Source organism: Staphylococcus sp. Mo2-1 (assembly GCF_046721385.1).
Taxonomy (GTDB): domain Bacteria; phylum Bacillota; class Bacilli; order Staphylococcales; family Staphylococcaceae; genus Staphylococcus; species Staphylococcus equorum_A.
The window spans coordinates 2,306,859-2,768,231 of sequence record NZ_JBEUUK010000001.1 but is presented as its reverse complement, the minus strand read 5'-3'; the positions used below and the strand labels follow the sequence as shown (position 1 = coordinate 2,768,231).

General features: G+C 33.2%; 400 protein-coding genes, 2 tRNA genes, 76 pseudogenes, 2 riboswitches and 1 other annotated feature (2 of these 481 running past the window's edge). Of the genes and pseudogenes, 230 read left to right on the top strand and 248 right to left on the bottom strand.

The annotated features are described in order from the left end of the window. The 11 genes and pseudogenes from ABLV95_RS14070 to ABLV95_RS14020 form a co-directional block, all read left to right on the top strand. A pseudogene (locus ABLV95_RS14070) lies at positions 1-66 on the top strand (2-keto-4-pentenoate hydratase) (it extends 715 nt beyond the left edge of the window). A gap of 339 nt (positions 67-405) precedes the next feature. After that, the gene (locus ABLV95_RS14065; RefSeq protein ID WP_069816681.1) at positions 406-2,397 is read left to right on the top strand and encodes a catalase; all 1,992 of its coding nucleotides are present in this window, start codon (positions 406-408) and stop codon (positions 2,395-2,397) included. A gap of 261 nt (positions 2,398-2,658) precedes the next feature. Beyond that, positions 2,659-3,013: pseudogene (locus ABLV95_RS14060) on the top strand (helix-turn-helix domain-containing protein). Between the two features lie 153 nt (positions 3,014-3,166). Further along, a complete protein-coding gene (locus ABLV95_RS14055; RefSeq protein ID WP_069816677.1) occupies positions 3,167-4,099 on the top strand; it encodes a LytTR family transcriptional regulator DNA-binding domain-containing protein in 933 nt (310 codons plus the stop codon). Positions 4,100-4,194: 95 nt separating this feature from the next. Next, a pseudogene (locus tag ABLV95_RS14050) lies at positions 4,195-5,044 on the top strand (ABC transporter ATP-binding protein). Position 5,045: 1 nt separating this feature from the next. Further along, on the top strand, positions 5,046-5,324 hold the full coding sequence (locus tag ABLV95_RS14045) for a hypothetical protein (RefSeq protein WP_460872288.1): 279 nt from the start codon (positions 5,046-5,048) through the stop codon (positions 5,322-5,324). 88 nt (positions 5,325-5,412) lie between these two features. Beyond that, on the top strand, positions 5,413-5,754 hold the full coding sequence (locus ABLV95_RS14040) for a hypothetical protein (protein WP_460872287.1): 342 nt from the start codon (positions 5,413-5,415) through the stop codon (positions 5,752-5,754). Positions 5,755-6,135: 381 nt separating this feature from the next. Then, positions 6,136-6,705 (top strand): alkyl hydroperoxide reductase subunit C, encoded by a 570-nt coding sequence (gene ahpC, locus ABLV95_RS14035; RefSeq protein ID WP_069816672.1) that lies wholly within the window; start codon positions 6,136-6,138, stop codon positions 6,703-6,705. 16 nt (positions 6,706-6,721) lie between these two features. Continuing rightward, positions 6,722-8,246 (top strand): annotated as a pseudogene (gene ahpF / locus ABLV95_RS14030) (alkyl hydroperoxide reductase subunit F). Between the two features lie 614 nt (positions 8,247-8,860). After that, positions 8,861-9,488: pseudogene (locus ABLV95_RS14025) on the top strand (NDxxF motif lipoprotein). A 427-nt stretch (positions 9,489-9,915) separates the two neighbouring features. Next, positions 9,916-10,131 carry a hypothetical protein gene (locus ABLV95_RS14020; protein WP_002511986.1) on the top strand — a complete coding sequence of 72 codons (216 nt, stop codon included), beginning with the start codon at positions 9,916-9,918 and terminating at the stop codon, positions 10,129-10,131. 41 nt (positions 10,132-10,172) lie between these two features. On the opposite strand, the gene ABLV95_RS14015 is transcribed toward ABLV95_RS14020, so the two are convergent. The 4 genes from ABLV95_RS14015 to ABLV95_RS14000 all read right to left on the bottom strand — a co-directional run bounded on the left by ABLV95_RS14015 (position 10,173) and on the right by ABLV95_RS14000 (position 12,738). Next, positions 10,173-10,751, bottom strand: a complete 579-nt coding sequence (locus ABLV95_RS14015; protein WP_069816666.1) for a histidine phosphatase family protein — start codon at positions 10,749-10,751, stop codon at positions 10,173-10,175. Between the two features lie 606 nt (positions 10,752-11,357). Then, on the bottom strand, positions 11,358-11,984 hold the full coding sequence (locus tag ABLV95_RS14010; protein WP_460876016.1) for a LysE family translocator: 627 nt from the start codon (positions 11,982-11,984) through the stop codon (positions 11,358-11,360). Between the two features lie 113 nt (positions 11,985-12,097). Next, positions 12,098-12,412 (bottom strand): DMT family transporter, encoded by a 315-nt coding sequence (locus ABLV95_RS14005; RefSeq protein ID WP_069816660.1) that lies wholly within the window; start codon positions 12,410-12,412, stop codon positions 12,098-12,100. Beyond that, positions 12,412-12,738: a DMT family transporter gene (locus ABLV95_RS14000; protein WP_069816658.1), complete on the bottom strand. Its 327-nt coding sequence runs from the start codon at positions 12,736-12,738 to the stop codon at positions 12,412-12,414. The genes ABLV95_RS14005 and ABLV95_RS14000 overlap by 1 nt, the downstream gene beginning before the upstream one ends. A 52-nt stretch (positions 12,739-12,790) precedes the next feature. Further along, positions 12,791-12,888: riboswitch (guanidine-I (ykkC/yxkD leader) on the bottom strand. A gap of 300 nt (positions 12,889-13,188) precedes the next feature. Between ABLV95_RS14000 and ABLV95_RS13995 the strand changes: the two genes are divergently transcribed. Together ABLV95_RS13995 and ABLV95_RS13990 are read left to right on the top strand one after the other, a co-directional pair. Continuing rightward, positions 13,189-13,413: a hypothetical protein gene (locus ABLV95_RS13995; RefSeq protein WP_069816656.1), complete on the top strand. Its 225-nt coding sequence runs from the start codon at positions 13,189-13,191 to the stop codon at positions 13,411-13,413. A gap of 205 nt (positions 13,414-13,618) precedes the next feature. Then, positions 13,619-13,795 (top strand): hypothetical protein, encoded by a 177-nt coding sequence (locus tag ABLV95_RS13990; protein WP_176722975.1) that lies wholly within the window; start codon positions 13,619-13,621, stop codon positions 13,793-13,795. A 64-nt stretch (positions 13,796-13,859) separates the two neighbouring features. Here the strand turns inward: ABLV95_RS13990 and merA are convergent, their stop codons facing one another. Both merA and hypR read right to left on the bottom strand, forming a co-directional pair. Continuing rightward, positions 13,860-15,182 carry a hypothiocyanous acid reductase MerA gene (gene merA / locus ABLV95_RS13985; RefSeq protein WP_069816655.1) on the bottom strand — a complete coding sequence of 441 codons (1,323 nt, stop codon included), beginning with the start codon at positions 15,180-15,182 and terminating at the stop codon, positions 13,860-13,862. After that, entirely contained in the window at positions 15,169-15,603 is a 435-nt protein-coding gene (hypR, locus tag ABLV95_RS13980) for a redox-sensitive transcriptional regulator HypR (RefSeq protein ID WP_069816652.1), read from the bottom strand. The genes merA and hypR overlap by 14 nt, the downstream gene beginning before the upstream one ends. 193 nt (positions 15,604-15,796) lie before the next feature. Here hypR and ABLV95_RS13975 point away from each other — a divergent pair, with 193 nt between their 5' ends. After that, the gene (locus ABLV95_RS13975; RefSeq protein ID WP_069816650.1) at positions 15,797-16,171 is read left to right on the top strand and encodes a VOC family protein; all 375 of its coding nucleotides are present in this window, start codon (positions 15,797-15,799) and stop codon (positions 16,169-16,171) included. 229 nt (positions 16,172-16,400) lie between these two features. Beyond that, positions 16,401-17,147 (top strand): poly-gamma-glutamate hydrolase family protein, encoded by a 747-nt coding sequence (locus ABLV95_RS13970; RefSeq protein WP_069816649.1) that lies wholly within the window; start codon positions 16,401-16,403, stop codon positions 17,145-17,147. A 109-nt stretch (positions 17,148-17,256) separates the two neighbouring features. Here ABLV95_RS13970 and ABLV95_RS13965 read toward each other — a convergent pair whose 3' ends face one another. The 6 genes and pseudogenes from ABLV95_RS13965 to ABLV95_RS13940 form a co-directional block, all read right to left on the bottom strand. Then, positions 17,257-19,107 carry a BglG family transcription antiterminator gene (locus ABLV95_RS13965; protein ID WP_460876012.1) on the bottom strand — a complete coding sequence of 617 codons (1,851 nt, stop codon included), beginning with the start codon at positions 19,105-19,107 and terminating at the stop codon, positions 17,257-17,259. A gap of 42 nt (positions 19,108-19,149) precedes the next feature. Continuing rightward, positions 19,150-20,529, bottom strand: coding sequence for a glycoside hydrolase family 1 protein (locus ABLV95_RS13960; RefSeq protein WP_069816648.1), 1,380 nt, complete (start codon positions 20,527-20,529; stop codon positions 19,150-19,152). 12 nt (positions 20,530-20,541) lie between these two features. Beyond that, complete coding sequence (locus ABLV95_RS13955; protein ID WP_460876010.1) at positions 20,542-20,856, bottom strand: PTS lactose/cellobiose transporter subunit IIA; 315 nt, start codon at positions 20,854-20,856, stop codon at positions 20,542-20,544. Positions 20,857-20,862: 6 nt separating this feature from the next. Continuing rightward, positions 20,863-22,159 (bottom strand): annotated as a pseudogene (celB, locus tag ABLV95_RS13950) (PTS cellobiose transporter subunit IIC). A 9-nt stretch (positions 22,160-22,168) separates the two neighbouring features. After that, a complete protein-coding gene (locus ABLV95_RS13945; RefSeq protein WP_065337227.1) occupies positions 22,169-22,483 on the bottom strand; it encodes a PTS sugar transporter subunit IIB in 315 nt (104 codons plus the stop codon). Positions 22,484-22,694: 211 nt separating this feature from the next. Further along, positions 22,695-22,934 (bottom strand): hypothetical protein, encoded by a 240-nt coding sequence (locus ABLV95_RS13940; RefSeq protein WP_069816645.1) that lies wholly within the window; start codon positions 22,932-22,934, stop codon positions 22,695-22,697. Between the two features lie 313 nt (positions 22,935-23,247). Here ABLV95_RS13940 and ABLV95_RS13935 point away from each other — a divergent pair, with 313 nt between their 5' ends. Then, positions 23,248-23,853, top strand: a complete 606-nt coding sequence (locus ABLV95_RS13935; protein ID WP_069816644.1) for a hypothetical protein — start codon at positions 23,248-23,250, stop codon at positions 23,851-23,853. Between the two features lie 75 nt (positions 23,854-23,928). Here the strand turns inward: ABLV95_RS13935 and ABLV95_RS13930 are convergent, their stop codons facing one another. Both ABLV95_RS13930 and ABLV95_RS13925 read right to left on the bottom strand, forming a co-directional pair. Beyond that, entirely contained in the window at positions 23,929-25,230 is a 1,302-nt protein-coding gene (locus ABLV95_RS13930) for a peptidoglycan recognition protein family protein (protein ID WP_069816643.1), read from the bottom strand. Between the two features lie 217 nt (positions 25,231-25,447). Beyond that, positions 25,448-25,636, bottom strand: a complete 189-nt coding sequence (locus ABLV95_RS13925) for a hypothetical protein (RefSeq protein ID WP_065337215.1) — start codon at positions 25,634-25,636, stop codon at positions 25,448-25,450. 444 nt (positions 25,637-26,080) lie between these two features. On the opposite strand from ABLV95_RS13925, the pseudogene ABLV95_RS13920 reads away from it, so the two are divergent. Beyond that, a pseudogene (locus ABLV95_RS13920) lies at positions 26,081-27,141 on the top strand (type I restriction endonuclease). A gap of 79 nt (positions 27,142-27,220) precedes the next feature. On the opposite strand, the gene rpsR reads toward ABLV95_RS13920, so the two are convergent. The 3 genes and pseudogenes from rpsR to rpsF all read right to left on the bottom strand — a co-directional run bounded on the left by rpsR (position 27,221) and on the right by rpsF (position 28,380). Continuing rightward, positions 27,221-27,463 carry a 30S ribosomal protein S18 gene (rpsR, locus tag ABLV95_RS13915; protein ID WP_002506086.1) on the bottom strand — a complete coding sequence of 81 codons (243 nt, stop codon included), beginning with the start codon at positions 27,461-27,463 and terminating at the stop codon, positions 27,221-27,223. A gap of 51 nt (positions 27,464-27,514) precedes the next feature. Continuing rightward, a pseudogene (gene ssb / locus ABLV95_RS13910) lies at positions 27,515-28,055 on the bottom strand (single-stranded DNA-binding protein). A gap of 19 nt (positions 28,056-28,074) precedes the next feature. After that, on the bottom strand, positions 28,075-28,380 hold the full coding sequence (rpsF, locus tag ABLV95_RS13905; protein ID WP_002511967.1) for a 30S ribosomal protein S6: 306 nt from the start codon (positions 28,378-28,380) through the stop codon (positions 28,075-28,077). Between the two features lie 467 nt (positions 28,381-28,847). Here rpsF and ABLV95_RS13900 point away from each other — a divergent pair. Further along, positions 28,848-29,580, top strand: a pseudogene (locus ABLV95_RS13900) (GH25 family lysozyme). A gap of 980 nt (positions 29,581-30,560) precedes the next feature. Here the strand turns inward: ABLV95_RS13900 and ychF are convergent. From ychF to ABLV95_RS13870, 6 genes and pseudogenes are all read right to left on the bottom strand, one after another. Then, a complete protein-coding gene (ychF, locus tag ABLV95_RS13895; RefSeq protein WP_460876008.1) occupies positions 30,561-31,658 on the bottom strand; it encodes a redox-regulated ATPase YchF in 1,098 nt (365 codons plus the stop codon). Further along, complete coding sequence (locus ABLV95_RS13890) at positions 31,658-31,873, bottom strand: DUF951 domain-containing protein (RefSeq protein ID WP_002506091.1); 216 nt, start codon at positions 31,871-31,873, stop codon at positions 31,658-31,660. Before ABLV95_RS13890 ends, ychF begins: the two co-directional genes overlap by 1 nt. Positions 31,874-31,894: 21 nt before the next feature. Then, positions 31,895-32,780: pseudogene (locus tag ABLV95_RS13885) on the bottom strand (mechanosensitive ion channel family protein). 1,302 nt (positions 32,781-34,082) lie between these two features. Then, positions 34,083-34,451 carry a Na-translocating system protein MpsC family protein gene (locus ABLV95_RS13880; protein WP_002506093.1) on the bottom strand — a complete coding sequence of 123 codons (369 nt, stop codon included), beginning with the start codon at positions 34,449-34,451 and terminating at the stop codon, positions 34,083-34,085. Positions 34,452-34,653: 202 nt separating this feature from the next. Then, positions 34,654-37,283: pseudogene (locus ABLV95_RS13875) on the bottom strand (DUF2309 domain-containing protein). A gap of 1 nt (position 37,284) precedes the next feature. Then, the gene (locus ABLV95_RS13870; RefSeq protein WP_460876006.1) at positions 37,285-38,814 is read right to left on the bottom strand and encodes an NADH dehydrogenase subunit 5; all 1,530 of its coding nucleotides are present in this window, start codon (positions 38,812-38,814) and stop codon (positions 37,285-37,287) included. Between the two features lie 664 nt (positions 38,815-39,478). Between ABLV95_RS13870 and fmdA the strand changes: the two genes are divergently transcribed. The 5 genes from fmdA (at position 39,479) to ABLV95_RS13845 (ending at position 44,116) form a co-directional block, all read left to right on the top strand. Continuing rightward, entirely contained in the window at positions 39,479-40,672 is a 1,194-nt protein-coding gene (fmdA, locus tag ABLV95_RS13865) for a formamidase (protein ID WP_069816623.1), read from the top strand. Further along, on the top strand, positions 40,672-40,938 hold the full coding sequence (locus tag ABLV95_RS13860) for an FmdB family zinc ribbon protein (protein ID WP_069816621.1): 267 nt from the start codon (positions 40,672-40,674) through the stop codon (positions 40,936-40,938). The genes fmdA and ABLV95_RS13860 overlap by 1 nt, the downstream gene beginning before the upstream one ends. Before the next feature lie 354 nt (positions 40,939-41,292). Beyond that, the gene (locus tag ABLV95_RS13855) at positions 41,293-42,096 is read left to right on the top strand and encodes an oxidoreductase (RefSeq protein WP_069816619.1); all 804 of its coding nucleotides are present in this window, start codon (positions 41,293-41,295) and stop codon (positions 42,094-42,096) included. Between the two features lie 37 nt (positions 42,097-42,133). Continuing rightward, a complete protein-coding gene (locus ABLV95_RS13850) occupies positions 42,134-43,420 on the top strand; it encodes a condensation domain-containing protein (RefSeq protein WP_427705564.1) in 1,287 nt (428 codons plus the stop codon). Between the two features lie 3 nt (positions 43,421-43,423). Beyond that, on the top strand, positions 43,424-44,116 hold the full coding sequence (locus tag ABLV95_RS13845) for a thioesterase II family protein (protein WP_427705566.1): 693 nt from the start codon (positions 43,424-43,426) through the stop codon (positions 44,114-44,116). Positions 44,117-44,199: 83 nt separating this feature from the next. On the opposite strand, the pseudogene ABLV95_RS13840 reads toward ABLV95_RS13845, so the two are convergent. The 3 genes and pseudogenes from ABLV95_RS13840 to ABLV95_RS13830 form a co-directional block, all read right to left on the bottom strand. Further along, a pseudogene (locus ABLV95_RS13840) lies at positions 44,200-48,710 on the bottom strand (condensation domain-containing protein); the annotation flags it as partial. A 163-nt stretch (positions 48,711-48,873) separates the two neighbouring features. Then, positions 48,874-51,645 (bottom strand): amino acid adenylation domain-containing protein, encoded by a 2,772-nt coding sequence (locus ABLV95_RS13835; protein WP_460876004.1) that lies wholly within the window; start codon positions 51,643-51,645, stop codon positions 48,874-48,876. 204 nt (positions 51,646-51,849) lie between these two features. Then, positions 51,850-52,515 (bottom strand): 4'-phosphopantetheinyl transferase family protein, encoded by a 666-nt coding sequence (locus tag ABLV95_RS13830; RefSeq protein WP_427705571.1) that lies wholly within the window; start codon positions 52,513-52,515, stop codon positions 51,850-51,852. A gap of 263 nt (positions 52,516-52,778) precedes the next feature. On the opposite strand from ABLV95_RS13830, the gene ABLV95_RS13825 reads away from it, so the two are divergent. Then, a complete protein-coding gene (locus ABLV95_RS13825) occupies positions 52,779-52,982 on the top strand; it encodes a TM2 domain-containing protein (RefSeq protein ID WP_069814824.1) in 204 nt (67 codons plus the stop codon). 153 nt (positions 52,983-53,135) lie between these two features. On the opposite strand, the pseudogene ABLV95_RS13820 reads toward ABLV95_RS13825, so the two are convergent. The 3 genes and pseudogenes from ABLV95_RS13820 to ABLV95_RS13810 all read right to left on the bottom strand — a co-directional run bounded on the left by ABLV95_RS13820 (position 53,136) and on the right by ABLV95_RS13810 (position 55,547). Next, positions 53,136-53,722, bottom strand: a pseudogene (locus ABLV95_RS13820) (undecaprenyl-diphosphatase). Between the two features lie 211 nt (positions 53,723-53,933). Then, entirely contained in the window at positions 53,934-54,638 is a 705-nt protein-coding gene (locus ABLV95_RS13815) for a dihydropteridine reductase (RefSeq protein WP_427705573.1), read from the bottom strand. Between the two features lie 177 nt (positions 54,639-54,815). Continuing rightward, positions 54,816-55,547 (bottom strand): MerR family transcriptional regulator, encoded by a 732-nt coding sequence (locus tag ABLV95_RS13810; RefSeq protein ID WP_460872279.1) that lies wholly within the window; start codon positions 55,545-55,547, stop codon positions 54,816-54,818. 183 nt (positions 55,548-55,730) lie between these two features. Here ABLV95_RS13810 and ABLV95_RS13805 point away from each other — a divergent pair, with 183 nt between their 5' ends. Then, a complete protein-coding gene (locus tag ABLV95_RS13805; RefSeq protein WP_427705578.1) occupies positions 55,731-57,773 on the top strand; it encodes a heavy metal translocating P-type ATPase in 2,043 nt (680 codons plus the stop codon). An 18-nt stretch (positions 57,774-57,791) separates the two neighbouring features. Then, positions 57,792-58,337: a DUF1541 domain-containing protein gene (locus ABLV95_RS13800; RefSeq protein ID WP_002506107.1), complete on the top strand. Its 546-nt coding sequence runs from the start codon at positions 57,792-57,794 to the stop codon at positions 58,335-58,337. Positions 58,338-58,535: 198 nt separating this feature from the next. Here ABLV95_RS13800 and mbcS read toward each other — a convergent pair whose 3' ends face one another. Beyond that, positions 58,536-60,113 carry an acyl-CoA synthetase MbcS gene (gene mbcS, locus ABLV95_RS13795; RefSeq protein WP_460876002.1) on the bottom strand — a complete coding sequence of 526 codons (1,578 nt, stop codon included), beginning with the start codon at positions 60,111-60,113 and terminating at the stop codon, positions 58,536-58,538. Positions 60,114-60,700: 587 nt separating this feature from the next. On the opposite strand from mbcS, the gene ABLV95_RS13790 reads away from it, so the two are divergent. Then, positions 60,701-62,122 (top strand): MDR family MFS transporter, encoded by a 1,422-nt coding sequence (locus ABLV95_RS13790; protein ID WP_002506109.1) that lies wholly within the window; start codon positions 60,701-60,703, stop codon positions 62,120-62,122. Positions 62,123-62,383: 261 nt separating this feature from the next. Here ABLV95_RS13790 and ABLV95_RS13785 read toward each other — a convergent pair. Together ABLV95_RS13785 and ABLV95_RS13780 are read right to left on the bottom strand one after the other, a co-directional pair. Next, positions 62,384-63,581: pseudogene (locus ABLV95_RS13785) on the bottom strand (amidohydrolase). 157 nt (positions 63,582-63,738) lie between these two features. Continuing rightward, a pseudogene (locus tag ABLV95_RS13780) lies at positions 63,739-64,921 on the bottom strand (MFS transporter). Positions 64,922-65,042: 121 nt separating this feature from the next. Here ABLV95_RS13780 and ABLV95_RS13775 point away from each other — a divergent pair. Next, positions 65,043-65,423 (top strand): winged helix-turn-helix transcriptional regulator, encoded by a 381-nt coding sequence (locus ABLV95_RS13775; protein ID WP_069814844.1) that lies wholly within the window; start codon positions 65,043-65,045, stop codon positions 65,421-65,423. A gap of 74 nt (positions 65,424-65,497) precedes the next feature. Here ABLV95_RS13775 and ABLV95_RS13770 read toward each other — a convergent pair. From ABLV95_RS13770 to ABLV95_RS13750, 5 genes and pseudogenes are all read right to left on the bottom strand, one after another. After that, positions 65,498-66,308 (bottom strand): annotated as a pseudogene (locus ABLV95_RS13770) (ABC transporter ATP-binding protein). After that, positions 66,308-67,306, bottom strand: a complete 999-nt coding sequence (locus ABLV95_RS13765) for a FecCD family ABC transporter permease (protein ID WP_460876000.1) — start codon at positions 67,304-67,306, stop codon at positions 66,308-66,310. The pseudogene ABLV95_RS13770 and the gene ABLV95_RS13765 overlap by 1 nt, the downstream one beginning before the upstream one ends. A 3-nt stretch (positions 67,307-67,309) precedes the next feature. Beyond that, the gene (locus tag ABLV95_RS13760; protein ID WP_460875998.1) at positions 67,310-68,452 is read right to left on the bottom strand and encodes an ABC transporter substrate-binding protein; all 1,143 of its coding nucleotides are present in this window, start codon (positions 68,450-68,452) and stop codon (positions 67,310-67,312) included. Beyond that, entirely contained in the window at positions 68,449-69,054 is a 606-nt protein-coding gene (locus ABLV95_RS13755; RefSeq protein WP_069814850.1) for a hypothetical protein, read from the bottom strand. Before ABLV95_RS13755 ends, ABLV95_RS13760 begins: the two co-directional genes overlap by 4 nt. Continuing rightward, positions 69,032-69,673 carry a hypothetical protein gene (locus ABLV95_RS13750; protein ID WP_460875996.1) on the bottom strand — a complete coding sequence of 214 codons (642 nt, stop codon included), beginning with the start codon at positions 69,671-69,673 and terminating at the stop codon, positions 69,032-69,034. The genes ABLV95_RS13755 and ABLV95_RS13750 overlap by 23 nt, the downstream gene beginning before the upstream one ends. Before the next feature lie 176 nt (positions 69,674-69,849). Here ABLV95_RS13750 and ABLV95_RS13745 point away from each other — a divergent pair, with 176 nt between their 5' ends. Together ABLV95_RS13745 and ABLV95_RS13740 are read left to right on the top strand one after the other, a co-directional pair. After that, a complete protein-coding gene (locus ABLV95_RS13745; RefSeq protein WP_460872273.1) occupies positions 69,850-70,482 on the top strand; it encodes a hypothetical protein in 633 nt (210 codons plus the stop codon). Further along, positions 70,475-71,077: a hypothetical protein gene (locus tag ABLV95_RS13740; RefSeq protein ID WP_460875994.1), complete on the top strand. Its 603-nt coding sequence runs from the start codon at positions 70,475-70,477 to the stop codon at positions 71,075-71,077. The genes ABLV95_RS13745 and ABLV95_RS13740 overlap by 8 nt, the downstream gene beginning before the upstream one ends. Before the next feature lie 158 nt (positions 71,078-71,235). Here the strand turns inward: ABLV95_RS13740 and ABLV95_RS13735 are convergent. Beyond that, positions 71,236-72,004, bottom strand: a pseudogene (locus tag ABLV95_RS13735) (SDR family oxidoreductase). After that, positions 71,988-72,206: a hypothetical protein gene (locus ABLV95_RS13730; protein WP_069814861.1), complete on the bottom strand. Its 219-nt coding sequence runs from the start codon at positions 72,204-72,206 to the stop codon at positions 71,988-71,990. The pseudogene ABLV95_RS13735 and the gene ABLV95_RS13730 overlap by 17 nt, the downstream one beginning before the upstream one ends. Positions 72,207-72,356: 150 nt before the next feature. Between ABLV95_RS13730 and ABLV95_RS13725 the strand changes: the two genes are divergently transcribed. After that, the gene (locus ABLV95_RS13725) at positions 72,357-72,782 is read left to right on the top strand and encodes a MaoC family dehydratase (protein WP_460875992.1); all 426 of its coding nucleotides are present in this window, start codon (positions 72,357-72,359) and stop codon (positions 72,780-72,782) included. Between the two features lie 73 nt (positions 72,783-72,855). Here ABLV95_RS13725 and ABLV95_RS13720 read toward each other — a convergent pair whose 3' ends face one another. Together ABLV95_RS13720 and ABLV95_RS13715 are read right to left on the bottom strand one after the other, a co-directional pair. Beyond that, entirely contained in the window at positions 72,856-73,611 is a 756-nt protein-coding gene (locus ABLV95_RS13720; RefSeq protein WP_069814865.1) for an SDR family NAD(P)-dependent oxidoreductase, read from the bottom strand. Positions 73,612-73,676: 65 nt separating this feature from the next. Next, the gene (locus ABLV95_RS13715) at positions 73,677-74,111 is read right to left on the bottom strand and encodes a MarR family winged helix-turn-helix transcriptional regulator (RefSeq protein WP_069814867.1); all 435 of its coding nucleotides are present in this window, start codon (positions 74,109-74,111) and stop codon (positions 73,677-73,679) included. Positions 74,112-74,260: 149 nt separating this feature from the next. Between ABLV95_RS13715 and ABLV95_RS13710 the strand changes: the two are divergent. Then, positions 74,261-74,996: pseudogene (locus ABLV95_RS13710) on the top strand (glucose 1-dehydrogenase). Between the two features lie 111 nt (positions 74,997-75,107). Here ABLV95_RS13710 and ABLV95_RS13705 read toward each other — a convergent pair. From ABLV95_RS13705 to ABLV95_RS13675, 7 genes are all read right to left on the bottom strand, one after another. Next, positions 75,108-75,437: a PH domain-containing protein gene (locus ABLV95_RS13705; protein WP_460872272.1), complete on the bottom strand. Its 330-nt coding sequence runs from the start codon at positions 75,435-75,437 to the stop codon at positions 75,108-75,110. Between the two features lie 20 nt (positions 75,438-75,457). Next, entirely contained in the window at positions 75,458-76,939 is a 1,482-nt protein-coding gene (locus ABLV95_RS13700) for a catalase (protein WP_460875990.1), read from the bottom strand. A 13-nt stretch (positions 76,940-76,952) separates the two neighbouring features. Beyond that, the gene (gene hemH, locus ABLV95_RS13695; protein ID WP_069814875.1) at positions 76,953-77,900 is read right to left on the bottom strand and encodes a ferrochelatase; all 948 of its coding nucleotides are present in this window, start codon (positions 77,898-77,900) and stop codon (positions 76,953-76,955) included. Positions 77,901-78,348: 448 nt separating this feature from the next. Then, complete coding sequence (locus tag ABLV95_RS13690) at positions 78,349-79,938, bottom strand: ABC transporter permease (RefSeq protein WP_069814877.1); 1,590 nt, start codon at positions 79,936-79,938, stop codon at positions 78,349-78,351. Between the two features lies 1 nt (position 79,939). Further along, a complete protein-coding gene (locus tag ABLV95_RS13685) occupies positions 79,940-80,836 on the bottom strand; it encodes an ABC transporter ATP-binding protein (protein WP_069814879.1) in 897 nt (298 codons plus the stop codon). 21 nt (positions 80,837-80,857) lie between these two features. Beyond that, positions 80,858-81,190, bottom strand: coding sequence for a YflT domain-containing protein (locus ABLV95_RS13680; RefSeq protein WP_069814880.1), 333 nt, complete (start codon positions 81,188-81,190; stop codon positions 80,858-80,860). Positions 81,191-81,229: 39 nt separating this feature from the next. Beyond that, a complete protein-coding gene (locus tag ABLV95_RS13675; RefSeq protein ID WP_427705586.1) occupies positions 81,230-81,628 on the bottom strand; it encodes a hypothetical protein in 399 nt (132 codons plus the stop codon). Positions 81,629-81,876: 248 nt separating this feature from the next. Here ABLV95_RS13675 and ABLV95_RS13670 point away from each other — a divergent pair, with 248 nt between their 5' ends. Continuing rightward, on the top strand, positions 81,877-82,662 hold the full coding sequence (locus ABLV95_RS13670; RefSeq protein WP_460875985.1) for a VLRF1 family aeRF1-type release factor: 786 nt from the start codon (positions 81,877-81,879) through the stop codon (positions 82,660-82,662). Between the two features lie 341 nt (positions 82,663-83,003). On the opposite strand, the gene ABLV95_RS13665 is transcribed toward ABLV95_RS13670, so the two are convergent. Further along, positions 83,004-83,588: a phosphatase PAP2 family protein gene (locus tag ABLV95_RS13665; protein WP_460875983.1), complete on the bottom strand. Its 585-nt coding sequence runs from the start codon at positions 83,586-83,588 to the stop codon at positions 83,004-83,006. Continuing rightward, entirely contained in the window at positions 83,589-84,770 is a 1,182-nt protein-coding gene (locus ABLV95_RS13660; protein WP_427705588.1) for an FtsW/RodA/SpoVE family cell cycle protein, read from the bottom strand. Positions 84,771-85,025: 255 nt separating this feature from the next. Here ABLV95_RS13660 and ABLV95_RS13655 point away from each other — a divergent pair, with 255 nt between their 5' ends. Beyond that, positions 85,026-85,253 carry a hypothetical protein gene (locus ABLV95_RS13655; protein WP_460875981.1) on the top strand — a complete coding sequence of 76 codons (228 nt, stop codon included), beginning with the start codon at positions 85,026-85,028 and terminating at the stop codon, positions 85,251-85,253. Next, positions 85,222-85,629 (top strand): class I SAM-dependent methyltransferase, encoded by a 408-nt coding sequence (locus ABLV95_RS13650; RefSeq protein WP_460872267.1) that lies wholly within the window; start codon positions 85,222-85,224, stop codon positions 85,627-85,629. Before ABLV95_RS13655 ends, ABLV95_RS13650 begins: the two co-directional genes overlap by 32 nt. Positions 85,630-85,918: 289 nt before the next feature. Here the strand turns inward: ABLV95_RS13650 and add are convergent. The 12 genes and pseudogenes from add to ABLV95_RS13590 form a co-directional block, all read right to left on the bottom strand. Continuing rightward, positions 85,919-86,900: pseudogene (gene add / locus ABLV95_RS13645) on the bottom strand (adenosine deaminase). Positions 86,901-87,081: 181 nt separating this feature from the next. Further along, positions 87,082-87,282 (bottom strand): hypothetical protein, encoded by a 201-nt coding sequence (locus ABLV95_RS13640; RefSeq protein ID WP_069832263.1) that lies wholly within the window; start codon positions 87,280-87,282, stop codon positions 87,082-87,084. A 72-nt stretch (positions 87,283-87,354) separates the two neighbouring features. Continuing rightward, complete coding sequence (gene cysC, locus ABLV95_RS13635) at positions 87,355-87,954, bottom strand: adenylyl-sulfate kinase (protein WP_427705596.1); 600 nt, start codon at positions 87,952-87,954, stop codon at positions 87,355-87,357. A gap of 18 nt (positions 87,955-87,972) precedes the next feature. Then, a complete protein-coding gene (gene sat / locus ABLV95_RS13630; protein ID WP_069814896.1) occupies positions 87,973-89,151 on the bottom strand; it encodes a sulfate adenylyltransferase in 1,179 nt (392 codons plus the stop codon). Positions 89,152-89,173: 22 nt separating this feature from the next. After that, positions 89,174-90,080: pseudogene (locus ABLV95_RS13625) on the bottom strand (sulfite exporter TauE/SafE family protein). 25 nt (positions 90,081-90,105) lie between these two features. Next, positions 90,106-90,717 (bottom strand): NAD(P)-binding protein, encoded by a 612-nt coding sequence (locus ABLV95_RS13620; protein WP_427705599.1) that lies wholly within the window; start codon positions 90,715-90,717, stop codon positions 90,106-90,108. A gap of 36 nt (positions 90,718-90,753) precedes the next feature. Next, positions 90,754-91,494: a sirohydrochlorin chelatase gene (locus tag ABLV95_RS13615; RefSeq protein WP_427705602.1), complete on the bottom strand. Its 741-nt coding sequence runs from the start codon at positions 91,492-91,494 to the stop codon at positions 90,754-90,756. A 14-nt stretch (positions 91,495-91,508) separates the two neighbouring features. Then, positions 91,509-92,283 (bottom strand): annotated as a pseudogene (gene cobA / locus ABLV95_RS13610) (uroporphyrinogen-III C-methyltransferase). 23 nt (positions 92,284-92,306) lie between these two features. Next, entirely contained in the window at positions 92,307-94,016 is a 1,710-nt protein-coding gene (gene cysI, locus ABLV95_RS13605; RefSeq protein WP_460875977.1) for an assimilatory sulfite reductase (NADPH) hemoprotein subunit, read from the bottom strand. Between the two features lie 20 nt (positions 94,017-94,036). Beyond that, entirely contained in the window at positions 94,037-95,860 is a 1,824-nt protein-coding gene (locus tag ABLV95_RS13600; RefSeq protein WP_069814907.1) for an assimilatory sulfite reductase (NADPH) flavoprotein subunit, read from the bottom strand. Positions 95,861-96,191: 331 nt separating this feature from the next. Next, entirely contained in the window at positions 96,192-96,920 is a 729-nt protein-coding gene (locus ABLV95_RS13595; RefSeq protein ID WP_069814909.1) for a phosphoadenylyl-sulfate reductase, read from the bottom strand. Between the two features lie 421 nt (positions 96,921-97,341). Continuing rightward, on the bottom strand, positions 97,342-98,487 hold the full coding sequence (locus tag ABLV95_RS13590; protein WP_460875975.1) for a globin domain-containing protein: 1,146 nt from the start codon (positions 98,485-98,487) through the stop codon (positions 97,342-97,344). Positions 98,488-98,779: 292 nt separating this feature from the next. Between ABLV95_RS13590 and ABLV95_RS13585 the strand changes: the two genes are divergently transcribed. The 3 genes from ABLV95_RS13585 to ABLV95_RS13575 are packed head-to-tail and all read left to right on the top strand — an operon-like array spanning position 98,780 to position 100,386. Next, positions 98,780-99,022, top strand: a complete 243-nt coding sequence (locus tag ABLV95_RS13585; protein WP_460872263.1) for a hypothetical protein — start codon at positions 98,780-98,782, stop codon at positions 99,020-99,022. Beyond that, positions 99,009-99,368, top strand: coding sequence for an amidohydrolase family protein (locus ABLV95_RS13580; protein WP_460875973.1), 360 nt, complete (start codon positions 99,009-99,011; stop codon positions 99,366-99,368). Before ABLV95_RS13585 ends, ABLV95_RS13580 begins: the two co-directional genes overlap by 14 nt. A 28-nt stretch (positions 99,369-99,396) precedes the next feature. After that, positions 99,397-100,386, top strand: coding sequence for an amidohydrolase family protein (locus tag ABLV95_RS13575; protein ID WP_460875971.1), 990 nt, complete (start codon positions 99,397-99,399; stop codon positions 100,384-100,386). 307 nt (positions 100,387-100,693) lie between these two features. Here the strand turns inward: ABLV95_RS13575 and ABLV95_RS13570 are convergent, their stop codons facing one another. Next, positions 100,694-101,539: a ParB/RepB/Spo0J family partition protein gene (locus tag ABLV95_RS13570; protein ID WP_069814925.1), complete on the bottom strand. Its 846-nt coding sequence runs from the start codon at positions 101,537-101,539 to the stop codon at positions 100,694-100,696. Between the two features lie 180 nt (positions 101,540-101,719). After that, positions 101,720-102,096 (top strand) — a binding site (T-box leader). Positions 102,097-102,158: 62 nt separating this feature from the next. On the opposite strand from ABLV95_RS13570, the gene ABLV95_RS13565 reads away from it, so the two are divergent. From ABLV95_RS13565 to ABLV95_RS13530, 8 genes and pseudogenes are all read left to right on the top strand, one after another. Continuing rightward, positions 102,159-103,262: a PLP-dependent transferase gene (locus tag ABLV95_RS13565; RefSeq protein ID WP_069814927.1), complete on the top strand. Its 1,104-nt coding sequence runs from the start codon at positions 102,159-102,161 to the stop codon at positions 103,260-103,262. Then, positions 103,259-104,434 carry a cystathionine beta-lyase MetC gene (metC, locus tag ABLV95_RS13560; protein ID WP_069814929.1) on the top strand — a complete coding sequence of 392 codons (1,176 nt, stop codon included), beginning with the start codon at positions 103,259-103,261 and terminating at the stop codon, positions 104,432-104,434. The genes ABLV95_RS13565 and metC overlap by 4 nt, the downstream gene beginning before the upstream one ends. Then, positions 104,388-106,229, top strand: coding sequence for a bifunctional homocysteine S-methyltransferase/methylenetetrahydrofolate reductase (locus ABLV95_RS13555; protein WP_460875969.1), 1,842 nt, complete (start codon positions 104,388-104,390; stop codon positions 106,227-106,229). Before metC ends, ABLV95_RS13555 begins: the two co-directional genes overlap by 47 nt. Next, positions 106,223-108,471: pseudogene (gene metE, locus ABLV95_RS13550) on the top strand (5-methyltetrahydropteroyltriglutamate--homocysteine S-methyltransferase). The gene ABLV95_RS13555 and the pseudogene metE overlap by 7 nt, the downstream one beginning before the upstream one ends. A gap of 24 nt (positions 108,472-108,495) precedes the next feature. After that, positions 108,496-109,236 carry a cyclase family protein gene (locus ABLV95_RS13545; protein WP_460875967.1) on the top strand — a complete coding sequence of 247 codons (741 nt, stop codon included), beginning with the start codon at positions 108,496-108,498 and terminating at the stop codon, positions 109,234-109,236. Positions 109,237-109,550: 314 nt separating this feature from the next. Next, positions 109,551-109,991, top strand: coding sequence for a LytTR family DNA-binding domain-containing protein (locus ABLV95_RS13540; protein WP_069814937.1), 441 nt, complete (start codon positions 109,551-109,553; stop codon positions 109,989-109,991). Further along, positions 109,988-110,449, top strand: a complete 462-nt coding sequence (locus ABLV95_RS13535) for a DUF3021 domain-containing protein (RefSeq protein ID WP_069814938.1) — start codon at positions 109,988-109,990, stop codon at positions 110,447-110,449. Before ABLV95_RS13540 ends, ABLV95_RS13535 begins: the two co-directional genes overlap by 4 nt. Before the next feature lie 99 nt (positions 110,450-110,548). Beyond that, positions 110,549-112,372, top strand: a complete 1,824-nt coding sequence (locus ABLV95_RS13530) for an assimilatory sulfite reductase (NADPH) flavoprotein subunit (RefSeq protein WP_427705612.1) — start codon at positions 110,549-110,551, stop codon at positions 112,370-112,372. A 108-nt stretch (positions 112,373-112,480) separates the two neighbouring features. Here ABLV95_RS13530 and ABLV95_RS13525 read toward each other — a convergent pair. From ABLV95_RS13525 to ABLV95_RS13475, 11 genes and pseudogenes are all read right to left on the bottom strand, one after another. Next, a pseudogene (locus ABLV95_RS13525) lies at positions 112,481-113,666 on the bottom strand (thiolase family protein). Between the two features lie 32 nt (positions 113,667-113,698). Further along, positions 113,699-115,958 (bottom strand): annotated as a pseudogene (locus tag ABLV95_RS13520) (3-hydroxyacyl-CoA dehydrogenase/enoyl-CoA hydratase family protein). A 52-nt stretch (positions 115,959-116,010) separates the two neighbouring features. Continuing rightward, positions 116,011-117,219 (bottom strand): acyl-CoA dehydrogenase FadE, encoded by a 1,209-nt coding sequence (locus tag ABLV95_RS13515; RefSeq protein ID WP_069814947.1) that lies wholly within the window; start codon positions 117,217-117,219, stop codon positions 116,011-116,013. 93 nt (positions 117,220-117,312) lie between these two features. Continuing rightward, positions 117,313-118,839, bottom strand: a complete 1,527-nt coding sequence (locus ABLV95_RS13510; RefSeq protein WP_460875964.1) for a class I adenylate-forming enzyme family protein — start codon at positions 118,837-118,839, stop codon at positions 117,313-117,315. Positions 118,840-118,857: 18 nt separating this feature from the next. Beyond that, positions 118,858-120,433: pseudogene (locus ABLV95_RS13505) on the bottom strand (CoA-transferase). A gap of 339 nt (positions 120,434-120,772) precedes the next feature. Continuing rightward, complete coding sequence (locus tag ABLV95_RS13500) at positions 120,773-121,204, bottom strand: universal stress protein (RefSeq protein WP_427705622.1); 432 nt, start codon at positions 121,202-121,204, stop codon at positions 120,773-120,775. A gap of 235 nt (positions 121,205-121,439) precedes the next feature. Next, on the bottom strand, positions 121,440-122,342 hold the full coding sequence (locus ABLV95_RS13495) for an ABC transporter substrate-binding protein (protein WP_427705625.1): 903 nt from the start codon (positions 122,340-122,342) through the stop codon (positions 121,440-121,442). Positions 122,343-122,713: 371 nt separating this feature from the next. Then, positions 122,714-122,980, bottom strand: coding sequence for a type II toxin-antitoxin system Phd/YefM family antitoxin (locus ABLV95_RS13490; protein WP_069826319.1), 267 nt, complete (start codon positions 122,978-122,980; stop codon positions 122,714-122,716). A 163-nt stretch (positions 122,981-123,143) separates the two neighbouring features. After that, on the bottom strand, positions 123,144-123,269 hold the full coding sequence (locus ABLV95_RS13485; RefSeq protein ID WP_427705628.1) for a hypothetical protein: 126 nt from the start codon (positions 123,267-123,269) through the stop codon (positions 123,144-123,146). Between the two features lie 115 nt (positions 123,270-123,384). Next, entirely contained in the window at positions 123,385-123,657 is a 273-nt protein-coding gene (locus ABLV95_RS13480) for a hypothetical protein (RefSeq protein WP_069826318.1), read from the bottom strand. 350 nt (positions 123,658-124,007) lie between these two features. Continuing rightward, positions 124,008-124,604, bottom strand: a complete 597-nt coding sequence (locus tag ABLV95_RS13475) for an NDxxF motif lipoprotein (protein WP_427705631.1) — start codon at positions 124,602-124,604, stop codon at positions 124,008-124,010. 552 nt (positions 124,605-125,156) lie between these two features. Between ABLV95_RS13475 and ABLV95_RS13470 the strand changes: the two genes are divergently transcribed. The 5 genes from ABLV95_RS13470 to ABLV95_RS13450 all read left to right on the top strand — a co-directional run bounded on the left by ABLV95_RS13470 (position 125,157) and on the right by ABLV95_RS13450 (position 127,276). Beyond that, positions 125,157-125,480 carry a hypothetical protein gene (locus ABLV95_RS13470; RefSeq protein WP_460872255.1) on the top strand — a complete coding sequence of 108 codons (324 nt, stop codon included), beginning with the start codon at positions 125,157-125,159 and terminating at the stop codon, positions 125,478-125,480. Continuing rightward, the gene (locus ABLV95_RS13465) at positions 125,470-125,778 is read left to right on the top strand and encodes a hypothetical protein (RefSeq protein WP_460875962.1); all 309 of its coding nucleotides are present in this window, start codon (positions 125,470-125,472) and stop codon (positions 125,776-125,778) included. The genes ABLV95_RS13470 and ABLV95_RS13465 overlap by 11 nt, the downstream gene beginning before the upstream one ends. 215 nt (positions 125,779-125,993) lie before the next feature. Next, positions 125,994-126,305, top strand: coding sequence for an ArsR/SmtB family transcription factor (locus tag ABLV95_RS13460; RefSeq protein WP_056935115.1), 312 nt, complete (start codon positions 125,994-125,996; stop codon positions 126,303-126,305). Between the two features lie 59 nt (positions 126,306-126,364). Beyond that, on the top strand, positions 126,365-126,796 hold the full coding sequence (locus tag ABLV95_RS13455) for a DMT family transporter (protein ID WP_069814958.1): 432 nt from the start codon (positions 126,365-126,367) through the stop codon (positions 126,794-126,796). Positions 126,797-126,808: 12 nt separating this feature from the next. Continuing rightward, complete coding sequence (locus ABLV95_RS13450) at positions 126,809-127,276, top strand: DMT family transporter (protein WP_460872253.1); 468 nt, start codon at positions 126,809-126,811, stop codon at positions 127,274-127,276. Positions 127,277-127,430: 154 nt separating this feature from the next. On the opposite strand, the gene ABLV95_RS13445 is transcribed toward ABLV95_RS13450, so the two are convergent. From ABLV95_RS13445 to ABLV95_RS13435, 3 genes and pseudogenes are all read right to left on the bottom strand, one after another. Next, positions 127,431-128,606 (bottom strand): ABC transporter permease, encoded by a 1,176-nt coding sequence (locus tag ABLV95_RS13445; protein ID WP_427705635.1) that lies wholly within the window; start codon positions 128,604-128,606, stop codon positions 127,431-127,433. Further along, positions 128,603-129,282 (bottom strand): annotated as a pseudogene (locus tag ABLV95_RS13440) (ABC transporter ATP-binding protein). Before ABLV95_RS13440 ends, ABLV95_RS13445 begins: the two are co-directional and overlap by 4 nt. Continuing rightward, positions 129,279-130,391: an efflux RND transporter periplasmic adaptor subunit gene (locus ABLV95_RS13435; RefSeq protein ID WP_460872252.1), complete on the bottom strand. Its 1,113-nt coding sequence runs from the start codon at positions 130,389-130,391 to the stop codon at positions 129,279-129,281. Before ABLV95_RS13435 ends, ABLV95_RS13440 begins: the two are co-directional and overlap by 4 nt. A gap of 245 nt (positions 130,392-130,636) precedes the next feature. Between ABLV95_RS13435 and ABLV95_RS13430 the strand changes: the two genes are divergently transcribed. From ABLV95_RS13430 to ABLV95_RS13405, 6 genes are all read left to right on the top strand, one after another. Next, positions 130,637-131,248 carry a YIP1 family protein gene (locus ABLV95_RS13430; RefSeq protein WP_427705643.1) on the top strand — a complete coding sequence of 204 codons (612 nt, stop codon included), beginning with the start codon at positions 130,637-130,639 and terminating at the stop codon, positions 131,246-131,248. A 367-nt stretch (positions 131,249-131,615) separates the two neighbouring features. After that, positions 131,616-132,416: an ABC transporter permease gene (locus ABLV95_RS13425; protein ID WP_277579944.1), complete on the top strand. Its 801-nt coding sequence runs from the start codon at positions 131,616-131,618 to the stop codon at positions 132,414-132,416. 87 nt (positions 132,417-132,503) lie between these two features. Further along, positions 132,504-132,632, top strand: coding sequence for a hypothetical protein (locus tag ABLV95_RS13420; protein ID WP_256092372.1), 129 nt, complete (start codon positions 132,504-132,506; stop codon positions 132,630-132,632). 140 nt (positions 132,633-132,772) lie between these two features. After that, positions 132,773-133,060, top strand: coding sequence for an immunodominant staphylococcal antigen IsaB family protein (gene isaB, locus ABLV95_RS13415; RefSeq protein WP_427707032.1), 288 nt, complete (start codon positions 132,773-132,775; stop codon positions 133,058-133,060). A 608-nt stretch (positions 133,061-133,668) separates the two neighbouring features. Beyond that, a complete protein-coding gene (locus ABLV95_RS13410) occupies positions 133,669-133,836 on the top strand; it encodes a hypothetical protein (protein ID WP_157946295.1) in 168 nt (55 codons plus the stop codon). A 53-nt stretch (positions 133,837-133,889) separates the two neighbouring features. Further along, positions 133,890-134,060 (top strand): class IIb bacteriocin, lactobin A/cerein 7B family, encoded by a 171-nt coding sequence (locus ABLV95_RS13405; protein WP_460872250.1) that lies wholly within the window; start codon positions 133,890-133,892, stop codon positions 134,058-134,060. A 295-nt stretch (positions 134,061-134,355) separates the two neighbouring features. Here ABLV95_RS13405 and ABLV95_RS13400 read toward each other — a convergent pair whose 3' ends face one another. After that, positions 134,356-134,580 (bottom strand): hypothetical protein, encoded by a 225-nt coding sequence (locus tag ABLV95_RS13400; RefSeq protein ID WP_069814971.1) that lies wholly within the window; start codon positions 134,578-134,580, stop codon positions 134,356-134,358. A 138-nt stretch (positions 134,581-134,718) separates the two neighbouring features. Between ABLV95_RS13400 and ABLV95_RS13395 the strand changes: the two genes are divergently transcribed. From ABLV95_RS13395 to yidC, 4 genes and pseudogenes are all read left to right on the top strand, one after another. Next, the gene (locus tag ABLV95_RS13395; RefSeq protein WP_460872249.1) at positions 134,719-135,072 is read left to right on the top strand and encodes a cysteine peptidase family C39 domain-containing protein; all 354 of its coding nucleotides are present in this window, start codon (positions 134,719-134,721) and stop codon (positions 135,070-135,072) included. Between the two features lie 28 nt (positions 135,073-135,100). Then, complete coding sequence (locus tag ABLV95_RS13390; protein ID WP_460872248.1) at positions 135,101-136,870, top strand: peptidase domain-containing ABC transporter; 1,770 nt, start codon at positions 135,101-135,103, stop codon at positions 136,868-136,870. Positions 136,871-137,155: 285 nt separating this feature from the next. Next, positions 137,156-138,259, top strand: a complete 1,104-nt coding sequence (locus tag ABLV95_RS13385) for a helix-turn-helix domain-containing protein (protein WP_460875959.1) — start codon at positions 137,156-137,158, stop codon at positions 138,257-138,259. After that, positions 138,259-139,111: pseudogene (gene yidC, locus ABLV95_RS13380) on the top strand (membrane protein insertase YidC). Before ABLV95_RS13385 ends, yidC begins: the two are co-directional and overlap by 1 nt. Before the next feature lie 256 nt (positions 139,112-139,367). On the opposite strand, the gene ABLV95_RS13375 reads toward yidC, so the two are convergent. The 5 genes from ABLV95_RS13375 to ABLV95_RS13355 form a co-directional block, all read right to left on the bottom strand. Then, complete coding sequence (locus ABLV95_RS13375) at positions 139,368-139,916, bottom strand: GNAT family N-acetyltransferase (RefSeq protein ID WP_427705645.1); 549 nt, start codon at positions 139,914-139,916, stop codon at positions 139,368-139,370. Between the two features lie 515 nt (positions 139,917-140,431). Then, the gene (locus ABLV95_RS13370) at positions 140,432-140,527 is read right to left on the bottom strand and encodes a type I toxin-antitoxin system Fst family toxin (RefSeq protein ID WP_277579947.1); all 96 of its coding nucleotides are present in this window, start codon (positions 140,525-140,527) and stop codon (positions 140,432-140,434) included. A 449-nt stretch (positions 140,528-140,976) separates the two neighbouring features. Then, positions 140,977-141,270 (bottom strand): antibiotic biosynthesis monooxygenase family protein, encoded by a 294-nt coding sequence (locus tag ABLV95_RS13365; protein WP_277579948.1) that lies wholly within the window; start codon positions 141,268-141,270, stop codon positions 140,977-140,979. Between the two features lie 205 nt (positions 141,271-141,475). Further along, positions 141,476-141,706 (bottom strand): epilancin biosynthesis-related protein ElxI1, encoded by a 231-nt coding sequence (gene elxI1, locus ABLV95_RS13360; protein ID WP_277579949.1) that lies wholly within the window; start codon positions 141,704-141,706, stop codon positions 141,476-141,478. A gap of 122 nt (positions 141,707-141,828) precedes the next feature. Continuing rightward, positions 141,829-142,104: a hypothetical protein gene (locus ABLV95_RS13355; RefSeq protein WP_427705648.1), complete on the bottom strand. Its 276-nt coding sequence runs from the start codon at positions 142,102-142,104 to the stop codon at positions 141,829-141,831. A 396-nt stretch (positions 142,105-142,500) separates the two neighbouring features. On the opposite strand from ABLV95_RS13355, the gene ABLV95_RS13350 reads away from it, so the two are divergent. Then, complete coding sequence (locus ABLV95_RS13350) at positions 142,501-142,821, top strand: helix-turn-helix domain-containing protein (protein WP_427705651.1); 321 nt, start codon at positions 142,501-142,503, stop codon at positions 142,819-142,821. Positions 142,822-143,201: 380 nt separating this feature from the next. On the opposite strand, the gene ABLV95_RS13345 is transcribed toward ABLV95_RS13350, so the two are convergent. The 4 genes from ABLV95_RS13345 to ABLV95_RS13330 form a co-directional block, all read right to left on the bottom strand. Continuing rightward, positions 143,202-143,519 carry a hypothetical protein gene (locus ABLV95_RS13345; RefSeq protein ID WP_427705653.1) on the bottom strand — a complete coding sequence of 106 codons (318 nt, stop codon included), beginning with the start codon at positions 143,517-143,519 and terminating at the stop codon, positions 143,202-143,204. A 169-nt stretch (positions 143,520-143,688) separates the two neighbouring features. Next, a complete protein-coding gene (locus ABLV95_RS13340; protein WP_427705655.1) occupies positions 143,689-144,297 on the bottom strand; it encodes a stage II sporulation protein M in 609 nt (202 codons plus the stop codon). Between the two features lie 157 nt (positions 144,298-144,454). Next, positions 144,455-145,372 carry a hypothetical protein gene (locus tag ABLV95_RS13335; protein WP_460872246.1) on the bottom strand — a complete coding sequence of 306 codons (918 nt, stop codon included), beginning with the start codon at positions 145,370-145,372 and terminating at the stop codon, positions 144,455-144,457. Then, on the bottom strand, positions 145,326-145,685 hold the full coding sequence (locus ABLV95_RS13330) for a hypothetical protein (RefSeq protein WP_460872245.1): 360 nt from the start codon (positions 145,683-145,685) through the stop codon (positions 145,326-145,328). Before ABLV95_RS13330 ends, ABLV95_RS13335 begins: the two co-directional genes overlap by 47 nt. A 343-nt stretch (positions 145,686-146,028) precedes the next feature. On the opposite strand from ABLV95_RS13330, the gene ABLV95_RS13325 reads away from it, so the two are divergent. From ABLV95_RS13325 to ABLV95_RS13300, 6 genes and pseudogenes are all read left to right on the top strand, one after another. Beyond that, positions 146,029-146,721, top strand: coding sequence for an ABC transporter ATP-binding protein (locus tag ABLV95_RS13325; protein ID WP_427705661.1), 693 nt, complete (start codon positions 146,029-146,031; stop codon positions 146,719-146,721). 2 nt (positions 146,722-146,723) lie between these two features. Then, positions 146,724-147,498: pseudogene (locus tag ABLV95_RS13320) on the top strand (ABC transporter permease). Positions 147,499-148,010: 512 nt separating this feature from the next. Then, positions 148,011-148,259: a hypothetical protein gene (locus ABLV95_RS13315; protein ID WP_069817400.1), complete on the top strand. Its 249-nt coding sequence runs from the start codon at positions 148,011-148,013 to the stop codon at positions 148,257-148,259. Between the two features lie 26 nt (positions 148,260-148,285). Then, entirely contained in the window at positions 148,286-148,546 is a 261-nt protein-coding gene (locus ABLV95_RS13310; protein WP_069817398.1) for a hypothetical protein, read from the top strand. A gap of 110 nt (positions 148,547-148,656) precedes the next feature. Next, positions 148,657-148,896 carry a DUF3923 family protein gene (locus ABLV95_RS13305; protein ID WP_069817396.1) on the top strand — a complete coding sequence of 80 codons (240 nt, stop codon included), beginning with the start codon at positions 148,657-148,659 and terminating at the stop codon, positions 148,894-148,896. A 109-nt stretch (positions 148,897-149,005) separates the two neighbouring features. Beyond that, on the top strand, positions 149,006-150,505 hold the full coding sequence (locus tag ABLV95_RS13300) for a flotillin family protein (RefSeq protein ID WP_427705665.1): 1,500 nt from the start codon (positions 149,006-149,008) through the stop codon (positions 150,503-150,505). Positions 150,506-151,242: 737 nt separating this feature from the next. On the opposite strand, the gene ABLV95_RS13295 is transcribed toward ABLV95_RS13300, so the two are convergent. Both ABLV95_RS13295 and ABLV95_RS13290 read right to left on the bottom strand, forming a co-directional pair. Continuing rightward, positions 151,243-151,497, bottom strand: coding sequence for a TetR-like C-terminal domain-containing protein (locus tag ABLV95_RS13295; protein ID WP_460872854.1), 255 nt, complete (start codon positions 151,495-151,497; stop codon positions 151,243-151,245). Beyond that, positions 151,460-151,831, bottom strand: coding sequence for a TetR/AcrR family transcriptional regulator (locus tag ABLV95_RS13290; RefSeq protein ID WP_460872242.1), 372 nt, complete (start codon positions 151,829-151,831; stop codon positions 151,460-151,462). The genes ABLV95_RS13295 and ABLV95_RS13290 overlap by 38 nt, the downstream gene beginning before the upstream one ends. A gap of 170 nt (positions 151,832-152,001) precedes the next feature. Between ABLV95_RS13290 and ABLV95_RS13285 the strand changes: the two genes are divergently transcribed. From ABLV95_RS13285 to ABLV95_RS13265, 5 genes and pseudogenes are all read left to right on the top strand, one after another. After that, positions 152,002-153,690 carry a CocE/NonD family hydrolase gene (locus tag ABLV95_RS13285; RefSeq protein WP_427705669.1) on the top strand — a complete coding sequence of 563 codons (1,689 nt, stop codon included), beginning with the start codon at positions 152,002-152,004 and terminating at the stop codon, positions 153,688-153,690. A gap of 234 nt (positions 153,691-153,924) precedes the next feature. Then, positions 153,925-155,073, top strand: coding sequence for an alcohol dehydrogenase catalytic domain-containing protein (locus tag ABLV95_RS13280; protein WP_460875956.1), 1,149 nt, complete (start codon positions 153,925-153,927; stop codon positions 155,071-155,073). Positions 155,074-155,401: 328 nt separating this feature from the next. After that, positions 155,402-155,794 (top strand): hypothetical protein, encoded by a 393-nt coding sequence (locus ABLV95_RS13275; protein WP_069817384.1) that lies wholly within the window; start codon positions 155,402-155,404, stop codon positions 155,792-155,794. Continuing rightward, positions 155,784-156,491 carry a peroxiredoxin gene (locus tag ABLV95_RS13270; RefSeq protein ID WP_069817382.1) on the top strand — a complete coding sequence of 236 codons (708 nt, stop codon included), beginning with the start codon at positions 155,784-155,786 and terminating at the stop codon, positions 156,489-156,491. Before ABLV95_RS13275 ends, ABLV95_RS13270 begins: the two co-directional genes overlap by 11 nt. Before the next feature lie 73 nt (positions 156,492-156,564). After that, positions 156,565-157,180, top strand: a pseudogene (locus ABLV95_RS13265) (flavodoxin family protein). Between the two features lie 54 nt (positions 157,181-157,234). On the opposite strand, the gene ABLV95_RS13260 reads toward ABLV95_RS13265, so the two are convergent. Beyond that, a complete protein-coding gene (locus ABLV95_RS13260) occupies positions 157,235-158,611 on the bottom strand; it encodes an MFS transporter (RefSeq protein WP_370736930.1) in 1,377 nt (458 codons plus the stop codon). 109 nt (positions 158,612-158,720) lie between these two features. Beyond that, positions 158,721-159,521 (bottom strand): Cof-type HAD-IIB family hydrolase, encoded by an 801-nt coding sequence (locus ABLV95_RS13255; RefSeq protein ID WP_460872241.1) that lies wholly within the window; start codon positions 159,519-159,521, stop codon positions 158,721-158,723. Positions 159,522-160,165: 644 nt separating this feature from the next. On the opposite strand from ABLV95_RS13255, the gene ABLV95_RS13250 reads away from it, so the two are divergent. Then, positions 160,166-160,474: a hypothetical protein gene (locus ABLV95_RS13250; RefSeq protein ID WP_277595565.1), complete on the top strand. Its 309-nt coding sequence runs from the start codon at positions 160,166-160,168 to the stop codon at positions 160,472-160,474. Positions 160,475-160,931: 457 nt separating this feature from the next. On the opposite strand, the gene ABLV95_RS13245 is transcribed toward ABLV95_RS13250, so the two are convergent. From ABLV95_RS13245 to ABLV95_RS13235, 3 genes and pseudogenes are all read right to left on the bottom strand, one after another. Further along, positions 160,932-162,263, bottom strand: a complete 1,332-nt coding sequence (locus tag ABLV95_RS13245) for a TcaA NTF2-like domain-containing protein (protein ID WP_427705675.1) — start codon at positions 162,261-162,263, stop codon at positions 160,932-160,934. A gap of 151 nt (positions 162,264-162,414) precedes the next feature. Beyond that, positions 162,415-163,035 carry a hypothetical protein gene (locus tag ABLV95_RS13240; RefSeq protein WP_460872240.1) on the bottom strand — a complete coding sequence of 207 codons (621 nt, stop codon included), beginning with the start codon at positions 163,033-163,035 and terminating at the stop codon, positions 162,415-162,417. Positions 163,036-163,382: 347 nt separating this feature from the next. Continuing rightward, positions 163,383-164,805, bottom strand: a pseudogene (locus ABLV95_RS13235) (APC family permease). A 260-nt stretch (positions 164,806-165,065) separates the two neighbouring features. On the opposite strand from ABLV95_RS13235, the gene ABLV95_RS13230 reads away from it, so the two are divergent. Together ABLV95_RS13230 and ABLV95_RS13225 are read left to right on the top strand one after the other, a co-directional pair. Next, positions 165,066-165,164 (top strand): type I toxin-antitoxin system Fst family toxin, encoded by a 99-nt coding sequence (locus tag ABLV95_RS13230; protein ID WP_141714367.1) that lies wholly within the window; start codon positions 165,066-165,068, stop codon positions 165,162-165,164. A 265-nt stretch (positions 165,165-165,429) separates the two neighbouring features. After that, positions 165,430-166,265 (top strand): annotated as a pseudogene (locus ABLV95_RS13225) (aldo/keto reductase). A gap of 451 nt (positions 166,266-166,716) precedes the next feature. Here ABLV95_RS13225 and ABLV95_RS13220 read toward each other — a convergent pair. After that, positions 166,717-167,013 (bottom strand): hypothetical protein, encoded by a 297-nt coding sequence (locus ABLV95_RS13220; RefSeq protein WP_069817358.1) that lies wholly within the window; start codon positions 167,011-167,013, stop codon positions 166,717-166,719. A 416-nt stretch (positions 167,014-167,429) separates the two neighbouring features. Here ABLV95_RS13220 and ABLV95_RS13215 point away from each other — a divergent pair, with 416 nt between their 5' ends. From ABLV95_RS13215 to ABLV95_RS13205, 3 genes and pseudogenes are all read left to right on the top strand, one after another. Further along, positions 167,430-167,666: a FeoA family protein gene (locus tag ABLV95_RS13215; protein ID WP_277579966.1), complete on the top strand. Its 237-nt coding sequence runs from the start codon at positions 167,430-167,432 to the stop codon at positions 167,664-167,666. Next, positions 167,659-169,652, top strand: a pseudogene (feoB, locus tag ABLV95_RS13210) (ferrous iron transport protein B). The gene ABLV95_RS13215 and the pseudogene feoB overlap by 8 nt, the downstream one beginning before the upstream one ends. A gap of 12 nt (positions 169,653-169,664) precedes the next feature. Continuing rightward, positions 169,665-169,805 (top strand): FeoB-associated Cys-rich membrane protein, encoded by a 141-nt coding sequence (locus ABLV95_RS13205; RefSeq protein ID WP_081325276.1) that lies wholly within the window; start codon positions 169,665-169,667, stop codon positions 169,803-169,805. 219 nt (positions 169,806-170,024) lie between these two features. On the opposite strand, the gene ABLV95_RS13200 is transcribed toward ABLV95_RS13205, so the two are convergent. The 12 genes and pseudogenes from ABLV95_RS13200 to rpmH form a co-directional block, all read right to left on the bottom strand. Next, a complete protein-coding gene (locus ABLV95_RS13200) occupies positions 170,025-171,101 on the bottom strand; it encodes an acyltransferase (protein ID WP_427705679.1) in 1,077 nt (358 codons plus the stop codon). 292 nt (positions 171,102-171,393) lie between these two features. Next, positions 171,394-173,341, bottom strand: a pseudogene (locus ABLV95_RS13195) (right-handed parallel beta-helix repeat-containing protein). Between the two features lie 14 nt (positions 173,342-173,355). Then, entirely contained in the window at positions 173,356-173,877 is a 522-nt protein-coding gene (locus tag ABLV95_RS13190) for an MFS transporter (protein WP_460875953.1), read from the bottom strand. After that, on the bottom strand, positions 173,867-174,790 hold the full coding sequence (locus ABLV95_RS13185) for an MFS transporter (RefSeq protein ID WP_460875951.1): 924 nt from the start codon (positions 174,788-174,790) through the stop codon (positions 173,867-173,869). The genes ABLV95_RS13190 and ABLV95_RS13185 overlap by 11 nt, the downstream gene beginning before the upstream one ends. 542 nt (positions 174,791-175,332) lie before the next feature. After that, complete coding sequence (locus tag ABLV95_RS13180) at positions 175,333-175,893, bottom strand: helix-turn-helix domain-containing protein (RefSeq protein ID WP_427705681.1); 561 nt, start codon at positions 175,891-175,893, stop codon at positions 175,333-175,335. A 232-nt stretch (positions 175,894-176,125) separates the two neighbouring features. Beyond that, entirely contained in the window at positions 176,126-177,580 is a 1,455-nt protein-coding gene (locus tag ABLV95_RS13175; RefSeq protein ID WP_277579972.1) for a carbon starvation CstA family protein, read from the bottom strand. Positions 177,581-177,784: 204 nt separating this feature from the next. Further along, positions 177,785-178,624 carry a ParB/RepB/Spo0J family partition protein gene (locus tag ABLV95_RS13170; protein WP_002506209.1) on the bottom strand — a complete coding sequence of 280 codons (840 nt, stop codon included), beginning with the start codon at positions 178,622-178,624 and terminating at the stop codon, positions 177,785-177,787. Between the two features lie 41 nt (positions 178,625-178,665). Further along, positions 178,666-179,386, bottom strand: a pseudogene (gene rsmG / locus ABLV95_RS13165) (16S rRNA (guanine(527)-N(7))-methyltransferase RsmG). Position 179,387: 1 nt separating this feature from the next. Beyond that, a pseudogene (gene mnmG / locus ABLV95_RS13160) lies at positions 179,388-181,267 on the bottom strand (tRNA uridine-5-carboxymethylaminomethyl(34) synthesis enzyme MnmG). A gap of 16 nt (positions 181,268-181,283) precedes the next feature. Beyond that, positions 181,284-182,663, bottom strand: a complete 1,380-nt coding sequence (mnmE, locus tag ABLV95_RS13155) for a tRNA uridine-5-carboxymethylaminomethyl(34) synthesis GTPase MnmE (RefSeq protein WP_141714387.1) — start codon at positions 182,661-182,663, stop codon at positions 181,284-181,286. A gap of 162 nt (positions 182,664-182,825) precedes the next feature. Further along, on the bottom strand, positions 182,826-183,170 hold the full coding sequence (gene rnpA, locus ABLV95_RS13150; protein WP_069817419.1) for a ribonuclease P protein component: 345 nt from the start codon (positions 183,168-183,170) through the stop codon (positions 182,826-182,828). A 157-nt stretch (positions 183,171-183,327) separates the two neighbouring features. Continuing rightward, positions 183,328-183,465 carry a 50S ribosomal protein L34 gene (gene rpmH, locus ABLV95_RS13145; protein ID WP_000240855.1) on the bottom strand — a complete coding sequence of 46 codons (138 nt, stop codon included), beginning with the start codon at positions 183,463-183,465 and terminating at the stop codon, positions 183,328-183,330. A gap of 736 nt (positions 183,466-184,201) precedes the next feature. Here rpmH and dnaA point away from each other — a divergent pair. The 6 genes and pseudogenes from dnaA (at position 184,202) to gyrA (ending at position 193,507) form a co-directional block, all read left to right on the top strand. Continuing rightward, positions 184,202-185,571 (top strand): annotated as a pseudogene (gene dnaA / locus ABLV95_RS13140) (chromosomal replication initiator protein DnaA). A gap of 247 nt (positions 185,572-185,818) precedes the next feature. Beyond that, positions 185,819-186,949, top strand: a complete 1,131-nt coding sequence (dnaN, locus tag ABLV95_RS13135) for a DNA polymerase III subunit beta (protein WP_002506215.1) — start codon at positions 185,819-185,821, stop codon at positions 186,947-186,949. A gap of 526 nt (positions 186,950-187,475) precedes the next feature. Continuing rightward, a complete protein-coding gene (gene yaaA, locus ABLV95_RS13130; RefSeq protein WP_172793137.1) occupies positions 187,476-187,709 on the top strand; it encodes a S4 domain-containing protein YaaA in 234 nt (77 codons plus the stop codon). Then, positions 187,706-188,821, top strand: a complete 1,116-nt coding sequence (gene recF, locus ABLV95_RS13125; RefSeq protein ID WP_069817336.1) for a DNA replication/repair protein RecF — start codon at positions 187,706-187,708, stop codon at positions 188,819-188,821. Before yaaA ends, recF begins: the two co-directional genes overlap by 4 nt. Before the next feature lie 12 nt (positions 188,822-188,833). Beyond that, positions 188,834-190,765 (top strand): DNA topoisomerase (ATP-hydrolyzing) subunit B, encoded by a 1,932-nt coding sequence (gene gyrB, locus ABLV95_RS13120; protein WP_176721542.1) that lies wholly within the window; start codon positions 188,834-188,836, stop codon positions 190,763-190,765. 35 nt (positions 190,766-190,800) lie between these two features. Then, positions 190,801-193,507 (top strand): annotated as a pseudogene (gene gyrA / locus ABLV95_RS13115) (DNA gyrase subunit A). 70 nt (positions 193,508-193,577) lie between these two features. Here the strand turns inward: gyrA and ABLV95_RS13110 are convergent. Continuing rightward, positions 193,578-194,390 (bottom strand): NAD(P)H-hydrate dehydratase, encoded by an 813-nt coding sequence (locus ABLV95_RS13110; protein WP_427705683.1) that lies wholly within the window; start codon positions 194,388-194,390, stop codon positions 193,578-193,580. A gap of 404 nt (positions 194,391-194,794) precedes the next feature. Between ABLV95_RS13110 and hutH the strand changes: the two are divergent. The 10 genes and pseudogenes from hutH to ABLV95_RS13060 all read left to right on the top strand — a co-directional run bounded on the left by hutH (position 194,795) and on the right by ABLV95_RS13060 (position 206,974). After that, a pseudogene (hutH, locus tag ABLV95_RS13105) lies at positions 194,795-196,304 on the top strand (histidine ammonia-lyase). 325 nt (positions 196,305-196,629) lie between these two features. Next, positions 196,630-197,913: a serine--tRNA ligase gene (gene serS / locus ABLV95_RS13100; protein WP_069826406.1), complete on the top strand. Its 1,284-nt coding sequence runs from the start codon at positions 196,630-196,632 to the stop codon at positions 197,911-197,913. A 328-nt stretch (positions 197,914-198,241) separates the two neighbouring features. After that, a pseudogene (locus ABLV95_RS13095) lies at positions 198,242-198,938 on the top strand (AzlC family ABC transporter permease). After that, positions 198,935-199,264 carry an AzlD domain-containing protein gene (locus ABLV95_RS13090; protein WP_460872232.1) on the top strand — a complete coding sequence of 110 codons (330 nt, stop codon included), beginning with the start codon at positions 198,935-198,937 and terminating at the stop codon, positions 199,262-199,264. The pseudogene ABLV95_RS13095 and the gene ABLV95_RS13090 overlap by 4 nt, the downstream one beginning before the upstream one ends. Before the next feature lie 128 nt (positions 199,265-199,392). Continuing rightward, positions 199,393-199,493, top strand: a riboswitch (SAM riboswitch). A gap of 60 nt (positions 199,494-199,553) precedes the next feature. Then, positions 199,554-200,522, top strand: a complete 969-nt coding sequence (gene metX / locus ABLV95_RS13085; protein ID WP_460872231.1) for a homoserine O-acetyltransferase MetX — start codon at positions 199,554-199,556, stop codon at positions 200,520-200,522. Positions 200,523-200,828: 306 nt separating this feature from the next. Next, positions 200,829-201,755 (top strand): DUF2232 domain-containing protein, encoded by a 927-nt coding sequence (locus ABLV95_RS13080; RefSeq protein WP_277580018.1) that lies wholly within the window; start codon positions 200,829-200,831, stop codon positions 201,753-201,755. A 14-nt stretch (positions 201,756-201,769) separates the two neighbouring features. Further along, positions 201,770-203,605, top strand: a pseudogene (locus ABLV95_RS13075) (DHH family phosphoesterase); the annotation flags it as partial. Further along, positions 203,596-203,967, top strand: a pseudogene (gene rplI / locus ABLV95_RS13070) (50S ribosomal protein L9); the annotation flags it as partial. The pseudogenes ABLV95_RS13075 and rplI, both read left to right, overlap by 10 nt. A 30-nt stretch (positions 203,968-203,997) precedes the next feature. Next, positions 203,998-205,401, top strand: coding sequence for a replicative DNA helicase (dnaB, locus tag ABLV95_RS13065; protein ID WP_069817312.1), 1,404 nt, complete (start codon positions 203,998-204,000; stop codon positions 205,399-205,401). Positions 205,402-205,690: 289 nt separating this feature from the next. Next, positions 205,691-206,974, top strand: coding sequence for an adenylosuccinate synthase (locus ABLV95_RS13060; RefSeq protein WP_069817310.1), 1,284 nt, complete (start codon positions 205,691-205,693; stop codon positions 206,972-206,974). Between the two features lie 108 nt (positions 206,975-207,082). On the opposite strand, the gene ABLV95_RS13055 is transcribed toward ABLV95_RS13060, so the two are convergent. Further along, a complete protein-coding gene (locus ABLV95_RS13055; RefSeq protein WP_460875947.1) occupies positions 207,083-208,297 on the bottom strand; it encodes a macrolide family glycosyltransferase in 1,215 nt (404 codons plus the stop codon). 287 nt (positions 208,298-208,584) lie between these two features. Here ABLV95_RS13055 and ABLV95_RS13050 point away from each other — a divergent pair. The 18 genes and pseudogenes from ABLV95_RS13050 (at position 208,585) to ABLV95_RS12965 (ending at position 227,478) form a co-directional block, all read left to right on the top strand. Next, positions 208,585-208,659, top strand: a tRNA-Glu gene (locus ABLV95_RS13050). A 7-nt stretch (positions 208,660-208,666) separates the two neighbouring features. Beyond that, positions 208,667-208,739, top strand: a tRNA-Asp gene (locus ABLV95_RS13045). A 241-nt stretch (positions 208,740-208,980) separates the two neighbouring features. After that, entirely contained in the window at positions 208,981-209,430 is a 450-nt protein-coding gene (locus ABLV95_RS13040) for a MarR family winged helix-turn-helix transcriptional regulator (RefSeq protein WP_460875945.1), read from the top strand. A 370-nt stretch (positions 209,431-209,800) separates the two neighbouring features. Then, positions 209,801-211,209: pseudogene (locus tag ABLV95_RS13035) on the top strand (DHA2 family efflux MFS transporter permease subunit). Between the two features lie 426 nt (positions 211,210-211,635). Next, positions 211,636-212,338: pseudogene (yycF, locus tag ABLV95_RS13030) on the top strand (response regulator YycF). Between the two features lie 13 nt (positions 212,339-212,351). Then, positions 212,352-214,185 (top strand): annotated as a pseudogene (gene walK / locus ABLV95_RS13025) (cell wall metabolism sensor histidine kinase WalK). Then, positions 214,175-215,515 (top strand): YycH family regulatory protein, encoded by a 1,341-nt coding sequence (locus ABLV95_RS13020; protein WP_427705695.1) that lies wholly within the window; start codon positions 214,175-214,177, stop codon positions 215,513-215,515. The pseudogene walK and the gene ABLV95_RS13020 overlap by 11 nt, the downstream one beginning before the upstream one ends. Continuing rightward, positions 215,516-216,295 carry a two-component system regulatory protein YycI gene (locus ABLV95_RS13015; RefSeq protein ID WP_460875943.1) on the top strand — a complete coding sequence of 260 codons (780 nt, stop codon included), beginning with the start codon at positions 215,516-215,518 and terminating at the stop codon, positions 216,293-216,295. It abuts the gene before it with no gap. 537 nt (positions 216,296-216,832) lie between these two features. Next, positions 216,833-217,634: pseudogene (locus tag ABLV95_RS13010) on the top strand (MBL fold metallo-hydrolase). 603 nt (positions 217,635-218,237) lie between these two features. Beyond that, positions 218,238-218,717 carry a 23S rRNA (pseudouridine(1915)-N(3))-methyltransferase RlmH gene (gene rlmH / locus ABLV95_RS13005; RefSeq protein ID WP_460875941.1) on the top strand — a complete coding sequence of 160 codons (480 nt, stop codon included), beginning with the start codon at positions 218,238-218,240 and terminating at the stop codon, positions 218,715-218,717. Positions 218,718-218,753: 36 nt separating this feature from the next. Beyond that, on the top strand, positions 218,754-219,716 hold the full coding sequence (locus tag ABLV95_RS13000) for an AAA family ATPase (RefSeq protein ID WP_460872224.1): 963 nt from the start codon (positions 218,754-218,756) through the stop codon (positions 219,714-219,716). Between the two features lie 196 nt (positions 219,717-219,912). Then, entirely contained in the window at positions 219,913-221,412 is a 1,500-nt protein-coding gene (locus ABLV95_RS12995) for an NAD-dependent epimerase/dehydratase family protein (protein ID WP_460872223.1), read from the top strand. Between the two features lie 47 nt (positions 221,413-221,459). After that, on the top strand, positions 221,460-221,960 hold the full coding sequence (locus ABLV95_RS12990) for a TspO/MBR family protein (protein WP_427705705.1): 501 nt from the start codon (positions 221,460-221,462) through the stop codon (positions 221,958-221,960). A gap of 4 nt (positions 221,961-221,964) precedes the next feature. After that, on the top strand, positions 221,965-222,438 hold the full coding sequence (locus tag ABLV95_RS12985) for a glycosyl-4,4'-diaponeurosporenoate acyltransferase CrtO family protein (RefSeq protein ID WP_427705707.1): 474 nt from the start codon (positions 221,965-221,967) through the stop codon (positions 222,436-222,438). After that, positions 222,439-223,928 (top strand): annotated as a pseudogene (locus ABLV95_RS12980) (phytoene desaturase family protein). It begins immediately after the preceding gene. Positions 223,929-223,994: 66 nt separating this feature from the next. Further along, positions 223,995-225,038, top strand: a complete 1,044-nt coding sequence (locus ABLV95_RS12975) for a glycosyltransferase family 2 protein (RefSeq protein WP_432722999.1) — start codon at positions 223,995-223,997, stop codon at positions 225,036-225,038. 55 nt (positions 225,039-225,093) lie between these two features. After that, the gene (locus ABLV95_RS12970) at positions 225,094-225,975 is read left to right on the top strand and encodes a phytoene/squalene synthase family protein (RefSeq protein ID WP_460875938.1); all 882 of its coding nucleotides are present in this window, start codon (positions 225,094-225,096) and stop codon (positions 225,973-225,975) included. After that, positions 225,972-227,478 (top strand): annotated as a pseudogene (locus ABLV95_RS12965) (phytoene desaturase family protein). The gene ABLV95_RS12970 and the pseudogene ABLV95_RS12965 overlap by 4 nt, the downstream one beginning before the upstream one ends. Positions 227,479-227,528: 50 nt before the next feature. Here ABLV95_RS12965 and ABLV95_RS12960 read toward each other — a convergent pair. Continuing rightward, the gene (locus tag ABLV95_RS12960; RefSeq protein ID WP_427705715.1) at positions 227,529-227,954 is read right to left on the bottom strand and encodes a pyridoxamine 5'-phosphate oxidase family protein; all 426 of its coding nucleotides are present in this window, start codon (positions 227,952-227,954) and stop codon (positions 227,529-227,531) included. A 183-nt stretch (positions 227,955-228,137) separates the two neighbouring features. Here ABLV95_RS12960 and ABLV95_RS12955 point away from each other — a divergent pair. The 6 genes and pseudogenes from ABLV95_RS12955 to ABLV95_RS12930 all read left to right on the top strand — a co-directional run bounded on the left by ABLV95_RS12955 (position 228,138) and on the right by ABLV95_RS12930 (position 232,278). Then, a pseudogene (locus tag ABLV95_RS12955) lies at positions 228,138-229,512 on the top strand (cryptochrome/photolyase family protein). Positions 229,513-229,542: 30 nt separating this feature from the next. Continuing rightward, positions 229,543-229,881: an antibiotic biosynthesis monooxygenase family protein gene (locus ABLV95_RS12950; RefSeq protein WP_460875936.1), complete on the top strand. Its 339-nt coding sequence runs from the start codon at positions 229,543-229,545 to the stop codon at positions 229,879-229,881. A gap of 413 nt (positions 229,882-230,294) precedes the next feature. After that, on the top strand, positions 230,295-230,642 hold the full coding sequence (locus tag ABLV95_RS12945) for a hypothetical protein (RefSeq protein ID WP_427705717.1): 348 nt from the start codon (positions 230,295-230,297) through the stop codon (positions 230,640-230,642). A gap of 13 nt (positions 230,643-230,655) precedes the next feature. Further along, positions 230,656-230,925 (top strand): hypothetical protein, encoded by a 270-nt coding sequence (locus tag ABLV95_RS12940; protein WP_460872219.1) that lies wholly within the window; start codon positions 230,656-230,658, stop codon positions 230,923-230,925. 56 nt (positions 230,926-230,981) lie between these two features. Then, positions 230,982-231,434 carry a hypothetical protein gene (locus tag ABLV95_RS12935; RefSeq protein WP_460872218.1) on the top strand — a complete coding sequence of 151 codons (453 nt, stop codon included), beginning with the start codon at positions 230,982-230,984 and terminating at the stop codon, positions 231,432-231,434. A 241-nt stretch (positions 231,435-231,675) separates the two neighbouring features. Continuing rightward, complete coding sequence (locus ABLV95_RS12930; RefSeq protein WP_460872217.1) at positions 231,676-232,278, top strand: hypothetical protein; 603 nt, start codon at positions 231,676-231,678, stop codon at positions 232,276-232,278. A gap of 284 nt (positions 232,279-232,562) precedes the next feature. Here the strand turns inward: ABLV95_RS12930 and ABLV95_RS12925 are convergent, their stop codons facing one another. The 3 genes and pseudogenes from ABLV95_RS12925 to ABLV95_RS12915 form a co-directional block, all read right to left on the bottom strand. Continuing rightward, positions 232,563-233,039, bottom strand: coding sequence for a nucleoside deaminase (locus ABLV95_RS12925; protein ID WP_427705723.1), 477 nt, complete (start codon positions 233,037-233,039; stop codon positions 232,563-232,565). 49 nt (positions 233,040-233,088) lie between these two features. Then, positions 233,089-234,131: pseudogene (locus ABLV95_RS12920) on the bottom strand (NAD(P)-dependent alcohol dehydrogenase). Positions 234,132-234,437: 306 nt separating this feature from the next. Continuing rightward, positions 234,438-235,173, bottom strand: a pseudogene (locus ABLV95_RS12915) (NAD-dependent protein deacylase). A 278-nt stretch (positions 235,174-235,451) separates the two neighbouring features. Here ABLV95_RS12915 and dcuS point away from each other — a divergent pair. The 5 genes and pseudogenes from dcuS (at position 235,452) to ABLV95_RS12890 (ending at position 240,476) form a co-directional block, all read left to right on the top strand. After that, positions 235,452-237,053, top strand: coding sequence for a DcuS/MalK family sensor histidine kinase (gene dcuS / locus ABLV95_RS12910; RefSeq protein ID WP_460872216.1), 1,602 nt, complete (start codon positions 235,452-235,454; stop codon positions 237,051-237,053). After that, complete coding sequence (locus tag ABLV95_RS12905) at positions 237,054-237,230, top strand: response regulator (protein WP_460875934.1); 177 nt, start codon at positions 237,054-237,056, stop codon at positions 237,228-237,230. After that, positions 237,223-237,771 carry a response regulator gene (locus ABLV95_RS12900; RefSeq protein WP_460875932.1) on the top strand — a complete coding sequence of 183 codons (549 nt, stop codon included), beginning with the start codon at positions 237,223-237,225 and terminating at the stop codon, positions 237,769-237,771. Before ABLV95_RS12905 ends, ABLV95_RS12900 begins: the two co-directional genes overlap by 8 nt. A 140-nt stretch (positions 237,772-237,911) precedes the next feature. Then, a pseudogene (locus tag ABLV95_RS12895) lies at positions 237,912-239,265 on the top strand (2-hydroxycarboxylate transporter family protein). 29 nt (positions 239,266-239,294) lie between these two features. Then, positions 239,295-240,476 carry an NAD(P)-dependent malic enzyme gene (locus ABLV95_RS12890; RefSeq protein WP_427705733.1) on the top strand — a complete coding sequence of 394 codons (1,182 nt, stop codon included), beginning with the start codon at positions 239,295-239,297 and terminating at the stop codon, positions 240,474-240,476. Between the two features lie 138 nt (positions 240,477-240,614). Here ABLV95_RS12890 and ABLV95_RS12885 read toward each other — a convergent pair whose 3' ends face one another. Beyond that, positions 240,615-241,466 (bottom strand): hypothetical protein, encoded by an 852-nt coding sequence (locus tag ABLV95_RS12885; protein WP_460875930.1) that lies wholly within the window; start codon positions 241,464-241,466, stop codon positions 240,615-240,617. A gap of 182 nt (positions 241,467-241,648) precedes the next feature. On the opposite strand from ABLV95_RS12885, the gene ABLV95_RS12880 reads away from it, so the two are divergent. Then, entirely contained in the window at positions 241,649-242,851 is a 1,203-nt protein-coding gene (locus ABLV95_RS12880) for a GTP-binding protein (RefSeq protein ID WP_460875928.1), read from the top strand. 74 nt (positions 242,852-242,925) lie between these two features. On the opposite strand, the gene ABLV95_RS12875 is transcribed toward ABLV95_RS12880, so the two are convergent. Together ABLV95_RS12875 and ABLV95_RS12870 are read right to left on the bottom strand one after the other, a co-directional pair. Further along, the gene (locus ABLV95_RS12875; protein WP_460875926.1) at positions 242,926-245,016 is read right to left on the bottom strand and encodes a choice-of-anchor I family protein; all 2,091 of its coding nucleotides are present in this window, start codon (positions 245,014-245,016) and stop codon (positions 242,926-242,928) included. Beyond that, complete coding sequence (locus ABLV95_RS12870; protein WP_460875924.1) at positions 245,003-246,196, bottom strand: YSIRK-type signal peptide-containing protein; 1,194 nt, start codon at positions 246,194-246,196, stop codon at positions 245,003-245,005. The genes ABLV95_RS12875 and ABLV95_RS12870 overlap by 14 nt, the downstream gene beginning before the upstream one ends. 380 nt (positions 246,197-246,576) lie before the next feature. Between ABLV95_RS12870 and ABLV95_RS12865 the strand changes: the two genes are divergently transcribed. Beyond that, on the top strand, positions 246,577-248,286 hold the full coding sequence (locus ABLV95_RS12865) for an ABC-ATPase domain-containing protein (RefSeq protein ID WP_460872210.1): 1,710 nt from the start codon (positions 246,577-246,579) through the stop codon (positions 248,284-248,286). Positions 248,287-248,421: 135 nt separating this feature from the next. On the opposite strand, the gene ABLV95_RS12860 is transcribed toward ABLV95_RS12865, so the two are convergent. From ABLV95_RS12860 to ABLV95_RS12850, 3 genes are all read right to left on the bottom strand, one after another. Continuing rightward, on the bottom strand, positions 248,422-248,628 hold the full coding sequence (locus tag ABLV95_RS12860) for a hypothetical protein (RefSeq protein WP_460875922.1): 207 nt from the start codon (positions 248,626-248,628) through the stop codon (positions 248,422-248,424). Positions 248,629-248,870: 242 nt separating this feature from the next. After that, a complete protein-coding gene (locus ABLV95_RS12855) occupies positions 248,871-249,227 on the bottom strand; it encodes a DoxX family protein (RefSeq protein ID WP_069832386.1) in 357 nt (118 codons plus the stop codon). A gap of 19 nt (positions 249,228-249,246) precedes the next feature. After that, the gene (locus tag ABLV95_RS12850) at positions 249,247-249,813 is read right to left on the bottom strand and encodes a TetR/AcrR family transcriptional regulator (RefSeq protein ID WP_427705743.1); all 567 of its coding nucleotides are present in this window, start codon (positions 249,811-249,813) and stop codon (positions 249,247-249,249) included. Positions 249,814-249,954: 141 nt separating this feature from the next. On the opposite strand from ABLV95_RS12850, the gene ABLV95_RS12845 reads away from it, so the two are divergent. The 4 genes from ABLV95_RS12845 (at position 249,955) to ABLV95_RS12830 (ending at position 253,055) form a co-directional block, all read left to right on the top strand. Further along, positions 249,955-250,890 (top strand): DsbA family protein, encoded by a 936-nt coding sequence (locus tag ABLV95_RS12845; RefSeq protein ID WP_427705745.1) that lies wholly within the window; start codon positions 249,955-249,957, stop codon positions 250,888-250,890. A 333-nt stretch (positions 250,891-251,223) separates the two neighbouring features. Next, positions 251,224-251,499 (top strand): hypothetical protein, encoded by a 276-nt coding sequence (locus tag ABLV95_RS12840; protein ID WP_460875919.1) that lies wholly within the window; start codon positions 251,224-251,226, stop codon positions 251,497-251,499. Then, on the top strand, positions 251,468-252,226 hold the full coding sequence (locus ABLV95_RS12835) for an MsnO8 family LLM class oxidoreductase (RefSeq protein ID WP_460875917.1): 759 nt from the start codon (positions 251,468-251,470) through the stop codon (positions 252,224-252,226). Before ABLV95_RS12840 ends, ABLV95_RS12835 begins: the two co-directional genes overlap by 32 nt. Positions 252,227-252,551: 325 nt before the next feature. Then, positions 252,552-253,055, top strand: coding sequence for a DUF805 domain-containing protein (locus ABLV95_RS12830; RefSeq protein WP_069832388.1), 504 nt, complete (start codon positions 252,552-252,554; stop codon positions 253,053-253,055). Positions 253,056-253,172: 117 nt separating this feature from the next. On the opposite strand, the gene ABLV95_RS12825 is transcribed toward ABLV95_RS12830, so the two are convergent. Both ABLV95_RS12825 and ABLV95_RS12820 read right to left on the bottom strand, forming a co-directional pair. Then, entirely contained in the window at positions 253,173-253,319 is a 147-nt protein-coding gene (locus ABLV95_RS12825) for a hypothetical protein (protein WP_176721537.1), read from the bottom strand. A gap of 175 nt (positions 253,320-253,494) precedes the next feature. Beyond that, on the bottom strand, positions 253,495-254,313 hold the full coding sequence (locus tag ABLV95_RS12820; protein ID WP_460875915.1) for a LysR family transcriptional regulator: 819 nt from the start codon (positions 254,311-254,313) through the stop codon (positions 253,495-253,497). Between the two features lie 140 nt (positions 254,314-254,453). On the opposite strand from ABLV95_RS12820, the gene ABLV95_RS12815 reads away from it, so the two are divergent. Both ABLV95_RS12815 and proC read left to right on the top strand, forming a co-directional pair. Next, complete coding sequence (locus ABLV95_RS12815) at positions 254,454-255,341, top strand: DMT family transporter (protein ID WP_427705751.1); 888 nt, start codon at positions 254,454-254,456, stop codon at positions 255,339-255,341. A gap of 30 nt (positions 255,342-255,371) precedes the next feature. Beyond that, positions 255,372-256,145, top strand: a complete 774-nt coding sequence (proC, locus tag ABLV95_RS12810; protein ID WP_427705753.1) for a pyrroline-5-carboxylate reductase — start codon at positions 255,372-255,374, stop codon at positions 256,143-256,145. A gap of 93 nt (positions 256,146-256,238) precedes the next feature. On the opposite strand, the gene ABLV95_RS12805 is transcribed toward proC, so the two are convergent. Continuing rightward, entirely contained in the window at positions 256,239-257,228 is a 990-nt protein-coding gene (locus ABLV95_RS12805) for a DUF5776 domain-containing protein (protein ID WP_460872201.1), read from the bottom strand. After that, complete coding sequence (locus ABLV95_RS12800; protein ID WP_460872200.1) at positions 257,206-258,096, bottom strand: glycosyltransferase family 2 protein; 891 nt, start codon at positions 258,094-258,096, stop codon at positions 257,206-257,208. The genes ABLV95_RS12805 and ABLV95_RS12800 overlap by 23 nt, the downstream gene beginning before the upstream one ends. A 515-nt stretch (positions 258,097-258,611) precedes the next feature. Between ABLV95_RS12800 and ABLV95_RS12795 the strand changes: the two genes are divergently transcribed. Continuing rightward, the gene (locus ABLV95_RS12795) at positions 258,612-259,421 is read left to right on the top strand and encodes a hypothetical protein (protein ID WP_427705757.1); all 810 of its coding nucleotides are present in this window, start codon (positions 258,612-258,614) and stop codon (positions 259,419-259,421) included. A gap of 118 nt (positions 259,422-259,539) precedes the next feature. On the opposite strand, the gene ABLV95_RS12790 is transcribed toward ABLV95_RS12795, so the two are convergent. From ABLV95_RS12790 to ABLV95_RS12760, 7 genes are all read right to left on the bottom strand, one after another. Next, positions 259,540-260,640: a hypothetical protein gene (locus tag ABLV95_RS12790; RefSeq protein WP_427705759.1), complete on the bottom strand. Its 1,101-nt coding sequence runs from the start codon at positions 260,638-260,640 to the stop codon at positions 259,540-259,542. Further along, positions 260,633-261,181 (bottom strand): hypothetical protein, encoded by a 549-nt coding sequence (locus ABLV95_RS12785; RefSeq protein WP_460875912.1) that lies wholly within the window; start codon positions 261,179-261,181, stop codon positions 260,633-260,635. Before ABLV95_RS12785 ends, ABLV95_RS12790 begins: the two co-directional genes overlap by 8 nt. A 235-nt stretch (positions 261,182-261,416) precedes the next feature. Beyond that, positions 261,417-261,608 carry a hypothetical protein gene (locus ABLV95_RS12780; protein WP_107558840.1) on the bottom strand — a complete coding sequence of 64 codons (192 nt, stop codon included), beginning with the start codon at positions 261,606-261,608 and terminating at the stop codon, positions 261,417-261,419. Continuing rightward, entirely contained in the window at positions 261,583-261,726 is a 144-nt protein-coding gene (locus ABLV95_RS12775) for a hypothetical protein (RefSeq protein WP_199186535.1), read from the bottom strand. The genes ABLV95_RS12780 and ABLV95_RS12775 overlap by 26 nt, the downstream gene beginning before the upstream one ends. 68 nt (positions 261,727-261,794) lie before the next feature. Then, positions 261,795-261,929, bottom strand: coding sequence for a hypothetical protein (locus ABLV95_RS12770; protein ID WP_460875909.1), 135 nt, complete (start codon positions 261,927-261,929; stop codon positions 261,795-261,797). A 442-nt stretch (positions 261,930-262,371) separates the two neighbouring features. Continuing rightward, positions 262,372-262,638, bottom strand: a complete 267-nt coding sequence (locus ABLV95_RS12765; protein ID WP_318833036.1) for a YxeA family protein — start codon at positions 262,636-262,638, stop codon at positions 262,372-262,374. Between the two features lie 1,111 nt (positions 262,639-263,749). Continuing rightward, positions 263,750-264,451, bottom strand: coding sequence for a hypothetical protein (locus ABLV95_RS12760; RefSeq protein ID WP_460875907.1), 702 nt, complete (start codon positions 264,449-264,451; stop codon positions 263,750-263,752). 107 nt (positions 264,452-264,558) lie between these two features. On the opposite strand from ABLV95_RS12760, the gene ABLV95_RS12755 reads away from it, so the two are divergent. Further along, positions 264,559-264,930 (top strand): DUF3139 domain-containing protein, encoded by a 372-nt coding sequence (locus tag ABLV95_RS12755; RefSeq protein ID WP_122063314.1) that lies wholly within the window; start codon positions 264,559-264,561, stop codon positions 264,928-264,930. A gap of 203 nt (positions 264,931-265,133) precedes the next feature. Here the strand turns inward: ABLV95_RS12755 and ABLV95_RS12750 are convergent. The 60 genes and pseudogenes from ABLV95_RS12750 to ABLV95_RS12455 form a co-directional block, all read right to left on the bottom strand. Further along, positions 265,134-265,909, bottom strand: a pseudogene (locus ABLV95_RS12750) (acetoin reductase). Between the two features lie 1,122 nt (positions 265,910-267,031). Then, the gene (locus ABLV95_RS12745; RefSeq protein WP_318832843.1) at positions 267,032-267,772 is read right to left on the bottom strand and encodes a sulfite exporter TauE/SafE family protein; all 741 of its coding nucleotides are present in this window, start codon (positions 267,770-267,772) and stop codon (positions 267,032-267,034) included. 865 nt (positions 267,773-268,637) lie between these two features. Further along, positions 268,638-268,829, bottom strand: a complete 192-nt coding sequence (locus ABLV95_RS12740) for a hypothetical protein (protein ID WP_107558107.1) — start codon at positions 268,827-268,829, stop codon at positions 268,638-268,640. A 534-nt stretch (positions 268,830-269,363) separates the two neighbouring features. Then, entirely contained in the window at positions 269,364-269,852 is a 489-nt protein-coding gene (locus ABLV95_RS12735) for a hypothetical protein (RefSeq protein WP_107558108.1), read from the bottom strand. 617 nt (positions 269,853-270,469) lie between these two features. Next, the gene (locus ABLV95_RS12730) at positions 270,470-270,604 is read right to left on the bottom strand and encodes a hypothetical protein (RefSeq protein WP_275128971.1); all 135 of its coding nucleotides are present in this window, start codon (positions 270,602-270,604) and stop codon (positions 270,470-270,472) included. Position 270,605: 1 nt separating this feature from the next. Beyond that, positions 270,606-272,906 (bottom strand): bifunctional glycosyltransferase/CDP-glycerol:glycerophosphate glycerophosphotransferase, encoded by a 2,301-nt coding sequence (locus ABLV95_RS12725; protein WP_436871316.1) that lies wholly within the window; start codon positions 272,904-272,906, stop codon positions 270,606-270,608. A 362-nt stretch (positions 272,907-273,268) separates the two neighbouring features. Beyond that, entirely contained in the window at positions 273,269-274,636 is a 1,368-nt protein-coding gene (locus ABLV95_RS12720) for an SH3 domain-containing protein (RefSeq protein ID WP_460875903.1), read from the bottom strand. Positions 274,637-274,688: 52 nt separating this feature from the next. Continuing rightward, entirely contained in the window at positions 274,689-275,000 is a 312-nt protein-coding gene (locus ABLV95_RS12715; protein ID WP_460875901.1) for a holin, read from the bottom strand. Positions 275,001-275,052: 52 nt separating this feature from the next. Continuing rightward, entirely contained in the window at positions 275,053-275,361 is a 309-nt protein-coding gene (locus ABLV95_RS12710; protein ID WP_142401615.1) for a DUF7365 family protein, read from the bottom strand. A 37-nt stretch (positions 275,362-275,398) separates the two neighbouring features. Beyond that, positions 275,399-275,551, bottom strand: coding sequence for an XkdX family protein (locus ABLV95_RS12705; RefSeq protein ID WP_107558704.1), 153 nt, complete (start codon positions 275,549-275,551; stop codon positions 275,399-275,401). 3 nt (positions 275,552-275,554) lie between these two features. Beyond that, on the bottom strand, positions 275,555-275,962 hold the full coding sequence (locus ABLV95_RS12700) for a TrbJ/VirB5 family protein (protein WP_107558703.1): 408 nt from the start codon (positions 275,960-275,962) through the stop codon (positions 275,555-275,557). 12 nt (positions 275,963-275,974) lie between these two features. Then, positions 275,975-277,513 (bottom strand): BppU family phage baseplate upper protein, encoded by a 1,539-nt coding sequence (locus ABLV95_RS12695; RefSeq protein WP_158262635.1) that lies wholly within the window; start codon positions 277,511-277,513, stop codon positions 275,975-275,977. A gap of 11 nt (positions 277,514-277,524) precedes the next feature. Continuing rightward, positions 277,525-278,598: a peptidase G2 autoproteolytic cleavage domain-containing protein gene (locus ABLV95_RS12690; protein WP_460875897.1), complete on the bottom strand. Its 1,074-nt coding sequence runs from the start codon at positions 278,596-278,598 to the stop codon at positions 277,525-277,527. Then, on the bottom strand, positions 278,573-280,195 hold the full coding sequence (locus ABLV95_RS12685) for a glycosyl hydrolase family 28-related protein (RefSeq protein WP_460875895.1): 1,623 nt from the start codon (positions 280,193-280,195) through the stop codon (positions 278,573-278,575). The genes ABLV95_RS12690 and ABLV95_RS12685 overlap by 26 nt, the downstream gene beginning before the upstream one ends. A 13-nt stretch (positions 280,196-280,208) precedes the next feature. Beyond that, positions 280,209-280,796 (bottom strand): hypothetical protein, encoded by a 588-nt coding sequence (locus ABLV95_RS12680; protein ID WP_107558700.1) that lies wholly within the window; start codon positions 280,794-280,796, stop codon positions 280,209-280,211. Then, positions 280,789-282,376: pseudogene (locus ABLV95_RS12675) on the bottom strand (prophage endopeptidase tail family protein). The gene ABLV95_RS12680 and the pseudogene ABLV95_RS12675 overlap by 8 nt, the downstream one beginning before the upstream one ends. A gap of 9 nt (positions 282,377-282,385) precedes the next feature. Continuing rightward, positions 282,386-283,222, bottom strand: a complete 837-nt coding sequence (locus ABLV95_RS12670) for a phage tail domain-containing protein (protein ID WP_107558885.1) — start codon at positions 283,220-283,222, stop codon at positions 282,386-282,388. A 13-nt stretch (positions 283,223-283,235) separates the two neighbouring features. Further along, a complete protein-coding gene (locus ABLV95_RS12665) occupies positions 283,236-283,802 on the bottom strand; it encodes a hypothetical protein (RefSeq protein WP_460875892.1) in 567 nt (188 codons plus the stop codon). After that, positions 283,744-285,291, bottom strand: coding sequence for a peptidoglycan DD-metalloendopeptidase family protein (locus tag ABLV95_RS12660; protein ID WP_460875890.1), 1,548 nt, complete (start codon positions 285,289-285,291; stop codon positions 283,744-283,746). The genes ABLV95_RS12665 and ABLV95_RS12660 overlap by 59 nt, the downstream gene beginning before the upstream one ends. Beyond that, positions 285,281-286,018: a hypothetical protein gene (locus tag ABLV95_RS12655; RefSeq protein WP_460875888.1), complete on the bottom strand. Its 738-nt coding sequence runs from the start codon at positions 286,016-286,018 to the stop codon at positions 285,281-285,283. The genes ABLV95_RS12660 and ABLV95_RS12655 overlap by 11 nt, the downstream gene beginning before the upstream one ends. Positions 286,019-286,130: 112 nt before the next feature. Continuing rightward, a complete protein-coding gene (locus ABLV95_RS12650; protein ID WP_460875886.1) occupies positions 286,131-289,730 on the bottom strand; it encodes a phage tail tape measure protein in 3,600 nt (1,199 codons plus the stop codon). A 23-nt stretch (positions 289,731-289,753) separates the two neighbouring features. Next, positions 289,754-289,918: a hypothetical protein gene (locus ABLV95_RS12645; RefSeq protein ID WP_318832838.1), complete on the bottom strand. Its 165-nt coding sequence runs from the start codon at positions 289,916-289,918 to the stop codon at positions 289,754-289,756. Between the two features lie 41 nt (positions 289,919-289,959). Then, positions 289,960-290,310, bottom strand: coding sequence for a phage tail assembly chaperone G (gene gpG / locus ABLV95_RS12640; RefSeq protein ID WP_107558815.1), 351 nt, complete (start codon positions 290,308-290,310; stop codon positions 289,960-289,962). 67 nt (positions 290,311-290,377) lie between these two features. After that, positions 290,378-290,908: an Ig-like domain-containing protein gene (locus tag ABLV95_RS12635; RefSeq protein WP_107558814.1), complete on the bottom strand. Its 531-nt coding sequence runs from the start codon at positions 290,906-290,908 to the stop codon at positions 290,378-290,380. Next, on the bottom strand, positions 290,908-291,111 hold the full coding sequence (locus ABLV95_RS12630) for a hypothetical protein (protein WP_107558813.1): 204 nt from the start codon (positions 291,109-291,111) through the stop codon (positions 290,908-290,910). The genes ABLV95_RS12635 and ABLV95_RS12630 overlap by 1 nt, the downstream gene beginning before the upstream one ends. A 97-nt stretch (positions 291,112-291,208) precedes the next feature. Continuing rightward, entirely contained in the window at positions 291,209-291,844 is a 636-nt protein-coding gene (locus tag ABLV95_RS12625; RefSeq protein WP_107558812.1) for a major tail protein, read from the bottom strand. A 33-nt stretch (positions 291,845-291,877) separates the two neighbouring features. After that, the gene (locus ABLV95_RS12620; protein WP_107558811.1) at positions 291,878-292,273 is read right to left on the bottom strand and encodes a hypothetical protein; all 396 of its coding nucleotides are present in this window, start codon (positions 292,271-292,273) and stop codon (positions 291,878-291,880) included. Beyond that, positions 292,270-292,696 (bottom strand): annotated as a pseudogene (locus ABLV95_RS12615) (hypothetical protein). The gene ABLV95_RS12620 and the pseudogene ABLV95_RS12615 overlap by 4 nt, the downstream one beginning before the upstream one ends. Continuing rightward, positions 292,689-293,024, bottom strand: coding sequence for a hypothetical protein (locus tag ABLV95_RS12610; RefSeq protein WP_107558810.1), 336 nt, complete (start codon positions 293,022-293,024; stop codon positions 292,689-292,691). The pseudogene ABLV95_RS12615 and the gene ABLV95_RS12610 overlap by 8 nt, the downstream one beginning before the upstream one ends. A 5-nt stretch (positions 293,025-293,029) precedes the next feature. Beyond that, entirely contained in the window at positions 293,030-293,317 is a 288-nt protein-coding gene (locus ABLV95_RS12605) for a head-tail connector protein (RefSeq protein ID WP_107558809.1), read from the bottom strand. 72 nt (positions 293,318-293,389) lie between these two features. Next, a complete protein-coding gene (locus ABLV95_RS12600; protein ID WP_460875882.1) occupies positions 293,390-294,565 on the bottom strand; it encodes a phage major capsid protein in 1,176 nt (391 codons plus the stop codon). 15 nt (positions 294,566-294,580) lie between these two features. Beyond that, on the bottom strand, positions 294,581-295,351 hold the full coding sequence (locus ABLV95_RS12595; RefSeq protein ID WP_107558807.1) for a head maturation protease, ClpP-related: 771 nt from the start codon (positions 295,349-295,351) through the stop codon (positions 294,581-294,583). Beyond that, complete coding sequence (locus ABLV95_RS12590; RefSeq protein ID WP_460875880.1) at positions 295,302-296,573, bottom strand: phage portal protein; 1,272 nt, start codon at positions 296,571-296,573, stop codon at positions 295,302-295,304. The genes ABLV95_RS12595 and ABLV95_RS12590 overlap by 50 nt, the downstream gene beginning before the upstream one ends. A gap of 3 nt (positions 296,574-296,576) precedes the next feature. Next, a pseudogene (locus ABLV95_RS12585) lies at positions 296,577-298,270 on the bottom strand (terminase large subunit). After that, positions 298,260-298,569: pseudogene (locus ABLV95_RS12580) on the bottom strand (P27 family phage terminase small subunit). Before ABLV95_RS12580 ends, ABLV95_RS12585 begins: the two co-directional pseudogenes overlap by 11 nt. A gap of 97 nt (positions 298,570-298,666) precedes the next feature. Beyond that, positions 298,667-298,993: an HNH endonuclease gene (locus tag ABLV95_RS12575; RefSeq protein ID WP_318833033.1), complete on the bottom strand. Its 327-nt coding sequence runs from the start codon at positions 298,991-298,993 to the stop codon at positions 298,667-298,669. A 590-nt stretch (positions 298,994-299,583) separates the two neighbouring features. Continuing rightward, positions 299,584-299,982, bottom strand: a complete 399-nt coding sequence (locus ABLV95_RS12570; RefSeq protein ID WP_107558581.1) for a hypothetical protein — start codon at positions 299,980-299,982, stop codon at positions 299,584-299,586. 58 nt (positions 299,983-300,040) lie between these two features. Further along, the gene (locus ABLV95_RS12565; protein WP_107558580.1) at positions 300,041-300,289 is read right to left on the bottom strand and encodes a hypothetical protein; all 249 of its coding nucleotides are present in this window, start codon (positions 300,287-300,289) and stop codon (positions 300,041-300,043) included. A 13-nt stretch (positions 300,290-300,302) separates the two neighbouring features. Further along, positions 300,303-300,449, bottom strand: a complete 147-nt coding sequence (rinB, locus tag ABLV95_RS12560; RefSeq protein ID WP_107558579.1) for a transcriptional activator RinB — start codon at positions 300,447-300,449, stop codon at positions 300,303-300,305. Further along, positions 300,450-300,644: a hypothetical protein gene (locus ABLV95_RS12555; protein ID WP_241961592.1), complete on the bottom strand. Its 195-nt coding sequence runs from the start codon at positions 300,642-300,644 to the stop codon at positions 300,450-300,452. Positions 300,645-300,647: 3 nt separating this feature from the next. After that, positions 300,648-300,749: pseudogene (locus tag ABLV95_RS12550) on the bottom strand (DUF1381 domain-containing protein); the annotation flags it as partial. A gap of 519 nt (positions 300,750-301,268) precedes the next feature. Beyond that, entirely contained in the window at positions 301,269-301,580 is a 312-nt protein-coding gene (locus ABLV95_RS12545; protein ID WP_460875876.1) for a MazG-like family protein, read from the bottom strand. Further along, positions 301,573-301,716 carry a hypothetical protein gene (locus ABLV95_RS12540; RefSeq protein WP_158262632.1) on the bottom strand — a complete coding sequence of 48 codons (144 nt, stop codon included), beginning with the start codon at positions 301,714-301,716 and terminating at the stop codon, positions 301,573-301,575. Before ABLV95_RS12540 ends, ABLV95_RS12545 begins: the two co-directional genes overlap by 8 nt. 233 nt (positions 301,717-301,949) lie before the next feature. Next, complete coding sequence (locus ABLV95_RS12535; protein ID WP_318832836.1) at positions 301,950-302,297, bottom strand: hypothetical protein; 348 nt, start codon at positions 302,295-302,297, stop codon at positions 301,950-301,952. A gap of 14 nt (positions 302,298-302,311) precedes the next feature. Further along, entirely contained in the window at positions 302,312-302,917 is a 606-nt protein-coding gene (locus ABLV95_RS12530) for a hypothetical protein (RefSeq protein WP_460875873.1), read from the bottom strand. Positions 302,918-303,065: 148 nt separating this feature from the next. Continuing rightward, positions 303,066-303,563 (bottom strand): hypothetical protein, encoded by a 498-nt coding sequence (locus tag ABLV95_RS12525; protein WP_460875871.1) that lies wholly within the window; start codon positions 303,561-303,563, stop codon positions 303,066-303,068. Next, positions 303,564-303,914, bottom strand: coding sequence for an SA1788 family PVL leukocidin-associated protein (locus ABLV95_RS12520; protein WP_107558571.1), 351 nt, complete (start codon positions 303,912-303,914; stop codon positions 303,564-303,566). It lies immediately after the preceding gene. Then, entirely contained in the window at positions 303,914-304,102 is a 189-nt protein-coding gene (locus ABLV95_RS12515; RefSeq protein WP_107558570.1) for a hypothetical protein, read from the bottom strand. The genes ABLV95_RS12520 and ABLV95_RS12515 overlap by 1 nt, the downstream gene beginning before the upstream one ends. Positions 304,103-304,106: 4 nt before the next feature. Beyond that, on the bottom strand, positions 304,107-304,511 hold the full coding sequence (locus ABLV95_RS12510; RefSeq protein ID WP_107558569.1) for a DUF1064 domain-containing protein: 405 nt from the start codon (positions 304,509-304,511) through the stop codon (positions 304,107-304,109). A gap of 11 nt (positions 304,512-304,522) precedes the next feature. Continuing rightward, positions 304,523-304,735 (bottom strand): hypothetical protein, encoded by a 213-nt coding sequence (locus ABLV95_RS12505; protein ID WP_460875869.1) that lies wholly within the window; start codon positions 304,733-304,735, stop codon positions 304,523-304,525. Continuing rightward, positions 304,736-304,909: a hypothetical protein gene (locus ABLV95_RS12500; protein ID WP_199186522.1), complete on the bottom strand. Its 174-nt coding sequence runs from the start codon at positions 304,907-304,909 to the stop codon at positions 304,736-304,738. Continuing rightward, positions 304,903-305,673 carry an ATP-binding protein gene (locus ABLV95_RS12495; RefSeq protein WP_107558568.1) on the bottom strand — a complete coding sequence of 257 codons (771 nt, stop codon included), beginning with the start codon at positions 305,671-305,673 and terminating at the stop codon, positions 304,903-304,905. The genes ABLV95_RS12500 and ABLV95_RS12495 overlap by 7 nt, the downstream gene beginning before the upstream one ends. A gap of 10 nt (positions 305,674-305,683) precedes the next feature. Next, the gene (locus ABLV95_RS12490; protein WP_107558567.1) at positions 305,684-306,448 is read right to left on the bottom strand and encodes a DnaD domain protein; all 765 of its coding nucleotides are present in this window, start codon (positions 306,446-306,448) and stop codon (positions 305,684-305,686) included. Then, complete coding sequence (locus tag ABLV95_RS12485) at positions 306,449-307,114, bottom strand: putative HNHc nuclease (RefSeq protein WP_107558566.1); 666 nt, start codon at positions 307,112-307,114, stop codon at positions 306,449-306,451. 11 nt (positions 307,115-307,125) lie between these two features. Further along, positions 307,126-307,575, bottom strand: a complete 450-nt coding sequence (ssb, locus tag ABLV95_RS12480; protein ID WP_460875866.1) for a single-stranded DNA-binding protein — start codon at positions 307,573-307,575, stop codon at positions 307,126-307,128. Continuing rightward, entirely contained in the window at positions 307,565-308,194 is a 630-nt protein-coding gene (locus tag ABLV95_RS12475) for a DUF1071 domain-containing protein (protein WP_460875864.1), read from the bottom strand. Before ABLV95_RS12475 ends, ssb (ABLV95_RS12480) begins: the two co-directional genes overlap by 11 nt. Continuing rightward, positions 308,187-308,444 (bottom strand): DUF2483 family protein, encoded by a 258-nt coding sequence (locus tag ABLV95_RS12470; protein WP_460875862.1) that lies wholly within the window; start codon positions 308,442-308,444, stop codon positions 308,187-308,189. The genes ABLV95_RS12475 and ABLV95_RS12470 overlap by 8 nt, the downstream gene beginning before the upstream one ends. After that, complete coding sequence (locus ABLV95_RS12465; RefSeq protein WP_460875860.1) at positions 308,438-308,701, bottom strand: DUF1108 family protein; 264 nt, start codon at positions 308,699-308,701, stop codon at positions 308,438-308,440. Before ABLV95_RS12465 ends, ABLV95_RS12470 begins: the two co-directional genes overlap by 7 nt. A gap of 69 nt (positions 308,702-308,770) precedes the next feature. Beyond that, positions 308,771-308,950 carry a hypothetical protein gene (locus tag ABLV95_RS12460; RefSeq protein ID WP_107558561.1) on the bottom strand — a complete coding sequence of 60 codons (180 nt, stop codon included), beginning with the start codon at positions 308,948-308,950 and terminating at the stop codon, positions 308,771-308,773. Positions 308,951-308,962: 12 nt separating this feature from the next. Further along, positions 308,963-309,226, bottom strand: a complete 264-nt coding sequence (locus ABLV95_RS12455) for a helix-turn-helix domain-containing protein (protein ID WP_107558560.1) — start codon at positions 309,224-309,226, stop codon at positions 308,963-308,965. A 90-nt stretch (positions 309,227-309,316) separates the two neighbouring features. Between ABLV95_RS12455 and ABLV95_RS12450 the strand changes: the two genes are divergently transcribed. Further along, entirely contained in the window at positions 309,317-309,643 is a 327-nt protein-coding gene (locus ABLV95_RS12450) for a hypothetical protein (protein WP_107558559.1), read from the top strand. On the opposite strand, the gene ABLV95_RS12445 is transcribed toward ABLV95_RS12450, so the two are convergent. Genes ABLV95_RS12445 through ABLV95_RS12435 form a run of 3 tightly spaced genes read right to left on the bottom strand, consistent with a single transcriptional unit; the run spans position 309,624 to position 310,899 of the window. Further along, the gene (locus ABLV95_RS12445; RefSeq protein ID WP_107558558.1) at positions 309,624-309,887 is read right to left on the bottom strand and encodes a Thoeris anti-defense Tad2 family protein; all 264 of its coding nucleotides are present in this window, start codon (positions 309,885-309,887) and stop codon (positions 309,624-309,626) included. The two genes, ABLV95_RS12450 and ABLV95_RS12445, sit on opposite strands and share 20 nt — an antisense overlap. A gap of 11 nt (positions 309,888-309,898) precedes the next feature. Then, on the bottom strand, positions 309,899-310,657 hold the full coding sequence (locus ABLV95_RS12440; protein ID WP_107558557.1) for a Rha family transcriptional regulator: 759 nt from the start codon (positions 310,655-310,657) through the stop codon (positions 309,899-309,901). A 17-nt stretch (positions 310,658-310,674) separates the two neighbouring features. Further along, positions 310,675-310,899: a helix-turn-helix transcriptional regulator gene (locus ABLV95_RS12435; protein ID WP_107558556.1), complete on the bottom strand. Its 225-nt coding sequence runs from the start codon at positions 310,897-310,899 to the stop codon at positions 310,675-310,677. 165 nt (positions 310,900-311,064) lie between these two features. On the opposite strand from ABLV95_RS12435, the gene ABLV95_RS12430 reads away from it, so the two are divergent. The 8 genes and pseudogenes from ABLV95_RS12430 (at position 311,065) to ABLV95_RS12395 (ending at position 313,927) form a co-directional block, all read left to right on the top strand. After that, positions 311,065-311,787: a helix-turn-helix domain-containing protein gene (locus tag ABLV95_RS12430; protein ID WP_460875856.1), complete on the top strand. Its 723-nt coding sequence runs from the start codon at positions 311,065-311,067 to the stop codon at positions 311,785-311,787. 276 nt (positions 311,788-312,063) lie between these two features. Then, entirely contained in the window at positions 312,064-312,408 is a 345-nt protein-coding gene (locus ABLV95_RS12425; protein ID WP_460875854.1) for an Ltp family lipoprotein, read from the top strand. A 98-nt stretch (positions 312,409-312,506) separates the two neighbouring features. Next, positions 312,507-312,602 (top strand): annotated as a pseudogene (locus ABLV95_RS12420) (Ltp family lipoprotein); the annotation flags it as partial. An 18-nt stretch (positions 312,603-312,620) separates the two neighbouring features. Beyond that, positions 312,621-312,863: pseudogene (locus ABLV95_RS12415) on the top strand (hypothetical protein); the annotation flags it as partial. A gap of 180 nt (positions 312,864-313,043) precedes the next feature. Further along, positions 313,044-313,229, top strand: a complete 186-nt coding sequence (locus ABLV95_RS12410) for a hypothetical protein (RefSeq protein WP_107558553.1) — start codon at positions 313,044-313,046, stop codon at positions 313,227-313,229. Continuing rightward, positions 313,219-313,356 (top strand): hypothetical protein, encoded by a 138-nt coding sequence (locus tag ABLV95_RS12405; protein ID WP_241961590.1) that lies wholly within the window; start codon positions 313,219-313,221, stop codon positions 313,354-313,356. Before ABLV95_RS12410 ends, ABLV95_RS12405 begins: the two co-directional genes overlap by 11 nt. 17 nt (positions 313,357-313,373) lie before the next feature. Next, positions 313,374-313,529, top strand: a complete 156-nt coding sequence (locus ABLV95_RS12400) for a hypothetical protein (RefSeq protein WP_241961589.1) — start codon at positions 313,374-313,376, stop codon at positions 313,527-313,529. Positions 313,530-313,795: 266 nt separating this feature from the next. Further along, positions 313,796-313,927 (top strand): hypothetical protein, encoded by a 132-nt coding sequence (locus ABLV95_RS12395; RefSeq protein ID WP_275128976.1) that lies wholly within the window; start codon positions 313,796-313,798, stop codon positions 313,925-313,927. Here ABLV95_RS12395 and ABLV95_RS12390 read toward each other — a convergent pair. After that, positions 313,914-314,480 (bottom strand): hypothetical protein, encoded by a 567-nt coding sequence (locus ABLV95_RS12390; protein ID WP_318832833.1) that lies wholly within the window; start codon positions 314,478-314,480, stop codon positions 313,914-313,916. The genes ABLV95_RS12395 and ABLV95_RS12390 overlap by 14 nt on opposite strands. A 315-nt stretch (positions 314,481-314,795) precedes the next feature. On the opposite strand from ABLV95_RS12390, the gene ABLV95_RS12385 reads away from it, so the two are divergent. Then, the gene (locus ABLV95_RS12385) at positions 314,796-316,025 is read left to right on the top strand and encodes a tyrosine-type recombinase/integrase (RefSeq protein WP_460875850.1); all 1,230 of its coding nucleotides are present in this window, start codon (positions 314,796-314,798) and stop codon (positions 316,023-316,025) included. A gap of 72 nt (positions 316,026-316,097) precedes the next feature. On the opposite strand, the gene ABLV95_RS12380 is transcribed toward ABLV95_RS12385, so the two are convergent. Then, the gene (locus ABLV95_RS12380; protein WP_460875848.1) at positions 316,098-316,745 is read right to left on the bottom strand and encodes an ATP-grasp domain-containing protein; all 648 of its coding nucleotides are present in this window, start codon (positions 316,743-316,745) and stop codon (positions 316,098-316,100) included. 365 nt (positions 316,746-317,110) lie between these two features. Then, positions 317,111-318,094 carry a biotin synthase BioB gene (gene bioB / locus ABLV95_RS12375; RefSeq protein ID WP_460875846.1) on the bottom strand — a complete coding sequence of 328 codons (984 nt, stop codon included), beginning with the start codon at positions 318,092-318,094 and terminating at the stop codon, positions 317,111-317,113. A 266-nt stretch (positions 318,095-318,360) separates the two neighbouring features. On the opposite strand from bioB, the gene ABLV95_RS12370 reads away from it, so the two are divergent. Then, entirely contained in the window at positions 318,361-319,779 is a 1,419-nt protein-coding gene (locus ABLV95_RS12370; RefSeq protein WP_427705765.1) for a sodium:solute symporter family protein, read from the top strand. 125 nt (positions 319,780-319,904) lie between these two features. On the opposite strand, the gene ABLV95_RS12365 is transcribed toward ABLV95_RS12370, so the two are convergent. After that, the gene (locus ABLV95_RS12365) at positions 319,905-320,909 is read right to left on the bottom strand and encodes an NADP-dependent oxidoreductase (RefSeq protein WP_069832396.1); all 1,005 of its coding nucleotides are present in this window, start codon (positions 320,907-320,909) and stop codon (positions 319,905-319,907) included. A 173-nt stretch (positions 320,910-321,082) separates the two neighbouring features. On the opposite strand from ABLV95_RS12365, the pseudogene ABLV95_RS12360 reads away from it, so the two are divergent. Both ABLV95_RS12360 and ABLV95_RS12355 read left to right on the top strand, forming a co-directional pair. Next, positions 321,083-321,423, top strand: a pseudogene (locus ABLV95_RS12360) (MerR family transcriptional regulator). 72 nt (positions 321,424-321,495) lie between these two features. Beyond that, entirely contained in the window at positions 321,496-321,855 is a 360-nt protein-coding gene (locus tag ABLV95_RS12355) for a DUF1304 domain-containing protein (RefSeq protein WP_318755413.1), read from the top strand. 73 nt (positions 321,856-321,928) lie between these two features. Here ABLV95_RS12355 and ABLV95_RS12350 read toward each other — a convergent pair whose 3' ends face one another. Together ABLV95_RS12350 and ABLV95_RS12345 are read right to left on the bottom strand one after the other, a co-directional pair. Further along, the gene (locus tag ABLV95_RS12350; protein WP_427705767.1) at positions 321,929-322,693 is read right to left on the bottom strand and encodes a 2OG-Fe dioxygenase family protein; all 765 of its coding nucleotides are present in this window, start codon (positions 322,691-322,693) and stop codon (positions 321,929-321,931) included. 271 nt (positions 322,694-322,964) lie between these two features. Further along, the gene (locus ABLV95_RS12345) at positions 322,965-324,470 is read right to left on the bottom strand and encodes an FAD-dependent monooxygenase (RefSeq protein WP_427705769.1); all 1,506 of its coding nucleotides are present in this window, start codon (positions 324,468-324,470) and stop codon (positions 322,965-322,967) included. 493 nt (positions 324,471-324,963) lie between these two features. Between ABLV95_RS12345 and ABLV95_RS12340 the strand changes: the two are divergent. From ABLV95_RS12340 to ABLV95_RS12330, 3 genes and pseudogenes are all read left to right on the top strand, one after another. Further along, positions 324,964-326,344 (top strand): annotated as a pseudogene (locus ABLV95_RS12340) (LLM class flavin-dependent oxidoreductase). Positions 326,345-326,369: 25 nt separating this feature from the next. Beyond that, positions 326,370-327,869, top strand: coding sequence for a sodium:solute symporter family protein (locus ABLV95_RS12335; RefSeq protein ID WP_427705773.1), 1,500 nt, complete (start codon positions 326,370-326,372; stop codon positions 327,867-327,869). A 127-nt stretch (positions 327,870-327,996) separates the two neighbouring features. Further along, positions 327,997-328,386, top strand: a complete 390-nt coding sequence (locus ABLV95_RS12330) for a tautomerase family protein (protein WP_064783334.1) — start codon at positions 327,997-327,999, stop codon at positions 328,384-328,386. A gap of 105 nt (positions 328,387-328,491) precedes the next feature. On the opposite strand, the gene ABLV95_RS12325 is transcribed toward ABLV95_RS12330, so the two are convergent. The 5 genes and pseudogenes from ABLV95_RS12325 to ABLV95_RS12305 all read right to left on the bottom strand — a co-directional run bounded on the left by ABLV95_RS12325 (position 328,492) and on the right by ABLV95_RS12305 (position 332,081). Then, positions 328,492-328,635, bottom strand: a complete 144-nt coding sequence (locus ABLV95_RS12325) for a hypothetical protein (protein ID WP_277575703.1) — start codon at positions 328,633-328,635, stop codon at positions 328,492-328,494. Positions 328,636-328,814: 179 nt separating this feature from the next. Beyond that, positions 328,815-329,538, bottom strand: a pseudogene (locus tag ABLV95_RS12320) (peptide ABC transporter permease). Between the two features lie 18 nt (positions 329,539-329,556). After that, positions 329,557-330,189: pseudogene (locus tag ABLV95_RS12315) on the bottom strand (ATP-binding cassette domain-containing protein). Between the two features lie 433 nt (positions 330,190-330,622). Further along, positions 330,623-330,766, bottom strand: coding sequence for a hypothetical protein (locus ABLV95_RS12310; RefSeq protein WP_427705777.1), 144 nt, complete (start codon positions 330,764-330,766; stop codon positions 330,623-330,625). Between the two features lie 172 nt (positions 330,767-330,938). Then, positions 330,939-332,081 (bottom strand): annotated as a pseudogene (locus ABLV95_RS12305) (IS3 family transposase). A 338-nt stretch (positions 332,082-332,419) separates the two neighbouring features. Between ABLV95_RS12305 and ABLV95_RS12300 the strand changes: the two are divergent. From ABLV95_RS12300 to gtfB, 5 genes are all read left to right on the top strand, one after another. Continuing rightward, positions 332,420-332,944 carry a YSIRK-type signal peptide-containing protein gene (locus tag ABLV95_RS12300; protein WP_460872195.1) on the top strand — a complete coding sequence of 175 codons (525 nt, stop codon included), beginning with the start codon at positions 332,420-332,422 and terminating at the stop codon, positions 332,942-332,944. After that, positions 332,889-336,965 (top strand): LPXTG cell wall anchor domain-containing protein, encoded by a 4,077-nt coding sequence (locus ABLV95_RS12295; protein WP_460875841.1) that lies wholly within the window; start codon positions 332,889-332,891, stop codon positions 336,963-336,965. The genes ABLV95_RS12300 and ABLV95_RS12295 overlap by 56 nt, the downstream gene beginning before the upstream one ends. A 109-nt stretch (positions 336,966-337,074) precedes the next feature. After that, the gene (locus ABLV95_RS12290) at positions 337,075-337,263 is read left to right on the top strand and encodes a hypothetical protein (RefSeq protein ID WP_069816823.1); all 189 of its coding nucleotides are present in this window, start codon (positions 337,075-337,077) and stop codon (positions 337,261-337,263) included. 44 nt (positions 337,264-337,307) lie between these two features. Continuing rightward, positions 337,308-338,816 (top strand): accessory Sec system glycosyltransferase GtfA, encoded by a 1,509-nt coding sequence (gene gtfA, locus ABLV95_RS12285; RefSeq protein WP_460875839.1) that lies wholly within the window; start codon positions 337,308-337,310, stop codon positions 338,814-338,816. Continuing rightward, complete coding sequence (gene gtfB / locus ABLV95_RS12280; RefSeq protein ID WP_460875837.1) at positions 338,809-340,131, top strand: accessory Sec system glycosylation chaperone GtfB; 1,323 nt, start codon at positions 338,809-338,811, stop codon at positions 340,129-340,131. Before gtfA ends, gtfB begins: the two co-directional genes overlap by 8 nt. A 60-nt stretch (positions 340,132-340,191) precedes the next feature. On the opposite strand, the gene ABLV95_RS12275 is transcribed toward gtfB, so the two are convergent. From ABLV95_RS12275 to ABLV95_RS12260, 4 genes are read right to left on the bottom strand one after another with little or no spacing between them, the layout of a single operon-like run. Next, positions 340,192-340,827, bottom strand: coding sequence for an ABC-2 transporter permease (locus tag ABLV95_RS12275; RefSeq protein WP_427705785.1), 636 nt, complete (start codon positions 340,825-340,827; stop codon positions 340,192-340,194). Next, positions 340,827-341,669, bottom strand: a complete 843-nt coding sequence (locus ABLV95_RS12270; protein ID WP_427705787.1) for an ABC transporter ATP-binding protein — start codon at positions 341,667-341,669, stop codon at positions 340,827-340,829. The genes ABLV95_RS12275 and ABLV95_RS12270 overlap by 1 nt, the downstream gene beginning before the upstream one ends. Positions 341,670-341,697: 28 nt before the next feature. Next, positions 341,698-342,417, bottom strand: a complete 720-nt coding sequence (locus tag ABLV95_RS12265) for a DUF3169 family protein (RefSeq protein ID WP_069816833.1) — start codon at positions 342,415-342,417, stop codon at positions 341,698-341,700. After that, positions 342,414-342,617, bottom strand: coding sequence for a helix-turn-helix transcriptional regulator (locus ABLV95_RS12260; RefSeq protein WP_002506324.1), 204 nt, complete (start codon positions 342,615-342,617; stop codon positions 342,414-342,416). The genes ABLV95_RS12265 and ABLV95_RS12260 overlap by 4 nt, the downstream gene beginning before the upstream one ends. A 126-nt stretch (positions 342,618-342,743) precedes the next feature. Here ABLV95_RS12260 and ABLV95_RS12255 point away from each other — a divergent pair, with 126 nt between their 5' ends. Beyond that, a complete protein-coding gene (locus ABLV95_RS12255) occupies positions 342,744-343,268 on the top strand; it encodes a DUF3267 domain-containing protein (protein WP_427705789.1) in 525 nt (174 codons plus the stop codon). Positions 343,269-343,278: 10 nt separating this feature from the next. On the opposite strand, the gene ABLV95_RS12250 is transcribed toward ABLV95_RS12255, so the two are convergent. Further along, positions 343,279-344,103 carry an AraC family transcriptional regulator gene (locus ABLV95_RS12250; RefSeq protein ID WP_427705791.1) on the bottom strand — a complete coding sequence of 275 codons (825 nt, stop codon included), beginning with the start codon at positions 344,101-344,103 and terminating at the stop codon, positions 343,279-343,281. A gap of 186 nt (positions 344,104-344,289) precedes the next feature. On the opposite strand from ABLV95_RS12250, the gene melB reads away from it, so the two are divergent. The 5 genes from melB (at position 344,290) to ABLV95_RS12225 (ending at position 350,878) form a co-directional block, all read left to right on the top strand. Then, on the top strand, positions 344,290-345,678 hold the full coding sequence (gene melB / locus ABLV95_RS12245; protein WP_069816839.1) for a melibiose:sodium transporter MelB: 1,389 nt from the start codon (positions 344,290-344,292) through the stop codon (positions 345,676-345,678). Between the two features lie 15 nt (positions 345,679-345,693). Beyond that, the gene (locus ABLV95_RS12240) at positions 345,694-348,669 is read left to right on the top strand and encodes a glycoside hydrolase family 2 TIM barrel-domain containing protein (RefSeq protein ID WP_460872187.1); all 2,976 of its coding nucleotides are present in this window, start codon (positions 345,694-345,696) and stop codon (positions 348,667-348,669) included. Between the two features lie 303 nt (positions 348,670-348,972). After that, entirely contained in the window at positions 348,973-349,860 is an 888-nt protein-coding gene (gene cidR, locus ABLV95_RS12235) for a cidABC operon transcriptional activator CidR (protein ID WP_460875834.1), read from the top strand. A 110-nt stretch (positions 349,861-349,970) separates the two neighbouring features. After that, a complete protein-coding gene (locus tag ABLV95_RS12230; RefSeq protein WP_460872186.1) occupies positions 349,971-350,498 on the top strand; it encodes an acyl-CoA thioesterase in 528 nt (175 codons plus the stop codon). A gap of 5 nt (positions 350,499-350,503) precedes the next feature. Beyond that, complete coding sequence (locus ABLV95_RS12225) at positions 350,504-350,878, top strand: hypothetical protein (RefSeq protein ID WP_069832780.1); 375 nt, start codon at positions 350,504-350,506, stop codon at positions 350,876-350,878. A 431-nt stretch (positions 350,879-351,309) separates the two neighbouring features. Here ABLV95_RS12225 and ABLV95_RS12220 read toward each other — a convergent pair whose 3' ends face one another. Then, entirely contained in the window at positions 351,310-351,441 is a 132-nt protein-coding gene (locus tag ABLV95_RS12220; RefSeq protein WP_427705797.1) for a hypothetical protein, read from the bottom strand. Positions 351,442-351,604: 163 nt separating this feature from the next. On the opposite strand from ABLV95_RS12220, the gene ABLV95_RS12215 reads away from it, so the two are divergent. After that, positions 351,605-351,841 (top strand): preprotein translocase subunit YajC, encoded by a 237-nt coding sequence (locus ABLV95_RS12215; RefSeq protein WP_427705799.1) that lies wholly within the window; start codon positions 351,605-351,607, stop codon positions 351,839-351,841. Positions 351,842-352,148: 307 nt separating this feature from the next. On the opposite strand, the pseudogene ABLV95_RS12210 reads toward ABLV95_RS12215, so the two are convergent. The 3 genes and pseudogenes from ABLV95_RS12210 to ABLV95_RS12200 all read right to left on the bottom strand — a co-directional run bounded on the left by ABLV95_RS12210 (position 352,149) and on the right by ABLV95_RS12200 (position 355,151). Then, a pseudogene (locus ABLV95_RS12210) lies at positions 352,149-353,148 on the bottom strand (FecCD family ABC transporter permease). Further along, a complete protein-coding gene (locus tag ABLV95_RS12205; RefSeq protein WP_427705803.1) occupies positions 353,145-354,140 on the bottom strand; it encodes a FecCD family ABC transporter permease in 996 nt (331 codons plus the stop codon). The pseudogene ABLV95_RS12210 and the gene ABLV95_RS12205 overlap by 4 nt, the downstream one beginning before the upstream one ends. An 18-nt stretch (positions 354,141-354,158) precedes the next feature. Continuing rightward, positions 354,159-355,151, bottom strand: coding sequence for an ABC transporter substrate-binding protein (locus tag ABLV95_RS12200; protein ID WP_427705805.1), 993 nt, complete (start codon positions 355,149-355,151; stop codon positions 354,159-354,161). A gap of 215 nt (positions 355,152-355,366) precedes the next feature. Here ABLV95_RS12200 and sbnA point away from each other — a divergent pair, with 215 nt between their 5' ends. Genes sbnA through sbnI form a run of 9 tightly spaced genes read left to right on the top strand, consistent with a single transcriptional unit; the run spans position 355,367 to position 366,572 of the window. Then, positions 355,367-356,347, top strand: a complete 981-nt coding sequence (sbnA, locus tag ABLV95_RS12195) for a 2,3-diaminopropionate biosynthesis protein SbnA (protein ID WP_427705807.1) — start codon at positions 355,367-355,369, stop codon at positions 356,345-356,347. Continuing rightward, positions 356,344-357,354: a 2,3-diaminopropionate biosynthesis protein SbnB gene (gene sbnB, locus ABLV95_RS12190; protein ID WP_427705809.1), complete on the top strand. Its 1,011-nt coding sequence runs from the start codon at positions 356,344-356,346 to the stop codon at positions 357,352-357,354. The genes sbnA and sbnB overlap by 4 nt, the downstream gene beginning before the upstream one ends. Before the next feature lie 13 nt (positions 357,355-357,367). Then, positions 357,368-359,137 carry a staphyloferrin B biosynthesis protein SbnC gene (gene sbnC / locus ABLV95_RS12185; protein WP_460872182.1) on the top strand — a complete coding sequence of 590 codons (1,770 nt, stop codon included), beginning with the start codon at positions 357,368-357,370 and terminating at the stop codon, positions 359,135-359,137. Further along, positions 359,127-360,386, top strand: coding sequence for an MFS transporter (locus ABLV95_RS12180; protein WP_460875831.1), 1,260 nt, complete (start codon positions 359,127-359,129; stop codon positions 360,384-360,386). Before sbnC ends, ABLV95_RS12180 begins: the two co-directional genes overlap by 11 nt. After that, positions 360,376-362,103 carry an IucA/IucC family protein gene (locus ABLV95_RS12175; protein WP_460875829.1) on the top strand — a complete coding sequence of 576 codons (1,728 nt, stop codon included), beginning with the start codon at positions 360,376-360,378 and terminating at the stop codon, positions 362,101-362,103. The genes ABLV95_RS12180 and ABLV95_RS12175 overlap by 11 nt, the downstream gene beginning before the upstream one ends. Next, positions 362,090-363,862, top strand: coding sequence for a staphyloferrin B biosynthesis protein SbnF (gene sbnF, locus ABLV95_RS12170; protein WP_460876757.1), 1,773 nt, complete (start codon positions 362,090-362,092; stop codon positions 363,860-363,862). Before ABLV95_RS12175 ends, sbnF begins: the two co-directional genes overlap by 14 nt. Next, positions 363,837-364,631 carry an HpcH/HpaI aldolase family protein gene (locus ABLV95_RS12165; RefSeq protein WP_427705817.1) on the top strand — a complete coding sequence of 265 codons (795 nt, stop codon included), beginning with the start codon at positions 363,837-363,839 and terminating at the stop codon, positions 364,629-364,631. Before sbnF ends, ABLV95_RS12165 begins: the two co-directional genes overlap by 26 nt. Beyond that, entirely contained in the window at positions 364,606-365,796 is a 1,191-nt protein-coding gene (locus tag ABLV95_RS12160) for a type III PLP-dependent enzyme (protein ID WP_427705819.1), read from the top strand. The genes ABLV95_RS12165 and ABLV95_RS12160 overlap by 26 nt, the downstream gene beginning before the upstream one ends. A gap of 11 nt (positions 365,797-365,807) precedes the next feature. Then, positions 365,808-366,572 (top strand): bifunctional transcriptional regulator/O-phospho-L-serine synthase SbnI, encoded by a 765-nt coding sequence (gene sbnI / locus ABLV95_RS12155; RefSeq protein ID WP_427705821.1) that lies wholly within the window; start codon positions 365,808-365,810, stop codon positions 366,570-366,572. A 226-nt stretch (positions 366,573-366,798) separates the two neighbouring features. Here sbnI and ABLV95_RS12150 read toward each other — a convergent pair whose 3' ends face one another. Then, a complete protein-coding gene (locus ABLV95_RS12150) occupies positions 366,799-368,700 on the bottom strand; it encodes an endonuclease/exonuclease/phosphatase family protein (protein ID WP_460875826.1) in 1,902 nt (633 codons plus the stop codon). A gap of 258 nt (positions 368,701-368,958) precedes the next feature. On the opposite strand from ABLV95_RS12150, the pseudogene ABLV95_RS12145 reads away from it, so the two are divergent. From ABLV95_RS12145 to dcm, 10 genes and pseudogenes are all read left to right on the top strand, one after another. Next, positions 368,959-370,735, top strand: a pseudogene (locus ABLV95_RS12145) (metallophosphoesterase). Positions 370,736-370,820: 85 nt separating this feature from the next. Further along, positions 370,821-371,498 (top strand): hypothetical protein, encoded by a 678-nt coding sequence (locus ABLV95_RS12140; protein ID WP_427705827.1) that lies wholly within the window; start codon positions 370,821-370,823, stop codon positions 371,496-371,498. A gap of 346 nt (positions 371,499-371,844) precedes the next feature. Then, positions 371,845-373,875 carry a Z1 domain-containing protein gene (locus ABLV95_RS12135; RefSeq protein ID WP_460875824.1) on the top strand — a complete coding sequence of 677 codons (2,031 nt, stop codon included), beginning with the start codon at positions 371,845-371,847 and terminating at the stop codon, positions 373,873-373,875. A 109-nt stretch (positions 373,876-373,984) separates the two neighbouring features. Then, positions 373,985-374,611 carry a hypothetical protein gene (locus ABLV95_RS12130; protein WP_460875822.1) on the top strand — a complete coding sequence of 209 codons (627 nt, stop codon included), beginning with the start codon at positions 373,985-373,987 and terminating at the stop codon, positions 374,609-374,611. 3 nt (positions 374,612-374,614) lie between these two features. Continuing rightward, positions 374,615-375,022: a hypothetical protein gene (locus ABLV95_RS12125; RefSeq protein WP_460875820.1), complete on the top strand. Its 408-nt coding sequence runs from the start codon at positions 374,615-374,617 to the stop codon at positions 375,020-375,022. Next, positions 375,009-376,646 (top strand): hypothetical protein, encoded by a 1,638-nt coding sequence (locus ABLV95_RS12120; RefSeq protein WP_460875818.1) that lies wholly within the window; start codon positions 375,009-375,011, stop codon positions 376,644-376,646. Before ABLV95_RS12125 ends, ABLV95_RS12120 begins: the two co-directional genes overlap by 14 nt. A gap of 2 nt (positions 376,647-376,648) precedes the next feature. After that, positions 376,649-377,599 carry a hypothetical protein gene (locus tag ABLV95_RS12115; protein WP_427705833.1) on the top strand — a complete coding sequence of 317 codons (951 nt, stop codon included), beginning with the start codon at positions 376,649-376,651 and terminating at the stop codon, positions 377,597-377,599. A 4-nt stretch (positions 377,600-377,603) separates the two neighbouring features. Continuing rightward, positions 377,604-378,281 carry a hypothetical protein gene (locus tag ABLV95_RS12110; RefSeq protein ID WP_427705835.1) on the top strand — a complete coding sequence of 226 codons (678 nt, stop codon included), beginning with the start codon at positions 377,604-377,606 and terminating at the stop codon, positions 378,279-378,281. A 3-nt stretch (positions 378,282-378,284) separates the two neighbouring features. Further along, positions 378,285-379,268, top strand: coding sequence for a phospholipase D family protein (locus ABLV95_RS12105; protein WP_460875816.1), 984 nt, complete (start codon positions 378,285-378,287; stop codon positions 379,266-379,268). Between the two features lie 33 nt (positions 379,269-379,301). Continuing rightward, a complete protein-coding gene (gene dcm / locus ABLV95_RS12100; RefSeq protein WP_427705839.1) occupies positions 379,302-380,597 on the top strand; it encodes a DNA (cytosine-5-)-methyltransferase in 1,296 nt (431 codons plus the stop codon). Positions 380,598-380,724: 127 nt separating this feature from the next. On the opposite strand, the gene ABLV95_RS12095 is transcribed toward dcm, so the two are convergent. Beyond that, positions 380,725-381,090 carry a DUF4870 domain-containing protein gene (locus ABLV95_RS12095; RefSeq protein ID WP_427705840.1) on the bottom strand — a complete coding sequence of 122 codons (366 nt, stop codon included), beginning with the start codon at positions 381,088-381,090 and terminating at the stop codon, positions 380,725-380,727. Between the two features lie 179 nt (positions 381,091-381,269). On the opposite strand from ABLV95_RS12095, the gene ABLV95_RS12090 reads away from it, so the two are divergent. Then, a complete protein-coding gene (locus ABLV95_RS12090) occupies positions 381,270-382,232 on the top strand; it encodes a helix-turn-helix transcriptional regulator (RefSeq protein ID WP_427705842.1) in 963 nt (320 codons plus the stop codon). Between the two features lie 39 nt (positions 382,233-382,271). Here ABLV95_RS12090 and ABLV95_RS12085 read toward each other — a convergent pair whose 3' ends face one another. Further along, on the bottom strand, positions 382,272-382,430 hold the full coding sequence (locus ABLV95_RS12085; protein ID WP_427705844.1) for a hypothetical protein: 159 nt from the start codon (positions 382,428-382,430) through the stop codon (positions 382,272-382,274). A 106-nt stretch (positions 382,431-382,536) separates the two neighbouring features. Between ABLV95_RS12085 and ABLV95_RS12080 the strand changes: the two genes are divergently transcribed. The 7 genes from ABLV95_RS12080 to ABLV95_RS12050 all read left to right on the top strand — a co-directional run bounded on the left by ABLV95_RS12080 (position 382,537) and on the right by ABLV95_RS12050 (position 386,832). After that, positions 382,537-382,695, top strand: a complete 159-nt coding sequence (locus ABLV95_RS12080) for a hypothetical protein (RefSeq protein WP_427705846.1) — start codon at positions 382,537-382,539, stop codon at positions 382,693-382,695. 131 nt (positions 382,696-382,826) lie between these two features. Next, positions 382,827-383,195 carry a hypothetical protein gene (locus ABLV95_RS12075; RefSeq protein WP_427705848.1) on the top strand — a complete coding sequence of 123 codons (369 nt, stop codon included), beginning with the start codon at positions 382,827-382,829 and terminating at the stop codon, positions 383,193-383,195. Further along, positions 383,179-383,895: an ImmA/IrrE family metallo-endopeptidase gene (locus ABLV95_RS12070; RefSeq protein ID WP_460875814.1), complete on the top strand. Its 717-nt coding sequence runs from the start codon at positions 383,179-383,181 to the stop codon at positions 383,893-383,895. The genes ABLV95_RS12075 and ABLV95_RS12070 overlap by 17 nt, the downstream gene beginning before the upstream one ends. Positions 383,896-384,218: 323 nt before the next feature. Continuing rightward, on the top strand, positions 384,219-384,485 hold the full coding sequence (locus ABLV95_RS12065) for a hypothetical protein (RefSeq protein WP_460875812.1): 267 nt from the start codon (positions 384,219-384,221) through the stop codon (positions 384,483-384,485). Positions 384,486-384,565: 80 nt separating this feature from the next. After that, positions 384,566-385,549, top strand: a complete 984-nt coding sequence (locus tag ABLV95_RS12060) for a hypothetical protein (RefSeq protein WP_460875810.1) — start codon at positions 384,566-384,568, stop codon at positions 385,547-385,549. Next, positions 385,539-386,054, top strand: a complete 516-nt coding sequence (locus ABLV95_RS12055) for a hypothetical protein (RefSeq protein ID WP_460875808.1) — start codon at positions 385,539-385,541, stop codon at positions 386,052-386,054. Before ABLV95_RS12060 ends, ABLV95_RS12055 begins: the two co-directional genes overlap by 11 nt. Then, on the top strand, positions 386,029-386,832 hold the full coding sequence (locus ABLV95_RS12050) for a hypothetical protein (RefSeq protein WP_460872170.1): 804 nt from the start codon (positions 386,029-386,031) through the stop codon (positions 386,830-386,832). The genes ABLV95_RS12055 and ABLV95_RS12050 overlap by 26 nt, the downstream gene beginning before the upstream one ends. Before the next feature lie 281 nt (positions 386,833-387,113). Here ABLV95_RS12050 and ABLV95_RS12045 read toward each other — a convergent pair whose 3' ends face one another. Next, positions 387,114-387,722, bottom strand: a complete 609-nt coding sequence (locus tag ABLV95_RS12045) for a GNAT family N-acetyltransferase (protein WP_427705856.1) — start codon at positions 387,720-387,722, stop codon at positions 387,114-387,116. A gap of 283 nt (positions 387,723-388,005) precedes the next feature. Here ABLV95_RS12045 and ABLV95_RS12040 point away from each other — a divergent pair, with 283 nt between their 5' ends. From ABLV95_RS12040 to ABLV95_RS12000, 9 genes are all read left to right on the top strand, one after another. Then, positions 388,006-389,268, top strand: a complete 1,263-nt coding sequence (locus tag ABLV95_RS12040; RefSeq protein ID WP_460875805.1) for a putative glycoside hydrolase — start codon at positions 388,006-388,008, stop codon at positions 389,266-389,268. 182 nt (positions 389,269-389,450) lie between these two features. Next, a complete protein-coding gene (locus ABLV95_RS12035) occupies positions 389,451-390,029 on the top strand; it encodes a glycerol-3-phosphate responsive antiterminator (RefSeq protein WP_427705860.1) in 579 nt (192 codons plus the stop codon). 120 nt (positions 390,030-390,149) lie between these two features. After that, positions 390,150-391,430 (top strand): ABC transporter substrate-binding protein, encoded by a 1,281-nt coding sequence (locus tag ABLV95_RS12030; protein WP_460875803.1) that lies wholly within the window; start codon positions 390,150-390,152, stop codon positions 391,428-391,430. A gap of 20 nt (positions 391,431-391,450) precedes the next feature. Continuing rightward, on the top strand, positions 391,451-392,326 hold the full coding sequence (locus tag ABLV95_RS12025) for a carbohydrate ABC transporter permease (protein WP_460875801.1): 876 nt from the start codon (positions 391,451-391,453) through the stop codon (positions 392,324-392,326). Continuing rightward, positions 392,316-393,131: a carbohydrate ABC transporter permease gene (locus ABLV95_RS12020; protein WP_069832535.1), complete on the top strand. Its 816-nt coding sequence runs from the start codon at positions 392,316-392,318 to the stop codon at positions 393,129-393,131. Before ABLV95_RS12025 ends, ABLV95_RS12020 begins: the two co-directional genes overlap by 11 nt. A gap of 10 nt (positions 393,132-393,141) precedes the next feature. Then, positions 393,142-394,212 (top strand): ABC transporter ATP-binding protein, encoded by a 1,071-nt coding sequence (locus ABLV95_RS12015; protein ID WP_427705865.1) that lies wholly within the window; start codon positions 393,142-393,144, stop codon positions 394,210-394,212. Positions 394,213-394,214: 2 nt separating this feature from the next. After that, complete coding sequence (locus tag ABLV95_RS12010) at positions 394,215-394,994, top strand: sugar phosphate isomerase/epimerase family protein (protein WP_427705867.1); 780 nt, start codon at positions 394,215-394,217, stop codon at positions 394,992-394,994. 137 nt (positions 394,995-395,131) lie between these two features. Beyond that, on the top strand, positions 395,132-396,079 hold the full coding sequence (locus ABLV95_RS12005) for a glycosyltransferase family 2 protein (protein WP_427705869.1): 948 nt from the start codon (positions 395,132-395,134) through the stop codon (positions 396,077-396,079). A gap of 1 nt (position 396,080) precedes the next feature. Continuing rightward, positions 396,081-397,538, top strand: coding sequence for a DUF6056 family protein (locus ABLV95_RS12000; RefSeq protein WP_460872163.1), 1,458 nt, complete (start codon positions 396,081-396,083; stop codon positions 397,536-397,538). A 168-nt stretch (positions 397,539-397,706) separates the two neighbouring features. Here ABLV95_RS12000 and ABLV95_RS11995 read toward each other — a convergent pair whose 3' ends face one another. The 9 genes and pseudogenes from ABLV95_RS11995 to ABLV95_RS11955 all read right to left on the bottom strand — a co-directional run bounded on the left by ABLV95_RS11995 (position 397,707) and on the right by ABLV95_RS11955 (position 405,313). Continuing rightward, positions 397,707-398,387: a PepSY domain-containing protein gene (locus tag ABLV95_RS11995; protein WP_427705873.1), complete on the bottom strand. Its 681-nt coding sequence runs from the start codon at positions 398,385-398,387 to the stop codon at positions 397,707-397,709. Next, positions 398,384-399,742, bottom strand: a complete 1,359-nt coding sequence (locus tag ABLV95_RS11990; RefSeq protein ID WP_460875798.1) for an ATP-binding protein — start codon at positions 399,740-399,742, stop codon at positions 398,384-398,386. Before ABLV95_RS11990 ends, ABLV95_RS11995 begins: the two co-directional genes overlap by 4 nt. Positions 399,743-399,747: 5 nt before the next feature. Then, positions 399,748-400,425, bottom strand: coding sequence for a response regulator transcription factor (locus ABLV95_RS11985; protein WP_002511690.1), 678 nt, complete (start codon positions 400,423-400,425; stop codon positions 399,748-399,750). A 12-nt stretch (positions 400,426-400,437) separates the two neighbouring features. Further along, complete coding sequence (locus tag ABLV95_RS11980; RefSeq protein WP_460875796.1) at positions 400,438-401,169, bottom strand: SLC13 family permease; 732 nt, start codon at positions 401,167-401,169, stop codon at positions 400,438-400,440. Then, positions 401,153-401,842, bottom strand: coding sequence for an SLC13 family permease (locus tag ABLV95_RS11975; protein ID WP_460875794.1), 690 nt, complete (start codon positions 401,840-401,842; stop codon positions 401,153-401,155). The genes ABLV95_RS11980 and ABLV95_RS11975 overlap by 17 nt, the downstream gene beginning before the upstream one ends. Further along, positions 401,832-403,037 carry a glycerate kinase gene (locus tag ABLV95_RS11970; protein WP_460872159.1) on the bottom strand — a complete coding sequence of 402 codons (1,206 nt, stop codon included), beginning with the start codon at positions 403,035-403,037 and terminating at the stop codon, positions 401,832-401,834. The genes ABLV95_RS11975 and ABLV95_RS11970 overlap by 11 nt, the downstream gene beginning before the upstream one ends. Before the next feature lie 103 nt (positions 403,038-403,140). Beyond that, positions 403,141-404,297: pseudogene (gene chrA / locus ABLV95_RS11965) on the bottom strand (chromate efflux transporter). Positions 404,298-404,321: 24 nt separating this feature from the next. Continuing rightward, entirely contained in the window at positions 404,322-404,624 is a 303-nt protein-coding gene (locus tag ABLV95_RS11960; protein WP_460872158.1) for a PadR family transcriptional regulator, read from the bottom strand. Positions 404,625-404,848: 224 nt separating this feature from the next. Next, on the bottom strand, positions 404,849-405,313 hold the full coding sequence (locus tag ABLV95_RS11955) for a helix-turn-helix domain-containing protein (protein WP_427705879.1): 465 nt from the start codon (positions 405,311-405,313) through the stop codon (positions 404,849-404,851). Positions 405,314-405,531: 218 nt separating this feature from the next. Here ABLV95_RS11955 and ABLV95_RS11950 point away from each other — a divergent pair, with 218 nt between their 5' ends. From ABLV95_RS11950 to ABLV95_RS11940, 3 genes are all read left to right on the top strand, one after another. Continuing rightward, positions 405,532-405,756, top strand: a complete 225-nt coding sequence (locus tag ABLV95_RS11950; RefSeq protein WP_069816891.1) for a DUF3955 domain-containing protein — start codon at positions 405,532-405,534, stop codon at positions 405,754-405,756. Positions 405,757-406,010: 254 nt separating this feature from the next. Continuing rightward, positions 406,011-406,775, top strand: coding sequence for a 2,4-dienoyl-CoA reductase (gene fadH, locus ABLV95_RS11945; protein WP_427705881.1), 765 nt, complete (start codon positions 406,011-406,013; stop codon positions 406,773-406,775). A gap of 331 nt (positions 406,776-407,106) precedes the next feature. Next, positions 407,107-407,946, top strand: a complete 840-nt coding sequence (locus tag ABLV95_RS11940; protein WP_069816892.1) for a YitT family protein — start codon at positions 407,107-407,109, stop codon at positions 407,944-407,946. A 100-nt stretch (positions 407,947-408,046) separates the two neighbouring features. Here the strand turns inward: ABLV95_RS11940 and ABLV95_RS11935 are convergent. From ABLV95_RS11935 to ABLV95_RS11900, 8 genes and pseudogenes are all read right to left on the bottom strand, one after another. Next, a pseudogene (locus tag ABLV95_RS11935) lies at positions 408,047-409,085 on the bottom strand (galactitol-1-phosphate 5-dehydrogenase). A 36-nt stretch (positions 409,086-409,121) separates the two neighbouring features. After that, positions 409,122-409,277 (bottom strand): hypothetical protein, encoded by a 156-nt coding sequence (locus ABLV95_RS11930; protein ID WP_176721523.1) that lies wholly within the window; start codon positions 409,275-409,277, stop codon positions 409,122-409,124. A 54-nt stretch (positions 409,278-409,331) separates the two neighbouring features. Then, positions 409,332-410,364 (bottom strand): annotated as a pseudogene (locus ABLV95_RS11925) (zinc-binding dehydrogenase). 20 nt (positions 410,365-410,384) lie between these two features. Beyond that, entirely contained in the window at positions 410,385-411,644 is a 1,260-nt protein-coding gene (locus ABLV95_RS11920; protein WP_460875792.1) for a PTS galactitol transporter subunit IIC, read from the bottom strand. 129 nt (positions 411,645-411,773) lie between these two features. Continuing rightward, positions 411,774-412,052, bottom strand: a complete 279-nt coding sequence (locus tag ABLV95_RS11915) for a PTS sugar transporter subunit IIB (RefSeq protein ID WP_021338961.1) — start codon at positions 412,050-412,052, stop codon at positions 411,774-411,776. Between the two features lie 76 nt (positions 412,053-412,128). Next, a complete protein-coding gene (locus tag ABLV95_RS11910; RefSeq protein ID WP_021338960.1) occupies positions 412,129-412,596 on the bottom strand; it encodes a PTS sugar transporter subunit IIA in 468 nt (155 codons plus the stop codon). A 19-nt stretch (positions 412,597-412,615) separates the two neighbouring features. Next, positions 412,616-414,721, bottom strand: a complete 2,106-nt coding sequence (locus tag ABLV95_RS11905) for a BglG family transcription antiterminator (RefSeq protein WP_460875790.1) — start codon at positions 414,719-414,721, stop codon at positions 412,616-412,618. A 186-nt stretch (positions 414,722-414,907) separates the two neighbouring features. Next, positions 414,908-415,657: a DeoR/GlpR family DNA-binding transcription regulator gene (locus ABLV95_RS11900; RefSeq protein ID WP_069816904.1), complete on the bottom strand. Its 750-nt coding sequence runs from the start codon at positions 415,655-415,657 to the stop codon at positions 414,908-414,910. A gap of 170 nt (positions 415,658-415,827) precedes the next feature. Between ABLV95_RS11900 and ABLV95_RS11895 the strand changes: the two genes are divergently transcribed. The 9 genes from ABLV95_RS11895 to eutH all read left to right on the top strand — a co-directional run bounded on the left by ABLV95_RS11895 (position 415,828) and on the right by eutH (position 426,102). Further along, a complete protein-coding gene (locus ABLV95_RS11895; RefSeq protein ID WP_069832549.1) occupies positions 415,828-417,294 on the top strand; it encodes a rhamnulokinase in 1,467 nt (488 codons plus the stop codon). Next, positions 417,281-418,540, top strand: a complete 1,260-nt coding sequence (gene rhaA / locus ABLV95_RS11890) for an L-rhamnose isomerase (protein WP_460872153.1) — start codon at positions 417,281-417,283, stop codon at positions 418,538-418,540. Before ABLV95_RS11895 ends, rhaA begins: the two co-directional genes overlap by 14 nt. Continuing rightward, positions 418,541-419,371 (top strand): rhamnulose-1-phosphate aldolase, encoded by an 831-nt coding sequence (gene rhaD / locus ABLV95_RS11885; protein ID WP_069816910.1) that lies wholly within the window; start codon positions 418,541-418,543, stop codon positions 419,369-419,371. It abuts the gene before it with no gap. After that, complete coding sequence (gene rhaM / locus ABLV95_RS11880) at positions 419,372-419,686, top strand: L-rhamnose mutarotase (protein ID WP_427705887.1); 315 nt, start codon at positions 419,372-419,374, stop codon at positions 419,684-419,686. A 21-nt stretch (positions 419,687-419,707) separates the two neighbouring features. Then, positions 419,708-421,054 (top strand): MFS transporter, encoded by a 1,347-nt coding sequence (locus ABLV95_RS11875; protein WP_427705889.1) that lies wholly within the window; start codon positions 419,708-419,710, stop codon positions 421,052-421,054. Beyond that, a complete protein-coding gene (gene aldA / locus ABLV95_RS11870) occupies positions 421,051-422,484 on the top strand; it encodes an aldehyde dehydrogenase (RefSeq protein WP_460872152.1) in 1,434 nt (477 codons plus the stop codon). The genes ABLV95_RS11875 and aldA overlap by 4 nt, the downstream gene beginning before the upstream one ends. Before the next feature lie 249 nt (positions 422,485-422,733). Beyond that, the gene (locus ABLV95_RS11865; RefSeq protein ID WP_460875787.1) at positions 422,734-424,191 is read left to right on the top strand and encodes a sensor histidine kinase; all 1,458 of its coding nucleotides are present in this window, start codon (positions 422,734-422,736) and stop codon (positions 424,189-424,191) included. 1 nt (position 424,192) lies between these two features. After that, a complete protein-coding gene (locus ABLV95_RS11860; RefSeq protein WP_069816917.1) occupies positions 424,193-424,759 on the top strand; it encodes an ANTAR domain-containing response regulator in 567 nt (188 codons plus the stop codon). A 107-nt stretch (positions 424,760-424,866) separates the two neighbouring features. Beyond that, positions 424,867-426,102: an ethanolamine utilization protein EutH gene (gene eutH, locus ABLV95_RS11855; protein ID WP_427705895.1), complete on the top strand. Its 1,236-nt coding sequence runs from the start codon at positions 424,867-424,869 to the stop codon at positions 426,100-426,102. Positions 426,103-426,446: 344 nt separating this feature from the next. Here the strand turns inward: eutH and ABLV95_RS11850 are convergent, their stop codons facing one another. From ABLV95_RS11850 to ABLV95_RS11835, 4 genes are read right to left on the bottom strand one after another with little or no spacing between them, the layout of a single operon-like run. Then, positions 426,447-427,214 (bottom strand): SDR family NAD(P)-dependent oxidoreductase, encoded by a 768-nt coding sequence (locus ABLV95_RS11850; RefSeq protein ID WP_427705897.1) that lies wholly within the window; start codon positions 427,212-427,214, stop codon positions 426,447-426,449. A 26-nt stretch (positions 427,215-427,240) separates the two neighbouring features. Further along, positions 427,241-427,945, bottom strand: coding sequence for a glutamine synthetase family protein (locus ABLV95_RS11845; protein ID WP_460872149.1), 705 nt, complete (start codon positions 427,943-427,945; stop codon positions 427,241-427,243). Continuing rightward, the gene (locus ABLV95_RS11840; protein WP_460875784.1) at positions 427,935-428,642 is read right to left on the bottom strand and encodes a hypothetical protein; all 708 of its coding nucleotides are present in this window, start codon (positions 428,640-428,642) and stop codon (positions 427,935-427,937) included. Before ABLV95_RS11840 ends, ABLV95_RS11845 begins: the two co-directional genes overlap by 11 nt. Positions 428,643-428,663: 21 nt before the next feature. Beyond that, entirely contained in the window at positions 428,664-430,061 is a 1,398-nt protein-coding gene (locus ABLV95_RS11835) for an NAD-dependent succinate-semialdehyde dehydrogenase (RefSeq protein WP_460875782.1), read from the bottom strand. 267 nt (positions 430,062-430,328) lie between these two features. On the opposite strand from ABLV95_RS11835, the gene ABLV95_RS11830 reads away from it, so the two are divergent. After that, a complete protein-coding gene (locus tag ABLV95_RS11830) occupies positions 430,329-431,399 on the top strand; it encodes a M20 family metallopeptidase (protein ID WP_460875780.1) in 1,071 nt (356 codons plus the stop codon). A 92-nt stretch (positions 431,400-431,491) separates the two neighbouring features. On the opposite strand, the pseudogene ABLV95_RS11825 reads toward ABLV95_RS11830, so the two are convergent. Beyond that, positions 431,492-433,019: pseudogene (locus tag ABLV95_RS11825) on the bottom strand (DASS family sodium-coupled anion symporter). Positions 433,020-433,273: 254 nt separating this feature from the next. Between ABLV95_RS11825 and ABLV95_RS11820 the strand changes: the two are divergent. Together ABLV95_RS11820 and ABLV95_RS11815 are read left to right on the top strand one after the other, a co-directional pair. After that, the gene (locus ABLV95_RS11820; protein ID WP_069832559.1) at positions 433,274-433,783 is read left to right on the top strand and encodes a YfiT family bacillithiol transferase; all 510 of its coding nucleotides are present in this window, start codon (positions 433,274-433,276) and stop codon (positions 433,781-433,783) included. A gap of 465 nt (positions 433,784-434,248) precedes the next feature. Beyond that, positions 434,249-434,925, top strand: a pseudogene (locus ABLV95_RS11815) (transglycosylase family protein). A gap of 392 nt (positions 434,926-435,317) precedes the next feature. Here ABLV95_RS11815 and ABLV95_RS11810 read toward each other — a convergent pair. Next, complete coding sequence (locus tag ABLV95_RS11810) at positions 435,318-435,986, bottom strand: RluA family pseudouridine synthase (protein WP_427705908.1); 669 nt, start codon at positions 435,984-435,986, stop codon at positions 435,318-435,320. Between the two features lie 511 nt (positions 435,987-436,497). Here ABLV95_RS11810 and ABLV95_RS11805 point away from each other — a divergent pair. The 3 genes and pseudogenes from ABLV95_RS11805 (at position 436,498) to ABLV95_RS11795 (ending at position 438,592) form a co-directional block, all read left to right on the top strand. Next, positions 436,498-437,209 (top strand): annotated as a pseudogene (locus ABLV95_RS11805) (transglycosylase family protein). Between the two features lie 151 nt (positions 437,210-437,360). Then, positions 437,361-437,780: a hypothetical protein gene (locus ABLV95_RS11800; protein ID WP_427705910.1), complete on the top strand. Its 420-nt coding sequence runs from the start codon at positions 437,361-437,363 to the stop codon at positions 437,778-437,780. Between the two features lie 11 nt (positions 437,781-437,791). Then, complete coding sequence (locus ABLV95_RS11795; RefSeq protein ID WP_460872144.1) at positions 437,792-438,592, top strand: HAD family hydrolase; 801 nt, start codon at positions 437,792-437,794, stop codon at positions 438,590-438,592. Between the two features lie 44 nt (positions 438,593-438,636). On the opposite strand, the gene ABLV95_RS11790 is transcribed toward ABLV95_RS11795, so the two are convergent. Both ABLV95_RS11790 and ABLV95_RS11785 read right to left on the bottom strand, forming a co-directional pair. Beyond that, positions 438,637-439,590 carry a rhodanese-related sulfurtransferase gene (locus ABLV95_RS11790; protein ID WP_460872143.1) on the bottom strand — a complete coding sequence of 318 codons (954 nt, stop codon included), beginning with the start codon at positions 439,588-439,590 and terminating at the stop codon, positions 438,637-438,639. Between the two features lie 355 nt (positions 439,591-439,945). Further along, positions 439,946-440,164 (bottom strand): hypothetical protein, encoded by a 219-nt coding sequence (locus ABLV95_RS11785; protein WP_460875777.1) that lies wholly within the window; start codon positions 440,162-440,164, stop codon positions 439,946-439,948. Between the two features lie 153 nt (positions 440,165-440,317). Between ABLV95_RS11785 and ABLV95_RS11780 the strand changes: the two genes are divergently transcribed. After that, positions 440,318-440,788 (top strand): peptide-methionine (S)-S-oxide reductase, encoded by a 471-nt coding sequence (locus ABLV95_RS11780; protein ID WP_069818080.1) that lies wholly within the window; start codon positions 440,318-440,320, stop codon positions 440,786-440,788. A gap of 95 nt (positions 440,789-440,883) precedes the next feature. Here ABLV95_RS11780 and rbsK read toward each other — a convergent pair. From rbsK to rbsR, 4 genes and pseudogenes are all read right to left on the bottom strand, one after another. Continuing rightward, a pseudogene (gene rbsK / locus ABLV95_RS11775) lies at positions 440,884-441,799 on the bottom strand (ribokinase). Between the two features lie 20 nt (positions 441,800-441,819). Beyond that, the gene (gene rbsD / locus ABLV95_RS11770; RefSeq protein ID WP_427705920.1) at positions 441,820-442,224 is read right to left on the bottom strand and encodes a D-ribose pyranase; all 405 of its coding nucleotides are present in this window, start codon (positions 442,222-442,224) and stop codon (positions 441,820-441,822) included. Positions 442,225-442,247: 23 nt separating this feature from the next. Further along, positions 442,248-443,129, bottom strand: a complete 882-nt coding sequence (rbsU, locus tag ABLV95_RS11765) for a ribose/proton symporter RbsU (RefSeq protein ID WP_460875775.1) — start codon at positions 443,127-443,129, stop codon at positions 442,248-442,250. 215 nt (positions 443,130-443,344) lie between these two features. After that, positions 443,345-444,340: a ribose utilization transcriptional repressor RbsR gene (gene rbsR, locus ABLV95_RS11760; RefSeq protein ID WP_460875773.1), complete on the bottom strand. Its 996-nt coding sequence runs from the start codon at positions 444,338-444,340 to the stop codon at positions 443,345-443,347. Between the two features lie 1,478 nt (positions 444,341-445,818). Between rbsR and ABLV95_RS11755 the strand changes: the two genes are divergently transcribed. From ABLV95_RS11755 to ABLV95_RS11735, 5 genes and pseudogenes are all read left to right on the top strand, one after another. Then, entirely contained in the window at positions 445,819-446,931 is a 1,113-nt protein-coding gene (locus ABLV95_RS11755; RefSeq protein WP_460872141.1) for a GntR family transcriptional regulator, read from the top strand. Between the two features lie 108 nt (positions 446,932-447,039). Then, positions 447,040-448,640: pseudogene (locus tag ABLV95_RS11750) on the top strand (xylulokinase). 1 nt (position 448,641) lies between these two features. Next, positions 448,642-449,335 (top strand): annotated as a pseudogene (locus tag ABLV95_RS11745) (L-ribulose-5-phosphate 4-epimerase). Between the two features lie 12 nt (positions 449,336-449,347). Continuing rightward, complete coding sequence (araA, locus tag ABLV95_RS11740; protein WP_427705932.1) at positions 449,348-450,769, top strand: L-arabinose isomerase; 1,422 nt, start codon at positions 449,348-449,350, stop codon at positions 450,767-450,769. Between the two features lie 72 nt (positions 450,770-450,841). After that, positions 450,842-452,253, top strand: a pseudogene (locus ABLV95_RS11735) (sugar porter family MFS transporter). A gap of 153 nt (positions 452,254-452,406) precedes the next feature. On the opposite strand, the gene ABLV95_RS11730 reads toward ABLV95_RS11735, so the two are convergent. Beyond that, a complete protein-coding gene (locus tag ABLV95_RS11730; protein WP_002506432.1) occupies positions 452,407-452,538 on the bottom strand; it encodes a beta-class phenol-soluble modulin in 132 nt (43 codons plus the stop codon). Positions 452,539-452,782: 244 nt separating this feature from the next. Here ABLV95_RS11730 and ABLV95_RS11725 point away from each other — a divergent pair, with 244 nt between their 5' ends. The 8 genes from ABLV95_RS11725 (at position 452,783) to ABLV95_RS11690 (ending at position 460,317) form a co-directional block, all read left to right on the top strand. Next, on the top strand, positions 452,783-453,508 hold the full coding sequence (locus tag ABLV95_RS11725) for an ABC transporter ATP-binding protein (protein WP_427705934.1): 726 nt from the start codon (positions 452,783-452,785) through the stop codon (positions 453,506-453,508). After that, positions 453,508-454,602 (top strand): ABC transporter permease, encoded by a 1,095-nt coding sequence (locus ABLV95_RS11720; RefSeq protein WP_427705936.1) that lies wholly within the window; start codon positions 453,508-453,510, stop codon positions 454,600-454,602. The genes ABLV95_RS11725 and ABLV95_RS11720 overlap by 1 nt, the downstream gene beginning before the upstream one ends. A gap of 197 nt (positions 454,603-454,799) precedes the next feature. Then, entirely contained in the window at positions 454,800-455,798 is a 999-nt protein-coding gene (locus ABLV95_RS11715; RefSeq protein ID WP_460875770.1) for a LacI family DNA-binding transcriptional regulator, read from the top strand. Between the two features lie 108 nt (positions 455,799-455,906). Next, positions 455,907-457,196, top strand: coding sequence for a histidinol dehydrogenase (gene hisD, locus ABLV95_RS11710; protein ID WP_427705941.1), 1,290 nt, complete (start codon positions 455,907-455,909; stop codon positions 457,194-457,196). A 33-nt stretch (positions 457,197-457,229) separates the two neighbouring features. Next, a complete protein-coding gene (locus ABLV95_RS11705; protein WP_427705943.1) occupies positions 457,230-458,543 on the top strand; it encodes a GntP family permease in 1,314 nt (437 codons plus the stop codon). Positions 458,544-458,604: 61 nt separating this feature from the next. Further along, positions 458,605-459,267, top strand: a complete 663-nt coding sequence (locus tag ABLV95_RS11700) for a 3-hydroxyacyl-CoA dehydrogenase family protein (RefSeq protein WP_460875768.1) — start codon at positions 458,605-458,607, stop codon at positions 459,265-459,267. After that, on the top strand, positions 459,248-459,541 hold the full coding sequence (locus tag ABLV95_RS11695) for a 3-hydroxyacyl-CoA dehydrogenase family protein (protein WP_460872136.1): 294 nt from the start codon (positions 459,248-459,250) through the stop codon (positions 459,539-459,541). Before ABLV95_RS11700 ends, ABLV95_RS11695 begins: the two co-directional genes overlap by 20 nt. An 11-nt stretch (positions 459,542-459,552) precedes the next feature. Then, complete coding sequence (locus ABLV95_RS11690) at positions 459,553-460,317, top strand: SDR family NAD(P)-dependent oxidoreductase (protein WP_427705947.1); 765 nt, start codon at positions 459,553-459,555, stop codon at positions 460,315-460,317. Positions 460,318-460,550: 233 nt separating this feature from the next. Here ABLV95_RS11690 and xylE read toward each other — a convergent pair whose 3' ends face one another. Then, positions 460,551-461,373: the 3' portion of a D-xylose transporter XylE gene (xylE, locus tag ABLV95_RS11685; protein ID WP_427705948.1), read on the bottom strand. The gene runs 626 nt beyond the window's last position; the window shows 823 of its 1,449 coding nt (coding positions 627-1,449); its start codon lies beyond the right edge, outside the window; its stop codon occupies positions 460,551-460,553.

Below are 461,373 nucleotides of genomic sequence, written 5' to 3'. Positions count from 1 at the left end.
GAACTAGGATCTTATAAAGTGGAATATAGCAATGTAGGACAAGTGGATGTCACATTTGTGGACTAGACTCCCCTTTCACTCATGTCACAGAATGTAGACAAACCAAGTGCTATAAAGGCATTTGGTTTTTTTATAGTATTTTTCTTTAAAAATGGTAGTGCTTGGGTCGACTCCTACAGAAAATGCAGTAGCCGAAGCCCACAGTCTAAGTCTGTACCAAGGAAAACGTGCACAAAAACTGCCAACAAAGTCGGAGTCTTGTCGACAATCTCTCACATATAATCTTCTCACTATGCATACTATAATTTATAAATCATTTAAAATAATTCATTTAACTCATAGATATGTTTCTCTTTATCGTAACGTGGAAAACACTAACTGTACGTAAAGATAGGGGGTATTTTAATGAGCAATAAAAAGAAAGATCAATTAAATGAAGTAGAAAAAAGCAATGACGATAAAGCAATGACGACTAATAATGGTGTCAAAGTAAGTGAAGATGAAAACACGCTAACTGTTGGTGAACGTGGTCCTAGCTTATTAGAAGATTTCCATTTCAGAGAAAAAATCATGCACTTCGATCATGAACGAATCCCAGAACGTGTTGTACATGCCCGTGGCTTTGGTGCACATGGAGAATTTCAAGTTTATGAAGATTTATCGAAATATACTTCAGCCGACTTTTTAACTCACCCCGAGAAAACAACGCCACTATTCGTTAGATTTTCCACAGTTCAAGGTTCTAAAGGCTCTCCTGATACAGTTAGAGACGTCCGTGGCTTTGCGACAAAATTTTATACAGATGAAGGTATTTTCGATCTAGTAGGTAACGATATACCAGTGTTTTTCATACAAGACGCAATCAAATTCCCAGATTTAATTCACGCAGTTAAACCTGAACCACATAACGAAATGCCTCAAGGTGGTACTGCACATGATACATTTTGGGATTTCTTTGCTCAAAACCCAGAATCTACACATACCGCTGTATGGGCTATGAGTGATCGCGGGATACCTAAAGATTTCAGACAAGTCGAAGGTTTCGGCGTGCATACGTTCCGCCTTGTTAATAGCGAGGGACAGTCTTATTTTGTTAAATTCCATTGGAAACCACTTCAAGGGCTAGAGTCTCTCGTATGGGATGAAGCACAAATTCTACATGGTAAAGACGTTGACTTTCATCGTAAAGACCTTTACGAATCTATCGAAAAAGGCGATTATCCTGAATGGGAATTAGGCCTACAAATTATTCGTCCCGAACAAGAATTTGACTTTGATTTTGATATTTTAGACCCGACAAAAATTTGGCCTGAAGATGACGTTCCAGTACAAAGAGTTGGTAAAATGACGTTAAACCAAAATGTTACGAATGTGTTTGATGAAACAGAACAAGCCGCATTCCATCCAGGTCATATTGTGCCAGGTATCGACTTTTCTAACGACCCATTATTACAAGGACGTTTATTCTCTTATACAGATACACAAATCACGAGATTAGGTGGTCCAAACTTTAATCAAATTCCAATTAACCGTCCTGTGAATGAAGTACACAACAACCAAAGAGAAGGTATGCACCAAACAAGTGTAAACAAGGGACAAGTTGCGTATCATAAAAATGCACTGAATAATAATGACCCTCATACAACGCCAAAAGAAGAAGGTGGTTATGAGCACTATCAAGAAAAAGTTGAAGGCCGCAAGATTCAAAAACGCAGTGAAAGTTTCAAAGATTATTATAGCCAAGCCAAACTTTATTTAAACAGTCTGACTCAGCCTGAATTTGATCATACCGTAGATGGCTTTTCATTTGAAATCGGTATGTGTAAATCGGTTATGGTTAAACAAAATGCTGTTAACCAATTGAACAAGGTTGACCGCACATTAGCCGAACGTGTAGCTAAAAATGTAGGTGTGGAAGTGCCCGCAGAAAATGAAGAAGTCCAATCAGACGCAAAAGATAGTAAACTAACAATGGAAAAATTCGACATCCCATTAGCTGGACATTCTGTAGCTGTTGCAGTAAATGGCGATATTAGTGCTGACACACTAAAATCATACGCTAAAACGTTCACTGAACATAAATTAAACTACGCATTTGTGGGACAACATCCTAAAGATATCTCAGAAGACTACGGTATCACTGAAACATTTGATACTGCTCATCCAACTTTATTTGATAGCTTAATTGTACTTTCAGATGGTAGCGACATACTTCCACCTGTCGAGGAGTTTGCAGAACTCACTTATAAACACAATAAACCATTAATTGTTAGCCAAACAGCTGCGACAAATTTAGCAGATGCCAAATTGAATTTAGCAGCACCTGGTGTTTTCGTATCGGATGATCCTAATACAATTGTGCAAGCTTTTGATAGAGCAAGATACTGGGATAGATAAAAAATTCAAAATTATTATTAACTGACTAAGTTATAACTTAGTCAGTTTTTTATTATAATAGAATGAAATGGGTATTATTACATTAAAGAGGTTGTTCATAAATCCCTGTGAACATAAATCAATCTTATACATATTTAATTTTCAAAAACTGATAATGATGATAAACACGCGATTGCAACCTGTCGTTGCGACAGACAATAACATTAAGTTCGTGACGCTGAACATGTAATAGATTAACTTTAAACAAAGGATGTGGTTGATATGGAAATTGGTAAAAAGATTAAAGAGCAAAGAGAACAAAAAAATTGGTCTCAAGATGATTTAGCCGAAATACTTAACATTTCACGCCAAAGTATTTCAAAATGGGAATTAAATAAAGTCTATCCGAGCATTGATATGTTAATTAAAATGAGCGATCTATTCGACATCTCATTAGATGAACTCATTAAAGAAGACAAGCAACTTAAACATACAATTATTGAAACATATCAGCAACCTGTTTCAGATGATAAAGAGAAACCTGCTATGAATGGTTGGGAATTCCTAGCAGGTTACTGGTGGTTGTTCTTTCCTGTTGCCTGCAATGATTTGGTGGATAACACAATCATTCATGTAATTAAGTGCTAAAACCTTCTTTAGTAACTTTATACTTCTAAAAAATACGAGACCTATTTCAAACTGTAAATAGGTCTTTTTTTCATAAAAATCTCACACATTATCACTATAGCTTGTTATACTGTTTTATAAATACACTATAGGAGTATTATTTATGGTTAAACACATAGAATTATTTGTAAAAGATAATAGATTAGTTGAACTTCAAAATGATTTAGCTACTATTGTCACAGAAGATGAGTTTCAAAATTCGATTATAGAACTCAATCAAGATACGAGTGGATTCAAGACATACACGCTTAAAGCACCACTACCAGAGCGACTATCAGTAAAAGAAATCATTAAATTTTGGTGTAAGTGGTACGATTCAAAATTATCCTTAGATACAGTCCTTTATGAATGTAAGTTATTCTCCTTCAACCACAAGAAAATTAAAAAGCTCACAACATCTGAACTTAAACTCGTCCATTTAGCAAAATTATTCCTTGTACCTGAAACGAAATTTATTATTAAAGAACCTTTACAAAATGTCTCTATTGAAACAAAACACACCGTACTCAACTTACTCAATGAACTCAGCAAGTACAATTCAATTATTACATTAACAAATCACACAGAGGAAGCATTACTTATCAGCAACAATTGTTATCGCCTTACTGAAAAAACATTTAAACCTATAGAAATATCACAATATGAACCCAATCATCAGCAAGATATAAGCGACAGCAACCAATTAGAGCGTCAACAAATCAAACGTTTAACAGTTAAAACTAATGAAAAAACGTTATTTTTAGATCCTATCGACATTGATTACTTAGAAGGTCAAGATGGCAAAGTGGTTATACATGTAGGTAATGAACAATATACCCATGATACGACTTTACAATCTATTGAAACGATTATTGTTCCTTACGGTTTTTATAGATGTCATCGTTCTTATATCGTAAACTTACAAAAAGTCAGTGAAATTATTTCTTGGTCTAAAAACAACTATTCGATACGACTCAATAATACTAAGGAAATGCTAATCCCTTTATCTAGGCAGAAAGCAAAAGAAATAGAACGATTTTTCAATATTAATGAGTAACCATTCAACACTTATACGTTACATTTCACCTTCTTTTGAACGTCAGATTCGCGTGAACACGCTATGCTGAAGTTAATTCAAAAGGAGGTAATTTAATGGAACACATAATTGAAATGAATCATGTAACAAAGTCATTTAAAAACAAAATAGCAATTAAAGATATGAATTTCACTGTGAAAAAAGGGGAGATTTTTGGTTTCCTTGGTCCTAGTGGCTCTGGCAAGACGACAACAATTAAAATGTTAACTGGAACATACGATCCGTCTAAAGGTAGTCTAAATGTTCTTGGACACAATGGTTCTGAAATAGGCACGAGCAACTTTATGTCAAAAATTGGTATCCTTACAGATCACAGCACTGCTTATGAACGCCAAAGCATTTGGGATAACTTAAAGTTATTCGCAAAACTTAACAAACTACCATTACAAAAAATTGATGAAGCTTTAGAATTTGTTGGTCTAACACAGGATAAAAAATCATTATTTAAAAACTTGTCTGCTCGGTATGAAGCAACGTGTACTACTTGCTAAAGCAATCTTACATCAACCTGAACTATTATTTTTAGATGAACCAACAGCATCTTTAGACCCTATGACAATTCAACATGTGCATAAAGGCCTTAAAGCATTAAACGAACGTGGCACAACGATATTTTTAACAACACATAATATGGAAGAAGCAAACGCCTTATGCGATCGCGTGGCTTTTATAGAGTCAGGTGTACTCAAAGAACTTGATACACCAGAGAACTTTCGCTTTAATCATGCAAATCATACAATTAAGGTCATTCATAATAATAATCGAGAAAAAACCTTACCCATGACTACCGAATCTGCACAGTATATTACAGATATGCTCGAAGCAAATGATTTAAAATACATTTCATCTGATTTACCTACGCTTGGCGATGTTTTCTTGAAAATCACTGGAAAGGAGCTTGTTTAGTATGAATATTACACGCTTGTCAGCACTGTTAGAGAAAGACTTTAAAGAATCTATACGAAATCCTTCCATTATTTTCATGCCGTTAATGATCATATTAATCAGTATATTTTACAGTATCATTCCAACTACAAATACAGTTCAAAGCGCACCGACTGTAATGCAGTTCATCATAATTAACATGGCATTTGTTTTTGTTGCTACATCACCTCTTATCACAATGATCTCTGAAGAAAATGAAAAAGGTACATTGAAAGGCTTAGTAGAGTCGCCGAGCATCTAATATTGAAATATTGTTTTCTAAAGTCATCATCACGTTTATAATCACAATCATTACGACTATCATAAGCTTAATGATTGTGAACAGTAACGTGAATTTCGATTTTCAAACTTATTTAGGACTTGCAGTCATGCTATGCTTTTACCTTGTCCTTGGTTTAGTCTTTGGTTTGTTGTCTAATACTGTTGGTACTGCCACAACATTAATGATGGTGCCCTTCATTCTCTTCGGCATGACACCAATATTTAATACCTTAGAGGGTGTTATAAAATTAGGCTTTTTCGACAAAGTACTGGAAATATTACCTTTTGGCTTAATTTTAGAATTAGAAATCAATAATGCTAGCTTGAGCCTACTATATCTTCTGATTTGGTTTATTCTTATTATGGTTTCGTTGTTCATTACTTATAAGTATAAATTCCGTAAACGCTAGTCGTTCACAAAATTGTAAAAAATGCTCTGAAAAGCTGTGTAATTCATGTTTTTAAGCCAATTTAATAAATAACAAGCCTTTCTTCTCAGTTTCATATGTTTAGTTGAGAATTGAAAGGCTATTTAATATGTAGAAAGATTATATCAACTATGTAAACGCTCTCTTTTACGTGCATGTTTTCACTTGTCACTAATGGTTCAAAAGCACACACAGAGCGTTATTTTACACTTTTATATATAGCCTTTCATCGTTGACGAGAATATATGAGCGTGCAATAATAGTACGTGAAAGATTAGAATCATTACAATTAACAAACTATAATAATCTACTTAACTAATATTCTAATCAAAATTAGTTAATCAATCAGGAGGATGTTTTTTTATGTCTTTAATTAACAAAGAAATTTTACCATTCACAGCTAACGCTTATGATCCAAAGCAAGATGAGTTTTTCGAAGTTTCAGATGAAAACTTAAAAGGTTCATGGAGTGTTGTTTGCTTCTATCCAGCAGACTTCTCATTCGTATGTCCAACTGAATTAGAAGATTTACAAGGACAATATGATAAATTACAAGAATTAGGCGTAAACGTGTACTCAGTATCAACTGATACGCATTTCGTACACAAAGCTTGGCATGACCATTCAGAAGCCATTAACAAAATCCAATACACTATGATTGGTGACCCTTCTCAAACAATCACTCGTAGTTTTGATGTATTAGATGAAGAATTAGGTTTAGCTCAACGTGGTACTTTCATCGTAGACCCTGACGGTATTGTACAAGCAGCTGAAGTGAATGCTGACGGTATCGGCCGTGACGCAAGTACATTGGTACACAAAATCAAAGCAGCACAATATGTACGTCAACACCCAGGCGAAGTTTGCCCAGCTAAATGGGAAGAAGGTTCAGAAACATTACAACCTGGTCTTGACTTAGTAGGTAAAATCTAAGGAGGCATTGATTTAAATGCTTAATGATCAGCTAAAATCACAATTACAACAATTACTTCAATTAATGGAAGGTGACGTTGTACTAAGTGCAAGTTTTGGTACAGATGAAAAGTCTAAAGAATTAAAAGAATTATTAGACGAAGTAGCAGAGATGTCATCTCGCATTACTATAGAAGAAGTTGACCTTAAACGTACACCAAGCTTTTCTATTAATAGACCTGGTGAAGAAACAGGTATTACATTCGCCGGTTTACCAATGGGTCATGAGTTCAACTCTCTTGTTCTCGCTTTATTACAAGTAAGCGGTCGTGCACCAAAAGAAGAACAAGCAGTTATAGATCAAATCAAAGCTTTAGACCGTCCGTTACATTTTGAGACTTTTATTAGTCTAACTTGTCAAAAATGTCCCGACGTTGTTCAAGCTTTAAACTTAATGAGTTTGGTAAATCCAAATATCACACATTCTATGGTAGACGGATCTATCTTTAGAGAAGAGTCTGAAGACATTATGGCCGTTCCTGCAATTTTCCTAGATGGAGAAGAATTTGGTAACGGACGTATGACAGTTCAAGATATATTAGCAAACTTAGGCAGTCAAGCAGACCCAGCTGAATTTAACGACAAAGATCCATATGATGTACTAATTGTCGGAGGTGGACCCGCAAGTGGTAGTGCAGCAATTTATACTGCACGTAAAGGTTTACGTACAGGTATTGTTGCGGATCGCATCGGGGGTCAGGTCAACGATACCGCTACTATCGAAAACTTTGTCACTGTTAAAGAAACAGATGGACCAAAATTTACTTCAGCACTCGAAGATCATATTAAACAATACAATATTGATGTAATGACTGGTATTCGTGCCAGTGATATTGAAAAAACAGACGATGGTATCATTGTCACTTTAGATAATGGTGCACAATTAACAAGTAAAACTGTTATTATTTCAACAGGTGCGCGTTGGCGCAAGCTAGAAGTGCCTGGTGAGGAAGAATTAATCAATAAAGGCGTTGCATTCTGCCCACATTGTGATGGTCCATTATTTGAAAATAAAAATGTTGCTGTTGTAGGCGGCGGTAATTCTGGAGTCGAAGCTGCAATCGATCTTGCAGGTATCGTTAAACACGTAACGTTACTTGAACGTAACGCTACGCTGAAAGCAGACAACGTATTACAAGAACGTTTGGCTTCTTTGCCAAACGTAACTATAATTAAAAATGCTCAAACAACAGAAGTTTTAGGTGACAGTGCAGTAACTGGTATTAAATATCAGGATAAATCACTTGGCGAAGATCATACTTTAGAACTCGAAGGTATCTTTGTTCAAATTGGTTTATTACCAAACACTGAATGGCTTGATAATTATGTTGAATTAAACCAAGCTAAAGAAATAGTAATTGATCGTAAGAATGCTACAAGCATCCCTGGTATTTTTGCTGCTGGTGATGTTACCGATGATCGTAACAAACAAATTATTATTTCTATGGGTGCTTGGTGCAAATGCAGCATTAAACGCTTTTGATTATATCATCAGACATTAATCGCACCCCTTTCATTTAACAATAAAGATTAAGGAGAACCCTTATGCGGTTCTTCTCTTAACATTGACAAACCACTTGCAAAAGCAAGTGGTTTGTTTTTTTATAGTTTTTTCCTTGAAACAGTTCTTATTTATTATCTAATAATGGATTATATTATTTGAACACTAGCAGTGATTTGGGCAAACTTATGCGGGAGAATCACTAGTCGAAGCATACAGGATTAGGCTGTGTTCCCGCGGAAAAAGTGCACACAAACTCCCAACAAAATCGCATACGCTTAACAAAATCTATATGTGCTTCTCTTTTTATTTGTATACTTTTCTCTTTTAAATCTGAGTTTAACCCTTATATGCTTATTCTTGTATCTATGCGATTAATTATTTAAATTAGCTAACATTTTATAATGAAAATCTAATGAATTTTTAAATTTATATAGCAATTATCCTCTTACACCATTCATTTGTTCAATAGATTGTGCGTTTATTATTTAATTCATCATACAAATAGATAGCACTACATGATACGCTTAAGTTATAATTTTCTAAGAACGTATGTAAACATACAATGGGACTGTTAAAATAGAACGACTTATTATTAAAGGAGCAATATTATTTATGAAGAAAAGTATACTTTTATCGTTAGTTTTGGTGCTAGCTGTCATACTCGCGAGCATGTTCAAATGGTAATACAGAAGATGATGAACAAGAGGAACATAATGAACGCAATGCACCAAAAAATGTGAGCAAATTGGCTGAGAAAGATATCTTCCATTCAGATAAAAAGGGTGAAGATATTAGTGAAGATGAAATGAATAAAGCGATTAAAAAATATTTAGATGTTAACTCACTTATTATTGATAATAAATACCTCATGCAATATAAGTTAGACAAACAAATAGGTACAGATACAAAAATCACTGATGCACAAGAAAAACGTTTATCAGATTTATCGAATAATGCAATTAAAAATGACCTTCATTTTAAAAATTTCGTAGAAGATAACAACATGCCAAGCGGTTATAAAGATAATCTCGATGAAATTATCGCTTATTTTACATCCCTAAACACTACAATTAAAAACGTTGATAAAGAAATTGAAGAAATAGATTACCAACCTGACAATGACCTCAACGTTGTTGACGTTCCCGCTAAAGTTGCCGGAAATGTAAATCATAAAAAGCAAAAATCAATTAAGAAATTCCTTGATGAAAAAGGAATTGAAAGTGACGCAGTAGATAAATAGATGACAAATGGGAGTAGGACAATGAAATCTAATTTTTCCAACAAGATTTCGTCGTATAATTCTATCCCGGCAAAGCTGACTATATAATGAATGAGGCTAAGACATGTATTAACGCCCTAGCCTCATTTGTGTCAAAAGATTGTTGTTTTAGCGTCATGCTTTTCATTTATGTTTCACAATTTTAGCCAAGGTTACAAAATGATGACATGTCACCTTTCCATGATGGCAAAGGCGTTGAGCCTATTTTCTACTCATACATTGATACACTCTGACTTATTCTCGTAAAAAACCTTACATGATTGTAAGGTTTTTTAATATGATTATCCTGTTTTTCTCAAAGCTTAATTTGTTAAGCTATATACAAGTTAAGAAATACGTTATTAGAAGCACAGCCACTCATTAATAAATTTAAGGAGGCCACACTGTTATGATATTAACTATTTTAATAGGTGCCATGGCTGCTATTTTCATAGCTTTTAATCTCTTTGAGAAGAAAGAAAAATATGGCGTCGTTTCTTTTAGAACAATTGCGCTAAGTGTAACTTACGTCATACTGGCTGTTATTGTCGGAAGCTTTTTAGACAATATCAATACATTATTCCAAGGATTTCATGATAGCTTAACAGCAGCTAAAAAATATTAAACCTGAACCGGCAACGTCGCAGTTCAGGTTTTTTGTTTGTCTTACATTTCAAGTTCATAGGGTACACAATTTTCTATTTTTCTATCAATTACAGTTTCTTTCGTTTCATAGCGTAAGTAAACAAGAAAACATCTGATTACGACCTGATGCGCAACAATTGCGATAGACTCTAAAGACGGATCAAGTTCTTGGTCAAAAAATTGTTCAACACGCTGTAATACATCCGAATAGCTTTCTCCTTCAGGGGCTTTTTGTGTGAAACTATGACGAAAAGCAAGCAAATTTTCATCATTAAAATAAGCATGATATTCAGGATTTTGTTCAATTGCATCTATCATTTTACCTTCAAAGATGCCTAAAGAACGCTCTCTTAATAAAGGGGTCACACTCGCCGGAATGTGCTTATCAAATATCGCATTATATGTTTGTCTCGTGCGAGTCAAATCAGATATATACACGTGTTCAATATTCTTTTTTTCAAAATAGCTTTGCAGTAATTGAGCAGAATATACACCACTTTCTGTTAAAGGTACATCTAATTGACCACAAAAGTATTTTTTTCCTTGTTTTTTATCGTAATTTGACTGCGATTCTCCATGACGAACTAAATAAATTTTCATAGTGATTACCTCTTCTCTATTTATAATCCAATATTTCATTATTCTTTTAACGAAGCTCATATCTTACAATACTGTTAGATGAAGCAATATGTCTATATTTCAATGATTATTCTTGTTATTATCCAATTGAGGTGATACAAATGAGCGAAAAAATGTTACATCATGACACACAAAGTGGGCGTGTATTAGCGAGCAGTCAGTTATTTCAGTATATTCTTTGCACCAATTATATTACCTATTATCCTTTGGATTTTTGCTGATAAACCCGCTTCAACGCATGCGGCAAAATCATTAGTCTATCATATTATAACGTATATTGGACCAATACTATTAGTTTTAAGCGTAGCGTTTGGAACTACAATAATTGATCAACAGAATACTACAATTGCAATCATAGCGATTGTGGTGGCCATCCTTTTATTAGTGGTAACCATTTGGTACACAATCAAAAATATATATCGTGGTATCAAGATATTGATTTCTGAAGATGCTTATTTCCGTCCATAAAGCATTGCAATTTTTTAGAAAATCTATTTAGAATATGATTGAGGCTGAGACAATTTTTTGTGTCCCAGCCTCCTTCTTTCATTATACTTTTAAGTTGAATCAACTGCTTTTACTAAATAATAAACTAATAGATAAACCAATGAGGATGGCACCTACTGCATAATCAAACACCGCTTTTATTTTTCTGTTTCCAAAAAGTAATTTAATATATTGGAATATGTATACACAAAAAATAAACCAGATAAGAATCACCGTTGTTACTACTGCCGATAATATTGCAATTTGAGATGACACACCTTCGCCAGCAGTTATAAACTGCGGTAAAATACTTATGTAATAAAGTAATGCTTTAGGGTTTAATATTGTGCTGATAAAACCTTGGCGATAAGAACTTAAATAACTAATCTGTTGTGTCTGCATTTGAGATGTTGAAAAATTCATGCTTTGACGTGCACAGATGATACTTTTAATGCCTAAATAAATCAGATAACACGCGCCTAAAATTTTAATCATCAGAAAGACATAATACATATTTGCCAAGATAAATATAATGCCAAATACTGCTAATAAAGAATAGATAACGTGTGCTGACGTAATACCTAACGCGACCATCGCGCCATTACCTTTACCTGAAGTAATTGAATTTTTCATTACTACAAAAAAATCTGGACCAGGAACAATAATAATCATTAATGTAATCGTAATAAATGCCGCAAGACCTTCCATCACATGCACCTCCATCTTAACTACATGGTATCAATTACACTATGTCACCGCAATATACCTAGTCCATATTTCTTTTGGCAAACTGATTAGCAAAACCTTTTATCACTTCCACGTTAACTCAATAATTTTAAACCAACCGTACTAGCTAATATGACTGCAATACAAATTATTCTTTTGATATCGGTAGACTCTTTATAAAAAACCATACCCAATATCGCTCCGCCCACTGCACCAATACCTGTCCAAACCGCATACGCTGTACTCATAGGTAATTGAGTCATTGCCGTAGATAAAGCTAAGAAACTCAAACTAAAGAAGCCTATCAATCCCATGACAGCGGATTTTTTCCGTGTATGCGTATAAGCATTTAAAAAAGTAATACCTAACATTTCAAAAATACCTGCAATGATTAATAATATCCAAGCCATTATGCTTCTCCCCCTTTATCTGGTGTGACTAATTTCAAACAAATCACACCTAAAAGTAATGTTAAAATTAAAATGATTTTTCCAAAATTAACTTCCTGACCGAAGAAAGCAAAATCAAATAGAGTAACACCTGTTGTTCCTAGACCAACAAATACTGCATAAGATGTACCCACTGGTAACATTTTGGATGCATCTATAAGCAAATAAAAACTTAAAAATATAGCTATAATTGTTAACATCCATTCGAGACCTGTCGTTGCATGTGTTAACCCTACGACCCAACCAACTTCAAAGATTGATGCGATAATAATTTTTATCCAATTCATTTATATTCCCCCTGTTAAAATAAAAAAAGCCCGAGAGATAGTCATCACTACTATCTCCCAGGCTTTTATCCTTCCGTGTCACATTTAACATGTGGCTTCCTCTCGGACCAGGCCAACATTAAGTGTTGCGGAACCCTAGAAAGCTTTTATTTAATTCTCTGTATCATATCAATTTATCTTATAGACATCAAGCATAGCATTTTATTTTCACTCAATTTAAAATCATTATCATTTAAAAACGCTTACAAGAAACGCCTCGGTGTCTTTTTACATTTTTATTTTAAAAAGTTTTAATTATTTAAGTCATTCCCCTCTACATTTTATAGTATTTCATGTATACTGAATATCAGATTAGAACAATTATAATCTGAATGATTAATCAATGAAATGAATTCTCAATTAAAACAATCCGATTATTGGATTGAAATATAAAAAAAGTGAGGGATGACTATGCAATTATTAAATTACAAAATGCACAATGATGAACTCATCGCTACAGTGTTATCCGACAAGAAGCAAGTGTTCAAATACACATTTGATGTAAACACGCCGGAATACGAAATTTTAGACGTACTTGAAGAAATTAACGAATATGTAGACAATGGTCACCATCCATTAGGTTGTTCATTACTAAAAAATTACACATATGCGGATGTGAGCCACAATAGTTTATAATATTAATCACATACCAAAAAGATGAGTATACTGTTAACTTTAAAACAGCGTACTCATCTTTTATTTTTGCTTATATATGCTTCAAGAAAAACACTACCTATAATTGAACTGTGCATGGTATATTGAGTTAGTTCACATCATTTACCGGGTAAATACATAATAAAGATATTCAAACGTGATAAATATAGTTTAGGGGGGACGCAATATGTTCTATGGTTCAATATTACTCATAATCCTTGGTATTGTACTACTCGTTTTAAATAAACGCCTTTCAAAAAAAGGTGATACAAGTAAAAAACAAAGTTTGGTCAGTTTCGGTGTGATGTCATTGGTTTTTGGCCTCTTTGGTCTAATAGGTGTTATTATTATGGCAATGACCTAATTTACATGAAAAAAAGAGATAGATTCCCTATAAGGAATCTATCTCTTTTTAAATTTCTACACTCTTACATATCGAATAAATCATTAAATGATTCAACCATCGTTGGATGTGTATAGATATTATCTTTCAATACCTTATAATTTAATTTCTGATCTATTGCTAATTTTATTAGATTGATAATTTCTTCTGCTTCTAAGCCGTATAATGTTGCTCCAAGTATTGTTTCCGTATCTTTATTCACTACTACTTTAAACAAGCCTCTTGGATCATTATTCACTTTATGTCTAGGGATAGCGTTAACTGGTAGTGCGTTTTCTATTACATTATAGCCTTGATTTTCAGCTTCTTTACCAGTCAAACCTACACGTGCCATTGGTGGATCAATAAATACTGTATAAGGTACAGCGCCTCTATTTTCAGTAGAACGCACTCCTGTTCCAAAGAGTTGGTCTTTTACAATTCTAAAGTCATCTAAAGAAATATATGTGAATTGCATGCCACCTTTAACATCACCGATTGCATAAACATGTGGCGCATCCGTTTGGAGGTATTCATTGACCTTAATCTCTCCATGCTCACCTAGTGTTACATCTGTATTGTCTAAATCTAAATCCACATTAGGCTTACGACCAGTCGCTAATAGAACTGCATCCGCTTCATAATCTCCATTAGACGTATGCACAATAGTTCCAGAGTCAGTATCTTCAAAGCCCTCTGTATTCACATTGTATATGATATTTACACCTTTGTTAGCTAAATCTTTTTTAACTTCTGTAACAATGTCCTTATCTTCTTTAGTCATAATATCATTGCCACGTTCAAGTACGGTCACTTGTGTGCCAAAGTTAGCAAACATAGAAGCAAATTCTAAAGCAATATATCCACCACCAATGATGACTAATTGTTTAGGTTGAAAATCCAAACTCATTATCCCAGCTGAATCGTATAAATGTTGAGAACTTTCAACACCTGTGATTGGCGGAATCACTGACATTGCACCCGTATTAATAACGACATCTTCCGCATGCAATGTTTCCACTATCTCATCATTGTCATTTAATAAGTTCACTTCATTGTTAGATTTGAATTTCGCAGTATAATCCAACACTTCAATATTGTTATCATCTGCAAGATTATGATAATTTTTATTGTTTAATGCATCTACTACATCTTTTTTTCTAGAAAATGCTTTATTAAAATCATTATGAGTTAGACCTTCGTGAACAAGCGTTTTTGAAGGGATACAGCCAACATTGATACAAGTCCCACCATACATCGCTTTAGATTTTTCTACTACTGCTACTTTTTTACCTTGTGCTGAAGCAAACTTCGCTAATGTTTTACCACCTTTACCAAATCCTATAATCACTACATCAAATTGTCTCATGAATATCCTCCTTCAATACATCGTCTAATACATCAGTAATCTTGACGCTTTTATAATAATTAATTAATATATCATTTTCTTTTTGCTGAAACTTAGACATCGTGGTTCCTATTTCCCTGGAAATCTCACAATCGCTACCTTCATCACCTGTAAATATTCGTCCATCTGACCTTTCTTCATTAAATAATTCAAATAAGTCTGCCAGATTAACATCAGCGGTCACTTCATTAGCTTGATAACCACCATATTTCCCTCTACTAGCATCTAGGTAATGTTGATCATTTAACTTTCTTGTTACCCTGCGTAATTGCACTGGGTTAATACATATTCGTTCTGATAATGACCCACTACTATAACGCGCATCTGGATGCTTAACTAGAAATGTTAGCAGATGTACTGCTATATTAAACTCTAAATTCATTTACATCACCTTTAATCGTAACTTTTATAATTACATTAAAACATGTCTTGAAATTTCTCGAAAGTTTTTTGCTTATATTATTTACATTCCCTAATTACAGTGATAGGTATCAGCAAAGTTATTATTTTGCATTACTGAATATATTTAATATACTTATGTGCAAGACAAGATAAACAATAGAGGAGATGGCGAAATGATTAAAAAACTAGATGAAGTTATGATATACGTATATAATCACGATAAAGCAATTCAATTTTGGACAGAAAACTTAGACTTTGTAGTAGTAGCCGATGACGAAGAAATGGGTATGCGCGTAGTAAAACTGCTTCCAGAAGACGATGCTCAAACTGCTATTGTATTGCAGGACAAAGCGAAAGTTGACGAAATGGACATGGGTGTCAGTACAACTACACCATCACTGATTTTCGCAACAACACAATTCGACGATTTATATAATCGTTTGAAATCTAATCAAAATACAGTTGGAGATATTATGGATTTACCTATGGGTAGAGTGTTTAATTTTGCAGATGCAGAAAATAATTATTTCGCAGTTAAAGAAATATAATATTTCAGTATTGTAACTAAATTTGCCCCACGGCCTATGTCATAAATACATGTCCCGCCCTAAATTGTTAAAAGGTGCGACATGCTTAAATTTTGTATCTCTTGCCCTAAACAATTGTAAAGGTCTGTTAAGTCGTAAGTAATGTATTTGTAATCAACACATAACCTGTATAACTTATTAAATTTGTTATACTTTTATAACCACTAAATATGTAATACAGGAGACAATTATGAAAAGAATTTTCCACTTATATTTATACTATTTTATTATGTTAGCTATCGTTGCCGCTGTTTTACTGTCTTTATATTTTTTATATGTGTGGAAAAACGACCAACCACAAAATCAAGACTATTATAAGAATTTTGAAGAATTGAAAGCCGACACAAAAGAAGATCGTGATTGGCAAATCAATTCAAAAACGACAAATAACAAAGATATATTAGTTACTGCTATTCATGGTGGCGGTATTGAACCCGGCACTTCTGAATTGGCAAAAATCATTTCTAAAAAAGGTAACTTTAATCTATATAGTTTTGAAGGTTTATTAAAATCAAACAATACTAAATTGCATATTACTTCGACTCGTTTCGATGACCCCAAATTAAAAGACATGACGAGTAGATCAGATGAAACGGTGTCCATACACGGCATTCGAGAAGATAAAAAAGTTGTCTACATTGGTGGTAAAGATAAGGATATGGCCAAATCTATACGTAAGGAATTAGAAAAAGAGGATTTTAATGTTGAAAATAGTCCTAATTACGTAAATGGTGATTCTAGCCAAAATATCATTAATAAAAATGATACAGGATCAGGTGTTCAACTTGAGATTTCAACGGGATACCGCAAATCATTTTTTGAGGATGATGACCTTGGTCGCTCCACGAGAGAAAATCCAAATGATTACAGACAATCCATCCACGATTTTGCTGAAGCTGTTACAAAAGGTGTAAAAGAACAAACAACAAAAGACTAATAATAAAAAATCCAGAAGCCTACTTGATGAGCGTAGCTTTCTGGATTTTTCATTTTTTAAAATTCATTATTAGTAAATATCAAAGTACGTTTCTTTTAAATCTTTTTCATTAGGTCTGGTTTAATAATTCTACTACTAAACTAAAATCATTAATAATATGACTAATCCTTTTGAAAATAGGTTCCATATCAACTGTTGTTTGTGATTTTAAACCTAAACAAAAAACAAGTTGAACATCTTTGTCCCCCCATTGAATAGGTTTGTCTAATTTAACTATATAAATAAAAGATTTTTTAGCAGAAGGTGTAACAGGATGAGGAACAGCGATAAGGTTACCATAAGCCGTAGTAGCTACTTCTTCTCGTTCTTTAACTTTTTCAAAAAAGTCTGATTTTATATAATGTAATGCTTTTAAATCACATTCAATTTTTGATAGTAATTCATCTTTACTTTCAACATTACTTTTAATAGCAAAAAGTTCGATTAACTTTTCTTTTTGGTCTACATTGTAGTTATCTATAAATTTTTTCAAGTTTAAAATATCCACATCAGTTAAAATGGTATTCACATAAATGACGGGCACAGAGAAATCTTTTTCCAGAGGGATTGTTGATATTATTAAATCTGTTCCCTGTAATTTATGTTCACTTAACTCATACAATTGTAATGAATTGGTTGTTGTGATTTCGTCACTAAAGTTTTCAATCAATTTGTATTTTATTAGCTGTGAACTAGCCAAACCAGATGCACAAACAATGGTTGTATTGATTTTGTTATCCAAATTATTAGGTTTCTTCAAAGCCAATTCAAAATGCAAAGCTAGGTAGCCAATTTCACTTTCAGAAATTCTTATTTTGTATACTTCTTCGATTACTTTACTTCCTACTAAAGCGATATCAAATGAAAATGGATAGTTCTTTTTAATTTCTGCTAATAATGGATTTCTGATATTCATTTTATATTTATATCTCGTAATAGAAGTAGATAAATGTAAACTTAGATTATTTCTCAATTCTTCTTCATCCGCTAAATCTATGTGAAATACTTGTTTTATTCTTCTTAAAATATGCTCTATCAACATATTTAGTTCTTTATTTTCATGAATATTAGCTTTTTCAGAAATAAGCCCTGATGTTAATATATGTGCCCAAATATATTGTTTTTCTTTAGTAGGTAATTGGATATTAAAATTGCATTCTATCATTTCTACTAACTGCTTAAAAAATTGATTAACATCATCACTCGTTTTCTTATAGCCATTAAATATATTACTTTCATCTTTAATAATGAGTTTATGCTCAACCCTAAATAGTGCTATATATATGTGAACAACCAAATTTTCTAATTTTACATCAGGTATTGTAATGTTAAATCGATTGATTATTCCGACAATTTTATTTTTAAGTAAATTTATTTCTTCGCTATCAAAAAACTCATCCATAGATAACGGATCTAATAAAAATTCGGCAATTGCATATCTTTTCTGAAATTCATGTCCATCTATTTTCAATCCATGATATGGGCTTGTTATCAGATTCAAATCATGTTTTTCTAACTGTCCTCGTATCATTTTCAAGTCTTTTTTAATAGTTGTATCACTTACAAACATTCGCTCACTTAAATCATCAATCTTTACATAGTTATCCAATATAAGTAATTGGCTAAATATATATCTAACCCTACTATCTTGATTATTAAAATTGAGAAGCTCATCTTTTAAATATTGGTCATTTAGGAATAAATTGAATTTCTCTTTGTTTTTTATTATCAATTTATATCCCACTGATTTTTTAGAAAAAATATAAAATCCAAATTCTTTTTCTGATTCATTTAATTCTTTCAAATCATTTCTAACAGTTCTAGGAGAAACACTCAAACTTTTACCTATAAACTCCCCAGAAATATAGGTGCTTGAATAATTATACATAAGCCGTATAATTTTTAAAGTTCTTTTGTTCATTCCCTCACTCCAATTACCTTACACTTTAGTATTGATTATATATTATAATTCAAACATGTTTTCCTCTGATAATTTTTTAAACCAATACCCACTCTTTTTAATTGTACGTGCTTGTGTATTAATGTCTACAGAAATAAATCCATATCTATTTTTATAGGCATTCATCCAAGACCAATTATCCATAAATGTCCACATATGGTAACCTTTACAATTTGCACCTTCTTTAATCGCTTTATTAAGCCAATACAAATGATCTTTCAAAAATTCAATTCTATAATCATCTTGTATTTGATTGTTTTCTATAAACCTTGCTTCATTTTCCACGCCCATTCCATTTTCAGAAATAAATGAAGTAATATTGCCATAGTTATTTTGTAAGTTTTTCATGATATCATAGATACCTTCGGGATAAATTTCCCAACCTCTATAAGGGTTCATTTTTCTGCCTGGCATTTCATAATTATCAAAATAAAATTCTGGAGTGAAGGGTGAATTAGGGTTAGGCATACTTTCTTTAGCTTTAACACGTCTAGGTAAATAATAATTTACACCTAATAAATCTACTGTATTATGTTTTATGATTTCCAAGTCTTCACTCTTATAAAAAGGCAGTAAATCCTGTGCTTTGATCATTTCTACTAATTCCTCTGGAAAAGTACCTTTTGTAGCAGGATCTAGAAAACTCTTATTAAAGAATAAATCTGCTATTAATGCAGCTTTTTTATCTTCCTTATTTTCACTTCTTGGGTAAGAAGGGGTTAAATTTAAGACTATTCCTATTTCCCCATCATAGTTCTGTTCTTTAAATAACTTAATTGTTTTAGCATTTGCTAATATTGTATTAAAAGCATATTGAAAACCTCTTTTAGCATCATTTATATCAGGGTAATGGAAATTATATAAATAACCTCCTTCAACAGGCACAATTGGCTCGTTAAACGTAAACCATTTTTTTACTCTATCCCCATACAAATCAAAGCATTTTTGTGCATAATCAACATAATTTTCGACGACTTCTCTTGATTCAAAACCGCCCTTGTTTTGTTGTTTCATAGGCATATCAAAGTGATATAAATTAACAAAAGGTTCAATGTCATTAGCTATTAATTCATCAATGACATTATTATAAAATTCAACTGCATTTTCGTTTGTATTTCCCGTATCTTGATTTATCATCCTAGTCCAAGAAATGGATAAACGAAACGAATTGTGCCCTGTTTCTTTCATCAGTTTAATATCCTCTTTATATGTGTTATAAAAATTCGACGTGACATCTGGTCCAACATTATCATAAAATCGATTCGGTTCTTGTTCATACCAATAATCCCATATAGATTGTTCAGTCATAGATTGCGTTCCTTCAGTTTGTGTCGCACTTGCCGCACTGCCCCACCAAAAGTCTTTTGGAAAAGTAATTTTCATAAAAGTTCTCTCCTATCTGTTTGCTTTAATTTCTTGATAAATATCGATGATTTCATTTGCCATATCTTTTATCGTTAGTGCATTCATCAAATGATCTTGTGAATGTATAAGTATTAAATTTAATTGGTAATCTTTGCCTCGTGCTTCTTCTTGCAATAAACTTGTTTGAAAATTATGTGCCTTATTTATTTCTTGTTCTGCTTCTTTCATTTTTTCCTTAGCAGTCTCGAAATCATTTTCTTTCACATATTGAATTGCTTCCATTGCACTTGATCTACCATTGCCGCCTAGCAAGATAATTTGGAATGCTATTTCTGTATTATCCATGATATATTACTCCTCACCCTTTGATTTTTCTTGTTCTTTTCTAAAATAGCCATTGTCCAATACTTTGAAGAATGGTAACCAAATTAAGAACGTAACAATTAAATTAAATAGCTGTAATACTGCACCTTGCCAAGCATTTCCTGTAGCTAAATATCCACTTATAAAAATAGGAGTTGTCCAAGGAACAATGACCCCAGAAGGCTTAGGTACCAATCCTAATCCCATAGAAAAATAAGTTATTATCGTTACTACTACTGGAGCAATAATCCATGGTACAAGTATAATTGGATTCATTATTACTGGTAATCCAAATAATATCGGTTCGTTTACATTGAAAATAGAAGTCAGGGCGCCTAACTTTCCAATTTCTTTGTTTTGCTGACTTCTGGAAACAATAAATATCAATATAATGACTACCATTGTGCCACCAGTACCGCCCATGCCTACTAAGAACGTATCTATAAATTGTTTGGTAATAATATTAGGCAACTCTTGATTTGCTTTAAATGCCTCTAAATTTTCGTTATTCAAAGAATACCAAATTGGGTCAAATACTGTATTTACAATAATTTGGCCATGTAATCCGAAAAACCAAAATATTTGTATTAGAAGTACTGCAATAATTGTAGCCGTCAATCCACTACCTAATTCTGTTAATGGTTGTTGCAAGATCGTATAAATAAAGTTTTGTAATGTATCGAAAGGCGTAAAAGAAATTAATATTCTAACAATTAATATCACCGAAAGTGTTACCGAAATAGGAATTAAAGCACTAAATGATTTTGCCACTTGAGTTGGTACACCATTAGGCATTTTAATTGTTATCTCTTTCCGACATAGATAACTGTAAATTTCACACGAAATAATAGATACAAAAATACCTAAGAACATACCTTTTGCTCCTAAAATCTCAACCGGTATGACGCCTTCCGTTTTTTCAAAAACTTGAGGTGTTAAAATCAAAACACTACTTAATGCTGTTACAGCACCATAAATACCTTCAAATCCATTTTTCTCTGTCAGCTTATAACCAATACCTATAATTACATATAGCCCCATTATCGAGAGCGTGGACTCTGAAGTCTGGTCCAACCATAGCTTGCCAAGCCGAAAATTGTGATTCAGATAATATTTTGTCTAAAAATGGAAAATTGGCTATTACAATAAAAATCGAACCAAAAATAATTAAAGGTAAAGCAACCATAAATCCATCTCTTAAACTCGAAAGATACTTATTGTTATTCAAGTTATCTGCAATTGGCAATAATATATCTTCCAGTTTTTCCATAAATTTATTTTCCATATGGTTTCACTACTTTCCTATTAAATTTAGTGATTGCTTTAATACGCCATCACCATCAATACGCCCATATGCAACAGTATCAATAATATCAATAGGAATTTCGATATCGTTTTCTTTAGCGTATTTTTCAAATTTTCGCTTCATGAATCTCATTTGCGGACCAATTAATAACACGTCATAGTTATCTAATTTTGAAAAAGCATTATCACTTGATACTGCTTCAATGTTAACTTCAATATCAGCACTTTCTGCTGCCTCTTTCATCTTGGTAACTAATAAACTTGTAGACATCCCCGCGGAACATGATAATAAAATATTCTTCATATAAATCATCCCTTCTGTTTGTTTATCAAACTATACTATGTATGCGCTTACACATTAATGGACATTTTTTCCTTTACTATAGGAAAATGAGTTTAATCGGAGTATGAAGATAATATTATCTCGCTATTTATCTAACTTTAAAGAATAAAAGTATTATAAAAAACGCCTTACTATCTATGATAGTAAGGCGTTTAAAAATTTAAGTTTTTCATTATTTTATTTTTTTCAAAAGAAAGGATGCTAAAGCACTGATAATTGTCACCCAAAATAAGATACCACATACGATAGCGTTGCTCCCGCTTATTGTGATTCCCGCATTAAAATTTCCGTTAGGATCACTTTCTATGTAAAAATTAATCCCAAATACAAATACCAAGGTAATAAAAGATAATATACCAACTACATCAAACAATAATTTAACATAAGGATACTTAATATTTTTAGCTATCATGTGACCACTCCTTCTTTAATTATTAAAAACATTTGACTGCTTCTAAAACAAAGAGTAACTAAGAGATTATTCTTTATAATAACTATAGGCACACTTTGTATACATAGAACCTCATATAACTGTCATTTTAGCATTTCTGCAGTCTACAACATTTAGATAGTTGTACTTTAAATCAAAAAAGAGGTTACTCAAACAATAAAGGTGTAGTACAATAGAGTTAATTAATTATATATGATGTTAGTAGCTATAAAAATATAAATTAACGAAAATATTTTTAATAAGTATTGCAAACTTTAAATTAGAGGAGACTGTAATGGAAAAGAAAAAGAAAAACGGTTGTTTTGGTTGCCTAGGGTGCTTAGGACTCATCATTCTATTGATACTACTCATTAGTGGATGTAGTGCACTATTTGATTCAAATGATAATAACGAAAACAAGAAAAATGACGAACCAAAAAGTTCTACAAAGAATGAAAAGTCTAAGAATAATGATACTGAGAAAGATAAAAAACCTAAAAACAATGACGTGAACACTTCAAATGAAACTGATGATACTTCAAATCAAAACAATTCTAATCAAGAACAAACTACTTATGAAGAAACAAACGATACAGAAGATACAACTTCAGAATATAATCAAGATGAATCTACAAACACTGATAACTCTAATTATAATACAGACCAAAACCAGTCATCTAACAATAGTGGTCAAAGTAATGAAATAAACAGTGCCTCTCAAAATGATGAAACTAATTCAAAATCAAATACCACGTCACCTTCAACCGAGGTAACTGAAAGTAACAACAACTCTAGTTCTTCAGACATCGATGTAGCTAAGCCTGGAGAAATAACATCTGATATGCCGGGTTATGACCCATCAAAAGATAGAGATAAAGATGGCATAATTAATGAAAAATAAATAAAAACGCTCTATAGTATTTGTTACTATAGAGCGTTTTATTTAAATGTATATGTTCGCATGAACGTTACATGCCTATTTTATTTTTAAAATTTGTCCTGTTTTAATGCTATTTGAGTCTAGATTATTATCAGATTTGATTTTACTTACTGTTGTATCTTGTTTCTTAGCGATACTATACAATGTATCACCTTTTTCAACAGTATATGTTTTAACTAAGTAGAGTGTTTGCCCTTTACTGATATTATTCGTTTCAAGATTATTCCATTTTTTGAGATCTTCAATACTCACTTTGCTTCTTTTAGAAATATTATATAGAGTGTCACCTTCGACTACTTTATGTGTATCACCTGAAATACTGTCATCGTTACTATCAGGGTCCGTCAATTTCAATGTTTGACCGATGGATAATGTATTATCGTTTAAGTCATTCCATTTTTTAATATTATCAATTGTTACGCCACTTCTCTTAGATATACTATACAATGTATCGCCTTTAACTACTTTATAAGTAGAACCTGTAATGGCATCGTCATCTTCGCCACCTAATTCTTTATAGTGTTTCTGAACTAAACTATAAAATTGATTCATGTTATAGCCCCATTGGTTAAAATAACCTACAGGATCAGTATGGTTTGTCCCACCCCAATATTGACTAACTGCATTATGACTAATAATTGTTCCAGTTCCTTGATTGTTATCTGCAAGTGAAGGTTGTAGTCCGTTTTGTTTTAGCATTTTAGCAGTTAAATAAGCTTGGTTGTTCACAGATTTAGCAAAACCATCAAACGTGTTAGATCTTGTTAATTCTATTTGATAAAAATATGGGTTAGCATTCGCTCCGGCGCCCCATGCTAAATAGTCGCTTGGTGCCGTTTGTATAATTTTGTCACTACCTGCGTATGCGTGAACAAAGGCATTATTGTAGTTATTATACATGTAATTTACTTCACCATCGATTGTACTATTAGGGTTTGCAGTTTCGTGAATAACGACACCGATGAATTTCCCTGATTTATAATTATATTTTGGTAAATTATTCATACGAGAATCTTGCACTATTTCTGCAGGTTGTATGTTGTTATTGTCTATGTATGTATTAACGTCTTGGTACGCTCTATTTGCAAATGTACTCATTTCTACTGAATTATGTTCTGCAACTTTATCATGTAGCTTCAAATCCCCTGGTGTTAACTGATCTTTCAAAGCCTGTGGACTCATTTTTTGTGCTTTTTCAAAATCTATTGCCTTACTTGTATTTTCATTTTTAGTTTCTTCTGTATTCTTATTAGCATTATCTTCTTGTGCGGTTGCAACTGTACTACTTAACAATAAACTCGTTGCTAATACTAATGACAAACTAATCCTGTACTTCATAAAAAACATCTCCCATTTCAAATTTTTAAAAACACGACACTATATAAACATCCATTCCTTGCACAACACCTTATTGTCTCATCTTATAATATTATAAGATTATTTACAAAACATAGTTTTATTTTATGCTATTATTTTAAATATTTTTATATAAGCATAATCATTATTTTGAATTTTGCACAAAAAAGCTACTACCTCAAAAGGCAGTAGCTCATATTCAAATATCCATAACCACACTAGATAAAATAGCAACCAATGCGACTACAAGTACCAATACTAAAAGTGAATCAATTCGTTTTTGGTTACGTTCATTCATAGGTTTTCTAAATTCTTTTAATGCGAAAAATCCTGTAATTAATACAATGACTAAACACAATAAATGAAATACCAACGCTAATACTTCCATTATCATCACTCCAAACTTGAAATAATTAAGTTTGTTGCTTTAAATCTTCTTTTATTTAGGCTTTTCATGTACAAAGCCTTCCCGATTAGATATGTTACGATTTATATTTCACAGTTACAAAAAACAAAGATTAATTTATATTCTTTTTATTCAATTACCCCTTTTTCGACGATTAGAAACAAATATCAATCGTTCATCTAGCATATGTAATAATATTTTTATAAAGTATGCCTTTTCTTTTACCTTCTCAAAACAATTATTTCTATTTTAGAATACAAGCAACATATAAAGTTAATTAATAATCATTCCTATAAAATTGATTTGAGTGTATAATTAACTTATAAGTATCATATTTCTATCAAGTGTATTTTTGTTCTATTGTATAAAATAAGGAGTTTACCAACCTATATTTAGGTAGCTCACAATTTTTTAGGAGATGGTTAAATGAAAGAGTTCACTCAAAAGATAGAAGATCTTCAAAAAAGAGTTTCTAATTTAAAAGATAATATTAAAACTGAAGAAGCTACTAAGAACGCTTTAATTTTACCCTTTTTTCAGTTACTAGGTTATGATGTTTTTAATCCAATGGAATTCACACCTGAATTTATAGCCGATGTCGGTATTAAAAAAGGCGAAAAAGTTGATTATGCAATTATAACTGATGACTCTCCCTCTATATTAATAGAATGCAAATCTATTAATGAAAAATTGAATAACCATGATTCGCAGTTATTCAGATATTTCGGTACTAGTACTTCTAAATTCGGAATTTTAACAAATGGGATTGAATATAGGTTTTACACTGATTTAGAAATCCCAAATAAAATGGATACCAAGCCTTTTTTAGTAGTAAATATTGAAAAATTGAAAGAAAATAGTATTAAAGAACTATTTAAATTTAAGAAGGAAAATTTTGATATTGATAATATCTCAAGTTCTGCTTATGAGCTTAAATATATGAATTTAATTAAATCATTTTTCGAAAAACAATTAGAAGAACCTAAAGAGGATTTTGTTAAATATTTATTAACTGAAGTGTATGAAGGTGTTAAAACAAAAACAATTATTGATAAGTTTACTCCAACTGTAAAAAATACTTTGAATATATTTATCAATGAAAAAGTAACTGATCGCTTAAATGCGGCATTAAATTCTAGTTCTTCTAATAAAATTACAATTGAAGAAAACGAAGAAGAAGAAATCAAACCTATTAAAAAAGATGATATTATAACAACACAAGAAGAGCTCGAATCATATTCAATGACTAAAGTAATTGCTTCAGAAATTACAGACGCTGAGCGTATTTTTTTAGAGATAATAGAAGTTACTTCAATATACTGTTAGATAATAATATAAGAAAATGGATTATGAGAATTTATATAACTAACACTAAATCAGAATTTGTTTTAAATGATGATGATAAAACAATTATAAAATTTGATAAACCTTTAGATATTCTAAAGTACAAAGAATCCATTGTAAAAGTTGTTGAAAAATTCTTATAGAATTACTTAAAATTCAATATAAAACCACAAAAATAACCCCGTAAGCCTAAGCTTACGGGGTTTTCAGATACAATATCTATTATTGTTCTTCTTTAACATATGGTAATAATGCCATATGACGAGAACGTTTAATAGCTAATGTCAACATACGTTGATATTTAGCTGAAGTACCTGTTACACGACGTGGTAAAATTTTACCGCGTTCTGAGATAAAACGTTTTAATAAGTCTGTGTCTTTATAGTCGATGTGTGTAATTCCGTTTGCTGTGAAATAACAAACTTTTTTACGACGACGTCCGCCTCTTCTTGGTCCACCTGCCATGGTAACTGCCTCCCTTTTTATGATATTTTCTTATTTATATACGCTATATAATTAGAATGGTAAGTCATCATCACTAATATCAATTGGTCCGTTTGCATTTGCAAATGGATTATCCGATTGGTTATTGTTGTTTGATGAATTGTTGTTATTATTATTATTGTTGTTTTGGTTTTGGTTATTGTTTTGATAAGATGACGTATTTTGACCTGATTGTTGTCCGCCAAAGTTTTGGAAATTGTTATTTCCTTCTTGGGCATGACGTTGATTTTGATTTTTAGGTTCAAGGAATTGAACACTATCACAAACCACTTCAGTTACAAAAATACGACGTCCTTCTTGGTTTTCGTAGCTACGTGATTGAATGCGACCGTCAACGCCAGCCTAAACTACCTTTGAATAAGTAGTTATTCACATTATCTGCTTGTTTTCTAAAAACAACACAGTTAATGAAATCTGCTTCGCGTTCCCCTTGCGCATTTGTAAACGTACGGTTTACTGCTAGAGTAAAAGTCGCAACACTCACGCCTGAGGGTGTTGTTCTATATTCTGGATCTTTCGTTAAACGACCGACTAAAACAACTCTATTTATCATTTAAACGAACCCCCAATTATTATTTTTTAGTCTTATCTTCGTCTGCACGAATTACGATATAACGGATGATATCATCGTTGATTTTAGCTAAACGTTGGAATTCATCAGTAGCTTCATTGTCTTCAGCTTGGATACGTACTAAGTTGTAATAACCTTCACTGAAATCATTAATTTCATAAGCTAAACGACGTTTACCCCAATCTTTAACTTCTAAAGCCTCTGATCCGTTAGAAGATAAAATACCGTTGAAACGTTCAACAACAGCTTTTTTAGCATCTTCTTCAATGTTCGGACGAACGATGTACATAACTTCATATGTTCTCATTTATAATTGCACCTCCTTGTGGTCTATGCGGCTCATCATCATATGTGATAAGCAAGGAATAATTTTCATTACTCACAATCAAGAATTATAGCACAGCGCATTACATTTTACAATGGTTATTACACTGCTATAATCTAAAATTTATCAAAATGTTTCATATGAAACATGCTGTACAGTCACAATAAAATGCCTTTCAAAAGTTTCTTGCAAAACGCTTTATGCTGACTTTCATTTTTTAAATTCTAAATAAAATTAATCTTAATAAAAAATTGATTCCATAAAATATATGGTTGCTAAATCTTTTTAATTCTAATAGCATACAATCTGAGTTCGTTTTTTATAATTATAACCTTATTTAGCACCTAGCATTTTCAAAATATTAATTACATACAAAGGAGCATATTATGGTTTCAGTAATCAAAAAAGGTTTAGTCACTGCAAGTGTATTATTTGCATCAACGTTAGCAATGAACGCAAGCACACGCCGCTGGAGATACATCAAACCAAAAAGGAACGATGGGGTATGGCTATCAACAATACATTGAAAAACACCCTGAAAAATCATCCAAACAAAGTTCAAATGAGGTACAGTCTGAAGCAAGCACAACACAATCTGGCGAACGTGTTCTAGATATTTCAGAATGGCAAGGTGACTTAACAGAACAAGAAGTTATAGACCTTAAAGCTAATTACGACTTCATCATTATTCGTGCTCAATATGGTTCTGAAAAAGTGGATGCATCATTAGAACACAATTCAGCTTTATTAGACAAACACGATTTGGACTTTGGCGTATATTCTTATAGTATGTATGAAAATCCTGAAGATGCACGCTACGAAGCGCAAACGTTATACAACCGTGCACCTAAAGCTAGCTTTTACATCAATGACTTTGAACAAGATACAGTCACTTCGGGTACTACAGAAGAAAGTACATCTGCATGGTATGATGAAATGAAAAGTTTAGCTGGCAACAAGAAAGTATTATTCTATTCATATGAAAATTTCATGAAGGAACATGCTTCAGAATCTGTCGGTGAATATGATGGTTATTGGATTGCCAATTACAATCCTGATCAACCCGCTAGTGAACACGTTTTATGGCAATATACTGATAGTTACGCATCACCAGAATTAGACCAAAATGTCGATGCAAACTATACTGGCCCAGGTGTCGATACATCATGGTTTACATCTTAAATTCATATACTTTCAAAATATATGAGGATCATTTAAATAACGTCAACGATTTGGGCCGCGACTCCTGGCTCTTTAATAAAGCACTAGTCGAAGATTACAGGTTGAGGCTGTGCCCGTGGAAATAATGCACAAATAAATGACAACAAAGGCAAAGAATTTGTTGGCACTCAAGGACAATCTCTATTACAGGGATTGTCTTTTTTAAAATGTTAACATCGTATGCCATAATTTTATGGTAAGAAAAAAGGCCAAACAACACGATTGGTTGTCCGGCCTCTTATATATTTATATTCAACGTTATAAGTCGTTAAATATAAATGTATTTTGATTGGGTGTTAAAGAATCATAATCTTTAATTAGGGTACTTCTAGGTAATTTTATACTGGTAAGATGCTTGATACTAAGTCTAATACTGTTTGTAATAATTCGCCTAACATAGTAACGCCTCCTAATTCTAAACATCGAATGTTGTTATTCTAACTGTTTAATTTAAGTGACACTTAAAATATAAATGTTACACAAAATACCTCGTATTATTTAAGTAATGCTTTAAAAATTAGTTCGACAATATTTTCTATCATAATCGAGCCCCTCCCATCACATAAACCTACTCACTGTATTTTTACTATTCAACTTGATCAAGGATTAATCCAAGAATTTGTTCAACTAGATCTGCTAACATATGATGCACCCCCTTGAAGTGTCTAAATACAGACTAACATAAAATAATTTTCAATAAAATCATTTTGTGGAGGAAAATAATATTTTTACTAAAAGTTAACTTTAATTTTACATAACATAATTATTTAATGCACAACTGAATTGATTGCATTTATATTTACTGAATAGTCCATCGCCCCGTTCTTTATTTTACATTTATACAATTGTGTAAAATTCTACATAAATACACATTGTAGTTTTAGCTAAAATAAAAAAGCCTTCTCATCACTATTCTGTAATGAGAAGGCTCCGTGCTTATCTTACACGTTAAATCTAAAGTGTACGACGTCGCCATCTTTCATAATATATTCTTTACCTTCTAAACGCTGTTTCCCAGCATCTTTGGCACCATTTTCACCATTGAATTCAACGTAATCATCGTAGCTTGTTACTTCGGCACGGATAAAACCACGCTCAAAGTCTGTATGAATAATACCCGCACACTGTGGCGCTGTCATACCAGAGATGAACGTCCATGCACGTACTTCTTGAACACCTGCAGTAAAGTAAGTTGCTAAACCAAGTAAGTCGTATGTTGTACGAATTAAACGATCTAAACCAGGCTCTTCAATACCTAAGTCTTCTAAGAACATTTCTCTATCTTCATCTTCAAGCGTTGCAATTTCTTCTTCGATCTTAGCGCTAATTACGATAACTTCTGAATCTTCTTTGCTCGCATACTCACGAATTAATTTAACTTTTTCATTATCTTCATCGCCAATTTCATCTTCGCCCACGTTTGCAATATATAACATTTCTTTAGAAGTTAATAACTGTGCTTGATTCACAAATTTTTGATCGTCGTCATTAAATTCAAGGCTACGAACAGGATTTCCTTCTTCTAATGCTTCCTTAATTCTTGCTAAAATGCGTGCTTCATTCACTGCATCTTTATCTTTTTGTTTCGCCATTTTTTCGGCTTTTGGCAAACGTTTTTCAACAGATTCTAAATCTGCCAATACTAATTCCATATTAATTACTTCGATATCATCAACTGGGTCTACGCGTCCTGAAACGTGTGTCACATTATCATCGTCAAATGCACGTACCACTTGGCAAATTGCATCTACTTCTCGAATATGTGATAAGAATTTATTACCAAGTCCTTCACCTTTAGAAGCCCCTTTAACGATTCCGCCGATATCTGTGAATTCAAATGTTGTTGGAATTGTTTTCTTTGGTTGTACCATTTCTGTTAATTTATCTAATCTGCTGTCTGGTACTTCTACGATACCTACGTTAGGATCGATTGTCGCGAAAGGATAATTCGCTGCCAGTGCACCTGCTTTTGTGATTGCATTGAAAAGTGTAGACTTACCTACGTTGGGCAAACCAACTATACCTGCTGTTAAAGCCATTATTCATTCTCCTTATTTTCAGTATCTTGATGAGACACTAAGATTTTTTTTAGTTTTTTATTAAAAGTTTGTCTTGGGATCATAATACTTCTTTGACAGTTTTCACATTTTATTCGGATGTCTGCACCTACACGAATGATTTTAAAACAATTCGTGCCACATGCATGTTGTTTTTTCATCTCTACAATATCATTTAAACCGTAATTTGATGTCATTCTGTCACACCTCCGAACATCTTATGCATTATTTTGTTGATTCGCATCGTATTGCACCATCATAGGTTTCGGTATTTGAATCTCATGCTGTTTAAATACTTTTAAAATCTCTTTTCTTAAAATACGTGCACCTGAAAATCCTTCTCCAGGTATCGTTTCAGCAGAAATCCACAATGTAATTTCATCTCTTGTAATGGAATTAATACCAACCACTTCTGGATTTGATATAAATAAGTAATATTTAGAACGCATTGTTTCAAAATGTTCGACTAATATCTCTTCTACTTTATCTATATCTTCTTCTACGGAAACTGGTATTTCTACCATTGACTCACCATTCGTTACTGAATAGTTTGTAATTTCACCAACACTACCATTAGGTAATGTTGTTAACTCACCTGTAATCGTATTAATTCGCATCGAACGCAAACCAATGGACTGTACTGTGCCTTCTGCAACGGTAGTACCACTACTATTGATTTTAACATAATCTCCTACATCAAATTGATTTTCAAAAATAATGAAGAAACCTGTGATAATATCTTTAACAATTGTTTGTGCGCCGAAACCAACTGCTAAACCAACAACACCAAGCACTGGCAATAATGCCTCCAACGCTTATACCAAACTTACTTAAAATTGTAGTCAATACTATAAACCATACCACATATGCTACTACGTTTTGAACTAATGCTATTAAAGTTTTGGAACGTTTTTTATTCGCTTTTTTACCTCTATTTTGTATTTTAAAGAATTGTGCTATCGCTTTATTTATGAAACGTAGGACAATCCAAGCCACAATGATATAAACAAAAATCATAATAACATTCGATATCAACGTTTGATATGTCTCTGGCTTCGTTAACGGTTCAATTAACGAATAAAGGATACTTTTAATTTGATCCAACTACACTTCCTCCTTAGTCATACTCTATACCATTCTATTATAAGCAATTTTTCTATGAAATAAATCCAACTTCAGCTTTAATTTCATAAGCTATTTTATAATTAAGAACTATCTGAGTATATCCTTACAAATACATAACTATTTTCTCTCATTAAAATAATTATAGACTTATATAGTTTATTAAAAATGTATCTAGAAGGATAGTTTTAAACCTTATTCTGTAATTAAGATTTAAAATGAGGCGTTTAATGAAGCTTTATATCAATCATCACTAGATTCACGGAATATTTCTACAAATAGACTAGTGTCGCATAGATTGAAATTTTATTATTAATTTAACTTTTATGTATACCTTTAATCTTATTCTTAGGCGTAAGATAGCCTAAATAACTTAAAAAATGGCAAAAGAAAAAGAACCATAATTAAAAATTATGATTCTTTAACACCCAATTTAAAATTATACTACCAAATACTCACAAAATTCAAGTGTTTTTTAAGTTTTTTGTATAAATTTTTAAACAAGTCATATTCACTACCTCTCAAATGTATGTAGTACTATTTAAACATATTAAAAATTAATCAACATCTTTTTATAATATTTAAAATACAACTAAATTTATATAAAATTACAATAAATTTAACATATTAACACTTACGCATTAAATTTAGACACTTGGGGAATTTCCACCAAATTTAAATGTATTTATTATAATATTCAGATAAAGGGGGTGCATACAATGTTAGCAACTCTAGTAGAACAAATCCTAAACTTAGTATTAGACCAAGTAGAATAGTAATTACAAGATAGCATTTATGAAGGAGGGAATTGAAATGATCGAAAACATCGTTGAACTCATCTTCAAATCACTTTTAAAATAATCCTCGTAAATTTAGATTGAGACAATTTTACACTTTGTATAACGTCTTGAACTATGAGATTACATAACTTTTATAAGGAGGGGTATTATGCTAGGAGATATCGTACAAACAATTTTAGATTTAGTATCAAGTATTTTACCATTATAAGAACAAAACGTTAACGCTTAAGAACTCTAATTAAAGATTATGATTCTTTAACACCCAAATATATATATATATGATGATAGTCATTTTTAAGTAAACGGTTCTTCTGAATTCCTATAATTAACAAGCACTTACTGAGCCTTACATCGGTAAGTGCTTGTTTTGCCAAAAATACTTTAATTACAATATTAAAAAGCCTAATCAACTTCTATTCGGAAATTGATTAGGCTTTTTAAAATTCTAGAATTTAATTTTCATTAATAAATACTGTGAATTTTTCTATTCAGCAATTTGTTTTTCAAGGTCATTATGAAGTTTAAAAATCATCACACGTTCACCTGTACGAGAACTTAAATCAGTATGAAAGCCTTTGACTTCTTCACCAGTAATGGATAATACAATGTCATCGAGTGCTTCAATACCTGATTCCACGAGTTTTGAGCGTGTTCTTTTAATTGTTACTAGCCCTTCGTTCGTTTCACAAACTTTATACTCTGCTTGTGTTAATACACCTTGTAAACTCACAATAATCATATCGCGCAATATATCTGTTTTTACAGAAAGAGAGCCACGGCCAAGGAAGTCTTTTTCCCATTGTGTAATTGCTTTGCTGATTTCAGACTCGTAAGTGCCTTTGGTTGTTTTCATTTAGTATGCATCTCCTGTAGAACCAAAATGAGGTTAAGTTAGATTATTATTTGAATAAAGATAACATTATCATTTTTGCATACTTTTCTCCACAGTTCTACAATATCACCCGGGAAATCATTTATATTTTATTTAATAAATTAAGTACGATAAGATATCAATATGCTCATAGATTTTTAATGACATGACATTTAAATATAGCTTAATAATCCGTTGACCAGTCATGCCATTGGCCATCTTCATCAATCGTTGCTAATCTCACCCAACCGTTTTGTACTTTTTGTTGGAATGCTTTATCCGCTTCTAATCGTTCTTTCACAAAGTTTTCAGGAGCTTGGATCACTACAAGTAAACGTATAGGTGAATGGTACATTTTATCATCTGACGACATCACGGATTGCCAAGGTAAGCCTGTTAACAAGTCACTCGCATTCCCTTGCATAACACCAATGCCGCCTGTCACAGTTTGTGTTGTTTTACTACCACTACCATAATAATGTGGCGCAACTGTAGAAGCATAGTATTGTAAGTTAATCCATTGTGCTACAACTGCGTGCCCACCAATAATATTGGCTAATATACTACCATCTTGGTCGTTTTTCCAATCATAATTATGCAAAAATGCTCTGCCTTGTAAGTCACTGTGCTTTGTTAGCTCACGTTGTCCAATAATAAAGGCAGCATTTTTAGCTAATCCCCACTCTGGTCTTATCTCGCTCCAATCATTTGATAAGCGATGCGCTTCATTGACAGGATTTTTCTTCGTTACATTATTATTTGGTAATTGTTCTAAGCGTTGTTCATTAGCATAATAGCTGACGTTAGGCATTGTCGCTTCAATAGCATCATAAGCTTTTTGTGCCACTTCTGGTAATTCTGGTACATAAACCCACTCTAATGTATCCACAGAAGTCTGATGTTCTGCAGCTGCAAATACGGTCGTTTCCGGAATTTCAATACCATCGTGTGCTAGCCCTTGTCTCACTTCTGGCAAATTACACAACTGTGCTAATACTTTGCCATTAAAACCACTTGCCGCACCACCACATGCACCACAATCTAACGAGGCAGCATACGGATTATTCGCGCTTTGACTACCATGACCACACATAACAACTAAAGGTGAAAAGTCTGTCGTTAAATCCATTAAGCGTAGCGCTTGGCGTGTATAATTTAACTGCTCATCTTTTGTAAACCCTACAGGCAAACCATCTTCTCTACGATGATGATGATTAAGCGTAAGTGCTGTATCTTCTGGCTTTTGCAACCAACCTGCATAGAACTTGCGAATCACGTTGCCTACACGATTTGGTATAAAACTGCGTGTAAATGTTTGTAGTGTTAACCACGGACCACTGAGTTCTGGTAATAGTAAACTAGGCAACACGTTTTGTTTCATTTTCTTAAACGTATAAGTGACCGATTCAAGTACATGCTTACGTTGTCGGAAAATAGTTGGTTCTTTTTCCTGTGTATATTCTTTAATTTTATGCTGTGGCTTATTCATTACAGGTAAAGATGGATGGCTATGTTGATTTCCAAGTTCATTTTTGGCAATCGGCAAACCAAAGAACCCTGCAATACCTATCGTTTCAAAGGGACCTGCTGCTTCAATTTGTTTACGAAATGGCTCAGAACGTACATCTATACAAAATGCCATTTGTGCAAGTGGCGTGTCATTCTCCACCAACACTTGCTTTTCAGGCGCAATAATCTTTCTTAATTGCTGATTATAAGTTGCTTCCCAAGCCTCTAACAATAATTTACGACGTAATTGATCATTAAACTGAACGGCAAATAACACATGTTGCTGTTGTTCTTGCGTTGTTAATTTGTCCCATTGTTGTGCCGTAAAACCGCCCCATTGCATCCATGACAAAATGCAATCCGCTAATGAAATAGATTGATTCGCTGATGTATCATTTGTAGGTAAGTCTGATAAATACGGTTCCATGATTACCCACTCCATGCCTAAACGAAGCGCAAGGTAATCTAATAACAACGACTCCATTTTACTATTATTTTCATGCTCGCCATAGCATCATACCTGCCCAACCTGGTAATGATAATAAATGATTCTCTAAATAATTTTGCGTGTCTGCCTCAGCAATACCTAATTTTAACAATGTGGCTCTAATTAATGACTCAGCATCATCAGGTAAAGTCTTTAACCGGGCACGTTGAGCTTTCGTTAACGCTGGATCATATTGGATTAAACGTTTCCAAGAATAGAATAATCCTTTTTCACGATGGGGCATTGTCCACCCTGATTGTGCATCATCAACAAATAACTTACACCACTTAATAACGTGATAATCCACTGTATCGATTAATTTTTTATTATTTTCATCCATTACATACGTAGACAATAACGGCGTTGAGCTTTTGACATCACTTGATAAATCTAAATCCTCTAACTGTTGTGCCAATGCATCGACTTGCCCTTGTACATGATGATTAGATTTTAAAGGATGTAATTTTAAAGCATTACGCCCATATTCCATTGCATTTTCTCTTGGTATTGCTAATGACGCTTGCTCCAACCACTGTTGGAATTGTTCCTCTATCTTACGCTCGTCTATTTCGCCCTGTTTCTTAGCTTCTAATATACTTGCTATCGCAGGATAAATATCTACTTCTCGCACTTGTTTAAGCCAATGTGCAACTTCATCAAATGTTTTATCCTCTAACCCAGACCACGGACTTCTTGCCGCAAACACTGAAATGGGCGATAACGGGACAATAACCTTACTTGCAAGCATCAATTAATGTTCGAATATCATTAGGATTGTTTTGTGAAACATAGTCTGTCTCTCTATTTGCTTCCCCCATTTTAGTGTCCTCCTTTTGTTAAATATGTTTTAAGGTAGTTTGGATGACGTTCTACAGTGTCAGCTTTTGCATCCCCAATACGTACAAGCCACATATATAATATTGAAAATGCGACCGATGAACGATTACGTGCGACCCATGTACTCATTAAACTACCAATCAAGAGCATTAAAGCTACAATTACAACGACAAGCATAGGTGGTTGAACACTATTGAAAGTCATCGTATGTAAGGCGCTAGCGAAGAAGTGATGAACGATAAAGTATACTGAGCCAACGACAATGAGTATCAATAATCCCATGATACGTCCGAATTTCCCTTCTCCAAATGCAACAAGTTGTGTCCATGATACCGATAATGACCAAGCTAAGATGAGGCCACTCACTAAACGATAGCCTTCACCAGGAGATGTAAGCCAAAAACCTAAACCAATAGCCAAAGCTAATACACGACCTGATATAATCCATAAATATGACATTCTCTCACTAGCACGTCTTGGTACATTAAAGTGACGCACCGCCGAACCAGAGCGTAAGAAGAGCGTTGCTTTAAATAAACCATGTAAAATCAAATGGATAATCGCAGGAATGTATGCACCCATTGCGCACTGGATTAACATAAAGCCCATTTGTCCAATTGTAGATCCTACTAAAAGGCGTTTATAATCTACATGCACTAAACTTATACCCGCACCAATCAGTACAGAAATACTGGCAAACAATAACAATACGAATGTTGCAATGTCACCATTAAATATCGGTGAAAATCTCGCCAATATGATACTACCCGCATTCACAATACCTGCATGCATAATCGCCGACACCGGTGTTGGTGTCATGACTGATTCTATTAACCATCTTTGAAATGGAAACTGTGCAGCTGGCACCATAACTGCTAATATAATGAGCATATTAATACCAAAACTTTCCCACGCATTAATTTGAGCTAAATTTGTAGCTGTGAAAATCGAGGTATATTGCCATTCACCAGTTAATAATGCAATCCACACTACCGCCAACAATAATGCTAGCCAACTTAACAAAAACAATTTACCGGTTACTTTTGCAGCAGCTCTTGTCACTTTCCAAGCGCTTGTTAAGCTAATTAATAGCGTTAAACCAAGTAACGTTACGCCCCAACTGATCACCATAATACGCAAATCACCTGTTAACCAAGCCATTGCGGCAAAACTAGTGGTAATTGTAAATAAAGTGAAGTACTTTCTATAACTTCGATCGCCCATTAGATACTGTACACAATAACGTTGAATGATTAAGCCTATGACTAAAACGAAAAAGGCCATTAACCATGCTAGAAAATCCGAATACCAAAATCCTACTTCTATATTTTTCGGTGCGCCTATAAGTCCGATAAATGCTACAAGTGGTGGTAAAGCCACTAAAAATATATGTATGCGCACATACGCCAATGGTATGCGTGAATTTAAAAACATGATGCCACTCAATACAGAAACAATAACAGTGATGAAAAATATTATTAACAGTATTGATACATTAAGCGATGTGAACATATTGGATTCTCCTTTCTTTTTACATTAATTTTAGTGTTACAAAATCAAGCTACTTTTATGTATAACTTAGTATGTTCAGTTATTTTCCCATTAAAAAAAGCCGACAATATACAATAAACCACGGACGGTTTATTACAATTGTCGGCTTCATTGCAACGCACTTTTTAACGAAGTGATTTGCTTTGCTACCTTATATGTATAAATGTTTATGAATTTTATAATCTAAAAATATTACATTTAATCTTATATGACGGATGATTTTAACTTTTCAACACTATTCGTACACTTTTTCAATTTGCCAATATGATTATTAACAGCTTGCTAAAGCTTTAATATCGTGAAAAAAGCAGTATTCAACGACTATATTTATTTTTATTTAATATTACAAACATATACTTATTATTCGTGATTGTCAAGAAACACAAACTTCTATAATGAATTTAACAATGCTTTTAATAATTATATATACAGCTTAAAACACGCTATTAATAATTAAAATAACATTCCTTCTTTGCTATATACTTTCTTAGTTTTTAACTTTCTCTTTTCTTATTTATCCATCCACTCAATTTAATTATAATTTTACACATTTTGTGTTATTATTTATTCAACATATGATACAGTCACATTTTATCTATTTAAATTAAGTAGGAGGATGCTTATTATGCCAAAAAAGTTATTCAATATTGATTTAAGTAAGAAAATGGACCAACAAGATCACCCTGGACATAACCGATGGCACCCAGATATTCCAGCAGCTTTTTCAGTAGAACTTGGTGAATCATTTCGTATGGAATGTTTAGATTGGACAGATGGACAAATTTCCAATAACGATGATGCAAGTGATATCAAACACGTTAATTTAAACCGTGTGCATGTATTAAGTGGACCTGTTCACATCAATGGTGTTGAACCTGGTGATTTATTAGTCGTAGATATACTAGACATAGGTACATTCCCAGAACACGAATGGGGTTTTAACGGTATTTTTGATAAAACGAATGGCGGAAGTTTTTTAGTAGATCATTATCCAAATGCTCAAAAATCAATTTGGGATTTCAATGGGATATACGCTACGAGTCGTCATATCCCTGGCGTTGAATTTGCTGGTATTATTCATCCAGGATTAATCGGTGTCGCACCTTCACAAGACATGCTTGATGAATGGAATCGACGTGAACAAGCGTTGGTCGATACTGACCCTAATCGTGAACCTGTATTAGCTAACTTACCCGAAACTGATGCAGTCGTACTAGGTGATCTTAAAGGAAATGATTTTGAACGTGTAGCAAAAGAAGGTGCAAGAACAGTGCCTCCAAGAGAAAATGGAGGCAATTGTGACATTAAAAATTTATCAAAAGGTTCTCGTATTTATTTTCCTGTATTCGTTGATGGCGCCAAACTGTCTGTAGGAGATTTACACTTCTCTCAAGGAGATGGTGAAATCACTTTTTGCGGTGGAATTGAAATGCCAGGTTGGATTGAATTACGCGTAAACGTAATTAAAAATGGGATGGAGAAATACCAAATCAAGAAAAATCCTGCATTTAAACCCGGCCCTGTTATGCCAAATTATACAGACTATATTGTTTTTGAAGGTATTTCAGTTAATGAATTTAACGGAGACCAAACATACTTAGATGCAAACACTGCTTATCGGAATGCTTGTTTAAATGCAATTGAATTCTTAAAAACGCGTGGTTTTACAGGTGAACAAGCCTATATGTTACTAGGATCAGCACCTGTTCAAGGCACCGTAGCCGGTATTGTCGATGTCCCTAATGCCTGTTGTACCATTGCCATTCCCCGGGAAATATTCAAGGGCGATATTTTACCCGAATTGGAGCCTGATGAATAATGCCAAACTACACATATGTATGTCCAAACTGTGATGAATTTACAATTCGTCAATCTATGAATGACACACACGATAACGTTTCATGTCCCGCATGTGGCCATTTATCTAAACGTGTATATACTGCTTTTCAAACTTATGGAATGGACTCAAAGTTAAAAAAACGCATCGAACAAGGACAAAAACCAAAAGTAGTCACTAAAGATAAATTACCACAAAAAAATCAAACAATCACAAACACTGCCAGACCTTGGATGGCCGGCCATTAATCTAAATATTTAATAGTATTACTAACACTCTAATCCATCATTGCTTATAATCATAAAGCAATGATGGATTTTTACACTTCAGCCTTCACTTCACCGACTCAATATATGACATTGCTTCCTTCCCTCTAATTTCATTAACCATCCTTAAAAAGCACAATGACAATAATCAACAAAAAAATATTAATTTAACTTTTAGTAGATAAAATTAATATTTTGTTAACAATTTTAATAAAACTAAAGAGAAGCTATTTTTTTAATAAAAGTATAATTTGTGATATATTTATAAAATAAGCAATATATTTATATTCAACTTACTTAATCTTTTTATTTAAAAAACAAAGGGGGCTGGTTTTAATGAAAGTTGCTATAGTCACAGGAGCAAGTAGCGGAATTGGTTTTGAAACAGCTAAAATGTTAGCTAAAAAAGACTATCGCGTTTATGCTCTTGCAAGAAACACAAAGAAAATGCAAGGTTTATCAGCATATAATGTCAAAATAATGAAGCTGGATATAACAGATTATGATGCGATTAAAGAAGTAGTTAACCATATTTTAAACCAAGAAGGGCATATAAACATTTTAATAAATAATGCTGGATATGGGTCATATGGTGCTATTGAGGACGTGTCTATTGAAGAAGCGAAAAGACAGTTCGATGTAAACCTATTCGGACTATCTGAGATAACAAGAGCTGTTATACCTTCCATGCGCGAACAAAAAGCAGGGAAAATTGTAAACATATCATCAATCGGTGGACGTATACCTAATTATCTAGGTACTTGGTACCATGCTTCTAAACATGCATTAGAGGGATACACCGAAAGCTTACGTTTAGAACTTTCTGATTTTGGCATAGACGTTATCGTTATCCAACCAGGTGGTATAAAAACAGAATGGTCTACGATTACAGCTCAAAATCTTAAATCATCTGCTAAAGGAGGAATCTATGAAGAAAAAGCTTTAACACTGGCAAATACAATGATCAAGTTAAATTCACTTAATTTATTTTATCCTCCTTCCGCTGTAGCTAAAGTTATCACTAATTCAATAGAAAGACGCATTGTAAAACCACGATATATTGTCGGTTTCCTTGCTAAGACCTCTATTTTTTTACATGCAGTTTTACCAGTTAAGCTATATAATTTTATTATCAAATAATAGATATCTAAATAATTTATGACAGGAGCGAATTTAAATGTCCACTGCAAATCTAACTTTTGCCCAAAATCATTATGCAATGTTGGAGTTATCACAACCTAATACAAGCATTTCTAATCTTTCTAATTTATTATATATCGAAAACACTTATTCTTATGATGCTATAAATAATGCATTAAATAAGCTTGTTGAAAATTTTGATGCATATAGAATTCATATAATTAATGAATCAGGTGAACTAAAACAATCTTTACAACCATTTAATTTCCAATACTTCCCAGTAGTTGAATTTACAGACGAAGCTCAATATAACGCTTGGATTGATCAACAAAAAAATAAATGCTTATTTGAATTAAATAGCGATTTATACGACTTTACAATTGTAAAAAACCCCGATGGAAAGCATTCTGTTTTCTTCACACACCACCATGCTATTACTGACGCATGGAGCATAACTCATTCTGTTAACTATGTCGCAAAAATTCTGATTGGTCATGATGTGGAACCTAATACTTATTCTTATTTAGATATCGCTAATGATGACCAAAAATACTTAAATTCTCGCCGTTTTGAAATCGATAAGAACTATTGGTTTAATACAATATCCAACTATGAAATGACTGATTTTTTAACAAAATTACAAAATTTAGATTATAAATCATTAAGAGAAACTTATTCTCTTAATGAATACGAATTTAAGTTGATTCATAAAATGTGTAGTGATTATTCTATTAGTATTAGTACACTATTTATGTCTTTGATGCATTTATATATTAGTAAATTATCAAATAAGAATCAAAATTCAATTGGTTTGATGGTACATAATAGAAGTAGTAACATCGAAAAAGAGACTTGTGGTTTGTTCACAAAAGCACTGCCATTAATCGTTGAATTAAATCCTGAGCAATCTGTTGAAAGTTTTATAAACTTAGTTAAAAAAGAAAACTTCAAATTACTAAAACATAGAAAATTACCTACAACAGTATTGATAGAACAAAACAAAGAGAAAGATGTACCGAGCTTGGCTGACTTTGCTATTTCATATCATAATATGCAATATGATAATGAAATTACAAAAGAAGGGTTTAAAGAGGAATGGTTATTAAATGAAGCAAACCTTTACAACAAATTAAATATGAATATTAGTAATAGAAATAATGATAATACATTGCATATCGATTATGACTTCAGTACATGCTACTTAACCGAGAAAGATATTGAACAAATCCATTATAGTTTAGTAGATATTTTAGTTCAATTTTATAATAACCCGCACGCACGTTTAAACGACATAGAAGTTGTTACTTTTAAAAGCGGTCGATAATTTATGATGAACGTTACTTTGTTTTGCATCCCATTTGCAGGAGGGAATAAATTTATATTTTACCCTCTAAAGAATAAGCTTCACAAGGATATTGATTTAAAATCCTTAGAACTTCCAGGTCATGGAGAAAGGTTAAATGAGCAACCTCTTCTCACAATTGAAGATATGGTCGATGATTTAACCAATCAAATTATTAAAGAAAAGCCTGAACAATATATAATATTAGGTTACAGTTTAGGAGCCATCTTGGCTTATGAAATTTACTTTAGATTACATAAATCTCATCATATTCTTCCTAGCCATATGATTCTTTGTGCTTGTGAACCTATTGGATATGCTAAGCATAATAATATAAATAATATGAGTGATTTTGAATTTAAAAAGTTTATAAAAGATAAAGGTGATACTCCTGAAGAAGTCTTGAATCACGAGGAATTATGGGAAATTGTTGAACCTGCTCTTAAAAACGATTTTCTCGCAATAGATAACTATCATAATAGTTATGAGAAGAAGAAAATGAATACTACACTTTCTATATTTGTAGGTGAAAATGACACTATAGCTAATCATACTTTGTACAAATGGTCGAATCTAACAAGTGAACATGTAGAATATAAATTCTTTCAAGGAAGTCACTTATTTATTACTGATGCTTACGACCAATTAAGCGAAGAAATAAAATTAGTTTTAAATTAAACCGCTTTTAATTTCCAAAGTTTATTCATACGTTAAAAATAAAAATGAGGTAGCAAAATAAAATTTGCTACCTCATTTTTTTAGAAATTATTTTTTGTATGATTAATCATTATATCTAATGTGTTTTCACTTGTTGGTTCCCACTGGAAATTTAATTTTTCCAGTATGAAATTAGTTTTATAATCTAAAATTTCGAAATGTACTTTATTAAATAATGTATTGTCTAAGATACCTGTGTGAAGTAAGAACGCATTGACTTCATCGCTCATTACTCCAAGGTCTATACATTCCATTAAGTGATCTAAAAAGGCATCCCAATAAACAGCTTCTATATAATGGTTATTCGCATTATATACTTCCATTAATTTCTGGAGTGATAAGCGCTTGTTGTTATAAATGTGATGGATTTCATTGCTTAATTGATCATTCAATATTAATTTATTACATGCTTGTGCGACTTGGTCAACATGAGTGAATTCTAAGTCATCATCTTCGAGCCTTGGAAACTTCTGGAACATCTTAAATGATTTTATGACACTATAAAAAGCATTGTTTTCTTCATTTTTTTGAAAAATTCCTGTTCTAGAGTCACATTGTAAATTACCTAGTCTATAAATATTTGTCTCAATACCTTCTTCACGATAAGCAATAAGTAATTTTTCAGCTTCTATCTTACCATCAATATAGATATTATTTGGTTTTTGAGAAATATCTACATCATATTCAGAAAAAGTAATACTATTTTTATCCTCTACGCTACCTGAAGCTACGCTAATTGTAGACATATGGTGAATTTCTTTTTTCTTTTTGTCTTTCGCAAAAGATATTAAATTGTGGATTGATTTAACATTTGTGTTATAAGAAGATTCTTCTGTCGCAAAATGATTTACATTTGCTGCTGCATTTATAATAATATCTATATTATTTACTAAATAATCATAATTACTATTAGAAAAACCTAAATATTTTGATTCAATATCGCCCTCTACAAAATGAATACGGTTCAAATCTTCTGTTTTTAATTGAGAATTAAAGTAATAGGACCAATTGTTATTTAATTTGCTCTCACCGCTTATTTTTTTATTATTTCTCACTAACACATGAATAATTAAATCTTTACGTTCTAATAAATCTTTTAATATATGGATACCTAAGTAACCTGTAGCGCCTGTCAATAATATTTGTTTGTTAGATTTAACGACATCTTTATCAATGAATTTATAATTTTCGTTACTTTGCACTTTGTAATCATTGATTTCTGATATAAAATCACTATTTAAATGATGTTCATTCTTAACATTCGGAAATTTTAATGCATCTAATTTTGTCATTACATTCATTTCTTCACGTTCAATCAATGCTTTACTTATAGATTCCACTGTCTGTAATTCAAAGATATCTTTAATTGATATATTATATAATTTAGATATTAACGATGTTAACTTTATGGCTTTAAGTGAATCTCCGCCCATTTCGAAGAAATTATCATGGATACTAACTTGATTTACATGTAATACTGCTTCAAATGCTTTCGCCACAGCGCTTTCCATGTCGTTTGTCGGCGCTACATATACTTTACTTTCAACTTTGATTTTTGGTAAAGCTTTTTTATTCAGCTTTCCATTTGAAGTTACTGGTAGTTTATCAAGTTGTGTCATATATGCTGGTATCATATAATCTGGTAACTTTTGACCTAAAGATGTTTTTAGAGATCTAAAATCAAGTGTGTCATCTGATACTAAATACGCACAAATAGATAATTCATTTCCAACCATCGTTGTCGCAACAACCGCTACATCAATGATATGAGCCTGTTGTCTTAAAACACTTTCAATTTCGCCCAATTCAATACGATAACCACGTATTTTAACTTGTTCATCTATACGACCTATATAACTAATATTGCCGTCGGCATTCCATTTCGCTAAATCTCCCGTACGATATAATTTACCTTCCCCAAACGGGTTATCAATAAATTTCTCTTGTGTTAATTCAGGACGGTTTAAATAACCTGCTGTGACACCCACGCCCGCAATACAGAGTTCGCCAGGCACGCCGATACCCATTATATTATTATCTTCATTTAAAATATAAGCTTGAATATTTGAGATTGGTTTACCGATTGGAATTGAGTCATATGTCTTATGGTTTTCACAGTCAAAACTTGTTACGTCAACGGTTGTCTCAGTAGGACCATATAGATTTAGTAAGGCAGTATTGTTTTTATTCCCGATAAAATGATTAAAGTCATTAGCTTGTTCAGGTTTCAATGCTTCGCCACTAGCTAAAACATATTTTAATTTCGAAATGGACTGTGAGTTGTTCGTAGATTTAATAAAATTGACGAACATATTTAACATCGAAGGCACGAAGTGAACCATCGTTACCGCGTAATCTTCTAATAATGCAGTTATTTTTTCAGGGTTACCTTCTTCTCCAGATGGTAGTAAAACAATTTGACTACCGGCCATAGCCCAGCCAAATATTTCCCAAACTGAAACGTCGAAAGTATAAGGCGTTTTAAATAATATTGTATCGTCACCATCAACATTATATTTATTTATCACCCAGTTCAAACGGTTCATAACGCCTTCACTATGTGCCATAACGCCCTTCGGTTTTCCAGTTGTACCTGAAGTATAAATCACATACATTAAGTTAGACTTATCTGAAATTTGTTTTAAATTAGAAGTTGGAAATGTTTCTGATTTTGTCTCTTTAGTTAAATCAATTACTCTATTTTCATATTTTATAGATTCATCTAATACTCGATCTGTTAGTAAAACCTTCGGTTGACTATCTTCTAAAATATAATTAATGCGGTCAATTGGGTAATTAGGATCAATTGGAACATAAGCGCCACCGCTTTTAAAATTCCATAAATACTAATAATCGTTTCAAGTTGTCGATCCATAATTAAACCAACTAGACTGTCAGCTTCCACGCCTTCATCTCTTAATTGATAAGCAAGCTGATTCGCACGGATATTTAACTCATTATAGCTTAAATGTTTGCCTTCATACGTAATCGCTGTTTGATGAGGCGTTTTTTTCACTTGCTTTTCAAAACGTTCAACAAACGTTTCCGTATTATTTAAACTCACCTCTGTATCATTAAAGTCATCAAAAATAACTGCATTTTCTTCTTCAGTTATCATCTCAATCTCACTCAGTTTTTGAGAGGAATCCTTTGTAATTTCAACTAAAACTTCCATAAAGTGTTTCAACATACGCTCTATCGTCGCTTCACTAAATAATTCACTTGCATATTCTAATGAAACTTTATATCCTTCATCTTCTTCAATTGTCATACTCAAATCAAATTTCGCATTTGTATGTGATGCTTCTTTAACTTCAACAGACCAATCATTAATTTCAAATGCTTGATTATCATTATTTTGTAACGTGAATAATACATCGAATAAAGGATTACGAGTTAAATCACGTCTTTCTACTACTTCTTCTACTAAATCTTCGAGTGGATATTCTTGATTATCAAAAGCTTTTATAGAAAGGTTCTTTACTTCTGACAATAATTGTTCAAACGTTTTATTTCGTTCTGGATAACCTCTCATTGCTAGTGTGTTAACAAACATACCTAATATACCTTCGGTATGTTTATGTGTTCTTCCGGAGACTGGACTACCAATAACTATATCTTCTTGTCTACTATATTTATGAAGTAATACCATAAATGATGCCGATAAAATCATGTAATCCGTACTACCAGTTTTTTGCGCAAGCTGACTAATCGCGTTCTTAGTTTCATTAGGCATGTGCATTGACGTTGTTCTACCTTTAAAACTTTGCTGTTTAAGTCTAGTATAATCATAAGGTAAATCTAAAACAGGTGCTTCCTCTTCAAATTGTGATAACCAAAATGCACGTTGTTGATTTAAATCACGTTCACACATCCACTCACTATAGTCTTTATAATGTATTTTCAATGCTTCTAATGTTTCGCTTTGATACAATCTCGAAAAATCTTTAATAATAATATTGATAGATAAACCATCAGAAATGATATGGTGCATATCAAATAATAAAAGATATTTTTGTTCGTCATACTTCACTACTTTTACTCTTAATAGAGGCGCCTGTGCTAAGTCAAATGGACTTACAAATTCACTTAAGAGATTATCATAATTAATATCCATTTTCTCTTCATAGTCTATATTAATAGATACACTATCTTTGATAATTTGAACAGGTTCTCCTTCAAACACTTCAAAATGTGTCCTTAAAATTTCATGATGGTTAATTAAACTCTGGAAAGCATAACGTACACGTTCAATATCTACGTCACCTTTAATTTCAAGTATTCCCGGCATATTGTAAGCCGTTTGCCCCTCCGTCATTTCATTTAAAACATATAATCTCTTCTGTTGTGAAGATACATAATAAGAGGGTTTATCTTCAGCTTGTGGAATATCTTGAATATTCTTATGGTCTTTACTATTTTTTATAAACTCAGCTAATTGAGCAACCGTTGGTTTCTCAAAGATAATTTTTAATGGTAATCTGATCCCAATACAATGTTCAATTTCATTGATTACACTAATGGCTTTAAGTGAGTGCCCTCCCATTTCGAAGAAATTATCATGGATACTAACTTGATTCACATGTAATACTGCTTCAAATGCTTTCGCCACAGCGCTTTCTATGTCGTTTGTCGGCGCTACATATACTTTACTTTCAACTTTGATTTTTGGTAAAGCTTTTTTATTCAGCTTTCCATTTGAAGTTACTGGCAGTTTATCAAGTTGTGTCATATATGCTTGGTATCATATAATCTGGTAACTTTTGACCTAAAGATGTTTTTAGAGATCCAAAATCAAGTGCGTCATCTGATACTAAATACGCACAAATAGATAATTCATTTTCAACCATCGTTGTCGCAACAACCGCTACATCAATGATATGAGCCTGTTGTCTTAAAACACTTTCAATTTCGCCCAATTCAATACGATAACCACGTATTTTAACTTGTTCATCTATACGACCTATATAACTAATATTGCCGTCGGCATTCCATTTCGCTAAATCTCCCGTACGATATAATTTACCTTTCCCAAACGGATTATCAATAAATTTCTCTTGTGTTAATTCAGGACGGTTTAAATACCCTGCTGTGACACCCACGCCCGCAATACAGAGTTCGCCAGGCACGCCGATACCCATTATATTATTATCTTCATTTAGAATATAAGCTTGAATATTTGAGATTGGTTTACCGATTGGAATTGAGTCATATGTCTTATGGTTTTCACAGTCAAAACTTGTTACGTCAACGGTTGTCTCAGTAGGACCATATAGATTTAATAAGGCAGTATTGTTTTTATTCCCGATAAAATGATTAAAGTCATTAGCTTGTTCAGGTTTCAATGCTTCGCCACTAGCTAAAACATATTTTAATTTCGAAATGGACTGTGAGTTGTTCGTAGATTTAATAAAATTGACGAACATATTTAACATCGAAGGTACGAAGTGAACCATCGTTACTGCGTAATCTTCTAATAATGCAGTTATTTTTTCAGGATTACCTTCTTCTCCAGATGGTAGTAAAACAATTTGACTACCGGCCATAGCCCAGCCAAATATTTCCCAAACTGAAACGTCGAAAGTATAAGGTGTTTTAAATAATATTGTATCGTCACCATCAACATTATATTTATTTATCACCCAGTTCAAACGGTTCATAACGCCTTCACTATGTGCCATAACGCCCTTCGGTTTTCCAGTTGTACCTGAAGTATAAATCACATACATTAAGTTAGACTTATCTGAAATTTGTTTTAAATTAGAAGTTGGAAATGTTTCTGATTTTATCTCTTTAGTTAAATCAATTACTTTATTTTCATATTTTATAGATTCATCTAATACTCGATCTGTTAGTAAAACCTTCGGTTGACTATCTTCTAAAATATAATTAATACGGTCAATTGGATAATTAGGATCAATTGGAACATAAGCGCCACCTGCTTTTAAAATTCCATAAATACTAATAATCGTTTCAAGTTGTCGATCCATAATTAAACCAACTAGACTGTCAGCTTTCACACCTTCATCTCTTAATTGATAAGCAAGCTGATTCGCACGGATATTTAACTCATTATAGCTTAAACGTTTGCCTTCATACGTAATCGCTGTTTGATATGGCGTTTTTTTCACTTGCTTTTCAAAACGTTCAACAAACGTTTCCGTATTATTTAAACTAACCTCTGTATCATTAAAGTCGTTTAAGATGGTATCTTTTTCGTTTTCATCCAATAACTCTATATTTTTAATCTTTTTACTTGGATTTTCTATTATTTCTTCTATGACTTTTAATATTATCTTATGCGGGTCTATAATTTCTTTCTCATTCACAACAGCACTTTGATAATCATAATCTACAATTAAAGTATCTTCCCTATTCCTATTACTAATATTTACAGTTAATGGCGCGTTATTTGAGCCATTTTCTATCCATTCATCTGAATAACCATTTTTTATAATTTCATAATTGTGTTGAGTGTTTTGATAGGAAATCAAACAGTCTAATAGTCCTTTTTGCCCACCACTATCTTCTACTATATTTCTATACGGATATTTTCTATGTTTTAGTATATTGAAACTTTCATATTTTGTTTGGGTTAATAAATCAAATATAGAATAATCACTAGAGACATCAATTATAATTGGCAATGCCCTTGAAAACACGCCAGTAAGCCCTTTTTCTGCTTTTTTATTTCTATTATGCATTACTGACCCGACTGAAATTTTTTTCGATGCTGTTTTTTTATATTTTATAATAATCATAATGGAAGAGAATAAATTATTAATACTTATATTATTTTTTTCACAAAAGTCGTGTATTCTATGGGTTTCTATATCAGAGAAACTATAACTTTTTCTATTACTCAGACCATTATTTTCACTATTATTTTCGAATAATTCATTATCTTCTAAATTTTCAACCTTTTTTAACCAGAAATTTTTATCTTTTTCAAACCTTTTAGAATTTTTATATTCTAATTCTTCTTTGATGTAATTAAAATATGTAGACTCTATTTGCTTGTTATTAGTTCCATCAATTAAATATTTACATATTGTATTGATAGCTACTGTCACACTCCACGCATCTGAAATAACATGATGTTCCGACAAAAGTATTCCGGTTTTCCCAGTAGGTAACCTCATTATTTTAAAGTCAAATAAGTCCTTATTTTCAAAAAATAGGTTTTTACGTGCCTGTTCATTAATCCATTCATCATACCCTACTTGATTATTCATAAAGTCAATAAAATCAAAATTTCTATCTTTGTGTTCAGTAATATATTGTTTATATTCACCTTTCACTTTTTTCATTTTAATTCTATAGCTCTCATGTGTTTTTATTAGATTATTTAATGCCTTTTCTATTTTTTCTATTTTAACTTCAGGTTTAATATAAATAATCCCCGGTATATTATTAATGCTATTATTTTCATAATATTCTTGTAACTGAATAATTTCGGTCTGTGCATCTGATAAAGTACTTGTTTCCATAATTAAACCCCCTTTTTTTATATCTTAAGATTAACATATTTTTTAAAAAAATAACCTTTTATAACTCTTATTATTATAATAATAAAAGTTATAAAAGGTTATAAATTGTAAATATTTTGTAATTTTTTTATTAAATCATAAATTATTATTAACTTATAGTAAATGAATGTAAAATTATTCCAAAACAGCTCTCCCACGATGATTTTATAAGTGTTTTTCTATATTTTTATACGTTACAAACTCAATTTTAGGTGTAACTATATTTTCACAACAAACAGCTAATTTATAATTTTCTATTACATCTAATAATAAAAAATGGTTTGTAATTATTTCGTTATTATATACCAACTCAATATTGTGTTTGATGTTAAAATCAAAAGATAATTGTTTAATATCAAAAGATAAGCCTTTTCCTATAAATTTGGTATAACTTTCTTTTAAACACCAAAAAGAAAAGAAATTCTCTTTATTATTGCTCATCATAGCGCGTTCATTAGCATGTGTAATATCACAAAACAGTTTCTTATCTATATCATCTATTTGCTCTATATCGACGCCTACTGGCGAATCAGAGATATAGCAAGCCGCCCATTCATTTGAATGAGATAAATTAAAATGTACGTTCTGTGATTTTAGTAAATATGGCTTGCCATACTCATTTTCCTCAAAAATGAGTCCTTCTAGAGAAAAACCATAATCTTTGATCAGCGCATAATATAATAACAATTCACTGATCAAAGTAAGCACCTTATCATTTGCGGCATGTAAGTTATGAATTCTATTCTGCTTGTCACATCTGATATGATTTAAAAACCGATTTTGTATAGCATCATAGTTTAAGTCACTTACATTTATTAAATATAACTTCATCTATTTGCTCCATTCTATATAGGTTCACGATATATCATTATAAAAAACTTTACTAATACATGGAAATTATTAAAAACATTATATTATTAGTGTTATGGTAACATATTAAAATATTTTTAATGTTAAAGTTTTTAATGATTTTTAAAAATCTAAGCCACTTATTATATTAGATATATTTGTTATTCAAGTCTAAATAGTCAAAACATTATGTATACCACCATTTATATTGTATAGTGCCTATAAAAGGTTCAGGAGATGGTTTAATGAAAGTTAACAAAATAATTTATATGCTATTAGCCTTCTTTCTAGGTGGATTAGGCGTCCATAAATTTTATTCAAACAAAAGAAAATTAGGGATATTATATTTTGTATTTTGTTGGACTGGTATTCCTGAAATCATTGGTATCGTAGAAGCGATTTTAACTGTTTTTAAAAAGTCGGATAGTAATGGAGATATAGCAGTATAAAGCAATTTGAAATTTAAGATACTGGATAATCTACTCATATAAAATAGCAGTGAAGGCCTCTATCATTATAGATTTCTTCACTGCTATTTTAGTATATTTTCTTATCTTCAGAAATTTTATATATTATCGTGCCGTATTATTTATCTATACGCTTTATTTTGATATTTTCGATAATATGAACGTTTCTCCTCTTTCATATATTTCTAAAAGTTTTTTAGTTAGCCTTATATGAGGAACGATCCAGAAAGAAAATACTGCCGAAAACGTACCTAAAATTGCGCCTACCAGTATATCTGCCGGATAATGTACACCAACCCAAATCCGTGAAATTCCTACAAGAAAAGCTAATACTAGCCAAAAATACCTTAAGTTTTTTTGAAAAGCAGAAACATGATACATATAGCAAAATATTGTAGTGCATGATCACTTGGAAATGAATTATCTATTTCATGTCCAATAAGTTGATTAACATTTGATAATTCTGCAAATGGTTGGTTATTTGAATATACTTTCCCTATAATATCTCCTAATAACTCTGCGACTACAAAAGCAATGATTGCACTAATGACCATCATTCTATTTTGTTGTTTTCGAGTAAACCAATATATGATAATACTTAAAATTAAAAAATACTCCATGTATTTAGCTAAAAAAATCATTACTGGATTTAAAAACACCAGTTGTTTACTTAATTCGTTAAACACCCTAAATAGTTCAACATTTAATTCTGATAAATTGATTCAAATCATTCCTTAATTATTTAATTTTATTAAATATAGTTTATACTGACCTTCAACTATACCAAAATAAAATATTAAAACAATATCTATAAAATATTGTTGAAAATTACTTTAAAATATAAAGAAACGATTTTTGAATATATTCAAAAATATATAACAGACCTTTGGCTTGAGGCATTACAATATTTTAATTTTATAGCAATTTAAGCATTTATATTGTTAGGAATTCCGAGCGTTGTTTCTCACGCTTATCAATTACAATTTGTGATGTTTTCATACCTAACTCAAATAATTTTTCAATATTTTGAGTTACGAATTCATCGCTACCTACTATATAAAATAAAGCATTTTTATCCATTGCAATATTTTCTAATTGCTCATAATATGATGCTCTGCTATCCACAAATTGTGATGTGAATTTTTTATCTGGTACAGATTTAAATATATCTGTAAATAAGAATTCTTTAGATGAATCAACATTTATAGAATGTATTTTATTAACATTTTCAGCGTTCTCTAAATATTTAAGCACTATTGGTCTATATGTCGCTAAGCCAACACCCGAAGATAGTAAATACACATTTTTACTTTCTCTTTTTAGTGGAATATTTGAATGTGTTTTAAAAATCGCTACTTCTTGTCCAACTTCTAACTTATTTAAAATATTTTTAAATTCAGAACATTGTTTTCTTATTCTTGTAGTAATTCCAATTATATTCTCGTTAGGAACAGTAGAAATCGACATATGGCGAACTAAGCTTTTATTTGGTTTTTCGCCTTCATTAAAACCTTTTAATCCCATGTGCGTGTGAGAGCCCTCTTCCCAAGTAAAACCCTCTGGGCGATCAAGTAAATACGTTTTAATTTCAGACGTCTCATTAATAATCTTATTTATTTTAGTCCAATATATCTGCATTTATATATTCTCCTCATCATTTACAATTAAATCTATTTATATAATATACTTCAAATGATAATAATTATCAATTAAAGGATATTACTGTTTATTGAAAATCATTTTGCAGAAGTAATTTTCGCTATATTTAAAGCGTGAACAGAAAATAAATGTTTTCTGCTCACGCTTTTCCATTAATTAAGAGAATTTTTCAACCTCTTTTAATGTTTCTATACAATGATATTTTTCGTTACAGTTTGGACATTTTAATTTTCTAGTCTTCGATGTATGCGCGACTAACATCCATTTTAATTTTTTAGGTTTGAATTTAAAATGGCAATTCGGGCACATGTATAATACTGAATTAAAGTATTTATTTGTTATTGTAATCGCACAAATAATAGCTAAAACAAAAGATATTACAAATGGTAAATAACTTTTTATAGCAAAACTTATTGATATACCTATTAACTGGACTAATGTCCCTAATCCACCCACCAAAAATAGTTTTCGATATAACTTACTAATATTTTCATTTTTATTCATAACATCTTCTATGTCTAATAATTTTTGTATCGGTGAGTTAGATGTTTCAGAAATCATACTTTTAACACGTTTCAAGTTATTAAGTCTTTGCTGATCTTCTTTTATGCGTTGTTCATCACCCTCTATCTTTTGATCTAATAATAAATATATTGACCTCAAATCTTCATCACTATTAATTAGTTTATTAATATCTTTTAAATTGAATTGCATATTTCTTAAAGTTATGACAATTTGTAATTTTTTTACTTCTTTTTCTGTATAAACTCTGTAGTTATTATCCTTAACATAGGATGGTTTGAGTATTCCTTTTTTATCATAATATTGAATGGTTCTAGTTGTGATAGAAAAAAGGGCAGCTAACTCTCCTGTTGAATATATAGACATATTTTTCACCTCCTACTTTATTTAATAAACTATTACCCTGAGTAACAGTCAATATAAATAAACACTCTCATTATGTTTTCTACCAAATTATTTATGAAAAGTCGAAATATTTATACCTCTATAGGGTATGTGTTATACTAAAATCATCTTATTACCAATTCTATAAATATAGGGGGTTTTATTATGGAACATAATGATCAACACCATAATCATGATGCTCATAGTCATCACGAACATGAGCATCATGACAGCCATAATGGTCATGCGCATCATCACGGCAATTTTAAAAATAAATTTTTTATTTCTTTAATTTTTGCAATACCTATTATTATTCTATCACCAATGATGGGTGTTACATTGCCATTCCAATTTTCATTTCCAGGTTCTGATTGGATTGTTTTAATCCTTGCTACAATTTTATTCTTTTACGGTGGCAAACCATTTTTAACAGGTGCTAAGGATGAGATTTCAACTAAAAAACCTGGCATGATGACGCTAGTTGCTTTAGGCATTTCAGTGGCTTATTTTTATAGTTTATATGCTTTTTACATGAATAATTTCACCGATTCCTCAACGCATACAATGGATTTTTTCTGGGAATTAGCGACTTTAATTTTAATTATGTTGTTAGGTCATTGGATTGAAATGAATGCTGTAGGTAAAGCAGGCAATGCATTGAAAAAAATGGCAGAACTGTTACCGAATACTGCAATTAAAGTGACAGAAGATGACCAACGTCATGAAGTTAAAATTGATAACATCAATATTGATGATATTGTTGAAGTTAAAGCTGGGGAAAGCATACCTACAGATGGCACAATCACTCAGGGCGAGACATCAATTGATGAATCATTAGTTACTGGTGAATCAAAAAAAGTTGCCAAAAAGTATAATGATGACGTTATTGGCGGCTCTATCAATGGTTCAGGCACAATACAAGTTAAAGTTACAGCCACTGGTGAAAATGGCTACCTATCTCAAGTTATGGGATTAGTTAATCAGGCGCAAAATGATAAGTCAAAAGCCGAGCTTCTCTCAGATCAAGTAGCAGGTTATTTATTTTATTTTGCAGTGAGCGTAGGGTTAATTTCATTTATTGTATGGATGCTTATTCAAAATGATATCGACTTCGCACTTGAAAGACTTGTTACTGTATTAGTTATTGCTTGTCCACACGCATTAGGACTGGCCATTCCATTAGTTACAGCACGCTCTACTTCTATAGGTGCACATAATGGCTTAATCATAAAAAACAGAGAATCTGTAGAAATTGCCCAACATATTGATTACGTTATGATGGATAAAACAGGAACACTTACTGAAGGTGATTTTACAGTAAATCACTATGAAAGTTTTACTGATGAATTCCATGAGGAGATAATATTGAGTCTATTTGCTTCATTAGAAAGTAGTTCTAATCATCCACTTGCTACTGGAATCGTTGATTTTACTAAAGGTAAAAATATCTCGTATGCTAATCCTAAAGAAGTTAATAATTTACCAGGCGTAGGATTAGAAGGCACAGTTGATAATAAAATACTCAAAATAACGAATGCTTCTTATCTCGATAATAACAATCTTAAGTATAATAAAGAACAATTCACTCATCTTGCTCAACAAGGTAATTCTATTAGTTATTTAATTCATAACCAACAAGTTATTGGCATGATTGCACAAGGCGATAAAATCAAAGAAAGCTCACAACAAATGATTTCAGACTTATTATCAAGAAACATTACACCAGTGATGCTTACTGGTGATAATAAAGAAGTTGCAGAAACAGTTGCTAAACAATTAGGAATTAACGATGTCCATGCACAATTAATGCCCGAAGATAAAGAAAGTATTATTAAAGCATATCAAAGCAGAGGTAGTAAAATTATGATGGTTGGCGATGGAATCAATGATGCTCCCAGTCTTATAAGAGCAGATATTGGAATGGCGATAGGCGCTGGAACAGATGTAGCAGTCGAATCAGGCGATGTCATACTTGTTAAAAGCAATCCATCCGATATTATCAATTTCTTTACACTTTCTAAAAACACTATGAGAAAAACAATTCAAAATTTATGGTGGGGTGCTGGATATAACGTTGTAGCCGTTCCTCTTGCGGCTGGTATATTAGCTTTTATAGGTTTAATATTATCGCCTGCTGTAGGTGCAATACTCATGTCCTTAAGTACAGTTATCGTAGCAATTAACGCTTTTACTTTAAAATTAAAATAAATGATAGGGGTTAAAATTATGATTAAAAAATTAAGCTTTATTATATTAGCATCAGGCCTCGTATTATCAGCTTGCTCAAATGGCAGTGGAGAGGAAAAAGATTCTAAAGATCAAAAACACGAGGAACATATGGAACATAAAAGTGAAAATAAAGTTCCAGAGGATATGGAGAGCACAGAAGAAAGTAAATTTAAAAAAGATGATGAAGTTACTATTACAGCAGGACACATGCCAGGTATGAAAAATGCGGAAGCTACTGTAAAAGGTGCTTATGAGACTTATGCTTATGTCGTAAGCTATACACCCACAAATGGGGATGAAAAGGTAAGTAATCATAAATGGGTTGTTAATGAAGAAGTTGCCGATGCCCCTGAAAATGGCTTTAAGAAAGGTGATACAGTTAAATTAGAAGCTGACCATATGCCAGGTATGAAGGGGGCAGAAGCAAAAATAGATGATGTAAATAAGACAACTGTTTATGTAGTTGATTATAGATCAACTGAAAATGACAAAATGGTTAAAAATCATAAATGGATGACAAGTAACGAACTAAAATCGAGATAAATTAAATTATCCTTTTAGACTTTTTAAAATCTAACCGCATTTAGCATTCCCATTACTTTCGATATTATAATACAGATGATATGACGTAATAAAAAGAGCAAACACTTTTCAATAAAAAAATAAACCTGGCACTATCATTAAAATTACTCAATGATATTGCCAGGTTTTTGTGTACTAAGCATTTTTAAGTTTAATCAATTACGATTGTTTCTTTTTCTCAGCGTCTCTTAATTCGATACGTCTAATTTTACCTGAGTTGGTCTTAGGTAAGTCTTCGACAAACTCGATGGCTCTTGGATATTTATATGGCGCAACGTCATGTTTGACGTAGTTTTGTAATTCTTTGATTGTGTCTTCATTACCAGTTACATCATCTTGTAAAATAATAAATGCTTTAACGATGTTCCCTCTAATTTCATGTGGGCTTGCAACAACAGCACATTCTTTTACGTAAGGATGTTTCGTAAGTGAATCTTCAACCTCGAATGGTCCTATTGTATAGCCAGAACTAATAATGATGTCATCTTTACGACCTTCAAACCAGAAATAACCATCTTCGTCTATTTTAGCTAAATCACCCGTCATAAAATAGTCACCATTTTGTGGTTCTGCTGTGCGTTCTGGGTCTTTATAATAACCTTTGAATAATGCAGGTAAGTCTAACGGCACTGCGATATTACCTACTTCGCCTACTTTAGAAAGTTCACCATCATCATTAATAACTGTTACATGACTACCAGGGATTGCTTTACCCATTGAACCGGGACGGCTCTCTGTATCTTTTAAAAATCCAATCAACAGTGTACTTTCTGTTTGGCCGTATCCATCTCTTACCATAAGATCAAAGTTTTCTTGGAATTTTTCAACGACTTCTCTATTTAATGGTTCGCCTGCAGACACTGCACTATGCAAATGTTCTAAATTATAATCTGTTAAATTAGACAGTTTTGCCATCAAGCGATACTCAGTCGGTGTACAACAAAGCGCATTAATTTTATTATCTTGTAATAACTGTAAATATTTTTCAGCATCAAATCTTCCATTATATACAAAGGCAGTTGCACCTGATCCCATAATTGATAACAATGGGCTCCATACCCATTTTTGCCACCCTGGTGCAGCAGTTGCCCAAACAATATCGTCTTCTTTAATACTCAACCAATGTTTTGGCGCCATCTGCATATGTGCATAGCCCCAACCGTGTGAATGGACAACAGCTTTAGGATTACCAGTTGTACCAGACGTATAAGATAATAAAGCAATATCTTCACGAGAAGTTTCAACAATCTCTAATTGATCCGTTGAATTTGCTTTTTCATCTTCAACTGACATCCATCCATCTTCTTGACCGCCAACAATAAATTTAGTTAAAGTGTCGTATTCTTTGACTGCTTTAAACTCATCAAGCGCATCTGAAATAACTACAATTCCTTTTACTTCACCATGTGTAATTCTGTATTGTAAATCTTTCGTACGTAACATTTCAGAACTAGGGATAATAATGATACCTAATTTTAAGGCGACAAGATAAACCTCATATGTCTCAATACAACGTGGCATCATGACGAGCACTTTGTCACCTTTTTTAAAACCATATTTTAAAAACATATTACCAACTTTATTCGCATTTTTGATAAGGTTGGTATATGTAATTTCTCTATTTTCTCCTGTTTCATTTTCAAATATTACAGCTTTTTTAGATTGATCTACTGTAAATTTTTCGATTTCGCTCACTATGTTATAAGTTTCTGGAGCGATCAAATCTTGTTTATTCATTATTTACTCTCCTTTTATTTGAACATCTATAATCTGTACAATTGTACTTTAAATGTATAGATTACTGATTACTTATCCAAATACTTTCCAATAATTTAATGATAATTTTAAACTTATTACATGTAAATAGATACGATTATGACTTAAATGATTTATTTACTTATTTATTATAGCAAAAGTGACCCATAGATAGATATATTTTAAATTCAGAATAATTAAAATATTTTTGCAAAATCATTTTTTTATACACTTATTAATTCCACAAAAAGCTCTAGCAATCACTTTATAGAGTTCTGAAATTAATCTAAATAATTTATGTTAACTCCTGATTTTTCAACTTCATTTATATTTCCCTTCATATAAATAGAGTTTATTTTGACATTAGCTATAATAAAAGTGTAGTATTTCATACGTAGCATTATAAATGTGTAAATCACTACGAAAATTATACGCACCATTTCAAAATTATTAAAATAGATTGAGAAATGGTCCCTGTTCATCAATTATCGGATGTATTATTTATTTTTAAGCTCAATCACTAGATTGAAAATGAGCTTAGTGTTAAACTGTTTAGATGTGCAATTTTTATGAAAGAAGTGAGTCTATTGACTGAAACAGGAGCATTCCATGTAGAAAAAAGAATCCCCTTATTTATCGTATTATTATCAGGGGCCTTTATTACAATTTTAAACCAAACATTACTTGGTACAGCTTTACCCCCTATTATGAAAGACCTACAAGTATCTGAAAGTACGGTACAGTGGTTACAATCTATATTTATGTTAGTAAACGGTATAATGATACCTGTTACTGCATTTTTAATTCAACGTTATACATCGAGGCAGTTATTCTTAACCGCCATGAGCATTTTTGCATTAGGTACTTTAATCTGTGCTGTCGGACTAGATTTTTCAATGCTATTAATTGGACGTGTCTTACAAGCAGCAGGCGCAGGTATTATGATGCCATTAATGCAAACAATCTTATTCTTACTTTTCCCTGTAGAAAAACGTGGTACCGCAATGGGCTTATTCGGCTTAGTCATTGCATTCGCGCCAGCGATTGGACCTACGCTATCAGGTATTTTAGTAGAGCATCTCTCATGGAGAAGTGTCTTCTACGTCGTATTCCCAATTGCAGTTGTTATCATCGTTGCTTCAATTTTCCTATTGAAAAACGTTACAGAAACTTCAAACCCAAAACTAGATATCGCATCAGTAATTCTATCTACACTAGGTTTTGGTGGACTCTTATACAGTTTCAGTTCTGTTGGAGAAGCAGGATGGGGCAGTGTACAATTTATCTTACCACTTATCGTTGGTATCATTGCATTAGTTATATTTATTCGTCGCCAGTTAAACCTCAAAGAACCTATGCTTGAATTTAGAGTGTTTAGCTACAGCATTTATACGTTAGGTACAGCATTAAGCATGTTCGTATTTGGTGTATTAATCGCATCAAACATTATTTTACCATTATATATGCAAAATATGATTGGATTCTCTGCATTAGAATCTGGTTTAGTATTATTACCAGGCGCTGTTGTTATGGGAATAATGAACCCAATTACAGGTTATTTATTTGATAAATTTGGCGGTAAATGGCTCGCTCGTATTGGCTTGCTCGTATTAGTTGCTTCAACAATACCATTTACAATGCTCACAGCTGATACAACCTTTACTTATCTTGCCACGGCTAACGCAGTACGTATGGTATCACTAGCAATGGTTATGATGCCTATGACAACGCTAGCGATTAATCAATTACCGAATAGTCTCATTGCTCATGGTACTGCTATGAACAACACATTTAGACAAATGGCCGGTGCAATCGGTACAGCGTTATTCATTACGTTAATGTCTGTTTCAGCTATTCCTAGTGAAGGTCTAGAAGGTATGATTCATGGTGTGAATGTAACATTCATGGTCGCTACTGGTATATCAGTCATCGCATTATTATTATCAGCTAAACTTAAAGATGATAGTAAACCATCACGCAGAACAATTTAATTAGACAATCGATCAAAAAGCTTCATTATAATAGATAATAAAAAAACACTTTCGTTACATTCATATAAATAGAATGTTTTCGAAAGTGTTTTTTATATTTTAATATATTAACTTTGGTTGATAAAAATGCTTTATTAACTGTTCGATTTGTTAGCGTGCAGTGTTTTCATTGCAAATCTCGCTATTGGTTGAGCTATGAGTAGTTCAATCCAAAATGCAATAAAAAGTTACGAGGCCAATTATAAAAGAATATTTCAAAGATTAGTCTGTAGCAGAAAGTCTGTTAATTGCAATTTCACCCACTGCTTTCGGCGCAACTAATAATGCATCTTCATTCACTTCAAACTTAGGATGATGATTCATATATGGCGCTTCTATGTCTTCTGGTTTACAGCCAACGATGAAAAAGGCACCTGGTATTTCTTTTAAATAATACGCAAAATCTTCAGAACCTGAAACTGACGGTATTTCTACAAGATGTTCAAAATAATCACCCTTACTTGCTGTTAAAATATCTACCACTTGTTCTGTTTGTGCGGGATGATTGTATAGCACAGGATAACCAAATTGGTAATCTAAATCATACGTAACATCAAAACCGACCGCTACGCTTTTTGCGACTTTCTCAATCTCTTCATACATAAATTGCTCTAAGTCATCATTAAGATAACGTGCTGTTCCTTTGATTGTAACTTTGTCTTGTATAACATTGGCTCCACCAGGTGCATCAAACGCACCAACAGTAATCACACCCATTTCTGAAGGATCGATACGTCTAGACACTATTGTTTGGAGGGTGTTTACAAAGTTGGTACCTGCAATCAAAGCATCGTGTGTTTTATGAGGACTCGCGACATGACCACCTAAACCATTAATCGTTAAAGTAAATGTAGAACTACCAGCCGAAAGCATTGCCTTTATTATATCCAATCACGTCTGTACCAGCGACGGGTACTACATGAATACCATATATTTCATCTAAATCATTTAATGCACCTGATTGCATCACTTGTTGTGCACCACCTGGAGGCATTTCTTCAGCATGTTGATGAATAATTTTAACTGTACCTGAAAGTTCATCTTTTATTTCAATTAATGCGTCTGCTAATCCTAACAAATACGCGGTATGTGCATCATGGCCACACGCATGCATCACCCCTTCATTTGTTGACTTAAAGGGCACATCTATCTCTTCTTGTATTGGCAACGCATCAAAATCAGCGCGTAATCCTATTGTTTTACCAGGTTGTCCCCCTTTGATTTCTACAATAATTGCGTTACTACCTAGAACAGGTTGCGTAACTGTCACTTCTTTCGATTTGTAAAAATCTTTAATATATTGCGCCGTAGCATCCTCTTGGAATGACAACTCCGGATGTTGATGTAAATAACGACGATGCTGAATCATCTCAGATTCCTTCTCTTCCAACTTTTCAAATAATATCTCTTTTGTATTCATAACTGTTCACTTCTTTCGATTTGTTTATAAATAATTTAACCATTTTAAAATTTTAAATCTAAAAGAAGATTAATACAAAAATAAATTACTGTTTTATGGAATTTTACATTTTTAAATATTTAATGAAGTAATGTTAATCTCTCTTATTATGAAATTTTTATAGTATATCTACTTGTACTTCTGTCTCATTTTTATAAACGATATACATCATAATGCTAGCAATCACCACCATAATAAAGCCAAAATATGGTGTCATTGAAAGAGAAAAATGATTGAGCACATATCCTCCGATGACCGCTCCCAATGTGATGCCGATATTGAAGGCGAGCAATGTTTAAACTAGAAGCAAAGTTAGTCGTTGCCTTATTTTTACGTTCTGCAAAAAGCACCACAATCAATTGCAGACCCGGAACGTTCATAAATGCGAACAACCCCATAATAAGTATGGCTATCGTACCTAAGAAATAATGTGTCACAGATAAGCCTAGAAGTAATAAAACAATAGCTTGAATTAAAAATATCCATATCAGTACTTTTGTTGGCTTATTGTTTGTTAATTTCCCACCAAGTGTATTGCCAATAGCAACCATTACACCATATATCACAAGTAGTAGTACCACCGCTTCGTCACTATAATTCAAAATATCTGTAAGTATACTAGTCAGGTATGTGTAGACTACAAAAGTGCCACCGTAACCGAGTGCAGTAATCAAATAAACCATCATTAATGACTTGTTTTTAAACACTTCTAATTGTTCCTTTATCGATGCCTGAGCATATTCTTTCAAATTACTTGGCACTGCAAATATATTAATGATTAAACTGATCAATCCAATCATAGCAATCGTAATAAACGACGCTTCCCAACCAAAGTGCTGACCAATCCACGTTCCTAATGGTACGCCTGTAATTGTAGCAACGGTTAAACCTGTAAACATCATTGCAATCGCGCTTGCACGCTTATCAGGCGTTACCAAATCACTTGCGATTGCTGTGGCTATAGACATAAACACTCCGTGCATTAATGCCGATAATACACGCATTGCTAGCAACATACTAAACGTGGTAGCAAAGGCAACAAGTGTATTCGCAACAATGAAAATAAGCATAATCATTAATAGTAAATGCTTCCGTTTCATTTTATTTGTCAGTGGTGTTAGTACAGGTGCTCCTATTGTTACCCCCACAGCATACAAAGATACAGTTAATCCTGCTAATGAAATCGTAGTATCAAAATCATCTTTAATGAGTGGTAAGAGACCTACACTAATAAATTCAGTCATTCCAATTGCAAAGGCAGACATTGCTAACGCTAATATAGCGAATTTGTTTTTTCTCATAATGTTTTTTGACTCCTTCTTGTTTTATGTATGTGTTAATATAAACTACACATATCAAAAGCGGAAGTACGCACTTTAAAGTACTATAGGTACCTTTGAGTACCTATCAGGAGGTAATTAAATGAGCAAATCTTATAATATCGGCGTCGAAGCAACCATTGATGTCATCGGTGGAAAATGGAAACCTGTCATCTTATGTCATTTACAAAACAACGGGTTGATGCGTACATCTGCATTAAAACGTGCCATTCCAACGATTACTCAAAAAATGTTAACACAGCAATTACGCGAACTAGAAAAAGACGGTATTATCAACCGTATCGTATATGATCAAATCCCCCCTAAAGTTGAATACGAATTATCAAATTATGGTCAAACACTAGGAGATTTACTTTCTTCACTTTGTTATTGGGGAGAGTTCCATATTGAAAAAATGCATCAACAAGGGGAAACAGTATCATTAGCACAACAAGATTTTGTCGATATACCCAAACCGAGTTAATAACAAAAACGCCCTATTCTATAACTTTAGAATAGGGCGTTTTGTATACCAAATTGTTATGATTATTTCTGTTCTTAAATCTTGTTTTTTTGGATTCCTAAATCTTTAGGAACCATCGTTTCAAGTTGTAGTTCTTCATCTTCATAATACAGTTTCTTCAAATCAACATCGAAGAATTGTTTCATTCTTTGTTCGGTCATTACTTCAGTTGTTTCTCCAAAAACGATACCTTTTTCTTTTCCAGTAATAATCACATTATCTGAAAGATAAAACGCATGGTTTGGATAATGCGTATTAATAATGCATGATATCCCCTGTTCTTTTGACAGCTTACGTATCGTTTTTAAAATCGTAATTTGTTTTTGAATATCTAAATGAGATTCTGGTTCATCCAGTATTAATAATTCAGGGCCCGATACAAGTGTTCTTGCGATGAGTGCTAATTGTAATTCTCCGCCACTGACCTCGTTACATGACTGATTGGCCAAATGGCTAACACCCACTGTTTCCAGCGCTTCAATTGCGGCCGCTTCATCCTTTTTTGAAGGTTGTGCTAAAGTACTGATAAATGGCGCTCTTCCCATGATCACAAGTTCTAAGAGCGTGTAACCAAAAGTCATTTTTTGAGCTTGAGGCACATAACCAATCTTTTTCCACAATTCCTTTTTCTTCAGGTCATTTAACGGGACATCATCGATAAACGTTTCGCCATCCGTCCAATCTAGCAACCCAATAACACATTTTAACAATGTTGTTTTTCCAAGCACCATTAGGCCCTAAAATCGATAAGACCTCGCCAGGAGCCAATTTAAAATTCACATCTTCTTTATATAAATAAGGTTTGTTTTTATAATGAAAGTTGCCTTCTTTTACTTCTAAGTGCATTACCACGAACCTCCCATACGGCGTAATAAGTATGCAAAAAATGGTGCGCCAATAATTGCAGTTAAGATAGATAATGGAATTTCAGTAGCTGTTAAACTTCTAGCCAAGTTATCAATGATTAACAAATATGTACTACCGATAGCAAGTGATACAGGTAACACATATTGATTATTGTTACCTACAAACATACGTGCAATATGTGGGATGATTAAACCAACCCATCCTACGATACCCGCTACCGCAACCGTAGTCGCTGTGATAATCGTTGCACCTGCAATGATTGCCCATTTTAAAGCTACAACAGGAATACCCATAGACTTAGCTTCATCTTCTGGTAATGTGAGTAAATTAAGTCTCCATCTTAGTGTATACAATATGAGCACGCCTATGATGATAATCGGTGCCGCAACATATAAATCTTTATAAGTTGCTGTTCCTAGACTTCCCATTAACCAATACGTGATTGCGGGTAATTTCTCTTCTGGATCAGCTACGAACTTCATTAATGAAATAAGTGCATTAAACAATGCTGATGTAATGACACCCGCGAGCACAAACATAAAGATTGGAGAATTTTTTTGATTTCCTGCTACAAAAAATGTGAACAGTATCGCCAATAGTCCAAATGCTAAAGCTAATATTTGTGCCCCAAAAGTGTTACCAAAAAACAATATACCTAGAGATGCTCCAAATCCAGCTCCTGCTGAAACACCCAGTATGTCTGGCGAAACTAAAGGGTTGCCAAACATGCCTTGAAAACTCGCACCAGAAATAGATAATCCACCCCCTATTAATAGGGCTAATAATATTCTTGGAAAACGAACATTCATCACTACCGTTTCTTGTACTGGTGCCCATGTTTCTTCTATAGGAATAATTTGTGATGTTAAAATTTTAATAATCGTAATAGGATCTATAAAAACTCTTCCTACTCCGAGTGAAATAATTGCTACCACAAGTGGTAAAACAATTAATAATAATATTTTTGATTTCTTCATTAGTTAACTCCTTAATACTTCGCGAGCATCAGATGAAGGATGTAAAATAGACTCAACATCTTCGTCTGATAATTTATAGTCGTAAAAATCTTGGTAATATGATTTGATTTCATCTTTCATATCATAGTTGAATTTATCTGGGTGATTATGTTGTGCCATCCATTTAAGCATTAACGGTGCATCTCCGTTTGGTGGGAACCAACGATAGATACCTAAAGGCACCTTATAGACCGCTTTGTCTTTAACTGCTTTTACCTGACTCCAATCTTGACCAGACACTTTGTTTTTCAATAAATCATTAGGTTGGGTCTCAGTGAAGTTTGTAATATAGATTTTATCTGGATTCCATTTATAAATTTGCTCCATATTAACTTCTTTTTGACCATCGACACCATCATCGCCAACAACATCGATACCACCAGTTGCTTCTGTCCATTTTTCACTAAAGAAATTACCGCCACCAACAACAATAGAGTTGTCTGTATGTTGATGTAAGAATAGAACTTTGGGTTTGTCTGATTTTTTCGTGTCTTTTAGGCCATCATCAATCATTTTTTGAGATTTTTCTCCCTCTTTCATAAATTTCTCAGTTCTATCGCTCGTCTTGCCACCTTTAACATCTGAAGTAACTTTTAACCAGCTATTAAATGTAGCTAAAGGATCAGCGTCTTCAACCTTGATTGTTTCTAGTCCCATGGTTGGTATGCCACTCTCTGCAACTTTATCTAAGGTTTTCTCTTCAGTAGCATTTTCAAAGTAGACATCTGGGTTTATTTTAGATAGTTCTTCTATATTCACATCGCCATTTTTCACAAACTCTGTAGACGCTTTTTTTATATCAGGTGATATTTTAGAAAGTATAGAATTTTCTGCAGCGTTATACGCGTTAGGATGTATTCCTTTAATTTCTTTCGTAGAGTTCGTCCCTACAAACCAAGTAGAAAAATATGGCAAGATGCCTCCTACTACAATACTGTCTGGATCTTTTTTAATTTTCACTTCTCGATTTGTTTGATCTTTCACTATTTTTTCTTCTTTCGTTACTTCTTTATCTTCTGAATTCGTAGCTGTCGTATTTGAATTACATGCTGTAAGTAATGTAGCTGATAATACAATCCCAGCTAGGACACTATATTTTTTCTTCATTGATTATCTCCTGTTCTTAGCCATTGTCCTAAACCATGTAAAAATGGCTTAGCTTGATTAATAAATCCAAGTCCAATATGAAACATTGGGTCTAACGAAGTTACGATTAACTCGCCATTGAAATTGACATCATCAATATAAAAAATCGACCGTCCATCTGGTGTATTTAATAATGATTTCGCACCATTTGGTGGATCGAACGTGCCGTGATAATGCCACTTCATATCATCCACTTTTAAGTATTCATATAGACTATGCGTTTGATAATCAGGATTTAACGGTAGGTCACCGTTGGGTCGGACCCACCAACTGAAATTCACTTCAGAATCTTCCCAATGTACGTGAGGAAACCACTGATCCAATACTTCTCCAAAAATCACTAGCCGCTTACCTAGTTTTAAAAATTTTAAAAATAATTGTCTATGTTGTTTCAATAATTGAATATCTAAGCGACACGATAATAAAATCGTGTCATAGCAACTTAAGTCGTATGAACTTAATGTTCTAATATGTATTACGTCATTATATAAATACTTAAATTCCTGTTCTTCTAAAAATCTATTTTGGTATGGTGTCCCATTAACAATCAAAGCAATATTCAATGTTGATATTCCCCCTAATGTTCGATGCTTCTGTGCGTATAGCATTCAACATCTGTAGCCCTACTTGATTTGAAGTGTTGTCTTCATGTGTATAGATACGGTACATATCAGTGCCCGCACCTGCATATATCGTGCCTTTATGTGTTCGATCTACATAAACAATAGGTTGTTGTTCTTGATCCGTAATTAATACTTTTGCTTGCTCTGGAACCGTTTCAAAATAACCTCTTGAAAAGAAACCACGCACACCTCGTCTATATTCCAAATCTTTTACTTTAATATTTTCAAAAAGCCCATTATCGGTTGCTTTCATTTCTAACGCTCGATCTTTTAATGGAATGGGAGACCTTTTCCAAGTCGATACACAATTCAACCAAGGTAAAGATTTCTCCACTAATGTGAAAATCACTCCACCTTGGTTGATATAGTCATTTAATATGTCGTCTTGTGCCAATAGATAAGGTTCATCGATATGGTTTGAAATAATCACGCCATCAAATGTATTTAAATTGGTGTTTGGTAAGTCATATACATTTAAAAACACGAGTCCTCTTTGACGATCTAATTCTGTAAGTCTCGAAAATTGGATGTCTATTGCTAAATATGCGATTTCATTCATTTTTCTACTTCCCTTGCTAAATTTTATATTTATGCGTATTTTATAATATATAAACCATTTTACCGATAATGATTCTCAATTTCAATTAAAACTTTGAAATTGAATTTAAATTTAAAAATTAATTATCATCAAAATGTTATTTCAAAAAACAAATTAATTATAAAAGGATGTTTTTAATGACTTATTTAATCGGTCACATCGACCCTGAGCATGCATTTGGCATTAACAAAGAAAGTGATATAGACAAAGAAATCATTGTAGAGTATATACCTCAATACGAATTTCATAAATTAGACATTTTTAAATTTGACGCAATTATCATTCCTAATTTTGTAGATCAAGAATATTTGTATCGTCATAAAGGTTTGATAAACGATTATTTGAACACTAAAAAAATCATTGTCTTTTTTGGACACTTATTTAAACCTTGTTTGCCGAAAACTGCTTTGTTTATGCCTGAGCACATTCATCATTTCAGTGATTATTCGCTAACTCCAAAGCATGACTCTTCTATATATGCCAATGTCAAAACTGACGATATGACATTTAATAAAGGGGTAGTTGGTTTCTTTGCAAGAGGCCATTACCAAACGCAACCTGAACATGAAATACACCTAACCTTTCAAAACGGACATGTTGTAACCTACGTAGATAGAATATCAACAGAAGGGACACTCTTTATGCACGCGGGCCGTTCACTTTTAGGATACAAAGCGCAAAATAAAACAACCGATTATATTTCTGGTCAATTTATAACTTGGTTAAAACAAGAAATAATATCATTACAAGGAGGAAAAATTAATGAATAAAATAGGTGTTATATACTCTGGAAATGAGTCACATTATCGTACATTTCATGAACCTAAGTTTCATCAATTTATAGACCAATTAATTTACCATCCAGGTTTTTTAGAAACAGACATTAGTCAGCTTGATATATTAATCGTGCCTTCACAGCTAAACCAGCCCTTATTATTAAAAAGTGTCGACAAAATTCATGATTTCGCACAATCTGGAGGCACTGTTGTCGCATTTGGACCACAACCCCACGACTGGTTACCAAATCAAAACTGGGAATTTAGACCTACTAATTTTTGGTGGTGGTTAGAAGAGAATGCTGATAGTGGTTTGCTTTTATCCGCACCGAATCATTCATTATTCGCACGTTACCTTACGCTAAATGATTGCACGTGGCATCAACATGGTGTGTTTTGGCCACCAGAAGATGCTGAAATATTAATTGCCTCAAAAAATGGCGGTGCTGTAATGTACGAACAAAAATCCAAGCAATATGGTCATTGGATTATTACAACGCTAGATCCGGATTATCATTTTGGCTCATATTTCATGCCGACTACAGAAAAATTTCTTGAAGGCTTTTTTCCATACTTAGCTTATGAATAAATTTTTATAAATAAGAAATAAAACCATAATATTAATGACAATCACTTAGTTTATACAAAAATGATGGCTTCTACTTTATTTCACGTAGAAGCCATCATTTTTTTAGTTACAGTTGTTTTATATTTCCCAAGAAATAATGATGATAATGCTATGCATATTTATTCTAGAATGCTCGCGGTCCATCCACCATCTGCTGTGACGATTGTCCCATTGATAAAACTCGAATCATCAGAAGCTAAAAATAATGCTACTTTAGCAATTTCCTCTGCTTGCCCTGTTTTAGGTATCGCACTTTGTGCAATTTTTGTACGTTCAGCTCCAAAATGGTTAATATTTTTCATTGAATCAGATATATTTGTTTCAATTGCTCCTGGCGCAATTCCATTACAACGTATACCTTTTTTAGCATACATAAATCCAGTGTTTTTGGTAAGTCCTACGAGTGCATGTTTAGAAGCACTATAAATAGCGCCCGCATGTGCACCATTTAATCCTCCTGTAGAAGTCGTATTGATTATAATACCTTTTCCTTTTTCCAAGAATATTGGTATCGCCTTGCGCATTGCTCTCATTGCACCTTTAGTATTAATATCAAATATTAAATCCCAACGTTCATCCAAAATATCTCCCACAGGTTCAAAACCATCCATAACACCCGCATTATTGACTAGTATATCTAAAGTACCATAGGATTCTATGGTTGTATCAATCATATTATCGATATCTTCTTGCTCAACTATGTTTACCTCAATGGCTTGAGCAACGCCATTATTTTCATTAATTTCTTTTGACACTGCTTCTGCTTTTTCTAAATTAAGATCAGCTACAATAACTTTAGCGCCTTCTTTAGCATATAATTCGGCAATTGCTTTACCCATGCCAGATGCTCGCACCTGTGACAATCGCTACTTTATCTTTTAATTTCATAATATTCAGCCCCTTTATTCAAATGATTTCTTAATTTTATTGGTTTTTTAATCCAATAAGATAGAATTAAACTAATAACGACTATGATGATACGTATATGAATTGCATCAACTAGTGTAAATATACCATTTAAAAACCCTTTTAGCTCCAAAAATGAATCTGTTGCTTTCAATTGTCTTATAACAAATAGAACCAGTGACATGATGGTACGAATCTTCCGCCATAATTGATACAATTATATATTAGTTAGTTGAAAAAACAGCTAAACTTCATTTCAATAAATTTTAATTTTTCATATTACTCAGTACAATAGAAATATGAATCATTTAACACATTAAAGGAGAATACAATCATGAAACTAGATGAATTTCACATTGGCGAAACATTTACGACTAAGCCATATAAAATAAGCGAAGAAGCAATTACGGATTTTGCTAGTGAATTTGATCCACAATATATGCACCTAGATAAAGAAAAAGCACAACAAGGCAGATTTAATGGTGTCATCGCTTCCGGTATCCAGACACTAGCCATTTCTTTTAAACTATGGATTGAAACAGGCAAATACGGAGAAGATGTCATTGCAGGTACACATATGAATAATATTAAATTTATCAAACCAGTATTTCCGGATGATGAATTACATACTGTGATAAAAGTTATTGATAAAAAGGTCGGTAAAAGAGACCAAGGTTTACTTACGGTATTAATGACAACATTTAATCATGAAGATGTTAAAGTATTTGAAGGCGAACTCACGGCACTTATCAAACGTTAAAACGCTCTTGTTAATAAATTATTCTATTTCATCTCAATTGATACACAAGTACTTCGTTATGCTTGTAACATCATCAGTATAATTTAATACTACCGCCATCTACCATAACCGTTTGTCCCGTGATATATTGCGCGTCTTCACTCCCTAAAAATACTGCTACTGGACCAATATCTTTTTCAACATCTCCAAATTTTTGCAATGGAATGCCTTGGACCACCTTTTCATAATATTCAGGGTTATCTTTACGCCATTGATCAACGCCTTCAGAATAAGCGATTGGAGATATGATATTAGCATTAATGCCAAATTCGCCAAATTCATTAGCTATTACACGTGTAATACCACGTATCGCCTCTTTGGCTACAACATATGCACCTTGATGCTTATCCCCTTTTACAGCGGCGCCCGAACCAAAGTTTATAATATTACCTTTTGTTTCTTTCAAATAAGGTATAACCATTTGGCATAAATAAAATGTCGCATAAAATCCAGTATTCAATGATAAGTTCAAATCTTCTTCTGTAATATCTAAAAAAGACTTCATGCGAGATGCGTGTGCATTATTAACTAATATATCAATTTTTCCATAGTTTTCTAGCGTAGTATCTACACATGCTTGCAATGAATCTTTATCTGTTAAGTCTGTCTTAATAAATAACGTTTCATAACCCTGACTGTTTAGTGTTTCACTCAATAATCCCCCTTTTTCTTCAGCGATATCAGCGATAACCACTTTCGCATTTTCTTTAACATATGCCTTCACAATTCCAGAGCCAATACCTCCTGCGCCACCAGTCACAATTGCTACTTTACCATCTAATCTAGTCATTAAAATCACCTTTTCATTTTTTAATATTAGAATATTTTCGCTCTTTCTTTTGTACGTATAAAATCTTATTTATTCAATTGTTTGACATGACTATAAAGTTTTTTCTGAATGTTAAGTAATTCCGTCACTTCTTCATCATTTAATACTGAATAAATTTCATTTCTCATTTTTTGACCTTGTTTTTGAGCTTCTTCTAATAAATCCAGTCCTTTTGCAGTAATCGTAATTAAAATGGAACGTCTATCCTCTTCTTGATGTGCCCTTACTACGTAGCCTTCTTTAACGAGTCTGTTTGTTAAACCGGTAATTGCACCTGAAGTATAACCAAGCGACTGCGCAAGCGCGGATGGCTTCTGCGCACCATGCTCTTTAAGTTTAGATAAGGCAATAATTTGTGAAATATTAACATTCATATTAAATTGTTTCATAAAAAGTGTCATTGTCGCGTCATTAAATAACTCAGCATTATGAATCAGTTCGAAAAAGTTATTCTTTTCCATGATATGCCTCCTTAAATACGTTGATATAATAATAGTATATACAAAATTAGTTTAGCAGTAAAATACTTAATGCTAAACAGTTAACTTTTAATGTATTTACTGTTAAATTATATAATAATAGTGAATTGATCATGGGAGGAAGTTAAATTATGAAAAGATTAGACAATAAAGTTGTAATTATTACTGGCGCAAGCACAAGGTATGGGGAAAATGCACGCTGAAAAAGTATTGCATGAAGGTGCAAAAGTTGTGATTACTGACATCAATGAAACACTCGGTCAAGAAGTTGCACAAGAACTTGGGGAAAATGCACTTTTTATTAAACATGATGTTTCTAATGAAGCAGATTGGCAAAATGTAGTAGATACAGTAATCAAAAAATGGGACAAAATAGACGTCTTAGTAAATAATGCTGGCATTACTTATAACACGCCTATAGAAGAACTCAGTTTAGAAAGTTATATGAAAATTGTAAACATCAATCAAGTGTCTGTATTTTTAGGTATGAAATCAGTTGCTTCAACTATGAAAGCGCAACAGCACGGTTCAATTATAAACATATCTTCTATGAATGGACTTGTTGGTGGTGCAATTGGCTACACAGATACGAAATTTGCAGTTCGCGGCATGACTAAGGCTGCTTCAAGAGATCTTTCACCCTATAATATACGTGTGAATTCAGTACATCCCGGTGTAATTCAGACACCTATGATTGAACAAGAAGGTGTTAAAGAAGCAGTCGAACAATTCGCGAAGACCATTCCAATGCGTCGTGTAGCTCTAACTGAAGAAGTATCTAATATGGTCATCTTTTTAGCTTCAGATGACGCCAGTTACTCTACAGGTTCTGAATTCGTCATCGATGGCGGTCTTACTGCGTTATAAACAACTTAAGCAAACCAAATATTTCAAACAACAAAACCCCCTTCGCAATACCATTTAAATGGTTGTGAAGGGGGTTTATAATAATTCATACTATCTATTGAAATCAAATTACTAATTATATTTTTTAGGTTCTACGTAAGCGACAAAGTTTTCAGCATCTTCTTTATTTAAATCTGTTAAAGAAAATGTGCCAATGCTAAAGCGCATCGTTAATACATTACCGTCTAATTCGATATTTTCAATTTCGTCATATCTAATGTTTCTATAGTAAAACTGGCCGCCCATATCAACATTTAATATAAGACGTTCATTTGTTGCGACATAAGCCGCTTCGTATACTTTTATTTCTCCTTGAACAGGGTATTCCATATTTCCTAAAACGGAAGGCCCTTGTTTCTCAGTTGGAAATAAATCTTCTGGATTAATATTATCTAATATCATTCGATTACCTACCTTTTCAATTAGTCTGCAACTTCTAAGTCTACAGTATTAATATCAATACCTAAAGCATCTGCTACACCTTGACCGTAAGCTGGATCCGCTTTATAACAATGTCTAATATGACGGTGTTTTAGTGGGTCAGTAACTGGGCCCATTTCATTAGCCGTATTATTAAATAATATTTGTTGTTTATCAGGTGACATTCTACGGAACAATTCACCTGGTTGTTCAAAGTAATTATCATCATCTTCACGATAATCATATTCGAACGCTTGGCCTTGAATGTCTAAGCCTGGTTTTTTGTGTTGCGGTTGGTCTTCAAGCGCACCGTTACTATTTGGATAGTAGTGTGTTTTTGAACCTTGGTTATCATCTAAAATACGCATTTGTCCATCTCTACTAAATGGACAGATATTTTCTACACCTACACCTTTAGGTTGGTTAACAGGAATCTGCCAATGGTTTACACCTAAACGATATCTTTGTGTATCGCCATATGAGAATAGACGCCCTTGTAACATTTTATCTGGTGAAAAGTCTAGACCTGGAACGATGTTTGTTGGTGCAAATGTTGCTTGTTCAACATCTTGGAAATAGTTTTCAGGGTTTCTATTTAATTCAAACTCTCCTACTTCGATTAATGGGTATTCGTCTTTATACCAAACTTTTGTTAAATCAAATGGATTATCTTTATGATTGCGTGCTTGTTCTTCAGTCATTACTTGGATGTACATTTTCCATTTAGGGAAGTTACCTTCTTCAATGTTTCCAAATAAATCTCTTTGAGAAGACTCTCTGTCATTTGCTATAACTTGTCTTGCTTCTTCAGGTGAATAGTTTTCTATACCTTGTTGTGTTCTGTGGTGGAATTTAACCCAAACACGCTCACCTTTATCATTGTACATAGAGTATGTGTGAGAACCAAAGCCATGCATATTTCTGAAACCTTTAGGAATACCACGATCTGACATCACTATCGTAATTTGATGTAACGCTTCTGGTAATAATGTCCAGAAATCCCAGTTTGCTTGAGGGTCTCTCATGTTTGTTTTTGGATTACGTTTAACAACATGGTTTAAACTTGCGAATAATTTAGGGTCTCTGAAGAAGAATACTGGTGTATTGTTACCAACTAGATCCCAGTTACCTTCGTCTGTATAAAATTTCAATGCAAACCCACGAATATCACGTTCTGCATCAGCTGCACCACGTTCACCTGCTACTGTTGAAAAGCGAGCGAACATTTCTGTTTCTTTGCCAACTTCAGAAAAAATACTTGCACAAGTGTACTGTGTAATATCATTTGTTACTTTAAATGTACCAAACGCACCAGATCCTTTTGCATGCATACGACGTTCCGGAATAACTTCTCTATCGAAGTGTGCCATTTGTTCTAAGAAATATATATCTTGCATTAAAAGCGGACCTCTAGGGCCTGCCGTCATACTATTTTCTCTATCTCCTACTGGTGCACCAAATAATCCTGTTAGTTTTTTACTCATTATATTATCTCCTTTAATTTACCGCAGTTAAGTGATTCTTTTCTTTATAATTATTGATGACTGCATTTGCAATGCTTTCAATAAACAGTTGATTTGAGCCAGGCATTTCAGCTCTATAATAATTACAACCTAAATCATCGCAAACTTTTTTACATTCATAATCGTTATCATATAAGACTTCTAAGTGTTCACATGTAAAACCTAATGGAACGTATATAAAGTTTTGATAATCATATTGTTCATGTAATGTTTGAGTCAAATCTTGCACATCTGGTCCAATCCAAGGTTCCCCAGTGTTACCTTCAGATTGCCAACCGTTAAAAACATGGTTATGTCCAATTCGTGATTGGATTAACTGTGCTGTTTCTTCAAGTTGACTTGGATAAGGATCATTATGTTCCAATATTTTTTCTGGAAGACTATGCGCCGAAACGATAATTGCTGTTTTTTGATGCGCTTCCTCAGGTATTAAATTCAATTGTGTATTTACTGAATCAACCCAATACTGAATGAATTTCTCTTCTTTATAAAATTGATCCAATGTCGTTACTTTAATATTTTTCTCATTTGCATATTGAGATGCGCGCTGGTTATACATTTCTACTGAAAATGAAGAATAATGCGGCGTTAAAACTACGCTGACGATTTCGTCTATGCCTGCCGCACTAATGTCATCTATCGCATCTTCAATAAATGGATGTATATGTTTCAAACCTATATATAATTCATAGCTTATGTCACTCGTCATTGAGTTAAGTGTATGACATAATGTTTCAGCTTGTTTTTCAGTCGTTGTTGCTAAAGGTGATACGCCACCAATATATTCATATCTATCTTTCAAATCTATGTATGCTTCATGGCTTGGTTCGTGTCCATGTCTGATATGCGTATAGTAAGGTAAAATATCTTCTTCCTTATATGGCGTACCATAAGACATACATAATAATGCTACACGTTTCATGTTAAGTGCACCTCCACTAACTTGCTCTTCTTTACAATAATTATCTATTTGTAATTATTATAATCTATTATAACGTAAAAATGATTAAAGTCTATATTTAAATATTTAATATATCATTTGAATTGATAATACATACTTATAAGTGATAATGAATTATGCGTTTTCATTATTTTTTATTACTATTAAATAGTAAAATAACACTTCACTTTCTTGCAATAATCTATATTTTATATATTGGTAGTGTACATAATAAAGGCCTGCCTCACACCAAACAATTTAACACGAGTTGAACATCTGAAGACCGTGGCTATACCCTTGGCAAGCGAGTGTGAAATAGTATTTAATATGGCAAAAAAAGAGCTGCCAACAATTTGGCAACTCTTTTTAGTGATTATATTCAATTCACATCACGATTCATCATTATACAAAATCATTTTTATTATAGTCATTATATATCTTTTTCGTTAAATCCGACCGCACCTATGACACATAGTATAATAAAAATAAGCATAAGGCTGATTATCGGCCCACTTGTAAAATCATCTATAGGCAAACTTGGTATATGCTCAAATGGTGTGATATCTTTCATCCAATCTTTCACATTCAGTAAAGTACCTAAATAATTCACTAAAAAAGTATAAGCGAGATAAGCATAGACTAAAGTCGTTAACTTTATGCCCCATCCAATTACGACAGTTCCTATACCAACAAAACTCAGTATGGCTGGTATATAGACAATAGCCGATTGAATGACCATGTTAAAGTCGAGTGGTGTATCCATTGAATAGAATTGGCCAACATACAAACCGAGTCCTGCGACAAAAATCATCACTACCGCATTCACCACACTGATAATTAGAAAACTCAGTAAGTACTTGATACGCGAAAGCGGATTGGCTAATACAAGCATCGCGTACCCTCTATCTATCGCTTTCTTTATTTTAAATAAACCTAACAGCGTAGGCACCGTACTGATTATTGCCATCACCAACATTAATTGCGGTAAAAATTGTTTGACGTAATCTCCATTTGGATTTTCTAACATAGACAGTAATAATGGATTATCTTTAAAAAAGTCGTCTAAATTTCCAAAAATAGAGCCATATGATAATCCAAGTATAAATAATCCAATAGCAAAATATATAAAACTCATTTTTTGTAATCTGATTTGTAAACCTAGTGGAGACTTCATGTACCACTTCGCATGTTGGCTCCCTTTTTTCTGTGGTAATAATTTAGCATCGATATCACGCAAACCATTTAACACAAAGGCAAATATAGCAATGATAACTGTAAGGCCTAAAATGCACCACACCGGCCACCAATGATCTTCTGAAAATGCATACGTTCTAGACAACCAGCCCATCGGTGAAAACATAGATAGCGTCTCATTGGCTACATCTCCAAACGCTCTAATCAAATACATAATGAGCAATAAAGCGATACTCACACCAGTCGTCTCACTACTAGATGATACAAATTGGGCAACGAACATGGGCAACGCGGCAAACATCATACCAAATACACCTAAAGCTGAACTATATAAAAATGCACCTACTAAATCTATACCCTCAACGTTTAACGACGCTAGCCCTAAAGTGAGTAATATGATTAGGCTGACATTAAGTAATAAAGTCTGAATTAGATGCCCCATCAAAGGTGCTTGTTTACCAATTGGCAATGCAGTTAAAATGATTATTCTACCGTCTTCTTCATCGCCTCGTGTGTCTCGAGATACTATTAAAATATTCATAATTGCTACCATTATTGCTGTGAATAAAGTCATTTCATGCGTAAAAAGCACGCCAATATTTACATCATCAAAATCAGCCGGACCAAGCATCGCTTGCATCGCAGGATTTTTTGACATCTCGATGATAGGACTCATCTTAGATTGACTCGGGTACATCGACTCAAAAGCAGGTGGAATCATTAACGTTAAAGCAGTTAATAAAACCACCCATAAAATCATTTTTTTACTATTTCTTTTTACATAAAAATAAAATAACTTTGAGGTTTGGTAAAATGATTGCTTCATATCATTCACCTACTTCATCTGTGGTTTCATAATATCGTTTAAATATTGCTTCTAGTGTTGGTGGCGTAGATTCTAATTTTTTAATTTCAAAGCGGCTTAGATATTCAATGACAGCAGAAATTTTATCTGAATCAACTTCAAAATAATATGTGTTGTCTTCTTGCCTCACATTATGCACACCTGTCACTTGTGTTAACGCGCCTAATTGCTGTCCACTTTCTACGGTGAATTGCATGCGTGTAAGATGGCGCATCTCATCTAAAGTCCCAGAAGTTATCATCTTCCCTTTACGGATAATACCTACGCGATCGCACAATTTTTCTACTTCACTTAAAATATGACTTGAGAGTAATACACTTTTGTTATTATTTTTAATGTCTCTTATACATTCTTGAAAAACCTCTTCCATTAGAGGATCAAGACCAGAAGTAGGTTCATCTAAGATATATAATTTTGCATCAATACTAAACGCAGTAATTAACGCTACTTTCTGACGATTTCCTGTAGAATAAGCACTACATTTTTTAGTAGTATCTAATTCAAAGCGTTTAATTAATTCATTTTTTCTATCGTAATTTGCTTTAGGATGAAGACTAAGAAAGAAATCTATAATTTCTCCACCAGTTAAATTTGGCCAAAAATTGACATCGCCAGGCACAAAAGCAAGATCTTTATGCACGGCTACTGCATCTTTCAGCGCATTTTTGTCAAAAATTTCAATAGTACCTTGCGTTGGTTTCAACATACCTAATATTGCTTTGATTGTCGTTGATTTCCCAGCCCCGTTTGGTCCAATAAACCCATAAACTTCACCCTCATTGAGTTCTAAATCCACACCATCTAAAGCATAGAATTTACCAAAGCGTTTTGTTAAATTATGAATTTTAAGTAGGGTCATACACACCACCCTTTACATGATTTATAACAGTCCTTTAACTCTAAAATCAGTAACAATTAAAATGATATTGCCTTCTTTCATTTCTGCCTCACAATGATCTGCATCACTAGAAGGCACACCTAATATGCTAAGCTTTTCTCTTAATTCTTCAGCTTTCGAATCAAAATCTTCATCTATATCAACTTTATTGTAATCAACTGCTGTAACTTTTATATTTTCAGTGACCTCTGCAGTTCGATCTTTATCATCTGATAGCACGTATATATCTTGGCTACCAATACCTCGATCTTTTAAAGCCTTCACATCCGCTACTAAAGCCGCGTCATTTGTATAAGGTTTTACAACCGGTGCCATAAGAATCCTCCCTTTCCAATACTTCAACTTATTAATATATTAATTTTTTGTCTTAATCATTAAACTGTTATATCGATTTTCAGTTATATAAAAATAAGTATCCTCTAACATTAAATCGAACAATTCATCTCTGACCATGTCATCTGTCATTTCAAATTGCGTTTCAACCTTTTCTTGCGCTTCATCTTCAACAAAAATAACTTGATCTTTTCTTACATCTACTGTCTTACGTTTATAAATGAGTTCGAGATGCGCACGCCCTTGATGTATTGCTTCTAAGTTATCTATCTTATAGGCACTTTGTACAAATTCTTCAATTCGTCTTTCTCTGTGACGCTTATCTTTTGAAGCTTTAAAATCCTTTGTATACTTTAGCTTAACAAGTAAGTAAATGACTAATATGAAAAGTATCGTTACAAGAAATAGTAGCGTAGCCATACATACTCCCCCTTTATTCGTGTGAATTTTCAATTCAAGTTATCTTTTTCCAATATTATAGTTAATTTTCCCTTTGAAAACGCTTTTAAACACTTTTAAAATCTAAAAATTAACTTTTATTGTTGTAAAAAATTATTATTAAGATTTTATATTTATTTACTAATACGATCTGATAATATATCTAAAGTTTAACTTCTATAAAAAAGGCAAAATATATAGTATGTAAGAATTATGAAGGGTGATATATAATGCTTTTACAAGAAGAAATTAATAACTTGGAACAATTCGATGGTAAGTCACAAAATCAAAAAGTATTCTCAATTTATTTAGATACCAGTCCCGAACAAGGAACAAAGTGGAAAATTGAATTAAAAAATGCCTTGAAAGACTTATCAGACAAAACAAAAAGCAGTGACAATCACGAAGAAAAAAACCAAGCAAAAGATATTATCAATAAAGTAGAAACTGAAATACAAGGCGCTGAACCTAATTTAAAAAGAGGTCTTATTTTATTTATGACTGCCGACGAGTCATTAAGGTTCGAAAAACACGTTAACATTTCTATAAAAACAGAATTTAAATGGGACACAAAACCCAAATTAGATCAGCTCAAATCATTACAACAAAGCTATCCTTACACTGGTATTTTAGTTTTACAACAAGACAAAGCACGTGTGATTGAAACTGAAATTGGTACAATTGTAGACGAAGATTATTACACTCTAGATTTAGATACTAATGATTGGAGAGAACATTCCGGACCACAAGGCGATGATTTAACTCAAGGTGGCGCGCAAAGAGATGAATATAAAGAACGTGTGAAAGCTAATCAAGAGCGTTGGTTCAAAAGTTTAGTCGCTACTATTGAGAAAAATGCTAAGAAGAAAGGTCGGCACCAACTCTATTTAGTTGGTGAAAAAGAAGAAGTAGAAAAATTAAAAACGATGTTCAATCGTAACATTGACCAAGTCACACCAAGTAATATATTAAATTTAAATGCAACAGAAATTATAAACAAAGTAATGGAAGAATAAATTTCAAATCATGCTAGTCACAATATATCAAAACACCTGAATATGTACTGAATTTTAAAAGCTGTACTTTGCTTTAGCATATAATTTTAAAGGCTTGTTTCCTAATTTTTGTAGGAGACAAGCCTTTAAATTTTGTTTTGATTTGTTCATTGTTATTGCAAATTTATTAAATTAAAAATAGCAGTGATTTGAGCCGACTTCTAACTCGTTAATAAAGCACTAACCGAAGACTACAAGCTGAGACTGTGTCCGCGGAAAGCGTGCACAAAAGAACTGCTAACAAAGTAGAAGTCGTTGTCGACAACCTGATAAAGAGGTGTTTTTACACATGGCTAGTAATGTCACCTATCATTTTTAGTTGTAGTTGAAGTTGCATTACCCAATTTCAAAGCTTGAAGCATAATCCCTATAATGAGTATGCTACCTATTGTATCTGTAAAAAAGTGTGCACGTAGATATATTCTAGAAACGATAATCGAAATGATCAATAATACGCATATGAGCGTTAGCCATTGATTATTTTTCAACAATAATATGAGACTCACCAGTAGACAGACACTTAACACGTGCATACTTGGAAAACTATAGCCATCTATACTGATATCAGGTCTTGGTCGTTGAATAATATATTTAAAAAATGTACCTATCAACAAAACACTGAAACACCAAAATCCATACCACCAAAACTTAAATTGATTATAAAAAAATACGAGTGTTAAAATCATCAATATCATGATTAAACAGTGCAACGGCTCAAATATATTAGAAATTATTTCAAGATATACAACGACACTATTAGAGTTAATCGTTCCATGTAACCATTGATAAATAAAATTATCTAATGGATCAGTTAAATCTATATGTATACATATCATGAGTATCAATAAGCACAAACTTATTAAAATCATTTTCAAATAGTCTCTCACTTAGTTTAATTTCCTTTCATTATTAATTCTTCTAGCTACTGCTAATAGCGTTCCATAGGCAATGCTTATGCTCAATATAGATGATCCGCCATAGCTTAATAGCGGTAATGTTACCCCCGTTAAAGGAATGATGCCAGAGACTCCTGCTAAATTAATGAACACTTGCATAAATAAATAACTTACGACACCGACGCAAATTAATTTATAAAATTGATTTGTGGTTTTATTTGCATATATAAGTCCTTTAACTAATATAAAGCCATAAATCAGTAATATAAATAATACACCTAGTAAACCTAATTCCTCTGAAATAACCGTGAAAATAAAATCAGTATGCGGTTCTGGTAAATACCCTAATTTAGCAATACCATTACCTAGACCTTTGCCAGTAAATCCGCCATTTCCAATTGCTGTTAAAGCACTCGTAAGTTGATACCCATCATCTTTTTCGTATTTAAATGGGTCGATCATGACTTGAATACGTCTTAATCTGTAAAGGTTTTTAGCATCAAAAATCAATGTATAAATACTATAAAATACAATTGGAATCACTGCGATTGCCATGATTTGAATTTTTACCTTATTTTTTAAATCTGAATAAATCAGTATGCAAGCAATAATCGCTACTGTTAATAAAGTACCGCCCAAGTCCCCTTGCATTAAGACAAGTAATAAACTTATCCCGATGATGCCTAGTGGTGGAATGAGATGTTTCAACTGATAATCCCTTCGACTCGATACACGTTGGTTAATCACATAGGAAAGGTAAAAAATTGAGGTTAGCTTTAAAAATTCTGAAGATTGAATACTAAACAAACCTAAATTAATCCAGTTTTTGGAACCGTTGATTTCCTTACCAATTAACACAGTAATTAGCAATAGCAACAATGTACCTAACACCATCATTTTCTGTACATTGTTCTCTTTAAAAGCGTTAATGTTAACGAAACTACCAATAAATATAATAATAACTACACCCAATACCAAAAAGAGCAATTGTCTTTTCATAAAATAATTACTTTCGATAGGCACACCGCCTGTTAATGCGCCTTTAGATGCAGATACCATACTCGCACTGTAAACCATCATTACACCTATAATACCAAGTATGATAAAACAGAGAATCATACTAAAATCCAAACCTTCTAAACGCCTGCGCGCCAGTGTTAAAAATCGCTTCATGACTTCACCTCATTATGACTGATAGACTCCAGTAAAACATATTTTTAACATGTCCTCAATCATACTTTAGGCTCACCTAATACTTATTTGAACACATGTATTTTCATATTATTAAATATACTGTTTTAAATAATATACATTGTGCTACTTTTCATCTTGTGATAAACTCTATTAACGACTTAACATGTCTATAATAACCATTATATAAATGAATGATTTTTTTATAATAATTTCACTCAACAAAGGAGTTTTAACTTGAATAAAGACCGTTTTGATCAAATTGCTCAAAAGTACGATGGCCCGAGTAGAATATATCTTGCCGATACAATTGCAGCCGAAGTGAAAAAGGTGTTCGAAAACACTTCATATCAGTCACTATTAGATTATGGTGGCGGCACTGGTCTAGTAACATTAAATATAGAGCGTCATTTTGACGAAGTCACAATGATGGATGCTCGCACCTCAAATGATCAAGGTGTTTGAAAGCAAAATTGCTGAACTAGGCAAAACACAGATTCACGCATATGTAGGTGATATTCTTTCAGATGAAACACAGATTAACGCTACCTATGATGTAGTTTTCCTTTCATTAGTACTACTTCACAGCGGTGATTACAAAGCATTATTAACAGCGTTACGTGCGAAATTAAATCCTGGTGGTCTGCTCGTTCTTGTTGATTTTAATAAGAATGAAAATGTATATCATCCAAAAGTCTATAATGGCTTTGAACAAACGGATATCCAGCAACTATTTACTGAATTAGGTTTAACACATGTCCAATCACACACATTTTATGAAGGTGAAAATATATTTATGAATAAAGATGCGAGTTTATTTATTGCAACTGGCCGTTCATAATTTGTTATACAAAAAAGAGAACTTCCGGCTATTGGAAGTTCTCTCAGAACGTAGACCATCTTTGTTGATTCATTTCTTTATTTAACACTTATTAGAAACGGAAGTTCTCTTTTTGTTAATTCAGTTATATCTTCGTTTTAGAAAATGGCAGTGATTTGGGCTGACTCCTGCGGGGAAAGCACTAGTCGAAGACTACAGGCTGAGGCTGTGCCCGCGGAAAGCATGTACAAAAACTGCCAATAAAGTCAGAGACTTTAAGAGCACTTCCAACTATTGGAAGTTCGTTTTTTTATGATTGCATCACTGCTTTTAAATTTTCTTTTTCAATATCTGACAAAAAGGCATATTCGATTGCTCTTAAGTTGATAAATTCAATCTGTTCGACTGAAATCAATTGATGTTTCATTAATAACGCATACTCTTCATTTAGTGAAGTTTGAGTGACCGTACGATTATCCGTGTTAATAATAAAAGGTATATCCTGCTCTAGCAAATAAGGTATGTTTAATTCTGTTAAATCTTTTATCGCTTTCGTTTGAACATTACTTTTCGGACACATTTCTAACATCACATTGTTTCGCTTTATTTCTTGTAACGCAGCTTCATTTTCATTAATGGCAACACCATGACCCACACGTTTTGCGCCTAATTTAATAGACTCCATAACATTATGCATACATCCACATTCACCGGCGTGTAAAGTGAGATTAAACCCTTTATCTAAACCGTATTGAATTGTGGTACGAATATCTTCCGGTGGAAATGCTTGCTTCCGGACCTGCAAAATCAATCCCACGCACCACTTCACTATCTCTCTGCTCAAGATAATCGAAAAGCGCTTCATTCACTGTAGCTTCATGCTGTCTCATTGCACAAACCAATAAATTAATTTTGATATCCATCGTTTCTGTTGCAAGTTGGACGCCCGCTTCGACTGCTTTCAATACATCTGCTAACGACAAGTCGTGTTCAGTATGCAATAACGGTGCAAAGCGAATTTCTATATACTTTATATTATCTTTACTCGCTTGTTGCGCAACATCTAAGACAGCTCTTTTGAGACTATCTTTTGTCTGTAGCACTTTTAATATTTCATCAAAACACTGCAAATATTCATCTAGGCTTTCACAATTTTCACTTACGAGCAAACGGGGTTCTTTTAAAACTATATTTTGTTCAGAAGCAAGTTGCTTGATTAACGCTATACTTGTAGAACCATCGAGATGACAATGAAGTTCTACTTTAGATATATCTTGTATGGTTTTATTCATGTCCGAAACCTTCCTTACTTCCAATATGTCACTATAATTATATTTTACTGTAGACACAAAGAAAGATTTTATTAGAAATTAATTCATATACTATAACATGATTATTTTAACATGACCATAAAACCCTCTACATTAAAGACAGATGCTAATCAATTATAAATCGCTTATGCCCTTTAATTTATTATAGTTTTCCAAAATAACCCAAAATTGTTAATGTTATACCTAAGCCTATAAAGCATGTGAACAATATAACTACAATCACTTTGAACTCTAGCATAAAATAACTTCTATCTTGTCCTTTATTTACTAGGAAAACACCACAAAACACTACTAAGATCAATATAATAAGCAAACTATAAGCAATTATATTTAAGATTTCCATCCATATTCCCCTTTCGTGTTTTATCTTTATTTAATACTTAAATCAACACACCACAAGATTTAACTCATCTATCTAAATATATTGATACACTTTCAAATAGTTAACAATTTTATTTACAGATTGCTCGATACTATCTTTTTCTGTATCTATGACTATTTCTGGCGTTTCTGGTGTTTCATAAGGTGCACTAATACCTGTAAATCCAGCAATTTCTCCACTTCTAGCTTTCTGATACAATCCCTTAGGATCTCTCGCTTCACATTCCTCGAGACTGCATAATGTATGCACTTCTATAAATTCGTCCTTTTGTAATAAGCTACGTACCGTGTCACGATCCGCTTGATAAGGTGAAATAAATGCAGAAACAGTGATTAACCCTGCATCTACCATTAACTTTCCTACTTCGCCAATCCGTCTAATATTTTCTGTACGGTCTTCTGGACTAAACCCAAGATTATTGTTAAGTCCATGTCTGATATTATCTCCATCTAATCTATACGTATGTATCTGGCGTTGAAACAATGCTTTTTCTAACGCAACAGACACCGTCGATTTACCAGACCCTGATAATCCAGTAAACCAAATCAATACACTTTTGTGGTCGTTACGGCGTTGTCTTTCTTCTTTTTTAACTTCGGATTCATGCCATGTAATATGTTGAGATGTGTTCATTCACTTCACTCCTTTAAATTATTGCTCTTGCAAGCCTTTAATCAATACTTCTGCTACTTCTGGTCTTGAAAATGCCTTAGGTAGTGATTCTCCATTTTTAAGCTTTTCACGAACTTTTGTACCACTCAAATGTAAATGTGAGGAAGCGTCATGTGGACATGTTTTTGCAGTCGCCATATTTTCACAAGTTTTGCAGTAAAACGCATGTTCGAATTTCAAAATTTGTATTCCTAACTCTGCTTCATATTTAGAAATAAGCTCTTGTGCTTCATAAGTACCATAGTAGTTACCTACACCAGCATGATCGCGTCCAACAATAAAATGTGTACAGCCATAATTTTTTCTTACTGTCGCATGTAATATTGCCTCTCGTGGACCAGCATAGCGCATTGCCGCAGGATAAATGACTAAGCGTGCTTTATTTTCCGGGTAATAATTATTAAGAATGACTTCATAACTCTCCATGCGTACAGCAGCTGGAATATCGTCAGATTTTGTCTCTCCAACTAATGGATTCAATAATAGTCCATCAACAGATTCTAAAGCTGCTTTTTGTATGTACTCGTGTGCTCTATGTACTGGATTTCTTGTTTGGAATCCTACAACTGTCTTCCAATTCAAGTCATTAAATAATTGTCTCGTTTCAGCGGGATCTAAATGATAATCTACAAAATCGTCATGCTTTGGTCGATCTAGTAAATAGATTGGTCCAGCAAGATAGACATTCCCTTTTTCATATACTTTCTTCACACCAGGGTGGTCAATGTCTGTAGTACCATATACACGTTGTGCTTCTTTCTCTTTGTCGTACGTATATTTTTCCTCTAATTCAAGTACGCCATATAAATGCTCGTCTTCACCATATAATGCGACACGTGTTCCTATCTCTAGTTGCTTTGCTTTATCTTCAGTTACAGGTAAAGTGATGGGAATACTCCACACTAAGCCATTACTTAAATGTAAGTCTTCTACTACATTTGTATAGTCTGCTTCATTCATAAATCCTGTTAACGGACTGAACCCACCAATACCAATAAGCTCTAAATCTGACAAACTCCATGGATTCAGTGTAATAGTAGATAATGATTTCGACTCGGCCAATAATTCCTTTTTTAGTAAGTCACTCACTTCTCTGTTAATGAGTTTCCCACCATGTGCTTCAATCGTATTTGCAATTGATTCTGTTGTTAATGTCATACTTATACACTTCCTTTATGTTTTAATCTAGTTCATTCGTGTTTGCTTTATTTTTAGAAATTGAAAATGATAATTTTTTATTTTGATATAACGCATAAGTAATTAAAATAATCCAAATGACAATAAGCGATACTTTAATTGTTATGGATATTACTGGTGTTGGGTCAAAAACGCTGATTAAAGAACTACTATTAGTAAAGATAATCAAACCACTTACGCAAACCGCTAAGATATTCACCGGTAAAATTTTAACAAGCCAAGTCGCGAAAGGTGCTGCAATCAACCCTCCAATACTCAATGAAACCACTAAACCTAAATTAATCTGACTCCAACCTAAAAAGATAATAAAGCTAATTGATGCTGAGAGTGCCACGAAAAATTCACTCGCAGACACGGTACCAATTGCATATCTTGGCTCTAACTTTTTTTGAGCTAATAACAATGGTGTGTTGACTGGCCCCCAGCCCCCGCCACCAATTGAATCAAGGAAACCTGCAATTGCGCCTTGTGGAATCATAGCGTAACGCCCTATTTTACTTGCATCTTTTTGTACTTGGTTGTCTTTTTTAAATAAAAATTGGTATAAAATGTAAAAACCCATAGTTAATAAAAACACAGCAATAAAAGGCTTAATTAAATTACTATGTATATGACTTAAAAACGCCGCTCCAATAAATGCTGTAATTGCGCCTGGAATTGCTAATTTAATCATTGTCGGCTTGTGCACATTTTCAAACTTCCAGTGTGCTGTGCCAGAAGCAGCAGTTGTTGCAACTTCAGCAAAATGAATCGTTGCAGATGCGATTGCTCGGCGCTATACCGAAAGTTAATAATATTGAGGAAGAAGATGCACCGAATCCCATACCAAGGGAACCATCTATCAATTGTGCGAGAAATCCTGCAAGTGCGAAGATAAATAACTTATACATGTGTCATACTCCTTCCGAATTGTGTTTAATTCAGTGAATCAAGCCATTTAACCACATCTCTTTGGTTATCTTTTTCCAAATAACGATCTGCTAAAATTGATTTCAAAAATCTTTGCTTTTCTAATGAAGATAACGAACTCCGTTTAACGCGTTGTCTACATTCATATAAGAAATCTACATACACTTCATAACGACTCGTAAACTGTTGTTGAAATTCAGCGAGAATTTGTGCTGTAAGCGCTGGGCTTGCACCGTTTGTAGAAATACTTAATGTCAACTTGCCACGTCGTAATATGCTTGGAAATACCACATCACCTGAGGTCGATGCTCCAGCCATATTTATCATTGCGTGACTTGGTTTATGTTGCAATACACATTGATTTGTAGATGCGCTATTTGTCGCTACAACAATGAAATCTGCCTGCTGGATATCGTTAATTTCAAATAATTTTTCACTCCATTTTATTGCTGAGTGTTGAACCATATCTTTCAAATTTTCAGTAATAGTGGGGCTAATCACATGAATGTCTTTGGCATAATTGACTAAAGTATTCACTCTTCGTTCTGCAACTTTACCCCCGCCAATTACAAAGACTTTCTTATTTGAAATATCAATCATGAGTGGAATCAATGGCATTATGTCACTCCTTACTATCTTGAGTACTTAAGACTGTTACTGGTTTACAGTTTCAAATGTTGCTTCTACACGTTCTTTTAATGCAATTTGTAAATGACTATGGTTGCCAAGTCGGTCACACAGTACAATGCCATGCTCTACTTGATAGTCATCTATAGTTGTTGCTATGTGACGTTCTAAAATACCTGTAAACCACAAATATGGAACTACAAATATTTGTGAATGTGCTTTATTGACTGCATCTTGAAGCGCTTCTTCAAATGAAGGCCCACACGCAGCCAAATAACACACTTCGATGTCTAAATGAATATTTTTATCTTGTAACTGCGCTTTGATTGTCGAGAGGTCTTTTTGTGTTTGAGGATTATAACTCCCCCTGCCCACGATCAATACTTTCGCATCCATATTAGGTGTCATATGTGTTTCTTCAATTCTTTGATGTAGTATTTCAGTTAACCGGCGTTGTACCCCTAATGGTTTTCCATAAGAAACTTTGACATGTGGGTACATTTGCTGATTTCGTTGAATTTCTGTCGGTATATCTTTGAAATAATGTCCTGCGCTTAGTAAAAGTACGGGTATCACAGAAATTTCAGTTGCTCCTTTATTAACTAATCGCTGAAAACCTTGTGACACATTAGGCAGTGTTAATTCTAAGAAGCATGTTTCTTGTAATGGCACATCGATTTGATTTTTAACTGATTCAATAAAGTTCACAGCTTCTGTAACAGCTTCATCTACCCTACTACCGTGACTGACATATAAGACGCCTCGCATACTAAGACCTCCCTCTATTGATATGTTAAATTCGCAAGTGACGCTTCTGATTGTCCCGCTTCAAACCAACTGATATGTTCTCTTAATTTGACCACTTCGCCTACGACAATCATTGTTGGGTTTTCAATATCTTTGGCAACTTCCACAATGTTCATCAAGTTACCAACCACTGTCTTTTGATTCTCTGATGTACCAAGCTGAACCAAAGCAACCGGTGTATCAATGGGACGTCCATGTTTAATCAATAGTTCACTAATTTCTGGTAATTTTTTGACACCCATATAAATGCACAGTGTTTCTGGACCGAGAGCAAGATGTTTCCAATACGAATCTTTATCTATATTCTTATTAATCACACCTGTAACAAAGGCAACAGATGAACTATAATCTCTATGTGTAACGGGGATACCTGCATATGCAGGTGCTCGCGATACCTGATGTAATACCTGGCACAATTTCAAATGGAATTTGATGTTCTGCTAAAATTTCTGCTTCTTCTCCACCTCTTCCAAAAATAAAAGGATCTCCACCTTTTAATCTTGTAATGGTTTGACCTTTTTTCGCAAAATTCACTAACAACTTATTCGTATCTTCTTGTGATAAAGAATGACGATAAGGGTCTTTCCCACAATACATAAACTTCGCTTGCGGCGATGCATGACTTAATAACTTTTTGTTTACTAGTCGATCATATAAAATGATGTCTGCTTGTTGAATCGCTTTTAATCCCTTTACTGTGATTAAATCAGGATCGCCTGGACCCGCGCCTACTAAAAATACTTTGCCCATCTTGACACCACCTTCTCAATTTATTAGCTATGAAATACTTGACCGTCCTTAACCTCGGCTACGATGCCCGCACGTATGACGAAATCACCAAAATGTTCACCCTCGTTTCTTTCTTTCGCATATTGGATTAATATAGGTCTCAAGCTTTCTAAAATCTCAGCTTCTGCTATATTTTCTTTGAAAATTTTATTTAATCTATCGCCTGTAAAGCCGCCACCCAAGTACATGTTATATTTTCCTGGGCCCTTACCTATAAATGCAATTTCTGCTAATGCGGGTCTGGCACATCCGTTAGGGCAACCTGTCATTCGAATCGTAATTTCTTCGTCGTTTAATCCTGCTTCATCTAATAATTCTTCGATTTTTCCAATAAGTGATGGTAAATAACGTTCGGATTCAGCCATCGCTAAACCACAAGTCGGAAAAGCAACACACGCCATAGAGTTTCGTCTTAAGCCTGTATAATGTTCGCCATCTGTCAGACTATATTCTGAGATGATTTTTTCTATCTTTGGCTTTTCACTGTCAGAAACATGCGCAATAACTAAATTTTGGTTAGGGGTTAGTCTAAAATCACCTTTATGGATTTGAGCAATTTCTCTTAACGCTGTTTTTAATTTATAGTCATCCGTATCTTTGACTCGTCCATTTTGTATAAATAGCGTGAAGTGCCATTTACCGCTGCCTTCTGTCCAACCATAGCGATCTCCATTATGGTCAAAATGATATGGTCGTTCACTTTCTAATTGCCATCCAAGACGTGCGTTTAATTCATTTTTAACCCACTCTACGCCTTTGCGATCTACTGTATATTTAAAACGTGCGTTCGTACGGTCTTCACGATTACCATGGTCTCGTTGAATTGTTAATATTTTTTCACAAACGTCCACAACTTCTGCTTTAGGAAAATAGCCAATCAGCCGACCTACTTGAGGATAGGTAGCTGTATTGCCATGTTTCATTCCCATGCCACCACCAATCGTTACATTGAAACCGACGAGTTCGTCTTGTTCTATAATGGCAATCAAACCAACATCTTGTGAATAAACATCGATATCATTCGAAGGTGGCACTGCAATACCAATCTTAAATTTACGTGGAAGATATGTTTTACCGTACATTGGCTCAGGTTCTGCATCACTCGTATCTAATACTTTCTCACCATCTAACCAAATTTCGTGATAGGCTTGCGTCTTCGGTGACAAGTGTCGACTGATGTCATTCGCAATTTGATTAATTTCACCATGTACATGAGACTGATAAGGATTCGGATTACACATCACATTACGATTCACGTCACCACAGGTCGCTAAAGAATCTAGTAATGCCTGATTTATACTTTGCATAGAACTTTTTAAATTTTTCTTTAAAATGCCATGAAATTGAAATGCTTGTCTTGTCGTAAGTTTGATTGTTCCATTGGCATAAGTATTCGCAATATCGTCCATCGCAATCCACTGTTCAGCCGTTGAAGCACCGCCTGGCGCACGTACTCTGATCATGAAACTGTATGCCGGTTCTAATTTTTGCTTACGACGTTCATCTCTAATATCTCGGTCGTCCTGCATATAACTGCCATGAAACTTTAAAAGTTTTGTATCATCTTCTGTAATCGAACCAGTAATTCTATCTGCTAAACCTTCAACAATCGTGCCACGGAGATAATTACTATGCTCTTTGATACGTTCTAATTCATCGAGTTTGTCAGAAAAACTCACATTCGTTTCAGCCATACATCATCCCTACCTCTCTTTTAATAAACATCTCTTTGATAACGTTTTTCTTTTTTCATTTGTGTAAGATACGCTTCGGCATCTGTTTCAGACATGCCGCCTTCTTGTTCTAATACGTAGCGAATCGTTTCATGCACATCTTTAGCCATTTGTTTTTCATCACCACATATATATAATGCGGCGCCATTCATTATCCATTCGTAAAATGTTGCACTTTGTTCAGCAATACGATGTTGCACATAAATTTTTTCTTCTGAATCGCGTGAAAATGCTACATCTAATTTGCTTAATACATCATCTTTTAACCAAGTTTGCCATTCTGTTTGATATAAAAAATCTGTAGTAAAGTACTGTTCTCCGAAAAACAGCCATGTATTACCAGTTAATCCAAGTTCCTCTCGCTCTTGAAGATATGATCTAAATGGTGCAACTCCGGTACCTGGGCCAATCATTATTACAGGTATTTCTTCGTTAAATGGAAATTTAAAATTAGGATTCTTCTTCAAATAAATTGGTATACTATCTCCGGGTTGTAAGCGTTCGGCTAATTGTACGGAACAAACACCATCACGTTCACGTTCGTGAGCCTCATACCTTACTGCACCGACTGTAATATGCACTTCATCTGGATTTGCTTGAAAACTACTTGCGATAGAATACTCTCGCGGTGGTAACTTTCTTAACAATTGATGTAATGACTGTGAATTAAATTGACTCGGTGGAAAATCTGTTAATAAATCGATTAAATCTCGACCTTCTATGTAACTTTGTATCCATAACGTATCCTCTACTTGCTCGGTTAATGTCGTATTTTCAAATAACGTTGAGGCTTTTAGCACTAAGTTCTTTGTTAATTTAGTAATTTCAAAATGATCTCGTAATGCTTCTTCGAGCGTGAGCTTGTCACCATTCGAATTAATAGCAATTTCGTCTTGAGCATGCCAACCTAAAGTTTCAATAAGTAATGCCACAATATTCGGATTATTTTGTGGCACTACGACTAAGCAATCACCTGGTTCATATGTCTCACCATAGTCATCTAGTAAAAACTCAATATGCCTTACTTCCTTGTTAGATCCTCGGCCATTCAAATTAATGTTCTCCAATACTTCTGCTTCATATGGATTCGACTTGGAATAACGCTTTTCTTTTGTAGCCTGTGCTGTTTCTGCTAGTATTACTGATTCTTTGTGACTCGATGATTGGTTGAGTTGTTGAATATTTTCATTCATCCAGGCTTCAGCTTGCTCATCAAAATCTAAATCACAATCACGTCTTGCTACTAAACGTTCGCCGCCTAATTCTAAAAATCTAGCATCAAAGTCTTTCCCTGTTTGGCAAAAGAACTCATATGATTCATCTCCAAGAGCAAGTACTGAATAACGTACACCTTCTAATTTAGGCGCTTTTCTGCCATGTAAAAATTCATGAAATGTAAGTGCATTATCTGGTGGATCACCTTCACCATGCGTAGCTGAAATCACAAATAAATCTTCTACTTTTTTCAAGTCTTTAGGTTTAAACTCGTCCATTGCAGTCAATTTCACAGTGTAGTTATGTTCTACTAATCGATCTGCAAAAATTTCTGCCAAACTTTGCGCATTACCAGTTTCTGAGCCATAAAGTATTGTTATATTTCTATCAACATTGTCTTCTGACTCACTGTTTAATACATATTCTGCTACTTGCTGTGGGGCTTCAGCATCACTGACTAAAGTGTTTTGATATGCTGAAAGATAACCACTCAACCAAACTTTTTGTTCTGTGGTTAAAATGCTAACGACCTGATTGAGTTGGTCTGCTTGATGCTCATTAAATGGACTATTTGATACAGATAAATTCACCGCAAGTTCACCTCTTTTTTGTTTTTATGGGAGTGGGACAGAAATCTAATTTTTCTAATAAGATTTCGTTGTATGAGCCCAGACCGACAAGGATGACTAGAAAATGAAATACAAGGGCTGAAGCTCCTCGCATAAGCATATTTTCAATTCAGTCAGCTATTGCCAATTTAATAATTGAGTTTGATATATATATTCATGTCCTAAGCTCATGTCTGAAAAACAGCTCTATATCTTACTCATAATATATTTATTGAATAAATAATGCTTTCATTCTATACATATCCGATGTGTATACTAAGGATTAATAGTAAAAAAAGAATCTTAATCTAAATTATGGTTTTTCAGTAGTATGAAGACCACATTCTGTCTTGTTAGAATTACTCCATCTACCTTCCCTTGAGTCTCCGGAAGTTGAAACTGCTGATGTACAAGGTATGCAGCCAATACTCGGAAAATTAAAATCATGTAGTTCGTTATAATGTAAATCATGTTTTTTAATATAATGCCATACATCATCCCAGGTCCAATGAATAAGCGGGCACACTTTTACTGATTTAAATCTTTCATCTTTGTTTACATAATTTGTAAATTGACGACTTGGCGATTGTTCTCTACGCAATCCTGAAACCCAAGCTGTAGCACCTGATAGCACTTCTTCCAGTGGCTTAATTTTACGTATGTAACAACATTGATTAGGATCATTTTTCCAAAGTGCAGAATTGAATTGCTCTGACTGTTCATCTAGTGTTAATTCTGGCTTTTTAAGCTTGATATTCAGTTCTGGATAACGCGTTTTGACTCTATCGATTAAATCATAGGTTTGTTGAAAATGAAGATCTGTATCTAAAAATACGATTTCAGCATTTTTTCTAACACTATAAATCAAATCAATTAAAATCATGCCTTCCGCACCAAAGCTACATGCATAAACAATCGAATCACCATACGTTTCATATGCCCATGCGATAACCTGACGTGCACCTTTAGTTTCATCTGAAATATCTAAGTCACTAAAAGCGTCGGTTTTAAAGTGCTCATATGTTATTTTTTCCTCTGACATTAATGGGTTCATCCCCTTTTCTTTAATGTGCTGTGTTTAAAATTCATATCATTTTTAGTCTTTAGAATTATTCGAAAATAATTATGATACATACTTTACTCATTGTAATTTTTTATGTCAAGCGTACTTTTAAACTATAGTTTCTATTAAAAACAGTATAATTTCGTGAAATGTAAGCGCTTAACATAGCGTGTTCAAAATGTTTTTGATAATTATTTTTAAATAATAATTATAATAATGTAATTTTCATTAACAACGTTGTAAAACACGTTACATCAACATTTCTTATTTTTTAAAAATATTTTTCTTATTTTAATTTTTATAAGATCATAATTTATTTTTAATCAAATGACAAAAACGCCAATAACAATTAAATGTCATTGGCGCTAGTTCATAAAATAAATTCAATTTTATCTAATAATTATGCTGAAAAACTAAGTCTTGGAATAAATGTTTCGAAATGAATATTATCCATTGGCACGCCAATTGTTTGTAATTCAGAAATCATTGCTTTTAAGAATGAATCGCCACCACAAATATAAATTTCTGTTTCATTATCTACATATTGTTGTAGTTGTGCTACTTCAATAAAGCCGTCTTCATCACGGAAATGTGTGTCAAAACGTGCAAATGAAGCGCGATCAGAAATATCGTTTAATTTGTTTTCAAAAGCGACATTTTGCGCATTAGATGTTGATTGTAAGAATGTTGACTCTAAACCTGCGTCGACCGCTTCTTTATACATAGAGACAAGTGGCGTAACGCCCACACCTGAACCTAAGAATAATTGTTTATTTTCTTTATTCGCTAAAGCAAAACCACCTACTGGCGCAGATAAGCTTAACGTATCTCCAACTGACACTTCATCGTGTAGAATTGTTGATACTTCACCTTCATGCGCTTCAGTAACATCTTTTCTAACTCCAAATGTTAAGAAGTCTTTACCACCATCAACGATAGAGTAATGTCTCTTAGCTTGGTAAGGTAGTTTTTCACTCGTAATATCTACAGTAATATATTGACCAGGAACAAATTGACTTAAATCAATATCCTCTGATTGAATTGTAAATGCTTTAATAATCTCAGTTTCTTCAGTGATTTCAGTAACTTCAAATGGTTTGAAACCATCCCAAGCCATATTGCTGTAAACTTCTTTTTCTAAACCGATAAACGCATCAGCAATTTCTCCATAAGCTTTAATCCATGTTTGGATAATTGGATCTTCATCTTCAAGACCAGTCACTTCTTCAATCGCCCATATTAAATTTTCACCAACAATTGGGTAATGTTCGGGTTTAACTTGTAATGCACAGTGTTTGTATACAACAGGCATAATCGCTGGAACAATCGGTGACAAATCTTCGATGTTTTCAGCTGTTGCTAATACAGCCATTGCAAGTGCTGAAGATTGTAATCCTCTTTTTTGGTTAGTTTGATTAAATACATTTTTTAATTCTGGATGTTGTTCAAAGAGTCTCTTATAAAAAATTGATGTAATCGTTTGTCCTTTATCTTTTAGTAATGGCACTGTTTCTTTAATTGTTTGTATCTCTTCTTGAGTTAACATATTGGCCCTCCTAATATTTTGTATATATCCATTATTATACGAACTTCAATTACTTACAATAAATTGAAACTTATTTCACACAACATTCACATTCTATATTCATAAATTTGTAATTATTTTCCGTTTTTTAAAAATAAACAAATGCGCATAACATGAATTTAAAACTTATACTACTCAAAGACTTATATTTTAAACTAATAAATTCTCCTTTAAAATATGTTATTAATTGAATTTACTTTTTTTCAAGATTAGTATATGTAATGGATACAAAAGACAAGTAGGAGGCTTTACTTTGAAATTTTCAAAAATAGTAAATGCAATGATTTTGGATATGGAAGATAATGAACCATTTTTAGGCACGCTAATATTAAATGACGGTGTCATCTCTGACATTGTGCCACAAGAAGATATCGTAGAAGATGACAGTGCGCTAGACTTGGAACAACAATGGATTACACCTGGTTTTATAGATACGCACAGTCATCCGACAGGCTATGGTTCAACAAAATTAATGGTAGATTGTGCTTGCTTCTGACATTCTAAACATCACAGACTTAATTAATAAATTTAATGACAATAAGCATAGCTTAACTAACAGCGGTTGGTTGATAGGTTACGGTTATAATGAAAAAGCTTTAACCGAACAACGTCATCCTAATCGCTTTGACTTAGACCAAATTTCTCAGGATACTGCAATTGCGATTATGCATTACTCTGGTCATATGGCTACTGTAAATACCAAGGCACTTGAAGTTATGGGTGTTAACCTAACAGACGATAATCCAGAAGGTGGTTATTACCAACGAGATTCAGAAGGCTATGTCAACGGTGTGCTTATTGAATTGCCGACTACTGTTAAATTAAGAGCAAGCACTACCTAAATCTACAGCAGATAGTTTCGCTTATAGTATGAATTTAGCAATTGATGATTATGTAAAAAATGGTATAACGAATACGTCTGATTTACTCATCGGCGGTAATGGCTACACAGACTATGAAGGCATATTAACATTTTTAAACGCACCTCAACGTATCCGCACACGTCGGGTGATTACGCATGAATTATTGGAAAAACATCCTGAATTTAAAGACGTCCATGCCGAAACACTTGATCGTACTTTTCAACAGCAAAGTGATCGTATGAGTCATTTAGGCGGCGTAAAATTCTTTAATGACGGATCTATTCAATTACAAACTGCTTCTATAAGAGGTACTTACTTAGATGGCGCAACACCACCTGAACCTTTAATGTCACAAGATGTGATGACAGAAAAATTCAAACATTTTCAGCAATTAGGCTTTAATATTATTACCCACGCAAATGGTGATTATGCAGCCCAAACTGTGATAGAAGCTTATAAGGATACAGCGACGTATAAAACAAACGCTTTGCGCAATAGAGTTGAACATTTACAAACAGTAACGCGTTCAGATATTAAAGAAATGGCAGCGCATGATATTGGAGGTTCTTTCTTTATTAATCATGTGTATTATTTTGGTGACTTACACCGTGATGTCTTTTTAGGCAGCGATAAAGCGCAAAATTTAGACCCAGTTAAATGGGCAGAAGATGAAAACATGGTGTTTACTTTGCATACGGATGCGCCAGTGACACCAATTTCTCCTTTAGAATCTATTCAGATTGCTGTTGAAAGAAAAACTAAAAACGGTGAGATACTTGGTGCCCACCAACGTTTATCTCGCAGCTCCACATATAAAAAGATGACTGCAGATGCGGCGCGTTTAAATCATACAGAAGACTACGAAGGTACAATTAAAGTTGGACATGTTGCAGACTTTGTCATACTGAATCGTAATCCTCTCGAGGAAGATGTAACACTCGATAACAACTTAATTGAAGCAACGATTTGTAACGGTAAATTAGTCTATAAAAAATAGCAGCGCCCTATGGATGATGTGTATTGTTTGAAAGACTCCTTATGAGAATGGCATCCATCTCAATACCACAGTCTCAAACCATATCCACGGAAAGCGCGCACTACAATACGAAACATTGATATAAAAAAGGGCATGTTGAACTCAAAATTCAACATGTCCTTTTTTAGTGATGCTATATTTAACATTTATCAAAATGTTGACGAGTCGCATGAGGAACCGAGCACGAGCCAAAGACTGCAAGCTGAGTCAGTGTCCTAGGCAAATCAGTCTAAAATTACAGTGTTTTATTCCTCACATATGAAGTAAGTTAATCATTATTATATTTCTCATTTAATTGATGGATTAATCTTTTAAATTCAGCTTCTGATTTAAATTCAAAAGTGATGTTTCCTTTTTTATTATGTGTAGAAATAGAAACGGTTGAACCATATTGTTCTTTAAGTTGTCTTTCTTGTTGTTGAATAAACTTAGGTTTTGAAGCTGCTTTCTGTGTTTTCGTCTTTGTATTTTTTTCATTATAATTCTCATTTACGTATTGCTCTAAATAACGAACACTCCAAGACTCCCGGGAGACTTGCTTGGCGATTTGACGCATTTTTTGTACATCTTTTACAATTAATAAGGTACGTCCATGCGCACCAGATAGTGTACCTTCTCTTATCATATTCGATACGTCTTTAGGTAATTGTAGTAAGCGTAGCATGTTCGCAATATAAGGTCTAGATTTACTTAAACGCTCTGCAACTTCTTGTTGGGTTAGCTTTAAATCATCCATTAATTGACGATAGCTTTCTGCTTCTTCAATGACATTGAGATCTTCGCGTTGTAAATTCTCAATAATGGCAAGTTCCATCATATCTTCATCAGTTAGTGCTTTAACAATTGCGGGCACTTCTGTTAACCCTGCTATTTTTGCCGCTCGGTAACGTCGTTCACCTACTACAATGTGATAACCCGTAATAGTCTTTCTTAATACGATAGGTTGTAAAATACCGTGAAGTTTAATCGATTTTGCTAAGTCATTTAAACGTTCCTCATCAAATGTTTTACGTGGTTGATAAGGGTTCGCTTTAATAGTCGTTACTTTAACTTGTTGAATTTGAGCATCTTCTTCTAATTGTAATCTATGATCTTTTGAATTTTCGATTATCATACACCTACTTTCCTCATCCAATATCTCTTTACGTATTTAATATATTCACAGTATATCATCACTCTCATGACAGTAAATATACATGGAAAATAATTTGTTTAATCTAAATTTTCAGATAAGTTGTTGACAAAAAGTATTTTGGTGTGTAATCTAAGGTATATCAAATACGAATTGCACATACGAAACACAGTAATAGGGAAAGTAAAACTTACACTGCTGACACAGAGAGTCTTTGTTCGCTGAAAGAAGACACGGAAAGAAAGTTTGAAAATGGCCTTTGAGTGTTGATACCAATATGAGGTGTCAACGGGATCGCCCGTTATAGCGATACAGTATTAACATTTTGTTAAATGGCGTACTGGATTAAATCCACGCGTCGTATATTTCGTTAATACTCATTTTATTCATATAAGATGAGTTTTTTAATTTCAACGAAGATACGATGTCACTATTCAGTCTCTGTTGCCTATTCAACAATTTGGCGTACTGGATAAGGTTACTTTAGTGATAGAGTAACAAACAAAGGTGGTACCGCGAGCTAAGCTTTCGTCCTTTATATCCGATTATTCGGGTGTAAAGGACGGAAGCTTTTTTTATTTTTAAAAGGAGGTTATCTATTATGAAAAATACTGAACTGGCACAAATTGCTTTGTCACAAGATCATACAGGCGCAGTTGCAAATCCAATATATTTATCAACAGCATACCAACACCCTCACTTAGGCGAATCAACTGGTTACGACTATACAAGAACGAAAAATCCAACTCGTTCAGCATTTGAGGAAGCTTTTGCAAAACTAGAACGAGGTACTGCTTCATTTGCAACTTCAAGTGGTATGTCAGCCATTCAACTTATTTGTAACTTATTCAAAACTGGTGACGAAATATTAGTATCTTTCGATTTATATGGTGGCACATTTAGACTTTTTGATTTTTACGAGCAACAGTATGGTATTCATTTCAAATATGTAGACTTCCTTAATTATGAAGAAGTAGAACAAAGTATTACTGAAAATACAAAAGCACTATTTATAGAACCAATTTCTAATCCACAAATGATAGATGTTGATATTGATCCGTACTATATCTTAAGTAAAAAATTCAATTTACTAACAATTATAGATAATACATTTTTAACACCTTATCTTTCAACGCCACTCGAGGATGGTGCAGACATCGTCTTACATTCTGCTACAAAATATATAGGTGGTCATAACGATGTACTTGCTGGTGTTGTTACAGTGAATGACGATGCGCTAGCAGAACAATTAGCACAGTTACACAATATGATTGGTGCTACACTATCACCTTTCGATAGTTATTTACTACAACGTGGTTTAAAAACACTACACATCAGAATGGATCGTTCAGAATATAACGCTAAACTACTCGCAGAACGATGTAGTAACTTAGACGCAATTGATAAAGTACTTTATAGCGGACGCACTGGCATGTTGAGCTTACGTTTAAACAAAGCTTATAAAGCTGATAAATTCTTAGAACATTTAAAAGTTTGTTTATTCGCCGAAAGTCTCGGCGGTACTGAAACATTCATAACATTTCCATATACCCAAACCCATGTAGATATGCCAGATGAGGAAAAAGACAAACGCGGCATTGATGAACATTTACTTAGACTATCTATCGGAATTGAAAATTATGAAGATATTGAGAAAGATATCATACAAGCATTACAAAAATCTAACCAAGGAGTGATTTCATGAGTTTATCAAAAGAGACAGAAGTAATATTCGATGCACATAGAGGTACTGATTATGATTCGGCGAACCCTCCTTTATATGATTCTTCTACGTTTCATCAAAAAGTGTTAGGTGGTAATGCAAAATACGACTACGCACGAAGTGGTAATCCTAATAGAGCATTATTAGAAGAAAAATTAGCCAAACTAGAAGGTGGTAGTCATGCATTTGCTTATGCTTCAGGTATCGCCGCAATTTCAGCAGTATTGCTTACGTTAAATGCTGGTGATCACGTTGTCCTACCTGATGATGTTTATGGTGGCACATTCAGACTAACTGAACAGATATTAACACGTTTTAACATTCAATTTTCAACAGTAGATACGACAAACTTAAATGAGATAGAAGATGCGATACAAGACAACACAAAACTAATTTATGTGGAAACACCATCTAATCCATTATTCAAAATTACAGATATTAAAGGTGTAGCGCACATCGCCAAGCAACATCAACTCTTACTCGCAGTGGATAACACATTTATGACACCACTTGGTCAATCACCATTAGCACTTGGTGCAGATATCGTTGTTCATAGTGCAACGAAGTTCTTAAGTGGTCATAGCGACATTATTGCCGGTGTAGCGATTACCAATAATCAAAACGTAGCAGATGCACTTTATTTATTACAAAATGGCACAGGCACAGCATTATCCGCCCACGATAGCTGGACTTTAGCCAAACATTTAAAAACGTTGCCAGTGAGATTCAATCAATCTGTGGAAAATGCGCAACAACTTTATGAATTCTTAGCTCAGCGCGATGAAATTGCTGAAGTATATTACCCGGGAAATGACGACTTACATTTATCACAAGCACGTCATGGCGGTGCAGTATTAGGATTTAGATTGAAAGACGAAACCAAAGCACAAGCATTTGTAGACGCATTATCATTACCACTCGTATCTGTAAGTTTAGGTGGCGTAGAAACAATCCTTTCGCACCCAGCTACAATGTCACACGCAGCAGTACCTAAAGAAGTACGCGAAGAACGTAACATTACATTTGGATTATTTAGATTAAGTGTTGGTTTAGAATCTGCAGATGAATTAATTTCAGATTTAAATTACGCAATTAAGGAGGCTTTCAATGAGTCAACTCATCGACAAACTGAAGAACAACATATTAGTAGCTGACGGCGCTATCGGCACAATTCTTTACTCTGAAGGCCTAGATACTTGTCCCGAAGCTTACAACTTAACACATCCTGAGAAAGTAGCACATATCCATCGTTCTTATATTGAAGCTGGCGCTGATATTATACAGACCAATACGTATGGCGCAAATTTTGAAAAGTTAAAAGACTTTGGCTTAGAACATAAAGTGAAAGAAATTCATCAATCTGCTGTAAAAATCGCAAAAGAAGCCGCAAAAGATGACACATTCATATTAGGTACTGTTGGAGGATTTAGAGGCGTTAAACAAGAAGATTTAGGTCTATCTGCGATTCAATATCACACAGAAATTCAAGTGGATACTTTAGTAGAATCTGGCGTAGATGGTTTACTCTTTGAAACTTATTACGACTTAGAAGAACTTACAAATATTATAAAAGCGACAAAACGTAAACACGATATACCGATTATTGCGCAACTCACTGCTTTGAATACAAATTATTTAAGAGATGGTACAAAGATTAATACCGCGTTACAACAAGTAGCGGCAAGTGGCGCTGATATTGTGGGGTTGAATTGTCATCATGGCCCCCACCATATGCAACAGTCATTCTCACATATTGAGTTACCAGAAGGCGCATACTTATCGTGCTATCCGAACGCAAGTTTGCTTGATATCGAAAATAGCCAATTCAAATACAGCGATAACGCCGAGTATTTTGGCAATGTAGCACAGAAACTTATTAACGAAGGTGTTCGCGTCATTGGTGGTTGTTGTGGTACAACACCTGAGCATATTCAATTCATTAAATCATCCATAGCTAATTTAAAACCCGTAACAGATAAAAATGTCATACCAATCACAAAATATACAAGTACTTCATCTAAAAAAACACAATCTCAGAGCCTAACATCAAAGGTAAAGCAACGACCGACGATTATAGTTGAATTAGATACACCGAAGCACTTAGACACAGACACATTTTTCAGAAATATCAAAAAACTTGATGATGCCCATATCGATGCGGTCACATTAGCAGACAATTCTTTAGCAACCGTAAGAATTAGTAATGTCGCTGCGGCAAGCATTATTAAACAACAATACGATATCGAACCATTAGTGCACATCACTTGTCGCGACCGCAACCTTATCGGATTGCAATCACACTTATTAGGGCTATCACTACTAGACATCAATGAAATATTAACTATTACAGGTGACCCCTCTAAGATAGGCAACTTACCAGGTGCCACGAACGTATACGATGTAAACTCCAAAGGTTTAACCGAAATTGCATTACGTTTCAACCAAGGTATCAACACAGATGGTGATGCGCTGAAGACAAAGACAAACTTCAACATCGCAGGTGCCTTTGATCCAAATGTAAGAAAATTAGACGGTGCAGTAAAACGCTTAGAGAAAAAATTAGAAAGCGGTACGCACTACTTTATTACACAACCAGTTTATAGCACTGAAAAAATTAAAGAAGTCTATGAAGCAACCAAACATTTAGATGTTCCCTTCTTTATCGGGGTTATGCCAGTGACAAGTTATAATAACGCAATATTTTTACACAACGAAGTGCCTGGCATTAAATTATCAGAAGAAGTGTTAGAACAATTTGAAGCCGTTAAAGATGATAAAACAAAAACAAAAGAATTAAGCTTGAAACTATCCAAAGAACTGATTGACACAGTACATGAATATTTTAATGGCTTGTATTTAATTACACCATTCCAAAAAGTAGATTACACATTAGAACTTGCGACTTATTCAAAATCAATTACTTCAACTAAACAGGAGGCAATATTATGACTATTAAAACATCAAACTTAGGTTTTCCAAGATTAGGTAGAAAAAGAGAGTGGAAAAAAGCAATCGAAGGTTACTGGTCTAAAAAATTAGATTTAGATACATTACACCAGCAATTAACAGATTTGCATAAAGAAAATTTATTACTACAAAAAAATTACAATTTATCAAGTATTCCTGTCGGTGATTTTTCACTTTATGATCATATTCTTGATACGTCTTTACTCTTCAATATTATTCCTGAACGTTTCCAAGGTAGAGACATAGATGATGATTTATTATTCGATATTGCTAGAGGTAATAAAGAACATGTTGCAAGTGCCCTAATCAAATGGTTCAACACAAACTATCACTATATCGTTCCAGAATGGGATCATGCAGAACCGAAACTTAATCACAATGTATTATTAGAACGCTTTAACTATGCAAAATCTTTAAACGTAAATGCACATCCAGTCATTGTAGGTCCAATTACATTTGTTAAATTATCTAAAGGCGGCGACCAATCTTTCGAAGAAAAAGTAAACACACTACTACCTTTATATAAAGAAGTTCTACAATCATTAAAAGATCTTGGGGCTGAATATATTCAAATCGACGAACCTGCATTAGTGACAGATGATAGTGCAGATTATGAAAGTATTACACAAGCGAGCATATGCGTATTTCGCTGATGCTTGGTTTAGAAAATCATATCGTGATACAAACTTATTTCGAACGCGTTAATTTAAAGTTTTTAAACAGCCTACCAGTTAAAGGGCTCGGCCTAGATTTCGTTCATGACCATAACTTTAACCTTGAACAAATTAAAGCTGGCGATTTTGATAAAAACAAAACACTTTATGCAGGTATTATCGATGGCCGTAATGTTTGGGCTGCCGACATTGAAGCTAAAAAAGAACTCATCGACACTTTACAAAATTACACAAATGACCTTGTTATTCAACCATCAGCGTCGCTATTACACGTTCCTGTATCATTAGATGATGAAACACTTGAAGATTCAATTGCCGAGGGTTTAAGCTTCGCTACTGAAAAATTAGACGAATTAGATGCTTTGAGACGCCTATTTAATGACAATGATGCTGAAAAATATGATGAATTAAAAGCACGCTATAATCGTTTCCAAAACCAATCATTTAAAAATCTTGAATATGATTTTGATAGCGTGCGCACTTCAAGACAATCTGCTTTTAAAGTACGTAAACAAGCACAAGACAAACGTCTTAATTTACCAGATTTACCAACGACAACAATCGGTTCATTTCCACAATCTCAAGAAGTACGTAAATACCGTGCAGATTGGAAAAATGACCGCATCTCAGATGAAGATTACCAATCATTCTTAAAAAATGAGATTTCACGTTGGATTAAAATTCAAGAAGATATTGGTTTAGACGTCTTAGTCCATGGTGAATTTGAACGTAATGATATGGTTGAATTCTTTGGTGAAAAACTACAAGGTTTCTTAGTAACTAAATTCGGATGGGTACAATCATACGGATCACGTGCGGTGAAACCACCTATCATTTATGGCGATGTGAAATGGGCTGAACCACTTACAGTGAAAGAAACGCTATATGCACAAAGTTTAACAGACAAGCCTGTAAAAGGTATGCTCACTGGACCTGTCACAATTCTGAACTGGTCATTTGAACGCGTAGACTTACCGCGTGAAGAAGTACAAAATCAAATTGCACTCGCGATTAATGAAGAAGTATTGGCGCTTGAAAATGAAGGCATTCAAATTATTCAAGTAGACGAACCTGCTTTAAGAGAAGGTTTACCGCTTCGTTCAGAATATCACGAAGACTATTTAAACAAATCTGTACATTCGTTTAAACTTGCAACATCTTCCGTGGCTGATGAAACGCAAATTCATACGCATATGTGCTATTCGCAATTTGGACAAATCATACATGCAATCTACGACTTAGATGCAGACGTGATTTCTATTGAAACATCTCGTAGCCATGGTGACTTGATTAAAGACTTCGAAGATATTACTTACGATTTAGGTATTGGTTTAGGGGTATATGATATTCATAGTCCGCGTATTCCGACTGAATCAGAAGTTACAGAAGCAATCCATCGTGCCTTACAAGAAATTGACCGTTCGCTATTCTGGGTCAATCCAGATTGCGGCTTGAAGACACGTAAAGAAGATGAAGTAAAAGAAGCATTAAGTGTCTTAGTAAATGCCGTTGATAAGTTACGAAAATCAACAAACACAGCAATAGTATAACGATTAAAAATGGTGGTGATACACATGAGTTATCCATTATGGGAACAATTAGAGCAATTAAAATCATCAAAGTGGGTCGATTTGACTCACACATTTGATGAAACCATTCCATGTTTCAGTGAATTTGAACGCGCTAAAGTTTCTACCCTGTTTAACGTAGCAGACGATGGCTTTTATGTTCAAAATTGGAATATAGTAAGTCAGTACGGCACACATATCGATGCACCTATTCATTTTGTGGAAAACACACGCTATTTACATGAATTAGATTTAAAAGAACTCGCTCTACCACTTGTAGTTTTAGATTTTTCACAAGAAGTAGCGACGCATGCAGATTTTATCTTAACTCGCACACATATCAAACAATGGGAAGCAACGCATGGAACAATAGAACCTGGTACATTTGTCGCTTTACGCAGTGATTGGTCGAAACGTTGGCCAGACATCGAACAGTTCGAGAATAAAGACAGCAATGGCGACCTTCATTTACCTGGTTGGGGCCTCGATGCTTTAAAATACTTACTCGAAGAACGACAAGTCAAAGCCATTGGTCACGAAACATTTGATACAGATGCTTCGATAGATGTAGCCAAAAATGGTGATATTGTTGGTGAACGTTACGTCCTAGCACAAGATACATTTCAAGTTGAATTGTTGACGAATTTAGATCAACTACCCACACGAGGCGCCATTATTTACACGATTAGCCCTAAACCTAAAGACGCGCCAGGATTTCCTGTACGCGCATTCGCTATTACACCCTAATGGCTAAATCTTTAAAATATCATTAGATATACACGAGCACCCCAAACTTAAAAGCCTAGCTATTATAATGTACAAAGATATTAAGAAATTGAGCCCTTCTGATATCTCAACATCTCCTTTTAAAACATATAAATTATACCCCCAAATCATTGCCTACCAAAAATGATTTGGGGGTATTTATATGTGCACCTTTAAAGTTCATCCGCTTAATGTGCATTTGTCACCACTTAGTTAGCAATACTGACCACTTAATTAAACTATATAGTATTTAATGCTCATATTTGTTTTACTTAACTTAACAGGAGGCGTTGCATATGAAGGTGAGAGTTAAATACAACAATGAATTATCAGAAGATGAAGTTATCATACAAGCTAACGAAAATGCAGAAAATTTGCCGGATATCGTGCAATACATCAAACAATTATCCAACCGAAAAACATTTACTGGGAAATATAATGATGAAATTCACTTTATAAAACAGCGAGATATTATATGTTTCAGGATGGAAAATAAAATACTAACTATATATACATCGAATCAACAATTTACGCTGAACGAAAGACTATATACCATCAAAAAACAATTAAGTTCAAACTTCCTACAAATATCTAAATCAGAAATCATCAATATCGATTATATCGACCATTTGAAACTCAATAAAAATGGAACTATAGAAATTCGTTTTTCAAATGATGACTTCACATATTCTTCCAGAAGATACTTATCTATAATAAAGGAGGCTTTAAAACTATGAAAAGGATAATACATGGGGCAACTATAGGCGTTTCCATAGGCACAATGATTTCGTTATTATTTTCTTTTATTTTTTCACATACGCAATTTATGCCCGTTTCTCCAATATCGACGATGGGACGATTTTACTATGAACACTTCACTGAGTTACAGATTATGCTGATATCCGTTCTAATTTGGGCATTCATCGGTGTCACATTTAGTTTTGGTGAACTAATATTTTCACATACCCGCCTCTCAATTTTTAAAAAGACGGTGATTCACTTTAGTGTCATGTTGATAGTCATGTTTCCTTTAGGCATATTAGCAGGTTGGTTTCCACTCCGAATCTCGGTCATCATCGTATTTATTCTCATATATACAATGATTTACTTTATTATTTGGTTTATTGAAAGTAGGAGAGCGCAAAGAGATGTAAATGAAATAAACCAAATCATTTCAGAGAATCAAAAACATTAATCCTATTTCAATTAATTAATAAAGTAATTCAATGATGTTATGATTTAAGGACATGATGTTTACGCAAACCTCATACAATAAAAAAACGAGGTGAATGATTTGCAACTTAATGAAAACAATACCCCTTTTAATAGAGAACAATTGGAACTTATAAATCAACTTCTGCCAACATTATCTTCAAGCCAGCAACAGTGGTTGGGTAGTTATTTGGTAAATCCTGAAGAACAAGATGATCATACGACGTCATCAGGAGCAACTGCTGATTCAATACCTGAATCAACAACGACGGCTGAACCTTTAGAAGTAAATATTCTATTTGGCACTGAAACAGGTAATGCTGAAGAAGTTGCCGAGCAATTTGAAGCAAAATTAAAGGAACACAATTTAAATGTTCATTTGTCGGAGATGGATGATTTTCCGCTAGATGAACTGACAAATATAGATTACTTGTTTATCATATGCTCTACACAAGGCGTGGGTGAGCCCCCAATCAATGCGATAGATTTCCATGAGTTTATGCACAGTGATAAAGCCCCACAATTAGATGGATTAAACTTCTCTGTACTCGCATTAGGAGATGAAAGCTACCCCGATTTTTGTCAGGCAGGAAGAGACTTTGATGAAATCTTTGGTAAACTTGGTGGCCATCGATTAGCTGAAAGGGTAGATTGTGATTTTGATTTTGAAGAAGTAGCAGAACAATGGATCGCAGATATGCTAGAGCTATTGACCAACGTTTCGCCAAACACAGATTCAAATGATGTGATAGACGACGAAGTCACAATTGAAGAACCTCATGGTCAGTATTCCAAATCAAACCCATTTCAAGCTGAAGTGATACAAAATAATGTACTGACTGAAGCCAATGCAACACGCGAAGTCAGACATCTTGAATTGTCTCTTGAGGGTTATAACGAATCATATGAGCCTGGAGATAGTTTAGTAGTGATCCCTGAAAATGATCCTGCCCTTGTTGAACACTTTATCGATACTTTAGGCTGGGACGCTGAAACACTTGTTTATGTTGATAAAGATGAACAGCAACTAACATTAAAAGATGCATTGACACATCACTTTGAAATTTCAAAAATAACACCTGCATTAATGAGCAGTGCCGCTGAATTATTCAGTAACCCAATGTTAAATGCAAATGTTCAAAATAGTGATTGGATTCAAGATTATATTTATGGTCGAGATGTCATCGATTTGATTAAAGACTTTTCACCCGTATCACTTCAACCAAAAATGTTACCGCAATTATTAAGAAAGTTACCACCTAGAGAATATTCAATCGCAAGCAGTAACAACGTTAATCCAAATCGTGTACAAATCACAGTACGTGTCGTGAAATATGAAGCACATCGCCGTGAACGTCTAGGCGTTTGTTCCGTTCAACTTGCTGAACGTATACAACCTGGTGATCATATACCTGTTTATCTTAAAAAGAATCCAAACTTCAAATTTCCTTATGAAGAAACAACACCTGTCATTATGATTGGTGCTGGCACAGGCATTGCACCTTACAGAGCCTATCTACAAGAACGTGCACATTTAGATCTTAAAGGCTCACAATGGCTTATTTTTGGCAACCAAAATTATGATACAGACTTCCTTTATCAGAGTGATCTAGAGGGCTGGCTGAGTGACGGTGTACTCAGTAAATTAGATTTAGCTTTTTCAAGAGATACTGAAACTAAAATTTATGTCCAACATCGTATTGAAGATAATAGTGCTGAATTTTATAAATGGATGACAGCGGGCGCTACGATTTATCTATGTGGAAATAAAGATGAGATGGCTTCAGGTGTCCATCAAGCATTAGTGAATGTACTGATTAAACATGGTAATTACAGTCAAGATAGTGCAGAAGACTATTTAAGAGATTTAATTAAAAATCAACGTTATCAACGAGACGTTTATTAGTATGTATCAAGTATAACTAAGCACAGAATAATGATTTGATTCATATCAAAACCCCTTAAGCATTTATCTTACGCTTAAGGGGTTATTTATTACATATTCAAACTGCGATTATCTTACATATTCAAAGATACCAGCGAGCGCCCATGCCAACGCCAATACACATCGTAACCATGCCGTATTTCGTATCTGGCTGTTTCTTCATTTCAGAAAGTAATCTTCCTACTAACATCGCGCCTGTTGCGCCAAGCGGATGCCCTAGCGAAATTGCACCGCCGTTAACATTCGTTTTCTCAATATCTAAACCTGTTTCTCTAATAGAGGCTAACGTTTGAGATGCAAATGCTTCGTTTAACTCAACTAAATCAATATCTTTAACATCCAAGTTTGCTAATTTCAATGCTTCTGGAATTGCATAAGCCGGACCAATACCCATTAATTTAGGATCTACGCCCACGGCTTTAAAGCCAACGAAGCGTGCAATTGGTTTCACGCCTAATTCTTTCACTTTTTCACCAGACATGACCACGACAAATCCCGAGCCATCTGTCAAGGGGGCCGAGGAGCCTGCGGTCACTGTACCGTCAGCCTTAAACACTGTAGGTAATTTAGCTAAAGTTTCCTTATTTGTATCTGGTCTGATTAATTCATCGTCTTTAAATACTTCTTTCGAAACGACTGGACCATTTTGATCATAAGTGACTTTATTCACTTCAATCGGTATAATTTCGTCATCAAATTTACCTTCTTGTTGTGCTCTTGTAGCACGTTGATGACTCTGTACTGCATATGCATCCTGGTCTTCTCTAGATACATTATAAGTTTCTGCTACCATTTCTGCAGTCAGTCCCATTGGATAAGAAACACCTGAATCTTCGTCCTGTAGAATCGGATTGTTCGTTGGTTCATTACCACCCATTGGTACTGCACTCATTAATTCAATACCGCCTGCTACAAGGATGTCTGCTTGATTCGCGTTAATCTGGTTTGCTGCATGCGCAATCGTTTGAAGTCCTGATGAACAGTAACGGTTGACCGTTTGTCCTGGTACTTCGTTTGGCATGCACGCAAGTAATGCAATCGTTCTTGCAATGTTCTGTCCTTGCAAACCTTCTGGGAACGAATTGCCGACGATAACGTCTTCTACCATGCTAGGGTCAAATGAACCTCCAACTCTTTCTAATACACCTTTTAATACTTTTGCCGCCACTTCATCTGGTCTTTCGTGAGCCATCGCTCCATTCTTTGCCTTACCGACTGCTGAACGTCCATAAGCTACAATATATGCATCTCGCATTTAAGTTCACCCTTTCTTTTTACTCTCAATTATTAATTGCGTAGTGGTTTTCCTTTTTCTAACATGTGTGAAATTCTGTCATACGTTTTTTTATTTTGTAAAAGTTCTAAAAATCTTTCTTTTTCAAGCGTCTGTAAATATCTTTGATTCACGTATGTGTTACGAGGAATGTCACCGCCTGCTAAAACTTCTGCCACTTTTAACGTAATTTCATAATCGTAGTCACTGATAAAGTTACCCATACGTTGTGCATCTAACTGACCTTCAGCTAATGCCTTAAAGTCTTTGCCTAAAGCAATGTATTGTGATTTTGGTGTAGGTACGTAATTTGTTTCTGATTCGTAACGTGCTCTATTTAATGCAACTTCGACACGTCTTTCAGCATTCAAGATCACAGTATCTGTCTCTCTTAAATAACCATATTTCACTGCTTCATATGCATTTGTTGAGACTTTTGCAAAACCAACTTGCATTAATATTTTAGTAATTGAATCTTGTTTATCATTATTTTTATGATTTGTGCGCAATACTCTATCCGTTAATTCTGCGAGTCCACCACCAGCTGGTAGTAACCCTACGCCTGTCTCGACAAGACCAATATAAGATTCACTTGCGAGCAACCACAAATGGTGAATGAAGTACAAGTTCACAACCGCCACCTAACGCTCTGCCTTGAACTGCAGTAACAACTGGTTTCAACGCATGTTTCAGTCTAGTGAAAATATAATGTAGTTTTCCGACCATGTCACCTACTTCAGAGACAACTTTATTTTCTTCGTGTGCTTTTTTCATTTGATACAAATTCGCACCGACACTAAAGTTGTTGCCGCCTGCATAGATGACCATGCTACTGTAGTCTTCATCTTCTAATTTGTTAATAGATTCTAATAAATCATCAAGGAATCCGCCAGTAATCACATTGTTTTTACTTTGTAATTTTAATAGTAATTGATCTTTATGCGCTACTGATAAGTTAGAATCTGCTCTTTCCCAAATCTCTTGGTCAATATACTCTGCTACTGGTGTAACACGTTCAATCGATTCACCTTCACTATAGAATGCTTCATTGCGTTGCTCTATCCAATCTGGAAGTGATCCTAATTCTTCTTTCATGCGTGACTTCACACGTTCAAAGCCCATTAAGTCCCACAATTGGAATGGCCCTTGTTTCCAGTTAAAGCCCCATACTAAGGCGCGATCAATATCTTTAAAATCTGTTGCCGCTTTAGGTACATTAATCGCTGAATAATAGAAGTTATTTCTCAATGTTTCCCATAAAAATACGCCGGCATCATCTTGTGCATTAAAGATAACGTCTAAGTTAGAAGCCAAGTCTTTACTAAACTTACCTAAAATCTCTAATTGTGGTGGTTGCGGTGGCACATAATCATTTTGTTCTGAATCAAAGACGAAACGTTTTTTATCTACTTTTTTATAAAACCCTTGTTTCGTTTTATTACCTAATGCACCTTTTGTTGCTAATTTTTCCGAAAGTTTTACATCGTGGAAAAATGGTTGTTCATCTGGTACGTTTTGCATGCCTTTAATTACTGTCATAGCAATATCAAGACCAACTAAATCTGATAAACCATACGTTCCCATTTTTGGTCGTCCAATACTACGCCCAGTCAAAGCATCCACTTCTGTAATAGAAAAGTCTTGGTTTTCTGCTCTGTACATAATGTCATTCATCGTTTGTGTACCAACGCGGTTTGCCACAAACCCTGGGACATCATTTGCAACGATGACACCTTTACCTAATACGTCTTCTGCAAATGCTTGTACGCATTCCACTACTGCTTCAGACGTTTTTTCATTTGGAATCACTTCGACTAACTTCATAATGCGTGGTGGATTAAAGAAATGCATTCCGAAAAATCGTGCTTTATCTTTTTCTTCAAATACATCTGCAATCGATTCAATTGGAATTCCTGATGTATTCGTTGCAAATATAGCGTCAGCTTTTGCTACTTTTTTTACTTTATCCCAAACTTGATGCTTAATATCTACTTCTTCTTTTACTGCTTCAATATAAATGTCCGCATCATCTTGCTCAACCAAATCTTCATTAAAGTTGCCATAAGATAAATTTGAGGCAAAGGCTAAATCAAATAGCTGTGGGCGCTTTGGATTTGTTATGATTTCATATGCTTTTTTGGAAATTTTATTAGGTTCATGCTCATCAATCACAATGTCTAATAATTTTACTTTTAAACCTGCGTTGACAAGGAGCGCGGCGATTTGACTACCCATCGTACCTGCACCTAACACAGTTGCTTTTCTAATCGTCATACTAAAACCTCCAAATTGTTTTTTCTATAGTTTCAATCGTTCATGCTTTATATTAAATAAATGCTGAGTCTCCTGTGATTGCTCTGCCAATTACGAGCGCATTGACTTCATGTGTACCTTCATATGTGTAAACCGCTTCAGCATCTGCAAAGAATCTTGCAATGTCATACTCTCCAGCTAAAATACCGTTACCACCATGTACGCCACGGCCCATTGCTACTGTTTCTCTTAATCTTAATGCATTCATCATCTTAGCTGTTGAAGTTGCCACTTCATCATATTCACCTTTCGCTTGCATGCGTGCAAGTTGCGCACATGTCGCCATTGCTTGCGCAAGATTGCCTTGCATCATGGCTAATTTCTCTTGAATTAATTGGAACTTACTAATTTCTTTACCAAACTGTTTACGTTGCGTTACGTAGTCTGTCGTAGCTTTTAATGCACCTGCCATCGCTCCTGTTGCCATATACGCCACGCCTGCACGAGTAGAATATAATACTTTCGCAATATCTTTAAAGCTATTAATATTTTGCAGCCTTTGTTCTTCTTTAACGACCACATTTTTCAAACGAATATTAGCATTCGGTATGATACGCAATGCGATTTTATTTTCAATAAGATCGATTTCCACGCCTTCTTGGTCTGGTTCGATAATAAACCCTTTAGGTTTTCCAGTATCCACGTCCACTGCATACAGTGGTATCACATCAGCGACATTCGCTCCACCGATCCATTTTTTCGTACCATTAATAATCCACTCATCGCCTTCTCTTTTAGCAGTTGTTTCTAAACCACCTGCGACATCAGAGCCATGTTCTGGTTCTGTTAAAGCAAAACACGTACGTAATTCGTGTGACTGTAATTTTGGTAAATAATAAGCTTGTTGCTCCTTACTACCACCAAACCAAAACGAATTATGACCTAAGCCTTGATGTACACCTAGCAGTGTCGCTAAAGATACATCAAATTTAGCTATTGTATATGACATGAAGAATTGGAACATCTGACTTGGCGTATGTTCACCTTCACGTCCTTCATATAATAATGGATTGTTGAAATAATCTAACTTTCCTAATTCATCAAAGTAGTCTTCGGGCTGTGTCGCGTTTATCCAATGCTCATTAATAGAGTCGCGGTACTTTTCTTCTAACATATCATTAAGCTGTTTTAATAATTTAACTTCTCCTTCAGTTAAATCTTTCGCAATACTTAAAATATCCTCTGGATATAATGCTTTGATTACTTCTTCTTTTGTTGGCATAATTAAAACCTCCACTTTAATGTTAACGCTTACAAAGATTGTCAAAAAATTTTATAGTTACTATTTTAAAATATTTATAAAAGCATAAGTTATTTAGGCTAATTCATCATCTTGTTGACGTGCTTTGTCAGCTTTACTATTCATCTTCTTCTGTAACTCTAACTTATCTGGTTTTGAAGTTGAGTTCAGCGGAATATTTGTTAATTTTAAATACATTCTCGGAATTTTATATCCAGCTATGTTTTCTCTCATGTGCGCGTCCAGTTTTTGTTCAAAGTCTGGATCATCTTCAGTCAATACCACTGTCGCTGAGACAGATTCTCCATATTTGGGACTTTCATAGCTCACTACCACACCTTGTGCTACTAAAGGATGTGTTGCTAAGACCGCTTCTACTTCTGAAGGCAACACATTTTCACCACCAGTGATAATCATTTCTTTACGTCTATCAACAATATAGATATCACCGTCTTCATCTATTTTTGCTAAATCTCCTGTTAAGAAATATCCATCTTTGAAGTTTTTCGCTGTTTCTTCAGGCTTCTTCCAATAACCCGGTGTGACATTATTACCTCTTACAGCTAATTCACCAATTTCTCCAGTTTGTATATCTTCAAATTCATCATTTAAAATACGGTAATCTACGAACATGACGGGTTGTCCAATACTACCAGGTTTTTCAGCACCATTTTCTGGCGTGTTAACCATTGTAAGTGGTGCTTCCGTTAAACCGTAACCATTAATGATAGATAAGCCCATGCTGTTAAATTTCTTTTGCACAGCCGGTAGCGGTGCTGACCCACCTTGAAGTAAGAATTCAATGTTATCGAAGTTTTTAAGGTCAAAATTCTCTGCAACTAACATTGCATAGTACATCGTTGGTATCTGTATTAAATAATCAGGCTTGTAATGTGCCATGAGATCATTCAATGCTTCACCATTGAAGTAACGTTGTATAATCAATGTGCCGCCTGCCATTAACAATGGTAACGTCAAATCATTAAAACCTAATACATGAAACATGGGTGTTGAAACAATGGTCTTATACGTAGAATTTATTTTATAAGTGAGTGCCGTGTTTATTGGATTACTGACGAAAGTTTCATACGTAAACATAACGCCCTTAGGTAATCCTGTGGTACCACTCGTGTACATTAACGTCGCTAAATCATCTTTTTCTACATTTACCGTTTTGAATGGACGGTGATTGTTAGGATTCACCATATCATCATATTGCTCGGAATCAACATCCATATGAATGAGTCCGTCTGCAATGCCTTCTAAACTTGATAAATGCTTTTGTGAATAAAAAATTAATTTCACATCAGAATCTTGGATCACACTTTCAATTTCCTGTGGTTTTAAACGCCAATTCATCGGTAAATATACTGCACCTATCTTGAATGTAGCGAATAGTAAATCTAGAATAGCTACATCGTTTGGTGAAAAAATACCAACGACGTCCCCACGTTCTATACCTTGATCTTGTAAATGGTTTGCTAAATTCTCTGCACGTTTATTTAAATCTTGATAAGTCCATTCAGTACCTTTAAATGGATCGATAACTGCTGGCTTTTCCTCATCAAATACTGCTCTCGTTTTAATCCAGTCGTAATTCATATTTTTCTCCCCCTTAATTTAAATACGATCTTCCGACTTAATTACCTGAGACAGACCTCCCCATGTGTTTTGATAAATATCACTCTGTATTACCTTAATCTCTTCAGAAATGATTGGTTGAAACTCCATATTTGCTAAAATATCTCGTTCTAAATCTAAGCCAGGTGCAATTTCAATTAATTTAATACCTTTGTCCGTTAGTTCAAATACTGCGCGTTCGGTAACAAAATAAACTTCCTGTGCTAATTTTTGTGCATTTTCAACATTAAAATCTATGTTGCCCACTTGTTTTACAAATTTAGGTGACTTACCTTGGGTTTCCACTTGAGCTTCACCATTAGCGAAATTTAGTTGACCCCCAACAACCATTGAAGCTGAAAAAACAATTTTTTTAACTGATTGGCTAATATCAATAAAACCGCCACAACCATTCATTTTGTCTCCAAACTTAGACACATTAACATTGCCATATTGGTCAACTTCAGCAAAGCTTAGAAATGCAACATCTATACCACCGTTATAGATAAAATCCCATGTTAACTCATGTCTGATACGTGCACTGAGATTATAGTTCATACCAAAGTAATTACCACTACTAATCAATCCACCAAAAACGCCTGTATCTATATTCGTTTGAACTAAATGATTGGCTTGCTCCTCTTCTAAAACATTCGACAATTCATTATTAATGCCAAAACCAATACTGATTACGTCTCCCTCAAGTAAAAATTGAGCTGCACGTCTCAAAATCACTTTACGGCTACCTAATGCTATATATGGCTCTCGCATCTCAGTAATCTGATAATGTCCTGAAAGTGCTGGGTCATATTGTGTTTGGACAACCTGTCTATGATATTTTGGGTTACTATTAACTACAACATAATCTACAAGTTTACCCGGAATAAATACATCACTCGGATTGAAACGCCCACTTTGGATGACTACTTTCACTTGCACAATCACTTTACCTTTATTCTTATGTGTAGCTGCTGCAACACTGTAACCCTCTCCAAGGTGTGCTTCATGCGTCATATAAATATTACCTTCTGTATCGGCATATGTACCTCGTAACAATGCGACATCAATTTCTGGAAAATCATAATTTAAATATGTTTCTCCGTTGATTTCAATTAAAGATACTAAATCCTCTGTCGTACGTGTATTTACTTTGCCACCAGAATATCTAGGATCGACATTAGTATTCAGCCCAATCTTAGTAATTGTCCCTGGTGAAGCAGGTGTTTGACTACGATAATGTGTCGTAATTACACCTTGAGGCACGTAATAGGCTTCAATATCATTATTGCGCATTGCATTGATTGTCTTAGGTGAACCAGTAATAATACTTGTGATTAATCGTTTGATCATACCCCTTGATACAAAAGAATCTAAATCATAACTGTCACCACGATAATCACTAATATCGTTTGCCAACATAAAGGTGAAGGCTTTAGGTGTTTGATGCTCATCATATTGATCGACTAATGTTTTGAGAATCTCAGCTGGTAAGTTAGCCGTTGATAATGCTCGCTAGGGCTATCACATCACCTTCATTAATGATGTCTTTCAAATCTGAAAACGGAATAATTTTCATACTTGCGACTCCTATCTTTGTTTAATCCGGCTATTTTATCTATCATTTTCCCCTTGAATAATCTCTCCCCTTTATATAAATGTAAGCCCTTACATGTAATATACCATCATTATTGAAAATTATGCAAAAATTTTTTATTTTACATAGTAAATTAATAAACAAACGGGATAATGGCGGGCAGATATGAGTGAATTAAAAATCCCTTCAAAATCCACACTTTTTCAGCGGACACCTTGAAGGGAATATATCATTATAAGATTGTAGTACTTTTCAGGTCAGTATATATTAAAAATATTAGACATGATGGTTAGTTCAATAGAATTTCTATACTTTTTATCTTTATTTAACAATTAATACTGGGACAGAACTCCTTTTAGCAATCTTATGCGTAACATCTCCTAAAACGTGTTTAATATTCAAACTCACTCTATGATTACTCATAATTACTAAATCGTATTCACCTTTATCTGTATCGCCAGAAGTAATTTTGTCTAAGATTGTATCATTAACAGGTCCAAAATCAATATCTACTTTGTATTGAACCTTTTTTTCATCTAATTCATGTAAAAATGGAGCAAGATCGCTTTCTGTTTCTCTAATAATATCACTCTTATGTTCAATATAATTTTCTAAATTAGTTGCAAAATTAGCTTCTTCAACCACATGATAAACTGTAACAATTGAATCTGTATCAACCATTTTTGCTAAATGGTCAGGAATTGCACTAAAATCATTTTCAAAATCATAGGGTAATAATATATTTTTAAACATATACACTAACCTCCTAGTGGCAAGTATTTAGATACCTATTATTTATATAATACCCTCAAAAATATTTTTTAATTTAGCGACAACAGATGCCAACCAATTGGAGAGACAAATTCAAAGTAGTTGAAGTTAGAAACTTTATAATAACAGAGATGTGTCTAAAATCATTTTGCATTATGAAAGGATACAAGATTGTTTATCTCAAATATTCTAATTAATAAACTATAAAGGATTAAATTTAGTTGTTTAGCAATTTGGATTTTAGTATTTTTCTATTTTCTTCTAATGAGTATGGGTCATTATACCAATAGTTTTCAGCTTTAACGTGAAATACATGACCTTGTTTTACTGCCGGAATATTCTTCCAAACATTAGTTTTTTCAAATTCTGGAGAGGATTTTCCCTCACTCATTGTAATAATATAATCTCCGGCGTATTTAGGCATTGATTCTAATGATAAAGCTTTATACCCATCTTTTTTCACTACCTTTTCTAAAGGTTCTGGCATTTTTAAATTAAATGCCTGATACAAAATTTCTCCTCCTCTACCCCAATCTTTACCAAAAGCATAATATTCTTTATTAAAGTCATCAAAAATTGAAACTGTGGCATGAGTGCCAATGTGCTTTTTGATTTCATTAGCATCTTTAGCTGTCTGTTTCTTCCAATTATTCACCCATTGCTTTGCTTTTTCTTCTTTTCCTAATAATTTTCCTAATTGAAGCTGAGTATCTAAATAATTTCTTTTACCATATTCCATCGGGATTGTTTTTGTGATTTTTTGGAACTTCTTCAAGTTTTTGTCATCAGTATCTGCAACAATAAGATCTGGTTTTAGTTCAGCTATTTCTTCTACATTTTCAGCGTTTATTTTTTTAACCTTTTTGAATTTTTCATTTAATACATCACTTTGCTTTATGTCTTTGTTCACACCAACTACATGTCCGCCTAGTTGCTTTATACCTCCTGCGTATGTATCAGCTACAACAACTATACGTTGGGGATTTTTGGGTATACTTATCTTTTTACCAGAGTCTAAAGTATACTTTTTTTCATCTTTCGTCTTTTCATTATAATCATTATTGCTACATGCAGTCAGTAGCAATAATACTATTAAAAATGGTACTGTTAATTTTTTCATCTATGTTCCCCCATATATAATTGATATTGATATTCATTATCAATTATATAATTTTTTGTTACTTTAGCAACTACTATTTAAAAATAATTTAATTAATTTAAAAGAACAAAACATGTAATATAAGGGCGTCTTAATTCATAAAACGAAAATTTTCATAAGCTTATGAGTGTTACAAAAACGTATTAACTGAGGCAATAGAAAATAATAAAAATACCTCCGTATAAATTCATTTGGAAATGAACTTATACGGAGGTGTTTTATGAAAAGTGTAGCTTATTCTGTAAAGTAAGGTACTTTATTTATAATGGTACCTACATGAAACAACTAAACTTGCATCATCTCTTTCAAGTCCTTTCATAGTCCCTTTATCTCTACACGATATCATTTGATAACTCATTAATGGTTACAATCTTACCTTTTCCACGTTCTAAATTCTCAATAGCACTTGCAAGTCGTTTCGCATTGGCAGGATTCTGTTGAAGGTATAATGTTTCCATGATTGCCTCATAATCATCTTCTGACATCAAGACAGCATTATATTCTTTCGTTGTAATAGTGATCGTATCCCTATCCTCATTCACTTTATTAATCATATCTCGAAAATTATCTCGGACAAACTTATAGTTTTTTACTATCATAATCTCATTCCTCCTAAATCAACCATTCAAAAAATACAATTTTAATTTATTCTTTCTTGATGAAATTATATAATTTATACATGACAATGCCTATCATGGATTTATAAGTAATATCGGCTTCTCACCTGCTTCAAATGGTGCTTCAAATGGAACACCCAAGTTCTTAAATTAATTTCCTCTTTTTATCGAAATCAACAGTCATACCAATCATTGCGCCTATTGCAATGCTAGGTCCGATACCAAAAGGAAAACCTAATGTATAACACATTCCAATAGATATAATTGCCATATATGGAATCCAGCTAATAAATCTTTTTCATAACTATATCTCCTTTAAAATGACATAATTATTTCATTCGAATTCCTTTTCCTCATTTTACAATATTCAGCTGTTGTATATTTCTCTATTCGCCTTTTAATTTTTTAGATTTTTTCACCTTATCCAAAGAAGAAAAGCCTAAAATAAAAGCAATAAACCCTAGTATAAGTCCTAATACAATCATTCCGTTCAATTCTTTATCTTTAAAGATATTAATTAATTCCAAATTACCTAAACTACTCCAAACTCTATTATGACCCATATTCAAACCTGTTACATTTAAAATTATAGCAATGATAACGACACCTATAAATACGAAAAAGCCATCTTTCAGACCGCTCACAACTCTCTTTTTCACACTTAAAACTTCCTTTTCTTTTCTGAATATAAAACGATATTGGAGTATGAACGTTAACATCAGAACACTTAGCTATTACAAATCTTATCTAAATTATATATTCAACGTTTTTTATCACGATTATTCCAAAATAAAAAGAGAATAAAAAACAACAGATAAAAAGAAAACCAAGTGTCTAAGTGATTTTGATTCATTTGCTGATATGCAAAAACAGCTAATAAAATTGTCAAAATTGTTTGAATTAAAAATAAAAACCACTTCACAATATCACCTCTATACAGACAAAATTCAATGCAATGGTAATTGCTTTATATTTTGTTCTTCGTTGTGTCAATCTAACTCAATCCTTTTTATTCAAAAGCGTTTGTTTGGATATCATACTTGTTCAGAAATTGTTCTACTTCTTTTTGTTTCTTACCATTAACTTGCTTTTTATATTGAGCATTTATCTCTTTTATTTCGCCTACATTTTTTAATTTTGTTTGGTCCGTATTAGCATCGTCCGTTGTTGCATCTACTTTATCGTTGATTTGATTCATTAATTCATTTACTGAAGTTACATAATTACTTACTTTTAAACTTCCTTTTTCGTATTGCTTCGGTAGCTGGTTATTTTCTATAAACTGTTTAAAATTTTTATCATTTTTATTTGTAAGCTTAGTAAGTTTATTTAATTTATCCTGGTCTTTTTCATTTAATTCATCTTTATCTCTAATTTTCGAAGTATTTTCATCTAATGCATCAAATGTGTCTAAATACTTTTTGATACTTGAACCCATTTCATCTTCACTAATCTTTTCGTCACTTTTTTGACTTGAAAAGACCTTTTTGGGAATTTCTGTTGCTTTCGCTTCTTGATCAGAACTTTTGTTTTCGGATTCTCCATTGCTACAAGCAGCTAATAACAACGCTAATGTTATTAATGATATGTATTTTATAATTTTCATAATAGCCTCCTCTTTACTTTAGAATACCATTTTTATAAATATTATAAATACTTTTAATTAAAATTATATTCAATTGTTTTATTAAACCCAAAATTGTTTAAACGAATAAGGCATTTTTTTATAAAGAAGTATCATTAGTCTGACCGACTCTTGCAGGAGAATTACTAGTTGAAGACTACAAGCTGAGGCGGTACAAGTAGAAAATACACATAAAAAACCGCCAACAAAGTCGGAGAAAATGTCGATACGAGAAGACTTTATTTCAATAAAAATATTTTAATCTACTCATAATTAAATTCGAATGAATCAATTATGTTTCTTTAAATGTTGAACTTTGATATAGTCGGATATTGAATATAAAATATCAGAATTATATTAAAAAGAAGCGATTTTTATTTCTTTTAAATATTATTTCTATTCAAAAAAATATCGGCTTTAGCACTTCACATTTTAATGTGGGGTGTTTTTCTATGTTTTTAAATCAACGTTTAATAATAGATGTTGTGAAGACTATCTATTATATAAGCAAAAATTTTATAAGGAGCGTAATGTATGATTGTAAAGGATAGTATTACCAATCCATTTAATATAATTTGTAAAAATAAATATGAAGAAACAAATGCCTTCACATACAATAGATTAATCGATTATGGAAGTTCTTATTATTATTTGAAAAATACTTCATTTGATTACATTGCAACAAGTGTGATTAGTAGATGTGATGGTGAAGAAAATGAGGAATTCGAGTCCAGGTTCAAGCATTTTGGGGAAACCGAAAAATTTTGTATTGAAAAACTAGAAGTAACCTCTACATTTGAAAATAAAGGCGTCATGACCATCATGTTTTGTGACGTGATGCTCGGCAATGTTAACTAGAGAATTATCACATCAACATCATATAGAGGTTAAATTTATAAATACATCAGATTTAATAAAAGATGGCAAAATAGTAAACGTGTATCATAGTGTGATACCTAATTATGAATTATCAACAACTAAACCTGATAGTACAAGAATATCTTTAGAAGGCCAACGTAATAAATCAAGTATTGAATTTTATCAAGATATTTATAACATATTTCCTTTAGAAACTAGAGAAGAAGATATAGAATATTATACAAATTTAAGAGCTGAAAAAATAAAAAACTTTAATGAAAAGTTAAAAGCTATTTAGATAGCTAACAATAACTATCCGTATGCTTTGTTATTAAAAGTAAATTTGATAATGAAACAATTAAGAGACTCCCTTTTTGAAAGGAAGTCTCTTTTAATATATATGCTTAGACTATTAGTCATTTTAGTGAGAATAACATTCAAAATTTTGTTGTTCTTCTATTGAAAAGTATTTGTGTATTGACATTTCGAATATTCTCGAATAGTATGTGTGTTATGAAAAATTTAGTTGAAACTTTTAAAGTATTAAGTAACTATGCCCGTGTTGATATCTTAGTTTGGCTGAAACATCCTAGTGAACATTTTGGACATATTTATACAGGTGAATATTTAAAAGAAAAAGGAGGCGTATGTGTAGGAGATATACAAGAAAAAGCCAATATGTCCCCCTCTACTGTCTCGCATTATTTAAAAATGATGCAGCAAGTAGGGCTATTAGAATCTGAAAGACATGGTCAATGGACTTATTATAGAAGAAACGAAGAAAGTATTAATGAATTAGCCAATCTAATAAAAGAAGATCTTTAAAGGTCTTTTTTTATTGATTATAATTCGATAATTCGCGAAATGAGGAAAAGAGGTAAATCATGAATAAATTTATATTTTATATCCTTGCTATAGTAGCAGGTATATTTTTGAGTATCGAAGGTGCCATGTATGCAGTATTAGGTGATTCTATTGGAGAATTAGAAAGTAGTTTATACAATTTTGCCATAGGAACAATCATATTAGGCATTGCATTATTGTTTTTAGGCAAAGGCAAACTATCTTACGCAATTAAAGCACCTAAATGGCAATTAACTGGCGGCATATTAGGTGTTATTTACTTAACTGTTTTAGTCTTCATCATTCCTATGATAGGTGTTGGCCTAGCAATGGGAAGCGTTGTGGTTGGCCAAATGATTATGAGTGCATTAATAGAACATTACGGCATACTAGGCAGTGAAAAACGACCATTAAGAATTGAAAAAGTAGTGGCAATTATACTAATGATAGTTGCATTAACACTTATTTATTAGGAGGAGTATAAAATGCAAGTAGCTTTAGTAGTCATAGCTTTAATAGTCGGTATCACTTTAAGTACACAATCATCAGTAAACGGGTCTTTTAGCAAAAAAGCAGGAACGTTAGAAAGTGCATTTTTAACATTTATAACAGGTGGTATGATTTTATTCATTATTACTTTGTTTTTTGGAGAAGGTAACTTCTTAGATTTCTTTAGTGCCCCTAAATGGCAATTGAGTGCCGTTTGGTTTGGTGTTGGTTATCTATTTTTAACAATTGTAGCAATTCCCAAAATAGGCGTTATAGCAACAAATATCTCTGCTGTTATCGGACAACTAACCATGGGTATGATCATCGACCATTTTGGTTTATTTGAAGGCATGGTCATTCACTTTGATGCAAAAAGAATTATCGCATTAATTTTAATGGTTATCGCACTAAGATTGATTTATAAAGCTGATATTAAAAATAGCTTACATGAAAAGTTAACTTAAACTATTTTTAATATGTTCAAAATCGCAATCAGCAATATCTATCACTTAATTACGACTTATTTATATTTTTCAAACTAAAAAACGCCCTTCAAAGATTTCACATTTTAAGTGTCACTTTGAAGGGCGTTTATCATGTAAATAGAACTGTAGAGCTCTATTTTATAATATCAATCAATTCTTTCTTAGCTGCGGATCTGGCTGGAATCCAACCGAATACGATGCCGATTAACATAGATACACCAACTGCTGTTAAAACGGAACCTAGACTGACAACACTCTTAATGTAGTCTGGCGTTAACGCATCGACGCCTGACGCTATTAAGATACCTATAATCAGACCGATGATGCCACCAATCACACAAAGCACGACACTTTCCACTAAGAATTGTATTTCGATATCTCGGGACTTCGCACCAAATGCGCGTCGAATCGCAATTTCCTCTGTACGTTCTGAAACAGAAATGTACATCACATTCATTACGCCAATTCCAGCAATAAACAATGAGATACCCGCGACAGCTGCCACAAAGTAAGTAATTGCATCAAAGACTTGATTGATGCCTTTCATCATTTCTTCAGTGTCATTGTAACTATAGCTACCGTCACTCATGCCAGAACCTTTTTTATTTAATTCATCTACGACCTTATTTGCTGTATCTTTTTTATCAGCTCCGTCTTCCAATGAAAGTTTTAATGACGGAAAATCTTGACTTAAACCACTCATATATTGCTCAAATGTTTTTGAAGGCATATTCACAGCTGATGGATTCATCGCGTCATTGGCAATACCCACGACTTCAAAACCTTGATCATCAATATATAATGTTTTACCAATGGCATCTTTATTAAAAACATCTTTGGCAATTTTATCATCAACGGTTACGACTTTCTTCCGTAATTCATTATCATCTTTATCAAAGCCTTGGCCCTTTTCAGGACTATCCATAGCTTCTTTTTTCACAATACTGATGTCGCCTTTTTTCTGCGCATTAGTCATTTTTGCAGAAAAACCTTGGTCATCCGTTTCTTTAATTTCAGCATCTGCTACGCCGTCAACTTGTTTTATAATACTCAAGTCTTGCTGGCTGAAAGGGTTCGTTTTCGCGCCTTCCATATCATTACTCATGAAATTAATATTTGCAGAATTTTTTCCAGCACCCGTATCTTCAAATTCTTCAGAAGCCGTTTTTTTAAAGCCGTTTCCTAAAGACATAATTGTAATAACAGCCGCAATACCAATAATAATACCAATCATCGTAAAAATATTACGTCGCTTATTTTTTAAAATAGATTTGAACGAAATGGCGATGATATTAGACAAATTCTTCATCCAACCACCTCTTCTCGTTGAACACGACCATCAAGAACATGAATAATACGATCTGCTTGATCTGCAACTTTACGATCATGCGTGACTAATATCATCGTCGTATTATGTTCTTTATTCAATTTTATAAATAATTCAATAATATCTTTAGACGTTTTCGAATCAAGTGCCCCCGTAGGCTCATCAGCAATAATAAACTTGGGTTGATTGATAATGGCACGTGCGATAGCAACACGTTGTTGTTGGCCCCCGACAATTTGTTGGGCACTAAATTTTCTTTATCAAACAAACCTACATCATGTAATGTACGTGTTACACGTGATTTACGCGCTTGAGTGCCTAACCCCGCATAAACGAGCGGAATGCTGACATTTTCTAAAATTGTATTATTTTGAATTAATTTAAAGTTTTGAAAGACAAAGCCAACTGTTTTATTTCTGATATCTGCAAGTTGGTTATCTGAACTTTCTTGATAATTTTTACGATTAAAAAGGTAATCACCTTCATAACCACGATCAATAAATCCTAAAATGTTAATTAACGTACTTTTACCAGAACCTGAAGGACCCATAATCGCAATGAATTCACCTTCATTGATGTTGATATTAATGTCTTTCAAAATATGGTTTTGTTCATCCCCATTTTTGAAATATCGATTGATATCTACCAGTTCTATCATGATGACACCTCAACTTCATCTCCATCATTCATCGTTTTTTTAGGATTTTTAATGAGTTTATCCCCTTTTTCCAGACCTTCTTTTACGAAAATTTCACCGTTGATTTCGTCTGTTTTAATATCTCGTTTTTTAACTTTTCCTTCCTCATTTACCACAAAAACATTATTATCTTTTGTAAGGACTGATTTAGGCAATTTAATAGAATCTAATGGTACTTCCACTTCCATAGAATAACCCGCACGCACTGGGATATCTATATCGTCAATAACTACGGTATATTTGGATGATTCTGAATCATTTCCACCACTAGGATCACCTTCAACTGGGTTCGAGGCTTGCGGCGTAGCACCTCCATCCTCACTACCCGATACAGCCGAAGCACCACCAACAGCCGATTCATTTAAATTTTCTTCATAACTCTTAGGTAATTCTGAAATTTTTTGGATTTTACCTTCACCCGTTTCACCCGTGCTTGTCACTTTCACATCTACTTTATTGCCTTCTTTGATTTTATTCAGGTCAAATTCAGAAACTGTCGTCTTAATCTGTGGTTCATTGGATACTAATTGAAGAATCTTTTCACCATCTGTTACATTATCTTCATTTTTAATATCCACTTTTCCATCAAAATCTGCATAGACACTGTCATTGACTTGTTTATCATGTGAATTCAGTTGTTGTTGTGCTTCACTTAATGCATTTTGATCTTGTGATAATCGCTTTTGCAAATCATTGTTGTTAGGACTTTGATTAATATTTTGATAATCTTTATTCACAGCATTTTGCGCTTCATCTACTTTATCTGCTAATTGTTCACGCTTACTATTATTAATATCGTAGTTAATTAACGGGTCTCCTTGTTTAACTGATTGACCATCATCAACTTGTGTACTGATATATGCCCCTAATTGACTGTTGTTGTTATATGTTTTAACTGAATTGGGTGATGCTTTTCCCTCTAAATTGAGTGGACTTTCTTTCTCCACTGTATATGTATCATAACCATCTTTCTCCGCCGAACTACTGTTGGTCTGTTTCAAAACCAATGCCACGACGACTAATCCAATTATCGCGACTATCCCTATAAGCCACATCCACTTTTTCTTCAATTGATAAACACTCCTTATATTTATTCACTTTACAAGACTACCATAGCCACACAATTAAAAATATATCTAATAACATATTTTTGAATGATTATTACTATTTGAATGTCATAAATACTTATTATTTACTCTATATATCTTTAAGTATTATAAATACTTATTATTTTTTTAATTTCTATAAAACTATTTTAATATTTTATGTGTAGTGTTATGCTTTGGTCATTATACATACAGGAGGAAAAATTCATATGGAAACATCAAAATTACCCTTAGTTTCACACTTTTCAGAACTACGTAATAAGCCTAAATGGGTTTTAAAATTAATTCTCGCAATTGTAGTCATGACATTATCAGCTGTTATTGGGTCGCTTGCAATTGACTATAACGAACTGTATAAAGATGCAGGTATGACAGGAGCGGAATTAGAACAAGCTAAAATGTTCGGACAAATCGGTGGTGCAATTGCTGGCATATTCGGTGCTATTGTTAGTATTGGTATTACATTTGTCATCTTTTTACTGATTTCCAAGATCATGAAATCTGATGCAAGTGGAAAATCAATTTTCTCTGCTACTTTAAGTTATACATTGATTACCGGAATTATTGCTTTAATCGTTATACTCATTCAGTGGATCGCTGGCTTATCACCAACAGATTATTCTATTACAAGTCTTAATATTTTTGATAAAGGAAATAACATATTAGGTGCATTTAATTTACAAACATTTATAGCCGCATATGTATTTGGCGTTATGCTATTCGCTACAAATCGTTTTTCAAAAAAATCAGCAATTATTTGGGCGATTGCATATCTTGTAGTGAATATAGGTTTTGTATTGTTAGGCGCATCTTTCTCATAAAAGAATTATGCGAAAGATTTAGGAGTTTGCTAAGCGCGCACAAAGAACAAGTAAAAATTGATTGTTTAATACATATACTTTCTAGATACCAGAGAAATTGTTATTAAGATGAAATTCTATATAAGAATACAATAAGGTTGGGACATATCACATGTGTCAGCCTTTTTTATATTGGCAGTGGCTGACTGAATTAGACTACTCATTTTAAAAATAACTTTGTTTTATCTGAATAAAAAGTTGTGTCTGTTATTTAGTTATTGTAAAGTTTAGTAATGTTAACAAATTATATAATAATAAATTATGAATATGATATTTATTTGGTTTTTTGCAAAAGTATCGTTACATTTAGAAAGAGTGATATGTTCAAATGAATTCAATATGGTTTGTATTAAAAGAACAACTAAAAAATTTATATTTAATAAGAAGATTAGCGGAATTTCAATTAAGAATTTCTAACAAAAAGAATTATCTAGGAATGGCGTGGGAGTTAATTAATCCTACTATGCAAATTGCAGTTTTTTGGTTTGTGTTTGGTTTAGCTCTAAGAAGCAATAAGGTTATGGAGGGCGTTCCATTTATATATTGGCTCATTGTTGGGATCAGTATGTGGTTTTTCGTAAATGAAGGTGTTCTAGAAGGTAGTAAGTCTATTACTTCTAAATTTAATCAAGTAGCTAAAATGAATTTCCCACTTTCTATTATTCCTAGTTATGTCGTTTTTAGTAAATTCTACGGTCATATTTTTCTACTAGTAATTATTATGGGTGTTTGTTTCATTGGAGGATACAAGCCCTCTATATATACTTTACAATTATTTATATATTTGTTTTATGCGTTAGTTTTAACCAACGCTATAGCACTATTAGCTTCAACATTAAGTATGTTAATTAGAGACATACATTTAATTCTACAAGCTTTAATGAGAATGATATTTTTCGTCTCTTCTATACTCTATTTACCAAATAATCAAATAGTTGGAACAGTCATGCAATTTAACCCGATATACTTTCTAGCCGGAGGATATAGGGCAGCTATATTACACCATGAATGGTATTTTATTACGCATTGGGAACTCGCAGTGTATAATATCTTACTTTGTCTTCTAATCTTTAGCTTAGGATCCATTTTGCATATGCGTTTTAGAGATAGATTTGCCGATTATATGTAATAAAAGGATTGAAAATTAATGTATTGATTCGAATTAGTGAAGTGAAAATTTAGAAATTAAATTTAAATAAAGTAAGTTGGTTAAATTATGAAAAACAAATATCTAAAAATAGTATCAACACTTGTCGTAGTTTCTTCAGCGGCATATTTAACGACGATGAATCCAGAGGCTCAAGTAGCAGAACAAGTTCAAAAATGGGGTCATGGTGAAAGTTGAGCTAGTGGTGCCAACACTGAAAGTAGTGCAAGTTTAAAAGCTGAAGCACCATGGTATAACCACGAAGGTTATACTACGTATGATCCCTCGTTTACACAAGATTATTATTTTTACGTGCATTAAAATATGACAATGCTTCAATCAACGGCTATAAAGTAGATCCCAAAGCTTATAAAAATTATGACCATACTAAAAACATTTATGATACATCAGTAGACTTTAACTATAATAATGAAATTATTCAAATTAGTTTTAATACAAAACCAGACACAGTATCTAAAGAAGCATTCAAAAAAGCACATGCACCTATCGACACGGACGATGAATCTAAACCAGATAGTAATGGTGTTACAATGATTCCTTATAATACAAATGATGGTTCATATAAAGCTTTCTTTGATATAAATGATAATTGCTCAATAGATTGAAATAACAACTATAATAAGTAGTAACCTTAAAAGTAAAGTGCGGATTTAAAAATTTGAGACATAACTCTTAAGGTAAAATAGTAAGCACATCACTCTACTGACTAAAATCAGGACGCAAAGTGATGTGCTTATTTTATATTATGCAATTTTCGATTTCAGATGTTCATGCTTATCTAGGAATATGATTCGAGTATGTAGTCTCTCATAAATATGATTCTTTCAGACGTCTGCACTTTTTAAAAAGCTATAAGTCCTTTTAAAGATTTGTGTATTAAACTTTCCAAATTCAAATAATATCTTAATAACGATTGTTTAGAAAAAGTTCATCAACAATTATATAAAATTGTTTTTCTAATTTAAATGCTAAAGCGAAATCCTATTTATTATTTTCTGTCTTCCTTAAGTTTTTCATTATTTCACTCTTCAAGTGCTATTATTAATATTTAGTATTTAAAAAATCTTAATGAACTTTTCATTTAAATTATCCATAAAAATTTAATTTTACATTTTTTTGTTTATAAAAGTATATTATTACAAAAAAATTACATTTAAAACAAATTTCTTTTGTGGTAACGTAAAACTTATATCTTAGAAAGGAGCCAAATTTAATGACTTATAATAAATTAGATACCAATACTTTGAAATCAGTTAATGGCGGAGTAAAAGATTTTTTTGCAGATGCTTTCTATACTGCTTCAGGATGGGTAACCAAAGGTTTAGTAGCCCAAGGAAAAGCAACTGATGATACAGGAAAAGCAATGTACGGTAGAAAGTAACTGGAAATGAAGTATAAATTGGGTAATACTTATTAATTTAGGAGGAATTTATTATGACTTTTAGAAAACTTAGTGAAAATGAATTACATTCAACTAATGGTGGCGTATGGCCAATAGTAGCGACGATAGGTTCAGCAGGTGTTGCTGTTTATAATTATCAAGACGAGATCAAAAAAGGATATAAAGATGCAATGAAAGAAACAGGCGGAGGAAAGAGATTATAATAATTAGTTGATACATAACTATTAGCACAAAACAATAAATACATATTGTTTTGTGCTTCCTTTATGCAAATTAAACTGTTTTCTTAATTTTTCTATTACCAACTTGAACAATATGAAAGTAATTGATATAGAAAAAAAGCAAGCGAAATCCTTATTATTATAAGAACTTCATCTGCTTTTAAAGTTAGTAAAACCTAATATTTTCCTTTTTTTATAGAGTCAAAGAATATGATTAATACCTTTAAAATAGTACATAACTTTATTGTGACTAGCTTGTAAATTAATTATCCTCATTTTAATAAAACAATGATAAAACGAGGATAATTAATCCGAAGATTACACAGACATAACCAATTTTTTCTTTGTTTAATAAATTAGGAATGAATGCAACAGTTACAGCTAACACACATAAGAAAGTAGAAAATTCTTTGTAGCTCATTAATAAAAATACAATACCTAAGGCCAATAAAACCCCTGATATAATTGAAAATAATTTGTATAAAGGCTTTTGATCCCTCATGTTTTCACCTCTAGTTTTATAAATATAAAATATTTTATATTTATAATATAACATATTAATCTTTATTATGCTAAAAATAATTCTCTAAAAAACATTACTATTATAGTTATTTTACAAAATATTGCGCGAGGGGATAAAATGAAATTTATTAATCAATATGATGAAAGTGATTGTGGTCCAGCTTGTTTAGCAATGCTAGCCCAACACTACGGAAAGAAACCGATGCTCTCAAGAATTAGAGAATGGTCAAAAACAGATAAAGAAGGTACATCACTATATGGTCTCATAAAGGCCGGAGGGCATTTAGGCATTGAATTAACAGGGGTCAGAGGAGAGAAAATAGAAGATATTGAAAATGACGATTTACCTGTAATCGCACATGTAGTAAATGAAGAAGGCTTTATGCATTTTATAATAATAGAAAAAAAGAAGAACAACAAATTACATATTTTGGATCCGAGCAAGAGGAAAAAGAAAGTGCAATTTTTCTGAATTCGAAGAAAAATGGACAGGTATCCTATTGCTCGTAAAAAATAACCCTTCTTTTGAGCAATCCTATAGTATTCCTAAGAAGTCTCAATTATTTAGAAAAATATTAAAAAACAATAAGTTTGCTATCATGAATATTCTTATACTCTCAATAATTATAAATTTATTAGGAATTATTGGAGCTTTTTACTTTAAATACCTTATTGACACTATTATACCTTCGAGAATTTTAGGGAATTTACATATAATTTCTATAGCAGTCCTTTTTTTATATTTAATAAATTCATTTATTTCTTTAATTAGGTACCAAGCTTCTCTAAATTTAAGTTTGAAAATTGATATAAACTTTATGAAGGACTATTATTATCATGTTCTACATTTACCTGTTAAGTTTTATGAAACAAGAAAAAGTGGTGAAATTTTATCGAGATTTTCTGATCTGTCTCACATACGAGAAGCCCTTTCTTCAGTTACAATCACACTGATTGTAGATACATTAATGGTTGTAGTTGGAGGAACTATTTTATTTACTCAAAGTTCAACATTGTTCTACATTACTTTAGTTCTTGTACCATTATATTTAATAATAGGTTTATCATTCAGAAAAAGTTTAAAAAAATATAATAGACTCGTAATGGAACAAGATGCAACTTTAAGTGCATATCTTATTGAAAGCTTTTCTGGTTATCCTGTTATAAAAAGTTTTGGAGCAGAAAATGAAGTTTTTACAAAAGGTGTTCATTATTTTGAAAATTTAATAAAAAGACTTTATAAATTAAGTTTTTTTACAAACATTCAACTTACTATTAATGCCTTTATGAAAATGGTAGCAACCATAGTAATTCTATGGATCGGGTCTTCACTTATTATGAAAGATGAGTTGTCATTAGGTGCACTTTTAACATTTAATGCCCTAGTCATATACTACATTGATCCTATAGAACGTTTAATAAACCTACAGCCACAGATACAGTCAGCTCTTGTAGCCACTCAAAGATACTTAGACATTATGGATATCAAAACTGAAAATGAACAAAGAAATGATAACAAAACATCAGATTTGGCCACTAAGTTTAATAGTCAGTTAGAAATAAATAATCTTAATTTTCAATATACTTTCAAAGAAATGACTTTAAAAAATATAAATATGATAGTACCAAAAGGGCATAAAATAGCCATTATTGGTGAAAGTGGATCTGGTAAGTCAACTGTTGCTAAATTAATAGATAATTTTCACACGGATTATGAAGGAGTTATTAAAATAAATAATATTTCTATAAAATATATTCCTAAGACTTCATTAAGAAATATGATTAGTTATGTCACACAGCAAAATTTTATTTTCGGTGCTACAATCAAAGAAAATTTAAAAATTGGATTAAATAGAAATATTAGTGAGGAGGAAATATATAAAGTATGTAAAATAGTTTGCGCATACGATTTTATAAATGACCTCCCACTAAAATTAGACACTCAATTACACAATGGTGGATCTAATTTATCAGGTGGACAACTACAAAGAATAGCATTAGCAAGAGCTATTCTTAAAGACTCAGATATATTATTATTAGATGAAGCCACTAGTTCATTAGATGCCTCAACTGAAAAAAACATATTAAACAACATAGAAAATCATTGTATAAATAAAACTATTATATTAATTACACATAAATTGAATAACGTTAAAAATGCCGATAATATTTATTTACTTAAGCATGGTAAAATCATTGAACAAGGAAAGCATGAATCTTTAATAGATAATAAAGGTGAATATTACGAATTATGGTCAAATCAATTTTAAATTAATTACCATATGACTTTTCTTCACAAAATTTTTATAACATGTCTCACAATATTGATGCTTAAAACTCTAGATATCTTACAGTATAGTAAATATAAGTTCATCAATATCTGCTTAACATAATCCATGGTTATCAGAAGCCATAATTAAAAGGGACTCCTTATTCAATAGGGAGTTCCTTTAATTGTTGTTTCTTATTAGGAAACTTTGTTTATGTAAGTTGTCATATGGGAAATATACCCTCTATGGTTTTTCTAGTATCATTAAATACAAGAGGTGTTATGAATGATCCAAATAGCAAAGACAATTAAAAAAGAACGATTGAGACGCGGAATGACGCGGGAAGCATTAGCTGAATATCTTAATACGACGAAAACGACCATTTCAAAATGGGAAAATAGATCCCTTTATCCTGATATTACAATGCTCCCTAAATTAGCAAAAGTATTTAATATTTCAGTTGATGATTTACTCAATTATAGTACTACAATGACTGATGAAGAAATTAAAAAAATATCTATATCACTATCTAAAATGATTAATTACACAAGTTATCCTGAATATTTAGCTACTGTGAGAGAATATTATATTACGCATTGTAACGAATTTAAATTTCTAAATTCGTTATTAGGTATTTTATTAAACAATATTTTATATTGCGAAAACGAATTACAACTAAAGGAAACAGCCTCACTAACACATGAACTTATTAAGACTACAGAGGATAATTCAGACTCAATTCATTTGAAAAAACATGCACAAGGATACAAAACATTGCTATATATGTTTGAAGGTGATTACTCTTCTGTTATAGAAAACACACCAGATTTTGATTTGAAAATCGGAGAAAATGCGACATTAGCGATGGCTTATTTACAAAAAGATAATATTTCAAAAGCTAAAAATGTAATCCAAACGGATATGTATCAATCTTTAATGATTTTCATGCATGATTTTGCTTTGATGCTTTCACGTGACTTACATTCTGTTTCGATAGAATCATTAGAATCAAAGCTTTACCATTTAAATAAAGCTTTTAACGTGGATTACTTATACCCACATCTAAGTATTAATTGTTATTATCAATTTGCCTTATATTACGTCGAGAAGTCTGATAGTTGTGCTATTGATTATTTAAAAAATTACTGCAAATGCTTTGATTATTTAGTCAGTGATTTTGTATATCAAAAAGATGATTTCTTTAATGAAATTGATGAATGGTTAGATACACTACCCCTAGGAGAACGATTACCGGCTAATTACGAAAATACTTTGAGTGTTATGTATTCACGAGTTTCGGAAAACGAGAACTTTAATACTTTAGAAAATTTTAAATATATAAAGAAAGATTTGCTTAGAATTTATAACAAAAAGGATGAATCTAATTGATACAAAAGAAAAAGATAATGCTATTACTATTAACGTCATTAATTACTTTATCCGGTTGTGATTATTCAAAATCAGAAAATAAAGATGGGTTTTTCTATAATACATTTGCAGTACCCATGGATAACCTTTTACATTGGTTAGATTTCAATATTTGATAATAACTATGGTTTAGCAATTATTGCAATCGTATTGATTGTTAGACTCATCATGTTGCCATTTATGTTAGCACAATCTAAAAATGAGCATTTCATGCGCAAAAAAATGGATATAGTTAAACCAGAAATGACTAAAATACAAGAAAAAATTAAAAATGCCAACACTCAAGAAGACAAAATGGCTGCCAATCAAGAAATGATGGAAAAATATAAAGCTTATGGCATGAATCCTATGAAAACTATGCTTGGATGCCTACCTTTACTTATACAAATGCCCGTCTTATTTGGGCTATATGTTTCACTAAAATGGCCCTCAAGTGGTGGTTTAACCGAACATGCCGATTTTCTTTGATTTAATTTAACACAGCCTGATATTTGGATTACTATAATCGCCGGCATCCTATACATCATCCAACCATTAATAAATCTTGAAAATATGCCAAAAGAGCAATGTTCTATGGGTTATATGATGGCAATCATTTCTCCAATATTTATCATGTATATATCAATCACATCAGCTTCCGCCTTGGGATTGTATTGGACCATTAATGCTGCATTTTTAATCGTTCAAATGTTCTTTTCGAATAAGTATTATTCAAAATTAGCGAGAGAAGAAGCTGATCAGTTAGAGAAAAAAATTCAAAGTAATCATAGTCAAAAGAATGAAAGTAAGCAAACTTTGTTTGAAAATACGTAGTTTGTTAAACGATCGTTATTAAGACGATATTAGATTTTGAAACGATTAAGGCAGTAATTTGTGCCGACTCCTGCGGGAAAAGCACTAGCCGAAGAATACAGGCTGAGGCTGTGCCCGCGGAAAGCGTGCACAAAAAAAGTGCCAACAAAGTCGGAGACTTTGTCGACACTTTGTCGACACTCTGAGACTTCCTTTTGAAAGGAAGTCTCTTTTATTACATATACTTAGAGTGTTATTTATTTTAGAGAGAAGAATATTAAAAAATTTGCCACTCTTCTCTTAAAATCCCCATCTGTATGGCATCATAGAATTCACCTTCAACTACGCGCCCTTTACGTATACGTGCCTCTTCTATCATTCCAGTTTTATTTGCTACTTTCATCATTCTAATATTGCCAGACCATGTTGAAATACCTATTCTATTAGCATCAGTTTCTTTAAATAGATAATTAATCCATTCTTTGAATACTTGAGAACCTAATCCCTTTTCCCATTTATTATTTTTATATATAACAATACCACATTCTAACCATCTGGATTTCTTATCTTTCCAATATGATGTGACAACACCTAAAAAATCATTTTCATATTTTATTGCTAAAGTTGATAATGTATTTTTATAAAGATATTTACTTTCTCTATATTTCTTTTCGAATTCAGTAAATGTAAAATACTCTTCTTCGATATATGGACCGTTCCATTCCTTAGCTTTTTGTAATGGATCTAAATATTTCCAATAATAATAATCGTTTAAATCATCTTCATTTAGTTCTTCTAGAAGTGTCTTCTTATTTGTGTTTTCCAACTTTAATCTACTCCTACATTGTTCAGAATTTATTGATAGTATATACTTTTTACTGAATTAATTATACATAATAAATTCTATCACTCCCAAAACTTAAAACGTTCGTTATTTACACAAATCCTCTTAACTTAATAGTAAGAGATTTTCTTGGATATTTAAGTCTATAAACTTGTCTTATAATCAAAATGTATCACAAGCAACAAAAACATGAGTTTTAGATGATGAGAGACACGTTTATTTGCATCAAGAATTAGACTTCATTTACGAGGAATAAGTGTCCATAAACGATTAAATGAGATGATGTCCAAATAGTTAAAATTGTCACATGTATCGTTGGGATAGAAACTTTACTTTTTCAAACATTTAAATTTTTATCTAGTGGTTCTTAGTTTATTTTACATTCCCTATCCTATCATGGTAAAATATATGTAACGAAAATAAGTATTCACTTATACACCAATCCCCTCACTACTCGCAATAGTGAGGGGATTTTTGTTGGTGTGGCTTAATGTCACCTATTTTTTATTGCGCTTACTTAGCCAATAAGTAAAATACGCTATGGCACAGCCACTGATGATTGGCGCTAGGATGTGAACGAAAATAAGCGTCACTTTATACACCTCCTCTCTACGTCAACTTGACGCCTGAGAGATAGGCGACACCACTATTATACCACCTGAGAATCTGCAAACATATTGGCTTTCGATTAGTTGAAATGCATTAATTTAGTAATTATTATCTTACTATAAAAGTGGCTTAAATCTTGAACCTGGTGAGTACAAACTCATATACATTTATTTTTGATATTAACCTCCTAGATAAAGAATTGATGCCTCTTACCAGTTCATCAAAAGCTTTAGTTCCTTTCCTAAACTAAATAATAATGTTTACTATAAAATCATTCACGTTGTTATATATGTTAGCGTGAATACCTATCCTATTGCATTTTGTACAAAACAGTTTAATCTATATAATTTTGCTTCTTCAAATAGTTTTTGTTCAACATCTACTTTTGATTCCTTACTTCCAACTTATTTACTTAAAACTTAATAACGATGAATTAAATGTCTATCGTTTGAAAATGTTCAACAATTGGAAAGGGATCATAATAGTTATGCAATAAATCTTTCCAATTCTCATATTCAGGAGATTTCCGAAAACCAATCGTATGATCTTCTAATGTCTCCCACTTAACTAATAATAAATATTTTCCTGTTTCTTCGAAGCATTTATTCAAAGTATGACTTATATAACCGTCCATTGAACGAATAATTTTTGAAGCTTCTTTAAAAGACTGTTCAAAATCGTTTTCCAAACCTTTTTTAACTTGCAACATAGCGCCTTCAAGTATCATAGTTACAACACTCCCTTAATCTTTATTTAAAAGCATTAGTATTTATTTCATTATCATTTAATACGTCAAATATATCTAAATACTTTTTATACTTATATACATTAATTGTAAAATACTAGACGAAACTACTTATAAAACAGGGTATAAAGAACATAAAATGACTTGAACAAAATAACTATATCTGAACGTTCATTCAAATAAATAACTAAGTAATGTTGGTTTCACCTTTTTCCTTATCCTTTATCATTTCTGAAGGAACCGCAAAAACAAACATCAAAATAAACAATATAAGAGCCATATATGGAATATCCTCTAGAAAATACCATTTCAAATTCCAATCAAACACCATATTAGCCGAAATAACAGCATATTTTAAAAATAGCAAAGCGACACAAACATAAGCTAACCCATCCAAAATTTTAGTTAAAATTTTCAATACTACACCTCTTTTTCAAAAATACTATAACATATTTATCATAAGTTTTTTAAAAATAATGATATATATATAATATTAAAATATTAATTATTCTAAAAGTTCTATCAACAACCCATAATGTATTAAATAAAATCAAAAAATAAAACAATCATAATCAAAATAAATATCAAATCCCAAATAATACGTTTAATATTCTTTTCTAAAAAGTCTGGTACAGCATCAATAAACAAGCTAAGTATAAATCCACATTTTAAAATATTGGCGATATATTCCAAAAAAGACCATTCAAATATAATTTTTAATATTAGAGTAATAAACAAAAGAAACATAGATGTTACCATAACGATTCTAGATGATTTTTCATATTTTTCGTATTCTTTATCTTTTTGTATAAACAATTTAATTCCTCCTAAAAGCTATGTTAAAAACATAAATTAATATTGTCAAAAAACAATTTCAAAAGCAAATTGATTTTTGTTCTCTTTTATATTAAATTGCAAATATATCTTCTAAAAACTCTAAAAATAGATGGATAAACTATACATTGCCACTGTCTATAGCACTTAATTACGTTAAGTAAAAGAAGAGTTACCAATACCTCCAACAACAATTGGACGTGTAACAATTGTTGTTGAAGGTATTGGTATTAGCGTATTCATAAATGTTACATTAATGAATGCTATAAATTACTTCAGATAACATAATGTTATCTGAAAATACATATATGATCTATTTTGGTTCTATTTTGTTAATAGCATTTCTAATACAATTATTAAAAGAAAGGGTGCAAAAATATGATATTAGGAGAACAAATAAAAAAACACAGAGTATTGCTAGGAATGACTCAAGAAGATTTATCTCAACATTTACATACTACAAGACAGACTGTCTCAAAGTGGGAAAAGGACACAGTTGAACCAGATATAAATATGCTATTAAAATTATCTGGGTTATTCAAAATTTCATTGGACACATTGATAATAGGCGAAACAGTAAAAAAGGTTGAAGAAAAGCCAAACGTGATGAATGTGTGGGCATTTTTATCTGAAAAATGGTGGTTAGTCATTATTATAGTAGTTATCATTTGTGGTTCTGTAGCTCAAGTATTCTCTTAATGTAAAGGAGCCTTACTTACAAATAAGTTGCTTTGTTTTAGGATCAGTAGGAATAAGTACCCGTAAACAATTAAATGAGATGATATCCAAATAGTTAAAATGTCACATGTCTCGTAGGGCTAGGAACTTTACTTTTAAAAACATTTAAATTTAATCTAGTGGTTCTTAGTCTATTAATTCATTTTGTATATATATACACCAACCCCCTCACTATTTGCGGTAGCGAGGGGGTTGGTGTCTCTTATTGCCATCTATTTTTTATAAAATTTATACATTATACTAAATCCAATGCTAGCTAAAATTAATCCTCCAAGTATCATGAAAAACACACCCATAGTACCCCTCCTTTTTACCATCAATTTCTATAAGCCATTAAATTTTCACTTACCCTTGTTTATCGATAGCATTTGTTGTTTTTTACAACGCAGAGCATTATACTTTTCTTCAGAATTCATATCTGAGTTTAAAATATCAAACGACTCCTCGTATATTTTCTTTGCTTCCTTTATAAATTCTTTATCTTCCTTTTTAGAAAAATTCGAATAGATTAACCTTATTTCTTCAAATATATCTTCACTTTTTTGTAAATATATTAACTTATCTTTGCTAGCTTCACATTCAATGATAGCGTCTCTTATTGCGTACCTTAAAGAAAGATATAGTACTACGCCTGAAGCAACTATGTATAAGAAAACCATGTAGACCTCCTTTCTTGTAAGCCTATTCTAAATATAAAGTTACTCAAAAAATTCTATATAACTATATGCATTACTCCAATGGTTTGGTTGCAATTCTACAAGTAATTTATATTTAACTTCATTATTATCGTTAGTAATCATTAATACTAACGTTTTTTACTTATTCATACTATGTCATTAATTTAAATAAAAAGTCAGCAACATAAGTCTCAGTAAATGCCGCAATAATAAATACAGGTAACGCTATACATACAAAGATCTTACAAAAGTTCAGCACTACATTTCTGAAAGATATATCAATTTTCTTTTCTTTTCTAAATATATTTGTGATTTTTCTTCTAATGCATTTATTTATCATATAAAGTCCTGAAAGAACTAAACAGTGACCACCAACTTCAAGTGTATAATGCGGGATATACGAAATAATTCCTATAAACCCTTTATATGTATCAAAATTCACTATAAATCCTAACATCAAACCAGGTATTATAGAAGTAGCGAGTATATGGATGCTATACAAATAAGGAATAGGAATAATGGATAAAATAACTGCTTTATACGTAACAGAAAAAGCGTTACTGACTATAAATCCCCAAACCTTTTCTAAACCTTCAGTTCCTGAGACTCTATCTGGAGATTTTTCCCCCGCTTGTTTAATCGTTTCAATAGATGGGCTAAAGAAATAAGCTAAAACGATAGTGATAACTAATATGACTGTGGCAAATATAAAAAAATTAAAAGCTCGTTTATAATACGATGAATCTGTTAAATTTAGCATATACATCCTTCCATACTTACAATTTATTGCGTTTTTAAATATATACTTTATTCAAAAACTTTCGTGTTAACATCAATTTTTTTAAAACCACTAACCTCTATTCTTTTTTGATATTTAAAATTATCTTTTTTTAATGGTTTTTAACTTTTAATATTATTTATTGAAATTTTTTAAAATCATCAGAATCAAGTTCATTATTTAATTCATCTAATTTTTCTTCAGAACTTGGCATAGATATTTCTTCTGTAGTGTCGTCTTTAACAAGTCTATTGTCTTCTAATTTATAATTTTCATAACCTTCATAACTGTATTTAACGTTTGGTTCTGAATATTTACCTGTTTTTGTAACCTTAATAGCTGTAACAAGTATTATGTTTGTAGGTTCTATTTCTGAAACAGGTGACACCTTTTCACTTTGTTTTTCTTCGTCTTCATTAGTAAATCCACTATATTCTGATGTGCCATACTGTACTTTGTAGTAATTATTTAAGTTCTCAGTAGTGTACTTAGTATATTTATCGCTATCATACGCTTTCTTAATTAACTTATTATTTCTTTCTAATGTTTCAGTAATGTTATCTAATTTGCTAATGTCCTTTAAATCTTTCACTTTCACTTTATAAGATTTAGACCCACTAAATGTATTTGATCCACTCTTATTTATATCATCAACTAAACTTTGAGGGATTTTAAGCTCTAGCTCATCACCATTATTTAAATCACCATTATTTGTCACCGTAAATTCATAATTAGAAAGCGGTAAGTCTTTCATTGCTTTAGGCGCATCCTTGCTGATTAAATTTAAGGATCCTGATCCATTTATTCCTGTAAAAGTGGGCTTTAAACCTTCAAATAAGTCTTTAGCCTTTAAATTTTTAGGTTCTTTTAACCCTTTCACTTTAAATTCTTTTGTGAACTCTTTAGCTTTCAACTTATATTCCTTTGAAATACCCTTTTCAATATTTAATTTTACTTTTACTTTATCTCCATTTTTCAAATCATTTTCATTATGTATATCAAAATCTACGTTATCCATAATCTGTGCTTGCTTGTCTTGCTTGTTGTTGCTCTTCATAATTTAAGTCTTCTTCTTCAATCTCTTCTCCATTGTTGTCCTCAATCATCTCAATGACTTCTTTATTTTTGAAGTTAGCTTGTTTTAACGCACGTACAGTGAGTTGATTGATTACTTTTTCGTAAGAATCGTCTGTAATCTCGGCTGATCCAGACTTATTGTAACCACTAAAATCAACCTTTACGTCATCTTCAACATCCACCTTATGATTTTTCACTATCAAAGTTGCTATAAAAATGATAATGATAATCGAAACTACCAAAGCAATAATAATCCATTTAAATTTATTTAAATAGTTTTTAAACATTCCCATAATAAACCTCCAACATATTTTATATTAAGTTTATACTTTATCATCTAAATTATAAATTATTTTATTAATAAATTGTAAAGTAAATTGTTACTCATTATAAATACTCTTTTAATATATGCTTCACTATTTTTATAACAATTATTTTCATCACTGTTTTTATAAACATGTAAATCATTGTCCGTATATAGTTTTTTCAACTTCATTTCTTTCCAAAAAAGATGGATATAAAATTGTTTTAAACAATTTTTAAAATATAAATCTTACTATTCCAATAAAAATAGTATTTCATTGAAATATTAATTTTGTTAAGATTAATTAGTGTGAAAAATTAGGAGGTTACATATTGGAACTTTTAGCTATGGAGAATATTAATAAGAAAATCAAGCGAAAACATGTTTTGAAAGACATCACATTTTCACTTGAAGAAGGCCACATTATAGGCCTAGTCGGGGGCAATGGTGCAGGTAAAACCACACTCATGAAAGTAATTTTGGGGCTTTCCAGTTATCAATCAGGTCAATTTAAAAAACATCCAAGTTCGAACCATAATGACATAGGTGCATTGATTGAAAGTCCTGGTTTATATCCGTTTTTAACAGGTTATGACAACATGAAACTCATCGACGAAGACCCAGACAATAAGAATATAAACTTGATTATTAAAGAATTAAAAATGGAGAAATTTATACATACGAAAGTCAAAACTTATTCTTTAGGGATGAAACAAAAACTAGGTATCGCACTTGCCTTCTTAAATCATCCACAACTTGTGATTTTAGATGAGCCTATGAATGGTTTAGATCCAAAAGCTGTAAAAAATGTTAGAGAAGCAATCATCAGCTTAAGAGAACAAGGCGTTACTTTCCTTATATCAAGTCACATATTAAGTGAACTCGTTAAAGTTACAGATTCAATACTGATCATCGATGACGGAGAAATCATTAAAGAAACGACGATGGATGAATTAAATCAATCAGGTGAAAGTGACCTTGAAAATGTTCTCCTTAATATTATTGATCGCAAGGAGGAAGCGTAAATATGGTAACACTCGTCAAACAAGAACTATTTAAAATGTTCAAGAAAAAATCATCAATCATCATACCTATTCTCATTTTTATACTAATGATTGGTTTAGCTATATTAAGTAAAAGTTATCCTGATATCATGGGTTCAAAATCGTTGTTTAAACAAGGTTTTAGTTCCTTCTCATGGATCTTTTTCCTCATGATTATACAAGCCGAGCACGATTATAGCGATGGAATTTCATTATGGAACAATTAAAAACTTATTATACAGAAATTATTCTAGAACAAGCATTGTTATCAGTAAGTTCATTGCTTTATTTATCTACTCTGTCATTATATTTGCGCTTAGCATGATTATTACTGTCATAATCAATTTAGCAATGTTCTCTGATGTAAATATCCTAAAACAAACGGGTGATAATCTTTCACTTTTACAAGAAATGTTGCTAACAGGCTTAGGTAACTATGTAGGTATGTGGTTATTATTAAGCTTAACGCTCCTCATCTCTTGTATCTTCAAAAGTCCTGGCGTTTCTATCGCAATCGGCATCATCTTTTATTTCGCTATTTCTATTGTTTCAGGCATATTATTCGCATTGATTGATCAATGGGAATGGCTAAAATGGTTACCGATTAATATGTTGAATTTAAGTTCTCAAATTATCGATAACGACATGATGAAACCTTTCACTAAATTGGAATTACATGAACTCTTTATCGGTAACATTGTTTATATTGTGATTTTCTTAGTACTCGTTATTTTTGTTTTCAAAAAGAAAAACGTTTAAGATTAACCCCAAAAATTCGTAACAAGTGATTTAACTAAACACGCGTTTATAATGTTAAGCGCGTGTTTTTAAATAGGAAAGTTAGAAAATGAATATGATGGAGAGAGCTTCTAATGTATTTATTTAAATATTTTATACTCATGCTAGCCATATTTTTTATACTAGAAAGCATAGTTTTATGGATTTTCAAAAGCGATTTCGCCATTATCAAAATAGTATTATTGTCATTTATATTTGCGACTATAATGACCGTTTTCAATTACTTTACTAACGGATTTATAAAGAGGTGAAATTACGTTATAGAGAAAGTTCCATTGAAATATGGCAACAACTCAATTAAGTAGAAAAGTATCAAAATAAGTAGTTTTATAAAGGGGCACTTTAAATGATTACTTTATGTATCACAATAATCGCCACATGGCTGATTATAAGCATGTGTTATTTTGTTGTATTTTTAAACAAAAACAGCAATAAATAAACGATATTTTATGAGAAGAAAGGAATACATATATATGTTAACTAAAAACATTCAATATCCTTATACTAAATTAGCTTTTGATTTACTGGGCATTATTGCTTTTATAGGAGCAATAATCATTGTAATTTTGAATTTTTATTTAAATGCAGACGCTAATGGTAATTTCGAAATGGGCTTTACTGTCAGTGGTACGAGTTCAATTATCATGAGTGTATTAATTTTAATTACTTTTCTAAGTGCTTTGATGTCAGCTGTTCTAAAAAAATGGAATAAAAAATACTAAATATGTATAAAAACGAGGTATGAAGTATGAAGCATAGATTTTTAGACGCAATAAAAGATTTCATTTTCATTGTTATGTTCACTTTTATATTAGCGACTTTATTAAATTATATAAATCCTAATCTAAGTCTTAATAAATATTGGAATAAGTTAGGTCATCTGGATTGGGTTAATATATACGATAGTCAAAATTTAAATGGATTAATTGTTCTTGGCTTTATACTTGGCGTTATTTCATTTATTTACGATATGTTTTTCAATACTGAAAAAGAAACTGATTCTAACTAGCCAATTATTAAATTTTCACTATACGTTTGATTTAATTCTAACCTTATGTATTTTGATGCGCTTGCTTCTTAGTTATGTAATGAAATATTTAATAATAAAAGGATGATAATATGAAATTTTCATGGATTTTTTGGTGGATTGTCAGCGTACTCGAATTTTCAGCGTTTTTAATCCTATCATTTATGGTTTGGTTCAGAGAAGTCGATGCTACTGGTGCTATTCAAACAATTGAACTTAAATGGATTAACATAGCAATATTAGCTGTTTTTTTCTTGCTACCTTTCGTAATGCAACTCATATGGTTAATCATAAATTTAATTTATTCAAAAAACAAAAATGTAGTTCATTAACAATAACGAAGTCACTCCAAAATCAATAAAAACAAGATAAATCATATCGAAATTCGTTAAAAGATGTGTAACGTTTATTAAATTCAAAAAGAATTAGGAGAATACCCATATGAATATATTTATATTAATTACAATTGCTACCATAATTGGACTTGTAGTATTTGGAGGTCTAATTTGGTACCTATACATGAAAGCAAGATTTAAGACAGTTCCATCAAATGAAGCTTTAATCATTACAGGACCTAACATCGGCGATCCAAAATCTGAGTCCAATGTTTATCAAGATGATGAAGGACGTCACATGAGAGTAGTACGTGGTGGTGGTTATAGAATGAAAATGTTCCAATCATCAACGCGAGTTTCACTAAAATCATTTCAGTTAGAAATCAAAACACCTGTTGTTTGGACTAAAGCCGGTGTTGGCATCGAAGCTGAGGCGGTGGCTACAGTTAAAGTTGCCGATCAATTACAAGGTATTGTTAAATATGCTGAACAATTCTTAGGCAAGTCAAAAGATGAAGTATCTGATGAAATATCGCAAGTTTTGAATACAAATTTACGAGCTATCTTATCTAAAATGACAGTTGAAGAAATCAACTCAGACAGAGAAGCATTCAATAATAAAGTAACCGAGGTTGCTCAAGGGCAACTCAACAATATGGGCTTTAGTATTACTTCATTAGGACTATCTGACATTAGTGACAACGAAGGCTACTTAGAAAACTTAGGTAAACCTGAGATTGCTAAGATTAAGAAAAAGGCAGATATTGCTGAAAGTGATGCTTCACGAGAAACTGAAATGAAAATAGCAGAAAATACGGAATTAACCGAGAAGGAAAAGATTTCTCGCCAAATGAACGTAGCTGATTCTCGTAGAGAGAAAGATTTAAAAGAACAATCAATCTTGAGTGAAACAAATAAAGCTCAAGCGCAAGCCGAAGCTTCTGGTCAATTAGAGAAAGAATCTAGAGCTTTAGAAATTAAAGAAAAACAATTGCATGTTGAACGTACTGAGAAAGAAAACGAATTACACTTAATCCAAATGGAGCGTGAGAATGACGTTCATATTCAACGTCAAAAAGATGACGTACGCCGCCAACAATCCGAAACAGATGCGGCAATTATGATTAAACAATCCGAAGCATCTTACGAATCACGTATCAAGGAAGGTAAAGCTGAAGCTGAAGTTATTAGAGAACAAGAAAAAGCAAAAGCAGATGGCTTAAGAGAAAGAGCAAATGCGCTTGCGAAAAATAAAGACGTTATGTTAGCTGAATTGATGATTAAAACAATGCCTGAGTTTGCTAGAGCAATTGCTGAACCATTATCTAACGTTGAGAATATCCGTATTCTTGATGGGGGAAACGGTGATGGTGTTAATTCTTTATCAAACGGTATTATTGCTCAAATGGCTAACGCTGAAGAAGGTTTAAACCAAATGACTGGTTTTAATTTAACTAAGATGCTTGAGAACGTCTCAGATCAAAAGAAAACTTATGCTTTTGAACAAAATGAGATGTCTAAGAATAATGATCTAGAAAATGAAGAAGCCGCGCTTAAAAATGATATCGATCAAACACAAGATGTAAGTAGCAACGAAAAACAATAATTGAACTTATAAGTGCAAATGGAGGATTATTATGAAACTTTCTTGGATATTGTGGTCGGTAGCAACTTTATTTTGGCTTCTAGTGATATTGGGATTGTCACTATATTCTTGGTCCAACGGATTATCCGACGCTAATAACAAAGAAGTGTACTCATTTTTCTGGCTACTTATTGGATTATTAGTAATACCATTTATTGTACAATTCATATGGCTGTTAATTAATGTATCTTTAAAATTAGTTAAATAGAAAACCATTTAATACACACGATCAAAACACATACATATTTTGTATGTGTTTTTGTTTTTCATAAAAACATGATATATAAAAAGTAAATAACCTTTTACTTAACTATCTCTAAAATACAATGACTTTTAAGATACATATGCGGGTAATATTAGCACTTATTAAATGATCAGAATGTTTACTATAAAATCATTATTTTTAAATTCACAACTTTGATAGCTTAGTCAGAATACATAATCCCATGCCCCTGCCCTGTAGCAATCGCTTGCGTATAAACACGAGAAGCAAAATTACTTACCTCTTAATTCGACTTTTTCGAACTCTATTCTTTTATCAATAACATCTATTATTTTCATTTTATCCTGAGACGGGATATTAACTTTATATTCTCACTTCAAACGCTTTTCATGTTCATTCCATGCATAGCCGTTTATATCCATCTTTTCCCGCTTCAATCACACGTATAGCTCCAACTAACCACTGCCGGTTCACCTTACATAGACTGCTTTACGATCCCAATAGTTCCTACAGTCACAATATTATAGAAATGCTGAACAAATTCTTCTTTTGTAATTCTGTGCTCATCTTCAACCCAATGTTTTAATATTGAAATTCCTGCGCCTGACACATAACTCATAAAATAATCAAATGGCATATTACCAATTTTGTTGTCTTCCCCTTTATATGCACTTAAATGATTATAAATAAGTCTATATATTTTTTCTTGCGAGCATAGACGCTTTACCAATCGCAAACATCGTTTGATAGAAATTTATATTGTCATCTATGTGCTCAACGAGATAAGACATAATACTTTCAACCACACTTGATGGTGCCTCTTCTGCACCCTTTTTGTGTTGATTTTCAATAAATGTTTGAAGGGCATCTATTTTTTCATTTTCCATACTTTCTAATAAATCATATTTATCTACATAATACGCATAAAATGTGCCACGGTTAATATCTGCTAAATCTGCAAGTTGTTGCACCGTGATAGCTTCAAAACGTACTTCTTTCAATAATTGTAAAAATGATGATTTTATCGCTTGCTGTGATTTTCTTACTCTACGATCTTGAGTCATTTACGTATCACACCTCCATTTGTTTCTCTTTAATAGACAATCCTACAAAGACTGTTGAGTTTCGTACACAAAGCACATCCCTGCTTGTTGTTTATCGATTATTTTAAGTTTAGGGTAAGCGTGTATTCAAAAACAAGTATTACCTTATACAAGAAAGGATATGATGATTTATGACTAAACAAATGTTAGGTAATCCAAAATTAACAGCTACACCTATGGAAGATATTACAGAAGGTACAAACCATATCGTAGTCGATAGCATCCAATATGGTAATCAAGAAATGATTATGGAAAAAGATATCATCGTTCCAATGTCAGACGGTGCAGAGCTATATGTTAATGTCATCCGTCCTAATAAATCAGGTCAATTTCCTGTAGTAATGTCCGCAGACACATACGGTAAAGATAACAAACCTAAAATTACGAACATGGGTGCATTATGGCCAACACTAGGTCCCATTCCAACTTCAAGTATAACGCCGGAAGAGTCCCCTGACCCTGGTTTCTGGGTACCAAATGATTACGTCGTGGTGAAAGTTGCATTACGTGGCAGTGCGAAATCTAAGGGTGCTTTATATCCTTGGGGTCTAGCAGAAGCAAAAGACTATGCCGAAGTAATCGAATGGGCTGGCCGACAATCATGGAGTAATGGCAATGTAGGTACAAATGGTGTTTCTTATTTAGCTGTTACACAATGGTGGGTCGCTTCATTAAATCCAACACATTTAAAAGCGATGATTCCTTGGGAGGGCTTAAACGATATGTATCGTGAAATAGCGTTCCATGGTGGTATGCCTGATACTGGTTTTTATAGATTTTGGTATGAAGGTATTATCGCAAGATGGCCAGACACAGATATTGAAGATTTAAAAACTGTACAGCAAGACCATCCATGGTTTGATGATTATTGGAAAGGAAAGCAAGCCAATTTATCAGCGATTCAAGTACCTATGTTTGTTTGTGCAAGTTGGTCTACACAAGGATTGCATAACAGAGGTACATTCGAAGGATTTAAACAAGCAAGTTCCAAAGACAAATGGCTTAAAATTCATGGACGTAAAGAATGGGAAACATATTATGCACGTGAATCACTTGAACAACAAAAAGACTTCTTTGATTACTATTTAAAAGGTATTAAAAATGATTGGCAAGATACACCAACTGTATCTTATGAAGTCAGAGATAAATTTTATCAAGGCCAAATCAAATCAGCATCCAACTACCCGCTTCCAAATACAGAAGCAACGCCTTTATATTTAGATGGACATAATATGACATTAAATACGTCAAAAGTTAAAGACGTTGCAAAAATTTCATATAATAGTGAAGTAGCAGACAACGACGAAGTAAGATTCAGCAAAATATTTGAAGAAGATACTGAACTTACAGGTAATATGAAATTAAAATTATGGGTATCTGCAGATAACGCAGATGATATGGATCTATTTGCTAGGATTAAAAAAGTGAATCGTCAAGGCGAAGAAGTTAACTTCCCAGACTTTAATCATATCGAACATGGTCAAGTCGCAACGGGTTGGCTACGTGTTTCTCATCGTGAACGAGATAATACCAAATCTACACCACTACAACCTTGGCATACACATGAAAGCGAACGTAAACTTAATGGCGATGAAATTGTGTCAGTAGAAATTGAAATATTGCCATCCGGTACATTGTTCAAAAAAGGCGAAAGTATTCAAGTTGTCATCAAAGCAAGTGAAGTCGTTAAAGGGAATAGCACACCTGGCCTTAAAACACGTTATGAACATACCGAAACAGTCAATCAAGGTACACACAACATTTATACAGGTGGCGACTATGATTCACATCTACTTGTACCAATAATACCAAATCACTAATATTTCATTTCAATGTTAGTAACGCTCATTTTTCTATGCTCTTGAGTCTATAAACTTACATTGATATCACTGGGTCATAAACACGTACTATTAAGCTTTTTATATGGAACTATATTTCAATTTACAAGTCCATAAAGTTTAGTCATATAGGCGACGGGAATATATTGAAAGAAACAGATTATATTTATGCCACTTGATCACGAGAAATTCTATAAAAATTGTGAGGCGTTATTTATGAAAGCTGTTACTTTTCAAGGTCAAAAACAAATGGAAGTTAAGCAAGTCAGCGACCCAAAGATTGAAGATTCAACAGACGCTATTATTAAAATAACGGCATCCGGCATCTGTGGTTCTGATTTACACTTATATCATCAAGGTGATTTAATGATGGACCCAGGATTTGTCATTGGTCATGAACCTATGGGTATCGTTGAAGAAGTTGGTAAAGACGTTAAAAAACTCAAAAAAGGTGATCGTGTAGTGATTCCTTTTAATATAGGCTGTGGTGATTGTTACTATTGCAATCACGAAATGGAATCGCAGTGTGATAATTCAAATCAAGAGCAAGCCAATTGGCAAATGGATAATGGTGGTTTGTTTGGTTTCGGCAGTATGCATGGTAACCATTGGGGCGGCCAAGCTGAGTATTTAAGAGTCCCTTACGCAGACTTTTCTTCTTTTATTGTTCCAGACAATGATATGAAAGATGAAGATGTTTTATTTTTATCTGATGTCGCACCTACTGCATATTGGAGTGTAGAGCATTCTGGCGTTAAATCAGGTGATACAGTTGTCATCTTAGGTTGTGGTCCAATTGGCCTTATGGCACAAAAATTCGCAAAACTTAAAGGTGCAAAACGTGTCATCGCTGTAGATAATATTGAGCACAGACTGCAACATGCCAAGGAATATAACCAAGTCGAAACCTATAATTTTGATAAAGAAAAAGAAATCGGTAAATTACTGCGTGATACTACACATGGTGGTGCGGATATTGTGATCGATTGCGTAGGCATGGATGGCCAAGTCAAAGCATCTGAACGTGACTTGAGTCCAGATTCTGCACAACGCGGCACAATCAGTCCCATTGATACTGCGGCAGAAGCTGTAAGTAAATTCGGTACAATTCAATTAACAGGTATCTACGCAACACCAACCGATGATTTCCCACTAAATCTGATTTTTAACCGTAATGTCCAAGTTAAGACCGGTCAAGCACCTGTGATTCACCTTATGCCGAAATTATATGAGATGATTCGTGAAGGTACATTTGATCCAACTGACATTCTTACACATACGATGCCATTAGATAAAGCGGCAGAAGCTTATGAAATATTCGACCAGAAAAAAGATAATAATATTAAAGTGATTTTAAAACCTTAAACAAAATAAAAAATTAATACGACTATGAATGTCTCCTCAATTCAAATAGAATTGGGGAGATATTTTTATTTGTTACACAAAACAATAAATATAATACATAATTATTGTAAAAAGTTTAATATATTAATTTTGTGGAATATATACACCATAGCAGTAATTTTTCTCAATCTTCAATATAACTTTTTAAATTCATGTCTAATACACAAACGACTTAATATATTATTTTGTATAAACGCCCTTTTTTAACCTTTTTAACAATTTCCATTACAGTTTTAAATTTTCAATTCCAAAGCTAAGATATAAAATTCAAAGTTTAGGTGTGATAATTATGAAAATAGAACAATGTATAGAAGATTTTATAAAAAGTATTATTAAAAAAGACCCAGAGTTATTTTGTAGTTTATTATGCCCTAAAGATTTATCTCTTTTAAGAAAAAAACTATATATAAAAACAGGTCACCTTGGTGTAAATCGTTATATAAAAGATAAATACTTAAAAAAACTCACACGTTTAGTAACTACTTTTTACAAATACGAGTATTTTAAAGATGGCGATAAATATATAGTGAAATATTCTTTTGCTCAAAATAATTCTTATCTTAAGACAGAATTCAAAATTGTTGGTAATCAAACTACGCCATTATTTAATTTGAATATAAATAAAATGCAAGTGAAATTTTTCAACCACCCTTCTACTGTAGGTGATGTACATGCCACTTAATTCAGATTTACATTCCGAAACACAACGTCTACCACGCATTGGAGAAAAAGCCCCATTTTTTAAAGGTCAATCCACACAAGGGGAAATAACTTTAGATGATTATAAAAATGACTGGGTGCTTTTATTTGCTCATCCAGCTGATTTTACGCCAGTTTGTACTTCGGAGTTTGTAGCGTTACAAAATCAATATTCGGAATTTCAAGATTTAGGTGTGAAACTGGTTGGTTTAAGTGTAGATAGTCTTGCGTCACATGTGGCATGGTTAAACAGTATCGAAGAGTCTTTTGATGTGCAAATTGAGTTCCCACTTATTTCAGATTCCAACAAGGTAATATCAGAAACCTATGGTATGTTGGCGCCTGAATCGCATAATACCGAAAGCTCAAGAGCAGTATTTATTATCGATGACGATGCTGTGGTCCGTGCTATGATTTACTATCCAATGACTACCGGTCGTAATATCGATGAACTCTTACGTGTTACTAGAGCGATTAAGATTTCTGATGAAACAGGAGATAACACACCTGCTAATTGGAAAAAGGGAGATAATTTATTAGCTGCCCCACCAGAAACGCTTGAAGATGCTAAAAAACGAATGAAAGATTCCAATTATGACTGTAAAAATTGGTATTATTGTGAAAAAGATGCTGAACAAAGCTCTAAAAAATTTTATAACCCATTTTTATATAACAATTAGTCCTACTCCAAGAAAATGTGTTATTACTTCTAGCTCATGTTCAAGACGAAAATATAAAAATGGAGGCTAAGTTATGACCTTGAAAGCAATTATTTTAAATGCATCTCTAAAACATGGTGATGAACTATCCAATACAGAAGGGTTAGCGCAAGAAGTCACTGACATCTATCATAAAGAAAATGTAACGAGTGAGATGATTCGATTAAGTGATTATAATATTTCTTATGGCATTTCTGATGATATGGGCAACGGAGACGAATGGCCTCTCATTTTAGAAAAAATTAAAAATGCAGATATTTTAATTATTGGTACGCCTTTATGGCTAGGTGAAAAAAGTAGTATCGCAACGCTTGCCATTGAACGCCTTTATGGTAGCACAAGTTTAACCAACGAGCGTGGTCAATCCTTTTTATAATAAAGTGGGTGGTGCCATTGTTACTGGTAACGAAGATGGCGCAAAAAATGCAGCTGCCTCAATCCTATACGCCCTATCTCATATTGGCTTAACAGTACCTCCAAATGTTGACGCTTATTGGGTTGGCGAAGCTGGTCCAGGCCCTTCTTATTTAGACATCGAGCACGTAAATGAATTTACCAAAAAACACGTTGAAATGCTCGCCTATAATACAATGCACTTAGCCAAAATTTTCAAGGATTACCCTATTCCTAATGAAGGTAACCAATTATAAAATACAATGTCAAAAGCCAGTTGCATAGCAGCAACTGGCTTTTTCTCGTAGTGTTTAAGCTTTTATATTTTTTGGTATAATGATCTGCGCTAAAATCACACCAATAATCATTAACATGATACTAGCCATGAAAGACCAAGTCGCTGCCACGCTTGCACTATGTGTCACTTGTACCGCAGCAAATATTGTCGTATTCATTGCAATGCCAAACGCCCCACCAAGTGAAGAAGTCATTTTATACAGACCTGAAGCTAGGCCAATTTTTTCATCTGGAATCGTTAAAATAGCTACAGTTAAACCAGGTGTCGCACATAAACCGTTGCCAATAGCAAAAATAACAAAACCAAATGTTACAGATGCAATATACCAGTCAGATGGCAATACGGTTAAACTGGCGAAAATAATGCCTATTGCAGGAAATAATGGTCCTACAAGTAACATTGGTTTACCGCCATGACGCAGTGATATTTTTTCCCCTAAGCGAACCATTAACACTGCCATGATGACATACGGCACTGTCACTAAACCTGATTGAAACGGCGTTAAGCCCAATTCTGTCTGAGCATACATATTAAATACTGTTGTTACCCCTATACCTGTATTAAGTACAAAGTTAACCAAAGAAGACCCAACGAGCCCACGGTTACGGAATAATGCAAAATCAATAAATGGGGCGCGCTTTCGACGTTCAAAAAAGTAAAATACAATTATAGAAATAATAAATACACTACCACAAATAATTGAAAAAGGACTCGTCCAGCCTTGTTCAAAGCCTTGCGTTGCAAATAAGGTGATACTTCCTATTAAAACAGCAAAGATTAACATACCTATATAGTCGAATGGTCGATTATCGATAACTTCCTTAGCTTCTTCTTTCGTGCCAAGTAATAGCACAAATGCTAGGATAGCGATGATAATAGACAAGATGAAGTTAGACTGCCAATTGATATATGTAGCGATAAATCCACCAACCAATGAAGCAATACCTACGCCTCCAACAGTCCCGATCATTAAGTAACTAATCGCTTTACGTAAATCCTTGCCTTCAAATTGATCTTTCAGCACACCTACTGTTGCGGGTAAGAGTATGGCTGCTGATATACCTTGAATGATTCTTCCTATAATAAGTAGTGCCGTAATATCCGAAATAATGATTAATAACGAGGCGATAATACTTAAAATGATACCCAAATAGGTCATTTTGAGTCTTCCTATTTTGTCTGACACATCACCTGCGCCTACCATAAAGATACCAGTTGCGAAAGATGTAATACTCACTGACAAATTAATAATACCAGACGTTGTTTGATATGTTTGTTGCACTGGGGTAGATATATTTATAAACGATTGAGCAAACAGCCAATACGTTAATACACTTAATACAATAGCTAAAATTAATTTGTTGCCCGATTGTTGCTTCGTACTCATGATGTTCTATGCCTCCATCTTATATAATTCATATGTTTAAAAAAACATATGCACTAGATAGATAATATCACAGAATTAACTACTTAATGTTAAAAACTATTATATATTTTTATTATTTAAAATTTAATAATAAATTCAATGTTTGTACTACGCCATCAGCATTATTATTTATTGCTATTAAATTGGCCTCTGCTTTCAACTCTGGGTAAGCATTATCCATGGCCACTTTATATTTCGTCGCTTTAAATAAATCAATATCATTTAATCCATCGCCAAATGCAATAGTTTCTGAAGGGCTGATTTGCAGTAAACTTTGAATTCGGTTAATTGTCGTTCCCTTGTTAACTCCCAAATCTGCAATATCAATCCATTCTTCATCAGATGCGATGATATAAACCTCCGACTCATAGTGTTTAATTTGATTAGCAGTCTCTTTACACTTACCTGTTGCATCATGCACAGAAATTTTTAAAATATCTTCTTCAATTTCGTCATAATTATTAATATAAATTACATTTTGGAACGATCCATGTACCAATTTCTTCTCTGATTCTAGTGTGTCTTGTAAGACATACGCGCCTGATGCGGTGCATGCAAGTACCGTTTGCGTTGGATCAATATCTTTGATCACTTGTATAATTTCTTTAGCTTTCTTATTTTCAATCGTGGCATTATAAATAAAATCACCGTTAAATTTAATTCTTGTTGCGCTATCTCCTACGATAAACGTATTTTGTGCTAAATCCCCAATAATACTCTCGACACGCTCACACTGTTTCCCCGTACAAAATACAAACCGAATATTGTGTTTCTCGCAATTCTCTTTTAATAATTGGAACGATTCACTATTAAATTGACTATCATTATTTAAAAATGTGCCATCCATGTCCGCAACAACCAGTTTAATATCCATTATAAATTCCCCTTTAACCATAATTAAGATAATTGTATCGGTTTATAAATGAAAACGATAATATTTATATCGACTTGTTCATATTTTTCGTGGGTAGAATCTTTTTCGTCACATTAAAACTTTATTTTTTAGATATATATTCAAAATAAAGTATAAAGTTGAAATAATATGTGTTAATTTAAATATAAAGTGTTTTAAACAGTCATTTACTGGGATACTAAATTACATAGCATATTGTGGAGAGGTTTTAACATATGAATAAAAATAAATTAAGGTTTTACATACATATAGGGCTAATTATATACGCCATCGTTTACGGCATATTATTACTGTCGACTGACTGGATTTCTTCTGGTTGGTCACTAGCATTCGTATTAAGCTTTGTCGCTATCGGTATCTTAAGTGATATCGTCGCTCCAAAAAAGCGTAATAATTCGGAGAATAGTTAAAAGCGTCAAAGATATTATATAAAATGAAAATAGTAACTATTACTGTGCCCAAATTTATTACTGATAAAGACTATATAATACTTATATTTGTAAGTATTTCCTGGGTAATTTCTGTCTATAATTGCTTTGTCTTTTTAAAAACAAAAAAGAATGATGATGGATAACATAATAAATGTAGCTAAGGAGATTAAAAATATGATAGCAATACTTTCACTGGTTTATGGTATTGCCATAAGTTTGTGGTTTTTATTCATAGATCGTAACGAGTCAGAAGGATTAAAGAAGAAAATAACTGCTATGTTTTTAATGTTAAATAGTGTTTTATTAATTATATTTGCAGTCATAGGGCTTTTAAAAATTATTGAACTGTCAAATTTTGAAGGAACTTTAATATTATTAGGAATAGCAATGATTCAACTTTCTCTATTAGGTAAAAATAAAGTTAAACCGATTTATATTTACTTTGGTCTAGCTATGCTTATCATAAATGTATTTATTAGTTAAGAATTTTTGTATATTACATGAAATCAAAGGAGGAAGTCACACATGTTACCTAAAATGTTAGTCATTTTTTTATTACTTTTTTATCCTATTTTTGTTAAAGCTATGAATAAGAAAAAGAAAGATAACTATGAATCATTAAAATAAAAAAGTTAAAAGCGCCTAACAGAGAACAAACTGTTAAGCGCTTTTTATTGGGTATTGTTATGAAAATATGTTTTTTATCACAGTAATTATACCTCTAATTATTGAGAGTAATACATCTAAGATAATAGTCATAATGCTAAATTTATCTTCTTTATCAAATTTTCTTTTTTTGTCTTTATTAGTCATATAAATGCATACCCTCCGTCTTTAACCTTATTAAATTTAAAGTTGGTTATATATGCTCGCAAACACCACTTCAAAACAAAAGAAACATATCATTTAGCATAAATATTTTTAAATACATAAAATGCAATTAAATATCTGTATAACTTTTTATTTCAAAATCAGATATATCATCATCATAATCTAAAACGTATTGAGATTTAATATTTTTTCCATTCTTATCTTGTTTTTCAACTTCAATCGTTACAGTATTACCATCCTTATTATATTTTGTAACTTTAGGATCAGAATATTCTGCCTCACTTCCTGATGTTACAACTTCTTCCATGTGGTCAGCTGTATCACTGTCACTTTTAATATAACTAGATATATACATATACTCTTCTTCTTCATAAGCTTCGTTTAAGGCATCTGTGTAATCTTCTATAAATGTTTGTACTTCTTCTTTAACTTCTGCATTTTCTTGTCGTTCTTTTATTTCGTTATCATCAAATACTAAATCTATATTAATTGGATCAGTAGTATCTTTCATTTTTGGTACTTTAACTACATTTGATTTGAATTTTTTATTATCTACCTCAGCTTGAGCATATACTTCTTGTTTTTTATCCGGTAAAAGTGGACCAAATAAATATTCATTTACCTCATCATAAGATGCTTTTTTCTCATCATTAACATAAACTTCAATAGTTGAAGTATCATCAACATCTTCGGCATCAATACTCACATCTAAATATTTTGCGTTAAAATCTTCAGTAACTTCATTATCATCAGACATATTGATAATGAGGTGGCCCTCAAACTTTTTATCATCGATATTTTTATCTGCTTTTAGCTTATAATTACCAATTGGTAGTGTAGCAAATACTTTTTCATTTTCTTCAGACAGTTTGATTTTATGCTTTTTATCATTATACTGATATGCAATAGTACCATCAGAATCAGGATAAATGGAAACCGTTTCTTTAGCTACTTCAAAATCATAATTATCAAAAATGCCATATTTTTTGCCATTTTTTTTAACATGTATTACTTCAGAATCATTAATGTCAATAGAAGTATATTCCGTATTATTTTTTTGCATCTCTTTAACATTACTTTCAATTTCGTTTGCAACTCTATCTGGGCTATCAGATTCTACAATATAATCATAAAAAGCTTTGGACTCTTCTTTACTTAAATTGCGATCATTAAACACTAAATTATTAGATAAATTTTTATGTTTTCCTTTTTTGATATCTTCAGAAATTGTCTTAGCTTCATTTACAGGCGATATAGTTGATTCAATTATTTTGTATAATGTAAATAACAGAATAAATATTATTACAATAATACTTATAATCATTATTAACTTTTTATTATTTTTTGGTGTTTTTGTTTCCTGTTTAATTTGTTCTCCACACTTTGTACAGTTCTTTTGATTTTCATTTAAAGGAGCTCCACATTTTTTACAATACTTCATATATTACCCTCCTACCAATGTTTGAATAAGATTTAAAGAGCCTGATATACTACTTTCAACGATTATTCGAGTTATTATAGCTAATATAATAAAATAAACAATAATACCATAAATTGTAGGTATACGAAGTTTATTATAATTACTATATTTACTAATCAAATAAATTGGCGAAACAACAAATAATAGTATTCCAATTACAATTAGGAATGCTCGCAAAACTTGCCACTTTTATAAGGATAAATAAAAGTCCTAAAAGTATAAATATTACAGCGTATGTATTAAAAGCTATAAAATCTGAGAGTATTTTATGTACATCTTCTTTTATATTTAAAATCTTCATAATTCCAATAGTAATTCCAAACAGTATTAATAAAGCAATCAATGAATAGATTAGAATTTTAAATATAATACTACTTTTAGTTATCCCCAAATATGCTACTTCACCAGGTACTAGAAAAAGTGAAAATAACAATAGTATAATCAATCCTCCACCAACTAATGACATTAAGAGCTTATAAGAATAAACATATTTAGAAGCTATTTCGTTATCTAAACCAGTGAAAACATTCCCAAAAAATCTTTTACTTTCGCTTAAAGTGTCACTCGTATAATCATTCATACTTTTTTTGAAATTTTGAATTTTGTCATCATTATCATTTTGACTAGAATTTTTATTTGTAGGTTCAGTGAAATCATTTTGTAATTTTGTTCCACATTCTCCACAAAATAAGTCTTCATTTTGAGCAGTTGCACCACAATTAGGACAATTCATATCAAACACCCCTTATTTATGTATTTAAATTAAATTTTATCATATTTCTATATATAATTTCTGTTTATTTTTGAAAAATATTTTAATTTATGTACGAAATTAAATTAATCTAAAAATTTTAAAATAAAAATAATGATTATGAACTATTTAAAAAAATTATAGAAGTGTTTTTGAGGTTTTGTCTAAATAAAGTTTAAACATGTAAGGTAAAACTAAGTTAATTCGTCACTCTATATGTTTTTTACTTTTACTTATAGATTATCTATTTCTGCACAAAAATAACTCCGAATCTAATCATCTAGATCCGGAGTCTTTTCATTAAAAGTAATTTTTAAACTATAAGCTATCTATTTCTGCTGACCATTCATCTTAATGGCATAAAATAAATAATATACAATACCAATAATAAACCAAATCAATGTATAGAATTTAGCTTGTCCGCTTAATCCCCAAAACACTGCAAATACACAGATAAATATAAAAATCGGCATAACAGGGTAAAATGGTAATTTAAATGCTGGTTCTGGTAAATCTTTACCTTCTCTTTTGCGTAATGCATAAATTCCAATTGTCACAAACATGAATGCGACGAGCGCACCTGCTGAAATCAATTCCGCTAAAAATCCAAATGGAAATACAGATCCGATAATGACTGCCACAATTGTTAGTATGACTAAAGAACGATTAGGTTGATTCTTGGTATTTAACTTCCCTAACCAAGACGGAAGAATGCCATCACGGCCAAATGAATAAAGTAAACGTGAACCGGCAAGCATCATACCAATAAGTGCCGTAAACATACCTATAACTGAGACAGCCTGTACGATAACAGCAACTGTGCCGTGTCCACTCATACGTAATGCCCAACCTACTGGTTCTGCGTTATCTTTGTATGCTGAGTAATCAAACATACCTACTAATACGAGTGATACAGCAACAAATAATCCAACTGCAATAAGTAGTGATCCTAAGATACCTCGAGGCATTGTTTTCTGTGGGTTAATTGCTTCTCCAGAATTAGCCGCAATAGAATCAAAACCGATATAAGCAATGAAAATAACCGAACTTCCTGCGTAAATACCTTGCCAACCACCAAAGGCACCTGTTGCTGTTTCTTTATATTCAGGAATAAACGGTATGTAGTTTCCAAGATTAATAACTGATAAACCTACAATAAGAAATAAGAAAATCGCTAATATTTTTAACACAACAAGTATATTTTGTACGCGTGCTGTTTCTGATGCACCTCTCGCTAACAAGAGTGCTGTGATAATAATTACAATTGCTGCAATAATATCCATTATGCCACCGTTAGTTCCAAGTGAATTGGATAATGCGTTTGGCAATGATATATCGAAGGGGTCTAAAAGCCCTCTTAAATTGGCTGAAAAACCTGACGCTACAAAAGAAACTGCAATAATATACTCTGCAATGAGCGCCCATCCTACTATCCAACCAAAAAACTCTCCGAATAATATACTAATCCAAGTATAAGCCGAACCTGCAAATGGCATCACTGAAGCCATCTCTGCATATACAAAAGCAACGAGTGCCGCTACTATTGCTGATACTAAAAATGAAAGTGTTACAGCTGGTCCTGTATGATCTGCGAGCAACAACACCTGGTAATGTAAAAATAGCAGTCGATACAATCGTTCCGACACCTAATGCTAAAAAGTCTCTCACACGAAGTGTACGTTCTAAATTTGAATCTTTATTTTGATAACGGGATAAATCTTCTTTCCGAAATACTCTTTTAATGATACTCATTTTGTCTAACTCCTTGTTGTTTTAAAAATAAACATGTTCTTAAGTATAATGATTTTCGAATACAATGTACATGTTGTTTTAAGAAGAAATTAAATAAATTGATAATGATATTTGTGGTAATTTGTATAATTGAGGAAATATTTGAAGATAAAGTGACAAGCTCAAACATATGATAAAAGCACAGCATTTCTAGTATATAATATGGATGTCGCCTATCTCTCAGGCGTCAATTTAGACGTTGAGAGGAGGTGAGCTGAATAATGGTAGCATTTTTTATAAATGTCTTAGCCACAATCATCAGTGGTTGCATCATTGCCATGTTTACGCAATGGCTTCGTAATCGTGGCGAAAAACAATAGGCGATAACGTAAGCCACACCATAAAAAGCCCTCACTATTATAGGCAATAGTGAGGGCTTGGTGAACTAAATGGTAACATTTTTTATACCTATATTATAATCACAGCAATCTTAAAAATCAATTAAAAATATGATTATTCATAAAATAGATACCTAGGTTACTTTAAAGTGCGTACTTACATTTTTACTTAATCATCGGTAATATAACTAATATAAACATTGTTTGAAAATATTTTGAAATCAAACACAGTAAAAGGAGAATAACTATGCAATATATTGATTTTCATAATGGTAATACTATGCCTCAACTTGGTTTAGGTGTTTTTAGAGTAGAAAATGATGACACTGCAAAAGATGCAGTGAAGCATGCAATTATCAACGGTTATCGCAGTATTGATGCCGCATTAGTTTACGGAAACGAAGAAATGGTCGGCCGTGGTATACAAGAAGGTATGGTCTGCAGCCGGTATTCAAAGAAAAGATTTATTTATTACATCAAAACTTTGGTTTGATAACTTTGGCAAAGACAATGTAGAACAAGGATATCAAACTTCTATAGATAACTTAGGTCTAGACTACTTAGATCTTTACCTTATTCATTGGCCGGGTACAGATGAGTCTGTCATGATTGAAACTTGGAAAGGTATGGAAGCTCTATACGAATCAGGCAAAGTTAAAAATATTGGTGTAAGTAACTTCAATATGGAGCATTTAGAAGTGTTAAAATCACAAACTTCTATTAAACCTGTCATCAATCAAGTCGAATTTCATCCCTACTTCACACAACAAGAATTGAGAACTTACTTAGATACTGAATCTATATACATGGAGTCATGGTCTCCACTAATGAACGCGGAGATTTTAACAGATGAAACAATCAATGCGATTGCAGAAGAAATTGGAAAATCTCCGAGCACAAGTTGTTATTAGATGGAATATTGAACATGGTGTCGTAACAATTCCAAAATCAATTACACCTCATAGAATAGAAGAAAACATTAATATCTTTGATTTCTCATTATCAACTAATCAAATGGAACGTATTGATGCATTAAACGAAAATAAGAGAATTGGACCTAATCCATTAGAATTAAATGGTTAACAAAAATACAAATATATGATGTTGTAACAGAACGTAAACAAACCCAATGTGTAAAGAACTCAAAAAGTTGTACTTTGGGTTACTATATAACTTTAAATGTTTGTTCATTGTTTTAAAATGCCAGTGATTTGGACCGCCTCCTGTGAGGAAAGCATCAGCCGAAGACTACAGGCTAAGGCTGTGCCCTCGGAAAGCGTGCACAAAAAGTACCAACTAACAATTACACAGTAGCAGTCTGATAGGAGCGATAATACGAAATCAAATTTCAACTTTTGATTTCGTATTCCCGTTCCTTTTTTATGTTCTCATTGGTATTTCTAATCATTTTTAATATTCTAGACGTACTTTAGACAGCCTAACATACTAAAAAGGCTACTGATATAGTTCTAATTACCCCCTATCAATAGCCTTCATATGCTCATTTTATTATTCAATTGTATGAATTTAATCACTATTTCATGCGATCCAGTATCTCTTCTTGAATTACTTGCAACGCTTCATTATAATCTGTATTTGTATTTTCTTTTGCATTTACAACTAATAAATCTATAAGTTCAATGTCACTCTTTTCACGAACTTCATTTTCAAATTGGTGTAAATGCTCTTCTGAAGTTTCCGTGTTTTGCTTTTCTATTTGATAATATTGATCGGCTCCCAATCCGCCTTCCTCAATCATCACAGAAATACCACTAGAACGTGTTTCATTCAATCTTTTGACTTTGATACGTTTATTTTCACGAATAACCATTTGAATCCCTCCTACATTATGCGCATTTTACAAACCCTTAATGCATATAAACTATTTACATATTGCTACTGATGGATTGAAAACAAATCGTCTTGGTGTCTTTATTTTTATGTATTAAAAACTATATTTACAAATCAAAATATCTAAAAAACTGGACCGCTTCATTTCAAGTTTGATTCGAGTGTAATACCTATCGTGTAAATATACAATATTTTTGCTCACTTATCTATACCCTTAATTCAAGGTTAATATATATTTCAGATAGATTTTATTACAAGTTTAATGAAATCTATGAGCATTGCAATGTCTTTTAACAAAATGTCCACAAAATTAATATTTAAAACGCTTTTATCGTACAAAACTTAGTTGTATAATTGACAATGATTATTATTTACAATTAAGAAAGAGTGATGACTATGCTAAATATCGAGACAGCCACTTTGGAAAAACGTTATAAAATTAAAGCTCTACATATTAAAAACCAACATATGTTACAACGTTTAAATGCGCTAGGCTTAAATAACGGAACGAACGTGAAAATTAAGCAAAAATGTTTATTCAAAGGGCCTTGTATTTTAGAAGTTAATGACCAATGTTTAAGTATACGTGGTTGTGATGCATGTCAGATTTTTTTAGAGGAAGCACATGAATAATAGCTATTGTATCCTAGGAAATCCTAATGTAGGTAAGACCTCATTATTTAATGCATTAACTGGCACTTACGAATATGTAGGCAACTGGAGCGGCGTTACCGTTGAGAAGAAGGTCGGCCGTCTAAAAGAGAACGCCGGAAGCCTTATAGATTTACCTGGTATATACGAACTGTCACCTATTTCTAAAGATGAAACTGTAGTGACCGACTACTTATTAAACAATGACTTCTCAGGTATGATCAATATCATAGATGCAAGCCAACTCAAACGAAATTTACAATTAACAGTTCAATTAATGGAATTAGGGGCACCCATTATTATCGGCTTAAATATGATAGATGTAGCCACAAAACGTGGTATTCGTATTAATCAGACTGCTCTAATGAAGAAATTAAAACTACCCTTATTACCTATCCTAGCGAGAAGTGGTAAAGGTACGACTCATTTATTACATGCGCTTAAAGACCATTCATTATCAAAATCTAGACCTTTACGAATAAATTATGGCGAAAAATTTGAAGATACAATATCTTGTATTGAAAAATATTTATCTGAACACACTTCTTTCGATAAACAGCTTTTCAGATTTATCGCTATACAATTCCTTTAGACAATCCTAAAATTCATGAATTACTCGATGAAGTCGTGTTAGAAAAAATCATCCCTTTACGTGAAACATTATCTGATTTACTAGACTGTTCTATTCGTGAATTAGTACAACGTAAACGTAGCGACTACATAGCTCAATTATTAGACGGGGTGATTGAATATCCTGATGAAGAACAACAATATCTTTCTAATCGTATAGATAAATTGCTAACACATAGAATATTAGGTATCCCTATCTTTTTAGGTATCATGTGGCTCATATTCCACATTACATTTACATGGGTAGGTACACCATTATCTGATCAGCTTGATGAATTTCTTGGTGGCACATTTACCGATACCGTTAAGTCAGTCATGGATAACCTTGGTGTTGTAGCTTTCTTACAAGATTTAATTACTGACGGAGTGATTGCGGGTGTTGGGGGTGTATTAGTATTCGTCCCTCAGATTATCGTACTCTTCTTCTTTATTTCTTTACTAGAAGATTCAGGTTACATGGCACGTATAGCTATATTGATGGATAGAATTATGGAAACCTTTGGCTTAAGTGGTAAATCCTTTATTCCTATGATTATTGGTTTCGGGTGTAACGTGCCTAGTATTATGGGCGCACGTAGTATTGAAAGTGAGAAAGAACGTCTTACAACAATTTTAATTGCACCGTTTATGTCATGTTCTGCAAGACTACCTGTGTATGCATTATTTGTTGGTGTTTTCTTCGAGCAAAATCAAGCGCTCATTGTGTTAAGTCTTTATGTGCTTGGCATTGTCATCGCATTATTAACAAGTGTCTTACTGACTAAAACTGTGCTGAAAAATGATGATTCAGTATTTATCGTGGAATTACCGACATATCGTTTACCTTCTATCAAAACACTTTGGAGAAGTACTTGGGAAAAAGCAAAAGGATTTGTTAAAAAAGCAGGAACTTTCATCTTTGCAGGTTCAGTAGTTATTTGGCTTTTAAATTATACAGGACCAGGTGGTTTCAACGTAGATGTAAACGACAGCTTTTTACATTTTATAGGAAGTTTCTTTGCAGTTTTAGTTGCACCTTTAGGATTCGGAACTTGGCAAGCAGGCGCAACGCTTGTTCCAGGGTTCTTAGCTAAAGAAGTCATAGTTAGTTCGATGGCTATTATTTACGCTTCAGATGAAGCCGGATTAGTAAATATCGTTCAAGATCAATTTACGCCATTATCAGCCTATGCCTTTATGATATTTATCCTATTGTACATACCTTGTTTATCGACTGTAGCAACCATTCGTAAGGAAACCTATGCCTTAAAATGGACAATATTCGCAGTAGCCTATCCTTTAATTGCTGCCTATATACTGACATTCATCTTCTACCAAGTTAGCCAATTTTTTATTTGAGGACGTGATTTTATGTCGATTATCATTAACATCGTTATCTTTTTAGCAATTTTTGGCTACACTATATTTACATTAACTAAATTTATGAAAAAATCTAAAGAAGGAAAATGCAGCTCTTGCGGTTCTAAAGAAGGTTGTAATACAAAAGAATAACAGTGAACTAAATAGATCTTATCAATTCAATCACTAAAATAGATAAAATGAGAGGCTGAGACACATATTTTGTCTCAGCCTCTCATTTAAATTTTACGCTTTAGCATTCAAAATGTTCTTACATATCTATTTACTTATTTTCTCTATTTGTAGATGGATAAGTCTGTCGTCCTGAAAGCTTGTTCTTTCTAATACCTTAATGCTCATATTACAGCTTCACTATGTCTTCTCATTTCGTACACGCTTATTAATAATAGTTTTTTTAGCTGGAATCGGTACAATATAACTTGAAAAAGGCAATTTACTTATTAAATAAATGGATATTACAGAAAGACATAATATAACGATATAAGAAATAACAAATGTAGATGGATTATTAACAATATCTGCATAAGGGTACTGTCTATATATCATAATTAATAAAACATGAATCAAGTATATCCCCATAGAATAATTTCCTATAACTGTTAAAGATTTCATTAAATACTTATAATTTTTAACATGATTATAAAATATAATTAATAGCGCAAGAAAGAATGGTATATAAATGATGTTAGCTATACTGCTTGAACCATATAAATTTGTAATATCAATGCTGATTATTAAATCAACAAATAATATCATCCCTATTATTTTGAAATAAATTTTATATTCTAATATTGTTCTATTAATTTCTTTATAAAACTTCGCATAACAAATGCCAAGGAAAAAGAAAGAAAGCCAATTCAATATAAATGCTTTACTATTAACAAAAGCGTTTAATAAGTCACTTTGGAATGTGATTTCACCTCTACCATAATTCAACCAAATTACATTTATTATTGTCGCAATGATATATGCTACTATTAATGGTAACCCCTTTTTAAGTTTGTGTACGAATGGAAATAGTAAATAAAATTGAATTACTACTAAAATGAAATATAAATGTATTTCAGCTGTACCAAGTATATAGTATTTTATTAAAGGCGTCCCTGGAGGATAATATGTATTAGTAAAAAGATACCTCAATACTATATATAAAGTTGTCCATAGTATATAAGGTATAAAGATTTTAGTGAATCTTGATTTGATAAAGTATAATAAACTAAATTTTCTATTCAAAGTCGAACTTGTAAGCAAAAATGCACTGATTACGGCGAAAATTGGTGTTCCTAATCTCGCTATTTGATTAAAATATGACAAAATAGGATCTGTTATGACGCCATTTGAATTATACAATTGAGCTGTTAAATGTATACATAGAACTAACATCGTGGCTATAGCTCTTATAACAGGTATTTCTTCATAATATTTCATAAACTAATATCTCCTATGGTTTTAATAAAAAGTTTTTAAATAAATTAAATAAAAAAACAATTATTCTATATTATCATAAATCAACCGTTAAAGCACATTGCTTCTGTATGAAACAATAATAAAAATAGATTGATAGTATTTTGACATAAAAAAACATCCCTAAAAGTTGAATTTTTATGTCCAACTTTTGGGATGCACCTCAATTTTTAAAAATTGAGGCTGTTTTTCATTTGTGAATGTTATAGCGGTCTAATTATTTTGTGCATTTTATCTGTATAATAATGACTTAGTCCTACAGATAGTCACCGTTTTCATTGTGTTTCCAAATTAGCACTTTATTTTCACCAGCTTGTAAATTTTCAATCGGTCCTAATAGAGTAGTATCCGTTCTCATATTTTCTACTAAATCAGTATTAATACTGATTGGCTTTTCATTTGGACTTTCAAAGTCTGCATCTGCTAGTCTTACTTTAGGTAAAGTATCACTTGATTGGGTTTCTCCTTTAATTTCAAAAAATGATGCTTGGTAATGAAATGTTAAGATATAAACCTTCTGATTCTTCTTCTAAAGATAACGCAGGATTGAAGTTCTCATCTATTAAATTATTTTCTTCTTTTTCAAAGTGTTTGGCTTTATTGAAATAAGCATTATTGTTAATAAAAACAGGTTGTTTTATTTTATGATAAGCTTGGTGATCTCCTTCTTCTTGAGAGACCAAATACTTATATTCTTCTAAAGATGTTGTATAACCATTATACAGTTCAGTTCCAATATTATTTACAGCATTTTTCCCTATAAATATATTATTGTAGAATCTATCGTCTCCTCCATAAACTGGAGCAAATCCAGCGACTAATGTACTATGTGGCACATGGTAAGGCGTTGATCTATCTAGCATCAATCTATGAACCATTTCACCGTTAATAATATTATTAACATAAGCGCCACCTTGAGCATGATTATCTAAAGCGTAATCAGCAGTTAGTATATTATTATCGACGAGATAAGGTCCGCTTGTCACTTCTACAAAAAGATCCCTTGTATTTTCATTGAATATATTTTTACTAATTCTTGTTCCTTGAGTTTGCCAATCAAACCACATACCTAAAGAGCAGTTATGAACGTAATTATTATAAACTTGTGTATCTAAAGCCGCATGTAGTTTAATACCGGCAATTTCATATCCAAAAAACGCTCTTCTATTACCAATATTAAAGATATGGTTATTATATATTTCACTAAAAGCGCACCCTAAATGACCCACAATAGCATTTTGTCCACAATCGCTAATTTTATTATTTCTAATAATGTGTGATCCTATCGTTTCTTTATTCCAATCAGCATTAACAGCACTAAAAACTGTTTCTATTTGGTATTGATAACCAGGTTTATCTTTTCTAATTGAACTAAAGTTTTGTCCGGTAGATATCTCTTTACCAATTGAAACACCACTACACATCGAATCATGTATATAATTATTTTCTACGATCCATTTTTTACTCCAATTCGTATCAATCAAACCAGTCTGTTTAGCTGTAGGTGGAGACCATTGTGTTGCCGCATGCGCTAATTCAAAATTACGAATTGTTATATAATTAGTATGTGTTTGACTTGGCGAAAATACGTGTTCTCTGACATTGATTTCTATTAATTCTTCATTTGGATTATAGTTTTGAAAATTAGCGTAAATCGTAGTACTATTTTCATCTACTTCCGCATACCATAAAAATGTCGATAAATCAGCGTAATCAAAATCAACTTCTTTTTCAGTCCAATGATCAAATACTTTTTCGACGCTTTGTGGATTTTTCAATCTATCAAAAGCATTTACTTCAAATAGTGCATGACCATTTAAATATACTTGCCCTAAAGTCTGATCATTATCAACCTCAAGCCAATCACCAAATAATTTCACTGAAAAAGGATTAAATGTTTTGAATAATTGATTAGGAACTTCTACTTTCCATATATTTCCTTCTACAAGATGCCAATCATTTATTTCTTCAGAGCCTTTTACAGTCACTTTTTCATTTTTTGCACTTTCAAATGTAATTCTGCGAGACTCGCTTAATCCTGAATTTATGTCGTTTATTTCTTCTCTATATATGCCTTCATGAACGATTACAGTGTCCCCAGGTAACGCAAGCGAAGCCGCTTTATTAATTGTTAATAACGGCTCATCCTCAGACCCCTTAGCAAAATCTGATCCTGTTTTAGCTACATATAATTTTTTTGACATAATATAACCTCCGCTTATTTATATATTTGTTTATTTCTCAGTTCTCCCACTTCATTATTTCTTATTTGGTCCTTAACCTTACCTATGAATTTTTCATAATTTAAAAAGAACGTAACAATCATTATCATTATAACCATTAAAAACGGAAAGTATATTTGCATCGATTTTATGGCAAATATAGTACTTTCAGATTGTATTGAAGCTCCTGCGACATAACCACCGATGGACAATGACCACCCTACAATAGCTGACTGTAGACCTGATCCAATTTTCATTCCGGCACTAGCCAAACTAAACACTGACCCTTGTACTGGTACCCCTGTTTTCCAATATATAATATCGCCAATATCTGCAACAATACCACTGAGTGCGGCAGTAAATGGTACGATTCCTATACCATGTATAACTAAACCTATAACTAACATAGTTAAGTTTTCCGAAAACAAACTCATAATGATATAAGAAATTATTGATATTACTAAACCAATAATGATACTTTTCTTAATTCCAACCTTTTCTGAAAATTTAGGCTGCAAGTAGTAAACCTAAAATTGTTGGGATTAAAGTAGCAAAACTTAAAAGCGCCATAACATTTTCATCGTTAAAAATATACGTAGCATAATATATTCTCATGCTATTATCTGTTTGACGTAAATACCATAGTAAATATAAAACAATAGTAATAAGAAAGTATTTTTCTGTCATTAATGTTTTTATAATTAATGTAAAAGGTATGCGGTTTTTTTGTTTTTTGACACCTTTTTTATCAATGTGGTCATATTTCTTAGTTGCAACGTTTCTTTCTTTTACAAAATATCCTGCAATCATTAACGGTATAGCACATAATGCGCCATAAATAATAGATGTAACAGTCCAACCTTGCTGATTACCACCAAATCCATTAACTAAAAATGTGGTAAATGTCGTAATACACAAAACACTTAAGTTAGCAAAAATAAAACGGATACTTCCCAATGAAACACGGTCAGTTTCATTTTTAGTCATAAATGAAATAAGAGAAGAATATGCAACATTATTGGCAGTATAAAACACTACTGATATCAAAAAGTATATTGAAAAGATATAAATAATCTTTTCAGTATCACCAAAAGATTGTGGCACATTAAATAATAAAATAGTTAAGATTCCCAAAATAGGAGCGGTCCAAAAGACCCATGGCTTAGCCTTGCCCATCTTTGTATTTGTATTATCAATGATACTTCCCATAAACAAATCCGAAAAACCATCTGCAAACCGACAAATCAATATAATAGTACCTATTACTGAACCGACAACACCCACTACATCAGTCATATAAATTATTATAAAAGATGCAATAAAGGTCCAACTATAATTCGCTCCAAAATCCCCGATACCAAAAGTAATCTTCTCTGGCATACCTAATCGTTCATTCTTATCACTTTGTTTAGAATCATAACTAACGGACATAATCCCCACCCCATTAATTTTTAATGTATGCACTGCTCATAGATGATTAACAAAACAACTATTCATAAATTAGAATGTCCAAACCAGTAATATGTATAGTTATCTTTACGCGTTAACTTTTAGCGATGCCCCCTTATTTTTGGTTGGTTTGTTAATTTAACTAACCAAATTAACGTTAATATATCACCTTATTTCTTATTTGTAAACGCTTTCTTATATTGGAGTAGTTTTTTACTCCTTAAAATTAAATACAATTTAAGGATAATAATTCACTTAATATTAGCTATATTCTTTATTTTTTTATTTTGAAATGAATGCCGATGAGCATGCACGTGTCTTGATTTTTAAGGTATTTCATTATCTACATTATCTACAAATAAATTTATTAAATTGTAGGGAGTTGATTACTACTAAACTGCTTGCTCAAACATTTACTGTGATATTTTTTAATAAAAGTTTTAAAAATAATAAAAAGTTCATTCAGTCCCATTTACATAAAAAAGCATCTTTCAAAATTTGAAAGATGCTTTTTACTATATTTTCTATTTGAAAAAATACATACTTAATAGCAAAATGATTAAAAAACCGCCTACGATTAATATGAAGCTATATATAAATGTCAGGGTATTTCTTAGTTTTGTAGTATTAACCTCATTAGGATCTTCACCCTTCATAAATGCTACGATTCGATCGTAAGTTTGCATATTATTAGACTTCTTAATTAAATCTACTTTAATAGAAGCGTACATCGCAATAATAAATAGTACAACCTCAATGACAATGCCAACCGTTCCCCAATAATAAAGCGCTGGACCAAATAAAATTGCTACTAATAACATCGGCCACACCATTAAATGTGACCACAAGTTAAAGTTTGTTTGCTTTAATTTCTGTTCCATAATCTCCACATCTCCTTTGACTAAATCGTCTAAAGAAACATCGAACAATGAACTGAGCATAAGTAAATTATGAACATCTGGATAACTCTTATCATTCTCCCAATTAGAAATTGTTTGACGTGAAACATATAATTTCTCTGCTAAATCTTCTTGAGATAAATAATCGAGTTGTCTGAAATACTTAATTTGAGAACCTAAATTCATTTGTCGTGCTCCTTTGACTAGAGATTAATATGGAAATCATTATTAGACTACCAAAGTTCTTTGACATATGCACCTTTTCAATTGTCAAAATGCTTTTACACCCTATGATACCAACGTTTTTTAGACTGCCTTTAGACAGCACAAAAAAGGGCAAGATAGAAATCATAATTTGATTTCATATCCACCCCACAAGTTTAACTAGCTATCGGCCAAGTACTGCCAATATAAAAACTTAAGTCGTTTGTTGCTGATATTGAATTTGGTGATCTAATTCAAACTCTTCACCTTCAGTGATTTTCTTATATTGATAACCAAAGTACAGAACCCATAGTATTGTCAGACCAAATGCTATCACATAGCTTAATGTAAGATCTAATCCTAAACCGATTGGCTGACTGAGAATGTATGTAAATATATTCCATGTCATGAACACGGCTGGTATTGCTGCCACCCAGAAATTCTTTTTAGCCATGAGTAAGTACATAGCCCCGACCCACAAAGCAACAGTTGCAGTGGTTTGGTTAGCCCAAGAGAAATAACGCCAAAGTATTGTGAAGTCTACTTGAGTCAAAGCGAAACTAATTACAAATAATGGTGCGGCTACGATAATTCTTTTTACAACACTACGTTGACCATAATTTAAGTAATCAGCAATAATCATTCTGGCACTACGGAAAGATGTATCCCCGCTCGTAATCGGTAAGACGATTACGCCTAACACTGCGATGGTCCCTAAGACAGAACCTAATAATAAATGAGAAGCTTCACTTACCACTAAAGCTGCTTCGCCACGCGCTAATACATCACTAAGTCCATTGTAACCATTAAATAGACTCATACCTGCTGCTGCCCAAATCATAGCTATAATTCCTTCAGCAATCATCATACCGTAAAAGATAAAACGACCATTATTTTCTTTTTTCGTTGTTCTAGAAATAATTGGCGTTTGTGTCGCATGGAAACCAGATAACGCCCCACAAGTAATCGTGAAGAATAATAATGGGAAAATAGATGCCCCATCAGGATGCATATTTTTTAAATTAATCTCTGGAATCGGTGCGCCTGTTTGAATAAGACGGAAACCAATACCAACCGCACTAATTAATAATAATGCCCCAAATATTGGATAAATACGGCCAATAATTTTATCAATAGGTAAAATCGTAGAAAGAATGTAATAAATAAAGATAACAAGAATAATGATGCCTAATGCAATACGTCCGTCTAATAAATCATGTAATAATAATGCCGGACTTGTCACAAATACTGTTCCTGTTAAGAGTAATAATAAAATAGAGAAAATATTAACAAAGTGTTTCATCACTTTTCCTAAAAACTTACCAGCAAGCTCAGGTAAATGAGCCCCTTTATTTCTGATTGAAATCATCCCAGTTAAATAGTCATGAACCGCCCCTGCAAAAATACAACCCACAACAATCCAAATAAATGCGACAGGTCCATAAAGTGCTCCCATAATTGGTCCGAAAATTGGACCAACACCCGCAATATTTAATAATTGAATCAGTGAATTAGATGATGTCTTCATCGGTAAGTAATCGACATCGTCCCTCTGATGAAATGCTGGCGTCGGACGTTCCTCTTTCGTTCCAAACATCTTATCGATATATTTACCATAAGTGAAATAACCTACAACTAATAAAATAATAGACACGATAAACGTAATCATATTATCATCCCCCCTTTAGATAATGTGTAAGCGTTTTCTTAATTTAATCACAGTTTTTGATTTATCACAATATTACAATGGAATTTTTATATTAACTTAATAAAATTTAAACATTAAAAAAGACTGTTAGATTTCCAATGAGGATTCTAACAGTCAGTGATTTAATCTAGGATCTATTTCCCAGATTGTTTCATTTTGGTTATATTAACGTTTGTATAATTTAATCTTTATTTCATAATAGTCGTCATGATCTTTAGCTTGATGTTCATATTTAATGCCGCTTTTTTCAATGCTTTCAAGACTTTTACCAACTGCATCACGTGCGTCAGTTAAGTCTTTTTCAAAGCCAAATGTTTGAGCCGTCACCTTTTCAGGGCCAACTTTTTGTTTCACTCGTGCTTCTGTTTGTTTTACATTTAGCTTCTGGCTAATAACAGTTTCAACCATTATTTCTTGATCTTCTTCTGATAAACTTAACATTGCACGAGCGTGACGTTCAGTAATCTTACCTTCACGTAAACGTTCGATGACTTTAGGTGCTAATTTTAATAAACGCAATTTATTAGCTATGAAACTTTGGCTTTTACCAACACTTTTAGCTAATTCACTTTGTGTGGTATCCCCGATTTCCAATAACTTTTTATATGCTTCCGCTTCTTCAACGACGGATAGGTTTTCACGTTGAATGTTTTCAATAAGTGCAACCACAGCAGTCTCTTCATCATCTAAATATCTAATAATGACTTCTGCGTGTGTTTTACCAAGTGATTGAAACGCTCTAAATCTACGTTCACCCGCAATGATTTCAAACATATCTTCTTCAATTGGACGTACGACGATAGGCTGTAACAAACCATGTTCTTCTATTGATTCTGCGAGTTCTTTTATCTTATTTGGCTCAAATACTTGTCTTGGTTGATAACGGTTTGGCACAATACGTTCGATATGAATAGATTCAACGCTATTATTATGATCTTCTTCAATATAACCAACAATGTCATCTTTGTTCTTTAAACCAAATAATTTAGAAAAAGGTTTCTTCATTTTCCATGCGCTCCCTCTAAATTAATTGTATTGATTTGCATTTACTTGTTAAGCAATGGAGACTTATTCGGTGTTCCTGGTTTTCTAGGATACTTCTTAGGTGTCTGACTTCTCTTGTCTATAATCATCATTTGTCTCTCGCCTGCTTCTTCTGGCAATTCATATGAAATTGTTTCTCGCACTTTACCACCCAAAATACCTAAACCGAAACGTGCTTCTTCTAATTCTTCTTCACCTTTAGAAGATTTTAAAGCAATGAATTGACCGCCTTTTTTAACTAAAGGCAGACACAATTCACTTAATACTGAAAGTCTAGCAACAGCACGTGCAGTTACGATATCATAAGACTCCCTGTAGACTCCTTTGCCAAACGTTTCGGCACGATCGTGCACGAAATTTACGTTTTCAAGGTCTAGCGCCTCTGCTAATTGATTTAAAAAGTTTATACGTTTATTTAACGAATCTACAATTGTAACTTTTAAATTCGGAAAAATAATTTTTAAAGGAATGCTTGGGAAACCAAGACCAAGCACCTACATCACAAATTGTTAATTCTTTAGTCAAATCCGTATAAAAACTTGGCGCAATTGAATCATAAAAATGTTTCAAATACACTTCATGTTCTTCAGTGATACTTGTTAAATTTATTTTTTCATTCCATTCAACAAGCATTTGATAATACGTTTGAAATTGTCGTTGTTGTTCTTCAGAAAGTTCTATACCTTGTGTACTGAGTTGCTTAGTTAACCATTCTACACTCATCTTAATTTTTCACCCTTTGGATTTTTCCTTGTTCAAGAAAAACAAGTAAAATTGAGATATCAGCTGGATTCACACCAGAAATACGAGAAGCTTGCGCAATGTTTAATGGCTTAACTTCTGCTAATTTTTCACGCGCTTCAGTCGCTAAACTATCTACCTTACTATAATCTAAGTCTTCTGGAATTTTTTTCTCTTCCATACGTTTTACTTTTTCAACTTGTTGTAATGACTTGTTGATGTAGCCTTCGTATTTCGTTTGAATTTCCACTTGTTCTTCAACATCAGATGGAAGTACATGTGATTCATCCAGAATTTCAAGAATTAAATCGTAAGTCATTTCAGGACGACGTAACAGCTCTAATGCTAAAATACCATCTTTCAAGCGAGAACCGCCTTGGGCTTCAATAATTTCTTGAACGCGATCATGTGGTTTCACTCGGATACTACCTAATCGTTCTTGTTCTGATTTTATCATGTCTCGTTTTGCATTAAAACGTGCATAACGCTCTTCAGAAATCATTCCTAATTCGTGACCTAAATCAGTGAGACGTAAATCAGCGTTATCATGTCTTATCAATAGACGATACTCTGCACGAGATGTTAATAAACGGTAAGGTTCATTTGTGCCTTTCGTAACAAGATCATCAATTAATACACCGATATATGCATCAGAACGACTTAAGACAACTTCATCTTTATCTTGTACTCTAGTTGCTGCATTAATACCAGCCATAATACCTTGTCCAGCCGCTTCTTCATAACCTGATGTACCGTTGATTTGACCAGCAGTATATAAGTTTTTGATTTTTTTAGTTTCAAGTGTTGGCCATAATTGTGTAGGTACGAGTGCATCGTATTCAATTGCATAACCTGCACGCATCATGTCTGCTTTTTCTAGACCAGGAATTGTTTCTACCATTTGTCTTTGTACATGTTCTGGAAGACTTGTAGATAATCCTTGTACGTATACTTCATTCGTATTACGTCCTTCTGGTTCTAAGAATAATTGGTGACGTGGTTTATCGTTGAAACGCACAAATTTATCTTCAATTGATGGACAATATCTTGGACCTGTACCTTTAATCATCCCTGAATACATTGCTGAAAGATGTAAATTATCATCAATTACTTGGTGTGTATCAGCATTTGTATATGTTAACCAACATGGTAATTGATCTAAGATATATTCAGTAGTTTCAAAACTAAACGCTCTACCTACCTCATCACCTGGTTGGATTTCAGTTTTAGAATAATCAATTGTTTTCGCATTTACACGAGGTGGTGTACCTGTCTTAAATCTAACAACTTCAAAGCCAAGATTTCTTAAATTATCGGCTAATGAAATAGATGGTAATTGGTGGTTAGGGCCACTTGAATATTTCATGTTTCCTAAGATAATCTCACCGCGTAAAAATGTACCTGTTGTAATAATAACTGCCTCTGCCCAGTATTCTGTTCCAATGTTAGTACGTACGCCTTTAATCACATCATCTTCAATCATTAAGTCGTCTACCATGCCTTGCATAATATCAAGGTTATCTTCATCTTCAATTACTTTTTTCATTTCTTGTTGATACAATACTTTATCTGCTTGTGCACGTAATGCTCTCACTGCTTGGGCCTTTGCCCGTATTCAACATACGCATTTGAATGTGGGTCTTATCAATCGTTTTGGCCATTTGTCCACCTAAAGCATCAATTTCACGCACGACGATTCCTTTTGCCGGTCCACCAACTGATGGATTACATGGCATAAACGCAATATTATCTAAGTTAATTGTTAACATAAGCGTTTTTGCACCACGTCGAGCTGAAGCAAGTCCTGCTTCAATACCGAGCATGCCCGGCTCCTATTACTATTACATCATATTCTTGAGCCATACTATTTTCCTCCTTATTATTTTCCTAAACAGAACTGACTAAATAATTGATCTATCAATTCGTCGCTTGCGGATTCTCCGATGATTTCACCTAATATTTCCCAAGTTCTCGTCAAGTCAATTTGAATCATATCCATTGGTATATCTGATTTTGCAGCATCTATTGCGTCTTGAATTGTATTTCTAGCCTCTTTTAATAATGAAATATGCCTTGAATTAGATACATACGTCATATCTTGATTTTGAACATCGCCACCAAAGAATAAATCTCTAATTTGTATTTCTAATTGATCTATTCCTTCTTGCTTCAACATAGAAGTTTGGATTAACGGCATATCTCCAATCATTGCTTTAACTTCATCTATATCTAATTGTTTATCTAAATCCATTTTATTTACAATAACAATCGCATCTTCGTTTTTAATCACTTCATAAAGTTTACGGTCTTCTTCAGAAAGTGCTTCGTTATAATTTAGTACAAATAAGATTAAGTCTGCTTCGCCTAATGCTTTTCGGGAACGTTCAACACCTATGCGCTCTACAATATCTTCAGTTTCACGAATACCTGCTGTGTCTACTAATCTTAGTGGTACGCCTCGAACGTTAACGTATTCTTCTAATGTATCTCGTGTCGTTCCTGGCACTTCTGTAACAATAGCTTTATTATCTTGGATCAGATTATTGAGCATTGATGATTTACCAACATTCGGTCTACCGACAATTACTGTAGATAAGCCTTCCCTCATAATCTTACCTTGCGTACCAGTTTCTAATAATTTATTAATCTCTTCTTTAATTTCATTTGATTTACCTAATAAAAATTCTGTAGTAGCGTCCTCTACGTCATCATATTCTGGGTAATCTATATTAACTTCGACTTGTGCAAGGATTTCGAGAATGGATTGTCGCTGTCGTTTAATCATATCACTCAAACGGCCTTCTATTTGATTCATTGCAACTTTTGATGCACGATCGGTTTTAGAACGAATAAAATCCATCACTGCTTCTGCTTGGGACAAATCAATACGTCCATTTAAGAATGCACGTTTTGTAAATTCTCCCGGTTCAGCCATACGTGCGCCATTACTCATTGTTAATTCAAGCACTCTATTAATTGTTAAAATACCACCGTGACAGTTGATTTCAACAATATCTTCACGCGTAAACGTCTTCGGTGCACGTAGCACAGAAACCATTACTTCTTCTATAACTTCTTCTGATTCTGGATCAATAATATGACCATAATTAATTGTATGAGATGTTACATCTGCAAGTTTTTGTTTTCCTTTAAATAACTTGTCAGCAACGTTAACTGCATCAGCACCAGATAAACGTACAATACCTATCGCACCTTCGCCCATTGGCGTGGATATACTCGTTATTGTATCTAAATCCATCATCCATCTCGCCTCCTTTATTGTCTAAATTTTATCATTATAATATTGTAAAGAGTTTCCTATCAAAAAGCGAATATCTTGATCGAAAAAATACACAGTAAGTCTTAGGGTTGTCTGAAGTTAGACTAACGGTAGTCTAATCAACCACTTCCCCTACCCTACTTAGATGCGCTTATTAAAAGCCTTTGCTATTTTAAGTACATGTTCAAGGCTCGCTTGAATTTGTAGCGTATCCATATCTTTAGCTGGCTGCCTCGCTATTACCACAATATCTAATGGTAGCATATCTTCTTTGTGTATCTTGAAGTTTTCACGAATAGCTCTTTTAATACGGGTTCTAACCACAGCATTACCTATTTTTTTAGAAACACTTATTCCTAAGCGGAAATGCTCTAAATTTTTGTTGGGTTTTGTGTATACTACAAATTGTCTGTTAGCGACTGATTTCCCTTTTTTATAAATAAATTGAAAATCACCATTCTTTTTAATTCGATACGCTTTTTCCACCAACCATCACTCACTTATCTCTTCATTAGATGTATTATGTTATATATATGTTTAATCTATATCATTAATTTTCTTAAATTACTAACGAAAATTAACGTAATTTCCTGTCATTTTCCTTCATTAAAACCAAAAAAAGACCACTGATGAGTCAGTGATCTTATGCTGATAGTACTTTACGGCCTTTACGACGACGACGCGCCAAAACTTTACGACCATTTTTTGTGCTCATGCGTTTTCTGAAACCATGAACTTTACTATGTTTACGTTTATTTGGTTGATAAGTACGTTTTACCATGCAAAAACACCTCCATCTTTATTCGGTTATCTAACTATTATAATAGATAAATTAATATACGCTTCTGCTCTTAAGTCTTGATTTAACTGTTATTAATTTCTAGTCATAATTCAAGCAACTTCTACAATATAACAAAATATATTTTATAAAGCAAGCATCAATTTGAGTCTTTGCAATTTTATAGGCAATTTAAAAATACTTCCCAATTTAATTACATATAAGGAAGTGTTGGATTATAAATTGCCTAACCTCCCCTATTATAGTAGAAACATTACTATCTAAAAAACAATCCGCATTATCCTTCATTTTTCATTATACATTTTCCATACAATCTTTATAAATTATTTCCCAAGCTCACAAATGGTTCGATTTTTGTTATACTGTTTATTCCTCAAAGTTATCCACTTATGCACAGTTACGGTTTCTATTTTTGTGGATAATATATATGTTATTAACAAGTTCATCTACGTTTTAACAACATATTCACAGTCATTTGACATTGGTCATTGTTAAAAAGTATAATTGTGTGGATAAGTCATGTAAATATTGATAGATACAGGGTTTACTTTATTGAATTATATACTAAACAGCTGTGTATAAATCATAGCGAGTAAATAGTTATCCACCGATTGTGTGTAACTTGTGGATAATTATCAACATGCTGTGATTAGTCTCATTTATACCTGTTGTTTTTGTGTATAACTTTTAAAATTTATGAAAGTTGGAGTTTATTCATATGTCAGAAAAAGAAATTTGGGAAAAAGTCCTAACCTTGGCTCAAGAGAAAGTAAGTTATCCTAGCTATCAAACTTTCCTTAAAGATACTAAGCTTTACTCATTGCAAAATGATGAAGCCATTGTTGTTATCGATGATCCATTTGTTGCCAATTGGTTAAAAACGCATTATGTTGAAATTATTCAAACTGCATTATATGAGGCAATCGGTCATGAAATTATGCCAGTTTTCTATTCTGAAGATCAATTAGAGAGTTTAAAATCAGGTGAGAATCAACACACGAATCCAGACGTTCCACAAAAGAAAAAGTATACACCGGGTGTAGATGAAGCTGTCATTGGCGGCGAACAATTCAATACACACAACACTTTTGATACATTTGTGATCGGACCTGGCAATAGATTTCCTCATGCGGCAAGTCTCGCTGTTGCCGAAGCACCTGCTCAAGCCTATAACCCGCTTTTCATTTATGGTGGCGTTGGTTTAGGAAAAACGCATCTAATGCATGCGATTGGTCATTATGTATTAGAAAACAATCCTGATGCTAAAGTTATTTACACGTCTAGTGAAAAATTTACTAATGAATTTATTAAATCTATTCGTGATAATAAAACTGAGCGTTTTAGAGAAAAATACCGTAATATTGACGTTTTATTAATAGATGATATTCAATTCATCCAAAATAAAGAGCAAACACAAGAAGAATTCTTCCATACTTTTAATGAATTACATCAAGCAAACAAACAAATTGTTATTTCGAGTGATAGACCGCCGAAAGAAATTGCTAAATTAGAAGATCGTTTGCGTTCTCGCTTTGAATGGGGATTAATCGTTGATATTACGCCTCCTGATTACGAAACAAGAATGGCTATTTTGCAGAAAAAAATTGGAGAAGAAAATTTAAATATTCCAACTGAAGCATTAACTTATATTGCTAATCAAATCCAGTCTAATATTCGTGAACTTGAAGGTGCACTCACTCGTGTATTAGCATTTTCTAAACTTCAAGGCCAACCGATTACAACTGAATTAACTGCTTGCAGCTGTTAAAAGATATTATCCAAGCGCCAAAATCGAAAAAAATTACGATTCAGGATATTCAAAAGATAGTTGGACAATACTATAACGTGAGAATTGAAGATTTTAGTGCTAAAAAACGTACAAAATCCATTGCCTATCCGCGCCAAATTGCAATGTACTTATCACGTGAGCTAACTGATTTCTCATTACCTAAAATTGGTGAAGAGTTTGGTGGCCGTGATCATACTACTGTTATTCATGCGCATGAGAAAATAGCTAAAGAAGTAAGTAGTGATTCAACTTTTAAACAAGAACTTGAAAACTTGGAAAAAGAAATTAGAAATCAATAAAAAACTGTACTATAACAGATTAATTGTAGGAAAATTGAGGAATAACGTAGTAACGATAAATTTTGGAGAATTGTGGATAATGTGTAAAAGTCATACACACTGTGCACAAGTTATCCACAGTCGTTAAATAATGCCATACCTGAATTCATATAAGTTATCCCGTAATCCACAAGCCCTACTACTATTACTACTGATTTAAAACCTATATAATTTATATATAAACGACTGGAAGGAGTTTGAAAATTAGATGGAATTCACAATAAGAAGAGATTATTTTATTGCTCAATTAAATGACACATTAAAAGCCATCTCACCAAGAACTACATTACCAATATTAACTGGTATAAAAATTGAAGTTAAAAATAACGAAGTGATACTTACTGGTTCTGACTCAGAAATATCTATCGAAATCACTATACCTAAACAAGTTGATGGTGAAGACATTATAGAAGTTGCAGAAACTGGATCAGTCGTACTCCCTGGTCGTTTCTTCGTAGACATCATTAAAAAGTTACCTGGTAAAGAAGTAAAACTTTCTACAAATGAACAATTTCAAACATTAATTACTTCAGGTCATTCTGAATTTAACTTAAGTGGTTTAGATCCAGATCAATACCCATTGTTACCACAAGTTTCTCGCGATGATGCAATTCAATTATCTGTAAAAGTACTTAAAAACGTGATAGCACAGACGAATTTCGCAGTGTCCACCTCAGAAACACGCCCAGTACTCACTGGTGTTAACTGGCTTATACAAGATAGTGAATTAATATGCACGGCTACTGATTCACACCGCTTGGCTGTAAGAAAAGTGGCATTAGAAGACGAGTCTGAAAATAAAAATGTCATCATTCCAGGCAAGGCATTATCAGAGTTAAATAAAATAATGACAGATAGTGAAGAAGAGATTGATATCTTCTTTGCATCAAACCAAGTACTATTCAAAGTTGGCAATGTGAACTTTATTTCACGTTTATTAGAAGGTCATTATCCTGATACATCTCGTTTATTCCCAGAGAATTACGAAATTAAATTAGGCATTAATAACGGTGAATTCTATCATGCAATCGATCGTGCATCATTATTAGCACGTGAAGGCGGCAATAACGTTATTAAATTAAGTACTGGTAATGAATTAGTAGAATTATCTTCAACATCTCCTGAAATTGGTACCGTAAATGAAGACGTTAAAGCAAGTAACGTTGATGGTGGTAACTTGAAGATTTCATTCAACTCGAAATATATGATGGATGCATTAAAAGCAATCGATAATGACGAAGTCGAAATAGAATTCTTTGGCACAATGAAACCATTTATTTTAAAACCCAAAGACGATGATTCAGTAACACAATTAATTCTGCCAATCAGAACATATTAGAACTTAATAACTTATCCCTAGACAATTTATTTTGTCTGGGGTTTTTTCTTTTAATTTTTAAATTCAAAAGTAATCGCTTGTCTATATACGTGTATATAAATAAAGCAGGGGACACTTTTTACGAAAAAAATAAATTTCAGAAGTATTTTAAGAGGTATATTTCATTTTTAAAGGCACTGAGCGATTAAATATAAGCATTTATTGTTAATTGTTAGGGTATTTCAATAAAATTTTATAACGCGTCTAAAACACGCTTTAAATGTCATTTTAAATCGCACATATTAAAAATGCTTGCTCTAATTTCATATTAAATTTGGAACTTATTGATAGAGAATCAAAAAAACAGAATAAAATCACTCGAAATTTGATATAATATTACATGTAAAACAACCGCTATAACGGGCTTTGTACATAATTATTAAAAAGAAGTGAAAATTAGTTATAAGAATACGCTTACATGCTGTATTTTACATGAAATTTTTCGTGAAAAAAGGTATAATATATTAGTGAGCTTAAAAGAAACGGAGTGATTGATTTGGTTGAAGAGGTAATCGTTGATGGAGACATTACTTTAGGGCAATTTCTAAAGACAGAAGGTATTATCGAATCTGGCGGACAAGCAAAATGGTTCTTACAAGATTTTGATGTCTTGATAAATGACGAACGTGAAACACGTCGCGGTAAAAAGTTAAACCATCAAGATAGCATTGTCATACCAGAAGTCGGTTCATTTGTTATTTTACATCAAGGTGAAGAATGAGATTAAAGACACTCCAGATAGAAAATTATCGTAACTATGATTCAGTTACCCTTGATTGTCATCCAGAGGTCAATATATTGATTGGCGAGAATGCACAAGGGAAGACAAACCTCCTTGAATCTATTTATACATTAGCATTGGCTAAAAGTCATAGAACGTCCAATGACAAGGAACTTATACGTTTCGGTATGGACTATGCTAAAATAGAAGGTGAACTTAGTTATAGATACGGTGAAATGCCTTTAACGATGTTTATAACCAAAAAAGGTAAGCAAGTTAAAATTAATCACTTGGAACAAAGTAGACTGACTCAATATATTGGTCACTTGAACGTCGTATTGTTTGCGCCTGAAGATTTAAATATTGTCAAAGGATCACCACAAATTAGACGCAGATTTATAGATATGGAGCTTGGACAAATTTCTGCAGTATACTTAAATGATTTGTCCCAGTACCAGCGAATTTTAAAACAAAAAAATAATTATTTGAAGCAACTGCAATATGGTCAAAAGACAGACAGCACAATGCTAGATGTCTTAAATCAACAATTTGCAGCGTATGCACTCAAAATTACGCTCAGACGTGAACATTTTATTAAAGAACTTGAATCACTAGCTAAGCCTATCCATTCTGGAATAACGGACGAGCGTGAGACGTTGTCATTAAAATATTTGCCTAGTATAAAACTCGACAATGAAGAGAAAAGTGAGACGGAACGCTTAGAAGAAGTCTTAACTTTACTCAATGACAATATGGAACGTGAGAAAGATAGAGGCGTTTGTTTATACGGCCCTCACAGAGATGATTTAGGTTTCAATGTAAATGATATGGATGCTCAGACGTATGGCTCTCAAGGCCAACAACGGACTACTGCTTTATCGATAAAACTCGCAGAAATCGAGTTAATGAATATCGAAGTAGGAGAGTACCCTATCTTATTGCTAGATGATGTATTAAGTGAATTAGATGATTCACGTCAATCGCATTTATTAAGCACAATTCAACATAAAGTGCAGACTTTTGTAACTACAACATCAGTCGACGGTATAGAGCATGAAATTATGAAGAACGCTAAACTTTATCGCATTAACCAAGGCGAAATTATAAAGTAATAGAAAGTGAAGGTGGAAGCATTGTCAGATGTGAACAACACGGAAGATTATGGTGCTGGTCAGATTCAAGTATTAGAAGGTCTAGAAGCGGTTCGTAAACGACCAGGTATGTATATAGGTTCAACTTCAGCAAGAGGTTTGCATCATCTTGTATGGGAAATCGTCGATAATAGTATCGATGAGGCACTTGCTGGATATGCCGACGAAGTTGAAATTGTTATAGAAAAAGATAATTGGATAAAAGTTACTGATAACGGACGAGGCATTCCAGTAGGTATTCAAGAAAAAATGGGACGTCCTGCTGTAGAAGTTATTTTGACAGTGCTTCATGCCGGCGGTAAATTTGGCGGCGGCGGATACAAAGTATCTGGTGGCTTACATGGTGTAGGTTCATCAGTAGTTAACGCGTTGTCTGAAGATCTTGAAGTGTACGTTTACAAAGATAACCAAATTTATCATCAGGCCTATAAAAAAGGGATACCGCAATTCGATTTGAAAGTTATCGGAGAAACTGATGAGGCTTCTGGTACGGTAATTCGTTTTAAAGCGGATTCTGAAATATTCACTGAAACTACAGAATATCACTATGAAACGTTACAACAACGTACAAGAGAGCTTGCTTTCTTGAATAAAGGTATTTCAATTACGTTAAGAGATGAACGTGAAGAGGAAGTTAGAGAAGACTCTTATCGCTATGAAGGTGGTATTAAATCTTACGTAGAAATGTTGAATGAAACGAAAGAACCACTTCATGATGAACCGATTTATGTACATGAATCAAAAGATGATATTGAGGTTGAAATCGCATTACAGTATAACAAAGGTTATGCAACTAACTTATTAACATATGCGAATAACATCCACACATACGAAGGTGGTACACATGAAGAAGGATTCAAACGTGCCCTTTCTCGTGTGCTAAACAGCTATGGTATAAACAGTAAAATAATCAAAGAAGATAAAGAGCGACTTTCAGGTGAGGATACACGTGAAGGTTTAACAGCGGTCGTGTCTATCAAACATAGTGATCCACAATTTGAGGGACAAACTAAGACGAAACTTGGTAACTCAGAAGTGCGTCAAGTCGTTGATAAATTATTCTCTGAACTATTTGAAAGATTCTTATACGAAAATCCACAAGTCGGACGTATTGTCGTTGAGAAAAGTATTATGGCATCACATGCACGTCTTGCGGCTAAAAAAGCACGTGAAGTGACACGTCGTAAATCTGCTTTGGAAATCTCAAGTCTACCTGGTAAACTTGCAGACTGTTCTAGTAAAGATCCGTCTCGAAGTGAAATTTTTATCGTCGAGGGTGACTCTGCCGGAGGGTCTACAAAATCAGGCCGTGATTCAGAAACACAAGCGATTTTACCGTTACGTGGTAAGATTTTAAACGTTGAGAAAGCACGATTAGATAGAATACTAAATAACAATGAAATTCGTTCAATGATTACTGCTTTTGGTACAGGAATTGGCGGAGAATTTGATTTAAGTAAAGCACGTTATCACAAGATTGTCCTTATGACAGATGCCGATGTCGATGGCGCGCACATTAGAACATTGCTTTTAACATTCTTCTATCGCTTTATGAGACCGTTATTAGAAGCGGGATACGTGTATATTGCGCAACCACCACTTTTCAAATTGACGCAAGGTAAACAAAAATATTACGTGTTTAACGAACGTGAATTAGATAAGCTTAAAGAAGAACTAGACCCAAGTCCAAAATGGTCGATTTCACGTTACAAAGGTCTCGGTGAAATGAATGCGGATCAATTGTGGGAAACTACAATGAATCCTGAACACAGAGCGTTACTACAAGTATCACTAGATGATGCGATAGAAGCAGACCAAGTATTTGAAATGTTGATGGGCGATGTTGTTGAGAATCGTAGACAGTTTATTGAAGATAACGCAGTCTATGCGAACTTAGATTTCTAATACAATGAACTGAATTTTTGAAGGAGGATATCTTGATGGCTGAACTACCTGAATCAAGAATTAATGAACGAAATATAACCAATGAAATGCGCGAATCGTTCTTAGATTATGCGATGAGCGTTATTGTCTCACGTGCTTTGCCAGACGTTAGAGATGGATTAAAACCAGTACATCGACGTATATTATACGGATTACATGAACAAGGTATGACACCTGACAAATCATATAAAAAATCTGCACGTATCGTTGGGGACGTAATGGGTAAATATCACCCACACGGTGACTCATCGATTTATGAAGCAATGGTAAGAATGGCGCAGGACTTCAGCTATCGATATCCTTTAATTGATGGTCAAGGTAACTTTGGTTCAATGGATGGTGATGGTGCTCGCTGCGATGCGTTATACAGAAGCACGTATGTCTAAAATCACGCTTGAAATGTTGAGAGACCTTAACAAAAATACAATTGATTTCATAGATAACTATGATGGTAATGAAAGAGAGCCGTCAGTCTTACCATCAAGGTTCCCGAACTTATTAGTTAACGGTGCTTCGGGTATTGCTGTTGGTATGGCTACTAATATTCCACCGCATAACTTAACAGAAGTTATTAACGGCGTATTAAGTTTAAGTTATAACCCTGACATCACTATTTCTGAATTAATGGAAGATGTCCAAGGTCCTGATTTCCCTACAGGCGCTTTAATTCTTGGTAAAAGTGGCATCCGTCGTGCATTTGAAACTGGACGTGGTTCAGTTATAATGCGTTCTCGTGCTGAAATAGAAGAGCGCGGTGGCGGACGTCAACGTATCGTAGTGACTGAAGTACCTTATCAAGTCAATAAAGCGCGTATGATAGAAAAAATCGCTGAATTAGCTCGAGATAAAAAGATAGAAGGTATTACAGATTTACGTGATGAAACAAGTTTACGTACAGGTGTACGTGTCGTAATTGATGTTCGTAAAGACGCAAACGCAAGTGTTGTTCTAAATAACTTGTATAAACAAACGCCATTACAAACATCATTTGGTGTAAACATGATTGCATTGGTAAATGGTAGACCGAGACTTATCACGCTTAAAGAAGCATTGGTTGAATACTTAGATCATCAAAAAATAGTTGTAAGAAGACGTACTGAATACAACTTGAAAAAAGCATTAGACCGTGCACATATTTTAGAAGGTTTAAGAATTGCACTGGATCATATTGATGAAATCATTAGAGTAATACGTGAATCAGATAACGACAAAATTGCGATGGCAAGCTTGCAAGAGCAATTTAAGTTAACTGAACGCCAAGCGCAAGCAATATTAGATATGCGTTTAAGACGTTTAACTGGTTTAGAACGCGATAAGATTGAATCAGAATACAATGATTTAATTGCTTATATTGAAGAGTTAAAAGCAATTCTTGCAGATGAAGAAAAGCTTTTACAAATCGTGCGTGATGAACTCATTGATGTTCGTGATCGTTTTGGTGACGAACGTAAAACTGAAATTCAACTTGGTGGCCTTGATAATATTGAGGATGAAGACTTAATCCCTGAAGAACAAATTGTTATTACATTAAGTCATAATAACTATATTAAACGTCTACCTGTTTCAACATATAGATCACAACACCGTGGTGGTCGTGGTGTACAAGGTATGAATACGCTCGAAGAAGACTTCGTTAGCCAACTTGTAACGTTAAGCACGCATGATCACGTTTTATTCTTTACGAATAAAGGTCGTGTTTATAAACTTAAAGGTTATGAAGTACCAGAACTCTCACGTCAGTCTAAAGGTATTCCAGTAGTCAATGCCATAGAGTTAGATAGTGATGAATCTATCAGTACAATGATTGCCGTTAAAGATTTAGAAAGTGAAGAAGATTACCTTGTATTTGCAACACTGAAAGGTAGAGTTAAACGTTCTGCGTTAAGCAACTTCTCACGCATAAACAGAAACGGTAAGATTGCTATCAACTTTAAAGATGATGATGAATTGATTGCAGTACGTCTTACAGACGGTGAAACTGATATTCTTATCGGTACTGCGCATGCGTCATTAATTCGCTTCCACGAAACTGCATTACGTCCACTTGGTCGTACAGCAGCAGGTGTGAAAGGTATTACGCTTAGAGAAGGCGATAAAGTTGTCGGCTTAGATGTTACTAAAGCGGAACAAGATGATGAAATCCTAGTCGTTACTGAAAATGGTTACGGTAAACGTACACCTGTAGGAGATTACAGATTATCAAACCGTGGTGGTAAAGGTATTAAGACTGCTACGATTACTGAGCGTAATGGTAATATTGTTTGTATAACATCAGTCACAGGAGAAGAAGACTTGATGGTTGTCACAAACTCTGGTGTTATTATTCGTATTGATGTAAATGACATTTCACAAAATGGTCGTGCGGCCCAAGGTGTGAGATTAATCAAATTAGATGATAATCAATTTGTATCTACTGTAGCTATAGTAAACGAAGAAGATGAAGAAGAAGTTGAAGCAACTGAAGAATCTGGAACAACTGAATCAGGTTTAACAAATGCCCAAACAACGGATTCTGAATCACAAGATGCGTCATCAAGTGATGAAGCGGTTGTAGAAGATAACACACCAGGTAATGGTATCCATACAGAAGTTGAAGATGACAACTCTGAAGAAGATGGCCGTAAAGAAGTAAGAGAAGACTTTATGGATCGTGTTAACGAAGATATCGATAATGCAGATAGCGACGACAACGAAGAAGAATAATCTTTGATTAAAGATAAATACACATATAAAAAGACCTACCTCACTAAGGTAGGTCTTTTTTCGTTATAAGTTAACTTTCTAATGATTTCATTGCATGTGGAATCTCGCTTATAAGTCTTGATGGTGGAACGACATACATTTTCTCTGCTAACTGTTCACCAATGAAGCTATGTGCGTATGTTGCACTTGTGACAGCTTCCTGAGTGTCATCAAATTGCCCGACGAAACTCGTAATCATTCCAGCTAGGGTGTCACCCATGCCTCCAGTCGCCATAGCGGGCGTACCGATTGGTAATTTATAATCTTTATCTTTGAAATAAATCTCCGTACCATGCATTTTCAGGACAATAGTTGCTCCGATACGATCTACCGCTTCACGATTGCGTTCATATGTTTGTTCCTCAATAGGAATACCACTTAAACGTTCCCATTCTTTTTGATGTGGTGTGAAAATGACATGACAAGCAGGTATTTCAGGTTTCAATTTACTGAAAATCGTTATAGCATCTCCATCTACGATTAGCGTTTGATGCGGTTGGATATTTTGTAGTAAGAATGTAATTGCGTTATTACCTTTGAAATCACAACCTAAGCCAGGACCGATTAAGATACAATCTGTGTTTTCAATCATTTTTGTTAACATTTTTGTATCATTAATATCAATAACCATTGCTTCAGGACAACGAGAATATAGTGCGGCATGGTTCGTTGGATGTGTAGCTACTGTTATTAGTCCACTGCCACTATAAACACATGCACGCGCCGCAAGCATAATCGCGCCACCTAAGTTAGCATTACCTCCAATTAAAAGGATTCTGCCATAATCACCTTTATGTGTATCATCTTCACGTTTAGGAATGCTTACCGATGATAAAGTTTCCATATTGAAACCTCCTTTTAAAATTCATGATAATTTAACGCTATTGATTTTTGAATAATATGCGTAAAAGTCAGAGTTTAAAATTACCAAAGTAATTATAAATCTACTTTAAAATCTTCAATTATGTGTGCAAAATATTGCTATCTATTGAAGTGTTTTTATTTTCGAAATTTTTAAACTGTTTTTTAATACAATAGAAAATAATAAACCCGCATTGCATTTAAGTCAATAGGTAAACCTGTTAAGAAATTATTAACTTTTCTAAAATGAAGATTAATGCTCCTTTACCCTATTAAAACAGTGATTTGATACCATGTTACGGATGTGTCAAAAGCTATTGTTCTGCTGAAAATGTAAGCGTATACTCGAATTAATCGAATTAAATTCATAAGTAGGGAGATGGAGAAATGACATTACAATTAAATGGAGAAATGCTTACAATTGAAGATATCAAGAAATTTTTATACGAGAAAGATACGGTGGAAGTGACTGAAGAAGCTTTTGAACGTGTAAAGCAGAGCCGTCAAACAGTAGAGAATATTATAGCGAATAAAGAGACAGTCTATGGTATTACAACAGGTTTTGGTTTGTTCAGTGATGTGCGTATTGATGAAGGGGAATATAATCAATTACAAGTGAATCTTATCCGTTCTCATGCGTGTGGTATGGGGGACCCATTTTCAGAGGAAGTGTCATTAGTGATGATGGTATTAAGATTAAATACCCTACTTAAAGGACATTCTGGTACTACAGTAGATTTAGTAGAACAGCTCGTATACTTCATTAATAATAGAATTGTGCCAGTAGTTCCTCAACAAGGCTCACTTGGTGCTTCTGGAGATTTAGCACCATTATCTCACTTAGCATTGGCCTTGATTGGAGAAGGTAACGTGTTTTACCAAGGTGAAGAGGTAGACAGTCGGTATGTCTTAAATAACTTGAAACGTAAACCACTAGAATTACAAGCAAAAGAAGGGCTAGCACTAATTAACGGTACACAGGCGATGACTGCCCAGGGTGTAATTAACTATATAGAAGCAGAGAGTCTAGGCTATCAAGCAGAATGGATTGCTTCACTTACACATCAAGCACTCAATGGTATTACAGATGCTTACAATGAAAAGGTACATAAAGCACGTAACTTCCAAGAACAAATTGATGTAGCTGCGCGTATGCTAGATTGGTTAGAAGGTTCTGAGTTAACAACGACACAAGGTGAAGTACGCGTGCAAGATGCTTATACTTTACGCTGTATCCCACAAATTCATGGGGCAAGTTTCCAAGTGTTCAATTATGTTAAAGAAAAACTAGAATTTGAAATGAATGCTCGCAAATGATAATCCACTTATATTTGATGAAGATGATGAAACACTAGTGATATCAGGTGGTAATTTCCACGGACAACCGATTGCTTTTGCCTTAGATTTCTTAAAATTAGGAGTCAGCGAACTGGCTAATGTTTCAGAACGTCGACTAGAAAGACTTGTGAATCCACAATTGAATAATGGCTTACCTGCATTTTTAAGTCCACAACCAGGTTTACAAAGTGGTGCAATGATTATGCAATATGCGGCAGCAAGTTTAGTTTCAGAAAATAAAACACTTGCACATCCAGCCAGTGTCGATTCTATACCGTCGTCAGCGAATCAAGAAGATCATGTATCTATGGGAACGATCGCTTCTCGTCACGGTTATATGATGGTTGAGAATGCACGACGTGTCTTAGCGATAGAGACGATTATTGCATTACAAGCTGTAGAATATAAAGATATTGATAAGCTATCACCAAAAACGTATGAAAAATATCAAACGTTACGCCAAATCATACCTTCAATCACAGAAGATAGACAATTTCATAAAGATATCGCGACGGTATCGCAATATTTACACGATACTGCGTATATGAATGAGATATAATAGACGTCAGCACTGTCACTCTTGAAAAATATAAGGTTATTTGCTATATTTAAAACAAGTTAATAAGTTATTGTTCGTAGGCTAAGTAGTATTAATTGTTTGGTTTCAGAGAACTTGTGGTTGGTGTGAACAAGTAATCAACGTTAGTGTGAATCTACCTACTATTAGAAGAACAATCGGCTTTGGCCGTTATTTATGGAGAGTGCGACCTCATTAGGCTGTTAAATAGGGTGGCAACACGTAGACCACGTCCCTTGTAGAGGGGATGTGGTCTTTTTTGTGTTATTATCCAAACATTTTTAAAAATTGAAAGGATGAATGCGATATGTTAGACATTAAATTATTCCGTAACGAACCTGATTTAGTTAGAGAAAAAGTAACAAAGCGTGGTATGGATGTCCAAGTAGTTGACGATATTTTAGCATTAGATGAAAAACGTCGCCAATTAATTAGCCAAGCTGAAGAAATGAAAGCGCAACGTAACAAAGTAAGTGGAGAGATTGCTCAGAAAAAACGTAATAAAGAAAATGCAGATGACGTTATTGCAGAGATGCGTAAACTTGGAGATGAAATTAAAGTCTTAGATGACGATTTAAACCAAACAGACAGAGATCTTAATGATAAATTATCTCGTATTCCGAATATAATTCAAGATGATGTTCCTGTAGGCGCGTCAGATGAAGAAAACGTAGAACTTAAACGTTGGGGCACACCAAGAAACTTTGATTTTGAAGAAAAAGCACATTGGGATCTTGTAGAAGATTTAAAAATGGCTAACTTTGAACGTGGTGCTAAAGTATCAGGTGCTAGATTTGTCTTCTTAACTGGTGAAGGTGCACAATTAGAAAGAGCGTTAATGAACTATATGGTAACGAAACATACAACACAGCATGGTTATACAGAAATGATGGTACCACAATTAGTAAACGCTGATTCAATGTATGGAACAGGTCAATTACCTAAATTTGAAGAAGATTTATTCAAAATTGAAAAAGAAGGGCTGTACACAATTCCAACAGCTGAAGTACCGTTAACGAATTATTACCGTAATGAAATTATAGGTCCTGATGTCTTACCAGCTAAATTCACAGCACAATCAGCATGTTATCGTAGTGAAGCGGGTTCAGCCGGACGTGATACAAGAGGTCTGATTCGATTACATCAATTCGATAAAGTTGAAATGGTTCGTTTTGAAAAACCAGAAGATTCTTGGGATGCGCTTGAAGAAATGACAAATCATGCAGAAGCGATTTTAGAAGAACTTGTGCTACCTTATCGTCGTGTGAATCTGTGTACAGGTGACATTGGATTTGGAGCTAGTAAAACATATGACTTAGAAGTTTGGTTACCAAGCTATAATGATTATAAGGAAATTAGTTCATGTTCAAATATAACTGACTTCCAAGCGCGTCGTGCGAATATCCGTTTCAAACGTGATAAAAATGCTAAACCAGAATTAGTGCATACACTAAATGGTAGTGGGTTAGCAGTGGGACGTACATTTGCGGCAATCGTTGAAAACTATCAAAACGCAGATGGTTCTATTACAATACCTGATGCTTTAGTTCCATTTATGGGCGGTAAAACAGAGATCCGTCCTGTAAAATAAAATTAAATAAGTATGGCTAAAAGAGCGTAGCAAAGACCTTTGTTGCGCTCTTTATTTATATCGAGGTGGGGTAGGGGAGGGGTAAAATTAAGTGGATTTATAAAATTATGTAAGTAACATCAATGGTTTTTCATGTGAAAAATAACAGGTAAGTCTAAAATATTTCATAAGATTCAGAAAAGTTTAAAACGTTGATAAATAAGATTTTTAAAACAGAGGGTTGTCTTCCGTCACACAAACGGAATGCTAAAGTGATTGAATATAACGCCTAATTTATATTAAACTTAAGCTATTGTTTTTTAAAATTAAAAATGAAAGGAGTGAGGTAATGGAAGCGCATGTAACTTTTAAGCAAGGTGTGAAAGAATGTGTTCCTACATTATTAGGATACGCTGGGGTAGGGCTGTCTTTTGGAATTGTTGCTGTAGCCTCAGGATTTAGTTTGCTTGAAATTATCTTACTCTGCTTACTTGTATATCTTGGTGCTTGCACAATTCATCATTTGTGCATTAGTCATCGCAGGTACACCGATTTCTGCGATTGTGTTAACAGCATTTATCGTAAATTCCAGAATGTTTCTACTAAGTATGACGCTTGCACCGAGTTACCAATCATACGGCTTATTAAATCGAATAGGACTTTCAACGCTTATTACAGATGAAACGTTTGGTGTAGCAATTACGCCACATCTTAAAGGAGAAAAAATTAACGATCGTTGGTTATATGGTTTAAATATCACAGCTTATTTGTTTTGGACATTTGCATGTGTTATTGGTGCTATATTTGGAAAATACATAAACAACCCAGAGACGTTAGGTTTAGATTTCGCTATTGTCGCGATGTTTATCTTTTTAGCTGTGTCACAGTTTGAATCAGTTCAACGCTCTCGCATCAAGACGTATTTTGTATTGATCATTACTGTAATTGTGATGATGCTTCTTCTAAGTCTCTTTATGCCGTCTTACGTGGCAATTATTCTTGCTTCTACGGTAGCAGCTGGACTCGGGGTGGTGATGGAACGATGACAACAACGACGCATATGCTTATTATTATTTTGCTTTGTGGTATTGTGACATGGTTTACACGGATTATACCGTTTTTACTTATATCTAAAATTAAACTATCTGAAAGAGTTGTAAAATGGTTGTCGTTTATACCAATCACGTTATTTACTGCTTTAGTTATTGATGGTTTGATTGAACAACAAGATGGCATGATGGGTTATAGCATTAATGTGCCGTTTCTAATTACGATGGTCCCGACAATAGTGATTGCAGTTATCACACGTAGTTTAACAATTACAATCATAGGTGGCATTATTATTATGGTCGCATTAAGATGGGTATTTTAATTATTTCATTGATGTAAATCATTTTATCCGTTAGAATGACAATAATTAGAAAATTCCGACATTTTTTAAAAATGAATGGATTGTTGGAACATCAATAGTAGTAATGTAGTGCAATACAATTAAAATAAATCTTATTTCGAGAAGCTAAGGGATTTGGCCCAATGATGCTTCAGCAACCGGCTAAATAAAGTACGGTGCTAAAACCAACGATATAGTCGAATGATAAGTAATTTTCAACTTCTTACTTATTGAATAGTGAGGAGTTTTTTTACTAAGTAGGAGGTAAGTCATGACGAATTATACGGTTGATACATTAGAATTAGGACCATTTACAACAGAGTCAGGAGAAACGATCTCAAACTTAAAATTACGTTACGAACATGTTGGATTGAAAGGTCAACCTCTTGTGGTCGTGTGTCATGCTTTGACAGGAAATCACTTAACATATGGCACAAATGAACAACCTGGATGGTGGAGAGGTATTATTGATGGTGGTTATATGCCGATTAATGATTATCAGTTTTTAACTTTCAATGTAATTGGTAGTCCATTTGGCTCTAGTTCTGCGCTTACGGATGAAGACTTCCCAGAACAACTGACTTTGCGTGATATTGTGCGTGCAATTGAATTAGGTATTGAGCATTTAGGCTTTGAACGTATTAATATACTTATAGGTGGCTCTTTAGGTGGCATGCAAGCAGTAGAGTTATTATATAACCGTAAATTTGAGGTTGATAAAGCAGTTATACTTGTCGCTACACAGAGAACATCTTCATATAGTCGTGCATTTAATGAAATTGCGAGACAAGCGATTCATTTAGACCATGAACAAGGTATGAGTATCGCAAGACAACTCGGCTTCTTAACATACCGTTCGTCTAAAAGTTATGAACAACGCTTCTCGCCAGATCAAGTGGTTGCATATCAAAGGCACCAAGGCGATAAGTTTATGAAACACTTTAGTTATGCATGTTATTTAACACTGCTTGACGTCTTAGACAGCCACGATGTGGATAGAGGGCGTGATGACGTGGACGAAGTGTTCAGCAGACTGGATACTAAGATTATGACAATGGGCTTTGCGGATGACTTACTTTATCCTGATGATCTTGTTTATGCAGTTGGCCAACGATTCAAATACCATAAACATTTCTTTGTACCTGACAATGTAGGGCATGATGGGTTTTTAGTTAATTTTAATGATTGGGCACCTAATTTATACCATTTCTTAAAGGTTTATAAAATCAAGCGTAAATGAGCGTGACTGTACTATAGAATGTTAAATTTAGGACGACACAGCAGAATCAGAATAACCAATAGGACCTACAAAGTAGACTGACTGCTTTGTAGGTCCTATTTTTTCTGGGAAAACACATGGAAATAGCTGTGATCTTGTGAAGTAATAGGGGATTTAGCTGTCTCAATATCAACTGAAAGGATGAATATTAGTTTATCTTCGAATAGTTGAATGTGTAGCGTATGTTTAACTTCTATAGAAATGAGTTGGCAATAATTGTATAAAAGTTTTAAAGAGGTTAAAATAAAAGTTATAGTCAAAAATAGTATGGGAGTGGCGAATTTGTTTTCAAAAATATATCCTAAGGCAACTATACTTAGTATAATCACGCTAGTCGTAGTAGCTTTAGCTTTACATATATTACCACCGCTTGGGCTTGTATTGAGTTTGTTTGCGACAATTCCAGGCATTATTTTATGGCATAAGTCTGTAGAATCATTTGGTTTAACAGCAGTCGTAACAGTTGTTTTAACAACTTTATTAGGTAATATATTCGTATTAAGTATCATGGTCCTCGTACTCTTAGTGAGTTTCGTTGTTGGCCAATTATTAAAAGAACGTACATCTAAAGAGCGTATACTTTATATTACAACTACATACGTGAGTATGATCTCGTTAATTGCATTTATGGCATTACAAACATTTGATAAAATACCAACATCAACAACATTAATGAAACCTGTGAAAGATCAAATACATTATTATATTTCTAATGCAGGTGTTGGTGCAGATTATAAACAAATGTTTGAAGAAACATTCCGTCAATTATCAGTTCAATTACCAAGTTATGTAATCATTGCAGTATTTATACTTATATTAATCAATTTACTAGTTACTTTTCCAATTTTACGTAAATTCAAAATTGCTACACCAATATTCAAACCATTATATGCGTGGCAAATGAAGCGTTCATTGCTATGGATGTATATGATTGTCCTACTTTGTGTTATGTTTACTGCCGAACCGAGTGCGTTCCAAAGTATCGTATTAAACTTCGAAATTGTGTTATCATTATGTATGTATATTCAGGGGTTAAGTGTGATTCACTTTTTCGGAAAGGCAAAATCAATGCCGCTCACACTTACTGTGATTTTAATGGCAATAGGGACAATTCTAATGCCACTTACACATATTGTAAGCCTCCTGGGTGTTATAGATTTATGTATTAACTTAAAACGTATCATTAAAAAATGATTTGAGGTGGAAAAATGAATCGTCAATCCACTAAAAAAGCCTTGCTCTTGCCATTTATCATAATGGCGCTCACAGCAATTGCGCTTGTTGTAATATGGTTCGTTTTCAACCAAATTATGGCAGGCATCGCTGCGATTGTCTTAGTGGTTATAATTATAGGGACAGTATTTTTGGTAAGACAAGCTTTACAAAAACTAGATAGCTATGTAGATGATCTGAGTGGTCATATTTCTGAAGGTAGCAACATCGCAATTAAGAATTTACCTATTGGGATGATTATCTTAGACGAAAATGAAAACATAGAGTGGATGAACCATTTTATGTCGGAACGATTAGATCGTAATGTCATTTCCGACCCAGTAAACGAAGTATATCCTAATATCTTAAAGCAATTAGAAAAAACACAAGAAATTGAAATTAAAGAAAATGAATACCATTATCGTGTTCGCTATTCTGAAAAAGAACATGTTTTATACTTCTTTGATATTACAGAAGAAATTCAGACGCAAGAATTATATGAAGAATCTAAACCGATTATCATGACACTATTCTTAGATAACTACGATGAAATCACTCAAAATATGAACGATACACAAAAATCAGAAATCAACTCTATGGTTACACGTGTAATCAGTAGATGGGCAACAGAATATAACATTTATTTCAAACGTTATAGTTCTGATCAATTTGTGGCGTACTTGAATCAACGTATTTTAAAAGATATCGAAGAATCTAATTTTAGTATTTTAAGTCAGCTCCGTGAAAAGAGTGTTGGTTACCGTGCCCAACTTACATTAAGTGTTGGTGTCGGTGAAGGTTCTGAAAATCTCGTCGACCTGGGTGAACTTTCTCAGTCAGGCTTAGATTTAGCGCTCGGTCGTGGTGGCGACCAAGTAGCGATTAAGAGCATGAATGGTAATGTACGCTTCTATGGCGGTAAGACTGACCCAATGGAGAAACGCACACGTGTAAGAGCACGAGTGATTTCACATGCTTTAAAAGATATCTTGATGGAAGGCGACAAAGTAATCATTATGGGACATACACGTCCTGATTTAGATGCAATCGGTGCGGCAATTGGTGTATCCCGTTTTGCAATGATGAATAATTTAGATGCCTACATTGTATTAAATGAATCAGATATCGATCCAACGTTACGTCGTGTCATGGATGCAGTAAATGAAAAGCCAGAACTAAAAGATCGTTTCATTACTTCAGATGAAGCATGGGATATTATGACATCTAAGACTACATTAGTCATCGTAGATACGCATAAACCTGAAATGGTCATTGATGAAAATATTTTAAATAAAGCAAACCGTAAAGTCGTGATTGATCATCATAGACGTGGTGAAAGCTTTATCTCTAGTCCATTGCTTATATATATGGAACCTTATGCAAGTTCGACAGCTGAACTTGTTACAGAATTACTAGAGTATCAACCGACAGAACAACGTCTGACACGTTTAGAATCAACAGTTATGTTTGCTGGTATCATCGTAGATACACGTAACTTTACATTGCGTACAGGGTCTAGAACATTTGATGCCGCAAGTTATTTACGTGCACATGGTGCCGATACGATATTGACTCAGCATTTCTTGAAAGATGATCTTGATACGTATATCAATCGTACTGAGTTGATTCAAACGGTGAAACTGCAAGAGAATGGGGTAGCAATTGCCCATGGCTCTAATGACAAAATCTATCATCCTGTTACAGTTGCACAAGCTGCCGATGAACTGTTAAGTTTAGATGGTGTAGAGGCTTCATATGTAATAGCGAGACGAGAAGATAATCTCATAGGTATGTCTGCCCGCTCACTTGGTGCAGTTAATGTGCAAATAACTTCTTAATAAAGAAAAATTATGCGGTGGAAGCAACACCAGGTAACTTAAAACAATTAGAACAAAAAAATAAAGCAGTTGAAGCTGAGCGTCAACAACAAATTGAAGACGCTAAACAATTGAAAGAACAATTAAGTAATATTGAAGTCGAAGTATCTGCTAAAACAGGTGAAGGCGGCAAATTATTTGGTTCAGTAAGTACAAAGCAAATCACGCAAGCATTACAAAAACAACACGACATCAAGATTGATAAACGTAAAATGGACTTACCAAATGGTATCCATGCATTGGGTTACACAAACGTGCCAGTTAAATTAGACAAAGAAGTCGAAGGTACTATTCGTGTACACACAGTTGAACAATAATAACGGATTGAGATATGAGGTGTAATCGTAATGGATGGAATGTATGAACAAAATCAAATGCCACACAGTAATGAGGCTGAGCAGTCTGTCTTAGGTGCCATTATCATAGATCCAGAATTGATCAACACAACTCAGGAAGTATTACTTCCTGAGTCCTTTTATAGAGGTGCACATCAACACATCTTTAGAGCCATGATGAACCTCAACGAAGACAACAAAGATATTGACGTGGTAACAATCATGGATCAATTGTCACAAGAAGGACGATTGAATGAAGCGGGTGGTCCACAATATCTAGCTGAACTATCTAGTAATGTGCCAACCACACGTAATATTCAGTACTATACAGAAATCGTGTTTAAACACGCAACCAAGCGTAAATTAATACAAACAGCTGATAGTATTGCGAATGATGGTTACAATGATGAACTGGAACTAGATGTAATACTAAACGACGCGGAACGTCGCATATTAGAATTATCATCCACACGTGAAAGTGATGGATTCAAAGACATTAGAGACGTACTTGGTGAAGTATACGAGACGGCAGAATTATTAGATCAAAACAGTGGTCAGACACCAGGTATTCCTTCAGGTTATCGTGATTTAGACCAGATGACAGCAGGGTTTAACCGTAATGATTTGATTATTTTAGCTGCTCGTCCTTCTGTAGGTAAGACTGCCTTCGCGCTTAATATTGCGCAGAAAGTAGCTACAAATGAACGTAATTATTCAGTTGGTATCTTCTCGCTTGAGATGGGTGCTGACCAATTAGCGACACGTATGATTTGTAGTTCGGGCAACGTCGATTCCAACCGATTAAGAACAGGTGCAATGACTGAAGAAGACTGGAATCGTTTTACAATTGCAGTAGGTAAATTATCGCGTACGAAGATATTTATTGATGATACACCAGGTATCCGTATTACAGATATTCGTTCGAAATGTCGCCGCTTGAAACAAGAGCACGGCCTAGACATGATAGTGATCGACTATCTACAATTAATTTCAGGTAGTGGTTCACGTTTTTCAGACAACAGACAACAAGAAGTTTCTGAGATTTCTCGTACATTAAAAGCAATTGCCAGAGAACTTGAGTGTCCCGTAATCGCACTAAGTCAGCTATCACGTGGCGTTGAACAACGTCAGGACAAACGACCAATGATGAGTGATATACGTGAATCTGGTTCGATTGAGCAAGATGCCGATATCGTTGCCTTCCTTTATCGTGATGATTATTACAATCAAGGCGAAGATGAAGAAGACGATGATGACACGAACTATGAACCACAAACGAATGATGATAATGGTGATATCGAAATTATTATTGCCAAACAACGTAACGGTCCTACAGGAACTGTGAAGCTTCACTTTATGAAACAATATAATAAGTTTACAGATATAGATTATGCCCATGCGGATATGATGGGTTAGAAAAAAGATAAAATTAATTTTTCCGTACAATAATACAAACTTTTGTTTTATTGTACGGTTTTTGTTTGTATTTTATTCTTGAATCATAATGTAAGTATGTATCTTTTTTTAATGTAAAATACAATGAAAACATTGGTGTTACTATGTTTATCACATTTATTGGAGCGTTTGAATATTGATGAGAATTAGAAAAATGACGAAAAATCAATGTTCGATTTTTGTTTGCAATATCGTTGTGGTATTGGTAGAATACTCATTGGTTAATTGAGAAAAACTTGGAGGTGCTCATATGTCATCAATAGTAGTCGTTGGGACACAATGGGGAGACGAAGGTAAAGGTAAAATTACGGATTTTCTAGCAGAACAAGCAGATGTTATTGCACGTTTTTCAGGCGGTAATAATGCGGGCCACACAATTATATTTGGTGGAGAAACTTATAAATTGCACTTAGTACCATCTGGTATTTTTTATAAAGAAAAATTATCAGTGATTGGTAATGGTGTAGTCGTAGATCCAGTTGCACTATTAAAAGAATTAGATGCTTTAAATGAACGAGGTATTTCAACAGATAATTTACGTATTTCTAATCGTGCACAAGTTATTTTACCTTATCACTTAAAACAAGATGAATATGAAGAAGAACGCCGTGGAGACAATAAAATTGGCACAACGAAAAAAGGTATCGGCCCAGCTTATGTAGATAAAGCGCAACGTATCGGTATCCGTGTGGCAGATTTATTGGACAAAGAAACATTTGCACAATTATTAAAAAATAACATTGAATATAAAAATGATTACTTCAAAGGTATGTTTGGTAAAGCATGCCCAACTTTTGATGAAATCTTTGAAACATATTACGCTGCAGGGCAACGTATCGCACCTTTCGTAGTAGACACTGCTAAAGTATTAGATGATGCCTTTGTAGCAGAAGAAAAAGTATTATTTGAAGGTGCTCAAGGCGTTATGTTAGACCTTGATCACGGTACATACCCATATGTAACTTCAAGTAACCCAGTAGCAGGTAACGTTACTGTAGGTGGCGGTGTTGGTCCAACATTCGTATCTAAAGTTATCGGTGTATGTAAAGCATATACATCTCGTGTAGGTGATGGTCCTTTCCCAACAGAACTATTCGATGAAGATGGTCACCATATCCGTGAAGTTGGCCGTGAATACGGTACAACAACTGGTCGTCCACGCCGCATCGGTTGGTTTGACTCAGTCGTATTACGTCATTCTCGTCGTGCAAGTGGTATCACAGACTTATCAATCAACTCTATTGATGTATTGACTGGTCTTAAAGAAGTGAAAATTTGTACAGCTTATGAATTAGACGGCGTAGAAATTACTGAATACCCAGCAAACTTGAAAGACTTAAATCGTTGTAAACCAATCTTTGAAACACTACCAGGTTGGACTGAAGATATTACAGGTTGTCGTTCATTAGAAGAATTACCTTCAAATGCACGTAGATATTTAGAACGTATTTCTGAGCTATGTGATGTGAAGATTTCAATCTTCTCAGTAGGTCCAGACCGTAATCAAACAAACTTATTAAAATCTTTATGGTAGGAAAGTAATACCAAGTTAGGTCGCTAATCTAATGATGAAAAAATACCTTGTAGCGTTCACCATTAAGGGTGCGTCTACAAGGTATTTTTATTTATAAATAATTGTTATTTAATTGAATTGGCAAACTTTATTGCGAAAAGCGAGTATTTGATCTACTGCATATGCATAACCCGCTTCATCGACAGATTGCACGTTTTTTACTTTTTCGATATGTCTTTGATAATACATTTGATTTTCTAACATTTCTGATACAGCACAGTTTAATTGTTCAGGCGTAATGGTCTCAGCATCAATGTGATGACCTAAATTTAAGTCTGCAATCTGTTTAGCTACCATAGGTTGGTCTGCGCTCTGTGGGAAGGCTAGCATTGGCACATTCATCATCATAGCCTCGTTCGTGCTATTCATGCCCGCATGTGTTAAGAATAACGCTGTATGCTGTAATAACTCAGTTTGTGGTACATAATTTTTAATTATAAAATTATCCGGTACTTCATCGAAATCGTTGAGATGGTTTGTTTCACCGATAGAAACAACGACTGATGCGTTGATGTCTGCTAATGCTTTAAAACATTTATTGAAAAAAGCGATATTTTGATTAAAAATAGTTCCTAAAGAAATGTAAATGATTGGTCGTGTTTGATCAATGTCATCCATAAATCCAGAGGGTTGCGGTTGAATGACTGAAGGACCAGTAAAGACATAACGTTGCGCATCAAACAGGTCATAATTCATTTGGAAACCTTTCATTACATAACATAAGTTAAAATCTCCAGGATTATTCATCACTTCAAAGCGTGAGGGCACCTCAACGTTATATGTAGATTCAAGATGTTGTTTCAATTCATTAAATGTTTCATCTGCTTGTTTAATTTCATTGGCATCAACCATTGTTGTTAATTTTTCTGTAAATGCATTAAAACTTTGTTTACTATGTGCAAATGATGTAATAGAAGATATTGAAGGGATATTTAATTTTTGCGCAATGATATGACCACAACTAAACATAGAATCGTGAATCATATAATCATAATGCTCATCTTTCGTTTCTTCTAAAATTTGAGGCACAATGATATCCGCAGTTTTCAATAAACCGTTCATTACATTATATAAATGATGTTGACCATAAGATCTAAAACGATCGAGTATAGCATCAGTAGGTAACGTGCGTACTTCTACACCTGTACCGACTAATTTCTCTTTATATTTATCGCATATATAATAAACGACGTTTTCACCGCGTTCAACGAGTTCTTTACATACTGCAATAGTTGGATTAAAATGTCCGGGTGATCCTGAGTTGATAAATAATACGTTTGCCAAGGATAAGCCTCCTAATATATTTTATTACACAAGTTTAGCAAAAAGTTTTGAAAACAAAAAAGATTTTAAGTTGAATAGTTTTGTTTTAAAATATAAATTATTTACATGGCATTGAATCAATTTGAAGTTTTTTGCATTTTCATTAATGGCTTTATAGCAGTTTTTTCAAAATAAATCTTTAAATACTAACTTTATACAATTAATATAGAAAATTATACTAATAAAATTAAAAAAAGAGCTTGTCTTCCTTCTAGAGACTTGGTATAATTTAACTTGTGCTTAAGACAGGCTCCTTGGTCAAGCGGTTAAGACACCGCCCTTTCACGGCGGTAACACGGGTTCGAGTCCCGTAGGAGTCACCATTTTTTAGGTCTCGTAGTGTAGCGGTTAACACGCCTGCCTGTCACGCAGGAGATCGCGGGTTCGATTCCCGTCGAGACCGTATAATGCCCATCCAATAGGATGGGCATTTTTTGTTATCATTATCATTTGATTATACTAGTGTTATTACATATAGAAGCTATAAAATGAGCTTAATTTGAATTTGATAAAAAAATTGCTTATGATAAATGAGCATATGGTAGACCAATATCAATATTCAGCATAAACATAACGAGATGTCCCAGTGACGATGAGCATTTATTGGCATAGCATCATATGAAATTAATGTGAGGAGTGTAAGTATGGCAAATGATAAAAGTATAGAGGGATTGGATCTCATAGATTTAATTAGTGAACGTCACAGTGCGCTTAGACAAACCTTGGAATCCACAACTTCAGAGCAAATACAAGATGTTCACTTCAGCGGCTCAGAATGGTATCTGATTGATAAAATCAATTATGAGAAACCAACTTTTGCCGAACTTACTAGAAAAATTCATCTTACACGCCAAGCTATTCATAAAGCGATTAAACAATTAGAGCACAAAGGTGTCGTTCAAGTTGAAGCTGTGCCCAACAATAAAAAAGAAAAATGCGTAAACTTAACTACATTAGGTCTGCAGTGTTTTGAACAGTATGTAGAACATAAATTACAACTCGTTGCGCATATAGAAACAATGATTGGTAGTACACAGTTAGAGCAACTTAAACAAGTACTAAAGCAAGATTGGCGTTTAGAAGATATTGAATAAATAGATACTTAGGTGTCAGACAACAGAAGCAATTGTTTGATGCTTAATTTTTTCGAAAATAAATTTGTCAACTGGGTTGACATTTTTTCAGAAAATTTGGTACAGTAAGTAAGTTCATATTGAGCGGACGTTGTTTGTTGTCATCATGATTTAAATTATTTCCTGGGTGATACTAAACCGATGTTCAATTTATATAGACTAAAATGAAATGGAAATATAGGAATAAGTAGTAAAGCGTGGAGATGAATTTAATAAAATGAGCGACAAAGCACGATTGCTATACACTTGAATATGTACTTCAAGGTAACACTCACTTTATTATCTCTTAATTATACTTATACTTCGTTTACCATAAAAAGGAGTATATCAAATGGCAACACAAGTAATAGTGAAAAATCCAAAAATGTACGCACTCGTATTAATGATTGGTGGATTTATGGGTCTGTTTAGTGAAACAGCATTAAATATGGCTTTAACAGATATCATGGCTGATTTTCAAGTTTCAGCAGCAACTGTACAATGGTTAACAACAGGTTATTTACTCGTCATGGCTTGTTTAGTTCCCGCATCTTCGTATTTAATCAAATGGTTTAATACAAAGTCTCTAGTCATTACAGGCATATTATTATCTTTATTAGGCGTCATCGTAGGCGCACTTGCACCTAACTTTGGTTTGTTATTATTAGGACGTATTATACAAGCATTAGGTACAGGTATTTTGTTACCGATTATGATGACCGTACTGATGTTAATCTTCCCAATTGAAAAACGTGGTGCAGTGATGGGTATTATGGGACTTGTTATCACAGCAGGTCCAAGCACTTGGGCCGACGTTATCAGGTATTATTATTTCAGCATCAAGTTGGCACTTCATCTTCTGGATTAGCGCAATTTTATATATTGTCGTATTATTGATGGCATTTTCACATGTTGAAAATGTTGGTGAAATTACGAAACCTAGAATTGATATTTTATCGATTTTCTTATCGACGATTGGTTTTGCAGGTCTTGTATTCTCACTAAGTTCAATGGCAGAAGCGGCGTTTACAGATGTAATCGTTTGGTTACCATTATTGATTGGTCTCATTGGATTAGCAATCTTCATCGTGCGTCAGTTTAAAATCGATTCACCGATGCTTAACCTAAGCGTATTTAAGTACCCAATGTTTATATTAGGTGCGGCAATGGTGTTCATAACGATTTTATGTATATTATCTACAGGTATTTTATTACCACTCTATCTAAAAGGTGCGCTATTATTTAGTTCTGCTGTCGCTGGTTTAATCTTATTACCAGGTAACGCCGTGAACTTAGTATTGTCACCAGTTATAGGCTCGTTATTTGATCGCTTCGGCGCGAGATACTTTGGTATTATAGGCTTCGTACTTATGTTTATCTCAGCAATCTCATTTGCGTTCATGATTTCAGCGTCTACACCTGTATGGGCAATCATTCTCGCATTCATGGTGCTATTCTTTGGTATATCCATGGTTATGATGCCAGCACAAACCAACGCTTTAAATCAGTTGCCACATCAACTTTATGCAGATGGTTCAGCAACGATTACGACATTAATTCAAGTAGGCGGTTCTGCTCGGTACAGCGATTGCCATTACAATTTATACAACGGCAATGAAGTCATTCGGTTCAACTAACCCAAATGCCGCACAAGAAGTTGTACTAGCACATGGTGTCCAATATACCTTCTTCTTTATAGTAGGTTTAACGATAATTGGATTTATACTGTCTCTATTTGTTAAAAAAACGAAAACAATCTAAAAATAATAAGTGATACATATAAATAAGCGACGCATACATGTAGAAATTAGAGCGAATGAATCATTATTCGCTGTAATCTGAATACATGACCCGTTACTTCATATATGTATCACTTTTTTTGATTTTGGTATGGATGATGTATGCGTATTACATGCTTCTTAAAATGGAGCTTAAATGTAGGCTGTATATGGGTTATAGGCAAGAAGTTCGATTGATACGCTGATATTGTTTACACTTGATGCATCTATGATTTATCGATAAGTACCCATTTAATACGAACAATGTTATAATTTTACAATATACAAATATAATTTTCTATTTAGAAAAATAGAATTAATAGGTTATAAATGGTAAATTATACTAGAGAGAAAGACGTAGAATTTTTAAAAATGAACGTACTACAATTTAGAAATGAGGTTTATAAATATGGCTAGAAAAGTTGTTGTAGTCGATGATGAAAAACCAATTGCTGATATTTTAGAATTTAACCTAAAAAAAGAAGGTTACGAAGTATTTTGTGCTTACGACGGTGACGATGCAGTTGATTTAATATATGAAGAAGAACCCGACATCGTGTTATTAGACATTATGTTACCAGGACGTGACGGCATGGAAGTATGTCGTGAAGTACGTAAAAAATTCGAAATGCCGATTATTATGCTTACAGCAAAAGACTCAGAAATTGATAAAGTATTAGGTCTTGAGCTTGGCGCAGATGATTATGTAACAAAACCGTTTAGTACACGCGAATTAATTGCACGTGTGAAAGCAAACTTACGTCGTCATTATTCACAACCAAGCACAAGAAGTAGATAATGCATCCAATGAAATTTCTATTAAAGACATTGTTATTTATCCAGATGCATACTCTATCAAAAAACGTGGTGGGGAAATTGACTTAACACACCGTGAATTCGAATTATTCCATTACTTATCTAAACATATGGGTCAAGTAATGACACGTGAACATTTATTGCAAACTGTTTGGGGTTATGACTATTTTGGTGACGTGCGTACAGTAGACGTAACAATTCGACGCTTACGTGAAAAAATCGAAGATGATCCATCTCATCCAGAATATATAGTAACTCGTCGTGGCGTTGGATATTTCCTCCAACAACATGACTAGGGGACGCTTATAAATGAAATGGCTTAAATATTTTCAGTCTTTACACACGAAACTTGTTATTGTCTATGTGTTGCTCATTGTAATCGGTATGCAAATTATCGGTTTATATTTTACCAATAGTCTAGAAAAAGAATTAACACAAACATTTAAAAATAATATTTCGCAATACGCGAAACAAATCGAAATTAATATAGAAAAAGTCTATGACGAAGACAATTCGGTTAATGCTCAAAAAGAAGTTCAAAACTTATTAAATGAGTATGCGAATAGACAAGAAATAGAAGAAATCCGCTTTATTGATAAAGATCAGATTATTATGGCCACTTCAAAGCAGTCTACGCGTAGTCTAATAAATCAAAAAGCAAACGATAACTCTATCCAAAAAGCTTTATCTTTAGGCGAAATTAATAGCCATACCGTGTTAAAAGATTACGGTAACGGCAAACAACGTGTATGGGTATATAACTTACCAGTTAAAACATCGAACGACGGAACAATAGGTAACGTCTATATCGAAGCGGATATTAACGATGTATTTAAACAACTTAGCGAGCATCAACCAAATCTTTATCGTGGGTACAGGGATTTCCTTATTAATTACTGTCATCCTTGGTTTCTTCATTGCGCGTACGATTACGAAACCTATTACAGATATGCGTAACCAAGCCGCAGAGATGTCTAAAGGTAACTATACGCAACGCGTAAAAATATACGGTAACGATGAGATTGGTGAGCCGGCACTTGCCTTTAATAATCTATCGAAACGTGTACAAGAAGCACAAGCGAATACCGAAAGTGAGAAACGTCGTTTAGACTCAGTTATCACACATATGAGTGATGGTATTATTGCGACCGATCGCCGTGGTCGTGTACGTATTGTTAACGATATGGCATTGACGATGATGGGCTCACTAAAAGAAGATATTATCGGAGACTACATGTTAAACGTCCTTAAATTAGAGGAAGAATTCTCTTTAGATGAAATTCAAGAGAATAATGATAGTTTCTTATTAGATATTAATGAAAACGAAGGTATTATTGCACGTGTGAACTTTAGTACAATCGTTCAAGAAACAGGATTTGTGACAGGTTACATTGCCGTACTACATGACGTTACAGAGCAACAACAAGTAGAACGTGAACGTCGTGAGTTCGTAGCAAATGTTTCACATGAATTACGTACACCACTGACATCTATGAACAGCTACATCGAAGCGTTAGAAAGCGGTGCTTGGGAAGATAAAGAACTTGCACCACAATTCCTATCCGTAACACGTGAAGAAACAGAACGTATGATACGTCTCGTAAATGACCTCTTACAATTATCTAAAATGGATAACGAATCCGATCAAATTACGAAAGAAATCATAGACTTTAATATGTTTATTAACAAAATTATTAACCGTCACGAAATGTCCGATAAAGAAACGACATTTGTCCGTGAAATTCCTAATAATACGATTTTCACAGAAATCGATCCAGACAAAATGACACAAGTATTTGATAATGTCATTACCAATGCGATGAAGTATTCTCGCGGCGATAAACGTGTAGAGTTTCACGTGAAACAGAACGCGTTATACAATCGTATGACGATACGTGTGAAAGATAATGGTATTGGTATTCCAATCAATAAAGTAGATAAAATCTTTGACCGTTTCTACCGTGTGGATAAAGCACGTACGCGTAAAATGGGTGGTACAGGTTTAGGCTTAGCCATTTCCAAAGAAATTGTTGAAGCACATAATGGTCGCATTTGGGCAAACAGTGTAGAAGGACAAGGCACATCAATCTTCATTACACTGCCATGTGAAGTACTAGAAGATGGTGATTGGGATGCGGAGTAAAGAGTTAATCAAATCCATCATCCTATACCTTTTAGTATTAATGAGTGTTGTGCTGACATACATGACGTGGAACTTTTCACCAGACTTAGCGAGCGTAGATCAACAAGATAGTAGCAATAAAGATGCAAAAGCAAATACGATAGGTAAACCGCTCGAGCAAGGCATGAGTAAAGTTGTTGCCCCTTATCAAGTCATTCACTCTAATGGTGAAGATACAGAAGGTATGGAAGCAACACGTGGCAACGTCGAAGAGACGATTAGTCCCTTGAAAAACCAACGTGTATTACATGCCGAACAAATGCATAGTAATCATAATTTGATTATTCCAGACTTAAGCGATGAATTTTTAGTACTGGATTTCAGTTATGACATGCCACTAGCAACCTATTTAGGCCAAGTATTAAACATCGATGCCAAAGTACCAAATAACTTTAAATTCGACCGTTTATTAATTGATGACAATCAAGATGGCAAAGTTAAACTCTATGCTGTTAGTAAAGATCGTCATAATGTCGTACGTATGACGACGACGGCGAAGATCAGTTCATTGGCTAAACAAATGAAAGAACAACAGAAAAGTATGAAGCCATATACAGAGATTATTACCAATAAAGATACCATCGATAAGGCTACGCATATCTTTGCACCGAAGGCACCTAAAGGTTTAAAATCATACCACACGATTTATAATCGCATTAGTGTCGATACGATGAATTCTATACTCTTCAATGACTCTGTAGTCGTACGTAGCACGAAAAGCGGTACAGCGACATACAATAACAACACCGGCGTCGCCAACTACAGTGAAGATAATGAAAAATATCGTTACACGAATCTCTCAGAAGATGAGGATCGTTCAACAAACATGCAAGACAGTATTCCAAGTACTTATGATTACATCAACAATCATGGTGGCTTTACAGACGATTACAGACTGTTCAGCACAGATAATAAAGGCGGCGAACTAACATATCAAATGTTCTTAAACGGCCGTCCAACCTTCAATGATGACGACTTGAATAATATTAAAGTCTCATGGAGCGACAAAGGCGTCTTCAGCTATGCACGTGCATTGTTAAAATCAAATGTCACGATAGATAGCGGGGAAGATGAAATAGATTTACCAGGTGCTGAAACAGTCCGTTCAGAACTGGCAAATAATCCTGAAATCGACTTTGAAGAAGTAACAAACATGACGATTGGATACAACATGGAACATAAAGATGATGGTAGCGACATCGAAATTCAACGTAATAGTGAATTCAAACCACAATGGCATGTAGAGTATAAAGGCGAATGGCATGCATACAACGATGGGGGGCTAGAATAAATGAACTGGAAACGCGCAAAAACATTATTTATTATCGTATTTATTCTAGTCAACATTAGCCTGATTATTATCTACGTGGATAAAGTGAATAAATCACAAATTAGCGATAGTGAAGACGAAAATGCAGTGAATTTTAAACAAGAAGAAATTAAAATTCCAGAAAACCTCCCAAGTGTGAATGGTTTGAAAATGCAATTACTGACAGCAAGATCGAATGACTTCTCATCTTATGCGAAGACACGTCCAAGTATTACGAGCGAGCATTCAGGCGCAGTAGCCAAAGGCGATATTAGTGACCCAATTAACATCAGTAATGATCAATTCACCGACCTTAAATCGTATGTCAAAGGCGGCGTCTATAAAGGTGAAGACTACGAAATGAGCCATATTGATGATGAAAAAGTTACATTTGAACAAACATATAATGATTATCCAATTATGAATAATAGTAGAGCGAAATTGGAATTTAACGTTGAAAATGGCAAAGCTTCAAGTTATGAACAAACTGCTATGAAATCTATCGAGCCTTCAGAAGGTACGAATAACGATAAAAAGCAAGTGAACACAGCGCGAAGTGCCATCGAGGACCTTTACTATAATCGTTATCTCAAACGCAATGACGAAGTAACCAATGCAAGACTGGGCTACTATACTGTTGTTAAAGAGCCGAACGTTCAAGTGCTTGAAGCCAATTGGGAAATCAAAGTAAAACACGGCGACAAGATTAAAACATATTATGTCGAAGCCGTAGCGGACAGTCCGAAAATTATTGAAGAATAATCTTGTGGATAACTGTGGATAAGTTGAGAATGAAATTAAAACGCACACCCTTTTGAGTAAGGTGTGCTCAAACTGCCAACAAAGTCTCCGACTTTGTTGGCAGTTTTTTTATGCACGCTTTCCGCGGAAACTGCCTTAGCCTGTAGCTTCGACTCGTGTTGTTTCCTCAGGTGTCTCGCCAAAAATTTTTACAAGTCACGCATCATTATTAAATAACTTTTTAGAACGTGATTAATGGAATTTAAAAGATAGATTAGTATCTAAATAAACAATTTGGACATGCTGAAAGCTAAAAGTATGTTAAAATTAAATACTGTTAATGAGAGTTATTAAAGAAGTATGAAATGGTTCATAAGCGTATCATATACTTAGAATTTTGCAGATAGCTTAAGCTAATTTTTGAAAAAGAGCTCGTTTCATATTCTCAAAAACTTAAATAAATTAGTTTATTATAATAAATAATTAGACAGAGGGCATGTTGATGGCACATAAACCGGAGACTGCCCCATAAGTAATAGAAGCAATAGATTAGAAAGGGTGAATCGCTTGATACGTATGAGCGCATTGGCGAGTGGCAGTACAGGGAACGCCACTTATGTGGAAAGTGATAAAGGTAGTATTCTTGTCGACGCGGGTTTGACAGGGAAAAAAATGGAAGAGCTATTTGGACAAATAGACAAACAAATTAAAGATTTAAACGGCATCTTAGTTACACATGAACACACAGATCATATTAAAGGTCTAGGTGTGTTAGCACGTAAATATGGTTTGCCGATTTATGCGAATGAGAAAACGTGGACAGCCATTGAAAAGAAAGATAGTAAGATTCCAATGGATCAGAAATTCATTTTTAATCCATATGAAACGAAATCAATTGCTCGGATTTGATATCGAATCGTTTAATGTTTCACATGATGCGATAGATCCGCAATTCTACATTTTCCATAATAATTATAAGAAATTTACGATTTTAACAGATACAGGTTACGTTTCGGACCGCATGAAAGGTATGATTCAAGGTAGTGATGCTTTTATCTTCGAAAGTAATCACGATGTGGATATGTTACGCATGTGCGGTTATCCATGGAAGACGAAACAACGAATACTTAGTGATATGGGACACGTTTCAAACGAAGATGCAGGCTTAGCAATGACAGACGTCATCACAGGCAGCACAAAACGCATTTACCTGTCTCACTTATCACAAGACAACAACATGAAAGACTTGGCACGCATGAGCGTTGGACAAGTGCTCAATGATCATGACATCGACACAGAAAAAGAAGTATTGCTATGCGATACCGATAAAGCCAAAGCAACACCGATATATACATTATAGAAAATCTTAACTTCTTTGAAATTTAGATTTTCTTAATGCAGTAGTGGAAGCTACTGTAATCCATGATCAATATCAAAGCGAATTAGCCGACATCTCAATAGGAGGTATCGGTTTTTTTTACATTTTTCTAGCATACATGTTAGATGAAAAACATTTAATGAGAGTATTTTTATAGGAAAATTTACTCGATAAAAGAAGGAATATATGGGCATACAACCCTATGTCTTAACTGAAAATAACTATATGCAATTGACGGATAATTATAACAATTGGTGGAATGGTTATGTAGTAAGGATTCAGCAAAGATAGTATGAAGATAATGTAAATCCTGTGAATAAGTATGTAAGACAACCTCGAACTTATCCACGGAATTATACATAGTTATCCAGAGATGTGCACAATTCACAGGGAAGTACCCACATTGTACACAGAGTTATCCACAAATAAACAGGTTATTCACTCATTTTTGTGTAGAAACCGTAAACATTATTAAAAAACAGTATGCATTCCTGTTATAATAAGAGGGAATAGTGTGAATAAGTGTATAACTTGTGGATAAGTATAATAACTATCAACTACTACACAATTTTTTGGAGGATAACTATGAAGATTACGATACTCACAGTAGGTAAACTAAAAGAGAAATACTGGAAACAAGCTATAGCAGAATATGAAAAAAGATTAGGAGCTTATTCTAAAATAGAAATCATTGAAGTACCTGATGAAAAAGCACCCGAAAATATGAGTGATAAAGAGATAGAGCAAGTTAAAGAGAAAGAAGGTCAGCGCTTACTAGCAAAAGTAAAACCACAATCCACAGTGATTACTTTAGAGATTAAAGGAAACATGCTGACGTCAGAAGGATTAGCCAAAGAAATAGAAAGCCGCATGACGCGTGGCCAAAGCGACTTTACATTTATTATAGGTGGATCAAACGGTCTACACCAAGAGGTTTTAGACCGCGACAACTACGCCCTGTCATTCAGTAAAATGACTTTTCCACATCAAATGATGCGTGTCATTCTAATCGAGCAAGTCTACCGCGCGTTTAAGATCATGAGGGGAGAAGCGTATCACAAATAAAACTAAAAAATAGATTGTGTAATATTTAAAAAGGAGATGCTTACTATTAAACCATTTAATCTTAAGTACTTTAGTACTATTTATGAAACAGAAAATGAAAATTTATTAAAGTCATTTCTTAAAATGTATCACTATTGTTACTATACAAAAAATGGAATTAGTAGAGATGATAGAGAGCTAAAAGCTTTGTATAATTTAGTTGAAATATTAAAAGGGAAAAATGAGTACCTTAAATTATCTGGTTTCTTTTTAGGTTACAAAATTAACAATAATATTGATGAAGAATTTGATTTGCTAAGATTTAATGAAAGGTCTGTATTGAATATAGAATTAAAAAGTGAAATACCAAAAAATGGAATGAAAAAAGTTGAGGAGCAACTTAAAAGACATAGGTATGTATTAAAAGCTTTAGGCAAGGAAATATTCTCTTTTGTTTACATATTGGATTGTAACGAAATTTATAAATTAAGCAGTAAAGGGATTTTAGAAATAACTAACGAAAATGAAATATCAAGTTTATTAGATGAGAGTTTTTGTCAGTCTAATGAATTAGAAAATATAGATTTATCAAAGTTAATAATTTCTCCATACAGTCAACCAGATGAATTTTCTAATCATAAATACTATTTAAATCAATTACAATCAAAAGTTAAAGAGGATATATTAAATTCTGCATTTAATAAGATATGTATTGAAGGAGAATCAGGAACAGGTAAATCATTACTTCTATTTGATATTGCAAAACATTATAATACAAATAAAAAAGTTATATTGTTTATATGTGCTAAATTAAGTAATTCTAAAATCTTATCTGATATTATAGGTTTTGAAATTAGGTCAATAAGGGATTTTTATAATGTAAGTTTAGATGATTATGATGTTGTATTAATAGATGAAGCACAAAGGCTATATCAGAAGCAATACATTGAAGTGTTAGAAAAAGATGATATTAATGTAATATTTGCTATAGATAAAAAGCAAGTATTATCCCTTTTTTAGACAATTGTGATAATTTCGTAGAGTTATTTCATAATTCGTGCTAATAAAGATTGAAAAGTTTTAAAAAGGGTACAACATTAAGTAAGAGACTTGGAGCTCTTGTCAATTAAGATAATGAGCAAGTGAGCTCGTTACGTAAAAGATGAGCTGAGGTAAAGTTTACCTGCTCATCTTTTTCTATTTGGAGGCTAAATATATGAAAAAAATATTATTAACAGGCGCTTCGGGATATATCGGTAGTCACTTAATGAATAAATTAAAAGATAACTATGAAATTATAGCTATTTCTAGAAATATAGAAAATAAATCAAATGAACACAATGTTACTTGGAAGGCAGCTGACTTGTTTGATTTAAATGAAATCACTGGGGTAATGGAGGACATTGATATCGCTATATATCTTGTCCATTCTATGATGCCTTCAGCTAAGTTGACGCGGGCGAGCTTTGAAGATATGGATGCATTATTAGCTGATAATTTTGCTAAAGCCGCAAGTTATAACAAAGTTCAGCATATTGTATTTATGAGTGGTTTGATACCTAATACAAGTGAATTATCACCACATTTAAGAAGCCGTTTAGAGTGCGAACAGATTTTAGGATCATATGGTGTACCAGTAAGTACTTTAAGAGCTGGTTTGATTATAGGATCTAAAGGAAGTTCTTACCCTATATTAAAAAAATTAGTAGAAAGATTACCTGGCCTGTTGTTGCCAAAATGGGCTTATAATACAACATTGCCAGTTGCAATAGACGACGTGATTGACGGTTTATATAAAATTGTAGAGCGTAATCCAAATGAGAACGAATCGATAGATATTGGTGGACCTAGTCATATGACTTATAAAGATTTATTCAAGCAAACTGCAGAGGTACTAGATAAACGATTACCTACGATAGATTTGCCTATTATTCCCATTTGGTTAAGTAAATATTGGGTGAAACTTATTTCTGGGGTACCAAAAGAAATGGTTTATCCGTTAATGGATAGCTTAATTCATGATATGATTAGAAATGATGAAAATATTGTGAAAGACATTTCTATAGGCAAGATTGATTATAAGGAAAGTGTGCGTAATGCCTTGGAAGAAGAAACTAAGACACAAAAGAAAGGGAAGCCATCACGTAAGGGCGATATTAAAGATGTTAGAGCAATATCGAGGGTAGTCTTACCTAAAGATGTAAATATGATTCAATTGGCAGAATCCTATGCAAATTTTTTAAATAAAATCACATTAAATGTCGTTAATAGTGATTTTAATGAAGATAACTTTACGATTAGTGTGCCGTGTTTAAATAAGGACTTACTATTATTAATTAAAGATTTTAAAGCTTCTGATAATGAGAGAATTTTATATCGAATTGTTGGTGGAGATTTCGCTTTAGATTCAGATGGTGGTAATGCGAGATTAGAGTTTAGAAGATTACCTAATAGTGACGCATGTATCATAGCGTTACAAGAATATGAACCGACGTTACCTTGGTGGGTATATAAGTATACCCAAGCAAAAGTTCATAAAAGTGTAATGAATCTTTTTAAATTCAAGATTAATAGCCAAAAAACTAATAAAGGAGAATACTTTAATATGAAGAAGTTTATTTTGCCAATTGTTATTACAGGTGCAATTGTTTTGAAAGTATATGGATTGAAAAAGTATTTAGCTAGAAAAAATAACATGTCCAATGCCGAATTGTAAAGGCTAAAATAAAGGCTAGTTACTTTTACAAAAAGAGGAGATTGACTATGAAAACAAATGAAATAATTAAATCAATCATAAAAGTTATAACACCAATTACAGGCGGTAAATTTATAGGGAAATTTGCAGTGAAAAACGCGAGAAAAGATTATAAAAATAATGTTAAACCACCTTTTTCACCACCCGGCTATGTCTTTCCAATTGTGTGGCCAATACTTTATACAACGATGGGCGTAGCTTATGCATTAGTGACTAATAAATCTACTAGTAAGGATTTGAAAGGTGCTTATTACACGCAATTAAGCCTGAATTATCTATGGTCGATATTATACTTCAAATATAAATTACGCTTTAGTGCGTTGATAGAGAGTGTTGTATTACTGGGCGCGGTAGTTACAACAACTGTAAAATTTTTCAATGTAAAAAAAGTTGCCGGCATTTTACTAGTTCCATATATGCTTTGGAGCGCTTTTGCTACTTATTTAACAGCTGGTAATTGGTATTTAAATAAAGATAACCCAAGCTATACAGCGAAATCTGAGCATTAAATTGATGAAAAAGATTATATATATTGCGCTATATTGGTTTATAGTTCAAATGATTATTGCTCAACTTGGTACTCGTATTAGTTATAAGTTCTTAGAAAAAGATAATAAGTATTTTCGAAGTTGGAATATTGAGCAAGAGGGTCAATTATGGCAACAATTAGTTAAAGTGCAATATTGGAAAGATCATTTGCCAGACGGTCAAAATCTTAACCCTAATATCAGTAGTAAAGCGATTTTCGATTTATCTAAAAATATGAATGATATACAGCGATTTATATTAGAAACTAGACGTGCAGAGGTGGTTCATCTGCTATCCATATTTCCTGTTATTGCGTTTTTTAAAGCGTCAAAAAGCGTTAAAATAATTAATTTTATATATGTCATTATAGCTAATGTGCCTTGTATGATTGTTCAGCGCTATAATCGCCCTAAGTTAATACGTATTTATAATAAATTACAAAAAAGAAAAGGTGATTAAATGGGAAATAAGAAAGTGGTTGTCATAGGGGGTGGCTTGGGAGGGATTGCTAGCGCAATTTGTATGGCTCAAGCAGGCTATCAAGTGGATTTATATGAACAAAATAAGCATATCGGTGGAAAGGTAAATAGGTTAGACATAGATGACTATGGATTTGATCTCGGTCCATCAATTTTAACCATGCCTAAAGTATTTCAACGCCTATTTCAACGATGTGATGAAAGGCTAGAAGATTATGTTAGCATTCGTAAGTTAAGTTTACAGATTAGAAACGTTTATCCAGATGGCCAAATTTTAGATTTATATGAATCCATGGAAGATATGTTAACAAATAATGAATCGTTAACAAATAAAGATATAGAGCAACTTTCTTCGTTTTTTAGTTACGCACAAAAGATACATCAAGTTGCTGAAAAAAGCTACTTTGGTAAGGGATTAGATACGATGTTTGCAATTATTCGTTATCATGGTCCGTTTTCAGCTTTAAAGCAATTCGATTATTTTCGTACAATGCAACAAGCCATTAATAAAAGGGTGGATAACCCATATTTAAGAGAAATGCTAGGTTATTTCATAAAATATGTAGGCTCCTCATCTTATGATGCTCCGGCTGTATTGAGTTTATTACCTCAAATGCAACATGAGGAAGGTTTGTGGTACGTAGATGGTGGCATTCATAAGTTAGCGGAAGCGATGGAACAATTAGCGAGAAAATTAGGTGTGGGCATACATTTTAACACCCCCGTAAAACATATCAATTATAATAGTCAAAATAAGGTGACAGGGATAACAATAGAAAGTAATGAGGAAATATATGCAGATTACATTATATCTAATATGGAAGTAATCCCTGTTTATAAATATTTATTGAATTTTGATGCAAAGCAAATAAACAAATTGGAACGTAAATTTGAGCCAGCTAGTTCAGGTTATGTCATGCATCTTGGTGTGGACAAAAGTTATCCAGAGCTTCAACATCATAACTTTTTCTTTTCAAGTAATTCTAAAGTTAATTATGATCAAGTTTTTCACCAGTATGTTTTGCCTGAAGATCCGACTATTTATGTAGTGAATACAAATAAAACAGATAAGACACAGGCGCCAGAAGGACACGAGAATATAAAAATATTGCCACACATACCATACATTCAGAATAAGTCATTTAGTGAAGCAGAATATCTGCAATTCCGAGAACGTATATTGAATAAATTAGAGTCTATGGGCTTAAAAGATTTGAGAAGGCACATTGTATATGAAGATATATGGACGCCACTTGACATTGAAAATACATACAATTCTAATAAAGGAGCTATATATGGCGTAGTTTCTAATAAGAAGAAAAATAAAGGTTTCAAGTTTCCTAAAAAAGTCAGTACTTCAAAAATTTGTACTTTGTAGGTGGTTCTGTAAATCCTGGCGCTGGTATGCCTATGGTCACTTTGAGTGGTATGCAAGTAGCAGAAGCTATTATTAATGGAGAAAGTAGTTGAGGCTGAATGATACTTTATATAATAGCAATAGTATTGACGATACTATCACTAATAAGTGGAATGTGTATGTATGCGCGTCGAGCGATTATAAATAACTCCGGAAAAGAAAGAGGTCAGACAGCCGTCAGTGTTATTGTACCTGCTAGAAATGAAGCGGAGAACTTACCTAAATTACTTAACAGTATAAGTAAAGAGCAAGAAATAGAAGTAATTGTTATGGATGATGGTTCAACTGATGAGACACAAGTTGTTGCTAGATATTATGGTGCGAGCGTATATACTGTTGAAAATGATACTACATGGCAAGGTAAGTCACATGCTTGTTGGCAAGGTAGCAAATATGCAACGCATGATTTATTGATGTTTGTTGATGCTGATGTTCAGTTTGCTTGTGATGATAGTATTCAAAATATAGCCAATCAATATGATTTACAAGGTGGTAAAGGTTTGTTATCAATACAACCTTATCACAAGATAAAAAAGCTATATGAAAATATATCGGCGATTTTTAATTTAATGACAATCGTAGGTATGAATCAATTTTCAATCACGAAATCAGCAAATAATGAGCAAGGCGCGTTTGGACCAGTCCTTGTGACAAATAAGCAAGATTATAAATTGACACAAGGACATTTGAAAGCTAAAAATCAAATCATTGAAGGCTTTGCAATAAGTAAAGCATATAATCAGCAAGGTTTGCCAGTTAGTTTGCATGAAGGCCAAGGTGTAGTGAATTTTAGAATGTATTCTCAAGGATATAAAGCGCTATTAGAGGGTTGGAGTAAACACTTTGCACTTGGCTCTCAAGTAACTAAAAAGTCTACGCTTACGTTTGTATTTTTATGGCTATTTGGTTCACTTACAACAGTTTTAGCGATAATTTTTTCAATTAATTTAGGCTCGTTATATATATTATTAGCTATTACTCTATATTTTATATATGCGATACAATTTCATATATTTATTCGAAGAACAGGAAATTTTAATATCGTTGCGAGTTTATGTCATCCACTGCTCTTCATATGCTTTGTCGTGATATTTTTTAAATCATGGTTAGATATCAATGTATTCAAACGTATATATTGGAAAGGCCGTAGAATAGATTTATAGCTTAGTTTTTTATACAAATGTCAAGAAGTTCTAGGCTTACTGAGGAGGCCAATAAATGAATCAATTAGAGAGAGATTATAACCATTGTCACAATATAATGAAAGAACATTCAAAAACGTTCTCATATGCCTTTGATTTTTTGGATTTAAAAAGGAAAAAAGCAATTTGGGCTATTTATGCAGTTTGCAGAATTATAGATGACAGTATTGATAAATACAAAGACCTTGAGCAATTAAACGGCATAGCTAGAGATTTAGATGTGATTTATAGCGATTGTGATTATATTCAAGCGTATCAAAGTGATGCGGCTATTATGAATGCTTTAAGTAATACATTGAATACATATTCAATACCTAAAAAACCTTTTGAATCTTTAATTCAATATGTGAAGGAAGATTTAGTTTTAAAAGAAATGAAAACTGATTCAGATTTATATGAGTATTGCTATGGTGTGGCAGGTACTGTCGGTGAATTGTTAACTCCTATATTAACTTCATCAAATGAAAATAATTTCGAGCAAGCTGAAGAAGCCGCGATTGCTTTAGGCAAGGCAATGCAAATAACTAATATTTTAAGAGATGTCGGCGAAGATTTTCAAAATGGAAGAATTTATCTAAGTGTAGAAAAATTAGCTCAATATCGAGTTAATCTATATTCTATATATTATGAAGGAGTTACGCCAAATTATATAGAACTGTGGGAAAGTTACGCTACAGAGGCAGTTAGGTTATATGATATTGCATTAAACGGTATTAATTATTTTGACGAAGAGGTACGTTACATTATCGAATTAGTCACGATAGCTTATCATGAAATACTTGTGGAAGTAAGGAAGGCAAACTATACGTTGCATAAGAAAGTATATGTAAGCAAATTGAAAAAAATGAAAATTTATCGTGAACTTAGTGCGAAATATAATAGGAGTGAAACATTATGAAGATTGCAGTTATAGGCGGCGGTGTTTCAGGTTTAGCTGCAGCTTCAAGATTAGCAACAAACGGTCACCAAGTAGATTTATATGAAAAGAACCAACAAATAGGTGGCAGGATGAATCAGATCAAGCAAGATGGATTTACATTTGATATGGGACCAACCATCGTAATGATGCCTGAGATTTATCGAGACGTTTTTAATTACGCTCAAAAAAATATGAATGATTACTTGGAAATTAAACAATTATCACATATATATGATGTTTATTTTAGTGAAACAGATCAAATTCGCGTTCCTACAGATCTTGCTCAATTAAGAGATATGCTTGAAAGTATTGAACCTAACTCTACACATGGTTTTATGTCCTTTTTAACAGATATATACGAAAGATACGAAATAGCACGAAAATATTTTCTAGAACGTACGTTTAGGAAACCTACGGATTTTTATAATCCTTTTACTATATATCAAGGTATGAAACTCAAAACATTTGATAAAGCAGATAATTTAATTGAAAAATATGTTGATAATGAAAAAATCCAAAAGATTTTAGCGTTTCAAACATTATATATAGGTATCGACCCTAAACGAAGCCCGTCATTGTATTCAATTATACCCATGATAGAGTTAATGTTTGGCGTTCACTTTATAAAAGGTGGTATGTATAGCTTTGTCAGAGCGCTTCAAACGCTAAATGAAGAATTAGGTACTCAAATTTATACCAACGCAAACGTTGAAGAAATTATCATTGATAGTAGGTATAAGCGTGCGGAGGGACTAAAAGTAAACGGACATATAGAAAAGTATGACAAAATGATTTGTACTGCTGATTTTCCATATGCTACTTCATCTTTAATTAAAAATGAACATCATCCTAAGAAGTATACGACACAGAAAATTGATAATATGGACTATTCTTGTTCTGCCTTTTTAATGTATATAGGGGTTGATAAAGATTTATCCGAAGAAATTTTGTTACATAATGTTATATTTTCAAAGGATTTTGATAGTAATATCAATGAAATATTTTCCGGGGAAATATCCCAAGATCCATCAATATATGTATACGCTCCTAGTGTGGAAGATCAGTCGTTAGCGCCAGAAGGTCAAACAGGTATTTATGTGCTGATGCCCGTTTCAGAATTGAAAACAGGTGATACGGATTGGTCTGATGAGTCAACAATCACACAAGTGAAAGATATTATTTACAATAAGCTTTCTACGATTAAAGCGTTAAAAGATTTGAAAAAGCAAGTTGTGACAGAAATTATTTATACGCCTAAGGATTTTGAAGGAGATTATAATGCTAAATTTGGAGCAGCCTTTGGTTTAATGCCTACTTTAGCGCAAAGTAACTATTACAGACCGCCTAATGTGAGCAGAGATTACAAAAATTTGTATTTTGCTCGGAGCTAGTGTTCATCCAGGGGCAGGAGTGCCAATTGTACTGACGAGTGCTAAAATTACAGTTGATGCTATGTTAGAAGATATTAATAATGGTATATAAAAAACGCTTAAAATTACTTTTTGATAAAGTGATTTTAAGCGCCTTTTTAACTAATCGAACGTAATGGTTTGTGGTGTGTCTATTTTTTTATCGTTCATAATTTTTATGGATTTTGGTATTACTTTAATTACACACAAGTTTGGATCATCCTTAGAGTCAAAAAAGGACTTATCTTGTTTGTTCCAAATCCAATCAATAGTCTCTTGATCTTTCAGTATTTCAACATTAGCATCAATTTCTAGAAAACTACGATTATTCGTTTCATCGTAACCTATAAGTACATGAGCTTTGGGATTATCTTTAAATTCAGCAATTTTTTTAGACTCAATGCTTGTCTTAGTATAAAGTGTGTGTCCATCATTATAAAATACCATGTATCTACTATTAGGTGTATTGTTATGTGCAGTAGATAGGACACCTATTTTTGATGTATTTAATATATTTTCAATTTCATTTTGTAATTGTTCGTTATTCATAATTTAATCACCTCTGATAATAATATACCCTGAAGTTGCCTATAATATGTAAGGTATTAAAATTTATTTTATTTTTTAGTGAATTATACAAAAGTTAAAACGGGTATATGATTGAAAACACAATCTTAAGTTAAAGGACAATTATAAAGTGAATTTGTATGAAACAAGCTGGGAGGCAATAAAATGCATTTAGGAGTCATACTTAACAGAGTTTTTAGAACGAAAGATAATCCACTTTTTCAATATATAGTGAAGCATCAAAATGAGATAAATAAATTGTATTTTATCTTACCTTTAGAAGATTTAACTGACGCATCAGAAGTAAAACGTGACTATTACCATAAAGTTGTAAAAGGATTTGTAAATGCTTTAGATAAGCATGATATACAACCTTATATTGTCACATATGAAAAGCTAGGTGAATTAGCAGAAACATTGGCGTTATCTCACGTATTAGTAGCAAAAGATATTATGAGTTATCACAAAGAAATATATGACTATCCTCATGTAAAAAAGGCTTTTGAAAATCACCAAGTTACAGTAATTGGACAGCGCGTGAATCATTATTTTGAGCCAACAAAGACTTTTAATAAACAGCAACAGCCTTATAAAGTATTTACTAGTTTTTATAAAGCAAATCGTCAGGACTTAGTACACACCCCTAAAAAAAGTTATCAATTTAAGCAGTTGTCTCAAATTGCGGAAAAGGGTTCAAATCAAAGTGACTTAAAATTTGAAAATAATAAAGATATAGAAAAGTTAGCGCGTAAAGCTTGGGATGATTTTTTAAATGGTGACATAGCTCATTATGATAAATTGACTGACGATGTGTCTCAGGATTTTGTAAGTGGATTAGGTAAAAATTTAGCATATGGACTACTCGATATTCGTGAAATTATAAATGATTTACTTGAAGATTATGAGAGCGATGAAAAAAATTATGAAGCTTTTATAAGAGAGGTTCTATTCCGTGAATTTTATTATGTGTTAATGACACAGTATCCAGAAACGGCAACTAAATCTTTTTCTGAAAAATATCGAAACATGCAATGGTCGTATAATAAAACACATTTTGAAGTATGGAAAAAAGGTCAAACTGGTTACCCAATCGTTGATGCTTGCAATGAAGAAGCTGAATCGTACAGGATATATGCATAATCGCTTACGAATGGTCGTATCACAATTTTTAACGAAAAATTTATTTATTGATTGGACTTGGGGGGAGGAGTACTTTAGACAGTATTTGATAGATTATGATAATGCATCTAATGTACATGGATGGCAGTGGTCAGCATCAACTGGAACAGATGCAGTGCCTTATTTCAGAATGTTTAATCCTATACGTCAAAGTGAGCGTTTTGATGCGCAAGGGTATTTTATTAAAACACAGCTAGAAATATTTAATGATGTGAGCAGTAAATACATTCATGATCCAACTAAATATAAAGACAAGTTACAAGAAATTTATCATATTGAAATTGGAAAAGATTATCCACAGACTATCGTGAATCATAAAAATAGTAGAGATTATGTTATGGATAAATTTAAGCAATTTTGACATATCATCCAATAAAAAGGAGTGATTCATTTGTTGAAAAATGAAATACATCGTATTTATTTAGACAAAAATAATAATGAGGTAACTATTAATAGATTTAATGTGACATATCACTATACTATATTAGAACAAATTAATGATTTGCCACAATATGGTTATGCAGTTTTAAACCATTTATATGCTAATCCTGGTTTAGAGGCAGACTTCGAGCGTGTGTTCTTAAATAGAGATAAACATCTAGAGAATACTGAAGGGTTTGAAAATCTATTATTTCTAAAGCCACATAGTACACATGAACATCATGTTATCATTACGTTTTGGCAAGACGAAGCAGACTTACAAACATTGGCAAGAGTCTCAGGAATATAAAGCATCCCATAAAAATAGAGGAACCAAGCAAGGTGCTGATAAATCTATTGTAAACAGAAACCTATCATTTAATATTAGTTTAGAATTTAAATAACATAATTTTTGAATTAAATGATATTTCTGCAAACATATAGGCGAGTTATTTAAATACTAACTTGCCTATTTTTTAAGCGATATAAAAATTTTAGCAAAATCACTGATAAGGGGAAGCGTATCATAAGTGATGCAGTTTATTAAGTCGGACCATTATATTTAGTTGAGGTTTTTATCATAAAAGGTTTAATTAATATTACATTCTCTGTGTATTTATATTACAAAGTCTATTATCATAATGATATATATTAAAATTCGATGTATGGAGAGATAACATAAGTACAAACATATTAGATGAAATCAATAAGATACTAAATGGAATGGAAGATTTACAAAATAAATACGAGGAAGTTTATTTAATACGTAATGAACGTAAAATTAAGTATAGAGAAATAGATGGTGTAAGAGGCTTTATGCCAGACTTTTTATTGTACTTAAAAGACAATGAAAATACTTACCAAGTGTTTTTAGAACCTAAAGGTAAACATTTATTATCAAATGATAAATTGAAAGAGCAATTTATGTTATCAATCAATGAAAGAAATGATATTGGAGTACTTGCTGAAAATGAAGATGTTAGATTAGTAGGATTATGTTTCTATTCAGATGATTCGGCGAAAAGAAAAGAATTCAAAAATCATTTTAATGACAAGTTATTAAAATTATAAAAGGGTGAAATTTATGGTCAATAAACCAAAAATCTTTGAAGAATTTTTTTATAATGTAGATAATGAAACAGTTGATATTGAAGAATTAAATACATATATTGAAAAAAATAATAGGAATATAAATAAATATAGAGGGAAGATGTTCTGCCCAGAATGTAAAGTTGCTAAATTGACTTATGTTAGTAAAACAACTACTAGGCGAGCACATTTAAAAAAATTCCATCAGCAAATCATTATGAAAATTGTACTTATAATTATGAATACGCAAATCAAAAATTACTAATAAAATATATTGAAAGCTTAAACTATAATCAAGTTCAAGATAAATTAAATGCTATTATGAATATGTTGTTTAATAATAAAGATAATGAAAATATTGAAAACAATGCTTATATTAAAAAGAATAATAAATTTTTTAATCCTAATTTAATCTCGGATATAACAAAAAAACAAAGAGATTTAAAAGCAATTAGAAGAAAGAAACTACAAGGATGGATTGATAAATCATATGAAGCAGATTTATATTTATTCTATGGTGAAGCAAAATTATCAGTTGAAGAAAAAATCAGCAAAAATAACAAAAACTACAAATTCTACATTTTAACGATTTTTACAAAAGACAAAGTTGGAGAATGGAAGTTTCGTGCAACCGTATATAGACATAATATAAAAGATAAAGTAAACGAAGATAGTATATATCAAATAGCATTAATAGGAAGATTAAACTTAGATTTCAAATATCCAGGGATTAACTTGTTAAATAAAAATGCCATAAAGTATGAATTGATTTAGCTATAATGTGGAATATATTATAGGCTAGTTAATATATAATATAATTCAAAATCACCTATATTTCATAGATAACACTTTTGAATAGTTCTATATATTCCATTCAAAGTAGACGCAAGATTGCGGAACTTTGAATGGATGTTTTTGAATACTTACTTCAATGAGGTGAGAAAAGGATAAGTATATAAAAAAACTGAGTAAGATAGAACAAAATAATAATTAAAAATATAGGGAGAAAAATATGGTGAACCAATATACAATTGATTTTCATGAGAAATATCAAAAATGCTTAAAAGATATAAATTTTCAAAATTACGTTTGTCATAAAAATAATTCAATAGAAGTACTTAATAATATTATTTCAAAAAATTCACATTTAAAAAAACCAAACAGTATATTTCTTCACTTAAAGAACTTAATTATAGAAGAGAAAGTATACTTGATTATTAATGAAAATAAAAATGTTTTTGAGTTTTTAGTAATAGATAGGAATTTTAATTCTGTTAGTCTTTTTATAGTAGTCGGAACCGGTACAGAAGAGGTTAGTAATACTTTGATAGGAAAATATGAATATTTTATTGAAATAGATCAATTACACTCCTATAAAAAAGGATATGGCAAATTATTATTAGAGTATTTAAAAGGGATTGCGGATAATTGTCAAATCCCTCTGGCTCTGTATGATGGTATAGAATATATAGAAGGATATTACGAAAAACTAGGTTTTATTCCAACAAAGCGTCTGAGTGAAATTAATGAAGTTTATAAGGTTTATTATCCCAGTAAATTGAAGTGGTGGAAGAATTTTTTAATAAATAAACTAGTACTTATACAGTTAGATAAGTAATTTGAGAATTAATTGATCAAATAAATAAATGGTATCCCATGAAAAAATCTCATCACCAGTCGATAAACAGAAACTTATCCTAGGTGGTTTGAATTATTAAAAAAGTAAAATCTAATGGATTAGCATCAAAAGTAGTTAAGTAAAGTTTCATCTTTCTAAATCGAGTAATAGCAACAGCGACTAATTGAGACATAAAAAAACTCCTCAATATTCATCAAATATTGAGGAGAACTATTTTCATCCAATTTAAGACGCTTTTTTAAAATTTTTAGCGAGAAATTTAATTATCTATTGTGTAACTTTAAATGTAAAGTGTGTACTTTTTCTGCCAATGCTTGAACTGGACCATCGACATCAGCATTTTCAATAACGTGATGGATAGGTAAACTTTTTACTGGTGATTGTGGTGCGCCTATCTCACTTAGCCACGTATTTAATTGTTCAGTAGAACTGGCATAAACGATTCTTCCAAGACCTACCCAACCATGTGCGGCGGCACACATCGGGCAGTGTTCACCAGAAGTATAAACAGTTGCTGACTTGCGCTCTTCTGGTGTTAAATGATTAGCAGCCCATTTCGCTATTTCAAACTCAGGGTGTCTAGTGTGGTCACCACCACTAACATGGTTGTGATCTTCAAATAAAACGTTGCCATTAGAGCTCACTAATATAGATCCAAATGGTTCGTCTCCTTTATTCAGTGCCTGTTCTGCTAATTCGACACATCGTTCTAAATAAGTAATATCAGATTGACTAACCATCTAATAGCCTCCTTAGTAATTACAAATGAATATTATTCATTCAAAAATATTACATAGTACTTGTATCAATTACAAAACGATATTTAACATCTGAAGCTAAGACTCTCTTATAAGCATCATCAATTTGATCAGCTGAAATTAATTCGATTTGAGGTTCAATGTTGTGTTTTGAACAGAAATCTAACATTTCTTGAGTCTCTTTTATACCACCAATAGCTGAACCAACAAATGATCTACGATGACCAATTAAATTTGCTACATGTAATGATATAGGCTCTGCGGGTGCCCCAACATTAACGATTGTGCCATCTAGTGTTAATAATCTAAGGTAATCATCTAATTTCAGATTAGCACTCACTGTATTAATAATTAAATCAAATGAGCTTGCAAGTGTTTCAAACGTTGCTTCATCACTTGTTGCATAATAATGTGAAGCACCTAATTTCAAACCGTCTTCTTCTTTGTTTAATGTTCTTGATAATACAGTTACTTCAGCACCCATAGCATGTGCAATTTGAACAGCCATGTGTCCAAGTCCGCCCATACCTATAACTGCTACCTTTTTATCTTCATTTGCATTCCAATGATTTAAAGGTGAATAAGTCGTAATGCCAAGCACAAAGTAAAGGTGCGAGCAGCATCTAAACCAATATTATCAGGAATACGTAATACAAAATCTTCATGTACTACGATATGTGTTGAGTATCCACCTTGAGTTGGTTCACCATATCTGTCTGTACCTGCATATGTACCGACGTTTCCTTTTAGACAGTATTGTTCTTCGCCATTTTGACAATGAACACATTCTCCACAAGAGTCTACCATGCAACCTACACCGACACGGTCATCTATTTGATATTTACTGACTTCAGAACCGACTTCTTTAACAATTCCTGCGATTTCATGACCTGGCACTAATGGATAATTAACAGGTCCCCATTCTCCATGTGCAGTATGAATATCAGAATGGCATATGCCCGCATATTTAATTTCTATCAAAACATCGTTTGTATCAAGATCACGTCTTTTAATTTCCGTAGCATAAAAATCAGAATCTGGACTATTTACAGCTCTAGCTTTAACATTTAACATATATTAATTCCTCCATTATTCGTACTTCAGAATATTTTTATTGATATTCTTCATTGTTCATAATAGACCTTAAAGTATACTTTAGGTCAATGAATATGACTTCCCATGTAATTAGGACTGAACAAAAACAATATCTGGAGTAAATAATATGTGCATTCATTTATAAAACAGTGAAACCATCGATAAGGTTGTTTCCAGTATTTTAAAACTATTTAATATTGATTCAAAAATTACCAAATAAAAAAAGAGCGCGTCTTATAAAACGCGTTCTCCTTTTTTATAAATGCTTTAACTTCACTACATAACTCACTCTACATATTCTAGTTCATTAACCACTTTGACCATGTCGTCGTGAATGACTAAAGTTGCGTGGTTATCATAAGGTGTAGGGTCATTATTAATGATAATTAGATTTTGTCCTTTAAAGTTCGAAATAAGCCCTGCTGCTTGGTTGGACTACGAGTGACGAACCTAGGACGACTAAAGTATCAGCTTTATTTATTTTATCCAGTGCATTATATATCGTATTTTGATTTAATAATTCCCCATAAAGTACAATATCAGGTCTAATGGGGCTACCGCACACTTCACAATCACGTAAATGTTGTTCCATAATATAATTTTTGAAATATGCCTTATGGCAATCAATACAATAGAATTGATTTAACGTACCATGCAGTTCGTCAACGTTAAGACTCCCCGCATCAGAATGCAGACCGTCGATATTTTGAGTAATGACACCTAATGAACGTTTGTCTTGTTCTAGTTGAGCAATCCATTGATGAACAAGGTTCGGTTGCTTATCAGCTATAAGTAAACGTTTATGATAAAAATCTACAAAGCCTACTGGGTCATCTTGAAGATAATCCGTACTTAATAAATATTCAGGTGCGTAGCCATCTTTTGAAATTTCATCAAATAGCCCGCCCATAGAACGAAAATCTGGGACACCGCTTGCGACAGATACACCTGCCCCTGTAAAAAACGTGATTTTATTAGAATTATTAATGATGTTCTTGAATTGTTCAATCCTGTCATTCATGCATTTCACTCCATTAAAATTTTAAAAATCATACTCCTAACCTTTAAATTAATTTTAAGTTGTAAAAAGTAATTTAGCAAACAAAACATATACTTAAGCACTAACATGCGACCGTATATTATCTCTTGTTTAAGGGTATATTTACGGTCTTTTTTCAAATTGTATTATTATTCTATTAAATTTCACATTTAAAACTTATACTAATTAATTCTAAAAAGTATGATATATTTCTAATAATTATATGTATAAATTTTAATAACTAAAGGCGGTTTGGGGCTTTGAAGAAACAGAGACTAAAGTTAAGCACACTGATCATTATTGTAGTATGTATTGTAGTGTTATTTTCATTACTTATTACGAGTGTATTGATTAGTAAGACCATTAAAGATACGATACATAAAACAACTGAAGAGAAGGCCGAAGTAATTGGTAAGACCGTTGCTCAGTCTGAGATTGTTCAATCTACTTTGAAAAAAGGTGACAATGATAACAGTATACAAACGTATGTGTCTGAAATACAACAATCAACGGATGTGAGTTTTATTGTTGTGATGGATATGAACGGGATACGAAAATCGCACCCTAATGAAAAACGCATTGGTAAGCATTTTAAAGGTGGCGATGAAACAAATGCGCCGCACGGTAAAGAGAGTGCTTCGATTTCTAAAGGGACGCTCGGTGAATCATTAAGGTCATTTACCCCTGTTTATGCTGATGGTAAGCAAGTTGGAGTAGTTGCCGTTGGTGTACCGATGAAAAGTGTTTCTGAAGCACTTGCAGATGGGAATAAGCAAATTATCATTGGGTCAATTGTTGGACTTATTGTCGGTGCCATTGGTGCATATTTACTGTCTAGATATATTAAGAAAATTTTACTTGGTTTAGAACCATCGAATATCGCTAAGATACTTGGAGAAAGGAACACGATGTTGCAATCTGTTCATGAGGGTATCGTTGCTGTTGATAAAGAAGGTAAGATTAATTTAGTGAATAAATCAGCGATGGATATATTTAATAAGGCAAATTTAAAAGGCAATCCAATTGGCATGAAGATTGATGATTATATGGAGTCTACACAACTACCAAAAGTACTCGAGTTAGGTAAACCAGAATTGGACAAGGAACAAAATATTAATGGAGTGAAGATCTTGGTTAATAGAGTGCCACTGGTTGTAAATAATGAAATTGTTGGTGCAATTTCAACATTTAGAGACAAGACAGAGGTGAACAAACTTTCGGAACAGTTAGTAGGTGTGAAGACATATGCTGATACATTACGTGCGCAGTCACACGAGTTTAGTAACAGGTTGCACGTGATTTCTGGCCTGCTACAAATGGAACATTATGAGGATTTAAAACAGTATATACATGAGATTGTTGAACTAGGCAGCCAAGAGAATGGTAGTATTACGTCGAAGATTAAAGATCCTGTGTTAGCTGGATTCTTAATTGGCAAATTAAGTTTGGCGAGAGAACAGAATATTAAATTGTCTATTATCAGCCATACAATGATTCCAGAACCGAAGCATTCATATATTACTCATGAAATGATTACGATTATAGGTAATTTAATAGATAATAGTATAGATTCTTTAAGCGCATCTGCTGTTAGCGAGAAAACAATTGACGTACATTTGAAATATATAAATAACGCATTAATCATAGATATTGTAGATTCAGGCTTAGGTCTAAAAGGTGATTTAGCCCATCAAATTTTTGAAAAGGGCTACTCTTCTAAAGGGGAGCACAGAGGCTATGGGCTGCATCTTGTTCAACAAAGCGTAGAGAAACTTAACGGGGAAATAAATGTAGCTTCTAATGTAGAAGGCAATGTGACATTTTCAGTCGTTATAAATTATTCAAAAAAGGAGGGACTATAAATGTTAAATATCTTAATTGTTGAAGATGATCCAATGGTTGCACAAATAAATCAACAATTTATTAAAAAAATAGATGACCAAACCTCAGTTGATATTGCCTCAAATGTTAAAGAAGCTATAAAACATATAGAAAATAAAGAAATTGATTTACTATTGCTCGGATATATACATGCCTGAGGAAAATGGACTCACATTTCTTAAATATATAAGAGAGCAAGGTTATAAAATAGACGCAATTCTCATCACAGCGACTACGGATGTCGAGGATATTCAAACTGCATTTCGTTACGGCGCTGTAGATTATTTAATTAAGCCCTTCGACTTTGAGCGTTTTCAACAATCATTGTTGAGATATAAAAAAGGACTCACATTCTTTAATAAAACGAGTAGTATTAATCAAACTGATATTGATGCTGAGTTTCTTAACAAGGAAATTGTTGACCGTGATTCAGAGTTGAAATTACCAAAAGGTGTGACGGAAGCAACGTTACAAGTGATTATTGATAAAATGAAATACTTTGAAGAAAATGAATTCTCTACAGATGACATCTCAAAGCACGTCAATATTTCGAGAGTTTCTGTAAGAAAATATTTAAAGTTTTTAACGGATATAGAGGTTTTAGAAGAATCTTTAAATTATGGTATAGGGCGGCCCATTAATTTCTATAAGGTTAAAAAGGATAATCTTCAGTATTTAAAGGGTTATATAGAATTATAGTGAAGTGTTACCGAATCAAAAGGATTAAATTCCTTTTGATTCGGTTTTTTTAATTACAAAAAGATAATTAAAATTTCATAAGCTATAAATTTATATCGTCTATGAATAGAATAGATTTATACGTAACAAGGGGGTTAATAATGAATACGAAAGCAAATTTGAAAGCGCTTACTAATGAAGGGGTGCCAATAGAGCGCAGCTTTAAAAGTTTAGGGAAAAGGCTGATTCATATTAAAGTGGGCGTGTTACCATTACCACTTTACTTAATACTAGCTGCAATTATATTAGCTGCGTCCGTATATAATACGTTACCGGCAGACATGATCGGTGGATTCGCAGTAATCATGATTTTGGGTATCTTGCTAGGCGATCTTGGTCAAAAATTGCCGGTTTTAAAAGATATCGGTGGACCTGCTATTTTAGCATTACTTGTACCATCTGTTTTAGTGTTTTTAGATGTTATTAACACATCTTCTATGGAAGCGGTAACAAGTTTGATGAAGACATCGAACTTTTTATATTTCTATATTTCTTGTTTGGTTGTTGGAAGTATTTTAGGCATGAATAGTAAAGTGTTAATTCAAGGATTTACACGTATGTTTGTGCCTTTACTAGTGGGAACTATTCTGGCAGTATCTGCTGGTTTATTAGTCGGCCTACTATTTGGCTATGATATTAAGCATACATTGTTTTATATTGTTGTACCTATTATTGGAGGAGGTATTGGTGAAGGTATTCTCCCATTATCCATTGCATACTCAGCTATATTGGGAGGCACAGCTGAATCGTTCGTTTCTCAAATGATTCCAGCAGCAGTAATTGGTAATATATTTGCGGTTGTTACTGCAGGAGTCATGATGCGTGTAGGTGAAAAACATACAAAGCTTTCAGGAAATGGAAAATTAATTAAATCTGAAAACATAGATGAAACGAGTGAGGATAAAGAAGATAAAGAAAAAGTAATTGATTTCTCACTTATGGGAGCAGGTTTACTCATTGCTTGTAGTTTCTTTATTGTTGGTACACTTGGTCAAAAATTCATAGGTATGCCGGGGCCAGTTATTATGATTCTATTTGCAACGATTATTAAATGTTTGAAAGTAATGCCACACAAAATGGAAGATGGCGCACATAATTTATATAAATTTGTATCTACAAGTTTAACTTGGCCATTAATGGTAGGTCTTGGAATGTTGTACATACCTTTAGAAGATGTCGTTAAAATTGTTACACCAAGCATATGTTGTCATATGTGCATCAGTCGTATTAACCATGATTCTTTCTGGTTATTTTGTAGGTAAATTGATGAAAATGTATCCAGTAGATGCCGCTATCGTGACGGGATGTCATAGTGGCTTAGGTGGTACAGGAGATGTAGCTATATTGTCAGCATCTAAACGTATGGCACTTATGCCATTTGCACAAGTTGCTACCAGAATAGGCGGCGTATCAACAGTCATCATGGCAACATTTTTGTTGAAAATGCTAAGTTAAATCACAATACTAAATAAGGGGTAATAAATATGTCAGTAAGAAATGAAACTACAGATTCAATCAGTTTACACCATGAACGTTCAGGAAAAATAGAAATTACGAGTAAAGTAGAGGTTAAGGATGAACAGGATTTGAGTGTCGTATACACGCCTGGTGTATCTGAAGTATGTAAGGCGATTACAGAAGATGAATCAAAAGTAAATTCGTTAACAGCGCGAGGTAATATGATTGCTGTAGTTACGGATGGTACGGCTGTACTTGGACTAGGTGATATTGGACCCAAAGCGGCTATACCAGTTATGGAAGGGAAAAGTATTTTATTTAAAAAACTGGCAAATGTAGATGCATTTCCAATTTCATTAAATACAAAAGATACTGAAGAAATTATATCTATTATAAAAGCGTTAGAACCTAATTTTTCTGGAATTAATCTAGAAGATATATCTGCACCACGTTGTTTTGAAATTGAGAAAAGATTAATTGAAGAACTTGATATTCCAGTATTTCATGATGATCAACATGGAACGGCAATAGTTGTGCTTGCGGCATTAATCAATGCACTTAAATTTGTTCGAAAAGAAAACTATTCTACAAAAATCATTATTAATGGTGCAGGCTCTGCAGGTATTGCGATTGCTAAGTTATTATTAGAAGCAGGATATAATAATATTACGCTGGTCAGTCTAGAAGGTGTCTTAAATAAATCAGAAACGTGGATGAACGGCGCTCAACAAGACATTGCAACATATACAAATCCTGAAGAATCTAGAGGCACATTGGATGATGTCATTCAAAATGCAGATGTATTTATTGGTGTATCAGGTCCCAAAGCGTTAACAAAAGATCATGTACAGTCAATGAATGATAACCCAGTTGTTTTTGCATTAGCCAATCCTACCCCAGAAATATACCCAGAAGAAGCAATAGAAGCTGGAGCTACCATCATTGGCACAGGACGTTCGGACTATCCTAATCAAATCAATAATTTATTAGCGTTTCCTGGAATATTTAGAGGCGTGTTAGATGCACAATCAAGTGATATTACTACAGAAATGAAAATAACGGCAGCTAAAGCAATTGCTAGCTCAATAAGAGAAGATCAGTTAGCAGCGGATTTCATTATTCCCAATGCGCTAGATAAAAACGTCGCTCATCAAGTCGCCGAAGCGGTTAAGCATATTGCGAAAAAAGAAGGGGAAATATTAGTTTAGAGTGAAAAAAGGAACAATAAATGAAACAGTTAATAGATTTATAATGCTACGATTTTAATAAGTAACTAAGATGCTAAATATATATTAAAAGTGCTGACAACAAAATGTAATGTTGTCAGCACTTTTAATTTTATACTTTTATTCTGGTTCTCCATCTTCATCATATTTCGTTACATTACCGTCTTGATCAACAATGTAGGAGCCAGCTAAGTTATCATCTTTATCAATAAAGGAGAAGCCCCAATCCCCATTATTACTTTGTTCAGGCTCTTTGTACGTATATTGAGAAGTGTCTAAACTATGACCCTCGTATGACTCAACCTTATCTATTACATTTTCTCGTGTTACTTCGCCAGTACTATCATCACTACTTTCGCTACTATCATTAGAATCATTAGATTCAGAAATGACAGGTGTCCAATTATCTATTTCACTTTGAGAAAAATCTTTTAGTTTTACAGTTTTAGGATTATTAAGTATGCGTGTAGATTCATTTTGCGAATAATCATCTTCGTCCCAACGTTTATCTTGGAAATGACTAGGCACATCATAAACATCTACTGTACCATCATGATTGTCTTTATAAATAACTTGTCCCGCGACAGTTGGTGTACCGTATAATGCTTGCGTGCCATTTGGGAATGTCGCGGAAGCACTCTTGTTATATGGATTTAAGACCTCATCCGAAACATCTGCATGCGTGATTTCAGTACTTGAAGGATCTACATTGCCGCCATTATCTTCAAGTACAGAAATCCATACTTTGGCATAGTGTTCAGGTGAATTTGTATTTTCATCATTGTTGTTACTGTCAGATGATGAATTATCATTTTGGTTTTCGTTTTCATCGTTGCTATTATTACTACTGTTTTGATCTTGTTTGTTTGAGTCATTAGAATCTCCACCAGATCCTGTATTAATGTTGATATCACAAGCCGATAAACCAATAGAAGCTACAATAATACCAGTAGCTATATATTTAAATTTCATAAAAATCCCCCTTATATCATAAATAAGTATGCTTAATATTTATTATACCCAATAAGTTGTCGAAAATCTTTTCCAAGATAGAGTGATTAACACGTCTTAAAAATATAATATTGACTTTACTTATAATTCACGTTACATTATAAAACGTAATTATTACGATTTATAAAAGGGGAGTTAATCTAATGAGTAAAATTCCGGTAACTGTTTTAAGTGGCTATTTAGGTTCAGGGAAGACTACGTTGCTCAATCACATTTTAAAAAATCGAGAGGGACGTAAAATAGCAGTTATTGTAAATGATATGAGTGAAGTCAATATTGATAAAGATTTAGTTGCAGAAGGTGGCGGCTTATCCAGAACTGATGAGAAACTAGTTGAATTATCGAATGGCTGTATCTGTTGTACATTGAGAGATGATTTATTAAAAGAAGTAGAACGTCTCGTACACAAAGGAAATATAGATTACATTGTTATTGAATCAACAGGTATTTCAGAACCTGTACCAGTTGCCCAAACATTTTCATACATAGATGACGAACTCGACATTGATTTAACGTCAATATGCCAATTAGACACAATGGTGACAGTAGTAGACGCGAATCGATTCACCAATGATATTAACTCGGAAGATTTATTAGTCGATCGAGACCAAGGTGCTGATGTTACGGATGAACGCACGCTTGCAGATTTACTAATCGATCAGGTCGAATTCTGTGATGTCCTAGTATTGAATAAAATAGATTTAGTTACTGACGATGAATTACAGAAACTTGAAAATGTACTGAGACAGTTACAACCTGAAGCGAAATTAATTAAAACAGTGAATGCAGAAGTAGAATTAAACGAAATTTTAAATACGGGGCGCTTTGATTTTGAAAAAGCGAGTGATTCTGCAGGATGGATTAAAGAATTAACTGAAGGTGGCCATGCGACACATACACCAGAAACTGAAGAATACGGTATAAGTTCCTTTGTTTATTCAAGAAGATTACCGTTTCACGCGGAACGTTTTAATACATGGTTAGAAAATATGTCGGATAACATCGTTCGTTCCAAAGGTATCGTGTGGCTCGCGCAATATAATGAAGTTGCTTGTTTATTATCACAAGCTGGGTCATCTTGTAACATTAGTCCAGTGACCTATTGGGTAGTCACGATGTCATCAGAACAACAAAGACAGATTTTGCATGAAAGAACAGATATTGCAGAAACGTGGGATATTGAATATGGTGACCGAAATACACAATTTGTCATTATCGGAACGGATTTAGATACTGAAAAAATTGAACGTGAACTCGATGCATGTTTATTAAATCGTCATGAAATAGAGCAAGATTGGAGCAATTTACCAGACCCTTATCAATGGGAGATAAGTAAACAGCAATAAATCAAAATAGGAAGCATTTGATTATAATGCTTCCTATTTTGGTATTTAATTATTTTGCGATAGGTGAATATTATTTATTTCTCTTTTTGTTTTCTGCCAATCAATAGTAGGCAAGCGCCTAAGATTAATGATGACCATAGTGGTACTTGGCTTTGGCTTTGACCTGTATTTGGTAATTGTTGTGTTTCAGTTGAATGACTATGCTCATTTGTCATGTTTTGCTTATCGAGATGAATGTCTTCTTTATCAAGTTTAGTGTTTGTTGTACCTGTTTTAGTAATGTTTGTATTATATTGATGATTATTTTGGTTATGTGTTTCTGTAGCTAGCTGATGTATAGGCTGTTCTGATTGTGAAACTGATTTTTGATTTTTCACCGTATTATGATATTGTGCGGCGATAGGTGTTGTAGAAAGAGCAGTTGATTTAGCTGTCGAGTTGTTATTTAACTGAGTCGAGTCATTTTGAGTATTTGATGGATTTTCTGAAATTAATGCGTCAGGGTTCTCAATAACTGCATTTTGGTCGACAAGAGGACCTTCTGAATTATGTTCAATTTCAGGATTTTCGTCATTTAAATCAATCGTATCATTATCTTCACCATCGTTGACAGGCGGGTTGTCATTTTCAGTGTTGTCTTGGTCGTTAGGTGGTACTTGTTCAGTTCCACTAATCTGATTTAACTCAAATGTAGATGTAGTGCCTGACAATTCAAAGGATACGATTAACATTGCTTTGCCTGTTGGGCTGTCTTCTTCAGAGACAAAAGTAATACCCTCAGGTGAGATATCTTTATTTTGTTCATCATAAAGGTATTGCGTGAATGCAGGAGCAGTAGGATTCGTAATATTATATATCATGATGCCTCCTACACGTTCTAAGCCGACGAATGCGTATGTTTGATTGCCGACAGTACCAACTTCTATAGACTCGACTTCAGGACCTTTATCGTCACTTCTACCATCTACTTCTAGTTCATTAAAATCTTCATAATTAGCATTAAAGCGTTCTGGTAAAATATCTTTGATACGCTGTTCAATATCATTGCCACTGTCGTAAACCATAGATAGGTCAGAACCTTTTAATATTGAAAATGAACGACCACTGAACGTTACGAGTGCATTATATTTTCCATTTTCATCTCTGAATTTGTGAGAAGTTGTCACTTTTAATCTGCCTAATTGATCATCATCAAATAGCCCGTTAGCCACAAGTGCATCTAATTCTTCTTGCGTATAACCTTCATAGTATTTAGCGTCTAATTCAATATCATCTTTAATATCTTTGACACGGATTTCCTCTGAATAACCCTCATAATCTTGTGAATCACCTTCATTGGCTATTAATAAATATGTTTCTCCATTATATTCGTATGAATCAATACCATCTGGTTGTAACATACCGAGTACTGGTACAGGGCGTAATTCTTTTTTACCGTCTTTGTCTGAAGGATCAATAGCATTTTCAGGTAAGGAATGATCTTTATAAGGTAATCCTTGGACTTGTACGAATTTACCTTTTTCAATGTCTAGCTTAGCAATAGCACTTGATTCTTGAATCGTCACGTAAGCATATTTTCCACTTTCATCGGTCACGATATACTCTGGCTCTAAATTTAGATAAGCTTGCGATTTATTAGGACCTAATGCACGAATAGATTCATTCATATGATCTTGTGTTAGTGAAGTAGTGCGAACGTGTGAGTTGTTTAATTCGGTTGGTGCACCTGATGTGTCGATAATTGACACAGAACCTTCTGGATTCACTTTGTAATCGTCAGAGGGTTCACCTTCATTGGCTACAAGTAAACGAGAACCATCTTTTGTGAAAGTTACCATGTCGGGTAGACTGCCTACCGTCAAATCATTTAAGTATTTTCCTGTATCACTATAGAAGACCACGTGACCGGGCTTTGTTTTATCTTTGGCAGGTGCAGAAAGAGCAATATAATTACCATCAGGATGAACAGCTACACTAGTTAGGTCACCTGCTTCAATGCCAACATCTTGTAGATAAATTCGATTTACGAGCTGAATTTCTTTGTTTTTAGTGTTTTTAATATCTAAAATATCTAATGCTTCTTTATCTCCATTTATTGAATAGGCATAACCATTTTTAGGGTTATATTTTACAATTTCTGTACCACCTTTATCAAAGCCAAGCACCGCTATCATAACGCCCTGTGTGATTAATGTTGAGGGATGTTGAATCTTTAGAAGCATTACGTGTATTTCTAATTGTTGGATTTTGAGCAGATGCCATTTGTAAGACTGCTTGTGGCTGTTTGTCTTGTTTTTGGGTATTATGTTGAATCGCTTTTAAAAGTGTTGTGCGTTCTGCATTGGTTAAATTTTCTAAGTCTTTAGTAGATGTGCTGTTAGATGAAATAGCATCACTATGAATATGATTATTGTTCAATGGTTCTGAAGCGGATTGCGATGCCGATGATGCGTCTTCTATTTTATGTGGTGGGTTTATATTAGTCTCTGTTTTGTTGAGCGATTTGTTTGTTGAGTCATGTTGCTTCTGTGCAGTTGAGTTTGAATTATCTGATGAAGCATTTGAATGTTTTGTGGATTTGTCTGATTCATTTGGAGTGTTCGAATTATCTGTTGTTGCATCTGATTCATTTAATGGCACCTTTGAATGCCCTGTTGATGTATTTGAATCCTTTGTTTGTTCTATAGTTTGCTTGGATTCGGCGTCATTTTGAACTTGTTCTTGTGTAGCGTCACTAGATGACGGTTTTGGTAGTTGATCAGATTTTGAATTTTCAACATTTGAATCATTTTGCTTATCTTCTTCTTTAAGAAGCTCTTGTTGTTGAGATTTTTGTGTATTCTGCTCTGTTAATTCTTCTTTATTTGAAGCATTTCTTGTTAATGATTTCCTTGAATCTTTAGTGATGTTCTCAATAGTTTGTTCTTCGTTAGCATCACTTTCAGACGGCTGTTCAGGTTTTTGTGTGTCTGAAGCATCATTTAATGCACTTTGTGTGCTCGGTGACTGATTTTCTTTCTTTATGTCATTTTCGTCGATAGTTTCTTCTTTAGGTTCTTCTGTAGTGCCTTCATTTTGATTATGTATATTTGTTGCTTGATTATTGTTCGAATTATGATTATCTGTAGATGTTGATTTAGATGATGATTCTAATGTATGATCCTGACTACTAGTTTGAACTTGAGCAGTTGTAGTTTCAGTATCATTTTTAATTTGACTATGATCAGCGGCGGAAGCTTGATTACTCATCCCAAGTAATAGACATGTCCCAATTGTAACTGAAGCAGTTCCCATCATACTTTTTCTAATAGAATAAATTGTGTTTCTTTTCATATTGTTAAACATAAAATCCCCCTAGATAGATAAATACGTACTTATTAATTATCTCACTAGTATGTTTGTGTATTATTTTTAAAAAATAAAGAATTAGTAAATATGCTTTGCCATAAAATAAATAAAACTATTAATACATAGCGCTACCTATATAAATCACGCAATTTAGAAATATATTTAATTCAATCATATTTGGGAATAGAGTAATCATACATATATATTGATGTTGCTACGCTGCTTTGCGGGTTTTATTGTCAGAGATAGTGTTACTACAAAAAATAAATATTGTACACAGTTAATCTAATGTTTTAGACTGGGTAAATATTAGAAAGAGCGTCTAAAGTATTATAATAAAAAATGAAACAAGAAGAATCACTTGAGGAGGTACGCTATTGAAACAAGCTACAGAATTCGCGCAGTTATTAAGATCATTAGATGGACAGAAGTATGGTGCATATAAGCGCCTAAAGGGAGTGTATCAATTTAAGCAGTTCCGTTTTGCGATTGATCATGCGCAAGTGGACCCGTATGCGCCACCTTCAAAAATGAGGGTTATCATGAATCGTGAAACAGCAAATATTCCGGACGATATGCTAGATTCAAAAAATAAAATTATTGCAGTATCTGACTTTCTGACTCGAGCGTTTAAAGAAAACATAGAATCGTTGAAACATAGCGATAAACACGCAAAAAGTGCTAGCAATATTTTTATTGATCGTTGTGGTCAAGAGATTTTAGAGCGAACTGCTGTTGTGATCAATAAACAGGACATTGAAGTGAGACTTGAAATTAGTTTGCCGACCGCAGGTAGAAAAATTTTAGGAAAAGTTGCAGCAAATATATTAACTGACACGTTACCAGAAATTGTAGAGCACGCATTACTTTATAAAAATATTGATCAAGCTGCATTAAAGACACAAGTTACATTAATGTTGGACCAAGCGTTTATTCGTGAAGAACTCGACCGAAGACAGCTTGTATCATTTGTGGCAAATGGTTCTATATTGCCACGTAAAAGTGGGGTTTCTGATAAACAATTATCGGGTGCTGTAGCGTTTAATAGTCCGAAAAATGTAGAAGTTGAATTGTCTTTACCGAGTGGAAAAACCATCACTGGCATGGGCGTTCCGAAAGGGATTACTTTAATCGTAGGCGGCGGTTTTCATGGTAAGTCAACGATACTTGAAGCATTAGAACGTGGTGTCTATAATCATATTGCCAGTGACGGTAGAGAATATGTGATTACTTGTCATGATGCTATGAAAATACGTGCAGAAGATGGACGAAATATAGAAAAAGTGAACATCAGTCCTTTTATAAATAATTTACCGGGAAATAAAGATACACGACAATTCTCAACTGAAAATGCGAGCGGTAGTACGTCACAAGCAACGAATGTGATGGAAGCATTAGAAGCAAATACATCGTTATTGCTGATTGACGAGGACACTTCTGCAACAAACTTCATGATTCGAGATAGCCGTATGCAACAGCTGATTGCGCCTGAGAAAGAACCTATCACACCATTTGCGAGTAAGGTAACATCACTTTATAAAGATTATGATGTTTCTACAATTTTAATTGTGGGTGGCTCGGGTGACTATTTTGAGGCAGCAGATCAAGTGTTGATGATGGATGAGTATGTATTGAAAGATGTAACAGTACAAGCTAAATCCATTGCGGCGTCAAACGATAGTATTAAAAGCATGAACATAGATAAAAAATTCGGTGACATTCCTACGCGAATTCCGTTAAAATCTAGTTTTTCTAAAAAAGGAAAGGAAAATCGTTTTAAAGTCAAAGGACGGTATTCCATTTTATATGGTAAGGAACTTATTGATATATCAGGTTTGGAACAGTTGGTAGATAACAGCCAAACACAGTGTTTAGCGGACATGATTGATTATTACCAGAACCATCTATTAAATGAGCAAGACACTTTAGCTCAAGCGGCTGACAAGCTCTATGATTTTATAGAGCAAAACGGTCTAGATGCACTCTCACAATTTCATGGACATCCAGGAAATTTAGCTTTACCGAGAAAGCAGGAATTCTGTGCAACGCTTAATCGTTACCGTGGATTAAAAGTGAAAAGCACATAAGAAGACGACAAAGTGCTTAATCAAAAGTTATATTATATAGTTTAAAAGGTTTGTTTTTTATATTTTTAGGAAACAAACCTTTTAATTTAACTATGTTTTTAAAGTAGAAATAGTCTTTTGAAAGATTTTCTAAATTTATCCCATGTCTGCTATATCAAGGTAGTATTTATCACCAGTTTTTTTAATCACTTCTTTTTTTAATAAGTTTTTAAACGTCCTATTGTATTTAATATTTAAACTTTCGTAAGTCCTAGCATGTTCGGGCGAAGTGGCATGCGCTTCGATAAGTTTCTTAGCGACTTTATTCTGTTTCCATATTAAAACTTCTGATCCGTTAGTCATATTAGCCTCCTTTTTTAAATAATTATAGCATAATATAAAATAATAATTGTACTCATTATAATCTAATTAATATTGTGGTTATAATTAACGCAATTAAATAGTGGGAAATGGCAATGAGAGGATAACATTTGCTTAATAAAATACTAATTATTATGAATAAGGGAGACTGATTAAAATAAGAAAAACCCTCTTAAGGTTTTGTATATAAACGCGTTAAGAGGGTTATTGTCTTTCAATATTTATTATAGAAGTCCTGATGATACATAGTAGATAAATATGATTAAATTTAAGATAAATAATACGGTTGCCGGCATTGCCTTCTTAATAGGATCGTTTCCTAAAAAGACGAGAGATAACGCGCCTACTAACATTGTCGCACCGAGTAATATGCTGGCTAAGAAAGCGAGCATGCCATAGAAAATGCCGACAAGCATTGCTAAACCACCAAGCAACTCAAATATGCCAGTGATTTGATTGAAAATGGGCGGATAACCAAGTCGCGAAAAATCAGCTTTCATGGCTCCGGATAATATTTTAGAACCTGTCATTATGAAAAATATGCCTAAAATAATTTGTAATATAATAATTATAATTTCCATCTAAAGCGCCTCGTTTCATTTATTCTTTGTCACGAGATATTAATCCAGAAAGAATGAACGGAATTACACGATTGATATATGTTTCAGCAGGGATATCGCTATAACTTTGACACCATTTTTCAGAAGTTCGATATATACTTGCACTTAGCATCGTTGCGGCTAAGTGTCGTGTATCGTCATCCTCGAAATTCACCTCTAGCAACAATTTATAAAGTACTCTTTCAACGTGTTCTTGTATAATGTTGCCGATTGTTTCAGGATAACTCCTATGACATCTTCTATTTAACGATAATTGAAACTCTGCGATTGTTTTAAAAATATTAGAAATAGTAGCCTCATCTAATTGACGTTGTTCATAATTGGCGTAGTTCAAATTAATCAATAATTCTTCGGCAAGGACTTTATCTAGTAAATCGTAAATATCACTAAAGTGATAATAGAACGTAGCTCTATTAATGAGTGCTTCTTCCGTAATATCTTTTACAGTTATATTTTTAAAATCTTTTTCATCTGAAAGCTTAATAAATGCTTGCATAATTGACTTTCTGATTTTAATAACTCGTAAGTCTGATTTTGATTTTAGCATTCGACTCCCTCATTTTCTCCCAACACTTTGTCATTAGTGTTGAATATCCAACATTAATATATCTTTGTTGCTACTTATTATCGCTATGAATACTTATTATAAAGCTATATTAGTTATATTTAAACTTTGGAGGTTATCTCAATGGAAAAAAACATGGTATGTGATATGTATTCTGGTATATGTAAACCAAGTGAGGAAAATGAAATTGAAACGATAAATTTTGATGTGAGCGCACCGAATTTAACTTTGTATTATGTAACAGATCCTATGTGTTCACACTGTTGGGCATTTGAACCAACTCTAAATAAATTACTTGTACAATATGGTCATTTATTTAATTTCCAAATGGTTATGGGGGGATTATTAGAAGCATGGGGAGACGGCCCGATAGATCCAGCGAATGGTATCTACAAGCCTGCAGATGTTACCCCACACTGGCAAGAAGTAGGGAATTATTCACGCATGCCTATTGATGGCACAATAATGGAAATAGATCCTGTTCAATCTTCATTTCCTGCATCTAGACTCTATAAAGCAATTCAACATGTAGATTCACCTACAGCCGCAATTAAATTTACGAGATTAGTTAGAGAAGCTGTTTTTGTTTTTAATAAAAATATTTCAGATAAAGCAGTGCTTAAGCATATTGTTGAAGATTTATATAAAGGTGACAATACCATAGATGTTGACTCAATTTTAAACATCGCAGACAGCGACATAGGACAAAATCTACTTGCGGAAGATTTTAATTTAGTGAGTCAATTGGGCGTACGTGGATTCCCAACAATAGTAATCGTTAATATAGATAACCAAGGAACAAAAATTGTAGGGGCTCGCTCATTAGAAACATATATAGATGCATTAGAAAAATTAGATACTTCTATAACTATAGAGCCAAATCGATTGCCAAAATTATCATTATATTTAAATGAACAATCAAGTTTATTTTCCAAAGAAATTGAAGTAATGTACGATATCGAAGAAAAGGATGTTCCAAATTTCATAGAGAAAGACTTGGACAAATCGAAATACACTATCTCGAACATACTTGGAGAAAACTATTACGAAGTAAAATAAACTGAGATTTTATTAGTGAATTATAAAATTTAAAAAGATGAAAACACTGTGAAAAGTAGTGTTCTCATCTTTTTTATTTCCCGAGAAATAATTAAATAACAGAACCCCTTTAATTTTAATAATAAAGAATGCTATTTACATCGTTGCATTGAATATTTAGACGCTATAAACAGTAAATTATCTTTATATCGCCTGGTGTTTTATGATGGAATAAGCAGAGGATTTTTTTAATTGTGTGATGCCCATATACGTTTTAAGTATAAAAGTGTAGGCGTTATATCAAATTATAAAACCATCCATATTCAATAAGGTTTATAAAGGAGTACTAATTAAATGACAAAACATATACCATTAAGTGTCCTCGAACTTGTAGGCATTTCGGAAAATCAGACAGTCAAAGAAGCACTTGAAGCATCTATGGATAATGCAGAGCTTGTAGATCATCTTGGGTTCAAAAGACTTTGGTTTGCTGAGCATCATAATACAAAAAATCTTGCATCCAGTGCTACATCACAACTGATTGCGATGGCAGCGAGCACGAACAGAAAATATTCGTGTAGGCTCGGGCGGTATTATGTTGCCAAACCATTCACCATTGCAGTTAGCTGAAAATTTCGGCACGACTGCCCAACTTTATCCAGGTAGAATTGACCTTGGACTTGGAAGAGCGCCTGGCACTGATCAAAAGACATCTCAACTCATTACACGTTCTGATAGTGATGCACAGACTTTTGCAAATTCTATTTTTGACCTCATGGGATGGTTCAGTGATGAAGGTCTCGGTAACAGTGTTCCTGTGACTTCGACAGTAGGTACAGGTACGAATATACCAATTTGGGTATTAGGCTCAAGTATAAATGGTGCATCTATTGCCGGACAGCTTGGACTGCCGTATTCTATTGCGACACATTTTGCACCTGATGACTATAAACAAAAAATTGATATGTACCGTTCTACGTTCAAGACAGATGCGCCAACTTCACAGATTGATGAGCCGTATGTCATGGCCGGAATTAATGTCATTGTGGCACCAACTGACGAAGAAGCAGAAAAAATTTGGACAACGACGATTCAAATGATGAGAGACATGCATACTGGTCAGCGCCGTAAGCTACAGCCACCTGTTGATCCTGAAGAATTAGGCTCAGAAGAACAAAGAAAAATGATGGAATCAATGTTCAGTATTAAAGCGGTTGGTTCACCTGAAACAGTCCGTAATAAATTAGAAGCATTCACAGAAGAGACTGGGGCGGATGAACTTATTATTGTGACTTATACGTATGATCCAGAAAAAAGAAAACAATCGATGGAACTGCTCGCAGACCTGTGGTTCTAAATGATTGATCTTCAAGGAAGATTTTTCATGGTTGGTCAAAGTGAAAAACAAAAATCGTCTGATTAGATTTAAGATAATAGGAACTGTATGTCATTTATGATGTACAGTTCTTTTTTGATTTTATAAAATTTTATTTTGAAATATGACATCGAAATAGCTATTTGATCAATAGCAGAAACATTCTGTATTTTACATATAAATAAAAAGTGAATAAAACTTATTTTGAAATTGAAATTAAGGATTTAATACATCTTTTTTAAAAGCTATTTGCTATATGCATCTTTAGTTTCGTATACTATTACTATTAAACTAAAGGAGAAATTATATGAACAATTCACAAAATCAAGTTATTCAAAGTTATAAAGAATTTTGGACGCGTTTTTTGGACATTAATGGCAGATCTACTCGTCCTAACTTTTGGCATCCTTTTTGGATTAACTTCGTAATATCTTCGCTTTTAGGAATAGTATCAGCAGGTTTACTAAGCAGTGTATTCGCAATTGCAATTATTATTCCTTCATTTACCGTTATGGCCAGACGTTTACATGATACAAATCGTACGATGGTTCTTGCAATCGTTTCGCACATCAGTGGTTTCATAGCGATGGTGGCAACTATTGTATTTATTGTAGGTGTTTTAGCAGTAGCAAGCTCAGGTAGTGGTGGTATGATTGGTGCTACATTATTAGCTGGTGCATTTGGTGCAGTTGTTGCCGGAGTAATAGCACTATATACTTTATATGTATTAGTTATCACTGGTAATAGAGAACTTAATAATTATGGTTCAGGGGGAAGTTGTGAAATTGACCCTCAAGCTCATACTCATTAGTTAAATAAATGCTTTACCTACAGTCTCAGAATGTAGACAAACCCTTCACTGATGTGAACCCCAAAAGTTGGACTTAAAAATCTAACTTTTAGGGGTTTCTTTTATGTCAAAATATTATCAAGACAATATCTCCTCCGCAAGTTCATATACAAAATTTAAATCTAATATCGAATCGACCTTACGTAATAAATGATTATTAGGAACTAATTCAGAGATAGAAATCATTTCATATTGATCTCTTCTATCAATTGATTTATTCAACATAATAAAGACCACCACTGTTTAATTTATATATTATAATATTTTTTGTGTAATATGAGCAGTGATTTATGCCGACTCCTGCGGGAATAGCACTAGCCGAAGACTACAGGCTAAGGCAGTGCCCGCGGAAAGCGTGCATAAAAAAATGCCAACAAAGTCGGAGACTTTGTCTACAGTCTTATTTTGTGTTTTCTTTTAAGATACTGTGAAAATTATTTATGTGCTTTTCCTTTCTTGCGTAAATACCTATCGTTCGCAAGGCATTTGGAAGTTTAATGTGCGTATACATATCACTGTTCACCTTTTCCATATATGACTGCGGACAGATGGCTACACTTTCACTTGTAGCTATAAAATTTAAAATGGATTCTCTATCTTTGACGTAGGATAAATCCATTTTTTGTGGATTAATATTATTATTTTTAAAATCAAATGTATCACCTGGTGGTTCTAATAAATAGTAATGTTGTTGAGCTAAGACTTCTTCATCAATATGAGTTATTTCATTTAATGCGTCTTGCTTAGAGAATACAATTTCATAGGGCTCTTCAAACCAATATTCATAATAAACACCTTCTTGTAACTCAATTTGTTCTCCTATGACCAAGTCTAATTTATGTTGTTGAAGCTTATTTACTAATTCCTCGGTGCTGTTGGCGGGAAACAATCTGATGCGTTCATTTTGATTGTTCATTTTATGCAATTTGTCTAATGGAAAATTTGAAATAATACCTACTTTTAAAACTTCAGTATCATGATTTTTTAAATAATCAATTTGCTGTTTTACTGATTTAAGTCCTTCATATAGCTTTAAACCTTCATTCGTTAAACTGACGCCTCTAGGGGTTGCATCGAATATTTTATAACCAAAATATTGTTCTATTTGAGCAATTCTTTTCTTAATGCCGGGTGTACTTATATTTCTTTCAAGTGCAGCTTTGTTATAACTTTTAGCTTCAACTACAGAAAACAAATCTTCTATATAATCTATTTCCATACAATCGCCTCTTTTAACTCCTAGTTTATACTCATTATACTAAGCGCTTATTCCATAAAGCACAATACCTTGCTAACATTTAGTTAATGAAGGAGTGATAATTTGTCTAAGAAATTAAACGTATTGAAAAGGATGCAACGATGAAAGCATTAATCCAGTTCATAGCATCAATGGTCATCTTTGGAACGATAGGCCTTATCATTAAACAAATAAATTTAACTTCCATAGAAATAGCGATGCTTAGCAGTTTTATTGGTTGTAGTTTTTTATTATTGTTTTACATTATGCGTAAGCAAAGACTAAATTTTACTTTTTTGAAGCATTATAAATGGCTCATCATTATTTCTAGTTTTGCATTAGCAGGTAACTGGGTATTTTTATTTCAATCATATCAATATACGAGTATTGCAAATGCAACTTTAGGCTATTATTTTGGTCCGATTATTGTATTACTGCTATCTCCATTCATTTTAAAAGAAGCATTGAGTAAAAAAAGTGTGTTATGTATTATCGCTTCACTTATAGGCTTGATATTTATTTTAAGTAATGGTTTTCTACAGCCTGGATCAAATGATGTGTTAGGAATTCTAATTAGTATGCTTGCGGGGAGTTGTTACGCCTGTTTAATGCTTACTAATAAGTTTATTAAACAGGGTAGCCGTATGGATTTAACTATTTTTCAATTAGGCATAACAGCTTTGATTTTGCTTCCTTTCGTCTTTGGCGTTGGTGGTGGATTTGAAATTCATACACAAATTTCTGCGATACCGTTCATTCTTATTTTAGGCGTTGTTAATACTGGTATTGGTTTTTGGTTATTCTTTTCTGGTATGGAAAAATTAAACGGTCAAAATATTGCATTATTAAGCTATATCGATCCATTAGTCGCAATTTTTATATCGGGCCTTATTTTACGTGAACAATTTACGATGTTACAAATAATTGGAGGAATAATACTGATTGCGTCAACATTCTTTAGTGAATTTTCATTTAATAAATTAAAAATACGACGAAAACAAGGGTTTTAAATAATAAGCATTTAAAAGGGGCGTTTAAATATGAAAATAGGAATTATTGGTGCGGGCAGTATGGGTTCAGCGATGGTAAAAGGGTTTTATAAATCAAATCACTTAAATATGAATAATATTTATATCAAATCTGGTAAAAGCAATAAAGCTAAAGTACTTGCAGAGCGTGTCAATGCTAATGTAATCGACACATATAATGACTTAGAGCAAAGTGACATGATTATTTTAATGGTTAACGAGAGTGACGCTAGAGGAATTTTGGAAAAATTGAGTGATGTAATGAGTGAAAATACGGTTATCGTTTCTGTCGTACCATCGCTTTCTATCGAAGAACTGGAAGGTATTTTACCGCAAGCACAACCTATTGTTAGTTTATTACCTAATACTGTCGTCGAAATAAATCAAGGTATTTTAGGTTATGCGCATAACCAATATGTTGATGAAGAAACGATTAATTTTGTCTTTAAACCTTTAGGTAATCTGATTAAGGTGAACGAAAGTGAATTAGATATATTTAGCACACTTTCAGGATGTGGACCGGCTATTGTCGATGTTTTCATTGAAGGCTTATCAGATGGGGCTGTATTAAATGGTATGAATAGGGCGTTGTCTTATAAAGTCATAACTGAAATGCTAATTGGTGCTGCAAAATTAGCCCAAGCGTCTGAAAAACATCCAGCTAAATTGAAAGATGATGTAACTTCTCCTGGAGGGAGTACAATTAAAGCAATCGCTACACTGGAAAAACACGCTTTTAGATATACACTTGTTGATGCAATAAATGCTGTTAATCGTAAAAATTAAGAAAACATCTGACCTGAAATTTTCGCTATCTTCTAAAAATAAACGCAATCCACTTAATAATAGTGAGATTGCGTTTTGTCATCTTAAATATAATTAATTTAAAGCATTAACAAATTTTTCATTTGCTGTTAAATAATAGCCATCAGCAGTTTTTAATCTCGGTGTAAGTTTGTCAGTGAATGCAAGATCAACAATATCTAATGTGGCTCCAACTTTTAAATTTTTAATTGGCGCGTCGTTAAAAGCAATACTTTCGTATAGTTTGCATTTTTTTATAACTTCTACTGATTTTGGAATATGAGATACATAACCTTCAATTTTATTAAGATTAATTGGTGTTACCAACGTTTTATCAGCTGTGATGTAGAAATCATCATTTGTGATTAATATAGGCATTTGATCAGTGCTTTTTCCAGTTGCTTTAATTTTAATAAGCTGACCTTTAGCAATTGAGTCTATTGGATCATTGAAATCAGTATTTTTATATCTGTTAATTTCCTGTTTCGCAACAATATGGTCAGGCGCATCCATTAGGTAATGATTTGTATTTGATGAAACATGGTCTTTTTTATCTGAAATAAATTCAATATCAAGATTCTGACGTTTTAATATGCTATGGCCATTAACATTTGGATAAGTTGCACGAACTAATACTTGGTCAAAGCCGTTATATTGAATTGAAATATTAAAATCAATAGCTTTAAATTTCAAATCGTCTGTTTTAATATAAATAGAGTCATTTTCTAATATGAAATCCAATTGTTTACTAAAACGGTCATCTTGAATTTTGACTAATTTTACTGCATCAATGGATACACTAGGTTGTTTAAACACTTCAATGACATCATAAAATGTATTGTTATTTAATTTTGTACCATTGTATACGGCAGTACATTTTGTCTTAAGTTCAAGCAAGTTACTGAATTTTTCAGGATATTTAAAATAAACCATGTGATCTTTAATATATTTGTGAGTATTTTCTTCAAAAAGCATATATTCAATATAATCTACAAAGTTTTCTTTATTATGATGGTATGTGTTATAAACATTTTTATACTTATCATTTATTAATAATTTTTCCATATCGTAGCTCTGCATCTGTGATAACAGACTCAACTTTATTGAACTGTTGATAAAAGAAAGCTTTGTCATTTGAATTTAAGAATGTTTTTGTAACTAAGAAACGAGACATAAAATCCATTTCTATAATACGACATAGGATTTGCTCCTTAGCATATTTAGGTAGTTCCATTTGAATTATTTCTTTAAGTACATCAAAATTAAAATGAGATTTTTCAATCATGTCAGTGGCTTTTATTAATGAAATATTATCAGCATAACGATTTACATGATAGACAGGTTCTGGCGTCATAGAGGCGCTTTGAGATTTACTAATTAATTCAGAATAAAATAGTTTATCTTCGCCATATTTTAAATTTTTGAACTTCATATTATTATCAATAACAGTTGACCGCTTGAATACTTTACCCCAAGGGCCAACAGCTCTGAAGATATTATAAATTTCATGAGGAACGAGTCCATTATCTTCTTTATAAGAAGCGAAGTTAGCTACTTTTCTTATTTCATTATTCATATGTTTGTAACATTGACCAAACCCAATATCTGAATGGTGTGTTTGCATCTGACGAATTAATTTAGGAAAACCTTCTGCTTCCAACCAATCATCAGCGTCTAGTATAGTTATATATTCTCCATTGGCTTCTTGCATACCAACGTTACGTGGGATTGCGGGGCCGCCTGAATTTTCATCTAATTGAATAGATCGAATAAATTCATATTGTTCAGCGTAACGATTTAATATTGCGTACGAAGCATCTGTAGAAACATCATCCACAAAAATAGCTTCAATTTGAGACTTATCAATATTTAGATTAATTAAGGATTGAATACAATTTTCTAAAAAAGATTCTTTGTTATATACTGTTACCACTATTGAAATTAATTTCTGAATTATAATCGCCTCCATATTGCTTGTGATTAAAAGTATTTATCGCTGTTATATATTATTTTCATGTAATGTGCATTGAAATATTAATAAAAGGAAATTAAGTGCTTTTTTGAAAATTCATAAATGGAATACTATACTCTTATTGATTATAGTTCAAGTTTTAGTATCTTATATGTAGAAATGCATCAAACATGACGCTAAAAATAATTCGCTTAGAATGTTACTAAATTCATTTAACAGGTTAGCGTATTCGTTTCTATGTCCCTTGTAATGTTATAGTTTAAGAAACTCGATAACTTTATTAACAGCTACTGTGTTAAATATTTTAAAGACACATAATCTTGCTAAGAAATAACATAAGTATTATGATGTCAAAGCTATGGATATGAAGATAAAAAGGATTTATATAATTGGAGAAAACAGTGATGAAAAATCCTCCTTATATATCATTTCATTGGTTGTAAGTTATACGCTATAAGTATTGGAGAATGTTGTCTATGAATCGTTTTAAAAAGATATTTACGAGTAGCACGAAAACGGCAAATAAAAAAGTAATCACTATATATGTTATTTTACGCTTAATTGTTATTTTAAATCTTATGAATGAAATGATATTTATCCATAGATGGGATGTCATTTTCACTCTTGTCTTGACGCTTGTGCTATTTACCATTCCACAACTTACTGAACGCTTATTAAAAATTGAAATTCCTAACTTGCTTGAATTTATTATTATACTGTTTATTTTTAGTTCTACAATTTTAGGTGAACTTGGAGATTTTTACAGTTATTTCAGGTTATGGGACACAATGCTCCATTCGATTAATGGATTTTTAGCTGCGGGTATTGGATTTTCACTAGTATTTTTACTTAATAAAAATGTGAAAGGAATCAATTTAAATCCATTGTTTCTTGCAATCGTTACATTTTGTTTTTCTATGACGATCGGTGTGATGTGGGAGTTTTTTGAATATACTGTTGACCAGAGTATGGGTATGGATATGCAAAAAGACCATGTTGTTCAAAAAGTGAATAGTGCAACGATGGCTAATGAGCACAATACTGTACACCACATTGATAATATTGAGAAAACCGTTATAGAGAGTAGAGATGCGTCGGGAAATCATGTGGAAAATGTGGTTGATGGTGGCTATCTTGATGTCGGCATACATGACACAATGAAAGATTTATTTGTGAACTTGCTAGGCGCCGCCGCATTTAGTGTGCTAAGTTACTCATACGCGAAATACGACCGGAAAAAATATAAATTTGTGAAGAATTTTATTCTAAAAAGAGAAAAACCATAATTGTTCACTGTCGATATTACGAAGTTAACTACACCTGAAATTAAGCTCAAATAGTTAAACCTGAGGTCCTTTTTATTCAATATAATCACTTTTATAATTTAACTATTTGAGTGTTCATCTACAGAGCTACTTTTTGGTATTGAATTTTAAGTAAAATAAGTAATATAGTTAATAAAATGAATGAGGGTAACCAAACAAAATCCAAATTCAACATGCCTAGATAAATACAAACAGAAAGAATGGGTAGGCCGAGTGCATTTCCCAGGGAATAAACGCTTTTTACAGTGTGACTCGCGTATGCTGTTACGATTATTTTTCTGAATATGATTCTTGCACCACCAAAAGATAGACCAAAGCATAGCATTAATAGCAGTTTTATTATTATTGTATCCTCGAAGTAATACCATAGAAGTGATATTGATATACTTATAATTAAAAAGATATTCATCCATTTATAAGACAGATACTTACTAAGTAAAATACCAATAAGTGCCATACCAAAACCTAAGGCACTATCTAATAATGCTACTTCATGTATCTCTCTATTTTTATATGCTGTAAATGTAGGTAACATAAAATTGATAGTTCCTAATATTGGCCACATAAGCATGCCAATTAGGTAATGAACTATTTTCACTGGTTCCTTTGAAGCATTTGTATTTTCACAGGTAACTTCATGTGTCATCAATTTCACTTTTTTAATTCCTAAGTGAAGTAAGAGGTAGACTATTCCGTATATCAAAAAAATCCAAAATAAAGTAATGAATTTCATAATTACTGTAATAAACAAAGGACCTATCATTAAAGCGACTTGATTGACTGTCATTGAAAGAGAACTATATTTATTAATAAATTCTTCATTTTCATTCGCTACTAATTCAGAAAACCACAATTCTAAACTTGTTTCTAGTAGGAAAAACACAATCCATAAAACAAAATTCAAAAGTATTAATAGTAGCGTATTTTGGTAAAGCATCGTGATAGCGATAACTATAAAAAATATTCCTAAAAAAGATAACTTTGTAAGGTTACTGCCTGAATAATTTTTAAAAAATAGACTGATTAAAAATGGAGTGAATATTGCGGGAACGAATGAGAGAATAGTTGAAATCGCTAAATCACTTGTAGATTCAGGACTGGCTAATTCCCAGTTAATCGCTAGAATTAATCCACCACAGATAAATCTATATAAAGCAGTAATGAGTAAGTAATTATTCATTATTATCATCACTACTATCAAAAATTTTATTTGCTAAATCTTTGGCTTTATTTATATGTCTATATATTTTAGTAGTTGGTAGCTCAGACCAGCTAAATTGCACTAAACCATCGCGACTGCTCCAATTTTCAGGATCACTTACCATATCACCGATATTTTTTAATAAACTGATACGCTTAATTTCAGTATCTTTTGATATATCTGGGAAATTGATATTTGTTATTTTTCCTTTTTGTGCTTTCATGAAAGCTATTGCTGATGTTTTGTTTGGTCTAAATGTGAATGGAGGTTTGAGTTTGTTGTTTATATACATTGAAATATGTAGTTGATAGGGGTTAATGCTGTAAGAAGATTCAACTAAATCCATAATAGCATCTCCACCCGGTCTAGTTGCAGCTTCAATGACGTATAGATTGTTGTCTTTGATTTTTATTTCTATGTGAGCTACCCCACGATTAATGCCTAAAGATTTACATGATTGTATTGCTAGTTTTTTAATATTCTCATCTTTATATCTGTGACTAGGAACTAAATGTCCCATTTCAGTAAACCAAGGCCTTGGAGATAAATATTTTTCTGTGACAGTGATTACTTCATAGAAATTTTCACCACATAAGACTTCTACAGGTTCTTATGAGGCATATTCTTGACTGTTCGCAACTGTTTATAAACGCTGTTATATCAATGTTTTTGATAATTTTATACAGAATCAACTTTTGTGAGTGTTTGCCCTTTTCTCAATAATCTGCCCTTTTTTTGCCCTTAAAAATACCCACCTATTCATTTAGGTGGGCTTTTGCGTATTCGTATAGCTTTTCTGTTGTCTTTAATGTTAAGTTGTCTATATCACGATTTCCATTTCTTAATGTTGATAGAACTGTTTGACTAATACCAGTTTCTTTATATATATGGTAACCAGTAATATCACTTTCAATTAGTTTTTTAATCGACTGTTTGTATTCTGACAAGTTCATCACCTTCGTATCTATAACCTAACGATTTCATGTGTTTAATTCTTGCGAACCTAATAATTTGTGGCAATAATAGAATAAATATAATTGTAATCACTGTAAAAGTTATCTTCATTTGAATTTACCACCTATCTGTAATATAATAACCATGAAAAGAGGTAGGGGCTTTCGCCCCTTGTTGGATTAATCGTCTTTCTGATTATCTTTCTTGGCTTTAAGATAATCAAGATGCCATTTTCTTAGTTGTTTTATAATTGTTGGTGTTCTCTGTACTGTAGCAAGTACAATGAGCATCAGCATTTTTATGATGTCATCCAATTTAACCACCTCCTCTCATGGTGGTTTGTAAGGTGTATCTCAACCTTACATATATAATTACATCACCCAATCGCGATATAATCAAGAGTTTGCTCCTTATTTCTGCAATTTATTTTATCTCCACAATATCTTTCAAATTAACTTTACTTAATCCAGTTTCTTCATATAAATGTAGTGTTTCTGTGTAAACATCTACCTTATAAATGTAACCTTCTTTAGTTTTAATATAACCATCAACAAAAATAAGGGAGCCATTTAAAGGCTCCCAAGAGGATAGTTGTCTGAATTAATAGCTAACAAAATCGCTACTTTTCATTTATTTTAATTACTTTAAACCACTTATTTCGCTACATAAATAGTTTATCAACTAAAAGAAGTTAAGCATACTTACAATTTTGTCACTTTTCATCACTTAATACTTATTTTTATCAATATTTAATCATCATTCTATCTCTTTTAAAGCTTTTTTGGGTACATCTTTTTTCTTTACTTCTTCATAAGTCACTACATGCGATCCCTTATGAGTTATCTTGAGGTATTTATCCAACTTTAATGTTTGAGCTGCCTCGAAGGTAATATTTCTACCATTACCTTGTTCGTCATATGATTTTTGAGTATAACTTACTCTGTTATGTTCCAAAAATTCATCAGGTTTTTTTGTTTTAACATAACTATTTTGCTCTTTAACTAGTGGATTAAGTTGATCTATTAATGCATAAACTTCTCCAGGTTCATTTTTTCCTTGGTTATAAATGCCAATACTATTAACATTGTAAATATTGCCAGTATTACAACTGCTATTATTACCAGTAATTTTTTCAATTTATGATACTCCTTTCATGTTGTAAATATTTTACCAACTGAAAGAAACTAAATATACTTACAATATTGTCACTTAATACATAGTTAATTTACAATAATTAACATTAAAAATATTCTATACTTTATAATAGATAAATAAAATCCCCACCTTTACAGTGGGGCGTCGAATTTACTAATTAGTGAATGAATCACTAATTTATTGTACCCTTATAAAAAAGGGGCAAACAAAAATAACTTAAATACCGATAGGTATCAATATCAAAATATCTATACGGGAATGTATGAGAAAAAAACTAACTAAACTATTTTTTATTTAGATAGTAAATAAATGATAACAGTTCTCAATTAAAATTTCAATAGATAAAAAAACAGCCACCCAGTAGGAAGCTGGATGGCATCAATCATTAGCAGATTTGTAACGAAAAATATTATTTACTTTGGAGATTCTATTAATTAAATACCCACTTAAAATATTCATAAACACAAATAGTCAGAATTTTAAATTTATTTCAATACAAAAAAACCACCCCGCGAGGGTGGCTAAAAAATAATTGAAAATTTAATTGGAAAGATAATAAGAAATTATCTATTTAGAATGTAATATAATAAGGCTATTTCAAAAAGTGATTATTTGTAAATAAGAACTTTTAACATAAAAAAACAGACACATAAGTGCCTGTCCGAGATATAATATAAAGATTTAAATTGAAAAGTATATTTGTGAGGCTATGTTTATATTATCAGAATATTCTATACTTTTCAAGAACAAATAAAAACGCCCCTGCAAAGAGGCGTTTTAATGGAATTATTATAACTACAATACAGTGGAGGGATATCCAACTTGCTATACTCTTAACTGTCTAATTAACGATGTAATATCGACAGCTATTAAATGATAACGGTTCTCAATTAAAATTTCAATAAAAAAATAAAAGAGCAGACACGGGAAATGGTGTCTACTATATGCCTATAAGTGTTGTAACTGATATTATAATATACTAAAATGTTTTAACCTTTTTCAATTTATAAGCATTAGAAGAAATATTAGGCAATGCGTACGGTGAGATTATATGAGAACCAGGATCATAAATAGATTTTTTACTCGCTCCATATTTATAAGCTTGATAGATTATTTTAGAACAATATGTTGGATTTTTCTTAGATAATTTTGTGTTTATTCCATATTTGTATTTTTTTCCCTTATAGTTTTTGATAGCCCAATTTCCAGCTTTTGTTCCTGCCCCTGCTTTTTTAGACCGATAAACTTTCACCCATTTTTTGCCTTTCCCATAATCTTTTTTGAAAGAGGCGAAAGACTTAGTGCTAGGATGTGCACCGGAACCAGATATATGTAAAACTGTCTTACTGCTAATAGCAATAGCGACATGACCTGTTAAACCTTTAGAACTCGTACCATTTGTTATTAATACATCTCCTTTTTTTAATTTAAATGATGACTTAGCATAAGATGTTATTTCTTTTTCACTTTCAATGTTCTCTTTTTCAGTTTTGTCCTCTTTTAAATATTCATTCCATTCTTCTTCAGAAACAGAATCATCGATAATATTCTCGCTCTTTAATTGGTTATAATTTTGTTCGTTTTCTTGTTCTTCTTCTGCTTTAGCTATATCTACGAATGTACTAGAAAGCGTCGAAATAAAAAACAATAATACGACAAATGAATATAAAAACTTCTTCAAAATATGTACCACCTTTATTTTTTTAGAAATATATTATTATAGGGTTAATATATCACTTTATATATACTATAATAAAATACGAGTAAATAAAAGGAGCTATATAAATTATGAAAAAGAAATATGTAATTACAATATTAATTATTTTAATATTAATTTTATTGATTTTTGGTTTTTACAAAGGATTTAAGCACTATCAAAAAAAGGTAACTTTTGAAGTAATCAATCTTCAATTAGAAAAAAAGAACTTTGATGAGGATATAGTAAAGAAAAAAGAACAATATGATTCTAAAAGAGGAGTATATTACTATTCCATAGTATATAAAAAGGAAAACAATATTACCTACATAACAGAATTAGATGAAGATCCTACCGTAATGAATATAATAAGTTTCAAAAATAAAAGCCATGAAATCTATTCGTACCCTGTTGATAAACACGGTAATGAAATACAAAGAAATACTAAATATCAAATAGATTAGCACTCAATAATCCACCTTTTTATCATATAGGTGGATTTAATTGTTATATAATTACTTTGTGATTACGTAAAAAGAGCAGACACGGGACAACGTGTCTACTTCTTTTAGTAAGGTATACTTGGTTGGTTAGCAATAATACATTGCTAAAATTACTTATATCATAAAAAAGACACCTCGTAAAGAGGCGTCAAACATAGTTCATGTTATCTATATACTAACCCACCGTCAGTAAGTATAGACTGGCCTGTAATATAACCAGAATCTTCTGAAGCTAAGAAAGATACTAAATTAGCAACGTCTCTTGGTTCTTGATATCTCCCTAATTTTATTGCAGAAGAAAATTCTTCGAATGCATCTCCAGGCTCCATATCATCGTTATATTTAACCATTTCTTCGTCGATACGATCCCACATCTTCGTTTTAGCAACGCCAGGACAATATGCATTAACTGTAATACCATCTTGAGCTAATTCTTTGGCCGCAGTCTGTGTAAAAGAACGCACCGCATGTTTAGTAGCTGAATATGTTCCTAACATTTCATAAGATTCATGCCCAACAATACTACATGCATTTATAATTTTACCACCTGTATTTTGTTTTTTAAATTGCTCTGCTTGCGGCCTGTGTGCCAAACACTGTACCATAAACATTTACATTGAATAGTTTATTAAGCTGTTCTTCATCTATTTCTAAAAATGGAGAAACAGCATCTACTCCGAGCGTTATTAACAAAAACATCTATCTGACCAAACTCCGTAACTGCAAACTGTACTAATTCTTTTTGTTCTTTTTTTACCGAAACATCACTTTTGAATGCGGCAACATTAAAACCGTTGTTCTTAAATTCTTTTTCTGTTTCTAAAAGGAGTTCTTCATTAAGATCTTGTATTATTAAATTAAAACCATCATTTGCCAGTCTTTCTGCTATCCCTTTACCTAAACCACCTGCAGAACCCGTAATAACAGCTGTTTTATTCATCATAAATCATCCTCCAATATTATAATTTTTTAACTAACTTTATAATATCATTTATAGTCTTTTTCATCTAAGAAAGCGCTTAGAATCTGTAACCTCCTAGTTTGTAAATATAAAATTTTAAATAAAATCGGTGGTTAAGCTCGTATTAAATTGGACGGTCTGTCTTAACTTCTTTATATCTTTTCTTTGAATTTTACCTAATTCAGTTTAATTTAGATTTATTTTTTAAAAAATAAATTATGTTTAATTCTTACATAAATTCAAACAACCAAGGAGAGTATACATGAATTACAAAAGTGAAATTTAAAAAATAGGTTGGAATAAAAAGGAAGTTGCTAATAGAGTGGAAAGTTTAATCGAAGAATAAATAATAGATTCAAAAGATGAATTAACTGACGATGTATCGACAGTTATTGAAAAAGAAGACAACAACCCTGTACTTAATGAATTTTTAAATAAATAAAAAAGACAACTTATCTTCAGGGTAGTAAGTTCCCTTCAATGCTAAAGGAGCCCTTATGAATAGGGACAGATATTTTTTAGCACATATTTAATATCCACCCAGTAACAAGTATGGGTGGTCTAATGACATTTTTCATCTTTTTAAATTATTGAGTAGCGAACTGAATAATTTAAAATAGCCCATGAACATACAAATGATAAATAGAAGAACACGTATGCTCTATATAGTCTATGTTCAATCTATCAAAACGTTGATTTAATTTCAATATTGATAATAAAAATAATATTTTTGATATTGACTTTTTAATTATGTACTCAAAAAATTTTATTTATAATATATTATTGAATTGTATATTATAAAATCAAAAGAGTGCTTTTGTATGAAATATAAATATGCAAGTAATAGAGTATTGAAATACCAAAAAAAATGTTTTGATATTCTAGTGGTAATCGAATTATTGTTAATTTTAGCTTGTTTGTTTATGTCAAAATAAGGAGCAACGAAATCGGATTCCCAAATAGTAACGTCATTTATTCTTTACTTCCATTATCAATTATGATTATAGGAGTAATAGGCTCTGAAATGTTAAACAGAATATCTGAATAGCAAAACACCCACCTATTCATTCAGGTGGATGTTTTGCGTATTTGTATAACATATTAATTAGTAATTAATATTAATCCTCCAATTATTGGAACTGAAACCATAGATATCTTTAAAACTATAGGGTTCAATTTATTAGTGAATTTCGCTCCAATATATGAACCAATTGAAGTTCCAAATACGACTTTAACTAATAATAGGAAATCAACATTTCCATTAATTATGTACCCTATGCCACCTATTAATGAAATTGGAAACATTACTAACATTGTAGTACCTACAGACAGTTGCACACTCAACCCTATCACCAACAATAAGGTTAATTGAATAAAAGCAGACGATCCAATACCAAACAAACCTGATATCATCCCTAAAACAAAACCGATTATAATGGATAATAGGAAACTGCTTTTAGAATATACATTTTTTTCATTACTTTTTGTTTTTATAGAGAGCTTTATCCAAAGAGTTAAGCCTGATACAAACAAAGCGATAGCTGTCATATAATTCAAGTCACTTTGAGGTATGTGTTCTACTACGAAAGAGGCAATTAAAGCACCGATACCCCCTGGAACCCCTAATAGAAAAGCAATTTTAATATCAATATTTTTTTCTCTATAATGACTTAAAGAGCCAAATAAGGATGTAGACACTAAACCAATCAAAGAAGTTCCTATAGCATAATGAATAGGAACATTAAAAAAAACAGTAAGAACAGCAATAATTACACCTGCTCCGCCGGCACCAACAAAGCCTAATACCATTCCCAAAAGAAGCATTGTTAATACTATCAACATTATCCACCTCCTCTTTTTTCATTCATAAATTTCCTTAAATAAATATTAACATAATTTTAATAACCTGAATCACTTTAAATATTTGATTAAAAACATTATCTATGTATTAATACTTTTTATAAATGAAATATCATTTTGAAGAGTGGCGAAAAACTATGATAGTAACTCTTTACGGAAAAGAGATATACTGATTAACAAAAAATGCCACCCAGTAGGTAGCTGGATGGCTTCAATTATTAGCAGATTTAAAACTTAAAAAAGATAATTTCCTTTGGAGATTCTATTTAATAAATACTCACTTAAATTGTTCATAAACACAAATAGTCAGAAATTTACATTTATTTTGTCACAAAAAAACCACCCCGAAGAGTGGCTATGAAAAATATATTTAATAACGTAAGACAAGGATTGTGCTTACAAAAAAATACTAACATAAAAAAGTAGCCACATAAAGTAGCTACTAAAAACATATCATTGAGAAGCGACAATATGTCTAAAAACAATTGTAATCTTATACTACCACACAATTCTATTTAATAAACAAAAAAGATGCCACCGAAGTGACACCTAAAAATATATTGATTTGAAATTTAATTAGAGGATAAAGGACTATACACGTATAATATCAGAATTTTTTATATACTAAAACAGGGAAAATAAAAACAGCCACCCAGTAGTAAGCCGGATGGCATCAACTATTAGCAGAGTTGAAACTTAAAAATATAATTTACTTTGGAGATTCTATATAATAAATACCTTCTTAAAATATTCATAAACAAAAAAGACAGACGAATTAACGACTTCCCAAATTTCAAAGTAAGTTTCTAACTAAAATGACACGTATTTGACACGCAAAACAACCCACCTATTCATTTAGGTGGGCTTTTGCGTATTCGTATAGCTTTTCCGTTGTCTTTAATGTTAAGTTGTCTATGTCACGATTTCCATTTCTTAATGTTGATATAACAGATTGATTGATAAGCGTATTCTTATATATTTGATAACCAGTTATGTCGCTTTCAATTAGTTTTTTGATTGTCTGTTTGTATTTACTCATAATTATCACGCTCATTCTTTACTTAAATAATAAAAATAACCACAATCTTTTATTAGATTATGGTTAAAATATTCAGAATAGTTCGAAGGAATAGGATAGCTAGTTTCCGCTAGCTAATCTCATTATATATCATATATAATCCCTCGAAAAATTTATGTAAAATAAGTTAACATAAAAATAACAGTCTGCGGGGACAGACTGTTAAAAATATATCATTATCACACGTGGTAAAATGTACTAGTTTTTTTTACTAGCCAAGCTTAGTGTATGATGTAAAATCAATTTTTCAAAATTTGTGTTAATTTTACTAACATAGTAACCACCCAGTGACATGCTTGGGCGGCTTGATTATAGGTAATGTAATAAGAAAAATGCATGTAAACACATTCTACCTCGTTTAAATTATAATTAAACACAAAAAAGACAGCCGAATTAACGACTGTTCATATTTTATTAATTTACTATGAACTCCCAACGCCTAGTGTATTCTTATGAAATACAAACAAAACATATTAAAATGTCAATGTATAAACCTTATGTAGCACTACGTATTACCGATTTACTACCTATTTTTTTAGTATGTGCTTTGTTAGAATAAAAAGTATAATTCACTTTATAGGTAGGTCTTAATTTAGGACTATTTTTATCTTTGTATGCTTGAGCACTGTAATAAACTTTCTTTGAACCAGTTTGATAAAATAAATTAGCTATATTTGTTACCCATTTTACTGATGCGGGAACTCTAGTAATAGCACCAACTGTTACAGCAATAGAACCTACTGTTAATTTTTTTGCTGTATTATTACCACTATACCGACTACCGTATTTTACCCAATTCCTCTTCTTACTAGCCTCTTGCACTAAACTTTCATTTTCAGGCTCAGGTTCTGTATTTTGAACAATTTCTTGAACTGCGCTAGGATCTCCCTCATTAATTACTTCTTTTGCCTCAATTGCTTGAGGAGTGAATGTTGCGATTAAAAATCCTAGTACTAAACTACTTACAAACGTCTTTCTCTTCATAAAAATATGTTCACTCCTTATTCCTCTTAATTACTATGTCCAAATATATTGTTCCTACTAGAAAAACTAAATAGATAATAACAAAAGGTGTTAACCCAATCTTATCAAAAACAAATAATCCTAATGTTATTATGGCAATTAGCCATAGAATAACTCTAAATATGTTAGTTAGTTTCAAATAAAAACCTCCTTCATTTTTTGTATACAAGTATATTAACAATAACGACACCGTAAACTTATCAGAATTTTTCGTTATTATGAATAGTGAATAAAAAAACACCCACCCCATGACTAGTGGAGGTGGATGTGTTATAACCGAAGTATGTGTTAACTATATACAACTTAATATGCTTATTAGGTTTAATTAAAACCTGTTTGAATTCTAGTATAAAAAAGACACCTCTGTAAAGAGGCGTCTTAGCATACTAGAAGTGATTTTTGCTAATAAATCAAGCTATATTTTATATACAAAATTACTTACCAAATAGATTTTTCCATTGATTAATTATATTAATAGGATCAAAGCTTTCAACAATTTCTTACGGGATAAAAGAGGTACGTTTTACCGCCACTGCTTAAGCCTATATTAAAGATTAATTGCTATACTTGCTTCATTCTCAATCCCATAACGATTCTTGTTTATCTGTTGGTTCATAATCAACTAAAAAATATTCTATAATTTCATCTATTTCTTTTTTTCTAATATATAGAATTCCCATTATACAAACTGCAAAAATAATCATCTTTTTCATCTTAATTTCCCTCTTCCCCATATAGAACTTTATCGACAACTCGTTTAGTTGCTTGACCATCTTCTAAGCTACAATAATTGCTGTAAAATTCATTATATTTTTCACTGTAATCTGACTTAGTTTTTTCTAAATTCTTAATTGATTCAATTAATTCATCATTTGTAGATAATAACGGCCCAGGTAAGTCGTTATTTACATCAATATAAAAACCTCTTAATGTATTTTGATATTTTTCTAAATCATACGTAAAGAATAAAATCGGCTTTCTTAGATTTGCGTAATCAAAAAACACTGAGGAATAATCAGTTATTAACATATCACTCGTTATGTATAAATCATTTATATCGTTATATTTAGAGAAATCATACACAAAACCTTCATAACCAGTTAAATCCATGTTGTCTGATATGAAATAATGCATTCTTAGAGCTATAACGTATTCATCTCCAAATTCTTCACGCATTCTTTCCAAGTCCATTTGTAATTTGAATTTATAATTACCTGCAGAATGAAATTCATCGTCTCGCCATGTAGGAGCATATAATATAACTTTTTTAGACATAGGCAAATTTAATTTCTCTTTAACATGACGTTTATATTCGTAAGAGTAGTTATGTAATATATCATTTCTTGGATATCCAAAAGTTAACATGTTCTCTTTTGGATACATAAAGGCACTTTCAAATATCTTTTCACTATATTTATTAGCGGCGATTAAATAATCCCAGTTTCTAGACTGGTGATAAAAATCTTTTTTATAATTTTTATTAGCCGATGTGACATTTTCCATATCAAAGACAAGTCGTTTTAGAGGTGTTCCATGCCATGTTGATAAAATGGTTTGATTATCTTTTTTAAACAACCATTTAGGTTGTCGCATATTTAATACGAAATACTTGGATACTGTTATATAATAAAAATATTGCCAACCAAAGCGTTTTATTATTTTTACATTACTATTCTTAAAACTTTGCTCATCTTTAACAAGATCTTTATCATTTAAAATCCATACATGTTGCCATTTATCTTTATCGTTTTCTAAAAGATAATTAAAAATAGCTTTAGGGCTATCAGAATAATTTTTACCTAAAAAGCTTTCATATAAAACTGTATTTTCTTTGATTGGTAGTTTAGTAAAAAGGTTTTTTTGCAATTTCTTTTGTCTAAATCTTTGATTTTTAGGCTTAGAAAATTGATAAGTTTTATATCCTAATATTCTAAATTTGCTTAACATAAAAGCTTTTTTAAAGTTTCCATTTTTTATTGCATTAATTTCAAAGGCATGTCTCTTACTTAATTTAATCTCAGATGATGGATAGTTTAAAATCTTATGTAATTCTTGATATATTTCATAAATTCCTCTTTGCGATTCATTAAACATATCACTTTTAATAATCTTGTATAAATAGTATCGAATTACTTCAATTTTTATTTGTTTTGCTAAATTTAAATCAATACATTTATCTATGCCTTCTTTTAATGCTTTCACCCTTTGTAAAAGTTTATCTTCTCTTTCTTCTTGAGTTAAGGAAGGACTATTAATTGGATCGTTATGTATATATTTGTAATATAATTTTGTATTAGATTGAGCAATATAAGGTGTTTTATTATAAAGTTCTATTAAAAAAGGAATGTCATTGTATAATTCATTTTTAGTTTTAAAGGAGATTTTATTATCTATTAAGAAAGATTTTCGAATGATAAAACTATGTAATCTAAATTGATAATTTAATTTTTTTAAATAATTGTTAGGTTTAACCATGGTATATTTATGGCTCAGAATTTGTTTTTTAAACATACCGTTTATTATTTCTTTAACCTGTTTATTGTTAACTGGTATATTCGCTTCATTTAATAATTCTTGTAACTTATTAAATGATTCGCTATCAAAGAGAAGATTTTTATTTGTATTTAATGTTGACGTTTTATCTAAATTAGTTTTACTTATTCCAAATTTGAAAACATCTGTTTCTTCTTTTTTATCGTCAATCATTTGTTGAGCATAAATTAAAGCATTTGGATTTAAGTAATCATCTGCGTCTAGAAAAACTAAATATTCTCCAGAAGCACTCTTAATCCCTTTGTTTTTATAATCAGATATACTATCACTTTCTCTCATTTCAATACATTTAATATCCATTTCACTATCTTCACATAGTTCGTTTATTACTTTTGAATCATTATGTACGAATATAATTTCATAATCATCATATGTTTGATTAATCACACTATCCAAGCAACTTTCTAGATATTTATGATTATACCATTTATTTTTATAAGTGATTATAACTGAGAAAATCAATATTCCTCACCGCTTTCTAATTAATTTTATATATTTTACGCATTAAAACTATTTCTAATTATAATATTTAGAATTATTAAAAACAATATCTTTTTTATTTTTTTGATATTGCAAAATTTTATTTACTAGAAAAAAGACAGACACATAAGTGCCTGCCCGAGATATAATATAGAGACCTTTTTGAAAGATACGAAGTTCGTAACATTTATATTATCAGAATATTCTATATATTACAAATCATAAATAAAAAAGCACCCCCTGTAAAGAGGTGTCCAAGTAATTTACATAGAAAGTGTTTGTACGGTTAAGTCAGAAACGATACCGTGTAAGATAGAATAACATATAATCTATTTTATGCAAATCTAACTAAATGTACCCCATGCATCACCTGCACGTGAGCCGTTACCTGCTGACTCTCCTATAGGCATATAAACACGAGCCCCACTGTCTACAGTCCACGCAATCCAAATATAACCGTCAAAGTCGTATACTTCGTCATAGTTTACAGATTGACCAGTATATAACATGCCCGCAATTTCCCAACCAGTCCACGGACCATTATATCTTGTATAGATATTAGTTGTTGCTGTAAATGTTCCTTTCTCAGGTTTCCACAAAATATTATGTTGATTTCTACGCCATTTATTCCCTACCTTTTTACCTTTATCTTTGACTGGATTTTTCTTTTGCTTGTCTGTAGGTATTGTTACACCATCTGTAACATTATCTGGCACACCAACATCTAAAGTTGGATTTTTATAATATTTAGTGATTTCTTTAATGAAGTAATCTTGCATCTCATGTTGCTTTGCTGTCGAAGGTGCACCACTAATAATAGGGTCAAAGTTCACATGCAATGCCATACTTCTATGTGGACATGCCGTCGCTACAAATTGATTGTGTAGCTTCACTGTTTTTCTATTAGGTTTTAAACCATAATACAACATATCAATGGTCGCTTGTTTAAATATTGCTTGCTCGTTTTTCACAAAGTCTTTATTGCTAGCACTCATTGAATCACAAACTTCATAACCTAAATAGTGACCATTACCATAACTATCAGCCACATGCCACGCAATACGAAATGTATCAATAGCTCGCCACATCGTCTTTCTATCTCCATAATAATGAGCAACGCCTCCCTCATAACGAGCCACAGATGCATTACTCAAACGATTATATTGCTCTTTAGCAGAAATACTATCAGCTGTATTGTGAATAACAACACCATCAATAGAACCTACACGCTCATTCATTGTATAATTAATAGAATGATTGATTGTTTCAATTTTTGTTGATTCTGTAGTAACGCCTTTTTCTGCATCTTTATATGGCGGACGAATGACACCTACAAAATCATCATACACATGATCTTGAATAAATGCCGCAGGACTTCCATTGTTTGAAGCGTTATACCAATTTTGGTCAATACTATCAAATAAATATTGATTCGCATTAGTAATCATACCTGTATGTCCGTAGCTTCCATCATCTAATACAAAAATATCTCCTTTTTGTGGGATGAATTTTTTCGTGTTTTTAATAACTTGGAATCCTTTCGGATATTTATAATCAATAAAATCAACTGCATTACCCGTTGGGTGTACATCAAAATGTGCTTTTAAGAATTCTATAATAAACGTTGCACATTGAGCCCCGTTTGATTGTCCGGCTGTTAAACTTTTACCGATATTTTTTACTACCCAGTTAACGGCTTCTTGTTTTTTCATTTAAAAATACCTCCATAATAAAAAGCCGACCGTTAAGTCGACTTAATTAGTTTTATTTTTTAGGTTGTTTTGCTTCGGCTCCTCCACCGAGTTTGTTTGGATTTTTACCATTCTTATTCTTGAAAGTTTCCCAAATACCTGTTGCCATGAGTCCACTTATTAACCCTGCTAGTAATCGACCTGCTACCGATAACTCACTTACAATTTCTGGAATGAATATCGTAATGCCTCCAATAATTAAACCGACTACCATTGATACTAATGGTATAAAGTTCTTCGGCACTTTTTTTGTACGTTTGATAACTTCCGTTAATGCTCCTGTAATAACTGCAATGACTGCGACAAATGCGATAATTTGTTCCATTTATAATTCCTCCTAATTAATATAAAAAGGCCGTCACTGCTCTGTGACGACCTTACTTTTTAGATAATTGATTATTTTGATGGGTATAAAATCGGTCTTCGAATTTATCAAAACGAGTATTTAAACTATCAATCTTTGAACTAACTTCTAAGATAACCTTTGTATCTTCACGTTGTTGTTTTTGTTCTTCTTTGATATCTCTTAATGAAGTGTTATGATCTTCTACCTCTGATTCTATACGTGTAATTCTATTTTCATTATCTTTCTTGTCTTTACTTACTTTAAGAAACAACCCAACAACTGTTACTATCATGGGTATAACTGTAAAGACAATCCAATAAGTTAGTTCGCTTTCATTCAACATTGAACCTCCCACTTTCTATAATAAAAGTCACAAGCTATTCAGCCTGTGACTCTGGATATTCCTCACCTGTAATTTCTTCGTACTGCGCTTTATCTATAGCATCTAACTCCACATAAGTTTGAATATCCTCATTTGTGTAACAATTGATGTCATAAAAGTATTTAATAGATTCAAATCCTGGATACATAATTTATTCTCCTTTCAATTTGGCAAGTTCAAGCATCGTGTTGGCTTGTTGTTCTTCTAACGCTTGCATACGTTGTTCTTTTTTAGTTAACTCTTTTAATGTTTCTGCTTGTTCACTTTGGGTTTTTACTAATTGATTCGCTGTCTTTGTCACCTGCATTTGTGCTTGTGCTAACATGTACTCATTGGCAGAAGGGAGTCGTTGGCTTTCTTCTTCATCTGTTTTACTAGATTCCCATTCTTCTTTAGTAGCTCCCACCCACTCGTTTCCATTAAAATAGAATGGGCTATATATACCTTCTGGAGGAGGTGTTTCAGTCCACTCGTCTTTTGGATAGTCATATTCGCCATCTTCATTTGTAAAAGCTAAGAAAGGCGTACCATCATATAGATATACTTGTTTAAAATTCATTCTTCTTTCCTCCTATTCTTTCCAAGAGTATTCTCCATAAATGTAACCTGCTTCATCCCAAGATGATGAGTCGCCATTTATTAAGAATTTAGCTTCTCCATTAGGTCTAACTGTTATATAACCACCTGACCAATTAGTTGATGTTGGAACTCTTACAGGGAATGAATGCGCGTTTTTAAAAAGATTACTAGGCAATTGAGCAATCACTTGGCTTTGCTTTAGGTTTTTGCCATTAAACCTAATCGTTTTCTCTGTAACACTGCCTCTCGTTTCGATTCGATACGCACAATCAAAACCATTATCATCAGCACCTTTAAATGCTGTATTTGATGTTGCGCCATTAATTAATTTAAATGGAATCCAACCAGTGTCAGATTGTTCAAACGTAATTTCTTTCCATTCTCTCCACGCACCGTTAGTGTGAAGTGTCGATACAAACATTCTGTTATAGTGATTTTGCCTATACGTGAATTGTTTTCTACCGTTACCACTTGTTGTTACATCTAACGATGCTAAATGTCCAATCTTCATGCCTGTAAAATTAGGTATTTTACATAAATCCCAATCAGTATCAGATGATGTTGAAAATTCATATAAACCTGTTGATAACGTAGTGATATCAGTGTTTGTAATACTTCCCAACCACTGTCTACTCCCATCATCATTAGTTAACTTACGTTTTTGCCAGTCTAAATTTTCTATTTCTTCCTCCAACATATCAGGAGACAAAAAACCATTATCTTCAACTGTCTGATTAAATTCAGAAACTTTATCATCTACATGATCTGTAGCTTCTTTTGATGTTGATGCTATCGTTTCAACTGCTTTATTAGCTTTCGCTTCCACATTATCCTGTGTATCTTTAGCTAGTTTTTCAATTGTCTCTACAGCATTATTTTTTGTCGTATCTAAAGTTGTTTTAGCCTCTTCGATATAAGCCTTAACATCTTCTGAACCCTCTGCAACAATAGCGTTTAATGTTTCAATACCTTTTTGTAATACGGACTTCATTTCAGCTACATAATCCTCACCGTTGGCTATTGCTTCTTCAATATCTAAAACACGTTGCTTAATTCTTGTCTTAAGTTGGTCGAACATGCGAATATATTCCATCTTAGTGAACGCAGAGATTTTATTGATAAGCGCATCTTTGACTTCAAAATTAAACTCTCTGAACACGGCAACTTCATTATATTCTGGTTTATTATCAACGTTATTCACGCCAATATAAACTTGTCCTCTTACTTTAGTAGATGTACTAGCTTGTAGAAAATCTTTATCTAAAGTAATCGTCACTAGTCCTTTGTTTGAATCTTCAACTTCTAATTCAATCACATCTGAAACGCTACCGTTACTAGATTCAAAATAAGCGTAAGCTGTTAAGTTATTCTTATGAATTAACAAAGGACCTTTAGTATTGCTTAATTGAAACCTTAATATCGCTGTATTTTCATCTAAATTATAAAAACCAACCCCTAAATCAGAGATTGGTTTTAAATAAGGTTCAGATTTTAATTTAAATAATGCTTTTTTATCTATGCCATTCGTCACAATATCACTCCTTATTTTACTAATACGACAGCTACACCGTATCCTTTTTCACTGTCATAAAGTGTTGTTACTTCTAAGACTCTATAAAAACCATTGTTGTTATCTTTAGTACCAATACCTTTATTAGGCTTAATATAGTCATTAACAGCTACCGTTGAGTCAATACGTGTATACACTTGACCCATAAGCCCCACGACATTCCATTCAGGTCTTTCTGCTCGAGATGCATATGCTTCATCTTTTTCAGTGTAATCAGGATTAGGTATTTCTACTTCAACTTCTTCTGAATACCATTCACCTTCATCATCTTGCCATTCTTTCGTTTCTATTCGAGTTTGTGTTACACCAAATTCATCTTTTAAAAACTTGTCTTTATGGTGGAACATCGCATCACCAAGAATAACGCCTGCAGTTCCTGAAATAATCCCGATAGGTGTATCATTTGAGTTAGCTTTTCGGATATATCTTCCGTCTAAAGTAACCATGTAACCGTTAGGGATCTCTCTGCCTGATTGAGATTCGAAATACTCTGCATAGTCACCAAAATTATGACCTGCTGTAATTGTCCCTTTAGCTTTAACGGTTCCTGATGTGCCTTTAACTTGGAATCTCGTATTTTCATACTTCGGTCCACCTAAACCATAACCCATAGCGAACATATAATTATCTTTTACTTCAACGCCACGTGAGTTAACAATTGTTTGTGAATAATTGCCTTGGGATGTCTTGGATTCTAATGAATTCATTACGCCACTACGAGAACCTCGTGCTTCTGATTTCATACCAGCCCCCAGTAACCACGAACGATCACTATACGCATATGATTCTCCAGTAGAAGCCAATACAACTGAACGTTTTGAAATAGCGCCTGAACCTGTTGAACCTGCCACTAATCCTCCACGTAATGCTGTAGGTACTTCTTTATAGTTTTTCTTCATGATAACCGCACCGTTTGTATAATCTTCTTGTTGAACACCCATAATTGTTGTAGTTGAGTTATACATTTCAATAGCATTACCAGTGCCATTACCAATTAAATTTGCGCCAATAATTTTAGTATCATAAACACCTGCACCACCGAGCAATACCAATATTATTAGAAGAATGATGAATATTAATATTACTAAACGTTACTTTTTTAGGTCTATTATCTCCACCATAAATTTTTATATCAGCTGACGCATTTTTAAATCCTCTTATATTGATATTATGAAGTTGAACATTTTCAGCCATAAATTGAACTGCTACAACTGGTGTCCCTGATGTATATGTGCCATCTCCAATAGCTGTGAAGTTTGACACTGACACATTAGTATAAGCACTAATTGTTAATGCTCTTGGTGTCCAACCTGGATATACTTCATTTGCATAAGGATAAAGGGAAACAATATTATTGAAAATAACATCTTTTGCTGTTTTACTCTTTTTATCTGTAGCGACTCTATGATGCCCAATATGTCTTGCGACATACGAACGATTATCTTTATAGGAAATGTGACCATCAACAACTACCATAGTTGCGGCGTTAGCATCAGCATGTGCTTTAACTTCAACCCCACATTGGTTATTGTAAGTATTATTGTTTGATAAAAATACGTATTGGGAACCATCATCTACCTCAATACCATTACTATTACCATGATAGTTTTTAGTATCATGACACACATTATTTGTGATATTTATATATCTTGAATGGTGGGTCGTAATACCATCATCACCATGTCCTTGAGCTTCACAGTTATCAATATGAATATATTTGCTTTCTAGCGCTTCAGCGACTCTTACACCATCACCTTCATGGAAATAAGTATCACTTGCACAAGTAACATCAAAACAATGTAACAAAGCATCAACTGATTTAATGTTATAAGCATATCCATATTTAACACCAACAAATCTTAAGTTTGAAGATAATGAACCGCCACTTGGTCCTGGATGATTGTATTGAACGCCATTACTTACATACTTTTCATCAAAGCGTCCTTTGTTACCGTCTATTGAGAAACTCTCATAAGAAATGTTAGTCGCTGTGCCATCCATTTCTTTGTTCGAGACTGCCACCGTTTTTCTTGGCGAATCATCGGATAATTTGATAATCGTAATGTCTTTACCTTCACCAGATAACACAGTGTTATTTGGTAATTTTAATCCATCTTTCACTTTGTATATTCCTGATGTCATATGAACATGGACATTTCCCTCGCCAAATGCTTTTTCAAAAGCTTCATCAGAATACTGTTCTCCTGTAGGATCTGCCCCATAATCATTAACATTTACTATGCGTTCTATTTTCTTATTAAGATAATTATAATTATCTTCTATTTTCTTATTCATATTATCGAAATCATATTTTAAACGTTGAGATAACAATGCGTGCCCTTCGCCATCTATCGCCGTGCGACTATCTTTAAGTTCTTCGATGCCATCCCCATTATGACCTACAACTAACCTTTCAATACGTCCATCTTGATATCGTAATTCGTTATGAACATTGGTTGATTTATAATCAATTTGTTTTGCATTATGTGCGTGTTTATCAGTAGATTGATGGTCTCTAATAATATCTATGACTTGCCCATAAAAATATTGCACATCTTTAAAATTCTCAACAACCATTTGTCTAAATTTTTGTCCTAAATCAATCGGGAAATTGATTTTTAATTTCATTTTCTTTGATTTCATCTTTTCACCCTTCCTATTCTAACCATGTGAATTCTTGATACACCCAATTCGTTTTGTTTTGGTCATCTGGGTGTACATAAGCCATCACCTTGCCATTTTTTAAGCATTCAATTGTAATTGGGTGACGATAGCCATTTTGTCTTGCGATAAAGGATTGATTATCCGTGACAAAACCTGTAGGTAGTTGTGCAATCTGCATCGATGCCCCTGTTATTTCGGATACATTCAGCCTGATTGAACGAACCACAAAATGTTTACCAATAAGGTCATTACCAGCTCTTACTTCACGAATGGCACATTTAAACCCTGAGCTAACAGCTTTGTTTTTCATGTCTGGCGGTACTTGATATTCAATCCACCCTGTATCGCCTATTAAGTCCGATAAGGTCTTATCATGAAGTTCAGCAGTTTTTTTGTTTTTTTCTATAACTTTTTGTTGGTCTTCGATTATTTGTTCCAAGTTTGAAATTTTATTATTGATTTCAATAAAAGGATTTTCTGAATCTGTATCTTTAACACCTAATAGTGCTTCTACATGTACTTTAGGAAAATAAATTTCACCGTTTTTGTCAGTTAAGTATCTATGGTTAATTTCAGTCATCTAATAATGTCACTCCTACAATATCTGAGTAATTTTCTGTCATAGAAATAGGCGACTCACTAAGTGAATCGCCTTTACTTTGTTTATTAAATTTTCTAATCGCTTTAGTTGTTTGTTGCTCGCATTTTTAAAATGTCTTTAGGTGAATTACTAAAATCGACTTCTACTGGTTCATTAAGTAGTGGATGTGACACAGTAATTTTCACGACTTTTAAATCTAAATTAAAACCTAAGGGTTCATGAATAAAACGTATTTTATTATTTTCTTTAATATCGTCATTGGTAATGTATTGTTTGTCTTCTACACTACCAAGATAGTTTGTAGAAACTTCAACCGTTGGTTGATCGTTGAGTTCTTCTTTAAGCCTTTTACGTAATTCATCTTTATTCGTGATATTATCATCAAATATGGTAGGTGCTTCTGCAATGTCGCCGCCATCATAATTAGGTGATGTGTAATCGGCATACGTATGATAAGCATCCTTACCTTTAAGTTTAGCTGTTAAATTTAATACAGTGGACTTCTCAGTACCGACATACATACATGCCTCAGATTTTTTGTAATCAACACCCTTTTTCGCACCTTTAAATATTGCTTTAAATGTGTGTTTGCCTTTCGATAGATCTTGCGCAATCACAATTTTTTCACTTTTCGCGTTTTTACTGTAACACTCATAAGTGTCAATTTTTTCACCATCTAAATAAATATCGAGTATGCCACCTTTAGACATTTTCTTTAACGTCCATTCAAGGGTTTCATTACCATGTTTACACTCGAATGTTTTCGTATAACTTGCGCCTACTTTTTCTGTACGCCAAGTCCCTTCTTTAATAAATGAACCTGAGTAATTTAAATCTTTAGGTTTAATTGGATTATAATTTTGTGTTTCTTTTTTAGTCTTTTTCTTACCGTAGCCTTGAATATAATTAAATATATCCGTAGTCGTCGTTGTTACTGTAGCTTCACTTGAATTGTATAAGTAAATCAAAGGTATGTCGGACATTTCGTAAAAGGTTGCTTCATCATAAATATAATATTTTTTATTATCAGCGAAATAGATATAATTAAATAATTCTGCACCTTCTGATACATGTTCAACTCCATTTTTACCACCTAAATCATCGACAGGTACACGTTTTTGAAATTGACCTCTAATTTCATATTCGAAACCCAATTTATTGCCTTTAAAACCAAAATCAAGATATTGTTCTAAAGTCATAGTCGGTGTACTATCGTCTTCATCTTCATCACTACTTTCACTTTCGACATCCATATCTTTTTGAATATAATGCTTTTGAAACTCCATAAAGATATGTTTAGCTACAACTTCATTCGTAAGTTTAAGACCGTCATATTTTATAAATGTTGATTTAATGACGTATAATTGCCCTTGCCACTCTATAAAAGCTTCATTAACTAAATGATCAAATATATCTGCGTTATTAGACGTTTTATATAAAGTGAAACTAATCGAACGCTCATTATTCTTTTCATATTCATATTTAAAAGAACCAAAATCAAAATCCGTGATTATTTCCGCAAACGTGCCTTTTTTATTTTTTAAAACTAATGCATCCAAGTTATTCACCTACTTAAATATAAACGGGAATATCCATTGGGTTGTTGTTTTACCAATATTCTCGCCTGTAATTTCAATATCATTAAAACCTTCTTTAAGTGTTAACCACTGTCGATTTGTATCAATGCCTACACGTTGATTATCCAGTATTGGGTGTACACCTTTTAATATAAGTTGTTGGTTTTGCTTAATCCCTTTTTTATATTGAAATGTATTACCTGTTGTATGGTTAATAATTTTAAAGCCCTTAGGTGCATCAATATTAATCAATAACTTGAATTTATGTCTTAATAATGGGTTGATTGTATCTGAAGAACCGTTGTAAATCCGAAAGCTTGTTGTATCGTGTTTATATTTAATTTCATCATCTGCCAATAAATCGACACCGAATTGCCAATTACTGTTTGATAAACTGTACTCATCTGTTTCTTTGACAGTTTCGGCATAGCCATCTCGACAACTAAAGGTCATATCAAACTTAATGGCTGAGAAATCTAAATAATCAGGATTTACATCTGGGTTATTTACACGATATTTTAACCCTGGATTGTCTGACGTAATAATGTAATAGGGTTGTCGTCTAAAAAACAGTTGTCTTAATTTTAATTCTGCTAAATTACGGTCATTTTCATCAATACCATCAAAACCACAACTCACTTCTAAATTAAAAGGTGCGAACGTGGCCACTGTTGGTAGCTCGCCGTCCACACCTTGAAATGTGTTACTTTCATTATTTTCATTTGGATATGAAGCTTTAGCTTCTAAGAAAATAAAATTAGATAAGATACCGTTGATATCATAGGTCCCTTCTTGGGTTATGATTTTCATCCATCTGCCGTCTATCATATAAACCTCCTATTTAAAAACCCTGGTTAAAATTGTCTAAATTAGCTTTACTACCTAACAATTGACTGAAGATATTCATGACATCATTTTTACTCATGTTATTATTATTGCCACTCAACAACTTAATGATTGTTTGTTGCATACGATTGTTGGTGTCATTCAACTGAACAACTTGTTGTAGTAGTTTTTCCATCGTTGAAGTATCGTTGTTCACTGTCACGTTTGCAGAACCGTTATCCATGCCAATCGCTGTCATTGCTTTTTCCATCAAGCCAACCGCACGATTACGTTTAGATTTATGAAGTGGAATAATAGCTTCCGCTCTATTACGCTCACTAATTTCAGCGAGTTTATGTGTTGTAGAGATGCCACCATTTTCATATTTTCTTGGACCTGTTGGAGACCAACCACCGTTAGGATTGACTTGTGTACGCCAATTCTTGTTGTTAAAGAAAGCGAGTAATTGATCATAACCATTTTTTATATTGCCATGACCTTTAACAGCATAATTCTTAAATGTACTAGGTACATACTGTAATAGACCTTGTGCTTGGTGTACCATTAATATTATTAATGTCACCAATATTCCCTTGTGTGACTCCTGCATTTCCGCCAGACTCATTGTGAATGAGAGAAATAATGTTATTTAAATCATTACCTCTTAATTTTACATTCATTTCACTAGCGACCTTTTTAATATCACCTGACCATTTTTTAGCTGACTTGTTTTGACTGCCACTTTTAAGTGATTTTAACCAGCCCATAGGGTTAACAGCTGTTTCATTAGATGGGTAACCTTTCATACGCTGAATGTGTAAGTGAGGCGTTGTTGAGTTACCTGTACTACCTGATAAACCAATGACATCTCCAGCGCTTACTTTTTGTCCCTTTTTAGCAATGATTTTACTCATATGCATGTACCACTGATACCATTTACCACCAGGCTCATCAAGTGTGATTTGATTACCACCGCCACCTGCAACTGCACCTGCTTGTGATATCTTACCGTCAGTTAGCGCCTTAATCTTAGTACCCGTTGGCATACCAAAGTCCATACCATAGTGTTTACCACCATTGAACATTAAGCCGCCTGTATAGTTACCAAATGTTTGGAGGATATTGTCCCACGGCAACCAACTAGCGTCACCATCGCCACCTTCAGCTTCTGTAAACCAGTCCTTCACTTTCTCTACAAGTGAAGATTTCAAGTTTTTATAGGCGGCTGTAACTAATTTAACGGTAGCGTTATCGCCGCCCCCGAAGTTAATGCCTATACTATCCATGACATTTTTCACTAATTTACCTGGATGTTTAACATATTTCCAAACATCTCCGATTTTATCGCCAAGCCATGATGCACCGTCTTTAACTTTTTCTAAACCTTTACTTCCTAAGTCTTCAACAGTATCTTTGGCGTCACTACCTGCTTTTTTCGCACTGTGATAACCATCAGATATTTTACCGCTCACATTTTTACTTATATTAGCCGCACCATCGATAATATCTTCATACAAGTCTTTTTTGTTTCCTTTAGAGAAACGAGGTATTTTAGTTCCTGTACCCGTTGATAAGCGTTTAGGTATTATGCCTTGTTCTTGAAGCTTGTGCGTATGTCTAGCATTAATAACACCGTCACCTTTGCCTAGTCCAACAACCGTATTTTTACCTTGTGGGGCATCTATTGAGCCATCTTTACGTTGAATGAGCTCTTGTGTGCGTCCGCCTGGTCCATTACCTGGTCCTTTATCGTTGACCATCGCAACCGTAGGTTGTCTTAATCCACCGTTTGAATCCGTAGAGAGCGTTGAACCGTCATAAGTACCTGTAGCTAAATGAGGTATTTCCTCAATAAGTTTATCTTTACCTGTAATCGCTTTTGATATCTTATTAACGCCGCCAATCATACCGTTTAAACCATCTACGGCTTTATTGGCAACTTTTTTACCTAAATCGCCTGCAGCTTTACCCATATCGGCTCCGACATCTTTAATCCATTGTAGTGTATCGCCTAACCATTTTTTGAAACCTTTATAAACAGATTTGGCTTTTTTCCAGCCTTCACCAAGCAATATTACCGAAACTTGTTTTGGCTTTGCCCCACATGTTACTTACGTTTGTTTTAACAGAACCATAAGCTTGACCGAAATATTTGCTTGTGCCTTTCCACGTAGATTTCGATTTTTCCCAAGCAGTGCTTGCTGTATCGCCGAATTTACCTTTCGCTTGATTATAAACACCTGTCACTTTAGTTTTAGCTTTCTCATAAGTTTCACCAAACCATTTTTTAGTGCCATCATATGCAGATTTAGATTTATCCCATACTTTACCTGCAGCGTCTGTAAATTTATCACGCGTTTTAGTATAAACACCTGTGACTTTGTCTTTCGCTGAATTGTAAGTATCACCAAACCATTTAGATGTATTTTTCCAAATACCACGTGTTTTAGTCGTCGCTGTTTCTTTAGCTTCTTCGAGTTTGTCACGGGTTGATGTCTTTACATTTTCCCAGGTATCAGATACGCCTTTAGTCACTTTGCCCCAAATATTACCTGCTGTGTCCCAAGCAGAATTCCAACCATTTTTGAATGATTGTTGAATATTTTGACCTTTTTCACTAAACCAACCTTTGGTATTTTCCCAACTTTCACCGAGTTTGTTAGTAATCGATGACCAGAGATTACCGCCAGTTTCAAGCGCATTATTCCATCCTGATTTAATATTCGACCAAATATGACTGCCTTTTTGAGAGAACCACGTTTTAGTTTCCTCCCACTTTTCACCGAGCCAACTTGTCAATGACGACCAAAGATTGCCACCTATTTCTAGTCCATTATTCCAACCTATTTTGATATTTGACCAGATACTGTGACCTTTTTGTGAAAACCATGTTCTCGTATCCTCCCATTTTTCACCAAGCCTGACCAGTCAAAGACTTCCATAAATCACCACCATTTTCTATGGCAATATTCCAACCATCACGAAGTGCGCCCCCAAATTCTTGACCTTGTTCAGAGAACCATTCTCCTAAACCAGAAGCGCCGTTTTTAATTCCTTGCCAAATACTATCATCAGATAAAAACTCTTTTGTTTTATTCCACCATTTCTCAGAATTAGAATATACTCTACCGTTTGATAAGTCCATTTCTGTTTCTATATCTTCGTTTTGATCTTTTGCGATACCAACGACTTCTTTTTTCTTATCTTCGGCTTTTTTGGTTTCTTCTTTTTTCCATTGTTCGAGTACGCCAAGTTGTATTTCTTTATCTTCATTGCTTAAATCTTCGTTTTGTTGAATAGATAACTTTCTATCTGTATATTCATCATCTATTTCATCGATACGTTTTTTCTTTGCTTTTTCAGCGTCTTTAATATTACGACTAGCTTTTTTGATAGACAGTGCTTCTTCATTACTATCCATACGATCTAAAATCTTTTGTTGTTCTTTTTGAGATTTAGACAATTCATCTACTGTTATATCTCTGCGCATTTGTTCTGCTTTAGCTAATTGCTTAAGTTCATTTTTGTCGAGTTCTCCGTCAGCCGAAAACTCTTCTTTCATTTTTTTAATTTCTTTATTTAATTGGTGTTCTTTCTGAATGCGAGCATTATTGCCTTGTTCCGTTTTTTGAAGCATGCTTTGATATTCTTCTTCAGTTAACTTGTTCTTTTTATTACTAAGGTCTTTAGACATTTCATAAACTTCATTAATATTATTTATTTCGTCTTCTTTACGTTTTTCAAATTTTTTAATTAAGTCATCACTTAATTTTTGTTCTATATCAATAAGTTCATTAGCTTTGTCTTGAGTTATCTTCCCGTGGTTATACTTAACTTCTTCTAGAATATCATTGGAGTCTTTAGAATATTTAACATAACTACCTAATGCTTTCTTCGTTTCTTTAGAAACACCGTCACCTAAGACTTTAGTCGTGTCTGTTGCTTTGTCTGTTGCACTACCTATTTTTTTGAATAATGGCTTCACATCGTCTGTTAATTCGTCCCGACGTGATTTAAACTCTTTAACAAATTCATTATTTTTAGACTGTGCTTTTACAAAATCATCACCTAAACCATTTATCCAACTTGAAAATTTAGAGATAGCGCCACCACCAAACGTTTTGAGGACATCAAATAAACCATCGACACCCTTTTTAAACCAGTCAACATTATTGTATGCTTTAATAAAGGCGCCACCTAATAACGTAACACCTGTAATAATCCACCCAATGGGTCCGCCCAAAATTTTAATACCATTACCTAAAACTTTACTCGCTTGACCTAATAAACTAACTTTACCGACTGCTTTACCTGTCGATTTACCCAAACGTCCAAATAAACCTGCTGAACCTTTAGCACTCTTACCTGAAGTAGCAATTGCGCCTGCATTCGCTTTATTTGCTCCAGCGTTAATCGCAGCTTCTGCTGAGTTTTCAGCCATGCGTCGATTAAGTTGTGCATAACCACCAACTGCTGCTTGAACTGCTCTTAATAATAACCCAATACCTAACGTTACGGGACCGATCGCGGCAGCTACGCCCGCAATAGCGACACCTGCCACTTTTGCGCCTTTAGGTAAATTATTTAAAAAATCAACGGTTGATTTCAAACCACCAACCATACCTGATAATGCAGGCTCCATCGTGTCATAAATAGATAAAGCAAATTCTTGGGCAGCAGACTTTAATTGCCTCAAACTACCACCAAGTCCTTTTTCCATCGTGTCTGCCATATCTTTTGCTGAACCTTTACTACCATCGATTGCGGTTGATAGTTTATCATAATCTTTTTGAGAAGCATTGATAACTGCCAATGCACCACTCATAGCTTCCTTACCAAATATTGTACTAGCTGAAGCAGCTTGTTGGTCTTTAGATAAGCCACTGAATTTATCACGTAATTGATCTAAAACATCACGCATTGGCAACATTTCACCATTGCTATCTGTAATGGATATGCCAAGTTCATCCATTTTATCTTTCATAGCTTTTGTTGGTTTAGAAAGGTTAGTAAACATCGTACGTAATGCTGTCCCGGCTTTTTGTCCTTTTACACCCGCATTACTCATTAAACTGATTGCCATAGAAGTATCTTCAATACTATAACCTAATGCGCCGACTACAGGGGCTGCATATTTAAAACCTTCACCCATCATTTCAACATTTGTGTTTGCGTTGGCACTTGCTGAGGCTAATACATCTGCAAATCTGCCACTTTCTTTAGCTTCCATACCAAATGCTGTTAATCCATCAGTAACAATATCAGACACTGAACCTAACTCTTCACCAGACGCAACAGCTAAATCCATAATACCAGGTAAACCACTCATCATATCTTGTGATTTCCAACCAGCCATAGCCATATAGTTAAGTGCTTCAGCACTATCGCTGGCTGTAAACTTAGTTGTCGCGCCCATTTCACGCGCTTTTGCCTTTAATGCGTCTAAATCTTTACCTGTTGCGCCTGAGATGGCTTGTACCTTACGCATGGCATCGTCAAATTCAACACCAAGTTTACCTGCATAGCCCATAGCTCCGGCAATCGGTGTTGTTACATACATAGACATATTACGTCCCACTGAACGCATGTTTTGTGACATTTTGCCATACTTCTCTGACATTTTATCTAAATGATCAGCTTGTTTTGTATATGAGCTATTAGCGACCATCTGTTGTTTGTTCATTTGCTTTAGCTCTTGTTCAGCTTTATTAATACTTTTTTGTAAACCGTTCATCGATGCTTTTTCATTATTCACAGCTTTTTCAGCTTTGGTTAAGTCTTTCGGATAATCTTTAATCGTTTTAGAAAGTTTATTATATTCTTTTTCTGCAGTTTTAACTGCGTCATTCGATTGTTGATAAGAAGCTTTAACCTTTTTATTCTCTTCTGTAATGCCTTTGTTAGATTGGGTCAACTTCTTAACATTTGCGGTTTCTTCTTTATGACTCGCAATTAATTTTTGGTGGACTTCACGTTGTTGTTTCGTCGCATTAGAAGCTTGTTTAATTTGTTCCGTAGAAGCTTTACCTGATTCTTTCAAACGTTTTTCAGCAGAACGTAAGTCATCGAGTTTTGTTTTGGCTTTGGCCTTTTCAGCGCTTAATACAGATTGTTTAGCTTTAGCGTTGTCTAATTCCTTATTAGACTTTTTCATCTCTTGATTAGACTTACGCATCGCATCATCTTGCTTCTTATGTGCTTCAGCAAGCTCTTTTACTTTTTGTTCTTGTTGTTTGATACTGTTCGACGCTTTTTCATAGGAGGTTTTAACGTTATTTAAATCATTTTTAGTCTGATCGTACATTTTCTTTTGGACTTTCATTTTATTATTCAGTCCATCAATGCGTGTTTGATACTTCTGTACAGACTTCTCAGCTTTGCCAAAACTAGACATATTCGCTTTCACTTCGGAACTCAATACACCCATTTGACGTTTAAGACCTTTCATGCCTTGTTCCACACCCGTATTATCCATGGTGTTCTTTATCGCGTAACCTTGAATATTATCCATTTTATATGTACCTCCCTTCTTACCTATCCACCGAATAGTTTAATTAAGTCTTTACCTTTAATAACTTCTTGTTCTTTTTTAGACTTAGTTTGTTTTTTATCTTGGTTATCATCTTCGTTTAAAATCGATAACAATTGAAAATACGGTTGTGCCTTAACTTCTGTTAAAGTCCAACCGTAATGCATCATACAGAATCGTTGTAAGTCCCTAATATTTGATAAAATCTCTCTTATTGAGAGTGTTCTTCTGTCTTTCCCTCTTGGCTTGTTTCATCTTCTGAATCTGCTTCATCTTCGCCGCTGATTTCTCGAAATATTTCACCTAATACATGAGAATATGTTTTTGTACCCATGTTGTTTAAAACGTCATCTTCTGTTAACCCTTGTTTTTCAAACAAACTAACTAAGTAATCACGTTCCATTTTTCTCACTTTTTTCATATCTGGTTTTTCTTTATTCACTTCTTTTTCGCGATTTTCCATCCATTCATAAAAACGTTCTGCCTCACCCATTGTGATAACATCTTTTGAATAGCTTTCTACTTTACCTGTTTTTTGGTTTTTAATTTCAAATTTGATCATGTTATTGTCTCCTTAAAGTTAATTATTTTTGTATACAAAAATAGGCAACCGAAGTCGCCTTGTTTATTTATTCTGCTGATACATCTGCATCATTTTCATTTGCTTCTACTTCTACATTATCGGGTTCTTCTGGTGCAGGTTCTTCTTCAGTTTCTACTGTGACGGCACATGTCGCTTTTTTATTGCCATCCTCGGTAGTAACTTCAATGTTAGCTGTACCGTCTGCAATCGCTGTAATTGTACCGTCTTCATTTACTGTAGCTACATCTCTATTGGATGATGCATAAGCTACACCTTTATTAGTCGCTGTAGATGGTGCAACCGTTGGTTGGATGGTTTCTGTATCTCCGACATTTAGCGTTAAACTTTCTTTATCGAGAGAAACGCCTGTTACTTTAATTGGATTCGTTTTAAATCCTGGTACCTCTGTTTTATCAGATTCGCCGTTATCGTTACTAAAAGCAGCTTGATACGTGCCTGCTTCATATTCTGTGTCTGCGTCCAGACCTTCAATCGTAACGTTAGCCTTGCCGTCTTCACCACGTTCAGCACTTGCGACTACTTCATCATCTTTATAAATTTTTAAAATATCTGCCATTATTCATCACTCCATCTAATTGTAATTTGATGTTCACCTAAGGGAAATCCCCCTGATTTTAATCTTTCGTATGTGTAAACTGTAGTTTCGTTGCCATTTTCATGTATTGCCTCTTTTACTTTTTCAATTAAATTTTCAGAGTCTTTACTACGTTTACTTAGAGGAATAACTACTTCTCCTTTAGAAATCTTAAATGTATCCATCGTTTAAATTCCTCCTATGATTTAATTTAAAAACCCCTATTCTGCAGAAATAACAGCTGACTTACCTTTAGCTGTTACTTCTACATTTTGGGGCGCCTTAGGGTGTTTCTTCTGCTGTTTCGTCATCGTTTGAATCTTCATTACTATTGTCTGAATCATCATCTTTGATATCTTCATACCCAGGGAACACACTTTTGAATAATTCATCTGCCCCTTTTTTACCAACGTGATAACCATAAATACGTGAATTGCCATCAATTGTGCGCGCAATCCAATCACCTGTCAGTTGTTGTGGTTCTGGCTCTTCTTCTTCCTTCGCTGTTGTTTTCCATTCAATAGATTCAAGACTCATTGTCCCTTTAGTTAACGCACAATAAACAGGGTCGCCTGATAGTAAATCGGCAGACTCTCCAATTAATGCGACATATGGGGCACGAGAATCTTCACCAACCCATGAAGTACCATTATCGTCCATATCACGACCTAAAACGGCGTCTAAATCTTCATCTGGCACGTTAAATAAATCAAGTTCTGACTGAACTTCGCCTGTTCCTTGTTTCTTAGACCATACGGTCTTATTCGAAGCACGCATTTCAACTTTTTCAGGGGCTAATCCTGAAATGTTAAGATTAACTGTACCACCGTGTTCATCTTTCCATGTCATTAATTTCTTAATTTTTTCGTCTTCATCAAAAATACCTACGTGTACTTTTTCAAATCCTACTACTGCCATAATCTTTTCCTCCTTGAATTAAAAAGAACGCATCTATTCGACACGTTCACCTTTGTAATATTTGTTTTTAGGTATGCCTCGATATCTTCGTGACATCACATACCTTTGTGTTGCTTTAAAATAGTCATCTAATTCTGATGATGCTTGATTTAAATTTACGTTTGATAGTAAATAACGAATCCGTTTGGTTATATCTATCGTTTGTTGATGATTATAAGCTTCAACATCGACTTGAAAAAAATAAGTTTCCGATAGATATTTATCAGAAACATATGTGCTTGGCCGATCTAATATCGGGGTTAATACCACAAACGCATCGCTCGTATCATCTACTTCTGTTACTTCGTAATAATAAATGCGGTTGTTTACTTCTGATGCGAGTATAGGGTCGTTAATAATGATATTCGTAATATATCTGAGTATATTCACTTTTTGTTCAACTCTCTTCGAATGATGCCACGGTATTTGGTTTGTGATGCATCTAATGTTTTGGCAATGACACCGTAACCTTGAGGTGTATACTTTTTACCATTACGTGTATAGCCATGTTCATTAAGATGAATGATATTTTTTCTTTCTTTAGGACCTTCCCAATGAATCATAATCCGTCTTTGACCGAGCAACCGTTTCAGGATTACCTCGCTTCATTTCTTGTATAGTCGCGCCTGTATCTCTAAAATCTTCAAATTGATATTTGAGTTCTTCTTTTAAAAAGTCAGATGCTTCAATTAATGCTTTATCATTCTTTACTTGCATTGCTTTTTGACCAAATTTTGCTTCCATCTTTTTCATTAACTCTTTTTCGCCTTTAAGCTTTACATCATATATACCATTGATTTTAGGTTTACTCATTTTCAGCCACCACCACCGTAATATAGCCTGCTTTCGGCTTATCAAATCGAATATCATATATGTTAAATAGTTGGGTTTCAAATCGATAATCTTCCACTTTGATTGTATGTTGATAATTTGGGATAAATTGTCGTTGAGCGTCTCTCATTATAAATGTAAAACCTTGGGTTTTACCGTTTGTCGTTAGAACTTGTCTGTCTTTAATGGAATTATCATATTTTTCAACTTTACAACTATAAACCTCTTTTTCTTCTAAATCATCTGGGTAAGGGCCAGTTTTAACCATGTCATAAAAAGTTAAGTACGTATTAAAGTTTTTAAATTGCACTTAAATCACCAAACTTTCAACTTAAGAATAAATGATTGTAAGGTTCTGTCATTAAATCCTTTATTTTCGCGTTCATACTCAACAAAGCCACGAGTCTCATAATCACGCGAAACAATATAATTAATCGCTTGGCAATATAATGGATATGCCTCATCACTATAATCGTATTGAGGCACACCACTTAAACTTAATTCAGACTTAGCACTTAGGATCATATCTTCTAACGTATCATTTTCGATGTCATAATCTATGTTTAACCATCTTTTAATGCGTAATAATTCACTTTGATTCATCAAAAACACCCCTATTCAGCAGAAATAGAGACGGATTTCGCTCTCGTCTCTACTTCTACCTTTTGGGGATTGTTAGGGTGTATTTGTATCTTCAGAACCACCATCAACCTTAGCGATACGGAACGCACTGTCTAATGTACGTTGTTGGTCATACCAAGCAGTTAAGACGAATAGATATTCACCTTTTTTAACATCTTTATCCGTATCAAATGTTGTATCGTCATAATTAATACCAAAGTAATTAAAGTCTCCGATAATTGGTTTAACTGCATTATCTGTAAATACGACAGGCTTACCAAATACTTTTTCAGCTGGTGTATCGAAGAAATTCGTTGTACCGTTAGATAGATCTCTTAAAATTTTCACATAGTCAGCATAACGCATATAAATTGTCGCATTATCACGATAATCTTCATGTAAATCAGCTAAAGCATTAACAATAGACTCATAAATATCTGTACCAGTTACTTCTTTCACATCCCCATTATAAAATGACATATGTTTTAATCCTTCTTTTGGTTTTAAAACAAGCGCATCTTTACGCTCTTTGTCAGCTAGTCCTGAACGCAATGCATTTTCTACCCAATTAACTAAATCAATATCTGAGCCATGAATAACTGTATCTGAAACAGCGGCAAACACTTTAAATTTATGTGGACTAAATTTCACTGTATCGCCTTTTAACGCCATTTCTTTAGCCGTTTCTTCATCTGTGATAAATTCATCGTCATCTAATGTATATGAAATACGTGGGATTTCTAACCCTTTAATATTAGTTAGACGCGCTTTTTCACGTAATTGGTTACGCGCAAATGGTTCAGAAACTAATTCATTAGACAATGTAGTCGGTAAGAATTTGTCTCCACCTGTATCATTACCTGTCGGTAAAGCATGTAATAAGCGTTGTGCTTCTTGAGATGGTTTTTCAAAGTCATTTGGTAATAAAGCGTGACGATAGAACTCAGCTTTCGCTTTAACTTTTTTATCATCTTCACTTAACGTTTGATAAACTGAAGTTTTTTCCATATCTTGTTCTGCTTTTTCAGCTTGTTTTTGTTCCACGTCACTTTTTCTTTTTTCTAAAATGTCATATCTTTGTTGGAGAATATCCACGTCTTTTTCAAGCTGTTTTACACTTTCAAACGCCACATTTGGATCACCGACTTTTTGAGATAACTCGTTATTCTTATTTTTTAATTGTTCTCCTACTTCTCCTAGAGATTGTTTTAATTCGTATAATGTAGACATAAATATGTCTCCTTTCTATTTATAAAGTAATTTTAAATTTTCTGCATTTTGTTTTATTATTTCTCTTGATTCTTTTTCTACTCGTGTCATTGTTTCTTGAGGTGTCTCAACCGTATTATCTTCCTGAATATCTGAAACAGTTGTAATTTTATCAACATCTTTCTCAATATTTTCAGGTACGTGTTTAAACATTTGATAACTATCTTTTGAAATACTGGCAGCTATTTCACTTGCACCTAATATTTCATCTGCTAGTCCTTTTTCTAATGCTTCATCTGCCGTTAACCAAGTTTCAGCTTCAAGCAATTGTTTAAGCTCTTCTTCAGATAAGTTCGTCGCTTTATCTAAATAAGCGTTATTACTTGATTGGTCTGTTTTATCTAATAAATCTGCCGTTTGTCGTAAATCTTTCGAATTACCTAAGGTCATAATCCAAGAGTTATGAATCATCATAAAGCTGTTTTTGTGCATAAAAATAGTGTCACCGCTCATTGCGATAACACTTGCGATGGATGCCGCTAAGGCATCGACATAAATATTTACTTTGGCTTTATGCATTTTTAACATGTTGTATATCGCATGACCTTCGAAAACATTACCACCTGCTGAATTGACATGCACATCTATCTCAGATACATCACCGAGTTGATTGAGTTCGTTTTTAAAATCGACAGCAGTGACATCAGTTTCGTCCCATTTACTTGAAACAATATCACCATAAATATAAATTTCACCTTTATTCTGGGTCTTCTTGTTCATCTGAAAGTAAGTCTTTGTCTTGTCCATGATTGTCACCCCCTTTCGATGTGTGTCTTTGTTCTGGCGGGGTATCAATTGGGTATAAGTCACCACTGATTAATGGAACATCGCCACCTTCAACAGGAGGTAAATCTTCCCATGACCTAATATCATTAACCGTATAATAACCACTACGTACAGCTTTAAAATAAACCTCAGCCTGTGTTTTACTATCTGCACGTAAGAACGATTTAACATTAAATTTGAAGTAGTAACCCATCGTCCGTCGATATTTGGTCAATAACTTGCGATTAAATTCTTCTTCATACTGCTTAATGATAGGTAGTAACGTATGTTGTAAATAATAACGGTCAAGTTCTTCATTTGATTTAAATGTCATCGCGTTATTCGCATTTAAAAATACCGATGGTATTTGAAATACATTCGCAATACGTTCCCTTGTTAAATTTTCGGTGGCCACAATATCCTCAGATACATATTTTTTATTTAGTGGGTCAATTTCTACCCCGGGTTCTTGGCATAAAACCCCGCCATTTTCTTCATAGAATTCTTTAAAATTTTGTACAACTGCTTTTCGCTTCTCATCGGAGACGTTAGTCCCATACTTAAGGACAAATGATTCTGGTTTCTCCATCTCTTTTAGATTGAAATTTCGAATAGCATTATCAAAATCAGTTGTATTCTTTAATACATCAACAGGACTAATGCCCTGAACCATATTCGAACCAACAATGTGTTTGAAATGCATCATATCTGTATTGTGAATGATTAATTTATTATCTGTAGTCGCGTGAATACTGTAATAAACATCTTTTGACGTATTTTCGATTAGTATTTCAACGACATCTGGATTAATTAGATATAATTTATTGGGTTGATGATAAATATCACGTTCGATTAATACATAAGCATTACCTTTTTCATTTCGACATGTTTCAATTTGATTAATGAAATCAAAACTACTAATTGAGCCATTCGGCGTATCTGTAATGAGTAAAGAAATATCATTGGTTACTGATTCATAATTTTTATAAAGCTTAATAGGAATACTAGCCATTGAATTAGATAATTTAGTGATAGCCGCAAATATCGTTTCGTTGGTTTCTAAAGTGTTATTAATAACACCCCAAAAGTTTTTATTACGCCAAGGTGAAAAGTCATAAAGATTTTGCCTGCTTTGGTCTACCCAATTATCTATCAATTTTTGTTTCACCTTACTGAGTAAATTTTGTTTAGCGATTGCCTTCACCTCCTAACTCAGTAGTTCTTTCATACTAATAAACTCAATATTGCCATTACCTGCGTCTGTAACCACTTTATTCATAATGTCAGTGTAAGTATTTAATAACGCCGCAAAACCGTCGATTTTACGATAGCGATTTTGTTTCGTTGGTAACCAATTATCATTACGATCTTTAGTTAATTGAACATTATTGATATACCAACGCATCATTGGATTATTATTAAAAATAACTTTACCATCTAAAAATAACTCATTTAGGTCTTTTAAAGCTGGACTTAAAGTAATCGCTCCTTGTCTTGTTTCTTCTGTTTCAAAACCATAGTTTTTTAATTCTTGATTGAGTTTAAAAGCATTCGCGCGGTCATACGTTATTTTTTCAACAGGATAATATTGATTCATTTCTGTAATCCAATCATAAACTTGTTGGTAATCAACGTATTGTCCAGGTGTTATTGTTAAATAACCTTCCTCTTGCCATTCTCTAAAGGGTATTTTTTCATTGGCGTATTTAACGCGCTCTTCTGGCACCCACGAATGAGAAATAACCGCTATATTACCATCATCTAAGGCAAAAGTAGCGCAAGCCGCAGTGAAATCTTGTGTTTCAGATAAATCATAACCAATCGTACAAGGTTTCCCTTTGAGTTCTTCTAAATCAATGACTTTATTATTTTTCTTAAGTGTTTCATAGTCTAAGAAACTCATTTCATCATCGTTCGCAAATATATTAAAGCGTTTCGTTATAAAATCCCCACGTTCCGTCGAACGCGCTTCGCTTTTTCCCAATCCTCTTTCATCGTTTCTAAATCAATTGATACACCCAAATTTGGATTTGCTTTCGCCCAATTTTCTGGATTATCTAAATCATCTTCTTTATCTAAAGAAGCTAAGAAATAAAAAGTACGTTCATCTTCAACCACACCATTTAAAGTATCTTCACCAACACCAACCATATCAACTAAAGGACCATCTAACTGATAACCCGCCGTTGTAATATAAACTAGTAAAGGCTGCTTTCTTGATTGTCGAGAGTTTTTTATAACAGAAATCAATTTATAATCTTTGTATTCATGGATTTCATCAAACACACCAATATGTGTGTTTAAACCATCTAACTTCTCACTATCTGCTGCTTGGGGTTCGATTTTCGAATTTGTTTTATCGTAATATATAGCATCTCTTCTTGGTCTGAAATTTTTATTTAATTTAGGTGAAGCTTTTATCATCTTGGTTGATTCATCAAATAATAATCGAGCTTGTTTCATACCATTAGCTAGTAGAACAACATCTGCCCCGGGTTCGCCATCTTCTGAAGCACCATAAGTTGTTAAACCTGATATCAATGTCGTTTTACCATTTTTACGCCCAACAAAAACGACGCCTTCTTTAAAGCGTCGTAAACGTGTTTCTTTATCTACCCAACCAAACAAAGAACCAATAATAAAATGTTGCCATGGTTGTAATATGAGTTGTCCGTATTCGCCTTTCGAAGGTTTACAGAACTTTTCAATAAATCTTATTGGTTTATGTCCTTTTTCTTCATCAAATTCCCACCGATGATTATCATTTTTGAGGTAATTTAAATGCCTTTGGCATTCTTTTCTAACGTATTTATTCGCCGTAATATTACCTCTAACGACTTGTTGCGCATACCATGTGGTGAGCAATTTAGGTGAGGGTTTATTCAATACTTTAATAGTCACCAAAACCGTCCTCCTCTGATTCAACAATTTTTTCTCTTTGTGCTTGCAGTTAATCCTAATGACTTTAATAAATTATTTAGCGTCTGAACCGTTTTTGTTAATTCAATACTTAATGGGTTTTTAACTAAATTCGTAGCGCCCGCTTTATTCGTATGTTCATACATAAGCTGAGATTCTTCGAGTTCATCTCTTAATCGACAATAAAATTTATAAGTTTCTAAATAGAGATCTATTAAGATATCATCTGAAGTTTGATAACCATCGATATAACTGACTAATTGCTTTTTTGTTAATTCCAACCTTTACCCCCTTTCATGAAAAGTTATTTGCGTTGCGAACGACGAAACTGTCCGCGGTCTCTTTATTTCTTTTTCTCAAAACAAAAACCAGGGGGCATCAAAGTTTTATCGTTCGCACTTTTCTTTCTACATTTTCTGTTGTAAAAACTTCCTCTTCATCTTTCGCATGAATTCTATTGTGACACTTTGAGCAAACACACATGAGATTATCTAAATCTAGTGCTTTTTGAAAATCACTTTTAACATAAATCATATGATGAACTAACTCAGCATCTGTATATTTATGTTTCCTTAAACACATTTGACACAAATGATTATCTCTTTCTAATGCCATGTGTCTCAATGTATGCCAGTCTTTAGACTTATATAACCTCTTGGTTTCCTTTGTTAGCTCATCACTATCTATTAATCCTTTGTTGTATATATACTTGCCATACCATTCATGTAACACTTGCATAACGTGTTGCTTATTGTGTCTATCACTAATGCTTAGTCTTCGCTTGCATTCATCTAATGATGTATCCATTTGTTTGTACTGTGTATTAAAGTGTGTCTCCACCTTGTCTTGTAATGTGTAAGATAAGTAAGTCGTAATGAGGTAGAGTGTACCCTCTGTTATTTGTTTAGCGTGGTCTATCATCTTGTTTCTTATGTCCATGACTAACTTATGTGCACTATCATTATGTTGTTGATACTGACTATTCGTTATTGCTTGCGTTAATGCAACATAATCGAATACTAAATCGATATCCTGCATAACTTCATTAACGTATGTCGTCTTACCACTCATTGGTGCACCGTACACAACTACTATCCTCATACTTATTCACTCCCTTACTATTAATCTCTACAACAAAAAGAGACACACCCGCGGAATGGATGTGTCTCGATATAATATAGTATTGTTTATTTATAATAAATCACTGGAACTTAGCGTATATTGATATTATATATCATGATTCAGTGTTATACATAATTACCTGCAAAGCCTGCAATCTCTGCATTTTCTGCATACTATAATTGTGCTTCCATATAAACTTTAACTATCTGTTTAATACGGTTATATATATTACGTTCACTAATATCTAATAGCCTTTCAATCGTACTTACCTTTTCCCCTCTCTTTAATAACTGAAGCAAATGGTAATTCTTAGGATTACTAACCTTATGTTCATGATCATCCACAAAAGAAGTTTCTGATATCAATTTCTTAAGTTGCCTATTGTTCTTGTCATTCATCATTACTCTAACCAAAACCTTATCTCCAGTTCCTCCTTGTGTTTTAGGCATAACAGATTCAATACCATATTGTGCAGTAGATGTACTATCATACTCATACACTTGGTCTTCAATTAGATTAGTTCTCCAATAATACCCTGTAATTAATTCTCTTACCTCTGATTCACTATACATCCAATTCCTCCATTTGCTATCTATTCAGGTTATTGTGTACATCTGATTCATCTACATATTATTCATGAGTATGTATGTTATCAGTGTTATACTTTTTCATTTGCGATCTTTCTCTTAATGATTGACTTAATTTTTTAGGTTCTGTATGTGTCTTACTACTAAGTTCTCTCTTAATCTCTTGTTGTAATAATATATTTTGTTTAGATAGGTTAAATATCTTCTCGTTCTTTCTGTCATTCAATACAATTAAACTAATAATTAACGCTATGATTAATATACTGAATACAAAGGTTAGAATTACCCACATGTTATTGTCCTCCTTAATATTTTTTCCATGCATCTATTTCATCGTAGCCAGGTTGTTCTACCATATCGTTAGCCTGTTTCTTAACAATGACTTCATATGTGATTGCTTTACTTAATTCATATAGTGATATGATTAATAATGTTTTAAATATACGTTTCATTCACTCACTGTCCTTTTCTTTTAATTTAATAGAATATCCTTTTTCATCTCCGACTAAATCTTTTCCATATCTTGTGTTGCAGTTATTACAATTAAAAGCAAAATGAATAGGTTCGTTACTCAAATAGATATACTCATAATCTGTGTCCCAGCTACCACAGTTAGGACATTGCATCATGTTTTTAGCTTTCTCCAACGCTTCTTCCTTACTCTCTGCCTCAACGACAGTAAACGTTTCATTCTCTCGTGCTTGTGTAACGTGAGTGAAGGTGTAACCGGTTGAATCTGTTAGTGTGCGTATTAGGTGTTGAATGATATCACCGTCCTTATAACAAATTTGTTATATTATTTAATTAATGTTTACGAAAATACATTTATTTGATATTGTTCTTATTAATAACTAACAAGGAGACATTTATATGAGCAATCAATCAACACAATCAGAAAAAATACTAGCCGCATTATCATATTTTAGTGTTTTTTTGCGCCAATCCTATTCCCTATTATTGTATGGATATTAGCCAACAAACCTGTTTCTACTCACGCTAAAAAGTCTTTAGCTTATCACATCTTGCCTTATATCCTAATTTTTGTAGGTGCAGTTTTAATTGGTTTAAGTGAATCTAATTCTAACAACGCATTAGGAATTACTTTAATTGTTATTGCTGTAATTGCCTTTATAGGCGCAGTTTATTACGTAATATATAATTTATACTGTGGTATCAAAGTTTTATTGAAAGATAATTTATATTAAACAGTCCCTTTTCAGGGGCTTTTTTATTTCCTCAACACTTCCTTAACCCTCTGTACTATGTCTTTCTTACAAGTCTGCTTCTTTGATGAACGTTCCATTGATTGTCTTTCCTTTTCTTCCTTTGATTTCGTCATACGCATACTGTAAACACTCCTCTAATGTCATTCCATGTTGTTGTGCCAATATAATTAATGTAACGACTGTATCGCCTATACCGTCTTTTAAATCGTAAAGTTTGTTACGTGATAAAGCTGCTCCTACTCCACCGACTTCTTCATAGAATTTCAATGCTTGTCTATCTGGATTAGCTTTGTCTAAGTTTTTATCCTTACTCCATTGTTCTACTTGTTTGATTAATTGATCTATTGTGTTAGTCATTTTGTTTATCCTCCATACCGTTTAATTTATTTTTATATGTTTCATTACTAAGTGGTATCGCTTGTATACTACTGTCTTTAGTAAGCTGTAATTCAGTCAGTGGTTTAGTTACTGTTACTTCAATCTCATCTTTCATCGTCTGCACACTCCAATTCATCTAACTGTTCTTGAATAATCTCTAGAACATCTTCGTCGGTATATAAATGACTGTCTTCAAAGGCTTTAATAACTTCATCAAACGCCTTTGCTTTGCGATAGACACGTTCTAATTCTCGATATTCTCTTTCAAATTGCGCTGTTTCTTCCCACTTATCGAATTCTAAGTCTAATAATCTATTTTTTTAGTTTCCTCTCATACTCATAAGCCATCTACTTAACCCCCAACTTATCTAGTTCACTTCTATAGTGTTTATAGATATCACTAGCAGGACTAACAATTAACTTATAATTAATGAATTTGCTAAAGTCTTGGAGTAAGTCTACTTGTTTCACATTCTCCCGTTCCAACCTACTAATATTTGCTTTCAACACTGCTATATCATCGATTAGGGAGTAACGTTCTGCTTTGTATTGGTCGCGTTCTTGTTTTATTTGTAAACTTAATCTCATTATTTTATTTTCGTTATCCAATGCTTTTTTAACATCATCAAACGCCTTTGCTTTAGCATCTACTAAATCATTATTTAATTTTTCATATTTCTTTTTACTTATATTCACTCGCCATCACTCCTTTATATTCCAAAACTACTTAGTATTATCCCCATCACAAACACAATAAGTATTACAATAAAAAATATATCAATCCTACCTATGCCATATTTTCTAATCGAGTTAATAAATTCATATAAGAGAGACCCTAAAAGATAAAGAATCATTATAACTACAATAGATAAAATAATAGTCCCACCTATCACTACTCCACCAGACTTTCCGTCACGCCAGATTAACACTAGCTCTCGGTCGTCATTTTCAATGTAGAAATGAGTTGTATTAATATAATCAGGTGCCATTCTCAAACACTTGTTAATAGACATTGTATGACTTGTATAACAAACACTCCCCGTTCCACCTATAAAACGTTCTACCAAATCTAACTCCGTATCTTCCGTAATTTCTTCCTCGACTTCTATAACTACGCCTTTGAAACTACGTTCTATTACTGGATCATCCTCTTTTCTCATAAATTCCAGTGTGAAAGTTTGTTCAAACTCCATAGGTGCATCAAAAATATTGTTATCGATTAACTTACGTTCATAACTAGCTATACCGAATTTATCAATCAAGTACTTTGCGTATTCCTCATGTGTCATTTCTACTTGTCGTTTAATCTTTACCATTCATTCGCCCTCCTATAATAGATATCACTAATCTTTAAACTCTATAATATTTTTATATCTATAAATGAATTAATCCCAATTCTCATATGCACGTTCCAATGATTTTTTGGCTTGCTCACTATCATGTTCAAATATGTGTTCTATCGCTTTACCTATATTGTATGCTCGGTACTGCGTCAAATCCTTCAACTACTTGTTCTATAAATTGAGTCCTCTCATTAATATTTAGAGATATTATAGGTTCTCCAGGTTGTATCATGTCTGGTCTTTTATTTCCGTTTACTCCACAACTTCTCTTACGTTGTTGTACGTCGTTGGATTGAAGCATATTTCTTCTAAGCTCATCAATTCCTTTTTCCTTTGCTTCCTCTAAAAGTTTTTCATCAACAGTAAATCCATTTAACTCTGGAGAATCACTCAAACTCTCTGTCTTACTCTCTATATAGTTACTCCACAAATAAAAGTGGTTGTCGTCTGTGATTTCGTATAAGTTACCAAGTGAATCAATGCCCGCTTCATTCTTATCATCTTCGTTAAATATAATTTCATCTACACGACCTACAACCGTCATACCATCGCTATACTCACTTTTGCCAATATCGTACACGATTACATAATCATCTAAATTTAAATCCCTAATCTTCATTTATTTAACCACCTTTGGGAATGTATCGTTTTTCATTAAATCAGCTACATACTTACTGCGTGTATGTAATTGCGGTGTTCCATCGTACAACCAAGGGTGCTCGTCTCTGTGCTTTTCCTCTTTAACTTTGGCTCTTATACGTCTTACTTGTGATTCCATTTGTTTAATTTTCTGCTCTTCTCTATAGTCTTCTAAGCGTGTTCCTTTAGGTGCTTTACATGCTTCATGTAATGTCCAACCACTTCTTAACCTCGTAGCTAAATAGTCCCTATAAAAACCGTTTGCTTCCATGTTTTTTAAATTCTTACCTAGAATTGTGTACTCTTTGCCATTTACACATAGCCTTTCCATTAATCTTTCACCTCTGGTTCGCTAAATTCTATGAATGTACCATCTAAGTAATCGTTAACGTGCTTATCCATATCTTGACCAATCCAATTTAAAGCTTCTTGTTCTTCTTCATTTGGTCGTTGGATATATGGCACTACCTTTTCGAATTTAGCGTAGTATTTAATTTTCATTGTTCCTGGTTCACTCATGCAATCACCTCTTAGCTTTCTTGCGTTCACTTCTTGCCTTTTTCAATTCTTCATATGTTATCCAAGTTTGACCTGTATATTTAGGTGCTTCACATACCCACATCAATGGAATGTCTGGGTATTTATATCTAAAATGTTTCGCTTTATATCTAGCAACATCTGTTGGCATACCTTTAACGTCTATGACTTCCACCAGTTTTCCTTTATGCCACAATGCAAAATCAGCGACATATTCTGTTTTACGTTGTTTACCATTCTTAGGAATTAACTCATATCTAGGTTGCAGTTCGATATAATCTATTAACCCTTGTTCTTTTTGTTGTTCTAAATGTTGGTAGTATCTACATTCAACTTTGCTGTCGAACACGATACCTTTATATTCAACTTTCTTCGCATTATATTTGCTCACGCTGTTCACTCCTACATGTAATCAAATATGCTTGTTTGATCTGCACGTTCTAATCTGTGTGTGCGTTTGATTTCTTCTAATCTCTCATCACTAATAATGTATTCATTTATGCCGAAATGATTATGCAATCCAAATACACGATTTCTATTATTATCTAGTGGGATAACATCGATAGTTATATTACTGTTGCTTTGTTTTAATCTATATTCTGTACTCAATCCCATTTAGTACACCTCACGAATAGCGTCTGTTGTAGCGCGTTTTGCTTTTTCTGCGAATAAAAGTTCATCTAACATCGTTTCGTCTCCATGTGCCCCATCTATGAACTTCTGTGCGTACATATCACTTAAGTTTGGAGCGTCTAAAAAGTCTTTTACATATTGAATTGTTTTTACCATGCGTCTCTCTCCCTGTAGTCTTCACCTAAGACTTTTGTTTTTCTTGCGTTCATCTTCATTCTTGAATTAATACGTTGCCAATTTTGATTCTGTTTTAATTCTTTATCGCTATAGTTGGTAGTAAAAATGTTATTCATTCCACTACGGTTATCTACAATGCTAAATAGTTTGTTTAATGTATGTTCAGTGTTTTCTACACCCATATCATCTAATACTAATAAATCTAATTCGCTTAGTAGTTTTACTAATTCATCTGTTGTTTCTACTGCATCTTTGTTATAAGTAGCTTTGATTCTATCCATTAACTTAGGAATGTGCATGAAGGCAACGGTATAACCTTGTGCTTTAACTGCTTTCGCTATCGCATATGCTAAATGTGATTTACCAGTACCGTATGATCCTTGTAAGATAAGCGACTTGGGATTATCTACTGAAAATGTTTTTACATATTCAATAGCTGTTTGTTTCGCATTATCCTGCGATTCATTTTGTGGTTGGTAGTTGTTTACTGTCGCTTCTTGAAGTGACTTATTAACGTTAGATTGACTAAATAAATAATTGATGTGCTTTTGTTTCTTTTCTCTTACTGTTGCTTCAGCTGCTCTTATCATTGAGCAGTCACAACCATGTTTAAATTCTTGACCATTCTCAAATTTGTAATAATCATACTTACGTTTACATTCGTCACAATACAAATCTAATTTTTGTTCAACGATATTACTTTTAGGTTTAAAGTTTCTTGATAAGCTCGCCATCGACTGCATGTAATCACTCCTAATCCCAATAACTAGGGTCTTGCATAGCATCTAACATGTCCTGCCCTTGCAACCCATTATTTTTATTTGAACGCTTTTTGTTTCTTGCTTGTATATCTTCTGTAGTTTTTACGCCATCGTTGTCCCACGCATTTAATATAGAATTCACATAGCTCCAATTAGTTACATTATTGTTAACAGCCTCTTTCATTGCTTCAATAACAATTTCATTACCGTTGTCTTTAAAGTCGTCTATCCAATCACTGATTTGTTCTGCTACATATGGTTTAAGCATTCCAAATCCATTTTCCTGATAGAAATCAAACGGCGATGGCTGTGCACTACTACTGTTACTTGTCTCATTGTTATTTGTAATACTGTTAATTGTAGGATTGTTATTTGTAGTACCTACGTTTTCGACCGGTCGAGTTTCGACGCTTCCAATTTGGATGCCTCCATTTTCGACCCCTCCAAAATGTACTGGTCGAGGTTCATGGTTAATTGTGTATAGATTTTTCCCATAGATATTATTACTTTTAGTTCTTTCAATTTTTAAGTAACCGTAGTCTACTAATTGTTTTCTATATTTCTGCAACCTTTTTTCACTTATACTCAGTTCATGACAAATTAGTTTTACACTTGGGAAAGCGCTCTCGTCAGCTCCTGCATAAGCAGATAAGTAACTGTATAATGCTTTGGCTTCAATGTTCAAATTAGTATCTTTCATCACTCGTTTGAATACTAATCCGTAACCACTAATTGAACTTTTTATGCTATCGCTCATTTACTTCTCACCTCTCAACATCTTATTCAATTTTTCATCTACATCTACCCAACTATCTTGTAAGTGGTATTTATTATTAAATGTGTCCATTCCTATTTGATGTTGTTCTGTATGATGCTTTCTGCATAAGGCTAATATTTTATTATTTGTATGATTTATCTTATTTCTATTTCGTCCACTACCTACTGTTTGAGAATGTGCTAAATCAGCATTTACAGCGCCACATATAACACAAGTTCGATTAATGGTAGATTTGTATAGAAAGTATTTATCATTACTCATGAGGTCACTCGTTTGCTTTCTCATAGGTATGTCATATTGGAATATAAAATCTAATATGAGTTCGATTAATTCACTTGCTTGCCTTCTACTACAATTACTTAACGACATCGGTTCATAGCCATGTAAAAACTCTAATTGCTTTTGAAACATATATCTTAAGTAATCCATCGGTTGCCCGTAATGGTCGAATATATCTCTTATCATCGCGAATACTTTTCGACGTTGCTTACCAGTTATCTTGTATGGATCAATCACATCTACATCACATTCAACTTCTAATCCATTATCAAGTAGTAGGAAATCTTTATTCGTTAGTTCTACACCCTCGATGACAGCATTTATTGTGCCGTCATCTTGTTGGATGTAACTTTTAATTATTGCCACTTAATCACGTCCTAAAAAGGCAAATCATCCGATTGAATATCAATAGGTCCATTGTTATTAGCGAATGGGTTATCATTGCTTGAACGTTGGTTATTTGTGCCTGTCTGTTGTCCCTTAGAAACGTTGTTTGCCTGTCCGTTGTTTTTAGGTTCCAAGAATTGAACGCTATCTGCGACAACTTCAGTAACAAATACACGTTGTCCTTCTTTATTCTCATAGCTACGTGATTGTATACGACCATCAACACCGACTAAATAACCTTTGAATAAATAATTGTTTACATTTTCTGCTTGTTTACGGAAAACAACTACATTGATAAAGTCTGCTTCTCGTTCACCTTGTGCATTTGTAAATGTTCTATTAACAGCTAAGGTGAAGTTTGCAATATTTACACCAGATGGTGTTGTTCTAAATTCTGGGTCTTTCGTTAAACGTCCTACTAATACGACTCTATTTATCATTTTCATCATCCTTATCAAGTTGTTTTAAACCGCTATCTAATTTTGCGTGCGCATTTGCGATATCTTTTTGTGAAAGTTTATTCATGCTTTGAATGTTCAACCAACGCATCGTTTTTTCTAAAGTTGCGTCTCTGCCCTTTTCTTGTGATATACGTACGAACTCGTTTATTTTTTCTCGTAATTCTGTCACTTCATTGTCGCTAGCATTCGGCATTTCTTCTCCGTTGTATATATAGAGACCTAAACCATGCATAGCAACACATTTAACAAAACATCTTTTCTGTGCTTTATTGATATCAAATGTAGTAGCTTGACCTTTAGACAATGCTTTGTTTTTAAAATCCAACACTGGTAACCATTCAGTTTCAGTAATATCTTTTAATTTGATTGATACTTGTACGAAATAGCCTTCTGGTGTAGATAAATATGGTACAAATACTTGTTCATTAGGTATGTCAGGGTGTGGAAATTCATGAGTAATGATTTTATAATTAGGGTCAATCTTTTTTAATTGCTCATGTGCATGTGTCCATGCTAGATAGTTAAATCCATTCTTTTGTTCTACATGATCACTTACATTTAATGCGTTTAATTGTTCAAATAGCGTTTGTTCAGTCATCTTTTACCTCCCGCAATTCTTCAATGCTATACGTCGTATAACTTGTTGTAGTTGTGACTACTTCTTTTTCAATGAGATGTTCTTCCCAATCTATATTTATTTCTTCTAATCCCGTTAAGCGTCGTGCATTTCGTCTTTGGATGTTATAAGTTGCGTCATCTGGATTATTTGGCTTGTTGGTTATATAACGATGCTTTGAGTCCTTTTCCTTAACCAGATATGCAATTGTTTCCTTTGTATGATTCACCACTGCATCACTCGATTCATTATTCTGTCTGATTCGTCTGTATTCTGTTCTATCCATGTGAATGCAGATTGTTCTAATATCTCTTGCGCTGTAGCTATTCCAGTGTATTCATCGTATATTTGAATGCTATCTATAATTTCATTGTTTTTACTTGCTAAAACTACCTCTATATTGTCTTCTTTTTTGAACAAATTAATTTTGAATTCAAACCCTAATAGTTTAATTACTTTGCTTTTAGTTGTACCTATTTCGTAATACATCTTGTCTACCTCCTAATATTGGTGGTATACTTGTGTTGTCTATATACACAAGTATTTTAAATTTGACTGTTAGCAATTGCCGTTGCTTTCAGTCTTTTTTATTGCCTTGAAAAATTCAGGCCAAAACCAACAGTATGCTATAAAGAATGTTGCAAAGTAGATAACTATTAAATGAATGAAATCACTCGTCAATCCCATTGAAAGCAACATTATGAATACTGATGTTAAAACTGATAATGTACCGTTCATAAACTCACCTCCTCACATCCATTTTTTACTTCGTTCATGTAAATAGTCTTCAAGCTTAGCTATATTAATCAATGTCATATTAGCTGAGTAATCAATATATAAACGCTCAATACCTAGATTGTCTTTGTCATATTCTCTCAGCCACTTGTAAACAGTAGAGCGGCTTACACCAAACATAGTGTGAATATGTGTCGCTTTCGCATACAATTGCTTAACAAACTTTTCTTCACCTATTACCGTGTTATTCGGATTAGGTGGTGTAATTATTTTGGGCATTGTCTATCTCTCCTTTTAAAATTTACTATTCGGTCGTACAATAATATTTGGTACAATTAAGTCATCCGTGTGCAAAGGGGGTGTACTAATATGTCTGTTAATAATTCAGGAAAAGTTTTACTTTATTTATATCGTGATTATTTAAAGCGTTCAGAAAACAATCTCGACGAAGATTCAGCACGCCATTTCAATGAAGAATATAAGGTTTTAAAAGAACTGAACTTAAATTTAAACCCCATTCAGTTTCATGTTGCTTTGAAAAATCTTTCTGAGGAAGGTTTTTTACATACTCCTAAAGATACTTCTGATGGTTTCCCTGAGTTCTCATTGACTGATCATGCTATTGACAGTTTGAATCAAAAATTTAATGGCGGTTTCGACGATATTGACACTATTGTTAATTCATTGGACGAATAACATCGTCGAGAGATGATGGATTTAGACCTACAACTTCCCAATCATCTGCTATTAAGTCCTCTGCATTTGGTATCCACCCTTTGTAGAGGACTAAATTTTTCGGCTTTACAACCACATAACCGTAAATATTTGTAGGTATAATTTCTAAATTTTCTCCTGTGTCCCCTGTTTTATCAAACTCACTTGTGCGATGAATCGTTCTGCCTTTTTCCATAGCTATCTTAATTGCTTCTTGAATATTCATTCCGTTTCCTCCTATATTTCGAATTGGCTAATATCTACGCCGTATTTGATTGCCATGTTCTTAATTACTGAAATATAAATTTCAATTAGTCTTGGCTCGTCATTAATGACATCTAATTTAGATAATTTGTTTATTTGTGATTTAGTGGCGCCTTTAGATAACATTTTTGCTCTACGGTTATTTAAACGTTGATCTAACTTACAACGCCCTTTTTCTTCTAATAATTTGTATGCTTCTGTACGAATTGATTTATGTTTATCTCCTCCACCTAAGTGTTGAGCAATTGCACCTAAAATTTTTTTAGTATCGTTTCTCCAATTCTTAGTTTCAATACCAACAATATTGCGAATGCCTGTAACTTCCGTTTCGATGCGTTTGTTGAATTGCTCTTGTTCTTTTTGCACGCTGAACATCATTTCAAGTGCTTGCATTGGTGTTTGAGGTACTTGATATTGTTGTTTAAGTTTTTCTTCCATCTCATTAAATTTATTAATATAAGCCATTTTAAAATCGTTATGACCTTGTATGTTGAACATATATAAAGTGAAACCGTCTTTAGTTAAAAGGTATTCATTTTGTGTTCTACCTCTTGAATCTTTGTACTGACCAGGAACTATTAATGTGCTCAAATCTGAGCCTATTAAAATTTGTTCTAAATCTCGTTTCACATTTTTATGTTCTCTTCTTAGTTCTTCTGCTACTGTTCTACTTGAAACTACTGGTCCAAGTTCTGAATTGTTTTCTATATTTATTGTTAATAAGTCTTGCATTTTAAACCCTCCTAATATTAATTGTGCATTTTTGGAACTTTTTGTTCAAAAAAATATTCTGGAAATAAAATGTGTATTGGCACTTCCAAATCTTTCGAAAAGGTTAGCGCCTCATCTAAATCTATAGACATTTCTCCTCGTTCTCTTTTTCCATATTGCTGACCGGTAACTCCGATTAATTCCCCCATGTACTCTTGCGTTTTTTTAGCTCCTTTTCGGAAACTGTACAAATCTTTGTGCATTTTTGGAACACCTCCTGATTAATACTATACACATACAGTTCCTAAATTGCAAGTATCAAAAGCATATTTTTATTTTTTTCCATTATTTGAATTTTTATTTGCATTTTTGGAACTTTTTATATACTATTGAAGTATAAAGTAATTAAAAACAGGAGGTATTAATGAATGAGTGCTTTTTCGAATAATCTTTCTTATTTAATGAATAAACATGATATAGATGATACAAAGCTTGGCGGACTTGTTGATGTCAATAGAACCACAATTACAAGATGGAGAACAGGTGTTAGAAGCCCGAAATTAGAAAAACTACCAGAAATAGCAAGTGTTTTCAATGTTACACCTATAGATTTGTTAAAAGAAAATATGAGTGAAGTTTCGAATGAAAATATTATAACTCAAATAAATGAAGTCTCGAGTAAACTAGAAGAAAAAAGACAAAAACGCGTTTTAGCATATGCGGAACATCATTACTCAGTGCGGCAACAAGGTGAGAATATTATTTACCTACAATCATATAAAGATTCTAAGACTGAAGAAGTAACTGTAAATGGTTACGTATCAGCAGGCACCGGTGAAACTTTAGTAGATGATATAGAATTCACAGTTAACTACCCTGCGGGCGTTGTACCCCCTCATGATTTTGCTTTACAAGTTAATGGTGATTCTATGGAACCACTTTTTGAACACAAAGAAATTATATTTGTAGAAGAAAATACAACCATTAACAGTGGACAATTAGGTGTATTCGTTGTAGACGGCGAAGCATACGTTAAAAAAGTATTTATATATCAAGATCATATTCGTTTAGTTTCTCTAAATCCTAAATATGGAGATATGAATTTTTACGGGGATTCTGATGTTAAATTTGCGGGTAGGGTTATCCTCTAATTTTTTAACCATAGATATACAAAATTAATAAAAAATACTATACGAATTAATGCACGTGTCTTTGTACACGTGTGCAATTAAATAAGTTGTTCGGAATAGAAAGTACATTTAGATTAAATAGTTAAACGACAATTTCAATAAAATGTATATTAACTATGGAATTGTGTAAAATGTTAAAAATATTTTGTTATACATACTACAAAAGATAATATAGTTTTTGTAAACTAATATTAATGTGTTTTTATAACATAATTAATTATTAGGAGTGATTTTATTATGAAGAAAGTATTATTTTTATTATTAGTCAGTTTCTTATTTTTGGGAGCATGTGGGCAGGAAGAAAGTAAATCAGAGGATAAGAAAGATACTAATCCATCGTCAAAAAATGATAAGAAGAAAGAAGAAAACAATCAATCTAATGACGATAAAAAAGAGGAATTAAATAAAGAAGATACTGATAACAACAGTGAATCAAATTCTGATTCATCGAATGAATACAAAAAAGATAATAATATTAGTAGAGAATATAAAAATGCGTTAAACAGCGCTAAAAACTATCAACGTGCTATGCCTATGTCAAAAGCTGGATTGTACGAACAACTAACATCTAGTGCTCGGTGATCAATATCCAGAAGAAGCGAGCACAATATGCAATTGATAACTTAGACGCTGATTATAAAGAAAATGCATTAAAAAGCGCTAAAAATTATCAAGATATTATGCCTATGTCTAACAGTCAATTATTTAAACAATTGACTTCTGATGCCGGTGAAAAATACACTCAAGAAGAAGCTAAATATGCTATCGATAATATAGAAAACAATCAATCTAACCAAGATGCTGATTATGAAGACGATACTGACACAGTTACAAGAGATAACGTAATGGATTTCGTAGAAACATACGAAGGTGAAACGTTAGACACTGGTACCTACACATATAAAGAACCAGAACAAAGAGAAAATGGAAATTGGGGATTTGCTTTTTATACTAAAGATGGTGACCTTGCTGGTTCATATATTGTAGATGATGATGGAAATGTTACTAAATATGATGAAAATGGCGTAGAAGAATAACTCAATGGGCAGTCCTTACTGCCCTATATATTTTTAAAACTAAACAGAACATAGGTTCTAAAAGGAGGTCGTATTATAGATACTGTTATTACTTATACTTCTTATGCTGTTGCAATCTTACCATTAGTTATTTATTGGGTTTACAAAAAAATAGATAAGTAATTTTCAAAGGAGTTAACTATGAATTTAAGTTATAGAAAAAAAGAGGCTCTGAATAAACTAAATAATGAAGATATCTATATAAATATTTCTCCAAAATATATAAATAAATCATCAGATGAAAAAGTAGAAAAAATGGCGGAAACATTTATTGATTTTTTTAGAAAAATAGATGAACAAAATAAGGAGGAAAACGATGGATATTAAAGCTTTTCAGGAACACATAGAAGGAAGATTACCGGCGTTAGATAGCTTTTATGATAGAGCTATTAATCATCAATTAGAAAAGGATAAAAGAAGACAACCAAAAAAACGTGGTCAGAAGCAAAAATAGAAAGAGCTGCGAATGACATGTACAAAGATTTAATAACAAGTATTTATGAAAAAGTGAAATCTATTGTAGAAGAACACGAGAAAAAGCCTGATTTTGTCTGGTTTGACCATTTAGAGAAATACGAAATGTACGACCAAATAAACGAGTCGTTATATGAGATAGAATTTGAATAAATTAAATTTTAAGGAGGAAGATATATGATTATTAATGATGAAGAATTTGGATACGTACACATTAACACTGGTAACAAAAATCTTTCAAATGAAGAAAAGGAAGATAGCTATCAAAACCAAGGATAAAATAGCTTTAACTATGTGCTTCTTAGTTATAATTTTAGCTATATTAATTACATAATAATATTTGGTTATTTCCCTAATACTCTATATTTTTTTATAAAAAAACGCCTAACTAAGTTAGACGTTGAAAGGAGGTGAAATGAATGAGTGATGAGAAAAATAATAATTCTTATGAAGATTATGTAAAAAATAAAGGTGCAAAACGTAGTAATACAAAAAAATATGAAACAAAAACAGACAACCCTCCGCCCCCACCTAAAATTAATAATGAATAAGATAAATTTTGATTTTATTAACAAAATCAATATAGATATCTTTATTTAGATTTTTTGTTTGATCATAAAGCTTTAAAACAGATTGGTAATCATAATAATTTCTATCATATACAATAGATAAGTTACTAGACTGTAGTTCCACAATGTCCAAATTACCACTAGCTATTAAATTATTATCATAATCAAAAATATAACATAAAGTATGCTCAAGATTTTCGGGTCGTTGGTCCATTATCCTTATTAATGTGTTAAGGTCTGACTTCGATGTATTAAAGTTTTTGTTAAGCAATTTAAATATTATCGGGTAAATTATAGAAGTTAAAATTAGCATCACCAAAACTGAAACAATAATAGTTGATATAACTTTATAGTTATTCATTACTTCTAAAGTAAGTATAGTAAAAAATGCATTTATAACAGTAAAAGTTGTAACAGTCATTGACTTTTCAAAATTTTGCTGATTAGTAAAATTTATTAAATTTAGTTTATCTAAAATAACATATGTTACAAAACCTGGTGCTCCTGATAATAATATTGGGATAATAAAATACAACTTCTCACCTACTTTTTATTTAATTATAACATATACCTATAGATTTATCACTTTTTCATAGTTTTTTTCTATGGGTATATATTTTTATCTTTTTTAAGGATGTGAAAATAATGGAAGAAAATAATAAAGAGTTGCTAATTGTTATGCCAATACTTTTAGTGAGTTTTACCGTAGCTTTATTTTTAGCATAATAAAAAAGCACCCTTTGGGGTGCTTGGAAAGATTTTTCGAATGAAAAAACTATTAGCGTTCTAATTTTATACCACAGTATTTTTATGTTAAACATATATTTTTATTTTTTAGGAGGAATGGCTTATGTGGAGTGAACAATTCAAAGATAAAGAAGGTAAAAATAAATATCGCTTTTACGAGAAGTATAAAGACCCATACACAGATAAATGGCGTAGAGTGAGTATTGTAATGAATAAAAATACTAAAGCTTCTCAAAAAGAGGCTATGTTTCAATTAGACGATAAAATACAAAAATTATTAAAAGAAACCATACCAGATAAAACAAGAAAAGATATTACATTAAAAGAATTAATGGATGAATGGTTGAATTTCTATAAAAATACTTCGGGAACTAAACAAACTTCTCATATCAAATTACAACATTTTATAAATAGAGCAAATAAAGAAATATCAGAAGATACTCTCGCAAGAAATATTGACAGAAAGTTAATACAAGATATGTTAATAAGATTAGTAAATGATTATAACTTGTCTGTGTCATACAGTAAAAAAGTATTTTTTGTTATCAAATCTTCCCTACTGTTCGCAAACAAAAATTATAATCTCGATAATATTGAATTTTTAAATGATATTGTAATACCTAAAAAGAATATAACAAGAGAACATTACGAAAGAAAGAAATACAACTATTTAGAAAGACACGAATTAAAGCAGGTTATTGACGCATTAGATAAAATTATTAGTCAAGAGAATAGGCCAGAAGTAAAAAGAAATAATATAGTGGTAAGGTATGAAGTTGAACTGCAAGCTTTAACTGGATTGAGGATTGGTGAAGTTCAAGCGTTGCGGGTTGAAGACTTTGATATGGAGAATAAAACACTTAGTATAAACGGCTCAATACAATGGATTCAAAGTAAAAATGGATTTGGTGTGAAGGAAACAGTGAAAACTGAAGGCTCATATAGAAAGATAGATCTTGATAATCGAAGTGTGAAAATATTAAAACTTATGTTGCTAGAAAATCGTAAATCTGCCCAATGGAATTCAAAATTTAAAGATAGAGGTTTTATTTTTGCTAACGGGATTGGTAATCCGCTTCATAATAATACCCATACAAGATTATTAAAAGAAGTTAATAATAAAGTTTTCGGCTCGAATTCTAATAGACAATTGACTACGCATACTTTCAGACACACGCACATATCGTTACTAACTGAATTAGGCTTACCTTTGAAAGCAATTATGGAAAGAGTAGGACATGTTGATGAAAGAACAACTTTACGTATTTATACACACGTAACTTCTACCACCAAAAAGGACATAGTTTCAAAATTAAATAACGTTTCTTTTTAAAATCTGCCCTTTTTCTGCCCTTTTTTAAATAGAGAACCATCGAAACCCTTATAAACACTAGCATTAAAGCATTTATCCCTTCGCTTTTAATTGTTCAACAGATACTTCTTCGTTACTATCTATAAATGCTTCAATTAAAAATGTATTTTTAGAAACTTTGAAAGAATCAGCATAAGCGACCATAACTTTTTGAGATTTCATGTAAGCTTCCTTACATTCTGCTTCATTATGAGCTAAGTAAACGCCGCCACTACCACCAAAATCTACAGGTTTTATAATAACGGGAAATTCAAATGTTTGTATCAATTCTTTCAATTGTTCAATAGTTTCGAAAAGTTCCGACTTTGGAGTAGGGATATCAGCTTTTTCAAACAATCCCTTCATTAGGTATTTATTTCTACATGCTTCTACGACTTCATCATCAAGGTAAGGCAGCCCGTAGTCTTTATTTAATTTATTAGCTACTTTAAGTGTCCAATCATTTAAAGGAACTATAGATCTTGGTTCATAGCCTTGCGTTTTATAATAGTCGATTTCATTTTTTATATCCTCATAACTTAAGGGGTCTGCATCAATACAAAAATCAAAATAAGCATTGTACTTATACTTCGAATCTTTTATTGCTGTCCATATCTGAAAATCTCCTATTGATTTCCCGCCCGCATATGATCGTTCTCTAAGGAATTGATCAGCTCCTAATAACAGTAAATATTCTTCCATATTAGCCTCCTTAATTTTTATACATATTTTATTACATAAAAATAATACCATATTAATGTAAATTTAAACAATTGAGAAAACGATTATTTTGTTATAGTATTTTGGTTTCTTTTATATAGTGTTACCTTTGTCTTGATTAGAGGTTTTGTAAAAATTTATTGAACTGATTGGTTAAGAAGTAGCATGATCTAGTTTAACGTACAGATTTGAGGTTAATATATTAAAGAATTTTAAAGTTATAGATTGGGGTTGAAATCAAATTTCATATTTTTGATTTCAGCCCCAAGCCCATCTTTTCAAGAAAATAAAACTTACTCCTTCTTTTCTCACTACAAAATTGATAAATTATTTGATTAATGGAACATTCAATTTCCTTTCAATTCATTGTATCCAAAGTCAATTTCAAAACCTAAATCTTGAATCATTTTATAGTCTAGTTGATTAGGCTGTCCTCCAGTAATTAAATAGTCTCCTACAAATATTGAATTTGCAGCTTTCAAAGCTAAAGGTTGTAGTGACCGTAAATTAACCTCTCTACCGCCGACAATTCTAATTTCTTTAGATGGATTAACGAGTCTAAATAAGGCGATAAGTCTTAAGCATTTTATAGGAGTCAATTTATCCATTTCCCCGAACTTTGTGCCTTGAATGGGATGTAAAAAATTAATAGGAATACTATCGGCATCGATTTCTTTTAAGGCAAACGCCATATCAATAATATCTTGATTTGATTCCCCCATACCACAAATGACACCAGAACATGGTGAAATATTGTTTGCTTTCATAATTTCTAAAGTATTGGTTCTATCCTTATAAGTATGTGTGGTTACAACTGCTTCGTGATAGTTTTCGCTCGTATTTATATTATGGTTATATCTATCAACACCAGCTGCTTTGAGTTTTTTAGCTTGTTCCTCATTGGTTAACCCAAGACACGCACATACTTTCAACTGAGGATGATTTGATTTTATTTCTTCTACAGTTCTACTTATATGGTCAATTTCTTTATTACTTGGCCCTCTGCCGCTCATAACAATACAATAAGTGCCTATATTGTTTTCATGCGCTACTTTGGCACCACTAACAATTTGTTCTTCTGGTACTAAACTATACCGCTGTTTTTGCTTCATATCCCTAGATTGACCACAATAACCACAATCTTCAGGACAAATGCCACTTTTTGCGTTTAAAATCATGTTTAATTTAACTTTTTTGCCGTAATAGTGTTTTCTTAATATATAAGCTTCGTTTAATAAATCTAATGTGTCTACGTTAGGATCTTCATAAATTTTTAGCAACGTATCTTTAGTTAATGTTTCCCCTTGTAAAATGTTTTCAGCTAATTTCATATTAATTCTCCTCATTTCATTAGGCTTTAATAGTTTCTCCTTTTTATAATAAAGCTATTTCTATATGAATGTAAACTAAAATAAATGAATGGTTTACATTAACTCCGTACTAGCTGAAAATTCTGATCAGGGAATAACGTTTTATATTCAACTGTTTAAGGAAGTCTAATGACGTCAACAAAAACTAAAAATTTAGTTTGATTCATGTAAGGAGTCACGATAAACTAAAGGCATTGTGAAAAATATATTTACGAGGGGATAATGTAGTGTTTAATAGTAGCGAACAATTAATTTTAGGATTTACGATCATTATTTATTTTATTTTTCTATTACTAATGTCTGTATACATACAACGAAAAATTAAAACTTATGATGACTATAATATGGCAAGCAGAACGGTAACACTATGGCCACTGATTTTAACATTTGTGAGTACAGGCGTAGGCGGCGCGACACTGTTAGGTTATATGGAAAATGGCTATACATTAGGTATGGGACAACAGTGGATTCATATAACTATGATGGTTGCTGTTATTGTACTTGCATTCTTTTTATTAAAACGTATTAGATTATTAGGTGAAAAGCATAATATGGTGACAATCGGTGATTATACTGCGCTTCGTTATGGCGAATCAGCACGTATTCCTACTGTTATCAGTTTCTTATTTGCTTATTGTGCGATGACAGGTATGCAATTTGTCGCGATTGCTTCTATTTTGAATTTAACAATAGGGTTAAATATGACAGCGGGTATTATTATAGGATGTATCTTACTGACTATAAAAACTTACCTAGGCGGCTTAAAAGCTGTCGTTTGGCAAGACGTTGTTCAAGGAACAATACTTACAATCGGCGTTATTGTGTTATTCTTTGTGGTTATCTATTACTCAGGTAGTTGGAGTGATATTCAAGCCAATGCAAGCAGTCAAAATCAAAGCGATATGTTAAATTACCTTAACATCACACCGAATGAAATCTTAATTTATCTGCTAACATTAGCGTTCTATCAATTTATCAGACAAGATGTGTGGCAACGTATTTGGGCTGCTAAAGATTTGAAGACTGCAAGAAATGGTTATGGTATTTCTATGATTATTGCAGTAGCGTTAGGCGCAATGACAGTGTTTATAGGTGTCTATGCTAAGTTTGGTTTGAATTTGGACATAGCAGAAACCCCATTAGTTTATTATAATGTCATACAAGAAGTGTTCCCATTTCCATTAGTACTCATAATGATTATCGTCTTATTAGCGGCGGTAATATCTAGCGCGGATTCCTTCTTTATTGCAGGGTCTTCATCTATAGCAAATGATATTATAAAACCAAATGTGAAAAGTCATAATCAACATAAAATGCTATTATATAGTAAACTTTCAGTATTAATCGTAGCTGTTATTTCTTTAGTATTAGCACTTATGATTCCAGAATTAGTAAATCTGATGGTAACAGGCACTGCGATGACAGTTTCAGGATTGCTTGCGCCAGTGATTTTCGGTCTGTTTTGGCAAAAACCTACCAAACTTGCGGGTAACATCGCAATGTGGAGTGGACTTGGCTCAGCAGTAATATGGCAAATACTAGGTCATCCGTTTGGTCTACATCCAATCTTAATTGGGTTACCACTATCAATAATTATGTTATTACTTGTAACATGCTTTGGTAAAAAAGATTACGAAACAGTTTAAGCAAACAGTTCACCAAAAACTTTATAATAAAAAATCTCACTCATCTTATTTGATGAGTGAGATTTTTATTATAAGCTAATTGTGTTTTTTATCTCATATACTTTCATATTAGATGATATCTCAAGTTATTCTTCTGATATTTTAACCACTTGTTTACCGAAGTTTTCACCAGAAAATAGTTTTCTAAATGCATTAGGCAATTGATCAAAACCTTCATCGATTGTTACTTGTGATTTTATTTTATCTTCAGCTACCCATTTGGCAAGTTGTTCGCTTGCTTCTTTAAAATGCTCTGCAAACTGTCCTACTACAAAACCTTGCATTAGGGCTTGGCTTTTAACTAGTGTTTCCTGAATTCTTGGTCCCATTTCAGTTTGCGTATTATTGTAAGTTGAGATTGCACCACAAACAGGTACACGTGCAAATGTATTTAAATGTTTGAAAACTTCATCTGATAATTTTCCACCGACGTTTTCGTAATATACATCAATACCATTTGGTACAGATGCGGCAAGTTGTGCTTCAAAATCATCACCTTTATAATCAACAGCCGCATCAAAGCCTAATGTGTCTGTTAAATATTGTGTTTTTTCTTTTCCACCGGCAATGCCAACTACTTTTGCACCTTTTATTTTAGCAATTTGTCCTACTACAGACCCCACAGCGCCTGAAGCAGCAGATACAACAACTGTTTCTCCTTCTTTTGGTTTACCTATTTCCAACAAACCAGTATATGCTGTCATACCTGGCATTCCTAAAATACTTAAGTATAAATGTAGAGGAACTTCTGTGGAAGGTATTTTAGTCACTTGATTAGCATCAGTAGTGATTATTCTTTGCCAAGGTAAGACACCCGTAACATAATCTCCTTCTTCCAAGTATTCTACTTCGGATTTTATAACTTTCGCTAAAACATGCCCATCAATTGGTTTGTCGATTCCGTAAGGTTTAACGTAACTTTTTGAATCATTCATTCTTCCACGCATATAAGGATCCACAGAAATATAAATAGATTTTAATTGTACTTCACCCGTACTAGGTTCCGCTGTTTGGATTGCTTCGTATTTAAAAGTGTCATCTTTAGGTAATCCTTCTGGTCTTTCGTTTAATACAATTTGTTCATTTTGCATAATAATCCTCCGTTTTAATGTTTTTTAATTAGTGTTTAAACTGACTTGCTTAAATAAAATGATTTCTTTTGAACTATAAAAATCAAATCTTTTTAATTGTTTTTCCTCCTCTTGCGTGGTTATATAATAAGATACCAGTTAAACCTTAGTTTAAGAGAAGGGATGTGCTTACATTGGAAAAAATTTATATTGATCAAGTAGCAAGCATATGTGATATAAGTAAAAGTAAATTAAGATTTTATGAAAAAAAGGAGATATTAAAATTTATAGAAAGAGACACTAATAATAAAAGGCTCTATAGTAAAGATGATATTGAAATGATAAAATTCATCAAATGTTTAAGTAATTTGAATATGAGTTTAAAAGAAATCAAAAAAATACAGGTATGTTATATGATAATGAAATAGATATAAAAACAATATTAGAAGTACATTTAGGGGTTTTAAATAACCAAAAAGAAGTATTGAATAAAAGAATTGGAGTTATTGAAGGAGAGTTAATTCAAATCACTTAATTTATTACTCTCCAGTTAAAGTTGTGATATTAATATATGGAAAGTTCATTTGAAAAAGAGGTGTATTCATTTATGAGTATTGTTACAGTAATTTTAGTTTTATTAGTTGCTATTGAATTTATATATATAATGATATTACAAACAATTAAAACGACTTCCCTTAGAACTAGTAAAATATTCAATATTAAGCAGGAAGAATTAAAACAGCCCAATTTAAAGGTTCTTATGAAAAACCAAGGTATATACAATGGACTTCTTGGTGTGATGTTATTATATACGCTGTTCTTTTCCCATAATCCTAGAGAATTAATTACTTGTATTTTAATTTATATTATCTTAGTTGCCGTATATGGGGCAATTACTAGTCAAAAATCTATAATTTTGAAACAAGGCGGGCTCCCTATAATCGCACTTATTTCATTGCTTTTTTAGTTTGGATTTAATTTATTGCCGTAATGATGAACTTTAAAACCCCCCTACTTTTATAAAAGTAGGGGGGTTAATATTATTCATCGACATCTGCAACAACTGTTTGTTGGTAATCAATTAATATGACAGATCTAAGACCTGTACCTTGTTCTGAACCTTTTTTCACGGGACTCACATAATGACTGACATTAGGATCGTAAACGCCATATGACTCTAAAGGGTTCTCCATTTCAAAAACTTCTATTATATTGTTTTCATCTGTATCTTCCGGGTTATTTCCAGCAGCTTCTGGTACAGCGATAGCATTCGTTCCACCAACAATATTCTTTCTTTCAATTAAATGAGCAAAAGTAAACGGCTCTCCATCCTGGTGCAAACAGTTCGGTGAGGAAACGGCTTTATCTCCGTCATTTTCTACATACAATTTAACGAAATGCACGCCCACATGAATCGGTAAGATTTTATCCTCTTCGTTCCAAAACGTTTCATGATAATTGGCTATAATAATATCGTTTAACAATTTATTACTTCTTATATTTTCATCAATAGAGTGGAATGCTCTATATGAGCCCGAATGTTCTGGATTGAACTTTCCTTGAAAATAAGCAGAATAATCAACGCCATTTCTTTCAATTGTAGGAAGCCAAAAAACATCTTCTGTGCCAGGTAAAACGATTGCTCGAGAGTATCTTCTATATCTATTAAGGTTAGGGGCATAATCATCTTCAGGCAGATCAGCAAAGTACGCTAATATTTCATTATAATCCTGTTCAATACCCTCATAATTTAAACTTTTCATTAAATCATATCTTGAATAACCATCTTTTTGTAATTTATTCATTATTCAATACGTATCCTTTCTATTTTTAAATCTAATAATGTGTTAATATCCGTACTAATTGCGTCCAATTGTTCATGCTTCTTATATATGTGACTTAATAATCTCTTTTATATTTTATACCATTGTAAGTAGCAAACACAAATGTCGATAAATTTTTTATTTTTTAAATTAGTAAGAAAAAAGCTCATCTATCTTATTGGATGAATGAGCTTCTTTGATTAAAAAAAGGGGTGAGTAATTGCACTTTTTACACATGTTTTCAAAATCTAAGTTAATTTAACCGACGAATATTATAATTATGAATCATACTTTTTATAGGGTCTAAATTTTGGAGGTCTGTAGCTACGGATACGTAACTATCTGGACGTACTAGAAATACTGAATTTTCTTTAATGCCTTTCGCATTGATTGCTCTGTGCCAAGTTAGATCATATAGTGGGACACCAGTTTTAAAAGCGAGCTGTTTGAGTTCTTGAGTAACTTTACCATATGCATGAAGTTGCCAATCATAAGATTTTAATGGTTCAAAGTTATCAAAAGTATTTGTATACACCCATGGTAAGCGATCTCCACCTTTAATGTCACCATATTCTCCGCTACTTAATTCACTATGTCGATAATTTAAATTAGTTTGAGAAATTGTTTTAAACATTAATTGTTTTAAAGTGTTAAAACGTAATAATTTAGGAGCAAAGAAAGGAATGACAAAATTTTTTACCATCCGACTATTGGCCATAATTTGAAAAGCTTTGTCTGTTGTCTTCACTAACCTTTGAGCGAATTGGATACGTTCAGGCTCGTAAGTATCTAGTAATTTTGGTGAGGCTTTTTCTTTTAGAACTGCTCCAAGTTTCCAAGCTAAATTAAGCGCATCGCTTATGCCAGTGTTCATACCTTGACCGCCGGCAGGGCTATGAATATGACCAGCATCTCCACATAAGAAAGCACGACCTAGTCTGAATTTTTCAGCAACACGATGGTGGGAACGGTAGGATGAGTACCAGTTCACTTTATTTACTTGTATTGGTAATATACGTTCAACATGTGGAATTAGAGGAGTGAGTGATTGAGGACCCTCCCCGTCTACTACAAGGTCATCAGGTATTAAACCAATAAGACGTAGTTGTCCTGTAGTTCTAATTGGGAATCCTAAACAAAAGTAGTTATTATGGAAGCCCATGGATGCTGTTTTTAATGCAGTATCATTTTCTACATCAGCGACGAAGAACATTTGACGGTATGTTCCACCTGGAAAATCAATATTTAGTGCTTTCCTAACAACACTACTGGCACCGTCACAACCACAAATGTAGGCAAATGTTTTTGTCATTTCTCCCTCAGATGTATTTATGGTAGCTGTCACAGCGTCACCATCATCCTCAAATCTTAATAGCTCGTGATTCCAATCAATTTGACCACCTCGTTGTTCTAGTTCATCAACAAGTATGCTTTCGTGGATGTCTTGAGGTAGTGTTAAAACATAGGGATAAGGGCTGATGCCTTTACCTATTTTACCTACAGGTAATTTAGCAACATCTTTATTATCTTTATATAAAGTTATAGTATCTACTAAAATTCCTTTTTTCACAATCTTATCTGCAAAACCTAATTGCTGATAAAATTCAAGTACTCTTGCCTGGACAGCCATTGCCCGTGAAGCAGTTCCAGGACCTTCATTTTGATCAATGATTTTATATGGTACCCCTTGGTTACTTAATGAAATTGCCATAGCTAAACCACTAGGACCAGCTCCAACTATTAATACGTCACTACTCATATTTATCTAACTCCCATCCACTGTAATTGCTTATCGTAAGTTAAACATATGATAATTAAACACAATGTTCAATTACTGTAATTTATAAAATAGACACTTAGCGTCATATGTTTACTAAAATTATGAAATAGGTGAATTATCTTTTCTCTGGATTTTACTATACATATATCTATTATATTCGCATCTCATTCTTTCATACCCGAATGAATGAGTTTTACTTGGTTTTATACACTTTCATAAACTGTTTCAACTGAATAAAAGTAATTTACCAATTTAATCCGACTATTCTTATATCAATTACTGTTTTGGTGTTGACGAAGTATGTAATATTCGCTATATTAACTAGCATAGATATTATCTGAAAATTCTATATATTGAGAATTTTCGTCTTAGGAAATGAGTAAAGTAATTCAAAAAATATTAAATTAAATTTTAAAATTTCCTCAACAGTCACTATTAAGCACAACGAAACTACATTTAGGAGGAAAAACATATGCCGAAAAAGCAGATACATTTTAATGGATTTGTTCAAAATTCACCATCCCCACATTCATCTGGATTATGGAAACATGACAAAGATCAAGGTGCACATCACAATCAATTAGATTACTGGATCAATATCGCGCAGACATTAGAGAAAGGTAAGTTTGATTCTATATTTATTGCAGACGTTTTAGGAACATATAGCGTTTATAATCAATCGAGTGATGCTTGCAATTAAGCATGCAGTCCAACTACCTGCGCACGATCCTATACCGATTATTTCTGCTATGGCCGCAGTCACAAAGCATATTGGTTTTGCCCCAACAATCTCTACTACATATGCACAACCGTATAGTCTAGCTAGACAATTATCTACATTAGATCATTTAACTAATGGTCGTTTAGGTTGGAATGTTGTCACTTCTTATTTAGAAAGTGAAGCGATTAACTTAGGACTGAAAGAACGATTACCAAAAGATTTAAGATACAACAGAGCAGATGAATTTCTCCAAGTCGTTTATAAACTTTGGGAAGACAGCTGGGAAGACGGCTCTGTAGTTAATGATAAAGATACTGATACATATGCAGACCCTGATAAAGTGCATGAAATTAACCACGAAGGTGAATTCTTTAGTGTGCCTGGTCCTCATTTAGTTGAACCATCACCGCAAAGAACACCTGTATTATTTCAAGCAGGCGCTTCAGAAAAAGGTAAAACGTTTGCTGCGAAACATGCAGAAGCGGTGTTTACGAAACATACTTCAGTAGAATCATTGAAAAGTTATGTAGATGATATACACACAAGAGCTGAACAGCATGGCAGAAGTAAGGATGATATTTTAGTATTTCCTATGGTACTCCCAATTATCGGAGAAACAGAAGAAGAAGCCTATCAAAAATATGAAGCATTAACAGAACATATCAGCTATGAAGGTTCCGCATCATTGTTAAGTGGACATACAGGTATTGATTTTTCAGAGTACGACCCAGACCAGTATATAGAAGATATTGAGACGGAAGCGATGCAAGGCAATCTGAATATGTATACCAAAGACCCACACCATAAATGGACACTCAGAGAAGCTGTGAAAAATCATGGTTTAGGCAATGGCACAGCTAAATTTATTGGAACGAAAGAGCAAGTCGCTGATAAATTTGAAGCATGGGCAGTTGAAGGTGGGGCAGCTGGGTTTAATATCGCTCAAAGTTATTCACCTGGTACATTTGAAGAATTTGTTGATCATGTTATCCCTGAATTACAAAAAAGAGGTCTATATAGAACAGAATACGAAGGCACAACACTTCGTGAAAATATGTTCGGTAAAGATCAAAAAACAATAAAGGAAAATCATCCAGCAAAAAACAAGAGTGCGGCGAATACTCTTATATAAATTAATAATAAAGGAGTAAAGAACAATGGATGAAATTTCTCTCTATACATGGATAGGCTTCATATTATTTATGATAGTCATGGTTATTGTCGGATACATGAGTTCACGCAAGATGAAAAATATTGCTGATTTTGCCACTGGTGGCGGCAATATCGGGCCTAGGGTGCTGGGACTATCATTTGCAGCAACATACTTAAGTGCAGCCACCTTTTTAGGCTATCCCGGTTGGTCATATGAATGGGGTCTTAACAACTTATGGTTATTTCTAGCCATGTTTATTGGTGGGCCCACGGGTGTCTTAATGGTTGCTAAAAAGGTAAGGAAATTAAATACAACACAAAAATCTTTATCCCTCCCAGATTGGTTAGGAGATTTCTACGATAGTGACATTATGCGCGTAGGTACTGGCATTATTCTCCTTTTTAATATTTTTTATATAGCCAGTCAGTTTGTTGCGGGCGCAAGGATTTTTGAATATTTACTTGGTATGTCTTATTTTAGCGGACTCGTCTTTATAGCCGTTATTGTTGTACTATACGTGTACGTTGGTGGTGCACTTGCAGATATTTATACTGATGCGATACAAGTTGTCATTATGGCCATTGCAGGTCTTGGTGTATTTATCTCAGGTATCGTTATTTTTTGGAAAGGGAGTATTACAAGTACATTTACTGGTATCGCAAATAATTTATCTAACCAAAATGAAAACTTAGTTAAAGTATTTAATCCAGAATCTGTACATTTCAACTCTTTCGCCATGGTTTTAGGTGCAATCGTTATACAGTGGGCGTTTGCTTCTGCACCGCATTTATTCAATAAAATATTAGGTTTGAAAAACGAAAAAGATTTAGGGAAAATGATCAATACTTATATTATTGTCACGGGGCTTTGTCTACTCGTGTTATTCGGTGGTATATTCGCTCGTGTCGCATTAGGTAATAGCGTTGAAACATCAGATTTAGCACTGCTTGACTATATTATTTGGGCATTTCCTGCAGTGATTGTAGCACTTTTCGGCGTGGTCATTTTAGCTGCGGCGATGTCGACAACAGATGGATTATTTGTATCTATTTCTACAGTATTTGCGAATGATATATTCTTAAAATTCTTAGTTAAACGAAAAATAATTAATATTAGTGATGAAAAAGCCAATAAAATCGCATTTCAAATAAGTAAGATTAGTGTGCCAATTGTAGGTTTATTATCATTTTTACTTGTCTTACAACCTCCAAAACATATGAGCGACATTATGTGGATTGGAATATCAGGCATCGCAGCGGGTACATTAGGCCCTATCCTACATGCCATATACGCCAAGAAGAAAGCACCAGCGAGAGCTGCAGAAATATCTATGTTTGTAGGATTGGGTTCCTATTTAGTCATTTACTTCGGTGGTATTATTCCAAGTACAATGTCAGCAGGTGCAGTAGCAACATTTATCGGTATCGCAACAATTACAATTGCCGCATTTATCATCAAGCCAAAAGATAATCAAAAATATAATGTAGAAGAAGGTAATAATTAATGTTTGTTAATGAGATGTTATCGATATGGTTATATGGTTTTCTGGGAATGTTTGTTGTAGTATTTATTTCGTTAAAAGTCGGATATTCAAATAAAGATAAATAATTAATTTTAAAAGGAGAATTTACATGCCATTAATTAAATTAGACATGATCAAAGGTAGAGAAAAAGAGGAAATTAAAAGTATTTTAGATATCACATATAACGTGATGTTAGATGCATTTCAAGCACCAAAAGGTGATAAATATTTAATTGTGAATCAACATGAAGACTATGAAATGGAAATATTAGATACAGGTTTAGGCATTGAAAGAACAGACGATGTGATAGTATTTACTATTGTTTCAAGACCGAGAACCAAAGAACAAAAAACGACATTCTACAAAAATTTAGTGAATACGCTACATGACAAAGTAGGCATTCGTAAAGAAGATATTATGATTAGTTTAGTAGAAAATACCGATGAAAACTGGAGTTTCTTTAACGGTGAAGCACAATTTTTAACAGGTGATTTATAATCTAACTAAAGGACATATTATTTTGTTAGGTGACAACACTTATATAAAGCATAAAAAATACACTTCCACTTAATAGCGGAAGTGTTTTTCTGTTTTTATTAAAAATTAGAATTTATCTTTTAAGTCTTTAGCTTTATCTGTTGCTTGGTCTTTCAATTCGTCTTTTTTCTCGTCGTCATTTTTAATTTCGTTGGCTTTATCTTTTGCTTTGTCTGTTGCTTGATCTTTATACTCGTCAAACTTACTCATAAATAAACGCCTCCTTTAAAATGTTATATTACTGTGATTCCACATATCATAGAACTTAAACATATTTATTTTTATAGTTAAGGAATAGTGAGAAAACCCTGATACACCCAATTTAACAATAAAATTTGTCTAATTAAGTGTATCCGGGTTCGCATTAATAAGCCTAGTATCTTAAAAAGTTATAGCCCTAATTTTAACCACCGTTTTTTAGCAAAAATTAAAAGCATGAAGTTGACTACAAATAATATCAGGAAGAATATAAATATAGTTAAAATTTGGTTTGCAGGTAAAAACGCTTTATTACCATTTAATACTTGCTCAACTAAAGGATATATACTGTTACTAGCTTCAAATGGAGCAATTATTCCAAAAATAGTTTTATTTACTGCAACTAGTATAATTGACCCTATCCAATAAATAATACTTATACCTATACTTATAAGTACATTGGGCGATAGTACACTTATAGTTCCAATAATCAATATATACTGTAAGAGTACTAAAGAAAATAAAGTGAGTAATAGTAAAAAGTGCGAAAAATTTGAGAAAACAACAGAAATGATTGTTAAACCAATTGTTAAAAATACAAAGCTTTCAATAAATAAAATAGCAGACTTTTTTATAAAAGAATTTAAATACATTATCTCCAAGTAACTTATAAAACAAAGTATTTTTATTACTATATTCTTTGTTTATGAAATAAGCAATTATGAAAGAGAATAATAAAAAACCAAATTCAGTAGCTACCGTGTATGTACTGAAAAAATATTGTCCATATGTCAAATTGCTAACTTTATCTATACCAACTGGTAAAAAATAGCCTAATAAGAATACAAAAATAAACAATATACCTAATGTCAAAATTATTTTATTTGAAATATTCTTTTTAAATTCTAATAACATTTTTACACCTCTTTATCTTTATAAGTTAATATAATCATTTATTAAATGATCTTTTGACGTATATTCTTCAATTCGTTTATCTTTAAATAAAAATTGCGCGCCGTTTATACTACTTAAATCTGATAAATTATGTGTTATATTTATAATTACTTTTGAAGGGTTATCTGAGATGAATTTATTTAGGAAATTATAAATATCATTAACGGTTTTTTAATCCAGAGCATTTGTAATTTCATCTAGGATTATTATTGATTTATCCTCTAGTAAAAAACTCAATAATTTTAATTTTTGTTTTTGTCCATCACTTAAATTTTTAATGAGAATTTTGCTAGGAATTGACTCTAGATTAAGCATCTTACTAATCTCTTTAAATTTACTATTATTATTAAACTTAGATTTTAGTAAATGAAATAGAAATTCCTTACTTATATCATTAGGGACATTTGATGAACTAGAAATAAGAGTTGTGTTTTGTGACACCACTTTTGGTATACAACCATTTCTATTTAATATGAAATCCTTTGCTAGCTGTGATTTACCAACACCATTTTTTCCAACAATATGATTTATTTTCCCCTCATAAAAATATAAATCTGAATTTGAAACTAATTCTTTATTCTTTAATTTTAAAAAATAGTTTTTAATCTCCATAGTATTTAGCTCCTATTAAAAAATATGATTTCCCCAATAAAATAGCCAATGTATTAAAGTATTAACAGCAATTATTATCCCTATTCCTTGTATTAATAGAACCAACCAATGGTTTTTCGTAAAATTATGAAATTCATCTAAAGAGATGTGGGGTTTTATTTGAAAATATTATAACACGCAATCTAATTTTATTTTATAGTAACCATGAAATTTTTCGAGAATATATTTATTGAATTGCTTAAATACATAATTTTGTCAAAATTGATTTTCTATAGTAAAAAAACGCTACTATATATAGAAAAATATAATTGAACTGTTTCCAAATTGTGGAAAGAAAACCAAATATTATCACCAATTAAAACCATTAAAAGAACCGCCAATAATGAGCCATCTCATCATTGGCGGTTCTTTTAATTTAACTATATTTCAAAAATTAAAATTTATCTTTTAAGTCTTTAGCTTTATCTGTTGCTTGGTCTTTTACTTCTTCTTTCTTCTCGTCGTCATTTTTAATTTCGTTGGCTTTATCTTTAGTTTTGTCTGTTGCTTGATCTTTATACTCGTCAAACTTACTCATAAATAAACGCCTCCTTTAAATATTGTATTACTTTGATTCCACATCTCAAAGAACTTAAACATATTTATTTTTAACTTTTGTCATAATATAGAAAATGTTTTAAAACCTAGACAAACCCTCTGCTATAAGGCACTGAACCCTTAGAATGGGAACTTAATAAAAACACTTTGTTCTAGGCTGCTAATTCCTTATATTTTATGGGAGCTAAGTAGCCTAGTTTTTGTTGAATTCGATTATTATTATAGTTTTTAATGTAATTTTCGACAATATCTATTACAATTTGGTTAGAGCTATTGAGCTCATTGTTTATGTAGAAAGCTTCACACTTTAGCGAGGAATGGAAACTTTCTATAGGGGCGTTATCAGCTGGTGTTCCCTTTCGGGACATACTTCTGATAATGCCTTTTTCTTTGCATAATTGATAGTAAGCGTACGAGGTGTAAACACTGCCTTGGTCACTATGTAGTATGCAATTCTCAGGTATATCTATTTGATTCAATGTATCATTTACTAAGCTTTGATCTTGTTTGTTATCTATTTTATACGCCACAATTTCTCCGTTATAAACATCCATAATTGAAGATAAATACAACATAGAGTTACCGAAAGGTAAATAAGTAATATCAGTTGTTAATACTTCCATTGGTTGGTTAGCTTTAAACTGTCTTTGTAATAAATTCTCTGTTTTATAATAAGGTTTGCCAATTTTTTTAGATTTTTTAGGCCTAACTCGGCAGTTCAGATTATACTCTCGCATGATTCGCTGAACTCTTTTATGATTAATTGATGCTGAATACAATTGATTAATCAACGCTGTAATTTTGCGATAACCGTAGGTGAAATTATTTTCTTCACATAATTCAATAATCTTTTGAGTCACTTTATCTTTTTCATTGTTCTTGTGTTTCCATCTATAGTATGTCGATTTAGGTATTTCTAAAACATCAAGTATCATTTTGATTGAATACTTATGCTTTAATTGATTAACTAATTCTACAATTACTTTTGGTACCACTTCCTTTCTAATTCCTTGTACTTTTTTAAAATATCTAATTCAATATCTTTTTTCTTATTATCTAACTTTAATTGTTCTATTTCTGATAATTCTTTCACTCCTTTGCCATAAGTATATTGCTTGCCTCTTTGTTGATAAAATCTATAAGTTTCACCATTTCGATACCATCGCCACCAAGTTTTTACCTGTGTGCTGTTTTTGATATTTAATACTTCCATAATTTCTTTTACAGTATATCCGAGCTTCTTTCATTTCAATAGTCTTATATTTTGTTTCTATTGAATAAGACATTATTTTCATAGAAAAAACACCTCCGTATGATTCATTTTAAATGAATTCAACGAAAGTGTTTTTATTTCCTTCCCACTATTTGGGGTCAGTTCAATAAAGCATTAGGTTTGTCTTTTGATTTTATTATATAGCCATAAAATTTAATTGTAAAACGTTTTCAAATATCATATTTTTCAACTGTAAAAAGTATTAAAAATCAATCTTTATTAAGTTGAATTCTAATTAAAATATAAAAATAAACGTGAATAACACGAAAATAAAAATAATTTTTTAATAAAGAAATAGTATTTATTATGAATACAATGTAATATGTAATCATACCTAATATTAGAGGGGGAATTTGTGCAGTGAGAGAGAGACAGAGGTTTTCTATAAGGAAATTGGGAGTTGGCGTTGGATCCGTATTGATTGGTCTTACGATTTTTGCAACAAGTGGGAACGTTGCATCGGCTGACGAGAGACAAAATAATGGAGAAAATTTTGAATCCGTCGTATCAGATAAAAGTGTAGGCGATATTGGGAGACCTATACAAAATGGTACAGAAATAGCAAGTGAAGATGAAAAAGGTACGGTTGAATCTGCTCAACAAGAAATTGAAGATGTGAAAGCTGAGGATACACCAGAAGTTTCACAAGAAAAGTCAGAATTATCAAACGAAAGTAAAGAAGAAGTAACACAAGAAGAGTCAGCAACATCAACAGAAGATGTGAAAAGTGCGGAAAAAGTTTCACAAGAAACACCGAAAGCATCACCTGAAGATGATAAAAACATAGATGAGTTAACACCAGAAGAGCCGAGCAACATCAACAGAAGATATGAAAAGTACGGAAGAAGTTTCACAAGAAAAATCAGAATTATCAAACGAAAGTAAAGAAGACGTATCAGAAGTAGCACAAGAAGAGTCAGCAACATCAACAAAAGATGAAAAAGACACAGAAAAAGTGACACAAGAAGATTCAAAAACATCAGCTAAAGATGAAACAGATACAGAAGAAGTAACACAAGAAAAGCCAGAACTATCAACAGAAGATGGTAAAGATAAAGAAGAAGCGACACAAGAAGACTCAAAAGCATCGACTGAGGACGAAAAAGATTCAGAAGAAGTAGCAAAAGATGATAAAGACAAAGAAGAAGTGACACAAGAAGATACAGAAACATCACCTGAGGACGAGAAAGACAAAGAAGAAGTAACACAAGAAGATACAGAGGCATCGCCTGAGGACGAAAAAAAACCAGGAGAAGTAAAAGAAGAACTAACGACACCAACTGAAACTGATAAAAATGCAGAAGAATTGGGTCAAGAAGGCTCAGAAATATCACCTGAAGATGAAAAGGAAATAATCGAACCAGTTGAAGAAGGATCAGAATCAGAAGATGAGGATTTAGCAGAAGCTAATGCGACACTTCAACGAAGATCAGATGTAAATAATCAAGCTACAGGAGGCATGCAAACCTATGCCGCACTTGCAGATGTTACACTTTTAGACAATATGGAGTTAACAGCTACTCATGATAATGGCATATTAAATCTACAATTAGAGGGAAGACCTTTAGTTGGTTTAGGTGTAGGAAATACGTATCCAACATTCCAATTGTCTCAACAATTCCGTGATTTAATGGCAGATCCTAATTTTATAAATGCTATAGAATTAGACTATGATTTACCAGGATTACTTGGTTTAGTGAGAAACACTGGTACTTTAGAGGGTAGCGAATTGACTATTGATCCTAATACAGGTGTAGTTTATGGGACTGTTGAAAATTTAGTGAATTTAGGTGTTGCTAGTAAAGTTACCTATAATTTGACTATTGATTTAAACCAATTGACAGAAAATGGTATGTTACCTGAATCTGATCAACCGGGTAGACAAGAATATAATTTTTCATCAGTCATGGGTAGTGGTTTAATAAATCTTGATCTTCTCGCAAATAGCGGAAATGAAACATCTATTGTTATAGAAAACGAAGAGGATTCAGAGTCTATTAGTGAAAGTGAATCATTGAGTACATCAGAGTCACTAAGCGAGAGCGAATCGTTAAGCACATCAGAGTCATTAAGCGAGAGTGAATCACTAAGCACGTCGGAATCACTAAGTGAAAGTGAATCATTGAGTACGTCAGAATCGCTAAGTGAAGTTGAAAGTGAATCATTGAGTACATCAGAATCATTAAGTGAAAGCGAATCATTGAGCACGTCAGAATCATTAAGCGAAAGTGAATCATTAAGTACGTCAGAATCGTTAAGTACATCAGAATCACTAAGCGAAGTTGAAAGTGAGTCATTGAGTGCGTCAGAATCACTGAGTGAAAGCGAATCATTGAGCACTTCTGAATCACTAAGTGAAAGCGAATCATTAAGCACGTCAGAATCGTTAAGTGAAAGCGAGTCGTTGAGTACGTCGGAGTCGATCAGCGAAAGCGAGTCATTGAGCACGTCAGAATCACTAAGTGAAAGCGAATCATTGAGTACGTCAGAATCATTAAGTGAAAGTGAATCATTGAGCACTTCTGAATCACTAAGTGAAAGCGAGTCGTTGAGTACATCAGAGTCACTAAGCGAGAGTGAATCATTAAGTACATCAGAATCACTAAGCGAGAGTGAATCATTAAGCACGTCCGAATCATTAAGCGAAAGTGAATCATTAAGTACGTCAGAATCGTTAAGTGAAAGCGAATCATTGAGCGCATCAGAATCACTAAGCGAGAGTGAATCGTTAAGCACATCAGAATCACTAAGTGAAAGCGAATCGCTAAGTACATCAGAATCACTAAGCGAAAGCGAATCATTGAGTACGTCGGAATCACTAAGCGAGAGTGAATCATTAAGCACGTCCGAATCATTAAGTGAAAGCGAATCGTTGAGTACATCAGAATCATTAAGTGAAAGCGAATCGTTGAGTACATCAGAGTCACTAAGTGAGAGCGAGTCGTTGAGTACGTCAGAATCACTCAGCGAAGTAGAAAGTGAGTCGTTAAGCACTTCTGAATCATTAAGTGAAAGCGAATCATTGAGCACGTCAGAATCACTGAGTGAAAGCGAATCATTGAGCACATCAGAGTCCCTAAGTGAAAGTGAGTCGCTAAGTACATCAGAGTCACTAAGTGAAGTTGAAAGTGAATCGTTGAGTACGTCGGAATCACTAAGTGAAAGTGAGTCGTTAAGCACGTCAGAATCACTAAGTGAAAGTGAATCGTTAAGTACATCAGAATCACTAAGCGAAAGCGAATCGTTGAGTACATCAGAGTCACTAAGTGAGAGTGAATCGTTGAGTACGTCGGAATCACTAAGTGAAAGTGAGTCGTTAAGCACGTCAGAATCACTAAGTGAAAGTGAGTCGTTGAGTACATCGGAATCATTAAGCGAGAGTGAATCGTTAAGTACATCAGAATCACTAAGCGAAAGCGAATCGCTAAGCACATCAGAGTCACTAAGTGAAAGTGAATCATTGAGTACATCAGAATCACTAAGTGAAAGCGAATCGTTGAGTACGTCGGAATCACTAAGTGAGAGCGAATCATTAAGCACGTCAGAATCACTAAGTGAGAGCGAATCGTTAAGTACGTCGGAATCATTAAGCGAAAGCGAATCGCTAAGCACATCAGAATCACTAAGCGAAAGTGAATCATTGAGCGCATCAGAATCACTAAGCGAGAGTGAATCGTTAAGTACATCAGAATCACTAAGCGAAAGCGAATCACTAAGTACATCAGAATCATTAAGCGAAAGTGAATCATTAAGCACTTCTGAATCATTAAGTGAAATAGAAAGTGAATCAATGAGTACATCCGAATCACTAAGTGAAAGCGAATCGCTAAGCACATCAGAATCATTGAGTGAAAGCGAATCGTTGAGTACATCAGAGTCATTAAGTGAAAGCGAATCATTAAGCACATCAGAGTCACTAAGTGAAAGCGAATCCTTAAGCACGTCAGAATCACTAAGCGAAAGCGAATCATTGAGCACATCGGAATCACTAAGCGAGAGTGAATCATTAAGCACGTCAGAATCACTAAGCGAAAGTGAATCAATGAGCACATCGGAATCACTAAGCGAAAGTGAATCATTAAGTACGTCAGAATCATTAAGTGAAAGTGAATCATTAAGTACGTCAGAATCGTTAAGCGGGAGTGAATCGTTAAGCACGTCAGAATCACTAAGCGAAAGTGAATCAATGAACACGTCGGAATCACTAAGTGAAAGTGAATCCCTCAGCGATGTAGAAAGTGAATCGTTAAGCACATCGGAATCATTAAGCGAAAGCGAGTCACTAAGTGAAGTAGAAAGCGAATCAATGAGTACATCGGAATCATTAAGTGAAAGTGATTCATTAAGCGAAGTAGAAAGTGAATCAATGAACACATCGGAATCACTAAGTGAAAGTGAGTCATTAAGTACATCAGAGTCATTAAGCGAGAGCGAATCAATGATTTCATCTGATCCAAACAATTCATTAGATTCTACAAACACAGCAGAAGCAACAAACAATGCATCAGGTTCTACAGGAACATCAGAAGCAACAAACAATGCATCAGGTTCTACAGGAACATCGGAAGCAACAAACAATGCATCAGGTTCTACAGGAACATCAGAAGCAACAAACAATGCATCAGGTTCTACAGGAACATCAGAAGCAACAAACAATGCATCAGGTTCTACAGGAACATCAGAAGCAACAAACAATGCATCAGATTCTACAAACACATTAGAATCATCAAATGATTCAGATTCTGAGAATGAAGCGAACCAAAATGAAAAAGATAAAGACAAAGATTCAGAGTTACCAAATACAGGTGACGATACAACGAAAAACGGATTGTTAGCGGGTATTCTTGGACTAGGTGGTTTGGCACTACTGAGAAGACGTCGTAAAAAAGAAACTGAGAATAATTAATCACATTTGATTTAAATATCAATACAAAATACAGCTGAGGATATTTTCCTTGGCTTATTTTGTTATAATAAGTTAATAAATATTTCTTTAGTTATAGGAAGTGTAATATATGAGTGAAAATATAAATGAAAAAGAAGAATTAGATCAAATAAATAAACAAATTGAAGAAGAATTAAATGAATATGATGCTGAAAAAGATCAACAAAAAGCAAAAAAAGAATTTCTGACACTTAAGTTTTTTGGCACGTTTATTATATTGACCTTTATGATTTTTAGCATTGTTAAATTGTTTGTTTGATAAGTAAAATTGTAATTTTAACTTTAGTTATTGAGGTGTAATACATGACGATATATAACATGAACTATGGTATTGGATGGGCGAGTAGTGGTGTAGAGTATGCGCAATTATACAGAGCTCAAGCTTTAAGAGGAAGAGCAGAAACATTAAAGTTCGTGTTTTTAGAATTTATAAAAACTGAAAATATACAAACCCTAACAAAAAATTTAGGGTTTAATGATGATGAAGTGGTATGGTTATACCAATTTTTCACAGATATAAAAATAGCACCTTCAAGTGTTAAATTAGATGAGATTATTCAATCACTCAATGACGACATCACTAAAACAGAAGATGAAGGAAAAATCAAAAAATATTTCTTTAATAAAAACAGTAATTATATCGTGTGTCATTTGAAAGAAGAAGATAGCGATATTGTTGATAGAGTAGAATATGTATCAAGAGGGAAGTTACTACGCAAAGATTATTATTCCTATGTACGTGTCTTTTCAGAGTATTACGCCCCTGAAGATAATATGGCTAAATTATATATGAGAGTCTTTTACAATGAAGACGGTTCTACAGCATACAATGAATATGTAAATGGTGATAATAGTATGTTTGTCTTTAAAGATAGAATACTATATTCGAAGCAAAGTTTTATTGCATATTTCATGGAAAAACTTCAGTTGTCGCGGGAAGATATGATTTTATTAGATCGCTCAAAAGATGTTGGTCAAGTTATGATAGAAAATAAACATCAAGCTAAATTAGGTGTAGTGATTCATGCAGAACACTATAATGCGTCGACAACGAACGATGATTATATACTTTGGAATAATCATTATGAATATGTATTCACTAACGCGCAGGAAATTGATTTCTTTATCACAGCAACGGAAATCCAAAATAAACTGCTGACAGAGCAATTTGAAAAGTATAATCATATCAAGCCTAATATATATACAATTCCTGTAGGAAATTTAAAAACTTTAACACAACCTTCTTTAAACAGAAAGCCTTATTCTATCATTACTGCTTCAAGATTAGCAGCTGAAAAACGTGTAGATTGGTTAGTTAAAGCAGTCGCAATTGCGAAACAACAAAGACCTGAAATAACATTTGATATATATGGAGAAGGTGCTCAAAAGCGGGCATTGCATAACCTTATTCGTGAAAATAACGCAGAAAGTTATATCACATTGCATGGCCATGTAAATTCAAACCAAGTATATAAGGATTATGAATTGTTTCTATCAGGATCAACGAGTGAAGGTTTTGGATTAACATTGATGGAAGCGATTGGCTCAGGATTAGGACTTATTGGATTTGATGTTAATTATGGAAATCCGACTTTTATTGAGGACAAAGAAAATGGCTATCTCATACCTATTAAATTAAATGTAGAATCAGAGTCTGAAATAGTAGGAAAAATTGCTGAAGCTATAATTCTATTTTTTGAAAATGATACAAATAATTTCCATGAGGCATCTTATAAAGTTGCTGAACAATTTACACAAGATGCTGTAAAAATCCAATGGAATAATTTAATTGATGAGGTGCTTTATGATTAATTTATTTGAAGCTTTCGATAAACAAACAATAGTCCTTTATAATTCATTTAAATTTTCGGGTATGAATAGACAAACAATCGTTATTGAAGCAGATGGCTTTCTTCCTGCAGATGTTAAAACACCATATGAATTCTTTGCGGAAAATGAAAATTTGCCAGTTAAACCATTATTTTTTAACCAAGTTAAAACACCGAAATTTTGGTTGATTGAAGGCAATAATAACGATGCTGTAATTAAAGATACAGGAGATATTAAAGCGAGAATTATTTATAAAAAGAATTATAAACATAGAATCGTAGAACGTATTGAGTGGTTAAATAAACAAGGACATACGCAGTTTATTGATTATTATAATAAATATGGATACAGTTATGCACAAGTAGTATTGGATCCTAATACCCATAAAAGAATATTAAAACGCTACTATAACGCTAAAGGTGAAGTGTTTATGGTTGAGAACTTCATCACAAATGATGTTATTTTGAATTGGCAAGGCAAAGAATACTTCTTCCATTCTAAAATACAATTTGTTAATTTCTATATTCAAGTTGCAGGGTTAGAATCCGAACAATTTTTAATTAACTCATTTTCAGTACCAGCCGCAGTGATGAACGGTTTAAGTGACTCTAGCAATGATTATTTTTATTGGCAAGGTGATATTACGAGCGATATTATTCGTCATATGGAAAATATATTATCTAAAGAACGTAGATCATTCAGTATTATTGTGCCGAGCGATGAAGCCTACGAACAACTTAAATCGTCCATTAGTGATAAATGGAAAAATAGAATATATAAATCTGGATATGTATATAAATTCCTGAAGTCTAATAATCATTCTAACCAAGTGCTAACACTAACAAATTCTGATCAAATACCGCATTTAGAACAAATTGTACAAGCACATCCGCATTTAGATTTTCATATTGCGACTATGACTGAAATGTCTAAGGTGTTAATGAACTTGAATAAATATGCCAATGTTAAATTATATCCAAATGCCAAAAAGACCGAATTTAAAGCACTTTATAAAAAATGCGATATCTATTTAGATATTAATAAAGGAAACGAAATATTAGATGCAGTTAGGGCAGCCTTTGACTACAAATTATTAATTTTAGGTTATGATGCCACTGCGCACAATAGAGTAGTAACAGCACCAACTCATTTATTCGATGTAGCGTATCCTGATACGCTAATCAGTGCCCTAGAGGAAGTTACGCAACACAAAGACACATTCGATAATTACTTAGAATTACAATTACAACAAGCCAATGCTATCGATAAAACAACATTTATTGAATCAGTAAATTAATAAATCACACAATAATAAAAAATCCCAATGACTTTGTAATTAAGTCACTGGGATTTTTTGCTATAGTTCTTGTTTATTAAATATTTTAATTGATGAAATGTAGGAAACTACTAATAAAATAACACCTAAAAGTGCATAGGTACTAACTACGAGTAAATTACTTGTTACGTTAGCTATATCTTCAATTGATCCAGATGAAGCAATATTTGGCATGATAAATCCAAAGAATACTAGGAAAAATAAAGCTATTACTATAAAGGATGTTGTGATTAAAATAACATTTGAATTTTCTGGTCCAAATTTAAATGTTAAAGGGAACATTATTGCGTATGAACCAGCGCCACCTATGCCTATTAATATAGATACTAACGTGAGATTTAAATTTTGTGTTATGAGTGCTAATGGTATAATACCGATGATAAGTCCTATTAAAATTAGAACGCCGTAGAAGCTGAAATAACTGTTTACGTATGCACTTCTACCTTTAGGTAAAGTGGACACATAATACATCCATTTTGAATCTTTCTCATGTTTAATGTTATCCGTTACAGGTGAAATAAGAAAAATCATTGGTAAAAAACATGTCATGATAGGGTTCATAAATGTGAATAGTATACTAGCGACAATACCTACAATTAAATAAGTGAAGAGTGATTTTTTTGATGAGTAATAACTGCTAAGTGTTAAGCCCTTCATTATTTATCACCTCTCATAATTAATTTTGTTGCGTCATCAATACTTTGCAATGGTCTCGCATTTGTTACTTGGTTACGATTATTGATTAAAGTAGTTCTTATGTGATTACGAGCTCTTGAAGCTATGATAAGGTCAGTTGGAATATTGAAATCTTCTTCAGGTTGCTCAATAATGCCATAATTATCCAATAAGTTTTGTTTGTTTTCTTCAAAAATAATTTTGCCATCTCGCATAAACACAAGTTTAGTTGCAAGCTGCTCAATATCTTCTGAAATATGAGATGAAATCAAAATCCCATTGCCTTCTTCTATGTAATCCTCTAACATTTCAATAACTTCTTCACGACTTGAGACATCCATACCGGCAGTAGCTTCATCAAGAATGAGAAGTTTACTTTCGTGTGCTAACGATATTGTCAAAGCGGCTTTCATACGCATACCACGTGAAAAGGATTTAATTGCATTATTAGTAGGTAACTCAAATTTATCGATAATTGAAAAGAATTTTTCGCTATTCCATGATTGATAAATATTAGAAAACACTTTATCAATTTCTTTAATTGTTAGTTTGTTTGGTACACGTAAATCATCAAATACAACACCGATATTTTCTTTATAATTGGAATCATTTTCTGTTACAGTTTCATCGAAAAAAATGATTTTTCCACTGTCTTTAAAGCGATTTCCGACCAATGTATTAATCAATGTAGATTTACCTGAACCATTTTTTCCAATTAAACCTACAACTTCACTAGGTTTGATTGATAGTGAAATATCGGAAAGGTGAAAGTCAGATTTTGTGTAAGACTTATTTAAATTTTGAACTTTTAAAAGGTGTTCCATAGATACACTCTCTTTCTTCATACTATATTTATAAATAAAATTTACGTACTTTTAACATATAACCAAATGCATTATAGATAAAAAGAATAATAATAAGGAGCAATCCTAAAAGTTGGTTGATGCCAGTAATTAATGAGAATAAACCTAATATCATTCCACCAATAATCAATAAAGTAAGATTGATATGATAAATTTTGAACATAGAGACGAGCGTTATATGACGTTCTCCTTCATCCATGATGTCTAGAATTTTCTCCGTATACTGAGCTTCACCTTGTTTTGGATAACGACTATCAAATTTTCTTACAAAGAAACCGATCATCAGAGAAGGAACAATTGTGATTAAGTAAGGAATGATAGGATAAAAAATGTCTCCCTCAGAAGCATTTACCATCACTATAATAAACATACAAATTAAACTAATTAAAATCTGAACATAATAAATAAAGCTCGTTCTCATAAACATCATATTTGCTTTCTCTTCAAATTCATCAGCTTGTTGACCCTCTATATCATGGTTCATTTTTGATTTGAATGTGAGTGCATTTTGTTGAACTTTATATAACACTAGAGTAAGGATTATATTAATGAGGGATGCAATGAGACAAACAATGATTGTAATTTCGTGGCTTGCGAAACTTATGCTTGAAAAATGGCTGTTATTTTCAAATAAGCCAAAGGATAGGCCAATAATACCACCAATGATTCCTCCTACTAAAACAAGCAATAAAAAGCGTCCTACTTTCATAAATCTTCCTCCTCAATTATGAAGATGTTTTCAACGGGTTCATTAAATATGCGAGCAATTTTAACAGCTGTCAGAATTGATGGCATAAAATCATTACGTTCTATTAAGGAAACAGTTTGTCTAGAAATTCCTGCGTTTTTAGCAAGTTGTGTTTGATTATAGCCATCACGTGCACGTAATTCTTTAAGTCGATTGCGCATTATTGATCAACTCCTTAAGGTTAATATATATTACTTTTGTCATTTTGACAACTATATTTGTCAAAATGACATGTATCGTATATGTTATATGTGAGAATTTTATAATATGAAGAGGAGATTATCATTATGAAAAAAATTGATATTATAGGTAATGATTCATTAATAAAGGCATTTTCTAAATATCAAATTGCCTTATGTATTGTTTTTGGTGGGTTGTTTTTTGTTATGGTAAAGATGTCTGATACTATTGATATTTTCGATTCAATGTTAGCTAATATATTTATTGGAATAGGGTTATTTATAGGGACGTTTATTGTACATGAATTAATTCACGCTTTGTTTTTCAAACTGTTCTCGCCATTGAATAAGGTGAATTTTGGAATGGCTAACGGAATGATTTATTGTGCAATACCAGGGGGAAGCTTTACGCCATTAACTTTTGCTATAAGTGCAATAGCACCATTTGTTATTATTACTTCAACTTTCATCATAACTTTTTATATGGGGGTTTTACCCAAAGTGTTCTTTTTATCATTTGCTACCATGCATACAATGTCATGTGTTGGAGACTTTTATTGGGTGATTAAAATGATACAAACACCAAAGAATTCTCATATTAAAACTACAGATAGTGGCATTGTTATAAGTTGAAAATTTAAAGCTACGAAAAATTATTTCGATATTCAGACGCACTAATTTCAAAGTGTTTTGTAAAATTTTTAGAAAATAATAAAGGATCTTTATATCCAACTTTACTTGAAACTTCACATATCATATTATTCGTATGTATAAGTAATTGAGATGCATGATACATACGGATATATGTTAAGTATGCTTTGGGAGAACAATTTAAATTCTTCTTAAACAGCTTGAATAAATGACTGCGAGTGACATTAACATATTGCGCAACATCAACGACACTAATATTCTTGTGATAGTTTGAATTGATAAATTCGACTGCTCTTTGGATATCTTCGTTAACAATATTGACGTTAACTGAGAAATTTTTAGGAAACTGTTCTTGAAGCATATAAACTAATTGGTATATATGTTGCATGATTAAAATGTCATGTGAGTTGCTAGACGCAATGGTTTTTGAAAGATCACATATATTATGAATCGTTTTTTTAATTTCAGAAGTGTCTTTACCTATAATGATATGGTCATCTACGATATAACTACGTGCTAAATAATCTAGAATTTGTTTGCCACTAATACCTACCCAATAATAAGTCCAAGGTTTTGAAAAAGAAGGCTTATATTCAACTTCCATGCCTTTTTCTAATAAAAACATATCCCCTTTTTTTAAGTTGAAACTCTGCCCATTATATTTAAAAATACCTTCACCATGAGTTACGATATGTATTACAGATGTTTGGAAAACTGTATAATTATAACCTACATTTGGTACACCAACTTCAATACCACATTCTACTAAATTAGCATCAATTAACTTTTTACTAAATTTCTTCCATAAAACTTGCATAACACACCTCTCAATTTATCATATTGAACTTCTTTAGATTTATATAATCACATTATAATAACAAAATGCAACATTTTGCCATACAACATCATCATTATGCTATTCATAACATGCACTTTAAATTGATAAAATGATATTAACATATATGTAAGCGCTTTAAAAAGTGAGATTTTAGAGGTGGATAAAATGGATAGATATTTAACTGGAAAGCAAAAATTAGCATTTGGCTTTGGTGCAATAGGGAAGGATGCCATATTTAATATTGTTGGGCTCTTCTTAATGTTTTATATCACAGATATTGTAGGTTTATCTCCTGCATTTGTCGGAGTTATGCTTTTTGTTGCACGTATTTGGGATGCAATTAATGACCCGATTATGGGTATGATCGTTGATAATACGCGGAATAACTTTGGTAAGTTCAAGACGTGGCTCGTTATCGGTACGCTTGCTAATGCTATTGTTACAGTCTTGCTATTTACGAATTTAGATTTATCACAAACGTCTATGTATATTTATATATCGATTATGTATATTTCCTGGGGAATGACATATACGATGATGGATATTCCGTACTGGTCTTGGTTACCGAACTTGACGCATAACCCTAGAGAACGTGAAGAGATTTCAGTCATTCCTAGATTTTTCGCAAGTTTAGCCGCATTTATTGTAGGTACTTTTGGTTTGTTCTTTATACATAAATTAGGAGACGTCTTTGGTAGTGGTAGTGACTCGGTAGGCATTTTTGTTTTTGCCGTAATCTGTAGTGTTGTTTTTATCTTTACGATAGGTGTAACAGTCTTCAAAGTACCTGAAGATCATGAAATGGAAAAACAAATAGGTATTAAAGTTAATTTTAAAGATATTGGTCGTATTTTATTTAAAAACAAAGAATTACTTGCCATCATGGGTGTTTTATTAACTTTTAATTTATGCTTACAAACGCTCAATGGTTCTATCATTTATTACTTTAAATATGTAGTGAATGCGGAACATTTATTTTCAATTTTTAATGCAATGATTCTGTGTGAAATGCTTGGTTTATTACTTTTGCCACGTTTTATTAAATGGGTTGGTAGAACTAGAGCGTTTAATACAGCTATTACGCTTATCATAACTGGTTTAGTTATTATTTTAATATCAGGTTTCGTGGCGCCACAAAGTACGATCTTAGTCATTATAGGTGCGGGTATGTTACGAGTTGGTTCAGGATTTATGATTGGTATAACAACAGTATCGCTTGCAGATGTGATTGATTACGGTGAAGTGAAGTTTGGGCAACGTAATGAGAGTGTGATCACTTCCACAAACACGTTTTTAACTAAAGCATCACAAGCAGTTGCCGCTTTAATTGTCGGTGTCGGCTTATCTGTATTAGGTTATACACCGAATGAGGCACAATCAGCGGTCACGGTTAATGGTCTGCGTATCATGATTATTGTCGCACCGTTGATTTTCGTTAGTTTAACAGCATTTTTATATCATAAAGCATTCCATTTAAAAGGTGACTTTTTAAATGATATTGAGAAAACACTCCGATATAAACGTCAGAGGGAACATAGAGAGAATATTAAATAGAGGGGATGTCATTTTATGTTAGAAGAACAATTTCATGAAAATATGGAGATTCAGCATGTGAACTTGATGCCAAGACGCGCATTTTATATACCTTATCAAGGAGGGGAGTCTGACTACCGTTTAGAAACACGTTATAATACAAAAAATGTGACATTATTAAATGGTGATTGGCACTTTGAATATTTCAATTCTCTAGAAGCATGTTTAAACCAACCTCAACAGATTAAAAAGGATATATTGCCAGTACCGTCTGTATGGAATTTATATGGCTACGATCAAATACAGTACCTTAACACACAATATCCAATTCCATTTGATCCGCCGTATGTCCCGAAGAACAATCCATGCGGACGTTATACACGTTCTTTTGAGTTAAGTTCATATGATACGCAAAGTGATTATCATTTGAATTTTGAAGGTGTAGATAGCGCATTTTATGTATGGGTAAATAATCAATTTGTAGGTTATAGTCAGATATCTCATGCTATTTCAGAATTTGATATTTCAAAATTTGTGCGTGATGGAGAGAATACGATACAAGTGCTTGTATTAAAATACTCAGATGGCACTTATTTTGAAGACCAAGATATGTTCAGACATTCAGGTATTTTTAGAGATGTTTATATTTTAAAACGAGCGCAATCACGTGTAGATGATTTTAAAATTGAAACACATTTAAATGATGATTTGAATAAGGCTACTATAGATGTGAACTTAGCACGTAAACAAGCGTTAGACCAAGCTGAACTACACTTATATGATCCAGACAGCAAATTGGTAAGCAGTATTCAAGCTTCTGAACAGTATAGCTTTACAGTTAACAAACCACAATTATGGTCAGCAGAAAGTCCTGTACTTTATACGTTAGTCATTACTACTGGTCAAGAAGTTATTACACAAAAAATTGGTATTCGAGAAGTTAAAATCAGAGATAATCAATTTTTTATTAATGGACAATCTATTAAATTACGTGGTACCAATCATCATGATAGTGATCCTAAAACAGGCTATACGATAAATGAAGCTCAATTTATGAGAGATTTAGAGCTTATGAAGCAAGGTAATTTTAACGCAATCCGTACGGCACATTATCCGAAATCACCTTTATTTTATGAATTAACAGACCAATATGGTTTTTATGTGATGAGTGAAGCGGATTTAGAAACGCATGGTGTAGTTCGTTTATATGGTGAAGAGAACACTGAGCACTTTAATATCATTACGGATGACCCTAAATATCAAACTGCAATTATCGAGCGTATTGAAGCGTCTATAATCCCTTTGAAAAACTATAGTTCAATTGTTTCATGGTCAATGGGTAATGAATCAGGATTTGGCGTTAATGTGGTTAAAGGCTTGGCACGTGCGAAAGAATTAGATGCTACACGACCACTTCATTATGAAGGCACATTACATCGTGATAAATCAAAAGACTATGATTTATCTAACGTTGAAATGATTAGTAGAATGTATCCATCTCCTGAAGAAATTGAAATGACATATTTGAAGAATCCGAATCTAGATAAACCCTTTATTTTGTGTGAATATGCGCATGCCATGGGGAATTCACCAGGCGATCTTCATGCTTATCAAAAGCTTGTTGAGGCATACGATAGCTTTATTGGAGGATTCGTATGGGAATGGTGTGACCACGGTATTCAGACAGGTTTGAAAGATGGTAAGCCAATATTTAGGTATGGTGGGGATTTCGGCGAATGTCTACATGATGGTAATTTCTGTGTGGATGGTATTGTTTCTCCTGACCGTGTGCCTCACGAAGGATACTATGAATTTAAACATGAACATAGACCTTTAAAAGTAATAAAGCGGGATGACTATAAACTATCATTACGTAATCAACTTGATTTCACGCATATAGAAGATTATTTAAGTGTTGAAGCAACTGCTACTTTTTTAGATGGCACGCGTCAGACGTTTGAAGTTCCTTTTGCTCAATTTGCACCCCATACAACACAAAAGATTGATTTAAGTGACTATATTAATATAAATGAACTCAGTGATGTGATGTTACACTATAAATTGAAATATGCAGATAAGTTACGTTCGGCTCATTTTGAATTAGGATATGATCAAATCGTATATCAGCGACAATCGATGACGCATCAGAATATGAAACCATTATCAATAGCATGCAGAGACAAGGCTCGTACAATTCACGTTGCTATTGATAATTGGACATACATTTTTGATAAAACAGACGCGAGTTTAAAAGCAGTTGTGCATGATGGCATAATTATTATGAATCAGAAAACACAAAATAACTTATGGCGTGCACCAACAGATAATGATATTAATGTTAAGCAAGATTGGGCATACGCTGGATATAAAGATATTACTACGCGTGTGCATGGTTACCGAATCGATAAAAATAAGAGTGACGTCAGTCTTATTTTTGATATTGCACTGGTTAATGAAGCGGTTCCTCCTGTACTTTCGGGTACAATTACGTGGACAATTCAAAGCGATGGTACGCTTAACGTAAACTATGATTTAGAGAAAGATACATTAGCGCCATTTCTTCCACGTTTCGGTTTAGCCATGACATTACCAAGTGACTATGAGCAAGTCGAATATTATGGGAACGGTCCTTATAGCAGTTATCAAGATAAAGGTGTGGCAACATATTTAGATTATTTCGAAACGACAGTGACAGATAATGTAAGTAACGATATCAAACCTCAAGAATCAGGAAGTCATAATCAGACTACATTTGTTAAAGTTTCAAATGGTCGAAATGCTATGGTTGTAACAAGTGGAGACACATTCAGTTTTAATACAACACATTATTCATTAAATCAGTTAACGCATAAGACACATAAAGACCAATTAGAGCTCGAAGATTATACGTATTTTTATATTGATTATGCTCAAAGTGGCATTGGTTCTAATAGTCGCGGTCCAGAATTAAATGAAGCTTATCGACTCAATGATACACAAATCAAATTGAATTTTAAATTGAATTTTGAGTAGTTAGTGTTTAAGGTATTTCACTCATATTAATCAGCAATTCAGAAATTTATTTTATATTTGAAAAGGCCGTTATCACGAAATGTGGTAACGGCCTTTTTTGAATTAAATCTTCATGACAAATAGTGATTTAACTATTTTATTGGAAATAATAAGGTGACATAAAAATAAACCTTGGTGTTATATTTCCAATACATGCTAATATTAATATTAACAAGAACGTTAAAAATTTCAGGATTATAAAATATAAAAATGATTGAACTATAGAACGCTACACTCATAATATAAAAAGAAGGTGTGATTTTATTGGAACTTAGACATATGCAGTATTTTGTTGAAGTCGTAAAACAAAAAAGTATGACGAAAGCAGCAACTAAACTTTTCATTACACAGCCAACAATTAGTAATACGATTAGATTACTAGAAAAAGAATTAGAAGTAACATTATTTAATAGATATAAAAACCAAATATACCTAACTGATGCGGGGGAGGCATTCTTTTTTCAGTGTAAAGAAATGCTGAAAATGTATGAAAATATCCCTAATGAATTAAGTAATCTTTTAGAATTGAAAAGCGGACATTTAAAAATAGGAATTCCTACAATTATTAATATTCGAAGACTAATAAAACTCATCTCTCAGTTCCATGATTCTTATCCTAATGTAACGTTTCAACTTTTTGAAAATGGAAGTAAAAAAATTGAAAATGATATATACTATGGTGATTTGGATATGGGGATTACTGTCCTACCAACGAATCATAAAATTTTCAGTACATTCACTTTCTTAGAAGAAAAGTTAAAACTTGTAGTTCATAAAGATCATCCATTATCTAATAGTGATACGATTGATATTGAAGATTTAGAACATCAAGAATTTATTTTATTTAATTCTGATTTTTACTTAAATGATAAAATAAAAAATACGTGTAGAAACTATGGATTTAATCCTAATATTATTTTTGAAACGACCCAGTGGAGCTTTATAGAAGAAATGTTAATAAATAATATGGGCATTTGTATATTACCTGAGGGGATACTTGATTTATTGGATAAAGATTTGAAAGCTATTAGTATTAATGAACCTTCAATGAAATGGGAACTCGCCATTATTTGGAGAAAAGATATCATAGTTGATTCATTAACAAAAAATTGGATTAAATTTATACAAGAAAATTACTTATTACATCATTAAACGTAGAGGTCATTCACATAATTTATGGCCTTATAAAAAAAGGATATTTTCTATTTATATGCTCCCGTTCTATAATTTGTGACATAAACATTATAGAACGGGAGTTTTTCATGGAAAATTATAAATATCCGAGCGATAGTAAAATTGTCAGTACCGATCAAGTTTTAATTAATGACTTGAATAATTACAACACACTATTTGGTGGCGTATTGATGAAAAAAATTGATAATAATGCAACTTTGTCTGCTAGAAGACATGCAAGAGTTAAAGAATGTGTCACAGCATCTACAGATAGTGTGGAATTTTTACATCCTATTACTCAGTCAGATTCAGTTTGCATAGAATCTTCTGTAGTTTATACAGGAGAAAAATCTATGGAGATATTTTGTAAGGTAATTTCGGAAGATATGATTACAGCAAAAAGAAAAATTGTTGCTATCGCTTTTCTTACTTTTGTAGCCTTAGATGAAAATAAAAAATCAATTAAAGTACCTAAAATTACAGCTCAGACTAAAGACGAAAAAACATTATTTATGTATGGTGAAGAAAGAGCAAAAGTGCGTAAAACGAGAAGGTTACAAAGTAAAACATTACTTAAGTCTCTTGATTTAAGTAAACCATGGGAATTGGAGAAGTGATAAAAATGGTTAATGAAATGGATGAACTAACACAATTCAAATTAGATTTAAAAGCTTTGAGAGAAGAATCACCTCGCTTATATGAGCAATTAGAATATATAGCAAGTTTAACAAGACAACTAAGTATTCATTATAAATATTTAGGACTACTTATGTTTTCAAACAATAATGAAGTTATTCAAAACAACAGACCTATTTTAATTAGAGATTCTGTTTTAGAGTTATATGAACGAGAAGTTGAAAAAGTAAAAGAAAATAATGAATTCGAATATGTGAATGAAATGATATTAAAATTCCAATTTGTAGCTTACTCACAAATATTCCTTATCGTTTTAGGTGCAGAACCTAGTTTTGTATTTAATAACACGATTATTAAATAATACAGAGCTACTTCGATCTTGAAATGAGGCAACAATAAATGAGCATATCAGAATGTAGATATTTATGTATCAAACAAGACAAATCCTTTGAAAAGGGTAAGCTGTATTGGCTGTTCCCGACGGAGGTGTCTACACTTGATGAAAAATATTTTTACGTATCAAACGATGGACAACTTTTAACAGAAGCATACAAAAGTAGTAACTTTATTAAAAGTGTCTCGCAGTAATGTAATATAGCATTTTCGAATACGACAAGAATCCTAAACTACTATTATTTAAAAACTCGATTTTGAACGTGTCTGGTTACTTTTTTATAGTATGCATCCTCAATCATACTATGCTTTGGAGCTAAACTTTTCAAAATCTGACAAGTATAGATGAATTTTAAAAGCAGTCACAAATTTAATGATTTGTGACTGCTTTTTATAATTTTATTCTTTTTCAATATTTGATGCACATGTAAAGCAATATAAATGATTGTCATTATATTCACCATTCAAGAAACCATTTAAACAATAAATATCTTTTTGGCAGACAGAACATTTTCCTACTAATTCTCTCATTTTAAAACCCCCTTGAATATTCATGCATTCGTCTTAAGTTAATCATATTATAACTGAAATAGATATTTAGCTTTTAAAGTTAATTTTATTTTGTATAATTAAAGTAATGTTTTCAATAAATAATTCCTGAAAATGTATAAAAATTTAAAATGGAGGTGATTTGATGAAACTTCAAAAGAGTTTGAAGTTTTCACTTATCTTTTTCGTAATAATCACATTCATAGTAATTATTTTTAGACCAACCGATACCGGATTGACTCAAATTATGACTGCTGACTTTATAAAAGCGATTGGTTTAGTGATTAAAGAACTTGTAACAACATTATCAATTAGTTTACCACCTTCAATCATCATTTTTTTAGTTTATTATTTTTATATTTTAAAGCCATCAAGTAACTAATACTATGATAATAGGCTTTGCTAATTAGCTGAATAGTTGCCATTATTTTTATAAAGGAGACACTTCGTTTTAAAGTTATGTCAAAGTAATTTTATTATACGAGGATGTCTTTTTTATTGTTTATATAATTGTATCGATTTTGTAACGTGCTGACGCCCAGGGGAATAGTATGAGGGAGAGACTACAGGCTCGAGCCATACCCCTAGGCAAGCATGCACTTTCAAAATCGTAAGATTTTAGTATAGAAAAAAGAACTAATCCATAATTTAATAGATTAGTTCTTTGCATTTGAGAATATATAATCATATCAGAGTTTTTTCACAGTCAGTAATAAATAGATAAAGAATGGGGCGCCGAATGCGGCGATGAAAACACCAGCCGGTACTTCTTTTGGTAAAAATACCGTTCTGCCTATAAGATCCGCAATAACAATGGAAAGTGCGCCAAAAATGGCTGACATCAATATACGTTTTAGATAATTCCCTTTAATCAAAGCTTTAGCAATATGCGGTGAGATTAAACCCACAAAGCCAATGTTCCCTACAAAACTAATCGGCGCACCGGCAAGTATCGTTGTGATCACCATTTGAATGAGGCGTGTTTGATTAACCTTTACGCCTAAACCAGTGGCCACATTATCATGCATAACGGATACTTTCATTCTCGGAAGTACAATAACCAACAATGGCAAAGTACACACTATAAATAACCCTAATATCAAACTGTTTTCAAATGTGACACCAGATAAACTACCGACAAGCCAAGTATACGCTTTAGACGCGAGCAAGTTGTTTTGTAAGGACAAGCGTGCCATTCACGAGTGCCATAAATAACGTTTGTAGTGCGATACCAATAATAACTAGAGTAGTGGGCTGTATATTGCCTTTTTTCTGGAAACTCATCAAGATGAACATCACAACAGCTGCACCAGTGAGCGAAAATGCCGGCAGCCAATGGACACCAATATCTCCTAAAAACGCAATAAATGCCACTGCACCAAATGTTGCACCACCTGTTACACCTATAATATCTGGAGAAGCGATAGGATTTTTAAGTACATTTTGTAAAATTAAACCACTTACACCAAGTGCCGCACCGACTACAATCGCTAATATAATTCTTGGCAAACGCAACACTTCGATGGTGAATTGATCAGGACTTGAAATAGGATCAATCATATAAGAAAGGATACTATTTAACGATATAAAAGTAGACCCCAGCATTAAACTCAAGATTGAAAAAATAATCAATATGAGAACGGCAATGACTAAACGTTTGGTATCTTTTTTATGGAGTGTTTCATTCATATACCTTGAATTCCTTTCCTAATAATATAAATAAGTGTAATTGAGCCGATGACTGCTGTGATAACACCTATAGGAAGTTCGAGTGGTTGGATTATTGTTCTGGCTAAAATATCGGATAATGTCATTAACATAGCACCACTCATTGCAGTGAAAGGTATCAAATATTTATAGTTAGCTGGCATTAACTTTTTACTAATATTCGGTACGATTAATCCGATAAACATAATAGATCCTGCAAGTGAGACCGAAATACCTGCAAGCGCACTAATAGTTAATACCATAATCATTTTTGTTAATTTAACTTTTTGACCAAGTGAAGAAGCAATTTCATCACTCGTCATTAAAATGTTGATGTGTGACGACATCGCAAAGGCAATGAGTAGAAATATAATAATAATTGGAATGACCCAAGGCACTTCCCACACATTACGCATTGCAACAGAACCACTTAGCCAAAAGAGAAAACTTTGTAAATTGCTTTGGTTCATAATTAAAATGCCTTGTGTAAATGCTCCGAATAATGCTGAAATCGCTGCGCCAGCCAATATCACACGTTTAGGTGAAAATTGCGCTTGCTTAAACATGCCAAGTGTAATAACAAGAACAGTAACAATGATTGCCCCGATAAATGAAATCGCTATGAGTGCTTCAAATGATTGCACTTTAAAAAATGTTAAGCCACAAATCACAAAGAACACGGCACCTGAATTGACACCAAACAGGCCAGGTGAAGCGATTGGATTACGTGTTAACACTTGCATAAGCAGACCAGATACAGAGAATGCGGCGCCAGTAAGTATAGCAATAATTGTTCTGGATGCACGGGATTCGGCAAGTAGAATATGTATATCGTTATTACTATTAAAGTGGAACAACGCTTGTACCAACTGTGAAAGTGATACAAGCGTGTTTCCAATGATTAAACTTAAAATCGTTACAACGATAAGGCATAAACCAGAAAGCATTAATTTATACCACGGTTTAAGTAACATGAGGTAACTCCTTATTGATTAAGATTGTTTTTCAATATCTAATTTTTTGTATAAATCGTCAATGAGCTTAAGTGATGAAGTGTAACCACCAGCCATGTTCCATGTGATTTCGTCCACATTTTTTGATACTTTATCATTTTTTACTGCATTTAAGTTTTGCCATTGATTACTTGATGTCCATTCTTTTTCTGTTTTCTTAGTTAATTCTACGTCCTTAGCACTTTTATCAGACTTGAACATAAAGATATGGTCAGCATCCATAAGTGGAATGCTTTCTTTAGATGTTAATTGAATGATGTCTTTACCTTTATCAACTTGTTTTTGTTGTCCTTCTGGGCGTTTAAATCCTAAGTCATGTAAGATGTCTCCAGCGTAACCACTTGCATAAATACGTGCATGATCTGGTCTGAAGTTGATAACTGAAGCTGACATTGGCCATTGATCTCCATACTTAGCTTTTGCATCTTTTTTAAATTGTGCAACTTTATCATCATAATTCTTTAATAACTCATCAGCTTTTTCTTCTTTACCGAGTGCTTTACCCATCATTTTCGTTGTATCTTGAAATTTATACACTGTATCGTGCGTAATGGTTGGTGCGATTTTAGAAAGTTGTTCATATTGTTTTTCATTTCTGACTTTAGAACCGATGATTAAATCTGGTTTTAACTTAGATATTTCTTCTAAGTTTGGTGAAGGTTCTTGACCTACTATTTTTGTATCTTTTAGGTCGTCTTTTATGTAATCATATTTAGGTTGTTGCGTCCAAGATTCTACAGCACCGACGGGTTTGACGCCTAATGCGACAGAGACATCAGTCGCGCCTTGATATAATGTTACGACACGTCTTGGTTTCCCTTTAATTTCAGTGGTCCCCATAGCATGTTTAATCTTCGTTGTTTTACTATCTTCCTTTGACTCCGATGACTTTTCGGACTCCCCATTTCCACAAGCTGCTAACACCATAACGGCTACTAAAACAGTAATGAATACTTTTGTTAAATGTTTCATTTCTCTAAAACCTCCAACCTGGATTGATAATCATTATCAATTCTAATATCTTATAAAGTAAACGATATGTCAACAAAAATTTTAAATTTTTTTAAAAATTAAATAAAGATTTGACATTTTTAATAAGGATACCTAGAATACAGTTTACTGATAATGATAATCGTTATCAGTATCGTAGTGTTATCGATAATCCATATTTTTTAGGAGGAATTTAAGTGAGACAAGAACCTAAGCATTGTCATGATTCTTTACTTTCATGTATAGGTGGAACGCCTATGATACAGCTCAAGCAACTGTTTCCGGAACATAATGTTTTCGCAAAATTAGAATATATGAATCCAGGCGGCAGTATGAAAGATAGACCAGCTCAATACATCATTGAAGATGGTTTTAACAAAGGAACAATTACTAAAGGTACACATTTAATTGAGAGTACTTCAGGAAATTTAGGTATTGCTCTAGCAATGATCGCTAAGATAAGAGGATTAACACTAACATGTGTGGTAGACCCGAAGATTTCAGAAACAAATTTAAAAATTATTAAAAGTTATGGTGCAAATATAGATATGGTAAACGAAGCGGATGAAAATGGTGGGTATTTAATGACGCGCATTCAACGTGTTCGTGAATTACTTGATTCAACTGACAACGCATATTGGATCAATCAATACGCAAATGAATTAAATTGGCAAGCACATTATCATGGCGCTGGTGCAGAAATCGTAGAGCAAATAGAAAACCCAATTGATTATTTTATAGCGCCAGTGAGTACGACAGGCAGCATTATGGGCATGAGTAGAAAAATCAAAGAACATCACCCGAATGCACATATTATTGCGGTGGATGCGAAAGGGTCAGTTATTTTTGGTGACGCACCTACAGATAGAGAATTACCAGGTATTGGCGCGAGTAGAGTGCCTGAAATTTTAAATAAAGAAGAAATAGACCAAGTTGTCCATGTCGATGACTACCAATCAGCACTTGGATGTAAACGCTTAGTTGATTATGAAGGTATTTTTGCTGGTGGATCGACAGGATCAATTATATCAGCGATTGAAAAAGTCATTCATTCTATCGATAAAGATAAAACAATTGTGACGATTTTACCTGATAGAGGCGATCGCTATTTAGATTTAGTTTATTCAGATGCATGGTTTGATGATGTAAAAAATAAAAAAGGAGCACTAACACGATGAACAAAGACATGTTGTATTTAAATAGATCAGATATTGAACAAGCAGGAGGTAATCATTCAACAGTTTATGTAAATGCATTAACAGAGGCATTAAAAGCCCACGCGAATCAAGATTTTGTGCAACCATTAAAGCCATATTTACGCGCAAATGGTAAAGAAGGGCATATTGCGGATCGTATTATTGCCATGCCAAGTCATATTGGCGGTCAAGATCCAGTATCAGGTATTAAATGGATAGGTAGTAAACATGATAATCCTTCAGAACGAAAGATTGAACGCGCAAGTGGCGTTATTATTTTGAATGATCCCGAAACAAACTATCCCATTGCAGTGATGGAAGCGAGCTTAATCAGTAGTATGAGAACGGCTGCTGTTTCAGTCATTGCTGCTCAGAAATTAGCGAAAAAAGGCTTTGAAAGATTAACAATTATCGGCTGTGGTCTAATTGGTGATAGACAATTGCAAAGTATGTTAGAGCAATTTGATCATATTAAACAAGTATACGTATTTGATCAATTTGAAAAAGCCAGCGCTAATTTTATTGGAAAATGGGCTGAAGCACGTCCAGATATTGACTTTGTTCAAGTGACGACAGCGAAAGAAGCAGTTGAAAATGGAGAGGTAGTCATTACTTGCACAGTTACGGACAAACCATACATTGAATATGACTGGATTCAAAAAGGCACATTTATTAGCAATATTTCAATTATGGATATTAAAAAAGAAGTCTTTACACAAGCAGATAAAGTCTTGGTAGACGATTGGTCACAAGCAAATCGCGAGAAAAAGACAATTAATCAACTTGTATTAGAAGGGCGCTTTAGTAGGGAAGCCTTACATGCTGAATTAGGAGAATTATTAACGGGTGCTAAACCAGGAAGAGAAAATGATGAAGAAATTATTTTATTAAATCCAATGGGTATGGCAATCGAAGATATTTCAAGTGCTTATTATATTTATAAAGAAGCGAAGCAACAGCAAATCGGAACAACATTAAGTCTATATTAAGGAGTGTCGTTCAGTGATAGAAGTCACAGCGAATCATCAACAAAATCATGCGCACACTACTGTTTTAAGAAATCTAGTGGATGGTCTATTATTTGAAGATGTCTTTGGTCTTTTGACAAAAAGTGAAGCATTGCAAATCGCTTCAGATACGCTATTGAAATATGGCAATGAAGATAAGGCGCTCTATATACCTGTTTATCATAGTGGTTTAAATATTTATAGATTAAAAGGAACGACCGTCTTTGTAAAAGACAATGACGAACAACATGAAATAAATGCTTTAGCGTTATGGGACACACTAGTTGAAATGAATGCACCGTCGAGCCGTGAATTGAATACAGCACGTTTTCGAGAAGGGCTTGAAGTTGCGATGGATCAGTTAACAGCCCAATTAGAAGGATTAACCTTATCAGAACATCCTTTTATCAAATCAGAACAGATTGCGAGCTTAAAGGATCGTCCATTTCATCCTTTAGCTAAAGAAAAACGTGGTTTAGTTACAGCAGATTATCAACAATATCAACCAGAATATTTTAAAACGTTCTCTTTAAAAACGGTTGCGATACATCGTGATTACATTCTTAAGAGTGAGTATTTAAACGAAAGTTTATTCAATGAAGCCTTAGCAATTGAAGACGAGGGCACATTAGCACACACGCTTGAGGCGGCAAGCTTATCTTCAGAGTCGTATATGGTATTTCCTGTACATCCTTGGCAAATGACACATGTGATTCCCGAAATGTTTCAAGCAGAAATCGCGGCGCACATCATTGTGCCACTAGATTATGAGTTTGGCGCGTTTTTGCCATCATCATCTATGCGTTCGCTCATTGATATTCATCGCCCGTTTCAACATATTAAAGTACCGTTTTCAATGCAGTCGTTAGGTGCACTGAGATTAACACCGACACGCTACTTATTAAATGGTGAAAAGGCAGAACAATTATTAAGTGAAATTATAGCTCAAGACAGCACTTTAGAAAATAAGGTAGCGCTGTGTAATGAAAAACAGTGGCTATCGTTTATTAATGCAGACAAAGATATATTCCAAGATCAAATAGGCCATCTGACAACACAGATTAGAAGTTATCCTAAGCAAGTGACAGCGTCATCGTCACAACTCGTATCGATGGTCGCATTAGCGGCCCATGATGCCACATTATATGAAGATATTCTAGGCATAGCGCAGGCTCAAATGAAGAGTCAGCAATTAGAATCATTATTTGATGAGATGATAGACCAATTTCTTCATATTATGCTCAAATTTATGAAAAATGGTGTCTTACCAGAAGTGCATGGACAAAATATTTTGATTTTATTTAAAGAAGGGCACGTGGATCAATTCATATTGAGAGATCACGATACAGTACGTATTTATCCACAGTGGATGCATGAAAATAACATTGATATGCCACAATATGCGATAAGCAAAAATTCTCCGAATACGTTAATTAATGAAGATATAGAAACGTTTTTTACATATTTTCAAACATTAGCAGTATCAGTGAATTTGTATGCAATTGTAGATATGATGCATCACGTTTTTGGATTGGATGAAATCGTGTTAATGAATAAAATAAAAGCATCACTTTCAAAGCATGTGCAACAGATGGATTGTTCGGAAGCGGATAAAGCACAAGTGCAACATATTTTATTCGAGAAACAAACATGGCCTTTTAAACGCGTACTTTTACCACTTTTACATCAACAAGAATCAGGTGGCGGTAGTATGCCATCCAGTATTGGGACGATACCAAACCCCATGATGCGTCATGAACAGTGAAGCGATTTGGTATAGGAACTTTCGCATCTTATGGTTGAGCCAGTTTATTTCGATAGTCGGACTGACTGTACTCGTTCCTTTGTTGCCAATCTATATTGCATCGCTCAAGAATTTATCTGTTACAGAAATTCAAATGTGGAGTGGAGTTGCGATTGCGGCGCCCGCTATCACAACGATGATTTCATCACCGTTGTGGGGCAAACTTGGCGATAGAATCAGCCGGAAATGGATGGTACTCCGTGCATTATTAGGTTTAGCAGTTTGTTTATTATTGATGTCACTCTGTACGACGCCACTGCAGTTTGTGTTAGTCAGATTGTTACAAGGATTATTTGGCGGTGTTGTAGATGCTTCTAATGCATTTGCGACGAGTGAAGCACCGGAAAAAATGCGTGGTAAAGTACTTGGGAAATTGCAAAGTTCTATTAGTGCGGGTTCTCTCGTGGGACCACTTATCGGAGGCGTTGCGGCAAGTATTGTTGGATTTCAATCGTTGCTGTTAGTGATTGCTATTTTGACATTTATTGTCTGTGCAGTAGGCATTAAGTTACTTATAGAAACCACACATCAGTATAACCGTAGCGAAGCAGAACCTATGCGTTGTAGTGTAAGACAATCATTTAAATGTTTACTGTGTTCTCAAGTGACATGTCGCTTCATTATCGTTGGTATGCTTGCTAATCTTGCGATGTATGGCATGATGACTGCGCTCGCCCCTTTAACAACTGGCGCCAACCAGACATTTTTAGATGATAAAGCGGCGGTAGGTCTTGTTCAATCTGCATTTTGGACTGCCTCTATTTTAAGTGCCCCATTATGGGGAAGCTTAAATGATAAAAACTATGTCAAATATGTCTATTTAATCACTGCACTCATTTGTGGCTTAAGTGTCATATTTCAAGGTCTGTCGAGCACACTGTGGATGCTAATCATCTTTAGAGTGATACAAGGATTCACGTATAGTGCATTAATTCAAAGTGTGATGTATGTCGTTGTTAAAGCATGTCACCAAGATTTAAAAGGCACCTTCGTTGGTTCCACTAACAGCATGTTAGTTATAGGACAAGTTGGCGGCAGTATGCTAGGCGCTGTGATTACAAGTAGCTATAACCCTACGATTACATTTATCGTGATGGGCGGCATATTTATAAGCAGTTGTGTTGTCTTATTATCATCGCAATTAAACGCTGTGAAAGATTATAAATTAACAATGAATGTATGGGAGTTGAATAATAAACGTGCAAAGTAATCAGAATATGGAAATAGCTGAACATGCAGCTGTAGAACGTATATTGAATGTATATTTTAGAGAACAAAATTTGTACAATGCGCAACCAGAGCAGAACATGTGGTTCATCACGCTCTGGCCATCTAAAACGTTAATAGGTAAATTTAATTATTGGTCAGAAATGGGTCATCACTCATACCACCCAGTGATGTGTGCACAAGACAATGGCACATCTTCACAGTTAGCACCAATGGAAGTGATTGAACACTTGTTTGAGATGCTCGCGCAACAAACTGAAGATGAAGAGACAAGCGAATTAAGAGCAATACTACACAATATTTACCTAGATATTAACAATAGTGTAAAACGCACCGCACTCTATTTAACACGTGCGCAACAACAACAAACTGAAGATGAGTATATTATTTCGGAACAATCCCTTTATTTGGGTCACCCGTTTCATCCAACTCCCAAGAGTTCAGTCGGATTTAGCGAAGGAGATTTATTGAATTATGCACCAGAGTGCCAGACACAATTTCAACTGTATTATATACAAGTTGAGCGTTCTATCATGCTTGAACGATATGTGGAAGGCAGAGCCGCCGCAGTAAATGAATTGGCATTACAGTTGGCACAGTTAGATACTGATGACATAGAAGCCGGTTATACATTATTACCTGTGCACCCATATCAAATAGCTGTATTAAAAGACAACGCTAAGTTTAAACAATGGATGGATGACGGCTTTATTAAAGATATCGGTATCAGCGGACATTACGTCTATCCGACGTCTTCTGTTCGCACGGTATTTTCAAAAGAGCTTAACGTTTACCTGAAATTACCGATATATGTCAAAATCACAAACTTCGTAAGAACGAATGATCATGAACAAGTAGAACGTACAATTGATGCCGCAAGTGTCATCGCATCGATAAAACCAGATTATGAAACAAAGCATTTTAAGCTGATGTTCGAAGAAGGTTATCGTGCATTGAAAGATTCGCCTGAAGCAGGCGCTTTCGATTTATTAGCAAACACCGCAATGATTGTGCGTGAAGGTATTGAAGATTATCACTCGGAGAAACAAATTCACGTGTTAGCAAGTCTATTTGAAACCATGCCACATGAGCCGGATTCTATGTTAGGAGAGATGATTACTCAAAGCGGCTTGTCGGATGAGGAATGGTTAAGTGCATACTTAGACATCACCTTATATCCAATGCTTGAATTATTATCTGAAACTGGCATTAGTCTAGAAGGTCATGTACAAAATACTTTGATTGAATTTAAAGATGGCCATCCGCAAGTGTGTTATGTCAGAGATTTGGAAGGCGTATGCATCGCAGAAGATATCGCAAAGCGTGCGCAAATTATTCCAAATATAATACAAAGCGAAAGTCCAGTTGTCTACAGTAATGAAGCGACGTGGCATCGTTTTAAATACTACATTATTGTAAATCATTTGGGGCATTTGGTGGCTACAATGGGCAAACGCGTTGGTAGTGAAACGACATTATGGCAAACGGTTCGCAATAAATTATTGGATTGGTCTCAAGACGCAAGTATATCAACACAAATGAAAGTCTATGTGGATGACCTATACGAAAGTCCAACATTTTCAGCAAAAGCAAACTTTTTGAGCAAAATAAAAGCGTGTGGCGATAACCCAATTTATACCAATATACCAAACCCAATGTTTATGGAAGAGGAGGTACGACAACATGATGCACAATATTGAACAACAAGTAAAACACCGCATTATGAATCAACTTGTAACTTCTATTATATATGAAGATGTCGTGCAATATGAGGTGACACAACAAGGTGCTACTACGACAGTAACAATTGAAGCGGAAGACGCAACGTATCGTGCTGAAGTAAGAGAATTAGATAGCTTTCAAAGGTTAGAACTTACATCACCTGTATGGCGAATCACAGGTGAAGGCGATACAGCAGTAACGATTGATTACGCCACAATGTTACGAGAAGTCATCTATACATTTGATAAAAATAGTGAAAAAGTAGAGGCGTTTATCAATGAATTACTACAAACGGAACTGAAAGATACACAAGCCATGCGATATAAAGAGATGACTGCGGGTAGTGTTAAATTAACGTTCGATGCAATTGAATCTTATGCGATGGAAGGTCATCCGTATCACCCAAGTTATAAATCACGTCTCGGCTTTACCCTTGTAGATAATTTGGAATATGGTCCTGATTTTCAGCCGACATTTACATTGAAATGGCTCGCAATTCCAAAACAATATATTGAACAGACTGTCTCTCAAAATATTGAATCGCAAGAATTATTTCAACAACAATTAGGTAATGAAGTTGTGCGGCAGTTTAAAGAAGTGCTTATAGCATTAGATAAATCATTAGCGGACTATGAATGGTTGCCTGTACATCCTTGGCAATTTGATCACATTATTGCGAATGAACTTGCTGAACAATGGATTAATGGTGAAATTATATTATTAGGTGAATCGGAAGAATACTATACACCACAACAATCGATTCGTACATTATCACCTGTGGACACGTCTAAATATTATATTAAAGTGCCCTTAAGTATTACGAATACATCCACTAAACGTGTATTAGCGCCACATACGATTGAAAATGCAGCGCAGATTACAGATTGGTTAAAGCATATTCATGAACAAGACAGCTATCTAAATAAAGAATTAAAAACGGTCTTCTTAGGTGAAATATTAGGAATGTCTTATATTAATGATAATTTAGCTGAATCAAAGCGTGAAGCCATTTATGGTTCAGTATCTGTCATATGGCGAGAGAACTTACACAGTTACTTAACTGAAACAGAAGATGCGATACCATTTAATGCGATTTATAGTTTAGACCAACAACAGAATCCAATTATTCAACAATGGATTGCACAATATGGCGTAGCGACTTGGGTTAAACAATTTATCAAAGTCGCAGTGCAACCGATTATCCATATGCTTTATTACCATGGGATTGCACTTGAATCACATGCGCAAAATATGATGCTCATTCATGAAGACGGTTGGCCAACGCGTGTAGCAATTAAAGATTTTCATGATGGTGTGCGTTTTAAACGTGGATTACTAAGTATAGAAGCACAAAACCCTCAATTAAAAGATACACCAGAAGAACATAAGAAAATTAATCGTAATTCATTTATCGAAACAGAAGATGTGGAACTCGTTAGAGACTTTGCTCTAGATGCATTTTTCTTTATTAATATTTCTGAAATCATTATGTTCTTTGAACGTCACTACAATTTGAGTGAACGTCAACAATGGATGTATGTATACGATGAAATCGAGCAGTATCGTCAAACCCATCCTGACCTGCCTAATTATGAGCATTTTGATCTATTTGAAAAAACGATACAAGTAGAAAAATTAACAACAAGAAGATTATTAGAGGATACAGAAATAAGAATCCATCACGTAAGTAACCCGTTAGGAGTGATTCATCATGATGACGTTATCCCTCAAAGATAAATTGGCACAAGACACTGAAGTCTATGGCATTTTCAATTCGATTCCGAACCCACTTGTTATTGAAATCATTGCGGCAAGTGGTTATGATTTTGTAATTATAGATACTGAACATGCTGCCATTAATGATGAAACGTTAGAACATTTAATTCGTGCGGCTGAATCAGCGCAAATCACACCAATTGTCAGGGTCACTCAAGTCATTGAGCGAGATATTATCAAAGTGTTGGACATGGGCGCAAGAGGTATTATTATCCCTCATGTTAAAGATAAAGCGACCGTAGAACATATTGTGGAATTAAGTCGTTATTATCCTCAAGGTATGCGCAGTTTAAATGGTGGACGCATGGCCAAGTTTGGTGAAATTCCATTAACAAATTATATGGCAGATGCGAACAATAAAATTATTGTCATGGCGATGATTGAAGATCAAGAGGGCATCAGTGCGATAGAAGACATTGTACAAGTTGACGGCTTAGACATGATTATTGAAGGTGCTGCCGATTTATCTCAGTCGTTTGGCATGCCATGGGAAACAAGCAGTGAAGTCATACAATCAGCATTACGTTACATGCATGACGTGACAAGTGATTACAATAAACACTTTTGTGCATTACCAAGAAATAAAGAACAACAAGATATATGGGCACAACGTGGTGTTAATACGTTTGTACTCGGAGACGATCGTGGCAAAATCTACCGTAATTTAAAATCAGAATTAACCTCATTTAAAGGAGGGGCAAAACGTGACACAAATATTCGACAAAATTAAAGAAATCAAGCAAAGTGGCACTCCTGTTTGTCATTATATATATGATTTAAACGCATTACGTCAACATGTGCACAAAATCGTTTCGTCCTTACCAGAGAACTGTGAGATGTATTATGCGATGAAAGCCAATAGTGAAGAAGACATTTTAGCGATGATGAGTGAATCTGTTGCTGGATTTGAAGTAGCATCTCAAGGTGAAATACAAAAAGGTTTAGCACATAAAAAAGCGAACCGCATTATTTTTGGTGGTCCAGGCAAAACAGATGAAGAATTAGCATTTGCCATAGATAAAGGCATTCAACGCGTTCACGTAGAAAGTATATACGAGTTAAAAAGGTTAAATGCTATCCTTGATACCAAAAATGAACAGATGGATGTCTTATTACGTGTGAATTTATCAGGACCCTTTCCAAACGCGACGCTACACATGGCGGGACGACCAACCCAATTTGGTATATCAGAAAATGAAGTCGAACAAGCAATCAAACTTGCACTTGAACTACCGCATATCAACTTAGAAGGATTTCATTTTCATTCTATTTCAAATAACTTAGATGCGGCGTTACATCTAGATGTTATGCGACTCTATTTTCATAAAGCCAAAGTGTGGGCAGAGGCCTTTCAATTTCCACTGAAACATATCAACATCGGTGGAGGTATTGGAGTCAATTACGCAGATTTAAATCAACAATTCGAATGGCAACAATTTGTTGAAGGCTTTCAAGACGTGATTAATGAAGAAGCGATGAATGATGTTACGTTGAACTTTGAGTGTGGCCGTTACTTAGTTGCGCATATCGGTTACTATGCGACTGAAGTCATTGATATCAAGCAAGTGCATCATGCGTATTACGCTATTTTAAAAGGGGGCACGCAACAATTTAGACTACCAGTGTCATGGCAACACAATCATCCTTTTGAAATATGTCATATTGATCATAATCCCTATCGCTTTGAACGCATGGAAGTCGCTAATGAAAAGGTGACATTCGTCGGTCAACTCTGCACGCCGAAAGATGTTTTCTCAAAAGAAACACCAGTAAAATCTGTAAGAACTGGGGATGTCGTAATATTTAATTACGCTGGCGCTTATGGTTGGTCTATTTCTCACCATGATTTTTTAAGTCATCCACATCCGACATTTATCTATTTATCTGATCAATAAGGAGGACTAAAATGGAACAAATGTATAATGCATTAAAACTTGTACCAGTGGAACATATAGACTTACATGAAACATTTGAGCCGAAGCGTTTAGAAAAGACAAAGCAAAGTATTGAAGCGGAACAAATTATGAGACATCCAGTATTAGTTACACAAACACAATCAGGTAGATATATGGTCATTGACGGTGTGCATCGTTTCACGAGTCTCAAGGCACTTGGATGCCGCGTTGTACCAGTTCAAGATATTAATGAGACACAATATTCCATTAGTACATGGAATCATAAAGTGCCTGTTGGTCAGTGGTGGGAAAATTTACGACAAGATGATAGTTTGCCATGGACGACAGAAATTAAAAATACCATGCCATTTATTACAATGTGCAAAGGCTATGACGAACAATATTTATATGTAGAAGATTTAGGAGAACAGAAATTAGAAGCGTGGGCAAAGGTTGTTACCAGTTATAGTCAAACCTATGATGTGGAACGTATGGCACAGAGTGATAATACTTGTGTATCTAACCAACATATTTTGATGAAATATCAGTCGCTTGGTTTTCAAGAAATCGAAACAATCGTTAATAGAGGAGAAACTGTCCCAACCGGTGTCACACGTTTTAATATTTCTGGTCGCTGTCTTAACTTACAAGTGCCGTTAGCAATTTTAAAAGAACAAAATGAGCTAAATAGAGATGTAAAATGGAATAAATTCTTAGAGAAAAAAATGGATAGCGTACGTTGTTACTCTGAAAAAGTCTATTTAGTTGAGCAATGACGTCTTAATTATAAATAGAAAAACAGCCTGGGACATAGAACATGTCTCAGGATCATTTTTATATTGGCAGTGGCTGACTGAATTGAAAATGCGCTTATATCAAGCTTTTTTTAGTTCTAGTCAGCTGTGCCGGGGTGGGACGACGAAATTTTATTAGAAAAATTAGATTTCTGTCCCACTCCCCATTCTGTCGACAAAGTCTTATGATTTTGTCGATTTTTTGTACCTATTTAGTTTTTTCATCTTTACGGGCCTGTTTTAAATCAATTTGAGCTAATAGTGGATCATGATCACTCGCACGGCCTGACATATCAGTGAAATCACTGTTTACATGAATTGGATCTAATTCTGTATGGTTTTTCAAATTATTTGAAACGAATATATGATCGAGTGCTTGTGAATTACCTTGATAGTTGTATGAATAACGTTCGCTTTCAGGTAAATCATAAATCATATTGCTCATATTAAAGCTTTCAAATGTTTTTAACGGTTTTGACCATTGGAAATCATTATAATCGCCAACGGATACGATATTGGCATTAGGGTTGTCTTTTTGGACTTGTTCTACAAAGTGTCCAACTGATTTGGCAATTTCAACACGCTGATTTTCACTTTCTAATACTGGAGGTTGTTGACTACCGAATAGTGGTGTATCACCATTTTTAGAGTTCCAATGATTCGCTAATACAATGACTTGTTCTCCATGAAATTTAAATTGAGCAGCCAATGGTTTTCTAGAATCATCAAAGGCCGGATTATTCGGGTCGATGCGACCTGGATTTAATGTTAAGTCGCCATCTTTATATGATACTGCTGTGTCTGCATCTCCAGATTCAATAGATTTATCAAATTGAACACGTTTAGGATTATATAAGAAACCAACACGGATATTCGCATCAGGCTGTCCGCCGTCTTCATTCATTGAAGGATCGATATTTAAATATTTATACTTTGGTCCACCGACTTCTTCAATATCTTTAATTAAACGTTCGTAAGATTTATTAGCTTCTGGTCCGCCTTCTTTTGGACCGTCATTATCTTGTACTTCAGTCACGCCGATAATATCAGGGTTCTTCATATGTTCTGTGATACCATTCGCAATTTTATCCGCTTTATCCTCTGTTGTAGATGATGAATTGTTAGAGAAATTTTCTAAATTATAAGATGCAACATTGAGCTTTTGATTACTCGGTTCAATGGAAGTTGGTTGTGGCTCAGTGTCACCCTCGACATGTGCTTGTTTCATGTCATCTAAATCTACATTTAATTTGTAGTTTTGGAATCCATAATTCACATGACCAATAATTGGACCTTTAAATTTATCGCCTGTTGCTACATCAAAATCACGTGCTTTATGATTATCATACATTTTAAAAGGAATACGTTCACCATGCTGATCATTTTCTTTTAAACGTACACCGCCATTGTCCGTTTCAGCTGGTTGGTCGTCTAAAACAGTGAAAAGGTCACCGTGTTCTTGTGGGCCAACACTTCTGACGTCGCCAACTTCAACACGCATGCCTTCTAGCGATTCCCAGTAGTCAATTGCGTATTGCTCACGATCAAAGGTCTGAAAGTTATCATTTGCAGAAATTTTACTTGGTACTTTTTCAATCACATAGGGCTCAGGCAATTGTTGGTTACTTTCTTCAATAGCCACGTTGCCACCTTTATCGTCACGTGCATTAATTTGAGTTACTGGTAAGTCTGTTTCCTGTTTATCATCATAACCATCAATATAATATTCATCAACAGTGCCTGTAACGTTAACTAAGTCACCTTTTTGAGCGTCATAATTTTGATTACCCGTATAAATGATAAGACCCTCAGATGTATTCGGGTTATTATCCTGTTTATCGTCAGGTGTTTCAATATGTAAGTACTTGCCACCATTTAATTCATATTGATATGTGACAATCCCTTTTATGTTGTTCACTTTTTTACCATCGTAAGGTGATTGATGACCTTCGCCTTGGATATCGTGAATTTCTATACTTTTTGTCGAACTATCTTTTGTATCTTGCGCATCTTTCTCTGTTGTTGTTGCGTGAAGTGTAGTAGGTGCTATGACAGTAGTTGCTAATGCCATAGACGTGATAAATGACCAAGTTAATTTCTTCAAAACCATTCCCCTTTAAATTTCAAATTTAATTATATTGTAACAAAGCTAATTCAAAGGAATTGTTAAGCTAAGGTAAATTAATATTAAGTTTGGTTTATGGTAGTGGAAATAAAAGTGAATAAATTGGTTTTTTTAAATATACCTAAATAAAATTAAATAGTAATTTGAAATTTACAAAATCCATATAGCATTAACTTTAAATTAATACTACATTGCTAGAATAGTGAATGAAACATTAAAAATTCCTATTGGGGGGTACGTGTGATGGCATATAAGTATCGTTCTATTGCTGTAAGTACTGTAATGAGTCTAGCTATAGTATTTACTACAGTTTCAGCACCAACAGCTGATGCAAGTGGTTCAGGTAGTGCAACAGAAGGCGAAAAAAACGGTGATATTGAATTACTGGATAAAAAACCTAAAGTAGCTGAGGTTCCAGAGAACAACAATCCTAACCGTGTAATTACAAATTTTAAAGGTGACACTAAATCGGAAATGGGTTTTAGTTGGTATACCACAGACAAATTTAAAGATTCTAAAGTATGGGTTTCAGAATCTAAAGATTTTTCAGACGCAAAATCATTTGATGCTAAACCTAAAAAAGTAGACTCTAAGTATCTTGAGAGGGATAAAGAGGGCAATATCATCTATAAAGATGTAGCCAAAGATGATGAAGGCGAACCTATTGAAAAAAATGGCAAACCTAAAGTAAATGGTTTTTATACCGATGAAAATGCAGGTGGCCCTGAATGGACGAGCGGCGACAAGCATGGTAAAACAGATTTAATCAAAGAAAAAGAATATACATACAAAGCACAAGCTAAAGATTTAAAACCGAATACACAATATTACTACAAAGTGGGTAGTGAAAGTGGGAAGAAAAGTGAAATAGGTAAGTTCAAGACTTCCGGTGATAAAGGCGATCCATTTAGCTTTGTACAATACACAGATACGCAAAATGCTTTTTGGAATGAGAATGTAAGAAATGAAGCAGCATTTGGTGCTGATACATTGAAAAATGCAATTCAAACAGCAGGCGATCCTAACTTCGCACTACATACAGGGGACTTTGTAGAAACTGCTGAAGTTGAAGATGAATGGAAAGATTTATATAAACAATCTAGACCATCATTTATGTCTTTACCAGTTGCCTCAGCACCAGGTAACCATGATGAGTATGCATTAAACGAAGAAGACGAAAAATTATTGAATAAATTCAATGAGCACATGAACGTACCAAAAGAAAATGACGCTGTTAATGGCGGTTCGTACTATTCATTTGATTATAATGGGGCACACATGGTAGTAGCGAATACAAACGACAATAAGAAATCAAAAGACAATCCAGATGAAAAAGCCATTGGTGATGAACAGATGGAATGGATTAAGAAAGATATTAAACAGGCGCGAGACAATGGGGCAAAATGGGTTGTTTTAAACTTACACAAACCAATGTATTCTAAATCATATCATGCACTTTCAGATGAAGATGTGAAGAAAGTAAGAGATGAATTAACAAAAGAAATTGATGACCTTGACGTTGACTTAGTATTACAAGGTCACGACCACGTGTTATCACGTACACATCCTCTAGAACACACATCAACGAAAAATAGTTTTGTGAATGCGAAGAAAGAAGATACGGAACAATTCGTTGGCGAAGATGGCGTGAAATATTATGACGACCCAGAAGGTTCAGTCTATGTATTACCTAACACTGGTGGTACGAAAGAATATGACAGTATTTATGACCGTTCATTAGAGCACATTAAAAAGGTTAGACCAGAATTAAGTCTGGTTAACTCAGAAAGATTTAGATCATTACAATAGTTTATTCAAACTAGGTGCGCAACCACAAGAAACAGACGCATTTAAAGATAAACACGAAAATAACAGAGATTCATCAGCTCAAAACTTCTCAGTATATGAAGTTGAAGGCGATCAATTGAAAGTTAAAATTTATCAACTACGCGGTGACATCAGTAAAGGTGAGCAACGTAGCGTAGAACTAGTAGATGAATTTGGTATTCAAAAAGATTAAATATAATTAAAACTGATACCTAAGCTGTAATTTATTTTATAGCTTAGGTATATCGGTTTTCCTTTGAAAAAGGAGACTTTGTTTTATGAAACAATATATTAAAGCATTATCAATGATATCCATTTGTACAGCGTTACTTATGGGTTGTAGTAATGAAGAAACTGAGACAAATAATCATTCTGGAAAAGAAGCAGTAGCGCAAGAGTCCAGTAAAGAAGAAACATCACATAAAACTCAAATTTCTGATGAAGAGCAGAAGAAAATAAAAGAAGAAATGATAGATTGGTTAGCTGAAGATAAAAAAGAAGACGGTAAGGCAGTCTCCAATCGTTATTTTAGTACAAGTAGTATTTCTGATGGTGATTGGTATGCGGGTACGGAAAAGGGAGAAATTCAAATCAATAATACAGGCAAACCTGGGCCTGAAGCATTCGATTTGCATGCTGTTACTGGTGCCGTTATATACACACCTAAAGATGGCGAGGTAGGCTTTGATAAAGAAGCGGAAGATCTTTCTAATGTAGAAGGTTATAAGGAAGTTGCAGACTTAAGTAAACCAGTGACAAAATACATTTTCACAGAAGAGGGCAAGGTCTATGAATACCAATTTGAAGGTAAGGAAGATGTGACTTTAGCATCAGGATTTGCACCGAAAGACCATACTGGTAAAGATCCCAACCTACGCCCAGATCAACAATTTAAAGAAACCGAAAACAAAGCGTTGAGTAAGTTTTATAAAGAATTGGTTGAAGAATATAAATAATATATCAAAAAGAGCTGGAATTTTAAAATTCCAGCTCTTTTTGATGAGTCTAAAATAATTAATAAGATAATAATATTTTATGTAAAAATTATTATTTGAAGCAATATAATGAATTGTTAAGTTGGAGCTATTCATTATAAAATGATAACTTTAAAATGAATATTAAATAATTATCATTTTTGTATTGTTCTAATTTAATAAGGCTATAAATGAATGCCAATATAAATAAAGATATATTAAAAAAGATCACTAAAAGATGTGAATTAGGGATATAATAACTTACAATAGTATTGTATATACATTTTATGACAATCACTTCAATAAAGATAAAAAGGGGTTAATAAATATGAGCTTTGCAAATGATAAATATGAGTTACATAAAGTGGCAATTGATAAACATAAAAATAGCGGTTTAACATGGGATGAGATACTAAATTTAGAATTTTTAAATGATGATACTAAAAGTAAAACGAATTTTTTGGAAACACTTGCGTTAGCTAGTGGACAAGAGCCAATTACCATTGAAGAGTGGGAACTACTTGTTATTTATTTGAAAAACTTAGATAGAAAAGTAGAGTTAAATAAGCTCGGAAGAAAAATAAAAAACAATGCAAAAATAGCGTCAGATAAGTATTCTGCATGGCAACTTTATAAAAGAAATTTAAATGATAAAGGTTTTTCTAGCAAATCTATTGATGAAATTGAAAGATCCTCTATAAATATATTGCAAAGTTTATCTACTGATACTAAAGAAGATAGGCCGATTAAAGGACTTGTTGTTGGTAATGTTCAATCGGGGAAAACAGCCAATATGGCGGGATTGATGGCAATGGCAGCTGATAATGGTTTTAACTACTTTATTGTGCTTTCTGGTGTTATTGAAAACTTACGTAAACAAACTGCTAATAGATTGTTTGATGACATGAATGCATATGGAAGTGGTAAGTGGAACTGGAGGCACATTGATAATCCTAAAGTTAGATCAACTATGCCAGAACATAAAATTAGCAATTTCAACTTATCACCTAAAAGTAGAGATAGGTACTTTACAGTATCTTTAAAAAATAAAAGTCGTTTAAAAGAATTATCTAAATGGTTGCTACTAGATATGAATAAATCGCGACAATTGAAAATTTTAATTATTGATGATGAAGCAGATCAAGCGAGTATAAATACTAAAGATACAAATGACGGAGAATATACTGCAATTAATGAATTGATTCGAAATTTAGTGAATAATAATAATTTTTCTGGGATGAATTACATTTCATATACGGCAACACCATATGCTAACGTATTAAATGAAACTTCAGAAGATTCACTATATCCTAGAGATTTTATATCTTTATTAGAACCATCAGAAGATTATATAGGTCCAAGACAGTTATTTGGCATGGAAGAGCCAGAGAAAAGTCCAGGTTTGGATATAGTACTGCAAATAAATGAAAGGGATGCAGAAATAGTACGTGAGATCCAAAAGGGTGAATTTAATCAACCACTTCCGATAAGTTTTACTGAGTCCATTCAATGGTTTTTAATCACTGTAGCTTGTATGAGAAAGTTACGATATAGAAAACCTATTAGTATGTTAGTGCATACTAGTTTTAAAATAGACCACCATAATATAATCGCTGATAAGATCAAGCAGTACTTAATTCATATGAAGGATAACTCTGAAGATATATTAGGCAACATGAAAGACTTGTATGAAAGAGAAAAATACACACTTACTTTTGAACATTTCAAAGAAAATATGAATGGTTATTCAAGTCTCAATAAAGTACCAAATTATCCAGATTGGTCAGATATATCAATAGAACTAAATAAAATTTTTAATTTAAATTCAGATGATTTTGTTTCGCACGTTAATCTAGATGAAAATGATAGCCCAATTTATCATAAAGGAATACATATGGCTATTGATAATAGTAGAGCAAATTCTAAAGACCAACACGTGCGATTAATCTATCCAGAAAAAAATAATATGCCTGAAGAAGCGCCCGCTTTTATTGTTGTTGGTGGGAATACATTATCGCGTGGGTTAACTTTAGAAGGATTAACTACTACTTATTTCTTAAGATCAACAAACCAAGCAGACACTTTGATGCAAATGGGAAGATGGTTTGGATATCGTAAAGGATATGAATTATTTCCACGAGTTTGGATGGATGGTTTAGCACAAGAAAGATTTACCTTTTTGAGTCAAATGAATGAGGAATTGAGAGATGAAATTAGAGATTATGCAGAAAATGGTAATACTCCGTTAGATTATGCACCTAGAATTAAAAACTCACCAAATTATAAATTAATAAGAATTACTGCTAAAAATAAAAGTCAGGCGAGCAGAACCTTCAGAGTTCGATTTTGCTGGCTTTAATAGCCAGACAGTATATTTTGAAAATGATATTAATATATTGAGGGGTAATATAAATGCTACTGAGAACTTCCTTAATAATTTAGAATCTCCAAGAATTAAAGGTAGTAAGATGGTTTGGAATAATATAGAAACACAGAAAGTTAATGCATTTTTAGAGGAATATAAAGTTTCAGAGGTAGATACAAAAATGTCGACACTTCCCGCACTAATAGAATGGTTAGAAAAAAAGGGTGGAGAATTTGAAAATTGGAATGTTATTTTATCTAGTGTAGGTGATATAAATAATACCCTAGAACAAAATAAAGAATGGAATATTCATGGTTACTCACCTTCTAGTGTTAATCGTTCTAAGTTGAGAGGTAAAAGTAACGGTGAAATTACAAGTATTGGTGTTTTAAGAACTCCTTCAGATCTTTTGGCAGATATAGAAGAAAATATTAAGTTGAATAATGCTAAAGTAGCAGAGGTACAAAAAATTCGTAATAATTATGGGCTTAATAAAGTCCCACAATTAATTATTTACAAAGTTGATAAGGACTCTAAACCTAATCAATCTAGAAGCAAATCAAGGGAACCACTTAACTTTAAAGAAGATATAATTGGGATAAATATTATGATTCCTAGTGTTCAAAATCAAACTAATAAAAATTTGACAACATATATTAAAGCTAATATAGACACTTCAACTAGGATGATAGATGAAGATGAATTTATTGATGATTGGGAGGAAGAATAGATTATGAAGATAAAAAATGCTGTGAATGATGTTCAAAGTATGTCTCAAGATGGCGATGCGATATTACGTTCACTTCAAAATAAAAGTTTGCCAGTTTTAGACTTACTTGTTCGCGAATCTTTACAAAATAGTTTAGATGCTACATTGCCTGATATGGAAGAAACTAAAGTGAATTTCAAACTAGGAAATTTCAATTCTCCTAGTTTAGCTAGGTATTTTGAAGGTATATCTGAAACATTAAATGAGAGGTACAGTGGTAATGAAGAATTTATTGCTATCAAAGATAGTAACACTAGTGGTTTAACTGGTGACTATAGAGCAACTGATGCTTCAATCGCAAATAAAAGTAATTTTTTTAAACTTGTATTTGGTATTGGTAAAAATCAAGAGGCAGAAGGTGCTTGGAGGTAGTTGGGGGTTAGGAAAAACAAGCTATTTTAGATTAGGTGTAGGCATAGTTATCTATTATACTCGTGTAAAACACGAGGAAAGATATGAAGAAAGATTAATCGCATCTTTAATTGAAAGCCCAAAACAAGAAAAACGTTTATTGCCAGAAAATGGACGAGGAATCGCTTGGTGGGGGCAATTTGATGAAAACGATCAAAATCAATTATTGCCTATTACAAATGCTGCTGAAATTGAAAGTTTCTTAGAAATTTTTGGTATGGAAAGATATATTGAAAATGAAACTGGTACAACTATAATTGTTCCTTATTTAGGTAGGAATGAAATGTTTTCAGAAGTAAAAGATGAGAAAAAATATCCGTGGGAAAACTCTAGAGAAGATGCAGTTAGAATAGCAGTTCAAAGATGGTATATGCCAAGGTTAATGAATGAAAATTATAAAAATATTAATGGTAATTCAATGTTGAATTGTACTGTAAATGATTCTGGATTTATTAAAGAATACAATACGGAACCAACTTTTGATATTTTCCAAAATTTATATACATCAGTCGCTATGGGTAAAGCAATGGAAGAAAATATTATTGTAGAACCTGTGCATTTACAACGAAATGCTATGAAAGACCCGAGTAAAGTACCAGTAGGACATGTTGCATTTATAGAGGTTGATAGAAAATATATGCAGATGATACCTCCAAACAATAAATATTCTCCCTTAGAATATATCGGAGTTAAAGATGAAATGAAAATCGAACTAAACAATTCGAAAATAATTGCATATACACGAAAACCAGGAATGGTTATAGAATATAGTGTGGATGGTGAATGGTCCCCTAAAGCTAATATTCTGAAAGAAGATCATAATTTATTGGGATTTTTTGTTCCTAATTCCAGTAAAGAATTGATAGATAAATATCAAGAACTAGGATATAAAGATTTGGAGCAATATTTGAGAGCTACAGAAAATGCAGACCATGCTAATTGGGTTGATGAAGATGGTATTGGAATCGTACGCAGAATTAAAGAATATACAGCTAAGAAGATTAATGATTACTTTTTAGGTGAAACGATAGAGAAGAAATCATCTGCTACATCAGGCTTATCAAGGAAGTTTGGAAAAATGTTATTACCTCCTAAAAATTATGGGAAAACATCATCAAGTAAAAAAGATATCAATAAAGATAAACGAACTGTTGGTAAGCGTAATAGGATTTCTGATATTAAAGTCGTTAGATCTAACCCTATCGATGAGCATACAGTTGAAGTGGAATTTAATACTAGTATTCAAAAAGAGTCAACTAATCGTATTTTTATTCAAATTTTATCTCAAGATAAAAAAATAGAAAAAGATGAGTGGATAAACAAAGTTAGTAATAATGATTTCCCTTTTGAAATTGAGGATTTAATTATTCAAAATATTGAAGAAGAATATTTTGGATTAAATTATAAAGAATTTAAAGACCCAAATATATATTTTGATATTTTAGAAGACAAAAGCGAAATTCGTATTAAATCAACAGTTAGTAATCCAATAATTATAGAAGGAAAACTAATTTTAAAAATGAAGACAAGTGAATTCATACCAAATCTTGCTATTTCTTCACAAATAAATGAAGGGGATGAATGATTATGAAACAATCAACAAATCAAGTGGCTTTATATCGAAAAATAGATGAAGCTAAAATTGAAGAAGCACAAATTCACTTTTCTCCATTAGAATTATTTTATGATGATTCAAATGAAGATGACCCAAAACCTATAGATATGACTTCACTAGAAGATGTTGATATTCAAATAAATGAATTTGATTCTATGTGGTCCCCGCATGAAAATAATTTAAATATAAAACAAACTTTGTTAGTAGATAATCACAAGGTTTTATTTGGAGGTGAGGGAGTGACTTGTAAAGAAAATACAATAGGTTATGCAGTACATATCCATTCTAGAAATTCAGGTTTTCAAAAAATTCTTCAAATTGGTAGTTTTAGATATAACGATGAAAACGTTCAAATAAATTTTGATTATAATTTTAAAGCTCAATCGATCAGAGGAACAGTAAATCTAGATTTCTTCTTATTTGTCAAACAAGTTAATGAAACTAAACCATTTTTCGCCAATAAACCAGGAATGAAATTAACATTAGAAGATTTAAATTCATTTTCTATTATTGTGGATGGATCAGGATCGAGTTTCCCTATAACTGAGTTCAGTGATAAAGATGCTCCTTTGTGGAAGGTGAATAAAAACTGGACTGAGGCAAGTGAAGACAATTTTGATAGTTCACAATTAAGTTTAATGTTTAATACTAAGCATTCAATGTTTAATAAAATAAACAAGGGCGAAGGTCAAGCTAACAAGATGTTAACAGGTACAATTACGCTTCAGGCTATGGCAATGATCATAAATGAAGTTATCAACGTAGAGAAAAATAACATAGAAGATGAAGATAGTTTGATACCCGGAACAATTTTGGCAGTAGTATCTTATTGGGTAGAAACATTTAATATAACGACAAATGATATGTTTACTATACAAAGTTCGCTATTTGAAACAATGGAAAAAGAAATGGTACAGGGGTGATTGAATGATTAACTGGGATAATATAAATTATGATCTTGGCAAAGCTACCAAGGACTTTGCTTATTTATCAGTTGAAAGTAAAGGTATTGTACCGATTAAACCTTTTGATGAATTTTTATCATTAAGAGAAGAACTTATAGCTATTCGCGATGAGGTATTTGATGAATTAGGATTAGATAATGTAAATAAATTGGGTTATACGTTTGATTTAGCTTTTGGAATTAAAATCTATAAACTATTGAATAGTGAAATCGGATTTAATAATAGGGTAGCTGTTAATGATGATGTGTGGAGATATCTATCAATAAAAGTAATACCTGACATAGTACATGCTAGATGGGAATTTAATGATTCACATTTTTATAAAGATACCCGGAGAATATGGTTGAAAACAATATGGTGGTACATACATTTATCTTGGCAAGGTAATGAAGAAGATACTTTGAAAATATTGGAAAATAATAGTACAGATACAATTATGCAACTTGTTGATAGATCAGGAATTGGTTATAATATTGAACTTTACCGTGAAATTATGAAAGAATATCAAAATTATAATGACAGAAAGTTATTCAGAAGATTACTTATATTAAACGTTGCTAGAATCCTAACCATGTCGCCAGACCTAGTTGAAGGTGGTATTGAAAGGTATGTAAAAGACTTATATGAATCGGTGAAATAAAATATGATATTCGAAGAAGACTTATATAAAAAAATAATTTTAAAAAATAGTAAAAAGTATAGTAAGTTGAAAATTATAAGTGGATACGCATCTAGTACTTTTCTTAAAAGAGTTTTAGATGATGTTGGGAAAATAATTGTTGACTTATATATTGGTATGTCGCGAGAAGGCATTTCATATACTAATCATCAAAATTTTCAGAAGTTATCTTGTAGTAATGAAAATGTGAACGTTTATTATCAATATTCAGGTTATCCTACACATATTAAACTTTATGAGTTTTATGGTGTTTCTAATTCAATCAGTTTTGTGGGTTCAGCAAACTTTAGTGAAAATGGTTTTTCTCATAACAATGAGCTTTTAATTGAGGCTAAAGAAGATTTTTCAACTCTTTTTCAGAGACAGCATGAAAAATCAATATCATGTACAGATACTAAAGTAGAAGACTTCATTAACTTTTATGATGATGACGATTTAGAATTAATAGCAAATAAAAATAAAAAATCAATAAAAGATAATATGAATCGAATAAGAAATTATAAAAATAATGATTCTAATGATAATAAAGATCCGATTAGAAGAAAAATATTTAATTTTAATAAAAGTTTTAAGGTGAGACCACATAATAGTGGGATTATTTTACCTATCGTTACCGATAAGATTGCTAATGCTTCATGGAAGACTACAGGTATTAATAGTGTTTTGATAAATAAGGATTCAAACTTAATAAAATCTAATAAACACTCTTTAAAAGATCTATTTCCGAATGATGGATTTAATATCATAGCATTTGATGGAAAAACCTACAATGCAAAATTAAAAGGTAAATTTAATAGAGAGTTACATCTTGAAAATTGGAGTTTTTATGATGAAATTGCTAAAATGATAGAGTTGGAAGAAAGTCGTCCGATAAAGCATGAAGATTTAAATAAACTTGGATTCACAAGTTTTTATTTCGAAAAAAAGAAGAGAATGTTTATATCATGACTATGATAAATGATTTTTAAGGGAGGGTAACAAATGTTTAAAGTCATTGAGACATTTAGTGGTATAGGTAGCCAATCCCAAGCCCTTAAAAATATCGGTGTAGATTATTCAATAGAAGCAACAGTTGAATGGGAAATAGCCGCAATATATGCTTACGATATCATTCATAATGGTGCACAAAATTTAAAAGATTATAGACATCATACAAAGCAGTCGATAATAGAAGAATTATCAAAGTATAGTATTTCTAATGATGGCAAAGAACCAATAACCACTAGAGGTATTAATTCAATGAGTATGTCACATTTAAAAGGTGTTCTTGCGGCTATAGATAGAAATAATAACTTGGTTGATATCACTAAAGTAGATGCTGAGGACCTACCTGAAGCTGATTTACTTACTTACTCTTTTCCTTGTCAAGATTTATCAATTAGCGGTAATTGGCATAAAAATGAAGGCGGTATAGATCGTGATGCTAACAACCGAAGTACACTATTATGGCAAATAGAACGCATTTTGATTGCTTTAGAAAATAGTAATAAACCATTACCTAAATTTTTACTGATGGAAAATGTTAGCAATATACTATCAAATAAGCATATCAAAAACTTTGAAGAATGGTGTTCTTTTTTAGAAAGCTTAGGCTATATTAACCAAGTATATACATTAGATGCAAGAGATTTTGGTGTACCGCAAAGTCGAGTTAGAACTTATATGATAAGTGTATTAGCAACTGATCACGAAGTGGTCGAAGAGCTACAAGATTATTTTTTCTACAATAATCTTGAAAATTACCAAGTAGATTATTCTAAAATGAAATCATTAGAAAATTATTTGAGGTTAGATTATAGCAATGATATATATAGAAATGAGGCAATAGAAAGTACTCCACAATTCACTCAGTCTCGTGAGAAAATCTATATGTTGAATAAAAAACTTGCTAAAGGACAAAATGAAATTTTAAGTACTTTCGCAAGAACAGTAACAACAAAACAAGACAGACATCCTAACTCAGGTATTATATTATATGATGATCAAAATCCATTGACGTCTATTAACAGTAAGTATAGAAATTTAACTCCGCGAGAGTGCTTTTTGCTGATGGGTTTTAATGAAGATTCATTTAACTTATTAATGAAAAATAATATTTTTGCAGAATCAAGTAAAAAATTATTAACTACTTCAAAATTAATAAAACTTGCGGGTAACAGTATTGTTGTACAAGTTTTGGAAGTAATATTTGAACAGTTGATGGAAATTAATGAGACAATAATTAAAAAGCATGATCGTAAACTAGAAAGTGTTGAAGAAACAATATATTTAACGTGAGTTTATTCTTTTCAAAAGTAGAATTAATGTATTATAGAAAACCACCTTCATCATCAAGATGAAAGTGGTTTATTTTTATTAAGCAGAAAAAGGTGTAGGTGAATTTTCAGTCTATCCCAACCCATTTTTACTTTATAATTTCAATCGTTAATGGCACTACAAAGTCTTCACCTTTATTTACTGTAACTATTCCAATAATTGTATAAATGAAGGCCGCAATAGTTAGTACAAACAATGGGATATAGCCAATAATTATAATCGTAAGAATTAATGAAATAATGAAATAAGATGTATAACTAATTGCGAAATTCAAGTAATTTTTGCCTTGCTGATTAATGAAAGCTGATTCGTCTTTTTTCATTAACCAAATTATAAGTGGACCAACAAATCCTGTTAAAATATTTAAGATCCAAAGCAACATAGCCATACTTTTCTCGTTTTGTGTAACATTTTGGAAAACGTGTGGGTTTCTAGATTGGTTTTGTAAATTCATATTCTCACCTTTATTTTCAAATTTTCAATCGGTTAAAGCAATTTACTTTTACAAGACATATGTTACATGGATTGATAGTCAAAATATGTCTATGATCAACAAACACTTTTATAAACGGAACTATAACTAACTTAGGCTTGTGCTATAATGCTCATATCGATAAATAAGGCGGTATTTTTATGGCGAAATCTACAGAGATATTAGAATTGTATTTAAAGTTTATGGACGGGGAAAGAATATCTAAACAAGAGATAAGAGGCTTTTTTGATAATAAATCAGCACGAACTGTACAACGTTATATTTCGAATTTAAATGCATTTTTAGATAGTAAAGAAGAGACTGCGCATTTAAAAATTGAATATGATACTCAGAATAATGTTTATTATATGTTGAATAATGGAGAAAATCATTTTGATAAGAAACAGATCCTTGCAATACTAAAAATTTTAATTTCTACTAGAGGTCTAACAGAAGAAGAATTGTATATGATTGTCGATAATTTAAATTCTAAGTTAAGTGACACAGATAAAACTATAATTAATAAAACGATACAATCGGAGTTAACAAATTATATATCAATGAATAACGGGGAACCATTATTAGATAAAATTTGGTATATTAATGAAATCATTTTAAAAGGTAAAGCTATCACATTTGAATATTTTAATGCTTTGAACAAAGGTAGACAACATACGATTAAGCCAATGTATATAACATATTCAGAACTGTATTTTTATTTAGTCGGTATTAACACTAAAGGAACTGTTTTAGTTTTTCGATTAGATCGAATTCAAGAATATAATGAAATAACTAAGCAAATAGAATTACCCAAATCACCTTACTATAGAGAAGGTGAATTAAAAAAACGCATTTACTTTATGTACGGTGGTGATTGGAAGAGAGTTAAATTTGAATTTAACGGTGGAATTATTGAATCTGTACTAGATCGCTTTCCAACAGCACAATTACTTAAAAAAGATTATGTGAATAACAGATTTTTAGTAGAGATTGAAGTCATTGGCGATGGTGTGATGATGTGGTTACTTTCTCAAGGGAGTAGAGTGAAAATTATATCGCCACAATCTATTAAAGCATCATATTTAGAGGAAATTAACAAAATAAATCAATTATATAAAGATTAAAACATAACAATAGCCCTAATCATTTCGAGATGATTAGGGCTATTGTACTTTCCGTATAACTTTAAGGTTTTTGGTTAATTTTTTGAGCGGTGTATCTTTAATTGAGGCATAGAATAAGTGTCTACCTACAGCGCTAATTACTTTACCAGAGTAAACTTTATTATTTAACACGATGTGATAAGAATCGAATGTCTTCACATATATCGGCTCCTTTTCAATTTAGGACAATTATACATAAGGTAGGCAGCCAATTTTTGACTACTCAAATTGATATTATAGCTTTAATAAATAAGGAGTTGATTACATGTTTAAGTTAGATGATAAAACGAAACAAAAAATAGTTGAAATGATTTTTGTTATTGAAGATGATAATAGTGGGAAAAAGGATCGATTTAAAGAAATAAAATTAAAATATAATGACAAATCAATATTTAATAAATTGAAGTTATGTTTGAAAAACTAGACAGTTAATAGCTGTCTTTTTTGAGTTATTGAATGTTTAAAATAAAAAAAGCGTAATAATTTTAAAAGATAAAATATTTTTATAGTAATCTTTAACATAGTTGTGCTAAACTCAAAATAAGGGGGGTAGTTGTGAAGTTAATACCAAAATATACACGAGCTGAAATTATAAAATTAGTAAAACAAAAGGTACTAGATTCAAATGAAGACTTACAAAAAAATTCAGAAAAATTTAATGTTCCTTATAGTGATTTGCAAAAGGTTTTATCGTTAAATGCTGTATGGACACCTAAAGAATATCAACTAGCTTCAAAAATTCTCGAGATCAGTGTTGAGACACTATTAGAAAATTTAGAACAAGAAGATTTAAGTAATGTTTCTTTCAGAGCACTTGAAAACAATGAAGCAATTAATAATAAAGTAAGTCAGTTAAACGATATTTTTGAAGAGCTTACATACCAGTTGAAAATCGGAAGTGATATAGATGGAAGAAAAGTATAAAGAGACGATTAAACGAATTCAACCTATTGCGCAATCTTTGATAAAGAAGAATAAATTACAGTATCCACTAAATGATTCTTTAACTCTGTTATCCAATATGGGCTATTATATTATAAAAGCAAAAGCGCCAAGCAATTTGTCTGGATTTTACATGAAAAAAGACAGTTTTCCATTTATTTTTGTAAATGCAAATCATAGTCTAGGACGGCAAAATTTTTCATTATGGCATGAGGTATATCATCATTATATGGAACACCAAAATGGTATAAGTGATTTTGCATCAAATTCAATTGAGGAACGAGAAGCAGAAATATTTGCTGGATTAGTGTTATTGCCAGATGAAGAAATCAAAAAATGGTCAGAAAAATTTAATATTGAAGATGCAAGTATAATCGCTCAAATGAGTGTTTATTATCAAATGAGTTTTAACGCAGTGGTTATCAGGGGGATGCAGTTAGGCAAAATAGAGTTTAATACATATAAAGCGTTGAAAAAATTATCTTCACTAGAAAAGCGACAAGAACTATTAGCAATATATGAACAAAACAATCTTTCAACATCAGTCATTCAACCGACCAATCATATCAAAATATCCTCTAATATTATGTCCATACTCCAAAAGAATCATCAACAAAATTTAATAAACAGTCATAAAATTAATAGCATAATAGAGAAAATCGAGGTGCTAAATGAGACATAACAATATAACGACTCCGATCGTAGACACAGACATATGGGTCTTTTTAGTAATGTCAGGCTATTACAAGCGGTTAATTAAATATTATGGTTACTTACAATTTTCAGATGTAGTTGAAAAGGAAATTATGCGGTGGGGAAAGAGTTCTGATAAATCGAAAGAAATAGCGATGAATTTCCAAATATTAAAAGAAGCGAGGAAAGCTAAAAGTTATTTTATTTGAAAATTTTGAAATTTTAGAACAAAAAAGCATTAATCATCAATTAAATGAATACGGTCTTAAAGCAGTATGTATTCAAGAAAAAAACAAAGGCGAATTCACAAGTTTGTTATATGCATTACACAAAGGCATTGAGAAATTTAAGACTAACGATCGCAAATTTGTATCAGAGATTAGTGAAGATAATTACGAAGACATCAATATCATAAATTGGGACGAGATTTTGGATAAATATAGTGTGAATCCAAAGGAAAAATTCGAGACAAGTAAATTGATTACGAGTAAAGAAATCAAAATGAGCAATAATAAACAAGAATATAAAAAACAAAATCAAGATCCCAGATGGGATAAATTGAAGTTATTAATGGGATAATATTTGAAGTGTTAGTGACAGTGAATTTCTAATATCATTTTATTTAATAGTGGAAATAGTAAATAAAAAGGAGAAGTAAAATGTCGATACTAGTTTTAATATTTATTATAGGATTAAGTACTTTATTCTATAAAAAATTTAATTTTTCTGCATTGTTATCAGTTGGAGTATCTATTGGAATGATACTCTTCTTTTATGTTTTTATAGTTTTTATCTTTATAGTTGGTATTAAAGTTACACTAGTAGGTGGTCTATTAATAAGCGTGGGTCTAATTTCATTCTATATAAAGCAAATTAATGACTGGAAGAAAAGTATCATTAATACTGAAAGTACAATAAAATTTAGTGAAGATTTAATTGATTTTATTATGCCATCTGATATGGTGGGTGAAAACATTCCAATTAATCGAACTGAATACTTTAATATGGGAACTGAAAATAATATATCTGATGATGTCTATCCTGTTATTTATAATGCAAGACCATTGAAAAATGAAATGAAATTTATGGAATATGGATATTTAGTAAACACAAATGAAATTGTAATTAATAACCAAATTCGAAACAAAAATAAGGAAGATAAAAAGGATAAATATGTAAATGAAAAAATAAATATATCATTTCAAGATTTATATAAGCAAATTAGGATAGGACATTTATCTATACTATTATATTATAAGAAGAAGCCTCTAGTTATTAGATCATTGCCATCTAATTTAGCTTTAATAATTGATTATACTATCAATTCTGGTTGGAGTAAGGCTGTAAACGATGTTTTGAGTGAAAAAGCTTTTGTTGATGAAACAAAAGAACAAGATATAAGCCAAATAGAAGACATTGAAAAGATATTTGAACAAAAAACTAAAGAATTGAAAAATGAAACCTTAATAAATAATTCAATTAATTCACAATTTGCAAGTATTTCTCCTGGAGTTATGGATGATTTAAATAAATCTCAAATAAATGCTAGGTTTAGCGAAACTAATTACAAAGTGAACAATGAATTTACTGGAGATAAAGTTAAAGCTAAGGGGCATGGTGTAGCTGGAGAGCATGCTTGGTAATGCATTAGACAAAATGAAATTGAGAAATGCAAAAGGATTAGGACATGATAATTCAAAAAATGGGGCAGATAGAATAGTTAATGGTAAACTGATTCAAACAAAATATTGTAAATCTGCTAAGGATAGTATTAATAGCGTTTTTCATACAATTGATAATAGACAAACTGCTAAATATACTTATAATAGTAAAAGTAAAAAAACAATGATGATTATTGAAGTTCCTAAGGACCAATACAATGAAGCATTAAGAGAGATTGCAAGAAAAATTAATGGTAAAGCAGTACCAAATGAAACAGATCCACGAAATGCTCATAAGTATGTAAAAAAAGGAACTTTAACCTATAATCAATCACAAATTGCACAAACTAGTATTTTTGATAAAAAAGCACATTCTCAGTTTATAAATGCAAAAGGAGAAAAACAAACAGCAACTTTTTTACAAAAATTAAAATATTCAGCAGGTATAGATTTTATGGAAGGTGCTTGGTACTGCAATTCCTGGTAGTGTAATTTCAAGTGTCTGGGTTTATTGGTCATGTAGGACTAATGGTCAAGATATGAAACAGTCATTTAAGAAGGCAAGTATTGCTTTTGTAAGACCAGTAGCATATAGTGGTTTTACATATATGCTTGCTTCACAATTTGCTGGGAGTAAAGCAGGTAAAAAAATAGGACAATCAGTTATTAATACACAAATTGCATCGAAGTTTTTTAAGAATTCTCAAAAAAATGCTACAAAATTTGTAGCTGGTGGAACTTTGGTAGTAATAAATGCCGCAGTAACATTTGGACCTGATGTGTATAATGTGTTAAAAGGTAGGATTTCGCATAAACAACTTGTGAAAAATACAGTAACTACAAGCTTAGGTGCAGCAGGTGGGATGGCCTTAGGTTCCATTTTTGCACCAGGTATAGGAACAATTATTGGTGGAACTATCGGAGGGACAATTTCTTCATATAGCGCCAAGAAAATTATGGATAGTTTCATTGAAGATGATGCAGTAGAAATGATTAGAATTGCAAAAGAAGAGTTTATTGATAATGTAATTATGAATGGGGTTAACCAAGAGGAATTTGAATATATATTAAATGAAACGTTTTTACACAAAAACTTTAATAAAATGTTGAAAGTTATGTTTGTTGCTGAATCATCTAGAGAATTTATTAGAAAAGTATTTAATGATTTAGTAATAACGGTGTTTAAAGAAAGAAAAGGTCCTGAAGAGAGTGAAATCATAGCCTTTATTGAGAGTGTTTATGATGAGTCTCAAGAGGTAGCGTAAATATATAGGTATAAATTTCATCACCTTTTTTCAAAAATCAAGTAATGTTCTAATGAATTTATAAGAACCAATAATTTAAAAGATGTTGAAAACCTGAAGTATAAAAGCATGTAAAATATTTATAAATGTTTTACATGAAACATTCCTTCCACCCCATCACACCAACAAGGTCAGTCATCGGGTTGTCTGGCCGGACAATGCCGGATGTCTCGAAACAACAATAAAGCACGCGCTTCTTAGCTAAAAGGAGTGCGTGCTTTTCATATCTTAAAAAGTAACTACTAACCTAGATATTTCTGCATTTTATATACTTTAATATCGCCTTCGCCAGTTTCACCCACGTAATCGTAACCTTGTTTCTGGTACAAGCGCTGGGCAGAAGCGTTATTGATTTCTACTGTCAGTGAAATAGTATTATAGCCTTTATGTAAAGCAAGTAGTTCAGCATAAGTAAGTAGTTTTTTAGCTATACCCATACCTCTAAATTGAGAAAGTGTGGCAAGCATGCTTACATGATATTCTCCAGAACTACCTTCATCTAAATTAATCAAAGCGACTATAGCTTTAAAGTTATTGATGAACTGAGGCACAATTTGGAGTTTCTGTATTTTCACTATTTGTTCGACAGTGGATAGTGTCTGACTTTCAAGCGTATCGTAAGGTAGATAAGAGATAGCGCCAGCGGGTTGACCATCTACGAAAGAAATCATCGTATTGTTATAGCTAAAGCGATTGCCATTTTGACGCCATAAACTTTGCATGCCTTGTTCAAGTTTAGATTCATCATCTGTATTGAAAAAGACTTTGGCCATATCATCAATTGCTAGTAGGTTAAAATACCCACCTTCTTGTAATTCAGGGTAGGCAGGTTTAATTGTTATATGTGACAAAAGCATCCTCCTTTTCTGACTCACGAATATTTTATATTAACATTTACCCTTAAAATGATATAAATAAATTGAATATCAAATTATTTCACAAGGAATTATTTAATTCTACGATTGCTAAATATATAAAGTGTCCAATTATTTTGTTATAACAAAAAATGACTTAATAATAAACAATAACTTTTATAATTAAACGTTTGCAACATAAGTGCATTGTGCTAAACTTAAAATCAAGGCATTCGAACGTGAAGGGATACCTAAGTTTATGTTAAGGGGTAAATTAATAATGAAAGAAAAACTGATTTTATCAACGATACTTGCGGGGACGCTTGTATTAACGGGGTGTGCGAATGATTCATCACAAAAGGGTTCCGAAGAAGATAAGCATAAAAATCATGCAAGTGAATCAAAAGATAAAGAAAATGGTAAACCTTATAGTGACGTTGCGTATCCTAAAGATGGCGTGAAAGGTATTTATGTTACTGCAAATTCAACAAATGGAGAAAAATTTAAAGAATTAACGAAATTTATTAATGAGACTGACTTAAATGCGATGGTCATTGATGTTAAAGATGACACTGGTAATGTGACAATCAATTTCAATACTGGTAATAAGCAGATTGATGATAATACGATAGACATCGTGGATGCAAAGCCATTGCTTAAGCAAATGGAAGCAAAGAATATTTATCCTATTGCCAGAATAGTTACTTTTAAAGACTCAAAATTAGCTGAAGACCACCCAGAATGGTCATTTAGAGAAGAAGACGGCTCAGTTTGGGAAAATGATGGTGGCGATAAGTTTGTTAACCCATTTAATAAAAATGTATGGGATTATAATATCGATATTTCTAAAGAGGCGGCTAAGGCTGGATTTAAAGATATTCAATACGATTACGTGCGTTTCCCTGAAGGTTTTGAAAATGTGGAAAGTAGTTTGCAGTACAACAAAGGTGCATATAAAAATAGTAAGTTAAGTGATGTAGATCAACGTGTAGATACAATTACTCAATTTTTAGGTACAGCTAGAAAAGAATTGAAAGATTATGATGTGAAAGTATCAGCAGATGTATTTGGTTATGTCGCGATGGTCGAAGAAGCACCTGGTATAGGTCAAAGCTTCCCTAAAATTGCGAAAAATACAGACGCAATTTCATCTATGATTTATCCTTCGCATTGGAGTCCAGGAGATTTCGGTCTTGCGACACCAGATAAAGAACCGTACAAAGCAATAGATAATTATTTAGATAAAGAAACGTCAGTGTTAAATGCATTAGGCAAAGATAAACCAAAATCACGTCCATGGTTACAAGATTTTACTGCTCAATATTTGGGTGAAGGAAATTATAAAGCGTACGATAGTCAAGCTATTGAAGACCAAGTCCGAGCACTTAAAGATCATGGTGTAAATGAATTTTTATTATGGAATGTTGCGAATGATTATACAACAGGCGTAGACTATACACCTGAAGCAGATAAGGAAAAATTAAAAGAAAACAAACAAGAGTTAAAGAACGAATCAAAAGAAAACAAAGATAAAGAAAAGTAATATTTAACTAAATTAAATTGCCGACAAAGACTCAGACTTTGTCGGCAATTTTTTTGTGTGTTGTATTTGACTCAATATTAAAGCTTCAAATAATTTTAACAAACTTTAAATGTGAAGGCGTATCTGTATTAATAAAATAATGCTTAAATAGTATTATAGATATTTATAAAGTGGAGGATAAAATGAAAGACAATAGAGTAGTGATTGCATCTGTGACAAATGAAAAACAGTTAGAAACTGTTCTAAAATATAAAGATAATATAAAAGCAGTGTTTATTTTAACGGGCAACTTTATAAACATAAAAGAGTATGTGAAGCTGTATCAATCATATGGCATTGATGTTTATATTCATGTAGAGATGATTAAAGGATTAAAATTAGATGATTTTGGTTTTAAATATATAAAACAAATGATCCAACCCCAGGGTGTTGTAACCACAAAAACGAGCCATGTTAAATTAGCTAAGAAAAATGGCATCTTTGTGATACAACGTTTCTTCTTAGCGGATCATGATATGAAAGAAAATATCATTAATACCGCTCGTGTAAGCCAACCTGATATGTTAGAAATGATGCCAACAATTACATCGTTTTTAATCAACTCGATTCAGTCACAAGTGAAGATACCAATTATTATGGGGGGTTTAGTAGATAGAGCAAGTTACTTAACTCAAGCACTTGAAGATGGTGCGTTAGGCGTATCGACAGCGAATGAAGAGATGTGGAGCAGAGAATTTACTGAATTTTTACATGAGCATTGATGAAACTCAATATTGATTTGTTACATTGAATATGACAAGTAAACGATAGGCAATTGGAGAGCCAAATAAGCGTGTATTTACACGTTTATTTGGCTATTTTTTTGGGAGGTTTTAAGGCAAATGAAAAAAATTGGTTTTCTATTGTGTATTGGATTGTTAATTTTAGCCGGTTGTAGCGCTGAAGGAAACAGCAATAAGACAAAGGATGGCAAGGTCAAAATAGAATATTGGCATGTCAATGCTGAGACGCAAGGTGGTAAAACAGTAAAAGAGCTTGTGAAAGATTTTAATGCGCAAAGTGATGATGTTTACGTGCAATCTAAATATAATCCGGACATGTATAAAGGATTAATACAGAATATGATGTCTGAAGCCGCGGGAGGAAGGACACCAGATGTTGTTCAAATTGGTTGGTCATTTAAAAACTATTACAAGGATAACTTTGAATATACATCACCTGAAGCAATCATCAACGAATCATTTCCAGAAGACAAGGAATTTATAGAGAAAAAATTCGACGATAAAATGTTGAGTATTGCACAGGATGAAAAAGGCGAACAATTAGGCTTGCCATATTCTGTCAGTAGCCCCGTAATGTTTATAAATAAAGATATTTTACGTAAGGCAAATTTAGATGAAAGTGGTCCGAAAACATGGGAAGAAGTTAAAACATACGCTGAAACGATTAGAAATAAATCAAATCAATATGGCGTGTTTATACAAGAACCGGCTGATAGTTGGGCACAACAAGCAATCGTTGATAGTAACGGTGGCAATATTGTTAAAGATGGAAAAGCATCATTTGCGAGTGAAGAGGGCGTAGAAGCGTATCAATTGATGCAAGATATGGTGAAAAATAAATCAGCATTACATACAAATGATGAACAAGGTCAACAAAGCTTTATTAACGGTGAAGTTGGTATGTTATTTACAACCAATGCGAAACAAACACATATTAAAGATAATGCCAAGTTTGATGTGGAAGCGATAGAAATGCCTGGATGGGAAGGAAAAGAGAAAAAAGTCCCAGTCGGTGGATCAATGCTAGGTATTACTTCAGATACAAAAGAAGAACAAGAAGCATCGTGGAAGTTTATGAAGTATCTATATAAAGTAGAGAACATGGCGAAATGGACAAAAGGTACAGGCTATGTGCCGCCAAGTAACGATGTTGTAGATGATCCGAATGGCTTGAAAGCATATGTTGCAGAAAATGAAATGATGCAACCCGCAATTAAACAGATGAGCAATGTTGTACCATGGGCTGCTTTCCCTGGTAATAGTGGTTTAGAAGCTGAACAACAGATCATTGATATGCGAGATAAGATACTCGGTGAAGATGCAGATGTAAACCAAACAATGAAAGAAACACAAAATAGAATTAATCAGGAATTAGATTAACGAGTTGAGGAGGACGCGTAATGAATAAAAAATGGTTACCTTACGCACTGTTATTACCATCTGTAATCATCATTTTAATATTTAACATTATTCCTTTAATTTATACCGTATATTTAAGCTTTTTTGATTGGAATATGGTTAAAACACATAAAGAATTTGTGGGATTGAATAATTATATTGATCTTTTTACAGATCCTAAATTTTATATGATTATCGTTCAGACATTTGCTTATATTGCACTACTTATAGCATTTAATACAGTGATGACCTACATTTTTGCATTTATTGTAGATTACTTTGTAGGCAAAGGTAAACGGATTTATCAAACGGTATTATTTATACCTTCCGTAATTTCTTTAGTGGTAGGAGCGATGGTGTTCCTTTGGATACTGAATCCTGTATCAGGGCCTGTAGCACAAATACTTGGTGTATTTGGATTATCGATACCGAACTGGACGACAACAAATGGTCGGGTCATATTCGTGATTAGTTTAATCGTTGCTTGGAAAGTATTTGGTTATAACTTCCTAGTACTATATTCAAGTATTATCGGTATTCCAAGAGAGATGATTGAAGCGGCAAAAATAGATAATGTAAAACCATCGCGTATTTTTATCGATATTATTTTACCGATGAGTTCGGCGACAGGGTTTTATATTTTAATTATGACGATTGTCCAAGGGTTACAGTATGTCTTTACGCCCATTAGCGTCATTACTAAAGGCGGCCCAAATTATCAGAGTAGTAACTTAATCTATCACGCTTACCACGAAGGTTTCACCTTATATAAGACAGGAATGTCAGCCGCAGTATCAACAATTACGCTAGTTATTTTCTTTTTACTATTACTGGTTCAGTTTTTAGTGGTTGAGAGGAGGGTTAAGTATGAAAACTAAATCTTATATTGCGCATATTGTATTAATTACGTGTATATTATTGGCAATTTATCCGATTATTTTTGCGGTAAGTAATTCATTCAAAAAGTTAAGTTATGCGTATGACTCCATGCTTAATTTAATTCCGATACCATTTACGATGGAAAATTTCGATAAGTTAGTTAACGATATTCCGTTACTACAAATTACAACGAATACATTTGTAATTGCGAGTGTGATTACGATTGTTAAAGTGGCAATCTCATTTTTAGCAGCGTTTGCCATTGTCTTTTACCAATTTAAATTTAAAAAAGTGACATATATGGTACTTGTAGCAACGATTTTCGTGCCATTTACAGTAACAATGGTTCCGAACTACATTATTATGGCACGTTTAGGATTTGTGGATTCAGTTTGGGGCGTCATTTTACCGCAGCTTGCAGACGCAATTGGCATATTCATGTTAACGCAGTCTATGCGTAATATTCCAAGAGCTTTATTAGACTCGCTTCAAGTAGATAATATTTCAGTGTGGCACACGATGAAAGATGTGATTGTGCCGATTACTAAGCCCGCACTAACATCTACAAGTATTTGGTTTTTCATATTGTCATGGAATGAGTATATCTGGCCGAATTTAATGTTGAAAAATGAAGAAAATTATACGTTACCTTTAGCATTACAACTGTTTGTAAGTTCAGAAGGAGGAACAAACTTTACTGTGGCGATGGCCTTAAGTGTCTTAACAATGGCGATTCCACTCATTATATATTTAGTGTTCCAACGTTTTATTATCGATACCTTTACTACTAGTGGAATTAAATAGGAGGATGACAATGGGTACTTTAGAATTAAAAAATTTAAGTAAATCATTTGGTGATACCAAAGTAATTGAGAATTTAACTTTAAAAATAAATGACGGTGAACGTGTTGTGTTTTTAGGTCCTTCTGGGTGTGGAAAGTCTACGATACTCAGAATGATTTCAGGTATTGAAAGTGTTTCAGACGGTCAAATTCTTTTTGATGATAAAGATGTAACAAGTTATGAACCGGGGGAACGAGATATTGCGATGGTCTTTCAAAACTATGCACTGTATCCGCATATGAGTGTAGAGAAAAATATTACTTATGCATTGAAACGGAATAAAGTCCCACAAGAAGAGATTAGCAAGAGACTGGATCAAGCACTTTCTATACTTGATTTAAATCATTTAAAGGAGCGTAAACCGAGTGAATTATCAGGCGGACAACGTCAAAGGGTTGCCTTAGGGCGTGCAGTTGTTAAAAATGCTTCATATTTCTTGTTAGACGAACCGTTGTCTAATTTAGATGCCTTATTACGTGTTTCTGCAAGAAGAGAGTTGTTGCATTTACATGACATGTACCAACATACCTTTATTTTTGTTACGCATGATCAGTTAGAAGCGATGGCATTGGCAGATCGTATTGCATTGTTTAATAAGGGTGAAATACAAATGTTCGATACACCTGAAAATATTTATAATCATCCACGTAATGTCTTTACGGCGCGTTTTATTGGTGCACCTCCGATGAATATTTTGGATGCAACATATGAAAAGCATCGACTTAAATTTGATGACCAACTTTCAATTAATGCAGAAAGTTTAAAACAACAACATCTAAATCAGTATGAGGGGCATCAACTTTTAGTTGGTATTCGTCCTGAAGCAGTTCATATTATAGACGAACCAACGGAGCTGAAATTTGAAATAGAAGATATTGAAAATTTAGGTGAATGCTACAGTCTCATTGGTAAGTTAAACCAACAGACACTGACTGTGAAAAGTTATGACAAGCCTGAACAATTAGTTGTAAATATAAAGTTTGATATGAATAAAGTAACATTGTTTGACCCAAATACAGAAATAAATATTGAGGAGCGATAATCATGGCATTAATCTTAAGTACAAACGCATATATTAGAAGCGGGTTAGCACCAATTTATAGTCTATTAGAAGTAAATCCCAATTTAGGCATAGAACTTTTTGGTAACAATCAAGATGAAGCTTATACGAAGGAATTACTTGAGATAGGTAAAGATTCACAACGTTTCTTAACATATCACGAACAAATTTTTGATGTAGAGCATTCGCGTCCTAGAGAAGCAGACCCATATAGCTTAAAACAAATTAGATTGGCAATTGAACACTGCGTGGCATTAGGGATTAAAGATATTGTTTACCATGTAAATAATGTAGCTATTAACAATAAACAGCAAATGATTGCTGAGACAGCAAATAATTTAGACAATATTACATCAGAAGCGAAAGTACAAGGTGTAAACATTTTAGTAGAAAATGTAGGGGTAGATACTAAGCAAAATAAACTGTTAACAGAATCAGAATTTATTGACTTCTGTAAAGAAAGAGAGAACAGTGTATTAATTGATGTGGGACATGCTAACGCTAATAATTGGGATTTAGAACATGTGGTTCAACAACTTAAGCATAAGATTAAATTCTATCATTTACACAACAATGATGGTAAGCATGATGACCACAATTTATTGCATGAAGGAACATTAGATATGGATGCATTTTTTGAAATTTATCATCAATATACGCCGAACGCACATCTGACTCTAGAATATAATTATGATATAGGGGAACAACCAGAAAACATCCAACGTGATATTAATTATGTAGTAAGTAAAATGGGAAGTAAATAAAGCAAAATAAAATAGACATAGTGCACACGATAAATCAGAATGTACAAAATATATGGTACATTCTGGTTTTTTATATTGTATAATACTGTATATAATACATTTTATATAATTATAATTCAAAGAGGTGCGCCGTTTTAATGATTAGAATATTGATTCCATGCTTTAATGAAGCGTTTGTAATTAAACAAACGTATGATAAATTAACAGAAATTATGCAACATGATAGTTATATTAACGGTTATACATATGAATTACTTTTCGTGGATGATGGTAGTAGAGACCAAACATTAACAATAATTCAACAATTATCTGAATTAGATAGTAGGGTGAAATACATTTCGTTTTCACGTAATTTTGGTAAAGAGTCTGCGATGTATGCAGGGTTGAAAGCGAGTACGGAAGCTGAGGCGTTGATCATCATAGACGGAGATTTACAGCACCCGCCGTCATTAATTCCACAAATGATTGTAGATTTTAGAAATGGTGAAGATCAAGTGGTGGCTAAAAGAGATCGAACTGGAGAACGTTGGTTACGTAAGCATCTGTCTAAAATGTATTATTTAATGATTAATAAAATGGTAGATGTTACCTTAGAGGATGGCATAGGAGATTTTAGGTTACTGAGTCAGCGTGCCGTTAAAGAAGTTGTGAAATTAGGAGAATACAATCGATTTTCAAAAGGATTATTTGCATGGATCGGCTTTGAGCCAAAAGTCATTGAATATCAAAATGTACAACGCGAAGAAGGAGAGTCTAAATGGTCATTTAGTTCATTGTTAAATTATGGTATAGATGGACTGATTTCCTTTAACAATAGACCGTTACGTATTATTATTTATTTAGGATTATTTAGTTGTTTGATGAGCTTTCTCTATATTATATTCAATTTAATTTATACACTGAGTTATGGTGTATCTACGCCTGGTTATTTCACTACTATTTTTGCAGTATTGTTCCTAGGCGGCGTGCAGCTGACTTCTTTAGGTATTATTGGAGAATATATAGGTAGAATTTATTATGAAGTGAAACAGAGACCGTTATTTATTATACATAAGACGAATTTAAATAAACATGAGGTAAATTAATATGAAATCACTAAATTTGGACAAGATGTACCTGACACTTACCGCACTATTTTTATTTTACTATTTTATGGCGTTCTTTTTACCATTAACCCATGATGATTGGGATTGGTATAGTCAGTATGGCGTGCAAATGTGGCAGGAAAAATATGCGAATTTAAATGGGCGTTATTTGGGTAATATTTTAGAAACTGTAGCAGTTCGTTTGGATTGGTTTAGGTGGATATCTTACGCGTTAATTAGCATGGCTATGATATATATTATTGTTCGTTTTACTCACAATACGAAACAGCCACTATATTATTTAATAGCTTTTATACTTATGGTTACGATACCAAGTGAGATATACAAACAAACTTATGGATGGTTTGCAGGTTTTTATAATTATGTCCCAGCCACGTTGTGTGTGCTGTTCATTTTATGGTTTATCGTTACAGTTTTATTTGAACGAAAAGGGCTTACACCTGTAATCAATATTGTCTTTTATATTATTTGTTTTATTGGGCAGTTTTTTATGGAAAATACGACGCTCTTTAATAGTATGATTTTGGTGTTAGCTATCGCCCTGAACTTATTACTTTATCGACAAATTAACCCTAAATTTATTGTTGGTTTATTATTATCTGTGGTCGGCACAGTAATCATGTTTTTAAACCCCAATTATCGTAAAATATTTTTTGAAGGCAGCAGTTACCAGAATGTATCTAGTGAAACAGGATTATTCGATAAAATATTCCATACGGTGACTACGACAATTCCAGATTGGGTCTTTTTCAATCAAATTGTGATTTTATCTATGATTATTGCTGTGGTGCTAGTTATGCTTTATCGCAGTACTGTGCTGTACAGCTTATCCAAGGTGAAAATAGGGCTGACTGTTAGTGGATTATTGATATTGCCTATTTATTACTTTTTCATATATAAACAATTCGAATTACAAAATTTCCATTCAATCACTATAGCAAATCTGCTTAATACTGTGATTTGTATTATATTTTTAGGTGCAATGATTTATGCAATACATTTAGTGATCGGGCAAAAGGAAGTACGTTATACATTATATTTACTCCTAGCCTCAACTTTACTTGTATGTGCACCTTTAGTCATTGTATCACCACTCGGTCCAAGGAATTTTTATACAGTATATGTAATCTATAGCATCATTCTACTGATATTACTTGTTCAACTCAACGTCATGCATGCGTTGTGGCGTAATATGATTGTGGGAATTGCAATTATGTTTGGTGTTGTTTATTTGAGTGGTTTTTACTATATCCACTATCAAAATGAAACGCGAATCGCGAATTTGAAACAAGAAGTAAAAGAGCATCCAGATAAGGATTTCTATACGATGGAGAAACTGCCATTTGAACATTATTTACATCATGCAACGCCAACCAGCGAGAAATATCAAACACTATTCAATAAATATGAAGGTTTACCAAGCAGATACAAAAGTTAAGTATGTGCCTTTTGGTAGCGAAGAAAAGAAGAGTGATTGATGAAATAATGTGTTAATTATTATAAATTATTACTAGTTTTCGAATTACTCGAAACAGATAAAAGCTCCGGGATAGTAAATTTACTAACTACCTCGGAGTTTTTATTTAAATATTTGTAAAGTGATTTATTAATCATCGCCATCTTCATAATCATCATAATCGTCGCCGTCGTCATCACTGTCATCGTCGCCGTCATCATTACCGTCATCATCACCTGAATAAATACGTTGTTTTTGATTTGTAGGCGGTGGTTGTGTAGGTTGGGTTTCAGTTGATGCCGCATCATTATTTTTATTGAACCAAGCTACTGAGGATACTTTACCTGTAACATGATTGATAATGATATTAGCACCTTTTTGACTACTTATATCTTGAGTCACCAAATAGTATTTAATACCTTTATCTTCTTTTAAAGTAATAGATTTAAAGGTACCGCCGACGTGTTCTTTTGCTATATCTTTGGCTGATGCTTCACTGATTTTTTTATCTTCCTTTTTCTGTTCCTTTTTGGGTTCAGGTTTCTTTGGTTTTAAATCCTTTGTTTGTTTTATATTAGAAATTGTTTTCTTTTCTCTATCTACTTTAATGTGATATATACCTTCACTTGATTTTAATTTTACTAAAAATTCATTTTTATTATCAGTGAGCTTGATAGATTCAATATCACCGTTGTAACGTTTCTCAACCATTGCTTTTGCATCTGTCTCTGCCATAAGTTGCTGATTCGCTTTTAAAAATATAATTACACATAGGGCGACAGATAATCCAATACATGTCATTATTAAAATTAATTTAACGAGCAGTTTCATTTTTTGACTCCTTTAGGCACAGTTAAAATAAAGGATGATCCTTTATTTACTTCGCTTTTTACATCAATCACTATATTTTGTTGTGTGGCAATTTCTTGCGCAATGGACAATCCTAAACCTGAACCGCCAGTGCTACGTGACCGTGCTTTATCTACACGATAAAAGCGAGTGAAAATATGAGGCAAGTCAGATTCTGGAATACCTATACCGTCATCCATAATTTCAATATTGAATGAATCTTTATTATCAGAAATTCTGACAATAATAAGTGATTCACCATATTTGTGTGCATTATCTAAAAATATGTGTATTAATTGCTTGAATAAAGAAATATTTAGCCAAGCTTCATAAGATTCACAAGCTACTTCTACTTTTATATCTTGTTTATATACATGCTTTAAGCGATGTGTGATTTCTTCAATTAATTCCACTATATTTTCATATTCAAGACTACTTTCCGTCTTATTTTTCGTTATTTGAGCATAATATAACAATTGTTCTGTTAAATATTTCATTTTTTTAGCTTCATCACCAATAGCATGGATACTTTCATCTAATGTTTTTTGATCTTTCTTTCCAAATCGCCGCAACATTTGACTATAAGAGTTTATAACTGTAATTGGTGTTTTTAATTCATGTGACGCATTCATAATAAATGCTTGTTGTCTCTCGTCGTGTTCTTTCAATTTGTTCATCATGTCATTAAAGGAAGTAGATAATTCCTGCAATTCATACGAATCATTTTGTTGTACTTCTACAGGTAAATAATCTTTGGTTTCTTGTGTTTCTTTGATGTGCTTACTTAATTTCAAAATCGGTTGCGTGATAATATTGGTGATTACTCTATTCAAGTAAAAAATTACTATTAGTAATAATATAACTGAGCCGATTAAAATCCATTTTAAAATTTGAAAGGATTCATACTTAAAGTCTACATTTTCATAAAGCTGTAAATTGACGACTTCACCATGTTCCCAAACGATAGGCAAGGAAATCATTGCAAAATGATGACCTTTATAAGCAACGGTTTTTTTATATTGCTTACTTTGAAAGGGTTGTTGGATATTATTATAATCTACATTAGTCGTGAAATTCACTTTGGCTTTATCGTTCTTATCAATAACACTGATGTAGCCATCAGAAAGTATGTAACTGTTATTCATAATTTCTTGATTCGTTCTATTATCCGATTTTTTAATTTCTTCTATAATATTAATACTACGTGCTTCAAGTTGATTTAGCTCAGAAGCTATTGAAAAATGTTTGAAAATAACATACACAAAGATGTTCACACAAATAATCAAAATTACGGTCATCACGGTGATATACAACTGGATTCTAGTACCTAATCTCATATAAATTAATCCTTAATCATATAACCATACCCACGGACACTATCGATAATGGATGGTTTGTTTTTGTCTAACTTTTTACGTAAGTGACGTACATACACATCGACTACGTTAGTATCGCCTTGGTAATCAAATTGCCATACGTGTTTGATTATTTGCTCACGCTCTAAAGCCTGATTTTTATTTTCCAGGAAATAAACAAGCATTTCATATTCTTTTGGCGTAGTACTCACTATAGTATCGTCCATATAGACTTCACGTGACTTTGTATCTACAGAAATATGTCTATGTACGAGAATGTCATCATCTTCTTCTGTGTCAGCATGTAGCATTTTTAAATGCGCACGGATTCTAGCTAATAATTCTTCTATTTCGAAAGGCTTAGTAACATAATCATTTGCGCCAGAATCAAGGCCGCCGACTTTATCCATTAATGCGTCACGAGCGGTTAACATGATGACCTTTATTGAATTATCTTTCGTTCTAATACGTCTCAACACTTCCAAACCATTTAATTCTGGCAACATAACATCAAGCAAGATGAGATCAAAGGAATTATCTTGAAATGCTTGTATTCCTTGCTTGCCTGTATATGCTAAAGTCACATCGTATTCTGCAAACTCTAGTTCTAATTGCAATACACGTGCAATTTTTTCATCATCTTCCACAATTAAAATCTTTTCCATTATTCAATACACCTACTTTAGTTTTAAACCTATAAATTGCCAATAAAATAAATACATTAAGACCATAAATACTACATAAATAGGGAGTAACCACATATTTAATTTTAAAAGTTGTGAAGTATTAAATGGTCGATCATCTAACTCATAAAATATTAATAATGCTTTTGAACTTACTGGTAATGTTAAGCAATAGTTTATGCCAATTAATGTTATAAATACAACTGACATAGGATTTAATTCAAAGGTTTCCGCGAAAATAAGTACCGTTGGAACAAGTACCACAGCTCTTGTTGTATGGCTTGTAATGAGTAAATGTGAACCTACACTAATGATGCTTAGTATAATCACAAATACAATTGCAGGCATTACTGGTAATCCGTTAAGTAATGATAAAATTTGGTCTTGTATGTACTTAACGACACCGTATTTTATTAATAATTCTCCAAGTGCAGTTGCACTCGCTACGAAAAATATTAAACTCCATGACACTTCGGACAAAGCTTTTTTCCAAGTTATGAGTCCTAATTGAGGAATCAACATGCAAAAAGCCATTAAAATTGTTACAAAAGCAATATCAAGTCCATGTAAACTTTCAGTAACCCACAGTACAATAGTTATGCCAATTAAAATAATTGCTTTACGTTCCTTTGACGAAAGTGGTGTTTGTTCAACGTCAACTTCAATATCGACAGGTTCTTTATCTGAAACTTCCTTCATAGGTTGTTGTTTAATAGGACTGTACATTAATATGACAGCAAGCAATCAAACTAATTAGTAAACCAAAGGGTAAGCCCCATAACACGAAATCAATATAAGAAATCGATTTATCTGTTTGACCTTCTAAAATACCTATACCTATTAAATGACTTCCCGCACCAATTAAGGTCGTATTCGTCATAGTTAAAATAAGTATAGGTATCATTAAACCATACATCGTGGCACGCTTTGGAAACTGTGTTTTTATCGCTTGATAAATAGGTAACATTGCTGCCGCACGACTTGAAGTTGAAGGTATAAAGAAAGTCATGAGTTGAATCGTTGCCAAAATGAATAAACTTGCACGCTTTTCAGTATGGCATTTTCGGCTAAACCAATTGACGAGCCTTGTTAATAAACCACTTTCTTCTATGACACTACTGATGATAAATGCGCCAATCATTAACCAAACGATATGTTGATTTAATGATTCAAATAATATTGAATCTGGAACACCCAGCAACACTGCACCGATCAAACATAGCATCCCAGCTAATCCTGCAGGTAAATTTGAAAATATAAATAATATAATAGCTAAAATAAAAATCATTATACTTACTTTGCCTAAGTAACTTAAATCTAATACCAAAAAGATATAAAAACTTAAACAAAGAAAAGATATCCAAATCCATAGATGTGAAAATGAAACATTAGCTAGCATCTGTAACGACTTCCTTCAGTTTATGCTTTTGTTGTTCTCTTGCTTTAAAAAGGTTCATACCAATCATAATATAACGAATCGCACTTTCTACACTGCCCTCTAACCATTTATCTGCGTCGTTGATTGCATTTTCTAAAGTAGCTGGCTCAGGTATAATACTAGAAAATGCATCAATACCACTTTGATAATTTATTTTTGCGCCTTTACCAATCGTTCCCGCAAAAGCTATTACAGGTTTATTGTGATTTTTAGCAATACGTGCAACTTCAGCAGGCACTTTTCCATTCGGTGTTTGATAGTCAATACAACCTTCTGCAGTAATGACAATATCCGTTGATTCAAGATTGCTTTCGATTTGAATATAATTTTTAATCAAATCAAACCTTGGATGCAATGTTGCATTAGCGAAAGCGATGAGACCGGCTCCAAGACCACCTGATGCCCCTGTACCTTCTGCATAACGTAAATCCTTATTTGTATGTTGCTTAATTAAAGCGACTAAATGATATAAATTATTTGATAAATGTTCTACGTCCTCTTGTGACGCCCCTTTTTGAGGACCAAATACTCGTGCAACGCCTTTATCACCACATAATATATTAGACCAATTTACAGCAACATCAATTGGTGTTGTTGATACTCGGCTGTCTATATTGCTTAAATCTAAGTCATGAATTTTATCAATATCAACGCCACCATCAATGTAAACTGCCTCGCCATGCTTATTATAGAATTTAACGCCAATAGCTTGAGCCATACCTACGCCACCATCAGATGTACCAGAATCGCCACAACCTATAATTATTCTATCTACACCGTAATCAAGTGCTTTAATAATCATTTGACCTACGCCATAAGTTGTTGTGTATAATGGGTTTCTTTGTGTCTTAGGGACATGTCTTAATCCTGCAATTGCGACCATTTCAATCACAGCTACAGTTTCTTTTCCTTCTTTAAATACGCCAAAGTAAGATTGGATGCGTTGTCCGACAGGGCCAGTGACATGAGTCATTATTTTATAGCCATTTCTAATTTTAATAATAGATTCTACGAAACCTTCGCCACCATCAACCATAGGTATAACATTTACTTCATAATTTGAATTGACACGTTTAATACCTTTTTCAATTGCATAACCAACTTCTTCTGCACTTAAACTTTCCTTAAAACCTGATGGAATAACTGTAAATTTCATAATCTTCATCTCCCCGTATATAGTCTTAATTAATTGATACTCTTAGACTATGGTATGGGGGTTTACAATTGCTTAAAGAATTATTAAAAAATGATTAAAAAATTTAATAAAACATGATACCCAGTGCTAATCCTAAAATTACAATTAGCCATGACGGGGCTTTACAGTATGCTAGCAATACAAATAATATGGCAGCAAATGCGAAATCCATGTGTGAATTGACGGATGATGTAAAAATAGGATCATACAGTGCTCGCGATTAGAATACCAACTACACCAACACTGACCGCTTTTAACATTGCTTTAGCATAGCGATTCGACTGCACGTGTTCCCAAAATGGTAAAACGCCAATTAATAGTAAAAAGGCAGGTAAAAAAATAGCGATTGTTGCGACAATGCCACCTGGAATGCCAGACATAACGGTACCGATATATGCTGCAAAGGTAAATAATGGACCCGGCACTGCCTGTGTTAATGCGTAACCTGTTAAAAAGTCGTTCGCACTGATCATATCTGTTGCGACAAATGCTTGTTCTAATAATGGTAGAACAACATGGCCGCCACCGAAAACAAGTGCACCTGAGCGATAAAAATGATCAATCATACTCACCCATGAATTGGTTGTGAAGAAATTAATAATAGGTAAAATTAATAAAAAACTGAAAAAGAGTGTAAGTGCAATAACACCAACCAATTTAGGAATATTGAATATCTTTATTGATGGTTTACTTTCATCATTTTCTTTAAAGAGTATTAATCCAGCAAGCGCCACGATAATCAATGCACCCAATTGTGACATAGGGTGAATCACTGTGACTGCCATAACTAAGGTAAATAGTGCAAGAAGCTTTGTTTTCACATCAGGCAAAAGCTTCTTGCCCATGCCAATAATGGCATTAAGCACGATGGCAACTGCAACTAATTTCAAACCATGCGTCCAACCTAAATCACTGCTGTAAGCAAGGAGCAGCTGTCGCACAAAACATTAATACAATGACTGAAGGCAATGTAAAACCAATAAATGAAATAACACCACCAAGTAAACCTGCCTTCGTTATGCCGATACCAAAACCGACCTGGCTACTTGCAGGACCAGGTAAAAACTGACATAACGCGACTAAATTTGTATATTGCTGTTCTGTGAGCCACTTCCTACGTTTAACGTATTCATCATAGAAGTAACCGAGATGTGCTGTTGGACCACCAAAAGATGTACAACCTAATCTTAGCGCGACCAAAAAGACTTCAAGATATTTCATTAGCATAACCTCCCAATTTATAAATTATACTTCGCCAACAAGTTCTTTTAATTTTTGTTGGCTTTTGGCTAACATTTCTTTACCAAATGAAGTGATGATATAGTTCTTGCGTTGTTTACCCGCAACCACATTTTTCTCACTAACAAGTAATCCTTCGTCTTCCATACTATGTAAGAGGGGATACAACGTACCAACACTCATTGTATAACCGTGTTCTTGAAGTTCCTCAATCATCCAACTACCATAGATAGGATGTTCACTTGCATGATGCAAAATGTGAATATAAATAAACCCTAAAAACATACGTCTTTCTAATTTTGATTCCACATACATTCATCCTCTCTAATTAATATATCGAAAAGCGATATCGTATTTCGATTTCAATGTAACATTTATACTTTTGTCTGAGGTTGAATTTACATAAAATTTAAGAATTTATCATATTTTGTAATATAGATAGTGGATAACTCTTGTTAATGAAAAAGACCTATTTCAAAACAACTTTAAATAATTGTTTTGAAATAAGTCTTATATAATGGGGAGGATATTTTTTAACTGCGACGTGAATGTTTGTAGTGACTCATGAATATTAACATTAAATTGATAAGTCCTACGATGAGACCGCCTATCAACGCATACAATCCAAGGGGTACGAGGAACCAAGGCTCATGCAGTATGCCGTCTTGTGAAACGTAAGAGGGTATGACTAAGAAAAGTATCGCACAGGTGATACCAATTAAAATTAAAATCATACTTACAATGCTTAGACGTATGCGTTTGATACTTTTCCCATCATTAACGAGCTTATCTTTAATAACATCATCGCCTAAGATTAAATCATCGAGTGACAAGTGGAACGTTTTAGCGATATGGACAATCATTTCTATATCTGGTAAATATCTATTATTTTCCCAAGCTGATACTGTTTGTCTGGATACATTAAGCTGTTCGGAAAGTTGTTCTTGTGTGAGTTGATGCTCTTTTCTAATCGATTTAATTTGATTTCCAAAATCCATACGATCTTTCCTCCAATCTCTATAGCGTTAGATTCTTCGTAAAAAGCTGTTGTTATGCGATTGCAAGCAACACTTTACACCTCCCGCAAGACATACTGTCGCTTAAAACAGCTATGTCTTGTGATGCTTTCTTTTATTAATTAATTCTATGTTTGATAATAAAAACTTGAAAGCGACCAGCTAATTGGCTAATAAATTTAGGAGGTTATATACAGATTATGAGTAAAAAATTATTTTTTTCAAGTATTTTTTGCATGATTTTTGGAATTTTAATGGGAGGGCTATTTATTGTTTTACCTAGTCATGTTGATCAAGATGGCACCTTACGTGAACCATGGTTTTTAGTGGAATTTGGTTTTATATTTGTGGCATTGGGGTTATTATTAATGTTCGTAACTGCCGGAAAATATTTATATCATCGTTTTTTACAGCATAAACAATAATATTTTAAGCATCTAGGTCATAAATAAAACATGTTATGTTGTAAATTTTAATATCTAGTAATCCTTGTAGAGCGAGAAAGAAACCAAATTTCTAAGCTTGGTTTCTTTCTTACTTTTTTCAATTTAATAGCAATCTTTTTAAAAACTAAAATAAGATGATTTACTAAAAAAGTAAAATTAATGTACAATAATATGTAAGCGCTTACTAATTTATTTGAATCATATTAAATCAAGCTTTTAAAAGGAGAATGTAAATGAAGGACAAAGTGATGATGATAACGGGCGGTAGTAGTGGCATGGGCAAAGCAATGGCGAAACGATTTGCTGAAGAAGGTGCCAAAGTAGTTATAACAGGTCGCTCATTAGAACGACTTGAAGTTGCTAAAGCGGAAATTGAACAATATGAAGGTCAAGTGCTGTGTATAGATATGGATGTACGTGATCCAGAGCGTGTGCAGTATACAGTAGATGAGACTGTAAAAACATTTGGACAGATAGATGGTCTTGTGAATAATGCAGCAGGTAATTTTATTTGCCCTGCAGAAGATTTATCGATTAATGCGTGGAATTCAGTTGTAGATATTGTATTAAATGGTACATGGTATTGTACACAAGCAGTAGGTAAAGAATGGATTAAAAATGGTCAGAAAGGTCGTATTTTGAACATGGTTGCGACGTATGCTTGGAGATCTGGTCCGGGCGTTATTCATTCGGCAAGTGCCAAAGCCGGCGTCCTTGCAATGACGAGAACACTTGCAGTGGAATGGGGTTCTAAATATGGTATTACAGTGAATGCCATTGCACCTGGACCAATCGAAAATACGGGTGGAGCAGGAAAATTAAGTCTATCTGAAGAAGCACGTCAACAGACACTAGATAGTGTGCCAGTAGGTAGAATGGGTCAACCTGAAGAAATTGCAGGCTTGGCTAAATTCTTGTTCTCAGGTGATGCAGACTATATTAATGGCGCTTGCATGACTATGGATGGCGGACAATGGCTCAATCAGAATGCGTTTTAAGCAATTCGCAATTTATATATTAGACAAATTGGACGCGTCATATCGTTTAATTTGTCTTTTAAATTCAACACTATTGCTAATATATAATAAAAACAACGGATTCAATTACAATTTATAAAACAAATTAACCTAATTCAATTGAAATAAATGACTATTTCTACTATCATATATACTTGTGCTAAAAAAATAACAAAAATTATATCTTTCGAAACTTTTTGGTTAATAACTGAAAAGTTTCTTTTTATGTCGGTCTTTCTAGCCGATCAATATAAATGAAATAAAACAGTAGAATTGAGTGATTTTCAAATAAAAGAAATGAGGTGTTATTGGGATGTTGTACAAAATTCATTTTAAAAATATATGTTTCTGTATTTTAGGGACATTTCTTATAGGTATAGGTATTAATGTGTTTGTAATTCCTGCTAATTTTGGGGAGGGTGGTACGGTTGGTGTTTCGTTAAATCTAAAATATACACTAGGCTTATCACCGGCAATTACCTCTCTAATTATAAATATGATATTAATTGCGGTAGGTTGGAAATATTTAAGTAAAACGACAGCAGTTTACACATTGATTACAGTAATTTCGAGCTCAATGTTTTTAGGACTAACTGAATCATTTAATATGCAGATTGAATCTGATTTTATAAATACAGTGTTTGGCGGCTTACTACTTGGTGTCGGTACTGGACTTGTAATCTCAGCACGCAGTACATTAGGTGGCACATCTGTTATTGCTAAAATTATAAATAAATATACTGAAATCAAAACTTCTCAAGCGTTGTTTATGCTTGATTCAATCATTGTGCTATCTTTCTTAATCATCCTTCCCGCGCAAAATGTTTTATATACCATTGTTATGCTTTTTATAGTTGAGAAAAGTATGTCATTTGTAATAGAAGGTTTTAATCCTAAAAAGGCAATTACAATTATTTCAAATTATAATAATGAAATTAGTAAGGGGATTAATAAAGAAACTGGTAGAGGTTCAACATTATTGAATGGAGTCGGTGGCTATGAACGAAAAGAGACGAATGTGCTTTATGTTGTCGTACCACAAAACCAATTATCAAGAATTAAGAAAATCGTTAATGCTCACGATGAAAATGCTTTTCTTGTTATTCATGATGTGCGAGATGTCTTGGGGAATGGCTTTATGAAAGTACAGTAATGTAAAATATGTGTGGGTATCAATACGCATTGAAAAAGTCCTAATACTGTCAGCAGTGTTAGGACTTTTTTATAATAATTATGGCAATGTTAGATTTTAATTATGGGTGGAAGATTACTTTATCAAAATGTTTCTTTTTATTAACTAATGCATCAAATGTTTCAGGACCTTTTGCTAAATCTAAGCGATCTGAAATCATCGGATCCACTTGAATCTCTCCTGTAGACATGTAATGAAGGGACGCATGCCATTCTTCGCCTGGAAATGGGGCGGATAAGCCGTTCCAAGATCCAATAACATTAAGTTCATTGCGTAATATTTTTTCAAAATGAACACGATCCATTTCAATATCGGAGTAAGGTATGCCTAGCAGTAAGACTTCCCCGCCCTTAGCTGGTAACGTTAAGACTTGTCCAATCGTAAATGGTGAGCCTGCTGATTCAACAGCGACATCTATGTTATGAGGAATAGTAGCGATGACGTCATCTAAATTTTCTGTTTTAGAATTAATCGTATAATCTGCACCGAGCGTCTTAGCAATTGCTAGTTTATCTGGGTCGATATCAATCGCAATCGTTTTAGCAAGCACCAAATATTTTAGCCCATTGAATGGCTAGTAAACCGATACTGCCACACCCTATAACAGCTACCGTTGCACCAGGTTTCATGCTTGTTCTATAAAACCCATGTGCTACTACTGCAGAAGGCTCGACCATAGCAACTGTATCAAAGTCTACATTAGCTGGCAATTTTAAGACGTTATTTGCAGGTAGTTTAACGAATTCTGCAAAACAGCCAGGTTCATAAGAGCCAATAACATATAAATGTTCACATCTAGAGTATTCACCTTTCTCACATTGTTCACAGGCGTGACAAGCGATAGCTGGACAACCCGTGACTGCATCGCCAACTGCCACATGATTTACGTTACTGCCTATACTTTCCACAACTCCTGAAAATTCATGCCCAAAAGTCATGCCCTCACGATAAGGTCCTAACTTTTTATAGCGGGAATTATCCGAACCGCATATACCAGTTGCAATCACTTTAATAATGACATCATTACTGTCTTCAATTTCAGGAGATTTTGTTTCTTCGTACCTTAAATCTTCAATGCCGTATAGGTTCAAAGCTTTCAAAGTATTTCACCTCTTATCTTCTGAATAATAAGCGCATTAATTTTGTTCAGAAGTAACTTTTTTCTTTTTAAAAAATTTTGCGCCGAAGTAACCAAGAAAAACGACTATATTACAATAAAGTAAGTTATCCATATATAAATCTGTAATACCTCTCAATGGCCCAAGCATGAAATCTAACATATGTTCTACCATAATAATTATCTCCTTATATCATTTAAGTGCTAAATGATGATTATTTAAAACAAGTTAATCGATAGGGCGAAGGAGTACTTTGATGCCTTCTCCACCTTTGATATGGTTGTAGCCTTCTTCCCATTGCGTAATATCAAGTTCATTTGTGACTAATGCTTCAGCATTGACATCACCACTGCTTAACAGTTGTAAAGAAGGTTCCCAGTCGGCTGGTTTTTGACTTCTCGTACCGACCATTCGTATTTCTTTTTGTATGATTTTTTCTAAATCAAAAGAAATTTCTGGATCTTTAAAGATACCAACTTGGACATATTGTCCTTTTTTACGTAAGATATCTAAACCTTGTTTGGCGGCAGGTACTGCACCAGAGCATTCTAAAACTACGTTTGCACCATAACCATTGGTAATACTGTTTACATAGTCTTTTAAATCAGTATTTTGAATATTGACGACATGATCTAATTTAAGTTCTGTTGCCTTATCTAATCTTGTTTGATCATTATCTAATCCAGTGATTACGACTTCTGCACCTTTACTTTTAACGACTTGCGCGACAAGTAATCCAATAGGTCCAGGCCCCATAACAACTACGACATCGTCAGGCTGTATTTCAATTTTAGAAACGGCATGGTGGGCACAAGCTAATGGCTCCGTCATAGATGCTCGCTTTATATGAAACATTGTCAGGAATACGGTGGACACTCGCCGCACGTGCAACTAAGTATTGTGTGAAGCCACCGTTTTGTTGTGTGCCTAAACCTTTACGATGATTACATAAGTTATAATCACCACTTTGACAATATTCACATTCACCACAAATGTAATATGTTGTTTCAGAAGTGACGCGATCACCAATTTTAAAATCGGTGACATTAGCGCCTGTCTCTACAACCTCTCCTGAAAATTCATGGCCAAGTGTTACTGGAAAGTTCACTTTATAATGACCTTCATACGTGTGCACATCCGTACCACAAATACCTGCATAATGGACTTTTATTTTTACTTCATCTGCGTTCGGTGAAGGTATCTCTCTATCTAAGACTTCTAGATTCCCGAATCCTGGTTCAGTTTTAACGAGTGCTTTCATGTAATGTCAGCTCCTATCTGTTAATTAAATAAACTAAAGAATTTGAAAATAATGTAATTTAAGATGTTACCACCTTGGTCAAGACTTGAAATTTGAGATGAGCCAGATGGCATGTTTACGTTAGTGCCTTCTGCCATGCTTGTGAATATCGGTGCAACATCTGTTGCGATATATAAAGAGATGGCAATCATAATTGTGCCGACAATAACCGAGTGTATGATATTACCTCGTGCAGCACCTACGATAAATGCGACAATAAATGGAATTGTTGCTAAGTCACCAAATGGTAAGACTTGGTTACCAGGTAAAATAACTGCTAATAATACTGTGATCGGAACTAAAATTAAAGCTGTTGAGATAACTGTTGGGTGGCCTAATGCAACCGCAGCGTCTAAACCAATATAGATTTCACGATCCCCAAAGCGTTTGTTTAACCAAGTACGTGCAGATTCGGAAACAGGCATTAAACCTTCCATCAAAATCTTAACCATACGAGGCATTAACACCATAACGGCAGCCATTGACATACCAAGGTTGATAACATCGCCAGCGTTGTAACCAGCTAACAAACCAATGATTAAACCAAGTACTAAACCGACGAATATGGATTCACCAAATGCACCGAAACGTTTTTGAATCGTTTCTGGGTCTGCATGTAGTTTGTTGATACCAGGCACTTTTTGTAAACCTTTTACTAAGAAAATACCTGGAGCATATGAAATTGTACTACCTGTGGCAATCGATACCCCAGGTAAATCGTAGAACTCACTCATCATTGGTGCAGTCCAGTCAGCCACTTTTAGACAGACGATTTGGAATATTGCCGCAGCCACTAATGATTGCCAAATGCTATCAGATACGGCGTAAACCATGGCACCCATAAATGTATAATGCCAGAAGTTCCAAATATCTACGTTCATTGTTCGAGTAGTCTTTGTCAGTAACATAACAATGTTAATTACAATACCTAAAGGAATAATAAATGCTGCGATAACAGATGCCCATGCAATAGAAGATGTTGCCGGCCAACCCACATCAATAACATTTAAGCTTACACCTAAGTTCTTAACCATCGCTTGGGCAGCGGGCCCCAAGTTGTTTACAAGTAAATCAATAACTAAGAAAATCCCTACGAATGCGACACCAATCGTCAAACCTGATCTAAATGCCGCACCGACTTTTTGCCTAAAGAATAATCCTAGTAAAAATATAACGATTGGAAGGATTACTGTTGCCCCTAAATCTAGAAAAGCTTGAATAAAATCTACAAATCCACTCATCCCTTACACCATCCTCTTTAATATAAAGTGATGTTGGTATAAATTAAGACGCCATTTTGATATAACCATGAACTTCTCTTTTGATATTTATCCCAACGGTTGATTCGGTATGTTAAATTAAATGACTCATTATTCTTGTAATGCGTCTAAGATTTCTTTTTTAGTATCTTCAACGCCAATTCCAGTTAAGAAATTACGTGCGTTAATGACAGGGAAGTCGTATTCTTTTTGCGTCATTGCAGTTGTAACTAATAAATCTGCTGAATCTGCGTAAACGCCAACTTCTGAAATTTTAATTTGTTTTAAATCTACTTTGATATTGTGCTCTTTTGCCATTTCTTCGATTGCACTATTTACTACCGTTGAAGTTGCGATACCCGCGCCACATGCTACTAATACTTGTTTCATAATAATTTCCTCCTAATTTGAGAACTTAATATTTAAATTCTCTTCCTGTTATATTTTTTATTAATAAATTGAATGATTATGCGTCTGCTAATTCTTGCTCAATAACTTCTACGACTTGATTGCTATCTGTTGCGTTGGCAATGGTTTCAAGTATTTGATCATTTTGGAAAATGCCCATCAATTTTTGTAGTAATGATAACTGTGCATCCTCTTTATCCATTGCGAGCATAAAGATTAATTTCACATCCGTTGTTTCTTCAACTTCGCCCATAATGACGAAAGGAACTGTTTCTTTAAGGACAGCCACACCGATTGATTTTGAATTCACGTGCTGGATATCTGTGTGCGGGATGGCTACAGAACAATATACTGTAGGTAACCCTGTAGCAAATGATTGTTCTCTTTCGATGACTGCATCTTTGTATGATGCTTTGACGTAACCATTGTCATGCATTAAATCGGCTAATTGACTTAAGACGTCTTCCTTTGTTGTGGCCTCTAAACCAATGACAACATTCGAGGCATCAACTGTTAAACCTTCCATATGACGCAACCCCTTTGCTTTAGTCTATTTTTGAAAATTGTTTAATCGTTTCAAATATTTGTGATTTTGAATCTGTTTGTATGATGCTTTGCATACTTTCATTGTCTTGTGCTAAATCTCGTAACTGTAATAGGGGTCTTAAATGTTTGAATTTATCTGTTGCCGCGATAACTACAAAGACATGTACATTACGTCCTGTACTTAGCGTCAATGGTTCGTCTAATACCAACATACTCATAGACGTACGGTTTACATTTTGTTCGTTCTCAGCGTGTGGTATGGCGATGTTTTGATTGATAACCATATAAGTATCGTCGAAAGATTGAATCATCGAATCGATGTAATTTACATCTATATAGCTTTGACTAGAAAGTGGTTCAGCTGTAAGCCGAATTGCTTCTTCCAAATTTGAAACACGAGATGCAAATTGAATATGGTGTACTGGCAACAAATCTTGTAAATTCAAATGACCATTTAACGAAATTGAAGACGATTTGATTGAAGCGTATGCATGAATATCATCAAATTGGTTTTTAATTTCATTAAGTAAAGCATCTTCGTTATGAATATCTGCATGCTCACGTATCATGGCGAGCATCTTTTCAGCGTGTATGTCTGTCTCAAAATTATTGTTGAGTTGACCGAATACGTACTGACGAAGATCGTGTTTTTCTTTGGCAGTTAATATTGCCTTTGTGATATATAATCTTTTGTGTGTCATCACGTGCATTGGTGAAAAGACAATATCAAAGTCTAGCGTATACTGATTAAATTCACGTAGTGATAAGGCATCTAAAAATATGAATTCTGGAAACACACTCCGTAATTCTTGTAACATGAGTTGAGAAATTGACGTACCTTGTGTACAAACCACCACAGCTTTTACTTTTTTGTCGATGTCTTCATCTTGTCTTCTTAAAATACCGCCAATGAGTATGGTTAGATATGCGATTTCATTATCAGGTAATGGTTGGTTAAAGAACTTTTCCATAGGTTTGGAAGAGAGTTTAACAAGATGAAATAATTCCTTGTAATCATCTTTCAGATTATTCTGTAAACTATCGACATCAGATAACTCATATCTAATTCTGTAAAAGGCGGGCTTCATATGAAACAACAATTGGTTGACCAATGTTTCACGATCTTCAAAAGTGATAAAAGTAATTTTCTCAAATTGATCAAGCATGCTTTGTAGTGCAGTTTTTAATTCCGGTAAAACTTTCACATCATCTAATTCCGACCATTGCACACTTGTTGATAAGAGCCGCAATGTTATAAATAATTTCTCTTGCCGAGGAATATCAGGATAGTTTGAAGTTAGTATTTCGGTCGCTTGATACTCCTCAGTGTCGGAAAGGTCATCGTATCCAATTGAAAAAGGTGAGACGATCTTATCGTGTTGAATTCTTCTCAAGATGAAATAGAGTTTATAACGTAATGTCTCAGTACTTTGATCAATAAAATTATTCTCTAAATATTGTTCTATTTTGTTAATTTGAAGATCGATGATTTGAAGTTTATCTTCTTGCAAAGCTAAACTTGTTAAAATATCATCTTTTGAAATATTTAAAGTGAATACTTTATCAATTAAGCGTGTTAAAAGTCTTCTAATTTCAAACTCATTACCGACTAAATAATAACCCTCCTGTCGTGAATATTTCAGAGTGACATCATATGGTTCTAGTAATAATTTTAATTTTTTTAAATCATTTAACACTGTGTTCTTACTTACTTTTAAATCGATTGCAAAGTGATTTAATGACAATGTTTCATCTTCTCTAAACAACATCAGTAAAATGAGATGCGCGCGTTGGTAAGCAGTATATACTTGCTCATCTTCCTGTGGAATAGGTTCAAGTGATACATTAAGAAAATTTTTGATTATATCATCAACGATGAAGAATCCTTGGCTTGTGCGTTCAATTGTTGGGCAATCTTGTTCAGTTAACCATTCATTGATTTTTTGGATTCGATAGCCAAGTTGTCTGCGAGACATGTTGAACATTACTTCTAAGTCTTTGCCTTTAATTTTCGGATTTTTAATCATTTCGGTAATGATATTAAAGTTTTCTGCTTGTATTTTGAATCCCTCCCTTGTTGTTGACTCTAATTTAGCACAGGTCATCAAAGAGTTGTACACTCATTAGACACAAATGCATTTCCGTTTTATGTACATCATTGTGATTAGAACGAGAAAAAGCACTTACCATCGCATTTGGAATGATAAGTGCTTATCGTATAATATGTTTATTATTTTAATAATTTCATTCTTAATTCATTGATTATAAGATATGAAAGTTAAAAAGAGAAATTATATTATCTTTACTGAATGATTTTCTAGGATGCTTTTCCATTCGTCATCAAATTCAGTATCTGTTACGATATAGTCGATATTGGATAGGTGACCAAAGCTTATTAAACTATTGCCATCAAATTTAGAAGCATCAATTGCCAAAATAACTTGTTTGGCTTTATTGATCATGAGTTCTTTAATGTGAGATTCGTATTCATTAGAGTCGGTGATGATGCCATCTTTAGACAAGGCTTTACAGCTTAAAATCGCATAATCAGTATGGAATTTATTAATTGATTCTGTCGTTTGAGGACCAACTAATGCAGAAGAATGTTTTAATAATTTGCCACCTGTTGAGTTGATTTCCATAGATGTTTGATTAAGTTCATATAGTGCGTTTACAGCATTTGTTATGATATGAATTCTTTTATTGGAAATAGCAAAACGCTTTAATGCTTCATTTATTGTAGAACTGGAATCAGCAAATAAACTTGTATCATTTTGTATAAATTGATCAATTTTTTTAGCAATAATGACTTTGCTATCTTTATTGCGCGTATGTCTTACAGAATAAGGCAGTTCTTCAGTTTTGATTAGTTTCGCGCCACCATAATTCCGTTCTACGATACCTTCTTTTTCCAATTTTTCTAAATCTCGACGAATTGTTTCTTCTGAAACATTAAATTCAGAAGCTAATTTATTCACATAAACAACATTGTTTAAATAGAGATGATTTAGTAGTGACTTTCTTCTTTCAAATGGCTTCATAATAAATTTCTCCTAAATATATATTGTCATCATTATAGCATAAAACCGCTTTTAATCTCACAAAAAAAGACTGAAACCAACATATAAACCACATTAATTATCAAAATATTTTGTTTTATGTTGATTTATGTGGATTGTTTGATTATAATCATAACCAAAGAGGTGATAAGTTGAAGCATTATATAGCTGTTGATATTGGGGCGTCTAGTGGTAGAGCCATCTTAGCAAATATCGACAATAACCAGATTAAAACACAAGAAATCAATCGTTTCGCCAATGGTTTTACAACACAGAATCAACAGGAAGTGTGGGATGTTGACTATTTATTTGAAGAAATTATTGTTTCTTTGAAAAAAGCTAAAGCTATGGGCATCACAGAGTGTTATTTAAGTATAGATACGTGGGGCGTAGACTATCTTTTTTTAGACCACAAAGGGAAGCGCTTACAAAACGCCGTCTCATATAGAGATTCAAGAACGGATACAACGATGGATAAATTATTCACTGAAGTTTCCAAATATGATATTTTTCAAAAAACTGGAATTCAATTTTTAACTTTTAATACAATTTATCAGTTGTTTGAAGAGACACACGCATTAAAAGATCAAGCACATGATATTTTGCTTATTCCTGATTATTTGAATTATTTACTTACCAATGAGAAAAGAAATGAAATTACCAATTTAAGTACGACACAATTACTCTCAGTGCATGATCATTCATTAGATCAAGCGTTACTAACATCAATAGGAATAGATAAGGCACAATTTCCAAACACGATTGAACCTGGCACATACATAGGCGAAATCAATGCAGACTTAAACATCCAGGATGATTTACCTGTGACACATGTTTATGCCACAGCATCGCATGATACCGCATCAGCTGTTTTAGGTTCTGTTGGAGATGCATTTAAAAAATGGGCTTTTTTATCAAGTGGGACTTGGTCATTAATAGGTAAAGAATTAGAAAGCCCAATCGTAACTGAAAAAGCATTAGAACTTGGATATTCTAATGAACGCGGTATGAATCACACCTATCGCTTCTTAAAAAATATTATAGGTATGTGGATTATACAGCGGATACGCAAAGATTGGCCTGAAAATTATACATTTCCTGAAATGGTAGAGGAAGCAAAGCAACATCAAGACTTTAAAGTTTATATCGATTTTAACGATCAACGCTTTATTAATCCTGACTGTATGGTGGATGAAATTAAAAATTACTGTATTCAGACAAACCAAACAGTGCCACAAACGTTAGGTGAAATTGTGCAAAGCGTCTATATGAATCTGGCAATAATTTATGCAATTTCCATAGAAGAGTTAAACGAAATAACAAGAGAACCAATCGAAGTAATCAATATTGTTGGCGGTGGTTCCAACAATGACTATTTAAATGAACTTACGGCCTTGTATACAAATTGTGACGTCATTGTGGGGCCAACAGAAGCGACAATTTATGGGAATTTGGCAGCAACAATGATTGGCACAGGTGAGTTTGAAAATATTCAAGAAGCTAGAGCGGTAATTAAGCGTTCTACAGATACGACAAAGATAGACAAACCGGAGTTAAAGCATATAGCAAATCAAGATATTAAGACATTCAAGGGGGTTACTCATTATGAGTACGTATAATAAGCAAGCATTTGAAGCAGCAAAAACACAATATGAGACATTAGGCGTTGATGTAGAGAAAGCATTAACTAAATTAAAAGATATTAAAATCTCTATCCATTGTTGGCAAGGAGACGATGTAGAAGGTTTCCTTTTCAATCAAGAATTATCAGGAGGCATATCAGTTACTGGTAATCATCCAGGTAAAGCAAGTAATGGAGCAGAACTTAGAAGTGATTTAGAAGAAGCTTTAAAGCATATTCCAGGAAAACATAAAATTAATCTACATGGTATTTATGCCGAATCTGAAGAAGCAATCGATTTAGATGAAATCGAGCCAAAGCATTTTGAAAAGTGGGTGCATTGGGCAAAAGAGAATGAATTGGGATTAGATTTTAACCCAACATGCTTCAGTCATGAGAAGTCAGAAGATGGCTTTACATTAGCGCATCCGGATAAATCAATTAGAGACTTTTGGATACAACATTGTAAACAATCTAGAAAAATCGGTGAATATTTTGGTAAAGAGCTCGGTCAACCTTCAACAACAAATATTTGGGTGCCAGACGGTTATAAAGACACACCGGTAGATCGTTTAACACCTCGCAAACGTTTGATGGAGAGTTTGGATGAAATTTTTAAAGAAGAAATAGACGAAAGCTACAATATCGATACATTAGAAAGTAAATTATTTGGTATTGGTTCTGAAAGTTATGTTGTGGGATCTCATGAATTTTATATGGGTTATGCCTTAACAAGAAATAAACAAATATTACTAGACGCCGGACATTATCATCCAACAGAAGTGGTGTCTAACAAATTATCGGCACTCAATTTATTTACAAAAGGTTTAAGTTTACATGTTTCTAGACCAGTAAGATGGGATAGCGATCATGTGGTTACATTGGATGACGAATTGAATGAGATAGCCAAAGAACTCATTTATAACGATTTACTTAAGAGTACAACAGTTGGTTTAGATTTCTTTGACGCATCTATTAATAGAGTGGTCGCATGGGTTATTGGTACTAGAAATATGCAAAAAGCATTGCTTAAAGCATTATTAGATCCTATTAATGAATTAAAAGAAGTTGAACAAAGCGGTGATTTTACGAGACGTTTAGCGTTACAAGAAGAAATGAAGATGTATCCGTTTGGCGCGATATGGAATGAATTTTGTAGCAGAAACGATGCTGAACCAGGATTGGATTGGTATGAGCCAATTAAAAAATACGAAGAAAATATTTTACAGGAAAGAGGAATTTAATTGGAAAACTTTGTAGATTCTCCCGCGGTTAAAGAATTATCTAAGATTACACATTTAATGTATCACAAAGGTTGGGACGAACGTAACGGAGGCAACATATCTTGGATATTAGATGCTGCCAAGGTTCAACCGTATTTATCAGAAGATGGCAGAAATATAAGAAACGTAAGTCTGCCATTTGAGGTGCGTCCATTAGCGAATAAATATATTCTTGTCACTGGTACAGGAAAATACTTCAAAAATATTATAGACGATCCACAAGATGCATTAGGTTTAATTAAAATTGCAGCAGACGGTAAAAGCTATAACATTTTATGGGGTTTTGTGAACGATGCAGTAGCAACAAGTGAATTGCCAACGCATTTAATGAATCATATCCAACGTTTAGAAGTCGATGCTACACACCGCGTTATTATGCATTGTCACGCCACACATACGATTGCGATGACGTATACGCACGAATTAGATGAAAAGGCATTTACGAAAACATTATGGAAAATGTGTACAGAATGTCTCGTTGTATTTCCAGATGCAATTGGTATTATTCCGTGGGTGGTACCTGGCACAGAACAAATAGGACAACTCACTTCAGAAAAAATGAAACAGCAAAGATCTGTGATTTGGCCATTTCATGGTGTATTTGGAGCAGGGCATGATTTAGACGAAGTGTTTGGTCTGATTGAAACCATTGAAAAAGCAGCTGAAGTATATACGTATGCGCAAGCACAAGGTGGTATTAAACAAACGATTTCGGATGAGAATTTATGGGAGTTAGCTCAAGGATTTAATGTAGAACCTAAAGAAGGTTACTTAGAGGTTGAGGTGAGATAGATGACGCGAATTGCAACGGTGATGTATGTCAATGAAGGTTCTTATGATGCATATAAACGAAGACATGATGAACTATGGCCTGAAATGAAACAGTTATTAAAAGAGAGCGGCGTGCATGACTACAGTATTTTTCTAAATGAAGCCACTGGAGAATTATTTGCAGTACTTGATGTTACCGATAAAACAGCATATGACAATATGGAGAAAAATCCGATTTGTCGGAAATGGTGGGACTACATGGCCGATATCATGCAAGTGAATGAAGATAACAGTCCTAAATCAACTGAATTGAGAGAGATGTTCTATTTGAAATAAACGAAAAATGGGGATGAGGTTATGAGTTTAAAACCTAAAAAGACAAATGGCTGGCTGGCAACAATTGCAGTTGCGATGGCCAATTATATAGAAGCGGGTTCAATTATTGCAGCAGCGAGTAGTTTATCACTCTGGCAAGCATATTTAAATATTGATAATTGGCAGATGGGCTTACTGAGTGCATTAAGTGCGAACGCGTTAGGTGCAGCAATTGGTGCATTAATCGGTGGTCCATTAACAGATAAATTAGGTAGAAAATTTATCTTTAAATACGATCTATTATTATACATGGTAGGTATTTTAATTATCATGCTATCTGTTAATTTATCAATGTTACTCACAGGTACAATCATTGTTGGTATAGCTGTAGGTATAGGGGTACCTGTAGCTTGGACATATATTGCAGAAGAAGCACCAGAAAAAGAAAGAGCAAAACGTGTAGGAACTGCACAATTAGCTTGGTCTATTGGACCAGCAATTACTTTTACTTTAGCAGTTATGTTAGCGCCATTAGGATTATTAGGCTCAAGATTAATTTTTCTACATTTGTTTATCATCGCGGGTGTTACGTGGTGGATTAGACAAGGTATGGAAGAATCTAAAATCTGGGAGGAAGAGAAGGAAAAAGAACAAAGAGAAGCTTCGTTTAATGTTAAAAAGACATCAGCTTTTAAAGAATTATTTACTAACCCAGTGAATTTAAAAGCAATGTTATTACTTATAGGAATTTATTTATTTTGGAATTTAACGTCTGGCGCCATGGGGTACTTTATGCCCTTTATTTATGAAAGCGTCGGTGGTCTGAGTGGTGCACAAGCCAACATTTTACAAGCGATTTTATGGCTGTGTACAGTGATTACGACTTACTTTGGATTTATGAAATTAGGAGACCGTATCAGTCAAAGATTACTATTTAGTATTGGTGCAACGATGGGTATTGTTGCTTGGATTATATTGACCTTTGCACCTATGAATTGGATATCACTGATTTTATTTGTTTTATTATGGGGGTCAGCAGCAGGTATAGGTGCCCAAGTCTTTTATGCATTATGGACAAGTGAACTATTCCCAACCCGTTATCGTGCCGGTGCGCAAGGCTTGATGTACTTTATAGTACGAGCAGGAATATCAGTATATACATTTGTATTACCTACCATTTTAGCATCACTTGGATTCAAAATTACTGGAATCATTATGATTTCATTTTTAGTTATTCATGCAGTCATTGGCATTGTCCTAACTCCTAAGACACAAGGTAAGACGTTAGAACAGATTGAACGTGAAAGATATGGAGAAAGGGCAAATAGTAGCGTAAGCATTACACCAGAAACAAATACCATGATTCAAGAAGGGGAGAGTAAAATATGATAAATATTAAAGATTATATTAACGGTTCATTTGTTGAAAGAAACATGGAAGATGCAATTGATGTGAAAAATCCTGCAACTGAAGAAACAATTGCAAAGTTATACAGAGGTTCAGAACAAGACACTAAAGAAGCTATCGACTACGCAGATAAAGCCCAAACGAAATGGAGCGAACTGCCAGCAATTGAGCGAGGCAACTACCTTAAAAAAATTGCAGCAGGTATTCGAGAACGTAGTGAAGAAATTACCAAAGTCATTATGCAAGAAGGTGGTAAAACATATGATTTAGCGAACACGGAAGCCTTTTTTACAGCAGATTATATAGATTATATGGCAGAGTGGGCAAGAAGATATGAAGGAGAAATCATACAGAGTGATCGTAAGAAGGAACATATTCTAATGTACAAAAAAGCTCTGGGTGTTACTACAGGTATTTTGCCATGGAACTTCCCGTTCTTCTTAATCGCACGCAAAACAGCGCCAGCACTTATTACTGGAAATACAATTGTAGTTAAACCTTCAGAAGAAACACCTATAAATGTGCAAATATTCACTGAGATTTTAGATACAGTTGACTTACCACCTGGTGTGTTTAATTTAGTGAACGGTGAAGGTAGCGTGGTGGGTAATGAGCTTGCGAGTAATAGTAAAGTCGCACTCGTATCTATTACTGGTAGTGTCTCAGCAGGTAAAAAAGTAATGGAAGCTGCAAGTAAAAATGTAACTAAAGTTAATTTAGAATTAGGTGGTAAAGCACCGGCAATTGTCTTAGAAGATGCTAATTTAGATAAAGCAGTTCAATATATTATAGATTCACGTATTATTAATACGGGTCAAGTGTGTAACTGTGCTGAACGAGTGTATGTACATTCCAGTATAAGTGAAAAATTCACACAACGATTAGTTCAAAAAATGAGCGAAGTTCGTTTTGGTAATACATTAGAACATAATTACGACATGGGTCCTTTAATTAATAAGCAGGCTCAAGAGCGTGTGCATAATCATGTTAAAAAAGCTGAAGCACAAGGTGGCGTAATTAAATGTGGCGGAGAAATACCTGAGCAACAAGGTTACTTCTATCCAGCTACAATCATCACAAATTGTAAAAATAGTATGGATATTGTTCAAGAAGAAGTCTTTGGACCTGTCTTGCCAATTGTTGAATTTGATACTTTTGAAGAAGCAATTGAATTAGCAAATGACAGTAAGTACGGCTTAACATCTTCTATCTATACAGAGAGTATCCAAAAAGCATTTACAGCAGTAGAAAAATTAGAATTCGGTGAAACATATATAAATAGAGAAAACTTTGAAGCAATTCAAGGTTTCCATGCGAGCGTAAAACAATCAGGTGTTGGTGGAGCAGACGGTAAGCATGGCTTAGAAGAATATTTAAGAACACATATCGTATATATGCAGTTAGATGAATAAATAATTTACAACCGAGCTTGTTTATAGAGAGTCTTGTGGGGGCGGGATAGGAAATCAAATTTTGATTTCTATTCTGCTCTCGTTTTAATTATAAGAAGCGTAGAGCAACACATATATGAGCCATATAAAAATGCGATGTAGAATAAGCGAGAGCACGCAATAATGATGAAAAATTACTATAAATTTTTAGATTTATCTCATTTTACATTGACATATAATCGTCAAAATTTCATAATGGTAGTTATATATATGAGAAATCTAAAAATTCGCACAACTATGTTTGGAATGATGACTATCAACGAAGTGAAAAAATTATGTAAAACGCATACAAGTTTAACACCACAGGCTACACAACATATCGTAGAAGTATCTGATCATTTACAAATGATTGCTGATTTAAATAGGGCGAATGTGTTTATTGATTGTCCTACTAAAAAAGATGGAGAAGTTATAGTAGTAGCGGAAGCCATACCTACAAATGACGAAGGTTTATATCAAGGTTCAGTCATTGGTGAAAATGTGTATGAAAAATTTGAACCCGCTGTATTCCAAGTGTTGGAAGGAGATGATTTTGCACAACATCGTGCAATCACTCAAGAAGGTAAAGTCGTAGAACAAAGTGTTACACCAATTAAATTGGAAAATGCCATTGTTGGCACGCTGATTATGGAAATAGATGTAAGCAACAAAGTAATGGAAGAAAAACGATTAAGAGCTTTGACACAGGCGACTACAACATTAAGTGATATCGTCTCGCAAAATAGTGATAACCCAATTTTTGTACCGGATATGATTGAAGAAAGTTTATTTGATTTAGATAACTCATTAGACATCCGCTACTATAATTTAGCCGGTGAGACAATGGTTAGAGATTTAGTGGGTGTCGATTGTGAAGCGGGATTGAATTTCGTAGCATTGTTTCCGAGCATTAAAGACATGCTTACAGATGGTCGTGTTATTACAATTGAAGAACGCGAGCTTAAAGGACACTACTTTCAAGTGAAATGTATTCAGTTACTTGAAGAAGGCGTAATGACAGGTCATTTAATTCTACTGAAAGATATTACAGATTTGAAAGAAAAGGAACGCGAACTTATTTCTAAATCTGTAGCAATTAGAGAAGTACATCATCGTGTGAAGAATAATTTACAGACCGTAGCCAGTTTACTGCGCTTACAGATGAGACGCGGTTTGCCAAATGGCAGTGAAAAATATTTCCAAGAAAGTTTAAATCGCATTCTAAGTATCGCATCTGTGTATGAAGTCATTCTAGATGAATCATCGACAGATACGGTGAATATCGATAAATTGATTAAAAAGATAGGTAATATGGTCGTTTATAACGAATCATCGAATAAAACCTTACATATTACATATCAGACAGATGAACATATTAATTTAGTATCTAATATTGCAGTCTCTGTAGCGTTGATTGCGAATGAATTAATTACGAATTGTCTAACACATGCTTTCAACAATCAGACTGAGGGTATAATAAGCGTAACGCTAGCTTACGATACAGAATCGGATACCGTAAAGCTTGAAGTTCAAGATACGGGCGAAGAAGAGAGTGCTTTTCTACCATCATTTGGATTGAAAATTGTTACTACTATAGCAGAAAATGATTTAGAAGGTACATTTAACATTGACCGTAATTCAATTGGAACAATAGGTAAAGTTGAATTTCAACACAAAGGGGTGGATTGAAATGAAATCTATTATGGTAGTTGAAGATGAAGCGATTGTCCGAATGGATATAGTAGAAATGCTTGGGGAAGCAAACTACAATGTCGTCGCAGAAGTAGGTAATGGAGAAAAAGCAATTGAAGCCGCAGATCAATTTCGGCCAGATTTGATTGTCATGGATATTAAAATGCCGAAGTTGAATGGTTTAAAAGCCAGTAAAATTATTGGTAAGAAACATGATATTCCGATACTTATCCTGACAGCATATAGTCATTGTGAGTACGTTGAAGAAGCTAAGCAACAAAATGTCGTAGGTTATATCGTTAAACCTATATCTGAGTCACAATTGCTACCGGCTATTGAAATTGCAATGTCGCAATCAGATAGTATGGGTAAACTCAAGCAAGAAGTGAGTGATACACGTTTGCAAATGGAACATCGGAAACGTATAGAAAAGGCAAAAGGCTTATTAATGAAACAACTTGATTTAACGGAAGAAGCAGCTTATCAAAAGCTTAGGAGAAACAGTATGGATAACCAAATAGCTATTGAAAAAGAAGCTTCAGCAATCATTAAACAATTGGGGTAATAGCTTTACAATACAAGTGAATATAATCAAGCAAAGGTGCTTATTTGAATTAATCAAATAGGCACCTTTTTGTTTTTTTATAGCTCATAAAAATGGGGGAAACTATCATGGAACATATTGGTACAGTGATTATTTACATTATTATGGTATGTGCAGTGTTAGGTGCTTTTGGTGCAATTCGGAATGCGAATGAAGGGATAGGGAAGGAATTTATGGAAGGTATTTATACCATCGGACCTATCTTTGCTAACTCAGCAGGTATTATGGCTTCTATTCCATTCATATCGCAATTTATAGAAAAATTCTTTGGACCGCTTTTTGATAAAATTGGTGCGGATCCCGCTATAGCCGCAACATCAATACTCGCGACAGATATGGGGGGATATCAACTTGCAGATGTATTAAAGGATAGCTATGAAGGTTGGATTATGGCAATGATTGTTGGTTTTATGGCTGGTGCCACAATCGTGTTCACAATACCGCTTGGTCTACCAATGCTTGATAAACGAGATCATAAATACATGGCTTTGGGTATTCTATCAGGATTGTTGGCCATTCCTTTTGGTGTATTTATTTCTACGGTAACTATTTTATTTAGTCATACAAAAATCCGTACAGTGATTGATACAACGAGTGCGGCCACACACGTTTTTCAAATCAGTTTATCCACTGTATTTATCAACTTATTACCATTAATTATTTTTGTAGTAGTAACAGCCATTGGACTGTATTTCTTCTCGGATATTATGATTAAAACCTTTATTGTCTTTGGTAAAATACTAGATTCCTGTATTAAATTGGTCTTTGTATTTTCAGTAGTAGAAATATTTACAGGATTATTTACAACAGTTTTTGGTGTCTGGGGCTTCGATCCAATTATGGCGGATAGTGAAGATAACTTTAGGGCATTAGAGAACGCAGGGAATATTGCTATTATGTTATCGGGTGCATTCCCAATGGTTTATTTAATACGTAAGTACTTCTCTAAAGGTTTGCATACTGTTGGTAGTAAAGTGGGACTCAGTGAAGTAGGTAGTGCTGGGTTTATCGCTACAATTGCTAATATTCTAGCTATGCTCAAGTTAGTAAGAGATATGCCACCTAAAGATAAAGTGTTAAATATCGCATTCGGTGTCTGTGGTGCGTTCTTATTAGGAGATCATTTGTCATATACGGCAAATTTTCAGCCAACGCTCATACCGGCTGTATTAATTGGTAAATTGAGTGCGGGTATTATAGCAATATGCTTTGCTTACATTCTATGTATCCCGAAAGCGAGAAAATTGGAAGAAATTGATAGACGTGCCGGCATCATTGGAGAGCATGAATATTTAGATAAATAAACTGAAAAACAGGGACGGGTCATAAATACCTCAGTCTCAATTTTAAAACACCAATCTATTATTTTCTAATGGATTGGTGTTTTAAAGTTAAAATAATCCGGTTTTAAAAGCGCATGCTTGCCTGGGGAATAGTATGGCTCGAGCCTATAGTCTCTCACTCATACTATTTCCCTAGGCGTCAGCGCTTTACAAAAATGGTTCAATTATATAACTATATATAATAGAAGAAACACGTCATGAAATTTATTTAGAACACAGTAAAAGGAAGCGGGAATATGAAATCAAAATGTAGAATTTGATTTCGTGTTCCTCGCTTCCTTAAAGGCTGTTTCTATAGAGAGGTATTAGAAGTAGTTTGCAGTGATACCGCCGTCTACGTTCATGTTTGCACCGTTTGTCCAATCCGATTCATCTGACGCTAAGTATAACGCGGCGTTGACAATATCTTCTGGTTTGCCAAATCTTCCAGTAGGTTGTCTGTTTAATCTCGCATTTTTAGCTTCTTCATCTGCAACTAACCATTCCATTAATAAGGGTGTTTCAATCGGACCAGGGCTGATTGCATTTGTACGAATGCCTTTAGGACGGAATTGAATTGCTAATGATTTCGTTAAAGATACGACTGCACCTTTTGAAGCGGTGTACGCATCTTGAGGCACTGAACAACCCATTTCAGCAACAAATGAAGCTATATTAATGATAGATCCAGAGTTATTTTTTTCCATTTCTGGAATAACATATTTCGTCATAAAGAAAATACCTTTAACATTAATATTCATAACTAAGTCCCATACGTCTTCGCTTGTATTGACGACAGAGTTATCTGCTTCTGGCATGACACCAGCATTATTATATAGCACATCAATTTTTCCATAAGCTTCAACTGTATCGGCGACCGCATTTTTAACATTGGCTTCATTAGCAATATCCACTTTGAAAAAAGAAGCTTCTCCGCCATTATCTGTGATTGCCTTCACAGTCGCTTGACCGGCTTGTTCATCTCTTTCGAATACTGCGATTTTACCGCCTTCATTTGCAAACATTTGTGAAGCTACTTTACCCATGCCACCGCCAGCACCTGTAATAATACATACTTTGTCTTGTAATCTCATAATCGTTTTCCTCCTCAGTAGTATATTTAGCTTTGTTCAAAGTAACGCGAACGTTCCCAAGTTGTTACGAAAGAATCGAAGTCATTCTGTTCTGATTGTGCGGCTTCTAAATAATGATTCGCGACATCTTCACCAAGGACTTTTGTCACAACATCACTATTTTTCCAAGTTAAGATAGCCTCGTGTAACGATGATGGGATACGGTCGATATTATCTTGTTCATAAGCATTACCAACTAGTTCATCAGTAAGTTCGATTTTATTTTCTATACCATATAAACCAGCACCAATTAAAGCAGAGTAAGCTAAGTATGGATTCATATCTGCACCTGAAATACGTGATTCAAAGCGTAATGCATTTTGTTCTCCTACAACACGGTAGCCAGCAGAACGATTGTCTTGGCTCCATGCAATACTTACCGGTGCCCATGAGTTAGGCGCAAAACGTTTATAAGAGTTTACGTAAGGCGCAAACATTAATGAAAAATCTCTCGTAAATTTAATGATACCTGCTAAGAAATGTTTCATCGTTTCAGATTTTGGTTCTTCTGCGTCATCACCTGCATAGAAAGCATTCGTTTTCGTGCCTTTTTTCATCATACTTAAATGAATATGACCGCTTGAACCTGTCCATGCTTCGTAAGGTTTAGCCATGAATGTTACGGATTTATCATTTTGGATACAGATTTCTTTCATACCATGTTTGAACATAATATGTTGATCAGCGAGCATCTAAGGCGTCTGAGTATTTTAAGTTGATTTCGTGCTGTCCTTTATACGCTTCACCTTTTGAAGATTCGATAGTAATGCCCATTAAGTGCATTTGATTTCTAATTTCTTGATAAATTGGTTCATTCTTACTACCTTGCAATAAGTTATAATCTTCATTTAAGTGACCGGCAGCTTCTAAATTGTCGTATCCTTGTTTCGAAATATCTTCAAATGAATTATTGAATAAATAGAATTCAAGTTCACTTGCCATATGTGGTGACAAGCCTTGTGCTTCTGCTTTATCAATTTGTTGTTTTAGAATGTTACGTGGCGCAATCGCAATCGGTTCACTACCATCTACGGTATATACATCACAAAAGACCATCGCAGTGTGTTCTAACCACGGTACAACTTTTAACGTATTCAAGTCAGGTACGGCTAAGTAATCACCGTAACCTTTGTCCCAGTTCATAAATTCAAAATTATCGTTCGTATCCATTTCAAAGTTTGTACCTAACAAGTAGTTACAGAAATGTGTACCATCAGATATATCATTTTCTAAAATGAAATCACCCGTGATTCGTTTCCCCATCAAACGGCCTTGCATGTCACAAAAGCCCATGATAAGTGTATCGATATCATCAGATTTAACTAATTCAAGTAATTGTTCCTTTGTAATATCGCCAGTTACTTTTTTGCCTTTAATATTGTTATTCATATATGACAACCCCTTATTAGTTTATTTAAGTAAAGATAATGAAATATATTTCAATTCTAAGAACCCATCTAATCCAAAGTGACTGCCTTCACGACCCATTCCACTTTCTTTAATACCGCCAAATGGTGCTTGAGGGACACTTAATTGAGTACCGTTAACACCAATCATGCCAAATTCTAATTTTTCACTGATTTTATAAACCGTATTAATATTATTAGAAAAGAAGTAAGCAGCTAAACCATATGGTGAAGCATTTGCAATATCAATCGCTTCATCTTCGTCGTCGAATGTAATGATTGGTGCGACAGGGCCAAATATTTCTTCCTGTGCAATAGCCATTGTTCGTTCAACTCCTGTTATGACAGTAGGTTGATAGAAAAGACTTGATGTAGAAATGTCAGCTTTATCTCCGCCAGTTTCAACTTGTGCACCTTGTTTTTTAGCATCTGCGACTAAGTGTTCAACTTTATCAATCGCTTTTTGATTAATGAGCGGTCCTACTTGCGTATCCTCTTGATCACCTGGGCCGACTTTGATGGTTTTTACACGGTCGATAATTTTCTGTGTCATCTCTGCTTTAACATCTTTGTGTACAAGTACAACGTTGATGCCATTGCACATTTGACCGCTATTTTCGAACTTGTTATCAACGATTGCGTCTGCGGCGTTATCTAAATCGGCATCGGGTAACACAATTGCTGGTGCATTGCCTCCGAGTTCGAGTGAGATGCGTTTGACTTGATCAGAAGCTTTGCTCATTAGCTTCTTGCCAATTGGCGTTGAACCTGTGAATGACATTTTTCTAACACGCTTGTCCTCAAATAGTTTGTCTGAAATGACTGAAGAACTACCAGTAACAATATTTGCGACTCCTTTATCAATGCCGGTTGCCATTAATTCATCGAAAATCGCAATTGCAATTCTTGGTGTTTCACTTGATGGTTTGACGATTACAGTACATCCAGCAGCTAATGCAGGTGCCACTTTACGTGCAACCATTGCGCCAGGGAAATTCCATGGTGTAATCAATCCACAAACGCCTACAGGTTGTTTCGTGACTGAAATGCGTTGATTCTCTGATGAAGGTGGAATGACTTCACCATAAATACGTTTCCCTTCTTCAGCAAACCAACGAATGAATTTAGCACAAACTCCGACTTCACCAAAAGCTTCTGCGTAAGGTTTGCCTTGTTCTTCACTCATAATCGTTGCGAGTGCTTCTTGTTTATTTAATAAATTGACTGCCCATTGTTCTAAATAACCTTGCCTTGTTTCAGCAGTATAATTCGACCATGTTTCAAAAGCAGTGGACGCACTATCAATTGCTTGTTGCACGATGTCCTCAGTTACACTTGGTACTTTGCCAATTGAGTTTCCATTTGCTCGGGTTAACGACGGCGATGGTATTGTCTGTTTCAACTTTTTCACCGTTTACCCAGTTATAATTTAAATTACGTGTCATATAATCTCCCCTTAATACGCAAAAAGACGCCTATATACTCAATTTTTGTTAATTGAGATATAAGCGCCTTTGCTTAGTTGTTATTCACTTGGAAAAAACTAAAATCATATTATTGAAACCCTTTTCAATTTCGTGTTAACCAAATGTTACTAAAATTTTTAAATCTTGTCAATATTCAGATAATATACTATACTTTGCACAAATAAGCATAGGGGGTAGATTGAATGGGCAAAACGTTGGATTTATTACAAAAATTAATTACTTTTGATAGTTCTAATCAAGAAGTTGCAAATGAAACCATTGATTATTGTAAGCAGTGGTTAGAAGAACAGGGACTAAAACCTGAAATTATAACGAACAATGATTATAAGATGCTTATATGTAATGTAGGCGAAGGTAGTAAGCGACTCATTCTAAATGGACATGTTGATGTGGTGAGTGGTAAAGAAGCACAATTTGACCCTGAAATTCAAGATGGCAAAATTTATGGACGCGGTTCTGCTGATATGAAAGCAGGCGTCGCTTCATTTATGGTTGCAATGACTGAACTTCAAGATGCTGATTTAGGTGATGCCGGCGTTCAACTTCAATTAGTTACAGACGAGGAAATTGGTGGCCATAATTGTTCTGCGTATTTAACTGACCAAGGCTATTTAGGTGATTTCGTGATTTGTGCTGAACCAACTCAAATTGGAATTGGCTATCAATCTAAAGGCCTTTTACAATTTGATGTTCAATTAAACGGTAAGTCAGCACATGGTAGTAGACCCTGGGAAGGTGACAATGCCATTATAAAAGCGTATGAAGTATACGAAAAAATAATTGATTTACCGTTTGCAAAACAATCTACAGATATTTTTGATGGCCCCTCAATCAATCTCGCTAAAATTTCTGGTGGTGAGGTTTATAACAAAGTACCAGATGCATGTACGCTTTCAATTGATATTCGTTATTTACCTAACCAAGATAAAGATGACATTCTAGAACAAATTAAAGGTGTTACAGATGATGAAATAGCTGTGCATATGTCAGGTCCTAGTGTGAAAAATGAAATTGACAATCCTTATATTCAACACCTTGTAAAAGAAATCAAATCTGTAACTGGCAATCAAGAAGCTAATATTTTTGGACAGCATGGCTTTGCAGATACAAGATACTTTTCAAGATTTGATGTGCCAGCAATTGAATTCGGACCTTCTGGTGATGCGTGGCATGGAGATGGTGAATATGCCGTAGTAGACTCATTAGATCAATATAAAGATATCATTGTAGGTTTTGGAAAAACGTTTAATTAGAAACAGGCAAGTGGTTGAAATAGATATGAAAATATAAGCGAACGCTCAATTTTAATCATTGTGCGTTCGCTTTTTTAGATAACTAAAAGTGTTTAAATGAAACCTATCCATTGCCAGTAAGTAAAACTAAATAATACGATAAGTAAGTAACCAATAACGGTGATTGGAATACCTGTTTTCAAGAAATCTTTAACGGTAAATGTTTCTGTACCATATGCCAACATAGATTGTGGTGAACTAACAGGAAGTAAGAAGCCAAAGCTAATTACAAATTGTTGTATGAGCACAAAGGCCATAGACTGCGCTCCTAAATCTAATGTCATCGTGAGTGAAATAAACACTGGAATTAATGCAGATGCCAAGCTTGTGGCACTTGCAAAACCTAAATGAATTAATATATTAAACAAAGAAATTAAAGCAATCGTCATCACTAATGGATAGTGTTCAAGGCCAATCAGCCCAAAGGTTTGATCACTTAGCCATTGCGCAGCAGTTGTTTTTAATAACACATTACCCAAGGAGATACCCACACCAAATACAATAATCGTACCCCATGGAATGCGAGACTCAGCTTCTTTCCATGTCATAATACCAATTTTAGGGGTTAACATGATTGCTAGCGCTAATAAAATAATAGAAGATGAATCAATCGGATGTAGCACTTTTTCTGTAGACCAAAGTAAAAGTAATGCAATTGAAATAGCAATGAGACGCCATTCTTTAGCAGTGACAGGTCCCATTTCATGTAATTGTTTTTTGATCAGTTGTTTGCCTCCAGATATTTCGTGTACTTCTGGTGGCATTACTTTTAGCATAATGAAATAAAGTGCAATAGACATCAAGATAGACCACGGACCAAGCATAAAGAAACCATTGCCCCCATGAAATATCTATTCCTAATTGATCATTAATAAAATTGATGGCAACGATATTTTGAGCGGCTGCCGTTTTAATACCTACGTTCCAAATAGACACAGCTTGGACCGCCGTAATGACAAGTAAAGCGGCAAGTTTACTATTTTTAGAAATGCCAAAAGCAGTAACCATACCTAACAAAATAGGAATAACTGCCCCAGCACGCGCAGTTGCTGAAGGTACAAAGAAAGCTAGAAAAATGGCAACAATAATTGTGCCAATAACGATGCGGTTGGTCTTATTACCTACCATAGAAAGAACGATGAGTGCGAGACGTTTATGTAGATTTGTAATTTGCATTGCAGTAGCTAAAAATAGTGCAGCGACTACTAGTGCAATAGCAGTAGATGAGAAGCCACTAAAAGCAAGCTTCAATGCGTTAGTCGTACCGAATAAGCTACTGCCTTCTAAAACTTTACCGCCTGTTTGTGGATTGCCTAGCGACTCAGTTAAATTTTGTACGGGGCTAAATCCTAAGAGCAAGATAATCAAACCGACAATCATCGCCGCAGATACAGGATAAGTGACTGCTTCAGTTACCCATAAGATAACGGCGAATATTAAGATAGCTAATGCACTTTTAGCCATGAAAGGTAAGGTATCTGGCGTTGGTAATACCATGATAACCACAAGCGCAATGACGCTAATGATTAACCAAAGCGGTTTAAATGTAGTGTTTTTCTTCTTAGTTGAATGCTGTTTCATCTTTAAAGTGCTCCTTTTCTTATTTTTTCAATTTTATAATATCAAATACCTAAAACGTGCTCACTATAATATTAAAAAGTTCATAAAAATGCCTTTAGTTAAGCAGAAAATAAAAAGAAGAGGATGAGAACCTACATTACAATGACTGAAAAGTTTGTGTGTATTTTATAAAATGTTTAATTATACAGAAACAGAGAATAATAATGATGTAGAGTAATGTGCGGGATTTAAATAAATGATAATAAGGTGATTAAATGGATGTAAGGTTTCCAATAGGAGAATTAGAAATACCAGATAAAGTAACATTAGATGATATTCAAAAATGGGCGAAAGAAATAGAAGGTTATACTGAACGCTTAAGAGAGACTGTAGATTCATTAGATGATGAAGCGTTGAATGCAAAGTATCGTGCGGGGAGTTGGACAGTGCGTCAACTTGTACATCATATTGCTGACTCTCAATTAAATATGTATCAGCGTTTGAAGTTAGCGCTCACAGATAATAATCCGACAGTACCAGCATTTATTCAAGATGAATGGGTGATGTTGCCGGATAACGACTTACCCATCGAAAGCTCGATTAAGATGCTAGAAGGTATGAACGAACGTATTGTAGCAATTGCTAACAATTTAAATGAAGATCAATTAGTACAAACATTTACGTTAAAAGATAGTGGCGAGATAACCGTAGCTGAAAAAGTTGCAAAATTATCTTGGCACGAAGAACATCACTTAGCGCATATTAAAATAGCACTATCTAAATAGTAGAATCTAGAAGGCCGTTCAAATTATGAAAATTTGAACGGTTTTTTTAATTTGTTATCTAATTGATTTGTATGATTTATATAGAACTACAGTAAAATAACTCTTAAAAAGACTGCAAGTAGGATTTTCAATAAATTGCAAATGGAAAAATAAGGTGGAATTGTACACAATTGACAAACAAATTACATAAATATTACGTGCTTATATTCTAAATTAATCTGTTTACAGACGTTCATCAAAGCTTTTCTTCACTTTTTAGTCATAATGAGTCACTTTTTCACTGTAATTTAGATGTAATGAACATACGTATATTTTAATTTGACTGTAACCTACAAACATTTTATGGATGTTATAGTATTATTTGTGAGTTGGTTGAAGCAGTAAATTATTTTTTAATTAAATAATTGAAATTCAACCGCATAAAATAAAAAATGAAAATTATCTTTCTGGGAGGATTTATTAATAATGAAAAAAACAGTAATCGCATCAACTTTAGCAGTAGGATTAGGCGTAACAGGAGCGAGCAGCAGGAAATTCAGCTGACGCTTCAGAACAAAACGTAGACCAAGCACAATTAGCGCAACAAGCTCAATCAAATCCAGAGCAATTAAATGAAGCACCTGTTCAAGATGGTTCATATGACATAGACTTTAATCATAACGGTACAGACTATAGCTTCGAATCAGATGGTACAAACTTTAGCTGGAGCTTTGGTGGAGGATCAACTGAAGCACCGGCTCAACAAGAAGCACCAGCTGAACAAGCAGCTGAGCCGAGCACAACAATCAGCACCAGCTGAACCAGCTCAACAAGAAGCTCCAAAAACTGAAACAACTCAACAACCACAACAAGAATCTACTTCAAAAGAATCTAGCTCAAGTGAAGCTTCAAGTGGTTCATCAGTAAATGTTAACTCTCATTTACAAACAATTGCTCAACGTGAATCAGGTGGCGACATTACAGCTATCAATGCTTCATCAGGTGCGGCAGGTAAATACCAATTCCTACAAAGCACTTGGGATTCAGTAGCTCCAGCAGCATACCAAGGTGTATCTCCAGCAGAAGCACCTGAGTCAGTACAAGATGCGGCAGCAGTTGAACTTTACAACACTGCGGGCGCTTCACAATGGGTTACTGCATAATTTAAACAGTAATTAATTATTTTAAATAAAGTATTCAAAACCTGCTTCTATAATATAGAGGCAGGTTTTTTGATTTAATAAATAATTTGAGATAAATAAAACAAGGGAGTGGGACAGAAATCTAATTTTTCTAATAAAATTTCGTCGTCCCACCCCGGCTCAGCTGACTAGAAAATGGAATACAAGAGCTGAAGCTCTTGCATAAGAACTACTTGTCTTCATAAATGAAGTAGTAGTATTATAAAAGATTGATATAAGCGCATTTTCAATTCAGTCAGCCACTGCCAATATAAAAAACTGAGGCTAAGACATGTGATATGTCCCAGCCTATTGTTTTTGTTATTAAAATATTTCCGAGGAAATGCAAGCGTAGTATGAATGCAATGCAAGTATTACAAATAACGTGACCAGATGCCTTCGCTTGGGATCGATTCTACAGATATAATTTCATCTTTAGTCGGATGTTTTACGCTAAGGTGCGATGCCCATAAAGCAATTTGTTGACCAGGTTTATTTATATGTTGTCCATATTTTTGGTCACCATATAATGGTAGGTTTTGATTCGCAAATTGCACTCTAATTTGATGTGAGCGTCCAGTTCGTAATTGTACTTCGACTAAACTTTTCTTTTCAGCATTATGAATCATCTTATAGTCTAAGATGGCTTGCTTTGCTTCTTTTTTTCTTGAATCTACCACATGTACGATGTTTTTATTCCGATCTTTCCAGAGATAATTTTTAAGTTCACCTTGTTTTTTTGCAGGTGCACCATGAACAACCGCTAAATATGTTCTATCAAAGTTTTGTTTTCTTAGTTCATTTGATAAGCGAGATGCAGCTTTAGATGTTTTGGCAAAAACCATAGCACCACCGACGGGTCTGTCGAGACGATGTACTAAACCAAGGTAAACCTTTCCTGGTTTATTATATTTTTCTTTAATGTAATCTTTTAACATAGATAATAAATCTTCATCTTTTGAGTCATCAGCCTGTACTGGTATATTAATAGGTTTTTCGACCATAAGTAAATGATTATCCTCATAAAGGACATTGATCAACATTGAACTCCTCCAAATCGATATAATGCTTTACATAGTTAGTACGCAATATTAAAAAATAATTAAAAATATATCAACATATTATATTATCATATTGTAGAATAAATTCAATGACATAAATATATTGTAGAAATAAAAAATAATGTATTTTAAATAACGTGAAATAAAAATAAATCGAAGTAAAAAGCAACTATATACTATTGGTGTAAAGATACACCGTTGTCACACTAATTACATAGAGATTACATAGAGGTAAAGCCAAGTATTCTATTTATGAACTATCATGAGAGGATTTTGGTTGAATTTTCTGGAAATTATTAAGATTTTTAGTGTAATGGGAGTGTAAAAAGTCGATTGTTTTTTTAACTTCACTGTAACCCACGGGCTATTTATAGATGTTACAGTAGGTCTTGTAAATTAATTGAGGAAAGTAAATCGTCTTAGCGATGATTGAAATTACGAATTAATTTTAAAACTATAAAATAGAAATTATCTCTTAGGAGGATTATTAATAATGAAAAAAACAGTAATTGCATCAACTTTAGCAGTAGGATTAGGCGTAACAGGAGCGAGCAGCAGGAAATTCAGCTGACGCTTCAGAACAAAACGTAGACCAAGCACAATTAGCGCAACAAGCTCAATCAAACTCTGAACAATTAAATCAAGCACCCGTACAAGAGGGTTCATATAATCATAACTTTACTCAAGATGGCGTAAATTATAACTTCCAATCAGATGGTACAAACTTTACTTGGAGCTATGGTGAAGGTTCAAATGGTTCATCAGAGCAAGCTTCAACTAATAGTGGTCAACAACAAGCTCAACCACAACAAGAGCAAGCACAACAAGCAACTGCTGAGCAACCAACTGAACAATCAGCTCCACAAACTGAAGAAACTCAACAACCACAACAAGAAGCGACTTCAACTCAATCTTCAGAAAGTTCAAATGAGTCTAGCTCAAGTGAGGCTTCAAGTGGTTCATCTGTAGAAGTTAATGATCACTTAAAAGGAATTGCTGAACGTGAATCAGGTGGGGACCTTAAAGCTGTTAACCCTTCATCAGGTGCGGCAGGTAAATACCAATTCTTACAAAGTACTTGGGATTCAGTAGCACCTGAAGAATACCAAGGTCAATCACCAACTGAAGCTCCAGAATCAGTACAAGATCAAGCGGCAATGGATCTTTACGAATCTGAAGGTGCTTCACAATGGGTTACTGCATAATATAAGCAGTAATGTCTAATTAAAATTAAATATAGTTAAGTGAATAAACTAATCCCTGTTTCTACACATGTAGAGGCAGGGATTTTTATATGTAAGTAAATTTATTTTAAAAGCTGATTAACTAGTGGGTGTAAGGGAATAACATGATATTATGAAAAAACTTTTAGCACATTTAATCATAGCTTTGACGTTAGCAATTATATTATTTTTGACTACTTTATTATTCGATTTATTTAAATCGATGCACTTAACGGCATTATTACTGAATATAGATTTTTTAATAGATGACAATGCTTCAAATGTTATTTTGGAATTTCTAATTCATGTAGGTATTACAATTTCACTTTATGCTTCACTCTATTTTATTTATAAAAAGTGGGGAAATTATTATTATATGGCATTAATTTGTGCCATGATTTCATTTTTAGCACTGTATCCATTATTAATTTATATGGCAGTTAGCCCAATTTTTCAATTTCATTATACAGGTTATATCTGTTGGACTATTGCACATATAATATTTTTAGTTTGCACGCATAAAGGAATTAAATTTATGGAGAGCAAGCTTTAAAATTCATAATTTTGTTAAAAAGTTATCATAGTAAAAGTGAAAATGCGGTTTATAATTATTATGTAACGACGTTAATTACTCTTAAGGAGGGGTTTTTAATTAAAAATGCAGAATTAGTATTATTTGATTTAGATAATACTTTATTTCCTTTCAATGATTTATGGTTAATTGCGAATAAACAAATTTTCAACCATTCATCATATGCAGAAGATATTGCATATGATGAATTCCTGAAAATTTATACTTATTACGATAAAAAATTTTGGTCGGAACATAGTCGTGGAGAGATAACTTTAGATGAACTTAGGCAACTACGATTAATTGAAAGCTTAAAATATTTTAAGAAAAATATTACAACGAAAGAAGCTCATGAATATTTCTTAGCATTTTTTGACATTATTATTCAACATATTAAACCTAATATAATATTAAATGATCACCTTAATAAATTAAAAAAATGGGTGAATATAGGTATATTAACTAACGGGAAAAATTTAGAACAAATGACTAAGATAGCGCGTTTAGAATTAAATAAGGTTTTTGAAAGTAATATATTTATATCTGAAGATATTGGAAGTGAAAATCCTGATAGTGTCGCTTTTTTAAAAGTGACTCATATGCTAAATATCAAACCTGAACATACAATATTTGTAGGAGATTCTTGGGAAAATGATGTTTCTGGTTCACTTAATGTAGGCATGAAACCAATTTGGTTTAATGGTGACAAAAACATAATTGACAAAAATATAGAAGTTATTAATAGTAGTATTGAAGGGTTAGTAGAAAGTTTGATAACACGAGTGAAACGATAAATAAAACACTGTTATGCATCATGCATAACAGTGTTTTATATTATTTATTGGCTTACAAGATTTTTGAAGTTTTCCAAGCGTGTTGCTTTTTCTTCTTCGCTAATGTCATGTTTTTTTACATAACGATTATTTTCGTGAGTTGCACATTCGTATGTACAAGCACCTAAATAACGTTCTTCATTTTCTTCAGAAACAAGAATTTGTTTGTTACATTCTGGATTGCTACAGTTGATATAACGTTCGCATGGCGTACCATCGAACCATTCTTTGCCCACAACTGTTTTATCTACTTGGTTAACTTCTACACTAATACGTTCATCAAAGACATACATTTTACCGTCCCATAATTCACCTTTTACTTCCGGATCTTTACCATAAGTAGCAATGCCGCCTTCAAGTTGACCAACATCCTCAAAGCCTTCTTTTAATAAGTAACCAGAGAATTTTTCACAGCGGATACCGCCAGTACAATAAGTGACAATTTTTTTGTCCATGAATTGCTCTTTATTTTCTTTAATCCAATCAGGGAGGTCTCTAAATCTCGTGATATCAGGGCGAACCGAACCACGGAAATGACCTAAATCGTATTCGTAATCATTTCTTGCATCAATGACTACAGTATCATCAGCTAATAAAGCTTCTCTAAATTCTTGTGGTGATAAGTAATTTCCTGTTAATTCTCTTGGGTCAACGTCATCTTCTAAATCTAGTGCAACAATTTCTTCTCTTGGACGTACATGCATTTTTTTGAAAGCATGTCCTTCAGCTTCATCAACTTTAAAAGTAATCCCTTTAAATCTTTCATCTGATTTCAACTGTTCCATATATTTATCAGTAGCTTCGACTGTTCCAGATACAGTACCATTGATACCTTCTGTAGATACTAAAATACGACCCTTAAGTTCTAAATCCTTACAAAATTCTAAATGCTCCGTGGCAAAAGTTTCGGGGTCATCAAGTGTTGTATATTTATAATACAATAATACTCTATAATCCATAATTCGATTCTCCTCTAATCTATTCTTTTCATTATTATTAATATAAAATTTATGGTTGAAGTGGTTGGTTGTGTTGAAGCAGTGTGATGCTTCATTTATAATTTACTTACTCATTATTTCGAGTAAAAGAACAAAATTCTCCTTATTGCATTATAACAAAAAAAGGATAATATTCAATTTATTAATTTAAATTAGTGCAATATTTTTATTATATATGAAAAGTACATTCTAAGAAATAGAAAAGTAAATATGCTCTTCTCAAAGCCGTCACTTTAAAAGTGATAACCATGAAAAGAGCATAGGTGTATAGCATTTATTTTATACTTCTTAAAATTTAGAAGTAGCTATGATGAACTTATTTCTTTTTGTTTGTGCAAACAAGTGCAACCACTAAGCCAATTGTACTTATAGCAAAAATGATGTTCATAATTGCTAAAGTTTCGATGATTACGACGTCTTTGCCTAATCTTTCAAAGGCATTTTGCCGCATTTCTTTTTCAGAGCTTAAATCGCTTTGTGATCTTGAAGGTTTTTCTTCGATATCTTCTAACATTCTTTCTTCAACTTTAGGCATGTAATTCCTCCTTGTGTACTACTTTAATGTTTTCCCTTTTGACAAAAAATCAATCATATACCTTTGAAAGCGCTAAACTATAAGTAATTGCAAATAGATGTGGTTATTACTATACTGAATTGATAATTGTTAGTAGAAAAAGGAGAGATGTAAATGGAAACGGTATACTTGGCAGGCGGATGTCTATGGGGTGTACAAGCCTTTGTTAAAACTTTGCCTGGCGTCGCAGATACAGAAGGCGGTAGGGCAAACGGTATTACAGATACACTCGATGGAGAATATGATGGTTATGTAGAAGTCATTAAGACAACATTTGATCCAGAAAAAGTAACAGTTACAGACTTAATGGGATACCTATTTGAAATTATTGATCCTTATAGTGTAAACAAGCAAGGTGAAGATGTTGGCTTAAGATATAGAACAGGATTATACAGCGAAGACGCCAAACATTTAAAAGAGGCGCAAGCGTTTATAGACGCAATTGAAGACCATCATCTGATTGCAACAGAAGTATTACCACTGACAAATTACGTGAAAAGTGCAGAAGAAAATCAAGATAGACTAACAAGATTCCCTGATGATTACTGTCATCTTCCTAAAGCACTTGTAAATAAATATAAATAAATGAACAAGGCGGCTCTCAGAATAATGAGAACCGCCTTTATTTATGTGCAATGATTATGAACTATCTGATGATGCATAAAATAAGTAGTATATCTTTAAGCTTTCAATACATCTTGTTCTAATGGAATTGATTTTTGAGCGCCTTCAACTTGGACTGTAAGCGAAGCTCGCTTTATTTGCGTAAGTAATACTTTCTTCTATATTAAAGTCTGTCATATTGAGACGACTTGCTAGTGCACCGATAAAAGTATCACCTGTTGCTGTTGTATCAACTGCTTTCACTTTAAACGAAGGTATTAAACCAGCAGAATTTGCTGTTGCGTAATAAGTCCCTTGCTCGCCAAGTGTGATAATGACAACTTTCATACCTAAAGATAAAAAGTATTCTGCGTTTTGATGCATTGATGAACGATCTGTAACTGGGATACCACTTAATAATTCAGCTTCTGTTTCGTTTGGCACAATAATATCAGTTAAAGTAAGTAAATCCTTAGACAATTCACTTGCTGGAGCTGGATTTAAAATGGTAGTGACATTGTTTTCACGAGCAATTTTAAAAGCACTAATAATCGCAGGTACAGGCACTTCAAGTTGAGCAATAATGTAATCTGCTTCTGCAATCGCATCAGCTGCTTTATTTACATCTGTGTCATTTAATTCCATATTTGCGCCACCATAAACTAAAATTGTATTCTGTCCATTAGCATCAATTGTTATGAATGCTTGACCTGTTTGAGCAGTATCTGTTGTCATGATGTAGTCTGTATTAATATGCGCTTGTTCAAAATCTTCTAACATGAAATCTGCATCGTCTTCAGTTCCAATCTTAGAAATAAAAGTTGTTTGGGCATTTGAGCGTGCAGTTGCAAGTGCTTGATTTGCGCCTTTACCGCCACCATAAATTTTTTGAGCATTTTGAAGATGTAACGTTTCTCCCGGTTTAACAAAACGATCTACGTTTAAAATTTTATCTACATTGGTAGAACCAATAATTACAACTTTATTTGTCATAGTATATTCTCCTTTTTTCTTTAAAATGTCACGTTAGATTCAAGTGCAATATTTGAAAATGGTGTCGTTTCCCCTGTACGAATATTAGCTTTTGTTAGTGAATGATTTAAATTTTGTTTCATTTCTACGTGTGGAATAAATGAAATTTCTACATTGTCACCAATTAATGATTTGATTTGTTTAAGTTGGTCAGCGTTTTGCGTTTTAATTTCTTCTGCAAGAAATATTTTTTGAACTTCAACTTCGGATAACACGTTTTCTAAAACATCGATAAAACGTGGTAAATCTTTAGTAATCGCTAAATCAATTCGACGTTCGTCATTTGGAATCGGCATGCCCGCATCATTAATTGTTATTACATCAAAATGCCCCAATGTTGCAATTGCATGTGATACATGACTATTTAATACCTTTGTTTTTTTCATAATTAAATCTCCCATCTTATACTTTATTTAATAAATACTGTAACTGTCGCTGCTATTAATATGATTACAAGTCCAATAATAGTAACGATAAGTTCTTTTGGTGTTTTTCTCTGATTCAAGAAATAAATACCTGTTAACGTAGCTAACACTACTGATGTTTGTGACAGTATAAATCCTGTCGCTAAACCATTCATATCTGACTGTGCAGAAATTAAGTATGTTAATGCACCAAATGCAAAGAATAATCCTGAAATAATTTGTTTCCAGCTGACTTTCTCTAAGAAAGCATTGCCTTGTTTCATATTCATAAATGCATAAATGACTGCGGCAAGCACCATACCCATTGCTTGTGGTAAGAATGCTTCCATGCCACTGATATTAGTTGCTTGAGGTGCTGCAGAGTAGGCCCAATAACCTATTTCACCTATAAGTAGTAAAATAACTGCATTTCTTAATTTTTTATTATGCTGTTGTCCTGATTTTTCACTCCAAACTGTCATATATGCACCAATGAGTACAACAAGTAGAGCAACGAATCCGATAATTTTATTTGTTACTCCTGGCCAATCACCTAATGCGAAAACGCCCCACAGGGATGCACCTAAAAGTTGAAACGCTGTTGTGATTGGCATAGCTCTAGAAGAACCGACTAGACCAAATGCTTTAAAAGTAATTATTTGTCCAAAGCCCCAACCAACACCTGAGATTAATGAAAATATAAGGTTCATTCCTGTTGGGAAATCGACACCTTGAATGAATGCGAAACATAATGCGAAAATCAATGTTCCTACTGTTGCACCAAATATTTGGTTAACTGGTCGACCACCAAATTTAGATGCGATGGTAGGGAATAGCCCCCAACCCAGTAATGGTCCAAGACCAATTAAAATTGCTATAATATCCATAAGACACCTCTATATATATTTATGTAGTGATAATTTTTAGGTAAAACGATTTAGTAAAACGTTTTACTACGTCATAATAACACCAATTTCTATTTTTGTACACGCTTTCATTCATGCAAAAAAATATAAGACCTAAATGATAAACTGAAAATTGATTACTGCTAACTCGAATTAAGCATCAATGACATATCATTTGGTCTTATATTATGTGTGTTTTATTTTTTTAAATATTGCGTTGTTTCTCTAATAATTAACTCATTATGTAAAGCAACATTATGTAAAGTTGCATCATTTTGTTTTAGCTTATGCGTGATTAAAGCTAATGCTGACTCGCCTATTTCTTTAATTGGCTGTGCAACTGTTGTAAGGGCAGGAACAAGATACTTTGCAATGTCTATATCATCAAATCCAATTACTGAAATATCGTGTGGCACGCGAACCCCTTTATCAGCGAGACCACGCATAATACCAATAGCCATCTCATCATTCGTTGCAAAAATAGCACTGGATTTGGATTTTATAATCTCATCGATGACTGCAAATCCACCTTCTTTATTTAAAAGGGTTTCGATAATTATAGGCGATGGTATCTCATGCATTTCACAATATTTGATGAAACCATCTGTTCTTGCTTTCATATTACTCGTTAAATTATAAGGTTGAATGATTGAAATGTGCGTGTGGCCGTAATCAATAAGATGTGCGGCCGCAAGTTCACCACCATTGCGTTCATTTGTTTTTACGATATCCGTAAATCCATGGTCATCACTTTGATCTAGTACGATATATGGAATGTTATGATTTAATAAATATTGATTTAAACGAGACGGGTTTTTAATCATCTGCGCAATAATCAGACCATCCATGCCTCGTTCGACAAGATGCATAATACCTTCTTCGATTTTATCTTCCTTTGTGGTTAAGAAGAATAGATCGACATCATCTGGTTTATGATCATCCATAGTTTGCATCATCGTGGAAAAGAATGGATTAGTTAAATTTGGTAATAGCACACCGATTAATTTTGTATTGCTACCACGTAATTGTTGCGCATTTTTATTAGGGAAGTAGCCTAATCGCTCTTTAGCGACAATGACTTTGTTTACTGTTTCCTCTGAAAAACGGTTACTTTTTTTATTTAAAATTTGCGAGACCGTAGTCAAAGACACGTCTGCTGCTTTAGCTACATCTTTGATAGAAACTTTTTTCATCCAAGTTCACTCCTTATACAATCTATCCATTTAATATAATAAGTAATATTTTTATTAATTATAGCGTACCATGTACAAAGTAAAATGTATCAATTTCTTATTAATAAAATGAAAACGTTTTATATTTTGAGGTGAATTTTTCAAAAAGTGAAGAAAAGATAGGAGTGAAGCAGATCGTGTAGTAAAATATTTTTACAGACAAGTTGGAATAAAGGTGGCTAATCTCATTGAAAATGGGGTGATACCTATGGTTTTGGTCTCTACTCCAAGAAAGAATAGAATATGACTGATTATGAAATCATAATGGTTGTGTTAACAATCATTGGACTCATATTAGTTTGTAATAACCAAAAAAAATAACGTTCCAACTTTAGGCAGATAAATGTTGGGACGTTGTTTTCACTTTGTCTAGCGACCGTCTTTTTAACGGGTCTGTGAGGGAGGTATGTTAGCGCATATCTCCTTCTTAATTTTAATATAACAACGGTTAATTCATAAGTCAAAACATTTTATTATATTTTTAAAAGCTTACATAGAGACGTTTTAAGACTTCGTTAGAATAATTCATATAGGGATAGCTAAATTTTTCAAAAAGTGAAGAAAAGATAGGAGTGAAGCAGTTCATGTAGTAAAATATTTTTACAGACAAGTTGGAATAAAGGTGGCTAATCTCATAAAAAATGGGGTGATGCCTATGATTTTGGTCTCTCCTCCTAGAAAGGATAGAAGATGACTGATTATGAAATCTTAATGGTTATATTAACAATCATTGGACTCATATTAGTTTGTAATAGCCAAAAAAAATAACGTTCCAACTTTAGGCTAATAAGTGTTGGAACGTTGTTTTCAACTAAAAAGCCACCGTATTTTAACGGGTCTGTGAAGGAGGTATGTTAGCGCATATCTCCTTCTTAATTTTAATATAACAACGGTTAATTCATAAGTCAAAAGATTTTATTATATATTTTAATTCTCACATGGAGGGTTTTGTAGAGGGACCAGAGCCTTTAAAACACTATTTTATTTTTACTCATAAAAAGGGGATAAATGACTGATTATGAAATCTTAATGGTTGTGTTAACAATCATTGGACTCATATTAGTTTGTAATAGCCAAAAAAATAACCTTCCAACTTTGGACAAGTTAAGGTTATTTTAACCAAAAGCCACCGTCTTTTTAACGGGTCTGTGAGGGAGGTATGTTCACGCATATCTCCTTCTTAATTTTAATATAACAACAGTTAATTCATAAGTCAAAAGATTTTAGTGAGTGAGGTTTCAATGGTGTTACAGTAGTTTTTAAAGAGAGAATGTAGTATAAAATACGACGTTTAAATAAGTATGTAAATGCTTAAGATTATATGATGAATTTAGCGTTGAAATTCAATTTTTCTTAAAATTTGATTCATTGAATAAATATGACGTATGCTATAATATGCGGTATTAAGACAAATTGGTGAGACTAGGAGATTTTCGATTATGAATAAGCCAAAATATCAAATTGTAGCGGACGAAATTAAAGAAAAAATAATTAACAAAAGCTATCAAGTTGGAATGCTCTTACCTACAGAAAAGCAATTTCAGGATAGATATAATTTAAGTCGCTATACAATCAGACAAGCAATGGATTTATTAGTCAAAGAAGGATACATTAAAAAGAAAAAAGGTTCTGGATCATATGTGAGTTACAATTACTTAAATACAAATCAGAACAATGAAACTAAAAAAATAGGCGTAATCGTGACTTACTTATCGGATTATATTTTCCCGAGTATTATTCGAGGCATTGAGAATGTATTAAAAAAACATGGCTATTCTTTAATATTAGCAAGTACGAATAATAATCATGAGGAAGAACGTAAATGTTTAGAGATGATGCTGAATCAAGGTGTGACGGGACTTATTATAGAACCTACTAAGAGTAATGTCTATAACCCGAACTTGTCCTATTATTCATTATTCAAACAGCGAGATATTCCGATTTTAATGATTAATGCTAAGTATGATGAGTTGAATTTACCTTATATCGCAATCGATGATGTGAAATCTGGCTATTTAGCAACAAAATATTTAATAGATCAAGGACATGAAAATATTGCTTTAATCACAAAAATAGACGATAACCAAGGTAAATTAAGAATGAAGGGTTATTTTAATGCTTTTGAAAGTAATCATATTCTTTTTAAAGGTGAACATATTTATACATTCGATACCGAAAGTAAGCCACAAGTCATCGAACAAATTGTTCAGCATGTTTGTGATAAAAAGATTAATATCACTGGCTTAGTTTGTTATAACGATGAAATTGCTTACGAGATTATCCAAAGATTGAAACAGCGAAACGTGCAGATACCAAACGATTTATCTGTGGTTGGCGAAGATAACTCAGTACTAAGTAAATTGAGTGAGATGGATTTGACTACAACGTCACATCCCCAAGAATTACTTGGTAGAAAAGCAGCAGAATGGATGATTAACGCGATAGATACAGAAAAAAACCAAACGTCACAACTTATCGATACATATATTATCGAACGTAATTCTGTAAAAAAATATAAAAACAGGCTCAAATCAATCACGCTATTGGTTTGAGTCTTTTTATTCCTAGAAACATGTACGGACATAAAATAATAAATGTTGACATGTACGGACAAATATTATAAAGTATACTTGAAAACGGTTTCAATAGGAGTGTTGGAAATGGATGGTTTGAAGAAAGCATTAAGTAGTGAAGATATATCGATTGGTATTGAACTTGGTTCTACAAGAATTAAAACCGTAGCAATTGATCAGCATTTGAATACAGTAGCATCTGGACATTTTGAATGGGAAAACCAATTCGTAGATGGATATTGGACATATTCAATTAATGATATCTGGGTCGGTTTACAGAAAAGTTATAATGCAATGACAACAGAAATGAAAGAAAAACATAATTTAACATTAAAACAAGTGAAGTCGATTGGTATCAGCGGTATGATGCATGGTTATCTAGCGTTTGATCATAATGAAGATTTACTTGTACCATTTAGAACTTGGAGAAATGGTAATACAGCAAAGGCAGCTACGTTACTTAGCGAAGCGTTTCAATTTAATATTCCAGAACGTTGGAGTATTGCGCATGTATATCAAGCCATATTAGATAAAGAAGCCCATGTGAATCAAATTGAATATTTAACAACGTTAGCTGGATATGTACATTGGTACTTAACTGGTGAAAAGGTTGTCGGTATTGGCGAGGCTTCAGGCATGTTCCCAATAGATGTTAACAACAAAACGTATAGATCAGATTTATTAAATACAGCTAATGACTTATTTGAAAGTAAAGGATTTGCAAAGTCAGTAGAAACTATATTACCTGAAATTAAATTGGCAGGTGAAAATGGTGGTCGTCTTACAAGTGATGGTGCAACATTATTAGATCCTTCAGGAAATCTTGAAGCTGGTAGCGTGATGTGCCCTCCAGAAGGTGATGCTTGGTACTGGTATGGTAGCAACGAATACAGTAGCGCAGAATACAGGTAATATATCAGCCGGTACTAGTGCGTTTGCAATGGTTGTATTATCTGATGCATTAAAAGGTATGTACCCGGAAATTGATGTAGTAACAACGCCCGATGGTAGTGAAGTAGCAATGATTCACACCAATAACTGTACTTCTGATATTAATGATTGGATGAACATATTTGGCGAAGTATTAAGTGTCATGGGTGTTGATTTTTCATCAGATGAGTTGTACGGACAAATATTCGAGCGTTCATTGGAAAGTGATGACAACATTGGTGGCTTACTTTCATACAACTATGTTTCAGGCGAAAACATAACAGACGTAGAGACAGGTTATCCATTATTTGTACGTGAACCAAACTATAATTTCAATTTAGCTAATTTTATGAAAATGCATTTATATAGTGCATTCAGTACTTTGAAAATTGGAATGGATTTATTGAAAAATAATGAATCGATTAACATAGATAAATTAATAGCACATGGCGGTATTTTTAAAACGAAAGGTGTCGCACAGCAAGTATTATCATCAGCACTTGAAAATAAAATTACCGTAATGGATACGGCAAGTGAAGGTGGCGCTTGGGGTGTCAGTGTTTTAGCTTACTATAGCGCACAAGAATCTCAACAACCTTTAGCTACATTTTTAAATGAAGTTGTATTTTTAAACACAGAAGAAGTAACAGTGGAGCCAAGCAGAACAAGAAGTGATTAACTTTAATAACTATGTAGAAAAAGTTAAAAAAGGTTTACCTATAGAACAATCGATAGCTAAGTATTTAGGAGGCAAATAACATGTTAGAAGCGTTAAAAGCTGAAGTTTATAAAGCAAATTTAGAGTTGCCAAACCGAGGATTGATTAAATATACATGGGGTAACGTGAGTGCCTTTGATGCAGAATCACAATTATTTGTTATCAAGCCGAGTGGCGTAGATTACGATGTCATGAAACCAGAAGATATGGTGGTTTGTAATTTAGATTGTGAAGTGGTTGAAGGAGATTTAAAACCTTCTTCAGACATGCCAACGCATGCTGTCCTTTATAAAGAATTTGGTGATATTGGCAGTGTTGTACATACGCATTCACCATGGGCAACAACGTGGGCGCAATCAGGATTAAACGTGCAAGCTATGGGAACAACACATGCTGATACATTCTACGGCGAAATTCCGTGTGCTAGATTTTTAACGACTGAAGAAATCAATAAAGATTATGAGTATGAAACAGGCAATGTCATTGTTGAAACATTTAAAGAAAAAAATATTAACCCACATGAAGTACCTGCAGTATTATTGCATGGTCATGCACCATTTATTTGGGGGGAATTGCGAAAAAGCTGTGATGAACGCAGTAGTGTTAGAAGAAGTATGTAAGATGAATATCTTCACAAGACAATTAAATCCATTCGCAGAAACATTACCTAAAGCAGTACTTGATAAACACTTTGAAAGAAAACACGGCGCTAATGCCTATTACGGACAAAACTAAGGAGGAAATAAAATGGCTACAACAAAAAAATTCTGGTTTGTGATTGGATCACAAGAACTCTATGGTGATGATGCACTCGCACAAGTTAAACAAAATGCACAAAATATTACGGACGAATTAAACGCGCAAGCACAATTACCGTTTGAAATAGAATTACAAACGAAATTAGCAATTTCTGCAGATATTATTACAGATATTATGAAAGAAGCGAATTATCGTGATGATATTTTAGGCGTGATTACATGGATGCATACATTTTCACCAGCGAAAATGTGGATTAGAGGTACTAAATTATTACAAAAACCATTGTTACATTTAGCAACGCAATACAACAATGATATTTCATGGGAAAACATTGATATGGATTATATGAATTTACATCAATCAGCGCATGGAGATAGAGAGTACGGTTATATTAACCGCCGTCTTAATAAGAAAAATGAAATCATTTTTGGACATTGGAAAAATGAAAGTGTACAAAAACAATTAAGCGAATGGATGGTTGTAGCCAATGCTTATAATGAAAGCTTTAACTTAAAAGTTGCAAGATTTGGTGACAACATGCGTAATGTAGCTGTTACTGAAGGAGATAAAATCGAAGCACAAATCCAATACGGTTGGACTGTAGATTACTTTGGTATAGGTGATTTAGTAGAATATGTGAATCAAGTAACAGATTCTGAAGTAAATCAATTATTTAAATCATATGAAGATTTATATGACTTTGATTACAGAGAGTACAGTGAAGACGCATTTAATGCTTCTGTTAAAGAACAAATCAAATATGAAATTGCGATTAAACGCTTTTTAGATGACGGTGGATATACTGCTTTTACTTCTAACTTTGAAGATTTACATGGCATGAAACAATTACCAGGTTTAGCAGTACAAAGACTTAACGAACAAGGTTACGGCTTTGCAGGTGAAGGCGATTGGAAGACTGCTGCTTTAGACCGCTTACTTAAAATTGCTGCAGAAAATGAAGCAACAGGATTCATGGAAGATTATACGTACGACTTAAGAAGTCATCAATCACATATTCTAGGCGCACATATGTTGGAAGTTGATCCAACACTAGCAGATACGAAACCTAAAATCGTTGTAAATCCCCTAGGTATAGGTGGTAAAGAAGATCCAGCAAGATTAGTATTCGATGGAAAAGCAGGCGACGGCGTAGTTGTCACAATGATGGATCTTGGTACACACTTCAAGTTTATTGTGAATGAAATTACTGCTAAACAATTAGATGAACCTGCACCTAACTTACCAGTAGCTAGAGTGTTATGGGATGTTAAACCATCATTAGAACAAGGCGTGAAACGTTGGATTGAAGAAGGCGGCGGTCATCACACAGTACTGTCACTTAAATTGAATACATCGCAAATAGAAATATTATTAAACATGTTTGATTCAGAATATACATTAATAAATTAAATTACAGTAGATTTGTCGTTAATCAAATGACGTAATGTAAGGCATATTTTGTTTTAAAAAAGGGTGAATGGGATGAAAATAAACAGTAAAGTTTCGAATCGCTTTATCTATTTCTTCGGCGCTTTTGGTGGGATACTTTTTGGTTATGACATAGGTGTTATGACCGGAGCGTTACCATTTTTAAGAGAAGACTGGAATATTAATAGTGGATTTATAATTGGCTTAATTACTTCGTCAGTAATGCTAGGCGCAATATTTGGTGGTATTTTAGCAGGTAAATTATCTGATACGCTTGGTAGAAGGAAAATGATTTTAATTTCTGCAATCATTTTCGTAATTGGTTCTGTTTTGTCAGGTATCGCACCACATGATGGTAGTTATTTCTTAATTATATCAAGGGTAATTCTGGGGTTAGCAGTTGGTGCTCGCATCAGCATTAGTACCAGCTTACATGTCAGAAATGGCTCCTGCCAAGTACCGTGGCCAATTGTCTGGTATGAACCAAACAATGATTGTATCTGGGATGTTGTTATCATACATCGTAGACTATTTCTTAAGAGGTTTACCTGTTGAAATGGGTTGGAGATTAATGTTAGGAGCAGCGAGCAGTTCCGGCAATCATTTTATTCTGGGGCGTATTAAAATTACCAGAGTCTCCAAGATTTTTAATTAAAAATAATAAATTTAAAGAAGCTAAAATGGTTTTAAGCAACCTTAGAAATAACCAAAATGTAGATAAAGAATTTGAAGAAATAAACAAGACAATTCAAATAGAAAGTAAGAATAAAGTAAACCAATCATTAGCAACATTATTTAGTGGCAAATATAAATATTTAGTTATCGCCGGATTGGGTGTAGCTGCGTTCCAACAATTCCAAGGGGCAAATGCAATATTCTATTATATTCCATTAATTGTTGAACAAGCTACTGGTAGCTCAGCAAGTACAGCTTTAATGTGGCCAATTATTCAAGGTGTAATTTTAGTATTAGGATCATTACTCTTCATTTGGATAGCGGATAAATTTAACAGAAGAACATTGCTTATGTTAGGTGGTACTGTGATGGGATTATCCTTCATATTACCGGCAATCATCCATTTGTTCTTACCAAATGCGAATCCGATACTCATCGTGGTATTTTTAAGTATCTATGTAGCATTCTATTCATTTACATGGGCACCATTAACATGGGTGATCGTAGGAGAAATCTTCCCGTTAGCAATTAGAGGATTTGCTTCTGGTGTTGCATCTTCATTAAATTGGATTGGTTCTTTCTTAGTTGGATTACTATTCCCAATTATGACAGTGTATTTCCCTCAACAAATCGTATTTGCGATATTCGGCATTATTTGTATACTCGGCGTACTATTTGTGAAAAAATTCGTTCCAGAATCTAGAGGACGCACACTAGAAGAAATCGAAGCAATCGGTGCTACACATGCGTCAAACAATGAAAAAGCACAAGCACAAACTGAAAAAGTATAGTTAAAATATTACTTTGAGGCTGAGACATATACTTATGTCTCAGCCATTTTTTTATTTTCAAAAATTACAAATGTTTAGAAGTTAAATTTAAGACCTTCTCTAAAAATATCACACGTGATTTTAGAGAAGGTCCTGTTTGTGAGGAAAATGACTTTATTTTAAGAAACCTAAAACAAAGTCTACACCGCTAGCTAATGCACTTGCAATGCTTGTACCCATAGTTACCCAATCATGAGCGATACCTGCTTGGATGGCATTATTTAGTGCTTCTATGATTGCTGACATATAAAACACCCCTTTCCAAGTATTTAAAATTAAAACAAAGTTTTAATTTATCAACTACAATATAAAATATTTCACTGTTAATTTGTACGAAATTGCCTAACTAGAGGATTTTTATGCCTAAGTGTAATATTACTTATTTTATTGGATTTGTAAGAATTAGTATTTTTTAGTGCTAAATTGATTTTACAAATGAGAGGTATATACTCGTTTTATAAACAATAATATACATGGGAGAGGGAACTCTATGGCTGACCTTGTAGCAAAGTTAACAAACGCAGTAAAATATTATGATCAAAAGAAAGTCTTAGATGGCATTAATATAGAATTAATTGAGGGAGAAATTTTAGGATTGATTGGTCCTAGTGGTTCAGGAAAAACTACGACAATAAAATGTTTAATGGGTATGGAAAGTTTAGATGAAGGACAGGCTCAAATTTTCAATAAACAAATACCAAATCGTAAAGTACTGAATGAAGTAGGCTATATGGGGCAAAGTGATGCGTTATATGAGTCATTAACAGCTCGAGAAAATTTAGTGTTTTTCGGTAATTTGATGGGGTTAAAAGGTAAGAAATTAGAAGAAGCAATTGCTGAAAATACAAAAATAGTAAATTTAGAACCTGAATTAGGAAAGGTCGTTTCTCATTTTTCAGGTGGTATGAAACGTAGACTTTCTTTGGCTATAACACTGTTAGCTAATCCCAACCTTATTATTTTAGATGAGCCTACGGTTGGTATTGATCCTAAACTCAGAAAAGATGTTTGGAAGCAATTGAATGGTTTAGCAAATGAGGGTAAATCGGTGATTGTTACGACCCATGTTATGGGAGAGGCGGAACGTTGTGATTGTATAGGCTTAATTGTTGAAGGGAAACTATTTACGATTGGAACCCCTCAAGAATTAAAAGATAAATTTGACGCTGATTCTATAGAAGAAGTGTTTATAAAAGCAGAAGCGGAGGTGCAATAATGAGATTTAAGGCGATTTTTATCAGAGTTATTAAAGAATTATTACGAGATAAAAGAACGTTAGCTTTAATGTTATTTGCACCTATTTTGGTTTTAACACTGATGTATTTTATATTTGATACTAATAATAAAACAAATATAAAAATAGGTATGAATGCTTCAGTACCAGATGAAATTGTGAACGCTTTGCCCTCAGATAAAGTAGATATTGAAAAATATGATGCGTCTAGCTCAATTAAAGATACAATTGTGGATTCAGAGTTGGATGCATATATTGAACAAAAAGGGTCTAATCTAGAAGTCACTTATAAAAATGAAGATCCAAGTCTTACAGGGTCAACGAAACAATTGTTAGCGAGTGCAATCCAAAAGAATAAGATGCAAGATATGACTAAAATTGTTGAAAAGATACCGGACAATATGAAACAAAGCAATGGACAAGAGACAGAGGCATTGAGCATAGATAGTCACTATCTTTATGGTGATGCTGACAGTACATTTTTTGATAAAATATTTCCAATTCTCATTGGTTTCTTTGTCTTTTTCTTTGTATTTTTAGTTTCTGGTATAGCACTTTTAAGAGAACGTACGAGAGGGACTTTAGAACGTGTACTTGCAACGTCTGTTAAAAGAAGTGAAATTGTCTTTGGTTATTTAGCAGGTTATGGTTTGTTTGCGGTATTACAAACATTAATTATTGTATTTTATTCCATATACTTACTGAAAGTTGAGGTTGTAGGAAGTATATGGTGGGTATTATTAATTAATATACTTATTGCATTATCTGCTTTAGCTATAGGTTTGTTTGTTTCAACTTTTGCAAATTCAGAATTTCAAATGGTTCAATTTATACCGTTAGTTGTTATACCTCAAGTCTTTTTCTCTGGTCTTATCCCTTTAGATAGCATTGCTAATTGGGTTAGTGCTATTGGCTATGTATTTCCGTTAAGATATGCCGGTGATGCGCTGACTAATGTAATGATTAAGGGACAGGGATTTGAATTTATTTGGTTCGATATTGTTATACTGTTGCTATTTATTTTGATATTTACAATACTAAATATTATTGGACTTAAACGTTACAGAAAAGTATAAAGAATGATATTGAAATTTTATACACATTAAGATAAAAATCTAAAAACACTTTCGTGTAAATTCATATGTTATGGATGCTTACGGAAGTGTTTTTACTATTAAAATAGTGCAACATTTGAAATTCTTATTCTATAATGTAATATAAAGAGTTATAAAATATAGTGTGCTACATACAAATATGAAGACGTATAGATGAGGTGGTAAAGTTGAAAAAGAAGAATGTTTCAGCAGAATTGGTAGCTAAAAAAGCGAATGTATCACAATCTACAGTTTCCAGAGTTTTTACACCTGGTAAAAGTGTGTCAGAAGAAACAAAACAAAAAGTGTTAAAAGTTGCCAATGAATTAAATTATAAACCGAATGCTTTAGCTAGAGGTTTAATCACTAACAAATCTAAACTCATTGGTTTAGCTATGAAAAATAAACAGAACCCATTCTATCATGAAGTTTTAGCATTATTTACACAAAAGCTGAAACAATTTGGCTATTCTGTACTATTTGTATATACAGAAAATGAAGAAATTCAACAAGAAGAAATTAACCAATTTATTGAGTTTAATGTTGAAGCAATTATTATCACGGATGCAGTTTTATCGTCAGATTTGGTGAAAAAGTTAAAAAGCTCAAATATTCCAGTCATGTTATTTAATAGATATGATGAAACTTTAAATTGTAATTCAGTTTCAAGTGATAATATTTTTGCGACAAGATCGGTAGCCGAATATTTTTATAATCAAGGATACAAGCACAACTTGTACGTGTCAGGTCAACATAACACCTCTACAAATAGAGATAGATTATATGGCTTTAGGCAGTATTTTAGTGAAAAAAAACAAGATATAGATGTGGTTGAGGGAGATTTCACCTTTGAGACAGCGTATAAAGCTACATTGAAATATCTAAAGGATGGCAACAGACCTCGAGGTATATTTGGCGCAAATGATATTACAGCACTCGGTGTATTAGAGGCAGTGAAGAAAATGAATATTGAGGTACCTAATGAAATTGAAGTGATAGGATTCGATGATATACGAATGGCTTCATGGCCCAATCATCAGTTGTCTACTTGGTCACAGCCACTGAATGAGATGATCGATGAAACAATTGAAATCCTATTAAAAGATAACTTAGATGAGATAGAACAAAGGAAGTTAAAAGGGAAGTTTAAATTCAGAAAAACAACGAAAACAATTTGACATTTGAAAGCGCTTACTATAACATAAAGTGAAATATTTGCATACGTATGCAAAGTTCTTTTTTTGTGTTTAATTGCATGCGCACGCACTGGGAGAGGGGATTTTTAAATGTCTTACAAACTAAAAAATGGTAAAAGCCAAGAAGAAATAAAACAATCTGATGAGAAGGTTAGTCAAATTGTAAGTGATACGATTAAAACGATTGAAGCTGAAGGGGATAAAGCTTTACGCGATTTGTCAGTGAAATTTGATAACTGGAGTCCAGAAAGTTTTAAATTAAGTGACGAAGAAATTGAAAGTATTGTTAATGATATTCCACAACAAGTTAAAGATGATATCGCATTCGCGCAAAATAACATTCAAAGATTTGCTGAAGCTCAAAAAGCTTCCTTACAAGACTTCGAAACAGAAAATTCACCTGGTGTCATACTTGGTCAAAAGAATATACCGGTTGATAGTGTAGGATGTTATATTCCAGGTGGTAGATACCCGATGATTGCTTCTTCGCATATGAGTATTTTAACTGCCAAAGTTGCTGGGGTGAAACGTGTTATCGCTTGTACACCGCCAATAGATGGTAAAATTCCCGAAACAACTGTATACGCAATGTACAAAGCAGGTGCCGATGAAATTTATATTCTCGGTGGTATTCAAGCCATGGGTGGTATGGCGATAGGTACAGAAACGATAGATTCTGTAGACATGATTGTTGGGCCAGGTAATGCTTTTGTGGCAGAAACGAAACGCCAACTATTTGGCAGAGTTGGTATCGATTTACTCGCGGGACCTACAGAAACATTAGTAATCGCAGATGAAACATCAGAACCTGAAATGATTGCTACAGATATACTGGGTCAAGGGGAACATGGGCCCACATCTCCAGGTGCGATTATTTCTACTTCTGAAGCAATTGCTGAAGCAGCTTTAAAAGAGATAGAAAGACAATTACAAACGTTATCAACAGCTGATATTGCAAGTGAATCTTGGAAAAATTATGGGCAAGTGATTATTGTAAAAGATGAAGCAGAAGCTGTAATAGAAGCGAATAAACTCGCTTTTGAACATGTTGAAGTATTAACTAAAGAACCAGACTACTTTTTAAATCATTTAACAAATTATGGCGCGCTATTCCTGGGTCCAGAAACAAACGTAGCTTATGGCGATAAAGTCATTGGTACGAATCACACACTACCTACTAAAAAAGCAGCACGTTATACAGGGGGCTTATGGGTAGGTAAATTTATTAAAACAGTGACTTATCAACGTATCACATCTGAAGAACAAAGTGCGGCTATGGGTGAGTATGCGGCGAGACTATGTGGTTATGAGAATTTTGCGGGACACGCAGAACAAGCATTATTACGTGTAAGAAAGTATGGAGATAAAGGAAATAAATAAAACCGTTTATGTTCTAAAGGGGGACATACTTATATGTTAGGTGTTATAGGATTAGTTGGTGGGTTAGTTATTTTAACTATTCTAGTAATGAGAGGCGTAAATCTATTAATCGCAGCGCCTTTATCTGCGTTGTTTGTTGGCGTTTTAAATGGTTTACCTTTATTTTCTCAACTTGCTACAGGTAAGGAAATGGATTTTGTTACAAGTTATATGGATGGGTTTTCTGGTTTTGTGACATCTTGGTATTTAATGTTTTTAACTGGAGCAATTTTTGGAAAAGTCATGGAAGACAGTGGTGCGGCAGAAAGTGTATCACATTGGATTATTAAAAAAATAGGCATGAAAAGAGCCGTTTTAGCAATTGTACTAGCCTGTGGTGTCTTGACTTATGGCGGGGTTAGTCTATTTGTAGTCGCATTCGCCGTTTATCCGATGGCTGTAAATTTATTTAAGGAATCTGATTTTCCAAGAAGATTTATTCCGGCTACTTTAGCTTTAGGTTCCACTACATTTACAATGACTTCAGCTGGGTCTCCAGAAATACAAAACTGGATACCGATACCGTACTTACATACAAGTCCATATGCAGGATGGACTGTTAGTATCATCACTGCATTGTTTATGTTAGTTGCAGGTTATCTATGGTTGATGCATATGATTAAAAAAGCAAAACGAAAAGGTGAATATTTTATTAGTAGAACTGGGGATCAAATGGAAGATAGGAATAAACTACCTAATCCATTTTTAAGTATGATTCCGTTATTTATTGTGTTGTTAGTATCATTTTTCTTACATGATGCATTAGAGCAATCCGCACTCATAGTCGCTTTAACGAGTGGTATCATCGCAACGTGGTTATTGAATAAAAGTTATTTTAAAGATTTTTGGAAAGCAGTCGGAAATGGTACTGAAGGTGCATTGATTGCGTTAGGTAATACGTCAGCAGTTGTAGGTTTTGGAGGCGTCGCTAAAGTGACACCAGCTTTTAATGACGCTATTGATTATGTTACGAACTTGCCAGGTTCTCCATTAATTACAGGTGCATTTGCGGTAATGGTTATCGCTGGTTTAACCGGTTCGTCATCTGGTGGACAATCAATTGCCTTACCTATCTTAGCACCACACTATTTAGATATGGGTGTAAATGCTGATGCGATGCATAGGACAATTTCGATGTCTTCAGGCACGTTAGATTCATTGCCACATGGTGGATATACCGTAACGACGATTCGTTCTATTGCGGGTGAAACACATAAAGATGCATACGGGGCGTTTGGAGCTATGACAGTCGTTGTTCCACTCGTAGCAGTGATTATCGCAATCGGTCTATTTATGTTAGGTCTATAAAATACTTGGAAATTTACTGCGATAAATAAATTGAAATAGTTTAGCCAAAAGGGGTGTAATGATGGAGAATATTGCTGTATTAGGTAGTGGAACGATGGGACATTCAATCGCTCTATCTGTTGCTTGGGCAAATTATAAAGTTAAAGTTTACAGTATCAACTTGGAAGATTTAAAAAGAGCTGAAACAGAAATTGATAAAAAGGTACTGCTATTATATAAAAATGATTTAATTAGTGACGTTCAAATGCAAAATATCAAAAATAATATTACCTTAGACACAGATATTGAAGCGGTAGTGGAAGACACTACATTTATCATAGAGGCTGTGCCAGAAGATTTAACTATTAAAAGTGAACTATATGAAAAATTAAATACTTTATTAGATGAAAAAACCATATTAGCTAGCAATACATCTGGTTTTACATTACAACAATTAACTAAAAATTATAAATTTCCCAATCATTTTATCATCACACATTTTTGGAATCCCGCACATTTAGTTCCATTAGTAGAAATTGTGAAAAATGAAGACACAGATATTGAAACTGTTGCACGTACTGAAAATGTAATTAATGCTATAGGCAAAAAGCCGATATTAATACAAAAAGAAATATCAGGATTTATCGGTAATAGATTACAGTATGCGCTTTTTAGAGAAGCACAATCATTACTTGATCAAGGTGTAGCGTCTAAGGAAGATATTGATGCTTGCAGTAACTTATAGTGTAGGTAGAAGATACCCTGTCGTTGGTCCACTCATGACAGCGGATTTAGGAGGATTGGATGTTTTTAGTGCTATATCTGATTATTTATTTGAAGATTTAAGTACTGAAAAAGCATCTGGTAAAACTTTGAATAAACATGTTGGTGAAGGCAACCTTGGATATAAAACGGGGAAAGGGTTTTATGATTGGGGTGCAAGCGAGTCTCAAGAAATTATTGATAAGCGTGACGAAGTATTGATGTATTTTTTGAAGAAAGATCAAGAAAATAAATAGGATGATTTATAGTGCAAAAAAACTTTAATGATTTAGAAGGTAAGAATGTTATTGTAACTGGTGGCAACCGAGGTATTGGTCAAGAAATTGCAATCGATTTCGCTCAGCTAGGTGCAAATGTAATCGTTATAGCTAGAGATAAAGATTCATTAGATAAAACCTTAGATATACTGAATGAATCTAGTGGGCAACATTCGGTTTATGCGTTGGATATGACACAAATTGATCAACTTTCAAAAGTAATAGACGATATTGTTTCAAAATATGGAAAAATTGATGTACTTGTGAATAATGCTGGAATAAATATAAGTAAACCTGCATTTGAAATTGAGGAAAATGATTGGGAAAACGTATTAGATATTAATTTAAAATCATTGTTTTTTATCTCTAAGTTTGTTGGAAAATACATGGCACAAGAACAGCGTGGAAAAATTGTGAATATGGCATCACAAGTTGGTTTTGTTGGTTATTTTGATAGAGCGCCATATGCTTCAAGCAAAGGTGGCGTGATTCAACTAACAAAAGCACTTGCTGTTGAGTGGGCACAATACAATATCAACGTTAACGCAATTGCTCCAACATTTGTAGAAACAGAATTAACAGAGAAGATGTTCAAGAATGAAGCGTTTAAAGAAGACGTATTGGATCGTATCTTATTTCATAAAATGCCAAAACCTACAGATATTTCAGGCGCAGTCATATATTTAAGTTCACAACTATCAAATTTTGTTACAGGTGAAACGATTAAAATAGACGGCGGTTGGACAGCGATTTAGTTATCTTTTATCATAAATAGACTTCTATAATAAACCATTATTATGTTAAATAAAGTAACACAAAATACATTCAGTAACTTTTCATAGAAAAACACTTTCGCGTAAATTCATTTAAATGAATCTAGCGAAAGTGTTTTTTAATTAATTTTTACGATTTAGGTTAGTTCGTATAAATATATGATTGTTTTTTAAGTTTAAATCTGGTGGAAATATCTTCACATTAACTTCGAATTTTAATGTGCTGAGTTATTACTTTGAACTTCTTCTGCATGATTAGAAACTTGTTTATCTTTATCTTTAATCCAAACTTTTTCTAATTCTTCTAGTGTTTTACCTTTTGTTTCTGGAATGAATTTCCATACGAACAGGCCAGCTAGAATACTCATCAGTGCGTAAAATCCGTAAGTCATTGTACCGCTAATTTCCATCATAGATGGGTAAGTAGAAGTGATTGTAAAGTTTGCTAACCATTGTACTGCGACAGCTATTGCCATTGCGCCACTTCTAATTCTGTTAGGGAATATTTCTGATAATAGCACCCAGATAATTGGACCCCAACTCATCATAAATGATGCAGTATATATAACTAAGAATATTAAAGTTGTAATGCCAAACGCGCCATTAGCAGCGAGTGCACTCATTCCGATCATTCCAACTGCCATGCCAGTAGAGCCGATAATTAATAAAGGCTTACGACCAAATTTATCGACATATAATATAGCGATAACGGTGAAGATTACGTTTACTAATCCCATCACAACAGTTTGTATCATTGAGGTATTCTCACCTGCACCTAAATTTTCAAAAATACGAGGTGCATAATATAAAGCCACGTTGATACCGATGAATTGTTGGAAGATAGATAATAGAATACCGATAATAATCACAGTTTTACCAAAACTAAATAATGGTGCTTTTACATCTGTTAATTTATTTTTAGTTGATAAGATATCGTTTAAAACGTTTTGTGCATGATTCTTAGAAGAGTATATTCTATTTAATACTGTAAGTGCTTCAGTATTTCTATTATTTAAAGATAAATACCTTGGTGTTTCA

Coding starts and splice junctions, on each gene's coding strand:
- ABLV95_RS14065 (WP_069816681.1), top strand. CDS start 406: ATGAGCAATAAAAAGAAAGATCAATTAAATGAAGTAGAAAAAAGCAAT.
- ABLV95_RS14055 (WP_069816677.1), top strand. CDS start 3,167: ATGGTTAAACACATAGAATTATTTGTAAAAGATAATAGATTAGTTGAA.
- ABLV95_RS14045 (WP_460872288.1), top strand. CDS start 5,046: ATGAATATTACACGCTTGTCAGCACTGTTAGAGAAAGACTTTAAAGAA.
- ahpC (WP_069816672.1), top strand. CDS start 6,136: ATGTCTTTAATTAACAAAGAAATTTTACCATTCACAGCTAACGCTTAT.
- ABLV95_RS14020 (WP_002511986.1), top strand. CDS start 9,916: ATGATATTAACTATTTTAATAGGTGCCATGGCTGCTATTTTCATAGCT.
- ABLV95_RS14015 (WP_069816666.1), bottom strand. CDS start 10,751: ATGAAAATTTATTTAGTTCGTCATGGAGAATCGCAGTCAAATTACGAT.
- ABLV95_RS14010 (WP_460876016.1), bottom strand. CDS start 11,984: ATGGAAGGTCTTGCGGCATTTATTACGATTACATTAATGATTATTATT.
- ABLV95_RS14005 (WP_069816660.1), bottom strand. CDS start 12,412: ATGGCTTGGATATTATTAATCATTGCAGGTATTTTTGAAATGTTAGGT.
- ABLV95_RS14000 (WP_069816658.1), bottom strand. CDS start 12,738: ATGAATTGGATAAAAATTATTATCGCATCAATCTTTGAAGTTGGTTGG.
- ABLV95_RS13995 (WP_069816656.1), top strand. CDS start 13,189: ATGCAATTATTAAATTACAAAATGCACAATGATGAACTCATCGCTACA.
- ABLV95_RS13990 (WP_176722975.1), top strand. CDS start 13,619: ATGTTCTATGGTTCAATATTACTCATAATCCTTGGTATTGTACTACTC.
- merA (WP_069816655.1), bottom strand. CDS start 15,182: ATGAGACAATTTGATGTAGTGATTATAGGATTTGGTAAAGGTGGTAAA.
- hypR (WP_069816652.1), bottom strand. CDS start 15,603: ATGAATTTAGAGTTTAATATAGCAGTACATCTGCTAACATTTCTAGTT.
- ABLV95_RS13975 (WP_069816650.1), top strand. CDS start 15,797: ATGATTAAAAAACTAGATGAAGTTATGATATACGTATATAATCACGAT.
- ABLV95_RS13970 (WP_069816649.1), top strand. CDS start 16,401: ATGAAAAGAATTTTCCACTTATATTTATACTATTTTATTATGTTAGCT.
- ABLV95_RS13965 (WP_460876012.1), bottom strand. CDS start 19,107: ATGAACAAAAGAACTTTAAAAATTATACGGCTTATGTATAATTATTCA.
- ABLV95_RS13960 (WP_069816648.1), bottom strand. CDS start 20,529: ATGAAAATTACTTTTCCAAAAGACTTTTGGTGGGGCAGTGCGGCAAGT.
- ABLV95_RS13955 (WP_460876010.1), bottom strand. CDS start 20,856: ATGGATAATACAGAAATAGCATTCCAAATTATCTTGCTAGGCGGCAAT.
- ABLV95_RS13945 (WP_065337227.1), bottom strand. CDS start 22,483: ATGAAGAATATTTTATTATCATGTTCCGCGGGGATGTCTACAAGTTTA.
- ABLV95_RS13940 (WP_069816645.1), bottom strand. CDS start 22,934: ATGATAGCTAAAAATATTAAGTATCCTTATGTTAAATTATTGTTTGAT.
- ABLV95_RS13935 (WP_069816644.1), top strand. CDS start 23,248: ATGGAAAAGAAAAAGAAAAACGGTTGTTTTGGTTGCCTAGGGTGCTTA.
- ABLV95_RS13930 (WP_069816643.1), bottom strand. CDS start 25,230: ATGAAGTACAGGATTAGTTTGTCATTAGTATTAGCAACGAGTTTATTG.
- ABLV95_RS13925 (WP_065337215.1), bottom strand. CDS start 25,636: ATGGAAGTATTAGCGTTGGTATTTCATTTATTGTGTTTAGTCATTGTA.
- rpsR (WP_002506086.1), bottom strand. CDS start 27,463: ATGGCAGGTGGACCAAGAAGAGGCGGACGTCGTCGTAAAAAAGTTTGT.
- rpsF (WP_002511967.1), bottom strand. CDS start 28,380: ATGAGAACATATGAAGTTATGTACATCGTTCGTCCGAACATTGAAGAA.
- ychF (WP_460876008.1), bottom strand. CDS start 31,658: ATGGCTTTAACAGCAGGTATAGTTGGTTTGCCCAACGTAGGTAAGTCT.
- ABLV95_RS13890 (WP_002506091.1), bottom strand. CDS start 31,873: ATGACATCAAATTACGGTTTAAATGATATTGTAGAGATGAAAAAACAA.
- ABLV95_RS13880 (WP_002506093.1), bottom strand. CDS start 34,451: ATGAAAACAACCAAAGGCACTTACGAGTCTGAAATCAGCAAAGCAATT.
- ABLV95_RS13870 (WP_460876006.1), bottom strand. CDS start 38,814: ATGTTCACATCGCTTAATGTATCAATACTGTTAATAATATTTTTCATC.
- fmdA (WP_069816623.1), top strand. CDS start 39,479: ATGCCAAAAAAGTTATTCAATATTGATTTAAGTAAGAAAATGGACCAA.
- ABLV95_RS13860 (WP_069816621.1), top strand. CDS start 40,672: ATGCCAAACTACACATATGTATGTCCAAACTGTGATGAATTTACAATT.
- ABLV95_RS13855 (WP_069816619.1), top strand. CDS start 41,293: ATGAAAGTTGCTATAGTCACAGGAGCAAGTAGCGGAATTGGTTTTGAA.
- ABLV95_RS13850 (WP_427705564.1), top strand. CDS start 42,134: ATGTCCACTGCAAATCTAACTTTTGCCCAAAATCATTATGCAATGTTG.
- ABLV95_RS13845 (WP_427705566.1), top strand. CDS start 43,424: ATGATGAACGTTACTTTGTTTTGCATCCCATTTGCAGGAGGGAATAAA.
- ABLV95_RS13835 (WP_460876004.1), bottom strand. CDS start 51,645: ATGGAAACAAGTACTTTATCAGATGCACAGACCGAAATTATTCAGTTA.
- ABLV95_RS13830 (WP_427705571.1), bottom strand. CDS start 52,515: ATGAAGTTATATTTAATAAATGTAAGTGACTTAAACTATGATGCTATA.
- ABLV95_RS13825 (WP_069814824.1), top strand. CDS start 52,779: ATGAAAGTTAACAAAATAATTTATATGCTATTAGCCTTCTTTCTAGGT.
- ABLV95_RS13815 (WP_427705573.1), bottom strand. CDS start 54,638: ATGCAGATATATTGGACTAAAATAAATAAGATTATTAATGAGACGTCT.
- ABLV95_RS13810 (WP_460872279.1), bottom strand. CDS start 55,547: ATGTCTATATATTCAACAGGAGAGTTAGCTGCCCTTTTTTCTATCACA.
- ABLV95_RS13805 (WP_427705578.1), top strand. CDS start 55,731: ATGGAACATAATGATCAACACCATAATCATGATGCTCATAGTCATCAC.
- ABLV95_RS13800 (WP_002506107.1), top strand. CDS start 57,792: ATGATTAAAAAATTAAGCTTTATTATATTAGCATCAGGCCTCGTATTA.
- mbcS (WP_460876002.1), bottom strand. CDS start 60,113: ATGAATAAACAAGATTTGATCGCTCCAGAAACTTATAACATAGTGAGC.
- ABLV95_RS13790 (WP_002506109.1), top strand. CDS start 60,701: ATGAAAGAAGTGAGTCTATTGACTGAAACAGGAGCATTCCATGTAGAA.
- ABLV95_RS13775 (WP_069814844.1), top strand. CDS start 65,043: ATGAGCAAATCTTATAATATCGGCGTCGAAGCAACCATTGATGTCATC.
- ABLV95_RS13765 (WP_460876000.1), bottom strand. CDS start 67,306: ATGAAGAAATCAAAAATATTATTATTAATTGTTTTACCACTTGTGGTA.
- ABLV95_RS13760 (WP_460875998.1), bottom strand. CDS start 68,452: ATGAAGAAAAAATATAGTGTCCTAGCTGGGATTGTATTATCAGCTACA.
- ABLV95_RS13750 (WP_460875996.1), bottom strand. CDS start 69,673: ATGAATGAAATCGCATATTTAGCAATAGACATCCAATTTTCGAGACTT.
- ABLV95_RS13745 (WP_460872273.1), top strand. CDS start 69,850: ATGACTTATTTAATCGGTCACATCGACCCTGAGCATGCATTTGGCATT.
- ABLV95_RS13740 (WP_460875994.1), top strand. CDS start 70,475: ATGAATAAAATAGGTGTTATATACTCTGGAAATGAGTCACATTATCGT.
- ABLV95_RS13730 (WP_069814861.1), bottom strand. CDS start 72,206: ATGTCACTGGTTCTATTTGTTATAAGACAATTGAAAGCAACAGATTCA.
- ABLV95_RS13725 (WP_460875992.1), top strand. CDS start 72,357: ATGAAACTAGATGAATTTCACATTGGCGAAACATTTACGACTAAGCCA.
- ABLV95_RS13720 (WP_069814865.1), bottom strand. CDS start 73,611: ATGACTAGATTAGATGGTAAAGTAGCAATTGTGACTGGTGGCGCAGGA.
- ABLV95_RS13715 (WP_069814867.1), bottom strand. CDS start 74,111: ATGGAAAAGAATAACTTTTTCGAACTGATTCATAATGCTGAGTTATTT.
- ABLV95_RS13705 (WP_460872272.1), bottom strand. CDS start 75,437: ATGATATTAGATAATATTAATCCAGAAGATTTATTTCCAACTGAGAAA.
- ABLV95_RS13700 (WP_460875990.1), bottom strand. CDS start 76,939: ATGAGTAAAAAACTAACAGGATTATTTGGTGCACCAGTAGGAGATAGA.
- hemH (WP_069814875.1), bottom strand. CDS start 77,900: ATGAAACGTGTAGCATTATTATGTATGTCTTATGGTACGCCATATAAG.
- ABLV95_RS13690 (WP_069814877.1), bottom strand. CDS start 79,938: ATGAAGCAATCATTTTACCAAACCTCAAAGTTATTTTATTTTTATGTA.
- ABLV95_RS13685 (WP_069814879.1), bottom strand. CDS start 80,836: ATGACCCTACTTAAAATTCATAATTTAACAAAACGCTTTGGTAAATTC.
- ABLV95_RS13680 (WP_069814880.1), bottom strand. CDS start 81,190: ATGGCACCGGTTGTAAAACCTTATACAAATGACGCGGCTTTAGTAGCG.
- ABLV95_RS13675 (WP_427705586.1), bottom strand. CDS start 81,628: ATGGCTACGCTACTATTTCTTGTAACGATACTTTTCATATTAGTCATT.
- ABLV95_RS13670 (WP_460875985.1), top strand. CDS start 81,877: ATGCTTTTACAAGAAGAAATTAATAACTTGGAACAATTCGATGGTAAG.
- ABLV95_RS13660 (WP_427705588.1), bottom strand. CDS start 84,770: ATGAAGCGATTTTTAACACTGGCGCGCAGGCGTTTAGAAGGTTTGGAT.
- ABLV95_RS13650 (WP_460872267.1), top strand. CDS start 85,222: ATGCTCGCACCTCAAATGATCAAGGTGTTTGAAAGCAAAATTGCTGAA.
- ABLV95_RS13640 (WP_069832263.1), bottom strand. CDS start 87,282: ATGGAAATCTTAAATATAATTGCTTATAGTTTGCTTATTATATTGATC.
- cysC (WP_427705596.1), bottom strand. CDS start 87,954: ATGAACACATCTCAACATATTACATGGCATGAATCCGAAGTTAAAAAA.
- sat (WP_069814896.1), bottom strand. CDS start 89,151: ATGACATTAACAACAGAATCAATTGCAAATACGATTGAAGCACATGGT.
- ABLV95_RS13620 (WP_427705599.1), bottom strand. CDS start 90,717: ATGCCATTGATTCCACTCATGATTGATATTTCAAATAAGAAAGTCTTT.
- ABLV95_RS13615 (WP_427705602.1), bottom strand. CDS start 91,494: ATGCGAGGCGTCTTATATGTCAGTCACGGTAGTAGGGTAGATGAAGCT.
- cysI (WP_460875977.1), bottom strand. CDS start 94,016: ATGGCTGAAACGAATGTGAGTTTTTCTGACAAACTCGATGAATTAGAA.
- ABLV95_RS13595 (WP_069814909.1), bottom strand. CDS start 96,920: ATGTCAGAGGAAAAAATAACATATGAGCACTTTAAAACCGACGCTTTT.
- ABLV95_RS13590 (WP_460875975.1), bottom strand. CDS start 98,487: ATGTTAACTCAAGAAGAGATACAAACAATTAAAGAAACAGTGCCATTA.
- ABLV95_RS13575 (WP_460875971.1), top strand. CDS start 99,397: ATGAATTTAGCAATTGATGATTATGTAAAAAATGGTATAACGAATACG.
- ABLV95_RS13570 (WP_069814925.1), bottom strand. CDS start 101,539: ATGATAATCGAAAATTCAAAAGATCATAGATTACAATTAGAAGAAGAT.
- ABLV95_RS13565 (WP_069814927.1), top strand. CDS start 102,159: ATGAAAAATACTGAACTGGCACAAATTGCTTTGTCACAAGATCATACA.
- metC (WP_069814929.1), top strand. CDS start 103,259: ATGAGTTTATCAAAAGAGACAGAAGTAATATTCGATGCACATAGAGGT.
- ABLV95_RS13555 (WP_460875969.1), top strand. CDS start 104,388: ATGAGTCAACTCATCGACAAACTGAAGAACAACATATTAGTAGCTGAC.
- ABLV95_RS13545 (WP_460875967.1), top strand. CDS start 108,496: ATGAGTTATCCATTATGGGAACAATTAGAGCAATTAAAATCATCAAAG.
- ABLV95_RS13540 (WP_069814937.1), top strand. CDS start 109,551: ATGAAGGTGAGAGTTAAATACAACAATGAATTATCAGAAGATGAAGTT.
- ABLV95_RS13535 (WP_069814938.1), top strand. CDS start 109,988: ATGAAAAGGATAATACATGGGGCAACTATAGGCGTTTCCATAGGCACA.
- ABLV95_RS13515 (WP_069814947.1), bottom strand. CDS start 117,219: ATGCCAACAAAAGAAGAAGTAATCAAAGCATTATATCCAGAGGATATT.
- ABLV95_RS13510 (WP_460875964.1), bottom strand. CDS start 118,839: ATGAATTACGACTGGATTAAAACGAGAGCAGTATTTGATGAGGAAAAG.
- ABLV95_RS13500 (WP_427705622.1), bottom strand. CDS start 121,204: ATGTTTAAAAATATATTATTACCCTATGATTTTGAAAATGATTTTAGT.
- ABLV95_RS13495 (WP_427705625.1), bottom strand. CDS start 122,342: ATGAAAAAATTAACAGTACCATTTTTAATAGTATTATTGCTACTGACT.
- ABLV95_RS13490 (WP_069826319.1), bottom strand. CDS start 122,980: ATGATAGTAAAAAACTATAAGTTTGTCCGAGATAATTTTCGAGATATG.
- ABLV95_RS13485 (WP_427705628.1), bottom strand. CDS start 123,269: ATGGCAATTATATCTATTGGAATGTGTTATACATTAGGTTTTCCTTTT.
- ABLV95_RS13475 (WP_427705631.1), bottom strand. CDS start 124,604: ATGAAAATTATAAAATACATATCATTAATAACATTAGCGTTGTTATTA.
- ABLV95_RS13470 (WP_460872255.1), top strand. CDS start 125,157: ATGATTGTAAAGGATAGTATTACCAATCCATTTAATATAATTTGTAAA.
- ABLV95_RS13465 (WP_460875962.1), top strand. CDS start 125,470: ATGTTAACTAGAGAATTATCACATCAACATCATATAGAGGTTAAATTT.
- ABLV95_RS13460 (WP_056935115.1), top strand. CDS start 125,994: ATGAAAAATTTAGTTGAAACTTTTAAAGTATTAAGTAACTATGCCCGT.
- ABLV95_RS13455 (WP_069814958.1), top strand. CDS start 126,365: ATGAATAAATTTATATTTTATATCCTTGCTATAGTAGCAGGTATATTT.
- ABLV95_RS13450 (WP_460872253.1), top strand. CDS start 126,809: ATGCAAGTAGCTTTAGTAGTCATAGCTTTAATAGTCGGTATCACTTTA.
- ABLV95_RS13445 (WP_427705635.1), bottom strand. CDS start 128,606: ATGAAGAATTTGTCTAATATCATCGCCATTTCGTTCAAATCTATTTTA.
- ABLV95_RS13430 (WP_427705643.1), top strand. CDS start 130,637: ATGGAAACATCAAAATTACCCTTAGTTTCACACTTTTCAGAACTACGT.
- ABLV95_RS13425 (WP_277579944.1), top strand. CDS start 131,616: ATGAATTCAATATGGTTTGTATTAAAAGAACAACTAAAAAATTTATAT.
- ABLV95_RS13420 (WP_256092372.1), top strand. CDS start 132,504: ATGAAAAACAAATATCTAAAAATAGTATCAACACTTGTCGTAGTTTCT.
- ABLV95_RS13410 (WP_157946295.1), top strand. CDS start 133,669: ATGACTTATAATAAATTAGATACCAATACTTTGAAATCAGTTAATGGC.
- ABLV95_RS13405 (WP_460872250.1), top strand. CDS start 133,890: ATGACTTTTAGAAAACTTAGTGAAAATGAATTACATTCAACTAATGGT.
- ABLV95_RS13400 (WP_069814971.1), bottom strand. CDS start 134,580: ATGAGGGATCAAAAGCCTTTATACAAATTATTTTCAATTATATCAGGG.
- ABLV95_RS13395 (WP_460872249.1), top strand. CDS start 134,719: ATGAAATTTATTAATCAATATGATGAAAGTGATTGTGGTCCAGCTTGT.
- ABLV95_RS13385 (WP_460875959.1), top strand. CDS start 137,156: ATGATCCAAATAGCAAAGACAATTAAAAAAGAACGATTGAGACGCGGA.
- ABLV95_RS13365 (WP_277579948.1), bottom strand. CDS start 141,270: ATGATACTTGAAGGCGCTATGTTGCAAGTTAAAAAAGGTTTGGAAAAC.
- ABLV95_RS13350 (WP_427705651.1), top strand. CDS start 142,501: ATGATATTAGGAGAACAAATAAAAAAACACAGAGTATTGCTAGGAATG.
- ABLV95_RS13345 (WP_427705653.1), bottom strand. CDS start 143,519: ATGGTTTTCTTATACATAGTTGCTTCAGGCGTAGTACTATATCTTTCT.
- ABLV95_RS13340 (WP_427705655.1), bottom strand. CDS start 144,297: ATGCTAAATTTAACAGATTCATCGTATTATAAACGAGCTTTTAATTTT.
- ABLV95_RS13335 (WP_460872246.1), bottom strand. CDS start 145,372: ATGAAGAGCAACAACAAGCAAGACAAGCAAGCACAGATTATGGATAAC.
- ABLV95_RS13330 (WP_460872245.1), bottom strand. CDS start 145,685: ATGGGAATGTTTAAAAACTATTTAAATAAATTTAAATGGATTATTATT.
- ABLV95_RS13315 (WP_069817400.1), top strand. CDS start 148,011: ATGTTAACTAAAAACATTCAATATCCTTATACTAAATTAGCTTTTGAT.
- ABLV95_RS13310 (WP_069817398.1), top strand. CDS start 148,286: ATGAAGCATAGATTTTTAGACGCAATAAAAGATTTCATTTTCATTGTT.
- ABLV95_RS13305 (WP_069817396.1), top strand. CDS start 148,657: ATGAAATTTTCATGGATTTTTTGGTGGATTGTCAGCGTACTCGAATTT.
- ABLV95_RS13300 (WP_427705665.1), top strand. CDS start 149,006: ATGAATATATTTATATTAATTACAATTGCTACCATAATTGGACTTGTA.
- ABLV95_RS13290 (WP_460872242.1), bottom strand. CDS start 151,831: ATGACTCAAGATCGTAGAGTAAGAAAATCACAGCAAGCGATAAAATCA.
- ABLV95_RS13285 (WP_427705669.1), top strand. CDS start 152,002: ATGACTAAACAAATGTTAGGTAATCCAAAATTAACAGCTACACCTATG.
- ABLV95_RS13280 (WP_460875956.1), top strand. CDS start 153,925: ATGAAAGCTGTTACTTTTCAAGGTCAAAAACAAATGGAAGTTAAGCAA.
- ABLV95_RS13275 (WP_069817384.1), top strand. CDS start 155,402: ATGAAAATAGAACAATGTATAGAAGATTTTATAAAAAGTATTATTAAA.
- ABLV95_RS13270 (WP_069817382.1), top strand. CDS start 155,784: ATGCCACTTAATTCAGATTTACATTCCGAAACACAACGTCTACCACGC.
- ABLV95_RS13255 (WP_460872241.1), bottom strand. CDS start 159,521: ATGGATATTAAACTGGTTGTTGCGGACATGGATGGCACATTTTTAAAT.
- ABLV95_RS13250 (WP_277595565.1), top strand. CDS start 160,166: ATGATAGCAATACTTTCACTGGTTTATGGTATTGCCATAAGTTTGTGG.
- ABLV95_RS13245 (WP_427705675.1), bottom strand. CDS start 162,263: ATGAAGTATTGTAAAAAATGTGGAGCTCCTTTAAATGAAAATCAAAAG.
- ABLV95_RS13240 (WP_460872240.1), bottom strand. CDS start 163,035: ATGAATTGTCCTAATTGTGGTGCAACTGCTCAAAATGAAGACTTATTT.
- ABLV95_RS13230 (WP_141714367.1), top strand. CDS start 165,066: ATGGTAGCATTTTTTATAAATGTCTTAGCCACAATCATCAGTGGTTGC.
- ABLV95_RS13220 (WP_069817358.1), bottom strand. CDS start 167,013: ATGGTTATTCGTGAAAATAAACGTATCAAAGTCAAAAGATTGAATGAA.
- ABLV95_RS13215 (WP_277579966.1), top strand. CDS start 167,430: ATGCTAAATATCGAGACAGCCACTTTGGAAAAACGTTATAAAATTAAA.
- ABLV95_RS13205 (WP_081325276.1), top strand. CDS start 169,665: ATGTCGATTATCATTAACATCGTTATCTTTTTAGCAATTTTTGGCTAC.
- ABLV95_RS13200 (WP_427705679.1), bottom strand. CDS start 171,101: ATGAAATATTATGAAGAAATACCTGTTATAAGAGCTATAGCCACGATG.
- ABLV95_RS13185 (WP_460875951.1), bottom strand. CDS start 174,790: ATGTCCGTTAGTTATGATTCTAAACAAAGTGATAAGAATGAACGATTA.
- ABLV95_RS13180 (WP_427705681.1), bottom strand. CDS start 175,893: ATGAATTTAGGTTCTCAAATTAAGTATTTCAGACAACTCGATTATTTA.
- ABLV95_RS13175 (WP_277579972.1), bottom strand. CDS start 177,580: ATGATTACGTTTATCGTGTCTATTATTTTATTAGTTGTAGGTTATTTC.
- ABLV95_RS13170 (WP_002506209.1), bottom strand. CDS start 178,624: ATGAAGAAACCTTTTTCTAAATTATTTGGTTTAAAGAACAAAGATGAC.
- mnmE (WP_141714387.1), bottom strand. CDS start 182,663: ATGGATTTAGATACAATAACGAGTATATCCACGCCAATGGGCGAAGGT.
- rpmH (WP_000240855.1), bottom strand. CDS start 183,465: ATGGTAAAACGTACTTATCAACCAAATAAACGTAAACATAGTAAAGTT.
- dnaN (WP_002506215.1), top strand. CDS start 185,819: ATGGAATTCACAATAAGAAGAGATTATTTTATTGCTCAATTAAATGAC.
- recF (WP_069817336.1), top strand. CDS start 187,706: ATGAGATTAAAGACACTCCAGATAGAAAATTATCGTAACTATGATTCA.
- ABLV95_RS13110 (WP_427705683.1), bottom strand. CDS start 194,390: ATGGAAACTTTATCATCGGTAAGCATTCCTAAACGTGAAGATGATACA.
- serS (WP_069826406.1), top strand. CDS start 196,630: ATGTTAGACATTAAATTATTCCGTAACGAACCTGATTTAGTTAGAGAA.
- ABLV95_RS13090 (WP_460872232.1), top strand. CDS start 198,935: ATGACAACAACGACGCATATGCTTATTATTATTTTGCTTTGTGGTATT.
- metX (WP_460872231.1), top strand. CDS start 199,554: ATGACGAATTATACGGTTGATACATTAGAATTAGGACCATTTACAACA.
- ABLV95_RS13080 (WP_277580018.1), top strand. CDS start 200,829: ATGGGAGTGGCGAATTTGTTTTCAAAAATATATCCTAAGGCAACTATA.
- dnaB (WP_069817312.1), top strand. CDS start 203,998: ATGGATGGAATGTATGAACAAAATCAAATGCCACACAGTAATGAGGCT.
- ABLV95_RS13060 (WP_069817310.1), top strand. CDS start 205,691: ATGTCATCAATAGTAGTCGTTGGGACACAATGGGGAGACGAAGGTAAA.
- ABLV95_RS13040 (WP_460875945.1), top strand. CDS start 208,981: ATGGCAAATGATAAAAGTATAGAGGGATTGGATCTCATAGATTTAATT.
- ABLV95_RS13020 (WP_427705695.1), top strand. CDS start 214,175: ATGCGGAGTAAAGAGTTAATCAAATCCATCATCCTATACCTTTTAGTA.
- ABLV95_RS13015 (WP_460875943.1), top strand. CDS start 215,516: ATGAACTGGAAACGCGCAAAAACATTATTTATTATCGTATTTATTCTA.
- rlmH (WP_460875941.1), top strand. CDS start 218,238: ATGAAGATTACGATACTCACAGTAGGTAAACTAAAAGAGAAATACTGG.
- ABLV95_RS13000 (WP_460872224.1), top strand. CDS start 218,754: ATGCTTACTATTAAACCATTTAATCTTAAGTACTTTAGTACTATTTAT.
- ABLV95_RS12995 (WP_460872223.1), top strand. CDS start 219,913: ATGAAAAAAATATTATTAACAGGCGCTTCGGGATATATCGGTAGTCAC.
- ABLV95_RS12990 (WP_427705705.1), top strand. CDS start 221,460: ATGAAAACAAATGAAATAATTAAATCAATCATAAAAGTTATAACACCA.
- ABLV95_RS12985 (WP_427705707.1), top strand. CDS start 221,965: ATGAAAAAGATTATATATATTGCGCTATATTGGTTTATAGTTCAAATG.
- ABLV95_RS12975 (WP_432722999.1), top strand. CDS start 223,995: ATGTATGCGCGTCGAGCGATTATAAATAACTCCGGAAAAGAAAGAGGT.
- ABLV95_RS12970 (WP_460875938.1), top strand. CDS start 225,094: ATGAATCAATTAGAGAGAGATTATAACCATTGTCACAATATAATGAAA.
- ABLV95_RS12960 (WP_427705715.1), bottom strand. CDS start 227,954: ATGAATAACGAACAATTACAAAATGAAATTGAAAATATATTAAATACA.
- ABLV95_RS12945 (WP_427705717.1), top strand. CDS start 230,295: ATGGAAGATTTACAAAATAAATACGAGGAAGTTTATTTAATACGTAAT.
- ABLV95_RS12940 (WP_460872219.1), top strand. CDS start 230,656: ATGGTCAATAAACCAAAAATCTTTGAAGAATTTTTTTATAATGTAGAT.
- ABLV95_RS12935 (WP_460872218.1), top strand. CDS start 230,982: ATGAATATGTTGTTTAATAATAAAGATAATGAAAATATTGAAAACAAT.
- ABLV95_RS12925 (WP_427705723.1), bottom strand. CDS start 233,039: ATGGTTAGTCAATCTGATATTACTTATTTAGAACGATGTGTCGAATTA.
- ABLV95_RS12905 (WP_460875934.1), top strand. CDS start 237,054: ATGTTAAATATCTTAATTGTTGAAGATGATCCAATGGTTGCACAAATA.
- ABLV95_RS12900 (WP_460875932.1), top strand. CDS start 237,223: ATGCCTGAGGAAAATGGACTCACATTTCTTAAATATATAAGAGAGCAA.
- ABLV95_RS12890 (WP_427705733.1), top strand. CDS start 239,295: ATGTCAGTAAGAAATGAAACTACAGATTCAATCAGTTTACACCATGAA.
- ABLV95_RS12885 (WP_460875930.1), bottom strand. CDS start 241,466: ATGAAATTTAAATATATAGCTACTGGTATTATTGTAGCTTCTATTGGT.
- ABLV95_RS12880 (WP_460875928.1), top strand. CDS start 241,649: ATGAGTAAAATTCCGGTAACTGTTTTAAGTGGCTATTTAGGTTCAGGG.
- ABLV95_RS12870 (WP_460875924.1), bottom strand. CDS start 246,196: ATGTTTAACAATATGAAAAGAAACACAATTTATTCTATTAGAAAAAGT.
- ABLV95_RS12860 (WP_460875922.1), bottom strand. CDS start 248,628: ATGACTAACGGATCAGAAGTTTTAATATGGAAACAGAATAAAGTCGCT.
- ABLV95_RS12855 (WP_069832386.1), bottom strand. CDS start 249,227: ATGGAAATTATAATTATTATATTACAAATTATTTTAGGCATATTTTTC.
- ABLV95_RS12850 (WP_427705743.1), bottom strand. CDS start 249,813: ATGCTAAAATCAAAATCAGACTTACGAGTTATTAAAATCAGAAAGTCA.
- ABLV95_RS12845 (WP_427705745.1), top strand. CDS start 249,955: ATGGAAAAAAACATGGTATGTGATATGTATTCTGGTATATGTAAACCA.
- ABLV95_RS12840 (WP_460875919.1), top strand. CDS start 251,224: ATGACAAAACATATACCATTAAGTGTCCTCGAACTTGTAGGCATTTCG.
- ABLV95_RS12830 (WP_069832388.1), top strand. CDS start 252,552: ATGAACAATTCACAAAATCAAGTTATTCAAAGTTATAAAGAATTTTGG.
- ABLV95_RS12825 (WP_176721537.1), bottom strand. CDS start 253,319: ATGTTGAATAAATCAATTGATAGAAGAGATCAATATGAAATGATTTCT.
- ABLV95_RS12820 (WP_460875915.1), bottom strand. CDS start 254,313: ATGGAAATAGATTATATAGAAGATTTGTTTTCTGTAGTTGAAGCTAAA.
- ABLV95_RS12815 (WP_427705751.1), top strand. CDS start 254,454: ATGAAAGCATTAATCCAGTTCATAGCATCAATGGTCATCTTTGGAACG.
- proC (WP_427705753.1), top strand. CDS start 255,372: ATGAAAATAGGAATTATTGGTGCGGGCAGTATGGGTTCAGCGATGGTA.
- ABLV95_RS12805 (WP_460872201.1), bottom strand. CDS start 257,228: ATGGAAAAATTATTAATAAATGATAAGTATAAAAATGTTTATAACACA.
- ABLV95_RS12795 (WP_427705757.1), top strand. CDS start 258,612: ATGAATCGTTTTAAAAAGATATTTACGAGTAGCACGAAAACGGCAAAT.
- ABLV95_RS12790 (WP_427705759.1), bottom strand. CDS start 260,640: ATGAATAATTACTTACTCATTACTGCTTTATATAGATTTATCTGTGGT.
- ABLV95_RS12785 (WP_460875912.1), bottom strand. CDS start 261,181: ATGGGACATTTAGTTCCTAGTCACAGATATAAAGATGAGAATATTAAA.
- ABLV95_RS12775 (WP_199186535.1), bottom strand. CDS start 261,726: ATGAAGATAACTTTTACAGTGATTACAATTATATTTATTCTATTATTG.
- ABLV95_RS12755 (WP_122063314.1), top strand. CDS start 264,559: ATGAAAAAGAAATATGTAATTACAATATTAATTATTTTAATATTAATT.
- ABLV95_RS12745 (WP_318832843.1), bottom strand. CDS start 267,772: ATGTTGATAGTATTAACAATGCTTCTTTTGGGAATGGTATTAGGCTTT.
- ABLV95_RS12740 (WP_107558107.1), bottom strand. CDS start 268,829: ATGAGTAAATACAAACAGACAATCAAAAAACTAATTGAAAGCGACATA.
- ABLV95_RS12735 (WP_107558108.1), bottom strand. CDS start 269,852: ATGAAGAGAAAGACGTTTGTAAGTAGTTTAGTACTAGGATTTTTAATC.
- ABLV95_RS12730 (WP_275128971.1), bottom strand. CDS start 270,604: ATGAAAAAGATGATTATTTTTGCAGTTTGTATAATGGGAATTCTATAT.
- ABLV95_RS12720 (WP_460875903.1), bottom strand. CDS start 274,636: ATGAAAAAACAAGAAGCCGTTAACTGGGTAGTAAAAAATATCGGTAAA.
- ABLV95_RS12715 (WP_460875901.1), bottom strand. CDS start 275,000: ATGGAACAAATTATCGCATTTGTCGCAGTCATTGCAGTTATTACAGGA.
- ABLV95_RS12705 (WP_107558704.1), bottom strand. CDS start 275,551: ATGTATCCAGGATTTGAATCTATTAAATACTTTTATGACATCAATTGT.
- ABLV95_RS12700 (WP_107558703.1), bottom strand. CDS start 275,962: ATGAATTTTAAACAAGTATATCTATATGATGGTACGCCTTTCTTAGCT.
- ABLV95_RS12685 (WP_460875895.1), bottom strand. CDS start 280,195: ATGAAATCAAAGAAAATGAAATTAAAAATCAATTTCCCGATTGATTTA.
- ABLV95_RS12680 (WP_107558700.1), bottom strand. CDS start 280,796: ATGACTGAAATTAACCATAGATACTTAACTGACAAAAACGGTGAAATT.
- ABLV95_RS12670 (WP_107558885.1), bottom strand. CDS start 283,222: ATGATAGACGGCAGATGGATGAAAATCATAACCCAAGAAGGGACCTAT.
- ABLV95_RS12650 (WP_460875886.1), bottom strand. CDS start 289,730: ATGGATAATATTCAAGGTTACGCGATAAAGAACACCATGGATAATACG.
- ABLV95_RS12645 (WP_318832838.1), bottom strand. CDS start 289,918: ATGATGCATTACGGTTGGACTTTAACAGAAGTTAAGGCACAACCGTAT.
- gpG (WP_107558815.1), bottom strand. CDS start 290,310: ATGATCAAATTTGAAATTAAAAACCAAAAAACAGGTAAAGTAGAAAGC.
- ABLV95_RS12635 (WP_107558814.1), bottom strand. CDS start 290,908: ATGGCAGATATTTTAAAAATTTATAAAGATGATGAAGTAGTCGCAAGT.
- ABLV95_RS12630 (WP_107558813.1), bottom strand. CDS start 291,111: ATGGATACATTTAAGATTTCTAAAGGAGAAGTAGTTATTCCTCTAAGT.
- ABLV95_RS12625 (WP_107558812.1), bottom strand. CDS start 291,844: ATGGCAGTAGTAGGATTTGAAAAAGTACACGTAGGTATTTTTGATGAA.
- ABLV95_RS12605 (WP_107558809.1), bottom strand. CDS start 293,317: ATGAATCAAAGTGAATTATTACGCATTAAAAGATGGTTAAACATAGAT.
- ABLV95_RS12600 (WP_460875882.1), bottom strand. CDS start 294,565: ATGTCTACATTATACGAATTAAAACAATCTCTAGGAGAAGTAGGAGAA.
- ABLV95_RS12595 (WP_107558807.1), bottom strand. CDS start 295,351: ATGGACAAGACAAAGACTTACTTTCAGATGAACAAGAAGACCCAGAAT.
- ABLV95_RS12570 (WP_107558581.1), bottom strand. CDS start 299,982: ATGTATAGTGAATCAGAGGTAAGAGAATTAATTACAGGGTATTATTGG.
- ABLV95_RS12565 (WP_107558580.1), bottom strand. CDS start 300,289: ATGTGGGTAATTCTAACCTTTGTATTCAGTATATTAATCATAGCGTTA.
- rinB (WP_107558579.1), bottom strand. CDS start 300,449: ATGAAACGTATATTTAAAACATTATTAATCATATCACTATATGAATTA.
- ABLV95_RS12545 (WP_460875876.1), bottom strand. CDS start 301,580: ATGACTAACACAATAGATCAATTAATCAAACAAGTAGAACAATGGAGT.
- ABLV95_RS12540 (WP_158262632.1), bottom strand. CDS start 301,716: ATGAAAGATGAGATTGAAGTAACAGTAACTAAACCACTGACTGAATTA.
- ABLV95_RS12530 (WP_460875873.1), bottom strand. CDS start 302,917: ATGGTAAAGATTAAACGACAAGTAGAAATGACACATGAGGAATACGCA.
- ABLV95_RS12525 (WP_460875871.1), bottom strand. CDS start 303,563: ATGAAGATTAGGGATTTAAATTTAGATGATTATGTAATCGTGTACGAT.
- ABLV95_RS12520 (WP_107558571.1), bottom strand. CDS start 303,914: ATGGAAAGGCTATGTGTAAATGGCAAAGAGTACACAATTCTAGGTAAG.
- ABLV95_RS12515 (WP_107558570.1), bottom strand. CDS start 304,102: ATGAGTGAACCAGGAACAATGAAAATTAAATACTACGCTAAATTCGAA.
- ABLV95_RS12505 (WP_460875869.1), bottom strand. CDS start 304,735: ATGGGATTGAGTACAGAATATAGATTAAAACAAAGCAACAGTAATATA.
- ABLV95_RS12500 (WP_199186522.1), bottom strand. CDS start 304,909: ATGGTAAAAACAATTCAATATGTAAAAGACTTTTTAGACGCTCCAAAC.
- ABLV95_RS12495 (WP_107558568.1), bottom strand. CDS start 305,673: ATGCAGTCGATGGCGAGCTTATCAAGAAACTTTAAACCTAAAAGTAAT.
- ABLV95_RS12490 (WP_107558567.1), bottom strand. CDS start 306,448: ATGAGCGATAGCATAAAAAGTTCAATTAGTGGTTACGGATTAGTATTC.
- ssb (WP_460875866.1), bottom strand. CDS start 307,575: ATGATAAATAGAGTCGTATTAGTAGGACGTTTAACGAAAGACCCAGAA.
- ABLV95_RS12475 (WP_460875864.1), bottom strand. CDS start 308,194: ATGACTGAACAAACGCTATTTGAACAATTAAACGCATTAAATGTAAGT.
- ABLV95_RS12465 (WP_460875860.1), bottom strand. CDS start 308,701: ATGTATTACGAAATAGGTACAACTAAAAGCAAAGTAATTAAACTATTA.
- ABLV95_RS12460 (WP_107558561.1), bottom strand. CDS start 308,950: ATGAACGGTACATTATCAGTTTTAACATCAGTATTCATAATGTTGCTT.
- ABLV95_RS12455 (WP_107558560.1), bottom strand. CDS start 309,226: ATGCCCAAAATAATTACACCACCTAATCCGAATAACACGGTAATAGGT.
- ABLV95_RS12450 (WP_107558559.1), top strand. CDS start 309,317: ATGTCTGTTAATAATTCAGGAAAAGTTTTACTTTATTTATATCGTGAT.
- ABLV95_RS12445 (WP_107558558.1), bottom strand. CDS start 309,887: ATGAATATTCAAGAAGCAATTAAGATAGCTATGGAAAAAGGCAGAACG.
- ABLV95_RS12440 (WP_107558557.1), bottom strand. CDS start 310,657: ATGCAAGACTTATTAACAATAAATATAGAAAACAATTCAGAACTTGGA.
- ABLV95_RS12435 (WP_107558556.1), bottom strand. CDS start 310,899: ATGCACAAAGATTTGTACAGTTTCCGAAAAGGAGCTAAAAAAACGCAA.
- ABLV95_RS12430 (WP_460875856.1), top strand. CDS start 311,065: ATGAGTGCTTTTTCGAATAATCTTTCTTATTTAATGAATAAACATGAT.
- ABLV95_RS12425 (WP_460875854.1), top strand. CDS start 312,064: ATGAAGAAAGTATTATTTTTATTATTAGTCAGTTTCTTATTTTTGGGA.
- ABLV95_RS12410 (WP_107558553.1), top strand. CDS start 313,044: ATGAATTTAAGTTATAGAAAAAAAGAGGCTCTGAATAAACTAAATAAT.
- ABLV95_RS12405 (WP_241961590.1), top strand. CDS start 313,219: ATGGATATTAAAGCTTTTCAGGAACACATAGAAGGAAGATTACCGGCG.
- ABLV95_RS12400 (WP_241961589.1), top strand. CDS start 313,374: ATGTACAAAGATTTAATAACAAGTATTTATGAAAAAGTGAAATCTATT.
- ABLV95_RS12395 (WP_275128976.1), top strand. CDS start 313,796: ATGAGTGATGAGAAAAATAATAATTCTTATGAAGATTATGTAAAAAAT.
- ABLV95_RS12385 (WP_460875850.1), top strand. CDS start 314,796: ATGTGGAGTGAACAATTCAAAGATAAAGAAGGTAAAAATAAATATCGC.
- ABLV95_RS12380 (WP_460875848.1), bottom strand. CDS start 316,745: ATGGAAGAATATTTACTGTTATTAGGAGCTGATCAATTCCTTAGAGAA.
- bioB (WP_460875846.1), bottom strand. CDS start 318,094: ATGAAATTAGCTGAAAACATTTTACAAGGGGAAACATTAACTAAAGAT.
- ABLV95_RS12365 (WP_069832396.1), bottom strand. CDS start 320,909: ATGCAAAATGAACAAATTGTATTAAACGAAAGACCAGAAGGATTACCT.
- ABLV95_RS12355 (WP_318755413.1), top strand. CDS start 321,496: ATGAGTATTGTTACAGTAATTTTAGTTTTATTAGTTGCTATTGAATTT.
- ABLV95_RS12350 (WP_427705767.1), bottom strand. CDS start 322,693: ATGAATAAATTACAAAAAGATGGTTATTCAAGATATGATTTAATGAAA.
- ABLV95_RS12345 (WP_427705769.1), bottom strand. CDS start 324,470: ATGAGTAGTGACGTATTAATAGTTGGAGCTGGTCCTAGTGGTTTAGCT.
- ABLV95_RS12335 (WP_427705773.1), top strand. CDS start 326,370: ATGGATGAAATTTCTCTCTATACATGGATAGGCTTCATATTATTTATG.
- ABLV95_RS12330 (WP_064783334.1), top strand. CDS start 327,997: ATGCCATTAATTAAATTAGACATGATCAAAGGTAGAGAAAAAGAGGAA.
- ABLV95_RS12325 (WP_277575703.1), bottom strand. CDS start 328,635: ATGAGTAAGTTTGACGAGTATAAAGATCAAGCAACAGACAAAGCAAAA.
- ABLV95_RS12310 (WP_427705777.1), bottom strand. CDS start 330,766: ATGAGTAAGTTTGACGAGTATAAAGATCAAGCAACAGACAAAACTAAA.
- ABLV95_RS12295 (WP_460875841.1), top strand. CDS start 332,889: ATGAAAAGTACGGAAGAAGTTTCACAAGAAAAATCAGAATTATCAAAC.
- ABLV95_RS12290 (WP_069816823.1), top strand. CDS start 337,075: ATGAGTGAAAATATAAATGAAAAAGAAGAATTAGATCAAATAAATAAA.
- gtfA (WP_460875839.1), top strand. CDS start 337,308: ATGACGATATATAACATGAACTATGGTATTGGATGGGCGAGTAGTGGT.
- gtfB (WP_460875837.1), top strand. CDS start 338,809: ATGATTAATTTATTTGAAGCTTTCGATAAACAAACAATAGTCCTTTAT.
- ABLV95_RS12275 (WP_427705785.1), bottom strand. CDS start 340,827: ATGAAGGGCTTAACACTTAGCAGTTATTACTCATCAAAAAAATCACTC.
- ABLV95_RS12270 (WP_427705787.1), bottom strand. CDS start 341,669: ATGGAACACCTTTTAAAAGTTCAAAATTTAAATAAGTCTTACACAAAA.
- ABLV95_RS12265 (WP_069816833.1), bottom strand. CDS start 342,417: ATGAAAGTAGGACGCTTTTTATTGCTTGTTTTAGTAGGAGGAATCATT.
- ABLV95_RS12260 (WP_002506324.1), bottom strand. CDS start 342,617: ATGCGCAATCGACTTAAAGAATTACGTGCACGTGATGGCTATAATCAA.
- ABLV95_RS12255 (WP_427705789.1), top strand. CDS start 342,744: ATGAAAAAAATTGATATTATAGGTAATGATTCATTAATAAAGGCATTT.
- ABLV95_RS12250 (WP_427705791.1), bottom strand. CDS start 344,103: ATGCAAGTTTTATGGAAGAAATTTAGTAAAAAGTTAATTGATGCTAAT.
- melB (WP_069816839.1), top strand. CDS start 344,290: ATGGATAGATATTTAACTGGAAAGCAAAAATTAGCATTTGGCTTTGGT.
- ABLV95_RS12240 (WP_460872187.1), top strand. CDS start 345,694: ATGTTAGAAGAACAATTTCATGAAAATATGGAGATTCAGCATGTGAAC.
- ABLV95_RS12230 (WP_460872186.1), top strand. CDS start 349,971: ATGGAAAATTATAAATATCCGAGCGATAGTAAAATTGTCAGTACCGAT.
- ABLV95_RS12225 (WP_069832780.1), top strand. CDS start 350,504: ATGGTTAATGAAATGGATGAACTAACACAATTCAAATTAGATTTAAAA.
- ABLV95_RS12220 (WP_427705797.1), bottom strand. CDS start 351,441: ATGAGAGAATTAGTAGGAAAATGTTCTGTCTGCCAAAAAGATATTTAT.
- ABLV95_RS12215 (WP_427705799.1), top strand. CDS start 351,605: ATGAAACTTCAAAAGAGTTTGAAGTTTTCACTTATCTTTTTCGTAATA.
- ABLV95_RS12205 (WP_427705803.1), bottom strand. CDS start 354,140: ATGTTACTTAAACCGTGGTATAAATTAATGCTTTCTGGTTTATGCCTT.
- ABLV95_RS12200 (WP_427705805.1), bottom strand. CDS start 355,151: ATGAAACATTTAACAAAAGTATTCATTACTGTTTTAGTAGCCGTTATG.
- sbnB (WP_427705809.1), top strand. CDS start 356,344: ATGAACAAAGACATGTTGTATTTAAATAGATCAGATATTGAACAAGCA.
- ABLV95_RS12180 (WP_460875831.1), top strand. CDS start 359,127: ATGAACAGTGAAGCGATTTGGTATAGGAACTTTCGCATCTTATGGTTG.
- sbnF (WP_460876757.1), top strand. CDS start 362,090: ATGCACAATATTGAACAACAAGTAAAACACCGCATTATGAATCAACTT.
- ABLV95_RS12165 (WP_427705817.1), top strand. CDS start 363,837: ATGATGACGTTATCCCTCAAAGATAAATTGGCACAAGACACTGAAGTC.
- sbnI (WP_427705821.1), top strand. CDS start 365,808: ATGGAACAAATGTATAATGCATTAAAACTTGTACCAGTGGAACATATA.
- ABLV95_RS12150 (WP_460875826.1), bottom strand. CDS start 368,700: ATGGTTTTGAAGAAATTAACTTGGTCATTTATCACGTCTATGGCATTA.
- ABLV95_RS12140 (WP_427705827.1), top strand. CDS start 370,821: ATGAAACAATATATTAAAGCATTATCAATGATATCCATTTGTACAGCG.
- ABLV95_RS12135 (WP_460875824.1), top strand. CDS start 371,845: ATGAGCTTTGCAAATGATAAATATGAGTTACATAAAGTGGCAATTGAT.
- ABLV95_RS12130 (WP_460875822.1), top strand. CDS start 373,985: ATGGTTTGGAATAATATAGAAACACAGAAAGTTAATGCATTTTTAGAG.
- ABLV95_RS12125 (WP_460875820.1), top strand. CDS start 374,615: ATGAAGATAAAAAATGCTGTGAATGATGTTCAAAGTATGTCTCAAGAT.
- ABLV95_RS12115 (WP_427705833.1), top strand. CDS start 376,649: ATGAAACAATCAACAAATCAAGTGGCTTTATATCGAAAAATAGATGAA.
- ABLV95_RS12110 (WP_427705835.1), top strand. CDS start 377,604: ATGATTAACTGGGATAATATAAATTATGATCTTGGCAAAGCTACCAAG.
- ABLV95_RS12105 (WP_460875816.1), top strand. CDS start 378,285: ATGATATTCGAAGAAGACTTATATAAAAAAATAATTTTAAAAAATAGT.
- dcm (WP_427705839.1), top strand. CDS start 379,302: ATGTTTAAAGTCATTGAGACATTTAGTGGTATAGGTAGCCAATCCCAA.
- ABLV95_RS12095 (WP_427705840.1), bottom strand. CDS start 381,090: ATGAATTTACAAAACCAATCTAGAAACCCACACGTTTTCCAAAATGTT.
- ABLV95_RS12090 (WP_427705842.1), top strand. CDS start 381,270: ATGGCGAAATCTACAGAGATATTAGAATTGTATTTAAAGTTTATGGAC.
- ABLV95_RS12080 (WP_427705846.1), top strand. CDS start 382,537: ATGTTTAAGTTAGATGATAAAACGAAACAAAAAATAGTTGAAATGATT.
- ABLV95_RS12070 (WP_460875814.1), top strand. CDS start 383,179: ATGGAAGAAAAGTATAAAGAGACGATTAAACGAATTCAACCTATTGCG.
- ABLV95_RS12060 (WP_460875810.1), top strand. CDS start 384,566: ATGTCGATACTAGTTTTAATATTTATTATAGGATTAAGTACTTTATTC.
- ABLV95_RS12055 (WP_460875808.1), top strand. CDS start 385,539: ATGCTTGGTAATGCATTAGACAAAATGAAATTGAGAAATGCAAAAGGA.
- ABLV95_RS12040 (WP_460875805.1), top strand. CDS start 388,006: ATGAAAGAAAAACTGATTTTATCAACGATACTTGCGGGGACGCTTGTA.
- ABLV95_RS12035 (WP_427705860.1), top strand. CDS start 389,451: ATGAAAGACAATAGAGTAGTGATTGCATCTGTGACAAATGAAAAACAG.
- ABLV95_RS12030 (WP_460875803.1), top strand. CDS start 390,150: ATGAAAAAAATTGGTTTTCTATTGTGTATTGGATTGTTAATTTTAGCC.
- ABLV95_RS12025 (WP_460875801.1), top strand. CDS start 391,451: ATGAATAAAAAATGGTTACCTTACGCACTGTTATTACCATCTGTAATC.
- ABLV95_RS12020 (WP_069832535.1), top strand. CDS start 392,316: ATGAAAACTAAATCTTATATTGCGCATATTGTATTAATTACGTGTATA.
- ABLV95_RS12015 (WP_427705865.1), top strand. CDS start 393,142: ATGGGTACTTTAGAATTAAAAAATTTAAGTAAATCATTTGGTGATACC.
- ABLV95_RS12010 (WP_427705867.1), top strand. CDS start 394,215: ATGGCATTAATCTTAAGTACAAACGCATATATTAGAAGCGGGTTAGCA.
- ABLV95_RS12005 (WP_427705869.1), top strand. CDS start 395,132: ATGATTAGAATATTGATTCCATGCTTTAATGAAGCGTTTGTAATTAAA.
- ABLV95_RS12000 (WP_460872163.1), top strand. CDS start 396,081: ATGAAATCACTAAATTTGGACAAGATGTACCTGACACTTACCGCACTA.
- ABLV95_RS11995 (WP_427705873.1), bottom strand. CDS start 398,387: ATGAAACTGCTCGTTAAATTAATTTTAATAATGACATGTATTGGATTA.
- ABLV95_RS11990 (WP_460875798.1), bottom strand. CDS start 399,742: ATGAGATTAGGTACTAGAATCCAGTTGTATATCACCGTGATGACCGTA.
- ABLV95_RS11985 (WP_002511690.1), bottom strand. CDS start 400,425: ATGGAAAAGATTTTAATTGTGGAAGATGATGAAAAAATTGCACGTGTA.
- ABLV95_RS11980 (WP_460875796.1), bottom strand. CDS start 401,169: ATGTACAGTCCTATTAAACAACAACCTATGAAGGAAGTTTCAGATAAA.
- ABLV95_RS11975 (WP_460875794.1), bottom strand. CDS start 401,842: ATGCTAGCTAATGTTTCATTTTCACATCTATGGATTTGGATATCTTTT.
- ABLV95_RS11970 (WP_460872159.1), bottom strand. CDS start 403,037: ATGAAATTTACAGTTATTCCATCAGGTTTTAAGGAAAGTTTAAGTGCA.
- ABLV95_RS11955 (WP_427705879.1), bottom strand. CDS start 405,313: ATGGATTTTGGAAATCAAATTAAATCGATTAGAAAAGAGCATCAACTC.
- ABLV95_RS11950 (WP_069816891.1), top strand. CDS start 405,532: ATGAGTAAAAAATTATTTTTTTCAAGTATTTTTTGCATGATTTTTGGA.
- fadH (WP_427705881.1), top strand. CDS start 406,011: ATGAAGGACAAAGTGATGATGATAACGGGCGGTAGTAGTGGCATGGGC.
- ABLV95_RS11940 (WP_069816892.1), top strand. CDS start 407,107: ATGTTGTACAAAATTCATTTTAAAAATATATGTTTCTGTATTTTAGGG.
- ABLV95_RS11930 (WP_176721523.1), bottom strand. CDS start 409,277: ATGGTAGAACATATGTTAGATTTCATGCTTGGGCCATTGAGAGGTATT.
- ABLV95_RS11920 (WP_460875792.1), bottom strand. CDS start 411,644: ATGAGTGGATTTGTAGATTTTATTCAAGCTTTTCTAGATTTAGGGGCA.
- ABLV95_RS11915 (WP_021338961.1), bottom strand. CDS start 412,052: ATGAAACAAGTATTAGTAGCATGTGGCGCGGGTATCGCAACTTCAACG.
- ABLV95_RS11910 (WP_021338960.1), bottom strand. CDS start 412,596: ATGGAAGGTTTAACAGTTGATGCCTCGAATGTTGTCATTGGTTTAGAG.
- ABLV95_RS11905 (WP_460875790.1), bottom strand. CDS start 414,721: ATGACCTGTGCTAAATTAGAGTCAACAACAAGGGAGGGATTCAAAATA.
- ABLV95_RS11900 (WP_069816904.1), bottom strand. CDS start 415,657: ATGAAGCCATTTGAAAGAAGAAAGTCACTACTAAATCATCTCTATTTA.
- rhaA (WP_460872153.1), top strand. CDS start 417,281: ATGAGTACGTATAATAAGCAAGCATTTGAAGCAGCAAAAACACAATAT.
- rhaM (WP_427705887.1), top strand. CDS start 419,372: ATGACGCGAATTGCAACGGTGATGTATGTCAATGAAGGTTCTTATGAT.
- ABLV95_RS11875 (WP_427705889.1), top strand. CDS start 419,708: ATGAGTTTAAAACCTAAAAAGACAAATGGCTGGCTGGCAACAATTGCA.
- aldA (WP_460872152.1), top strand. CDS start 421,051: ATGATAAATATTAAAGATTATATTAACGGTTCATTTGTTGAAAGAAAC.
- ABLV95_RS11865 (WP_460875787.1), top strand. CDS start 422,734: ATGAGAAATCTAAAAATTCGCACAACTATGTTTGGAATGATGACTATC.
- ABLV95_RS11860 (WP_069816917.1), top strand. CDS start 424,193: ATGAAATCTATTATGGTAGTTGAAGATGAAGCGATTGTCCGAATGGAT.
- eutH (WP_427705895.1), top strand. CDS start 424,867: ATGGAACATATTGGTACAGTGATTATTTACATTATTATGGTATGTGCA.
- ABLV95_RS11850 (WP_427705897.1), bottom strand. CDS start 427,214: ATGAGATTACAAGACAAAGTATGTATTATTACAGGTGCTGGCGGTGGC.
- ABLV95_RS11845 (WP_460872149.1), bottom strand. CDS start 427,945: ATGCTCGCTGATCAACATATTATGTTCAAACATGGTATGAAAGAAATC.
- ABLV95_RS11840 (WP_460875784.1), bottom strand. CDS start 428,642: ATGAATAACAATATTAAAGGCAAAAAAGTAACTGGCGATATTACAAAG.
- ABLV95_RS11830 (WP_460875780.1), top strand. CDS start 430,329: ATGGGCAAAACGTTGGATTTATTACAAAAATTAATTACTTTTGATAGT.
- ABLV95_RS11820 (WP_069832559.1), top strand. CDS start 433,274: ATGGATGTAAGGTTTCCAATAGGAGAATTAGAAATACCAGATAAAGTA.
- ABLV95_RS11810 (WP_427705908.1), bottom strand. CDS start 435,986: ATGTTGATCAATGTCCTTTATGAGGATAATCATTTACTTATGGTCGAA.
- ABLV95_RS11800 (WP_427705910.1), top strand. CDS start 437,361: ATGAAAAAACTTTTAGCACATTTAATCATAGCTTTGACGTTAGCAATT.
- ABLV95_RS11790 (WP_460872143.1), bottom strand. CDS start 439,590: ATGGATTATAGAGTATTATTGTATTATAAATATACAACACTTGATGAC.
- ABLV95_RS11785 (WP_460875777.1), bottom strand. CDS start 440,164: ATGCCTAAAGTTGAAGAAAGAATGTTAGAAGATATCGAAGAAAAACCT.
- ABLV95_RS11780 (WP_069818080.1), top strand. CDS start 440,318: ATGGAAACGGTATACTTGGCAGGCGGATGTCTATGGGGTGTACAAGCC.
- rbsD (WP_427705920.1), bottom strand. CDS start 442,224: ATGAAAAAAACAAAGGTATTAAATAGTCATGTATCACATGCAATTGCA.
- rbsU (WP_460875775.1), bottom strand. CDS start 443,129: ATGGATATTATAGCAATTTTAATTGGTCTTGGACCATTACTGGGTTGG.
- rbsR (WP_460875773.1), bottom strand. CDS start 444,340: ATGAAAAAAGTTTCTATCAAAGATGTAGCTAAAGCAGCAGACGTGTCT.
- ABLV95_RS11755 (WP_460872141.1), top strand. CDS start 445,819: ATGAATAAGCCAAAATATCAAATTGTAGCGGACGAAATTAAAGAAAAA.
- araA (WP_427705932.1), top strand. CDS start 449,348: ATGGCTACAACAAAAAAATTCTGGTTTGTGATTGGATCACAAGAACTC.
- ABLV95_RS11730 (WP_002506432.1), bottom strand. CDS start 452,538: ATGTCAGCAATCATAGAAGCACTAAATAATGCCATCCAAGCAGGTATC.
- ABLV95_RS11725 (WP_427705934.1), top strand. CDS start 452,783: ATGGCTGACCTTGTAGCAAAGTTAACAAACGCAGTAAAATATTATGAT.
- ABLV95_RS11720 (WP_427705936.1), top strand. CDS start 453,508: ATGAGATTTAAGGCGATTTTTATCAGAGTTATTAAAGAATTATTACGA.
- hisD (WP_427705941.1), top strand. CDS start 455,907: ATGTCTTACAAACTAAAAAATGGTAAAAGCCAAGAAGAAATAAAACAA.
- ABLV95_RS11705 (WP_427705943.1), top strand. CDS start 457,230: ATGTTAGGTGTTATAGGATTAGTTGGTGGGTTAGTTATTTTAACTATT.
- ABLV95_RS11700 (WP_460875768.1), top strand. CDS start 458,605: ATGGAGAATATTGCTGTATTAGGTAGTGGAACGATGGGACATTCAATC.
- ABLV95_RS11695 (WP_460872136.1), top strand. CDS start 459,248: ATGCTTGCAGTAACTTATAGTGTAGGTAGAAGATACCCTGTCGTTGGT.